Source organism: Plantactinospora sp. CNZ321, assembly GCF_004217235.1.
The window spans coordinates 6,332,088-6,793,460 of the sequence record NZ_SHKQ01000001.1 but is presented as its reverse complement, the minus strand read 5'-3'; the positions used below and the strand labels follow the sequence as shown (position 1 = coordinate 6,793,460).

Below are 461,373 nucleotides of genomic sequence, written 5' to 3'. Positions count from 1 at the left end.
CCCGCGACGGTCGTCCGGTGTGCCCGGGTTGTCGGGGCCGGCCGGCCCGCAGGCGGCGGCGAGCCGGGCCAGCACGGTACGGGCCCCGGCCACCGAGACCTGCTGGTTGACGATCGCCCGGACGGCCATCTCGAAGCCGTCCACCGCACGCGGTACCCGGATGCCGGGTTCCTTCGCCACCGCCTCGGCGAGCGCCGGATCGGCGCCGAGTACGCCGTCCACCGCCTCCGGGTCGGCGTCCAGGTCGAAGAGGCGGCGGCAGCGCGCCACCGCCGGGGCCAGGTCGCGGACGTCGGTGAGCCGGAGGGTGGCGGCGACGTACCCGGGCAGTGGGGTGAGGGCGATCTCGGCCGGCCCGTTCGGCAGTCGCAGGCCGCGACGGTACGACCCGGCCTCGACCGCCTCGATCCCGGGCACCGCCCGCAGGGCGAGGAAGTCCAGCAGCGCGTCGGCGTGCAGCGGTGCCCGGTAGGCGAGCCGCAGCGCGATCGTCCCCGCTGTGCCGTGCTGCCCCGGACCCACCGACGCCGGCAGGTCGGGGCCGCCGCTGCGGACCGTTCGGGCGGCGCGGCGGCCGGTGACACCCCCCGAGCGGCGGACGGCGTTGCGCAGTTGGGACGGCGCTACCGCGTACACCTGGCGGATCGTGTCGTTGAACTGCCGCACGCTGCCGAAGCCGGCGGCGAAGGCGATCTCGGCGAGGCCGAGGTCGGTCGTCTCGACCAGGATCCGAGCGGTCTGTGCCCGCTGGGCCCGGGCCAGTGCGAGGGGTCCGGCGCCCACCTCCGCGACCAGCATCCGGTTCAGGTGACGTTCGGTGTAGCCGAGCCGGCCGGCCAGCCCCGGTACCCCCTCCCGGTCGACCACGCCGTCGGCGATCAGCCGCATCGCCCGGCCGACGACGTCGGCCCGGACGTTCCACTCGGGTGATCCGGGTGCGGCGTCCGGTCGGCACCGCCGGCAGGCGCGCAGCCCGGCCCGCTGTGCGGCGGCGGCCGACGGGTAGAACCGGACGTTCTGGCGGTTCGGGGTCGTCGCCGGGCAGGACGGCCGGCAGTAGATGCCGGTCGAGGTGACGCCGGTGTAGAACCAGCCGTCGAACCGCTGGTCCCGGCTGTCGACCGCCCGATAGCACCGTTCGAAGTCCAGCTCCATGCCTTCGATGGTGCCGGGTGCCGGACCGGATGACTCGCGGAAATCGGACCTGACCGTGTGTACCTCCAGATGGTTGCCGCTTCGGGCGCCTCCGTAGACTTCACCCGGGCCCGGGCCGGTGGACCACACCAGGTCGCGGGAGGCTACGAGAGAGGCAGTCCCGTTCGCATGACTTCACTGACCATCGGCATCGTCGGCCTGCCCAACGTCGGCAAGAGCACGTTATTCAACGCGTTGACCAAGAACGACGTACTCGCGGCGAACTATCCGTTCGCCACCATCGAGCCGAACGTCGGGGTGGTCGGCCTGCCGGACGGGCGGCTGGAGCAGCTCGCCGAGATCCACGGCTCGCAGAAGATCATCCCCGCACCGGTCTCCTTCGTCGACATCGCCGGCCTGGTCCGCGGCGCGTCGAAGGGGCAGGGCCGGGGCAACGCGTTCCTGGCCAACATCCGGGACGCCGCCGCGATCTGCCAGGTCGTCCGGGTCTTCTCCGACCCGAACGTGGTGCATGTCGACGGCAAGGTCTCGCCCGGCGACGACATCGAGACGATCAACACCGAACTGATCCTGGCCGACCTGCAGACCATCGAGAGGTCACTGCCCCGGCTGGAGAAGGAGGCGAGGGTCCGCAAGGACCGGGCCGCCGCCGTCACCGCCGCGAAGAAGGCGGCCGAGCTACTCGACACCGGCGTCACCCTCTACGCGGGTGCGGCGGGCGCCGGGGTCGAGGTGGCCGAGCTGCGCGAGCTGCACCTGCTGACCACCAAACCCTTCCTGTACGTCTTCAACGTCGACGAGGCGGAGCTGAACAACGCCGACCTGCTCGACGAGTTGCGCATGCTGGTCGCCCCGGCCGAGGCGATCTTCATGGACGCCAAGGTCGAGTCGGAGCTGACCGACCTCCCTCCGGACGAGGCACGGGAGCTACTGGAGTCGATCGGGCAGTCCGAACCCGGTCTCGACCAGCTCATCCGGGTCGGGTTCCGCACCCTGGGGCTGCAGACGTACCTGACCGCCGGGCCGAAGGAGGCGCGGGCCTGGACCATCCCGATCGGGGCGACCGCGCCGGAGGCGGCCGGCGTGATCCACTCGGACTTCCAGCGCGGCTTCATCAAGGCAGAGATCGTCTCGTACGACGACCTCGTCGCCGCCGGCTCGATGGCCGCCGCGAAGGCCGCCGGCCGGGTCCGGATCGAGGGCAAGGACTACGTCATGCAGGACGGCGACGTGGTCGAGTTCAGGTTCAATGTCTGATTCCGGTCCAACGTCGTTTGGTCTGGGGCATGTGGCGGACTGTCTTTCAGCCGTTGCGATCGTCTCGGTGATCCGCGGCGACCGGCGGGCGGAGCGGGGGTGGTCGGCGCGGAGACTGTCGAGCTGGGTGCACGGGTGGGGCACGGAAGCCTGGGGTGCCGAGGGCGTGCTGCGGTTCGGCTCGACCGGCCGGCGATGCGGTTCGGCTCGACCGGCGGGCGGGACCGGGGTTCGGGCCGCCCGGGAGGGTGGGCGCACAGGCGGGGCAGCTCGACAGTCCTCCTCGGCGGGTATCCCGACCCCGCTGCCCGCCCGACGTCGGGAGATCGCCGGCTCGGAGATGCCCGGAAGCAACGGGTTACACGATCAACCTGTCAAAGACAGGGCAGTAGTTGCCCTGGCGACGACGATGGCATTTCGCGCATTGGCCGCACTACTTGAGTCACCGCCGTTATCTCTCGGACTACGCGACGTACATCCGCACCGACGCGGACCGTTGCGAGCCTCAGCCCCTGTGACCGGGCACCAGCCCGTCCAGATCAAGCGTGATTTCGAACGGCGTCGTGGCGCGAAGCTCGCGCCGGTGGATTCCGGTCGGCGCATACAACCGGGTGGGGCCGTCGAGTTCGTAGGAGTGCACAACTGGCAGGTCGTCTTCGTCCTCGACGCGCCAGTAGTGCGCGATACCGGCTTCCGCGTACTTGCGTAGCTTGACCGTCCGATCACGGTGCGCTGACTCTGGCGAGACCACCTCGACAACCAGAAGAACCTCGTCCGGTGCGTAGCAGGTGCGGTCAGGATCGTATGGCGCCGTGGTGACGAGAAGGTCAGGTTCGGGACGGTTCCATTCATCGAGACGAATCGTCATCTCCCGCTCGACCTCGATGCCCTCTGGTGCCTGATTCGCCAGAGTGACCGCCAATGCGGTGACGAGCCGGCCGTGCCACGACCGTTGGGGGGACATCATGAAGACGAGCGCTCCATCGATGAGTTCGGTGTGCCGCGGCGCCTCGGGAAGTCGGTCAAGGTCATCGGCATGCCACCCCTCGGGGCGGGGCGGGCGCATCCACTCGGGCACCGCGGTCATTTCGTCACCGTAGCATTCGGTCATTACGCCCCGGATCGATCCGAGGCCGTGCAGTGCGTACCGAGCTGACCCGTTCTGGTCGGACGGGCTCAGCTTCCGGTCGGACGGGGCTCAGCGGTACATCCCCGAGGATCCGAGCCATCCGTCCCGGGGCATCGCGGGGAAGTCGGCCTCGGACTACGTCGGCCACGCCTTCGGGATCGACGAGAACGGAAACTATCTCGGCACCGAGCAGGACTGGGCGCGGCTGCGCGCGCAGTACGACTGGATCGAGGGCTTCTTCGTCGACAACATCGGGCCGGAGCCGTCGGGTTTCGACGGCAGCATCCAGAAGATGGAGCAGGCGGCGCTGGCGCTCTACGACGACGGTTCCGACGTGGGGCCGGTCGACGGCCCGATCCGGAACGCCGAGCGGCACCTGGGCAACTGGAGCGGCTACACGGCCGAGGCGTTCAACACCAACTACATCAACCGGATACCCGAGGTGACCAGGCATCAGGCGTTTCTCGCCCGTACGCTGCAGCACGCGATGATCGCGAACAGGGACATCTTCGTCGAGTTCCGCAAGGACCTGAAGAGTACCGCCGAGACCGCGATCACCGCCCTGGAGGCGACCACGAGGTCGGGCGGTGGCAAGGGTGCCGTTGTGGCGTTCGGCGTGGTCGCCGCCGTCGCGACGGTCGCCGCCGGTGCCGTGACCCCTGGGCGGGGCGACGATCGCCATCGCCTCTTGGACCATCATCGCCGGCACCTCCTCAGGGCTGAGCGTCGCCGCGGGCGGGTTCGAGGAGCCCAGGAAGACTGATCTGGCCGCGGACACGGTCGACCAGATCCTGTCGAAGATGGTCGACGCGGTGATCGAGGACCTCCGGCAGGTCGACCAGCAGGAAAAGAAGATTGTCACCGGGCTGCAGAACAACATCGCCGCGTTGAACGGTTCGCGGAAGGGCTTCCTGCCGAACCGGGCAGCCAGGTCGAGGTGCCGATCTCGATCGACAGCTTCGCGGTGCCGGACCGTCGGACATAGGTGTCCGCACCGATGCCCATCCGCTGCCCCGGCAGGACGGCTCCGACCTCCCGGGTGACCTCCGGCGCGCCCTCGACCAGGTCGTCGATCGTGCCGCCGGACCCGTCAAGCAGTCGGATGGTGATCTTCGTCCGGACCGCGGCCAGTTCCCGGCTGGTGTTCTCCACCACGATGCCGTAGCTGACCATCGGTTTGCCGGTCGCGTCCCCCATCGCGGAGAAGCCCTGCTCGACGACCCGAATGCCGCCGCCGTCCGGCGCCTCGACAACCGGCGGAGGCAGCGTGGTGAGCTGGCCGGCGCTCGGCGTGGAGGCGGACGGCGTGGGGGGCGGCTGCTTCTCGCACCCAACCAGCACGAGCAACGCGCACAGGCCGAGCACGAGGGGCATCGCGCCGAGGCGTCGCCGCGGCGCGGTGGAGGGCGGCGGAGGCGCATTCCGGCGTCGGTCAGACATGTACAACCCCCGGTTCCGGTGACGAGCAAGGTCGAGGAAGCTCGATATGTGGAGCGAACCGGGGGTGTCGCCGTCAGACCCGCGCCGCGTGGCCGGTCACGAGATGTAGTGCAGGATCACGTTGTGCACATGGTGGCTCTTCTGGTCGCCACGGAACTCCACCTCGTAGGTGTGGGTGCCGACGTGGATCGCGATGGCGCCGGTGGAGAAGAACGACCCGCCCCAGGACTTGTTGCTGACCACGCTCACGCTGGTGATCTTCGAGTACGGGATGCTGGTGATCGCGAACTTCTTGCCGACGAACGACTTGTCCTGGATGATCACGCGTCGGTCGGTCAGCCCGATGAACCCGGTGCCCGCGCCGATGGCGTCGTAGACGGCGATGACCTGTTCCCCGTCGAGCAGGCCGCTCTCGATCTGCTTGAGCTGCTCCCGACGGTCATAGCTGACGTTGGTGGCCATGATCCGAGGGTAGGCGGGGCCCGCCACCGCCGCACCGCGCCGCCGGCCGGGCGCGGCCGGGTCAGCCCGGTGCGGTCACCGCGCGGTAGACGTCCTCGATCCGCGCGGCGAGCGTTACCTCACCCTCGGTGATCTCGCCGTCGTCGCGGGGACCGATCCGGATCTGCGTGCGTCCGTCCAGCCGGCGGATCTCGGGGCGGAGATGCAGCGCGTCCGCGATGATCTTTATCCGCTCGGTGAGGGCCGCGTGCTGGGTGTCGTCGAGGACGAGAGTTCTTCTGATCTGCTGTCCCTCGCGGGTCCAGCTGCCCAGTAGGGTGAGTGCGTCGCTCAGGTAGTCGCGGTCCATCCGGCCACCCCACAGAGCACGCATCGCCAAACCTCCCAGGCGTCGTTGCCGGCTCGTGGCCAAATCGTCGCCATCCCGTGTCTCGGTCGGTGCTCCCTAGTCTGTCGCTGGCCGGCTGGTGTGTCCACGTCCACCCTTCCGTCTTCTCCTGACCGGTGGGCCCGGCGCTGCTACCCGAATTACCGATTGATCTGGCACGCTGGACGCCCGTGCGGACCGATTGGGTGAGCGGTAACGACCGTGACGGGTCGACAGGCGGACATTCCGGGCGCGGTCGGCGGGAGCCGAAGATCGTGGTCGGTGCGGCCATCGTGGCCGCCGGCCGGGTACTCGCCTGTGCGCGATCTCACCCGCCGGAGGTGGCCGGCCGGTGGGAGTTCCCCGGCGGCAAGGTCGAGCCGGGCGAGTCGGAGGTCGCCGCGCTGGTCCGGGAGTGTGCCGAGGAGCTGGGCGTACGCGTCGAGGTCGGTGAGCGGATCGGCCGGGACGTCCGGATGGGTCACGGGCACTCGGTGCTCCGGATCTATCTGGCCCGACTCGTCGACGACGACCAGCCGCAGCCCCTGGAGCACTCGGAACTGCGCTGGCTGCGCCCGGAGGAGCTGGACGACGTGCCGTGGCTGCCGGCGGACGTACCGATCGTGGCCGCCCTGCGCCCGGTGCTGGCCGCCTCCTGACCGCGCCGCGCAGTCCCAGCGTCCGGGCCCGCTCCTGGGCTAGGCGCCGGCGGCATCGGGAGAGCCCCGAACGCCCGGGAGGGCGGCACACGGCCCCCGGAGCGCGGGTCGAGCTCACCTGCGGCGGTGGCCTCGACCCGCGCCACGGGACGGGTCAGTCCTGCTCGCGCGGCTGCTCCGGGTGGCTGTAGTTGAGCCCCTCGGCCGGCAGCGGGAAGGTCACGTCGTCGCCGAAGGGCGAGGGCGCGGCCGGCCGTTCGAAGGTGAACTCGCTGATCGCCAAGCGGCCCCGGGAGTCCAGCGGCGGCGCGGTCGGGTGCGGGACCTGCCGGCCCCAGTGCACGCCGCGCTCCGCGTCGGCCTCGGCCTTGGCGTCGGGCTCGTGCGATCCGTCCGCGTGTGAGTGCACCGTGCCGAGCTCGTCCGGGTCGCGCGGGGTCCGGCCCTGCGCGGCCTCGTTCTGCTTGCCACGGCGGAAGATCTTGCTACCGAGCCACACAACAGGATCGTACCGTCGGTCGACGACGCGTTCCTTCATTGGGATGATCGCGTTGTCAGTGATCTTGATGTGCTCGGGGCAGACCTCGGTGCAGCACTTGGTGATGTTGCAGTAGCCGAGGCCCTGCGACGCCTGGGCGTACTCCTTCCGGTCCGTCTTCGCGTCCAGCGGGTGCATGTCCAGTTCGGCGGCGCGGATGAAGTACCGCGGCCCGGAGAAGGCGGTTTTGTTCTCCTCGTGGTCCCGTACCACGTGACAGGTGTTCTGGCACAGGAAGCACTCGATGCACTTACGGAACTCCTGTGACCGCTCGACGTCGACCTGCTGCATCCGGTACTCGCCGGGCTCCAGGTCGGTCGGCGGGGCGAACGCCGGGGTCTCCCGGGCCTTCTCGTAGTTGTACGAGACGTCGGTGACCAGATCCCGGACGATCGGAAAGGTCCGCAGCGGGGTGATGGTGACCGTCTCGTTCTCCTCGAACGTCGACATCCGGGTCATGCAGCCCAGCCGGGGCATGCCGTTGATCTCCATCGAGCAGGACCCGCACTTGCCGGCCTTGCAGTTCCACCGGCAGGCCAGGTCCGGGGCCTCGGTCGCCTGCAACCGGTGGATGACGTCGAGGACCACCTCGCCCTCGTTCACCTCCACCTGGTAGTCGGTCAGCTCGCCGCCCGACTCGTCCCCGCGCCAGACCTTGAAGTGGCGGGTGGTGCCGGCCTTGCCGGCGCCGCCCGGCGCGTTCTGTGTCGCCATTACTTGGCCGCCTCCTCAGCGTGCGCCTCTGCGGTGAGGGCGTCGAAGTCCGCCAGCTCCTCGTCGGTCAGGTACTTGGCCAGCTCGGTGCGGTCGAAGAGCTGGATCAGCTCGGCCCGCATCTTCGGCAGCGGCTTGTGCTCCAGGCGTACCTTGTCGCCGTCGAGCGCGCAGACCAGGTTGACCGCGCGCCACCTCGGCGCCATGGACGGGAAGTCCTCTCGGGTGTGGCCGCCCCGGGACTCCTCGCGCTCCAGTGCCGCCCGGGCGGTGCACTCCGAGACCACCAGCATGTTGCGCAGGTCCAGTGCCAGGTGCCAGCCGGGGTTGTAGCGGCGACCGCCGGCCACCGCCACCCGGGTCACCCGGTCCCGCAGCTCGGCGAGCTTGACCAGCGACTCCTCCAGCTCACCCTTGCGCCGGATGATGCCGACCAGGTCGCCCATCACCGCCTGGAGGTCCTGCTGCAGGGTGTACGGGTTCTCCCCGCCCTCGCGCTCCAGCGGGGCCAGCGCCCGGTCCACCGCTGCCTCGACGTCCGCCGCCGACACCTTCGGGCGGGCGGGCAGCCCTCCGGCGTACGACGAGGCGTGCTCGCCGGCCCGCTTGCCGAAGACCAGCAGGTCGGAGAGGGAGTTGCCGCCGAGTCGGTTGGAGCCGTGCATGCCGCCGGAGACCTCACCGGCGGCGAAGAGCCCCTGCACCTGCCCGGCCGCCGCGCCGCTGTCCGGGTCGACCTCGACGCCACCCATCACGTAGTGGCAGGTCGGGCCCACCTCCATCGGCTCGGCGGTGATGTCGACGTCGGCCAGCTCCTTGAACTGGTGGTACATCGAGGGCAGCCGGCGGCGTACCTCCTCGGCCGGCAGCCGGCTGGCGATGTCCAGGTAGACGCCGCCGGCCGGGGTACCCCGGCCAGCCTTGACCTCGGCGTTGATCGCCCGGGCGACCTCGTCCCGGGGGAGCAGCTCCGGCGGGCGCCGGTTGTTGTCCGGGTCGGTGTACCAGCGGTCCGCCTCCTCCTCGGTCTCCGCGTACTGGTTGCGGAAGACGTCGGGGACGTAGTCGAACATGAACCGCTTGCCTTCGGAGTTCTTCAGCACCCCGCCGTCGCCGCGGACCGACTCGGTGACCAGGATGCCCTTCACCGAGGGCGGCCAGACCATGCCGGTCGGGTGGAACTGGAGGAACTCCATGTTGATCAGCGTGGCGCCGGCCCGCAGCGCCAGCGCGTGCCCGTCCCCGGTGTACTCCCAGGAGTTCGAGGTGACCTTGTAGGACCGGCCGACGCCGCCGGTGGCCAGTACCACGGCCGGGGCCTCGAAGAGCACGAACTCGCCGGACTCCCGGTAGTAGCCGAACGCCCCGGCGACCCGGTCCCCGTCGAGCAGCAGCTCGGTGATGGTGGTCTCGTCGAAGACCCTGATCCGGGCCTCGTAGTCGCCGTGCGCCTTCTTGTCCTCCTGCTGCAACGAGACGATCTTCTGTTGCAGGGTACGGATCAGCTCCAGGCCGGTCCGGTCGCCGACGTGCGCGAGCCGTGGGTACTCGTGGCCACCGAAGTTGCGCTGTGAGATCTTCCCGTCCTTGGTGCGGTCGAAGAGCGCGCCGTACGTCTCCAGCTCCCAGATCCGCTGCGGCGACTCCCTGGCGTGCAGCTCGGCCATCCGGAAGTTGTTCAGGAACTTGCCGCCCCGCATGGTGTCCCGGAAGTGCACCTGCCAGTTGTCCCGGCTGTTCACGTTCCCCATCGCGGCGGCGGCGCCGCCCTCGGCCATCACCGTGTGGGCCTTGCCGAACAGCGACTTCGAGATGATCGCGGTCCGCTTCCCGGCCAGCCGGGCCTCGATCGCCGCGCGCAGGCCGGCGCCACCGGCACCGATGACGACGACGTCGTAGTGGTGTCGTTCGATTCGGGTAGTCATGTCAGAGGCCCTTTAGTTGATGAACCGCAGGTCGTCGAACCATTCGGCGGAAAGCGCCATCACGTAGAAGTCGGTCAGCGCCAGCGTGCCCAGGGTGATCCAGGCGAGCTGCATGTGCCGCACGTTGAGCGTGGAGATGAAGGTCCAGATCCGGTACCGCACCGGATGCTTGGAGAAGTGCTTCAACCGGCCGCCGATGATGTGCCGGCAGGAGTGGCAGGAGATCGTGTACGCCCAGAGCATCACCACGTTGCCGAGCAGGACCAGGTTGCCCAGGCCGAAGCCGAAGCCCTCGGGGCTGCGGAAGGACAGGACCACGTCCCAACTGTTGATCAACGAGATGACCACGGCGGCGTAGAACGTGTAGCGGTGCAGGTTCTGGCCGAGCAGCGGGAAGCGGGTCTCCCCGGTGTAGGTCTTGTGCCCGTCCGGGACCGCGCAGGCCGGCGGCGAGAGCCAGAACGACCGGTAGTAGGCCTTCCGGTAGTAGTAGCAGGTCAGTCGGAACAGCAGCAGGAACGGCAGGGTCAGCGCGGCGTCCGGGATGAACCACCAGCCGGGGAGTACCCGACCGAAGTGGGCCGCCTCGGGGATGCAGCGCTCGGTCACGCACGGCGAGTAGAACGGAGTCAGGTAGTGGAACTCCTCGACCCAGTAGTGGTCGTGCATGAACACCCGCACCGTCGCGTACGTGACCCAGGCGCCAAGTCCGATCACCGTGATCAGTGGTGCGAACCACCAGCGGTCGGTACGCAGGGTTTTTGCCGCGATGGCCGCGCGCTTGCGCACGCTTCCCGGCAGTCCGGCCGGAGGTGGGGCCGTCCTCGTAGTCATCTATGTCTCCCTGACGGGGCCCGGTCACTCTGACGGGCACGGATGGTGTTCCGGCGGGGCGCGCGTGGGCAGGGGACGACCCCGCAGCCGCGCTACCTGCGTCCGCGTCGGTGCACACGTTACGCCGCACGTTTACGGGCACATGCGCAAGGGAGTCTCGCGGGTTTCCCGTCGATTAGGAAAGTCCCGCTCCCCGATCCGGGCACTGTTGTGCAGAACTTCACTCGGGATGCGCAGGAGTCGGCGGCGGAAGGTGAACGGGCTACAGGTCGGGCGCGCCGAGTCGACGGGCGGCCGCGGCGCACTCCTCGGGCCCGCGCTGCAACCGGTCCACCACCGGTCGGCCGCCCGGACCGCGGGGTGCGACGAAGAACGCCGGCTCGCCATTGGTCACCTGCCGGTCGAGCGCGTCCGCGTAGCTGGTCCGGGCGTCGACCAACCGCTGCCACGACTCGGCACGGCTGTCCCGGCGGTCGTCGTCCGAATCGCCGTCCCGGTCGTCACCCCGCCAGCCGCGCAGGCGCTCGATCTCGGACAGGAACGGGCGTACGGCGGCGTTCTCGTCCCGGATCGCCGCCGCCCGCTCGCCCGGGCTTGCGGTGGCACCCGGTGGAGTCAACCGGTTGAGCCGCTTCTCCAACTCGCGGCAGGCGTCCTGGCCCCGCGTCTGCGCCGTCTGTTCGCGGTCGGAATCCCGGGCCAACCGGTCCAGGCCGGCCGCGAACGCGCCGAGGCAGCCGCAGACCAGCAGTACCAGCACCGCCGCGCCGGCGATTCCGGCGATGGCCAGCCGGCGGCGCCGCCGCGCGGCCGGGTCGGGCCCGGTCCGCTGGTCGGCTGCCGACCGGCCGCCGCCGATGCGGCTGCCGGCGCCCGTGCCCGTGCCCGTGCCGGGGCCGGTACCCGTGCTCGTGCCGGTGCCCGGGTCGTCGGCGGCGGGGGTGCTCGCGTCGTCCGTCACGCCACACAGTGAAGCACCGTCGCGCGATCCGGGCATCCCCGCGAGGGAGGGCGTGGCTCCCCGGGGGGTGCACCCTGCTGCGGGTGGGTCAGCCTCAGCCGGAGGCGCCGCCGGTGAAGTTCCACGAGGCCAGCCGGAGCGGCGGCGCCGACCACCACGCGTTGCTGAAGGTGTGCGACTGCACCACCGGGTGCCGACCGATGCCGAGTACGGCCCCGGGGGCGAGCGCCTGCGGATAGGACTGGGTGAACCGGAAGTTCTGCACCGCCGTGGTCACCTCACCGTCCTCGACCAGCCACACACCGTTGCGGGTGAGTCCGGTGACGACCAGACTTCTCGGGTCGAGGACCCGGGTGTACCACAGGTCGGTGACCAGCAGCCCGCGCCGCAGCTGGGCGACGAGCGCGGCGGCGTCCGCGTCCACGACCGGCCCGGAAACCTCGGCCGGTCCGGAGATCTCACCCGGCCCGGTCGCGCCGCTCGGCGCCGCGGTCGGCGCGAGCCCGAGGTGCAGCGGAACCGGCCCGACGGCCGCGCCGCCCGGCACGGCGTGCCCGGTCGAGGAGGTGCCGGCCTCGGCGGCGGTCCGCCGGTCGTGCGCGACCGTCCGGGTGACGCCGTGCTCGACCAGCCTGACCGGAGCCCGGCGGGCGCCCTCGGCGTCGAACGGCAGCACCGGTCGGGCCAGCGCGTCGTCCACCAGCGTGACGGACCGGTCGAACTGTTGCTCCCCCGGCACGGCGAACGTGCGCTGCTCGTTGTACGCCTTGCCGTTGAAGCCGTACGTCGCAAGGTTCTGTAGCAGGTCGGCGACGGCGGTCGGCTCCAGCACCACCTCGTAGCGCCCCGGAGGCAGCTCGACGGGGGCGACGCCGGCCCGGGCCTTCACCGACGCCCGCGCACCGAGTACGTTGCCGAACAGGTCGGCGAGGCGGAACGAGCCCAGCCGCGCGACCCCGTCCGCGCCGCCGCACCGGGCGATCCCGTCCATCGCCGCCTCGGTGCTCCGCCCGGTCACCGAATGCCCGGCCGTGTTGGCGAACGCCCCGTGCCGCTGCCCGGTACGGCAGTAGCCGGCCGCCTCCAGCCCGCCGGCCGTCTCGACGAACTCGCGTACCCGGTCGGCCCGCTGCTCCGGCCCGGCCGCGGCGGTGTCCTCGTCCCAGTTGCCGCCCTCGGCCACGGTGGTCGGTGGGGTCAGCCCGGGCCAGCCCGGGTCGGGCGGGCAGTGCCGGACCGCCGCGACGGTACGTTCGACCAGGTCACGTACGCCGTCGGCGCTGACCACCGTGGACGACCCGGTGGCGGTACGCCCGTCGAGGTGCAGCCGCAGTCGGATCGTCGTGAGGGCGTCGGCCATGTTCTGGTGGATGAAGGAGTTCGCGAACCGGGTCAGGGCCAGCTCGGCGTACTCGGTGCCGACCTCCGCCTCGGCACCCGGCCCGGCAACCTGCCGGACCACGTCGACGACCCGGCCGGCGAGATCGAGTGGGGATGTCATGGCTGCCTCCATCTCACCGCGGCGGCTCATCCGCGGACTCCGACCCGGACGTTGCGGAACCGGGCAGGGGCGGCGGGGTGGCCGGTGTGGCCGATTTGGCCGGGCTGCCCCTTGCCGCAGTTCGGGGTACCCCAGGCGACGGTCTCCGAGGAGAGCATGTCCATGGACCGCCAGAACTGCGGACCGATCCCGGTGTACGTCGGGTTGCGCAGCATCCGGCCCCGCCGCCCGTTCCTGACCTCCCAGCCGATCTCGCAGCCGAACTGGAAGTTCAGCCGCTTGTCGTCGATCGACCACGAACGGTTGGTGTCCATCAGTACGCCGTCGTCGGTGGCCGCGATGATCTCGTCCAGGGTGTGCGGGCCGGGCTCCAGACCGACGTTCGTCATCCGTACCATCGGCAGCCGCGCCCAGCCGTCGGCCCGGACGCTGCCGGCGTGGTCCAGGCCGGCGACCGCCGCCGAGTCCCGGCCGGCGAGGGTACCCACCCAGCGACCCTCCCGGACCGCGTCACGCTTCGCCGCCGGGGTCCCCTCGTCGTCGAAGCCGAAGCTGCCCAGCGCACCCGGGATGGTCGGGTCGATGGTGACGTTCATCAGTTCGGAGCCGTAGCGCAGCCCGCCGAGCTGGTCGAGGTCCAGCCAGGAGGTGCCGGCGAAGGCGGCCTCCCAGCCGAGGATCCGGTCGAGTTCGATGGCGTGCCCGACCGACTCGTGGATCTGCAACGCCATCTGCTCGCCGCCGAGGATCAGGGTGGTCTCGCCGGCCGGGCAGAGCGGCGCGGTGACCAGCTCCCGGGCCTCCTCGGCGATCCGGGCGGCGTGCGCGGTCAGGTCGAGCGAGTCGACAAGTTCCCAGCCCTGGGTTCCGTACTGGCCGCGATGGCTGGGGTAGGAGCGGCGCTGCGTCTCCCCGTCGCCGAGCACGGTTGCCGAGATGCCCGCCCCGGACTCCCGGATGTGCTGGTCGATCCGGTGTCCCTCGCTGGAGACGAACCACTTGCGGGTGTCCCAGATCTGGTAGAGCCCCTCGGCCAGGTCGGCGCCGTGTTCCCGGGACGTCCCGGTGGCCCGGACCAGCAGGTCGCCCTTGTCCGACAGCGGCACCGAGAGCGGGTCGACGGCGCACGGTGAACTCCACGACCCGGAGCTGGCCGGCACCGGCAGCAGGGTGCTGCCGGGACCGGCGAGCCGGCCACTCGCGGCGGCGATCCGCGCGGCCCGCTCACCCGCCACCCGGGCGGCCGACTCAGACAGATCGGGTACGGCGTAGAAGCCCCACCCCGAGCCGACGAGCGCGCGTATCCCGATCCCGGCGCTCTCGTCCTGGCTGACGGACTCGATCTCGCCGTTACGGGCGGACATCGACTCGTAACGACGGTGCATGATCCGGGCGTCGGCGTACCGGGCCCCGGCGTCGAGGGCGGCCTGCACCGCCGCCGTCGCCACGTCGAACTCGGCCATCGGCATCTCCTCGCTGATTCGCCCGTTCGGTGATCCGGCCGGGAGCCGAAACCGATCATGGATGACCTTATGCGAGGGGGTGGGGTCAGCGCCCGGGCGGCAGGTCCTCCGGCCGGATTTCCGCCGCGATCGGCTCGGTGAGCCGCAGGACGTCGCGTGCCGATGTGGGCGGTGGGGGGGTCGACAGGGGTGGGGCGGAGCTACTTGAATGGTGGGACGCGCCGGTTCGCCGGCCGGGGAACCGGGTGGGCCGAGAAGATCGGCACCTGTAGCTTATTTTCACCCCCTTGACTCTGCTGTAGGTTACCTTCACGCTGGCCCGGACCGGCCGGGCGAGTGGCGGAAGCGGTGACGGAGCAGGAAGGGGAGGGCGCTGGTGGGGACGCCGGAATCGGCAGCGTCGTCCGCGACTCCGACGGGCGAGGCGTACCTGCGGGTGCGGGACCTGCGGGTGCGGTTCGCCACCGAGGACGGGGTGGTGCGCGCGGTCGACGGCCTCTCGTTCGCCGTACAGCGGGGTCGCACCCTGGGAATCGTCGGCGAGTCCGGCTCCGGCAAGAGCGTCACCAGCCTCGCCGTGCTCGGCCTGCACGACCCGAGGCGTACGGAGATCAGTGGCGAGATCCTGGTCGGTGGCCGGAACATCGTCGGGCTGCCCGACGCCGAGTGCCGAAAGCTGCGCGGCCGGGACATGGCGATGGTCTTCCAGGATCCGCTCTCCGCACTGCATCCCTACTATGCCGTCGGGCGGCAGATCGCCGAGGCGTACCGGGTGCACCATCCGGGGACGGGCCGGCGGGCGGCGCGGCGGCGCGCGGTCGAGATGCTGGGCCGGGTCGGCATCCCGCAGCCGGAGCGCCGGGTCGACGACTATCCACACGAGTTCTCCGGCGGGATGCGCCAGCGCGTGATGATCGCGATGGCCCTGGTCAACGATCCCGACCTGCTGGTCGCGGACGAGCCCACCACCGCGCTGGACGTCACCGTGCAGGCGCAGATCCTCGACCTCCTTGCCGACCTCCAATCGGAGTTCAACTCGGCGATCGTGCTGATCACCCATGATCTCGGGGTGGTCAGCCAGGTCGCCGACGACGTACTCGTGATGTATGCCGGGCGGGCCGTCGAGCACGGCAGCGTCGAGCAGGTGCTGCGCCGGCCGCAGCACCCGTACACCTGGGGGTTGCTCTCCAGCGTGCCGTCGTTGCACGGTGACGCGGACGCGGACCTGGTGCCGATCCGGGGCAACCCGCCGAGCCTGATCCACCTGCCGCCCGGCTGCGCCTTCCACCCCCGCTGCCGGTACGCCGACCGGGCCGGCGGCCGATCCTCGACCGAGGTCCCCGAGCTGCTGCCGGTGACCGAGGCCGGTCACCGGGTCGCCTGCCACCTGCCCGAGGCCGACCGGCAGCGGTACTACGCCGACGAGATCGCCCAGGTGGGGGTGGCGCCATGAGTGCGCGGGCAGAGGTGGTGCCGGAGCAGCCGGTCGACTCCGGGGGCGGCGAGCCGCTGCTGGCGGTGACCGGGCTGACCAAGCACTTTCCGGTGCGCTCCGGGGTGCGCCGCCGCGGCTTGGTGCGGGCGGTCGACGGGCTGGACTTCGAGGTCCGGGCGGGGGAGACCCTCGGCCTGGTCGGCGAGTCGGGCTGTGGCAAGACCACCACCGGTCGGCTGCTGGTCCGGCTGCTGGAGCCGACCGCCGGCAGGATCGTCTTCGAGGGGCGGGACATCACCCGCGCCTCCCGGGGCGAGCTGCGACCACTCCGCCAGGACCTTCAGATCATTTTCCAGGACCCGTACGCCTCGCTGAACCCCCGGCACACCGTCGGGCGCATCGTGGCGATGCCGTTGCAGGTCAACGGGATCGATCCGCCCGGCGGGGTGCGGCAGCGGGTACGCGAGCTGCTCGAACTCGTCGGCCTGAATCCCGAGCACTACAACCGCTATCCACACGAGTTCTCCGGCGGCCAGCGGCAGCGGATCGGGATCGCCCGCGCCCTTGCGCTGCGGCCGAAGCTCGTCGTCGCCGACGAGCCGGTCTCCGCACTGGACGTCTCGATCCAGGCGCAGGTGGTCAACCTGCTCCGCGACCTGCAACGGGAGCTGGATCTCGCCTTCGTCTTCATCGCCCACGACCTGGCCGTGGTCCGGCACTTCTGCCAGCGGATCGCGGTGATGTACCTCGGGAAGATCGTGGAGACCGGCGATCGGGTGGAGATCTACCAGCGGCCACGGCACCCCTACACCCGGGCGCTGCTCTCCGCCGTACCGGACGTGACGAAGTTGGGGCCGGCGGGGCGGATCCGGCTCACCGGGGACGTACCGACACCGCTGGACCCGCCGTCCGGCTGCCGGTTCCGGACCCGGTGCTGGAAGGCCCAGGAGATCTGCGCGGCCCAGGAGCCGCCGCTGAGCCCCCACCCCGGCCGGACCGGCTCGGTGGCCTGCCACTTTCCGGAGGAGGGTGAGCTGTGATGAGGTGTGCTGTCACGGACGAGGCGGGTTGCCGTGAGTGAACAGCAGATCGCGGCGCAGGTCGGGGCGGTCGCGGCCGAGGTCGGGCCGGTCGCACCGATGCCGGAGGACGACGTACCGGAGGGCACGTCAGCCGCCGGGAGCGGCACGCCGGCGGCCGGGGCGGACGGGTTCGTCGGCCGGTCGCCGGGGCAGCTCGCCTGGCGCCGGCTGCGCCGGGACCGGGTGGCGCTGGTCAGCGGCGGGGTGCTGATCTTCTTCATCCTGCTGGCGGTGGCCGCGCCGCTGGTGGCCCGGCTCTACGGCAAGGGCCCGCAGGAGCGGTTCCCGGAACGGCTGGACCGCAACGGCTTCCCGCTCGGTTATGCCGGGGTCTCGGGCGAGCACTGGTTCGGCATCCAGCCGGGGATCGGCCGGGACATCTTCATCCAGGTCGTCTACGGGCTGCGTACCTCGTTGATGATCGCCTTCACCGCCGCCGTGCTGACCATCGCGCTCGGCGTGGTGATCGGCATTCTCGCCGGGTACGTCGGCGGCTGGGTCGACGCCGTGTTCACCTGGGTCATCGACCTGGCGCTGGCCTTCCCGTTCTACATCTTCTGCTTCGCGTTCGTGCCGCTCGCGGTGAACCAGTTCTACGGGCCGCGCGACGAGGTGTCGCCGTGGTTCAGACCGGCACTGCTGGTGTTGATCTTCGTGTTGTTCAACTGGACGATCTCGGCCCGGCTGGTCCGGGGGCAGGTGCTCTCGCTGCGTGAGCGCGAGTTCGTGGAGGCGGCCCGGGCCTCCGGCGCCGGGCTGGGGCACATCCTGTTCCGGCAGCTCCTGCCGAACCTCTGGGCGCCGATCCTGGTGACCTTCTCGCTGAACGTCCCGGCCCTGATCACCGCGGAGGCGGCGCTCTCCTTCCTCGGCATCGGGGTGCTGGAGCCGACCCCCGACCTGGGCCGGTTGATCAACGACAGCGTGCGTTACATCCGGGACGTGCCGAGCTTCACCATCGTGGGCGGGACGACGCTGTTCCTGCTGGTGCTGGCGTTTAACCTCTTCGGCGACTCGCTGCGCGACGCGCTCGACCCGAAGTCGGGCAGGTAGGAGGAGGGCGGCGTGCTGCGATTCGTGGTCAAGAAGGTCCTGCTGGCGCTGAGCACCCTGCTCGCGGTCAGCGTGATCACCTTCGGGATGTTCTTCGCGGTGCCGAACAACCCGGCCGAGCTGATGTGCGGGGACAGCAAGAACGTCTGCAGCCCGGAGCGGATCGAGATGATCGAACGCCGGATGGGGCTCGACAAGCCGATCCCGGTGCAGTACGGCGACTTCATGCGGGGCATCTTCGTCGGCCGTACGATCGGCTCCGGCGAGACCGCCCGGGACTGCCCGGCGCCCTGCCTCGGCTTCTCGTTCCGTAACGACGAGCCGGTCGCCGGGATCGTCGGGCGTACCCTGCCGGTGACCCTCAGCATCGTCTTCGGCGCGGCCGTGGTCTGGCTGCTGTTGGGCATCTCGATCGGGATGGTCTCGGCGCTGCGCCGGGGGACCGCCTTCGACCGGCTCGCGGTCGGCACCTCACTGGTCGGCGCATCCATGCCGATCCTGCTCTTCGGGCCGCTGCTGCTGATCGGCCTGGTCTACGAGACCGGCATCCTGGGCTATCCGCGCTACACCCCGCTGACCGAGAACCCGGTGGCCTGGGCGTCGGCGATGCTGCTGCCCTGGTTCGCGCTCGGCTTCCTCAACTCCGCGATCTACGCCCGGCTCGCCCGGGCGCAGATGCTGGAGACCCTCTCCGAGGACTTCGTCCGGACCGCGAGGGCCAAGGGCCTGGCAAAGATCACAGTGTACGGTCGGCACGCGCTGCGCGCCGCGATCACCCCGATCATCACCATCGCCGGGCTGGACCTCGGCGCCTACCTAGGCGGCACGGTCATCACCGAGACGGTCTTCGGGTTCACCGGTCTCGGCAAGACGGCGTTGAACGCGGCGCTCAACCTCGACATGCCGATCGTGATGGCGACGGTGCTGCTCGCCGCCGTCTTCGTGATCGCCGCTAACGTCCTGGTCGACGTCCTGTACGCGGTGGTCGATCCCCGGGTCCGGCTCGGGTGAGCCCAAACGTTGTCCCATCGTTACTGCCATGAAACTTACCTTCATGCCTGCTTGAGTGAACATTTCCTTCAACTGAGCGACACTCCACCAGGAGGAACTTCCTATGCGACCCAGGCTCGCGATGGCCGCGACGAGCGCCGCGCTCGTACTCGCGACCAGTGCGCTGGCCGCCTGCTCGGAGAACACCGGCGACAAGGGTGACTCCGACAACGACGGCGGCGGCAAGCAGTTCACCAGCTCGATCGCGACCGACCCGAAGGACTCCCAGGGTCCGGCGGCCGAGGTGCCCGGGGCGAAGCCCGGCGGCGCGCTGAAGCTGTACAAGGAGCAGGACTTCGAACACCTCGACCCGCAGCGCACCTACACCTTCCTCGGGATGTCGATCCAGCAGATGTTCACCCGGACCCTGACCGTCTTCAGGGAGGACGGCAAGGGGAACGTGCTGCTCGTCGGCGACCTCGCCACCGACCCCGGCAAGGACGTGAACAAAGACTGCAAGACCTGGGAGTACACCCTCAAGGAGGGGGTGAAGTTCGAGGACGGTACGCCGATCAAGGCGGCCGACGTGGCGTACGGGATCGCCCGCTCCTACGAGGAGACCATCGACGGCGGGCCGACGTACATCCAGGAGTGGCTGGCCGACGACCCGACGTACAACGCGACCTACAAGGGGCCGTACACCTCGGGCACCGACACCGTCCCCGGGCTGACCGTCAAGGACGACCGGACGCTGATCTTCAACTTCGCCAAGCCGCACTGCGACCTGCCGTTCGCGCTCTCGCTGCCGACCTCGGTGCCGGTGCCGAAGGCCCAGGACACCCGGGCCGAGTACGACCGCCGGGTCGTCTCCTCCGGACCGTACAAGATCAAGGAATACGTCAAGGACACCCGGCTCGTACTGGATCGCAACTCGAACTGGGACCCGAAGACCGACCCGCTGCGGCACGCCTACCCGGACACCATCGAGGTCGAGATCGGGCCCGACGACACCGCCGCCACCGAGCGGGCGATAGCCGGCCAGGGCGCTGACCAGGGGGGCGTGGCCTGGGAGGAGGTCCCGCAGGCGCTGGTCAACCAGGTGCTCGGCGATGCCTCGCTCGGCGACCGGGTGCTGCGCACGACCTCACCGTCCGTCTGGTACCTGAGCATCAACAACGAGCGGATCAAGGACGTCAAGGTACGGCAGGCGATCGCGTACGCGATCGACAAGCAGGGGCTGCTCGCCACCCAGGGCGGGGACGCCGCCGGCAAGCTGACCCACACGCTGCTGGCCGACACCACCATCGGCCGGGCCGATTACCCGAACCCGTACGACGGCGGGCCGACCGGGAACCCGGAGAAGGCCAAGGAACTGCTCGGCGGGCAGAAGCCGAAGCTGGTCTTCATGTCCCGGTCCAGCGCCTTCGGGCAGCAGACCGCGCCGATCGTGGAGCAGAGCCTGGAGAAGGCGGGCTTCGACGTGACCGTGCAGTACGTCGAGGACCACAACCCGACCGCCCGGACCCGGGGCAACCCGTACGACATCTACCTGTCGAACTGGGCGGCGGACTGGCCGAGCGCGGTGTCGACGATTCCGGTGCTCTGGGACGGCCGCAAGCTCGGGCCGCAGGGCAACTCCAACGTCTCGTACTTCAACGCCGACGACGTCAACGCCGAGATCGACCGGGTGAGCAACCTGCCGGCCGGCGAGGCGGGCCCGGAGTGGGCCAAGGTCGATCAAATGATCATGGAGAAGTACGTCCCGGTCGTACCGCTCTACCAGGACAACACCTTCCTGGTGGCCGGCCCCAAGGTCGGCGGCCTGATCATCTCGGAGCAGTTCGGAACCCCGGTCTTCTACAACAGCCACATCAAGCAGTAGCCGGGTCCGTGCGGGGCCCTCTCCGGTCGTTGTCCGGAGGGGGCCCCGACGCGTCCCGATCCGGCGCTGCACGCCGGTCCGCGCGGACTGCGGCGTGCGGAATGCCGGATCCTCAGGCGCGGATCCTCAGGCGCGGATATCCAGGCGGCCGGGCGGAAGCCGGGTGGCCCGTCAGCCGGGTGGCCCGTCACCCAGGCAGCCGATCAGCGCCAGCCGTATCCGGCGCGGAGTGCCTGGCCGACCCGGTCGAAGCGGGCCCGGTCCAACACCGCGCCCTCGCGCCGGATGCTGTCCTCGCGCATCGTCAGGACCCGGTCGAGCCGGACCCAGCTCGGCCGGTTGTCCCGGTCCCACTCGCCGGGGCCGAGCGCGAGCCAGTGCCGCTGGCCGTCCCGGTCGCTCTTGCTGGAGAGCATCAACCCGAAGAGGGTCCGGCTGACCCGCCCGACCACCAGGACCGGACGGTCCTTGCCCTGGCGTGGATCGTCCTCGTACGACACCCAGGTCCAGACGATCTCGCCCGGGTCGGCCTGTCCGTCCAGCTCCGGGGCGTAGACCAGCTCCCGACGCTGCAACGCGGAGACCTGTCGCCGCCGTGCCGGCTGGGCCGGGATGGGGCCGGCGGTGCGACCGGGGGTACGCCGGGCCACCCGGCTGACCGTCGCCGTCACACCCTTCCAGAGATTCGCCACGGCGGAACCCTACCGGGCGCCATCGGCCCGGCCCGGTTCGGCCTCCGCTGCGACTCAACGGGCCGGTGGCGTCCAGCCGGGGTCCCGGCCGGCGAAGCCCAACGCCCGGTCGAGGGCCGGTGCGTCCGCCGGCACCGGCACCACCGGGCCGAACAGACCCTCGCGGTTGGCCGCCTGCTCGGGGCGGGCCGACTCGGCGGTGAACGCGAGCACCGCCTCGGTGCTGGCCGGATCGCAGTGGAACGGCTGGCTGGTCGCCTTGGCCAGATCCCAACCGTGCAGCACCAACTCGTCCAGCGCGACCACGCCCATCACCTCCGCCGGCATCGTCACCCCACCGGCCGTGGCCATCCCGGTCCAGGCGTCGGGCTGCCGCCATGCGTCGACCAACCCGGTAAGCCTTGCCGGCAGGACGGTGCGCCACTCCGGGGCGAGGTTGGCCCCACTGGGCGGTGGCGGTGGGACGGAGCCGCCGGGTCCCTCCCCGCCGGACTTCCGGGCTGCCCAGGTGAAGGCGAGCGCCAGCCCCATCAGGTGGTCCAGCAGGGCTGCCACCGAGGTGTCCGTGCTCGGTGTCGGGGCGGTGAGCTGGTCGTCGGCCACGCCGCCGACCAGCCGGATCACCTCCTGCGCGGCAGGATTCAGGTCGAGCATCTGCGACTCCCATCGAGGTCTGGCTGCCAGGGCACGTCCGGGATGCTATTCAGGGGCACCGACAGATCCCCGCCGAAACCGACCTGTGCGATGGGGCGGCGGGTGACGGATCAGCAGATCCGTAGCACCAGGTCGCGGAGCCAGACCGACCACCGTGGACTGTCGTGCACCCGTTCCGGGACCAGATAGCGCTGGTGGTCCACCCGGCGGATCACCTCGTCGCGTACCGGCAACAGGGTGATCTCGAGGTTGAACGGCCGTACCGACCGGCCCAGCGACTCTTCGACCTGGCGCACCACCTCGCCGGTGGCCGGCGATCCCGGGCCCGGCCCGGCGTAGGAGCTCCGCTGCCGGGCGAGGTGCCAGTCGTTGGCCTGCGGCCAGCGCTCCGCGACCACCCTGCGCAGCGCCGGCCACGGTGCCAGGCCGAGCGGATCCGGGGTGTCGTCGGCGGGCTCCAGGTCGGCGCGCGGTCGCGGACGCGGTGCCGCCGGGTCGACCAGCGACAGCCACCAGCCGAGCCACTCCGCACCCGGCACGAAGCCGAGCGGCCGGGTCGGCGCCGGCAACTCGTCGAGGTCCAGCGGGCCGGGCACCAGGCGGTGCTCCGGCACCTCGATCCGTTCGCTCGCCCGGATCCACAGCGCACAGTCGAGCAGGTGATCCCACCTGCGGATGCCGATCCGCCAGGAGCGCGGGCCTCGCGATTCCACCGGCGTCCCCTCCCCTCCGCCGCCACTCACCAGGGTAGTGGGCCGATCGGCGGATAGGTGGAGACAAATGGGTGGAGGGGCCGGTCAGCCGACCGGCCCCTCCGGAGGTCACTGTCCGGGCTCGTAGCCCAGGTTGGGGCGGAGCCAACGCTCGATCTCGGCGACCGGCAGGCCCCGGCGCTCCGCGTAGTCCTCGACCTGGTCCCGGCCGAGCCGCCCGACGGTGAAGTACCGCGACGACGGATGCGCGAAGAGCAGACCGCTGACGCTGGCCGCCGGCGTCATCGCGTACGACTCGGTCAGGGCCATCCCGAGCGTCTCGGCGTCGAGCAGGTCGAACAGTTGCCGCTTGAGACTGTGGTCGGGGCTGGCCGGGTAGCCGAGGGCGGGACGGATCCCCCGGAACCGTTCGGCGTGCAGGTCCTCGATCGCCGGATCGGCGTCCGGCTCGTACCAGTCCCGCCGGGCCCGCAGGTGCAGGTGTTCGGCGAACGCCTCGGCGAGCCGGTCCGCCAGCGCCTTCACCATGATCGCCCGGTAGTCGTCGTGCCGTGCCTGGAAGCCGGCGGCCAGTTCCTCGGCACCGTGGATCGCCACCGCGAATCCGCCGAGGTGGTCCCCGGCCGGCGCGACGTAGTCGGCGAGGCAGCGGTTCGGCCGGCCGGCCGGCTTGGCGGTCTGCTGGCGCAGCATCGGGAAGCGCGCCCCGGCCTCGCCGGTCAGCACGATGTCGTCCCCCTCGGCGTGTGCCGGCCAGAACGCGTACGACCCGGCGGCGGTCAGCGAGCCGCCCGCGATGATCTGGTCGAGCAGGGTGTTGGCGTCGTCGTAGAGTTCCCGGGCCACCGGCTGGTCGAGGATGGCCGGGAACTTCCCCCTCAACTCCCAGGCGAGGAAGAGGAACTGCCAGTCGATCATCTCGCGCAGCTCGGTCAGCTCGGGCGAGACGGTGCGTACGCCGGTGAAGGCCGGCACCGGCAGCTCGTCGAAGCCGACCTGCTCGCGGTTGTCCCGGGCCTGGTCGAGGGTGAGCAGCGGCACCCGGTCCCGCCCCTCGTGCTGCTCGCGCAGCCGCTGCTGCTCCGCCCGGTTGCGCACGTCCAACTCGGCGGCCCGCTCCGGGTTCAGCAGGTCGGAGACCACCCCGACCACCCGGGACGCGTCGAGCACGTGCACGGTGCTGCCGTCGTAGGCCGGAGCGATCCGGACGGCGGTGTGCTGCCGGGAGGTGGTGGCCCCGCCGATCAGCAGCGGCAGGTTCATGCCCCGCCGCCGCATCTCGGTGGCGACGGCGACCATCTCGTCCAGGGACGGGGTGATCAGTCCGGAGAGCCCGACCGCGTCGGCACCCTCGGCGACCGCGGTGTCCAGGATCTTGGTGGCCGGCACCATCACGCCGAGGTCGACCACGTCGTAGTTGTTGCAGCCGAGCACCACGCCGACGATGTTCTTGCCGATGTCGTGCACGTCGCCCTTGACCGTCGCCAGCACCACCTTGCCCTGGCCACGGTCGGTGTCGAGCCGGCCCTCCAGCCGGGCCTGCTCCTTTTCCGCCGCCATGTACGGCTCCAGGTAGGCGACCGAGCGCTTCATCACCCGGGCGCTCTTGACCACCTGCGGCAGGAACATCCTGCCGGAGCCGAAGAGGTCGCCGACGACCTTCATGCCGTCCATCAGCGGCCCCTCGATCACGTCGAGCGGGCGGGCGGCCTGCTTGCGCGCCTCCTCGGTGTCGGCCTCGATGAAGTCGACGATGCCGTGCACGAGCGCGTAGGACAGCCGCTCCTCGACCGGCGTCTCCCGCCAGCCGAGGTCGACGGCGCGCCGGGTGCCGGAGCCGCTGACCGTGGAGGCGAAGCTGACCAGCCGGTCGGTGGCGTCCGGTCGCCGGTCGAAGAGCACGTCCTCGACGAGTTCCAGCAGGTCGGCGGGGATGTTCTGGTAGACGGCGAGCTGTCCGGCGTTGACGATGCCCATGTCCAGTCCGGCCCGTACGGCGTGGAACAGGAACGCCGAGTGCATCGCCTCGCGGACGACCTCGTTGCCCCGGAACGAGAACGAGAGGTTGGAGATGCCGCCGCTGGTCCTCGCCCCCGGGCAGCGCTCCTTGATCAGCGGGAGCGCGTCGATGAACGCCTTCGCGTACCCGTTGTGCTCGCTGATCCCGGTCGCCACGGCGAGCACGTTCGGATCGAAGACGATGTCGGTGGGTGCGAACCCGGCCCGCTGGGTGAGCAGGTCGTACGCCCGGCCACAGATCGACACCTTGCGTTCGGTGGTGTCGGCCTGGCCGATCTCGTCGAAGGCCATCACCACCACACCGGCGCCGTAGTCACGGATCCGCCGGGCCTGCTCGAGGAAGACCTCCTCGCCCTCCTTGAGGCTGATCGAGTTGACGATCCCCTTGCCCTGTACGCACTTGAGCCCGGCCTCCAGCGCGCTCCACCGCGAGCTGTCGATCATGATCGGGATGCGGGCGACCTCGGGCTCGGTGGCGATGAGGTTGAGGAAGGTGGTCATCGCCCGCTCGCTGTCGAGCAGGTCGGCGTCCATGTTCACGTCGAGGATGTTGGCGCCGCCGCGTACCTGGTCCAGCGCCACGTCGACGGCGGCCTGGTAGTCGTCGGCCTCGATCAGCCGGCGGAACCGGGCCGAGCCGGTGACGTTGGTCCGCTCGCCGATCATCACGAAACCGGTGTCGGGGCCGATGGCGAACGGCTCCAGGCCGCTGAACCGGGTGCCGCCGGGCACCGCCGGTACCGGCCGGGGCGGTAGGCCGGCGACGGCCTCGGCGATCCGCGCGATGTGCTCCGGGCCGGTGCCGCAGCAGCCGCCGACGATGTTGACCATGCCCGCGTCAGCGAACTCGCGCAGCAGCCGGCCGGTCTCCTCGGGCTGCTGGTCGTAGCCGCCGAACGCGTTCGGCAGCCCCGCGTTGGGGTGGCACGCGACGTAGGTGTCGGCCAGTCGGGCCAGGTCGGCGACGTGCGGACGCATCTCGGCGGCGCCGAGCGAGCAGTTCACCCCGACCGCCAACGGCTCGGCGTGCGCGATCGACGTCCAGAACGCCTCGACGGTCTGCCCGGAGAGGGTCCGGCCGCTCAGGTCGACGATGGTCACCGAGATCCACAGCGGCAGGTCCGGCGCGACCTCCCGGGCGGCGGCGATCGCGGCCTTCGCGTTCAGCGTGTCGAAGATCGTCTCGATCAGCAGGATGTCGACGCCGCCCTCGGCCAGCGCCCGGATCTGCTCCGCGTACGCCTCGCGGACCCCGTCGAACGACACGGTCCGGAAGGCCGGATCGTCCACCCGGGGTGAGAGCGACAGCGTCACGTTCAGCGGCCCGACCGAGCCGGCGACGAACCTGCCGCCGGCGGCGTCGGCGGCCTGCCGGGCGAGTTGGGCGCCGCGCAGGTTCATCTCCGGGACGAGATCCTGAAGGCCGTAGTCGGCTTGGGCGATGCTCGTCGCGGTGAAGGTGTTCGTCGAGGTGATGTCCGCGCCGGCCGCCAGGTAGCGCCGGTGTACGTCGAGGACGACGTCCGGCCGGGTCAGGTTGAGCAGGTCCGGGTCGCCGGTCACGTCGTGCGAGTGGTTGGCGAGCAGGTCGCCCCGGTAGTCGGCCGGGGTGAGCCCGGCCCCCTGGAGCATCGTGCCCCAGGCGCCGTCGAGCACCACGATCCGCTGCGCCAGCAGGTCGCGTAGCGCGGCTGTCCGGGACGCGCGGTCGTCGGCCCGGGTCGGCGTCGTACTCAAGGGACCACCTCCGTCATGAGAAACGGAGGCGCCCTTACTCGACGTAACGGGTGGAACCCGGGCCGAGCGTGGCGGGCGTCTCGCCCGTTGCAGCGCCTCTCGACCCGAGGATCGAGGGTACCGGATCCCGTGCGGACCGGCCGGAAACGTTCAGTCTGCGGGACGCACGATGAAGTATTGGTCGACACGGGATCGACGGGACGAGACTGTCTCATCTACGCTCGGTGCGCATGCGTCCGGTGACGCAGCCCGGCGCCGACGCCGGCCCGGCAGCGGGCTCACCACGCTCCACTGCCGTCCACCGTAATCACCTGCCGACACACGCCGTCCGCACGGAGGTATCGAGGTCTTGACGAGCGAGAAGCCCCCGCCGGGTGTCGACCTCACCCGGCCCAGCATCGCCCGGGTCTACGACTACTACCTGGGCGGCAAGGACAACTTCGCAGTCGACCGGCGGGCGGCCGAGATGGCGTTGAAAGTCACGCCGGACGGTCCGGAGGTGGGCCGGGCGTGCCGGGCCTTCCTCCGCCGGGCGGTCCGGTACCTGGCTGCGGAAGCCGGCATCCGGCAGTTCCTCGACCTCGGCTCTGGGCTGCCGACCCAGGGCAACGTGCACGAGATCGCCCACGGGGTGGACCCGGCCGCCCGGGTGGTCTACGTCGACAACGACCCGATGGCGCTCGCGCACGGGCGGGCCCTACTCGCGGACGCCCAGACCACGACCGTCGCCGAGGGCGACCTCCGGCAGCCGGAGAAGATTCTCGAGCATCCCGAGGTCCGGCGGATGATCGATTTCGACCAGCCGGTCGGGCTGCTGCTCCTGGCGGTCCTGCATCATCTGAGCGACGACGAGGACCCCGGCGGGATCGCCCGCCGGCTCACCGCGGCCCTGCCGTCCGGCAGCTACCTGGCGATCTCGCACTTCCACAACCCGGGCGACGCCCATCCGGAGGTCTCCCGACGGGCCCTCGCGGTGGAGAAGGTTTTCAACGAGACTCTCGGCACCGGCCGGTGGCGTACCCACCAGGAGATCTCGGCCTACTTCGGCGACCTGGAGATGTTGCCGCCCGGCCTGGTCCCACTGGCCGACTGGCACCCCGTCGGCGACGAGTCCCGGCAGACCGACATCTACCACACCATCGTGGGCGGGGTGGCCTACAAGCCTTGAGGCGGCCGCCGTTGACCTCAAGCGCGGTTCAGGTAGCAGGATCCGGTGAACCGCCGAGGAGGTCACGTTGCCGAGGGATGACAGGACTCCACCGATCGATGCCGGGGTGCACGTCCGGATCGCCCGACCCAGCCGGAACCCGGCGGCGGTCGAACGCTTCTACGTCGCCGGGCTCGGGCTGGCGGTGCTGTACCGGGCGGCCGGTGCCGGCCCGGGGGAGCACGACCTGCTAATGCTGGGCTGGCCGGAGGCAAGCTGGCATCTGGAGATCGTCAGCGGTCCGCACCTCGTGGTCCGCCCCGGGCCGAGCGCCGAAGACCTGCTGGTGCTCTACCTGGCCGCCCCGGTCGACGACACGCTGGTCGCCCGGCTGACGGCGGCCGGCGGCCGGCGGGTCGCCCAGGGCCCGTACTGGGACCGCTGGGGTGTGACGTTCGAGGATCCGGACGGCTACCGACTGGTGCTGTCCAGCCGCTCCTGGTCCAGCGCCGGCTGACGGGGCCGGATCCGCAGGTCGGGGTCGGCGCCCTACAGGTGTTGCCGGAGGAAGTCGAGTTCGAGGGCGAGCAGCCGTTCGGCGGTGCCACCGGCGGCCATGTGGGTGGCACCGGTCAACGGGATCACCGAGTGCGGGCGGCCGGCGGCCAGCAGCGCGGCGGAGAGCCGCAGGGTGTGCGCGGCCACCACGTTGTCGTCGGCCATCCCGTGCACCAGCAGGATCGGCCGGGCCTCGTCGGGGTCGCGTACCGGCTCGACGGCGAGTTCCAGCAGCGAGTGGTGGGCGTACACCTCGGGGCTGTCGGACGGTGTCCCAAGGTAGCGCTCGGTGTACGCGGTGTCGTACAGGCTCCAGTCGGTGACCGGCGCACCGGCGATGGCGCACCGGAACAGGTCGGGCCGGCGCAGTACGGCCAGCGCGGCCAGCCAGCCCCCGAACGACCAGCCCCGGATCGCCACCCGGCCCAGATCGAGGTCGGGGTGCTTGCCGGTCAGCGCGGTCAGCGCGTCCGCCTGGTCGGCCAGGATCACGTCGGCCAGCCGCCGGTGCACCACCTTCTCGAACGACGGCGCCACCCCCGGGGTACCCCGATTGTCGATGGTGACCACGGCGTAGCCGGCGTCGGCCCACCACTGCCGCTCCAGCCACGCCGACCGGGCGGCCACCACCTCCTGGTGGCCGGGACCGCCGTAGACGTCCAGCAGCACCGGCAGCCGGCGGCCCGCGACGTGGTTGCCGGGGTAGACCACCGCGGCCGGCAGCCGGCGGTCGGTGACCCGTTCCAGCGCGGGCCGGGGCGCGTACGGCGGGGTCGCGGCGAGCGAGCGCAGCCGGCCCACCTCCCGGTCGCCCTGCCAGACCGTCCAGGTGCTGCCGGCCGCGTCGAGTGAGCGGGACTGCACCACGAGTACGTCGCCGCCGACCGTCCCGCTGTGCCAGCCCGGGTCGCCGGTGAGCCGCCGGGCGTCGATCCCGCCGGCACCGATCGCGGTACGCACCCGGAACAGGTGCTGCTGGCTCGGCTCGCCGTTGCTCCCCTCGACCAGCAGGTCGGGGCTGCCGTTGCGGTTCGGCAGCCAGCCGACCACCCGGCGGACGTAGAGCGACGGCGGGGTGAGCAGAGTGCCGTCGGCGAAGAGACAGCGGGCGTCGTAGCCGTCGTGCGCGAGTTCGCCGCCGACCAGTACCCGGCCGTCGGGCAGGTGCCGGGGGGTGCCGGCGACCGGCTCGACCCAGCGCGGGTCGGCGAGTTCGGCGTGCACCTGGGTCTCGCCGGTACGCGGGTCCACCGCCAGCACCAGGCCGTGCTGCTGCAGCCGGCGCAGTACGGTGATCAACGGCCCGGTCTCGGCCCACTCCACCGAGACCAGGTATGGATAGGTCTCCCGGTCCCAGTGCACGTCGACCCAGCCGCCGTCGAGGTCCAGCAGGTGCAGGCTCACCTCGGCGTTCGGCCCGCCGGAGCGCGGGTACGCCACCGAGCGCGGCGGGCTTGCCGGGTCGCCGGGGTCGTGCAGGTGCCAGCGGGGCAGCCGGGACTCGTCGACCCGGGCGGCGAGGATGGACCGCCCGTCCGGCGCCCACCAGTAGCCCCGGAACCGGTCGAACTCCTCGGCCGCGACGAACTCGGCCAGTCCCCAGGTGACGCCGGAGTCCTCGCCGGCCAGCAGGTTGTCGGTGCCGTCGGGGTCGACCACCCGCAACTGCCCGACCCGGCCGTCGGCGGCGTCGGTGACGTAGGCCAGCCGTTGGCCGGTCGGGTCCGGTCGGGGATCGACCACCGGGCCGGAGACGGCGACCTCCACCACGTCCCCGTGCACCAGATCCGCCCGGAACAGCCGGCCGTCGAGAGCGAAGACCGCGACCCGGGCGGCCGGGTCGGTCGCGTACGAGGCGATGCCGGAGGCGCTGAGCCGGAGCCGCTCGCGCAGGGCCCGCTCGGTCGAGTGCGGCGTGCCGGCCAGGTCGGTGCCGACGGCCGGTCCGGCATCGGCGAGCCCGGTCGACCGGGCGCCGGCGGCGGCCGCCGGGTCGGCGAGCAGGTTGGCGGGGCCGGCCGCCGGGCCGGTACCGGTCGGGTCCGCGTCGGCCGTCGGGTCGGCGAGCAGGTCGGCGGGGTCGGCGACCAGCCGTTCGGTGCCGTCGGCGAGGTCCAGCATCCAGAGCGCGTCGACCGGGTCGGTGGGGCCGCCGGAGCGGAGGAAGACCACTCGCGAACCGTCGTTCGCCACCGTCACGGCGCGCGGCGCGCCGCGGCTGAACCGGCGGGTACGGGCGGCCAACTCCGGGTAGTCCACACCGTGATCGTAGAGCCGGGCGGTCGGCGATGTGGCGGAGCCGGGCATCGCCGCCCGGTCGGGTACCGGTGGTGGGCGACGACGCCGCGGCGGCGGAGCAACTCCCTTCCCAGGGCGGTCCGGCCCGGCCGCGTAGAGTTGCCCGGGTGACGAACCCGAACGAGGTGGCCGTCCCGGTCGACTCGGCCGAGCCGTTCGGTTCCGCCGACCCGGCCCGGCCGGCCCGGCGGCTGCTGTTGGTGCACGCGCATCCGGACGACGAGGCGATCGGCACCGGCGCCACGATGGCGTACTACGCGGCGGCGGGCGCCGGGGTCACCCTGGTCACCTGCACCCTCGGCGAGGAGGGCGAGATCCACGTACCGGCGCTGCACGGGTTGGCCGCCGCCGAGGCCGACCAGCTCGGCGGGTACCGCATCACGGAGTTGGCCGCCGCCTGCGCCGCGCTCGGCGTCCGGGACCACCGGTTCCTCGGCGGCGCCGGGCGGTACCGCGACTCGGGCATGATGGGGCTGCCCACCAACGACCACCCGAGGGCCTTCTGGCGGGCCGATCTCGACGAGGCGGCGGGTCACCTGGTCGAGATCATGCGCGAGGTACGCCCCCAGGTGCTGGTCACCTACGACCCGAACGGCTTCTACGGGCATCCCGACCACATCCAGGCGCACCGGGTGGCGATGCGGGCGGCGGAACTCGCCACCGTCGAGGGCTTCGGGCCGGACAAGATCTACTGGACGGCGATGCCGAGGAGCGTGCTGGAGGCCGGCCTGGCCGCCTTCGCCGATGCCGCCGACAACCCGTTCGCCGGCACCGAGCAGGCCGACGACCTCCCGTTCGGCACCCCGGACGAGCAGATCGCGGCCCGGATCGACGGCACCGACCAGCATGCCGCGAAGGAGGCGGCGATGCGGGCGCACGCCACGCAGATCCCGGACGACTCGTGGCTCTACTCGATCGCCAGCAACTTCGGCGGCGAGTTCATGGGCGTGGAGTACTACACCCTGGCCGTCGGCTCCCGGGGTCCCGGTCCCGGCCCGTACGGCTGGGAGGACGACCTGTTCGCCGGGCTGCCGGTGACCGACGCCGACCCGACCGCGCCGGTCCCGGCCGGTGATTCCCGGACCGACCCGACAGCCGTGGCCCGCACGTCCCCGACCGGTACGCCGGCGGAGGCGGGCACGCGGTGAGTCTGCCGAGTCCGTCCGTGTCCGTCCCGCCGGAGCTGGAGCCGGTCCCGTCGCCCGCCGGGCCGTCGAGGGCGCACCGGGCGGCCGACCTGGTGCTGCGGGTGGTCGGTGGTGTGGTCGCGGTGGTGGCGGCGGCGGTGACCGCCGCACTGGAGCTGATGCTGTCGATGCTCCGGGTCGGTGGGGTGCTGATCGGGGTGTCGGTGCTGGTCACCGTCTTGGCGAACGTGGCGCTGAGCTGGTTCGCGCCCCGGGCGGTGGGCCGCCGCTGGGCGCTCGCGCTGCCCGCCGTCGTCTGGTTCGCCCTGATGGTGGTCGCCGCCGGTGGCACCTCCGAGGGCGACGTGCTGATCGCCGCAAACAACTGGGTCGGACTCGTGATGATCTTCGCCGGCTCGGTGACCTTCGCGGTCATGGGCTTCCGTACGGTCATGAATCCACCCGGCCCGGAGTCCCCGCCGCCGCCGCGCCTCTGAATCCCTGTGCGGTCGGGCGGCCACGCTGCTCGGCGCCCGCCACCTCGCGCCGTGGATCCACTGCGGCACGGGTGGTAGAACTCTGTGGCAAGAAGCCCCCGGACGGGTGGGGCCCAGAGGCCATAAGGACGTGCGATGAAGGAGCGTTGGCTGCCGGTCGGAGTACTCGCAGGCGTGCTGTTCGGGATCAACGTCGCGGCCCGCCTGGTGGCCCGGTTCGGTTTCGGTGACAACACCGGGGTGCAGGACCGGATCTCACTGGGCATGTTCGCCGCGATCGGCGTGATCCTGGCCACCCTCGCGTTCGTCCGCGGGCAACGCCGTCCGCTGCCCGACTGGGGTGGGGAGATGGCCCTCGCCGTGCTGATCGCGATGCTGCTGACCATTTTCGTCGGACCGTTCATCAGCGGCAGCCAGCCGTTCGCCGCGGGGGCCGGGGCGTTCTTCTCGCAGATCTGGCTCTACTCCGGCTTCACCCTCGGCGGCGTACTCGTCGGCTACCTGCTGCTCACGGCGCTCGGCTGGGACCACCGGTCGCAGTCGCTCAAGCGGTTCGCCGAGGCGAAGCAGTCCAAGCCCCGCCGGGTCGTCCGCCGCTGACCTCCGGCACCGCCAGCGGCCGGGTCAGCGCGGCGCGACCCGGGTCTGGTAGGTGTGGTGGGTGGTGAAGCCGAGCCGCCGGTAGAGCGAGACCGCGGCCTCGTTGCGCTCCTCGACCTGGAGGAAGGCCCGGGTGGCGCCGAGTCCGGCCGCCCATTCCGCCAGCGCCCGGATCAGGTGCTGGGCCAGCCCCTGCCGCCGGGCCGACGGGACCACCTCGATCAGGCTCAGCCCCAGCCAGCGGCCCTGACCGGTGATCGTGCCCCGGGCCGCCGCGATCAGTTCGGCTCCGTAGCCCGCAGGATCCGTGGCCGCGCCGGTGCGCCCCGCGGGCGGCGCGGCGTACAGGTGGGCGAAGCGGACCTGTCGCACGGCGGTGAGGATGTGCCGGGCGGCGGCCGGCAGCTCGGCCGGAGCGTCGCCGTCCGGGGGCGGGCCGGCATCGCCCGGTGAGACGGTGGCGCCGGGTGAGGCCGTGGTGTCGCCGTCGAGCCGGGCGTACCGCAGGGCCTGTTTCGCCTTGCGCCGGGTGGCCAGGTCGAACCATTCCGGTGCGGGCACCCCGGTCAGCGCCGGCACCGGCAGGTCCGGCCGGACCGGGACGGCGTCCAGGATCGCCGTCAGCGGCGCGGTCTGCACGAGTACCAGCGGCCGGGCCGACCAGCCGCGCATGTCCAGCGCCGCCCCGACCGGCGCGGCCAGTGGGAGCGGTACGTTGATCATCGCCGGCCGGTGGCGTTCGGCGTACCAGCGCTGGACCGCGTCGATCGCCGCTTCGAGCGGCCGGTCCGGGTCACCGACCGGCAGTGCGCTGTTGGCCCGCCCGGACCAGCCGTCGGCGGCACGCAGCAGCCAGTCACCGAGCCGTCCGCGTACCGGGGCGGGCCAGGCCTCGTCCGAGGCGAGTTCGAGGTCGACCACCGCCGCCGCGTTCGGGCGCCGGGCCGGCGGCACCCGCTTGGCCCGATGCACCTCACCCAGCGGCACCCGCAGCGGCCCGTTCGCGGTGGCCAGCGTGAGATGGGTCTCGGTCAGCTCGACCAGTTCGCCGAGGGCGTCGCTGAAAAGGGTGCGTCCGCTCTGGTTTCCGACGATCCGGCGGACGACGATCCGGTGTCCCACATCGCGGCGTCCGAGCACGATCGACCCCCTCCCCGGCGACATACTAGGCTCTTACCGTCGCGGTCGATCGCGGCGTGGCTTGCGGAGGAGAAGATCGGTGACCTACATCATCGCCGAGCCGTGCGTGGATGTGCTCGACAAAGCGTGCATCGAGGAGTGCCCGGTCGACTGCATCTACGAGGGCAACCGGATGCTCTACATCCACCCCGACGAGTGTGTCGACTGCGGGGCGTGCGAGCCGGTCTGCCCGGTAGAAGCGATCTTCTACGAAGACGACGTGCCGGAGCAGTGGAAGGACTACACCACCGCCAACTACGAGTTCTTCGAGGATCTCGGTTCGCCCGGGGGAGCCGCCAAGATCGGCAAGGTGGAGAAGGACACCCCCTTCGTCGCGGCGCAGCCGCCGCGAGGTGAGCACTGAGCGGCCCGACACCGGCCACCGGTCGCGGGCCCGGTACGGCCGGCTCCGGCCGTACCGGCAACCTGCCCGACTTTCCGTGGGACCTGCTGGAGCCGGCAAAGGCGCTGGCCCGACGGCACCCGGACGGGATCGTCGACCTCTCCGTGGGTACCCCGGTCGATCCGGTGCCCGCGTCGATCCGGGCGGCCCTGGCGGCGGCCTCGGATGCGCCCGGCTATCCCCTGACCGCCGGCTCGCCGGCACTGCGTGCCGCGATCGCCGGGTGGCTGGCCAGGTCCTGCGGTGCCGACCCGGAGACCGTCGGCGTGCTGCCGACCATCGGCTCCAAGGAACTGGTCGGGTGGCTGCCGACCCTGCTCGGGGTCGGTCCCGGCGACGTGGTGGTGATCCCCCGGGTCTGCTATCCGACGTACGAGGTCGGGGCCCGGCTGGCCGGCGCCGAGGTGGTCCGGGCCGACGCGCTCACCGCGCTCGGCCCCGACCCCCGGGTACGCCTGCTCTGGGTCAACTCGCCGTCCAACCCGACCGGCCGGGTCCTGCCACCGGAGCACCTCCGCAAGGTGGTGGGCTGGGCCCGCGAACGCGGCGTCGTGGTGGCCAGCGACGAGTGCTACCTCTCGCTGGGCTGGGAGGAGACGCCGACCTCGATCCTGGACCCGGCGGTCTCCGGCGCCGATCACGCCAACCTGCTGGCCGTGCACTCGCTTTCCAAGCGCTCCAACCTGGCGGGCTACCGGGCCGGGTTCGTCGCCGGTGACCCGAGCATCGTCGGCAACCTGCTTGCGGTGCGCAAGCACGCCGGGATGATCGTGCCGGCTCCGGTGCAGGCGGCGATGGTCGCGGCACTGGGCGACGAGGCACATGTCGTCGAGCAGCGCACCCGATACTCGGCCCGGCGCGAGGTGCTGCGCGACGCGCTGGTCAAGGCCGGTTTCGAGATCACCCACTCCACGGCGGGGCTCTATCTCTGGGCCAGCCGGGGTGAGGACTGCTGGGCGACGGTGGACTGGCTCGCCCGGCGCGGCATCCTGGTCGCGCCCGGTGCCTTCTACGGCCCGGCCGGCGACCGGCACGTCCGGGTCGCGCTCACCGCGACCGACGAGCGGGTGGCCACCGCCGCGGAGCGGCTGCTCCGCTGACCGCCGGCGCCGGGGGCGGGGCCGGCTTCCGCGGTAACCCGATCATGCGGAGTCCCGGCGTACCAGTCTCGTGGGAAGGATCAGGGACGCGGTCTCCCGTCCCGCGATCAACTCGATGAGTACCCGAGTCATCTCCTTCCCCAGGGACTGGATCGATTGATGGACCGTGGTCAATGGTGGGTTGGTTCGTTCGGCTATTCCCAGATCGTCGAAGCCCACGACCGCTACGTCCGCCGGTACGGACCGACCTGCCTCGCTCAGCACGCGCAGGGCCCCGGCCGCCATGTTGTCGCTGGCCGCGAAGACGGCATCCAGATCCGGGTGGTCGTCGAGCAGCGTTGTCATCGCCGTCGCGCCGCTGGCCTCGGTGAAGTCGCCTTCCGCCATGCCGTACGGAGTCAGGCCCGCCATGATCATCGCCTCCCGGTATCCGCGGTAGCGGGCTGCGCCGACCTCGGTGCCCAGCTCGCCGGTGACGGTGACTATCCGGGTGCGGCCGAGGCCGATGAGGTGCTCGGTGGCCAGCCGTGCCCCACCGAGGTTGTCGGAGTCGACGTACCACTGCGGCGTGAAATGCAGCGGCCGACCGCCGTACACGGCCGGCAGGCCGGCTCGGCGCACGATGTGGGTCAGCGGATCGTCTCCGCGTAGCGCCATCAACATGATGCCGTCGACGCCCCGCGTGTTCAGCAGGTTCGTCAGCCGGGACCGGCCACGACCGGAACTGGCCAGGCACAACAACAGATGTAGGTCGGTCTCCTCAAGCGCCGAGGAGACACCGACGATGACCTGACCGAAGAACGGGTCGGCGAACAGCTCGGGATCGTCGTGGGAGATGGCAAGCGCGACGATCCCGGTCTGCCGGGTGGCCAGGGCCCGAGCGGTGCGGTTGGGCAGGTACCCCAGCTCCTTGATGGCCCGCTCGACGGCGTCGCGGGTGGCGCGACTGACGTGCGGCGCCTTGTTGAGGACCCGGGACGCGGCAGAGCGGGACACACCGGCGCGCGCGGCCACCTCGTCGAGCGTGGGCTGGCGCCGGGTGGTGTCTGTTGCCATCTCGATGCCGCGTCCTTCGTGCCTAGTGTCGGGGGCAGGCCGGCGACGAGGGCACCCGGCGTGGCTCGGTCGGCGCCAACGGGACCACCGGCGGTGCCGACGTCGCCGGTAGATGGTATCGGCCTCGGGTAGGTGGAAGCCGGTCGATGCTCCGCACGCCGGATCGACCGAGTCCAACGCCGCCGGTGTGCCCGATGCCAAACCTGGAAGCGCTTCCAGTCTTAACCACCCGACGGAGTACGCAGGATGCGATGGTTTGGGGAGCAACCTTGACTTTTGCTCGCCACATATCGACGATGGAATCGATAGTCTTAGATGTCATGTGCTGGAAGCGCTTCCAGCATTGGTCAACCTGCGGGACCGCGGTGGTCCGACGGGTGGAGGTGGATCCGGCGGGTCGGGATCGCGCAACCGCAGGGCCAGACACGCGGCACCAGTTCACGTCGACGCACCTCTCAACGCCCTAGGAGACTCGCGATGAGACGACCCACCCGTCCGCTGCTCGTGCTTTCCACCGTGCTGGCGGTGGCGACCCCGACGATCCTCTTCGGCCCGTCGGCCGCCCACGCCGATCCGATCAGCCAGACCAGCGGCTTCTACGTCAACCCGCAATCCAGCCCTGCGTCGTGGGTCGCCGCCAACCCTGGCGACGGACGCGCCAACGCGATCAGAACCGAGATCGCCCAGAAGCCGATGGCCTCCTGGTTCGGCAACTGGAGTGGCAACATCACCACGGCAGTCGGCAACTACGTCGGGGCCGCGGACGCCGTCGACAAACTGCCCCTGCTCGTGGCCTACAACCTCCCCGGCAGGGACGCCTGCGGCGGACACTCCGGTGGTGGTGCCGGCAGCGTCGCCGCCTACGACGCATGGATCGCGGCCTTCGCCAGCGCCATCGGCAACCGGCCCGCCGTTGTGGTCCTCGAACCAGACTCCCTGGGCGACTTCAACTGCATGAACCAGTCGCAGATCAACGACCGCGTCGGCATGCTCGCCCGCGCCGCCAACCAGTTCCGAACCAGAGCGCCGAACACGTGGGCCTACCTCGACGCCGGCAATCCCGGCTGGGTCGACGCCCGCACCATGGCACAACGCCTCAACATGGCCGGCGTCGCCAACGCCCGCGGCTTCGCGCTCAACGTATCCAACTACTTCACCACCGGCGAGAACACCAACTACGGCAACTCGGTCTCCGCCACGCTGCGGAACAACTTCGGATACACCAAGCCCTACGTGATCGACACCAGTCGCAACGGCAACGGCTCCAACGGTCAGTGGTGCAACCCGGCCGGCCGCAGGATCGGCACGCCGAGCCAGCTCGGAGGCGGTGCCGAGATGCTGCTGTGGCTCAAGGTGCCGGGAGAGTCCGACGGCAACTGCGGGGTCGGAGCCGGCTCCACCGCCGGGCAGTTCCTACCCGAGGTGGCCTACAAGATGATTTTCGGGTACTGAGCTGGGCGACACCCGACGATCACCAGACCAGCCGGTTCGCCGGCGGGCACACCAGCGAGATCGCGCGGTCGGCTCGGCTCCTCAGCGCCAGTTGCGGCGGAGCCAGCGTCGCACCAGCGGCGGCACGATCCAGGAGTAGACGCAGAACAGCAGCCACAGCAGCCCGGCCACCGCTGCGAACGCGGGTAGACCGGCCGCGCGCAGCCCGAAGATCACGGCGATGGCGCCCAGCCAGACCTTCAGCACACCGAAGCGCAGCACCGGCCGTACCGGCAGCATCAGCGGGTGCTGCGCGATCCTGAGTTCCAGCGCGGACTCGGCGAACGTCTGCTCGGTGGGCATCGAGGCGGCGGCTTGACGGTAGCCCTGGTACGCCGTGCCGAGTCGGCCGCGGGCGGCACTGGTGCCGCCGAGTAGGGCGTGCGCGGCCGGGTGCTCCGGGTGGGCGGCGACGAACTCGCGGCTGATCCGCTCGGCAGTGCGGTCGTCACCGCTGATGAAAGCCACCTGGATGCGTGTGGCGTACACGACCGGCGAATCCGGCTCCAGGGCCGCGGCCCGCTCGACGAGCTTCGCCGCCTTGTCCGGCTGGCCGTTGGCGGCGCAGAGGTCGGCGTAGGTGCAGAGCAGGTCGACGTCGTGCGGTGCCAGCGCCAGTCCGTCGAGCAGTGCCCGCTCGGCGACCTGTGGACGGCCGAGCCGGTGCTCGGCCCGGCCCAGGTGCCAGAGCAGGTCGGGGTCCGGCCCGGCGGCGGCCAGACCGGCGCCCGCGGCCTCGACCACCTCGGACCAGCGGTCCAGGTGGCCGAGCGCGGCGCAGCGCAGCCGGGTCGCGGTCACGTCGACTGCCTCGTCGGCGGGCAGCCGGGACAGCTCCGCCAGCGCCTCCTGCGGCCGGTCCGCCAGCAACAGGGCCTCGGCCCGGGCCAGGACCGGCGACGGTGCCGTCATCGGGCCAGCACCAGGATGAGAATGGCCTCCAGCACACCGAAACCGATCGCGGCGGCGAGGCCGGGGCCGACCAGGCCGGCGGGTTCGCCGCCGCGGTAGGTGTAGATCCGGAACGGCGCACGCTGGAAGAGGAGTACCACCAGCCAGACGAGGGCGCCGGCGACCATGCCGGCCAGTCGTACCGTGGAGTTGCCGTCGACGGCCGCGCTCACCGCGAGCCGCGCGCCGAAACCCACCAGCCCGGCCGCGCCGATGGCGAGCAGGCGGCGGCCGGAGAGTCCCAGCCGCGTGCCATTGAGCAAGCCCAGCGCGGCCGCGGCCAGCGGGCCGCCGAAGAAGGCGGGGTACAGGATCGACTCGGGGCGCCATGGCGGTTTGGCGGGCGCGGGTCGCTCCTGGATCGTCGGGCTGAACAGCTCGTCCTGCATCAGGCTCCCCTCTCTGCCGGTCGGAGGCGTCGGCACAGCATAGTGACCGTCCAGGAGTGACCGTTGGCCGAGATCACGGGCGCAGCCGCCCCGGGGCGGCCCGGAGGATCTGGCGCCACGCCGCACGCCGACTAGGGTGGGCGGATGACGGAGCAACCCTTCGTACTGGTGCGGGGCGAGGTGGTCCGGGAGGTTCCGCCGGAGATCGCCCGGTTCTCGGTGACGGTCGCCGCCCGGGACCGCAACCGGCCGGCCGCGCTGGCCCGGCTCGCCGAACGCTCCGCGGCGGTCCGGGCGCTGATCGACGGTTACGGCGACGCCATCGAGCGCCGGGAGACCGGTGACCTGTGGGTACGCCCCGAGCTCAAGCGCTCCGAAGAGAAGGTGACCGGCTACGCCGGCAGCGCCACCACCACCGTCACGGTGGCCGACTTCGGGGTGCTCGGCGAGTTGATGCTCCGGCTCGCCGACCAGGACCAGACCACCGTCGCCGGGCCGTGGTGGTCGCTGCGGCCGGACAGCCAGGTGCACCGGGACGCGCGCCGGGCCGCCGTCGCGGAGGCGATCAGCCGGGCCCGGGAGTACGCCGACGCGCTCGGCGCCGAGGTGACCGCCCTGCTGCACCTCGCCGACTCCGGGCTGACCGAGCAGCCGCTGATGATGACCCGGGCCGCACACACCGTGGGCTACGGTGCGGCCGGCGGTGCGCCGCCGGAACTCGAACTCGACCCGCGGGTGCAGACCGTGCACGCCGCCGTCGAGGCCCGGTTCGCGATCAGCCCGCCACGACTCACGGCCGGTGGGGTGGGATAGTTCGCCGGTGCCTCCCGAACCGTCCCCGCACACCCTGGACCGGTTGGTCGCCCGGGCCCGCGCGCTGGCGTCGACCGGTCCGCGCAGGCTGCTCGGCATCACCGGCGCGCCGGCGGCCGGAAAGTCGACCCTGGCCGGACTGCTGGTAACGGCGCTCGGCGGCGTCGCCGAACTGGTGCCGATGGACGGCTTCCACCTGGCCGAGGCCGAACTGCGCCGGCTCGGCCGGCACGCCCGCAAGGGCGCGCCCGACACCTTCGACGCGGCCGGCTTCGTCGCGCTGTTGCGCCGGCTGCGGGCCGGCACCGAAACGGTGTACGCGCCCGAGTTCCGGCGGGAACTGGAGGAGCCGATCGCCGGGGCGATCCCGGTCCCGCCGTCGGTGCCGCTGGTGGTGGTGGAGGGCAACTACCTGCTGGTGCCGGACCCGCCCTGGGGCGAGGTACGTGACCTCCTCGACGAGGTGTGGTTCCTCGACCTCGACGAGACCGAACGGCTGCACCGGCTGACCGAGCGACACCTCGCGTTCGGCCGGGAGCCGCTGGAGGCGGCGGCCCGGGCCCGGGGCACCGACCAGCGCAACGCGGAACTGATCGCCGGCACGATCGATCGGGCCGATCTCGTCGTCCGGATCGCACCGTCCAATCCGGCGTGACGTAGCGCCTCCGATCCGGCCGGTTGCCGTAGGGTCCGGTTTGCTCACTGCCCATCGGCCGATACCACTACCCGCCGGGGTGATGGCGAAGCGCATCGAGGACTGGTAGACCGATCGGCGAGGCTGTTTCGACCAGTGGCGCCGGCGACGATCGGCAGCAGCGACGATCGGCAGGAGAGCCGTGTCAGTTCGGAAACTGTTGGCCGGGTACGCCGGGGCGAACGCCGCGCTGATGGTCGGTTTCTTCGCCCTGCCGGTGCCGCGCCCCGTGGTGACCGCCGCGTTCGGGCTGGCCAGCATGGCGGCCGTGGCCGTCGGAGTCCGCCGGTACCGGCCGGAGCGGGCGTACGCCTGGTGGCTCTTCGTCGCCGCCCTCGGGGTGTTCGCCGCCGGCGACACCGTCTACCTGCTCGCCGCGAACCTGCCGCTCGGCGACTCCCCGGCCAGCTCCGGGCTCGTCTCGGACCTCTTCTACCTGGTGATGGTGCCGTTCGTCGGTGCCGGGCTGCTCGGGCTGACCCGCTCCAGCACCGGGGCCCGGGACCGGTCCGGACTCCTCGACTTCCTGATCTTCACCACCGCCGGTGCCTTCCTGCTCTGGGTACTGGTGATCCGCCCCTACCTGGTCGGTCCGGGACCGACCACGTTCGAGCAGTCGGTGCTGGCCGCGTACGCCCTGCTCGACGTGCTGCTGCTGGCCACCGCCGTACGGGTGGCGGTGACCTCGCGGGGCAGCGTCGCCGGGCTGTTGCTGGCCGCGGGGGCGGCCGGGATGCTCCTCTCGGACCTCGGCTACGGCGCCGCGCTGCTGCGCGGCGACTGGCGGCCGGGCGGCCCGATCGAGCTGGGTTGGCTCGGCTTCTACATCGGCTGGGGCGCCGCCGCGCTGCACCCGTCGATGGCGACGCTGACCGAGCCGGCCGCGCCACCGGACAGCGAGATCGACAAGGCCCGGCTGGTCCTGCTGGGTGCCGCCGCGACCCTCGCCCCGGCGGTGCTGCTGTTCGAGGTGGTCAACGGTGACGTCCGGGACGGCGCGGTGATCGCCGTGGTCGGCGGGGTGATCTTCGCCCTGGTGCTGACCCGGCTCGGCGACGCGGTGGACGGGCACCGGCAGGCGGTGGCCCGGGAGCGGAGCCTGCGGCAGTCCGGCGCCGAACTGGTGGCCGCGACCGGCCCCGCCGAGGTACGCCGGGCGGTACGGACCGCGGTGGCCCGGCTGGTTCCCCGGCAGTCCGCGCACCGGATGGTCTTCACGATCAACCACACCGACGGGGTGCCGGCGGCCACCACCAGCATCTGGGGCCCGGGGATGGCCACCCCGGCACCCTTCTACCCGGCCCCGACCCCCGCCGCGGCCCGGCGCAGCCGGCTGCTGCGGGTCCGGACCCTGCAACCCGCGCTGGCCGAGCAGCTGCGCGGCTTCGAGACCGTGGCGCTCTGCCCGCTGGTCGGCGACGGCCGGGGCGACGGTGCGGCGCGCGGCGCTCCCCGGGTCGGTGTGCTGCTGGTGGCCGCCGACAGCCGGCTGCTGCCGACGCTGCGGGACTCGCTGGAAGTGCTGGCGGCACAGGCGGCGATGGCGCTGGAGCGGATCAGCCTGGCTCAGGAGATCAACCGCCGGGACAGCGAGGCGTACTTCCGCAGCCTGGTGCAGAACGCCGCGGACGTGATCCTGATCGTCGGCGACGACCGGCGGGTCCGGTACGCCAGCCCGTCGATCCGAACCGTGCTCGGAGTCGAGCCGGCCGACTGCACCGACCTGGACACCGTGCTCTCCTCCGAGGACCAGCTACCGGTCCCCGGGCTGCTCGACACGGCACTCGCCGAAGCGGACCGCCGAGGGGTCGGCTGGAGCGTACGCCGACCCGACGGGCAGCGGGTGCAGCTCGAAGTGACCTGCCGGGACCTGCGCGGGGACCGGACCGTCCGCGGCTTCGTGCTGACGCTGCGGGACATCACCGAACGGGTCCGCCTGGAGCAGGAGCTGTCCCACCGGTCGGTGCACGACTCGCTGACCGGGCTGGCCAACCGCGCCTCCTACCAGGACCAGGTGTACGAGGCGGTGGAGAAGGCCCGGGACGGTGACCGTACCGTGGGGACGCTCTCCATCGACCTCGACGAGTTCACCGCGGTCAACGACACCCACGGGCACGCGATCGGCGACGCACTGCTGATCGCCGCCGGGCAGCGGCTGCGGGAGATCGTCGGACCGAACGACCTGGTGGCCCGGCTCGGCGGCGACGAGTTCGCCGTGCTGATCCCGGACGCGGTCGACCCGGAGCAGGTCGAGCAGGTGGCCGACCAGCTGGTCCGGGCGCTCGCCGAACCGCTCGGGGTCGGCGACACCGTGGTCAACGGCTCGGTCAGCGTCGGGGTGGCCACCACGGCCGACGCCACCGACGCGGGTGAGCTGCTGCAACGCGCCGACCTGGCACTCTATGTCGCCAAGGGGGCCGGCAAAGGGCGCTGGTGCCGCTATCAGTCCGAGCTGCACACCGCGATCGTGGAGCGGCTGGAACTGCGGGCCGCGCTGACCGAGGCGGTGCAGAAGCTCAGCTTCTCGGTCGACTACCAGCCGATCGTCGACATGCGGACCGGGGTGGTGGTCGGCTTCGAGGCGCTGGCCCGGTGGCACCATCCGGCCCGGGGCCCGGTGCCGCCCGAGCTGTTCATCGGGCTGGCCGAGGAGACCGGGCTGATCGAGCCGATCGGGGACTACGTGCTGCGCCAGGCGACCGGTGCGGTGGCCCGGTGGCGCGCGGAGCGGGGCGAGACGGCTGCGCCGTACGTCAGCATCAACGTCTCGGCCCGGCAGCTGCGTACGCCGGGCTTCGTCGGCACGGTACGCGCGGCGCTGGCCGCCGCCGACGTACCGCCGGACGGGGTGATGCTGGAGATCACCGAGAGCCTGCTGCTCCGGGACCAGGAGCCGGTCTGGGCCGAGCTGGCCGAGCTGCGTGCCCTCGGGCTGCGGGTCGCCATCGACGATTTCGGCACCGGGTTTTCCTCGTTGAGCTATCTCCAGCAGATGCCGGCGGACGTGCTCAAGATCGACCGTTCGTTCACCGAGACCGTGGCGTCGTCGCGGCGGCAGCGGCTGCTGGTCGAGGGGATCATCCGGTTGGCCGGCACCCTCGGCCTGGACATCATCGCCGAGGGGGTGGAGACGGAGGCGGTCCGGACCATCCTGCTCGACATGGGCTGCGCATCCGGGCAGGGCTACCTCTTCGCCCGACCGTTGCCGGACTACGACGTGCTGCGCTGGCTCGGCGACGCGGTCGCCCCCGGCGCGCTGCCGAAACCGCACCCGTCCGCCGAGTGACGCTCCGTTCAGTCGTTGGTGTGCAGGGCGGCGTTCAGCTCGATGCCCCGGCCGGTACGCGGCTTCGCCTCCAGCGCGCCGGTCACCGAGTTGCGCCAGAACAGCAGCCCGTCGACCCCGGACAGCTCGCGGGCCTTGACCACTCGGCCGTCCGGCAGGGTCACCTTCGAGCCGGCCGTGATGTAGCAGCCCGCCTCGACCACGCAGTCGTCACCGAGCGAGATCCCGATCCCGGCGTTGGCGCCGAGCAGGCTTCGCTCGCCGATCCGGACCTTCTCCTTGCCGCCGCCGGAGAGGGTACCCATGATCGAGGCGCCGGCGCCGATGTCGGAGCCGTCCCCGACCACCACCCCGGCGACGATCCGGCCCTCCACCATCGAGGCGCCCAGCGTGCCGGCGTTGAAGTTGCAGAAGCCCTCGTGCATGACCGTGGTGCCGCTGGCAAGGTGCGCGCCGAGGCGCACCCGGTCGGCGTCGGCGATCCGGACCCCGGACGGGACGACGTAGTCGGTCATCCGGGGGAACTTGTCCACCCCGTAGACCGCCAGGTGCCGGCCGGCGCCCCGCTCCAGCACCCGCAGCTCGTCGACCCGCTCCGGCGGGCACGGGCCGGCCGAGGTCCAGGCGACGTTGGCCAGCACCCCGAAGATGCCGTCGAGGTTCAGCTCGTTGGGCCGGACCAGGCGGTGGGAGAGGAGGTGCAACCGGAGGTACGCGTCGGCGGCGTCCTTGATCGGGTCGGCCAGCGAGCCGATCTCGGTGACGACCACGGCGGTACGCAGCCCCGGCAGCGCCCGCTCGCCGATCGCGCCCGGCGGCAGGTCGAGCACGTCGCCGTCCTCGCCCGCGACCAGTGGCGACGGGCCCAGGCCGAGCTTGCCGGTCGGATACCACGTGTCGAGCACCTGGTCTCCGGCGAGCGTGGCCACTCCGATCCCCCAGGCGGGCTGTGCGGTCGTCACCGGGTCTACCTCTCCGTCATCCGTCTGGGACCTCGGCTCGGCCGTGCGTGTGGAACGTCATTCCCGAGCCTCGGACGCATCCCGCCGATACGACCCTGACGGTACCGTCTCCCACCATGGAGAACCCGCTCACCCCCGAGGTGTTGGCCGATCCGGTGGCGTTGACCCGGACCCTGGTCGACATCGAGTCCGTCTCGCGCAACGAGAAGGAGATCGCGGACTGCGTCGAGGAGGTGCTCCGGAACGTCCCGCACCTGACCGTGGCGCGACACAGCAACACGATCATGGCCCGTACGGAGCTGGGCCGGGCCCAGCGGGTGGTGCTGGCCGGGCACCTGGACACGGTGCCGTTGAACAACAACTTCCCGTCCAGCGTGCAGGGCGACCTGATCTACGGCTGCGGCACCTCCGACATGAAGTCCGGGGTGGCGTACGCGCTGCACCTGGCGGTGAGCGTGCCCGAGCCCCGGTACGACGTGACCTACTTCTTCTACGAGGCGGAGGAGATCGAGTCCCGCTACAACGGGCTGACCCTGGTCGCGCAGGCACACCCTGAGTGGCTGGCGGCCGACTTCGCGGTGCTGCTGGAGCCGACGCACGGGGTGGTCGAGGCGGGTTGCCAGGGCACCATGCGGGCGGTCGTCAGCGCGATCGGCCGGCGGGCGCACTCGGCCCGATCCTGGAACGGGGTGAACGCGATCCACGGCATCGGCGAGGCGATCAACCGGCTGGCGGCGTACCAGGCCCGCATGGTGACCATCGACGGCTGCGTGTACCGCGAGGGGATGAACGCGGTGCGGATCAGCGGCGGGGTGGCCGGGAACGTGGTACCGGACCTCTGCGAGATGGAGGTGAACTACCGGTTCGCCCCGGACCGGACGGCCGAGGAGGCGGAGGCGCACGTACGCGAGATCTTCGACGGCTACCAGGTCCGGGTGACGGACTCGGCGCCGGGTGCGCTGCCGGGGCTGACCGCGGCACCGGCCCGGGAGTTCCTGGCGGCGGTCGGGGCGGACCCGATCGGGAAGCTCGGCTGGACGGACGTGTCGCGGTTCGCCGCGCTGGGCATCCCGGCGCTCAACTTCGGGCCGGGCGATCCCAATCTGGCGCACGCCCCGCACGAGCACGTCGAGATCGGCAAGATCCGGGACGGCGCGGCGACCCTGCACCGCTGGCTCGCCTCGCACTGAGTCCCGCGCCTCGCGGGTCGTCCGCCTCGCGGGACGTCCGCAACGCGTCGACGTCGGTGTCCGGTGCCGGCTGGCGGTGGCCCCTGTGCCGCCGGCCGGCACCGGCTTCCCCGTGATACTCGGTCGGCGGACTACCCGTCGACGTGCTGCTGCGTACGCGATTCCTGCTCCGCCCCCGGGTCGTCCACGGCGCCGACCGGCGCGGCGTTGCGCGCCATCCGGCGCTCCGCAACCACCGCCAGGATCCGGCGCTGCATCTGTCGTCGAAGTCGGATGATCTCCCCGCTGGTCATCACCGTTGCCCCCCGAAGATTGCGCGGCCGTGGTGTGGGCGCCGCGCGTTCCCCTCTGTGATTGGTAAGACGTCCGCCAGCCCCGTGGTTGCACCGGCGCCGGAGTTTGTCCTGCGCCGTACCGGATCACGCCACCCCGGTCGTCGTCCACCGGATTACGGTGTACCCCATGAACCACAGCGAGGGGCGAAACGGCGGCCGGGGTCGCGGACCGGAACGGCATCGGGGTGCGGTCACCCTGCGCCGCGAGGCCATCCCGATGAGTACGGCGGACCAGCGGCTGCTCGACTCCCGCAGCCGGGCAGACTGGAAGACCAAGGACGCCTGGCGGGCGCTGCGCATCCTCTCCGAGTTCGTGGAGGGCTTCGACACCCTGGCCGACCTGCCTCCGGCGGTCAGCGTCTTCGGCTCGGCCCGCAGCAAGCCGGACAGCCCGGAGTGTGTGCTGGCCGAGGAGCTGGGCGCGGCACTCGCCGCCGCCGGCTACGCGGTGATCACCGGGGGCGGGCCGGGTGTGATGGAGGCCGCCAACCGGGGCGCCTCGGCGGCGGGCGGGCTGTCGGTCGGGCTCGGCATCGAACTGCCGTTCGAGCAGGGCATCAACGACTGGGTCGACCTCGCGATCGACTTCCGGTACTTCTTCGCCCGCAAGACCATGTTCGTCAAGTACGCCCAGGCGTTCGTGGTGCTGCCCGGCGGCTTCGGCACCCTGGACGAGCTGTTCGAGGCGCTGACCCTGGTGCAGACCGGCAAGGTGACCCGGTTCCCGGTGGTCCTGATGGGTACGGCGTACTGGAGCAAGTTGCTCGACTGGCTCCGGGACACCCTCGCCGCCGACGGGAAGATCGGCCCGGCCGACCTCGAACTGATCATCCTCACCGACGACGTGAACGCGGCCGTCCGGCACATCGTGGAGGCGGACACGGCGCTCGCCGCCGAGCAGGAGGCGCTCCAGGAGAGCGCGATAGCCCAGGCCGAGGCGGCCCAGCAGTCGGCCTCCCGGGCACGCGACACCCGCTGAGCCGGCGATCTGCACTGGCTGACCTCCGGCTAGTGCGCCTCCGATCACGGGCCTGCACCGGACGCGGGCTATCTGGCAGGAGCGCCGGGTCGACTCTCGCCTAGCGGGTGCCGGCTCTCGCCTTCGTGTAGGCCTTGGTCTTGCCGAAGAAGAGGATGCCGGCGCAGACGAGGACGAGGAGCAGAAGCACGACGTCGTTGGCCAACGAAGCACCGTTCAGGATCGAGACGTCGGTGGAGGTGGCGTCCCCGCCCTCGTTGAACGCGCCCCGACCCGCCACCAGGGTGAAACCGGCGCCGATGGCGGCACCGATGTTCACCACGGCGAAGCCGAGGCAGGTGAGGGCGAGGAGGACCCGTGCCCAGTTGAGGCCGAGGAACGTCAGTACGGAGAGCCCGAGTGCCACGACGACGCCCAGCACGCTTCCGACGAGCCGCCCGGTCGTGAACGTGGGCAGGAGGCGGTCCATGTCGCCGTTGCCCAGGAACATCACGGTCAGGACCCGCCGATCCAGGTACCAGTCGACGAACGTCAGCAGGCTGCCCAACAGAACGAGGGCGAGTACGAGGTAGAGCGCCGTCGGCCGGGCCGGCGGCTGCGCCACTCCAGGTGGTGATGCCGGCGGTTGCGCCACCCCGGGTGGTGGTGCCGGCGGTTGCCCGGGGGTGGGCGACAGCGGGTACGCGGTGATCGGGGCCTGTGCCGGCGGTTGACCAGGGCCGGATGCCTGGAACCCAGGTGGGGTAGGGGGGGTGTACAAGGAGTCCTCCGAGGGATGTGTCGACCTGCTCAAGGGTGCGACGACAGCGCTCGGCAAGGTCCGACCCAGCAGCGGCGCCGGTGGAGCGTCTGCCGCTTGGGGAGCGATCAGGGCTGTCCGGCGCTCGGACGTCAGGCACCCGGTTCGGCCGACATCCTCTCAAACTCTCACCGCGGCAACCAGGAGGCCGCCGGTCACGACGGCCGGGCTGCCACCTCGCGGACGAAGCTGCGCCAGGCGGCGGGGGTGAAGGCGAGGGTGGCCTCGTCGCGGTGTTTGCTGTCCCGGACGAGCACCCGGCCGGGCAGGTTGTCGGCCACCTCGACACAGTCGCCACCGTTGGAACTGCTGCGGGTGCTGGTGCGCCACCGGGCGCCGGTCAGGTCAACCATTCTCGTGCCCTCAGGAGTGCGATCGACTGGTCGCGCGGCAGCGCCACCGACCTCACAGTGTCCCAGGTGCGCCAGAGCGCGGCAACGTCGCTGGTCATCCGCCCCTCCGCCTGGTCGTCCAGATAGGCGACGTCGGGTCGGTCGTCCAGGCTGGCGATGACGAACGCCCCGGCCTGGCCGGGATGCAGGCCGGCGCGGAGCGGCAACACGTGCACCATCACGAACGGGCGCTGGGCCATCTCGACCAGGTGGTCGAGCTGCGGGCGCATGATCTCCGGGTCGCCCCGGCGCAACGCCGCCTCGTCCACCACGAAGACGGCCAGCGGTGGCTTGGGCCGGTCGAAGACCGCCGCCTGGCGTTTGAGCCGGGCCGCCACGTGCAGGTCGAGTTCGTCGCCGCCGAGCGGTCCGCTGCCGAGCACCGCGCGGGCGTACGCCTCGGTCTGGAGCAGGCCCGGCAGCACCGACGCCTGGAACGACCGCAGCGAGGTGGCCTCCCGTTCGAGGTCGGCCCATGGGCGGAACCATTCGAGTTCCCGCCGCCGGAGGACGTCCGGCCAGAGTTCGCCGACGTCCCGGCCGAGCAGCTCGGCCACTGCCGTCCGGTGGCGCGGCTGGGGGATCCGGCCGGGCGTCAACCACCGCCCAGAACTGCGGATAACCGGGCCGAGCGATGAATCCGCCGCTCGCGCGCCGTCGGCCACACGTGCCGACCCGGCCGAGGTACCTCTGCCGCACCTGCGCCGCCCCCTGGCCGTGTCAACCGGCCCGGCTGAACCTGCTGCACGCCTACCGGGGGGCCCGGGCGAAACTCCTGGTCCACCTCACCGGGCACCTGCATCGGGCGCTGTGCGACCTCCTCGCCACCTCACCCAACCTCGACCCGGTGGCCGTCTGCGTACGCTTCGTCGGCTGGGTGCCGGGCCCGCAGGCCGAGCGCGATCCAGCCGGTCAACGTGGATGACCGACAGGGGGCGGAGGTGTCTGCGAGTGACGTGGCGGCTCTAGGCGACCTTCATCTGCTCGTCGCCGAAGTCGGCGATGAGCTTGAGCGTCCCGCCAAGGGCAGCCACGTAGCGGCTGAGTACCTCTTGGGTGGAGAAGTCGCCGCTCTCGATCTGTGACACACGGGCGACTGAGACTCCCATCCGGATCGCTACCTGTTCCTGGGTCAGTCCTCGTCGTTTGCGCATGTCGGCCAGGCGCCAGCCGCGTGCCTCGTCAAGCATCCGACCCAGGCTGGCCGCAAAGGCTTCGGGACCGCCTGCCGTCTCGACTGCGCGCTCCAGATGACCAGACTCACGCCAGCGTCGAACCTCGCTCATCGTCCGCTCTCCTCTTCGCGCTCCTTGAGGTACGTCGCGTACAACTCCTCGGCTTCAGGAATTGCTTTCTGGTACCACCGTTTCCACTGCCCTGCCTTGTCACCGGCTACGAGTAGGATCGCTGACCGCCACGGGTCAAGCACAAACAGGATTCTGACTTCCGTACGGCCAGTGGACGGCGGACGCAACTCCTTCAAGTTGGCGATCCGCGATGCAGACACGGTATCCACGAGTGGACGTCCCTCCGCTGGGCCGTTCCGCTCCAAGACGAGGATGGCCTGGTTGACGAGGCGGTGGCTGTTCCGATCCGATTCGTAGAGATCATCGAGGAACCTCTCGACCTGTGCAGTCATCAAGATCTCCCACTCCACGTCTTTGCCCTCTCGATGGTGGACGAGTTAAGAATATCCTAAAGTCCTCATCCGATTCTCGCGGTCCCTGAACGCTCCGTCGAGCGGGCTGTGCCCCGACTCCGCCGGTACCCGCCGGTGCGATCGGCGCGCGGCGCCGGGCGTACCTGCGGAGGGTCCGTCGGGGCGGCGTGGTGTGATGGGCGGCGTGCAGGCGTACCGGCTGGTTCGTCGGCCGGCCGAGGCCGGGCCGGCGCGACACGACGACCCCGGGCAGCGGGAGGTGGTCGGACACACCGACGGTCCGCTGCTGGTCCTCGGTGGACCGGGTACCGGTAAGACCAGCACCCTGGTCGAGGCGGTGGTGGCCCGGGTCGCCGAGGGCGTCGACCCGGAACGCATCCTGGTGTTCGCGTTCAGTCGCCGCTCGGCCACCGCGCTGCGGCACCGGATCGAGGCCCGGATCGCCGAGGACAGCAACCGGGTAGTGCACGAGCCGCTGGTCCGGACCTTCCCGGCGTACGCCTTCGGGCTGCTGCGCAGGTCGGCGGCGGATCGCGGCGAGCCGTCCCCGCGACTGCTCACCGGTCCCGAGCAGGATCTGATCATCCGGGAACTGCTCGGGGTGATCGGCGGCGAGGAGACCGAGCCGGAGAGCGGGGACGAACTCGACGACCCGGTCGGCTGGCCGGCGGAGCTGCGGCCGGCCCTGCGTACCCGGGCCTTCGCCGAACAGCTCCGCGACCTGCTGATGCGGGCCGCCGAGCGGGGCGTCGGCCCGGTCGAGCTGGCCCGGCTCGGCGAGAAGCTCGGCCGGGCCGACTGGCCGGCCGCCGCCCGGTTCCTCCGGCAGTACGTGGCGGTGCTCGCGCTGCGCGACGTCACCACCCGGGGCTCGGTCGCCTACGATCCCGCCGAACTGGTCCGGGCCGCCTCCGGCCTGCTCACCGACGATCCCGACCTGCTCGACGCCGAACGGGCCCGGCTGGCGTACGTCTACGTCGACGAGCTGGCCGACACCGACCCGGCCCAGGTGGACCTGCTGCACCTGGTGGCCGGCGGTGGCAAGCCACTGGTGGCGTTCGCCGACCCGGACTCGTCCACGTACGCCTTCCGGGGCGCCGACCCGGAGATCGTGCACAGCTTCCCGCACCGGTTCCGTACCGTCTCCGGGGCGGTGGCCCGGACGCTGGTGCTGCACACGTCGTACCGGAGCGGTCCGGAGCTGCTGGCCGCGACCCGGCGGCTGGCGCGGCGGCTGCGCGGGCCGGTGGCCCATCGTGACCTGCACCCGGTGCCGGACGCCGAGCCGGGGACGGTCCAGATCCGCACCTTCCGCTCCGGCACCAGCGAGGCGGCCTACCTGGCGCACGCGCTGCGCTCCGCGCATCTGCTCGACGGGGTGCCCTGGTCGCGGATGGCGGTGCTGCTCCGCTCCACCACGCTGCAACTTCCGCCGTTGCAGCGCGCGCTGCACACCGTCGGGGTGCCGACCGTGGTGCACGCCGAGGACCTGCCGCTGCACCTGCAACCGGCGGTGGCCCCGTTCCTGCTGCTGCTGCGCTGCGCGCTCGAACCGGAGCGGCTGGACGAGGAGGCGGCGGTGACGCTGCTGCACTCGCCGCTCGGCGGCGCCGATCCGCTGGCCGAGCGGCGGCTCCGGCAGGGGCTGCGGGCGCTGGCACTGGCCGGCGGCGACCGGCGCCCCTCCGGGGACCTGCTGGTGGAGGCGTTGCGGGACCCGCGCGACCTGCTCACCATCGAGCGCCGCTGGGCGGCACCGGCCCAGGCGGTGGCGAACCTTCTGACCGCGGCCCGGGAGGCCGCCGCCGTGCCCGGGGCGACCGCCGAGGACGTGCTCTGGACGGTGTGGCGGGCCAGCGGGCTCGCCGAGCGCTGGTCCGGCGCGCTGGCCCGGGCCCGTACCGGCGCCGGGGCCCAGGACAGCGGGCTGCGCTGGCGGGTCGCCGCCGCCGACCGGGACCTGGACGCGATCGTCGTACTCTTCGACGCGGCGGCCCGGTTCGTCGACCGGCTGCCGGGGGCGCGTACCGAGGTCTTCCTCGACCACGTGCTCGGGCAGCAGTTGCCGGCGGACACCCTGGCGCCGAGTGCCGACCGGGGCGAGGCGGTACGCCTGCTCACCGCGCACGCGGCGAAAGGGCTGGAGTGGGACCTGGTCGCGGTCGCCGGGGTACAGGAGGGGATCTGGCCGGACCTGCGGCTGCGCGGCAGCCTGCTCGGCTCGGAGCGGCTGGTCGACCTGCTCGCCGGCCGGGGCGAGGGGGCCGGCGTCGCGGCAACACTGGTCGGGCAGAGTTCGGCGATGCTGGCCGAGGAGCGGCGGCTCTTCTACGTCGCCGCCACCCGGGCCCGGCGCAGGCTGCTGGTCAGCGCGGTCGCCTCGGCTGCGGTCGGGGTGGCCGACCACGAGGAGCAGCCGAGCCGCTTCCTCTACGAACTCGGCCCGACGGTCGACGCCGACGCCGACGCCGACGCCGACGCCGAGGTCGAGGTCGAGGTCGAGGTGTTGGGAGGGGGCCCTTCAGCTACCGAGAACGATAACGGGGGGCCCTTCCTTACAGCTGTGCTGCCGGTGGGGCGACCGCCGCGGGCGTTGACGCTGCCGGCGCTGGTCGCGGAGCTGCGTACCGCCGTCACCGACCCGGAGGCGTCACCGGCCAGGCGGCGCGCGGCGGCGGCGGAGCTGGCCCGGCTGGCCGTCGCCGGGGTGCCGGGCGCGCATCCCGACGACTGGTGGGGGCTGCGACCGCTCTCCGACGACCGGCCGCTGGTCGACGAGGGTGAGCCGGTCCGGGTCACCCCGTCCGGGATGGAGAGTGCGCTGCGGTGCAGCCTGCGCTGGCTGCTGGAACGGCACGGCGGGCGTGCGCCGGCCAGCTCCGCCCAGGGGGTGGGCAACCTGGTGCACGCCGCCGCGATGCTCGCCGAGGACGCCAGCGCCGACCGGGGCAAACTGCTGGAGTACGTGACGGCCCGGTTCGACGTGATCGAACTCGCCGCCCGGTGGATGGCCGGCACCGAACGGGCCCGCGCCGAGGTGATGGTGGACAAGCTGCTGCGCTGGCTGGCCGGCAACCCGCGCCGGCTGCTCGCCATCGAACACGAGTTCGCGGTGCGCCTCGACGACCCGAGGCGCCCGATCGAGCTGACCGGCCGGGTGGACCGGCTGGAGGTGGACGCCGAGGGCCGGCTCGTGGTGATCGACCTGAAGACCGGCAAGTCGACCGCGGTGACCGCCTCGGAGCTGGCCGAGCATCCGCAGCTCGGCGCGTACCAGGCGGCGGTGGAGGCGGGCGCCTTCGCCGACCTCGGTGCCGGGTCGGAGTCCGGCGGGGCGGCGCTGGTGCAGCTCGGCACGTCGGCGCAGGACGCCAGGGAGCAGGTCCAGCCGCCGGTCGCGGCCGAGGACTCGGGTAGCTGGGCCCGGGCGATGGTCCGGCGTACCGCCGACACGATGGCGGCGGCCACCTTCTCCGCCGTCGCCAACTCGAAGTGCCGGGTCTGCCCGGTGCGCAGCAGTTGCCCGATCTCCGGTCAGGGCCGGCAGGTCGTCGAGCCGCCCACCCGGCGCCGCCCGGACGCCGCCGTGCCGAAGCCGCCGGGCCAGCGCGGCGGCGGGGAGCGCCGGTGAGCCAGCCCTCCCTGTTCACCTCGACGCCGACCCAGCGGGTCGCCGACGCCGGACCGCGCTACACCCCGGTCGAGCTGGCCAAGCTGCTCAGGCTACCGGCGCCCACCCTGGAGCAGGCCGCGATCATCTCGGCGCCGGTCGAGCCGCTGCTGGTGGTCGCCGGGGCCGGTTCCGGCAAGACCGAGACGATGGCCGCCCGGGTGGTCTGGCTGGTCGCCAACGGGTACGTCGAACCCGGGCACGTCCTCGGCCTCACCTTCACCCGGAAGGCGGCCGGGGAACTCGGCACCCGGATCCGGACCCGGCTCGGCCAACTGGTGCGCCGGCTCGGCCGGAACAGCCGCAACAGCGACGACGACCCGTTCGGCGGCGAGCCGACCGTGGCGACGTACCACTCGTACGCGGCCCGGATCGTCACCGAGCACGGCCTGCGCGGCGGGTACGAGCCGTCGACCCGGCTGCTCACCGAGGCGTCCCGCTGGCAGATCGTCGACTCGATCGTGCGCAACCACGACGGGGACATGTCCGAGGTGGAGCGGCAGCCGAGCACCGTCACCGACGCCGTGCTGGCGCTCGCCGCCGACCTGGCCGAGCACCTGGTCACCCCGGACGACCTGGCCGCCTGGACGGGCCGGTTCTTCGCCGAGGTGCAGTCCCGACCCGGCCGGGTCTACGCCGACGTACGCCGGGCGCTGCACGTCCAGCAGCTCCGGCTGCGGCTGCTGCCGCTGGTCCGGGCGTACGCCCAGCGCAAGGACGACTTCGAGGCGATGGACTTCGGCGACCAGCTCGCCCGGGCGGCGCGGGTGGCCCGGGACCACCCGGAGGTGGGCGCCATCGAGCGCGGGCGCTACCGGGTGGTGCTGCTCGACGAGTACCAGGACACCAGCCACGCCCAGGTGGTGCTGCTCCGCTCCCTCTACGGCGGCGGCCACCCGGTCACCGCGGTCGGTGACCCGTGCCAGTCGATCTACGGCTGGCGGGGGGCCAGCGCCGGCACCCTGGACCGGTTCCCGACCGAGTTCGCCCAGCCCGACGGGACGCCGGCCCAGGTGCGGACCCTCAGCACCAGCTGGCGGAACCGCCCACAGATCCTGGACGTCGCCAACGGGCTCGCCGCGCCGCTGCGCGCGGCCGGGGCGCAGGTCGCCGAGCTGGCCGCCGCGTTCCGGGTCGACGAGGCGATCCCGGGCCGCACCGGACGGGGGTACGCCGGCGGCACGGTGCACTGTGCACTGCTCGACACGTACGCCGACGAGGCCGACTGGATCGCGGACAGCATCCTCGCCGCCTGGCGGGGCGCGGCCCGGATGCCGGACGCGCTGCCGGAGCAGATTCCGGTGCTGGCCCGGCCGACGACGGCTGTCCTGGTCCGGCTGCGCAGCCAGATCCCGGCGATCGAGGCGGCGCTGCGGGACCGGGGACTGCCGGTCGAGGTGGTCGGGCTCGGCGGACTGCTGGACACCCCCGAGGTCCGGGACGTGGTCTGCACCCTGCGGGTGCTCTCCGACCCGACCGACGGTGCCGCGCTGCTCCGGCTGCTGACCGGGGCACGCTGGCGGATCGGCCCGCGCGACCTGGTGGCCCTGCACCGCCGGGCCACCGCGATCGCCCGGGCCCGGCGGGAACTGCCCCGGTCCGACGACGACACCGAGCCGGAGATCGTCACCGACCGGCTGGACGAGGCGACGCTGGTCGAGGCGCTGGCGGACCTGGGGCCGGCGCAGGCGTACTCGGCGGAGGGCTATGCCCGGCTGCGGGCGTACGCCAAGGAACTCGGCCTGCTCCGGCACCGCCTGGACCAGCCGTTGCCGGACCTGCTCGCGGACGTCGAGCGGACCATCGGCCTCGACGTCGAGGTGGCGGTACGCGCCGGCAGCGACGGCCGGGGCGGCGACGCGGGCCTGGCCCGGGGGCACCTGGACGCGCTCGGCGACGTCGCCGCCCGGTTCGCCGGCGACTCGGCCGGTGCGCCGCTGCACGCCTTCCTGGCCTTCCTCGCCGCCGCCGAGGACGAGGAACGGGGACTCTCCCCGGGCGAGGTGGAGGTGGTGGAGGGAGCGGTGCAGGTCCTCACCGCGCACGCCGCCAAGGGCCTGGAGTGGGACGTCGTCTCGGTGGCCGGGCTGAGCCGGGGCGTCTGGCCGGGTACCGTCCGGGGCTCCGACCACTACCTGCGTGGCCTCGGGGTGCTGCCGTTCCCGCTGCGCGGCGACGCGGACGGGCTGCCCGAACTGGCCCTGGCCGACGCCGACGACCAGAAGGCGGTGGCCCGGGCGCTGACCACCTTCACCGACGACTGGCGGGCGCACGACGAGCGGGAGGAACGCCGACTGGCGTACGTGGCGGTGACCCGGCCGCGCCGGCTGCTGCTCTGCTCCGGCTACTGGTGGGGCGAGGGTACGAAGCGACCGCGCGGCCCGTCGACGTTCCTCTCCGAGGTGTACGAGTGGTGCCTGACCACGCCCGAGGCCGGCGAGAGCGGCTTCGTGGTCGACGCCTGGGCGGCCGAGCCGGCGGCGGACGCCAGCAACCCGACCACCGAGGTGGTGCTCCGGGCCGAGTGGCCGGCCGACCCGCTGGGCGCCCGCCGCCCGGCACTCGCCGAAGCCGCCGCCCTGGTCCGCCGCCTCATCGCCGAAGACGAAAGGAAGGGCCCCTTCTTATCGCTTTCGGTGGATGCGGGGGCCCTTCCTAACACCTCAGCCGAGGCGGAGGCGGCGGAGGCGGCGCCGGCGGAGGCGGCGCCGGCGGAGGCGGTGGCGGTGGAAGCGGTGGCGGTGGAGGCGGGTGACGCGTCGGCGGCGGAGGTGGTGGTCGAGCCGGACCCGGAGGCGGCGGCTGCTGCGGCGGCATGGCGGCGCGAGGCCGAACTGCTGCTCGCCGAGCGGGACATGCTGGCCCACCGCTCCGGACCGGTCGAGGTGGCGCTCCCCGGCCACCTGTCGGTCTCGCAACTGGTGGCGCTGCGCCGGGACCCGTCGGCGCTGGCCCGCGCGCTGCGCCGGCCGATGCCCCGGCGGCCCGAGCCGTACGCCCGGCGGGGCACCGCGTTCCATGCCTGGCTGGAGCAGCGGTACGGGATCAGTCGACTGCTCGACGTCGATGAGCTTCCCGGGGCAGCAGACTCGAATGCCGCGCCGGACGAGGCACTGGCCGAGTTGCAGGAGCGGTTCCTGGCCAGCGAGTGGGCCGAGCGCACACCGGTCGAGGTGGAGGTGCCGTTCGCCACGTCGATCGGCGGGCTGCTGGTCCGGGGCCGGATGGACGCCGTCTTCACCCTTCCCGGCGGCCGCTACGACGTGGTCGACTGGAAGACCGGCCGGCAGCCGACCGGGGTCGAGGCGGACGCCGCCGCGGTGCAGTTGGCGGCGTACCGGCTGGCCTGGGCGGAACTGGCGGGGGTACCGGTCGACCGGGTCCGGGCGGCCTTCCACTACGTACGGGACAACCTGACGGTACGTCCGGCGGACCTGCTCGATGCCGACGGCCTGGCCGCGCTGGTGGCGCAGGTGCCGGAGGCGGCGACGGGCGGTTGACGCCTCGCCGAGGCCGGGTCGCCCGATCCCTTGCCGGGATCTGCTGGGTCGGTCTGCCGGAATCTGCGCGGCCGGGCCGGTGGTGTGCTAACGTTGCGGCGTTGCAGTTTTGGTTCCCAGAGACTCTGTGTGCGCCTGCGGGATTGTGACCGTAGGCGCTCTTTGTTATGTCCGGAGTTCTCCGGGCGGGGCGACCAGAGCGACAGCCGCCCACCGGTTTGGTGGGCAACAAACCGGTCCGCAACAGGTGCGGACCGAACGTTCCGTCAGGAGACGAAACACATGGCAATTGGCACCGTGAAGTGGTTCAACGCCGACAAGGGCTTCGGCTTCATCACCCCGGACGGCGGCGGCGCCGACGTCTTCGCCCACTTCTCCGCGATCCAGAGCTCCGGCTACCGCAGCCTGGACGAGAACCAGCGGGTGGAGTTCGAGGTCACCCAGGGCCAGAAGGGCCCGCAGGCGGAGAACATCCGTCCGATCTGACCCAGCGCCCTCTGTGGCGTCAGCCCAGAGACGACGTTCGACCACCGCGCCCAGACCGGCGTGGTGACGCGGCCAGCCCGCGCCCGACGGCACGGGCTGGCTCCCGCGTGTTTCCCGGTCCGTGGCTGCGGTCACCGGGCGCACCGCCGCCGGTGGCCGAGCCGCCGGTGGTGGTCGCCGGTGACCTTCCTCGACACGTACCGCATCGAGGAAGGTCCATGATGACCCGTACCACCGTCCACTCTTTCGCCGACGTGTCGCTGGCCGCCGGACTGCACGCGGCGTTGACCGAGAACGGCATTCTCACCCCGTTCCCGATCCAGGCGGCCACGCTGCCCGACTCGCTGGCCGGCCGGGACGTACTCGGCCGGGGCCGTACCGGCTCCGGCAAGACGCTCGCGTTCGGCCTTCCCCTGCTCTCCCGTACCGCCGGGCGCCGGGCCCGGCCGGGCCGCCCCCTCGGGCTGGTCCTGGTCCCGACCCGGGAGCTGGCACAGCAGGTGACCACCGCCCTCGCCCCGTACGCCCGCACGCTGGGGCTGCGCTGCGCCACCGTGGTCGGTGGACTGTCGCTGAACCGGCAGGCGGCGGCGCTGCGGGCCGGCGCCGAGGTGGTGATCGCCACACCCGGGCGGCTCGCCGACCTGATCGACCGGGGCGACTGCCGGCTGAACGAGGTCACCATCACGGTGCTCGACGAGGCCGACCAGATGGCCGACATGGGCTTCCTCCCGCAGGTCACCGACCTGTTGCGTCAGGTCGCGCCGGGCGGGCAGCGGATGCTCTTCTCGGCCACCCTGGACCGTGGCGTCGACCGGCTGGTCCGCCGCTTCCTCACCGACCCGGTGTCGCACTCCGTCGACCCGACGACCGCCACCGTCACCGCGATGAGCCATCACGTCCTCCAGGTGGAGGCCGTGGACAAGACGACGGCGACGGCGCAGATCGCGGCCCGGGACGGCCGGGTCATCATGTTCGTCGGTACCAAGCACCGCGCCGACCGGCTGGCCCGGCAGTTGCTGACCCGGGGCGTACGGGCGGCCGCCCTGCACGGCGGCAAGTCGCAGCCGCAGCGGACCCGTACCCTGGAGCAGTTCAAGTCCGGCCAGGTGAACGCCCTGGTGGCGACGGACGTGGCGGCCCGGGGCATCCACGTCGACGGGCTCGACCTGGTGGTGAACGTCGATCCGCCGACCGACTCGAAGGACTACCTGCACCGGGGCGGCCGGACGGCCCGGGCGGGCGAGTCCGGCCGGGTGGTGACCCTGGTCCTACCCGAGCAGCGCCGTGAGGTGGCGCGACTCCTCGACGACGCCGGAATCAGGCCGGAGACCGTGGCGGTTCGCCCCGGTGACCCGGCACTGGTACGGCTCACCGGAGCGCGCTCCCCGTCCGGAGTCCCGGTTCCGGCGTCCACCGCCCGGCCGGCAGCCGCCTCGGCGGCCCGCACGACAGGCGTGCCCGCGGCCCGCACGGCAGCCCGTCCGGTACCCGCGTCCACGGCCCGGTCGGCACCGGCGGTCACGGCCTCGGCGGCGGTGTCGAAGCCTCCGGCCGGGACCGGCGGGGCCCGCCGGGCGGCGCGCTCGCGTCGGCTCCGCCGGGTCGGCTGAGCCCACCACCCTCCCCGACCTCTCCCTTCTCCCCGACCTCTCCAGGTCGGCTGAGCCCACCGCTTTCTCCCGACCTTCCCGTGTGGAAAGTCCGTGTCGTGACACGGTGTGATGCCGCGTCGACCCCCTGCTGACGTGTCCCGAGCGGGTGGCACGACCGGTGCTCCGATCGGTCAGGGCAACTATGCCCGCGAATACACCTGATCGGGTCCGATGGGTGACTGCGGGCTAACCATCGACCGGCCATCCTGTCCTGGGGAACCAGCGGCCACGGGGGTGGGTCGCGATGGGGGAGGTTGCGATGACCGTGCGTGTCGGTCAGGGCTCGACACATGAGTTGTTGGTGGTACTCGCGCTCGCGGCCAGCGGGCTGCTCCTCGCCACGCTCGTCGCGTTCACCCCGTGGTACGGCTTGGCCGCCGGAGCGTCCAAGGTCGAGGTGGTCGAGATGCACTCCCCGGTGGGGTCGTCCGGGAACGAGACCGGGATGACCGTCGCCGGGGACGGCTGACCGGAGGGACGCACCCGTGGGCGTCGACTGGCCGGAGGGCGTGCCCGCCGGGTCGGCTGGCCGGGCTGCCGGTGGTGTTGACTAGAAGCATGCCGGTTAACGTCCCGCGTGCGACCGACGGTACCGAGGCCCGGCCCGGAGCCGCGTGGGGGGCGGGTGCGGTCACCCGGATCGGCCTGCCCGCTCCGGCACCAGAGCAGCCCGAGCCGCCACCCGGCAACCGGAGCCGGGACCGTCGGCTGTGGTGGTTCGCCGGGGCGGCCGGCGGCGTACTGGTGATCGGCCTGGTGGTGGTGCTGGCGCTGACCGTCTCCGGCGGGGTCGACCCGCTGTGGAGCCGGCCGGAGGCACCGACCGACGTGCGGCCGCCACTGGCCCGGAAGTGCCCGCCGCCCGGCTCGTCGGGCCAGGCCACGCCGACGCCGGGGGGACCGGGATCGCCCGGGCCGGGAGCGCCGGAGCCCGATCCCGTCGTGCCACCGGCCGGACCGGGTCAGCCGTTGAACGGGGAGCGGACCGTCGACCCGGAGGCCGGCATCTCGTACGCCACCTACGGCGCGCCCTGGCAACCGTGGCGGACGGTGTGGAGCGCCGGGACGCTGGAGGTGCCGTACAAGGTAGGGCAGCACTTCGTCACCGAGCGGGAGTACGACGGCTTCAGCGACTACCACGCCTCGATCCTGTCGGCGGCGGTACCGGCGGCGGAGAACGACGCGCTCACGTTCGACCTGGAGTGCGTGGGCCGGCAGGTGACCGCCGACGTGCGGTCCGAGTACTACCCGCAGCCGAACCGGCTGGAGCCGATCCGGGACGGCCGGAGCACCCTGGGCGGGCGGCCGGCCTGGGTGTCGGTGTTCCGGCTGCACTTCAACCGGCCGCGGTTGCGGGCCACCGACGAGTTGGCCGCCGTCGCCTGCATCGACGTGGGACGGTCCACGGTCGCGGTCCTCTACATCTCCATACCCGGCACCCACCGGGAGTTGGACTGGGTGATCGAGCACGCCCTCGCCTCGGTCCGGCCCGTCTGAGGCAGCTTCGAGCCCGTCGGATCTTGCCCGAGCGGGATCGTGGGGTGGGCTGTGCGACGGCGGAGGTGTCGTCGTCGGGAGCCAGGGATCTCTGAGCGACGTCCTGACGGCTCGCGCCGGCACCCCGCGCCGCATGCGGGTACCCCGAGGGCTGCCACCGGCGGTGAGCGGACGCGCTAGGGTCGGTTCGTGGCGGCGGGAAGATCGAGAATTCCAGCGACGAAACATTCAATCGAGCGGTTCACCCTCGACAACGGCCTACGGGTGGTGCTGGCTCCGGATCGCAGCGCCCCGGTGGTCGGCGTGGCGGTCGTCTACGACGTGGGCATCCGGTCGGAGCCGGAGGGCCGGACGGGGTTCGCGCACCTCTTCGAGCACCTGATGTTCCAGGGCTCGGAGAACCTGGAGAAGCTGGCGCACTTCCGGCACATCCAGGGTGCCGGCGGGACCTTCAACGGCTCCACCCACCTGGACTACACCGACTACTGGGAGACGTTGCCGAGCAACGCGCTGGAGCGGGCGCTGTTCCTGGAGGCGGACCGGATGCGCGGGCCGCGGCTGACCGAGGAGAACCTCCGCAACCAGGTCGACGTGGTGAAGGAGGAGATCCGGGTCAACGTGCTGAACCGGCCGTACGGCGGCTTTCCCTGGCTGCGGCTGCCGCCGGTCATGTTCGACACGTTCCCCAACGCGCACGACGGCTACGGCTCCTTCGACGACCTGGAAAGTGCCAGCATCGCGGACGCGACCGACTTCTTCGACCGGTACTACGCCTGCGGAAACGCCGTACTGGCGGTCGGCGGTGACCTGGACGTGGCGGAGGCGACGGCCCTGATCGAGCGGCACTTCGCGGACGTACCGGCGCGGCCCGCGCCGGCCCGGCCCGACTTCGCCGAGCCGGACCTGACCGGGGAGCGGCGCCAGACGTACACCGACCGGCTGGCGCCGCTGCCGGCGGTGGCGGCGGCGTGGCGGGTGCCGGACCCGATCGGCGACTTCGCCGGCTATCTGCCGTACGTGGTACTGGCCGAGGTGCTCACCGACGGCGACGCGTCCCGGCTGGTGGAGCGGCTGGTGCTGCGGGACCGCTCGGTGACCAGCGTCGGCGGCTACCTCGGGCTGATGGGTGACCCGCTCGACGTACGGGACCCGACCGCCCTGGTGCTGCAGGCACACCTGCCGCCGGGCGGTGAGGTGGAGAAGGTGCTGCGGACCGTCGACGAGGAACTCGACCGGCTCGCCACCGACGGGCTGGCCACCGACGAGCTGGCCCGGACCCAGGCGCGGATGGCCACCCACCTGCTCCGGGAGACCGACGCGGTGCTCGGCCGCACGCTCCAGATGGCGGTGCTGGAGCAGCAACGGGGTGATCCTGGGCTGCTGGGCGAGCTGCCCCGACTGGTCGGCGAGGTCACCGAGGAGCAGGTGCGGGCGGCGGCCGCCACACTGCGTCCGCAGCGCCGGGCCGCCGTCGAGGTCGTTCCCGGTGGAGGTGTCAGGTGACCGTCCGTACGCTGCCCCCGCTCGGGCCGAACCGCAAGCTCAAGCTGCCCCGCGAGGTCGAGCAGACCCTGCCCAACGGGCTGACGGTGATCGTGCTGCGCCGGCCGGCGGTACCGCTGGTGGAGCTGCGGCTCTGGCTGCCGTTCGGCCGGGCCCACCTGGCCCGGGGACTGATGATGTCCCAGACGCTGCTCTCCGGCACCGCGACGATGACCTCGGTGCAGCTTGCCGCCGAGTTGCAGAAGGTCGGCGGCGGGCTCTCCGCCGGGGCGGACGCCGACCGGTTGATGATCTCCGGCACGGGCCTCTCGACCGGGCTGAACCGGATCCTGGAGCTGCTCGCCGAGGTGCTGACCGGGGCCAGCTACCCGAACGACGAGGTCGCCACCGAGCGGTCCCGGTTGATCGACGGGATCCGGATGGCGCAGAGCCAGCCGACCCACCTGGTCCGCAAGGCACTGCTGAAGCGGATGTACGGCCGGCACCCGTACGCGGTGCAGACCCCGGAGCCGGAGCAGGTCGAGGCGGTCCGGCCAGCGGCGTTGCGCAGCCTGCACGCCGCCCGGGTACGGCCGGCCGGGGCGATCCTGCTGCTGGTCGGCGACGTGCAGCCGGACAAGGCGCTGGACGCGGTGCAGCGGGCCCTCGGCGACTGGACCGGCGACGGCGCCCCGGGTGAACTGCCGCCGACCCCACCGCTGGAGGCGGGGCCGCTGCTGCTGATGGACCGGCCCGGGTCGGTGCAGTCGTCGGTCCGGCTGGCGCTGCCGGCGGTGCCCCGCACCCATCCGGACCACGCCGCGCTGCAACTGGCCAACCTGGTCTTCGGCGGCTACTTCTCCTCCCGCTGGGTGGAGAACATCCGCGAGGACAAGGGCTACACGTACGGCCCGCACTCGACGATCGAGCACTCGGTCGCGGGTTCCGCGCTGGTGGTCTCGGCCGAGGTCGCCACCGAGGTGACCGGGCCGGCCCTGCTGGAGACGATCTACGAGTTGGGTCGGCTGGCCTCGTTGCCGCCGAAGGAGGACGAGCTGGAGCAGGCCCGCCAGTACGCCCTCGGCACCCTCCAACTCGGCATCTCGACCCAGGCCGGGCTGGCGGCGGTGGCCAGCGCGTACGCCGGCTCCGGGCTGCGTCTGGAGTTCCTGGCCGAGCACGCTGCCCGGCTGGCGAAGGTGACCCGGGACGACGTGGCGGTGGCGGCGGCGAAGTACCTGGCTCCGGCCCGGGCGGTCACGGTGGCGCTCGGCGACGCCGGTGCGGTCGAGGCGCCGCTCGCGGTGCTGGGACCGGTCCGCACCGAGGCCGCCGGGCCGTGACCTCCGGTCCACCGCCGATGGACCTGCCGGCCGGCCATCCGCCGCTGGCCAGGTCCACGCTCGACCGGGCCGCGCACCGCCGTACCGACCCGGGGTGGCTGGCCGACGCCTGGCAGCGGGCCAGGGTGCTGATGGTGGACGGCGGCCGTACCCTGGTCGGCTCGGCCGGTGACAAGCCCGAGCTGGTCCTGTTCGGTCCGGACGCGGCTCGGGACAGCGGGCCGGGCGGCCGGTTCTTCCTCGGCGTCGAGCCGGACGGGGTACCGGTCTTCGCGGTCGACGCGCCGCTGCCGGAGCTCGTCGGCACCCGGCCGGCGAGCCTGCGCGAGGTCGGGCATCTGCTCAGCGACCGGGACGCCGGCCTGTTCACCACCGCCGTGGCGTTGGCGAACTGGCACGCCCGGCACCCGTACTCGTCGCTGACCGGTCTCTCCACGGTGGCCGGGGACGCGGGCTGGTCCCGGCGGGACGAGGCGGGCAACCAGCTCTGGCCGCGTACCGATCCGGCGATGATCGTGCTGGTGCACGACGGGGTCTCCGGCCCGGGCGGGCGGTGCCTGCTCGGCAACAACGCGGCCTGGCGGTCCGAGCGGGCCCTGCGCCGGTACTCCTGCCTGGCCGGCTACGTGGAGCCGGGCGAGTCGGCCGAGGACGCGGTGGTCCGGGAGGTCACCGAGGAGGTCGGCCTGGTCCCGCAGCACATCCGGTACGTCGCCAGCCAGGCCTGGCCGTTCCCAGGCTCGTTGATGCTGGGCTTCTTCGCCCTCGCCGACCCGGAGCAACCGATCCGGTTGGACGCGGCGGAGATCGCGCACGCGGGCTGGTTCGACCGGCGGGAGATCGCCGCCGTGCTGGCCGGGGAGGCGGTCGAGGTCGACGACGGGCTGCGCCTGGGGTTGCCGCCGCCGTCGTCGATCGCGCTGTTCCTGATCCGCAGCTGGCTGGAGAACGCCCGCTAGTCTCCGGGGCCGCCCAGCATCTTGGCCGGCCCAGCATCGTGGCCCGTTCTGCATCGTGGCCCGCCCAGAATCTTGGCCCGCGACCGTCGTTGCCGCGACGATCACGGGCCAAGATCATAGGCCGTCGTTGCCGGGCCAGGCATGGTGCGTGGCGGGGGACGCCACCCGGCCGACGACGGTCGTCTAACCGAACCTCGACGGTGTGCCGAGATTGCTGGGGCGAGGCTCCCCGCCGGTCGGCGGGGCGAACCCGGCCGGGGCCGGCCCGTGGTGGTCGACGGGGAGGGCCGGCTCAGCGGCCCGGTCCCGGAACGGATTGTTGCGCTGTCGCCGGTCAGGCTCGCCCACCGGCACCACCTTGACCCGCTGCCGTCCGGATCGGACCGCGCCCACGCTGGACAGTGCCCGGGCGAGCAGCAGGGCGGCGTCCCGGTCCTCGGCGCGGACGATCTGGCGGCGCTGTTCCGGAGAGATCTGTTCGTCGCGGAGGCGCTCCCCCTGCGCCCAGGCGGCGGCCAGCTCGTCGTCTGCGGCGGCACGGATATCCGTGCGAACGATTAGAAACCGCATGGGTGTCTCCGAAGGCCGGTGACGGAACGATGATCCTGCGATTACCTAACGAAGTCATTGCGTGGAACTTCCACGTTCCTCTCGGTTATGTTCACCCATATTTGCCCGGTGGGCAAGTGAAACGCGCCGATTGGAGTAGTCGGTCGTCCGATCAGGTGACCGGAGCGCCACCCGACCGGTGGCCACGCGGCGGCACGGTGCCGGTTTACGCAGGTCGCAGCCCGTTCCCGCCCGGTTACGACAGGGCCGCCGGCTCCCGAGACGGAAGCCGGCGGCAACGGACTCTGTGTGCGACTCGTGTGTGTACGCCTCCCGGCTGCGGTGCCGGCCGGGACTACTGTTCGGTCAGCCGCCCCGCGCGGCGACTGCGCTGGCTGGGCGGCATCCCGGGATCGCGGCTCGTCGGCTTCCGCAGGGCCGACGAGCGCTGACCCGCCCGCTCGGTCAGCCAGATGATCGTCTCCTCCGGAGTGAGGGCCGCGGCCTGGAGCCAGTCGAAGACCCTCGAATAGGTGGCGATCTCCCTCGGCTCGGTCACCATCAGGTTGGTGGCCAGCCCCTCGATCGCCAGGGTCTCCGGATCCTGCGGCTCGGCGAAGCGGTAGAGCGAGAACCCGGTGTGCGGCAGGTACCAGGCCGCGATGGTCTGCTCGGTGGGCAGCACCTGGAGCGTCACGTTGGGCAGCCCGGCGAGCTTGCGCAACTGGATCAGTTGGGCGCGCAGTACCTCACGCGGGCCGGCCCGGCCGCCGAGCGCGGCCTCCTCGATCACCGCCGAGTAGCGGGGCGGCTCCGGCTCGCGGGTGAGCAGCGACTGCCGGGCCATCCGGGCGGCCACCTCGGTCTCGGCGTCCTCGGCGTCGGGGTCGTCCACCAACTGTCGTGAGGAGAGGATCCGCAGGTTGACGTACGCCTTCGTCTGCAGCAGGCCCGGCACGATCACCGGGCTGTACTCGCGGATCTCCGCGCAGCCGGCCTCCAGTTCGGCGTAGCCGCGCTGCCGTGGCGTCATGGTGGCGTAGGAGCGCAGCCAACCCCGGATGTCGCCGGCCTCGTTGGTGATCGCGGTCAGTTCGTCCCGCAACGCTCCGGTGACCTGGTAGAGATCCAGCAGGTCGAGGACATCGCGCAGGTCGGGTCGGCTGCGGCCGTTCTCCAGCCGGGACAGTTTGGAAGCCGACGCCCAGCCCACCGCCTCGATGACCTGGTCGCCGGTGAGCTTGGCGGACTCCCGCAGCTTGCGCAGTTCCGTGCCGAGCCTGCGCCGCCGCAGGATCGGGCTGGGTTGAGCAGGAGGCACTGGATCCTCGCTCTCGATCGCGTCGAGCCCGTCGCCGGGCAGGTGCGGACCGTCCAGGTCGCGCTCCTGGCGGTCCAGTATGCCGTTCGTACTTCACGGCGTGCCGTCGAATGGTAACGGCGTGTCTAAATGGAGGTGGCTTTCCGGAGCACCTCCGGCTGCCGCCGTCGGATAGCCGATCGAGTTTCGAGTGCGACCAGCCACCCCGCCACCATCGACTGCGACCATTTCTCACAACGACGACCGCGCCGTACGCCGCCCCCGAAACGCCCCTCATCAGTACGGCGAACAGCCGCCGCGGGCGACCCGGCGTCCGCGTCCACCCGTCGACGATGATCATGGAAATCCGGGTGCCCGCGGTCCCCGAGCGGCTCGCAGCCACCCCGAAGGGACCCCCTCGCATGCGAACCATCCTGCGTCACCCCGACTTCCGGCTGCTCTTCGCCGGTCTCGTCTTCAGCATGACGGCAGAGTCGATCATGTTGCTGGCGCTGGCCGTCTGGGTGAAGGACCTGACCGGTTCGGACGGCATGGCCGGCGCCACCATCTTCGCCATGGTCGCGCCGATGGCCCTGGCCCCGATCGTCGGCTGGGTGGTCGACCGGTTTCGCCGCCGGCCGTTCTTCCTGGTCGCCAACCTCGCCACCGCGGTGGTGCTCACCCCGCTGTTCCTGGTCCGGGACCGCACCGACGTCTGGATCATCTACGTCGTGGGCGCCCTGTACGGGCTCTCCTACGTCGCCCTCGGCGCGACACTCAACGGGCTGATCAAGCAGATCGTCCCCGAGGAACTGATGGCCCAGGCGAACGGCGCGTTGCAGACCGTCAAACAGGGACTTCGGCTGGTCGGTCCGCTGGCCGGGGCGGCCCTCTACACCGGTGCCGGCGGCTGGACCCTGCCGACCGTCGGCATGCTCGGTTTCGTCGCCGCCGCCTGCGCGGTCTCCGCACTGCGGATCGCCGAGCGGAGTCCCGGCCCGGCCCAGCTCCGCTGGGCGACCGAGGTCGGTGCCGGGCTGCGGCACATGGTCGGCGAGCCGGCGCTGCGCCGGGCGGTCGTCGGCGGCGCACTGGCGGTACTGGTGATGGGGTTCAGCGAGTCACTGATCTTTGCGTACGTGGACCAGGGGCTGGGCCGGGAACCGGGCTTCGTCGGGGTACTGGTCACGGTGCAGGGCATCGGCGGGGTGCTCGGCGGACTCTCCTCCCCGGCCGTGGTACGCCGGTTCGGCGAGCTGGCCGCGCTGGCCGTCGGGGTGGCGCTCTTCGCGCCCGGCGCGCTGCTGCTGGCGTATCCGACGATGGGGCTGGCCTTCGTCGCCCTGGTACTGCTCGGCTTCGGCCTGCCGATCGCGTTCGTCGGGTTGAACACGCTGATCCAGCGCCGCACCCCGGGGGCGCTGCTCGGCCGGGTGACCGCCGCCGCCGAGGCGCTGATCAGCGGTCCGCAGGCGATCTCGATCGGCACCGGGGCACTGCTGGTCGGCTTCGTCGACTACCGGCTGCTCTTCGTGGTGATCGCGGTGGTGATGACGGTGGCGGCCGGATACCTCTGGGCGGGTCGGGGGCTCTCCGCGCCCTCCGCCACCGGTGTGGCGGCCCGGCCCGAGGCGTCCCCGGGTGTGCTGGCCCCCGACGTGATCCTCCCCGACATCCCGACCGTCGCCACCCCGGCCGTCCCCACTCCCACTCCGTCCGCCGCTCCGTCCGGCGGTGGGCCGGTGCCTGCTCCGTCCGGCGGCGGGCCGGTGTCACCGTCCGGCGGATCCCCGGGGGCGTTGCCGGCCCCGGGATCGAAGCTCCGCTGAGCGACGCGCGGGGCGGTGGGCCCGCGGCGGGCCCACCGCCGGTCCGGTCAGCTTCCGGCGAGCGCGGCCAGCTGCTTCTTGACGTCGACGATCGACGGGTTGGTCAGCGCCGTACCGTCGTCGAACCGTACCGTCGGCACGGTCTGGTTGCCGCCGTTGACGCTCATCACGTACTCCGCCGCGGCCGGGTCCTGCTCGATGTCCACCACGGTGTACGCGATGCCCTCCCGGTCGAGTTGCGACCTGAGGCGGTGGCAGTAGCCACACCAGGGCGTGGAATACATCGTCAACATCGTCGAGACCTCCGCGGTGGTCAGTCGTTACCAGCCAGGTCCGGCCGGCTCGGCCGGTCGGGCGCCGGATCGGACGGGTTTGCCGATCACACAGGCTAAAGGTGCAACGTCGGGAGGGGCTGCCATGATTCCTTACTGTGGTGGCTGACTCGCGCGTGGAACGGATCCTGGCCGGACTCGACCCGGAGCAGCGCACCGCGGTGACCGCTCCGGCCGGGCCGGTCTGCATCCTGGCCGGCGCCGGCACCGGCAAGACCCGGGCGATCACGCACCGGATCGCGTACCGGGTGACAGCCGGGGAGATCGCCGCCCGGCACGTGCTCGCGGTCACCTTCACCGCCCGGGCCGCCGCCGAGCTGCGGGCCCGACTCGGCGCGCTCGGCGTGCCGGGGGTGCAGGCGCGGACGTTCCACGGCGCCGCGCTGCGCCAGCTCCGGTACTTCGCGTCCCGGCTGCTCGCCGGTCGGGAGATGCCCGAGCTGCTGGACAGCAAGGTGAGGTTGGTCACCCTGGCCGCCGCCCGGGCCGGGCTGCGTGCCGACCGGGCCGCCGCGCGGGACCTGGCCGGCGAGATCGAGTGGGCCAAGTCGTCCCTGATCGAGCCGGGGGAGTACGTCGTCGCGGCGGCCAAGGCGCTGCGCGAGACCCCGCACGACCCGGCGCGGGTGGCCGAGGTCTACGCCGGGTACGAGAAGGTCAAACGGGCCAACGGTGTGATCGATTTCGAGGACATGCTCCGCGCCGCGGTGTGGGGGATCGAGGAGCATCCGGACGTCGCCGAGCAGATCCGCGCCCAGTACCGGCACTTCGTCGTCGACGAGTACCAGGACGTCAACCCGCTCCAGCAGCGTCTGCTCGACGCCTGGCTGGGCGGTCGGGACGACCTGACCGTGGTCGGCGACGCCAGCCAGACGATCTACTCGTTCACCGGTGCCACCTCGGCTTACCTGGTCGACTTTCCTCGACAGCACCGGGAGTCGGTGGTGATCCGGCTGGTCCGGGACTATCGCTCGACCCCGCAGGTGGTCGGGTTGGCCAACGCGGTGATCCGGCAGGCCCGGGGCGCCGAGGCACGACTGCGGCTGGAACTGGTCGGGCAGCGACCGCCGGGCGCCGAGCCGGACCTGCGGATCTTCCCGGACGAGCCGGCCGAGGCCGCCGCCGTGGCGGTGCGCTGCCGGGACCTGATCGCCGCCGGCACGCCGGCCCGGGAGATCGCCGTGCTGTTCCGGACCAACGCGCAATCGGAGGCGTACGAGAAGGCGCTCGCCGAGGCGGAGGTGCCGTACCAGGTCCAGGGTGCCGAACGCTTCTTCGAGCGGACCGAGATCCGGCAGGCGCTTGTCGCGCTCCGCGCCGCGACCCGCTCGACGCCGGGAAACACGCCGCTGGTCCCGGCCGTGGTCGAGGCGCTGTCCGCGGTGGGCTGGGTACCCGATGCGCCCCCGCCGGGCGGCGCGGCCCGGGAGAGCTGGGAGGCGCTGGCCGCCCTGGTCCGACTCGCCGAGGAGTACGCGGCAAGCCCGGCGCTCCTGCCGATCGGCGAGGCCGCTACGAGCGCGGAACGGATTGCTGCGAGTGCGAGGAGTGAGCTTGCGAGCCCCGCAGTCGCGAGCGAACGGATTGCCGTGGTCGAGCGGTCGGTGACGCTGGCGGACTTCTGCGCCGAGCTGGGGCGGCGGGCGGCCGCGCAGCACGTGCCGACGGTCGACGGGGTGACGCTGGCCTCGCTGCACTCGGCTAAGGGGCTGGAGTGGGACGGGGTCTTCCTGGTCGGGCTCTCCGACGGCACGCTGCCGACGAGCTACGCGAAGACCGCCGAACAGCTGGAGGAGGAGCGCCGGCTGCTCTACGTCGGGGTGACCCGGGCCCGCGAGTGGCTCTGGCTGTCGTACGCCTCGGCGCGCTCGCCGGGTGGTCGCGCCCGGCGGCCGTGCCGGTTTCTGCCCCAGTTCGACCGTTCCGGCGGTGGGCGCACCGTCGAGGCGCCCGGGGGCAGTCGGAAACCCGACCGTCGGCGTAGCGTGGTCGTCTCCTGCCGGGTCTGCGGGGCGACCCTGCTGGCCGGCGCGGACCGTAAGCTCGGCCGCTGCGCGGACTGCCCGTCCGATCTGGACGAGGGACTCCTCGACCGGCTGCGCGACTGGCGGGCCCGGGTCGCCGGGGCGCAGAAGGTCCCCGCCTACGTGGTCTTCACCGACGCCACCCTGCTTGCGCTGGCCGAACGCCGGCCCAGCCGCCCGGCGGAGCTCCTGGCCATCGCCGGGATCGGTCCCCGCAAGGTCGCCCTGTACGGCGACGCGGTTCTCGCACTGGTCGACGGTGTGCGCGTCGACGACGTGCTGCTGGCGGAGGCGTCGACCGACTCCTGACGGCGGGCCGACCGAGTCGCCGCCGCGCTGGGCCGAGGAGCCGCCGACGGGTGTCGGAAGAAAGTTCCGCGATCTTGCCGTAATTCGTTTGCCCTCGTGCCCGGGGGAGGAATAGCCTCATGGCACACCTCGCGAGCGGCCGCCTTCAGGCTGTTCAAGAGGGGGATGAGTCCGATGTTGGCGACGAGCGAGAGTCAGGAGGTGGCCCCAATGGAGACGACCTATGTCACTCAGCGACCGTGGGCGCTGCCTGCTGCCCCAGCTCGAGTGTCAGAGGTCGGCGGCATGCTGATCACTGAACTCCTCCAGCGTTCGCAGGCGCACCAGGTCCTGGCCCAGGCCGAGCTGGTTCAGGCCCTCGCGGCTGCTGAGCACCAGGGGACCAATGGATTCACGGGCAATGGCATCCGCGGCGGCGTCAAGCGGGTGGATGTCAGCGGGGCTCGACCTCGAGGGAGACCGGTCTAACACAGACCAGCCGGCTCACCTCGAGGCCGCGGACCCCGTCACCGGGATCCGCGGCCTCAGTCATTTCCGCACCAAAAGTAAGTCGGAACAGCGATCTACGAGATCGAAACGAGAGAGAGGTGACCGGGCGATGAGTCTGGCGTTGGCCCCCCTCGACGCGAACGTCGAGCTGGAGGCGAACCTGCCCTGCCGGAAGTTCGACCCCGACCTGTGGTTCGCCGACTCGCCTGCCGAGCTGGAGCTGGCCAAGTCGCTCTGCGGGGACTGCCCGCTGCGCGTCGAGTGCCTCGCCGGTGCGGTCGAGCGGGCGGAGCCGTGGGGCGTCTGGGGCGGCGAGATCTTCGAGCGTGGCGCGGTCGTTCCGCGCAAGCGGCCCCGTGGTCGCCCGCGCAAGGAGGATGTCGCCCGTGACGCGGCGCTGCGGGTCGAGGCCCAGGCGCGGCTGGCGGCCAGTGGCCTTGCCGAGTCGCGCAGTGCGGTCCGGTTGGCGGCCTGACATGAACCCGATCCGTACGAACGCCGGTCTGCTGTCGGCGCCGGACACCGCGATGGCCGCGGTGTCGAAGAACATCACTGCCATGCCCATCCGAGACGGAGCCACCAAGATGCATCTCATCCACGAAGCGTTGTCGAGGGCTCGAATGCGCCTGCCTCAGGCCGGTCGCAGCACCACGAGCACTGAGGCAACCCGATCCGCCCGCAGCATCGCGCTGGAGGCCCGTCGCCGGGCCGCCCGCGAGCTGGGCAGCCTGTGAGTCGACGGCTTCGGCCGACGGCAGGTAACCAGATCTGACATCCAATGAACCTTTTTCAACCTGAACCGCGCGGCGGTCATGCAGCGCGTCCGACCTTGCGGTCCGTCGGACCCAGGGGGAGGTTGAAAGGTTCAATCGGCCGGGCCGGTCCCGGCGGAGGGTACGCCCGCCGCCGCGACCGGCCCGGCGTCGTCGCGCTGCAGGTCAGGCCACCGGGGCGAATCCCGGCAGCCAGCGTTCCACGATGCCCCGGTAGGGCGCCTTCGCCTCCAGTTGGCAGAGCACCCCGATCGAGCCGAGGGTCACCCGGTGGATCAGCAGGTACGACGGCGGCAGGTTGAGCTGCCGCGAGAGCTGGTACGCCGGGGAGCGCGGGTTGGCGAGCCGGGCCGCCTCGACCCGCAGCCACGCCCGGGTGAAGCGGAACTCCTCGACCGAGAGCGGCTGCAGGATCGGCATCAGGAAGTCGAGTACCGCCTGGGCGTCGATCGCGGCGTCGGCCGGAATGAAGCCCTCCTCGCGCAGCCCGGCCACCACCGCATCGGCGTCGCCGGCCAGGGCCAGCCGGACCAGCCGGCCTATCGGCTCCGGGTGCCCGCCGGGCAGCCGGGCGACCGCACCGAAGTCGATCACGCCGAGCCGTCCGTCCGGCAGCAGCCGGAAGTTGCCGGGGTGCGGGTCGGCGTGCAGCAGCCCGGCGCGCATCGGCGCCGAGAAGTGCAGGGTGGCCATCAGCCGGCCGGCCTGGTCCCGTTCGCTCTCGGACCCCGAGCTGATGATCGTCGACATCGGGGTGCCCTCGACCCAGTCCGTGACCAGTACCTGGGGTGTGGCCGCGACGACGCCGGGTACGAAGATCTCCGGATCGTCGGCGTACGCGGCGGCGAAGACCCGCTGCGACTCCGCCTCCAGTTCGTAGTCCAACTCCTCGCTGATCCGCTCACGCAACTCGCTGAGCAGCGGTTTGATGTCCAGGCCCGGCTGGATCGCCCGGAACATGGCACCGAGCCGGGAGAGCTGCTTCAGATCGGAGAGGAGCGCCGGCCCGGCGCCCGGGTACTGCACCTTGACCGCGACCGGCCGACCGGCCGGGGTCGGGACAGCCGTCTTGGTCGCCGCCTTCGCGCCGCGCCGCCGTACCGTCGGCGTGCTGGCGCCCTCGACCTTCCAGATCGCCCGGTGCACCTGGCCGATGCTCGCGGCGGCGGCCGGCTTGTCGTCGAACTCGACGAACAGCGACCGCCAGTCCGGCCCGAACTGCTCGGCCAGCACCTTGTGCACGCTGGCCGCCGGCAGTGGCGGGGCCGCCTCCTGGAGCTTGGTCAACGCCTGCCGGTACGGGGCGGCGACCTCCTCGGGCAGGGCCGCCTCGAACACCGACAGGGCCTGGCCGAACTTCATCGCTCCGCCCTTGAGCTGACCCAGCACGCTGAAGAGCTGTTCGGCGGTGCGTTGCTGGATCTCGTTGGAGATCACGTCGGAGGCGAGGCCGGTAACCCGCTTGCCGACGCCGAGGACCGTCCGGCCGGCGAAGCCGAGCGGCAGAGCGGCGAGCTTGGCGGTCCGGGAGACGGCACGGCGCGGGATGTCGGTCACCAGATCATTGTTACCGACTCGGCGAGATCCGGTCCGCCGTCGGCGGGTGGCTCCGGCCACGTACTCGTCGTCGCTGACCGGCCACGGCCGGTTCGGGGTGCCGGAATCCGCCCGGCCGTGCCCGCTCGTGCCCGGCTGCGACCCTCGGTCGGAATGGACCGGTTCGGGAGGCAGGTGCTGTTTCATGCCTGCGGGGCGGTTCCGTCGGTCCCCGGCTCCGGGGACCGGGGCGGGACGAGGCGGACGCGCCGGGGCGGCGTACCGCGGCGCCGTGCGGCGCAGCCGCAGGCCGGGTGCGGCGGCCAGGTGCGGCGGCGCAGCCTTCCGGCGCCGGTCACCTCGACCGCCCCGCCGACCGTCTCCGGGGTACCGCCGTCGAGGAAGGTGAGCACCTCGCCGACCGCGTAGCCGACCGCGGTGACCAGGGTCGAGGTGAGGCAGGGTTCCGGGCCGTCGCCGCCGGCCAGTTGGGCGGCGAGGCCGGGCCAGCCCGGGTCGCGGTCCTGACGGTGCAGGTCGACGCAGTTGAGGCAGGGCGAGCCGGCGGCCCGGACCAGCGGGCCGACGACCGGGACCCCGTCGCGCATGGTCAGCAGCAGGTGCGCCTGCCGGTGCTGGGCGTAGCCGGCGGCGAGCAGGCCGGCGGGGCGGTCCGCCCCGACCTGGACCACCAGGTCGGCGTGACCGCGCCGGACGGGCCGGGTGGTGGTGCCGGGCGCGGACCGGGCGATCGCGTCCGCGACGGCGGCGGCGCTCGGCCGGCGTACGTCGGTGGCCAGCAGCACGCCGCCGGTGTCCGCCGGCCCGACCCGGCCGCCCAGGTCCGGATGCACCTGCCCGACGCCGGCCTGGGCCAGGGTCACCGCCACCGGGGCGGCGAGCCGGCCCTGACCGGTCACCACGATCCGGGCGGCCGCGCGCCGCCGAAGTAGTTGGGCCGGGGTGCCGGGCGAGTCTCGGCCGTGTAGCGCGAGCGCCGCCGCCTCGGCGGAGAGGCGCTGCCGGACCGGCTCGGCCAGGTCGGTGGGGAGCAGGGTGTGCGCGGCGACCACCAGGCCGGCGGCGCGGAGGGTGTCGATCAGCGTACGGACGTCGTCGCGGGAGACGTTGACCGTGGCGGCATGGTCCAGGACGGCCCGCTCGCTGCGGCTGCCGTCGAGCAGGTCGAGCAGCCGGGCGGCGGACGGGTTGGCGACCTCGAGCAGGACCGCGCGGCGGGGGTCGAGGCCGAGTTGCAGGGTGTGCCGGTCACGCCAGAGTCGGGCGAGGCCGGGCAGCAGGGTGGGGCGGGGCAGCACGGTTCGGGTCATGGGGCGACACGCTGTCACCGCCCGGGTGCGCGACGGCAGCGGTTGTCCACAGCGGGTGGGCCGTGTGCACTGCTCTATCCACAGGATTTGGCGACTTATCCACAACCCATGGGTAACTGCTGTCGCGGCGCGGACATCACGGGGGGTGTCCGCAGGGCGACAGCGAAAGCGGGAAGGGGTGGCGCTCCGCCACCCCTTCCCGCAGTTCCGAGTACTTCTCGATGATCAGACCTTGGCCTTGCCGAGGATCCGGTTGACGGTCGTTCCGCAGACCGGGCACTTGCCCTTGGCCATGTTCATGCCTGTCTTGGAAACCTCGACGTTGCCCTCGAAGTCACGCTTCTCCTTGCACTTCACGCAGTAACCGTTGTAGGTCTGGGCCTTCTCGGCCACGGTGCCCTCCTCGTCTCATCCGCCGGCTCTCGCGAGCCTGGCGTGCGCCCGGCGGCGGGCGGCCACGTAGGCGCCAGCGCTGGGTTTCTCCGCGGTCACCGATGTGACCGCCGGTCCGCGGACCCTACCCAGATCTGGGCAGTTCCATGTCAGCGATCTGTCGACACTGTGAGGAAGCCGACGCCCAGAGTGTGCATGCCGGAATAGGTCGGATAAGTCAGTTTGGCAGGGACACGCCGGATGAACTGCGTCAGATCGGTGATCGAGGGCGTCTGGCGTGACCGGGGGATGATCCTTTACCGTTGCCTCCGGTGCTCCGCCGTACGCCCCCGGGAGGCCGAACCGGACCGATCATGGGTACGCAGACGATCACCGCAATGAATTTTTTCCGGACGGGTCACCGCCAACCGGTATTTTTCCGGCGGTCATCTGTGGGTTGACTCTTGCGGTGACCTGGTCAGTAAGCATTAGTTTTCCATCGTGAACGAAACCCGGGGCTGCGCGGGCCGCTAATGGCGGGGACGCGGAAGCCGGTCGTCGAGGTACGGCGCAGTCAGCGCCGGCGCCGGACGGTGTCCGCCTACCGGGACGGCGAGCGCGTCGTGGTCCTGATCCCCGACCAGTTCTCCCGGGCCGAGGAGACCGAGTGGGTGGACCGGATGCTCGCCCGGCTCGCCGCCCGCGAGGAGCGGCTCGGACGCTCCGACGAGGAGCTGCTGCTCCGGTCCCGCCGGCTGATCGACCGCTACCTGAGCGAGCACGGCCGGGCGGCGGTGCCGGCCAGCGTCCGGTGGGTGACGAACCAGAACGGCCGGTGGGGCTCCTGCACCCCGGCCGACCGGACCATCCGGATCTCGCACCGGATCCAGGAGATGCCGGACTGGGTGATCGACTACGTGCTGCTGCACGAGCTGGCCCACCTCGTCGTGCCCAGCCACAACGCGCGGTTCTGGGAGCTCGTCGGGCGCTATCCGAAGACGGAACGGGCCCGGGGCTACCTGGAGGGCGTCGCGGCGACCGCCGGCATCGTGCTGCCGGACTGAGCCGGCGCGGCCCTGACCAGCTCGGCCGAGCGGCGGGCACGGCGGCAAGCGCGGACCCGGCCCCGGACCGTACCCGGCGCGCCGCCGCCTTCCTCCGCCGTCCGGCGTACCGGATCCGGGGGGTCGGTAAGGTCGGCGGGTGACCCGCCGTCTGATCGTGCTGATGCTCGGACCCGTCGCCTGGGCCCCGCCCGGCACCGACCCGGTCCGCTGGCGGTCCGCGCTCGCCGAGGACGTGGTCGACCTGCTCGCCACCCTGGCCGAGGTGGAGCCGGCGATCGCCGCCACCGCGCCCGACCGCCCGCTGGCCGACGCGATCGCCTGGCCCGGCATGCCGGTGTACGAGCTACCGGAGAACCGGGTCGGTGCCGCGCTGCACGCCGCGGCCCGGGACGGCTACGACCAGGCCGCCGCGCTGGTGTCCGACGTGCCCGACCTGCCCGGCCTGATCCTCGGCAAGCTGCTCCGTCCGCTGACCAGCCGTCCAGTCGCGGTCGCCCCGGCGACGAACCCCGGCCCCGGCCTGCTCGGCCTGGCGGCCCGGCTGCCCGCGCCGGAGTGGCTGCCGGAGCTGGACCTGGACACCGCCGACGTCGACCTGGTGCGCGCCGCGGCGCCACGACCGGCCGAGGTGGCGGTGGCGCCGGGCTGGCGCCGGCTCCGTACCCCGGCCGACGTCGCGACGCTCGACCCGGCGGTCGAGGGCTGGGACTCCACCCGGATCCTGCTCGGCGGCTGAGCCCGCCACCCCCGGGTGGCGCCGCTCACTCCGGGGTACGCCCCGACGAGTCCGGACCGGGCTCCCCGGAGTCGTCCCCGGCCCCGGTGTCGCCCGAGTCGTTCCCGGACCCGGTACCGCCGAAGTCGAAGTCGTCCAGGTCGCCGAGGTCGAGCTGGGACCGGGCGAAGGCTTCCGGATCGGCGAACTCCTCCTCGGCGGGGAGCAGGTCCGGGTGGCCCCAGAGCGCGTCCCGGCCGGCGATGCCCCGGTGCTCGGTCAGCGCCGCCCAGAGCGCGGCGGCCTCGCGCAGCCGGCGGGGTCGCAGCTCCAGCCCGACCAGCGCGGCGAAGGTCTGCTCGGCCGGACCACCGGCGGCCCGACGCCGCCGGAACGCCTCGGCGAGCCGGTTCACGTTCGGCAGCCGTTCCGCGGCGGCGCTGTCCACGACGTGGCACACCCAGCCCTCGACCAGGGCAAGCGTGGTCTCCAGCCGAGCCAGCGAGGCCTTCTGCGTCGGGGTGTCCTCAGGGGTGAAGATCCCCTCCACCGAGAGCGCCTGCATCGACTCCGGGTTCATCGGGTCGAGCCGGCCCATCGCCTCCTCGATCGCCTCCCGGTTCACGGTGATGCCGGTGGCGTACATCTCGACGGTGGTCAGCACATGGCCGCGCAGCCACGGTACGTGCTGGAAGAGGCGCTGGTGGGCGGCCTCGCGGAGGGCGACGTAGAGGCGTACCTCGTCCTCGGGGAGTTCGAGGCCCTCGCCGTACGCCCGGATGTTCGCCGGCAGCAGCGCGGCCGTGCCGGCCGGGCCGAGCGGCAGGCCGATGTCACCGGCCGAGAGCACCTCGGCGGCGAGCGAACCGAGGGCCTGCCCGAGCTGGCCGCCGAAGAGGGCCCCGCCCAGCGTGGTCAGCATCGACTGCATCGGGCCGAGCTGCGACCGGGCCTCCGGCGGCACCAGATCGCCCATCGCGGCCACCATCCGGCCGGCCACCGGGTCGCAGAGCTTCTTCCAGACGTCGAGCGTCCGGTAGATCCACTCGTTCCGGTTCCACGCCACGGAGGTCTGGATCCCGGAGGGGTGTGCCGAGGCCGGATCGAGCCAGAGGTCGGCCAGCCGGAGCGCCTCCTCCACGGCATTGCGCTCGTACGGCGTCACGGCCGGGTCGCCGGCCGAGGAGAGCTGGCTGGCCGCGACCTGGCGGGCCAGGTCCCAGTTGACCGGGCCGCTGCCCGGCGTGGCGAGCAGCTGCTGCAGCTGCGCCATGAACTGCTGCATCTGCTGCGGGTCGTTGGGGTCGGGCGGCTGGCCACCCGGCAGGGCGAAGCCGAACGGAATATCAGGCACCCGTCCACGGTACGCGCGCCGGAGGGTACGCCGCCCGCCCAGGTGTCACGCCACGGGCGAACCCGGGGCTCGCCGGCCGGCCCGAAGATGTCTTCCGGGTACGGCCGGCCCGAAGGTGCCTTCTGGGTACGCTTGTCGGCCATGAGACGTCGCGGTGTCACGGTCCTGCTCGGCGCGGTGCTCACCGCCCTGCTCAGCCTCGGCGTGCTCGCCGCCCCGATCCCGTACGTCGTGCTCGGTCCGGGACCGACCGTGGACACGCTGGGCCGGCAGGACGACAAAGAGGTGATCCAGGTGTCCGGCCGGGAGACCTCGACGTCGGCCGGACAACTCCGGCTGACCACGGTCGGCGTGCAGCCCGACGTCAAGCTGCTCTCCGCGATCGCCGGCTGGTTCTCCTCGGACGAGGCCGTGGTGCCGTACGAGTTGATCTACCCGCCGGGGCAGACCCAGCAGCAGGTGGAGGAGCGCAACGCGGAGGACTTCGCCGCCTCGCAGACCAGCGCCGAGACCGCGGCGCTGCGCGAACTCGGCTATCCGGTGGAGATCGTGGTCAAGTCCGTCGGCGCGGGCGCCCCGTCGGAGGGGATCCTCAAGGTGGGTGACGTGATCACCTCCGTCGACGGCAAGCCGGTGGTGGTCGCCAGCAGCCTCACCGACGTGATCCGGTCCCGTCCGGCCGGCTCCTCGCTGAGGATCGGCTACACCCGGGACGGCAAGCCGGCCACCGCGACGATCGTCAGCGCCGCCACTGGCAACGACCCGCCGCGGATCGGCGTGGAGATCGAGCAGCGGCAGCCGCACCCGTTCGAGTTGAAGATCGACCTCGGGGACATCGGCGGGCCGAGTGCCGGCCTGATGTTCGCGCTCGGCATCATCGACAAGATCCAGAGCGAGGATCTGACCGGCGGGAAGATCATCGCTGGTACCGGCACCATCAACGACCTGGGCGAGGTGGGCCCGATCGGCGGCATCCCGCAGAAGCTGGTCGGCGCGAAGAACGCGGGTGCCACGTACTTCCTGGTGCCCGCCGGCAACTGCGAGGAGGCTGTCCGCAACGCCCAGCCCGGGTTGCCGATGGCCCGGGTCGAAACCCTCGACGACGCGCTGAGCGCGCTGGAGGCGATCCGCGCCGGGGGCGAGCCGCCGAAGTGCTGAAGCACCGAGGGCCCGATGGGGGACCGGCCGGCCTCAGGAACACCCCGTAGTCTAGGTGCTCTGATCAGGTCCGGTCATTGCCGAAGGTGCGGAGCCAACAGTGGTCATGCGTAGCAGCCCCCTACCAAGAATGAGTCGACGCGGTCGCGTCACGGTCGGCGTACTCCTGGGGGTGTTCCTGCTCCTTACCCTGTTGGGCTGGGGCGTGCAGGCGTGGACCGACTGGCTCTGGTTCGACGAGGTGCAGTACACCCGGGTCTTCAGGGGGGTGCTGGTCACCCGGATCCTGCTCTTCGTCGTGATCGGTCTGGCCATGGCGCTGGTGGTCGGCGGCAACATGTGGCTGGCCTACCGGCTGCGGCCGGTGCTCCGTCCGAACTCGCCGGAGCAGGTGACCCTGGAGCGCTACCGGTCCGTGCTGGCACCCCGGATCGGCACCTGGCTGCTCGCGATCGGGACGATCGTCGGGCTCTTCGCCGGTCTCTCCGCACAGACCCGCTGGGGTCAGTGGATGCTCTTCCGCAACTCGCAGACCTTCGGCGTCGAGGACCCGGAATTCAAGATCGACATCGGGTTCTACGTCTTCCAGTTTCCGTTCCTGCGCTACCTGCTCGGCGTCGGCTTCACCGCCGTGGTGCTGGCCGTGATCGGCTCCCTGGCGATGCACTACATCTTCGGCGGGGTGCGGCTGCAGGGCGTCGGTGACCGGATGACCAGCGCCGCCCGGGCCCACCTGACCACACTGGTCGCGGTCTTCGTGCTGCTCAAGGCGCTGGCGTACGTGCTCGACCGGCGGGCGATGCTGCTGGAGTTCAACGAGGGCGTCGAGTTGTACGGCGCCGGCTACGCCGACGTCAACGCGCTGCTGCCGGCCAAGGAGATCCTGGCGTACATCTCGGTGGTGGTCGCGCTGGCGATCATCCTCTTCTCCAACGCCTTCATCCGGAACCTGGTCTGGCCCGGCATCTCGCTCGCCCTGCTCGGCATCTCGGCGGTGGCGATCGGCGGCATCTACCCGTGGGCGGTGCAGACCTTCGAGGTCAAGCCGAGCGTCAAGGACAAGGAAGCCGCGTACATCGAGCGGAGCATCATCGCCACCCGGGACTCGTTCGGGCTGGCCAACACGGTGGCGGCGCCGTACAACGCGGCGAACCTGAAGCCGCCGGAGTCGCTGGCCACCGACACCTCGGTGGTGCCGAACATCCGGCTGCTGGACCCGCAACTGGTCTCCGAGACCTACACCCAGCTCCAGCAGGTGCGAGGCTTCTACGACTTCGGCCCGAAGCTCGACATCGACCGTTACGAGGTCAACGGCGAGACCCAGGACTACATCGTCGGGATGCGGGAGATCAACTACCTGGAGCTGACCGAGCAGCAGAGCAACTGGATCAACCGGCACACCGTCTTCACCCACGGCTACGGCCTGGTCGGCGCCCCCGCCAACAAGGTGGTCTGCGGCGGACAGCCGTACTTCGTCTCCGGCTTCCTCGGTGAGCGCGCCGAGGAGGCGTGCTCGTCGTCGACCGAGACGATCCCGGCCACCCAGCCGCGGATCTACTACGGCGAGCAGATGGACGGCAGCGACTACGCGATCGTCGGGCAGACCGAGGGGAACAACCCGGTCGAGTTCGACCGGCCGACCGGCCGGGACGGTGGCGAGCAGTACTACACCTACACAGGCTCGGGCGGGGTCGAGATCGGCTCCTTCGGGCGCCGGCTGCTCTACGCGATCAAGGAGCAGGAGCCGAACTTCGTGCTCTCCGGGGCGGTCAACGACGCCTCCAAGCTGCTCTACGTGCGTAACCCCCGGGACCGGGTGGAGAAGGTCGCCCCGTTCCTCACCCTGGACGGCGACCCGTACCCGGCGGTGATCGAGGGGCGGATCAAGTGGATCGTCGACGGCTACACCACGGCGGCCACCTACCCGTACGCCGAGCAGGTGAACCTCCAGGAGGAGACCGCCGACGAGCTGACCGGGCTGGGCACCTTCGAACTCGCCCGGGAGAACATCAACTACATCCGGAACTCGGTGAAGGCGACCGTCGACGCGTACGACGGCACGGTGACGCTCTACCAGTTCGACGAGGCCGACCCGGTGCTGAAGGCCTGGAACAAGGCGTTCGGCGGTGACCTGGTGAAGCCGAGGTCGGAGATCCCGGCCGCCCTGGCGGCACACTTCCGCTACCCGGCCGACCTGTTCAAGGTGCAGCGCAACCTGCTGGCGAAGTTCCACGTCACGGACCCGTCCGAGTTCTTCTCCGGGCAGGACTTCTGGGAGGTGCCGAACGCGCCGGACGCGCCGGACTCCGGTGAGCGGCAGCCGCCGTACTACCTCTACACGAAGTTGCCGGGACAGGACGCGCCACGCTTCCAGCTCACCTCGGCGGTCACCCCGGCCGGCCGGCAGAACCTCGCCGCGCTGATCAGCGGGTCGTACCTGAACGGCCAGCCCCGGTTGGAGGTGCTGGAACTGCCCGATCAGACGGCGGTCTCCGGGCCGGTCCAGGTGCACCAGAAGATGACCAACGACGGGGACATCCGGCAGCAGCTCAACCTGCTCTCCTCGAACCAGGCCCAGGTGCAGTACGGCAACCTGCTCTCGCTGCCCTACGGCGACGGCATGCTGTACGTCGAACCGGTCTACGTGAAGAGCAACCAGACGAACGCCTATCCGCTGCTGCAACGGGTGCTGCTCTCCTACGGTGACGGCGGCCAGTACGTCGTACTCGCGAACAGCCTCGAAGAGGGCATCAAGCAGCTCGTCGAGCAGGGCAAGAAGGACGCCCCGACGACGCCGACGACGCCACCGCCACCCACCGACGGCGGCACCAACCCGACACCCGGCCCGACCACGCCACCACCGGCGGACGCCAGTCCACAGCTCACGCCGGAGCTGGCCGCCGCCGCGAGCAAGGTCCAGGCGGCGATCGTCGAGGTGAGGGCCGCCCAGACCGCCGGTGACTTCGAGCGGTACGGCCGGGCGTTGAAGGCGCTCGACGAGGCGATGACCGAGTTCCAGAACGCTCAGAAGGCGGCGGGTGGTAACCCGGCCCCGGCCGGCTCACCGGCGGCGAGCGGCGGTACGCCCAGCCCGCCGCCGTCCCCGAGCGGCTGACCAGGTCGTACCCGGCTGCCCGGCGGCGGCGGTACCGTCGCCGCCGGGCAGTTCGACCCCCGTTTTGCGGGGCGCGGGCGGTGTGCGCTAGTGTTAACGAGCCGACGCGGGGTGGAGCAGCTCGGTAGCTCGCTGGGCTCATAACCCAGAGGTCGCAGGTTCAAATCCTGTCCCCGCTACCAGGGAAAACGGCCCCTCGGAGATCATCCGAGGGGCCGTTTTGCGCACCCGGTCGCTACCTCGGTCGAAGACGGCTCTCCCGACGCAACCGGCCCCTCCCGACCGCCTCCCGGCCCGTCCCGGTCGAGAACCGGTCACGCGCCCGGCAGCCACTGGCGAGCGGGCCCGCTCGGCGCTGAGGCCGCCCACCCACGTGCTCGAGCTGAGGCCGCCTACCCGCCTACCCGCCTGCTTGAGCTGAGGCCGCCTACCCGCGTGCTTAACTGGTGGGTGATGTCGCTCAGTCCGCGTGAGGTCCAGCTGTTCGAGGGCTCCAGGGGCCGCCTGGAGGCGATCGCCTACCGCCTGCTCGGCTCGGCCGCCGACGCGGAGGACGCGGTTCAGGACACGTTCCTGCGCTGGCAGGCGGCCGACCGGGACCGGATTGAGACGCCCGAGGCGTGGCTGACGAAGGTACTCACCAACGTCTGCCGCAACCAGCTCACGTCGGCACGGTCCCGGCGCGAGAGGTACGTGGGGCCCTGGCTGCCGGAGCCGCTCCTCGCCGGGGACCGGATGCTCGGGCCGGCCGAGACCGCCGAGCAGCGGGAACTGGTCTCGATCGCGGTGCTCACCCTCCTGGAGCGGCTGTCGGCCAACGAGCGGGTGGTGTACGTGCTGCGGGAGGCGTTCGGCTATCCGCACGCCGAGATCGCCCGGATCCTCGACCTCAGCGAGGCGAACTGTCAGCAGATCTACCGGCGGGCCAGGCAGCACGTCGCCGCCGGCCGGGTGCGGATGGAGATCGACGCCGCCGCCGCGAGGAAGATCGCCGACGAGTTCCTCGCCGCCGCGCTCAGCGGTGACACCGATCCGCTGGTCCGGCTGCTGACCGACGACGCGGTGAGCATGTCCGACGGCGGCGGCCGGATCCCGGCCCGGAGCACCCCGGTCGTCGGTGCGCTCGGCATCGCGCGATTCCTGCGGGGCCTGTTCGCGCCGACCGCCGCCAGGCGGGCCACCTTCGAGGCCCTGCTCGGTGGCGCCTTCACCGTGCACGTCACCGTCGTCAACGACGGCCCCGCCCTGCTGGCCGTGAGCGGTGATCGGGTGGTCGGCGTCATGTCGCTCGACGTCACCCCCGACGGTGTGGCCGCGATCCACACCCAGGCCAACCCCGACAAACTGAAGCGGATCAGCAGGCAGTGGGCCGCGTCCGATCACCGGGAGTCACCCGGCATCGGCTGGTGACCGAGGTCTCAACCGGGTCCTGTCAGGGATCGCGTCGCCGTCCGGTTCAGGAGGCGAGCAGGCCACACCAGACAGGAGCGGAACATGAAGCACCGCATCGTCGTCCTCGGGGCCGGATATGCCGGGGCCCACGCCGCCGGACGGCTCGCCCGCCGGCTCCACTCCGACGACATCGAGATCACCCTGGTCAACGCCGACCCTGATTTCGTCGAGCGGGTCCGGTTGCACCAGCTCGCGGTCGGGCAGGACCTGCGGCGCCGCCCGCTGCGCGACGTCTTCGCGGGCACCGGCGTCGCGGTACGACCGGCGCGGGTCACCGCCGTCGATGTCGACCGCAGGACCGTCGAGGTAGTCGACGAGCATGGTACCGACGAGATCGATTACCACACCCTGGTCTACGCCCTCGGCAGCACCGTTGCCGACCACGGCGTCCCCGGTGTCGTCGAGCACGCCCACCACGTCGCCAGCCGGCCGGGCGCACTGCGGCTGCGCGAGCGGCTGCGTGAGCTTGCCGCGGGTGCGGCCGTACTGGTCGTCGGCGGCGGCCTCACCGGCATCGAGGCGGTCACCGAGATCGCCGAGACCAGGCCGGACCTCGACGTCTCGATCGCGGCCCGAGGCGGCGTCGGCGACTGGCTCGGCGACCGGGCCCGACGGCACCTGCGCACGGTTCTCGACCGGCTCGGCATCACCGTCCACGAGCACACGGACATCGTGCGGGTCGAGGAGACCGGCGTGCTCACCGGTTCCGCCGCGCGGATCCCGGCCCAGGTGACCGTCTGGACGGCGGGCTTCGCCACGCACCCGATCGCCGCCGCCAGCGCCCTGGCGGTCGCCGACTCCGGGCAGATCGTCGTCGACGCCACGATGCGCTCGGTCTCGCATCCCGACGTGTACGCGGTCGGCGACGCCGGGATCGCCGAGGGAGCCGGCGGCAGGCCACTGCGAATGTCGTGCGCCTCGGGGATCCCGATGGCCTGGAAGGCCGCCGACGCCATCGCGGCGCGGCTGACCGGCCGCAAGCTCCCCGGTAACACGATCGGCTACGTCCAGCAGTGCATCAGCCTCGGCCGGCACGACGGCATCATCCAGTTCGTGACCCCCGACGACCGGGCCAGGCCGGCCGCCCTTACCGGCCGGCAGGCCGCCCGGTACAAGGAGTTCATCTGCGCGAGTGCGGCCTGGAGCGTCTCCCACCCGACGATCATGCTGCCGACCCGCCGCCGCCGGGTCGCCGCGACCGTCGGGGCCGAGACCCAGCCGGCAACCGCCCGCTGAGCCGCCGCTGTTCTCCAGCGCGGGCGGGTCCGCTGAGCCGCCGCTGTTCGGCAGCGCCGGCCCGCCAGCCCAGCTGGCGGGCCGGTCTGCTTCTCCGGCAGATCTTGGGTCGGCCGGGGGAGTTCGGTGATACTGCCACTGCCGGATCTGCCGGCCGGGATCGACGGGAGGCGGGCGATTTGTTGACCGGGGCCGTTCTGGGCGCCGCCGCGATGACCACCGGACTGGTGGCCGGGGTGTTCACCCTGTACGCACACACGATCATGCCCGGGCTGGGCGGCACCGACGACCGTACGTTCGTCGGCGCGTTCCAGTCCCTCGACCGGTCGATCATCAACCCGTGGTTCATGTCCTGCTTCCTGGGAGCATTGGTGCTCACCGGGATCTCCGCCGCCCTGCACCTGCCGGCGGACGGGCACGGCGGACTGCCGTGGACCGCCGTCGCGTTCGTGCTCTACCTGGTGGTGGTCGTGATCACCCTGGCGGTGAACGTGCCGCGCAACGACGCCATCAAGGCGGCCGGCGACCCGGACCAGATCGATGACCTCGCCGGAGTACGCCGGGATTTCGGCGAGGCGAGGTGGCGGGCGTGGAACCTGGTCCGCGTCGTACTCAGCCTCGCGGCGTTCGGCTGCCTGCTGGTCGCGCTCGTCAGGTACGGCGGCCGGGGCTGAGAGCGGGCGGGCGGTGATCGGCCGCGTTGCCGGCGGGACTTGCGAGTAGCCCCGAGGATGTAGCCATGGAGATTTTCCGGAACTGGTGGGTCCGCCTGAGCGCAGTGCTCGGTACGGCGGCGTTGACAGTGTTCGTGCCGGCGATGGCCTGGGCGTCGAGTGGACCCGGCGAGTTGGTGCTGGAGGCGGCCCGGGGGCGCCGGGCCCGGGGCAGCTTCGGCATCTGGGGACTGATCTGCTGCCTGATCGTGGTCGGCCTGATCGTGGCGATCCTGGTCTTCGTCATGCGCAACCGCAGGTCGGGAGGGAAGCGCTGAGCAGCCGCACCGGGTGACCCCGGCCGGGGCGTCCGGACGGGACCCCTCCGCCGCCGGGAAACGGCGGACGGGGTCCTTATCCGGCGGCTCACCTGGTCAGCGCGGCGTTCGCCTGGTTGATGAAGGAGGCTGCGGCCGTACGCGGGGAAGCCCTGTCGAACTGGACGCTCTCCGCCGCCTGGATCAGCAGTTGCTTGACCGTGGCGTGTCCCTTCGGCGGCGGCACCGGGGCCGGTCCGAACTTCTCCGTCATGGTGGTCTCGAAGGCGACCGACTGCTTCATGCTCTCGTCGGTCAGCGACGCCTCCACGGCCCGCCGTACGTCCAGGTTGGCGCTGAGCCCTCGCTCGGTGCCGAGGATCTCGCCGGCCACGGTGTCGTTGACCAGGAAGTCGATGACGTGCACCACGGTGTCCGGATGGCGGGTACCCCGGAAGGCGGCCCAGTAGAGCGAGGCCCGGGCCCAGTGCGCCGCCGGGTCGCCCGGGTAGCTGACCACCCTGAGCTTGTCCTTGGTGAGCTTCTGCAACTCGGGTAGCTGGTTGGACCAGACGAACGAGGTCGCCGCCTGGCCGCTGCCCACCAGTTGCTTGGTCACGTCACCGCTGTTCGCCGGCTTGATCACCGGTGCCGGCGGGGCCGCACGGCGCTGCCGGGCCCTTGCCCACAGCTCGAACCAGCGGGTCAGGTCGCTCTCGGTGAAGCCCACCTGCCGGCCCCGGTAGAGCTCCTTGTCCTGCGAGCGCAGCCAGAGCCAGAGCGCCTTGTAGTCGGCGGACGGGTCCATGGTGCCGAAGACCTCGCCGTCGCTGCGCTCGGTGATCCGCTCGGCCCAGTCCAGGTAGTCCTGGTAGGACATCCCGATCTTCGGCTCCGGCAGGCCGAGCCGGTCGAGCAGGCTCTTGTTGTAGATCAGGCCGGGGGTGTTCTCCGCTGCCGCCGCGGCGACCGTACGGCCGGTCACCTGGCTGGACTGGGCGAGACCGGCGGGCAGCTTCCGCAGGTCCAGTACGTCGGTCCGGACATAGTCGGTCAGGTCCAGCAGGATGTCCCGCTGCGCGTACTCGGTGAGGTAGTTGTCGTCGATCTGGAAGATGTCCGGGGCGTTGCCGGCGGCGGCCTCGGTGGAGAGCCGGTCGAAGTAGCCGGCATTGCCCTGGTGGGTGAACTTGAAGGTGACGTCCGGATAGCGCTTGGTGTAGATCGCCAGCGCCTGTTTGGTCAACTCGGCCCGCCGGTCGCCGCCCCACCAGAAGACGGAGAGTTCGACCTTTTCGTTCTTTGGCGCGGCGTCCTCGGCGGTGCAACCGGAGAGCGCGGTGACGACGACGAGCAGTGCGGCACCCAGACGCCGGCCGAGTCGGCCGGCCGGAGGTCTTGGCGTCACGGGGGAGGGGAGGGGAAGAGGCACGACAACTCCTGACGACACCGGGTCAGCTGTGACGGCAACCGGATCATTTACACAGCCGACCTCGGCGGGTGTCAACGCCCGTACGGGCATGATCGTCCCAACCACTGCCCGGAACAGCCCGGGTGACGGGTCCGGCCGGCGGCGGCCCGGCCGGCGCGGGCCGCACCGGGCCCGGATTGGCGACCGTGATGTACTTGGGCGCGTGGAACTGCTGCATTCGGGCAAGGTCCGGGACGTCTACGCCGACGGCGACGACCTGGTGCTGGTCGCCTCCGACCGGGTGTCGGTCTACGACGTGGCGCTGCCGACCCCGATCCCGGACAAGGGCAAACTGCTCACCGCGCTGTCACTCTGGTGGTTCGAGCAGCTCGCCGACCTGGTGCCGAACCACGTCATCTCGGCCACCGCCGTACCGGCGGAGTGGGCCGGGCGGGCGATCCGGGTCCGCCGGCTGGAGATGATCCCGGTCGAGTGTGTCGCCCGGGGCTACCTGACCGGTTCCGGTATCGAGGAGTACGAGAGGACCGGCGCCGTCTGCGGCGTACCGCTGCCCGCCGGGCTGGTGGAGGCGTCGATCCTGCCCGAGCCGATCTTCACCCCGACCACCAAGGCACCGCAGGGCGAGCACGACGAGGCGATCACCTTCGACGACGTGGTGGCCAAGGTCGGGACCGAGACCGCCGAGCGGCTCCGCGAGATCACCCTCACCGTCTACCGGCGCGGCGCCGAACTCGCCGCCGATCGGGGCATCCTGGTCGCCGACACCAAACTGGAGTTCGGCTGGGCGCCGGACGGCACGATGGTGCTCGCCGACGAGCTGCTCACCTCCGACTCGTCCCGGTTCTGGCCGGCCGACTCCTACCAGCCCGGCCGGGACCAGCTCTCGCTGAGCAAGCAGTTCGTCCGGGACTGGGCGGTCGGCACCGGCTGGGACAAGACCGGACCGGCCCCGGAGATGCCGCCGGAGGTCGTCGAGGCGGCCCGGGCCCGTTACGTCGAGGTGTACGAGCGGCTCACCGGCCGCCGCTGGTAACCGGCACCATGACCGGCGGCCCGGCGACGGGCGACGAACGGCCGGTGTGCGGGACGGTGAGCGGCGCGATCAGCCCGCCGGCGGTCAGGGCCAGCAGGGCCACACCGGGCAGCACCGCGAGGCCGTCCGCCGGATAGCTCGTGCCGGCCAGTGCGAAGAGCGGGGCCGAGAGGAATATCGAGACGAACACGGAGACGAAGACGAACGGCACGCTGGCGGGCAGGCCGGCGAGGGTGAGTCCGGTCCAGAGCACCACCGTGCGGCGGTTCGGCCGATGCCGGCGGAGCAGGGCCACCACGACCACCACCAGGGGTACGGCGAGCAGCACGCCGAAACTGGTCTTCCCGGGCTCGATCCCGGCGCCGGTGGCGGTACCGAACGCGGCGAGCACCATCGCCGGCAACGCGGCACCGGCCAGGAGCACGATCGGAGCCGACGGACGGTGCCGGGCGGTGCCGACGGCGAAGGCGGCCACCACGACGAGTAACACCGGGAGCAGGGCGGTTACCGCCGGCAGCCCGCCCGGCAGGAAGGGATGGTTGACCGCCGGGGTGCCCTGCAGCAGCGGCACCGGTGCGCAGCAGGCGGCGGCGACCGCGACGATCGCGAGCCGTCGCCGTACGACGTGCGGGGGAACTGCGGCGCCCCGCCGCCACGTCAGCCACCCGGCCAGGCCCAGTACGGCTACGCCCAGCCCCAGCGTGACCGCCAGGCCGACACCTTCTCCGGCGTCGGCCCGCTCCACCGCCCCGTCCATACCGAGCAGTACCGCGCCGGTGGCCGCCGCCAGCGGCAGCGCGGCGGAACGGTGCGCGAGCGCGGCGAGCAAACCGAGCGCCGCCAGCAGGATGGCCGCCCAGCGCAGTTCGGCGACCCAGAGGAAAAGTTCACCGTCCCCGCCCGGCATCGGGGCGGTCGCCGCCACCACCGGCATCCGGGGGGTGAGCACCGCCACCGTGTACGCCCAGCAGCCGAGCCCACCCGCCAGCCCGACCAGTCCGGCGACCCGGGCCCCGGCCAGCCAGGTGGGACTCTCTCGGATGGACGGTGTCAGGTCGGCGGCGGCATCGGACTGCGGGGAGATCACGGCGCCAGCCTAGTTGTCGACGCCCGCCGATGGAGCCCACCCGAGCCGCTCGCCGTCCAGGGCGAACGCGAAGCCGAGCGGCCCGGGGCCGAGGGTGCGCAGGATCACCGGTTCGGTCGCACCACCGGCGGCCCAGAGCTGGATCCCAACCAGCTCCTCGCCCACCTCGCCGACCTGGCGCCGAACCACGTCATCTCGGCCACCGCCGTACCGGCGGAGTGGGCCGGGCGGGCGATCCGGGTCCGCCGGCTGGAGATGATCCCGGTCGAGTGCGTCGCCCGGGGCTACCTGCCCCGGGGCAGCACCGTGGCTCGCCCCGGGCGACCCATGCATCCACCGGCCCGGGTACCCCGGCACTGATGGTCGGTGCCGGGGTACCCGTGGTCCGTGCCGGGGTACCCGCCCGGTCCGTCAGCCCAGGCTGTCCTGCCGGCTTTCCCGTACCCGGTAGGTGTACAGGTTCGGGTCGGCCGAGATCTGCGCTTCGGTGTACTTGACGGTGTCCCAGCCCTTCCGCGAGTAGAGCCGGGTCTGGTCGGCGTAGTAGCGCGAGTTCGGGTTGGCCGACTGCGAGTACGTCAGGATCTGTCGTCCCGACGGGCCGTTCCGGCCGAACTCGACGGCCATGACGAACGACGCCCCGTAGGTGACCTTCGGATAGCCGACGCCGGCCACCAACCCGGTGTTGATCGCGTTGAAGATCCCGGAACTACCCGGCCCACCGTGGATCGGAATCCGTTCGGCACCCCGTGGCTCGGTCTGTACCGCACCGAGCGGTGCGTCCAACGGGATGCCGGCCAGCCGCTGCACCGCGTCGGCCAGCGCGGTCAGGACCCTGGGGTCGTCCTTCGCGAGGACCCTTGGGGTGTTGACCGGATCGGTCGCCACGAACGGGTCCTGGAACAGCAGGCCGCGGCTGCGACTGAACTCGTTGAACAGGTGGGCGCCGCGGCTGTCCAGGTCGACTCGGAGGTCCCAGGCCCGCAGCGCGGGGCAGGCCGCGGTCAGGTCCACGGTGGCGCCGTCCGACGCCGTGGCGCTCGGGTTCTCCGTGCAGAGCGCGACCAAGTCGTCGCGGACCAGCTCTCCGCCGTAGACCCGGTTGCCGAATTGGACCTCCCAGAGGTTCCCGGTGGTGAATCTGGTGCCGGACAGGCCGTCGGTGCCGGCGAGCCGCTGCCGCACCTGGAGCACCCCGAGCCGGGTACGCGGGCTACGCGGTGTCTGCTCACTGCCGATGATCCGTGGGTAGCCGGTCAGCGGATGGTCCGGGTTGGCCAGCCAGTGGCTGTCGTTGGAGTTGGTGACGTAGTCGGTGCGGATCAGCACCGGCAGCCGCGCCGGGCCGAGGATTCCGGGTACCGCCGCGTCGGGGTCGGCACCCAGCCCGCAGGCCGCCGTCGCCCCGTCGAGCACCGCCTCGCCGCTGGCCGCGTACCGGGCCTGGAACTGCTCCGGAATGCACCTGGTGGCGAGTTCGTCGGTGACCCGGGGGACGACCGAGTGGTCTCCGTACAGCGCATCCCCGGCCGCGTCGGCCGCGATGATGTTGACCCAGGGCAGGAACTGGTAGCGGTCGAGGACCGCCTTCGCCGCCCGGACCGTGCCGGCCCGCCCGAGCTGTACCCAGCCGTCAAGCGCGCGGGCGTTGCCGGCGTTGACGTCGGTGATCGCGTACGCGGTGCTGGTCGTCCAGGGGAAGGCGTGGGTGGCGACGACCGGGCCGAAGCGGGTGTCGTAGAACGTGTGGGTCACGGGTTTCGTGCCACCGTTCGACGTCGGCACCCGGACCGTCACGGTGCGTCGGGTCATCTTCTCCCGGCGACCGTCGACAAGGTACGACGTCGGGTCGCCGGGCGCCAGCCTCAGCTCGTGCCAGACGTACCGACGGGCGGTCGAGACGGTGTGGCTCCAGCCCATCGTGGCGTTGTGCCCGATTTGGACGATCGGATCGCCGAGCAACGCCGCCCCCTCGACGTCGTACACCCCCGGGACCTTCAGGTGCACCCGGTAGAACCGGTCGGGGCCGTCCCAGGGGAAGTGCGGGTTGGCGAGGAGCATCCCGCCGCCGCTGACCGTCGCCGTGCCGCCCAGCCCGTAGGCGTTGCTGCCCAGCCCACCAGCGTTTCCGGCCGAGTCGCCAGCGTTTCCGGCCGAGCCGTCGGGTGCTTCACCGGAGTTGGGGGCGCTCGCGCCCGGCCCGCCGATGCTGGCGCCGGTGCTGGTGGTGGCGGCACCCGGTGCCGGGGGTTTCGTTTCGACGAGTGGACCGACCCACTCCAGGGTGCCGGACCGGATCATGTTGGCCCAGTTGGTACGCCAGAGGTCGAGCTCGCTGATCTGCCGTACCCAGGGCTTGTCCCGGCACTGCGGATCGGTCAGCCTGGCCACCCCGGTCCTGCGCAGGTAGTTGTTGTAGCCGGCGGCGAAGCCACGGACGAGGCCGCGGACCTGCGGTGACGGCGCGGACACGCCGTTGGGTGAGCCGACGAGCAACCCTTCGGCGACCTTCTCCTCCTTGGCCTTCTGGAAGAACAGGTCGCTGGCCACGTTCGCGTCGGTGCCACCGAAGTACCGTGACCTGGTGGCATTGACGGTGACCACCTTCTCGGCGATCGCACAGATGTTGTCCTCGGCCTGTACGTAGCCAGCCCCGAAGCCCAGGCTGCCGAAGTTGGCGGCGGTGATGTGCGGTACGCCGTACGACGCGCGGCGGATCTCGGCGGAGTACCTGCCGGCGGATTCGGTCGTCCCGGCGTGGGCCGGTGCCGAGCCGGCGACGAGTCCGGCAGTGAGCAGGGCAACGGCGGCGATCGTGGCGGTGCGTGCACGGGGAGGGTGCGTCCTGGGTTCGCCGGGTGGTCGTGCGACATGTGGGCTGTCTTCGCCTGTCATGGCAACAAACTAGGCAGGACGCCACCGGTCGGGCATCAGCCTGGAGAGGTCATTCGGTGGATGTACGGCAGTAGTCCTCCTGGCACCCTCGTTCGTTTCTTCCCAGAAGAAAGTAAGGAGCGCCCAGAGGATTGACTCGCCCCAAGACGATCTTTAGCGTCACCCAGCGAAGGCCTTCCAGCGGGTACGGACGACCCGTCCCGCTGCCCCCGACGCCGATCGTTCACCTACGCAGCCGTCCAGCGCAGCTGGTGTCTGAGCATCCGATGCCGCCACCCGATCCGTGGCGGAGACCCGGTTGACCCACGTGTGAATCTGCGGACCGACGTGCCGAGTCGGGATCGGACCGACGTGCCGCCGTACACCTTCGTCTCCACCTCCTGGAACCACGGCCCGACGGACATCCTGGTCCGGGTCTCGCTGATCGGCGTCAACGGCGTGCGGTTGGGAACCTGGGTCGACGACCTGGGCATCCTCTGCCACACCTGAGTCGCGGACGCGTTCCCACACAGTCGGGTGCCGCCCCTGCCGGGGGCGGCACCCCGCCGTCGGTCGACTGTCGAGCTGCCCCGTCTGTGCGCCCGGTCCATGTCCAAAGGAGTGCAGGAGCGCGTACAGAGGCCGGACGAGTAGGTGTCTCGATGATTCAATGGTCCCCGACGTGATCGCGGGAACACCGTCCGTTGGGGCAGGAATGACCGACCACGAGCAGTTCGCGAGGGTGACCCCGGGCGCCCGCTTCCGTGGCATCGTGCCGGACGGGCCTATCACCGTCCTGGCCTCGCAGCCGGTCGGCGCAACTGCGCTGAAGATCACTTACGAGTTCGGGGATGGGCAGGTCGGGCAACGCCTGCTCTACGCGAGCGAGGTGTCGGCGCTGCGGGCCGACGCGTCCGCTTCGCAGGGCCGCGCGTTCGACGCTGACGCTGCGGCCTTCCGGCTCGCCGCCGAGGCGCTGCGGATCAGGATGGCCGGCCTCTTCGACCCGATGCTCGCGGTGCACACGAGCGAGCTGGAGCCGTTGCCGCACCAGATCCGGGCGGTGTACGGCGAGATGCTGCCGCGTACGCCGCTGCGCTTCCTGCTCGCCGACGATCCCGGCGCGGGTAAGACCATCATGGCCGGGCTCTACGTCAAGGAACTCCTGCTGCGGGGAGACGCACTCCGGTGCCTGATCGTCGCCCCAGGTGGGTTGGTGGAGCAGTGGCAGGACGAGCTGCTGGACAAGTTCGGCCTCCGGTTCGACCTGTTGACCAGGGACCTGGCCGAGGCGAACGTGGCCGGGAGCGTCTTCGACCGGTACCCGATGCTGATTGCCCGGATGGACCAGCTTTCCCGGTCGGACGAGCTGCTGGCGCTGCTGGAGCGCAGCGAGTGGGATCTGGTCGTCGTTGACGAGGCGCACCGGATGTCCGCGCACTATTTCGGGCGGGAGCTGAAGACGACCCGGCGCTACGACCTGGGCCGGCTGCTCGGCCGGCAGACCCGACACCTGCTGTTGATGACGGCCACTCCGCACGCGGGCAAGGAGGAGGACTTCCAGCTCTTCCTGGCGCTATTGGACCAGGACCGGTTCGAGGGGCGCTACCGGGCCGGTGCGCACAGTCTGGACACCGGCGGCGTGATGCGGCGGATGGTCAAGGAGGAGCTGCTGCGTTTCGACGGCACGGCCCTCTTTCCGGAGCGGCGCGCGTCGACGGTGCCGTACCCGTTGTCACCGGGCGAGCAGCGGCTCTACGACGAGGTGACCGCGTATGTGCGTGGCGAGTGGAACCGGGTGGACGCGCTCCGGCAGGCCGGCGAGGGTGGCCGGGGAAACACGGTCGGGTTCGCGCTGACGGTGCTGCAACGCCGGCTCGCGTCCAGCCCGGAGGCGATCTGGCGATCGCTGGAGCGCCGCCGCAGGCGGTTGGAAAGCCGTCGGCAGGAGGTGGTGGACGGGAGGGCGCCGGAGCCGCTCGCCGGGCGGCGGTTCGCGGGGTTGATCGCCGGCAGTGGTCCGGAGCAGCTCGACGCCAACCTGGACGACCTCGACGCCGACGAGCTGGAGACGATCGAGGGTGACGTGGTCGACGCGGCGAGCGCGGCCCGCACGGTGGCCGAGCTGGACCAGGAGATCGCCGCCCTGGAGGAGCTGGCGGCGCTGGCCTGTCGGGTACGCAACTCCGGCGACGACCGCAAGTGGGGTGAACTGCGGGAACTGCTGCTCGATCCGGCGGCGATGCGGGACGCGAGCGGTCGGCTGCGCAAGCTGATCATCTTCACCGAGCATCGGGACACCCTCGGCTATCTCGTCGAGCGGATCGGCGGGCTGATCGGCCCGGACGCGGTGCTCGCGATCCACGGCGGGGTACGCCGGCAGGACCGGCGGCACATCCAGGAGGCGTTCACCCACGACCGGGACCGGGCCGTACTGGTGGCCACCGATGCGGCCGGTGAGGGCCTGAACCTGCAATGTGCCAACCTCATGGTCAACTACGACCTGCCGTGGAACCCGAACCGGATCGAGCAGCGGTTCGGCCGGATCCACCGGATCGGCCAGACCGAGGTCTGTCACCTGTGGAACCTGGTCGCCCGGGACACCCGCGAGGGTGCGGTCTTCCTCCGGCTGCTCGGCAAGCTGGAGGAGCAGCGCCGGGCGCTCGGCACCGACAAGGTCTTCGACGTGCTCGGCGAGGCGTTCGACGGGCAGCCGCTGCGTGAGCTGTTGGTCGAGGCGCTGCGCTACGGCGACCGCCCGGAACGGCGTGAGTGGCTGACGAAGGTGATCGACGCCCGGGTCGGCGACGGCCTGGCCGCGCTGCTGGCGGAGCGGGCACTGCACCGGGACCTCTTCTCGCTCGCCGACCTCGAAGCGGTCCGCCGGCAGATGGAGGAGGCGCGGGCGCGCCGGCTCCAGCCGTACTTCATCGAGGCGTTCTTCCTCCGGGCGTTCGCCGAGGCGGGCGGCCGGATCAACCGGCGGGAGGCCGGCCGGTGGGAGGTGACCCACGTGCCGGCGGCGTTGCGCGACCGGCCCGGGCCGCGTGGCGGCGGTACGACTGGTGTCGCCGGCACGACGGGTCCGACGGGGGTGGCGGTGCCGATGTTGCGCCGCTACGAGCGGGTCTGCTTCGACCGGGAGCAGATCCGGCAGCCGGGGCGGTCCCAGGCCGAGCTGCTAGCGCCGGGGCATCCGTTGCTCGACGTCGTGGTGGCGGTGACCATCGAGCGGTACGGGGCACTGCTGCGGCAGGGTGCGCTCCTGGTCGACGGGCGGGACGGCGACGACCAGCCCCGGCTGCTGGTGGCGCTCACCCAGCGGTTGACCGACGGGCACACTCCCGCGCGTACCGTCTCCGAGCGGTTCGAGTTCGTGGAGTTGAGCGGCAGCGGGGCCGTCCGGTCGGCCGGGGTGGCGCCTTATCTGGACTACCGTCCACTGAGTGGCGACGAGTCGGCGCTGCTGGCACCGGTCGTGGAGGCCGGCTGGTGGGTGGAGGGTGCCGAGGATTTGGCGGTGGCCTGGGCCGTCGAGCACGGCATGGCAGAGCACCTCACCGAGGTGCGGGAGCGGATCGACCTGCTGGTGCGGCGGACCCGGGAGCAGGTCACCCAGCGACTCACCCAGGAGATCAACTATTGGTACGGCGAGGAGGGGCGGCTCGCCGCCGCGATCGGCGCCGGACGGCAGGTGACGATGCGCCCGGAGACGGCCCGGCGGCGGGCGGAGGAGCTGGAGCGGCGGCTGGAACGGCGTACCGCCGAACTGGACCGGGATGGCGCGGTGATGCCGCAGCCGCCGACGCTGGCCGGGGTGGCACTGGTCGTGCCGCAGGGGTTGCTCGACCGGCTGGCCGGTCGGGGCGACCCGGCCGGCCACGCGACGGACCCGGCGGTGGTGGACGAGCGGGCGGTGGCGGCGGTGCTCGCCGTCGAACGGGCGCTGGGCCGCGCGGCGGACCGGATGCCGCACAACAATCCGGGGTACGACGTGCGCAGCCGTGACCCGGGCAGCGGTGAGCGGATCGACATCGAGGTGAAGGGCCGGGTGGCCGGGGCGACCGAGTTCTTCGTCTCCCGGACCCAGGTGTTCCACGCCAAGAACGTCGGGTCGGCGTACCGGCTGGCCCTGGTGTCGGTGGACCCGACGCGCGGCCCGGAGCACGACGAGGTGCGTTACCTGGCGAATCCGTTCCTCGGCGCCGACTTCGGCGACTTCGAGTCGACCGGGATCACCGGCGACTGGGCCGACAACTGGGCCAGGGCCCGCCCGCCCTGGTGAGCCGCCGTTGCTCTACTGCTGTCCCCCCGCTCGTAGTTCGGCCACGCTGACCCCGAGACCGGACCGTTCGAGGCGGTCCAGCACGTCATCGAAGCTGCCCGGAGGGTTGCGCCACGAGTCCGCGATCTGTTGCACGGCTGCGAAGACCATGCTCCGGTCCAGGCTGATTTGGTCACGGACGAACTCGTCGGGTGACTTGGGTTCCACGTCCCAGGCGCGCAGCTCGTCAGCCGGGAAGTGGCGAAGGTTGGCCGTGACGATGAGCTGGGCACGAGCCCGGATGGCGGCGGCGAGTACGTGGCGGTCGTCGGGGTCGGGCAGTTTCAGGGCGTCAACGAGAGGTTCGTAGCCGGTGACCTTCCAGTCCCGGACAGCCTTTCCCATCAGGGTCCGGGTCCTGACCAGTCTGATCTCGTCGAGATCCGGACGGTCCCTGCGGAGAGCGAGGAACATCTCGTCGAGAATCTGCTCGGTCCACTTGGCATCGACGAGACCTGACTGCGCGATCCGGATTAGCAGATCCCGCAGAGTGCTTGGATAGAGCACGCTGGCGTCGTAGACGGCGACGAAGGTCATGGCTCAGGTCAGATCCATCTCTTGCGCCAGCTGGGTCAGCTCGTCGGCGGCCTTCCGGCGCCGCGCATCATCTCGGTGCTTGTACGCCAGGAGGGACCCTGCGAGGACCCGGCGGTGTGTCCCTACCTTGCGGTACTCGATCTCGCCGGCCTCCAGCAGACCGATCAGGTAGGGCCGCGACACGTTGAGGAGCTGGGCCGCCTGCTGGGTCGTCAGCTCCGCATGGGCGGGCACGACCGAGACACTGTGGCCGTTCGCCATGTGTGCGAGAACGCGGGCGAGCAGCTCGATCGCCCCCCGGGGCACGACAAGCTGTTCGGCCTCGTCGTCATCGACCAGTCGAACGGTGGCGGCGTCATCTTGATGCGTACGCAGGTATGCCTGCACTCGGGTAAGCGCTTCGGCAGCCACCTCGACGGACTGGGGATCCGGGGTCACCGGGTTCACGGCCAGGTTCACGATCACCTCCTGAGGGAGTAGCCGCAATATCCGCAATAAGTGTAGCAATCGAAACGCCGGTTGTGGTTGCCTCAGGCGGGCTGGCGGAGCCGGGCGGTCCAGTAGGGGAGGTCGGCGCGGTGCTCGACCAGGGTCACCGGGGCGCCGCAGTCCTCCTCGATCAACTTGGCCGCCTCGTAGAGATTGGCGACGTCGTAGTCGTACTCGCTGTCGAGATAAACCTTGAGTCCGGCGTCCTCGCGGGCGTGCCCGAGCGCCTCGGCCTGCTCCGGTGGCACCAGCAGCACCGTGTAGCGGGCTGCCTCGGCTTCGGCGCCGAGACTCGGTGCCTCGCCGGCAGGTCGTGGCCGGAACCGCGCCACCACCGACGTGATCGGCCCCGGACTGTCCGCCGGGTCGTACGCCTTGACTGTCGTTGACATCGTGGCACCATCTCCTTGGATTCTCTGTGGCTAGGATTGAAGCAACGTTGCCCTCAGAGTTGCACCGTTAACCGATGGCGTCAAGCATGTGCTATGCGAGGAGTTGTGGATGTCCAAGCGGACTCGGCCGACGATCGCCGTACGCGGCCTGGCGGGAGAGCTCAAGGGGTTGCGTCAGGGACAGGGGTTCAGCGTGCGGGGTGTGGCAGAACGGCTCGGCTGGCCGGCTTCGAAGCTGTCCAGGATCGAGACCGGGCGACAGGGTGTTCGGATCGAGGACGTGGCAGCACTGCTGGTGGTCTATGGCGTCGTCGGTGACGAGCGCGACCGGCTGTTGGCGATGTCGGAGCGTGCGGAACCTGGGTGGTGGGAGGTGTTGCCCGGCCTGCCAGTAGAGTCCCGGACTCTGATCCAGTTGGAGGCGGAGGCGACGGCCGTGTTCAACTTCGAACCGCTGCTCGTGCCGGGACTGCTGCAAACGGCTGATTACACCAGGGCGGTGATGCGGGCATGCGGTGTGGCCGAGGAGGACACGCAGCGTCGAGTGACGGCACGTCTCGGACGACAGGCAATCCTCAGCCGTGACAACCCTCCGACCCTGCACACCATCGTGGACGAAGGGGCGCTGCGCAGAGTGCTCGGCAGTCCGTGGGTGATGGCGCGGCAGTTGCGGCACATGCTGGACGCGGCAGATCGGCCCGGCGTTACCGTCCAGGTTGTTCCGCTGGCGGTCGGCGGTTACACGGGATTGGACGGATCCTTCGCCATCCTCGACTTCGCGCGCAACCGGTCCATCGTTCACCTTGAGCACAAGATTTCGGGAGTGTTCCTGGAGGAGCCGGAGCAGGTCGCGTACTTCAGGCAGGAGGTCGATAGGCTCGGGAGTGCAGCGTCGAGCCCGGCCGAGTCGGCCAAGCTCATCGGGGCGATTGCCAAGGAGTACGAGCGAGAGTGAGGTCGCCGTGACTGCGGGTGGCTTGCCGGTCAACCTGGCGTGGCGCAAGTCCAGCCGCAGCGGATCGAACTCCAACTGCGTCGAGGTGGCTGATCTGACGACGGCAATAGCCGTTCGCGACTCGAAGGACCCGGACGGCCCAGCCCTGACCTTCTCCCGGCGCTCATGGGCGGGCTTGGTGGCCTCACTTCAGTCGGCAACCTGACAGTTCGCTGACCCGCCGCTCAGGTGCTGACTCAGATGCTTGAGGGCGGCCAATCCAGTCCCTACGCCTTGACCAGTCCCTACCGCTGCCATCGTTGGTGGTCCTGCTCGGCCGGCCCCTCCGCCCTGGTTCTCGCGCTCGTGCTCAACCACCCGGATTCCCGGTCGGCCGCGACGACCCACCCGGCCCCGGTTGCCGGGCGGACGCCACAACACCCGGCACCGCGGCCAGCGGGGATGACCGGCATGGCGGGAGACGAGCTGTCGTAGCCGTGTGCTTGGCTTCCGGCATGGGACACCCGATCATGTTCGACGAGTCGGACCCGATGCTGCACCGGGTACGGTCGCTCGCGCTGGCTTTCCCGGACGCGGCCGAGAAGATTTCCCACGGCCGTCCGGCCTTCTACACCACCAAGGTCTTCGCCTACTACGGCGGTTCCGTCAAGGTCGACGGCGGGTACCGGCAGCACGATCAGTCGGTGATCGTCCTGGCCGACCCGGACGAGCGCGAGGCGCTGCTGACCGAGGCGCACTGCTACCTGCCGATGTACCTGGGCGCGTACGGCTGGATCGGGGTGGACCTCACCGACGGCACCGACTGGGACGAGATCGGCGAGCTTCTGGACGCCAGCTACCGGCGTACGGCCGGACCACGCCGGGTCGCCGCGCTCGACCGCAGTCCGCCCCGTTAATCCTCGTCCTCGGCCCAGTCGAGGGTGCGGGTTACTGCCTTGCGCCAGTTGCGTAGTTCGCGGTCCCGGTGCGCCGGGTCCATCGCGGGCGTCCAGTCGGCGTCCTGGCGCCACTGCGCGCGCAGCGTCGCCAGGTCCGGCCAGAAGCCGACCGCCAGGCCGGCGGCGTACGCGGCACCGAGGCAGGTGGTCTCGCTGACCTTCGGCCGGACCACCGGTACGTCGAGCACGTCGGCGAGGAACTGCATCAGCAGGTTGTTGGCGGTCATCCCGCCGTCGACCCGGAGCCGGTGCAGCGTCACGTCCGAGTCGGCGTTCATCGCGTCGACCACCTCACGGGTCTGCCAGGCGCTCGCCTCCAGCACGGCCCGGGCCAGGTGTCCCTTGGTGACGTAGCCGGTCAGCCCGGCGATGACGCCCCGGGCGTCGCTGCGCCAGTGCGGAGCGAAGAGCCCGGAGAAGGCAGGTACGACGTAGCAGCCGCCGTTGTCCTCGACGGTCCGGGCCAGTTCCTCGACCTCCGGCGCGCTGGAGATCAGCCCGAGGTTGTCCCGTAGCCACTGCACCAGCGACCCGGTGACCGCGATCGCCCCCTCCAGGGCGTACGTCGCCGGCTGGTCCCCGATCCGGTAGCCGACCGTGCTGAGCAGCCCGTGTCGGGAGGCGACCGGGCTCTCACCGGTGTTGAGCAGCAGAAAGCTGCCGGTGCCGTACGTGCACTTCGCCTCGCCGGGCTGGAAGCAGGTCTGCCCGAACAGTGCCGCCTGCTGGTCGCCGAGCGCGCTGGCCACCGGCACGCCGGCCAACGACCCGACGCTCCCGCTCCTGGCGAGGCCGTCGGCGGTGCCGTAGACCTCCGCCGACGAGCGGATCTCCGGCAGCATCCCGGCCGGGATGCCGAGCACGTCGAGGATCTCCGGATCCCAGTCGAGGGTGCGCAGGTCCATCAGCAGGGTCCGGCTGGCGTTGGTCACGTCGGTGACGTGTCGTCCGGTGAGTTTCCAGATCAGCCAGCTGTCCATGGTGCCGAAGAGCACCTCGCCGCGGGCGGCCCGGTCCCGCAGCCCGTCGACGTTGTCGAGCAGCCAGCGCAGCTTCGGTCCGGAGAAGTAGGTGGCCAGCCGCAGCCCGGTGCGCTCCCGGATGCGCTGCTCGCCATAGTCGGCATCGAGCCGGCGCAGCAGCGGCGCGGTACGGGTGTCCTGCCAGACGATGGCATGGTGCACGGGCCGGCCGGTGGCCCGGTCCCACACCACCGTGGTCTCCCGCTGGTTGGTGATGCCGATCGCGGCGAGTCGGTCGGCGCCGATCCCCGCCGTGGCCAGCGCCTCCGGCACCACCTGGCAGACGGCGGCCCAGATCTCCTCGGCGTCGTGCTCGACCCAGCCCGGTCGGGGAAAGATCTGCCGGTGCTCCCGCTGGGCCATCGACACGATGCCGCCGGAGTCGTCGAAGACGATGCAGCGGGACGAGGTGGTGCCCTGATCGATCGCGGCGACGAACTGACCGGTCATGCGGAGCACCGTACTCGGCCCCGCAGCCGCAGTCACCCGGCGGCGGGGCCGGGGGCGTTCAGGTGGGCGCTGATCCGCACGGTGGTGCCGTCCGGGCCGCTGCGGACCAGCATCTCGTCGCTGAGCTGCCGGGCCAGCCAGAGCCCCCAGCCGCCGGCGACCTCCGGCAGGGGGCGCCGGCGCTCGTCGAGCCGGTCGGGCCCGATGCCGGCCCCGGTGTCGGAGACGAGGCAGTAGAGCACTTCCCCGGTACGCCACAGCCGCAGCCAGCCCCGCCCGCCGCCGTGCCGTACCGCGTTGGTCATCAGCTCGTTGATGGCGAGCACGAAATCGTCCAGCCGCGCGCCGCCCAGACCGGCCGCCTTGGCGCAGCCGGTGACGGTGTGTCGGATCTCGGTCACCCGGTCGCCGTCGAAGGTCTCGGCGATCAGGGGCGGAGACCCGCCGGAGGCGACAGCGGTGGGCGCGAGGGGATCTATGTCGCTCATGGTCGTCCCACCGCTGGTCGTCGAGTCCTTTCGTGGCTTTCCCACCCTACGTCAGGGTATGTAGCTGCGCATCCGGGCGTCGGGGGCGGAGCGCCCCGGGTGCGGGGTCGCCCCGCCCGGGAGGCTGTGCGATGGTCGGTCCGTGTCGGACTCGTCGAGCGCCGCGCCGGGCGGCCGCCGCCGGGACCCGCCGGGCAGCCTCCAGGCGCCGCTGTGGCGGTCCATCGCCGTCTACCGGTTCGCCGCACTGGCGTACGTCGCGGTACTGGCGGTACGGAACCTGAACGAATACACCCATCCGGTGTCAGGTGCCGTGTTGCTGCTGGCGATGACCGGCTGGACGGTGTTCGCCGGCTACGCGTACGCCGATCCGGTCTGGCGGCGCTGGCCGCTGCTCCTGGCCGACCTGGCCGTGGTGCTGGTGGTGGTGGTCGCCGCCGCCCGGGTGGTCGGCCTGGACGTCATGAACGACGGGGTCCCGCCGCCGAGCGTCGCCTGGCTGGCCGGGCCGGTGCTCGCCTGGGCGGTCTCCGGCGGGCGCCGCCGCGGCGTGGTGGCGGCTCTGGTGATCGGCGGCACCGACCTGGTGGCCCGGGAGCGCTTCGCCCAGGCGTCGCTGACCGGCGCCGCGCTGATGCTGCTCGCCGGGATCGCCGTCGGGCACGTCGTCCGGCTCGCGGTGATCGCCGAGGAGCGGTTGCAGCAGGCCGTCGAGTTGGAGGCGGCGACCCGGGAACGGGAGCGGCTGGCCCGGGGGATCCACGATTCCGTGCTCCAGGTGCTGGCCATGGTTCAGCGCCGGGGCGCGCACCTCGACGGCGAGGCCGGTGAACTGGCCCGACTCGCCGGTGAGCAGGAGGCGGCACTGCGGTCCCTGATCGCCAACCGGGCACCGACCGGGCGGGACGGGCAGGAGGTCGACCTGCGCTCGCTGCTCGCCCGGTACGCCTCGGCCACGGTCTCGATCGCCGCACCGGCGACCCCGGTGTCGCTGCCGGCCGGAGTCGCCGGTGAGGTCGCGGCGGCGGTGGGCGCGGCGCTGGACAACGTCGGCCGGCACGGTGGCGGGCGGGGCTGGGTCCTGGTCGAGGACGACCCGGAGGCGGTCATCGTCTCGGTCCGGGACGACGGGCCGGGGATTCCACCGGGACGGCTCGTCGAGGCGGTCGGTCAGGGGCGGCTCGGAGTGGCCCAGTCGATCGAGGGGCGGATCGCCGACCTCGGCGGCACGGTCCGGATCAGCTCGGCCCCCGGCGAGGGTACCGAGGTCGAGCTGCGGGTCCCGCGCGGCTCAGCGGTCCCACGGCAGCGTACGGACCGGTGATCGCGGACCGGTGATCGTGCACTGGAGGGTCCCGGGCCGTGGCCGGACGGGCCACCGGCCGGACGGCCGGACGGTCCCGGGGCAGTGGCCGGACGCGTGACCGTGCGGACATCCCGGGCTCGTCTAGGCTCGCCGGTGTGATCGACGAGGGCGGGCCGGCAGTACGGGTGATGGTGGTCGACGACCATCCGATGTGGCGGGAGGGGGTGGCCCGGGACCTCACCGAGGCCGGCTACCGCGTCGTCGCCACCACCGGTGAGGGGCGGCAGGCGGTCCGGGTCGCCCCGGCCACCCGCCCCGACGTGGTCGTACTCGACCTTCAACTTCCGGACGTCTCCGGCGTCGAGGTGCTCCGGGCGCTGCTGACCGGACTGCCCGGGGTGCGGGTGCTGATGCTCTCGGCCAGCGGCGAGGAGCAGGACGTGCTCGACGCGGTGAAGGCCGGGGCCACCGGCTATCTGCTCAAGTCGGCCGGGCCGGCGGAGTTCCTGGACGCGGTCCGGCGTACCGCCGCCGGGGAGGCGGTCTTCACGCCCGGGCTGGCCGGTCTGGTGCTCGGAGAGTACCGGCGGATCGCTGCCGCGCCGGCACCCTCCGGCGACGACCTGCCCCGGCTCACCGAGCGGGAGACAGAGGTGCTCCGGCTGGTCGCCAAGGGGATGTCCTACAAGCGGATCGCCGACCGGCTCGGGCTGTCGCACCGTACGGTGCAGAACCACGTGCAGAACACGCTCGGCAAGCTGCAACTGCACAACCGGGTCGAGCTCACCCGCTACGCCATCGAGCAGGGGCTCGACGACTGAACCTTCTTCAACCTGAACCGACCTCTTCCAACCTGCACCGCGCGGCGCTCATGCACCGCGTCCGACCTTGCAGTCCGTCGGACCGCAAGGGGAGGTGGAAAGGTTCACCGATCGACCGGGCGGGCCGGGTCACGGCGGCGGCTGGGTCTCGTTGACCGCCAACTCCTCGGCGCTCGCGCCGCCGCCCGCGGTACCCCGGTCGAAGGCGACCGAGTCGGTCTCGTCGTCGTTCCGGGCACCCTCGTCCGACTCCACCAGCCGGCCCACCGGCCCACCGCCCGGCGCGTCGCCGAGGTTGCCGTGATCGTAGATCGAGACCGGGGAGTCCGGGTCGGAGGTGGGCCCCGGACCCATCACGTCCGCGTCGAGTTGTGCCTCGGCGGCGGCCTCCTCGCTGTCCGCCTCCTCCGAGACCCCCTGCTCGGCCGGGCCGGCCTGCGGATCGTCCACCGGCACATCGGGCTGCTCCTGGGCGAGCTTGTAGTCGAGCGGCTCGCCGTCGGCCTGCTCCTCGGCGGTGTTTCCGTACCGGTTCGCCGCCAGTGGTCGGCGATCGGTGGGTAGTGCGGCGGGATCCCGACCGTCCGCCTCCCGGCCGGTTTCGACGTCGTCACGGGCCGTCGAGTCGTCGTCGGCGGTGTCGGGCAGACCTTCCGCCTCCGGGTCGGACACGGGCGTCGGAAACTCGTCATCGCGCATGACAGATCACTACCCGCTCGCCGGGTACCCGTAACCGGGCGAAGGCGCCCGAGGTGCCCCGCGGTCGGACCGGTGGGTCGGCGCACCGGTTTGCCAGGTTTCCGCTCGGTCCGCCGTGGTTAATGGGAGCCTCTGATCGAACGGTCCTAGCCGCCGCAGCCGTCGCTGGAGGTGACCCATGCGCGTTGGCCTCGTCTGCGCACACGCCGGCCCGCCGCAGGAGCGTCGCGCCCAGTTCGCCGGTACGCACCAGCACGTCGCCCGGGTCGCCGCCGAGCTGACCGGACGGGGCCACGACGTACGGGTGTACGAGCGGCTCGACGACCCCGACGCGCCACCGGCCACCGAGATCGCCGGCTACCGGGTGGAACGGGTGCCGGTGGGCCCGTCCCGACCCGCCGCCACCGGCGAGCTGGTGCCGCACGTGCCGGAACTCGGTCGCTGGCTGACCCACCGCTGGGCCGGCGAGTGGGCGCCGGAGGTGGTGCACGGGCACTTCTGGATCGGCGGGCTGGCGGCGGCGAGTGCCGTGCGGGACAGCGTCATCCCGGTCGTGCAGACCTTCCACTCGCTCGGCGTCGAACAGCTCCGGCACCTCGGCGAGGCGTACCGGGGTCCGGGCGAGCGGATTCCGCTGGAGCGGGCGCTGACCCGGGCGGTCGACATGGCGGTGGCACAGTGCACCGACGAGGTCGACGAGCTGACCCGGATGGGATTGCAGCGCGCCTCCGTGGTGGTGGTCCCGGCCGGCGTCGACACCGGGCTGTTCGCCCCGGAGGGCGAGGCGGTGCCCCGGGACCGGCGGCCGCGCATCCTGGCCGCCGGCGGCCTGGAGCCGGGACACGGGCAGGAGGACCTGATCCGGGCATTGCGGCTGGTCGGGGACGTCGAGCTGGTCATCGCCGGCGGCCCGCCCGACGGCACCCTGAACAACCACGCCGAGGCGCGACGGCTGCGGGAGGTCGCCGAGTCCAGCGGGGTCGCCGACCAGATCAGGCTGGTCGGCGCGGTGCCGCACGACCAGATGCCCGCCTGGTACCGCTCCGCCGACGTGGTGGCCTGCACCCCCCGGTACGCCTCCGCCGGCCGTATCCCCTTGGAGGCGATGGCCTGTGGAGTGCCGGTGGTCGGCTACTCGATGGGCGGCATCGTGGACACCGTGGTCGACGAGGTCACCGGCCGGCTGGTCCCGCCCGGCGACGTACGGGGCCTGGGCCTGACGCTGCGCCGGCTGCTCGCCGCCGACGCCGAGCGCTTCGCGTACGGGCACGCGGCGGTGGACCGGGTGCGGTGCAGCTACACCTGGGACCGTACGGCCGGGGCGCTGGAGCGCCTCTACGAGCGGGTGGTACGCCGTCGCCAGCCTGCCGCGAGCTGACCCGGTGGTGTCGCTGGCCGCCGGCTGCTGACCGGATGCCTGGCCGGCCTGTCCCGAGCCGACCGGCCGAGCCGGCCGGAGCCGGGCACCCGACCGGGTGTGTCGGCTCAACGCCGGGGGACCGGCGCGATCGGGGTGGACCGACGCCGACCGGGCACGGCCGACCTCGACAGCCGTGGGGCGGGCCGGACCGGCAGCACCGCGGGCGGCCGGACGGGCAGCTCCCGACCCCGCTGGTCGGGCAGCAGGATGTGCTGGTGCTGCGGCTCGGCGTACCGGGTCAGCCCGAGCACCGCCGCCAGGGTGACCAGGAAGCCGACCCCGGCCAGCCACTCCCGGCCCGGCCAGATCCGGTCACCGAGCAGCAGTAGGCCGACGACCGCCGCCGGTACCGCCCCGGCGGCGTCCATCGCGGCCACCGCCGCCGTGGTCGAGCCCCGCTGCATCGCCAGGCCGAGCAGCAGCTGGCCGACGATCGAGTGCACGATCAGCAGGTAGAGCAGGGGATTGCCGAGGAAGGCGTCGAACGAGTGCGCCGAGGCGAGCGGCCGGGCGGCGACCGCGGCGGCCGAGAACGCCAACCCGGCGAGCGCGCCGAGGGCCACCGACCCCGGCACGCCGTGCAGGCGTACGGCGGGAAAACCGAGCGCGCCGATCACGCCGAGTGCGGCGACCAGGGCGACCACCCCGGCGGTCCCGAGTTGCCGGGACGGCGCCGGTTCCGCGGCCAGGACCAGCGCGGTGATCCCGACCAGCAGGAGCACCAGCAGCAGGACCTCGGCGGCCGGCAGTCGCCACTTGAGCACCAGCACCCCGAGCAGCGCGGTCACGCCCAGCCCGGCCGCCACGCTCGCCTGGACCAGGAAGAGCGGCAGGTCGCGCCGGGCCAGGAAGGCGAGGACGAAGCCGAGCACCTGGCAGGTCAGCCCGACCAGATAGCTGCGGTGTCCGACCAGCCGCAGCAGCAGCCCGGGGTCGAAGGTGTGGTGCAGGGCCGTCCGGGTCGCGGCCATCGACTGGAGCAGGTTGGCCACGCCGTAGGCGGCGATCATGGCCGCGAGGAAGCACCAACCGGTGGACACCACGCGAGGATAGAGGCTGCCGCGTCGCTTCGCGCGGCCGCCTAGCCGAGCCGGTCGAGCAGATCCTGGTGCAGTTTGCCGTTGCTGGCTATCGCGCTGCCACCACCCGGCCCCGGCCGTCCGGCCAGGTCGGTGAAGGTGCCGCCGGCCTCGGTCACGATCGGGATCAGCGCGGCCAGGTCCCACAGCGACAGCTCCGGCTCGACCATCGCGTCCACCGCCCCCTCGGCGACCAGCATGTAGCCGTAGAAGTCCCCGTACGCCCGGCTCCGCCACACCGCCCGGATGATGTCCAGCATCGGGTCGAGCCGGCCGGTCTCCTCCCAACTGTCCAGCGAGGAGTAGCAGAAGCTGGCGTCGGCGAGCCGGTTGACCCCGGAGACCCGGATCGGGGTGGCGGCGGCCTGGTGCCGGCCCGCGTACGCCCCGAGGCCGGTCGCCGCCCACCAGCGGCGGCCGAGGGCCGGTGCGGAGACCAGCCCGACGACCGGGGTGTCGCCGTCCATCAGCGAGATCAGGGTGGCCCAGATCGGCACCCCCCGGACGAAGTTCTTGGTGCCGTCGATGGGGTCGATCACCCACTGCCGGGAGCCGGTCCCGGCGGGCGCGGCCGAGGCGCCGTACTCCTCGCCGAGCACGCCGTCCCGGGGCCGGGTGCGGGCCAGGGTGGCCCGGACCGCCCGCTCCACGGCGGTGTCCGCGTCGGTGACCGGCGTCAGGTCCGGCTTCGCCTCCACGTGCAGGTCCAGGGCCCGGAACCGGGCCATCGAGATCGAGTCGGCGGTGTCGGCGAGCATGTGCGCCAGGGACAGGTCGTCCGCGTACTGGGCCATGGCGGAAACCTACTCGATCCGGTCCGGCCTGGTGCGTTAGCATCCCGCGCCGTGGCGACCGAACCGATCTCCGACGCGTCCCCCGAGGTACTGATCGGCCTGCTGGCCGAGCCGGACCGGCTGGCCGCCTTCGCCGCCGTGGTACTCGGCGCGGCCGAGCTGGCGGAGGTGGCGCGGCGGACCGGGCTGCCCGTCCGGACCGTGCTCGCCGCGCTGCGCCGGCTGGAGTCCGGTGGCCTGGTCGAGACGGTCGACGGCCGGATGGTCGCCCTGGTCGGGGCGTTCAAGGCGGCGGTACGCGGGTACCCGTCCGCGGCCGGCGAGCCCGACGTGGAACCGGACCCGGACCGGGCGACGGCGGCCGTGCTCCGGGCCTTCCTCCGGGACGGCCGGATCTCTCGGATGCCGGCCGCGCACGGCAAGCGGCGGCTGCTGCTCGAACACGTCGTGGCAACCTTCGAGCCGGGGGTGCGCTACGCAGAGCGGGAGGTGGACGCCCTGCTCCGGGCCTGGTACGACGACTACGTGACGCTGCGCCGGTACCTGGTCGACGAGGTGCTGTTGACCCGCCGGGACGGTGTCTACTGGCGCAGCGGCGGCCCGGTCGACCTCGATCCGGGCCCGACCGCCACCGACCCCGACGGCCTGCCCGGATAGTCGCCGGAAGCTACTCGACCTCGCCGGCCCGGGAGGCCAGCAGCCGGCGGTACGACGCCAGCCGGCGCGGGTCGGCGTTGCCGGCCGCCACCCAGGCGTCGAGTGCGCAGTCGGCCTCGTCCGGGGTGTGCTCGCAGTTCGGCGGGCACTGCACGGTCCCCTCGACCAGGTCGGGGAAGCCGTGCAGCAGACTCTCGGCGGAGACGTGCGCCAGGCCGAAGCTGCGTACCCCGGGGGTGTCGACGATCCAGCCGGGATGGGTACGCCGGTTGCCCGGCAGCGATGGCAGGCGCAACGCGACCGCGCTGGTGGAGGTGTGCCGGCCCCGACCGATCGCGCTGACCGTGCCGACCGCCCGGTCCGCCTCCGGAACCAGCCGGTTCACCAGCGTCGACTTGCCCACCCCGGAGTGCCCGACCAGCACCGAGACGCGCTCGGCGAGCAGTCCGCGCAGCTCGTCGAGGTCGGAGCCGGGGCCGACGAGTAGGTGCGGCAGGTCCAGTTCGGCGTAGTAGCCGAGCACCCCGTCGGGTGGGGCCAGATCCGACTTGGTCAGGCAGAGCAGCGGCTCGATGTCGGCGTCGTACGCCGCCACCAGGCACCGGTCGATGAACCCGGTCCGCGGCGGCGGGTCGGCCAGCGAACTGACGATCACGAGCTGGTCGGCGTTGGCCACCACCACCCGTTCGAGCCGCCCCTCGGCGGTGCTCTCGTCGTCGTCGGCGGTACGCCGCAGCACGGAGCGGCGCTCGGCGATCCGGACGATCCGGGCCAGTGCCCCGGCCGCGCCGGAGGTGTCTCCGACGAGTGCGACCCGGTCGCCGACCACCACCGACTTCCGGCCCAGTTCGCGGGCCCGCATCGCGGTGACCGTCCCGCCGCCGGTCCGGTCGGTCCGCCCGGCGCCCGGGTCGTCGCCGACCACGCAGGTGTAGCGGCCGCGGTCGACGGCGATCACGAAGCCGTCGACCGCGTCGGAGTGCCGGGGCCGGGTGCGGGTACGCGGACGCGACGATCGCCCGGGTCGCACCCGTACGTCGTCCTCGTCGTACTCCCGTTTGCCCGCCAGCTTCGCTCCCCGTCTCGTCTTCCGGCGGCGGCGACCAGCGAGGGAACGGATCGGTCCCGGTTACCGGCGCCCGTCGCCGTCGGTCACCATCGTCGACCATAGTGCCGGGAACTCGGGCATGGTCTTGGAGGTACACGCCACGTCGTCCAATTCGATGCCGGGCACGGCGAGCCCGATCACCGCCGCCGCGTGCGCCATCCGGTGGTCGGCGTAGGTCCGGAACCTCCCGCCGCGCAGCGGCCGGGGCCGGATCTCCAGCCCGTCGGCGGTGTCGGTGACGTCGGCGCCGAGCCCGGTCAGTTCCCGGGCCAGCGCGGCCAGCCGGTCGGTCTCGTGGCCCCGGATGTGTGCCACGCCGCGCAGCCGGGACGGCGAGTCGGCCAGCACGGCGAGCGCGGCCAGCACCGGGGTGAACTCGCTGACGTCGGAGAGGTCGGCGTCCAGCCCCCGGATCGTCCCCGTGCCGCGTACGGTGAGGCCGTCGGTGCCCAGGCTCACCTGGCCACCCATCCGGGAGAGCAGTTCGCGGAGCGTGTCGACCGGTTGCAGGCTGCTGCGCGGCCAGCCGAGCAGGGTCACCCCGCCCCCGGTGGCCAGCGCGGCGGCGAAGAACGGCACCGCGCCGGAGAGGTCCGGTTCGATGTCCCAGCCACGCCCGGAGAGCCGGCCCGGCTCCACCGCCCAGACGTCCGGGGTGCTGTCGTCGACGGCGGCTCCGGCGGCCCTGAGCATCTGCACGGTCATCCGCAGGTGTGGCGCGGACGGGACCGGCGGGCCGACGTGCCGGACCACGATCCCGCGCGCGAACCGGGCTCCGCCGAGCAGCAGCCCGGAGACGAACTGGCTGGACGCCGAGGCGTCGATCTCCACCTCGCCGCCGAGCACCCGACCGGTGCCCTGCACGGTCAGCGGCAGGCTGGCGCCCTCGGTGGTGTCGATGCGTACCCCGATGGAGCGGAGTGCGCCGACGAGCGGGCCGAGCGGGCGGAGCCGGGCGTGCGGGTCGCCGTCGAAGGTGACCGGCCCGTCGGCGAGCCCGGCCACCGGCGGGACGAACCGCATGACGGTGCCGGAGAGTCCGACGTCGACGTGCGCCGGTCCCCGGAGCGGATTGGGCCGGACCACCCATCGCTCGCCGTCCACGGTGGAAACGTGCGCGCCCATCGCGCGCAGGCCACCGGCCATCAGCTCGGTGTCCCGCGCCTGAAGCGGGTGACGCAGCGTGGAGGGGCCGTCGGCCACCGCGCTGAGCACCAGCGCCCGGGCCGTCAACGACTTGGAGCCGGGCAGCCGCAGCGTCGAGGCGACCGGGTCGGTCGCGGTCGGCGCGGTCCAGGGCTCGAGCGGGCGGACCGCCGTCAGGTTCGGCACCGGTACATTCTGCCTCGCCGGCCGGTGTGCGTGATCGGAGGCTCGGTCCCTCTCGCCTGGCGGGACGGCCGGCCAGGGTGGGTGGGGCGGTCGGGAGTGCGGTCTCGGCCCCGCTCGCCAGGCGGGGACGGCCGGCCCGGCGCCGGAGGCGCTAGCGTGGCCAGCATGTGCGGTAGGTACGCGACCACCCGTAGCGCGGCCGATCTGAGCGCGCTCTTCGAGGCGTACGACGAGACCGGTGGCCGGCTCGCCGCCGACTACAACGTCGCGCCGACCGATCCGGTGCCGATCGTGCGGGTCTGCGCCGACTCGGCCGGTTCGCTCCTCTCCGTCGCCCGTTGGGGGCTGTTGCCGCACTGGGCGAAGGACACCCGGGGCGCCGCCCGCATGATCAACGCGCGGGCCGAGACGGTCGCCACCACCCGGGCGTACGCCCACTCGTTCGCCCGGCGCCGCTGCCTCGTTCCCGCCGACGGCTGGTACGAGTGGGTCCGCCGGGACGGCGGCAAGCAGGCGTACTTCATGACTCCGCGCGACGGCGGGGTGCTCGCCTTCGCCGGGCTCTGGTCGGTCTGGCACGGCGCCGGTGATCCGCTGCTCACCTGCAGCGTGGTCACCACGGCGGCGCTCGGCGAGCTGGCCGGCGTGCACGACCGGATGCCGCTGCTGCTGTCCCGGCAGCGCTGGTCCGACTGGCTGCACGGCGCCGACGACCCGGCCCTGCTGCTCGCGCCGCCGGACGAGAAGTCGCTGTCCGCGATCGAGATCCGGCCGGTCGGCAGGGCGGTCGGAGATGTCCGGAACGACGGCCCGGAACTCATCGCCCGGGTCGCCGCCGAGCCGCTGCGCGCGTTACCAGAAGAACCCGCCGCATCGACGTTGTTCTGACCTCGGAAGCGCATATTTGCCTGCACCGATTTGGCACCGTTCGGGGTGGATCGTCGCCCGGAGTTTTCCACACCTTTGCTGAGAGCACTTGTCACGCATCGTGGTGGTGCGATAGAACACAGCGCCGGCAGTGGGTGTCGGCTCGCACTGGGCGGGCGCACCCATCGATCTTAGTCGGTCCCACGGGGGAGGTGGGTGGATGACACGGGCGCGGATGCCACGCCCGCACGAGGTTGCCGCTGCGCGTCGAGACCCGAGGTTGCTTCGGGCACTCAGCGAGCGGCGCCTGGACGATGCCTGGCGTACCCGGGGGGTGTGCCAGAGCGTGGACCCGGAGACGTTCTTTCCGGCACCGAGCGAGCCGGCCGACTCGGCCGTCGCGCTGTGCCGGACCTGTGACGTGCAGGGACCCTGTCTCGCCTGGGCGCTTGAGGTGGGTGACTGCCACGGCGTATGGGGGGCGACCACCCCGCGCGAACGCCGGGCCATGCTGGTCGCCTGGCGAGACCAGGTGGAGCGTGACCCGGACGTGGTCGGCGACGCCGGACCACCGGTCCGGGACCGCCTGCTGACCCTCGTCCCGATCAGCTCCAGCCGCTGACCCGTTCGACCGCCGGCCACCGACCGGGCAGTACCGGTCGTCGGTCGGTCGGCTCGTGGCTGCGGCGCCGGGCTGGCGCCGGTCGTCGGGTGCGGCGTGTGGCCCGCCGACCGGATACCGATGGTGACGCCGCAGGATCCCGGTCGGGTGTCCTACAGTGGCGCCGTGCTGCGCGGAGACGAGATCGACACGCCACGGGGGCCGGCCCGGGTGGACGTCGACCTGCCGGGTTCCGAGCCGAGCGGCCTGCTCGTGCTCGGGCACGGTGCGGGCGGCAGCGTGGACGCGCCGGACCTGGTCGCGCTCCGGGACGCGGCGGTCGGGGCCGGGGTCGCGGTGGCCAGGGTGACCCAGCCGTACCGGGTCGCCGGTCGGCGGGCCCCGGCCCCCGCCAGCCAGCTCGACGAGGCCTGGGTGGCGGTCGTCACCGAGCTGCTGGGCCGGTGCCGCCCGACCCCGCCCCTGGTCGTCGGCGGCCGGTCCAGCGGCGCGCGGGTCGCCTGCCGCACCGCCGGCGTTCTCGGCGCGTCCGGGGTCGTCGCGCTCGCCTTCCCGCTCCATCCACCCGGTCGGCCGGAGCGGTCCCGGGCGGCAGAGCTGCGTACCGGGGTGCCGACCCTGGTGGTCAACGGCGATCGGGACCCGTTCGGCGTACCGGTCGCGGAATCGGGCGTCCGGGTGGAGGTGCGGCCGGGCGAACGGCACGACCTGCGGGTCGACCCGGTGGCAACGGCCGAACTGGTGCTCGGCTGGCTGCGCGAGCGGGGCTGGGCGGGCTGAGGTCGCGGGCGTCCGGCCGTTTCTGTCCCGCTGGCGTGATCGTTGCTCCAACTGATGCCGGACCCGCCTGCGATTCCACGAATCGGAGGCGGCGCCCGGTTTCATCCTCCCAGGCCCTTCCTGGTCCCAGCCGTGGGAAATCCGGACGGATTGGCCACGGCCGGGGCCAGGGATGGGCGGTGGACGGAATGCCTGGCCCGGCACTGCGGTTACAACTCCTGGAAGCCAGTGGAGCCACAAGGGGGTTTGCCCGGTGTCGACCGAGACACGGAGCCTGGAGCACGACCGCGAGGCGCGGTGGCCCGATCGGAGACGGAACGGTCCACCCTCCCGGTCGTCGGGTGACCGGCCGGGCGTGGGTACCGCCACCGCCCGAACCGAGTCGCCCGGCCGCGCTTTCCGCGTATCCTCGGCGGGACAGCCGAATAACGCTGCGGTGGTGGGGAAGAAGATCACCGCGCCGGTTCGGTACCGAGGCGAGGGAGACGGCCGGTTGACAGCGGAGAAGACGGACGAGCGCAGGGCCCGGTTCGAACGCGACGCGCTGCCCTTCGTCGACCAGTTGTACGCCGCCGGCCTGCGGATGACCCGTAACCCCGCCGACGCGGAGGATCTGGTCCAGGAGACGTTTCTGAAGGCGTTCGCCGCGTTCCACCAGTTCGAAGAGGGCACGAATCTCAAGGCGTGGCTCTACCGGATCCTGACCAACACCTACATCAACTCCTACCGTAAGCGGCAGCGGCAGCCCGTGCAGGCGCCCACCGAGGAGATCACCGACTGGCAGCTCGCCGAGGCGGAGTCGCACACCTCCAGCGGGCTGCGCTCGGCCGAGACCGAGGCGCTGGACCGGCTCCCGGACAGCGACGTGAAGGAGGCGTTGCAGCAGCTTCCGGAGGAGTTCCGGCTCGCCGTCTACCTCACCGACGTCGAGGGGTTCTCCTACAAGGAGGTCGCCGACATCATGGGAACGCCGATCGGCACCGTGATGTCCCGGCTGCACCGTGGCCGGCGGAACCTACGAAAGCTGCTCGAGCGCTACGCTGCCGAGCGGGGCTTCTCGTCCGCCCCGTCGACCAGGTCCGCTGCGGCTGGCCGGGAGGTGTGAGCGCATGAGTTGCGGTGAACCGCACGAGACCGACTGCCGTGAGGTCCTCACCGAGGTGTACCTCTACCTCGACCTGGAGTGCGCGGACGAGCGGCGCAACCGGATCCGGCAGCATCTCGACGAGTGCTCGCCCTGCCTGCGCGAGTACGGCATCGAGCAGGAGGTCAAGGCGCTGGTAGCGCGCTGCTGCGGCAACGAGACCGCGCCCGCCGAGCTTCGGGAGCGGCTGCGGGTACGGCTGGCCGACCTGGTCTTCGAGACCGACTCCCGGGAGTACCTCGCCGACTGAGCCGGCCACCTACGGAGGCGGGCGTAGACGAAGTCACCGGCCCGTCGTGGCGGATCGCCGGGCGGGCCGGGGCGTGGCGAGCGCGCTGTCGCGATCGCCGACGGCTCCCGTGCCCCGCCCGGCCGCCCAGGCTCGGCGCCGAGCTCAGGAGTTGGGGCGCTTGCCGTGGTTGGCGGAGCTCTTCTTCCGCGCCTTCTTCTTCCGTGCCTTCTTCGCCATGCTGACCTCCGTCGTCGTCCGGGGGCGGTGCCGACCAGCGTCGTCGACCGCCCGGTTCTGCTCGCGCCGGGCAATCCTCCCATGGTCGCCGGGCGACCCTGCCGAGGCGCCTCGGCGACCGGGGCGAGCATGATTGGATACCGTCCCAGGGCAACAGTGACGACGAGGGGGAACCCATGGCCGAGGAGATCCGCGCCGAGATGGTGGCGAACGTCTGGAAGGTCGTGGCCACGGCCGGTGACACGGTTTCCGAGGGCGACACGCTGGTGATCCTCGAGTCCATGAAGATGGAGATCCCGGTGTTGGCCGAGTCGGACGGGGTGCTCCGGGAACTGGCCGTGAACGAGGGCGACGTCGTGCAGGACGGCGACCTGATCGCCGTGATCGAATGACCCGGCGCGCCGGGCAGGTCGCCCGGCGGAACCAACCGTCCGGGGTGCGACCCCGGGCGACGGCATGACCCGACGAAGCGAGGGAGCGACATGACCGGCCTGCTGGTCCGGGTCGCCGAGCCGGCCGACTTCGACGCGATCGCCCGACTCACCGTGGCGGCGTACCGGGCGGACGGGCAGCTCGGCGGCGAGCCCGGGTACGAGCAGCTGCTCTCCGACGTAGCAGCCCGGGCCGGTGCCGGTGACGTGCTGGTCGCCGCCGACGAGGCGACCGGTGAGCCGCTCGGTGCCGTGCTCTTCGTGCTGCCCGGCTCGGCGTTCGCCGAACTCTGCGGGCCCGGTGAGGCGGAGTTCCGGATGTTGGCGGTGGACCCGCGGGCGCAGGGGCGGGGTGCCGGCAAGGCGCTGGTCCGGGCCTGCCTGGACCGGGCGAGGTCGCTCGGCTGCTCCCGGGTGGTGATCTGCACCCGCAGCTTCTCCACGCCCGCACACCGGCTCTACGCCGGGTTCGGTTTCGTCCGGACCCCGGACCGGGACTGGTCGCCGGCCCCCGGTGTCGACCTGCTCGCGTTGCGCCTCGACCTGACTCCAGAGCCGACCGTGCCGGCGGAGCCGACCGTGCCGGCGGAGCTGACTGCGCCGGCGGAGCAGAGCCGCAGCTGAAGCCGACCGGGCTGATGGCGGCGCCGCGAGCGCCGCCCCGGGAATTAGCCGGACTCGGCGAGCCGGCCGGTGCCCGCCGGGGATTCCGGGGCGTCCTGCCCGGCGGGCGTCGTACCGATCCGGTCGAGCAACTCGTTGGCGATCTCCAGCGCGAGTTCCCGCCGTTGTCCGCTGCTGACCTCGCCACGGAGCGCGAAGAGACTGCCGTGTACGGCGAAGAGCGCCAGCGTCGCCCGGAGCTGTCCGGCCGGCGACGGGTCGGCCCGGGAGAGCAGTTCGGCGATCCGCAGCATCCGCTCCCGCATCATCTGACCGGAGGAGAGCTGCTTTATCACGGTCTGGTTCTGCTCGAAGAACCGCATCACGCTGCGGCCGTCGTCGCGGAAGAACTCCTCGCAGTAGCGGCGCAGTGTCGCCCGCCGGCCGGCGGCGTCGATCGGCTGTTCGGCGGCCCACTCGATCAGCCGGTCCAGTCGGTCGAGCCGGTCGTGGACGAAGCTGTGGACGATGTCGTCCTTGCTCTTGAAGTGGTAATAGAGGGCGGCCTTGGTCACGCCGAGTCGTTCCGCGATCTCCCGCAGCGAGGTCTTCTCGTAACCCTGCTCGGTGAAGAGTTCCAGTGCCACGGCCTGGATCCGGGACCGCGTGTCGCCTGTGTTGCCGGTCACGGAGCACCTCTCGCAATTCGCCTTGACGGGAACCGACACCCAACTTACCGTACGGCAAGTAGAATCACTAGCCGGTCGGCAAGTAAGTGGATCACACTCAGGGGGAGCCTACCGATGACCACCATGGCGGATGCGCCGGCACGACCGGTCAACATCAGGGTCGTGCTCGGCGGTCTGATGATCGCGATGATGCTCGCGATGCTCGACAACATGATCGTCAGCACCGCGCTGCCGAGGATCGTCGGCGAGTTCGGCGGGCTCAACCACTTCACCTGGGTGGTCACCGCGTACGTGCTCGGATCCACCGTCTCGACCCCGATCTGGGGCAAGCTCGGCGACCTGTACGGCCGCAAGAGCGTCTTCCTCAGCTCGATCCTGCTCTTCCTGTTCGGGTCGGCGCTCTGCGGGATGGCCGGGTCGGAACTGCTCGGCGGCCCCGGCGACGGGATGATGGAGCTGATCGCCTTCCGCGCGGTCCAGGGCCTCGGCGCGGGCGGCCTGATGGTCGGCGTGATGGCGATCATCGGTGATCTGGTCCCGCCCCGGGAGCGGGGTCGCTACCAGGGCATGATCGCCGGAATCATGGCCATCGCCATGGTGGCCGGTCCGCTGGCCGGCGGCTTCATCACCGACCACCTCTCCTGGCGGTGGGCGTTCTACGTCAACCTGCCGCTCGGCGGCGCGGCGCTGATCCTGCTGGCCACCCGGATGCACCTGCCGAGGTACCGCACCGAGCACCGGATCGACTGGTTCGGCGCCGCGCTGCTCTCGGTCGGCATCACCGCGATCGTCCTGGTCACCACCTGGGGTGGCAACGAGTACGACTGGATCTCCGGCCCGATTCTCGGCCTGGCCGCGGTCGCGGTGATCTCGCTGGTCGCCTTCGCCGTGGTCGAGCGGCGGGTGCCGGAGCCGATCCTGCCGCTCGGCCTCTTCGCCAACCGCAACTTCGCGGTGATCTCGGCGATCGGCTTCCTGCTCGGGTTCGCGATGTTCGGCTCGATGAACTTCCTGCCGCTGTTCCAGCAGACCGTGCAGGGCGCCTCCGCGACCAACAGTGGCCTGCTGCTGCTGCCGTTGATGTTCGGCATGCTGGTGGTGTCGATCGTGGTCGGCCGGACGATCACCAGGACCGGCCGCTACCGGGCCTTCCCGATCATCGGCGGGATCGTGATGACCGCCGGCATGGCGCTGCTGGCCCTGCTCGACGTCGACACCGGCAAGCTGGAGTCCTCGCTCTACATGGTCGTGCTCGGCGTCGGGATGGGTTTCCTGATGCAGACCTCGATGCTGATCGCGCAGAACAGCGTCGAGCAGAAGGACCTCGGCGCGGCGAGCGGCGCGGCCACCTTCTTCCGGTCGATCGGCGGATCCTTCGGGATCTCGCTGTTCGGCGCCGTCTTCGCCAACCGACTCGCCGACTCGTCCGCCGGGCCCATGATGGCCGGCGGGGGCGAGGGCGCCGGAGTCGACCCGGCCGCGCTGCGGTCGCTGCCGCCGGAGCAACAGCACGCGGTGCTCAGCGGCCTCGCCGACGCGATCGGGACGGTCTTCGTCTGGGCGGTACCGTTCGCGCTGGCCGTCGCGGTGCTGGCCTGGTTCATCAAGGAGATCCCGCTGCGTGGCAGTTTCGGCCCCGGCGCCGACACTCCCGAGGAGGAGGCCGAGGTCGCCCTGGCGGGTCCACCCGCACACTGACCTCCGCCGCGGTGCCGCCCCCCTGCTCGACCGCGGCGGGCGGCGCCGCGGCTTCCCACAGTGGCAGCACCGCGCCTGCTCGGCGGTGCGGCCTTTCCACAGTGGCAGCGCGCCTGGTCGGCGGGAGGCGGCGTCGGACGGCAGTCCACGGACACCCGACGGGGCCGGGCCGTACCGCTTGATCAACCCTGTCGGGTGAACCGCCGCCACATCCGGTCCAGCAGCCGGCCGAACCGGCGCTGCCGGGGCGCCACCGGAGAACCGTCCCGGGCCAGCAGCAGGCGGGCGGTGTCGACCGTGGCCGGCTCGGCGGACGGGGTGGCCAGCACCAGCTGGGCCAGCGACCGCAGCACGGTGACCGGCCGCCGCTGTGCCACCTCGACCGCGTCGCCGAACCGTTCGGCGACGACCCGGGCCACCTCGGTACGCACCGACGGGTCCACCCAGGCGGCGGTGACCAGGGCGAACAGGGCAGCCTCGGTGACCCAGTCCTCGACGCCCCAGACCAGGTCGAGCAGTACCCTCCGGCGTGCCGAGTCGGGCCACGGCTCGTCCGTACGGTGGTGCAGCAGTCCGAGGCAGACCCAGACCTGCACGCAGCGCACCCAGAGCGTCGGGTCGTGCCGGCTCAGGGTGCGACCCAGCTCGGTCTCCGGTGGGGCCGGCGGATGTGCCAGCAGCCCGAGCAGGTCGTCGAGTTCGAGCGTGGCGAGCCCGACCGCCGCGTCGTAGGCGGCCGGCGGATGCGGCCAGGCGGGATGGGCCAGCTGTTGGATCCGGCGTACCGCCGCGTCGTCCGGGGCCGGCACGGCCGGTACGGCGGTGATGCCGGCGTACCGCCAGAGGTGGTGTCCGACCGACCGGCGTGCCTCGCGCGGATCCGGTTCCGGGGTGGCGGCGACCGTGACGACCAGGGCCGGGGCCGCCTCGTGCAGCGCCCGCATCGCGCTCGGCGGCTCCAGCGTGTCCAGCGAGAGCCGGGCGCCGTCGGCCGGACCGCCGGTGGCCAGCCGCTGCCGCAGCGTCACCGCCGCCACCTCGGTCGCCGGCGGGACCCGGCCCAGCCACGGCTGGCTCTGGCAGCACTCGGCGAGGTCGCTGTGCTCGTGCGAGTCGTCCGGATGGTCCCGCTGGAAGTCGGCCAGCGCGACGAGGTGGCCGAGATCGCCGTCCCGGCGGTAGCGCAGCCGGTGACCGGTGTGCACCGCGCAGTCGAAGGACGGGTCCCGGGACAGCGCCCGATCGATCCAGCCCAGCGCCTCTTCGAGTTGGCCGTGGTCGGCGAGGGTACCGGCGATGTCGGCGTACACCGAGAGGTCGTCGGGGTCGTGGTCGACGGCCCGGCGCAGCGCCGCGAGCGCCTCGGCGGTCCGCCCGGCGCTGCGGTAGGCGTAGCCGAGCCACACCTCGGAGAGCTTCGACGGCATTTCCCGGGCTCCCTGCCCGGCCCACTCCACGGCCTGGCCGACCGCGCCGACCCGGCGGGCCAGTGCGGACGCCGCGCCGAGCAGCAGTCCGTGCCGGGGATGCGCCGCCACGGCGTGCCGGGCCAGCCGCAGGTAGGGCCAGAGCGGTTCGCGGGCGGTCTCCGGAACCGGGTCCGGGATGCCGGCGCAGACCTGCATCAGCACCCGGGCGATCCGGTCCGGGTCCAGCAGGCCGGGCAGGTCGGGCGCGCTCACCCAGGGCACGCCGGCCCAGTCGGCCGAGGGGACGTGCCCGGTGGCGGCGGCGAGCAGTTCCAGCCCGTCGGCGGGACGCCCGGCGGCGGCGAGCAGGTGCGCGCGGGCCACCACGGTACCGATGAACGGGTGCTGGTCGAGGGGGAAGAGGTCGACACCGCCGCCGGACCGGGCGGCGAGCTGGGCGAGCGCCTCGTGCACCTCGGGCATGGTCGGGGCGTACGCGATCGCCCCGGCCAGGTGACCCGCGGCGTGCCGCAGGTCACCCTCGTCCAGCGCCAGCCGGGCCAGCGCGAGTTCCCCCTCGGCCGAGAGCCGGGGGTCGTCCGTTCCCTCGGGCACCGAGTCGACCCTTCGCGTACGTGGAATTTCCCCTGGGTTGGGGAGCCTAGGGCATGGCGACCACGGTTGGTGATCTACTGCGCAGAGCTGCGCGCTAGATTGCTCCAGCGCGTCAGATCGTGCAAAGTTGAGCATGGAACGCGCGGGAATCGCGCATGAGGAGGGGGCATCGTGGCGCAACCGGGAGCCGGCATGGCGGCGGACATCGCCGAGCAGCCGGAGGGCTTCGCACGACTGTTGGAGCCGACCTCGATGGCGGCGATCGCGCAGGTGGCAGCCGTGATCGCGGAACGCCGGCCGAAGCACGTGGTGTTCACCGCACGCGGCACCTCCGACCACGCCGCCCTCTACGCCGCGTACCTGACCGAGATCCGGCTCGGGCTCCCCGCCGGGCTCGCCTCACCGAGCAGCATCACGGTCTTCGGCGCCCGACCCGACCTGTCCCAGGCCCTGGTCGTCGGGGTGAGCCAGAGCGGCGGGTCATCCGACCTGACCGAGGTGCTGCGGGTCGCCCGGTCCGCCGGCGCGCTGACCCTGGCGGTGACCAACGCCCCCGACTCGCCGCTGACCCGCGTGGCGGAACTCGCCGTCGACGTCACCGCCGGCCACGAGCGGGCGGTCGCCGCGACCAAGACGTACACCGCCGAACTGCTCGCCCTGCTGCTGCTGGTCGAGGGGATCCGGGCCGGGGACGGCGCGGTGCCCGCCGAGGAGCGGGCCGGGCTGGAGGCGCTGCCCGAACTCGCCGCCCGTACCCTCGCCGACCCGACGCCGGGGTATCTGGCTGCCCGCTACCGCTTCGCGGACCGGATGGTCACCACCGGCCGGGGATACGCGTACCCGACCGCCCGGGAGGCGGCACTGAAGCTGATGGAGACCTCCTACCTGCCGGCGCTCGCCTTCTCCGGCGCCGACCTGCTGCACGGCCCGCTGGCGATGACCGACCCGGACGTACCGGTGCTGGCCGTCGTCGGTGCCGGGCCCGGCGGTACCGCCATGCGCGAGGTGCTCGCCAAGGTCGGCGAGCGCGGCGCGGACCTGGTCGTGATCGGGCCGGCCGAGGTTGCCGGAGCCGCCGCCCGGCTGCCGGTGCCGGAGGTCGACGAGCGGTACGCCCCGCTGCTGGACATCCTGCCGGTGCAGCGCCTCGCCCTCGCCCTCGCACTGGCCCGAGGCGAGGATCCCGACGCCCCGCGCGGCCTGCACAAGGTGACCTCGACGCTCTGACCGCCGGTGCGGAGGGGGCCCTTCTACAACAGAATCCGGTGGGAAGGGGCCCTTCCCTACCGCCCAGCCTTGGGTGGTCGTGGCAGGCTTGCCCCGTGTCCACGCTGCGCGATCTCGCCGAGGAGCACACCCGGCTGCGTCCGGTCGACATCGACCACCTGCACCGGGTGGCCGGCGACTGGCAACTCCTCTCCGATCTGTCCTTCGCGGACCTGCTGCTCTGGGTACCGGTCAGCGACACCGACGGGTTCGTCTGCGTCGCCCAGGTACGCCCGACGACCGCGCCGACCGCCTACCAGGACGACCAGGTCGGCCGGATCGTCGGCGGTCCCGAGGTGGCGCACCTGGCGATCGCGTACAGCCAGGGCCGGATCTGGCGGGAGGGCGATCCGGTCTGGTACGGCGACACCCCGGCCCGGCACGAGGCGATCCCGGTCCGGCTGCGCTCCGGGGACGGCGAGGCGGGCGAGGTGATCGCGGTGGTGGGCCGGGACACCAACCTCTCCACCGCGCGCACCCCGAGCCAGCTCGAACTCAACTACCTGACCACCGCCGACGACCTGGCCCAGATGCTCTCCGACGGGACGTTCCCGCCGGTACGCCACCCCGGCGAGACCACCACGGCACCCCGGGTCGGTGACGGGCTGGTTCGGTTGGACGCCAACGGGAAGGTCACCTACGCGAGCCCGAACGCGCAGTCCGCGTACCGGCGGCTCGGGTTCGCCTCGCACCTGGTGGGGGAGGATCTGGCGGCGCTGAACGGCCGGCTCGCCGCCGACCCGCTGGAGGGCACCGAGGCGGCCAACCGGGTGCTCGCCGCGCTGCGCGGTGAGGCGCCGCCGCGCCGGGAGATCGAGGCCCGGGGCGCGACCGTGCTGACCCGGGCCCTGCCGCTGATGCCCGCCGGGGTGCCGATCGGTGCGCTGGTGCTGGTCCGGGACATGACCGAGGTACGTCGCCGGGACCGCGCCCTGATCACCAAGGACGCCACCATCCGGGAGATCCACCACCGGGTGAAGAACAACCTGCAGACCGTCGCCGCGCTGCTCCGGCTCCAGGCCCGCCGGGTCGGCATCCCGGCCGCCCGGGCCGCGCTGGAGGAGTCGGTGCGCCGGGTCGCCTCGATCGCCCTGGTGCACGAGACCCTCTCGATGTCCAGTGACGAGGCGGTCGAGTTCGACGGCATCGTGGACCGGGTGGCGGCGGCCGCCGCCGAGGTGGCCGCGACCGACGTCCCGGTGCGGATGCGCCGGCAGGGCAGCTTCGGGGTACTGCCGGCGGAGATCGCCACCTCACTGGTGATCGTGCTGAACGAACTGCTACTCAACGCGGTCGAACACGCCTTTCCGGAGCAGGGCGAGAACGCGGCGATGCTCCCGCCGGCCGGGCCGGGCGAAGCCGCCGGGCCGGGCGAGGCTGCCGAGCTGGCCGAAGCTGCCGAGCTGGCCGAAGCTGCCGAGCTGGCCGAAGCTGCCGAGCTGGCCGAAGCTGCCGGGCCGGGTGAGGTCGCCGGTGCGGCCGGGAGCGCCGAGGTGGTCGAGCCGGCCGAGGTGGTCGTCTCGGCGCACCGGTTCCGTAAGCAGCTGCACGTCACGGTCGCCGACAACGGCCGGGGCCTGCCGGAGGACTTCGACGCCGACCTGGGCAGCCGGCTCGGCCTACAGATCGTCCGCGCCCTCGCCACCGGCGAACTACGCGGCACCATCGAGCTGCGCAACCGCCCCGACACCGGTACGGAGGCACTGCTGGTAGTCCCGCTGGCCCGGTGACCCCGACTCGAAGATCGCGCTACTTCCGCGAGAGAGCGCCGGCCCTCGCCTCAGCCCCCGGCCCTCGCCTCAGCCGGGGGTGGGCGGGTGGGTGAGGAGAGCCAGGGTGAGGCCTGGCAGGGTCCAGGTTCGGTCGAGGTGGAATCGGGCCCGCAGCGGGGCTGCTCGGCTCTCGGGCAGCTGGGTCAGCGGATCGGCGTGCGCGCCCCAGACCAGCAGCCAGAGCCGATCGACAGTGGCTAGACAGCGCTCGGGCTCTGGGCACTCGGTGGCCCAGAAGTCGGCCCGGTGGGTCTGGTCGGCCACCAGCAGCACGTCGCGGGGGCGGTCGGCGCCCAGGTAGTAGGCGGTGGCCAGGTCCAGGAAGGCCCAGCCGTCCCGGGGCGCGTAGACGATGCCGTCGCCCGGTCGCTGGTGTGCGGCGATGACGCGTACCGCCGCCGGGTAGTCGACCGGGGCGCTGCGCGGCGACTCGTGGGTCCGGCGCAGCGCGGCCTGCTCCGGCGCGCCGAGCAGGCCGGCGACGGCGACGATCGCCAGCGCGGCGGCGAGCCGGAGCGGGGCCAGGGTCGCGGCCGCCAGCAGGCAGGCGAACGGAAGCACGAAGACCAGGTAACGCGGTACGAAGAGCGGCGTGAACTGTCCGGCGACGAAGAGCAGCAGCGCCGGCAGCAGCACGGTCAGCCCGAGGAGCACACCCGAGCGGCCCCGGGTGGCGACCGCGACGGCGGCCAGCCCGAAGAGCAGCCCGCCGACGACTCCGGCCCGGACCACGCTTCCGGGCAGCCCCAGCAGGTCCCCGGCTCCGGGCCGGCCGACCCAGTCGAGCTGCCGGCCCTGCTGGCTGCGGCCGAGCAGGATCAGCGGCACCAGCACCAGCACCGCCCCGCCCGCCGCGACCGCCCAGCGCACCCGTACCCCGGCCCGCCGGTGGCCGAGGGCGGCGAAGGCGTGCCCGGCGGCCAGGCTGACCGCGAACAGGTTGGCCAGGCCCGCCGCGGCGAGCGCGGCCGCGTAGCCGGCCCAGCGCGGCCACGTCGGCCGGTCCAGGGCCCGGCACAGCAGCAGGGCGGCCAGCACGGCGAGCAGGGTGGCCAGGGCGTACGGGCGGGCCTCCTGACCGTACCGGGAGGTGCTCGGCAGTACCGCGAGGAGCAGCCCGCCCAGCAGTCCGGCCCGGCGGCCGAACAGCCGCGCGCCGAGCACGGTGGTCAGCGCGGCGGCCCCGGCCATGGCGAGCGCGGAGGGCAGCCGCAGCGCGACGGTGGAGTCTCCGGCGACCGCCAGCCAGCCCTGCATCAGCAGGTAGTACGGACCGTTGACCGCGTCGATCGTGCCGATCAGCCGGAGCAGATCGTGCGGCGGGCGGGAGGCGGCGCTCCAGGTCGCCAGCTCGTCGCGCCAGAGTGGGGCGCGGTCGAGCTGTACGGCGGTGACGAGCAGGGTGGCCAGGCCGGGACAGAGCCAGCTCGCCCGGCGGAACCAACCGGGCAGGACGATCCGAGGCCGACCCGAACCGCGATCTATGATGGGCGAAGCGTGATCTGTCGCATTAGTTCCAATATTCGGAATCTTAGCGTGAAGCCGGCCACAGCGGGTCCGCCAGGCGGGATCGACGGTCGCATCGGTGGTCCGGCCCTTACGGATATGGCAGCATGACGGGTATGACCGCCGCCGTGCGCCGCTTCGCGAGGCCGGGATTCACCTCCCGCCGCCACGTGGACTACGGCCGCGTTCGCAGCGCGATCTGTCCGGCCCACTGACGCCGCCTGGACCTGTTCCGTCCCGGGCGTTGCAGTGCGCCGGCTCCCCTGACACCGCCGTCATCCGGCACCGCCGTCTCCGGCCTGTCCCGGGTTGCGGCCGTCGCTCTGCGCGTCCACCGAGTCACACCGAATTACGGAGGGCGCCGCCATGGCGGTCAGCGACACCCCGACCCGGTCCGACGTCACCAGCACACCAGCGGGCAGCAGCGCACGTGCGGCCCGACCGGCCCGTCGCCCGCGCGGCGAGGGACAGTGGGCGCTCGGGCACCGGGAGCCGCTCAACCCCAACGAGCGGACCAAGAAGGACGACAACCCGCTCAACGTACGGGCCCGAATCGAGAACATCTACGCGCGTGGGGGCTTCGCCTCGATCGACCCGCAGGACCTGCGCGGCCGGTTCCGCTGGTTGGGCCTCTACACCCAGCGCAGGGCCGGCATCGACGGCGGGCGGACCGCCGTGCTGGAGCCGCACGAACTCGAGGACGAGTACTTCATGCTCCGGGTCCGGATCGACGGCGGCCAGCTCAGCCTCGACCAGCTCCGGACCATTGCCGAGGTCTCCCAGACGTACGCCCGGGACACCGCCGACATCACCGACCGGCAGAATATCCAGCTGCACTGGGTCCGGATCGAGGACGTGCCGGAGATCTGGCGCCGGCTGGAGGCGGTCGGGTTGCAGACCACCGAGGCGTGCGGCGACTGCCCCCGGGTGGTCCTCGGCAGCCCGGTCGCCGGGATCGCCGAGGCGGAGGTGCTCGACCCGACCCCGGCACTGGACGAGATCGTCCGCCGCTACATCGGTGACCCGGCATACTCCAACCTGCCGCGCAAGTTCAAGACGTCGATCTCCTGGCTGGTCGACACGCCGTACGAGATCAACGACGTCGCCTTCCTCGGCGTCGAGCACCCGGAGCACGGCCCCGGCTTCGACCTGTGGGTCGGCGGCGGGCTGAGCACCAACCCGATGCTGGCGCAGCGGGTCGGCGTCTGGGTGCCGCTCGGCGAGGTGCCAGAGGTCTGGGCCGGGGTCACCGGGATCTTCCGGGACTACGGCTACCGCCGGCTACGGCACCGTGCCCGGCTCAAGTTCCTGGTCTCCGACTGGGGCGTGGCCAAGTTCCGCGAGGTGCTGGAGAAGGAGTACCTGGGCCGCAGCCTGCTCGACGGGCCGGCGCCGGACCTGCCGTCCAAGCCGGTCGACCACATGGGAGTGCACCGGCAGCGGGACGGCCGCTACTACGTCGGTGCCGCCCCGGTGGTCGGCCGGGTCTCCGGCACCCAGCTGGCCGAGCTGGCCGACGCCGCCGCCGAGCACGGCAGCGGCCGGGTGAGCCTCACCCCGTACCAGAAGCTGCTGGTCCTGGACGTGCCGCCGGAGCGGACCGACTCGCTGGTCGCGGCGCTGCGCCGGATCGGCCTGGATGCGTTCCCGTCGGTCTGGCGGCGCGACACCATGGCCTGCACCGGTCTCGAGTACTGCAAGCTCGCCATCGTCGAGACCAAGGCCCGGGGCGAGGAGTTGGTCGCCCGGCTGGAGGAGCGGCTGGCCGGGGCGGATCTCGGTGAGACCGGGCTGAGCATCCACCTCAACGGCTGCCCGAACGCCTGCGCCCGAACCCAGACCGCGGACATCGGTCTGAAGGGCCAACTCGTGGTCGGACCGGACGGGCGTCAGGTCGAGGGCTTCCAGGTGCACCTCGGCGGCGGCCTGGGCATGGCCCAGGGCCAGTCCGGCGGCTTCGGCCGCAAGCTGCGCGGTCTGAAGACCACCGCGGCCGAGCTTCCTGAGTACGTCGAGCGGCTCGCCCGCCGCTACCTGGACGGCCGCACCGAGGGGGAGAGCTTCGCGAACTGGGTCGTGCGAGTCGACGAGGAGGAACTGCGATGAGTGGGGAAACCCGAGCCGCACCTCTCTACTGCCCCTACTGCGGCGAGGAGGACCTGCGTCCCAACGAGGCGGCGCACGGTGCCTGGGAGTGCCGGGCCTGCGCCCGGGTTTTCACGGTGCGGTTCACCGGCCTGCTCGCCAGCGCCGTCGCGCCCGAGGGGAAGCAGTCGGCACCCGAGGGGAGGCAGTCATGAGTCCCGTTGTCGCGGCCAACCTCGGGTTGGTCAGGCTCGGCCCGGAGGTGTCGGCCGGCCCGTCCCGGCGGGACCCGGACGAGCTGCGGACGCTGGCCGAGGCGGCGAACCGCGAACTGGAGGGTGCACCGGCCCAGGAGATCGTGCGGTGGGCGGTCGGCGAGTTCGGTGACAGGTTCTGCGTCACCAGCTCGATGGCCGACGCCGTACTCGCACACCTGGTCTCCCGGGTGGCGCCCGGAGTGGACGTGGTCTTCCTCGACACCGGCCTGCACTTCCCGGAGACCCTTCGGGTACGCGACGTCGTGGCCCGGACGCTGCCGGTCAACGTACGTTCCATCCGGCCCCGGCAGACCGTCGGCCAGCAGGACGGCGAGTACGGTCCCCGGCTCTTCTCCCGGGCGCCCGACGAGTGTTGCGCGCTGCGTAAGGTGGAGCCGCTGGAGCGGGCCCTGGCCGACTACGACGCCTGGGCGGCCGGGCTGCGCCGGGACGAGTCGCCGACCCGGGCCAGGACCCCGGTGGTGGGCTTCGACCCGCGACGCGGCAAGGTCAAGGTGAATCCGATCGTCACCTGGACCCAGGCCGACGTCGACGCCTACATCTCGCGGTGGAACGTGCCGGTCAACGAGCTGTTCCGGCAGGGATACACCTCGATCGGCTGCTGGCCCTGCACCCGGCGCACGAAGGCGGGCGAGGATCCCCGGGCCGGCCGCTGGGCGATGTTCGAGAAGACCGAGTGCGGCCTGCACGTGTGACCGTCGAGGCCGCCGGAGCAGAGGTGACTCTCGCAGCTTCCGGAGCGGGCGTGGCGGTCGAGGCATCCGGAGCGTCGGTGGCCGGGTCGGCGTCGGTCCCGGTCGTGTTGGTGGCGCACGGCAGTGGCGATCCCCGGGCCGCCCGTGCCACCGGGGCGTTGGCCCGGGCGGTGGCGGCGGCCCGGCCCGGGCTGCTGGTCCGGGCCAGCTATCTCGACCACGGTCCGCCCCGGCCCGGCGCGGTACTGGCCGAGCTGGAGGCGGCCGGGCACCGGCGGGCCGTACTGGTGCCGTTGCTGCTGACCGCCGCGTACCACGGCCGGGTGGACATCCCCGCCGCGGTCGGGGCGGCCCGGGAGGCGGGGCTGCGGATGCCGGTGCGCACCGCCGAGGTACTCGGCCCGACGGCGCCGGGACTCGGCCCGACGGCGCCGGGACTCGGCCCGACGGCGCCGGGACTCGGCCCGACGGCGCCGGGAGTGGTCGACCCACGGCTGCTCACCGCGCTGCTGCGCCGGCTCGCCGAGGCGGTCGGTCCGGCGCGGCGGGGCGGCGCCGTGGAAGCGCTCAGGGACGCCGGGGTGGACGGCCTGGTGCTGGCTGCCGCCGGTACCCGGGACGCCGCCGCCCGGGGCACCGTCGTGCAGGTGGCCGAGGCGCTCGGCCGCGTGACGGGCCTGCCGGCCCGGGTCGGCTACGCCTCCGCGGCCCCGCCGACGGCCGGTACGGCGGTCGGCGCGCTGCGGGAGGCCGGTGCCCGGCGGGTGGCGGTGGCGACGTACTTCCTGGCGCCGGGTCGGCTCTGCGAGGCGGCCCTGGCGTCGGCCGGGGAGGCCGGCGCGGTGGCCCTGGCCGCCCCGTTGGGCGACGTGCCCGAGCTGGTCCAACTGGTACTCGGGCGGCTGGATGCCGCACTGGCCGTCGACCCTGGGTAGCTGCGGTAGCTCCGACGAAACCGTTACGGACAGTGGTAACAATTCCTAACGGACCGTAGTCGTCACCGATCGGTACTCCGTACGTCAGTGCCACCGGTCCGGGGTGACGCGCCTCGGTCGCCGGTAACCGTGTTCGGAATTGCGACCGGCGGATAGGAATCGTCTTCGGGTTCGGTGAGGGTGACTCGATCACCGGAATGTCGTCGATCGACTATCCGTCGTCACGACAACAGCGGAACGCATTCCGGCAACAACAGAACGTATTACGGCCGAACAGCAGAACGCCCCGGGGTGGGAACCCCAGGGCGTCCGATGCGTGGTGCGGTCGGTCAGGCAGAGTGAGCGCGCAGGACCCGGAGGCCGCCACGGCGCTTGACGGCGCGCCGCTCTTCTTCGCTCATTCCACCCCAGACTCCGGCGTCCTGACCGGACTCGAGGGCCCACTGCAGGCACTCGTCGGTCACGGAGCAACGCCGGCAGACGGCCTTGGCCTGCTCGACCTGCAGGACGGCCGGACCGGACGTTCCGATCGGAAAGAACAGCTCCGGGTCTTCGTCGCGGCAGGCAGCATGGTGGCGCCAGTCCATGGCGGCAACACTCCTCAATCTGGGTGGGCGGCAGTGCTTCGTGCTTGGTGGATCTTTTCCTATATGCGTCCGCAGTGCTGATCACGACGGGGTGCAGGCCCGTCGATTCGGCAACGCGAGAGCAGGCTTTGTGTTAGTGGGACCTGCGGGGCAGCGGTCGTTGGTCGAACGCGCCCGCGCAATCTCCCGGTAGCTCAAGTTCGCTTGTGAATACTTTCACGAACTCCCACGATGTCAAGGGTAGCGCCCCGAAAAACTCTGGGCAGGTGAGACAGGTCACGGCTCATTTGTCCGGATTTCCGTCCTCGGACGACCCCCGGTGCGCCACAGCCGAGAATCAATATAGTACAGTCCGCCCCACATTGCTGGCATTTCCGGCACCGCCCTCCTCGCTGGTTCCAGAGGTTCGCTACCGGTCGCAGTACCCCAGGGTCAGCAGATTACTCGCAGTGCGGCCGAGACGGAGGTGAATCGGACTTTGCTTCGTTCGCCGAGGTAGTCACCGTCCAGCTGGAACGCCTGGGGCTGCTCCGCGACCAGGGTGAACTCCTCCAGGTCGTGCAGTCGCAGGATCTGCCGACCACGCGGGTCCGGCCGCCGGGACAGGCTCTGCGTCACCATCCGGGTGGTGCTCGGCACCCGCAGTCGGCGCAGCGCCAACACGTCCAGGCCCAGGTCGAACGAGGCGTCCGGGTTCGGGTTGACCTCGCGGTCCCCAACGTACGTCCAGGGGGCGGTGTTCTGGATGATCACCGTGGCGAGCTCACCCTGGGTGACCTCGCCCGGCCGCTCCAGCCGGATCGCCGGGTGCCGCCGCTCCGCCCCGACCAGGTACTGGCCGACGATCGAGCGCAGGTACAGGCTCGGGGTGGAGACCCGGCCCCGTCGGCGGGCCCGCTCCACCCGGTGGATCACCGCCGCGTCCATGCCCAGCCCGGCACAGAAGGTGAAGTAGCGGTCGTCGGCGAGACCGAGACCGATGGTGCGGACCCGCCCCACCCGCAGCGCCTCCAGGATCATGCTGGTCGCCTCCGGCCACTCCCGGGGCAGCCCCAGCGCCCGGGCGAAGACGTTGGTCGACCCACCCGGTACGGCCGCGAGCGCGGGCAGGTCCTCGGCCGGCAGCCGGTCGTCGGTGGTGTGCGTGAGCCCGCCGGTCATCAGGCCGTTGACCACCTCGTTGACGGTGCCGTCGCCACCGAGCGTCACGACCAGGTCGACGCCCTGCCGGACGGCCTTTCTGGCCAGCGCGACCGCGTGTCCGCGCCGCCGGGTGTACTCGACGGTGAGGTCCACCTCGCTGCGGAGTGCGCGGACGAGAACGTCCCGACCCCGGCCCGTCGTGGTGGTGGCCTTGGGATTGACCACCAGGATGGCCCGCATGGCCGGCACTGTACCGCGAGCGGCCCGGGTATCGTGGCGGCCGTGACAAGCGACCCCGAACCGGCGCCCGGTGCACTGCGCTGGGCGGTGTGGCTGCTGCGCGCCGAGGGGATCGGGCTGGCCCTGTTGACGCTCTTCCTGGTCTACGAGTTGTTCACCGCTACCGCGGCCGACCTGCTCTCCGCGCTCCTGGTCACCCTCTTCGCGGCCGGCGGTGCGGTGGTGCTCTGGGCGCTCGGTACCGGTCTCGACCGGCGACGCCCGGCCGCCAGGGCTCCGGCGATCGTGCTGCAGCTCATGCTCCTGCCGATCGGCTACTTCATGATCATGGGCGGGCTGGCCTGGCTGGGCGGGCCACTGATCGCGCTGGGTCTGCTGGTCGTCGGCCTGCTGATCAGCACGGGCACGAACCGGGCGCTCGGGTTCGACACCGAACGGGCCTGACCGGGGCATCCGACAGGTCGAGGCCGGACCGGCCGGCCGGCACCCGCGAGCGATGCGCCGACGCGCCGATGCCCGTCACTGCGCGGGCGATGCGCCGATGCCCGTCAGGTGGTCGGCGGTGGGACAGGTGGTCGGCGGAGGTCGGCGGTGGATCAGGTGGTCCGCGGAGGGGTGGCGCCCCGGGGCTCAGACCGCGGCGGCGCGGCGGGTCAACAGCGTGATGGTGGCCCGGTCGCCGGTCACGGTCGCCGTGGCCGAGGTGGTTAGCGCGGTCAGCACCTTCCAGGCGAAGGACGACTCCGCTGGCAGCCGCGCCCCGCGGGCGGTGGGCACCGCGACCTCGACGGTGAGCGCGTCCTCGGTGACCGAGAACCGACAGTCCAGCTCCGCGTCGCGGGTCGTGACGGCCAGCAGCATGGCGCAGGCCTCGTCGACGGCGATGCGCAGATCCTCGATCTCGTCGAGGGCGAAGTGCAGGCGGGCGGCAAGGCCCGCGGTCGCGGTCCGCAGTACGCCGAGGAAGCCACCGTCGGCGGGCACGGTGAGCAGTACGACGTCGTCGCCGGTCGTCGGCGGTGTGCTCAGCGAAGTCACCAGGCCAGTCCCCCCGTCTCGGACTCTACCGGGCCGTCGCGTCGACGTACGTGCCGGCCGGATTGACTGGTCCGGCCGGCACCTCGTCGACGACGTCCCGCCGGACCGGGGGCCGGCGGGCCGGCGGAACTCACGCCTGCTTGGTCTCCCAGAAGATCTTCGCGATCTCGTCGATCTTCTGCAGCAGCTCGTCGGCCTTGGACGCGTCGGTCGTGGCCTTGGTGCCCCCGCCGCCCCCGGCCAGCTTGGTGGCCTCGTTGAACAGCTGGTGCAGTTGCGGGTACTTCTCGAAGTGCGGGGGCTTGAAGTAGTCGGTCCAGAGCACCCACAGGTGGTGCTTGACCAGCTCGGAACGCTGCTCCTTGATGATCAGGGCCCGGGTACGGAACTCGGGGTCGGTGTTCGCCGCGTACTTCTCGTCGATTGCCTTGATCGACTCGGCCTCGATCCGGGCCTGCGCCGGGTCGTAGACACCGCAGGGAAGGTCGCAGTGCGCACTGGCGACAGTGCGTGGTGTAAGGATGCGTGGAAGGCGCATGGGATCCTCCAAGGCACGTCTGTGATGATCCAGGATGACAGTACTCCTGCGGTATGTCCCCGAAGGGTCGGAGGTGAAACTCGGTGCCCACCGGCCCCTCCATTCCCGGTGCGGCGGCTGGCGGCCGATCCGGTGCTCGGCTCTTCGCGGTACTCGTGGTCGGGCCGTCGATGGTGCCGACCCTGCGGCACGGCGACGCGTTGCTGGTCCGGCGCGGCGGCCGGGCGGTCCGCACCGGTGACCTGGTGGTCGGCGTCTTCCGTACCCGGCCGGACCTGTTGGTGGTCAAACGCGCGGTACGCCCCCGCGACGGCGGCTGGGAGTTGCGCGGCGACAACGCGCTGGTGACGGACGACTCCCGGGCGTACGGCGTGGCCGACGTCCTCGGCCGGGTGGTGGCCCGCTACTGGCCCCGCCCGAGGTGGTTCCGCTACCGGTCGGTATGACCCTGCCGGGCAACCGCGTTCCCTGGCGCCACTATGCTCTGTAGTTCATACCCGGGTGACCCCCGCACCGCTGCCGGCGCTCGCCGATCTCGCGTCCAACCGGCCGCCTCTCGAATGAACCTTTTTCAACCTGAACCGCGCGGCGCTCACACACCGCGTCCGACCTTGCGCTCCGACGGACCGCAAGGGGAGGTTGAAAAAGGTTCAATGGAATGCATCGTCGCGATCCTTGGAGTCACCATGTCATCCGCCGCCGTGGACCCGTCCGATCCCGCCTTCGAACTGCACCGGGGCGGCAAGCTGGCGGTCGCCTCGACCGTCTCGCTGGCCACGCGGGAGGACCTCTCCCTCGCGTACACCCCGGGGGTGGCCCGGGTCTGCGAGGCGATCGCCGCCGACCCCGCCCTGGCGGACGACTACACCTGGGTCTCGCACACCGTCGCGGTGGTCACCGACGGGTCGGCCGTGCTGGGGCTGGGCAACATCGGCCCGCGCGCGGCGATGCCGGTGATGGAGGGCAAGGCGGTGCTCTTCAAGCAGTTCGGTGGGGTGGACGCCGTGCCGGTCTGCCTGGACACCCAGGACGTCGACGAGATCGTCGCGGTGGTGACCGCGCTGGCTCCGTCGTTCGGCGGCATCAACCTGGAGGACATCAGTGCCCCCCGGTGCTTCGAGATCGAGCGCCGGCTGGACGAGGCGCTGCCGATCCCCGTCTTCCACGACGACCAGCACGGCACCGCCGTCGTGGTGCTCGCCGCGCTGCGCAACGCCGCGACGCTGCTGAACCGCAAGCTCGGCGACCTCCGGGTGGTGGTCAGCGGTGCCGGTGCGGCCGGCGTCGCGGTGACCAGGATGCTGACGGTCGGCGGGGTGAACCCGGCCGAGATGGTGGTCTGCGACTCCCGGGGCGTTCTGCACGCGGGCCGACCGGACCTGACCCCGGCAAAGGCCGAGCTGGCCGAGCTGACCAACGCCGCCGGCCGGGTCGGCGGGATCACCGAGGCGCTCCGCGACGCGGACGTGCTGATCGGGGTCTCCGGTGGGCAGATTCCCGAGGACGCGGTGGCCGGGATGGCGCCCGGCGGTGCCGTCTTCGCGCTGGCCAACCCGACGCCCGAGGTGCATCCCGAGGTGGCCGCCCGATACGCGGCGGTGGTGGCGACCGGCCGCAGCGACTACCCGAACCAGATCAACAACGTGCTCGCCTTCCCGGGCATCTTCCGGGGCGCGCTGGCGGCCCGGGCGACCAGGGTCACCGAGGGCATGAAGGTGGCGGCAGCGGATGCGATCGCGGCGGTCGCGGTCGAGGCGGCGTGGTCGGAGGGGGAACCGCGGAGCGGCTCCGAGCCGGGGCAGCTGCGGGTCGACGCCATCGTGCCGTCGCCGCTCGACCCCCGGGTCGCGCCGGCGGTCGCCGAGGCGGTCGCCGAGGCGGCCCGCCGCGACGGCGTCGCCCACGCCTGACGGTCGGGCCGCGTTCGGATGGCCCGGCCGCGTTCGGATGGTCGGGCCGCGTTCGAATGGTCGGGCCGCGTTCGGACGGCGGAGGCGCACGTCTGACGGGTGGGGCGGCCGTTCTCGGTCGGGTGTAACGTGTCGATCATGCGTGCCGTCTACGCCTCGATGTTCGACGCCGACGATCCGCTCGCCGCGTTGGTCGTGGGGGATCGTCCCGAGCCGGCCCATCCGGAGCCGGAGTGGGTGACGGTGGAGCTGAGGGCGAGCTCGCTCAATCACCACGACATCTGGTCGCTACGCGGGGTCGGGCTGGCGGCCGACCGGCTGCCGATGATCCTCGGTTGCGATGCCGCGGGCGTCGACCCGGACGGCAACGAGGTCGTGGTGTACCCGGTGATCCCGGATCCGGCCGATCCCCGTGGGCTGTCGCTGCTCTCCGAACGGCATCCTGGAACGCTCGCCGAGCGGGTCGCGGTGCCCCGCGCCAACCTGGTGCCCAAGCCGTCCGGGCTCTCCTTCGCCGACGCAGCCTGCCTGCCGACGGCCTGGCTCACCGCGTACCGGATGCTCACCACCCGGGGACGGGTGGAGGCCGGGGAGTCGGTGCTGGTGCAGGGGGCCGGCGGCGGCGTGGCGACCGCCGCCGTGATGCTCGCGGTGGCGCTCGGCAAGCGGGTGTACGCGACCAGCCGGCACCCGGGCAAGCGGGAGCGGATCGCCGCGCTGGGCGCGACCGCGTTGGAGCCGGGAGCCCGGCTGCCGGAGCGGGTGGACGTGGTGATCGAGACGGTCGGCGCCGCTACCTTCGACCACTCGATGAAGTCGGCCGCCCCAGGCGCCCGGATCGTCGTATCCGGCGCGACCGCCGGGTACGAGCCGGCGGTCAACCTCCGCCGGGTCTTCGCGATGCAGTTGGAGATCCTCGGCTCGACCATGGGTACGCCGGCCGAGTTGGCCGATCTGCTCGGTCTGCTGGTACGACGGGGGATCCGGCCGGTGATCGACAGCACCTATCCCCTTTCGGAGGCCCGTACGGCCTTCGCCCGTCTGCTCTCCGGGGACGTGTTCGGCAAGGTGGTGCTGGACCACGCCGCGTAGGCGAGGCACTCCTCCCGGCCGGCCCTGACCTGCCGTTCCCGGGCCGAGCTGGTGTGATCACGATCCGAACACGCGCGGTGACGCGATTTGAAAATCCGGACGTTTCGCCCCTAATCAAAAGGGACGGCCGGGCAGGATAAGTACCGCGCAATGCACCGGAAAGTCGGACTAAAGCCCGACTTCAGGAAAAATAAAGGTTGGATTCCCGTCCATTCCTTCGTGTCTCCGTCGCCTTGGGGTCGGCGGGTACAGTCGTCCCGTTCCGCCCCTCTGATCGTGGACGATATGTACGGCGAAGGAGTCGGATCTTGATGAGTTTCTCTGTGGCGGGCAAGCACAATCGACAAAGACCGCCATCCCGGCGTGATCTCGGGCGCGCCTGGCGTACGCCCCGATCCCTGCTGGTGGGCTCGGCGACGCTGGGGATCATTCTCGCCGGGATCGGCGTCGCCGTCGCGAGCAGTGGCGACGGGTCGATGACCATTACCCGGAACGGGACTGTGCTGGACGGCCGCAAGATCGATGGTTACGTGCACATCAAGGCGGACGACGTAACGATCAGAAACAGCACGATCAAGTACGGTGGGGCGCACGCCGTACGGATTTTCGAGGGCTTCTCCGGGGCGCTGGTCGAGAACACCAGGATTCAGTGCACCCGACCCGAGACGAATGGTCTCGTCTTCGGCAACTATACGGCCCGCAAGGTGCGCGTGTCCGGCTGCAAGAACGGTTTCATGCACTCGCCGGAGGCGCCCGCGACGATCGTCATGTCCACCTGGAACGGGAAGCCGGTGGCCGCCGGTGACCTGCCCTCGGAGAACCGGTCGGAGCCGACCTCCGAGCCCACGACCCCGGCGCCCGAGGACTCCCCGGAGGGGACGGATGCGGCCGCCGCGACCGTGACCAGGACGGAAGCCAGTCGGGCTCCCGCCGCCCTCCCCGGCCCCGACAACACCGGCGTGCCGGCCGGCACCACCCTCCGGGCCTCGGGTTCGATCAAGGTCACCCAGGATGGCCAGGTGCTCAGCGGGCTGAACATCACCGGCTGCGTGACCGTCACCGCCAAGAACGTCGTACTTCGCAAATCCCGTATCACCTGCGACGGGATCTACTCGATTCGCACGATCAACGCCGTGAACCTGGTGGTGGAGGACGTCGAGATCAACGGCATGGGAAAGAACTCCGCGGCGGTCTGCTGTGGTGAATACACCCTGCGCCGGGTCGACATCAGCAACGTCATAGACGGGCCCCGACTCGGCAGTGAGGTGGTCGTGGAGGATTCCTGGATCCACCACCTGACCCGGGGACCGGGATCGCACAACGACACGCTCCAGACCACCGGCGCCTCGAATATCGTGATCCGGCGCAACACGCTGGAGGCGTACAACCCGGTGACCAGGGATCCGTTCAACGCCTGTCTCATGATCGGGTCGACCACCGGGCCGATCGTCTCGAATCTGGTCTTCGAGGGAAACTACTGCAACGGCGGAAACTATTCCATCGGCGTGCGCGCCGACCTCAATGCCGCCAACATCAGACTGACCGGCAATGTCTTTGGGCGAAACCACAGATATGGCGTGATAGCCCGACCTGACCAGCGTGGTATCAGCTGGGACCGGGCGACCAACCTCTACGCGGACAACCGGAGACCGGTGGTGGGTTGACCATCCCTCACGGGCGCGGCCGGTCGGGCCAGGACCGGCCGCGCCCGGCCGTCCGGGGTCCGGGAGGCCGGCACGTCGGGCGGGTGTTATCGGAGTTGACGGGCGTCCTTCAGTCAGAGTTGGTTGTCGAGCGAGGCCAGCCCGCCCCGGGTCGCCTGGGCCGGCAGCCGCCGCAGCGCCCGGTCGTCGCCGTACAGGGTCCAGCGGAGGAACTCGACGGTCGTGTCGGTGATCAGGTCGAGCGCCCGCTCGCCGCTGCCGAGCAGCCCACCGACATGATCCCCGTCCGGCAGCGTCAGCATCGCCTTGGGCCAGGGGACCCGGTCGTATGCCGCCTTGCCGGCCCGGTACGACACCACGTCGTCGCGCTGCCCGTGCACGAAGAGCTGCGGCGCGGCCGCACCGCTGAACTCGGTGCCGACGCCGAGAGCGGTGCCGGCGAGCACGATTCCGGCGTCGAGCCGGGCGTCCCGCCCAGCCGTGAAGAGCCCGATGGTGGTGACGCCGCCCGCCGAGTGCCCGGCCGCGGCCACCCGGTCGACGGCGATGCGGCCGCGCAGCGGATCGCCGGCCACGCCGTCCAGCGCCAGCACCCGGGTCAGCACGTACGACGCGTCGGCCGGCTGGTTGATCACGTCGAGCACCTGCACGTCAGACGCGCCCCGACTGGTGTGCGGATAGGTCGGCGCCACCACCACGAAGCCCACCGCCGCCCAGCGCACCAGCAGCGCCCGGTAGTCCGCCGGCCGGCCGGTCAGGCCGTGGCTGAACACCACCACCGGAAAGCGTCCGTCGGCGACCTCGGCTCCCCGGTCCACCCCGCCGCCCGGGCTCCCCTGCGCCGGATACCAGACGGTGACTGGCAGCCTGCGGTCGCCGCCACGGTTGTAGGTCAGCTCCCGCACGCCGACCGCGAATCGCCGGCTCGGTGCGACGCCGGCCGGGGGCTGGCCGGCCGGGGGCTGGCCGGCCGGGGTGGTGACGACCGGAGTCGGGCTCTCGGTCGGCGCGGGCCGGTCGGCGACCGAGCGACCGGATCCGGCGGAGCAGCCCGCCAGGATCGCGACCAGCGCCGCCGTCACCGTCGCGGCGAACATGGCACGGGCGGGAGGGGAACGTCGGGGCATGAGACAGATTCTGCCCCGCCCACCGGCCGGTCGGGCCAACCGATTCCCGGCCAGGCGTACCCGCCGGCCTCCCGGTCGGGAAGGCTCGATCGGGAAGGCTCGGTCGGAAGGTTCGGTCGGAAGGCTCGGTCGGGAAGGCTCAGCGGGCGTGCCTCGGTCGGGAGGCTCCACCGGAAAGGCTCAGCCGAGAGGTCTCAGCCGAGAGGTCTCGGTCGAGAGGTCTCGGTCGAGACGGTCGGCGAAGACGGTGACCTCGGAGCTGGCGCTGGTCGGGAGGTGGCGCCGGGCCTGGGTGTCGCCGTAGAGCGTCCAGCGCAGGAACTCCGTCGTCACGGCCAGGGTCTGGGCGAAGCCGCGCCGGCCCGGGACAAGATACTCGCCGTGACCCCCGCCGCGTACCGTGAGGAACGCCTTCGGCCACGGCACCCGGCGGAAGGCGTCCCGACCGCGGCTCACCGGCACCACCCGGTCGGCGTCGCCGTGCACGAAGAGCAGCGGCGCCGCCGGCCCGCCGAAGGCGGTCCCGGGCATGCCGGCGCCGCCGATCACGATTCCGCCACGCAGCCGCGCCGAATGCCCCGGCGCGAACAGGCCGGCGGTGGTGTAGCCGCCGGCCGAATGGCCGACCGCGCCGATCCGGGTCACCGCGAGACGCCCGGCGAACCGGTCACCGGAGGCCCGGTCCAGCCGGGTGAGGTACCGGATCACCCGCCGGGCGTCACCCGGCTGGCGGCGGATGTCCCCCCGGTCGAACCGGCGTGCCGCGCGCTTCGTGTGCGGGTAGGCCGGGGCGGCGACCACGAAACCGGCGGCGGCCCACCGGGTGGTCAGCGGGGCGTGCAGCTCGGGCAGGCTGTGCAGGCCGTGGCTGAACAACACGATCGGAAACCGGCCAGCCGCGACCGGGGCGTCCCGGCGGGGCGCGGCCGGCCCGGCACCGGAACTGCGCGGGCTGTCGTCCCGGGCCGGATACCAGACGGTGACCCGGAGCGGGCGGGCGGTGCCGCGACCGAGGTCGAACGTGCGCACGCCGACCGCGTACGTTCGGTCCGGGGCGAAACCGGGCGGTGCCGCGGGAGCCGGAGCGGCCACCACCCACCCGCTGGCAACGAGCGCGATCGGCAGCAGCAGGACGAAGAGCCCCGAGACCCTGAAGTGCACGCGCACAGCCTCGACGCTAAACGGCGGAACGCCGTACGAGGCCAACTTTCCGGTCCTCGTGCGGCGCCCACCCGGACGGTTCGTCCCACCGCCCGCCCCCGATCTGCCGTCGCGCGACGATCCGCGGCGCGTCGGCTCAGCGCGTCGCCGGCCCCATCCCGACGGGCACGCCCTGCGGCAGCCCACCCGACGGGACCTCGTCGGGGGAGAGCCGGGGCAACCAGCCCAGCCACGGGGGCAGGTACCAGTTCCGCTCCCCGAGCAGCACCATCACCGAGGGCAGCAGTACCGCCCGGACGATGGTGGCGTCGATCAGCACCGCGACGGCCAGGCCGAAGCCGAGTTCCTTCATCGACACCAACGTCCCGGTGGTGAAGAGGGCGAAGACCGCGACCATCACCATGGCGGCGCTGGTGATCACCCCGGCGGTGCCCCGGATGCCCCGGGAGACCGCCAGCTTGCTCGGCCAGCCCCGGTCGTGCCCCTCCCGGATCCGGCTGAGCACGAAGACGTGGTAGTCCATGGACAAGCCGAACAGGATCACGAAGAGGAACAGCGGCACCCAGTTGGTGATCGCGCCGACCGACTCGAAGCCGAGCAGCGCCTCCCCCCAGCCGTGCTGGAAGACCAGCACCAGCAGCCCGTACGCGGCGGCCACCGAGAGCAGGTTGAGCACGATCGCGGTCACCGCCACCACCAGCGACCGGAACGACACCAGCATCAGCAGGAACGCCAGCCCCAAGACGAACCCGAACACCAGCGGCACGCTGCGGCCCATCGCCGCGTTGAAGTCGACCGAGTCGGCGGCCCGGCCGGTCACCAGTACCTCGGCTCCGTCCACGCCCTGCACGGTGCGTGGGACGACCTGTTCACGCAGGGTGCGTACCGCCGCTTCGGAGGCGGCGTCGACGCCGGAGCCGGCCAGCCCCACCCGGACCAGCGCGACCGTCCGGTCCGGGTTGACCTCGACGCTGACCGGCTCGTGCAGCACCCCGGTGGCCAGGGCCCGGGTCTTCAGTTCGTCGATCGCGGCGGTCAGCGCCGGGGTGGTCACGTCGTCCGCCTTGATCGCCACCACCGCCGGCTCGGCGCCGCCGGGGAAGGCGGCGTTGACCCGGAGGAAAGCGCTCAGTGCCGGCGCCGGGTTCTTCAGCACCGTGATGTTCTCCTCGGCGGTCCGCATCCCGAGCAGTGGCACGGCCAGGGCCAGCAGGGTGACGGCGGCAAGTACGGCGGAGATCCCGGGCCGGCGCAGCACCACGTTCATGGTGGTGCGCCAGAACCGGCCGCTCGACTGCCGGCGGTAGAGCCCGGGTACCCGGCCCAGGTCGACCCGGTCGCCGAGCTTGCTCAGCACCGCCGGCAGTACCGTGAGCGATCCGACGGCGGCGGTGGCGACCACCAGGATCGTCCCGGTGGCCAGGCTGATGAAGGTGGTGTCCTGGGTCAGGAACATTCCGGACATCGCAATGATCACGGTCAGTGCCGAGATCAGCACCGACCGTCCCGAGGTGGCGGCGGCGATCGCCAGCGCCTGCTCGGCACTGGCGCCCCGGGCCCGCTCGTCCCGCTCCCGCCGCAGGTAGAACAGGCAGTAGTCCACCCCGACCGCGAGCCCCATCAGCAGCATCAGGTGCATGGTGGTGTCGACCGCCGGTGCGAACCGGCTGGCCGCGGCGAGCAGCCCGAGCGAGGCCAGGAACGCGGTCAGGGCCAGCCCCATCGGCAGCACGGCGGCGAGCAGCGCCCCGAACGCCACCAGCAGGATGCCCAGGGTCACCGGGATGGAGAGCATCGACAGCCGGTGCATGTCGGCGTCCAGGGTCCGGCCGATCGCCTCGCCGATGCTGGCCCCACCGGTCTGCGCCACGTACAACCCGGGATGGTCGCGTTGCACGGCGGCGACCGCTTCGCGTACCGGCCCGACCCGGTCGGCGGCGCCGTCGGCCGGCCCGGTCAGGTCGAAGGTGACGAGTACGGCGTGCCGGTCGGCGGAGACCGCGTCCGACCGTACGTCGAGGACCTGGTTGGTGCCTTCGACGGCAGCGACCGTGTCGGCGACCGCGGCCCGGAAGGCGGGATCCTCCGCGACCAGACTGTCGCTTTCGATCAATACCATCTCGGCGGCCCGGTCGGGGAAGCCGGCGGCGGCGATGATCTCGTCCGCCCGGCGGGAGTCGCCGTGCCCGTACTCGCTGTCCTTCGCCTCGACCGTGCCGACGACGGCGCTGAGCGCGGTCGCCGCGATCACGAACAGCAGCCATGCGAGGACGGCGAAGCCCCGGTGCCGGGTGCTCCAGCCGGCGATTCTCGCGGCCAGGTTTCCCTTGCGGGAACTCGCCGGAGCTGCGGCGGTGCCGGTGGCCGGCGGTGGCAGAGTGGTCGACGTGGTCATGCCCTGACGCTATGAGCCGGACCGGTCGGGTTCGATCCGGCGAGCACCCAGGTCAGGGGTAGGGCGGCCACGCCGGGCGAGGTAGGGCAGGCCCGACCGTGCCCCGGTTCGCTATCGTGCTCCGCATGGCTGATCAGCACCCCGACCCGAGCGGCAACACCGAGGCGTTCCGGGCCTTCGCGCACTCTCCCGAATCGTCGGCCGCCGAGCCGCCGTCCAGGCTGCCGCTGATCGTCGGGATCGCGGTCGTGGTCGTCGTGCTGGCCGCGCTGGTCGGCTGGCTGGCGTTCGACTGAGCTGCCTGTTGGTCGGTTGGCTGGCGCTCAGCCGAACTGCCTGTTGGGGCTTTCAGGGAAAGAGTGCCTTGACCCGGCGCCGGAAGGCACTCTTTCCCTGAAGTAGCACGATCTCCAGGTGGGTCGTCGCTGTCCTGCTGAGAGGTCACCGGCGCGGCGAGTGCTCAGGCGCCGAGGTGTCCTCCGTCGCTCGCGCCGAACAGCGGCTCGGCGAGCCGGCGAGCGAGGTCGTCCGGCACGTGCCAGGTCTGGCGACGTCGCTCAACGTCTTCTCCGCTCGGGTTACTGGAATCCGCTCGGGTTACTGGAGGTAGCTCCTGGCGTCGGTCAAGACCCGACACCTCCCGTACGAGAATGAGAGTTCTCGAACCTCGACGATCCCGGTCACCCGAACCTCTCGCCCTGGTAGCGGTGAGGCCGGAAGCACATGGCGCGTGACGACAACGCCGACTCTCCGGTGCCTGACCTGAAACCAGGGTAGGCCGTCAGAGGTCGTCCTCGTCGTCGAGTCGGGCCAGCCAGGTGGCGAACCGGTCGACCGGCGTCTCGAACTCCGGGTGCAGGTCGACGAAGTCGCGCAGCCGCGCGCCGAGCCACTCCAGGGTGACCGTCTCGGTGCCCCGGCGATCGACGAGTTCCTCGATGCCTCGGTCGGTGAAGTACACGGCGTCCTCTCTCGACGGTGTTGCAAGGAAGGGCCCCTGCATATCGTTTTCTGCTGTAGCGGGGGCCCTTCCTTACCTACTTCAGGGGCGGGGCAGGGCCGCCTCGATCAGCGCGGCCTGCTCGACATCGTGCATCTTCGCCGAGCCGACCGCCGGGGCGGCCGCCGCCGGCCGGGAGATCCGGCGCAGGCGTACCCCCTCCAGGTGCTCCAGCAGGTTGAGCGCGACGAACGACCAGGCGCCCTGGTTGGCCGGCTCCTCCTGGACCCAGGCGAAGTCCTCGGCGTTCGGGTACTGCGCCAGCGCGGCCCGGACCTCCTCGACCGGCAGCGGGTAGAGCTGCTCCATCCGGACGATCGCGGTGTCGGTGATGCCCCGCTCGGTGCGGGCCTGGAGCAGGTCGTAGTAGACCTTGCCGGAGCAGAGCAGCACCCGCTTGACCGCCTCCGGCGTGATGCCCGAGCTGTCGGTCAGCACCGGCTGGAAGGTGCCGGTGGTGAAGTCCTGCACGCTGGAGACGCAGAGCTTGTGCCGGAGCAGGGACTTCGGGGTGAAGACCACCAGCGGCTTGCGCTTCGGTGAGAGCGCCTGCCGGCGCAGCAGGTGGAAGTAGTTCGCCGGGGTGCTCGGGATGGCGATCCGCATGTTGTCCTCGGCGCAGAGCTGGAGGAACCGCTCCGGCCGACCGGAGGTGTGGTCCGGGCCCTGGCCCTCGTGGCCGTGCGGCAGCAGCAGCGTCACCGCCGACTGCTGGGCCCACTTCACCTCGCCGGACGAGATGAACTCGTCGACCACCGTCTGCGCGCCGTTGGCGAAGTCGCCGAACTGCGCCTCCCAGAGCACCAGGGCCTCGGTGTTCTCCACGGAGTAGCCGTACTCGAAGCCCATCGCGGCGTACTCGCTGAGCAGGGAGTCGTGCACGAAGAACCGGGCCCGGTCCCCGGCCAGGGTGGCCAGCGGGGTGTGCTCGACTCCGGTCCGGGAGTCCACGATGACGGCGTGCCGCTGCACGAAGGTGCCCCGCCGGGAGTCCTGGCCGGCGAGCCGGACCGTGATCCCGTCCTGGACGAGGGTGCCGAACGCGATGATCTCGCCGAGACCCCAGTCGATGTTGCCGGACTCGGTCATCTTGGCCCGCCGTTCCAGCAGTTGCTGGATCCGCTTGTGCGGGGTGAAACCGTCGGGCAGCGAGGTGTGTGCCGTGCCGACCGCGCGCAGCGCGGGGACGGTGGTGGCGGTCTCCACCGGCGGCTCGGGCTCCGGCTGACGGCGGGGTCGGCTGGCCGGCCGGGCCGACGAGGCGGCGTCCCGGGTGGCCTTGAAGACCCGCTCCAGCTGGGCCTGGAAGTCGCGTAGCAGCTCCTCCGCGTCCTCCACGGTGATGTCACCGCGCCCGATCAGCTCCTCGGTGTAGAGCTTCCGGACCGACCGCTTCGAGTCGATGATCTTGTACATCAACGGGTTGGACATCGCCGGGTCGTCGCCCTCGTTGTGCCCGCGCCGCCGGTAGCAGACCATGTCGATCACGACGTCCTTGTTGAACGCCTGCCGGTACTCGAAGGCCAGCCGGGCCACCCGGACCACGGCCTCCGGGTCGTCGCCGTTCACGTGGAAGATCGGCGCCTGGATCATCCGGGCCACGTCGGTGCTGTAGAGGCTGGAGCGCGAGTATTCCGGGGCGGTGGTGAAGCCGACCTGGTTGTTCACCACCACGTGCACGGTGCCGCCGGTGCGGTAGCCGCGCAGCTGCGACAGGTTGAGCGTCTCGGCGACCACGCCCTGACCGGCGAAGGCCGCGTCGCCGTGCACCGCCACCGGCAGCACGGTGTAGCCCTCCAGCTTGAGGTCTATCCGGTCCTGCTTGGCCCGGACTATCCCCTCCATCACCGGGTCGACCGCCTCCAGATGGGACGGGTTGGCGGTCACCGACACCTTGATCGAGTGCGCGCCGTCCGGCGTGGTGAACTTACCGGCCTGGCCCAGGTGGTACTTCACGTCGCCGGAGCCCTGCGTCGAGCGCGGGTCGAGGTGCCCCTCGAACTCCGAGAAGATCTTCTCGTACGGCTTGCCGACGATGTTGGCGAGCACGTTCAGCCGGCCCCGGTGGGCCATCCCGATCACGACCTCGTCGAGGTCGTTCTCGGCGGCCGACTCCAGCACCTCGCCGAGGAGCGGGATCAGCGACTCGCCGCCCTCCAGGGAGAAGCGCTTCTGGCCGACGTACTTGGTCTGCAGGAAGGTCTCGAACGCCTCGGCCGCGTTGAGCCGGTTCAGCACGTGCTTCTGCTCGTCCGGCGCCGGCTTGGTGTACTTGCGCTCTATCCGTTCCTGGATCCAGCGCCGCTCCTCCGGGTCCTGGATGTGCATGTACTCCACGCCGACCCGGCGGCAGTACGAGTCGCGGAGCACCCCGAGAACCTCGCGCAGCTTCATCTTCTGCTTGCCGGCGAAGCCGCCGACCGGGAAGGTGCGGTCCAGGTCCCACAGGGTCAGGCCGTGCTGGAGTACGTCGAGGTCCGGGTGCTTACGGATCTTGAACTCCAGCGGATCGGTGTCCGCCATCAGGTGTCCACGGACCCGGTAGGCGTGGATGATCTCGATCACCCGGGCGGTCTTGTCGATCTGCCCGTCGGAGTTGACCGCCACGTCCCGCATCCAGCGCACCGGCTCGTAGGGGATGCGCAGCGAGGTGAAGATCTCGTCGTAGAAGCCGTGCTCGCCGAGGATCAGCTCGTGGATGGTCTTCAGGAACTCGCCGGACTGCGCGCCCTGGATGATCCGGTGGTCGTAGGTGCTGGTCAGCGTGATGATCTTGCTGACCGCCAGCTCGGCGAGGGTCTCCTCGGACATCCCCTGGTACGGCGCCGGGTACTCCATCGCGCCGACCCCGATGATGGTGCCCTGGCCGACCATCAGCCTCGGCTGGGAGTGCACGGTGCCGATCCCGCCCGGGTTGGTCAGCGAGATCGTCGTGCCGCCGTAGTCCTCCATGGTCAGCTCGTTGCGGCGGGCCCGCCGGACGATGTCCTCGTACGCCTGCCAGAACTGCCGGAAGTCCATCCCCTCGCCGGCCTTGATCGACGGCACCACCAGGGTGCGCGAGCCGTCCGGCTTGGCCAGGTCGATCGCGATGCCCAGGTTGACGTGCTCCGGCGTGACCAGCGCCGGCCTGCCGTCGACCTCGGCGAAGGAGTTGTTCATCTCCGGGTGCTTGGCGAGCGCCTTGATCAGGGCGTACCCGATCAGGTGGGTGAAGCTGACCTTGCCGCCCCGGCCGCGCGCGAGGTGGTTGTTGATGACGATCCGGTTGTCCACCAGCAGCTTGGCCGGGATCGCGCGGACGCTGGTCGCGGTCGGCACCGCCAGCGAGGCGTCCATGTTCTGCACGATCCGGGCGGCGACGCCGCGCAGCGGGGTGCTCTGGGGGCCGGCGGGTCGGGTCGGGCCGCCCTTGCCGTCGGTGCTCGGCGCGGCCGGCTTGCCGGCGGCCTTCTGCGGGCTCGTGGCCGGCTTCGACGAGGTGCTCAGGGCTGGCTTCGACGCACTCGTGGCCGACTTCGATGGGCTCGGGGCCGGCTTCGCGGTGGCGGCCTTGCCGTCCGGCTTCGCGGCCTTGCCGTCCGGCGTCGTCGGGGTACCGCGCTTGGCCGGTGCCGGGGTGGCGGGCGCGGTCTCGGTCTTCGCGCCGGTGCGGGTGGGCGCGGCCGGCTTCTGGATGGTCGTGCCCCCCTTGGCGCCGCCGGTCACCCCGGCGTCACTGGTGCCACCACCGTCCGGGCCGGACGGCCCGGCCGTGGGTCGGTAGTCGGCGAAGAAGTCGTGCCAGGCTGAATCGACGCTGGCGGGGTCGGCGAGGTAGCGCTGGTACATCTCCTCGACGATCCACTCATTGGGACCGAACCCCGCCAGTGGATTTTCCTGCGAAGTCTGCTGGGTCGACACGGCCGGTAATCGCCTCTTTCACGCGGGTTGTGTGTCACGCGGTCGCCTGCCCGCCCGGTCCGGGGGGCTGGGTCGAAAGACGGGTCCAAGGCTACGCCGTGCGGTAACCGACAGCATTGTCGCATCAGACCCGTGTCGCGTTTCACAGCTTTTGCGAGTTGTTGGCCGTTCGGTACCAAGGTACTCGGGTGACGGGGGCCACCAATCCGCCCCGCCCGAGGAGAAACCCGGCCGGGGCTGGTGGCCCCGACCGGGTTTCTCCGACACCCGGCCCACCTCGTCACTGAGGGTCAGGAGACGTCCCGCTTGCGCATGATCAAGGTGCCGATGGTGCCGGTCACCACGGCGTACGCGACCATGACCGCCGCTCCCGCCCAGCGGGGCGGGCTGCCCGGCAGGTCGGTGCCGGTCGCCATCAGTTGCGAGGCGAGCGACGGGACGATCAACTGAAGGTTGTTGATCCAGTCACCGAACCGCTCGGCCAGGATCGCCAGTACGATGATCGCCCCGATGTAGCCGGCGAGGTAGACCAGCAGCGCGGTGACGGTGGCACCGATCTGGCTGCGGATCAGCACCCCGAACCCGATCCCGAAGACGGCCCAGAGCAGGTATGCCAGCCCGTTCAGGCCGATCGCCTGCCAGATCGCGCCCTCGCCGAGCTGGCTCGACACGTCCAGGCTGCTCAGGATCAGTGGGCCGAAGATCAGGTTCAGCCCGGTGGTGATCACCCAGAAGATCACCCCGAGGATGCCGGCGGCGACCAGCTTCGCCAGCACCACGGCGGTGCGGTGCGGCGTGGTGAGGAAGGTGGTCGTGGCGGTCTGGTGGAAGAACTCGTTCGTCACCACCAGTACACCGAGCAGCATCACGATCAGCACGCCGAAGAACTGGCCGTTGGTGTAGAGGTTGGCCGCGACGTTGACGTGCTCACCGGCCGCCTGGAACTGCGCGTTCTGCTGGTCGGCCTCGGGTACGCCGACGCGGTCCGGGTCGAGCACCGCCTGGGACTGGAAATAGTTGATCATCAGGGTGAGGCCCCAGAGGGGCAGCGTGATGAGGCCGAAGACCCACCAGGTGTTCGTCGTACGGATCTTCAGCAGCTCGGACCGGACCAGGTTCATCGGATCCCCGCCTTTCCGGCCGTCAGCTCCAGGAAGACCCCTTCGAGGTCGGGCCGTTCCGTGGTCAGCTCGTGCAGCTCGACCTTTGCCGCCAGCGCGGCCCGGCCCACCGCCGGGGCGTCCGTGCCCTCGACCAGCAGCACGCCGTCCTCGCCCCGGGTCACCTGGACACCGTTCCCGGTCAGCGCCGTGGTCAGCTCGTCGCTCTGCGGAGTCCGCACGCGAACCCGGCCGGTCTGCGCCATCGAGCCGACGACCTCGTCGACCCGGCCCTGCCGGACCAGCTTGCCGGCCGCGATGATCACCACGTCGTCGGCGAGCAGTTGCATCTCGGAGAGCAGGTGACTGGAGACCAGCACCGTACGTCCCTCGGCGGCGAGCGCCTTGAGGAAGCCGCGCATCCACCGGATGCCCTCCGGGTCGAGCCCGTTCGCGGGCTCGTCCAGGATCAGCACCCGGGGGTCGCCGAGCATCGCGGCGGCGATGCCGAGCCGCTGCTTCATGCCCAGCGAGTAGCCCTTGAACTTCCGCTTGGCCGCCGGGGTGAGCCCCACCAGCGCCAGCGCCTCGTCGGCCCGCTGCTTCGGCAGCCCGGCCGCCGCGCAGATCACCCGCAGGTGGTTGACCCCGGTGCGGCCCTTGTGTGCGCTCGACGCCTCCAGCACCGCGCCGACGTACTGGAGCGGCTGCGGCAGGTCGGCGTAGCGGTTGCCGCCGATCGTCGCGCCGCCCGCCGTCGGCGTGACAAGGTTGAGCAGCATCCGCAGCGTGGTGGTCTTGCCGGCACCGTTCGGTCCCAGGAAGCCGGTCACCCGGCCGGGCTCGACGGTGAACGACAGGTTGTCGACCGCCCGGACATTGCGATAGACCTTCGTAAGACCGGAGACCACAATCTGGCCAGCTCCGGTCGTTGGGCTCAGCCGCCCGTCGGACATCTCTCTCCCTCCGTGAGGCGCGGCCGTACCGGCCACGCCGTCACCCAGCGTTGACATTGTGGGTCACGCGGTCAATCGGGATGATTGCGTAACGCGTTGTCATACCTGGGCAGGACCCCGTCCTCCCACAGCACGAGCCGCGCGGCATCCGGGGAGGAGGGGCGAAATTTACCAGCTCGGGCGAGCTGCCGGGGGATGGCGCGCGAAGTCTGCCGAGCCATACCACGTCCCGTTCACGGGATCGACACGCCACCGGCCGACGGTCGACCCCGCCGGGGCCTACACGTACCGCGACGAAGCCGAGCCGCCCGGCGGCGCTGCCGCCCCCGGAGGGAACGTTTAGGAAACGCGATGTATCGCGTTATCGTGGCGGGACGCACGTCCTGCCGTCCGTGCCGGCGCCTCGCGCCGGCCGGACCGGCCTGCACCAGGGGGTCGCCATGCCGAGCTGGACCATCAACGGACCGCGCCGGCTGAGCCACAGCACCGTGGATGCCCGGCAGTCGGCGGAGTGAGGACGAGATGACGGTGGTGGTGTTCGGCCACGGCCGGCTCCGGCTCTACCTGCTCAAGCTTCTCGACGACGGGCCCAAGCACGGCTACGAGCTGATCCGGCTGCTGGAGGAGCGCTTCCTCGGCCTTTACGCGCCCAGCGCCGGCACCATCTATCCCCGCCTGGCCCGGCTGGAGGCCGAGGGACTGGTGACGCACGACGCCGTCGGCGGCCGGAAGGTCTACCAGATCACCGACGCCGGCCGGGCCGAGCTGCGGCAGCGGGCCGACGAGGTGACCAGCCTGGAGTCGGAGATCCGCGCCGCGGTCTCCGACCTCACCAAGCTGGCCGGTGAGATCCGGTCCGAGGTGCGCGGCACCGTGCGGGACCTGAAGGAGGAGCTGCGGGCCGCCGTCCGAAAGAGCCGCCAGGGTCCCCGGAGGTCCGCTCCGGGCCCGGCGTTCCCGGACCCGGCGCCGGAGGCCGGGGCCGCCGGTGGCGGTTGGGCGGCCGGACAGCGTGCCTGGGAGCAGGCTCCGGAGGGCTGGTCGACGGGAGCCGGTGCCGAGGAGCGGCCGCCCGGCGAGCGGTCGGCGCCCCGGGGGGACGATCCGGGGGACGAGTTCGACCGGCAGTTGCTGCTCTTCGTGACCGAGGTACGGGCGCTGGCCCGCAGTGGCCGGTTCACCGAGGCCCAGCTGCGTACCGCCGCCCGGGTGTTGCAGGGGACGCTGGACGGGCTGCGCCGGCTGCTGCGCTGAGAGACCGTGGGCTTCCCCGGGGCCGCTCCGCCGAGCCGTCGGGCGCTCTCAGAAAACTTTCAGGGGATGTTCAGCCCCGGCGCAGCGGGGACGCGGATGATGGTCAGATGGCAGCGACACCGCAGACCGAGGCACGGCTTCTCGTCGTCGAGGACGACCCGAACATTCTCGAGCTGCTCTCCGCCAGCCTGCGATTCGCCGGCTTCGACGTGGCCACCGCCACCAGTGGGAGCGCGGCGGTCAGCGCGGCGAAGGAGCGCCGACCCGACCTGGTCGTGCTCGACGTCATGCTGCCCGACCTCGACGGCTTCGAGGTCATCCGGCTGCTCCGCGAGGGCGGCACCCGTACCCCGGTGGTCTTCCTGACCGCCCGGGACGCGACCGACGACAAGATCCGTGGGCTGACCCTGGGCGGCGACGACTACGTCACCAAGCCGTTCAGCCTGGAGGAGTTGACCGCCCGGATCCGGGCGGTGCTGCGGCGTACCGCCACCGGCGAACACGCGCCGTCCCGGCTCACCTTCGCCGACCTGGAACTGGACGAGGAGACCCACGAGGTGCACCGGGCCGGCAAGCGGGTGCAGCTCTCGCCGACCGAGTTCAAGCTGCTGCGCTACCTGATGCTCAACGCCAATCGGGTGCTGTCCAAGGCACAGATCCTGGACCACGTCTGGAACTACGACTTCCGGGGTGATGACAACATCGTCGAGTCCTACATCTCCTACCTGCGGCGCAAGATCGACACCACCCAGCCCCGGCTGATCCACACCCTGCGCGGCGTCGGGTACGTGCTCCGCAAGCCGGCGGCGTGAATGTCGCCCTGCCGCTGAAGGGGCGGCTCCGCGCCACGCCGCTGCGGGTCAAGCTCGTCGCCGCCGTCCTCGTCCTGGTCGCCGCCGCGCTGGTGGTGATCAGCGTGATGACCGCCTTCTTCCTCCGCAGTTACCTGGTCGGCCGGATCGACAACCAGTTGGCGAACTTCGCCCGCAACACGAACGCGACGGAGGTCCAGCGGCTCTACGACGTCGTGGCGGCCGGCCGCGGCGCGCTGCCGACCGACTACCTGATCGTGCGGGCCGACCGGGAGGTCGGGATCTTCAACCCGCTCTACGACCGGACGCTGAACGAGAGCAACCTGCCGGCCGCACTCGACGACGCCAACTGGTACGAGCGGCACGCCGGCGGGGACTTCTTCACCGTCTCGTCGAGCGACCACCGGTTCCGCTGGCGGATGATGGTCGTGCAGTGGCCGAGCGGCACCTACCTGGCGGTCGGGCAGCACCTCACCGACGTCGACCTGGCGGTCAAGGAACTGATCTGGATCGACGTACTGGTCGGCGGCTCGGTGTTGATCACGCTCGCCGCGGCCGGGGCGGCGATAGTGCGTACCAGTCTGAAACCACTCGTGGAGATCGAACGGACCACGGCGGCCATCGCCGGCGGCGACCTCTCCAGACGGGTGCCGGACCCGGAGCCCGGTGAGGCGGAGGCGAAAACCGAACTCGGCCGGCTGTCCCGGGCGCTGAACACGATGCTCAGCCAGATCGAGGTGGCCTTCACCGCGCGGGCCGCCTCGGAGACGGCCGCCCGGGCGGCCGAGGCGAACGCCCGCAGCGCGGCTACCGCCGCCCGGCACGCCGCCCTCGCCGCCCAGGCGTCCGAGTCCCGGGCGCTGCGCTCGGAGGAGCGGATGCGACAGTTCATCGCGGACGCCTCACACGAACTGCGTACCCCGCTCACCACCATCCGCGGGTTCGCCGAGCTCTACCGGCAGGGTGCCGCCGGCTCGCCCGAGGAGACCGCCCGGCTGATCCGCCGGATCGAGGACGAGGCGGCCCGGATGGGCCTGCTGGTCGAGGATCTGCTTCTGCTGGCCCGGCTCGACCGGGAACGGCCGCTGACCCTGGTGCCGGTGGAGTTGCCGGTGCTGGCCAGCGACGCGGTGCAGGCGGCCAAGGTGGTCGCGCCGGACCGCTCCATCAGCCTGGAGATCGAGCCCGGCGCCGGCTCGCTGGTGGTACTCGGCGACGACGCCCGGCTGCGGCAGGTGCTCGGCAACCTGATGACCAACGCGCTCACGCACACCTTGCCGGAGGCGGCGGTGACGCTGCGGCTGCGGGCCGACGGGGACGACGCGGTGGTCGAGGTCGCCGACACCGGCCCGGGGCTCTCGGCGGAACAGGCCGAACGGGTCTTCGAGCGGTTCTACCGGGCGGACGCCGCGCGGACCCGTCACGCTGGCGGCGGGGTCAGCACCGGCCTTGGCCTGGCCATCGTCGCCGCCCTGGTCGCGGGGCATAACGGCAGCGTCGAGGTGGTTGAAACCCCGGGTGGCGGAGCGACCTTCCGGGTCCGGCTGCCGCGTGCACCCGCGGTCCCGGAGGAACCGGGGATTGCCGAATCAATCGACGTAGAGTGATTCTCAGCCAATATCCAGGCGCGCTCCAGGTACGTCGCAGAGCGAGGGGGCAAGGTAGGGACATGAGCGACTTCGAGACCGACCCGCAGCGGCGGCCGGTTACCGCCGACCGCGAGCACAGGCAACCCACTGCCGAGCTGCCGCGCGACGACCGCGGGCAGTCCGACTCCGACGCCTCGACCGCCAACTTCGCCGCGACCGGTGCCTCGGACGGCGCCCCGTCCGGCGACCGGTCCGAGCCGGCGACCGCCGTACAGTCCACCGCCGACCCGTACGCCGGCCGGGCGTACGAAGCGTCGGGGCCGACCGCCGAGCAGCCGCAGAGCGGGGTGCCCGCCTCCGGCCAGCCGTACCCGGGTGCGCCAATCCCCGGGCAGCCGTACGCCGCGCCCGCCTCCGGGCAGCCCTACGGTGGCAGCCCGGCCTCCGGACAGCCCTACGGCGGCAACCCGTACGCCGCCGCCCCCGGACAGCCCTACGGCACCGGCCCGTACGGCACACCGCCCGCCTCCGGTCAGCCGTACAGTCTCCCCCCGACCGACCGGCCCGCTTCCGGACCGGTCGGCGGCGGCCCCTGGCATGCACCGGCCGGCGGCCAGCCCCGGTCGCCCTGGGCGCCGGGGCACCCCGGTGCCGGGGCTCCGCCCCAGCCGCCGCACCCCGGCGGTCCGGTGCCGCCCTGGGCCAACCCGGGCGCACCCGCACCGGGGTCCCCCCGGCCCCGGGCCGGCCGGGTGGTGGCGGCCGGAGTGGCCGCGTTGGCCCTGATGGTCGGCTCCGGGATCGCCGGCGGGGCCATCGCGACGGCGCTGGACGACTCGCCGTCGGTGACCAACCGGACCTACTCGGCGGCGCCGGTGATCAACTCGGCCGACCTGCCCAGGATCGCCGCCCAGGTGCAGGACAGCGTGGTGTCGATCAGCACCAGCAGCACCGAGGGCTCGGGCGTGGTGATGAGCGCCGACGGCTTCGTGCTGACCAACAACCACGTGGTGGCCAACGCCGACGGCGGCGCCGTCCGGGTGTTCTTCGCCGACGGCAGGAACGCCGACGCGAAGGTGATCGGCACCGACCCGAAGACCGACCTCGCCGTGGTTAAGGCCGAGGGGGTCTCCGGGCTGACGCCCGCCAAGTTCGGCGACAGCGACGCGATGCAGATCGGCGACCAGGTCCTGGCGCTGGGCAGCCCGCTCGGCCTGCAGGGCTCGGTGACCGCCGGCATCATCAGCGCCCGCGACCGGACCATCCGGGCCGGTGACGGGGGTGGCCAGCAGAATCCGTTCGAGCAGCAGCGTCGCGGAGTCAGCTCGATCTCCGGCCTGTTGCAGACCGACGCCCCGATCAACCCCGGCAACTCCGGCGGCGCGCTGGTGAACACGAGGGCGGAGGTGATCGGCATCAACACCGCGATCCTCACCGCCGGACAGGGCAGCGGCAACATCGGCGTCGGCTTCGCCATCCCGAGCAACAAGGCCCGGGCGATCGCCGAGGCGCTCCAGCGCGGCGAGAAGGTCAGCCACCCGTCGCTCGGGGTCCAGGTGACTCCGGCGGAGAACGGCGGGGCGCTGATCAGCGGCGTCGTGCCGGGCAGCCCGGCCGCCAAGGCCGGCCTCCAGCAGGGCGACGTGGTCACCCAGTTCGGCGACAAGAAGATCGGCGACGCCGACGACCTGGTCGGTGCCGTACAGGCCGGCAAGGTGGGTGACCAGGTGCAGGTGACGTACACCCGGAACGGGGTCGAAAAGACGGCAACCGTGACGCTTGCCGAAACGTCCTAAAGGATAGGGACCGAACCGTACGCCTCGGGGCAGGCCTTCCGGACGACGGAGGTCGAGCCTCCTCCCCAGAGCGGCGGGCGACGTGACCAAGGGGGTTGGTCAGGTCGCCCGCCGCTCCTCCTTTCCCGGCCCCCGCTCCCCGTCCCGCTTCACCTGGTCCGGGTGAGCCCGGCTCACCCGGACCAGGGCGAGTATCGGGGTTGGTCTGGCAGGCACGGCTTCTGGTGCCGACCCGACCGTGCGTCGGTGACCACGAGGAGCGCGTCGGTGACCACGAGGACCGGGGGAGGAGCGGCGATGAGTAGTACCGCGACCATGGCGCGCAGCGACGCCGACATCCAGCGTGACGTGCTGGCCGAACTGGCCTGGGATGCCCGGGTCCGGGCCAGCGCGGTGGGGGTGTCGGTCTCCGGCGGCATCGTGACCCTGACCGGTCAGGTGGACAGCTACGCGAAGAAGTGGGCGGCGGAGCGGATCGCGCACCGGATCCGGGGCAACCGGGCGGTCGCCAACGACATCGAGGTACGCCTGCCGGTCGGGGCCGAGCGTACCGACACCGACATCGCCACGGCGGCGAGCCGGGCGCTGGAGTGGGACGCCTTCGTGCCGGTCGACCGGATCCAGGTGACCGCCGCCAACGGCTGGCTGACGCTGCGCGGCGAGGTCGAGCGGGGCTACCAGAAGCGCGCCGCCGAGCGGGCCGTACGCCGGCTCACCGGGGTACGCGGGGTGACGAACCTGATCGCCGTGGCACCGGCCGGCGACCTGTCGGAGGAGGACCTCAAGCGGGACATCCGCAGTGCCCTCGCCCGGCGGATCGACATCGACGCCGGCCTGATCCAGATCGATGTCGAGGAGGGGATTGTGGTGCTCACCGGCGAGGTGCGGTCATGGCTGGAGCGGGAGGAGGCGGAGCGGGTGGCCTGGGCCGCGCCAGGAGTGGGCGAGGTCGAGACGCGGCTTCGCCTCGCGACCTGACCGTGTCGGCCCGGCCCGGAGGGGAGGACTCCCCGTGAGCACGAACCCGTCCGAGCGGGCGCGGCCGGAGCAGCGGCTGCGCATCGCGATGATCGTCCCGCCCTGGTACGAACTGCCGCCGCCCGGCTACGGCGGGCTGGAACAGGTCTGCTCGGCCCTGGTCGACGGGCTGGCGGCCCGGGGGCACGAGGTGACCCTCTTCGGCGCCGGGACCGGGACGGGCACCGCGGCGCACTTCGTCGGGACCGTCCCGGAGTTGCAGCACCACCGGCTCGGCCAGATCCTGCCGGAACTGGCCCATCTGACCCGGGTCAACCGGATGATCTCGCCGGAGTCGTTCGACATCGTGCACGACCACACCACCGTCGGCCCGTACGCCGCCGGCCGGCCGGTGCCGACCATCGCCACCGTGCACGGCAAGCCGACCGGTGAGTTGCGGGAGGTGCTCGCCGACGGCGACCCGAACGTCGGGCTGGTGGCCATCTCGCACACCCAGCGCCGGCTGGCTCCGGAACTGCCCTGGGTCGCCACCGTGCACAACGGGATCTCGACCGGCAACCTGCTGACCAAGTCGGTACCGGGGATGGGCCCGGTGCTCTGGCTGGCCCGGTTCAGCGCCGACAAGGGCCCGGACCTGGCCATCGAGGCGTGCCGGGCCGCGGGCCTGCCGCTGGTGCTGGCCGGCAAGTGCGACGAGCGGTCCGAGCTGTGCTACCTGGAACAGGTCGTCGAGCCGATGCTCGGACCGGACGTGTCGGTGCTGCGCAACCCGGACCGGGACGCGACGGTGCGCCTGCTGCTCGCCGCCCGCTGCCTGATTATGCCGATCCGCTGGGAGGAGCCGTTCGGCATGGTGATGGTGGAGGCGATGGCCACCGGAACCCCGGTGGTGGCGCTCAACCGGGGGGCCGTGCCGGAGCTGGTCCGGCACGGCGAGACCGGGCTGATCTGCGACGACCCGTCCGAGCTGGGCCCGGCGCTGCGCGAGGTCTCCGGGTTGGACCCGGGCACCTGCGTGGCGCACGTGCGCCGGGAGTTCTCCGCCGAGCGGATGGCCGAGGAGTACGAGCGGGTCTACCGGGCATTCGTGGAGCCGGGTCTCGCACCGCCGGTCCGGCCGGCGTCCGCGCCGACCGTCGCCTGGTGACGCCGCCGGCTTGATTTCGGGTACGACGTCAGCCACGCTCCCTGTCGGGTAGTGGACGCGGGCGCGTCAGGGTGGCGTCGACGCCTTACTCTGCAGGCCGCAGCGGGACGCGGAGGGCAGGGGTCGGTGGCCGTCGTCGAGAGCCGGGTGAGCGTCTGGGAGGCTCTGGCCGGCCGTGCTCCGGGCAGGCCGGTGGGACCGGCCGACTCCGGGCTGTGGAGCGCCGTCGTCGAGCGCCTGAACCCGGCCCGGGCCCGTCCGGTGCTCCGCCCCGGCATCGAGCGCGCCGAACTGGTCTCGGTACGCGGCGTCCCGTACGTGATGCTCCGCTCGCCGGATTCCCGGGGCGCCTGCTATCTGCGACTCTCCCCCGAGGAGTGGCGGCTCGCCGAGCTGATGGACGGGTCCCGGACCGTCGCCCGGCTGGTCGCCGAGTTCGCCCGGATCGCCGGCCGGCTCGCCCCCGACCAGGTCACCCGGATCGTCGCCGACCTGGCCGGCAACCGGATGCTGGCCGAGCTGCCGCTGAACGCGTTCCGGCCGCTGGACCGGGTGCACCGCCGGCCCTGGCCGCTGCGGCTCGGCCGGGGACTGCTCGCCGCCGCCAAGGGTCAACGCACGGTGGTGGCCGACGTCGACTGGCTGGTCGACCTCGCCTACCGGGCCGGTGGGCGGCTGCTCTTCACCCGGGTCGCCGCCGGGCTGCTCGGCGCGGTGGCGCTGGCCGGGCTGCTGCTGTTCGGCTGGACGTGGTGGGCCGGTGACGAGTCGCTGTTCCTCACCGACGGCTCGTACGCGGCCGGCGCGGCGGTGCTGGTCGGGTTGAACGTCCTCGCGCTGGCCTGCCACGAGCTGGGGCACGCGCTCGCCACCAAGCATGCCGGACGGCGGGTACCGGCCGCCGGCTTCCTGGTCTACTTCGGCATCCCGTCGGTCTTCGTCGACACCACCGACGTCTGGATGGCCGGTCGTCGAGCCCGGATGCTCACCACGGCGGCCGGGCCGGCGGCCGGGCTGGTCCTGGCCGGTCTCGCCCAGCTCGCCGGCCTGCTGGTGCCGGAGTGGGCGCCGTGGACGTTCAAGCTTGCCTTCGCCTGGTACCTGAACGCGCTGTTCAACCTCAACCCGTTCCTGGCACTGGACGGCTACTACCTGCTGATGGACTGGTTGGAGATACCCAACCTGCGTGCCCGTGGCCTGTGCTACGTGCTGGCCCGGCTGCGCCGCCGGCCGCCGAGCTGGGCGCAACTGGACCGGGAGGGCCGGATCGTCGCCCTGTACGGCACCCTGGCCGTGCTCTGGGTGGTCATCGCGGTGAACCTCGGCTGGCGGATCTGGACCGACCGGGTCGCCGGGCTGGTACTCGGGCTGTGGTGGTCCGGCTGGCCGGCCCGGCTGTTGCTGGTCGCCGTCATCGCCGGCCTGGCCGCACCGCTGGTCTACCTCACCGCCGGCTGGCTCGCCCGGCGCGTCCGGCGGGCACGGGCCCGCTGGGCGGAGCGGCGGCAGCGGCTGGACCTGCCCCGCCGACTGGACGCGTTGCGGAACTCTCCGCTGGGCCGGCTGCCGGAGGCGGTCCTGACCGAGCTGGCCCAGCGGGCCGGTTGGGTGTGGCCGCGTACCGGGCAACAGCTGGTCTTCGCCGGGGCCGCGCAGTCGAGCGTCTTCCTGGTCGTCGAGGGTGCCATGGAGGGCCGGCAGCCCGGCGACCCCGCTGGCCTGGTTCGGCAGCGGATCGGCCCGGGCGGGATGATCGGGCTGGCCAGCGCGCTCACCGGGGCGCCGGCCGCCCTCGACTGGCACACCGCCGGGACCGTCCTGTTGGGACTTCCGGCGTCGGCGGTGGTCGCCGGGGTCGGGCCGCTGCCCGGTCCGCCGCCCACCGACCGGGCCGAGGCCGAGGCGCTGTTCGCCGAGGCGCCGGCGCTGCGCGGGCTGACCGCCGAGGACCGGCTGGGCCTGGTCGCCGGAGCCCGGGTGTCGGCGGTCGCCGCCGGTGACCCGGTCGTGCTGGCCGGGGCGAACGACGCGGTGGTGGTGGAGTCCGGGGTGATCGAGTTGCCGGACGGCACCCAGCTCCGCCGGGGTACCCTGATCGGCCCCGCCGGGGAGGGTGAGCCGGGGACGGTCGCCACCGCCCGTACGCCGGTCCGGGTCTGGGGCCTGCCCGCCGTGACCGGCCTTCCGCTGTTCCTCGGCACCGGGGGCGCGGCACCCCGGGCGCCGAGGGCCGGCACGCCGGGCAGCGCGCCCCGGGCCGGCGTGCATCCCGACGGCGGCTATCCGCCGCTGGCCGCGCCGCCCGGACCGCCCCCACCCGGCGCGGATCCCGACGTCGACCGCCGGTTCGAGCGGAAACTCTGGTGGCTGGTCCTGCTTCTCCTGCTGCTGGCCCTGTTCAGCGCGGCGGGCAACCTGGTCCCCGGCCCGGCCTGGGCGGAGATGCCCAGCGACCGGGCGCTGCTCTCCGCCGAGTCCGGCCGGGTCGACGCGGTCGTGGACGGCCGGAGCGTGCGGCTGGCCGAGGGGGACCGGCGCTACGTCTCCGAGGGCGACCAGATCCGGGTACGGTCCCGGTCCCGCGCGGTACTGACCTTCCGCGGCGGCTCGACGGCGGTGTTCTGCGCCGGCTCCCGGGCGATGGTGGGTCCACTCTGGAGCGACGGGGCGGGTACCGTCACCCCGCACGGCCGGCTGACCCTGGACACCGGCCGGATGCTCGCCGACACCGGGAGCCCGAGCAGCGCCTTCGCCCCCCTGGCACTGCTGGTGGACCGGACCGGTGGCGGGGTCAGCAACCGTGGAGCGGCCCGGTACGCGGCCTGGACCCGGGGCATCGAGGTCTCCACCGGCCAGGTACGGGTCGCCGGGGTACGCCAGCCGGAGAACCGCCGGACGCTGACCTGCGGCGGCGGTACGGCACCGGACGGTACGGGCTCGTCCCCGACCGGTACCCCGGGCGACCCGGAGCCGACGGAGTTCGGCCTGCCCACCCCCACCCCCACTCCCACCCCGACGCCGCTGCCGAGCCAGTCGCCCGGAGCCCCGGGGCCGACCCCGACCGCCGCGGACAGCACCCCGACCGGAACCGCCAGCACCCCGACCACCACCCCGCCGCGTACCCCGCCCCGCACCACGCCCCCACCCACCACCGCGGCGCCGACCACCCCACCCAGGGACACCGTGGGGCCGACCTTCTCCGACGTCTTCGCGAAGCCGACGAGCATCTCCCGGCCGTCGTGTTCGGGCAACGGCATCGCCACGATCGGCGGCTCGGTGGACGACAACGTCACGCCGGCCTCCGACGTCAGGGTCTCCGCGAGCTGGTCGTTCGGAGGAAGCGAGGGTGGTGCGGTGCAGCTCGGACGGTCGGGGGCGTCGTTCCAGGGCGAGGTGGTCGTCCCCTACACCCGGGCGAACAACGGCGGCGGGCCGGTGCGCGTCGACATCCTGGCCGTGGATGGCGCCGGGAACCAGTCGGGGACCGGTTTGACGATCACGCTGGAAGCGTGCGGCGGCACCGTAACATCCCGGCCGGGGAGCGAAACATCCGAACCGCTCAGAGATGAGCGACGAGCAGGAAGTAGTTCGTAGTGCTCTGTTGGTTCTGTCCGAAGGCGGCGCGCGGCGGGTGCCGGTTCTGTGGCCGCGGCGTCTGCGAGGACCATGCCCGGTTCGGCCCGTACCTGTTGCAGGTGCACCGCTCGGAGGCGCGCGGCCGGGCCGAGGGGCTGGTGGTCGAGGACGCCCTGCAGTGCGGCACCTGCCGGCCACGCCCCCAACCGGTACCCATGCCCGAACTGGACTGACGGTGCGGGCCGCGCGGTCGGCTCCGGCGGTGGCGGTGCGCGGATAGCCTGTGAACGGCCCGGTGTGCATCAGGAGGCGACCGTGAGTGACTTCGACGACGTACTCGAACGGCTGGTCACCGATCCGGCGTTCGCCGCCGCGCTCGCCGCGGATCCGGTCGACGCCCTGGCCGGCTACCGGCTCGACGCCGACGAAGTGGCGCTGCTCCAGCTCCAGCTCGGCGGTGGCACCGACGGAGAGCACGGCGTCGAGACCCGGGCCAACCAGTCGAGCCTGTTCGGCATGTTCACCCCGCTGGCCGGGCTGGCCGGCGCGCTGCCCGGAGTCGGCGAGATCGGCCCCGCCGGCCTCGACCCGGGCGGGAGTCCCGGGACGCCACCCTCCGCCGAGGTGGCCGGCTGCGCCGCGCAGGTCGGGCCGGCCGGTGCCGGGGCGCCGGCCGGTGGGCTGACCGGCCTCGGCGACGAGATCGGCCGGGAAATCGGGTCGGTCACCGACGGGGCACTGGCGCATCCGCCGGGCGGGCTGGCCGGTGCGCTGGCCGATCCGGAAGACGGGCTCGCCGCCGCGCTGGCCGACGCCGAACTCGGGTTCGGGCCGGCGGCCGAGGTCGGGTTCGGGACCGCGCCCGAGGCCGAGGCCGAGGCCGGGTTCGGGCCCGGAGCGCCGGCCGAGGTGGGATTCGGGCCGGCTGGCGAGCTGTCCGGTGCGGACGCCGAGCCGGCCGTACCGGAGGGGTACCGGACCCGGGTCGACGTCGACGGAGACGGGAACTGGGACCCGCACACCCTGCAGGGCCGAGCCGACGGCGGGGTGGACATCCTGGTCGACCTCGACCGGGATGGCCGTACCGACTTCGTCGGGCACGACCTGGACGGCGACGGGCTGGTCGAGATCAGCGAGTACGACAAGGACCGCGACGGCTTCTTCGAGAAGCGGTCGTACGACGACGACGGCGACGGCTGGATGGACCGGACGGTACGGGTCGATCCCCCACCGCCCACCGACGGCACCTACTGACCCCGGCGCGACAGCGTCCACGCCCCGGTCGTTGGACCAGGCCGGAGGGCGGCGGCCGGGGTGGGCCGGGAGCCGGGGGAGCGCGCGGCGCGTCGTCGTGGCATTATGCCGTCCGGCGCGTCGGGCCGGGCCGTCCGGCGCACCGTGTGCGGCCGTCCGGCGCAATGGGACTGGCGCGTATCCCGTCGGCCCCCGACGATGGCGACAGGAGGTGGTCGCCGTGGTCAGCATCGCCACCGATCGGTTGACGAAGGTGTTCCCGGACGGCACGGTCGCGGTGGACGGCGTGAGCATCGAGGTCGGGTCGGGGGAGTTCGTCACCCTGCTCGGTCCGACCGGCTGCGGAAAGTCGACGATCCTGCGGCTGGTGGCCGGGCTGGAGGAGCCGACCAGTGGCCGTGTGCTGATCGACGGCCAGCCGGTCAGCGCCGGCCCCGGCCCCCGCCGGCAACTGTCGATGGTCTTCCAGGACTACGCCCTCTATCCACATCTGACGGTCGCCGAGAACATCCGTTTCCCGTTGAGCCTCAACCCGGACTACCCGGCCGGTGTCTCGGCCCGGGTCGCCGAGGTCGCCGACCAGCTCGGCATAACGAATCTGCTCGACCGCAGGCCGGGGCAGCTCTCCGGCGGGCAGCGGCAGCGGGTGGCGATGGCCCGGGCGATGGCCGGGGAGTCCCGGGCCTTCCTGCTCGACGAGCCGCTCTCCAACGTGGACGCCGGGCTCCGCGCGGAGCTGCGTACCGAGGTGGCCGCCCTGGCCCGGCGGCTGGAGATGACCACCCTCTACGTGACGCACGACCAGGTCGAGGCGATGACCATGGCCGACCGGGTCGCGGTGCTGCGCCGGGGCAGGCTCCAGCAGATCGGCCCGCCGGGCGAGGTCTACCGCGATCCGCACACCCTCTTCGTCGCCGCCTTCCTCGGTACGCCCCGGGCGAACCTGCTGCAGGCCGCCGTCTACGCGCCCGACGGCGGCGTACTGCTCGACCTCGGATCACAACTGATCGAGCTGCCGCCGGACGATCCCCGGGTACGCCCGCTGCGCGAGCGGCACACCGAGCGGGTCACCTGCGCGCTGCGGGCCGACGCGCTCAGCCCGGTGCCGCCCGATTCCGGCCCGGCGCCGGTACTGCGGGGTGTGGTCCGGTCGGTCGAGAACCTCGGTCACGAGGCGTTGGTGCACGTGCGGACCGACACGGTACCGACCCCGTCGGCACAGGCCAGCCTGGAGGATCCGACCAGCGGGCAGCACCTGTCCGAGCTGCTCGCCGACGACCTGCCGAGCGGGCACCCGATGCGGGACCGGCTGGCCCGGATGCTCCCGCACCCGCGACCGGAGCAGCCGCCCGCCACGGCCCGCACCGAGTACGGCTTCTATCCCGTGTACGACCCGGAGCCCGGGGGCGAACCGGCCGACGCCGGTGAGGTGGTGGTCCGGGTGCCGGCACCGGTGCTGCCCCGGATCGGCGAGCCGATCACGCTCGCCGTCGACCTGGACCAACTGCTGCTCTTCGACAGCGCGGGCGACCGGATCCGGCTGGGCTGACCGCCCCGCCCGGTCCCGCCCGGTGCGGCGGGCGCCGGTCGGCTCAGACCGCGCTGGCGAGCCGGAGCAGGGCGGCGTCGAGCAGTTCGGCGTACTCGGGTGAGATCGAACCCTCGTCACGGCGGATCGTGATCTTGTCGCGTAGCTGCGACACCTGACCGGTCAGGTCCGCCGACGCGCCACCCGAGTCGGCCCGGAGGTTACGGAGGTGGTTGCGCAGGTCCACCCCGGCGTGGTCCCGGATCTCGTTCGTCGCCACCCCGTCGTCGACGATCTGGTACAGCTGGGCCATGACCTCGCTGACCGGCGGTGGCGGGATGTTGGGATTGTCGCCGGCACCGGGTTGCCCGCCAGGGGCGGCCGTGGAGGGGCGTCCGGCCGTCGACGCTCCGGGCGCCGGAGTGCCGGCCGGAGGCGTCGGTGTCGTGCCGTCCGGCCCGCCGGTCGTCGCCCCGGTCGTCGGCCGCGACCCCGGCTCGTCCCCGAGCGCGGCCACGATCACGACGGTGGCGGTGAGCGCGACCAGCACGGCGGCGGCGACCAGCAGGACCCGGCCGAGCCGGGGTGGTTCGGTGGCGGGCCCCGCTCGGCCCGGTGGCGTGACCGGCCGATCCGGAGCCGTCGCGGGGCGATCCTTCGGCGCCACCCGCGGTCCGGGCGGCATCGCCGGGTCGACCGGCGGCCGGGGCGCCGACGGAGCCGCCGCAGCCACCGGCGCGGTCGCCGGGGCATCCCGCGACTGGGACTGGGCGGCCAGCAACTGCTGCCGCAGCAGCTCACCGACCTGCGCGGCCGTCGGCCGCTCGATCGGGTCACGGGCCAGGCAGCGCAGGCAGACGTCCGCCACCGCCGGCGGCAGGTCGGGCACGCCGTCCAGCGTCGGCTCCGTCCCCTTCTCCAGGGCCCGGGTCAGTTCCTCCCAGGTGTCGGCCGGGAAGGGCACCCGGCCGCTCAGGGTCTCGTAGAGCAGCACGCCGAGCGAGTACGTGTCGGTCGCCGGTTGGGCCGGAAGCCCGTCCAGCCGCTCCGGTGCGACGTACGCCGGGGTGCCGAACGTCTCGCCGTCCTCGTCCTCGTCCGGGGCGCCGACCTGGGTGGCGATGCCGAAGTCCAGCACCTTGGCACCGGTGGCGGTCATCATGATGTTGGCCGGGGTGATGTCCCGGTGCACGATGCCCAGCCGGTGTGCGGCGGCCAGCGCCTCGGCCACCTGGGCGCAGATCTCCACCGCCGTCCGCCAGGGCAACGGTCCGGCGGTGAGTTCGGCCTTCAGTTCCTCGCCGGTCAACAGCTCCATCACCACGAAGGCGGTGATCCCGCCGTCCGGGCCAAGGGTCTCGCCGTAGTCGTGCACGGCGGTGACGTGCGGGTGAACGAGCTGCGCGGCTGCCCGGGCCTCCTCCCGGACCATTTCCCGGAATTTCGCGTCGGCGGCGAGTGACGCGGCGAGCACCTTCACCGCGACAACCCGGTCGAGCACCTCGTCTCGGGCACGCCAGATCACCGACATACCGCCGGCGCCGATCCGGTCGATGAGCCGATACCTGCGGGCGAGCAGGCCGCCAGCCTGCAACGCTGCCATTGTTGGTCGCACCTGCCAGCAAAGTCGAGGGTCGCATCAGGCTGTTTGTGGGGGTCGTATCAGGCTCCGTGACTGTCTACCTCCTGTCAACGATGGACCAGCAGCCGGACACGGCGAGGTTTTCCAGGACATCCGATCCCGGAAGCGCCACCGGTGCGGCGGGGCCGCCGGGGAGCGGGCCGGTGCCGTGCGCCGGGCGGTACCGTCGATGCGCCGGACGGTCGTCGATACGGGTGGCCGCCGGGCCGACCGGCCGGGTCGGGGTGGGTGCCCCGTGCCAGGATTGACGACATGGTCAGCGGTCCGGTGGCGTTCGTGCTCGGCGGGGGTGGGGTGCTCGGCGCCGTCGAGGTCGGCATGCTGCGGGCACTGTTCCGGGCCGGCATCCACCCGGATCTGGTGCTCGGGACCTCGATCGGGGCGGTGAACGGCGCGCTGGTGGCGGCCGAACCGTCCGAGGCGGTCACCGAACGGCTGGTCCGGCTCTGGGCCTCGCCGGAGGCGAGCGAGGTGTACGGCGACTCCATCGCCCGGCAACTGCGCCGCTTCGCCGCCCGGACCCACCTGCACTCGCCGCGCCCGCTGCGCCGGCTGCTGGAGGTCGAACTCGGCGAGCACACCACCTTCGCGGACCTCAAGGTGCCGTTCCGGTGCTGCGCGGCGAGCATCGAACGCGCCGCCGAGCACTGGTTCGGCACCGGCCCGGTGGTGCCGGCCGTACTCGCGTCGGCGTCCGTACCCGGGCTGCTGCCGCCGGCCCGAATCGACGGCGAGCACTTCGTCGACGGCGGGATCGTCAACTCGATCCCGATCGGCGAGGCGGTGCAGGCGGGCGCCCGGCAGATCTTCGTCCTCCAGGTCGGCCGGATCGAGCGCCCCCTGACACCACCCCGTCGACCGTGGGAGATCGCCCAGGTGGCCTTCGAGATAGCCCGGCGGCACCGGTTCGCCCGGGAGATGGCGGCGCTGCCGACCGAGGTGGACGTGCACGTGCTGCCGACCGGCGGGCTCGGGCCCCGGGAAGACACCCCGTGGGCGTACCGGGACATGGCGGCGGTGGGCCGGCGGATCAGCCGGGCGTACACGGCGTCGCGGCGCTACCTCAGCGAACACGTGGACCACGCCTGATGCCGTTGCCGCCGAGGTGGGTCCGGCGACTCGTGCTCGCCCCCGGAACGGTGCTGCTCGCCGTACTGGTGGTGACGACGCTGCCGCTGTGGCTGCTCATCGCCGCGGCGGCCTCGCCGCTGGTCCCCGGCTACCTCCGCCCGCTGCGGGTGCTCTGGGTGGCGATCGTCTACCTGGTCTGGAACGCCACCGCACTGGTCGCGATGTTCGGGCTCTGGGTTGGTTCGGGCTTCGGCTGGCACAAGCGGTCCCCGGGATTCCAGCGCGCGCACTACGTACTGGCCGGGTGGTTTCTCACCGTGCTGTTCTGGCAGGCCCGGTGGACGCTGCGGCTGCGCATCGACATCGTCGGCACCGATCCGGACACTGCGTTGCCCGGCCGCCCCGAACTGGTGCTCTGCCGGCACGCCGGGCCGGGTGACTCGTTCATCCTGATCCACGCGCTGGTCAACTGGTTCAAGCGAGAACCGAGGATCGTGCTTAAGGACACCCTCCAGTGGGATCCGGCGGTCGACGTACTGCTCAACCGGCTGCCGAACCGGTTCATCGCGCCCCGGCACCGCAGGCAGGCCCGGGTCGGCCCGACCGAGCAGGTCGGGCCGCCGAGGGAGAGCCTGGTCGAGCAGATCGGCCACCTGGCGCACAACCTCGACGAGAACGACGCCTTCGTGATCTTTCCTGAGGGGGGCAACTTCACGCCCCGGCGGCGGCGCCGCGCCATCGACCTGCTCCGGTCCCGTGGCCTGACCGACATGGCGGAGCGGGCCGAGGCGATGCGGCACGTCCTGGCGCCGCAGCCCGGCGGGGTGCTCGCCGCGCTGGACGCCGCACCCGATGCCGGGGTCATCTTCGTCGCGCACACCGGACTGGACCGGATGCTCACCGTGGCCGACGTGTGGCGGGAACTACCGATGGACAAGCGGATCGTGATGCGGTTCTGGTCCGTGCCGCCGGAGGAGGTGCCGAAGGGGCGCCAGGAGCGGATCGACTGGATCTTCGATTGGTGGGCCCGGATCGACGAATGGGTCGATGCGCATCGGGGCGACGGTGATCCGGCGTAGGGTGCCCGGCGTGGACCAGATCTGCATCGTGACGACGGTGGTGGACGCCCGGGCAGTCGCGGACGTGCTCGCCGCCGCCGCGGTTGCCGGCCGGCTGGCGGCGTGTGCGCAGGTGAGCGGGCCGGTGGACAGCACCTACTGGTGGGAGTCGCGGATGGAGACCACCCGGGAGTGGACGGTCGTCTTCAAGACCGCCCCGGACCGGGTGGAAGCCCTGATCGACCAGGTACGGGCGGCACACCCCTACGAGGTGCCGGAGGTTCTGGTGACCTGGGTGAGTGGCGGCAACCCGGACTACTCGGCCTGGCTGCACGAACAGACCCGCCCCTGACCGGGGCGGCGGCAGCCGCCCTTGCTCCTGGATCCGACCGGAGCGGGCCGGCGCCATGCCCGAGGGCCGGCGCCATGCCCGGCACGGGCTCGGATCCCCGTTCCGGGATAGGTACGCGCACTCTGTGCGCCGGCCCGGCCGTGGCCGATCATGGCACCGTGACCGCTTCCATGAACGCTTACCCGTGCCCGGTGTGTGGGGTCGGTGCCAATCTGGCGACCGGATGTCCCGGCTGCGGCCGGGGACCGGACCCGGCCGCCGCCGAGGTGATCCGGCTCGGTGCGGAGATCGCCGTGCTCGGCGGGCGGGTAGAGCAGGCGCGGCAGGCGTACCTCGGTCTCGACGCCGCGCTGCGGCAGCTCCGGGGGCGCCGCGACGCGCTGGCCCAGCAGGTCCGGTCAGCGGCGACCGCGTCCGCCCGTGGTCCAGCGACCGCGTCGGCCCGTGGTCCAGCGACCGCCTCCGCTCGGGGACACCTGGCCGGGGACAGCCGAGGACCGATGGCAGGCGCCGTCCGGGGGCCGGTGGTCAGCGTTCCCGGTGCACCGGGCGGCAGCGTCGCCGCAGGCTCGCCGGCCGCGCCGGCCACCGACCGGGTACGCCCGGAGGCCTCCACCCGGACCGTGCAGAACGTCCTGTTCATCCTCGGCGGGCTGCTGGTCGGCACGGCGGCGATCGTCTTCACGGTGGTGGCCTGGGCCACGGTCGGGGTCGGCGGCCGGGCGCTGATCCTCGGCACGCTGACCGGGCTGGCCCTGGCCGCGCCGCTGCTGGCCCAGTGGCGCGGGCTGACCGCCACCGCCGAGACGTTCGCGGCGATCGGCCTGCTCCTGGTGGTGCTCGACGGGTACGCCGGATGGAGCGTGGACCTGTTCGGCGTGGCCGGCTGGCCGGCGGCCCGGTACGCGGCACTGGTGTTCGGAGTCGGCGCGGTGGTAGCGGGGGGTTACCACCGACTGACCCGACTCGCCGCACCCGCGTTCGCCGGCCTGCTGCTGGTCCAGCCGGTGATCCCGCTGCTCGCCTACGACGCCGGCCTCGGTGCGGCCGGCTGGGCGCTGGCGCTCGCCGTACTGGCGGTGGTCAACCTCGGCATGACCCGGGGGCGGGGCGGCGACGGACCGGCGGACCCGAGCAGCGTGGTCCGCCGGTCCGTCGCCTGGGCCGGGTACGGGGTGGCCGGGCTCGCCTCGGCACTCTGCGGGATGGCGGCGATGGCCACCATCGACGGCCCGCTGGCCGTACTCGCCGGGGGTCCGTTGCTGGTGACGGCCCTGCTGCCGGTTGCCGCAGCCGTCCGGTTGCGCAGCGCCGCCGTCGGGACCGGCGCGGCGGTCGTCTTCGTCGTGGCGCTCGCGGCGGCGCTGGTCCGGGCCGTCGTCGAGACGCCGTGGCCACTGCTCGGCTCCGCCGGGGTCGTCGCGCTGCTCGCCGCCGCGATCGCCGGCACCGCCCGGCTGGTGCCGGCCAATCTCCGGGTCGGTCCCCGGGCCGGCGGCCTGGTCGTGGCCGGCGCCCTGGCGGTGCTGACCGGGACGATGGCGCTGGTGGTCGCGACGGCCGTGGCACTGCGCTCGCAGCCGGCCTGGCGGGCGGAGTTGACCGCGCGATCCGGGCCGTTCGACTGGCAGCTTCCGCTGGCGCTGGCGCTGGCCGCCACGGCGCTCGTCCTGCTCGGCCGGCGTCTGGACCGGTCGCTGGTCGTGCTGGCCGCCGGGGTCGGCACGGTACTGGCGGCGCCGGCCGCGCTGCCGCTGCCCTGGTGGCTCGTTGCCGCCCTGGACCTGGTGGTGGCCGGCGCCCTCGTCCTGGCGGCCGCCCGGCCGGACCGGCGCCTTCGCGCGGCGCTGCCGATGGCGCTCGCCGCCGTGCCGCTGGCCGGGCACGCGGTACTCGTCGGGCTGGCCCGACCGGCCGGTGCCGCCGCCGTCTTCGGCAGCCTGGTACTGCTCGGCGTGGCGGTCGCGCTGACCGCGCCGCGTCCCGGCACCGTCCCCGGTCCGGCAGCGCAGGGCCGAGCGGGCTCGGCCAGTCCTCGCGGCGACGCGGGCTCGGCCAGTCCTCGCGGCGACGCCCGACCGCCGGTCCCGGCGTTCCGGCGGGTGCTGGGCGGCACCGGGCTCGCGGTGGCGGTACTCGCCGCCCCGCTGACCGTCCTACTCGGACTCTTCGCCGTCGACGTACCGCCGTGGTGGCAGGCGCGGGCGGTGCTGGCCAGCGCGGTACTCCTCGCCGCCGGGCTGGTGCCGGTGCGTCGGGCGGTGCCGCACTACCAGCCGTACGCGAACGCGGCGCTGGCGGCCGTCGCGCTGGTGGTCGGCCTGGCGCCCGGGCTGCCCGGTGTCGGCGAACCGGCCGGCCCGTACGCCGCCGGAGCGCTGCTGCTCAACCTCGGCGTGTGGCTGACGGGGCGGGGTCGACCGCTCCCGGCCGACCGGAGCGTCGACCGGACCGCCGAACGGGTGGCGGCGGGCGTACCGGCGCTGGTCTCCGGGGCGATCCTGCTCCTCCGGACCGCCGCCGTGGCGGTGCCGGCGGTGCTGGTCGTGCTCGTCACCCCGTACGGCTGGCTGGGCCGGATCTGGTCGGGCCCGCCGGTCGGGGTGGGGCTGTATCCGGTCGGGAGCGGCTTCGAGCCGGGGCTGGACGCCGCCGCCACGCTGACCCTGCTGCTGCTCACCGTGGCGGCGGTGGTCGCCGGCTGGGCCCGGTGGCGGGGGGTCCGGACCGTCGCTCTCGTCGCGGCACCGCTCGCGGTCGGTACCGCGCTGGTCGGGCTGGTCGCCGCCGGGGCACCCTGGCCGATCGTGCCCGCGTCGAGCCTGCTCGCCGGGATCGCCGGCCTGCTCGCCGTGGCGCTGCGGCGGGACGCCGGCCGCCGCCTCTGGCTGCTACCGGTGGGGATCGCGTTCGGGGCGGCGGGACTGGCCGGGCTGCTGCCCACCAGGTCCGGCACGCTCGCCGGACTGGCGCTGGTCGGGGCGGCGGGACTGGCCGCCGGTGTGCTCGGTCGCACGTCGGCGGCCCGGGTGGCGGGGTGGCTGACCGGCGTCGCCGGTCTCGCGGCGCTGGCCGGCACCGCGACGGTCGCCGCCGCCCTGCCGCTGCGGATCACCGCACTGGTGGTGCTCGGCGTCGCCGCGCTGGCCCTGGCCGGCAGCACCCTGCTGGCCGGCTGGCGCGGGCCGGTCGGCGAGGGCGCGTCCGGTGTCGGGCCGGGTGGGGTGCGGCCGGGCCGGGGGGCCGAGGCGGTCGCCGTCGAGGTGGCCAGCCACGTGACCGCCGGGATCGCGCTACTGCTGACGGCCGGCCAGATCCGGTACGCGGCGGCGGTCTGCACGCTCTGGGGCGTGGCGCTGGGACTGCGCGCCCTGGGCCCGGCCGAGCCGGTGGCGCGGCGCTGGGCCCGGGTGGCAGCGGCCGGGGTCGCCGAGCTGGTTGCCGCCTGGCTGCTGCTCGGCTCGGTCCGGGTGGCGCTGGTCGAGGCGTACACACTGCCGGCGGCGGTGCTCGGGTTGCTGGCCGGCGCGCTGGCGTTGCGGGCCCGGCCCGCGTTGAGCAGCTGGCTGGCGTACGGCCCGGGGCTGGGCGCCGCGCTGCTGCCGAGCCTGGTGTCGGTCATTGTCGCCGGCGACCAGCCGTGGCGGCGGCTGCTGCTCGGCGCCGGTGCCCTGCTGGCGGTACTGGCCGGTGCCCGGTGGCGACGCCAGGCACCGGTGCTGCTCGGCGGCGGCGTCCTTGCCATACTGTCGCTGCGGGAGGTGGTCGATGTGTGGGATCGGCTGCCCCGGTGGAGTTTCCTGGCCGTCGGCGGTTTCGCGCTGATCGGCCTGGCCATGACGTACGAGCGGAGGCGCCGCGATCTGCGCCGACTGCGCTCGGCCGTCAACAGGATGAGCTGACCGCGTCGAAGCTGACCGCCGCGTCGAGCTGACGGCTCGCCGAGCGGTGAGCCGGCGGCGGGCGGCCGGGCGGGCGTCCTGGCAGTGGTGCTAGCACTACCCCGGATACGGGGGTTTCCGGGTTTACTGTGCGCAATCTTAGCCCGGAGACTGGAAGTCAGCGCTTCGCCGACCGGCGTGGCGAAAAGCGACGTAGGGAGCATGAAATGGCGGTCCTCGCTGCCGCGGCCGAACCGGAGGTCCGTCGAGGAAGCGATTACTCACGGTTATCTCGACGGATCAGTGCGGCGGGTCTGATGGAACGCCGAACCGGCTGGTACGTCACCCGGATCGCGCTCACCGTCGTGCTCTTCGTCGCCGGTTGGGTCGCCTTCGCCGTCGTCGGCGACTCGTGGTGGCAGATCCTGGTGGCCGTCTTCCTGGCCGGCGCCACCACCCAGGTCGCGTTCCTCGGGCACGATGCCGGGCACCGGCAGATGTTCCGGCACCGGCGGGCCAGCGAGGTGGCCGGGCTGCTCGCCGGCAACCTCGCGGTCGGGCTCAGCTACGGCTGGTGGATCGACAAGCACAACCGGCACCACGCCAACCCGAACCACGAAGACGACGATCCGGACGTCGGGGCGGGCGCGCTGGTCTGGACCGAGGAGCAGGCACAGGCCACCCGGGGCTTCGGCCGGTGGCTGGCGCAGCGGCAGGCGTACCTGTTCTTTCCGATGCTGCTGCTGGAGGGGCTGGCCCTGCACGTCTCCAGCGTCCGGGCGCTGACCGACGGTACGCCGATCCGGCGCCGCCGGGCCGAGGCGGTGCTGCTGGCCCTGCACGCGGTCGGCTACCTGGGTGCGCTCTTCACCGTGCTCTCCCCGGGGAAGGCGCTGGTCTTCCTCGCCGTGCACCAGGGGCTCTGGGGGCTCTACATGGGGTGCTCGTTCGCGCCGAACCACAAGGGCATGCCGGTGGTGACCGCCGAGGACGAGCTCGACTTCCTGCGCAAGCAGGTGTTGACCTCACGCAACGTCCGGGGCGGGGTACTTGTCGACTTCGCGCTGGGCGGCCTCAACTACCAGATCGAGCACCACCTGTTCCCGAGCATGCCCCGGGTGAACCTGCGCCGGGCCCAACCGATCGTCGCGCGGTACTGCGAAGAGCAGGGCATCCCGTACGAGGAGACCGGGCTCTTCGACTCGTACCGGCAGGCGTTGCGGCACCTGCACTCGGTCGGCGCCCCGCTGCGGGACGGGGCTCGTCACACCTCCAGGCTGTCGACCAGCGATCCCGGCAGCTCGACGACCTCGGAGGCGGCGGGGCGCTCTGCCTCCACCGCCTCCGACCTGCTGTAGCTGTACCTGACCTCGCCGGATCCCGGCAGCACGGCCGGCACGTCGATGACGATCTCGTGCAGGTGCCCCCCGGAACTCGTACGGGCGCGGAACGGGACGGCGCCGGCCCTCGGACCGAGTGCGGCAAGCAGGCTCCGGCTGGTGATCCGCGACCGGGTGAGGTCCATCATGCCGACGAACTCGTACCCGCCCTTCCGAACCGCGCTGACGACGCAGTCGGCGAGGTCGGCGGCACCGGTGTGGTCGCCGCCGCGCAGCAGGCGCAGCGGGTTGCCCGCCGGAAGGTCGGCGGCCTTGCCGCGCATCCACTTCTTCGGCGCGCCGGGCAGGTCGGGCATCCGCACGTACACGTCAGTGTCGAACTGGAGCACCTCGATCCGGAGGATCTGGTCATCCAGGTCCCGCAGCGTGATGGTCATCCTAGCCTTCCTGCCGGCCAGGTCGATCCTGGTGTCGGTGAGCACGCCGGGGGCCCACTTCACCACGGTGATGACGCCCTGGTTCGTCTTCGCCGCCGCGTCCGCCAGTTTCTCCACCGGGCTGAGCTGTTTCGGTGCGGGCGTCTCCGCCTCGCGTGGCGCCGCCCGGTCGGGGAGTCCGGCACGGATGCCGCAGCCCGCGACCGAGAGGCACATCGCCGCGGCGAGGACGAACACTGGTACAGCCGACCGCAGAGTAGGCACCTGCGTTCCTCCCGTTGACAGAGCACGCGTACCCGGACCCTTACCGGCAGGATCCGACCGAACCACTGAAGCGGGCGACGCGGCGACCGCCAGGGTCAGGGGCGGCGTCAGCTACCGACCGGGTCGGGACGCTCATCGTAAGGCGTAACCGCGCCGGGCGTGGGCCCGGCGACCGACGTACTGGTCGCCGCTGCCGGCGAATCGGGTTGCACACCACGGCCGCCGGCCCCGGCGGTAAGGTCTGGCCATGGCAGAGGTGCTGGACGCGGAGGCGGTGCGGACCGGGTTGGCCGGGTTGGACGGCTGGGCCGGTGACCCGGCCGGCATCGCCCGTACCGTCGAACTGCCCACGTTCCGTGACGCCATCGGTGTGGTGGACCGGGTGGCAGTGGTCGCCGAGGAACTCGACCACCATCCCGACATCGACATCCGGTGGCGCACGGTGACCTTCCGCTGCGCGACCCATTCGGTGGGTGGGGTGACCCGACGTGACGTCGAGCTGGCGCGGCGTATCGACGAGACAGTCCGGGGAGCGGTGTGAGATTCGAGATAAGCAAGGTCCTCGACGCGATCGAGGACCGGGTCAGCACCGACCCGTCGCTGGTCCGGGGCGTGCTGGATCTGGCCGAGGTGGTCCGCTACCAGGATCTCGACGGCGGCCGTCCGGCCAGCACCCTGCGACTCGGCATGGTCATCGACGCGCTCGGGCGGCATCTGGAGGAGGACAACGTCCCCGTGTACGCGGTGGTGCACCGCGCGCTGCTCAGCGAGGCCGACCTCACCTCCAACGAGCGGATGGTGCTCCGGCGCTGGGCCGACAACGGCCTGATCGAGGTACTGGTCAACCCCGGTGACCGGGTGCTGGAGGTGGCCGACCTGCTCGGCCTGCCGGTGCTGAGCCGGGGCCGCTTCGACGGCATCTCCGGGCGCTTCCCGTGGGTGACCAGCGCGCCGGGCCGACTGCTCGCCCCGCTGCCGGGAGCCGGCGGCCCGGTGCTGGCCCAGCGGGTGAAGGGGACGCCGGCGGCCACCGGGCCGTCGCCGACCGGCCGGAAGCTGCTCGCCCGCACCTGGCGGTGCAAGGAGCCCGGCTGCGTGTTGTTCGGCGGCGGTGGCGGTGGCGGTGCCTTCGCCGACCTCGCCGAGATCGACCGCAAGCCGAGCGGCCAGCCGCCGCCGACGCTGCGTGGCGGGATGCCGATGTGCCCCCGGCACGACCAGCGGCTCAGCGACGCCGGGCCGAGGCCGAACGAGGAGGTGCTGTCGATCCGGATCGGCGGCATGGTCCGACGCCGGTTCGTGGTGACCGCCGAACGCCCGGTGGTGGTCGGCCGGGCGCCGGACGACTCCGGCGGGATCCGGCTCGGCCAGTGGCTCAACGACGAGGCGCGGCGCTGGATCAGCCGCAGCCACGTCCGGTTCGAGCTGCGTGGCGGCGACCTGGTCGCCCAGGACGTCAGCACCAACGGCTCCGGCGTACGGCCGGGTGGCTCGATGGACGAGGCCGAGCGGGTCGCGCTGGCCCGTCAGCAGTCCCGGGTGATGCGCGGCGGCGACATCGTGGAGCTCTATCCGGGCGTGCAGGTGGGGCGGGCGAGCACCTGGACCTCCGGCGGCATGACGAACCCGACCTCGGTGATGGCCGAGGCGCCGACCATGGCGATCCGGCTGCCCGACCGCCGCTGACCCGTCCGGGGCAACCGGCCGGGGCGGACCTTGCCGGCCGGGCGGGCCGGGCCGTACGGGACGGACCGGCCCGGGGGCGTCCGGTGCGACCGGGACGATCGCCTCGCCGAACCTTCAGCGCAGTACGGCGGCGAGCTGCTCCAGCACGTGGTCCAGTTCGGGTGCCTCGATGACGAGTGGCGGCGCGAGCCGGATCGTCGAGCCGTGGGTGTCCTTGGCCAGTACGCCGCGCTCGGCGAGCCGCTCGCACGCCTGGCGCCCGGTCATCAGCGCCGGGTCGATGTCGATGCCGGCCCATAGTCCCCGGCCGCGCACCGCGACCAGCCCTTCGCCGACCAGCCCGCGCAGTCCGGCGTGCAGCCGCGCGCCCAACTCGGCCGACCGGTGCTGGAACTCGCCGGTGGCGAGCAGCCGGACCACCTCGGTGGCTACCGCGCAGGCCAGCGGGTTTCCGCCGAACGTCGAGCCGTGCTCGCCGGGCCGGAGTACCCCGAGCACGCCCGCGTCGGCCGCGACCGCCGAGACCGGCACGATGCCGCCGCCGAGCGCCTTGCCGAGGACGTACATGTCCGGCGTGACGTCCTCGTGGTCGCAGGCGAACGTCTCGCCGGTCCGGCCGAGCCCGGACTGGATCTCGTCGGCCACGAAGAGCACGTTCCGCTCGGTGCAGAGCCGGCGTACTCCGGGCAGGTAGCCCGGGGGCGGCACCACGACGCCCTGCTCGCCCTGGATCGGCTCCAGCAGGACGGCCACGGTGGTCTCGTCGACCGCCTCGGCCAGCGCGGCGAGGTCACCGTACGGGACGATCCGGAACCCGGGGGTGTACGGCCCGAAGTCGTCCCGGGCATCCCGATCGGTGGAGAAGCTGACGATCGTGGTGGTACGCCCGTGGAAGTTGCCGTCCGCGACCACGATCGTGGCCCGCCCGTCCGGTACGCCCTTGACCCGGTAGCCCCACTTCCGGGACACCTTGATCGCGGTCTCCACCGCCTCGGCGCCGGTGTTCATCGGCAGCACCAGGTCCTTGCCGCAGAGCTGCGACAGCTCCCGGCAGAAGTCGGCGAACTGGTCGTGCACGAAGGCCCGGCTGGTCAGGGTGAGCCGGTCGAGCTGGGCGTGCGCGGCGGCGATCAGCGTCGGGTGCCGGTGCCCGAAGTTCAGCGCGGAGTAGCCGGCCAGGCAGTCGAGGTAGCGCCGGCCGTCGACGTCGGTGACCCAGGCGCCCTCGGCCGAGGAGATCACCACCGGCAGCGGGTGGTAGTTGTGCGCGGTCCAGCGTTCCGCCTCACGTACCGCTTCCGGGGTCCGCAACGCGCCATCCGCTTCGGAGCCGCGCAGCACGTCGTCCACGATCACTTGGTCGCCTCTCGTTCCCGCAGCACCAGGGTGCAGCACTTCGGTCCGCCGCCGGCCTTGCGCAGCTCGGACAAATCAACACCAATTGTGTCGTACCCGCGTTCGCGCAGCGCCGCCGACAGTCCGGTGGCCTGGGCCGGGAGTACGACGTGCCGGCCGTCACTGACCGCGTTCAGGCCGAGCACCTCGGCATCGGCCATCCCGGCCAGCACCGCGTCGGGGAAGAGCCGGCGCAACACCGCCCGGCTGCCCGGCGAGAACGCCTCGGGCAGGTACGCCACCGTCTCGTCGTCGAGTACGCAGAGCGCGGTGTCCAGGTGGTAGAAACGCGGGTCCACCAGTTGCAGGGTGATCACCGGCCGCCCGAAGACCTCCTGGAGGTGGGCGTGCGCGGCGTGCGAGGTCCGGAACCCGGTGCCGGCGAGCAACAGCCCGCCGACCGACAGGATGTCGCCCTCACCCTCGTTGACGTGTTTCGCCTCGTGCACCTCGAAGCCGGCCCGGTCCAGCCAGCCGGCGTACGCCGGGGCCTCGTCGGCGCGCTCCGGGTCGCGGAACTGCACCGCCAGCGCGCGGCCGTCCAGCACCGTCGCGCCGTTCGCCGCGAAGACCATGTCGGGCAGCCCGGGCAGCGGCTCGATCTCGTCGACGCTGTGCCCGAGGTCCAGGTACGTCTGCCGCAGCGCCTCCCACTGCCGCACCGCGAGGGTGGTGTCGATCGGCGCGGTCGGATCCATCCAGGGGTTGATCGCGTACTCGACGGTGAAGTACGTCGGCCGGCACATGAGGTAGCGCCGGGTCTGCGCCGGGCCGGCCGGGGTACGCCCGCCGGTGGCGGTGGCGTCCAACGTCATGCTCCTGCTCCTGGGGGGTTGGGCGCGCCCGGCCTCCGTACGGCTCACGAGCTGGCGCCGAACCTCAACGCTATGCGCGGCCCGCCGGCCGGAACCACGGTTGAGAATTGCTTGTCCCGGCTGATCGTTGCGTCTGGCGGGGGAGGCAGCCACGAACCGTTGCGCGGGCCCGGGATTCCTCCGGGCAGGAGCAGGATTGGCCCCGGACGCACTTCGGGGGCGGCGTCGACGCCGCCCCCGAGAATGTGCGCTCAGGTGGTGAACCACCACCGGCTGGCGGGGCCGGAGCGATGCACCACCGCTCCGCGCCGGTCCTTACCCGATCAGAACCGGTCGACAAACTGTGAATCAAGCCACTCGCGGAACCGGACGACGTTGTCGCCGTCGGTGTTGGGCCAGTCGAACTGGCCGGTCATCGCCAGCACGGCGACGACGACGGCGCCGACCCCGAGGACGAGGCCGATCAGCGCCTCGGTCCGGCCGGCGACGTGCCGGCGGGCGGTCGCGGAGACACCGCCGACGCCGAGCAGCAGGGCCAGGGTGCCGAGCACGATGCCGTACCCGGCCAGGGCGCCGGTCAGCACGAAGGCGGCGGCGGCCACCCCGAGCACCAGGCTCAGCGTGGCGAGCATGCTGGCCCGGGGACGCGGACCCCGCTCCACCACGACCGGCTCGGTCTGCGGCGTACGCTCGCCGAGCCCGCGCTCAGGTTCGGCCCTGCGGTCGGTTTCGGGCCGGGTGTCGGTCCTGGTCCCGGCCGGGGGAGTCGGGGCGACCGGCGGCGCCTTCCGGGGTGCGGGGTCGGGCTCGGTGACCGTGCTTCCGGCCCGGCGGTTCGGCCCGCCGTCGGTCCGGTCGGCCTCGTCCCGCCCCGCGGTCCGGTCGGCCGACCGGGTACGGGTGCCCGCGGTGTCGGCGGCGGTGCCGGTCGACCGCTCGTTGCGGTCGCCAGGGCGCTCGTCGCGGCCGTCGACCCGGCCGTCGCGGTTCTCGTCCCGCGTCGGCGCCGGCTCCGTATGGCGCATCAGTGATGGAATCCTGACCACAACACACCTCCTGATCCATGCGTGGAGCCTCGTCGATGGCGCCTACGCAGCGTTGGGATCGGTGTACCCCGATGGGCGATCCACCACACACATCGGGCGAGGTGGGTCGAACTGGCCTGGTGATGGTCGGGCCGAGTCGAGTGATGGTGGGCCGAGTCGAGCCTCAGTCGTCGTCGACCTGGGTGAAGGTGACGGTGGCCGGGCGGTAGCCGGGCACCGTGAGGGTGAGGACGGCGACGTCGTCGAACGAGTCGGCGTCCTGCGTGCTGTAGAGGAGGTACGACTTCGGCGTGCTCCAGTCGGTCGGGCTGAAGGTGATGACCATCGGCGGTGAGGCCCAGACGCCGGTGCCGTTGATCGTCATCTGGACCTGGACCGACTGGGTCGGCGGATGGCTCAACCGTACGGTGAACGAGGCGCTGCTGCCCTCGGGCACGGTCCGCGTAGCCGGGTCGACGAGCACGGCCGGCGACCGGCCCGGCGCCGAACACGCCACCCCGTTGACCCGCCAGTTGGACGGCGGCAGGGCGGTCCCGGTGTAACGGACGACGAAACCGAGGTCTATCGAGCCGCCGGGTGGCACCGGAGGGGCTCCGATCGCGCGCTCCGCCCGGACGTGCTGGCCGAAGACCTGCACGTTGTAGTTCCAGATCGATGTGAGCTGGTGGTTGTCCGGAAGGGTGAACTCCACCAGGACGCTGTTCCAGGGGATGTCACCGACGTTGCGGATCCGGGCATTGCCGACGTAGCCGCCGGTCCAGATACTCGAGGTGAAGTCGACCTCACAGGCGACCGCGGCCGGGGCGGGCGCGGCCGGGGCGGGCGTGGCCGAGGCGGGCGCGGCCGGAGCGGCCAGCCCGGTGACGGCCAGGGCCAGTGTGGCGAAGGTGGCGGACCAGCGGCGTACGGAATTGCGACTCATCAGTTTCCTCTCGGGTCGGAGTCGGGCGTGCGGAACCTGCCGCCGTTGCCCGTCGGCGGTTGTGACCCGTGCCACCCGCTAGGAACATTGACAGCCTCCCATCTGTTGGGGTGTCCCGGAAGGCCGATGCCGGTTCGGTCGTACCGGACCATCCGGTAGTCCGGCACCATCCGGTAGTCCGGCACCATCCGGTAGTCCGGCACCATCCGGTAATCCCGGCACCGTCGGTTGTCCGGCTGTCCCGTTGGAGAGGTCGCCAAGCCGATGTTCGACACCGTGCAGAGGTCGCCAAGCCGACGTTCGACCTGGCCGGCCGGATACTGCCGGGCGGCGGCGCCCGTTTCTGAGCCCGGTCGCCCCCTCCCATGGTTTGCCGACCGGGTTCCTGTGCGGGGCGCCGCCGCCTCGGCTGCCGGTACCGTTCACGGGACCGGCTGCCGTCGTGATGCGGAAGCGGCGATTGCCGGCATACCGACCACCAGAAGACGGCGTAGAGATGAGTAGTGGGTGCGTCGAAGGCGAGTAGAGGATGCGTGGAGGGCGAGTAGGAAGTCCGATGCTGGAAATCCACATCCGGTGCCGGTCGAGGACCGTCTACGCAGTGGCCTACGTCAATCCGACTTGCGCACGCCGGGTCCGCCTACACCCGGAGGGGACGCCGGCCGGTTTGTGTCCTGTCGCGCCGCTGTGCAGGCAGAGGTTTCGGCTTCTGCGGGGGGTGGCGGACCGGGCGCAGGCCGGCGAACTGGACGTAGATCTCACGTCGCTGAACGGCCTCACCGTATTCGTCGACTGTGTAACCGGTGAGCCAGCACCAGCCGTGATAGGTGGGCTTTTCGTCCACCCGGGTCACCCTGAACAGCAGTCCCCGCCGACCGCTGAACTGTATGCTCGCGGCCGCCCCAACCTGCACCAACATTCCGGGGCGGGGTGGCCCGTGCATCACGGCACCGGGATGAGAAAGCCGGGCCCGTTCGGGTCGAGCCGTACCCAGCAGTTGACGGCATCGCCACACACGGGGCATCTTCCGAACCGATCGGGGCTGTGTGAGTCGGCCAGCAGATAGCTGTTGACGAGGATGTCGGCCGACGTGTACGGCGGTGGATCCGCAGCCCGGTCGGTCCAGGCGATGAAACGATTGTGCAGCCAGCCGGCCGGAACGTGTCGCAGATCCTCGGCGGCGTTGACGAGATGATGGGCGAGGTAGTACCGGAGTGAGACGGTACTGCCTGCGAACTCCGCTCGTAGCTGTCGCCTTCGGACCGCACAGGGCCAGTCGTCGCCGCATCCGGTACAGGTCCACAGGGGAGCGGTGGGGTCGTGGTCCCACATTTCCGTTTCCCCCGCTTGGGTCGTCAGAGGTTCGGCTGCCATGCGATCGATGCTTTACTAGAGCGCGAAATAATGCAATATTACGTCTTGGCTGAACGATTTCCCTCTAGCGATCTGTAATTGCGGGTATCACGGAGAGTGCTCAGTGGACGTTACACATCGAGTGAAAGGTTCGCTCGAAACGTAATAACCGAGAGGGGGAGTGAAGTGCAGGCAGGGGTGGACTCCACCGTTCCTCGCAGGGCGCTCGGGCGGCATCTACGCCAGCTCCGAGAGGAGGCCCGGCTCACCATCAAGACAGTGTCCGAGGCGCTGGAGTGGTCGATGCCGAAGATCTGGCGGATCGAGAGCGGGGCGACCAGCATGCGCTCGCTGGACGTCGAGGCGATGTGCCGGATATACGGTGCGTCACCAGAAATGACCAAGGCCCTGACCGGGCTGGCGAAGGAAACCAGGGCACGCGGCTGGTGGCACTCCTACGGCGACACCATCCCCGGATGGTTCGAGCCGTACACCGGGCTGGAGGCGGCGGCCAGCCATCTCCGGATGTACGAGCCACGGTTCGTCCCAGGGCTGCTACAGACACCGGCGTACGCCTCGGAGGTCGTCCGGATCGTCAATCCTGAACTCGGGCCGGTCGAGCGCGAGCGGGCGGTCGGGGTCGAGCTGGCCCGGCAGGAGATCCTCAACGGGCGGCGGCGGCATGCGCCGCAGCTCGACGTGGTCCTCGACGAGGCGGTGCTGCGCCGGGTCGCGGGCAGCGGGCAGATGATGGGCGAACAGCTACGGCACCTCGTGGCCGTCAGCCAGCAGCCGAACATCTCGATCCGGGTACTGTCGTTCTCGGCCGGGCTCTACCGGGCCGAGCGCGCCAACGGCGGCTTCGCCATCCTGGAGTTCCCGAAGGACGGACTCGGGCGCCGCATCGAGCCGTCGATCGTCTACAGCGGCGGCCTCACCGGCGCGCTCTATCTGGAGAAGCCGCACGAGGTGGACAGTCACGCCGCCGTCTGGCGTGACTTCGAGGAGATCAGCCTCACCGAGGAGCTGTCCCGGAAGCTGATCACGACGGTGGCGGAGGAATACGGCGGCTGACGCTCCTACGGCGACCGGATCACCATCGCGCAGCCGGTAGCCTGCCGTACGTCGTCGGTGTGGGGAGACATCGACGACGGGCAGGCCGGCGATGGAAGTGCCGGACCGAGTCGTCGGACGCTGTTCGGTAGCCCGCCGTTGCCCGGGACCGGGTCGGTGGGGGTGGAGTGCGGTTGCCCGCCTCCACCCTCCGCGTCCGCACCCGAGGTGGACCGACGATCCCGGGCCGCGACGCGGGTCAGGCCCAGGCCCGGTCGAGTGCCGACGCCAGCCGGTTGACCCACTGCTGTGCGGTGCCGCCGACGCCGGGGTACTCGTCGACGAAGTTAATCCAGTCCACCTTCCAGCCGAGCACCGTCTCGGCGGTGAAGGTGTCGGCTTCGGCGCCGAGCTCGGGTCGCATGAGCGTACGGACGAGGGCCGGGTCGACGGTGGTGTGTTCGGCGAGGAGCACGGCGTCGTACAGGTCCTTGCCCTGCGGGTACATGTCGGTGGCCAGCCACAGCAGCTTCCACGCCAGGGACAGCTCGGCGGACGCGGCGCGCACCGGCTCGTCGACGCCGGGCAGCATCAGCGCCTCGGGTGCGAGGGGGAGCCGCTCACCGAACACGATGTCGAGCTGCACGTGGCCCTCCGGCGCCTCCGGCGGGTGGAACGGGATCGCCAACCGCCGCCCGTCCGCGCGTTCGTACGTCCAGATGGCCGTCTCGGTGATCTGGTCCGCCCGCAGCCCGGCGTCGTCCTCGGGGATGCGCCGGACGGCGGCCTTCAGGTCGTCCAGCAGCGCGCCGGCGTCCGCGCTGTCGCTGGTGACGGTGTGCGGGGTGACGACGAAGTCGAGGTCGCCCGGCTCCCACGCCGCGCCGCCGACCCAGGCCGCCATCGTGACACTGCCGCGCAGCACCAGATGCTCGGCTCCCCAGCGCGTGGCGGCGATCGCCGTCAGGATGCGGTTCATCGCGGCGTGCCGGGCGCCGCACCAGCGTTCACCGGTGGCCGCGACCAGGAAGGTGGGTTCACCGGCGCGGTAGGCGTGCCGGTACTGCTTCAGCGCCGGGTCGAACGCCGCCCGCTGCCGGACGGCCGGTTCGGCGGGCAGCGGCCGGTAGGTCGGCGGATAGTTCGGGGAACCGGCCGGTGCGATCCTCATCCTGTCCTCGTGTCTCTTCGCCTGGTCGCTCGTGTGCCGGTCGTGAACGTCGGTCAGCCAGCCCTGGTCGTGCGACAGCTGGTCGTCGAAGACGACGTACTCCTGCTCGACCGCCACGATCTCGTGTCCGGCCGACCGGAGGGCCTCGACGAGTGCGTCGAGCCGTTGCCCGGCGGTGTCGAGCCCGACCCCGTGGCAGCGCTGGGTCACGAACCTCTCCTGCGCGCCGTCGGCCCGCTCCCGGCGGGCGTTGCGGGACAGCCGGGCGCCGTGCGGCGTGACGACGTCGGTGACGGCCAGCAGCTCCGCGACCGTCGTGCCGGGCAGCAGCAGTTTGACGTGGTGCTCGAAGTACCGCCCCGCCGGCTCGCCCGCCGCTTCCCGATCGGAGCGCGGCACGCCGACGCACCACGGTGCAGCCTCGATCTTGGCACGGCACGGGTGCACCCCCGCCGCGCGCAGTTCGTCCTGCCAACGCCGGACCGTGGCGTGCTGCTCGGCCAGGCTGCCCCGGCCGGTCAGGGTGAGCATCGGCTGCGAGGCGTACGCGCCGCGGTCGAGCACGATGTGCAGGTACTTCACCCCGTGCTGCGCCGCGAACGCCGCCAGCTTCCCGGCCTGCTCGGCATGGACCGTAACGTGGATCTCGAAGTCCCCCGACACCTCGGACATCGGCGTAGCGTACGAGACCGGCACGCCGACCCGTCATCCACCGTCAGCCGGGTAGGGCGATCCAGGTGGCACGGGCGCGGGCCAGCTCCGCGCCGTCCGACGCGTACAGGGTGGTGTGCACCAGGGCCTTGCGGCCCTCGGCGGAGGCGAGGGCGCCGCGTACCACACACTGCTGGCCGGGGGCGGGCAGCCGGTCGACGCGCACGGCGATCCGGCCCAGCACGTACGGCCGGCCGGCGGCGATCACCGCCCAGCCGCCGGGGCAGTCCAACGCGGCCCAGACGGTCGGGGTCGAGACGTCGTCCGGGACGGTCCACGGTGCGGCGGTGCTGCCGTCGGCGAGCCGCCCGGGGAAGATGCCCAACCCGTCGGACCGGTCCGGGCCGCAGACGTAGCAGGTCGGAAAGGGATGGTCGGCGAATCCGGCGTACCATTTGGCGGCCTCGACCGCGTCCGCCCACCCGATCGGCGGGACCACGGTGTCGACCTCGGCGTTCGCGGCGACCTCGGCCACGACGGCGTCGTCGGCGGTGCGGACCTGACAGTCGAGCACCGACAGCGGGGTGTCCAGCGGCGGCGGCATCCGGAGCGTCACCTCGGCGGTCTCGCCGTGTGCGAAGAGGCCGGCGGAGTAGCCGCCGTTGCCGGAGCCGGGCGGCCCGTTGAACCGGGCGGGGATGTACATCGGTAGGCCTTCCGCGAGGTCAGGGCCCGGGTCGCGGGCCGGTGGAGGACCACCCCACCGTACGCGGGACCCGGTGCCGACACCGACGGGCGTCCAGGGGGCACGCCTGCCGACGCGACGGTTCGGCGGGGCGGGTGTGAGAGCGGTACCAGCGGACATGGTGCCCGGCATGCTGATCCGCCCGTACCGACCGGGCGTACCGTGCCCGGCACCGCCGCCCGGCACCGGCCCGAAATGGGTGGGTGCGTCGCCGCCCCGTCGGTAGCCTGGGCCGGTGCCTCCGCAAATCCCGCATCCCGAACCGGGGGTGCCGGACACCCGGGGACCCCTGCGGTACATCTGGTGGCTCGCGCGCCGCCAGCCCCTGCGCGTGCTGCGGGGCAGCTTCTTCGGCACGGCGTGGATGGTCGGGCTCTCGCTGCGGCCGTACCTCGTCTCCCGGGCGATCGACGACGGGCTGCGCACCGGAAACGGTGGTGCCCTGCTGTTCTGGGTCGCCGCGATCGTCGTCGCCGGGCTGGGGCTGGCCCAGCTCGGGATCCAACGGCACCGGACGATGACGTTCATCCGGGAGGACGCGAGCGCCCGCTCCGCCGCCGTACTGCTGCGGCAGCTCTCCCGGATCGGCGCGGTACTGCCGCGCAAGCTCGCCGCCGGTGAGGTCGCCACGGTCGGCGGCTCCGACATCGGGCACACCTCGTACGTGTTGACGCTGACCGGCCCGGGCGTCGGCGCGGTCGTGGCGTACGCGGTCGTCGCGGTGATCCTCTGGTCGATCTCGCCACTGCTCGCCCTCTGCGTGCTGCTGGGCGTGCCGGCGGTCGCCGTCCTGATCGGGCCGCTGCTGCGCCGGCTGGACCGGGCCGAGTCCGTCTACCGCCAGCGGCAGGGCGTCCTCACCACCCGGGCCGGGGACATCGTCGCCGGGCTGCGGGTGCTTGCCGGGGTCGGTGGCCGGGACCTGTTCGCCCACAGGTACGCGGCCCGGTCGCAGGAGCTGAAGGACGAGGGCTACCGGGTCGGTGCCGTCGGCAGCTGGATCGAGGCGCTGACCGCCGCGATCCCGGCCGGGTTCCTCGCCGCCGTGATCTGGCTGGCGGCCCGGATGGCCGTCGACGGCGACATCACGATCGGGCAGCTAGTCGCCGTCTACGGGTACGTCGCGGTGCTTATCGTCCCGGTGTGGTTCCTGATGCAGGGGAGCTACCACCTGATCCGGGGTCGGGTCGCGGCCCGCCGGATCATCGCGCTGCTCCGGCTGACTCCGGACGACGTCACCGGTTCGGGTCCGGACGGTGTCATCGGTTCGGGTCCGGACGGTGTCATCGGTTCGGGTCCGGACGGCGTCACCGGTTCGGGGCCGGTCCGTGTCGGTGGCTCCAGCCGGGACGGCGGCGATGGCGCCGGGCAGCGGCCGGGCCCGGCCGGCCCCGCCGAGCTGCACGATCCGGCCACCGGGCTGACGGTACCGGCCGGGCGGCTGATCGGGGTGGCCGCCGCCGACCCGGCCGAGGCGATCGCCCTGGCCGACCGGCTCGGGCGGTACGTCCCCAGCGGGGTGACCTGGGGCGGGGTGCCGCTGACCGCGATCGGGCTACCCGAGGTGCGGGCCCGGATCCTGGTCGCCGACCACGACGCCTACCTCTTCGCCGGGACACTGCGGGAGATCCTGCACGCTGGACGGCGGCACACCGACGCCGAGCTGCGGGCCGGCCTGCGGGTCGCCTCGGCGGACGACGTCGTGGACGCCCTGCCCGAGGCGCTGGACACCCCGATCGACACCCGGGCCCGCCGGCTCTCCGGCGGTCAGCGGCAGCGGGTACGCCTGGCCCGGGCGCTGCTGGTCGAGCCGGAGGTGCTGATCCTGGTCGACCCGACGTCGGCGGTGGACGCGCACACCGAGGCGCGGATCGCGCAGCGGCTCCGGACCGCCCGGGCCGGTCGCAGCACGGTCCTGCTCGCCACCTCGCCGCTGCTGCTCGGGCACGCCGAGCTGGTGGCGCACCTGCGCGACGGGCGGATCGTCGACCTCGGCAGCCATGCCGAGCTGCTCGACCGCGACCCGGGCTACCGGGCGCTGGTCTCCCGGGACGGCGAGCCGGTCCCGGCCGGCGGGTCCGTCGACGGCGAGGGGGCGCTGCGGTGACCGGACTGCCGGTGGCGGACCCGGCCACCGTGCGCCGGGCGGCACGGGAGCTGATCGACCGGGATCGGCGGGCGGTCGCCGTCATCCTGGTGTTGCACGTCGGGGCGACCGTCGCCGGGCTGGCCGCCCCCTGGCTGCTCGGGATCATCGTCGACCAGGTGGTGGCCGGGGCCGGCACCGGCACCATCGACCGGCTGGCGCTGGCGATCGTCGGCTGCGTACTGGTGCAGACCGTGCTCTCCCGCTACGCCCAGTACGCCGGGCACCGGTTCGGGGAGCGCGCGGTGGCCCGGCTGCGCGAGGAGTTCGTCCGGCGGACGCTGGCGCTGCCGGTCTCGGTCGTCGAGCGGGCCGGCACCGGAGACCTCGCCACCCGCAGCTCGGTCGACGTCGCCACGGTCGGAGTCACGGTCCGCCAGGTGGTACCGGTGGTGGCGATCGCCTCGGCGCAACTGATCCTGCTGTTCGGGGCGATATTCCTGCTGCATCCGGTGCTCGGCGTCGCCGCGCTGGCCGGGCTGCCGTCGATCGTCGCGGTGACCCGCTGGTATCTGCGGCGGGCCTCCACGGCGTACCTCGCCGAGGGCGCCGCCTCGGCGGAGCTGACCGAGACCCTGACCACCACCGCCGAGGGGTCCCGGACCGTCGAGGCGCTCCGGCTCGCCGACGAACGGGTCGCGCACGGCCGGGCCCGGATCGGGCAGGTCTGGGCGACCCGGCGGCGCACCCTCGGGCTGCGCTCGGTCTTCTATCCGGTGGTGGAGTCGAGCTATCCGTTGCCGATCGCGGCGGTGCTGCTGGTCGGCGGCCTCGGCATCGACGGTGGACTGGTCACCCTCGGCGAGGTGGTCGCCGCCGCGCTCTACCTGCAACAGGCGATCGGCCCGATGGACCAGATCCTGCAATGGATGGAGCAGGCCCAGCGCGGCCTCGCCTCGTTCGCCCGGGTGCTCGGCGTCGGTCAGGTGCCGCCGGAGCCGCGCGGGCGTGGCACCGCCCCGTCCGGGCAGCAGATCGAGGTCCGGGGTGTGCGGTTCGGTTACGCCGACGGCCCCGAGGTGCTGCACGGCATCGACCTGGCGATCCGGCCCGGCGAACGGCTGGCCGTCGTCGGTCCCTCCGGAGCCGGAAAGTCGACCCTGGCCCGGCTGCTGGCCGGGATCGACCGCCCCCGGCACGGCGAGGTCAGCCTGGGCGGCTGCCCGGTCACCGACCTCGACCCGGCCGGGCGGCGCCGCCGGATCGCCCTGGTCACCCAGGAGCACCACGTCTTCCTCGGCTCGCTGCGGGACAACCTGGCGTTCGCCGCCCCGGACGCCACCGACGCGCAGATGCGCGCCGCGCTGGTCGCGGTCGGCGCGGACTGGTACGCCGACCTCCCCGACGGCCTGGACACCGAACTCGGGGACGGGGCCCGGGAGTTGAGTCCCGCCGACGCGCAGCAGCTCGCGCTCGCCCGGCTGGTCCTGGCCGATCCGCACACGCTGATCCTCGACGAGGCGACGGCCGCGCTCGATCCGACCACGGCCCGGCGTACCGAGCGGGCGTTGGCAGCGGTGCTGGCCGGGCGTACGGTGATCGCGATCGCGCACCGGCTGAACACCGCGCACGACGCCGACCGGGTGGCGGTGATGGCGGACGGCCGGATCACCGAGCTGGGCAGCCACGACGAGCTGCTCCGGGCCGACGGCGCGTACGCCGCCCTCTGGCGCTCCTGGCACGGCTAGTTGCTCACCCTCCGCCCGGAGCGTGCTGAGCGGGCCGAGGCGTGGGTCGGCGAGCTCGGCCTCCGGCACGTCCAGCCGGAACGGGCGCAGTGTCACGCGCGCTCCTAAGAGGTCGGGGTATCGGACCGGTCGTGTCGGGTGGCCGACCACCGCTGGCTAAGCTTGACGACCATGCCCGAGGGTCACACCATCCACCGGCTGGCCGCCCGGCACCGGGAGCTGTTCGGTGGAGAGAAGGTGCTGGCCAGCAGCCCACAGGGGCGGTTCGCCGAGGGTGCCGCACTGATCTCCGGGACGGTACTCGACGCCACCGAGGCGTACGGCAAGCATCTGCTGCACCACTACGACGGTGGGCAGACGCTGCACGTACATCTCGGGCTCTACGGCAGGTTCACCGACGGCGAGGGTGAGCCGCCGGCGCCGGTCGGCCAGATCCGGTTGCGGCTGCACACCGACCTGCACTGGCTGGACCTGCGCGGCCCGGCCGCCTGCGAGCTGCTCGCCCCGCCCGAGGTCGACGCGCTGCGCGCCAGGCTCGGCGCCGACCCGCTGCGCGCCGACGCCGACCCGGACGCCCCGTACGCCCGGATCCGGCGCAGCCCGACCCCGCTCTTCGCGCTGCTGCTCGACCAGTCGATCGTGGCGGGCACCGGGTTGATCTTCGTCACCGAGGCGCTGTTCCGGGCCGGCCTGCCACCCACCACTCCCGGGCGGGAGCTCAGCCCGGAGGGCTGGCGGAGGATCTGGGCCGACCTGGTGGAGCTGATGACGGCGGCCGTCGCGACCGGCCGGATCGACACCGTGCGCCCCGAGCATCTGCCGGAGGCGATGGGCCGGCCGCCCCGGGTCGACCGGCACGGCGGCGAGGTGTACGTCTACCGCCGCGCCGGGCTGCCCTGCCATCTCTGCGGCACCGTGATCCTCCGGGCCGACCAGGCCGGCCGCAACTCGTACTGGTGCCCGCGCTGCCAGCGGGCGCCGCGCCGCTCCCGGACCATCAGGGCGTGACGCGGCGGATGGTCAGGTAGCCGGCCCCGGCGAAGAGTGCGGCCAGCAACGCCGGCCAGCCGACGAACCAGGCAGCCATCGGCTGCCCGGCCAGCCAGCCTCCGATGCCGGACCAGAGGTCCAGCCAGGTGATCAGCGCGGCGAGCCCGGCCAGCCCGAGCAGGGTGGCGGTGCTCAGCAGCCACATCCCGGTCAGCCCGAACCGCTTGTAGAAGACCGCGACGAAGATGCCGAGGAAGCCGAGCACGATGAACGGCATCGTGTAGATCGCGATCTGGAGCAGCGGGTTCAGGTCGTCGATGAAGTTCAGCCCGAAGAACCGCAGCCGGATTCCCCAGCCGTCGGTGGCGTCCTCGATCAGTTGGCAGCAGAAGAGCAGCAGGCCGAAGAGGACGGACTGGACCAGGAGAAAGAGCGCGGAGGCCAGGTAGAAGGTCCGCCGGATCACGCTCAGCGCCATGCTGAACGGCAGGAGCTGGGTGATCCAGTGGATGCAGGTGACGAAGACGACGATGTAGATCGAGATGAGCGCACCGGTCGTCGGATTGTCCTCCCGGTCGGCGATCAACAGGAAGAGGGCGTAGTTCACGGCGAAGATCATCAGGAGCAGCAGCCAGGGCCAGCCGAGGGTGTTCTGCCAGCCGACCAGTTGCACCCGGGTCACGGTCAGCACGCGGTTCATCGGGTTTCCTCCCCCTTCCGGGTACCGGCGACGCCGTCGCCGGACCGGGCGTGTGCGGTGGTGAGCCGGATGACGATGTCCTGGAGCGAGACCGCTTCCAGGTCCAGCCCGAGCGCCTTCGCCTGGGCGCGCTCGGCGGTGTCGAAGGTGCCGCGCAGGGTCACCCGGGCGTACCGGCCGAGGGTCTCGCGGTGCAGCTCCTCGTTGCGCGCGGCCAGCTCGTCGACGGCGGTGGCGGGCCCGGCGACGGTGACCACCTGGCCGCGCAGCGCCTCGGCGGCAGTGTCCAGCAGCATCCGGCCCTGGTCCAGCAGCAGCACGTGTTCGAGCAGTTCGCCGACCTCGTCGATGAGGTGGGTGGAGAGGATCACGGTCCGGGGGTGCTCGGCGTAGTCGGTGAGCAGGTGGTCGTAGAAGAGGTGCCGGGCGACGGCGTCCAGACCGAGGTACGGCTCGTCGAAGAGGGTCAGCGGGGCACGGGAGGCGAGCCCGATGACGATGCCGAGCATCGAGTGCATGCCCCGGGACAGCTTCCGGACCTGCCGACCCAGCGGCAGCCGGAAGTCCGCCAGCAGGGCCTGCGCGAAGTCCTCGTCCCAGCCGGGAAATAGCAGCCGCGCCGCTTCCAGCGCGTGCCGCACCTTGAAGTACTGCGGATACGTCTGGCTCTCCTTGATGAAGCAGACCCGGGACATCACCGCCTCGTTCTCGTACGGCGACTTTCCACCGATGTCCAGCCGGCCCGAGCTGGCCAGCAGCTGCCCGGTCATGATCTGCATCAGGGTGGTCTTGCCGGCCCCGTTCCGGCCGAGCAGGCCGTGGATCCGGTTCTCCTCCAGGGTGAAGCTGACGTCGTCGAGCGCGGTGACGTCGCGGTACCGCTTGGTGACCCGCTCGGCCCGCACCGCCGTGGTCATCGGTCCTGCTCCCATCGGTCGATCATCCGTTTCAGTTCGTCGGCGTCGATGCCGAGCTTGTTCGCCTCGGCGAGCAGTGGGTGCAGGAACTGCTGGGCGAACTCCTCGCGGCGGCGGTCCCGCAGTCTCGCGCGGGCGCCGGTGGCGACGAACATGCCGATACCTCGCTTCTTGTAGAGAATTCCGTCGTCCACCAACTGGTTGACGCCCTTGCCGGCGGTCGCCGGGTTGATCCGGTGGAAGGCGGCCAGCTCGTTCGTCGAGGGCACCTGACCCTCCTCGGCGAGGGTGCCGTCGATGATCGAGTTTTCGATCAGCTCAGCGATCTGGAGAAAGATCGGACGCCCGTCCTCCATCAGCCGGACCCGCCCGCCCACCGCCCGGGTCCAAGGGGCGGAGCGGCCGGGTTCGGCTTCGTTGGTTCATTACTCATGTAACTAACCATCCAACCAGCGCCCCGCACTGTCAAGGTCGGGGAAGCGACTCGCGGGGTCGTCCCGGCCACACCGCCGGGTGCTGCCGGGCTACAAGAGCGCTGCTGGGTGCCCGCCACATTCGAACCGGGCGCGGCGATGAAGATTGGAGGTGCGTGCCACCGGGTCGGGCCCGGGAGTCGACGTCGAAGAGACCTCCCGGGCCTGGCGGCGGGCGGTCAGTGCCGGTCCGGTGGGCGTACGGTCACCGAGCCGAAGATGACCCTGGAGTGCACCTCCAGCACCGGGGCGCCGGGCGAGGTGGCGCCACGCAGCTTGGACTCCTTGCTGCCGAAGATCGCCGTACCGCTGAGCCGCACCTCCACTCCCTCCGGTACGAAGATCGTGACCGACCCGAAGATCGCGGTCGCCTCGACCGTGACGACCGGGTGCGGCAGCGTGGTGTCCTGCAACTCGATGTGGCAGTCGCCGAAGACGGAACGCGCCTCCAGTCGGGCCGGGACGGGCCAGCGCCCCTTGCGGGACTCGTTGCCGAAGATGGCGACCAGGCGTTCCTGAGCCGGCCCGGCGACGGCGGACCCGGGTCGGCGGGCCGGCAACGGCGCGGCCGTCGAGTCGGTCGGCAGGTCGTCGGTGAGCCGGGCGAGTTCGCCCCGGGTCTTCGCGACGTGCGCGGCGGTGGCGCGGTCGGCGTACTCGTCCAGGGTCAGCCGGCCCTCGGCGGCCGCCGTCCCGAGCAGCTCGACGACCTGCTCGCGCTCGCGGTCGGAGACCCGGATCCGGTCGGCGTCGTCCTGCGATTCGCGCTCCACGGTGGCACAGCCTAGCGGGCGGCACCGGAAGGCGGGGCAGCCCGAAGCGTCGGCGTCTCCTCGGCTGGCAAAGGGACCGTTCGAGTTGTGGTCTCCGGCAACCAGTGGAGTGGTGGCATTCGGCGCCGGGGATATCAGGAGAGCGACGCAATAATCACGTCTAGTGACCTCCGACCGATCGCCAGCCAGTCCATCCAATTGATTACCCAAGCGATCCAATATGTTACTGAGAGTGGCTTCAAGGCTATCGGGCTGACGAGATTCACGACCAGGATGATCAAGGCGGCGGCCACGGCGGGTAACCTACCCTAGGCATCCGTTGTGGTTTCAGCCGGGATGCCATGTCTCTGGCGAAATTGGCAGCTTGCCTCTTACTTATTCTGATCCGTCAATGTTTTTGGGTATTGTTGACGTGTTGTCGCGCAAGGGACAACCCGTAGGTTCTCTCGGTTGGTGGGGGTGCCGCTGGTGCGGACGGTAGAGTGTTGGTTACCGGAATGATCGAGCAGGGTCGCTCACATTGATCAATCCGTGACCCCGGGTGCGACCTGTCGGAGGATTACGGAGATCGCCGATGCAGGATCAACTCGTTCTGGCCGTTGCCACCGCCTTGGCGACCAAGGGAAGCGAAGCGCTGATCACGGGCGGCGGTGGTGCCCTGGGACGGCTCTACCGGTTGTTGCGAGATCGATTCCGTTCCAGCGGAGTCGGAACGTCGGGTCTGGACGCGGCGACAGATGATCCGGGCGAGGTCGACCGGGTCGAACTTGCCGAAAAGATCGGCCGGCTCATGGCCGCGGATCCCGATCTCCGCACTCGGGTGGAAGCGTTGTGGCGGGGCGCCGCAGCCGAGCTGGCGATGCAGTCCGGCGGGGTGATCAACCAGTTCAGCGGTGTTGCCGACCGGGTGCTGCAGGCCCGGGACATCGGAGGCGACGCCTCACTCTGAGTATCTGTACGCCGATCTGCGGAGGCGCCGGTGCGACAGCGGTCCGACGGAGACCCGCGAACCAACGACGTCGCGACACCCGGTTCGGGAACGTCCAACGTCATGTCGGGAACGGTCAGTGGACCGAGCCTGCAGGTCGGCTCCGTTGCCGGCAACGTGCACATTCATGCGTCAGAAGAAAACGTACCCCCAATTCCGCGTCAGCTCCCGGTTTCGACCCCGAACTTCGTCGGCAGGAAGCGGGAGATGGCCGAACTTGATGAAATTCTGGGCGGTGATGTCCCTGGGCTCGCGGTCCTCAGTGGTCCCGGCGGTGTCGGCAAGACGGCATTGGCCGTGCGCTGGGCAGAAAAGGCGCGGAACAGCTTTCCTGACGGACAACTCCATGTCGATCTGAACGGGTTCGGTGAGGGTGAGCCGGTCGATCCGAGCGAAGCCCTGGGCGAACTTCTCCGGGCGCTGGGCAGCCCGCCGGAGCGGGTCCCGGTGACGCTCGCCGAGCGGCGGTCGCTGTACCGGTCGGCGACCGCCCGGCGGGCCGTCCTGGTACTCCTGGACAGCGCGCGCTCGACTGCCCAGGTCCGGGCACTGCTACCCGCCGGGCGCTCGAAGGTACTGGTGACCAGCCGGGCCCGCCTGGTCGGGCTGGTCGCCGACGGCGGTCGACTCATCGAGCTGAGTCCGCTTCGCCCGGCGGAGTCCGTTCTGCTCCTGTCCCGGGCGGCCGGGCCGGATCGGATCGACCGGGAGCCGGCCGAGGCGGCTCGACTTGCCGAGATCTGTGCCGGACTGCCGATAGCCCTCTGCGTCGCCGCCGCGCGACTGGCCGCTCGGCCACGCCTGTCCGTGCGCCGGATGACGCTGGACCTTGCCTCCGAGACGCACCGGTTACGTCAGCTGTCCTCCGTGGACGGACTCTCGGTGCAGGCGATCTTCGACATCTCCTACCGATCCCTGCCGGTCGAGGCTGCTGCGGTCTACCGGCGGATGGCATTGCATCCGGGCCCGGAGTTCGGCATCGGTGCCGTTGCGGCGGTGCTGCCGGTACCCGCCCTGGGAGACACCAGCCCGGAGGATGCCGCCGAACCGCCCAACAGACCGGGCGGGCCCGACGATCCGGGTCCCGAGCGGTCCGACGGATCCGCCTGCCGGGACGAGCCCGAGGGACCTGCCGGGGCGGACCTGGTCGAGGCGTTGTTGGCAGCGAGCCTGCTGGAAGAGGTCGCCGAGGACCGTTTCCGCTACCACGACCTGATGCGGCTGCACGCGCGGCAGAAGGCAGAGACGGACGAGCCGGAGCCGGAACGCCGAATCGTGCTCCGCAGGCTGCTCGAGTGGTACCTCGCCGCCGCGGCTCGGGCCGACCTGGTACTGACCCCCTACCGTCGCCGGCTCCCGTACGACTTCGTCGGGAGCCCCGCCGAGCTGCCCCGGTTTCCGGACCGGCGGTCGGCGCTGGCGTGGCTGGACCGGGAACGGGCCAACCTCTTCACGGCGGGACGCACGGCCCTGCGGTGCGGCTACGCCAGGCTGGCCTGGCAGCTCTCCGACGTGGTGTGGCCACTCCTGCTGTACCGGAAGCACTATGTCGACCGCTTGGAGGTCGACCGGTGCGGTGTCGAGGCCGCCCGTTCCTGCGGCGACCCCTGGGCCGAGGCGGTGATGCTCGAGCGGTTGGGGCGGCTGCTGCGCAAGTTCGGTGACCACGAGGCCGCGCAGCGGCACCTCCGGGATGCCATCGAGCGCTACCGGGAGGCTGGTGACCTCCGGGGCTGCCTCGATGCCGAGGCCGGCCTGGCCACCCTTTACCGCGAGTCGGGCAGGCCGGCGGAAGCGGTGGAACTCCTCGTCCGGCTGGTCCGGGACAACCGGGCCTTCGGCAACGACCGGAGCATCGGGCTCACCTTGATCAACCTGGGAACCCTGCTCGCCGAGGTGGGCAGGCCCGACGAGGCGATCGGATTTCTGCGCGAGGCGGAGTGCATCTTCGCCGAGCTGACCTCGGTCGACCCGTACAACGGCGCCCGGGTGCTGATCGCCCTGGCCGGCGCGCTGTTCAGTACCGGGGATCTGGCCGGCGCGGATCGGGCCGCGACCGAGGGGGCCCGGCGGATGCGCGAGCTCGGCTCCGAATACGAGTACGCGGAGGCTCTCGGCAAGCTCGGACGGGTCGCGCGGCGGCGGGGGGACTCCACCGCCGCGCGGGAGCACTACCAGCGGGCGCGGGAGATTTTTCTGCGGCTGGATTCGTCACGAGTGGTTGACGTCGACCGGCACCTGTCCGAGTTGGCCGGCAGCCCGGGTGGGAACGGTCCGACGTCGCCGCCGGGACCAGCGGACGGTCCGGGTGTGCAGCCGGAACCCGGCGGTCGCGGCCAGAGCCCGCCCGGCTGAACCGGTCAGGTCGACGCCGAGCGACCAGTGTGTGTAGATCCAGCTGGCGACCTGCTCGACACGTCCCGCCGCGAGTACGTCCGAGTCCCCGTCCCGGTCGCCGCCATGCGGTGCGGTGCGGCGTGACCGGTCGACCGAGACGGTCAGCAGCAGGCCGTCGCGCAGCCCGGCGGCGAGGCGGCGCCCGGACGGGGACGGCCGCCCGTCCCAGGTCTCGACGTGGCCGGCGCCGTCGGGCAGACCGCCGGACGCGGTGCCGACTCCGCCGGGCAGGAACAGGACCAGCGTCAGCCCCGGGTACCGGCCGAAGAGGTACGTGCAGCGGTCCGCGAGGACCTGCCGGTCTGCGACCGCGACCAGTACGTCCGCCAGCCCAGCCTGTCGGGGTGCTACCCCGGACGGGCCCATCCACCCGATCACCGGCTCCGGCGCCCCGTTCACGCCGGGTGCTCCGGGCGGAGCCGGGGCTCCGGTACCGGTGCCGGCCGGCGATGCCGGCCCGGTTCGGGGAGCCGCAGCAGCCGGTACATGGCCTGCCGGAGCAGGGAGTTCGCCCGGCCCGGCCGGGAGGTGAGCCGGGCCGCCACCGCCATCGGGTCGATGGGACGTACCACGCGGAGCTGGTCGAGCAGCGGCCGGTGCGGGTCGAGCCGGTCGGTGCCGGCGATCACCGCCGCCTGGGCCGAGCCTTCGGTCACGGCGGCCAGGCCGGGCGTGAGGTGCAGGATGTTGCGACCCAGCGCCGCCGCGTACGTGGTTACCGAGCCGTGATCGCCGATGACATGATCGGCGGCCACGACCAGGCTGCGCCAGTCGTCCTCCGGGTCGGGCAGGATCAGCCCGGCCTCGCGGCAGCTCCGCAGCCAGGCGCGGACCTGCCGGTGGCCGTGCGCGGACCACACCGCCGGATGCAACAGTGCCGCGACCCGGAACCGTTGCGGAGGGAGCTGGTCCATCACCAGCGGCAGTAGGTCCGGCCAGTTGCCGAAGAGGCCCGTCCGGCCCCAGGTCGAAGTCACCACCACGAACTCCCGGTCGTCGATGCCGAGCGCCCGGCGGTACCGGCTCCGCTCGGGCAGGCTCGCGACGAGCCGGTCGAAGCACGGGTCGCCGGCGACCACCGCCACCGGCACCGCCTCCGGGCACTGCCGTCGCAGGATCTCGAGTTCGTGTTCGGTGGCGAGCGCGATCGAGGACGGCAGTACCTCGCCGTTGCGGGTCAGCCGTTGCGGGTCGAGCCCGTACACCGGTGCCGTTGCCAACGCTGGCCCGCGCTGGCCGGACGGTCGGGTCGGCTTGCCGTGTCCGGCCCCGTGCGCCATCAGCAGCACGGGTGCGTGCAGATCGGCCAGGCCGCCGTACGCGGCGGTGAGCGCGAGGTCGAACCTCTCCCGGATGGCCTGCTGCCAGGGCAGCACGAGCGCGCCGATCTGGTGCAGGCGCCGGGTCACGCCCCGGTTGAACGCGTCCGGCGGGACGGTGAAGACCGTCTGGATCCGGGAATCCTCCTCCAACAACTCGACGGCATCCAGCAGTCGATGACAGCTGACAATGGTGTGTGCGACGATCAACACTTCACGGCAGCCATTTCTGGTAACCCATTGTGGTGCCTCGATTCCAATGGGCACCCGTGACCATTCATGGGTATTCATCTCATCCTCCCCTTCGTCTCGTCGTAGACGATGGGAGAGTCGGTGACAATGTTGCCGGTCGGCTTGCAGGACGGCTTGCAGCCGGCTTGCAGCGTCCACATAGCGGAATGTCGGAAGTTTGACGATGGGAATAGGGCTTGGTCGTCGAAGTGGTCGGGAAGAAACTGATGAAGGGTAAGTCGGTCCGACGGAGGGACGACGCCCGTGGAGTTCGTGATACTCGGCCCCACAGCGTTGCGCGTCGGCGGCCACCTCGTGTCGCTGGGTGCGGCGAAACAACGTGGTCTACTGGCGCTGCTGCTCTATCACAAGGGTTCCCCGGTGTCCGTCGACGTGATCGTCGATCACCTGTGGGGAAACCGGCCGGTCGATGCCTGTCGAGGAAACCTGCACGCCCTGGTCAGCCGCGCTCGTGCCGTGCTGAGGTCGGCCGGTCTGCCGGACGCTCTCGTCCGGATGCCGGGCGAGGCGTACCGGCTCGGCGTCGATCCGGAACTGGTCGACTACCACCGATTCCGTCGCCTGGTCGAGACCGCCCGCGCCGCTGCCGACGAGGGCGATCACGAAAGGTCCGTCGCACTGTTGTGCACGGCGGTCGATCTGTGGCGGGGTCAGCCACTCGCCGATCTTCGAAGCGCCCGATCCGAACACATCCGCCGGGCCATGAGGGAGGGATTTCTTGCGGCGCACAAGCTGCTCGCCGAGAGCCATGGCCGAATTGGCCGTTACGACGCGGTACTCAGTCGGCTTGAACCGCTGCTGTTGACCTACGACGTCGATCAGACCCTGGCACGGTATTGGATCACCGCCCTCTACGCGAGCGGGCGCGAGGATGAGGGCCGGCGGTTCTCGATCGATTTCCGTCAGCGATACCGACGGAAGATGCGGACCGAGCCGACAATTGATCTGCCGGCACTACGCATGCGCAATCAACCCGTGCGCGCCGTACCCACCGGGCGGGACCCCGACGAGCCGGCGGCGTTCAGCCCGCCGCGACAGCTACCCGCCGACATCCCCGACTTCACCGGCCACCGCCCGGTGTTGGCCGAACTCGACGCGGCCGCGCGGACCCCGGCGGCCGGCGGCCGGGTCGTCGTGGTGAACGGCATGCCGGGAGTGGGCAAGACGACCCTGGTGCTGCACTGGGCGCACCGGCACCGTGACCGCTTCCCGGACGGGCAGCTCTACCTCAACGCCGACGCCTACGGACCGACGCTGCCGGTGTCCCCGGAGGACGCCCTGGGACGGTTCCTGCGCGCGCTGGGCGTCCCGGCCGACCGTGTCCCCACCGGAGGTGAGCAGCGCCGCGAGCGGTTCACCCAACTTCTCGCCGGCCGGCAGATGCTCATCATCCTGGACAACGTCCGCAACTCCGACCAGGTCCGCCCGCTGCTTCCCGCCGCCGAGGGCTGCGTGACCGTGGTGACCAGTCGCAACCGGCTGATGAGCCTGACCATCCGGCAGGGCATCCGCAGCATCACGGTGCCGCCGCTTCCCGACGACGACCGCCGTACCCTGCTGAGCCGGGTGATCGGCACGGACCGGGCCGGAGGTGAACCCGGACCCGTGGAGACGCTGGCACAGTTCTCCGATGGACTGCCACTCGCACTGAGGATCATGGGCGAGCAGATCACCGCCCGCCCTCGTGCCAGCATCGCGGACCTCGTCGACGAGTTGTGGGGCCGGCTGCTGGACTTCCCGGAGGACGATGAGGAAGACGTCAGGCTGAGTACGGTCTTTGCCTGGTCGTACAACGAACTCGACCCGCCGGCGAGCCGGCTGTTCCGCCTGCTGGGTCTGCATCCCGGCCGGAACGTCAGTCCAGCGGCCGCCGCCGCGCTGGTCGGCATCGAGCCCAGGCAGGCGGAGCGGCTGCTCGACGCGCTTGCCAAGCGCCACCTGGTCAACCACGACACCGCCCGCCGGTACCAACTGCATGACCTGCTGCGACGCTACGCTGCGCACCGGGCTGAGCAGGACGAGCCCGCCGAGTGCCGCCGGGCCGCGCTGCGGCGACTGCTCGACTGGTACCTGCTGTCGGCGGTCGACGCCGCCCGGGTGCTGACCCCGCACCGACGCCGGGTGCCGGACCTGCCAAGCGGCGAGAAGGTCGAGCCGCTGCGGTTCGACAGCGACGGCGAGGCCCAGCGCTGGTGCGAGGCGGAGCGCGCGAACCTGGCCGCGGTGGTACGGGCGGCGGCGGACCAGGGGTTCCACCGGCACGCATGGCAGATCCCGGGTGCGGTGCACGAGGCCTTCGGTCGGTACGGGCGCCAGGACGACGTCCTGGTCATGCACCAGATCGCGCTGACGGCCGCCGAGGCGGACGGGCACCGGATCGGGCAGATCGGTACGCTGAACAATCTCGGCGGGACCTATTTCGTGCTCCACGACTACCATCGGGCGGCAAGCGCCTTCCAGGCCGGGCTGCAACTGGCCCAGGAGATCGGTACGGGCGGTCCGATCGACGTCTGCTCGCACAACCTGGCGAACGTCTACCTCAAGACCGGCGAGGTCCGCACGGCGATCGGCATCTTCGAACGGGTGCTGGCCGGCTGCCGGGAGAGCACAAACCTGCTCGGCCAGGCGGCTACGCTGCACCGGTTGGGTGACGCGCACCAGCAACTGCGCCGGTACGACCGGGCCGCCGCCTGCTACGAGGAGGCGTTGGCGATCCGGGAGGATCTGGGGACGTGGCGTGACCAGGCGATGACCCACGAGCGGCTTGCGGCGCTGTGGCTGGACACCGGCAGGCCGGAGGAGGCGCTGCGCCGCTGCGAACTGGCGCTGGCGATCCAGGCGCGGGGCCGGGACGATACCACTCGCTGTGACATTCTGATCACCGCTGCCGACGCCGAGCGCGTACTCGGCCGCCACGCGGCCGCGCTGGAGCGGGCGTCCGCGGCGATTGCGCTCAGTACCGCGATCGCGGACTCGCGACGCCGGGCGGCCGGACTGGCGGTGCTGGCGGACACCTTCCGGGCCCGCGGGGACCGGAAGGCCGCGTACGATTACTGTCTGCAAGCGCTGGCGATCATCGGCGAACTCACCGGACCCAACGTGGATCCCGTGCTGGACCGACTCCTGAGGATCGAAAACGCTGTGACACCGGAACCGCCGGCTCAGCGGATCAACTCGACCGCCTTGCGGGCGGCGACCAGCACCGGATCCCAGACCGGGGCGTACGGCGGCGCGTAGCCGAGATCGAGCCCGGCCATCTCGTCCACGGTCATCCGGTTCCACAGCGCCACCGCCAGCACGTCGATCCGTTTCGCCGCCTCGGAACGGCCGACGATCTGGGCGCCGAGCAGCCGCCCGCTGCGCCGTTCGACGATCAGCTTCACCGTCATCATCTTCGTCCCGGGGTAGTAGCCGGCCCGGTTCATCGACTCCACCAGTACGGTGACGAACTCGAAGCCGGCCGCCGCCGCCTCGTCCTCGCGCAGCCCGGTACGCCCCACCTCCAGGTCGCAGACCCGGGTGACGGCGGTGCCGACGATTCCGGCGAAGGTGGCGTAGCCGCCGCCGATGTTGATCCCGGCGACCCGGCCCTGCTTGTTGGCGTGGGTGCCGAGCGGCACGAATACCGCCTGGCCGGAGACCCGGTGCACCGACTCGACACAGTCGCCCGCCGCCCAGACCCCGGGGGTGTCGACCACCCGCATCCGCAGGTCCACCCGGATCCCGCCGGTCGGGCCGAGCGGCAGGCCGGCCCGGGCCGCGAGCGCGGTGTTCGGGCGTACCCCGAGACCCAGCACCACGACGTCGGCCGGCAGCGTGCCGGCGTCGGTGACCACGGCGGTGACCCGGCCGTCCCGGGTCTCCAGCCCGGTCACGCGGACCCCGTTGCGCACCTCGAGGCCCAGCCCACACAGCGCGCGACGGACCAGGGCGCCCATGTCCGGGTCGACCGTCGACATCGGCTCGGGGCCCCGCTCGATCAGGCTGACCGACAGGCCGCGCTTGATCATCGCCTCGGCCATCTCGACGCCGATGTAGCCGCCGCCGACCACCACCGCCCGGCGCGGCGCCGGATCTCCGTCCAGCCAGTCGATCAGCGCCGCGCCGTCGTCCAGGGTCTGCACCCCGAACACCCCGGCCGCGTCGGTGCGGGCCCAGTCCGGGGTGACGGGTACCGCGCCGGCCGCGTACATCAACTGGTCGAAGCCCTCCCGGACCTCGCGCCCGCCGCGCGCGAGATCCCGGGCCACCACCTCACGCCGGTCCAGGTCGATGTCGACCACCTCGTGCCGGAGGCGTACGTCGACCTGGAAGTCCCTGCGGAACGTGGCCGGATCCCGGCTGACGAGCTGGTCCACGTCGTCGACCACCCCACCCACCCAGTACGGGATGCCGCAGGCCGAGTACGACGTGAAGTTGCCGCGCTCGAACGCCACGATCTCCAGTTCCGAGGCGTCCCGGCGGCGGCGGGCCTGGGACGCGGCGGACATCCCCGCCGCGTCGGCGCCCACCACCACCAGCTTCTCAGGCATGGCCGGCGCTGCCCCGGGTACGTCGGACCAGATCGTCCAGCACGTCGGAGATCTCGTGCCGCCCCGCGTAGGCGGCCCGCTGCCGGGCGGCGCCGGTGCCGTGTGCCTGCAACCGGCTCAGCAGCTCGGTGACCACCGGCAGGTCCCCGTGCCGTTCGAGCGCCGGTCGGAGTCGGTGGAAGAGCCGGCGCATCAGGTGCCAGGCCGGCCGCAGACCGCCGTCGACCGGGTCCACGGCCAGCCCTTCGAGTCCGTCGTGTGCCGCCCGCCAGTGCGCCGCCACCAGCATGTGGTGCGGCACCCGGGGCGCCGGCAGCCCGGCCGCGATGTCGGCCAGCGCGGTGTCGACAAGCGCCCGGACCAGGGCCGCGATCAGGATGGTGTCGTCCAGGCCCGGGCAGACGTCGCCGATCCGGATCTCCACCGTCGGATACCTCGACGAGAGCCGGGCGTACCAGTAGAGCATGCCCTCGTCGAGCATCATCCCGGTGCCGATCAGATCGTCGACCAGGCTCTCGTAGTGCGCGTGCGACTCCAGCCACGGAGTCGGCGCCACCGACGGCCAGCGCTCCCAGAGCACCGAGCGCCAGCTGGCGTACCCGGTGTCCCGGCCCTGGTAGAAGGGCGAGTTCGCGGTGGCGGCGTGCAGGATCGGCAGCGCCGGGCGGAGGTGGTTGAGCACCTGCACCCCGATCTCCGGCTCGGGCACCCCGACGTGCACGTGCATGCCGTTCACCCCGGGGGACGGGACCATCAACCCGAACTGCTCGATCATCCGGTGGAACCGTGGGTTCTCCACCAGCGGCGGCATCGGGCCGTCGACCGGGCCGGTGCCGACCGCGACCAGGCGTACCCCGGCCGCCTCCGCCGCGTCGGCCAGCCCGGTACGCAGCAGCCCGAGCGAGTGCCGCAGTGCGCTCAGCTCCAGGCCGGGCGGGGTGCCGATCTCGATCTGGCTGGTCTGGAACTCGTGCTGTACCTGCCCGCGCAACTCGTCCGGCACCTCGGCGAGTACCGCTTCCACGGCGGGTGCCGCCGCGCCGGTCACCGGGTCGACGAGGAGGAACTCCTCCTCGACCCCGACCGTCAGGGGGTCGGGTCCGGCTTCCGGTACGGGTCTTGCGGGCGCGGCCGTCTCATCGACCATCACCATCACCATCACCGCCGTCACTCGCTCGGCACAGCGTCGCTGGCGCGACCGGTAGCTCATTACCCTCAGTGTCGATGCCGGAAAACTCCCTGGGGCGCCGATCGCGGCATCCGCCCCCCACCGATCGTGGCATCCAGGTGTTGCGGTGCGGCAGGGCATCGACAAGTGTTGACATGTGGGGGCCCGGGACGTACAACTCCTGAGAGAGCGCTCTCTCAGCTCCGACCCCCACGTAGGGGCCCGCCACTACGTGGGGCACCCCCCGTCCCCTGTAGAGAGGCCCGCACATGAACACCATCCGGGTCGCCCGGCCGGTCTCCGCCGGCCGGAACACCAGACGCCGCCTCGCCCTGCTGGTCGCCGCGTCCACCCTGCTCGCCGCCGCCCTCGGCACGGTGACCGTGACGGCCCGCGCCGCCATTCCACCGCCGGCCTCCGGCTGGAGCCTGGTCTGGGGCGACGACTTCACCGGCGCGGCCAACACGCTGCCCTCGTCGACGAACTGGATCATCGACACCGGCACCAGCTATCCCGGCGGCCCGGCGAACTGGGGCACCGGCGAGATCCAGACCTACACCAACAGCACCGCCAACGTCAGCCACGACGGCAGCGGCAACCTGCGGATCACCCCGGTCCGCAACGCCTCCGGCCAGTGGACCTCGTCCCGGATCGAGACCGTCCGCAGCAACTTCAAACCGCCGGCCGGCGGGGTGCTGGCGATCGAGGGGCGGATCCAGATGCCGAACGTGACCGGCGCGGCGGCGGCCGGCTACTGGCCGGCGTTCTGGGCGCTCGGCGCGCCGTACCGGGGCAACTACCAGAACTGGCCGGGGATCGGCGAGTTCGACGTGATGGAGAACGTCAACGGGATCAACTCGGTCTGGGGCGTACTGCACTGCGGCGTCGCGCCCGGCGGGCCGTGCAACGAGTTCAACGGCATCGGTGCCCAGCGCGCCTGCCCCGGCTCGACCTGCCAGTCGGCGTTCCACACCTACCGGTTCGAGTGGGACGCCTCGGTCAGCCCGCAGCAACTGCGCTGGTACGTCGACGGCCAGCACTACCACACCGTGACGCAGTCCCAGGTCGGCTCGTACTGGTCACAGATGACCGACCACGCCGGCTACTTCCTGCTGCTCAACGTCGCGATGGGTGGCTCGTTCCCGAACGGCGTGGCCGGTGGCACCACCCCGACCTCCGCGACCGTCTCCGGCCGGCCGATGCTGGTCGACTACGTCGCCGTGTACAGCCGGGGCGGTGGCGGCAACCCGACCAACCCGCCGACGACCCCGCCGCCGACCACGCCGCCGCCGGGCGGCACGGTGAGCGCGTACTCGACGATCCAGGCCGAGGCGTACCAGGGGCAGCAGGGTGTCGGGGTCGAGACGTGCAGCGAGGGCGGCCAGAACATCGGCTGGCTGGCCAACGGTGACTGGGTCCGGTACGACCGGGTCGACTTCGGGTCGACGCCGCCCCGGGACTTCGTGGCCCGGCTCGCCTCCGGCGCGGGCGGCGGGGTGAGCGGTCTGGTGCAGGTCCGGGTGGACAGTCCGACCGGTCCGGTGCTGGGCAGCCTCGCCGTCGGCAACACCGGCGGCTGGCAGAGCTGGCAGTCGATTCCCGGCAACGTCTCGGCGGTGACCGGGGTACGGACGGTCTATCTGACCTTCAGCAGCGGCCAGCCGGCGGACTTCGCCAACCTCAACTGGTTCACCTTCCGCCACTGAGGTGCGAGGAAGGGCCCCCGCTACCACAGAAAGCGACAAGCGTGGGCCCTTCCCTGCCCCTGCCGGGTACGGCGCCGGGGGGTCAGCGCGGGCTGGCGGGCTGGCCCCGGTGCGAGCGCCGACGCAGCTTCTTGACCACCCACAGCCCGATCATGACCGCGAAGACGGCCAGCAGCGCGTAGTCGAAGTAGCTGGCGTACCTGTCGATTTGCTGCCAACGGGACCCGAGACCGTAGCCGAGGCCGACGAAGACCGTGTTCCAGATGCCGCTGCCCAGCGTGGTGAGGATCAGAAACCGGCTCACCGGCATCCGGTCGGCGCCGGCCGGAATCGAGACCAGGCTGCGGAACACCGGAATCATCCGGCCGAAGAACACCGCCCAGGAGCCGTACCGTTCGAACCAGCGGTCGGCCCGGTTCAGATCGTCGGTGTCCACCAGCGGGACCCGGTCCAGCCAGCGCTTGAGCCGGTCCTCGCCGAGCGCCGCGCCGAGCCAGTAGAGCAGTACGGCGCCGAGCACCGAGCCGGCGGTGGCGGAGATCACCACCAGGACCACGTTCATCCGGCCCTCGCCGGCCAGGTAGCCGGCCATCGCCAGCACCAGCTCGCTCGGCACCGGCGGGATGACGTTCTCCAGCGCGACCAGCAGACCCACCCCGGGTACGCCCATCGCGTCGATCACCCCGGCTATCCAGCCGGTCAGCCCGCCAAGGTGCGTCGGGTCCACGTCCTGGGCGAGGGCCACCGCGCACCCACTCCTTCGTCGGCTCGTAGGTCGGTTCGGCGGAAAGCCCCGGAGATCCAGGGAAGAGCCCGGGGAGGAGGTCTGCTTTACCCCGTGATCGCCCCGGTTACACCGTCGAGTCGCTCACCGCGGATCCACGGGAGTCGCTCACCGCGGATCCACGGGAATCGCTCACCGCGGATCCACGAGAATCCTGCGGGTGTGGTCGACCTCCGGTTTGCCGGTCCGGCCGATTGGAAAAGAGCTTCGGCTATGAGGGACCGGTGGTATGCCAAGGCTGTCGTCTACTGCCTGGACATCGACACGTACGCCGACTCGGACGGTGACGGGGTCGGCGACATCAAGGGGCTGATCGGCCGCCTCGACTATCTGGCCCGGCTCGGCGTGACCTGTCTCTGGCTGCACCCGATCCACCCCTCGCCGCATCGGGACGACGGCTACGACGCCACCGACTTCTACGGTGTCGACCCGAAACTCGGCACCCTCGGGGACTTCGCGGAGTTGCTGCACCAGGCCGCCAACCGGGGCATCCGGGTCATCATCGACCTCGTCGTGAACCACACCTCCGACCAGCACCCGTGGTTCCAGTCCGCTCGGTCGTCGCCGGACTCGCCGTACCGGGACTGGTACGTCTGGTCGGACGAGGCGCCACCGGACCGGCGCCAGGGCATGGTCTTCCCGGGCGAACAGGAGGAGACCTGGAGCTACGACCGGACCGCCAGGGCCTGGTTCTACCACCGCTTCTACCGCTTCCAGCCGGACCTCAACTTCGGCAACCCGGCGGTACGGGCGGAGATCAAGAAGATCATGTCGTTCTGGCTCCAGCTCGGTGTGTCCGGGTTCCGGCTCGACGCGGCGCCGTTCATCATCGAGCTGACCGAGCCGGGCAACCCGGACTCGCCCAAGGACTTCGAGTTCCTCACCGAGCTGCGCCAGCATGTCCAGTGGCGCCAGGCCGACGCGCTGCTGCTGGCCGAGGCGAACGTGGAACCGGCGGACCTCGTGCACTACTTCGGCGACAGCGGCGGCTCCGCGAACCGGCTGCACATGCTCTTCGACTTCATGCTGAACGGCCGGCTGATGCTCGCGCTGGCCCGGCAGGACCCGGAGCAGATCATCGACGCGCTGCGCGACACCCCGGCGCTGCCGGCCGGTGCCCAGTGGGCCACCTTCCTGCGCAACCACGACGAGATCGACCTGTCCCGGCTCACCGCCAAGCAGCGGGCCCAGGTCTACGAGCAGTTCGGCCCGGACGAGAGCATGCGGATCTACGACCGGGGCATCCGGCGACGGCTCGCCCCGATGCTCGGCAACGACCGGCGCCGGATCGAGCTGGCGTACGCCCTCCAGTTCTCGCTGCGCGGCACGCCGGTGCTCCGCTACGGCGAGGAGATCGGGATGGGGGAGGACCTCTCGCTGCCGGGCCGGGAGTCGATCCGTACCCCGATGCAGTGGTCGGGTAAGCCGAACGCCGGCTTCTCCACCGCGCCCGCCGACAGGCTGGTCCGGCCGGTGATCGACAGCGGCGAGTACGGCTACGAGCGGGTCAACGTCACCGCGCAACGGCACGACCCGAAATCCCTGCTGGCCTGGTTCGAGCGGATGATCCGTACCCTGCGGGAGGCACCCGAGGTCGGCTCCGGCTCGTGCACGCACGTCGACCAGGAGATGCCGCCCGGCGTCCTGGCGCACCGCGCAGACGGGCTCACCGGCTGCATGCTCTTCCTGCACAACCTCGGCGCTCGGCCGGCCGTGGTCAACCTGGGTGCGCTCCTGCCGGAGGCGGACATGCCGATCGACGTACTCGCCGACCGGGAGTACCCGCCGGTGGGCAAGCTCGACGCGCTGGAACTGGCCGGGTACGGCTACCGCTGGATCCGGCTGTACCGCTCCGACGCGGTCGAGTGACCACTGCCGTCAGGTGACCACTGCCGTCAGCTGCTCCGGGCGGTTCGGGTGCGGCGCAGCCAGAGCAGGCCGAGCACCGGCAGCACCAGCGGGACGTAGCCGTAGCCGCCGCCGAAGTCCGACCAGACGGTGTCGTCCGGGAAGAGCGCCGGATCGAACAGGCTCAACGCCCCGACGCTGAGCACCCCGACGAGTTCCACGGTGCAGCAGACCAGTGCGGTGCGGCGTCCGACCCGGTCACCGCGGGCCAGCCCGACGGTGGCCACGATGTAGATCACCGCGGCGAGCGCGGAGAGCAGGTACGCGACCGGGGCCTCGTCGAACTTGGTGATGATCTGCACCCCGGCCCGGCAGCTCGCGGCGATCGCGAAGAGGATGTAGACCGCGACCAGCGCCCGCCCCGGACCGCTGTTGATCCGCCTGCGCGGCGTGCCGGAGGTCGTCGGCTCGGTGGCCACCGGCTCAGCCACCGGGGATCTGCCAGGTCTGTTGCAGGCGCAGCACGACCACCGGGATCACCAGGCAGACGACGGTGACGATCACCGAGCCCCAGCGGGTCGGTTCCATCCGGGCCAGCACGCCGGCCAGCGGCGGCAGGCAGACCAGGGTGATCAGGTAACCGGCGAAGGTGCCGGCCTCGGCGGGCTGCTCGCCGCCGATCCAGGCGGCCACCGCCGCGGCGGCGAGCGCCAGCAGCACCAGCTCCAGCACGGCCAGGCCGGCGAGGTGGGAGACGTCCGGCGGCCGGTTGCGCATGGTCGTCACCAGGCTCCAGCCGGCGAGTACCAGCGAGAGCACGATCGAGGACGTGACCAGGAAGTCGTTCACCGGCCGGCCCCGGGGTGAACGCCGGTGCGGGATGGCAGCGCGGCGGCGCGGGACCGGTCTCTGCTCACCGCCGCAGTCTACTAACCGGCGTAGTAGGCCCTTGGTCCGGGTCGGCCCGGTGCGCCGGGGGTTGGGCGATCATGGTGGGAATATCAGCACCTTCTATGATTGGCGACACCCCCGACCCCGCCACCTCACCGGGAGCCCCGCCGCGTGGACCTGTCCGGCATCGACGCGCTCTCCGCGCTGCTGATCGCCGGTGGTGTGGTGCTCTTCTCCCTCCTCGTCCTCGCCGTGGTCGCGGACCGGCCGAGGACCCCGCGCCCCGACCCGGAGCGGCTGCGCGCCGCCGTCGAGGAGTTGGAGGCGTACGCGGTGGCGACCCAGACCGAGGCCGGCCGGGCCGCCGCGATCGCCGCCGCCGCCCGGGTGTCGCTGGCCGAGGCGGAACGGCACCGGGACGAGGCGTGGGCGCACCAGGAGGCGGCCGAGCGGGAGTACGACCGGGCCTGGCAGGCGGTACTCGCCGGCCGGGAGGCGGCGGCCGGCGCACCGGCCGGCGGTTCCGGTCCCGACCCGGAACGGGACCGCGCGGTGGCCCGGGCGGCCCTGGCGGCGTACCGGCGCGGCGACCTCTCGCTGTCGCAACTGCGCGAGGTGTTCCGGCGTACCGGGAACTGGGACCCGGCGCAGGAGGAGCGGGAACGGCGACTCGACCTCGCCCGGATGTGCCTGGCCGAGGCGCGCCGGGGGTACGACCGGGCTGCCGCCCGGGCCCGGCGTGCCGAGCAGGAGGCCCGGACCGCCGAGGCCGCCGCCTGGGAACTGCTCTCCGAGGCGAACCGGTCGGTCGCCGAGGCGCGGGAGGCGTACCACACGATTCAGCGGTTCAACCAGCGGCACGGCCGTGACCGGCGGCGACGGAAGCGGCGGGCCGGCTAGGTCGGCCGGGACCGCCCCGGTGTGCTAGGAAGAACTCCCTGCTCAAAGCGGCGCGAAGAGGGGACTGGCGTGCTCACGTTCGGACTGTTCGGCACCGGTCACTGGGCGGCGGAGGTGCACGCGGCCGCGCTCGCCGGGCATCCCCGGGCCCGCCTCGCCGGAGTCTGGGGCCGGGACCCGGCCAAGGCCGAAGCCCTGGCCGACCGGTACGGCGTGCCGGCCTACCGCGACGCCGACGCGCTGATCGAGGCAGTGCAGGCGGTGGCCGTGGCGCTGCCGCCGGACGTCCAGGCTGATCTGGCGGTGCGGGCCGCCACCGCCGGCCGGCACCTGCTGCTGGACAAGCCGCTGGCGCTGAGCCTGCCGGACGCCGACCGGGTGGTGGCGGCCGCCGCGCAGAGCGGGGTCGCCTCGGTGGTCTTCTTCACCAACCGCTTCCATCCGGCCATCTCCACCTTCCTGGCCGGCGCGGCGGCGACCGGGGGCTGGCACGGTGCCCGGGGCGTGCACCACGCGTCGATCTTCCAGCCCGGGAACCCGTACGGCGGATCGGCGTGGCGGCGGGCCCACGGCGCGCTCTGGGACGTCGGCCCGCACGCGCTCTCCCTGATCCTGCCGGTGCTCGGCCAGGTGACCCGGGTCGCCGCGATGGGCGGGCCCCGCAACAGCGTGCACCTGACGCTGGCGCACGGCGAGACCGCGACCAGCAGCGTGTCGCTGGCCCTGGACGCCCCGCCGGCCTCGACCACCGTCGAGTTCGCCTTCTACGGCGAGGACGGCATCACGGTGGTGCCGGACCGGACCGGCCCTCCGGTGGACGCGCTCCGGCTGGCGATCGAACAGCTCTGCACCGAGGTCGACAGCGGCACCCGCGACCACCAGTGCGACGTGCGGTTCGGCCGGGACGTGGTGACGGTGCTCGCCGCCGCGCAGACCGCCCGCGAACAGGGCAGGACCGTCACTCTGCCCTCCTGACCGCGAGTTCGCCGGTCTGGCCGGGCCGAGGCGTTGCTGCGGTAGTCCCGGGTTCGGGCCGCCCCGTGCCAACCCGAACCCGGGACTCGCCGGGCGGCTGCTCAGGCCCTGCCGACCCGGGCCAGCAACTCCGGGCCGCCAGCCGCCAGCCGCCGGTGGGCGAGCCGCCCCAGCACCCAGCCGAGCAGCAGCCCGCTGAGCACCCCGACCGGGGTCGCGGACCAGAGCATGGTCGAGTCGCCGGCCCGGGTGCCCTGGTAGAGCAGCCAGGCGGTCGGTGCGGCGGCCACCGCGAGCAGCCCGAGCATCAGCCAGACCAGTCCGCCGACCGGACCGCCGTCCTCACCCGGGTTGCCGCCCCGGCGGTGCGGGTCCGCCATCCGGACCGGCACCAGCACCGAGACCAGCACCACCAGTCCGGAACCGGCGCCGAGCACCACCGGCAGCAGCCCGGCCACCCAGGGCAGGGTCCACCAGTGCACGGCGCCGACCAGGCCGGCGAGGGTGAGCAGCACCGCCGGCGGCGCGACGACGAGCAGCCAGGCGACCTGCCGGGCGCGTACGTCGATCCGCTCCGTACCGGGCGCCATCAGGGTCATCCACAACGCGGTGCCGTCGGAGCTGTACAGGTGTGCCGAGGAGGAGGCGATCATGATCGCTACCACCAGCCCGGCCAGCGGCAGCAGGTCGCTGATCCGGATCACCAACGGCATCAGCACGAAGACCAGCCCGTAGACCAGGGCGAAGCTGAGGTAGTGGATCCGGACCAGATCCCGCCACCAGGTACGCAGTTCCTTGCCGAGTACGGCGTGGAACGCGGAGCCCGGCGGCCGGGAACTCGTACGCCGGGCGACCCTGGAGACCGGGGCGGCGGCGGGGCGGTCCAGGAGACAGGCCCAGGCGAGCAGGACCAGCGCGGCGAGTACGGCCAGCCCGGCGAGGGCGGCGGCCACCAGCGCCCAGTCGCCCCGGTGCGCCGACTCGACGGCGACGACCGGCCAGCCGGACGGCAGGATCCGCAGCGTTCGGGCGGCGGCGGACGGGAGCCCGTCGGCGAACGGCCGGGCGCTGCCGCCGAGCGCGACGAAGACGACCCAGCACTGCGCCATCCCGGCGGTGAGCACCGCCCAGGGCAGCGCGCTCAGTGCCGCACTCGGCCGGCTGCCCAGTACCGCGCCGAGGGTCGCCACCACCAGTCGGGCGAGCGCCACCAGCAGGAGTACCAGCAGGATCACGGCCGGCACCCCGACCAGCGCCGGTACGACGCCGAGCCGGGCGCCGTACGCCACCAGGGCGGTCGAGGCGATCAGGGTGACGGCCGGGCCGACCCCGGTCAGGGCGGCGCCGTAGAGCCCGAGGATCAGGTCGCGGCGACGTACCGGAAGCAGTGTCAGGTGTTCGCGGCGGACAGGACGCCAACCATGACAGCTCCTCCCCGCTCGGCACCGGGGCGCCGACCAACTCGACGAACCTCTCCTCCAGGCTCCGGTCACCCCGGACCTCGGCGAGCGGTCCGGCCGTGACCACCCGTCCCCGGTGCATCACCCCGACCGAGTCACAGACCTGCTCGACCAGCGCCATCACGTGGCTGGAGAGCACCACCGAGCCGCCACCGGCGACGAACCGGCGCAGGATCGCCCGGATGGACGCCGCCGAGACCGGGTCGACCGCCTCGAACGGCTCGTCCAGGACGAGTAGTCGGGGCGCGTGCAGCAGCGCGGTGGCCAGGCCGATCTTCTTGCGCATCCCGGCGGAGTAGCCGAGTACCAGGGTCCGCTCGGCCCGCTCCAGGTCGAGCACCCGCAGCAGCTCGTCGATCCGCCCGGCCAGCACGTCCGCCGGCATCCCCCGAAGCCGCCCGAAGTAGCCGAGCAGTTCCCGGCCGGTGAGCCGCTCCGGGAAGGCCAGCCCGTCCGGCAGTACCCCGACCTGGCGCTTGGCCTCCATCGGGTCCTGCCAGACGTCCACACCGAAGATCTCGGCGCGGCCCGCGTCCGGGCGGAGCAGCCCGACCGCCATCGACAGGCTGGTGGTCTTGCCGGCACCGTTCGGGCCGACGAGGCCGAAGAACGAGCCGGCCGGCACGGTCAGCTCCACGGAGTCGACGGCGGTGGTGTGGCCGAACCGCTTGGTCAGCCCGGTGAGCCGCAGCGCGGCCGACCCGGCGGCCCGCTCGGCCGGCCGGGAGGAGTTGTCGTTCATAGCAGGAACTGTAGGAATGCCCGGCGATGGCCAGTATGGGGCCGGATGCCGACCCGGGGTGTAGCTAACCCCACCCCCGCCCGGCGCGTTCCGGCACTGCCGCCGCCGACCGGAAGAGGCCAGACTTGATCGCATGACAACCAGAGCGGTACGCGCCGCCGGGCTCGCCCTGCTGCACGGGGCGGCGCTGGCCGGGCTCGGCCTGGCCGGGGCGGTGTCGCTCCTGGTGCACCTGGTCTTCTTCCTGCCGGGGTTCGGGCTCGGGCTGATCTTCCTGCTGCCGGTGCCGATCCTGGCCGGGCGGCGGCACACCGATCTGGTACGGCGGGTGGCCGGGGCCGGCGCCGCGCCGCTCGGCTCGCCGTACCGGCCCCGGCCGGCGCCGCCGCGGCCGGAGGCGGACGGGCGCTATCTGCACGACAACCGGCTCTACCGGCGGCCCTGGGTGCCGGCGTTCCTCCGCCGGCTGGACTGGCTGCTCGGGGATTCGGCCACCTTCCGCGACCTCGGCTGGATGACCCTCACCCCGGCGGTCGGGCTGCTCCTCGGCGGCCTGCCGGTCGGGCTGGTCGCCGCCGGTGCCTGGTATGCGGCCAGCAACGCCGCCCGGCACTGGTGGGCGGTACCGGCCGGGCTCGCCGTCGCCGCCGCCGGCCTGGCCGTGGCGCCCTGGCTGCGTACCCTGCACCTGGGGTGGACCCGCTGGTGGCTGGCGCCGACCGATCGCCAGCCCGGCCGCCTCCGCGTCTGGTACGGCCGCCAACTCATGCTGCTGCTCCGGCTGCTCTGCCTGCTCGGGCTGAGCCTGGCCGCCCTGCCGCTGGCCGTGCTCTCCGCCGTCGCCCTGCTGTTGACCTACGGGCTGGGGATCGTGGTGGTGCTGCCACCGGTGATCCAGAACATCCGCTGGCTGCCGGACCTGCGCCGCCGGCTGGCCGGGCGGTGGAGCGGGGTGCCGGTGGAGTCGCCGTACCTGCCCCGGCCGGGGATGCCGGACCGGCGGCCGGACGGCCGCTACCAGGTCGGGAACCACCTGTACCAGACCGAGCGGTGGGCGGCCTACAACCTGCGACTGCGCTGGCTCACCCGGGATCCGGCGAGCTGGCGGGACTTCGGCTGGCTGCTGCTCGACCCGTTCGTCGGCGGGCTCTCCCTGGCCGCCCCGCTCGCCGCGATCGGCTACGGGATCTTCGGCCTGGCCCTGCCGCGGTTCTGGATGCTGGTCGGGCTGCGGACCGACGGCGGCACCGACTGGTACGCCTCGGTCGCCGGCTCCGAGGCGGCGGCGATCCCGGTCGGGTTGGCCCTGACCACGCTCGGCCTGCTGGCCGCCCCGGCGGTGCTGCGGCGCAACGGCCGGTGGGTCGCGCTGCTGCTCGCCCCGACCGCGAAGGCCCGGCTGGCGCTGCGGGTCCAGCGGCTCACCGAGACCCGGGCCGACGCCACCGAGAGCCAGGCGGCCGAGCTGCGCCGGATCGAACGCGACCTGCACGACGGCGCCCAGGCCCGGCTGGTGGCGATGGGGATCAACCTCGGCAACGTCGAGTACCTGATGGACCGGGATCCGCAGGCCGCCCGCGCGCTGCTGGCCGAGGCGCGGCAGGCGTCCGCGCAGGCGCTCACCGAACTGCGCGACCTGGTCCGGGGCATCCATCCACCGGTACTCGCCGAGCGCGGGCTGGTCGACGCGGTCCGGGCACTCGCCCTGGACCTCCCGGTCCGGACCGACGTCACCGTCGACCTGCCGGGCCGGCCGGAGCCGCCGATCGAGTCGGCGGCGTACTTCGCGGTGAGCGAACTGCTCACCAACGCGGTGAAGCACGCCAGAGCCGCCCGGATCACCGTCGATCTCGGGTACGCCGACGGCCGGCTGCGGATCGTGGTCGCCGACGACGGGCGGGGCGGCGCGGACGAGACGGGGGGCAGCGGACTGCGCGGCATTGTCCGCCGGCTCGGTACATTCGACGGGGTCGTCGACCTGAGCAGCCCGCCGGGAGGCCCGACGACGGTGAAGCTGGAGGTGCCGTGCGCGTTGTCCTCGCCGAGGACCTCTATCTCCTGAGAGACGGCCTTTCCCGGATGCTGACCGCGCACGGCTTCGAGGTGGTGGCGGCGGTGGAGACCGGTCCGGAGCTGCTGGCGGCGTTGCTGGAGCTGCGTCCCGACGTGGCCGTGGTGGACGTACGCCTGCCGCCCACCCAGACCGACGAAGGGCTCCAGGCGGCGCTGGCGGCCCGCCGGGAGGTGCCCGGCCTGCCGGTGCTGGTCCTCTCCCAGCATGTGGAGCAGCTCTACGCCCGGGAACTGCTCGCCGACGGCACCGGCGGGGTCGGCTACCTGCTCAAGGACCGGGTCTTCAACGCGGAGCAGTTCGTCGACGCGGTACGCCGGGTGGCCGGCGGCGGTATGGCGATGGACCCGGACGTGATCGCCAAGCTGGTCGCCCGGAGCAGCCGGGACGCCCCGATGGCCCGGCTGACCCCACGGGAGCGGGAGGTGCTGGAGCTGATGGCGGAGGGGCGCTCGAACAGCGCCATCGGGCAGCGGCTCTTCCTCAGCGAGAGCGCGGTCGGCAAGCACACCGCCAGCATCTTCGGCAAGCTCGACCTGGCGCCGTCGGACGACGACAACCGCCGGGTGCTGGCGGTGCTGGCATACCTGAACGGCGCTGCCGGCGCCTGAACCGTTGTTTCACAGCGGGTCAGGAGACTTCGATGATCGCGTCGCCGATCTCGGTGGGGGTCTCGAACTGCTCGACCGGCAGCGACTGGAGCAACCTGAGGGTCTGGGTGTCGACCCCGGTCTCCTGGGCCCAGCGGACCAGGTCCTCCTTTGACACCGGGTAGTCCAGGCCGGCGAGCGACTCCTGGAACTGGATCGCGTTGGCTCGCATACCCGGTCGATTACCCGGTCGTTCCCCCGCCACACCACGGGTTTACCGTCCCGGGCCGTGGGGTAGCCGCGCCCATGCAGGTTCACCGGCTCGGGGCACCGGACGACTTCGATCCGCTGCTGGAACGGATCGGCTCGGCTCGGGTGGTGATGCTCGGCGAGGCGAGCCACGGCACGTACGACTACTACCGGCTGCGCGAGCAGGTGACCCGGCGGCTGATCGCCGAGTGCGGCTTCTCGTTCGTCGCGGTGGAGGGCGACTGGCCGGACTGCGACCTGGTGCACCGCTCGGTGACCGGTGCACCGGGCGGCGACGACGATCCGCAGCGCGCGCTGGAGCGGTTCCAGCGATGGCCGACCTGGATGTGGGCGAACGCCGAGGTGGCCCGCTTCTGCCGGTGGCTGCGGGCGTGGAACCTGGACCGGGCGGACGATCTGCGGGTGGGCTTCCACGGGCTCGACGTCTACAGCCTGTGGGACTCGATGCAGGCGATCCTGGACTACCTGGGCGAGGAGGACCCGGCGTCGCTGGAGGCCGCCCAGGAGGCGTACCGGTGCTTCGAGCCGTACGGCAGCCGGATCGAGGAGTACGGGCTGGCCAGCCGGTTCGTCTCGGCCCGGTGTGAGGACGAGGTGGTGCGGCTGTTGGCGCGTACCCGGGAACGGGCCGCCGCCGACGGTGCCGACGCCTTCTCGGCCTGGCAGAACGCGGCGGTGGTGGCCGGCGCGGAGCGGTACTACCGGGCGATGGTCGGCGGCGGCCCGCAGTCCTGGAACGTCCGGGACAGCCACATGATCGACACCCTCGACCGGCTGCTCGACCGCTACGGCCCGCGGGCCCGGGCGGTGGTCTGGGCGCACAACACGCACGTCGGCGACGCCCGGGCCACCGACATGGCCACCGGCGGGATGGTCAACATCGGCCACCTGGCGAGGGAGCGCTACGGCACCGACGACGTGGTGCTGGTCGGCTTCGGCAGCTACCAAGGCAGTGTGGTCGCCGCCAACCGGTGGGGTGCGCCGGCCGAGGTGCTGACCGTGCCGGCGGCCCGGGCCGGCTCGGTCGAGGAGCGGCTGCACCACCTGCTCCCCGAGCGGGCCCTGCTGGTCTTCGACCCCGCCACTCGGGGCGCTGCGCGCCGGGGCGCGGCCGACCGGGGCGCTGCGCGCCGGGGCGCGGCCGACGGGGGCGCGGCCGACCGGCCGGACTGGCTGGTCGAGGAGGCCGACCACCGGGCGATCGGAGTGGTCTACGACCCGTCGTTCGAGGCGTGGGGCAACTACGTGCCGACCCGGCTCGGCGACCGTTACGACGCCTTCATCTGGTGCGACCACACCACCGCCCTACACCCGCTGCCCGCATCACCGGCCCCCGGCGAACTGGAAACCTACCCCTCCGGGGTCTGACACCTTCCGCTGCCGAGACGGGAGGCACTACTTCACGGAAGGAGTGCCTACAGCGCGCGGCGAGCCCACTCTTTCCCTGAAGTAGGTCACCGGTAGGGGATTTCCTCGACGGTGCTGGTGCCGGAGCCGGTGCGGGATTCCCAGGACCAGGTTTCGTGGAGGCGGAGGCGGTTGTCGGGCAGCATCGAGATCCGGCTGTGGCAGTGGCCGGTGGAGGTTTCGCCGGCGGTGTTCAGCTGCACGTAGCGGAAGTCGAGGGTGTCGCCGTCCCGGGTGCCGACCAGGTGGCCGCGCCGGACACTGCCCCCGGAGTACGCCGCCGAGATCTCTCCGTCGCGCTCCCGGTAGTCGAAGACGGTTTCGGCGCCGACCTCGCCGCCGTCGACCTCGGCCACCGCGCGGAACCGCCGGCCGTCCAGCGAGGGCGGTGAGCCTCCGGGTACGCCCCCGGCGACCGTCCGCTCGAAACAGACCTGGTTGTACGGGCTGTCGCCGTACGCCGGGATCTCCCGGTAGCCGGCCGAGCGGTAGAGCGCCGCCGCCTCGGGCAGCGATCGGTGGGTGCCCAGCCGCACGGTGTGCAGGCCACGGGTCACCGCCTGCCGTTCCAACTCGGCGAGGAGCCGGCGGCCGAGCCCCAGGCCGCGGGCGTCGCCGTGCACCCACAGGTGGCAGAGTTCCGCGACGCCCGGCCCAAGGGTCCGGATCCCGCCGCAGCCGACCGGGCGCCCCTGCTCGTGGGCGACCAGGAACGCGCCGCCGGTCCCGCCGAGTTCGGCCGGGTCTGCCAGGGCCCGGCTGTCGTATCCCTCGGGGAACCGGTGCGACAGTTCGGCGGCGTACCCGGTCAGGCACTCGCGGGCGGCGGCCGAGTCGGCCCCCATGCCCTCGATTGTGACGGTGGCCAGCCGGAGCAGTCGGCGGGTGCGCCGCTGGGCCGCGATCAGCTCCGCCCGCTGCGTGCCGGTGAGCGGCGCCAGCAGTTCGGCGGCGGCGGCGGTCGACCGCCGGTCCAGCTCGGCGAGTTCGGCGGTGCCGGCGGCGGTCAGCTCGGCGATCCGGACCCGACCGTCCGTCTCGGCTGTCCGGAGCTGGACCAGGCCCTGCCCTTCGAGGGAGCGGAGCGACCGGCTGAGGTAGCCGGAGTCCCAGCCGAGCCGGCCGCGCAGGTCGCGGAGGGCCGCCCCCGCCCGCCGCGCACCACTCGGCCGGGCTCCGGCGCCGATCTCGTAGAGCAGCCGCGCCTCGCTGAGCGGGCGGTCCTGCCCTAGATAGCGGTCGGTGAGCAGCCCGATCCGCTGGGAGTAGTAGCGGTTGAAGTCGCGGAGCGACCGCGCCTGTTCGATCATCGCCCCCTGTGCGGGCATCCCGGTCATTCCTCTGACTGTAGTCAGAGATCCCCGCGCGGTCAGTTCTCCAGCGTTGCGACGTCGGTGATGCCCACCATGTGGAACGGCCGTCAAGATTCTCGGAGACCTACGGTTCCCTACGAACCACAGATCACCAAGAATCTTGCGGCGCCTCACCTCGGTGAGGTGCGGTGCGGGGCGGGGCTGGTGTCTCGGTGGTCAGTCGTTCGGCACTCCGGTCCGGAACTCGGGCGGATCGTGCATCAGGAAGTCCCGGTGACTGATGTTCCAGGCGTACGCGCCGGCCATGCCGAAGACGATCGTGTCGCCGGCCGCGATCCGGCCCGGCGGAGGCAGCCCGGCCGCGTCCGGCACCCGGGCCAGCACGTCCTTCGGGGTGCAGAGCTGCCCGACGATCGTCACCGGGCCGGCCCCGGTGACCGGCCGGGGAAACGGATAGTCCCACTCCGACCGGGGCAGCACGGTGAACGGCTGCGAGTGCCCCTTCGCCGCCGGGGTGCGGATCTGGTGCGTGCCCCCGGTCACCACCACGAACCACTCGGCACCGGAGCACTTCACGTCCAGCACCCCGACCCGATAATGTCCACAGTAGACGGTCATCGCGCGGCCAGGCTCGATCCGCAACGTCCGGCCGGGATGCGCGGCGAGCAGCCCCGCCAGCGCGGCGCCGTACGCCGGCCAGTCGAACCGGGCCGCCGGATCGGCGTAGTCGACCGCCATGCCACCGCCGACGTTCACCTCCCGGGCGTCGAGTTCGGCCACCGCCCACTCGACGACCGTCCGGGCCACCTCGGCGGCGGCGGGCGCGCCGAGCCCACTGCCGAGGTGAGCGTGCACGCCGCGGATCCGGATCCCCGGCAGATCGAGCCGGGCACAGGCCCGCGCGTCCTCCGGCGACATCCCGAACGGGCTCGGCCGGCCGCCCATCACCAGCACCGCCTCGCCGACCGGCACCGGCAGGTTGACCCGGAGCAGGACGTCGGCGACCGTACCCCGGGTCGCGGCCAGCCGGGCGAGCCGGCGCAGCTCGGTCGGGGACTCGACGTGGAACCGGCGTACCCCGGCGGCCAGCCCGGCCACCAGTTCCGCATCGGTCTTGCCCGGTCCGCCGAACGCCGCCGGGGGAGTGCCCGGGAAGACCTCGGCCAGGTGCCGCAGCTCGCCGCCGCTGGCCGCCTCGAAGCCGTCGACGTGCGGCGCCAGGGTACGCAGGATTCCCGGGTCCGGGTTCGCCTTCATCGCGTACAGCAGCTCGACCCCGGGCGGCAACGCGGCCCGGATCGTCGCCGCCGAAACGTCCAGCCCGGCCAGGTCGTACCAGTAGCTCGGCTTGGCGTGCCCGGTCACCGGGTCGCCGTTCGTACGCGCTGCGGGACTCGCCAACCCCGGCTCACTCCTCGCGCTCACTGAGTCTGGGCGGCCTTTCGGTAGTTGCCCTTGGTCACTCCTTGCTCCATTGCTCGGCAAGCGTGTCGACATCACGCAGAAACCCGTTAAGCTTCTCGTCTTCGAGATCTCCTAGGAACTTCCAGAGGAGCAGCATTTCATTTTCTATGATCGTTTGCTGATTGAGTTGTTCGAGTGCGTCTGCCTTACCTGTCTTGACTCTGACGGGACCGGCTCGCGCTCATCAGCGGTCTCCGCCGAGCGGATTGGGAAAGGGCAGGTAGTCGGCGTGCCGGTCGGCGGCCCGCTGCCAGCGCACCAGCAGGTTGGCCTTGACCGGCAGCGGTACGCCGGCCAGCAGCGCCCGCAGCCGGGGCGGATCACCGAGCCGGGCCGACGTCTCGCGGACCACCTCGCGCAGCGTCGCCCAGAGCCGCGCCTCGACCCCGGGGTGCGCGTCGGCCAGCGCCCCGGCCAGCTCCACCAGATGGTTGACGAAGAGGCAGTAGCTGACCCGGTTGAACGCCTGCTCCGGGTCGTACCCGATCGGGGCCGGCAGCCGGGCGAGCCAGTCGGCCCGGCGTTCGGTGTCGAGCTTGACGCCCTCCAGGTCGCGCAGCAACATCCGCACCGGCCACCGCTCGGCGTCCAGCACCACCACCACGTTCTGCAGGTGTGCCTCGTGCACCACTCCGTGCCGCCCCCAGAGTTCCAGCACGGCCGGAACGAGCAGCCGGACGTACGCCTCCCACCAGCCGACCGGATCCGCCACCGCCAGCGGTGCGGCGGCCAAGGCAGCGGCGAGCAGGGGCGTCTCGCCCTCGGCCAGGTGCGGACGTAACCCGCCGCGCAGGATCACCCCGTACGTCTCGTCCAGCTCCGGCAACTCCACCGTCCGGTACGCCGGCTCGGGCAGCAGCGCCACCCCGGCCGGCAGCGGCAGCCCGGCGAGGAGCCGGGTGAGCGCCACCGCGCCGGTCAACTCGTATCGGGCATTCTTCCGCACGCAGTTGGTGATCCGGACGTGCAGGCTGGTCTTGACGAACAGGTCGGCCCGGGGCGCGTAGAGGGTACGCACGCTGGCGGTCGGGCGCAGTACGGCACCGGCGGTCCCGAGGTCGCGCAGCCGGGAGTCGAGCGGGCCGGAGAGCTCGTACTGCCACGGGTGCACCGGCAGCACGGCGTGCCCGGCCGGCGCTCGGGGCGGATCGAGTACCTCGATCAGCTCGTCGAACGGTCCCTCCGAGCCGAGCAGTCCCTCCGGTACGGCGATCCAGCGCAGCCGCAGGCTGGTACGCAGCTCCGGGGCGTACGCGTTCCACGCATCGACGTCGCCGCTGCGCCACTTCGGGGCCGGGTGTCGGGGATGACCGTGCACAAGCGACTGTTCGGAGTCCACGTAGGAGTCGACGACCGGGTCGCCGGTCGGGTCCGGATCGGCCGGCGGGCGCAGCCGGAGTACCCGGTCCAGCGCGTCCCGGCTCGCCACCACCTGGCCGGTGAACTCGTCGTTGCGGACCCCGGTGCGCAGGGCCAGCTCGTCGGCGACCAGGGTGGCGAGCCCGGCCGCGTCGACCGGTGACCAGACGCCGCCGGAGAACCGCTGCACCGGGCCCTCGTAGCGGTGCGCACCCACCTCGGAGACCCGGGCCACCGCGCAGCGCAGCAGTACGGCACTGCGCGGCAGCCGTACCACGGCGTGACCGTCGGCCAGCGTGGTCTGCCGGTCCGGACCGGCGATCTCCCGGGCGACACAGCCGAGCAGCGTGTGCGTGCTGGCGACGTCGGCGGTGGGCCGGGACACAGCGGCGGTCATCGACAGCTCCTTGCCACGACGCGGCCGGCCCGGGCCGCGCTCACCATCGGACCCCGCTCACCGATCGGACCGCAGGTAGTTGGGGCCGGTACGCAGGTAGTACTTGTTGATGTCGGCACAGCCGGTGCGCTGCTTCGGCAGCAGTGTTCCAGCGGTGAGCATCGCCTTGACGGGTAGGCGGTCGGCGGTCAGCACGCGTTCGGTGAGCAGCCGCCCGGCGGCGGCCGCGTCCCAGCCGGCGGCCGCGTCCCAGCCGGCGGGTGGGCCGGCCCAGCGGTCCCGGGCGGCGAGCAGCCGGTGGCGCAGCGCCGGACCCGGCGCCGGTACCGGTACGCCCCGCTCGGCGAGGGCGCGCAGCGGCGCGGCCGCGGCGAGGTGCAGGGTGATCGTGGTGAAGACGTCGGCCAGCTCGCCGGGGTCCGCGACCCACATCCGCTCGTCCCGCAGCGCCGGCCCGGACCGCCGGGCCAACCGGGCACCGTCGTTGTCCTTGTAGAGCAGCCGGAGCCCGCCACCGGGGGAGGTGTCGTCGGGCGGGTCGAGGACCAGGTGGATGTTCTGCTGGTGCGCCTCCAGCGCGATGCCGTGCCGCAGCCAGAGATAGCCGTGCCAGTCGACCAGCAGGTCCAGGTAGGACTCCAGCAGCGGGCGCGGGTCCGGCCCGCCCACCCGCTGCGCGACGGTCCCGCCGGCCGGGTCCTCGGCGGCCAGCGCGGCGACCGGGACCACCGCCCGCCCGACAAGCCCGGCCGGGAAGCGGCGGACCAGGAAGGACCGGACCGGGTCGCCGGCATGGCCGTGGCAGCTCTCGTCGGCGTGCAGGATCCGGCCCGCGAACGCCGGCTCGGCGGCGGCGATCCGGGCCAGCAACCGGTGCAGTTCCGCGCCGTCGACCAGGGTGCCCGGCGCGATGGTACGAACGTTGCGGGCGCCGAGCGTCGCCGTGGCCAGCGGCAGCTTCAGGTGCGTGTACGGGTCGGCGACCAGCGCCACCGTCCGGGTCGACAGGGTCGGCCGGACGCGCACCTCGGGCACGTCACCGCCGACCGGCAGGCGCAGCCGGTCGGCGGTGACCGGATGCACCGGCAGCAGCACGGTCTCCGGCTCCCCGGCCGAGGGCCACCAGCCCGGCAGCGCACCGCTCAGGGTCAGCTCGGCGCGGGGCACCGGCAGCCAGCGCAGCGCGAAGGTCGGGGCGTGTTCCGGGGCGTACCCGAGCAGGGCGGCACGGTCCAGGCCGATCCGGGCCCGGCTGGTCGGATAGACCGGGTGGTCCGCCCGGGCGGCCAGTACGTCGTCGAGCAGCGCTCCGGCCATCCCGTCCGGGGTACGGGCACGGGCGGCGAGCAGGTCGGCGTGGACCCGGTAGCGGGTCTCGGCGGCGAGCCGGCGGGCGACGAGATCGTCCCGGCACTCGGCGCGGAACGCGGCCCAGCCCGCCTCGGCGTCCGGATCGTCCACCGGCGCGAGAACGTCCAGCAACTCGGCGAGGCGCCGGACCACCCGCCCCGGGCCACCGGAGTCGATCTCCCCGTCCGATGACACCCGCTTCCCGTCCGGCCCGCCGTCCGGCAGGACCACGAGCTCCGGCCGGGCGGTACACAGCTCGTGCTGGAAGCCGTCGGGCCGGACCGGCAGCCGCAGCCGGGCGCCGGGGATCCGGGTCAGCCACCACCGGCCGCTGCGGTGCCCGTTGCCGGCCAGGCCGAGGTGGTCCTCGCGGAGCAGCGCGTCCAGTACCCGCTGGAAGAGCTGCCGTTCGGCGGCGTCCACCCGCTGCGGGAGTTGCCGACCGGCGCCGGTCCCGCTCACCGGGCCGCCCCGGAGTCCAGGGTGGTCAACCCTCGATCTTCCAGCGGTGGGTCGCCCGGAGGTCGCGCAGTGCGTCACGCACGGACCTCGGGTCGGGGCCGATGGCGTGCAGCGCGGCCAGGTAGTCCCGATTGGTCCCGGTCAGCGGTGCGGTCACGCCGACGGTCCGCAGTGGACGGGAGCCGAGCAGCACCCCGGCCGGCCCGGTCGCGTCCACCGGGCCCGGTGCGGCGACCAGGGTCCCGGAACGGGTGGCGCAGACCCACTCGACCCGGGCGTGCCGGTTCAGGCTGACCGGGTGGGGCAGCGCGGGCAGCGGCTCACCGGAGTGGATCCGGATCACGTGCGCGAAGAGTGGCAGGTCGAGCAGGTCGGCCATCACCAGGTCGACCCGGTCGCCGATCAGCCGGTAGTTGACCTCGACCAGCCGGGCCCGGCCGCCGGAGACGACGAACTCGGTGTGACAGGCGCCGAAGCCGACGCCGAGCGCGTCGAGTTGGGCGAGTACCTGGGCCAGTACCGGCGCCGGCAGGTCGGGCGCCCAGTCCAGGGCCTCCTCGGTGAAGGTCGGCGGCGGGCCGAGGCTGGTCCGCCAGCCACCGAGCACGGCGGTGCTGTTGCCGTCGCCGATGGTCTCCAGGGTGTGCAGGTCGCCGGCCAGGTACTCCTCGACCAGCAGGCCCTGACCCGGGCGGCGGGCCCGGATCTCGGCGACCCGGCGGCGCAGCTCGGGCATCCCGTCGACCAGGTAGACGTCCTCGCTGGCCACGCCCTCCCGGGGCTTCACCACCGCCGGGAACGGCACGGTCGCGGCCCGCTCCGGGGGATCCTCCGGGCCGAGCGCCAGCACGGCCACCCGGTCCAGTCCGGCGTCGGCGACGGTACGCCGGGTCAGCAGCTTGTCCTTGCTCCGCAGCGTCGCCCGCCAGTCCTTGCCGGGCAGTCCCAGGTATGCGGCGGCGAGCGCGGTAGGGGTCTGTAGATGGTCGCTGTTGGACAGCAGTGCGACCGGTGGCTCGCCGCCCCGGTGCACCGCGTCGAGTACGCCCCGCACGTCGCGGACGTCCGCGCCGGACACCTCCGCTCCGGACCGCTGTTCCGGGCTCGTCGGCCAGGCGTCGGGCTGGTCGGTCAGTACCGTCACCGGCAGCCCGAGTCGGGCGGCCGCCGGCAGGAAGCCGTCGAGTACCGAGTCGGTCGGGTTGAGCGCGGTCAGGTAGAGCCGCACGGCATTGCTTCTTCCTTACTAAGGTAAGCCTCTCCTATTTCGCAGTTAGGTTAGCCTTGCTCGCCGCCGAATGGAAACCACGACACAGGTAGCGCCGGCACGACGAACCCGGGTGGTGGGTGCCCAGGGTCGAGGCAGCCACCACCCGGGTTCGGGTGCGGAACTCAGGGCCGGAACGCGTCCCGGGTGTCCCGTGCGGCGTCGCCCACGTGGTCACCGGCCTGCTTGACGTTCGCCTCGGTCTGCTCGGTGGCGCCCTCGGCCTGAAGCCGCTCGTTGTCGGTCGCCTCGCCGACCTTCTCCTTGGCCGCTCCGGCGACTTCCTCGATCTTGTGCCGGATCTTGTCTCCCATGCCCATCGTGTCCTCCAGATTTTTCGCCGAGCTGCGGTCCGCATCTCGCCGTCCTTCAATTGCCCATCGGCACCCCGGGCGAAACGGGCGCGGCGGCGGTCTCGGTCGGCCGGAGCGGTACCGCGGGTACCGGTCGGTTTCGGTAGGCTGCGGGCGACCTGGGAGGCAGGCGGGGGTGACCTGGGGAGGCCGCGATGTCCTGGCCGGACGGTGGAGCGTGGGTGGTTGCCCCGACCTCGTCGGGCGCGAGCTGGGCCCTGGCCACCGCCGCCCTCTGCGCGGCGTCGACGGCCCGGACGGCGGTGCTCCGGATCGTCGACGACAATCCCGGCGACAATCCTGACGGCAGTCCTGACGGCAGTCCCGACGACATCTCCGATGGCGGTCCCGACGACCGGCGCACGCTGCTGCGGGACAGCCTCGTCAGCCATGTCGAGGTGCGCGCCGATGCCGCATCCCCGGTGGGCGTCGACGACCTGGTCGGGCTCGTCGGGGCGCTGTCGCGCACCCACGGGCTGGTCCTGGTGACCGGGGCACCCGGTCTCGTCGTACCGCTGGGTCGTGCCGGCTGGACCCTCGCGGACCTGGCCTGGGCGCTCGGCGCCCCGATGGTGCTCGTCGCCGACCTGGGGCCGGACGCGGCCAACCACACCACGCTGGCCCTCGACGTCCTCGCCGGACGCGACCTCGCCGGAACGATCGTCGCGGTCGGCGACGGCGACGAACTCGCCGGGCTGCCGGTCGGGCTGGCCGGCCGGATCCCGGCTGACGCGGCCGACCGGCCGGAGGAGTTCCGGGCGGCGGCCCCGGGCTGGCTCGATCCGCTGCTGCACGCCACCCGTCGCCCAACCGCCACCACCGCTGCCGCGCCGCCCGGGGCTGCACCGCCGACCACACCAGGCAGCGACCCGGCGGAGCCGCCGGGTCGCCGGTTGGTCCGGGCCCCGGCCCGCCGGACGGTCAGCGGCAAGCGGGTGCTGATCGTCCTGCTCGTGGTCTTTCTCGGCTCTGTGCTGCTGCTCTGTGGCCTGAACGTCGTCGCGCCGACCAATCCGGCCACCGTCACCCGGTACCGGATCGGCACGACCCAGGTCGCGCCGGACGACACACGGCCCTCCGCCCGGCTCCCGGTGCCGGTCACCACCTGGCCCACCGCCCGGCCCCCGGTGCCGCTCCGGACCCCGACTCCGTCCCGGTCGCCGTCGGTCGCCGCCTGCGCGCACCCGACCGGAAAGGTCGTCCCCACCGTGCCGGACGCGGCGACCAGGGCCAGGGTCGACGCCGCCTGGCTACGCATCGAGCGCTGGCTCGCCCGGCATGCCCCGCGTAGCCGGGCCGGCCTGCGTCCGCCCGCCGCGCCGGCCCGGATCGCCGCCCTGCAGACCCGGATGTCGGTGCCGTTCCCGGCCGACCTGGTCGCCTCGTTGCGCCGGCACGACGGCGCGGACGACTTCGATCTGCCCCCCTTCTACCAGCCGATGCGGCTCGACCAGATCGCCGCCGACATGGCGGTGAACTGCAGGGTCCGAGCCGATGCTCCGGTCGACGAGGACTGGTGGCACCCGTCCTTCGTGCCGTTCGCGTCGGCGGGTGACGGTGGAAGCCTGCTGGTCGACCAGCGGCCCGGTGGGCACGGCCGGGTCGGCGAGTTCTATCCCGAGGACGGTACCGGGTTCGACGGCTGGCCGGCGTCGGTCGCCGAACTGCTGAACGGGGTGGCGAGGTCGCTGGAGACCGGCGAGCCGTACGCCGGACGGTACGGCCCGACCGTCGACGCCGAGGGCCGGCTCGACTGGACGATCGAATAGCGACCCGGCGGGAGGATCCCTGGCGGGAGGTTACGCCTGGCAGGGGCGGTTGTTGATCGTGCAGGCGGTGGGCTCGCCGTCGATCAGCGCGCCGTCGACCCGGAAGCGCACCTGCACCGAGCCGCGCGGCGGCACCCGGCTGGTCGCCCGGTCCGGGACGAAGGTCCAGGTGGCGCCCTCGCGGCTGGCCTGGGCACCATCCACCGCCGCGACGGACTGGGTCTGTCGGGGCAGCGTGATGACGAGCCGCCAGCCGGTGGCCGGACCCGGGCCGGGGTTCGTGATGGTCACCGAGGCGGTGTAGTTGAGCAGCGTGACGTCCTCGGTCGCGTACCGGGCGGTCAGGGTCGGCGGCGGGGCCGGTGACGGGGGCGCCGGGCGCTGCGGCCTGCTCCGGGTCCCGGCCCGGGACGGGGTCGCCGACGGCGGCAGCGGCGAGGCCGCGGGCGGGGTCGCGCTGCCACTGACCCCGTCGTCCGTGCCGTCCCCGGGGTCCACCTCGGCCTCGGCCGACGGCGGCGGCGCCACACCCAGCGGAGCCATCCGGTCCGGCGTGCGGAACAGTGTGACGACGAGGAATCCGGTGCCGATGACCGCGACCAGCGCCGCCGCGACGATCAGGCCCGCCGCCACCCGGTCACCGCGACGTACCGGCAGCAGCCCGACCATCCGGCGGGCCAGGGCACGGACCGCCGCGACCCCGGCGAGCAGTGCGTCCAGGACGGCGACCGGCAGGGTACGCGCCGGACGTTGTCGAACCTTGCGCACGTGACTCCCCTTTCGCTGCACGGGCGGCGACACCGCGCCGCTCTCGCCGGTCAGGCCCGGGCCCTGCGGATCAGAGGGCCCGCAGCCCGGCGAGCACCGCCTCCAGCAGATCCTCCGAGGGCGCGTCCAGCACCGGTGGCTCGTGGGTGTCGATCAGTCCCGCCTCCAGCAGGTCGCCGAGAAGCACCCGTACGGTGCCGACCGGCAGGTCCAGCGCGGCGGCGATCTCCGCCACCGAGAGCGGCCGGCGACAACTGGCGAGGATCTCGGACTGCTCCGGAGTCAGATCGGCGCGCTGCGGCACCGGCCAGCGGGCCACCACCAGCGAGATCAGATCGAACTGTCCCCGAATCGGCTGCGTCCTGCCCCGCGTCATCGCGTACGGGCGGACCACCGGCCCGGCGTCCTGGTCGTACCAGGCGTCGTCGTGCCGACCTCCTGCACCGGTGCGCACCGCGTGTCACCCCCCGGTCAGATCATCGGCCGGTACCGGAAAGGTGGGCAGGTGCGTGTCGGCCCGGCCGGCCGCCAACGCCACCTCGTACGCCATCTCGTCGACGTCGGCGTCCCCGGCGAACCGGACGGCGAGGATCGCGCCGCCCCGGGTCGCGGCCACGAAGAGGAAGGCCCGGTGCATCTGCACGATGACCTGCCGGACCCCGCCGGGACCGGAGTAGCGGCTGGCGGCCTGGGCCAGCGCCTGCAACCCGGCGACCACACTGGAGAGCTGGTCGGCGAGTTCGCCGCCGACTCCCCGGGAGACCCCGAGCAGCAGCCCGTCGGGGGAGAGCGCCACGGCGTGCTCGGCCGCCGAGACCCGGTCCACGAACTCGTCGAGTATCCGGACCAGGTTATCCGTCGTGACCACTGCGTGAGTCACCTGTCGTCCTCTCGCTGCTTTCGGGTTGGTCGTCGCGGGGTGCCGGGAGCGCTACCGGCAGCTCCATCGTCGCCGACCAGTCGGTTGCGGCACGCCGGACCGGCGCGCCGTTCGGAGCGGAGCCGGCCCCCCGGCTCGGGATGCCGACCGGGGAGCCCGGGTCCGGACGGCGGACCCGGACCGGCAGCGCCGGGGCGGCCCCGGGTCGGGGCGCACCAGCCGGCGGTCCGACGACGGTGTCGGCCGGCCGCCCCGGGGCGGCGGTGGTGCCCGGGGCAGGGGTCGGTGCGGGATCGGATGTATCGATCAGCAGCGTAGCCGGCACCAGCACGATCGCGGCCGTCCCGCCCCGAGGGCCGGCCGTCAATTCGACGGTGACCCCGTGCCGGCGGGCGAGCCGGCCGACCACGTACATCCCGACGGCGCCGGTGAGCGGGCCGGTGTTCGGAGTGTCCCGGATCAACTGGTTGAGCGCGTCCAGTTCGGCCGGGCCCCGGCCCACACCGTCGTCGCTGATGATGATCACCCGACCGCCGTCGCGTACCTCGTTGGCGATCCGGACCGTGGTGGTCGGGGCCGATCCGGCGAGCGCGGCCTCGACGAGTTCGGCGAGCAGATGGATCAGGTCGGGCAGGGCCCGTCCGGCGACCGACCCGGACCAGTTGGGCGCCACCAGTACCCGTGGATAGTCCGAAACCTCGGCGACCGCGCCCCGCACCACGTCGACCAGCGGCACCGGTCGCCGCCACCGCCGGCCGGGCGTACCGCCGGAGAGGCTGATCAGCTGTTCCACGTTGCGCCGGATCCGGGTGGCGAGGTGGTCGAGCTGGAACAGCTCGGACAGCTCCTCGGTTTCGGTCTCCCGCCGCTCCATCGCGTCGAGCAGACCGATCTGCCGGTGCAGCAGGCTCTGGTTCTCCCGGGTCAACCAGACGTTGACCTCCCGGGCCCGTTGGTGCGCGGCGAGCCGGGCCGAGATCTGCGCGGCCCGCTCGGTCACCCGCTCGGTCTCCGCCTGCCGTCGCCCGGTCTGCGCCACGAGCTGCTCCCGCTGGCTGGCGAGCCGCTTGCGCTGCGCGGCCAGCTCGGTCGCCCGGTCGGTCAGCGTGGCGGCCCGGTTCCGCTGGGCGGCCAGCTCCGCTCTCAGGCCGTCCCGGGCACTTGCCAGCGCGGCGTTCTCACCGCCCAGCTCGTCGAGGCGGGCGACGATCCGCCGGGAGCCGCGCAGGGTCAGTACGGCGGCGGCCACCAGCACCACCAGGCCGAGTCCACCGACCAGGCCGGCCCGGGTGACCACCCCGGCGGCGCCCCGGGTGGCCCGGTCGACGCTGTCCCGGACCCCGGCGGTGACCAGGGCCCGCAGTTCGGACAGGGCCGGTTCGGTCGCCGCCTGCCAGCGGGCGGGCGGGACCGGCGGGTTTCCGCCGTTCCAGTCGGCCGCCAGGAGTTCCGTCTCGGCGGCGTGCAGGGTGGCGAAGACCGGACCGTCGACCAGCCGGTCGAAGTCGGCCCGCTCCGCCCCGGACAGTCCGCTACCCGCCTCGGCCCGGACGAACCGGGCCACCGCGACGAGGTCGACCAGCCGGGCGTGCTCCGCCGGGGTCAACCGGGGCGAGGCGAGCGCCCCGGCCACCAGGGCGTCCTCCCGGGAGAGCAGCTCGGCGGCGCGGGAGAGCGCGAGAAGGGTGCGGGTCTCCTCCATCAGGTCGCTGCGCCGGCTGGTCCACTGCGAGCCGTACACCGCGAAGCCGGCGTCGATGATGTTCGCGTACGACGCGGCGGCGCTGGCCCGGTCCACCCGCCTGCCGTCGATGTCGTCGCGGAGCGACCGGAGGTCGTCCAGGCGCCGGATGAGTTCCGCCGCCCGTTCCCGGACCCCGCCGACGGTGACCAGCCGGAGATCCGTCTCCCCGGTGAACCGCCGCAGCGCCCCGACCGCCGCGTCGGTGCGGCCGCGCTGTTCGCGCAGGGCGGCCCGGTGCCGTCCCGGCGCGGCCAGCTCGACCATGCTGAGCCGGCGTTCCGCCTGGAGGCCGAGGATCAGCGCGTCGGTCGGCTGGCCGAGCTGGGTGCCGAGGGCGCGGACCGCGAGCAGGTCCATCGCGTCCCGGGAGGTCAGGAAGGTGGCGTAGCTCCAGAGGACGGTCAGGACGACGAGCAGGGCGGCAGCCTTGGCCACGATCCGGCTGGGCACCGGACCGACCGGCCGCTCCGCCGAATCCACCGGCCGTGTCCGGTCACCCGGCTGTTCCGCCGGCCGTGTCCGGTCACCCGGCTGTTCCGCCGGCCGTGCCCGGTCACCCGGCTGTTCCGCCGGCCGTGCCCGGCCGACCGGGCCGTCCACGGGTGCGGCGTCCGCCGGGGTACGGGTGGTACCCCCTCGGGCGGCACCCCCTCGACGGAGGCCGGAGCCGAGCGCCGCCATCCGCCGGGCCGCCGCCTTCACCGTGCCGTCCGCTGTGGCCAGGGCGAACCGACCGGACGGCCGCCGGATCGCTCCTCGACGATGGCACGCAGCCGGGCCAGCAGCTCGCTTCGGTTCGCGCAGTTCAACCGCTGACGCATCCGGGCCACGTGGTGTTCGACGGTCTTGGCGGAGATGAACAACCGGTCGCCGATCTGCTTGTACGTCAGGCCGCTGAGCACCAGTTCCGCGACCTCCCGCTCCCGTTCGCTGAGCCGGTTCTCGGCCGGTACCGCGATGTCGTCCGCCACCCGGCCCGGTCCGGTACCCGCCGCTGCGGTGCCGCCCTTCGCGCCGGCCGGTCGGCCCTGGAGCATCCGGGCACAGTCCAGCAGGGTGGTCATCGCCTTCCGGTCGGAGGTGCGGATCGCGGCCTGGCCGGCGAGCCGTGCGCCGTCCCAGCAGAGTCCGATGCCGTGCAGGCCCCGGGCGGCCGTCTCCACCCGCGCCGGGTCGACGGCGCCGCGCAGCACCTCGACCCAGCTCTGCCCGGCGGCGGCCACCACCGAGGCGTACCGGGTGTGCCCGGTGGCGGCGGCCAGCGCGGCGACGTGCTCGTCCGCCACCGCCGGCCGGTCGGCCAGGATCGCGGCGTGCAGGCAGCTCCAGTGCAGCGGAGTCGTCCACAGTGGTGGGTCGCCCAGCCGGGCCAGCAGGTCCCGGGCCTCGCCCAGATAGGGGGCGAGCCGGTCCAGCTCGCCGAGCCGGGCGGCGGCGATGGCGAACTCGCCGAGCGGCAGCAGGGTGAACAGGTCGACCGGGTGGCGTACCACCGCCTCCCGGGCGCGTTCCCAGCCGCGTTGCAGGGCCGGCAGGTCGCTGTTGCGCCGGGCGGTGCCGAGGTCCAGCGCGGCGGCGAAGATCAGGTCGCGGGATTCCAGCGGTACCGGGCCGGCGGTGACCGCCGCCAACTGTGCGGCGGCCTCGGTGGCCCGGCCGCGGACCATCAGCAGCCAGGCCTGGAGCAGTCGGTGCCGGCGGGCGGTCAGCGCCGCGCCGAGCCCGGCGGCGACGGCCCGGTCCAGGGCCCGCTCGCCGATGTCCAGCTCGCCGCAGTGCAACGCCACCAGGGCGGCCAGCGCCGCCGGGGTCTCCGGCAGCAGCACCGACCGGCCGGCCGGTTCGAGCAGGGCGGACGCCTGCACCAGAGTGGAGAGGGCGGCGGTGGGCGGGCCGGAGAGAGTCTCCCGCAACCCTCGGGCCATCAGCAGCGCGGCACTGGCGAGCAGCGTCGGCGGACCGTCGGCGGGCGGGTCGGCGAGGATCCGATCGAGCTGCTCGACCCGGCCGGCGCCGGCCGCGCCGATAGCGGCGAACGCCAGCGAGGACGGGGTACCCGACCAGCCGTACAGCTCGACCGCGCGATCCGTGTGGCCCCGGTGCACCAGCGCGGTCGCGGCGACCGCCGCCCCGTCCGCCCGGTCCGGCGAGTCCGGCGCGGCGATCAGCCGGTCGGCCAGGCGCAGCGCGGAGTCGAGGTCGGCGGAGAGCGCCGCCGCCATCGCCCGCCGGGCGGCGACCGGCCGCCCCGCCGCACCGGCAACCGCGAAGAGCCGGGCCGCCAGCGCCGGATCGTCGCCCAGCGCCTCGTCACCGGCGGCCTCCGCGACGCCGGCCGGGCAACTGCCGCCGAAGCCGCCGTCGAGCATCGACCGGACCAGCGGGAGTACCCGGCCGCCACGCTGTAGCTGCAACTCCGCCAGGCGCTGCCAGACGGCCGCCCGCTGGCTCGCCGGGCTCAGCGCGGCGATCGCCCGCCGGACGATCGGAGCGAGCCGGTCGTCCGGCCCGAGCAGCCCGGCGGCCCGGGCGGCGGCCAGCAGTTCGTCGAGCTCGTCCGGGTGCCGGGAGAGCAGCGCGCCGAGCAGGTCGGTGGGGAGCGCCGGGCCGGCCGCCATCGCGAGCAGCAGCCGGCGTACCTCGATGTCCAGGCTCTCCAGCTCCGGCGCGAACTGGAGCAGTACCGACCGGGGCACCTCCAGGGTCGGCGCCGGGCGGTCGGCACCGGTGTGCGGCCGCTGCACGCGAGCGGGCCGGCGGTCGGCCGGGCGCTGCGCCCGGGCCAGCCACTCGACGAACCGGGGTACGCCACCGGTCTGCTCCTGCACCAGCCGGGCGACCCCGGGCGGGGGTGCCGAGCCGTACGCGGTGCCGAGGTAGGCCGCGGTGCGCGCCTCGGTGAACGGGCCGGGCAGCACCGGTGGACCGCCGCGGTGCAGTACCTCGGCCAGCTCGGTCAGCCCGACCGGCCGGGGCCAGGGCCGGAACGCCACCGCCAGCCGGGCCCGGCCGGTCTCGGCCAGCCGGCGCAGCTCGGCCAGGGCGGTGGCGTCGAGCAGGTGGGCGTCGTCGACCAGTACGGCGCAGTCCGGGTCCGCCGGGTCGGTCAGCTCCCGCCAGGAATCGAGCACGGGCACCCCGGCCCGCTGGTAGCCCCGGCGCAGCCGGGCCAGTACGGCCGTCTTGCCGTGCCCGCCCGCCGCCTGTACGGCGGTGCAGAGCGGTGCGCCCGGATCGGCGTCGACCCGGGCCAGGAAGGCGGTGGTCTGCTCGTCCAGTACGAGCGGGGCGTCGGTGCCGGTACGCGGCGTCAAGGCGGTCGTCACCGGCCCCACCCGGGCGGGGCGGCGACGGTCAGCGGATCCGCCCCGACGGCCGCGCCGAGCAGTAGGCCGAGCGCGGCCACCAGGACCGCCAGCCCGATGACCCGGCTGTCGCGGCCGGACCCGAGGCGGGACAGTGCCCGCATCGGCAACTCCAAGGGGGTGATCTTGACCGGCGGCCGGGGCGGCAGTGTGGAGCGTTCCTCGTCGTACCGGCCGGGTTCGCGGCCGTCGCCGGGCCGGCCGGGTTGCCGGCGGGCCGGGGATTCCGCGCGCCGGGCACCGGGTCGGGGTGGGCGCATCACCGGCGGGCGGGGTGGTGGCCGGTTGCCCCGCTGCCGGTCCAGCAGTTGACTGCCGGCCACCGCGGCGCCGGCCGCGACGGTGAGCTGCGGGTCGGCCTCGACCTCGACGGGTACCGGGAATCTGGCCGCGAGCAGCTCCCGCACCAGCGGGATCCGGGCCGAGCCGCCGGCCAGCAGGACGCCGTCGAGCCGGTGCGGCGCCAGGCCGCAGGACCGGACCGTACGGGTCAGCTCGTCCACGGTCAGCGTGACGGCGGGCCGGATCAGGTCTTCGAACTCGGCGCGGCGTACCGGCACCCGGGTCTGCCGGCCGGGCAGCCGGACCGGTACGTCGGCGGTGTCGGCGGCGGTCAGTTCCGCCTTGGCCCGGCGGCACTCCCGGCGCAGCCCGAGCAGGGCCTGCCGGACGAGTGGATCGGTCGGATCGGCGAGTTCCTTGGCCAGCCCGGCGCGGACGTGTTCGACCAGTGCCTCGTCGAAGTCGGCCCCGGCGGGCGGCTCGGCGTCGGCGAGCCCGCCGCGCAGGTCGAAGCCGAGTGGCTGGGCCCGGTCGACGACGGCGGTGGAGTAGGTGTGCCCGCCGAGGAGGTAGACCCCGAGGGTCCGGCCGGTGAAGCCGTGCGCGGCGTGGCTGGCCGCCGCGAGGACCGGCGCCGGCAGCAGGGTCACGTCGGCGAGGCCGACCTCCCAGAGCGCATCGCCGAGCAACTGCCGTCGGTAGTCGCCCCAGCCCGCCGGATGGCTGAGCACTATCGCCTCTGGACGTTCGCGTTCCTGGTCGACCACCCGCTCGACCACCCACATCGCGAGCATCGCGGTGAGCGCCTGCGCCGAGCACGTCTCGCCGCCGACCAGCAGCGGTACGTCGTCGCCGATCCGGTTGCCGAAGCCACGGGCGACCCAGCCGCTGTCGACCGGGCCGTCGTACTCGTCCGGGTCGGCAACCGTGATCGACCGGTTGCTCGACATCAGCAGGACGGAGGGGACGGAGCAGCCCGCCGGCCCGAGCCGGACGGGTTCGGGGGGATCCCAGCTGTTGCCCCGGAGGCGGGCGACAGCGGCAGCCGTACCGGTGCTGCCGATATCGATTCCGAGGACGTAGGGCATCCGATCATTCCTTCACCGCGAGTCATCACCCCGGGACGGCGCGTACCGTGTCGCAGCCCATCCGGGCACGACCCCGGGCGGCTGGGATCGCCCGGTGGGCCGTTAGGGAGTCATCTTTTCGTACCAGAGATCTATCCGCCATCGGGACCCTAACTCGGCCGGAACGCATCCCCTATGCCCCTAACGCAGATCTAAGGCACGGCCCTAGCGGACCCGTCGGGGAACCCCGGCGCGGTCCCCGATGTCAGGCTCGGCGGAACCGGTCTACCGTCTGGGGCAGACATCCGGCGGCGGCGTACACGCGGCCACCACACCCCACCGGACCCGGGCCGGGCGGGACCGCACCGAGGAGACCGGCACATGGGCTCGCCCCAGACACTGCACGACTTCGTCCTGAACCTGCTGACCAATCCGGACGCCCGGTCGGCCTTCGAGATCGACCCGGAGGGGACGCTGCGCGACGCCGGACTGGCCGACATCAGCGTCGCGGACGTCCAGGACGTGGTGCCGCTGGTGGTGGACTACGCGCCGGTCCAGGGCCTCACCTCGCTCGCGCCGGTCGGCGACGAGATGGGCCTGGGTCAGTTCCAGCTCGACCCGAGCGGTGTCATCGGTCAGTTGCAGAGCGTTGCCACGCAGTTCGGCGTCCCCACGCAGTCGACCGGCTCGGGCGCGGACGTCACCGCGGCGACGCTGGGTGCGATCAGTGTCGCGCCGGGCACGCTCGGCGGCGTGCTGCCGGGATTCGGCGCCGTCCCGCTCGCCGACCCGCTGGGTCTGGTCGACCCGCTGGTGCCGACCGGTGTGGACGTCGCCGACACCCTCGATTCCGAGGCGGTGGACCCGGTGCTCACCGATTCCGGCGACGCGGTCGGCTCCACCGACGGTCCGGTCGGGGAGGCCGTCGAGGGCGGGCAGGTCGGCCTGGTCGACTTCGCCGGGGACACCGTGCGGGGCACGCTGGACGACGTCACCGGGCTGGTCGACTCGCTCGGCGTCGGCGGCACGGTCGGCGGCGTGACGGACACGGTCGGCGGCGTGACCGGCACCGTCGGCGGCGTGACCGACACGGTGACCGGGGTCGGCGACGCGCTCGACCTCGAACCACTCGGCTCCACCGGAGCGCCGGTGCTCGACGGCACCACCTCGGCGGTGACCGGCCTCACCGGCAGCCTCGGCAACACTCTCAGCGACACCACCTCGGGTGTCATCGGTGACAGCGGCCATGCCGGAGACGTAGACGCCTCCACCTCCGGCGGCCTCCTGGGAATCACGGACGACCTTCTCTGAGCGCGGGAAGCCCGTGAGGCCCGCCGAAGGCCGGACCGTGGTCCCACGGTCCGGCCTTCGGTCCTCTTGATAATTACGGCGTAACCGGCACACTTGGTGCGTGATGGCGCCCCCCTGGCTTGACGTACTCGACGAGATCGTGCGGGTCTCCGGCGCGCACGGTCGGGGTGACCTCATCTCGTGGCTTCGGCTCCGGCGAGCCCAGCTGCTGGACCCGCGACTGCGGGTACTGATCGTGGGCGAGCCCAAACAGGGCAAGAGCCAGCTCGTCAACGCGCTGCTCAACGCCTCGGTCTGCCCGGTGGGAGACGGGGTGAGCACCACCATCCCGACCGTGGTCGGGCATGCCGAGGCGCCGACCGCCGCCCTGGTCTGGAGCCCGCCACCGGCACCCGACCAGGTGGCGAACGGTCAGGACCCGCAGCGACCGCCCGGCCGGCGTCGCGCCGGCCAGGGACCATCGGTGCGGAGCGGCCCGGCCGGCCCGGGCGGCGCACCCGTGGCCGGCGCCCGCCCCGGCATGGCGGTGCCCGGACCGGCGCAACGGATCGCCGTACCGATCGAGCAGATCGCGGCCCGGATCAGTGGCCGCGGCGGCGGCATCGGGGACGTACCCGCCGGCTCGGCGGTGGCCGGGCCGTCCGGCGGGGGGCGGACGGTCGGCGGCGGGACGATGCGACGGCGGCCGGGCGGCGGGCTGGAACACGCCGAGATCGGCCTCCCCCGGGCGCTGCTCGCCTCCGGACTCGTCCTCGTCGACACCCCCGGAGTGGACGGCACCGACCCGGGCCGGGCGATCAGTCCGGCCGCCACCCCTAGCCAGGCCGACCTGGTGCTGCTGGTCTCGGACGTGACCCGGGAGCTGTCGGTCGCCGAGCTGAACCTGTTGCTGCACATCGCGCAGTCGCACGCCAACCTGGCGGTGGTGCAGAGCAAAATCGACATGGTGCCGCACTGGCGCGCGGTGGTCGAGCGCAACCGGCAGCACCTGGCCGACGCGGGCGTACCGGCGACGCTGATCCCGGTCTCCGCGACGCTGCGGTTGCAGGCGGCCCGGAGCAACGACAAGGAGCTCAACGCCGAGTCGCACTTCCCCGAGCTGATCAACCGGATCAAGCGTGACCAGGCCGGCAAGGCCGACGCGCTGGCCCGGGCGGCGGTGGCGCTGGGCGCCCGGACCGTCCTCGAACAGCTCGCGGCACCGCTGCGCGCCGAACTCGCGGTCTCGAAGGAGGCCGCCGTCGAGCAGTCCGGCCCGATCTCGAAGCTGCACGCCGCCCAGCGCGAGGTGGACGAGCTGCGCCGATGCTCGGTGCGCTGGCAGAACACCCTGAACGACGAGATGGCCGACCTGATCTCCGACGTCGAGTACGACCTGCGGGACCGTACCCGGCAGATCCTGCGCAAGGTGGACGAGGCGTTCGACAGGGCCGACCCGCTGACCGGCTGGGACACCTTCCAGGAGTGGCTGACCGAGAACCTCACCGACGCGGCCGAGGCGAACTACGCCTGGCTGGCCGAACGCTGTGGCTGGATCGCCAACCGGGTCGCCGGCCAGTTCGACAGGTACGGCTTCGACGCGCTGCCGAGCTGGTCGGTACGGGTACCGGAGAACCTCGGCGACCGGATCCAGATCATGGAGCAGCCGACCGTCGAGAGGTTCACCCGGACCCAGAAGCTGGTCACCGGCCTGCGTGGCTCGTACGGCGGTGTGCTGATGTTCGGCCTGGCCACCACGCTGGCCGGGATGCCGCTGATCAACCCGATCTCGCTCGGCGCCGGCGCGCTGTTCGGCGGCAAGAGCGTCCGCGACGAGGGGAAGTCGCTGCTCAAACGCCGGCAGGCGGCCGTGAAGACGGCGACCCAGCGGCACGTCGACGACTTCTTCCTCCGGCTGAGCAAGGACTGCAAGGACACCGCCCGGCAGGTGCAGCGGATGCTCCGGGACCACTTCACCGGACTGACCGAGGAGTTGCAGGAGGGCATCGTCCGGTCGTTCCGGACCGCCAAGCAGGCGGCCGAGGCCGACGCGGCCGAGCGGGACCAGCGGCAGCGCCGGATCGCCCTGGAGATGAAGCGGTTGGCCGACCTCTACGAGAGGGCGCAGGTGCTGGCCGGCGGGCAGTCCCTCGGCGCCGGGCGCACCGGGAGCACCGGGAGCACCGGTCCGGAGCTTGCACCATGAATCGGTTGGGCCGGCTGGACGAGGCGGCCTGGGGGCTGGTGCACGAGGCGCTGGAGGTCTACGGCAACGATCCGCGGGCGGTGGAGCAGCTGCACCGGCAGTTCGCCCGGTTCGAGGAGCCGCTGCGGATCGCCGTCGCCGGCCCGTGGCGGTCCGGCAAGTCCACACTGGTCAACGCCGTTATGGGCGAGGCGGTCGCGCCGGTCGAGGTGGCCGACGGCCGCCAGGTCTTCACCTGGTACGAGGACGGGCCGGAGCCCCGGGTCACCGCGTACCCGGCCGGGGGTGCGCCCCGGGACCTCGCGGTGACCCGTACCGCCAGCGGGATGCGGGTGGACCTCGGCGGTGGGCGGTGGGATCGGGTCGACGACATCGTGGTGCAGTGGCCGACCCGGGCGCTGCGGCACGCCGTACTGATCGACACTCCGGCGGTCAGCCACCTGGCCGACGACCGGACGGCCGGCGAGGACTCCGGGGCCGGCCACGGGCCGCTGGCCCTCGGGGCGGGGCCGACCGCCGGGGGCGACGCCGAACTGGTCGGCGGCTCAGGCGGGGGTGCGGCCACCGTGCAACGGATCGTCCGCGAGGCGGATGCGGTGCTCTATCTGAGCCGGGACGGCAGCGGCGACGAGCTGTGGTCGCTCCAGGCGGCGCAGCCGGGCTCGGTGGCCCGGGCCGCGCCGGTGAACGTACTCCTGGTCTTGTCCAGGGTGGACGAACTGGCCGGCGCCCGGGTCGACGCGCTGCTCACCGCCCGGCAGCTCGCCCGCCGGCACCGCCGCGACCCGCGAATCAACGCGTACTGCCTGAGCGTGGTCGCGCTCGGCGGCCTCGTCGCGCTCGCCGGCCGGATGCTGAGCGAGTCGGAGTACGCCGCGCTGGCCGCGCTGGCCGCGCTGCCGAGGGCGGAAACCGACCGGCTGCTGCTCTCCACCGACAGGTTCCTCACCGCCGACTTTCCGATCCCGCTCGACCCGGAGATCCGGCACCGGCTGCTCGACCGGCTCGGCATCTTCGGGGTACGCCTGTCGACCACCCTGGTCCGGACCGGCGCCGACAGCCGGGCCCGGCTCGCCGCCGAACTGGTCCGGCGCAGCGGCCTGACCGAGCTGCGCGAGTCGATGACCCGGTACTTCGTGGACCGAGCCCCGGTGCTCAAGGCCCGCGCGGTGCTCATCGCGCTGGAGTCGCTGCTCCGGGCCGAGCCGCGACCGGGCGCGGCGGAGCTGCTCGCCCGGCTGGAGCAGGTGCTGGCCGGCGCGCACGAGTTCCGTGAGCTGCGGCTCTCCGCCGCGCTGCTCGGCGGGCAGCTCCGGTTCGACCCGGAGCTGTCGGCCGAGGCCAACCGGCTGATCGGCGGGGACGGGGCGAGCCTGGCGGCGCGGCTCGGCGTCGAGCACGACGTCACCGGCGACGAGCTGTGGGCGCGCGGCTCGGCGGCGGTGCGCCGATGGCAGGACCTGGCCGAGGACCCGCTGCGCGGCGTCGACCAGCGCCGCGCCGCGAGAGTCGTGGTACGCAGCTGCGAGGGAATCCTCGCCGAACTCTCCTGACCGGGACCGCGCTGCGTCAACCGCCGACCTGCGCACAGGAACCGGCTTGGTTTCGACACGTCGGAAGTCGTTTCGGAAGACGCCGTGCCGGGCGGGTGTCACCCAGCAGTTGAAGCGCTGGCCGACGAGGCCGGCTACATCGATCCCAGGCGCGGGCGCCGATAGCTCAAATTTTCCTCAAGGCGCCGGTGAATCTGGCGCGCAGATCCACGGGCACCGTAGATTCAATCAACTGAGAGTCGCCTGACCCGCGGACTCGGAAGGCAATTGGCGTGTGGGGTCGGGGCCCGAATCGACCATTCAAGAGAGTTAGGAATGGAGCAGGTATGCGCTGGTTGCGGAGATCAGGTGTGGTGGTGGCAGCGATCGCGACAATCGTTCTCGGGGTGGGCACACAAGCGCATGCGGCAGTGCCGCCTGCGAACGTGGGCTGGCTCTACACCAAGAGCGGAAGCGGCGCAGTGTTCTTCGACGCCGATTTGGCCGGGTATCCGTCGTACGAAAAGATTACGGTTTGCGACAATCGCTCCGATGGCCGCGGGATCCATGCGGTCCTTGCCGGTGATTATGGAGGGCAAGGAGTGGTGGTCAAGGATCCATCCAACAATGGCAGCTGTGTTTCGGTGCAGGGTAACTTCTTCTCGGATGGTTACGGCGTCCACGTCCAGGTTTGCGAATACTGGGGTTCTCCCACCAAGTACGCCAATTGTTACCATGGGTGGGGCGTAGCGTAAGGGCCCGGTAGCCGGTGATTGTGGCGTCCATCGCGTCGCTCAGGGGGCGCGAAGGACGCTCTTCCAGTTACTGCCTGCGCTATTACAGTTATTCCCTGCTGGGCGGCGGCTCCTCGTCGAACGGCGGGACGCTCACATCCGGTTGGGTGAACGGCGGGACGCTCACATTCGATCCGGTGCCGCGATGCCGAGCAGGTGCAGGCCCTGCCGGAGTACCCGGGCGGTGAGGTCGCAGAGGACGAGCCGGCTCTCCCGGACGGACGGCTCGGCGCGGAGCACCGGACACTGCTCGAAGAATCCGCTGAACGCGACCGCGACCGCATACAGGTGGCCGGCGAGGCGATGGAATTCCAGGGTCCGGTCCACGGCGCCGACGACCGCGCCGAAGCCGAGCAGTTCGAGCGCGAGCGCCCGCTCGGCCGGCTCGACGACCAGGACAGGTACGCCCTCCGGCGCCGCCCGGCCGGCCCGCCGGAAAATGGACCGGATCCGCGCGTGCGCGTACTGAAGATAGGGGGCGGTGTTGCCGGACAGCGCGAGCATCCGGTCCCAGTCGAAGACGTAGTCCCGGGTCCGGTCGCTGGCGAGATCCGCGTACTTGACCGCGCCGATGCCGATCGCCCGGCCCAGTTCGGCCGCTGTGGCCTGGTCCAGGCCCGGGTTCTTCTGCCGGGCCAGCGCCGCCGCCCGGGCCACCGCCTCGTCGAGCAGGTCGACCAGTTTCACCGAGTCGCCGGCCCGGCTGGCCAGCTTCCGGCCGTCCCGCCCGAGGACCAGCCCGAAGCCGACGTGTTCGGCCCTGGCCGGCGGCCGCAGCCAGCCCGCCTGCCGGGCGACCGCGTACACCATCTCGAAGTGCTGCCGCTGCGGCAGCCCGACGACGTAGAGCAGCCGGGTGGCGCCGAGTTCTTCGGTGCGGTAACGGAGCGCGGCGAGGTCGGTGGCGGCGTAGCCGTACCCGCCGTCCCGCTTGCGCACGATCAGCGGCACCGGCTCGCCGTCCCGGCCCGCGAAACCGGCCGGGAAGGCGCAGGCCGCGTCGCCGCTCTCGACGAGCAGGCCGAGCCGGTCCAGTTCGTCGGTGACCGGGCCGAGCATCGGGTTGTAGTGGCTCTCGCCGACGAAATCCGACCGGGCCAGCAGCACGTCGAGCCGGTCGTAGACGGCCAGGAAGTACGTCTCCGACTCGGCGACCAGCAGCCGCCACAGCCGCAGCGTCGCCTCGTCGCCGCCCTGTAACGCGACCACCCGCCGCCGGGCCCGTTCCCGGAACGTCTCGTCGGCGTCGAACTTGGCCCGGGCGTCCCTGTAGCACGAGTCGAGGTCGCCGATCGACAACTCGGTCACGGACGCCGCCTCGCCGAGGTCGACCAGGTGCTCGATCAGCAGCCCGAACGGCGTACCCCAGTCGCCGAGGTGGTTGGCCCGGACGACCCGGTGACCGAGCCACGCCAGCAGCCGGGCGGTGGCATCGCCGATGATGGTCGACCGGAGGTGCCCGACGTGCATCTCCTTGGCCACGTTCGGCGCCGAGTAGTCCACCACCACCGTCTCCGGAGTGGTCACGGTCGGCACGCCGAGCCGGGGGTCGGCGGACATCGCCGATACCAGGTCGCCGAGCAGGCCGTCCGACACCGTGAGGTTGACGAAGCCGGGGCCGGAAACCGTCACCGACGAGCACACATCGGCCAGCGCCGCCCGCTCGACCACCTCGGCGGCGATCTCCCGGGGCGGCCGGCCGAGCCGGCGGGCCAGTGCCAGCGCCGCCTCGGCCTGGAAGTCCGCGTGCCGGGACCGCCGGACGGTCGGATCCACCGGACCGCTGGCCACGATCGCGAACGACCGGGCCAGCCGGTCGGTGAGCAGGGTTTCGAGATTCATCCCGGGTACGCCTCTCGCTCCGGTCCGTTACCGGACCAATGGGGGAGCGGACTGACCGACGTACGGAAGCACCGGCGGATCGGTCCGCCGGTCGTGATCAAGGCTGGTCAGCGCAGGCGGCCTCGGCAGGCTCGGGAACGAGCCACCGGACGCCGTCGGCCGAAGGTCCCGACCGACCCGGGCGAGAGCACCGACCGACCACAGTGGTCGGGGTACGCGGGGACGACAGGACTGGCCACGAAGGCAGGCTATCGGTTCCGGCGGCGTCGGCGCACCGTCATTTAACGAGGTTGGCTTCCTGCTACGTTCGGGTAACAGCGCCACTTTCACGCCCCTGCTTCGCCCAGGAGACCTCTCCCATGTCAGAGCTAGAGATCGATGCTGTGGTGTTCGATGTGCTCGGCACGCTCGTCGACGAACCCGCTGGTATCCGCGCCGGCATTCGTGAGCTCGCCCCGTCGCTCGACGATTCCAGGATCGAGCAGCTCTTGTCGCTGTGGCAGCAGCACATCGACCGCGAGCAACGTGACATCCTCGACGGCGTCCGGCCCTACCTCACCAGCGACGCCCTGGACCTGGAAGCCGCCCGGCTCGTCGCCGACGCCGCCGGGGTCGACGACCCGAGCGCCGTAGCGGCACTGGCTCTGTCAGGTCGCCGGCTCCCGCCGTGGCCCGACACCGTGGCCGGGCTCGCCCGACTCGCCGAACGGTTTCCGCTGATCGGACTCTCCAACGCGAGCCGGACGGCGCTGTTGGGACTCAACGCCCACGCCGGACTTCGCTGGCACCAGGCCCTGTCCGCCGAAGACGCCCGGACCTACAAGCCGGACCAAGCGGTCTACCAGTTGGCCGTCACCGTCTCCGGGCGACCGCCGGAGCGGCTGCTGATGGTCGCCGCGCACGCCTGGGACCTGCGCGGAGCACAGGGCCTCGGCCTGCGCACCGCCTACGTCGCGCGCCCCGTCGGCGACCCACCCACCTCCGCGGACCGGTTCGACCTGCACGCCGACGACCTGGCCGACCTGACCGAGCAACTCGACAATTTCTAGGGCACCACCTTGAGATTTCTAGGGCATCATCTTGAGAGTTGCGGCAACCTCAGGGCCTAACCTGGGCGGATGTGGCTGGCAACCCTCAACCCGGCTTACCGGCCTGCGGCCGGCGGGACGGCGCGGTGAGCCCGGCGGAGCGGAGACTGCGCCCGGTCGACCTCGCCCGGCTGGCCGGCATCTCCACCCAGCAGGTCCGCAACTATCTCGACGCTGGAGTCCTGCCCCCGGCGCCCCGGAGCGACTCCGGGTACCGCCAGTTCGACGACCGGCACCGCCGGGCACTGCTGACCTACCGGGCGCTGGCCAAGGGCTACGGCTGGGACACGGCCCGGTCCATCATGCACGCGGTGCACGCCGGGGACCTGCCGTCGGCGCTGGCGCTGGTCGACGCCAGCCATGCCGGGCTGCACGAGGAGCGCCGCTCGCTCGCCGAGACCGCTGCGGCTCTGGAGGCGGTCGCCGAGCAGGAGACCGAGTCGGCGAGCGTGTCCCGGCTGACGCTGCGGATCGGCGAGCTGGCGGCCCGGCTCGGCGTGCGTACGTCGGCGCTGCGGGTCTGGGAGGCCGCCGGCCTGCTGGTACCGGAGCGGGAACCCGGCACCGGGTACCGCCGGTTCGGCCCGGCCGAGATCCGGGACGCTCAGATGATCAGCATGCTCCGGCGGAGCCGCTACCTGCTGCCGCAGATCCGGCCGATCCTGGACGGCCTCCGCCGCACCGGCAGCACGGTCGCGCTGCGGGCCGCCGTGTCGCGCCGCCGGCAGGAGCTGACCGAGCGGGCCACCGCGATGCTCGAAGGGTCGAGCCGATTACACGACTACCTGGGCACCGTGCCGGCCGGAGGAGCAGCGAGCAATGACCCGTCGGCGGCCTGAGCACCGTGCCGGGTGGAGACGGCCAGCGGTGACCCGTCGACCGGTACCGGAGCACTAGGCTGCCGGGCGTGGAGTGCGTGCCGTTCCTCCTCGCCGGTCGGCCGGCGCAGGGCGCCGATCCGTTCGTGATCCGGCATCCGTACGACGGTCGCGAGGTCGGCCGGACCAGTTTCGCCGACCCGGAGCAGGTCGAGGCGGCGGTGGCCGCCGCCGCCGAGGTGGCGGACCGGGCCGCCGCGCTGCCGGCGCACGTCCGGGCCGGAGCCCTGGCGCACGTGTCGCGCCGGCTCGCCGAACGGGCCGAGGAGGTCGCCCGGCTGATCACCGCCGAGAGCGGCAAGCCGGTCAGATGGGCGAGGACCGAGGTGGCCCGCGCGGTCGCCACCTTCCGCTGGGCTGCCGAGGAGGCCCGGCGGTGGTCCGGCGAGATGCGGCGGCTGGACACCGAACCGACCGGGGAGGGCCGGATCGCCCTGGTCCGCCGGTTGCCCCGAGGACCGGTGCTCGGCATCACGCCGTTCAACTTCCCGCTGAACCTGGTGGCGCACAAGGTCGCCCCCGCGCTCGCGGTCGGGGCGCCGATCGTGGTCAAGCCGGCCCCGGCGACCCCGCTGACCGCGCTGCTCCTCGGCGAGCTGCTGGCCGAGGCGACCGAGCCGGACGGTCCGGGCAGCGGCCTGCCGGCCGGGATGTGCTCGGTGCTGCCGCTGCCGAACGACCGGGCCGGTGACCTGGTCCGTGACCCCCGGCTGCCGGTGGTGTCGTTCACCGGCTCCGGGCCGGTCGGCGCGGCGATCCGGCAGTCGGTGCCGGACAAGCACGTCACGCTGGAGCTGGGCGGCAACGCCGCCGCGGTGGTCTGCGCGGACTGGGCCAGCCTCGACGACCTCGACCACGCCGCGCGGCGGATCGCCACCTTCGGCAACTACCAGGCCGGGCAGAGCTGCATCGCGGTGCAGCGGGTCTACGTGCACGAGTGGCTGCTCGACGGCTTCCTGCCCCGGCTGGTCGCGGCGGTGGCCGCGCTGCGTACCGGGGATCCGGCGGACGAGGCGACCGAGGTCGGGCCGCTCATCGACGAGGCCGCTGCCCGGCGGGTGGAGAGCTGGGTGGACGAGGCGGTGGCGGCCGGCGCCACCATCGAGCTGGGCGGTCTCCGGGAGGGCGCGAACTACCCGCCGACGGTGCTGACCGGGGTGCCGCCGCGGTGCCGGGTCAACACCGAGGAGGTCTTCGGGCCGGTCCTGGTGGTGGCGCCGGTGCCGGACGACGCGGCCGCGTTCGCCGCCGTCAACGACTCGGCGTACGGGTTGCAGGCCGGGATCTTCACACACGACCTGCGGACCGCCTTCGCCGCGTATCGGACGCTGCGGGTAGGTGGGGTGATCGTCGGCGACGTGCCGTCGTACCGGGCCGACCAGATGCCGTACGGCGGGGTGAAGGGCAGCGGCGTCGGCCGGGAGGGGGTACGCAGCGCGATGGAGGACTACACCGAGTCCCGGGTGATGGTGCTGAGCGGGATCGAGTGGTAGACCGACCGCCCGACCTAACCACCGTTTCCGCCACGATCGAGACCCCGGCCACGGCCGCCGAGGCGGCGGCGGTGCAGGACCGGCTGCGCCCGCTGGTCGACCTGACCGGGCCGGGGCCGACCGCACCCCGCACGGTGGCCGGACTCGACGTGGCGTACGCCGAGGACGGCGAGCGGCTCGTCGCCGCGGTGACCGTGCTGGACCCGACCACCCTGGCAGTGCTGGACACGGCGGTCGCCACCGGCCGGGCCGCCTTCGACTACGTACCCGGGCTGTTCGCCTTCCGGGAGCTACCCGCCCTGCTCGCCGCGCTCGCCCGGCTGACCGTCGAGCCGGAACTGCTGGTCTGCGACGGGCACGGGCTCGCCCATCCGCGCCGGTTCGGGCTCGCCTGCCACCTGGGCGTGCTCACCGACCGTCCGTCGATCGGCGTCGGCAAGACCCCGCTGGTCGGGACGTGGGACGGGCCGGGGCGGCGGCGCGGGTCGTCCGCGCCGCTGGTCGACGGCACGGAGCAGGTCGGGCGGGTGCTGCGTACCCGGGACGACGTCAAACCGGTCTTCGTCTCGGTCGGGCACCGGATGGATCTGGACAACGCCTGCGCTCAGGTGCTCCGGCTCACTCCGCGCTACCGCCTGCCGGAGTCCACCCGGCAGGCGGACCGGCTCTGTCGGGCCGAGCTGCGCAAGCTCACCGGCGTGTGACGGTCGGAGCCCTCCGGTGGCTTCCGCCCGGGGAGGGGCGCAGGTGAGGGCGCAACCCTTCGTCGACTTCTGCCGGTGCCGGGCGGGCGGTGGCCGTCGTCGGGCGGGTCCCGGGTTGCGGTACGGGGGCATCTCCGGCGCCGTCGGAGGATTCGACACCGCGCGGGTCGGGCATCAGAGAAGGCGGCTGCCGGTCCACCGGTAGCCTGTGCCCGGATCTTGCCCTGCGACGAGCGAGGTGGTCATGTCGGTACGGCGCGCCGCAACCTGGTGGGGAGCCGTCTGCCTGGTGGTCGGCACGGCGGTGGCACTCGCTGCCGCCCCGGCCGTGGCCGAGGGCGAGTCGGTACGCGTCCGCGCGCCAAAATCGATCAGCGCGGGCGGCTCGGCGGGCTCGGTGACGGTGAGCGTCTCGATGCGCAGCGGAGGCTGTGTCAACGTCCGAACCGTGCTCGCCGTGCACCTGCCGGGGTTGACCGCCGACCAGGTCGAGTTGCGGGTCGCCGCCGACGGGGACTGGCGCCGGGTGCCGGTCGCGGACGCCGCGAACGGGATCGTCGTCGGGGAGCGCACCGCACCGGACAAGGCCGAACTCTGCGCGAAGAAGAGCGTGTCGAGCCGGTACCGGGTGAACCTGGCCGAGGGCGTGCCGGGTGGCCGGGTGACCCTGCTGGCCGAGGCGTACGGGGCGGGCGGGCGACTGCTCGGCCGGGGCACCGACTCGGCCCGGGTGACCGGCCGGACCGGGGACCGCCCGGAGTCGCCGGAGCGTACCCCCGAGTTGGTGATCCCGTCGGCGACCGTGCAGGCCACCGAGGAGCCGGTCGTGGAGGCCACTCAGGCGGCGGCCGCTGCCGTGCCGACGAAGTCGGCCGCCGCCGGCTCCTCCGGCGGGTCGCTGGGGTTGGGCGGCCTGGTGATGGTGGTCGGCGTGGTGATGGTCGGGATCGGAGTCGCCCTGATCGTGCTGCTGATCCGGCGTGGCCGGGCCGAGCGTGGCCGCGCGGTCGGCGCGACGGCGGCCGATGCGGATCCGACCGCCCGGATCGTCCTACTCGGCGCGGAGCAGACCACCCGGATCGCGCCGGCCGGCGCCGACCCGACGACCCGGATTCCGCCGACGGGCCAGGTCTTCCGCAGCGGTGCCCGGATGCCCGGCGCAGGCCCTGCCGGTCCGTTGCCCGGTGCCGGGGCGGCCGACCGGTCCGGAGCGGCGGGCGGCGTACCGCCGGTCGTCGGTGATCAGACGCTGATCCTGCCCACCGCCGGGTCGGCTCCGTCGGGCCCGGCCGGGTCGATTCCGCCCCGGCAGCCCGGAACGGTCCCGCCGCACGGGGCAACCTCGCACCCGTCCCCGCCGCAGGTGGCGCCGCCGGTCCGGGGCGGCTCCGTGCCCTCCGGTGACGTGCCGCCGGCCGAGCCGGGTGCCGCGCCGCCCCGACCGGGCGGACCGGTACCGTCGGAGCCGCCCTCGGCGGGTGGCCCGGACGCCACCCTGATCCTGCCGCCGGCCCGGCGCCCTGAGTCGTAGCCCGAGCGGCCGTCCGGCCTGGCGTGTCGGGGACGCCACGGCACGCCGAACAGCGGGGATGCCACCGCACGCCCAACAGCGGGGGATACCACGGCACGCCGAACAGGGCGGACGGCACCTGCCGCCGTCGGCAGATCGCCTTGGGGCGGGGTGCGGCTTCCGGCTCCGATACGCTCAGGCCGTTGACCGAGTGTCCGGCTGAGGGGCGAGATCTTGTCTGATTTGTCCGCAATCGTCAAGGCGTACGACGTCCGGGGCACGGTTCCTGACCAGTGGGACGAGCGGGCCGCCGAGGCGTTGGGTGCGGCCTTCGCGCAGCTTCTCCGTACCTCCGGAGAGCCGGCCGGGACCGTAGCCGTCGCCCACGACATGCGGGCGTCCTCACCGGGCCTCGCCGGCGCCTTCGCCGACGGGGTCCGCGCGGAGGGGCTCGGCGTGCTCCACCTCGGCCTCGGCAGCACCGACCTGCTCTACTACGCCTCCGGCAGCCTCAGCCTGCCCGGCGCGATGTTCACCGCCAGCCACAACCCGGCCGCCTACAACGGGATCAAGATGTGCCGCTCCGGCGCCCGGCCGATCAGCCAGGACAGCGGGCTGGCCGAGCTGCGCGACCGGGCCCAGGCGCTGCTGGACAAGGCCGAGCCGCGGCTGGCGGACGAGCCGCTGCCGCCGCTGGAGCGCCGGGACCTGCTGCCGGCGTACGCCGCCCACCTGCGCACCCTGGTCGACCTGACCGGGATCCGCCCGCTCAAGGTGGTGATCGACGCGGGCAACGGGATGGGCGGGCACACCGTACCGGCCGTGCTCGGCGACACCGTCCTGCCGGCGTTGCCGCTGGAGATCGTCCCGCTCTACTTCGAACTCGACGGCTCGTTCCCCAACCACGAGGCGAACCCGCTGGACCCGGCGAACCTGGTCGACCTCCAGGCGGCGGTACGCGAGCACCGTGCCGACCTGGGACTGGCCTTCGACGGCGACGCGGACCGCTGCTTCGTGGTCGACGAGCGGGGCGAACCGGTCTCGCCGTCGGCGATCACCGCCCTGGTGGCGGTCCGTGAGCTGGCCAAGCATCCGGGCGCGTCGATCATCCACAACCTGATCACGTCGAGCGCGGTGCCGGAGATCATCCGTGAGCACGGCGGCGAGCCGGTGCGCAGCCGGGTCGGCCACTCCTTCATCAAGGCCGAGATGGCCCGGACGAACGCGGCCTTCGGCGGCGAGCACTCGGCGCACTACTACTTCCGGGACTTCTGGTTCGCCGACACCGGCATGCTCGCCGCGATGCACCTGCTGGCGGCGCTCGGCGAGCAGCAGGGCCCGCTGTCGGAGCTCGGCCGGGCGTACGAGCGGTACGCCTCCTCCGGCGAGATCAACTCGACCGTACCGGACCAACGGGCCAAGCTCGCCGAGGTCCGGTCCGCCTACCCGGACGCGGAGATCGACGAGCTGGACGGCTTGACCCTGCACTTCCCGGACGGCGCCTGGGTCAACCTGCGCGCGTCCAACACCGAGCCGCTGCTCCGGCTGAACGTCGAGGCGCCCACCCCGGACCGGATGGTGGCACTCCGCGACGAGGTACTCGGACTGGTTCGCCGATAAGATCCATCGCGCTGGTCGGGGACCCGCCGTACCCGACCTACCGCACGAGGAGTGGAAGGAGCCGCACGGTGGCCCTCGACCCGCAGTTACTGGAGATCCTGGCCTGTCCGGACACCCATCACGCACCGCTGGACTACGATCCGGCGGCGCAGACCCTGACCTGCACGGAGTGCGCGCGGATCTTCGAGGTGCGCGACGACGTGCCGGTGCTGCTGCTGGACGAGGCGCGTGGCGGACCGGCGACGACCGGCCCGGCCGCCGCCCCCGGCGGCACCACGGACCAGCGATGATGGACGGTACGGCCGGGCTGCGTGGTCGCCCGGTCGCCGACGAGACGCTGCTCGACGACGTCGCGGTGTTGAACGAGACCGACCCGGGCGGAATGCTCCGGCACACCGCCGCGGCCGGGGCCCAGGTGCGGGAGTCCGCCGCGCTGGCCGCCGAGGCCAACCTCGGGATGCTGGCCGACGAGGGCCGCCCCCGGGCGGTCGTGATCGCCGGCATCGGCACCGCCGCGCGTACCGGTGAGGTGCTGGCCACCGTCGCCGGCCCGCGCTGTCCCGTCCCGGTGATCCAGCACCGCAGTGCCGGGGTGCCGGGTTGGGTGGGCGCGGCGGACGTGGTCATCGCGGTCAGCGCCTCCGGACGCGGCCCCGAGGCGCTCGGCGCGGCCGAGGCCGCCGCCCGGCGCGGAGCCCGGCTGGTCGCGGTCGGTGCGCCGGACTCGCGGCTCCAGTCGGTGGCCGAGGGCGCCCGGGCGCCGTTCATCCCGGTACCCCGCCGGGCGCCGGCCCGGGCCAGCCTCTGGGCGCTCACCGTGCCGGTGCTGATGGCCGCCCGCACGCTCGGCCTGGTCAAGGTGAACGAGGCGGACCTGGCCGAGACGGCGGCCCGGCTGGACGCGGACGCCGACCGGTGCCGCCCGTCCGCCGAGTCCTTCGTCAATCCGGCCAAGTCGCTGGCGCTGGGCCTGGCCGGCTCGGTGCCGATCGTCTGGGGTTCGTCCCCGCTGGCCACCGCCGCCGCCCGGCGGTTCGGCGACACCCTCTCGGCGAACGCCCGCTACCCGGTGGTGGCCGGTGCGCTCGGCGAGGCGGGGCGCGGCCGGGTCGGCCTGCTCGACGGCGTCTTCGGCGGCCTCGGCGAGTCGAGCCGGGACATCTTCGCCGACCCGGAGGAGGAGTCGACCGGCACCCGGCTGCGGGTGGTGCTGCTCCGCGACGGCGGCCTGAACGCCGACGACGACACCGACGAGCCGCTGGTGGTGGAGGAGCGCCGGGCTGATGCCGTGCAGACCCTCGCCGAGCGGCGCGGGGTGCGCTGCGACGTGGTGACCGCCGAGGGCGGGTCCGCGCTGGAACGGCTCGCCTCGCTGATCGCGGTGCCCGACTTCGCCTCGATCTACCTGGCGCTTGCGCACGGACTTGACCCGATGGCCGTACCGGCGATCACCGAGATGAAGGAGCTTGCCAACCCGTGACCGAGCAGACCACCCGGGTCGGGGCCGCCGTGGCCCAGGGTCCGGCCGATCTTGGTGCTCATCTGGATTGCTTCCCGGTGCCGGTGAACCGGGGCACGGTGCCGGCGGAGGACCGGTCGTGAGCGCGAGTGGCGGCACCAAGGCGATCGTCGCGGCCCTGCTGGCCAACCTGGGCATCGCGGTGACCAAGTTCGTCGCGTTCGCGCTGAGCGGCTCGTCGTCGATGCTCGCGGAGTCGATCCACTCGGTGGCCGACTCCGGCAACCAGGCGCTGCTGTTGCTCGGCGGGCGCCGGGCCCGGCGCCGGGCGACCCCGGAACACCCCTTCGGGTTCGGCCGGGAGCGCTACATCTACGCGTTCATCGTCTCCATCGTGCTGTTCACCCTCGGTGGCCTCTTCGCGCTCTACGAGGCGTACCACAAGTGGCACGAGCAGGCGGCGGACGGCCCGTACGGCATCAAGAGCTGGCAGTGGCTGCCGGTCGTGGTACTGGTGGTCGCGATCATCCTGGAGTCGTTCTCGTTCCGGACCGCGATCGTCGAGTCGAACGTGGTCCGGGGCAAGGCGTCCTGGACGGAGTTCGTCCGCCGGGCGAAGGCGCCGGAGCTGCCGGTGGTGCTGCTGGAGGACCTCGGTGCGCTGCTCGGTCTGATCTTCGCCCTGGTCGGGGTCTCGATGACCCTGATCACCGACAACGGCTACTGGGACGCGGCCGGCACGGCGGCGATCGGCATCCTGCTGGTGGCCATCGCGGTCATCCTGGCGCTGGAGACCAGGAGCCTGCTGCTCGGCGAGGCGGCCACCCCGGAGGACGTCCGGCGGATCGAGCAGGCGATCACCTCCGGTTCCGAGGTCGAGCGGATCATCCACATGAAGACCCTGCACCTGGGGCCGGAGGAGCTGCTGGTCGCGGCGAAGGTCGCGGTGCGGCCGTACGCCACCGCGGCCGAGCTGGCCGAGGGGATCAACTCGGTCGAGGCGCGGATCCGCAACTCGGTACCGATCGCCCGGGTGATCTACCTGGAGCCGGACATCTACCGGAACGTGGAGCAACCCGCGGACGGGGTGCCGCAACTCAAGGGAGTCTGAGCAGTGGAACCGCTGCACGGTCGGATCCGGGACTACGCCTGGGGATCGCGGACCATCCTCGCCCAGTTGCAGGGCCGCCCGGTGCCGAGCGATGGCCCGGAGGCGGAGCTGTGGCTGGGCGCCCATCCGGGCGACCCGAGCACGCTGAACCGGGGCGGGGCGCCGCTGAGCCTGCTCGACGCGTTCGCCGAGGATCCGGGGCGCTGGCTCGGCGCCGACGTGGTCGACCGGTTCGGCCAGCGGCTGCCGTTCCTGCTCAAGGTGCTGGCCCCGGAGGCGCCGCTGTCGTTGCAGGCGCATCCGGACGCCGAGCAGGCTCGGGCCGGGTACGCGGCCGAGACGACCGATCCCGAGCTGACCCACCGCAACTACGTCGACCCGTACCACAAGCCGGAGATGCTGGTCGCGATCTCGCGGTTCCAGGCGCTGTGCGGGTTCCGCGATCCGGGGGACTCGGCGGACCTGCTCGACGCGTTCGGCGTACCCGCGTTGGCGCCGGTGGTCGCCGCGTTGCGGGCCGGCGTCGACGGGCTGCGCGACGCGGTGCACACCCTGCTCAGCTGGCCGTCGTCGGAGCGGGCCGCGCTGGTCGCGGCGGTGGCCGATGCGGAGGTCGGAGAGCGGTTCGCCACCTCGGCCGAACTGGCCCGCGGGCTGGCCCGGCGCTATCCGGCGGATCCGGGCGTGCTGGTCGCGCTGCTGCTCAACCACCTCGATCTGGCCCCGGGGGAGGCGATCTGGATGCCGGCCGGCAACCTGCACGCCTACCTGTACGGCGCCGGGGTGGAGATCCTGGCGGCCAGCGACAACGTGCTGCGCGGTGGACTGACCCCGAAGCACGTGGACGTGCCGGAACTGCTCCGGGTGCTCCGCTTCGAGGTGCTGGCCGACCCGGTGGTCAGCCCGGTCCAGGTGTCTCCCGCCGTGGTGACCTGGCCGGTGCCGGTGGACGACTTCGCCCTGCACGGCGTACGCCTCGACGAGCGGGTCGGGTCGGCCCGGCTCGACCTGCGGGGCCCCCGGATCGCGCTCTGCCTGGCCGGCGAGGTCACCGTGGCGGACGCCGCCGGGTCGGCGCTGCTCGGGCCCGGTGCGGCGGCGATCGGCCGGGCCGACGGCGGACCGATGACCGTCAGCGGCGACGGCGAGCTCTACGTCGCGTCGGTGGGACTCCGCTGAGGGGTCGGACCGGCTGGCCCGGTTCGGTTGGAGTTCGGTCTGGTCACCGGCGGGGCAGGTCCGGACCGATCCGGTCGAGCATGTCGGGTTGGCAGTAGAGCGCCGCTCGGACAGCGGCCCAGGAGACGGTGGGGGCCCGCCGGCATCGAGCGTCGTCCCGGGCGATCCTCCCTATCACGGCCAGTCGGGAGCGGGCATCGTTCAGCCGGCCCTGCATCTCGCACATGACCTGCTGGCAGGAGGCCAGTTCCTCCCTGAGCCGGTGAAGCTGGCGTTCGGCGTCCTGCGATGGCCGCTGGGCACGGTCGAACGGCTGGGCACGATCGAAGAGTTGAGCGCGGTTGAACGGCTGGGGGTGCACGTGGACCTCCTGGGCGGGTCGGGGCCGAGGGCTGCTGCCGGGCGCCGGAGACCCTGGGGGAAGTGCCGGCAGCAGCCCTCTCTTGCGCGGCACCCCCACCCGACGCCGACATGTGCTACCGAGCAGGAGGCCCAGCACGAGAGCATATAGCGCTACATAGCGCTATGTACAGCCTTGTAGGAGGTCGCTCGCACTCGACGCATCATGCCTAGCGTCGTGTCAGTGGGACCCGACGACTTGATAGACCACGAGGGGCCGGTGCCGCCGTACCGGCAGCTTGCGGCCATCTTGGCCGCCCGCATCGAACGCGGCGACTGGCAACCTGACCGGGCGATCCCGTCGGAGAACCAACTCGTCGGCACCTATGGAATCGCCCGGACGACCGTCCGCAGGGCCGTTGCTCTGCTGGTGGAGCAGGGGCTGATCTACGTCGTTCCACAGCGGGGAATGTTCGTCCGGCGACGGTGACCGGGAGCGCCCCGACGACTAGGTGCGGCGAGGCAAACGCGAGTCACCGCGAAACGGGAATTTGCGGATCAGCTTGACACCCCTCCTGCTCAGTGTGACGCTATGAGTACGCAGCGTTATCGCGACGCAGGTCCGAGACACGCGCGGGGGAACCAAACCGGGGGGATGCGCGGGGCGGCCGGAGACTGGGTGGGAGACCGCCCGGACCGACCGCCCCGCGCGCTGTCCCGACCTCGGCCCGGGAACCTCCCGCCGCTCAGGACAGCCCCCGGTCCGTACTGTCCGGATTGCGACCCGACCGGAGTCCGTCGCGGTACGGCCGGAGCGTAACGTGGAGGGTCGCGCCGCAGACCGTACGACAGGAGCCTTCATGACCAGCACTCTCCCGGCACCCACGGGTGGTTCGTCCGCCGCGCCCCGGCCCGGCACCCTCGCCGAGGGCGACTACAAGGTGGCGGACCTCTCCCTCGCCGAGTTCGGGCGCAAGGAGATCCGACTCGCCGAGCACGAGATGCCCGGCCTGATGTCGATCCGCCGCGAATACGCCGCCGAGCAGCCGCTGCGCGGTGCCCGGATCACCGGCTCGCTGCACATGACGATCCAGACCGCGGTGCTCATCGAGACCCTGGTGGCGCTCGGCGCCCAGGTCCGCTGGGCGTCGTGCAACATCTTCTCCACCCAGGACCACGCGGCCGCCGCCATCGTGGTCGGCCCGGACGGCACCCCGGACGCCCCGTCCGGCGTACCGGTCTACGCATGGAAGGGCGAGTCGCTCGAAGAGTACTGGTGGTGCACGGAGCAGGTGCTGCTCTGGCCGGACGGCCAGGGGCCGAACATGATCCTCGACGACGGCGGCGACGCCACCCTGCTGGTGCACCGGGGTGCCCAGTTCGAGGGCGCCGGCGCGGTACCGCCGGTGGAGAGCGCCGACTCCGAGGAGTACGCGGTCGTCCTCGACCTGCTGCACCGCTCGCTCGCCGTGGACGACCGGCGCTGGACCCGGGTCGCCGCCGGTATCAAGGGCGTCACCGAGGAGACCACCACCGGCGTGCACCGGCTCTACGAGATGCAGCAGAACGGCACGCTGCTCTTCCCGGCCATCAACGTCAACGACTCGGTGACCAAGAGCAAGTTCGACAACAAGTACGGCTGCCGTCACTCCCTGATCGACGGCATCAACCGGGCCACCGACGTGCTGATCGGCGGCAAGACCGCCGTCGTGCTCGGCTACGGCGACGTCGGCAAGGGCTGCGCCGAGTCGCTGCGCGGCCAGGGTGCCCGGGTCATCGTCACCGAGGTCGACCCGATCTGCGCACTCCAGGCCGCGATGGACGGCTACCAGGTCTCCACCCTGGACGACGTGGTCGAGACCGCCGACATCTTCATCACCGCGACCGGCTGCTTCGACGTGATCCGTAACGACCACATGGCCCGGATGAAGCACCAGGCGATCGTCGGCAACATCGGCCACTTCGACAACGAGATCGACATGGCCGGACTGGCCAAGCGCTCCGACGTGCAGCGGATCAACATCAAGCCGCAGGTGGACGTCTGGCAGTTCGACGACGGCCACTCGATCATCGTGCTCTCCGAGGGCCGGCTGCTGAACCTGGGCAACGCGACCGGGCACCCGAGCTTCGTGATGTCGAACTCGTTCGCCAACCAGACCATCGCGCAGATCGAACTCTTCACCAAGACCGACCAGTACCCGGTCGGCGTCTACACGCTGCCGAAGCACCTGGACGAGAAGGTCGCCCGGCTGCACCTGGACGCGCTCGGCGCCAAGCTGACCGAGTTGACCAAGGAGCAGGCCGCCTACCTCGGCGTACCTGTCGAGGGCCCGTACAAGTCGGAGCACTACCGCTACTGAGCATCGACCGACGAGCCCGGGACGGCAGCCGTGCGCGTCCCGGGCTTGCCCGTCAGACGCCGGTACCTCCGGCGTCCGCGACAGGGTTGGTGTGATGGCTCAGACGTAGAGCTCGCGGAGTTCACGGGCGATGTCGGAGACCTCGGTCAGGGTGCCGCTGGCCACCGACATCACAAGAGCCTCTGCCTGATCAACATCGACATCCTGGATCGGCACCTCGTTCAGGGCCAGCGGGTCCGCATCCCGACGGGACCGGCCGTCCCGCCCGCCAGGTCAGTACGACCGCGATCGGCCCGGCGGCCAGGGCGGTGACACTGGTGGCGAGCACTGCCACGGTCGGTATGAGCGAGTCCCGGCCACCCGACTGCGCCAGCCGGTCCCGGATCAACGGGGACGCGGCCGGAACCAGGTCCACACGCAGTAGCCGAGCCAGGCGACCGCGACCACCGCGCCGAGCGGCCGGAGGCGCAGCGCGTTCAGAGCGATCACCAGCGCCAGGACCAGCAGCCAGGGCAGGAACGCCTTCATCCGGTCCACCCGTTCGGCCTACCGGAACCGGCCACCACCGGCTGCTGTGCCATCGCGGGCTGCGCCGGTACCGGCTCGGGGGCGGCGGGCTGCGCCACGGTCGGCTCGGGCACGGGCGGCTGCGCCAGGGCCGGGGCCGCTGGCCGGAAAGCTGCCGACCCCGGAGGCTCGGCGGCCGGCGCGACGAGTTCCGGCCAGAGGGTCGCGGTCACCGACCGGGTACGCGCCAGCCGTTGCCGGGCCCGCGCGTGCCGCTCGGCCAGTACGGCGGCCAGGTACGCCCACTCGGGCAGGCCCGGCGGTGGCGGTGGGGAGGTCACCGCCGCCACCTCCGCCCAGAGTGACCGGGTCAGTCGCCGCCGGGCGTCCCGGGTCAGCGTGGAGGTGCGACTGAGCAGTTGGCGTACGGCCAGCGCCAGCCCGTCGTCCAGCCGGGTCAGGTCCAGGGTCGCCGCCCAGCCGGCCAGCGGCGGGACCATCGTCGGCACGTAGCCGGTGCCGGCGGGGCTCCGGTCGTGGATGACCAGCGTGCCGGCGGCCAGGTCACCGAGCCGTCGACCCCGGGGGTCGGTGAGCATCACCGTCACCCCGACCGCCCAGGTCAGCAGCGGCAGCACCAGACCGGGCCACTCCACCGCGACGCCGACCAGGCTGCGGGTCAGCGCCTGCCGGAAACCGACCCGGCCACCGTCGGCGCGCACCACCCGCAGCCCGACGGCGAGCTTGCCGACCGTACGGCCGGAGTTGAGGGTCTCGAAGGCCACCGGATAGCCGACCAGGATCAGCACCACGCCGACGGTCTGCAACCCGCGCAGGGTCGCCGCGTCCAGCGCGCCGGGGCCGACGAACGCGGTGAGCAGAATCCCCGCCCCGATCACCATGATCACCGCCAGGGTGACCTGGGCCAGGATGTCGACGAGCAGCGCCAGTACCCGGGAACCGAGCCGGGCGGCCCGGATGTCCAGTTCGACCGCTTCGCCGCTGACCAGCCCGGCGTCCGCACCGTAACCGCCGGGGTGTGCCGACCGGGCACGGGCGGATCTCGGTGGTTGCGCTGTCACCAGGACAGTGAACACTATGGTCGCGAACCCTGGGGAGCTGAGTTGGATCTCGACGCGTACGCGGCGGAGCACGACCGGGAATGGCGGCGGCTGGCCGAGCTGACCGGGCGGCGCCGGCTCGACGCCGACGAGGCCGACGAGCTGATCGCGCTCTACCAGCGGGTCGCCACGCACCTGTCGGTGGTGCGCAGCCGGTCGCCCGACCCGGTGCTGGTCGCCCGGCTCTCCCAGCTGGTGCTGGCCGCCCGGAGCCGGCTGGCCGGCAGGTCCGGGTTCTCCCTCGGCGCCGTCGGCCGGTTCGTCCGCACCGGCTTTCCGCTGGCGGTCTATCGGGCCTGGCCGTGGTGGACCGCCGTCGGCGCCGGGTTCGTCCTGGTCGCGGGCTTCCTGATGTACTGGACCGCCGGGCATCCGGAGACCGCCGCCGCGCTGATCGGCGACGAGGCCGCGGCCGAGGCGTTCGAGGCGCGCTTCGTCGGCTACTACAGCGAGTACGCCGCACCGAGCTTCGCCTTCCAGCTCTGGACCCACAACGCCTGGATCGCCGCCCGCTGCCTCGCCTCCGGCATCCTGGTCGTGCCGGTGTTCTACCTGCTCTGGCAGAACGCCCTCAACATCGGCGTGACCGGCGGGGTGCTCGCCGCCTATGACCGTACCGACGTCTTCTTCAGCATGATCACGCCGCACGGCCTGCTGGAGCTGACCGGGATCTTCGTGGCGGCCGGTGTCGGCCTGCGGATCGGCTGGGCCTGGATCGCGCCGCCGCCCGAGCTGACCCGGGGGCAGGCGGTCGCCCGGGCCGGCCGTTCCGGCGTGCTGGTCGCGGTCGGCCTGGTGGGGCTCTTCGCGGTCGCCGGCCTCATCGAGGCCTTCGTCACCCCGGCGGCGGTCCCCACCGGGATCCGGATCGGGATCGGCGTGCTCGCCTGGCTCGGCTTCCTCGGCTACGTGTGCGTCCTCGGCCGCCGCGCGGCTGCCGCCGGGCCGGGCCGAGCCTGACCGGGCGGGTGGGGTCAGAGCTGGCCGAGGGCCTTCAGCCGCAGGTAGGTGTCGGTGACCATCGGCGCCAGCCGGTCGGCCGGGGCGTCGACCACGGTCACCCCGTGCCGGGCCAGCGCCGCGCGCACCCGGTCACGGTCGCCCAGTGCCCGCCAGGCCGCGGCCGTCGCGTACGCGTCCTGGACGGTCTCCGGTGACCGGGTGGTGAGGTCGGTCAGCACCGGGTCGTGCACCGACGCCACGATCACCCGGTGCCGGGTGGCCAACCGGGGCAGTACCGGCAGCAGCCCCTCGCCGAGGGCGCCCGGTTCCAGGGCGGTGAAGAGCACCACCACCGATCGCCGGCGCTCCCGCCGGAGGATCTCCCCGGCGACCAGTTCGAAGTCGGTCTCCACCAGGGTCGGCTGGAGCGGGGCGAGCACGTCGACCATCCGGGCCAGCAGCGTCGACTGGGCACCCCCGCTCAGCGCGACCCGGACCGCGCTGTCCACGGCCAGCAGGTCGACCCGGTCACCGGCCCGGGCAGCCAGCGCCGCCAGCAGCAGCGCGGCGTCGATGGCGGCATCCAGCCGGGGCTCGTCGCCGACCCGTACCGCCGAGGTGCGCCCGGTGTCGAGTACGCAGACCACCCGCCGGTCGCGCTCCGGTCGCCAGGTCCGGACCAGTACGTCGGCCCGCCGGGCACTGGCCCGCCAGTCGACCGAGCGCACGTCGTCGCCGATCACGTACTCCCGCAGCGTGTCGAACTCGGTACCCTGGCCCCGCCCCCGGGCCACCTCGGTGCCGTCGATGACCCGCAGTCGGGCCAGCTTCTCCGGCAGGTGCCGGCGGGACTCGAACCGGGGCAGCACCCGCAGGGTCCACGGCGGGGTCGGCGGCCGCTCCCTCCGCTGCCGGAACGCCAGCCCCAGCGGCCCGTACGAGCGCAGGGTCAGCCGCAGCGCCGGCCGGTCGCCGCGTCGGGTCGGGGTCAGCCGGCTGGGCAGCTCCACCCGGGCACCCGGCTCGACGCGCACCTTCGGGGCGCCGGGAAAGTCGAACCGGGCCCCGGCGGACGGCACCCAGGCGTCCCGGACCAGCCCGCGCAGCGGCCGGCCCGAGGTGTTGTGCAGCCACACCGAGACCGTGGCGGTGTCGCCGAGCCGTACCGCCCGGTCGCCGTCCCTGCTCGCCTCGACCGCGTCCGGCGGGACGGCCAACCGCCAGTCCAGTACGGTCAGCGCCAGCACCACCCCGGACATCACCAGTACGCCGAGCCACGGCGCCGGCCAGAGCGGCAGGGTCAGCGCGCCCGCACCGAGCAGGGCCGCCGCCCGTGGCGTCATCGTGGCGTCGGCACGGTGCCGAGCACCGCGTCCAGCACCGACCGGGTGGTGACGCCCTCCAGTTCGGCCTCCGGCCGCAGCCGCAGCCGGTGCCGCAGCGTCGGCCGGGCGATCGCCTTGACGTCGTCCGGGGTGACGTGGTCGCGCCCGGCCAGCCAGGCCCAGGCCTTCGCGGTGACCAGCAGCGCGATCGCGCCCCGGGGCGAGGCGCCGAGTTCCAGCGCGGGCGCCGTCCGGGTGGCCCGGCACAGGTCCACGATGTAGCCGAGCACGTTTTCGGCGACACCGACCCGGCTGACCCCCGTCTGGGCCAGCGCCAGGTCGGCCGCGCTCGCCACCGGGCGTACCCCGGCGGCGGCCAGCTCGCGCGGGTCGAAGCCGCCGTGGTGTGCCCGGAGTACGCCCAGCTCCTCGTCCCGGTTCGGCAGCGGCATCGTCAGTTGCAGCAGGAACCGGTCGAGCTGCGCCTCGGGCAGCGGATAGGTGCCCTCGTACTCCACCGGGTTCTGGGTGGCGGCCACGATGAACGGGTCCGGCAGCGGGCGCCGGTTCCCCTCCACCGAGACCTGCCGCTCCTCCATCACCTCCAGCAGCGCGGCCTGGGTCTTCGGCGGCGTCCGGTTGATCTCGTCGGCGAGGAGCAGGTTGGTGAAGACCGGTCCCTCCCGGAAGGTGAAGGCGGCGGTGCGCGGGTCGAAGATCAGCGAGCCGGTGACGTCGCCCGGCATCAGGTCCGGGGTGAACTGGAGCCGTTTGGACTCCAGGTCGAGAGCGGTCGCGATGGTCCGCACCAGCAGCGTCTTCGCCACCCCCGGCACGCCCTCCAGCAGCACGTGCCCCCGGCAGAGCAGCGCGATCACCATCCCGGTGACGACGGCGTCCTGCCCGACGACCGCCTTGGCGACCTCGGTCCGCAGCCGGTGCAGGGCGGCGCGGGCCTGGTCGGCCTCGGCCGGGGCGCCGCCCTGCGCCGGGACCGGGTACGGCGCGGCGGCGTGGCGCGGGTCGGTGGTTCCGGCGGGTCGGGTCACCAGGCTTCTCCTTCACTGGGGCGGTCGTGCCGGGGCTGGCCGGGCGGGGCGGTGTCGGGGGAGCCGGCCAGGTCGTCGAGTGCCCGGGCCAGGTCGAGTAGTTCCTGGTTGGTCTCCGGGGCCGGACCGTGGAGCAGGTCGTGCACCTCGGTCGCGCTCCGGCCGGTACGCGCGGCGACGACGGTGGCCACCTCGTCCGGCCCGGCGTCGGACGGCACGCCCCGGGACCGCGCCAGCCGGTGCAGCGCCGCCGCGCGCAGCGTCTCCGCCGCTGGCCCGTACGCCCGGGCCCGCTGGTAGAGCCGGCCGCGACCCCGCACCGTCTCGGCGGACGGGACGGTCACCGGCAGCGGCTCGGCGACCGGTGGCCCGAGCCGACGGGCCCGCCAGAGGACCAGCAGCAGCAGGGCCAGGGCGAGCTGCGCCAGCAGGGCCCAGAACCAGGGCGGGAAGGCGTCCCATAGCGGGTTGCGCCGCTCCGGCGGGGCTGCCTGGTCGTCCTGCCCGGATGGCGGCTGCGGTCGCTCGTCGTACTCCGGGGTGCGGTCCCGCTCCTCGAACTCGCCGTCGGGGTAACTGTCGGAGCCGTCCGGCGTCGACGTCCAGGGGTCCAACTCGTCGTCCCGCTGGTACGGCGGCGGTGGCTCCGGCCCGGCCAGGTCGAGCCAGACGACCCGGTCGTGGATGCCGAGCAGTCCGGCGGCGAGCGCGGCGTTGCCCCGCTCGGCTATCCGGTCGTTCCGGAACGGGTCGCTGGCGCCGATCACCACGACCTCGCTGCCGCGCCGATCCGTGGCCTCGCCGTCGCGCGGCTCGGTCCGGACCAACCCGCCGGAGTAGCAGGAGTCGGTGCGGTCGGGCAGCCCGGGCGGGCTGGCGAACCGCTGCAGCAGCGCGGCGGCCCGCCCGGCCCTCGTCACCTCCGGCAGCGGGCAGGGCCGGTCGTCGGCGGCGGCCTCGACCGCGCCGGCCGCCCACCGCCGACCGGTGGCGACCAGCGGCAGTCCGGCGCCGTCCAGCACCCGCTGCGGCGGGTCCACCAGCACCACCCGGGCGCGGTCGGCCGGCTCGGCGAGGTACGGCAGGTACAGCGGGTGCACCAGGCCCGGCGAGGGGACGAAGAGGGTGAACCCCGGGCTTGTCGCCTGGATCAGCGCCCGGCGGGTACTGGTGAACCGTTCGACGACGACGCCCTCGGCGCGCAGCCGGTCGGCGAGTCGGCTCCCGCCCTCGTCGTCGACGTTGATTGGGGAGAGGAAGCCGGGGGAGCCGCGGTCGGGCTGGTCGATCGCCCGGGTGATCCCGGTAACGGCGAGCAGCACGGCGACGGCGCCGAGCGGGATCACGAGCCGGTGCCAGCGGCGTCGCCGGCGGCCCGTCCCGGACCGTGCCGGCGAACCGTGCGGTGCCGACGCCCCGGGGCCCTCCCGCGGATCGCCGGCCGCCACGGTCGGGCCGCGGGTGGGGACGGTCGGGCCGGGGCCGGGGGCGGTCGCGCCCGTGGTGGGCGTGGTCGGGTCGGGGGTGGTGGTCATCTCGGTGCCGTCCCGGGCCGGGCCGTCGGGTGGTGGTCCGGCTCCGGAGCGGTCCGGGCCGGCTCGGCGGGTCCTCCCGGCGCCGGGTGGTCCGTGCCGGCGAGGATCCGGCCCACCTCGGTGGCGAGCATCCGCATCCGGTCGTCGTGCTCGCGCCGGGCGGGACGCTCGGCGTACCAGAGGTCGGAGAAGACCTGGCCGGCCTCGGAGACCGGGTGGTCCACCTCGGGGCGGTTCCGGGCGGCCGCCGTCGCGAGTTCGGTGACGGTGAGCCCGGGGCGGTGTTCCAGCGCCCCATGGTCGACCAGTTCCCGGACCATCCCCCGGAACCGCTCGCGGGCCGCCTCGGCGTACCGGCCCTCGGCGGCCAACCGGTCGGCGAGGGCGACCAGCGTCCCGGCCGGTACGTCCGGCAGTTCCGGATCGTCGGCCGTCGCCTCCGGCTCGGGCCCGGTGGCCGGCGCCGGACCGGGCTGCCGCCGTCGCCGCCACCGGCGCAGGCGCCAGCGCGGCAGCCGCCGGGGCACCCAGGCGGGGTAGTGGAACCAGCCGAGCGCGACCAGCACGCCGGCCAGCACCAGGAGGAGCGCGACGAGGGGCAGCGGCAGACGGTCGCCGATCGCGGCCGTCGTCTCGGTCCACCAGCGGCTGAAACTCACCGGCGACCTGCCGGCGGAGTGAGCATGGCCGACCCGGTCCGCCGGGCCCGGTCGATGACGATGTCCAGCCCCTCGGTGCGGATCCGCGCCTCCAGGTAGACCACCGCGTCGATGCAGGCGAGCGCCGGATAGGCGACGCCGTTCGTCAGGGTCCAGACCGCCAGGCCGACCGGCAGGTGCCACTCCGCCGCGAGCAGTCCTGCCGAGTGCAGACCGGTGACGGCACCGACGGCGAGCCCGATCCGCAGCAGCCACCAGACCAGGTAACCGAGTATCCGTACCGCCGCCGCGCGGCCGCCGGTGCGCAGGGCGAGCGTGGCGGAGCGCCACAGCGCCCGGAACGGCCCGACCCGGTCCAGCACGATCGCCGGCGCCACGGAGCCGAGCAGCGCGAACCCGACCACCCAGAGCGGCATGATCAGGGACGCAACGAACATCACCGCACCGGCCAGCAGGGCGACGAGCAGCGCCACCGGCAGTCGGGCCCCGCGCGGGCGGAGCAGCCCGCGGGCCGGGGAGCCGGGATCGAGCAGGACCGTACCGGCCGCCCGGGCGGTCAGGTTGCCGAGCAGCGCGATGATCACTCCTTCGCAGGCGGCGCCGACCGCCAGCAGGAACCAGTACGCCGGCAGCCTGTCGAACGTCGGCAGGTAGGCCGGCGGGGTGGCCCCGGCGACCAGCCGCAGCGGGTACAGCAGGAGCTGTTCCAGCGCGGCCAGCACCAGGGCGACCGGCACCAGCACCCGGGCGTGGTCGCGGAGCAGCAGGACCGCCGAGTCGATCAGCTCACCGACGGTGAGCGGCCGCAGCGGCAGTACGGCGATCGGGGCGGCGTCGGGCAAACGTACTCCTGGCGGCTTCGGGACGGGCGGGGGGATACGCCGCAGCAGTCATGGTGTCACGTAGGCCCGTCCCGGGCCGAGCCGCTCGGCCGGTTCCCACGTCACGGTTCGGTGTGCGTCACCGAGGGCGGAGCTCCCGGGTTCCGCCCCTGGTTCCCGGGCGGTCGACCAGGGTAGGCTTCTGCGCTTCGTGCCCGGGGAGAGGGCCGGCGGTACGCCGCGCCGGGAGGCGGGACACCGCCGTGGAGCGGAGAGTGGAATATTAGTGTCATGAGAGCCCGGGTACTGGTCGTCGACGATGACCCCGCGCTGGCCGAGATGCTCGGCATCGTGTTGCGCAGCGAGGGGTTTCTGCCCTCGTTCGTCGCCGACGGAGAACGGGCACTGGCCGCGTTCCGGGAGAATCGGCCCGACATCGTCCTGCTCGACCTGATGCTGCCCGGAATGAGCGGCATCGACGTGGCCCGGGCGATCCGCTCCGAGTCGGGCATCCCGATCGTGATGTTGACGGCCAAGAGCGACACCGTCGACGTGGTGCTCGGGCTGGAGTCGGGCGCGGACGACTACGTGGTCAAGCCCTTCAAGCCCAAGGAACTGGTCGCCCGGATGCGGGCCCGGCTGCGCCGGGGCGAGGACGCCGCACCGGAGCTGCTGACCATCGGGCCGCCCGGCAACCAGATCAACATCGACGTGCCGGCGCACACCGTCAGCCGGGACGGCGAAGAGGTCAAGCTGACCCCGCTGGAGTTCGACCTGCTGGTGGCGCTGGCCCGCAAGCCGCGTCAGGTCTTCACCCGGGAGGTCCTGCTGGAGCAGGTCTGGGGTTACCGGCACGCCGCCGACACCCGGCTGGTCAACGTGCACGTGCAGCGGCTCCGCGCCAAGATCGAGCCGGATCCTGAGCGACCCGAGGTGATCCTGACGGTGCGGGGAGTCGGCTACAAGGCGGGCACCGGATAGCCTTGGGTGCACTGTGGCCCGCACCCTGACCTCGTCGTCCGCCATCCTCGCCCGTGCCGCCACGGCCGGGCGGCGGCTGCGGCGCGTCAGCTCGGTCCGGGTCGCGAGGGCGGTCACCGGTCTGCACCGCACCTGGCGGCGCTCGCTCCAGGTGCGGGTCGTCACCATCACCCTGGTCGCGTCGAGCCTGCTGGTCGGCGGATTCGCCTATCTGGTCGCCGACAACATCACCGAGATCGTGCTCGACAACGCCACCACCGACGTCAAGGCCCGGCTCGAGGACGGCCAGCAGTACGCCTCCGAGCAGCTCAGCAACCACACCACCGTCGCCGAGCAGGGCGTGCGGGCCACCCTGGAGGACACCGTCAACTACCTGGCCGGCGGAGATCCGGCCCAGCTCGGCGGGGTGGTGGTCGCGCTGCGGGTCAGCGGCGTCGCGCCGGCCACCTCGCCCCAGGTCGACGTCAGCGACATCCTGACTCCGGGGCTGGAGAACGCGGTCAGGGGCGGCGACATCGCGCACCAGTTCCGCACCGGCGACCTCTTCGACAAGGGGCCGACGAAATATCTGGTCTACGGCTCACCGGTACCGACCCGGCTCGGTCAGGTCGAGCTCTACTACTTCGTACCGCTGACCCGGTGGGACCAGATCGCGGACGGCTCCCGGGCGACGGTGTTGGCCACCGGGTTCGCCCTGGTCGTCCTGCTGGGGCTGCTCTCCGGGCTGGTCACCCGGCTGGTGGTCAATCCGGTACGGGTCGCCGCCCGCACCGCCCAGCGGCTCTCGGCGGGGCTGCTCGACCAGCGGATGGTGGTCAACGGCGAGGACGACCTGGCGTTGCTCGCCTCGTCGTTCAACCAGATGGCGACGAACCTGCAACGCCAGATCGTCCGGCTGGAGGAGATGTCCCGGCTGCAACGGCGGTTCACCTCGGACGTCTCGCACGAGCTGCGTACCCCGCTGACCACCGTACGGATGGCGGCCGACCTGATCTACGCGGAGCGGGACGAGTTCGACCCGGCGGTCACCCGTACCGCCGAGCTGCTGCACGCCGAGCTGGACCGGTTCGAGGACCTGCTCACCGACCTGCTGGAGATCAGCCGGTTCGACGCCGGGTTCGCCATGCTGGACGCCGAGCCCACCGACCTGGTGCCGGTGGTGCACCGGGTGGTCGACCGGCTGGAGTCGCTCGCCGGTCGCTGCGGTACGCCGCTGCGGGTGACCGTGCCGGAGAACCCGGTGATCGCCGAGGTCGACCCGCGCCGGGTGGAGCGGATCCTGCGCAACCTGGTCGGCAACGCGGTGGAGCACGGTGCCGGGAAGCCGGTGACGGTGGTCCTGGCGGCGGACGAGACGGCGGTGGCGATCACGGTCCGGGATCACGGTGTGGGGCTGCGGCCCGGCGAGGAGAAGCTGGTCTTCAACCGGTTCTGGCGGGCCGACCCGTCCCGGGCCCGGCAGACCGGTGGCACCGGGCTCGGCCTCTCCATCAGCCTGGAGGACGCCCGGTTGCACGGTGGCTGGCTGGAGGCGTGGGGCGCATCGGGCGAGGGCGCCCAGTTCCGGCTGACCCTGCCGGCCCGGGCCGGCGACCGGCTGACCTCGTCACCGTTGCGGCTGGTGCCGGCCGACGCGTCGGTGTCGGCCCCGGACATCCTCGGCTGGACCGTACCGACCCTGGCCGGCGACGGACCCGCCACGCCGCCGCCCGGCGCGGACAGTGCGGAGGCCGCCGCCGACGCCCCGGCCGGGACGGCGACGCCGGACGAGGCCGTCGATCCGGTACCGGGCGGGCTGGCCGCGCCGCGGGCGCCGGCCGACGCCGAGCGGAGCGAGGTGACCAGATGAGCCGGCGCCGCATCGCGCTCGGTGCCGTCGCGATGCTGCTCTCCGGGCTGGCCGCCTGTGGCATCCCCGGCGAGAGCGACGTGCGGATCGACGGCAAGGGGCCGGTGGCCGACGCCGCCCCGGCCGACCGTCCGGCGGCGCGGCCGCCCGGACGTACCGCGAGCGGCAGCGATCCCGAGACGTTCGCCAAGAACTTCCTCACCGCCGCGGCCGGCGAGGCCGGCGAGGCCTACAAGCGGGTCAACGAGTACATCCTGGAAGGCGCGAGGTTCGACTCGAAAGCGGAGAAGGGTGACATCAACGTCGTCCGGGTCGAGCCCGGCGGGATCCAGGTCACCCAGAACAAGGACGGCACCAGCAAGGTGATCGTCACTGTCCAGCAGGTCGGAGTACTCCGGGCGAACGGCTCGATCGGCGAGCCGGTGCAGCAGGACACGTCGTACTCCTTCGTCGTCGGCGCCGCGCCGACCGACCCGGGGCCGGGCGGCGGGCTGTGGGTGCTGGAGAAGCCACAGGTGCTGCTGATGACCGACGACGCCCTACAGGACTACTACCAGGAACACACCATCTACTTCTGGAACACCAACGGCACCTCGCTGGTACCGGACCTGCGCTACCTGCCGCGTACGGTGCCGGTGCAGCGGCACGCCACCGCCGTGCTCGAATGGCTGACCGGCGGCCCGTCGGAGTGGCTCAAGTCGGCCGTCGCGCTGCCCGAGGGCACCAGTCCGGTGGGTAACGTGCCCGCCCCGGAGGAGGGGGGCCGGCTCGAAATCAACCTCGCGGTCAAGGCCGGCGCCCTGGAGACCGAGCGCGACCTGGAGAGGCTCTTCACCCAGATCGTCTGGTCGCTGCGGACCAACCAGTTGCTCGACAACGAGCTGGAACTGAAGATCCAGAACCAGTCGAAGATGATCGAGGTTGCCGCCGACTACCGCCGGGACAACCCGCTCTACGAGCTCGACGGCGCCGCCGCCCGGTACGGCGTCTTCGCGGGCCGGATCTATCCGCTGACCAGCCCGGGCGAGCCGAACCCGGTGCCGATTCCCGCGGCCGAGAACCACGACATCGTCACCGCCGGGTTGAGCCGCAACCGCGACGACGTGGCGGTGGCGCTGGTCGTCCGGGACGGCGACTCCCTCCGGCTGCGTACCGGCACCGGTCCGGGGGTGGCGAGCAGCCTGCTGACCAGCGAGGAGAAGTACGACGACATCAGCCGGCCGGTGTGGCTGAAGGAGGCGTTGATCGGCGGACCGGTCGGGTTGGTCGTCGCCGAGGGCCGGCTCTGGACCTTCACCGCCGGAAATCCCCGGCTGACCAGGGTCTCGTTCTCCGGCGCGGATCTGAGCGTGACGGCGGTGGCGGCGTCGTTGGACGGCAACCGGATCGCCTTCGTATCCGGCGGCCGGCTCTACGTCGCGGGGGTACGGCCGATCGACGGCGGGCTGAACGTCGAGCTGCCCCGCCAGCTGGCCACCTCGTTGCACTCGCTGAGCGCGGTGGACTGGTTCGGCGAGAACCTGCTCGTGGTGGCCGGTCTGGACGGCGAGGACGCCAAGGCGATCAACCGGATCAACGTGGACGGGACGCTGGAGTCGCGGCAGATCAGGTACGTCAGTGCCGCCCCCGTCGAGGCGCTGGCCGCCGACCCCACCTTCCTGGCGGTGCGGCCGTTGCCCCTGACGTACGAGGCGAACGAGGTGGCCTTCGTCTCCGACACGATCATCACCCGGAGCCAGGTCGCACCCGGTGCGGGCGAGCCCCCGGCCAACGCGAACTCGGCCACCGCCTCCTTCTACCTCTACTGAGCTGCTGCCCGGGGAGGCGTGGTGCTGGCGGGGGTCTGGACCGAGTTGACCGATCTGGTGCTGCCGGCCGAGTGCGCGGGCTGTCGCGCCGAACGGTTGCCGTTGCGCCAGGGTGCCTGCCCAGGCTGTGCCGCCGCGCTGCGGGCCCTGCGCCCGGCCCCGGTACGCCCCATCCCGGCGCCACCGGGCCTGCCGGACTGCGTGGCGCTCGGCAGCTACCAGGGCGCGTTGCGGGAGTCGCTGCTGTCGTACAAGGAACGGGGCCGGCACGGGCTGGCCCGGCCGCTGGGCAGGTTGCTCGCGGAGGTGGTGGCGGAGGCCGCCACTGGGCGCCGACCGGTGCTGCTGGTGCCGGTACCGGCGACCGCACGGTCGGTACGGGCCCGGCACGGCGACCATCTGCGCCGGCTTGCCCGGCACTGCGCCGCCCGGCTCCGGGCTGCCGGCTGGCCGGTCGTGGTGGCCCACCCGCTGCGCGCGGCGCCCCGACCCGACTCGGCGACGCTGGACAGCGCCGGCCGGGCAGCGGCGGCCCGGGACGCCTTCCAGCTCCGGTCGGGCCGGTCGGACCCGGTCCGCCGGATGGCCGCCGGCCGGGTGGTGGTGCTGCTGGACGACATCGTGACCACCGGGGTCACGCTCGCGGCGGTGGCCGGGCGGCTGGAGAGCGCGGGAATCCCGGTGTACGCGGCGGCGGTGCTGGCCGCCACCGTCCGACGGGGGCGTGGTTAGCCACTCCGCAGAAAAGTCACTCTACGTGCCGCGACATTCACCCTGTCGTGCATCTCATGCAAATCTTCCCACCGTTCTTGGTGACCGGGGTGACTGTCGGGGCGATTGGGGTTAGCGTCTGGGTTACCGAGGGTATGACGGATGTTCCAACGCCCCTCGGATGCGTGGAGGGAGGCACCGCCGTTGTTCTCGACCCGGTCAAGCCGAATGGATCCTCCAGGGGCGGGCTGACCGGGGCTTTTTTGTTTCCGCAGACTCTCCGATGGCGCAGGGAGGTCACGCATGGATCTCGTGGTCAAGGGTCGCAACGTCGAAGTGCCGGATCATTACCGTGTGCACGTAGCCGAGAAGCTCGCCAAGATCGAACGGTACGATCACAAGCTTATTCGGATCGACGTGGAACTCTTTCACGAACGCAATCCGCGACAGTCCGATCACTGCCAGCGAATAGAGATTACCTGTATCTCCCGGGGACCGGTGGTCCGGGCGGAGGCATGTGCGAAGGACTTTTACAGTGCCCTCGACGCGGCGATCTCGAAGCTCGACACGAGACTGCGCCGGGCCGCCGACCGGCGTCGCGTGCACCGTGGCCGGCATGCCCCGGTCTCCGTTGCCGCCGCCACCGCTGGGCTACCGGTCGTCGACGCGAGTGACTCGGCGCTGGCCACCCTCACCGCACCCGCACCGGCCCGGTCGACCGGCAACGGCCGTGCGGCCCAGGAACCCGAGTTCGACGAGCACGACGAGTACGACGACAGCCAGCCCTGGCGCATCGCCCGGAAGAAGCTGCACCCGGCCGATCCGATGACGGTCGACGACGCGCTGTTCCAGATGGAACTCGTCGGCCACGACTTCTACCTGTTCCTGGACAAGGAGTCCGGCCGCCCCAGCGTCGTCTACCGGCGCAAGGGTTACGACTACGGCATCATCGCCCTGGCCAGCTGACTCCACCGTTGCCCACCGGCCCGGGGCTCGTCCCCAGGGCCGGTGGGCATGACCATCCCCGCCCGTCAACCGTCGCCGGGGCGGTGGTTGGAGGTTCCGCCGATCAGCCCCCGACCCCCGGCCGATCGGCGTCGGTGAAGAGCCCGAGGTCGTCGGGGAGCAGGGCGCCGACCCAGGCGTCGACCCGGTTGCCCCGGTGGCTGAGGGCGTGCCGCGCGGTGCCCTCGATGGTGAACCCGGCCTTCTGGGCGGCCCGGCGCGACGCGGTGTTGCCCACGTTGGCCCGCCACTCGAGCCGGGCCAGATCCAGGGCGGTGAAGCCCCAGGCGGCAACGGCCGCGGCCGCCGCCGGGCAGTAGCCACGCCCCCGCGACCAGGGTGCGACCAGGTAACCCAGGTCGCCGACGAGGGGATCGCCCGGGGAGATCCGCAGCTCCATCACCCCGCTGTACCGGTCGGATCCGTCGGCGATCGCGAAGACGGCGCCGGTGCCCCGACGCCACACCGTCCGGCTGTACTCGTGCACGAAGTACTCCGCGTCCGACCGCTGGTACGGGTCCGGCACGGTGGTCCAGCGGATGCTCTCCGGGTCGCGGCAGGTCGCCACGATCGCCTCCAGGTCGGGCTCGTGCAGGGGGCGGAGCCGCAGCTCCGTACCGTCGGCGGTCCGGGCGAAGAGCACCGGTTGGGCGGCGGCGAAGACGGCGGCCCGGCGCGCCGGGAGTGAGCCGGCACCGGCCGGAGCACCCGGCTGCGCCGCGCCGTCCGGCTGATCCGGGTCGGTGCCGGTCAGGTCCTCCGGAAGCAGTGAGCCGATCCAGCCCTCCCGGCTGCCGCCCGGACGTGGGGCGGCGAGCCGGAGCCGTCCGTCGACCTGGAAGCCGGCCCGCAGCGCGACCAGCCGGGAGGCGTGGTTGCCGACCTCCGCCTGCCAGATGATCCGGCGCAGCCCCAGCTCCTGGAAGGACCACCTGCTCACCGCCCGGGTCGCCCGGACCGCCACGCCGCGGCCGCGGGCCCAGGGGGCGGTCCAGTAGCCGACCTCCCCGGACCGGAGCACCGAGTCGACGGTGATCAGGCCGCAGGAGGCGAGGAGTTCTCCGGTGTCGGCGTCGCAGACCGCGAACGGCGCTCCGGAGCCGTTCAACCACGCCTGCGGAGCCCGCTTGGTCACGAAGTCGATCGCGTCCTCGACCCGGTACGGGCTGGGCACGTTGGTCCAGCGCTGGATCTGCGGATCCTGGCATGCCCGGTACACGTCGTCGGCGTCCTCGGCCCGCCACGGCCGGAGCCGCAGTCCCGCCTCGACGATCTCGACGCCGTCCGGGCGGCTGCTCCGGTTCACCGGGCGGCTGTTCTGGTCCATCCGGTCATCGTGCCGGAGCATTCGCGCTGGGCGTAACCGGATTTACCGGCCCTCACGGCTACTATCGGACAGAATGTCCGGTTCGCTGAACAGGAGGGGCGGCGCGACTGACGATCGGGCCGGTGATGCGCCTACGATGGTTCGGCAGACTGTCTAGGGGAGCGTTGATCCGTGTCGATTCTGGAAAAGGTCCTACGCGCGGGCGAGGGGCGCATGGTGCGCCGCCTCAAGGCGATCGCCAATGCCGTCAACTCGCTCGAGGATGACTACGTCAACCTCACCGACGAGGAGTTGCGGGCGCTCACCGACCAGTTCCGGGAACGGCTGGCCGACGGCGAGACCCTCGACGACCTGCTGCCCGAGGCGTTCGCCACGGTACGCGAGGCCGCCTCGCGGGTGCTCGGCCAGCGGCACTACGACGTGCAGATCATGGGTGGCGCGGCGCTGCACTTCGGCAACATCGCCGAGATGAAGACCGGTGAGGGCAAGACCCTGACCTCGGTGCTGCCGGCCTATCTCAACGCGCTGTCCGGCAAAGGCGTACACATCGTCACGGTGAACGACTACCTTGCCGAACGCGACGCGGCCTGGATGGGGCGGGTGCACGAGTTCCTCGGCCTGACCGTCGGGGTGATCCTGCCGAACCGGCCGGCCGCCGAGCACCGGGCGGCGTACGAGGCCGACATCACGTACGGCACCAACAACGAGTTCGGGTTCGACTACCTCCGGGACAACATGGCCTGGAGCCGGGATGACCTGGTCCAGCGCGGGCACAACTTCGCGATCGTCGACGAGGTCGACTCGATCCTGATCGACGAGGCCCGGACCCCGCTGATCATCTCCGGTCCGGCCGAGCACTCCGCCCGGTGGTACACGGAGTTCGCCGGGGTGGTGGCCCGGCTCCAGCCCGGCAAGGACGGCGAGGGCGACTACGAGGTCGACTACGCCAAGCGGACCATCGCGGTGACCGAGCGCGGCGTCGCGAAGGTGGAGGACCGGCTCGGCATCGACAACCTCTACGAGTCGGTGAACACCCCGCTGGTCGGCTACCTCAACAACGCGATCAAGGCCAAAGAGCTCTACAAGCGCGACAAGGACTACATCGTCAACGAGGGCGAGGTCCTGATCGTCGACGAGTTCACCGGTCGCATCCTGCACGGCCGCCGCTACAACGAGGGCATGCACCAGGCGATCGAGGCCAAGGAAGGCGTGGAGATCAAGCAGGAGAACCAGACTCTTGCCACGATCACCCTGCAGAACTACTTCCGGCTCTACAGCAAGCTCTCCGGCATGACCGGTACCGCCCAGACGGAGGCCGGCGAGTTCAACAAGGTCTACAACGTCGGGGTGGTGACGATCCCGACGCACCGCCCGATGGTCCGGATCGACCGCCCGGACGTCATCTACAAGACCGAACGGGCCAAGTTCAACGCGGTGGTCGAGGACATCGCCGAGCGGCACGCCGCCGGCCAGCCGGTGCTGGTCGGCACGGTCTCGGTGGAGAACTCCGAGGTCCTGTCCCAGCTGCTTCGCCGCCGGGGCATTCCGCACGCCGTCCTGAACGCGAAGTTCCACGCCAAGGAGGCGGAGATCATCGCCCAGGCCGGGCGGAAGGGCGGGGTCACGGTGGCCACCAACATGGCCGGCCGGGGCACCGACATCCTGCTCGGTGGCAATCCGGAGTACCTGGCCAACACCGAGCTGCGGCAGCGCGGGCTCGACCCGGTGGAGCACGGCGACGACTACGCCAAGGCGCTCGAAGAGATCCTGCCGCGCTGGAAGGAGGCCTGCGACGCCGAGGCCGACGAGGTTTCCTCGGTCGGCGGTCTCTACGTGCTCGGCACCGAGCGGCACGAGTCGCGGCGGATCGACAACCAGCTGCGCGGTCGGTCCGGCCGGCAGGGTGACCCGGGCGAGTCCCGGTTCTACCTCTCGCTCCAGGACGAGCTGATGAAGCGGTTCCGGGCCGGCGCGGTCGAGGCCGTGATGGAGCGGTTCAACATCCCGGAGGACGTCCCCATCGAGTCCAAGATGGTGACCCGGCAGATCAAGAGCGCGCAGGCCCAGATCGAGGGTCAGAACGCCGAGATCCGCAAGAACGTCCTCAAGTACGACGAGGTGATGAACAAACAGCGTCAGGTGGTCTATGCCGAGCGCAAGCGCGTGCTCGACGGCGAGGACCTGAACGACCAGGTCAGGAACATGATCGACGACGTGGTGTCGGCGTACGTCACCGGTGCCACCTCGGACGGCTACGCCGAGGACTGGGATCTCGACCAGCTCTGGGCCAGCCTCAAGCAGCTCTACCCGATCGGTGTCACCGTCGACGACATCGTCGAGGAGTCCGGCGGGGAGCGGAGCACCCTGGACGCCGACTTCCTGCTGGAGCAGCTCAGGCAGGACGCCTTCGCGGCATACCAGCGGCGCGAGGAGGAACTCGGCAGCGAGGCGATGCGCCAGCTGGAGCGGATGGTGCTGCTCCAGGTCATCGACCGCAAGTGGCGCGAGCACCTCTACGAGATGGACTACCTCCAGGAGGGCATCAGCCTCCGCGCCTACGCCCAGCGTGACCCGGTGGTCGAATACCAGCGCGAGGGTTTCGACATGTTCGCCACCATGATGGACGGGATCAAGGAGGAGACGGTCGGCTTCCTCTACAACCTGGAGGTCCAGGTGGAGGAGGCGAAGCCGGCTCCGGCCGACTCCGGTCCCGCCCCGATGCCGATGCCGGCGGAGCAGCCCGTCGAGATCCGGGCCAAGGGGCTGGGGCGGGCACCCCGGACCCAGGGTCTCCAGTACTCGGCGCCGACCATCGACGGTGAGGCTCCGGCAACCGGTGGGGTGGCGGTCGAGCGTCCGCAGGCACCGGCGCTCGGGGTGGGCGGCCCGCCGCCGCCCTCGACGTCCCGTCGACCCGCCCAGGGCCAGGCGACCGCGGCCAATGCCCCATCGCGGAACGCGCCCTGCCCCTGCGGCTCCGGCCGGAAATACAAGCGCTGCCACGGAGCGCCCGGCGGCGCCTGATCAGTCCCGGTGCCCCCGACCACCGTCCGGTGGCCGGGGGCACCGGTGTCTCCGGGCCGGTGGCACCCCTGCCCGGTCAGCCGGCTCGGCGGGTGGTCGGCTGCCCGGTCAGCGGGCTCGGCGGGTGGTCGGCTGCCCGGTCAGCGGGCTCGGCGGGTGGTCGGCGCCGACCTGGGTGACGCGCCCGGCCCCGGGACGCCTGCCGCCGGCCCGGCCCCCGGGACTGGTGAGGGCTAGACCCGGTCGGTCAGTAGCCCCCACATCGCCCGGGCGGTGCCGTGGCGGGCCGACCAGGCCGAGGAACTGCTGCGCGGCGGCCCCGGCCAGGCCCCGGGACGCGTGCTGCCGGCGACCTCGGAACTGGTGGGGACGGCCGTCGGCGAGACCGCCATCGTGCGGCCTGGGCCGTTCAGAGCAGGGCCACGGCGGTCCCGACCCAGCTGCCCCGGCGCCGCTCGATCCGGAACGCCATCGCCCAGGTACGCCCGGCGACGCCGACCGCGGCGGCCGCCTCGACGACCCCGGGCCGCGGTTCACAGACCCGTAACCGACGCAGCCGCACGGTCCGGACCGGCTGCCCGGGTCGACTCCGGCCGGAGACCCGGCTCGTGGCGGAGGCGAGTTGCGCGACCATCCCGGCGGCGTCGGGCGGACTGGCCAGTGCCCGCACGTGCCAGGCCGGCCGGTAGCCGTTGACGATTTCCAGGCAGGTGTCCAGGAACCGCTTCGCCGCCTGCTTCGCCTCGGGTGTCGCGCCGGCCACGGCGGCAGCGAGCGGCGGACGACCGCCGTCGCCATGGTCGGAGCGGACAGCCGAAGCCGCCGCCCGCTCGACGGGTCGGGCGGGGGCCTTCGGCACGGTGGCCGGGCGGGTCGCCGCGCCGGGGTGGCGGCTCTCGGCGGCGGCCGGCCGGAAACGTTCGACACCGTTCCGGACGACTCGGGGTGAGGGTGCCGGGTCGACCCAGGTCTCCGGGACGCATTCGTCGTCGAAGGGCGGATCAAGGGGCGGCACGGGGCGCAGGCGCACGGTGGGCCGGACGGGCGGCCGGGTGCGGGCGAGGGGCATCCTCGTTCCCTTCTTGATCTTGCGTTTGCTTTCGTTTGCCTCCGACAGCTATTTTTCTAGCCCATTCACTGGCAGTCGTCAATGGCTTTGAGTCGTTTGCCGGGTATGGGTCGGCAGAGCTGCCCCGATGGCCGGGCGGCACGGCTCCCTGCTGGCACGGGCGCCGGGGGTGCGGGCAGAGATCACCCGAGGGCTTGCGCGCCGCGATCCCCGCTCGGCCTGGCGTGCAGCCTGGCGGAAGCGGCGGTGGTGAGCTGTCTGGGGTGGACGCTAGCCGACCGGTCCGACACCGGTCCCGTGCTGCGGCGGCTAATCGGGAAGGCGCTCCACCAGCGGGTTGTCGGCCACCCACTCGGCGGTCTCGGCGTACTTGCGCTGGATGTACTCCTCCAGGCGGGCGCGCTCCACCCGCCACTGCCCTCGGCCGCCGATCTTGATCGCCGGCAGTTCACCGCTGCGCACCATGTGGTAGACCTGCGAGTCCGAGACGTTCAGCTCGGCGGCTACATCGGACAAGAGCAGGAACCTGGGTTCCAAGAGAACTCCCGGTAATTGGTGACCGCCTCAGTTTGCCACCGACTGCGGTGTGGTCGCCTCCGCCGTCAGGTCCCGACCCGGCAGCGGACTGGAGTAGACCACGCTGGTGGTGACCGGGCCGAGCCCGGCGATCCGGCCCGCCACCTGCTCCAGGTGGCGCATCGACCGGGCGACGACCTTGAGTACGAAGCAGTCCTCGCCGGTCACGTGGTGCGCCTCAACGATCTCCGGAGTGCTCTTCAGCAGCGCGTGGAAGGGCCGATAGTTGCCGCTCGGATAGCGGAGCCGGATGAAGGCGAGGATGTCCAGGCCGATCCGCTCCGGCACCACCACCGCCCGGTAGCCGGCTACCACCCCGGTCTCCTCCAGCCGTCGTACCCGCTCAGTCACCGCACTCGGCGACATCGCCACCAACCGGGCAAGCTCCGCGAAGCTGGCCCGCCCGTGCCGTTGGAGTTCGGCGAGGATCCGCCAGTCGGTCGCATCGAGTGTCGGTGAACCGTCGGTCACAGGAGCAGAATACCGGGGATTCCCCGGCAGACCCTTGCCGCAACCGGGGAACGTGCCTTCAGATGTGGAGGCTGCGGCCGTACCGTTACGGACATGACCACGACCACCACGAACCCGGTGCTGGCGGTCCCGCCTGCCGCGCCCGACCAGGCCGCCGCCTGGTTCGTCGCCAAGCTGGCGGTGCAGACGGACGTCTCCGACGTGCACGCCGCGCTCGACAGCGACGATCCCGGCTTCGTCCTGCTCGACACGCGGGATCTGGCCTCATGGCGGCAGGGACACATCCCCGGCGCGGTTCACCTGCCGACCCGGATGATCCCGATGCGCGCCGCCCGGCTGCTCGACCCGGGAATCCCGGTCGTGACCTACTGCTGGGGGCCCGGCTGTGACGGCGCGACAAAGGCGGCGCTCGCGCTGAGCAGCCGGGGCTACCGGGTCAAGGAGATGATCGGCGGCATCGAGTACTGGATCCGAGAGGGCTTCCCGGTCCAGAGCGTCGGGGCCGAGCTGGTGACCCGGGCGGTGGACCCGCTGACCGCCCCGGCGCGGGCCTGAGCGGTGCGACCCGACCCGATCTGCGGGTCCGCTGCCGTCCGGCACGCCGTCGGTGTACTACCGTCGCGGGTGAACGTCAGCGACGGCCGTGGCCCGGATCGGGCGCCGTCGCCGGCCGGCGTCGAGCGGGGGAGAACCAGCGTGCCAGAGCAACTCGTCCGGGTGTACGTCCCGGCCACTCTGCCGATGCTCGCCGAGCTGCGCCAGCAGGGCTGGATCGTGGCCGCCCAGGGGCACGCGGTCACTCCCGAGCTGCGCGAGTGGTACGCCGAGGGCGACGAGGAGGAGCTGGAGTACGTCGCCTTCACCCGAGCCGCCCAGGAGGGGCTGCGACTGCTCCGGGCCGATCCCGGGGCGCCCAGGCGCCGGGTCGTGGTCGCCGTGGATCTGCCCCCGGGGGCCGTCACTCGGCCCGATCCCGAACTCGGCTCCAGCACCGTACGGCTGGGCGAGCGGCTCGGGATCGACGCGGTGGCCGCGATCCACGTGGACGGCGACGACGCCGAACAGGACGTCGAGGCTGCGGTGGAGGCGGTCGAGCAGGCGCTGGCCGGCGACCCGGACGCGCAGTTCACCGTGGACGGCGCGGAAGACCACGAGCTGGAGTGGTACGACCCCTCCGAGTTGGACGCGCTCTCCGGCGCGATTGGCTGACCCAGTCCAGGACCTGCGACCCAGAGCCGGTGGTCCGGGTGCGGCGGTTCAGGGTGTTCCGGCCGCCGTTCTGAGGCAGTTGAGCACGGCGCCGTCGACCGCCGCGATCTCGTCCGGGTTCGTACTCTTCTCGCCCGCCACGTACGCCTCGCGCTGCTCCACCGTCGCGTTCTCCATGTACCAGTCGGCCAGGCAGTTGATCGCCTTTTCGGAGGTACCCGCCATTCGCGGGTCGGTGCGGACCTTCGCCACCACGTCATCTCGGTCGGGGGCGTCGTCCGCACAGCCGGCCAGGGCGAGCGCGAGCCCTGCCGCGACGAGGGTGGCGGCGGCCGTTCTGAGGATGTTGACCATGATGTCAGTCTATGTCTCGCCGCTTCGGATCGGTGGCCCCCGGCTCGTCGCTCCGGCCGCCGGGACACGCCGGGCCCCGCAGTAGCGCTGATCGATCACAAGTTGACGGGCGGCGGCCTCGACCACCGCACGATGATCCGGGCGACCTGGCGCGGCGTGTGCCGGGGCGCCGGCCAGATGCGGCGGGCCGGCGCGAGGGGGGCGGCGTGCGGCGCGTACCGGAATGCGGGGCCGCGCTCAGCGACCGGCCTTGGCGACCGGTTCGGGGCGGTCTACCGGCTGGTGGTCGTCGTCCCCGTCGCTCCGTGGGCTCTCCTCGCCCTCGGCGGACGGCTCGGTGGCCTCGGCGGTCTGATCCTCGGCGGCGAGGTCTTCGGCGGTCTGATCCTCGGCCGGGTCGTCGACCCTGTCCGTCGACCCTGCGCCCTCGGCACCGCCCCGGTCGGAGTCGTCGGGGCCGGACGGCGTCCAGGTCGACTCCTCGGCCGGCCGGAGCGTACGGCCGAAAGCGATCAGCGCGGTGAGTGCGCCGACGAAGAGCACCAGCAGCAGGTGGTTGATCCGGGAGCGGCCGAGGTCGGCCTGCATGGTCTGGTCGGCGTCGCTGATCGCGCCGGCCAGCCGGATCACCTCCGCCCCGGCGGTCCGGGCGAGGATCTCGGTGGTGAGCAGCAGCAGCCCCGGCCCGGCACCTGCGATCAGGTGCGCCGGCCAGCGCAGCGGCGGCAGGGCGGCGCTGGTCCGCTCGACGGCCCGTCGTCCGGCCGTCCGGAGGTAGCCGAACACCAGCAGACCGGCGGCCAGGCCGCCGGCCAGCGAGACGGTCCGGCCGAACCAGCGGTACGCGGTGAGCTGCGACTCCTCGGTGTCGCCGAAGCCGTAGAGGGCGAGCAACGGGTCCTTGACGTAGTTCAGTGCGTAGCCGACTGCGAAGACGGCCAGCCCGGCGGCGACGATGGCGGCCACCACCAGCGTGTTGCGCAGCCCGCCGACGATGGCGCCGACCGTGGCGGCCGCCGCGACGGTGCCGGCGAGGACCATGATCGCCGAACCCTCGCCGTAGCTGAGGGTGACCACCAGCGCGGCGAGGAACCCGACGGAGAGGCCGACGGCCAGCGACACGGCGAACCGGGGGGTACTGCGCCAGATTCCGACCCGGGTCATCAGGTTGCCCAGGACAAGGCCGACCGCGGCCCCGCCGAGCAGGTTCGCCGAGATCAGCCCGGGCAGCGCGTACGCGGTCAGGGCGGTCGCCATCGAGCTTAGCCCGGCCGAGGAGATCTCCGCCCTGGCCGACCAGAGCATCGCGGCCAGCCAGCCCAGGGCCAGTACCGCGAGGACGAGCGCGCCGGGCGCCGGCACCGAGGGCGGGGCGGCCATCACCGCCGCCTCCGGCTCGACCGGTTGGTCGGGGGCCGGGGTCGCGGTCGTGCCGGACTCTGTCGTCATCATCTCCCCTTCAGCGGATGGCCGGCTCGGCGGCGGAGCGGCGACGGGAGGCTGCGGTGGTCCGGCCCGGTCGCCGATTCCTCAGCGTACGCGGGCCGCTCGGGGGCTGGCCCGGTGCCGGTACGGACGGGCCGCAGCGCATCTTTGCGACGGGTGGCGTCGACCGGCCGGCCGGTGCTGGCCGTCCCGGTGACCGGGGAGTACCCGACGGGCGGCGGTCGACCGCGGCCGCCTCCACGGGCGTGCCCCGCCGAGCCGGTCGGCAGCGGCAACCATGCAAGGATTGACGCAGGTCCCGCCCCCGTACTCCCGGCATCTCCCGGGGCACGGGGTCGAGGTGTCCGGCCGACCGGTCGGCACCGGCGGGTCCGGTTTCGCCATCGCTGTCGAGATCGCCCAGGAGAATCCCATGGACGCCGTACTCTCCGTACCCGAGCCGCGCAACGAACCGGTCCGCGACTACGCGCCGGGCAGTGCCGAGCGGGCCAGCCTGGAACGCCGGCTCGGTGAACTGGCCGCCGAGCGGCTCGAACTGCCGATGACGGTCGGCGGTACGCAACGGATGGGCGCGGGTGCCGCGATCGACGTCGTAGCGCCGCACCGGCACCAGCATGTGCTGGGGGTCACCCACAACGCAACCAACGCGGATGCGCAGGCGGCGGTGACGGCCGCGAAGCAAGCCGCCCCGATGTGGCGGGATTTGTCCTTTGCGGAGCGGGCTGCGGTCTTCCTCCGTGCCGCCGACCTGCTCGCCGGACCCTGGCGGGACACCCTGAACGCGGCCACCATGCTCGGCCAGTCCAAGACGGCGATCCAGGCAGAGATCGACGCTGCCTGTGAGCTGATCGATTTCCTGCGCTTCAACGTCGCCTTCGCCCGCAAGCTCCTCGCCGAGCAGCCGCTGTCGTCGAGCGGCGTGTGGAACCGGTTCGACCACCGGCCGCTGGAGGGCTTCGTCTACGCCGTCACGCCATTCAACTTCACTGCGATCGCCGGCAACCTGCCGGCCGCACCCGCGCTGGTCGGCAACACGGTGGTCTGGAAGCCGGCGCCGACCCAGCAGCTCGCGGCGCACTTCACCATGCGGCTCTTCGAGGCGGCCGGGCTGCCGCCCGGCGTGATCAACATGGTCACCGGGGACGGCATCGCGGTCTCCGAGGTCACCCTCGCCGACCCCGATCTGGCCGGTATCCACTTCACCGGGTCGACCAAGGTGTTCCAGAAGCTGTGGCAGGGTGTCGCCGAGAACATCGCGAACTACCGGGGGTACCCCCGGCTGGTCGGCGAGACCGGCGGCAAGGACTTCGTGGTCGCGCACCCGAGCGCCGACGTCGACGCGCTGCACACCGCGCTGATCCGCGGGGCGTACGAGTACCAGGGGCAGAAGTGCTCGGCCGCGTCCCGGGCGTACGTGCCCCGGTCGCTCTGGGAGGGCGGGCTGCGGGACCGGCTGGCCGCCACCGCCGACGGGCTCGCGTACGGCGATGTCACCGACTTCACCAACTTCGGCGGCGCGGTGATCGACGCCAAGGCGTTCGCCCGGCACACCGCCGCACTCGACATGATCGGAAGCGACCCCGCCTGCCGGGTCGTGGCCGGCGGCACGGCCGACGACTCGGTCGGCTGGTTCGTCCGGCCGACCCTGTTCGAGTGCGACGACCCGGGGCACAGATCGTTCACCACCGAGTACTTCGGGCCGATCCTCGGGGTGCACGTCTACCAGGACGAGCGCTTCGAGGAGACGGTGCGGCAGGCCGAGTCGGTCGCGCCGTACGCGCTGACGGGTGCGATCTTCGCCACCGACCGCCGGGTGGTCGACTGGGCCAGCCAGACCCTGCGGTACGCGGCCGGCAACTTCTACATCAACGACAAGCCGACCGGTGCGGTGGTCGGGCAGCAGCCGTTCGGCGGGGCCCGGGCGAGCGGGACCAACGACAAGGCCGGCTCCTGGCACAACCTCGCCCGGTGGATGTCGCCGCGCACCGTCAAGGAGACCTTCGCCCCGCCGACCGACCACCGGTACCCGCACATGGGCTGACCACCCGGCGTCCCGTGCCCCGGTCGACCGCGTGTTTCGTGCGCGGTCGACCGCCCGGCCGGCGGCGATTGTTCCGGCAAAAGCCTACATAAGCGATGAAAGTTTACTAACCTCCGCAATTGACACTTGCCCTGATCAGGCGCCGCCGGCCGTCGACCGGCAGTCGGCCCGGGTCGTGCGTGTCCGGTCCGCGGTCGTGCGTGTCCGGTCGCCGGATCACCGGAGGGTCCGTTTCGATCAGCGCCGGTGACCGGGAGTGTGCGTCGGGCCGTGTAGTGCGCCCGCCGGGCCCGCGGTGCGGCGACCCGGAGCGGCGCGGAGCGGGGGTGGGTGCCCTCCGTCGGATGGTCGGCTCCGCCGTGCCCGGCGAGCCCCGATCCATCGATCGTCCTCAGCCGACTGTCGCCCCAGAACAGTGCACAATGGAGACGATGACCAGCGGATAGTGCCAAATCCTGGACGCGGCGCCGGCAAAGTGGCAGCGTGGAGGGCATGGCGGATGTTGCAATCAATCCCACGGCGGCAGCCCTGCTCGGGCTGCTCCACGAAGGACCGATGACAGGCGGCCAGCTGATGGCCGCCGCCGAGCGGCGCCTGGCGCCGTACTGGTCGATGACCCGGAGCCAGGTCTACCGGGAGTTGCCGGCCCTGGCCGAGCAGGGACTGGTCCGGCTCGGCAAGCCCGGCCCCCGGTCCAGCCAGCCGTACGCGATCACGGCGGCCGGCAAGCGGACGTTCTCCCGTTGGCTCACCGAGATGCCGGGACGGGACACGGTGCGTAACCCGACCGCGCTCCGGGTGGCCTTCGGCCCGCAGCACTCGGCCACCCAGCTGCGCAACCTGGTGAGCAACGCGAACGAGTACCACACCGAGGCGCTCGCGGCAGCCAGGGAGCAGGCCCGGGACGCGAAGAAGACCGGTGACTCGTACGGTGCCGCCGCGCTGGAGTTCGCGGTCGCGTACCACAAGGCGGCGCTGTCCTGGCTGAAGAACGCACCGGTCTGATCCGGCTCCCGACCCGGCCGGCAGCTCCGGACGACGCCCGGGCGGACGCGCCGAAGCGCTTCGCCGCTGGCGCCGACCCGGTCCCGCGGACGACCAGTACTCTTGACTGTCGTGACCGCTGCCGAATACGCCGACCAACTCAAGGATCTTGACGCCACGCTTCGCAACATCGAGACCGTCCTCGATGTCGACCGGCTGCGTCAGGCCAAGGCGGAACTGGAGGAGGCGGCCTCCGCGCCGGACCTTTGGGACGACCAGGCCCGCGCGCAGGGGGTGACCTCCAAGCTTTCGTACGTCAACGGAGAGATCGCCAAGCTGGAGAGCCTGCGCGGTCGGCTCGACGACGCCCGGGTGCTGCTGGAGCTCGCCGAGGCGGAGGCTGACGCGGGGGTGCTCGGCGAGGTCGAGGCGGAGATCGGCGGGCTGACCAAGGCCATCCAGGAGATGGAGGTTCGCACCCTGCTGTCCGGGGAGTACGACTCCCGGGAGGCGCTGGTCGCGATCCGGGCGGGTGCCGGCGGCGTGGACGCGGCCGACTTCGCGGAGATGCTGCTCCGGATGTACCTGCGCTGGGCCGAGCGGCACGGCTATCCGACCGAGGTCTACGAGACGTCGTACGCCGAGGAGGCGGGCCTGAAGTCGGCCACCTTCGCGGTCAAGGTCCCGTACGCGTACGGGACGCTCAGTGTCGAGGCGGGCACGCACCGGCTGGTCCGGATCAGCCCCTTCGACAACCAGGGGCGCCGGCAGACCAGTTTCGCCGGAGTCGAGGTGCTGCCGGTCACCGAGCAGACCGACCATATCGACATTCCGGAGAACGAGCTCCGGGTCGACGTCTACCGGTCGTCGGGTCCGGGCGGGCAGAGCGTCAACACCACCGACTCGGCGGTGCGGATCACGCACGTCCCGACCGGGATCGTGGTCACCTGTCAGAACGAGAAGTCGCAACTCCAGAACAAGGCGTCGGCGCTGCGCGTGCTCCAGGCCCGGCTGCTGGAGCGGAAGCGCCAGGAGGAGCAGGCCAAACTGGAGGGCCTGAAGACCGACGCCGCCGGGTCCTGGGGTGACCAGATGCGGTCGTACGTCCTGCACCCCTATCAGATGGTGAAGGATCTGCGTACGGAGCAGGAGACGGGCAACCCCGCCTCGGTGTTCGACGGTGATTTGGACGGATTTATCGAGGCCGGCATCCGGTGGCGCAAGCAGCGGCAGCTCGCCGGTGACGCCGCGTGAACACGGCTCGCGTCCGCGTCGCTGCGGTGTGTCGACATCGGTGATCGTTTCCATGTGCGGGGCGTGAGGGGTACCGGACGCAGAGCAGTTTCCCGATAAATGTCGCCCGGACAGGCCGGGTTCCGGACTTGGCCTTTTCGTTACGACGCGTAGACTCACCACCCGTGATTCAGCTTGAGCAAGTGACGAAGACGTACCCGAAGGCGTCCCGGCCGTCGCTCGACAGCGTGTCGGTCTCGATCGAGAAGGGTGAGTTCGTCTTCTTCATCGGTCCCTCCGGTTCCGGCAAGTCGACAATCATCAAGCTGCTGCTGCACGAGGTGACCCCGAACAAGGGTCGGGTGATGGTCAACAACAAGGACGTCACCTCGATGCGTTCTTGGAAGATCCCGAACTTCCGGCGCTCGATCGGCTGTGTCTTCCAGGACTTCCGGTTGCTGCCCAACCGCACTGCGTACGAGAACGTCGCGTTCGCACTGGAGGTCATCGGCAAGACCAAGGCGGTAGCCCGCCGGGTGGTGCCCGAGGTGCTGGAACTGGTCGGGCTCGGTGGCAAGGAGCACCGCTACCCGCACGAACTCTCCGGCGGTGAGCAGCAGCGCGTCGCGGTGGCGCGGGCCTTCGTCAACCGGCCGCTGATCCTGCTGGCCGACGAGCCCACCGGAAACCTCGACCCGGACACCTCGATCGAGATCATGCGCCTGCTGGACCGGATCAACCGCACCGGTACCACGGTCGTGATGGTCACCCACGACTCCAACATCGTCAACCAGATGCGCCGTCGCGTCATCGAGATCGAGAGTGGTCGCATCGTGCGGGACCAGGCTCGGGGCGTCTACGGCTGACCTGCCCCACCGCGCCCGCGCCGAACAGCCCCCGGTTCGGCCCGGCAGCGGCCGCTGACTCGACGACGAACGACTCCTGCGGAGATCCGGAAGGAACCCCCGATGCGCTTGAAATACGTCCTGTCCGAGGTATTGGTCGGGCTGTGGCGCAACGTGACCATGACCATCGCAATGATCATTACGATGGCGGTCTCACTCACCATGCTCGGCGCGAGCGGCCTGATGTACCTCCAGGTAGACGCGATGAAAGACGCGTACTACAAGGACATCGAGGTGTCGATCTTCCTCGTCTCCGGTGTGACCGAGGAACAGCGCACCCAGTTGCAGACCGACCTGGAGGCCGACCCGCTCGTCCGGGAGGTCAAGTACGAGTCCAAGGAAGAGGCGTACGAGCGCTTCCAGCGGCTGTTCGCGGACTCGCCCGACCTGGTCAAGGCGGTGCAGGCGGACAAGCTCCCCGAGTCGTTCCGGGTGAACCTCGTCGATCCGGAGCAGTACCAGCAGATCTTCGACACCTACAAGGGCCGCGAGGGGATCGACGACATCATCGACCAGCGCCGGCTGCTCGAACAGATCTTCAACATCCTCGGCGCGATCCAGAACATGGCGCTGGTCTCGGCCTCGGTGATGGCGATCGCCGCCCTGCTGCTGGTGGCGAACACGATCCAGGTGGCCGCGTACAGCAAGCGCCGTGAGGTCGCGGTGATGAAGCTGGTCGGTGCCTCCAACTGGTTCATCCAGGCACCGTTCGTGCTGGAGGCCGTGGTGGCCGGGCTGCTCGGCGCGATCATCGGGTTCGGCGCGCTCGTGCTGGGCAAGATCTTCCTGCTCGACGGCTCGCTGCGGGACCTCACCGATCTGCTCACGCCGATCGAGTGGAGCACGGTGCTGCTGATGTTCCCGTTCATGGCCGGGGTCGGTGGTCTGGTCAGCGCGATGACCGCCTGGGTGACGCTCAGGTTCTACCTGAGGGTCTAGCTCGGTCCCGCTCTTCGCGGCCCGCATCGGCCGTCGATCGACCGCAGGGCCTCCGGCACGCGTGAAAAGCGCGAGCCGGGGGCCCTGCGCCGCGAGGTAGCATTGCGCGGTTGTTCCACGGGTACGACGAGCAAGGGGTACGACGAGGAAGGGATGTGGCGCCGATGCCACGGGAGAAGGGGCGGAAGGTCGTCGCCTCCAACCGCAAGGCGCGGCACGACTACGCCATCCTCGACACGTACGAGGCGGGCATGGCGCTGACCGGTACCGAGGTCAAGTCGCTGCGCGCCGGCCGGGCGTCCCTGGTCGACGCCTTCGCGCAGGAGCGGGACGGCGAGATCTACCTGCACGGCATGCACATCCCGGAGTACGCCCAGGGGACGTGGACCAACCACGAACCCCGGCGTACCCGAAAGCTGCTGCTCAACCGGCAGGAGATCAGCCGGCTGATCGGCAAGTTGAAGGAGAGCGGCCTGACTCTGGTGCCACTCTCGGTCTACTTCTCGGATGGCTGGGCCAAGGTCGAGATCGGCCTGGCCAAGGGTAAGAAGGCGTACGACAAACGGCAGGACCTGGCCAAGCGGGACGCCGAACGGGAGATCTCCCGAGTCGCTGGCCGGCGTGGCAAGGGTATGGGGTGACGGTCTGTCCTCGGCTGGCCGGTGGTGGTCAGGACGCCCCGTGTCTGGGGCCGCTGTGACGCACGTTACTGCCGAGTCGTCCGGTTCCGGCGGTGTGCCGGGCGGTATCCGGAATGAAGTTGGCGGGGCGAGGCGTTAGGCTTGGAGTGGCCGCCGACAGGCGGTGCGGAAACTCCACCGGCCCACGTCGGTCCGCGGGACAGTCGGGTCGGTAGGACACAGGGGGTGACTGGTTTCGACTTCGTACGTTGCGGCAGGGGAAGCGAGCCGAGGAAGCCGACGTCGTCTCGAGAATCGTTCGTCGGAAACCAATAAGCGCCAAGCAGAATCGCGCTGACTTCGCTCTCGCCGCCTGAGGCGGGTAGCAAGTCTGTCGGCCTGGGAGTGCCTTCGACCCAGTTAGCCGGCATCAGCTAGGAGGCTGGCCAACCGGACCCGGTCGCGGGGTCCGTGCGGCGAGATTAATCAGCGACTGGGCCCGTCACACCGACTCGCTCGCGTGATCGGAGGGGCCGAGTAGAGGCACAGCGAGCTGCGCTCGGAGAAGCCCTGGCAAGGCGACGAAGGACCCGGGTTCGATTCCCGGCACCTCCACGACAACGACTGCGCCCCGGTTCGGCAGGACCGGGGCGCAGTCGTCTCGTTTCCGCCTCGCCTCCGCGCCGCCCGCCGGGCCGACCCGAGGCCTCCCCGGGGCGCCGGCACCACCCTGCGCGACCCTCCTGCGACAACCTCACCCGGTGCTGAAGTGACTGGTGGGCCCCGCTGTGCTCGGTGAGACGTACGGGACAGATGAGCCGGACCGCAAGGGTCGACAGCGGCAGGTGGTGGGCCGCACCATCGTGATTACCACCGGTAGCTGTCGCTCTGCGGGAGGTGGTCATGCCGACCGACCCGAACCAGCACCAGCTGTCGATTCCGGTGCCCTTCTCCAGGCCGTCGCCGGCAGCGGTGACCGAGTCGGCCACGCTACGGATGGTCCGATGCCGCCGGGCCGTACTGCTGGGTGAGACCCACATCCTGGAGCGGGCGATCGTCGCGCCGATCCGGGATCCCGAGTGGCGGCCCCGGGTCCGATCCAGTCTGGGTGGACTGCGGGGCGCCTTCGCCGAGCACATGCGCAGCACCGAGGGACCGGACGGGCTCTACGCCGAATTGCTGGACCATGCGCCCCGACTGGCTCGGGGCGTACACGTGCTGATCCGGGAACACGCGGCGGTGGTCGCCGCGATGGCCGCCCTGCAACGTCGGGTCGACCTGCCGGAGATCAGCGTGACCGAACTCCGGAGCCGGGCCACCGATCTGCTCCGGGAACTCTCCCGGCACCGCCAGCGCGGCGCGGACCTGGTCTACGAGGCGTACCAGACGGACATCGGCGGAGAGACCTGACGACACGTCGGCGCGGGCGGGTGCCGATGCGTGGGGCGCTGCCCGGTGCTTCGGGTCCTCGGCGCAGATCGGCGGGACGCTCAGGGCAGGTCGATTGGCAGCTTGATGCCGTCGAGGCTGTGCGGGCACGGGCAGTCGCGCTCGGCGGAGAGCCGGCCGACCGCGTCGAGCAGAACGTTGCGCAGTCGCGTCGTGTTCTCGCCGAAGACCCGGAACACCTCCTCCTGGGTCACCGCGTGCCCACCCTCCACTCCGGCGTCGAGGTCGGTGACCAGCGCCACGGCGGTGTAGCAGAGCGCCAGCTCCCGGGCGAGTACCGCCTCCGGGTGCCCGGTCATGTTGATGATCGCGCCACCGATCGCGGAGTACCAGCGGGACTCGGCCCGGGTGGAGAACCTCGGTCCCTCCACCACCACCATCGTGCCGCCGTCGTGCGCCCCGATCCCGTGCGCGGCCGTGGCGGTCAGCACCGTGCTCCGGCCACGCGGGCAGTACGGGTCGGCGAACGAGACGTGCACCGCACCCTGGTCGTAGTAGGTCTGCGCCCGGCCACTGGTCCGGTCCACGAGCTGGTCGGGAATCACGAACGTGCCCGGACCGAGTTCCGGCCGCAGCCCGCCGACCGCGCAGGGAGCGAGAATCTGGCGTACGCCGAGCGACCGCAACGCCCACAGGTTCGCCCGGTACGGAATCCGGTGCGGTGGAAACCGGTGGTCACGCCCGTGCCGGGGCAGGAAGGCGACCGCGCGACCCGCCACCTGCGCCACCGTGATCGGGTCGGACGGCGGCCCGTACGGCGTCTCGACCCGGTGCTCGGTGGCGTCCTTCAGCAGGGCGTAGAGCCCGGATCCGCCGATCACCGCGACTTCCGCCTGCGGACCCATGCCCCACCCTCTCCTGCTCAGCTCTCTTCCAGACTGCCAATTGTCGTCAAAGCGCTCTGTGGACTAGCCCTACAGACCTTAACCAGCGCCAGTGACGCAAGCTATGGTGCGTGGCATGGCGTTTCCTGCGCGCAGGATCACCATCGATCCTGCGGATCCGGCAAGGCCGGTGAAGGGCCGGGTCGGGGTGACCGACGACGAGACGCGGCGGCGGCCCGGGGAGTGGTTCCTGGTCCTCGGGCCGGCCGAGTAGCGGGATGGCTGGCGTGTTCGGCGAGGGGCAGGCGATCGGGGGGCGGTCGATGGAGTCGATGACCGGGCAGTTGCTGGTCGCGACCCCTGCGCTGAAAGACCCGAACTTCGACCGGACCGTGGTGCTGTTGGTCGCCCACGAGGCGGGCGGTGCGCTCGGGGTGGTGCTCAACCGCGCCACCGAGGTGCCCGTCTCCGAGGTGCTCGGCGCCTGGGGCGGACTGGCCCGGGACCCGGCGGTGCTCTTCGAGGGCGGTCCGGTGCAGCCGGAGTCGGCGATCTGCCTGGCCCGGATGCGTACCCCGACCCAGCGGGTGAAGGGCATCCACCAGGTGACCGGATCGGTCGGCACGGTCGATCTCTCGGTCGACCCGGACCGGCTCCGGGACGCCGTCACCGGAATACGCGTCTTCGCCGGCTACTCGGGCTGGTCCCCGGGGCAGGTGGAGGAGGAGGTGGCCCGGGGGTCGTGGTTCGTGCTGGACGCGCTGCCCGGCGACGCGTTCATGGAGCGCCCCGACGACCTGTGGCCGATGGTGCTCCGCCGGCAGGGCGGGATCATGGCGGCGGTCGCGCACTTCCCACCGGACGTACTGCTCAACTGAGCCGGGACGGCGCGCTGCCCCCTCGGATGACCGTGGCCGCGAAGGTGTGTACTATTGCGCGGGTGCCCGGGAGACCGGGCAGGCAGTGAAGCAAGGGGCCGTGGCGCAGCTGGTAGCGCACCACACTGGCAGTGTGGGGGTCAGGGGTTCGAGTCCCCTCGGCTCCACCTTGTGTTTGTGCGGGTGAATCGGCATTAGTCATCGACTGGTGCCGATTATTTGTGATCTTGTGATCACAGTTTTGATCACCCGGCGCACCACACTACGCCTCGGCGACCAGTGTTGGAACGCCCGAAGAAATCGCCGCTGACCAGGGATTATTACTGCCTCTCGGGCTGTCCGGGATACCGGGGCCGAAATGTGGGGCGCAGAATCGTGTAGTACGGCGGTGCCGGCCCGTGTCGCTACGTACGGATCGGTCGCTGAAGTACCCGCTCGACGCCGGTTCCCGAGGAGGAGATTGCGGCAGGACGACCTGCCGGGAGCCGTCATGGGTCCGGGTGGTTCGCGGCTCCGGCAGCAACGAGTGGTGTTCCGGTCGTCGGATCGGTAATGACGCGGGGCCGTACGCCGAACATCGTCTCGAACAGTCGCGCGTCGACGACCTCGGCGGGCGGACCCTGGGCGAGCACGGCGTGTCGCGCATCGCGACGATCTCGTGGGCGTAGCGGGAGCCATGTTGAGGTCGTGCGGCACGGCGACGACCGTGCGGCCGGCGGTGTTGAGATCGGTGAGCAGGTCGAGGACCTTGAGCTGGTGGGCGAGGTCGAGGAAGGTGGTCGGCTCGTCGAGCAGCAGCAGGTCGTCCTGGGCGAGGGCCAGGGCGATCCAGACGCGTTGCTGCTGGCCGCCGGAGAGTTCGTCGACGGGTCGGACGGTCAGTTCGGTGACGCCGGTGGCGGCCAGGGCGGTGGTGGCCGACGGCTCGTCGGCGGCTGACCACTGTCGCAGCCACGTCTGGTGCGGATGTCGTCCCCAGGCGACCAGGTCACCGGCGGTGATGCCGTCCGGGGTGACGGGCTGCTGCGGCAGTACGCCGATGCGGGCGGCGACCTCGCGGGTCGGCAGGCGGTGGATGTCGCGGCCGTCGCGCAGGATCGTCCCGGTGTTCGGGCGGAGCAGTCGGGCCAGACCTCGCAGCAGTGGCGACTTGCCGCAGCCGTTGGGCCGACGACGGCGGTGATCCGGCCGGGCGAGATTCGCAGGTCGAGGCCGGTGATCACGGTGCGGCAGTGGTAGCCGAGGCCGAGCCGGGTGGCGCGTAGTTCGTCCTCCCGATGCAGTTAGCTCTGGCGAGCAGGCAGACGAGCAGAGGGGCGCCGAGGACCGTGGTGAGCACCCCGACTGGCAGTTCGGTCGGGGCGAGAACCCGGCGGGCGGCCAGATCCGCGCAGGCCAGCAGCGCGGCACCGACCGCGGCCGAGGTAACCAGGGCGAGCAGGCAACTCAGTCCCTCCGTCGAGGTGAGGCCGGCCGCCCACAGGGAGGCGTCTGCCAGGCCGGTCAGGTGCCGGCCGTCCTGCCAGGCGGCGAACCCGCAGCAGTCGGCGCCGCAGGACCGGTGCGTCGACGCACAGCAGGACGAACAGGAAATCAGCAGCCCCGCGCCGACGAGCAGGCCGAGGTAGGCGGCACCCTCGGCCGCCTGACGCAGCACGTTCAGCGCGGGACCCGGACGGCTTTCCGGTAACGGCACGGCTGAGTCGCTCGGCGCGCCGGTATCTGCCCGTGCCCGGCGAGGATCGCAACGACCGGATGCTGCTTACCTTGGCCAGCGAACCGGTCGCTGCGCCTGGTGCTCTCGCCGGGCGAGGGTCGTTGTCGGGGTACCGGCAGAAGGACAAGGCCAAGTACGGCTCGAAGTGCAGACCCTGCACCGGGTCAGCCCGTCCCCAGTGATCGGACACCTTCCCGAACTTCGGATCTGGCGAGGGTCGCCGAGGATAACCGTCCGTAACACGAGTGTTCCCGAGTGCCGCGAGCCGATCGCTTCCGGATCTGGCACCCCTCTCTGTCAAGCGCTGGTCGGGGGCGGTGTTCTAGGCTGACTGGTGGCGGGTCCGGGAAGTGACTTCTCCGAAGAGCCGGCCTGGGGATGTGAGCTGGTCACGCTGGAGTCAGTAGTCGTTCCCCGTTGTCCTCCCGGGCCCGTCACCGTGGTCGTGGCGTCGTCGATCATGCGTCGGTAGACGATGTCGGACAGGCGTCGTTTCAGCGCTCGCATCGCTTCCATCGACGTCTTGCCGGCGACTTTCTTCCGGTCGAAGTAGGCGCGACCCTCGGTCGGGTTACGCAGCTGGACGGTGGCCATGATGTGCAGTACCCGGTTGATCTGCCGGTTCCCGGCGCGGGAGAGCCGGTGGTGTACCTGCTCGCCGGAAGACGCGTCGATGGGGGCGGTGCCGTTCCAGGAGGCGAAGTGGGCCCGGTTCGGGAACCGGGTGATGCCGCCGACCTCGACCAGCAGCCGGGCAGCGCCGGACGGTCCGATGCCATGCAGGTCCATCAACGTGGTTCCAGTAGAAGCGACAAGCTCCTTCGGTTCCTTGTCGGCGTCCTTCGTGCGTCGGTAGATCCGTTCGAGGTCGCCGATCAGCTCCGCGGCGACCCGCCGTCGGGCCTTGCCGACCGTGTCTCGGGGCCGGACCGTGGCCAGCAACGCTTTGGCTTGGGCGGCGGACAGGCTCTTCTTCGCCCCACCCGGGATGAGTTCGAGGAGCAGTTGGTGCAGCTGGGACACCATCCGGGTGTGGTCCTCGCCCAAGGAGCGGCGCCGGTCGACCAGGATCCGCAGCAGGGCGAGCTGTTCGTCGTTGACGACCGGGCGGAGCCCGGCCATGCGGGTGCCGACCAGGGCGATGGAGTGGGCGTCGGTGGCGTCGGTCTTGCGGCCCTGACCGGTGGCGAACACCCGCGCCCTGGCCGACAGCTTCGGCGGAACGTCGACGACCTCCTCGCCGTCGGCGAGTAGCCGGTTGGCGATGTGCCGGCCGATGCCCTGACAGCCCTCGATCGCCCAGACCCGGTTCGGCCATTGGTTGGCGTACTTTCTCATCGCCGTGTAGCCGTCGCGGTCGGTGTCGAACCGGCCGCCGCCGACGATGGTCTCGTCGCCGGCCATGACCTCGATCGTTGCCGAGCGCTTGTGCGGGTCCATCCCGATGACCACACGATCTGACGTGCCACTCACCGCGTCCTCCGATGCTCGATCCACCTGGGTTGTCGAGCCGGGAGGGCAACGCTACTTCGAGCCGAGCAAACCCCTGACTTGTCTACTGGAGTCAGGCGCTGGGGTCTGCAGCCCGTAGCGTCAGGGCGTCGGTCGGCACTGGCTCGCAAACCCCTTGCCGCCCTCGGGTTGGCTCTTCAAGAGCGTGCCGCCGCTGGCCGGCGCCCGGCCGTGGCGTGGCTCAACAGAGGCGTGCTCACCGAATTTCCGCAAGTCAGGCTGCCCGCCACGGTGATCCTCGTTCGCTTTGGCGGAAGGAACCCAGCTTCCCGTGATCACGATCGGCATCGACCCACACAAGTCCTCCTTGACCGCTGTCGCCCTCGACGAGACCGGTCACCTGCTGGCGACCAGGCGGATCACCGTCAACGCCGCCGCATACAAGACGCTGACCGACTGGGTCGCCCGCTGGCCGCAGCGCCGTTTTGCTGTCGAAGGCGCCGCTGGGCTGGGGCGGGGTATCGCGCAACTGCTGGCCGCCGCCGGCGAACACGTCGTCGACGTCCCAGCCACCCTGGCCGCTCGAGCGCGGCTGCTGGACACGGGCGGCACCCGCAAGACCGACGCCGCGGACGCCGCCAGCGTCGCTCACGCCGCAATGCGGCACCAGCGGTTGCGTCAGGTCGTCGCCGAGGACCATCACACCCGGCTGCGGTTGCTCTCCGAACGCCGCGACGACCTGGCTCGCGAACGCGTCCGACTACTCAACCGGCTTCACGTGCTGCTGCGTGATTTGCTCCCCGGCGGCGCGGCGCTGGACCTCACCGCGGATAAGGCCACCGCGCTGCTGCGCAACATCCGGCCTCTCACCGCCACCGACAGCTGCCGCCGCGACCTGGCACGGGAAATGATCACGGACCTACGCCACCTGGACCGGCGCCTGCACGCCAACCAGGCCCAGATCCGGCAGGTCCTGAACGAGACGCAATCCACCATCACCGAGATCCGCGGTGTCGGGCACATCATCGCCGCGAAGATCCTTGGCCACGTCGGCGACATCAGCCGATTCCCGAGCGCCGATAACTTCGCCAGCTACGCCGGCACCTCGCCACTCGAGGCATCCAGCGGCGAACGGCGCCGCCACCGGCTCAACCCCACCGGCAACCGGCAACTCAACACCGCCCTGCACACCATCGCGCTCGTCCAAGCCCGCGACGAAGGCCCCGGCCGCGTCTACTACCAGCGCAAACTCAGCCAAGGGAAAACACCCGCCGAAGCCCGCCGCGCACTCAAACGACGCCTCGCCAACGTCCTCTACCGACACCTCATCAAAGATCAACTCAAACTCGCCACCGGTACGGGTTGACACACAGAGGCGCTCTTGAGCCTCTCCCCGCCCCTTGAGCCTCTCCCCGCCCTGGGGCGACGCCCGGGCCGCGCAGGCCAGATGAGAGCCACACGACAGCGTGGGCAGCCGAAATGAGAGCGACAGCCCGGGCGCCTCGACCGAAGCCTGGCCCGGCCACGGTCGCAGGCCAATGAAACAAGTAGCCGAAGTAAGTGCACCCGATCTTGGCTTTCGGATAGTGGCCGCTCCAGCCGCAGCGCACTCCGCCGCGGCCCGTAGCTGCTGCCGTTCAGAAGGCCGGGCTGCCAACTGACGCTTGCTGTCACAGCGGGGTGGGACGGGATCAGTCGAAGAGCTTGTTGCGCTCCTTGCGTAGCGGACCCATCTCCTCGTCCGGGGTCCCCGTCAGGTTGCCGCCGACCTCGATCAGGTAGAGCGCCAGCCACATGACGCCCTTGGCAGCCTGCTCGAACACCCAGCCGAACCCGTCGCCGAGCGCGCCGGTGATGCCCAGCGTGGCGAGGTACGTCGTGTTGAAGACGGCCCGAAGCGCCGCCCAGATCATGTTGAAACGTCCCGACTGTCCCCGTCCGCCTGATCGGATGATCACCACGATCGTCACGACGACCGCGACGACGGCGGCGCAGGCCGCGAGGGCCTTTCCGATCCAGCGGAGGATCGCGGCGATTGCGTAGAGGAGCATCGCGATGAGCGCGAGCAGCGCCCCGACCACGAAGAGGATGATCGCGGCAATCCACTTGAGTACCGTCAGCACCACGTCGAGGGCGTTCGCGGCGGCACTGCCGGCCTGCCCGCCCCATGACATGTCGCTGCGGAGCTGCGTCAGGTCGCCGTGTACCCGGAGGGCCTCCTCGGCAACCGAGCGATGCTGCTCGGCGGCGGATCGCAGCGCCTCGAAATCGGCGTCGGCCTGACGCAGGGGTTCGAGGATGTCCGGCAGCCTCTGACCGTACAAGCCTTCTATTCGCCGGACGTCCGACATGTCGATGCCGTACTTCTCGGCCACGCTAGCCATGCGTCTCTCCGTGCAGGTTGCGTAGCATCCGGTCAGCACCGCGCAGATCTGCCTGTTCGTATCCGGCCGCTGCCGCCAGGATGCTGTCAGTGAACCGGGAGAGGCTTTGTCCGACCAGCGAGAGACCGTCGACGAAGGCCGAGTTTCCGTCGCTCCAGACCGTGGCGGCCCGCTGTCCGACGGGGAGTTCCGGGAACTGGCTCCGGTCCGGTACCGCGCCGCCGTCGCTGAGGCCGCGGGACAGGGCGTCAACCCGGCCTGCCAGCTCCGCCAGCCTGGCTGCGACGCTGCGCAGGTGATCCGGGTCGGCCGATATGCCGCTCATGAGGTCTCCTCGATCTGGGGAAACTGCTCGGTCGGGTAGAGATCGGGAAATCGGCCGCCGGATGCCGAGCGGATGACCCGGACAAGCGCCTCCGGTGGCTGCTCGAAGCGGTCGAGGGGTACGTCGAGGACCCAGCGGGACGGGTTGACCAGGCGTTGGACGAGATGTGTCACGGGGGAGGCCCGGACGGTCGCGTCGGTCGGGCCGGCCTGTCCGGGTACCTGCCTCGCGAAGATCAGCCGACGCGACCGGCGCGGTCGGGCCGTGACGACGACGTGGTCCAGCTCCGTCCAGGCGACAGATCCGGCGACGGCGCCGGACCAGTGCGCCCCGGTGTCGTCGAGCACCAACGTGAAGTCCCTGAGCAGCGCTGCCTGGCGACGGACGTACCTGCCGACGAACATCAGCGGCGCGGCGACACAGAGCCCTCGGCCGGCCCAGAGGAACAGACCGGTGGCGAGAAGCAGATCGTCCCCGGATGCCCACCGGATGCCGAGCAGCACGACGGCGACGATCGCCACGACGGTCGAGGCGGCCAGCAGCGCGGCGCCCGCGAATTCCATACCGCGGCCGAGCGCCGAGCGGGATGCGCTACCGGCAGGACGGGTTCGGATCGTCGATCGCGCCTCGGGCGATACATCCATTCGCGGCCTCCGATCGAACTGGCATCGACGGTATGGTGAGGCATCGCTGGGTGGTCGAGAGGTGGACCCATGGTAATGAGCGGCGAGCCGGAGCGGGACCCCGTCGCCGATCCGGTGCTGGCCGCGCTGGACCGGGTCAGCGGCCATGGGCGGTCGGAGGACGGGCTGGTGCGGGTCGCCATCGACGGTGACGGCATACCCAGCGAACTCACCATCGACGCCGAGGCGATGCGGCAGCCTCCTGCGGCGCTGAGCGCATCGATCCTGGAGGCGCTGCGCCGCGCGCACGAGGATCTGGGTGTGCAGGTGGGACAGGAGCTTGCCAGAGCCGTCGATGTTGGTGACCCTGCCGGCACTCCATCCGCTGCGGCCGATGCCGCCCGCGCCGCCGACGAACTCGATCGGATGGCCCAGGACATGTCAGGGGAGTTCGAGATGATGCGCCGACGCCTCTTCGACGCTATCGACGGCAGGTAGGAGTCGAAGTTTTCCGGGCCCATCGCCGAAGGCCGAAGGCGCGGCCCCAGGCGTGAGGGCGAGCTACCAGTGGCCTCGGTTGGGCGCACCGGGGAGAGTGTGGCGGTGCGGGTCGACGAACCAGCAGCGGGCGTGTCGGGCCTGCCATCGGTGTAGTTCGGCGCGGAGGCGGTCTGCCTCGGTCCGGGCGGCTGACTCGGCCCGGCGGAGCCGGGAGATCTCGGCGGCGAGTCGGCGCAGGTAGGCGTACACCTGGATCGGGTCGAGGCCGCGGCGCCGAGCCTGTCGACCAGGGCAGCGGTGTGGGTGTCGGTGTGGGTGTCAACACCGACCGCCCAGCGGCGCCGATCGGTGACTTCGGTGGGCTGGTCAGCGTCGATGTGCATGACGAGGGGTGTTCCTTCCTCCAGGGGCGATGCCGGTCAATGGCGTCGGCCCGGGAAGGTCCACCCGCCGGCAGATCTGTGATGGGTCACGCGAGCGCGAGCTGCGGACATGCTTCTGATCAGGCCAGCGAGGGTGGCGGCCGGCGCCGGCCGCGACGGTGGACAGGTCGACTACACGACACATTCGTCGATGGTCAGATTGCTGTGGGGTCACACCGTCACGGCCAGCACCGAACCTAGCGGATCACGAATCCCGGACTCGATCACCACGCATATAGAAGCGTCGACCAAGAAAGATGCCCCTACCGGGAGCCTCGTTGCTGTCTTACCTGCCTCGATCCGCTGTCCACCCGATCCTCAACCACGTCGCCGACCTGATCCGTACTCATCGCCACCAGCGACGATCCCGGTGGCGCCGGCTCGACCCAGGCCGCCAAGCGCTGCTCGTCCTGGCCCACTTGCGCAACGGCGACACCCTTGCCCGTCTGGCCGCCGGGTTCGCCGTCGGAGTGGCCACCGCCTGGCGCTACATCCGCGAGGCGCTCACTCTGCTCGCCGCGACCGCCGACGACCCGTGACGACATCCACGAAGCGTTGCGCACACTGGCCTGCGCCACCATCTTTTGGCGCAGGCCAGTGTGCCGCGTTGACGTGAGAGTCTTGAGAAGAACGATCGTCAGATCAGTCGCACATCGCCTGCTTGTACAGGCTCGACAGTGCGTCGTCGATGGGGTGGTGCTGTGGCTGCCCCGAAGCGTCCAGCGTGTTCCACCGCACCAGGTTCATCGCCACGGACAGCTGCCGGTTGCCGTCGGCGCTGACCATCGTCATCGTCTGTGCGCCCCAGACTGTGCCGTCGTGACCCCAGATCGGGCCGCAGCCGGCAATGGCGAACCTGTGCAGGCCCAGACCGTACGTGACCGGCTCGCCAATCTGGTTGATGACCGGGACAGTGGCCTGCATCTGCTCCAATGACGCCCGGCTGACGATCCTGCCGCCGAGTAGCATGCCGTAGAAGCGATTGACGTCCTCGACGGTTGACACCAGGCCGGCTCCGGTCGACACCCAGGACATGTTGTAGACGCTGTAGTCCCGCGGCGGGTCGATGAGGCCGAAGAACGACTCGTACATTTTCGGGTGCGCTCCGACGATGCGTTCCCCGTCCGGGAAGCCGGTGTTCCGCAGCTTGGCGGGCTTGATGACGTTGCGGGTGATGTACTGCTCGGCTCCGATGCCGCTCACCGCCTCCAAGAGCTCGCCGAGCAGCAGGTAGTTGGTGTTCGAGTACACCCCTTTGGGTGCCCCCGGTTCGCCGGCGGGAGGCGCGTCGACGCCCATGGCGATCAGCTCTGCTCGGCTGAACTGCCGGAACCGGTTGTCGTCGAGGCTCCTGGTGGATCCGGCTGCGGGGAACGTCTGGAGGGACGGGAACGCGTAGGGAAGGTAGTCGGGCAGGCCGCTGGTGTGGTTGAGAAGCATCCGCACCGTGATCCTGTCGCCGCGCACTCCGGGCACGAGCCGCGGCAGGTAGCGGCCGATGGGTGCGTCGAGGCCGACCGCGCCCCGCTCGACCTGCTGCATGACCGCAACGGCGGTGAAGGTCTTGGTGATGCTGCCGATGCGGTGCCGCTGGGTCGGTGTGGCCCGCCGGCCCGTTCGTAGGTCGGCGACCCCGGAGGCGCCGCGCCACGTGTCACGACCTTCGCGTACCTCAGCGAAGACGCCTGGTACTCCGGCGCGGTGGATCGCGTCCAGGGCGGACTGCAACTCGCAGGCACGGGAGCGGGTCGTCGCGGACGCCGGGGTCCCCATCACGGCCATGCCGATGCCGAACGCGGCGCCACCGACAAGCCCTCTTCGGGTGATGTTCATCGCGCTGGTCCCTTCCCGACCGATGCTGGCTGCACCTAACTTGGTTGCGCGTCGGAGCGGGTACCGCGCAACCGAAGCGACTTCTCGAACATGTTCCGAAAGATAGCACGACATGCGCGCCCGCCAAACCGGAGGACAACTTCAGAGTCAGCCAGCGATGTGTGCTGCCCCTGTCGATGACGCGACCCGCCCCCGTTTCGCGGACCTGAACCGCGGAGGATGATGGGCTCATGCCCCGATCCCACGGTCGCACTGGCCGGCCGCCACTGACCTCCCGTGCGGAGATCCTGGAGGCCGCCAGGAAGATCATCGACCGGGATGGCTGGGAGAGGCTCACGGTGCGCCGGCTGGCTGCTGAGCTCGGGATCGGGCCGACGACCCTGTACCACCACGTGCGCGACCGCGAGGATCTGCTGATCCAGCTGCTCAACGAACATGCCCAGCAGACGCTGCGCCGCGACCTGCCCAGCGATCCGCGAGATTGCATCGTCGCATCGGCCATCGCCATCCACGACTCGCTCGCCGCCTGGCCTTGGGCTGCCGAAGTCCTCACCGCCGACGGCTTCCTGCGCCGCCTCGGCCAGCCGGCGTTGGAGATGGTCGAGGCCATCGTCGGCGCGGCCGCCGAAGCTGGGTGCACGTCCGAGCAAGCCGTCCACCTCTTTCGCGGTATCTGGTATTACACCGTCGGCGAGATCCTGGTTCGCGCACACTCCGACAGTCGGCGCGCGGGCGACGCCCATGACGCCCCCGACGACGCCTTCTTCGACCGCGCCGACCTGTCCCGGCTGCCGCACCTGGCCGGTATCGGCAACCGATGGCCCGCCCTCGCCGCACAGGACACGTACGCCGCGGCGCTTGGGGCCTTCGTCGACGGACTGCTCGCCCACGCCGGGGCGGTGCCTCGCATCGAACCTCGCATTTGACGTCGTCCAGCGCGACGCGTGGCCAAGCGCACTCTCCGCCGCGCGGCCGACATGTTCCCGTACCTTCCCCAGCGGCCGGGCCACAACAAACGGCTACGCGCCGCGCTGCCGCTGATCAAGAAGGTGATCCGGGACCGGATATCGGAACTACTCGGCTAGCGACGGTGCGGTCGAGGAGTGCGCTGGCGCTCCCGCTGAGGGCCAGGGTTCTCCCCGTGGCCGGCCATATACCTCCGGAAGGGCCGAGCGCCCACCGACCTATGCGTTGGGTGGTTTCGCCGATCCGCATGGGTCGCCCGGCTGCCGGACCGCAGGTGTGCTGCGGTCCGGCAGCCGGGAGGGCGCCTGGCATCAGTGATTCGCGGTGAGGGTGCCGGCGAGGCTGCCGTGGATGGCGGCGCTGGGCTTGTTCAGTTCGATGATCTCGACGGTCTTGCCGCGGGCCGCGTACTTGGTGGTGACGGCGTCGAGGGCGGCGACGGAGGAGGCGTCCCAGACGTGGGCGCGACTCATGTCGATGATCACCTTCTCGGGGTCACCCGCGTAGTCGAACTGGTAGACTAGGTCGTTGCTGGAGGCGAAGAAGAGTTCGCCGTGTACGGAGTAGATGCGGGTGCCGCCGTCAGGGTCGAGCACGCTGGTGACCTCGACGAGGTGGGCGACCCGACGGGCGAAGATCACCATGGCGGTGAGCACCCCGGCGACGACGCCGATGGCGAGGTTGTGGGTGGCCAGGGTGGTGGCGACGGTGGTGACCATGACCAGGGTCTCACCCAGTGGCATGCGCTTGAGCGTGGCGGGGGCGACCGAGTGCCAGTCGAAGGTGGAGACCGCAACGATGATCATCACGGCGACGAGAGCGGCCATCGGGATGGTCGCGACCACGTCGCCGAGCGCCACGACCAGGATGAGCAGGAACACGCCGGACAGGAAGGTCGACAGGCGGGTGCGGGCGCCGGATGCCTTCACGTTGATCATCGTTTGGCCGATCATGGCGCAGCCGCCCATGCCGCCGAAGAAGCCGGTGACGATGTTCGCCACGCCCTGGCCCCAGGATTCGCGGGTCTTGTTGGAGTGGGTGTCGGTGATGTCGTCGACCAACTTGGCGGTCATCAGCGACTCCATCAGCCCGACCAGCGCGACACCGAAGGCGTAGGGGGCGATCAGCGCCAGGGTCTCCATCGTCCACGGGATCTGCGGCAGGCCGAGAGTGGGCAGACTCTTCGGCAGTTCACCCTGGTCGCCGACGGTCGGCACGGTCACGGCGGCGGCCACCGTGATCACCGTGAGGACGATGATCGCGACGAGCGGGGCCGGGACGGCGCGGGTGAGGCGGGGCAGCCCGACGATGATCACCAGGGCGAGGGCGACGAGCGGATAGACCAGCCACGGCACCCCGAGCAGGTACGGCACCTGCGCGGCGAAGATCAGGATGGCCAGGGCGTTGACGAAGCCGACCATCACGCTACGTGGAACGAACCGCATCAGCCTCGCCACCCCGAGGGCGGCCAGCAGCACCTGGATCGCCCCGCCCAGGATCACCGCGGCGACCAGGTGATCCAGACCGTGATCGCGGGCCAGTGGTGCGACGACCAGGGCGATCGCGCCGGTCGCCGCGCTGATCATCGCCGGCCGGCCACCACAGATCGAGATGGCCACGGCCATGGTGAACGAGGCGAACAACCCGACCCGCGGATCCACCCCGGCCAGGATGGAGAAGCTGATCGCCTCCGGGATCAACGCCAAGGCGACGACCAGGCCGGCGAGGACCTCGGTCCGGAACACCTTCGGCGAGAGCCAGGACGGACGGGACAGACGCGGTCGGACGACCGGGGACAGCAACGAAGACATACGGCCTTTTCACTCAGGGTGTGCACGCGGGGCGCACACACGATGCCGCACCCATTGGGGCAACGGCGCATTACCCCAATCGGTACGGATCAGAGATGTTCCGGACGGACCCGAGCATCGTCGCCCGGAAGAAGACCGCGAGGGGCCGTAGCCGCACCTCGACGACCCGCACGGACTCTACCGTCTGGGGAGGTCAGAGTTCCGTCACGGTGATGATCATCACGCACGAGGTGGGAGGCTGCCAGGCAGCCGGTCCGCTTTCGGGGTTGCCGTTGCCGTTGCCGGCTGACGAAGGCGTGATGCGAGGTGAGTCCCTGGAGGAAAGCTGGCCCTGGAAGGGAGGGTCAGTCGGTCCGCTGTGCCGGCGCCGGGCGCGAGTTGGCGCTCTCCGCGCCCGCCGAGGCGCCGGCGCCGTCGGCGACCTCCACCCCGTCCTCCCGCGCCGTGCGCGCCGCTCGCCCCGCGCCGTCGACGAACGACTCGCCGTCGGTCGGCGGCAACTGTGCCGAGCCTGCGCCGGCCGGTTCGAGGTCCGCCCGTACCCGAGGGCGGGCCGAGGGCTGCTGTTGCTGGACCCAGGCGACCAGCTTCTCCCGGACGAGGCAGCGCAGATCCCAGAGGGCGGAGCTGTTCGCGGCGCTGACCAGCGGCCGTACCCTGATCATGCCTCCGGTGGCGTCGGTGACCTGGAGGACGCAGACCCGCCCGTCCCAGAGCCGGTCCGCCTCGCCCTCCAGGATCCGGCGCATCTCCCGGCGCATCTCCTCGACCGGCAGCGACCAGTCCAGGTCGATTTCCACCGTGCCCAGCACGGAGGCGCCGGTACGGGTCCAGTTCTGGAACGGCGTCGAGGTGAAGTAGGACGACGGGAGGATGAGCCGACGCTCGTCCCAGATCCTGACGACCACGTAGCCGAGGGTCATCTCCTCGACCCGGCCCCACTCGCCCTCCACCACGACGACGTCGTCGAGCCGAAGCGCGTTGCCGAAGGCGAGTTGCAGGCCGGCCAGAACGTTGCCGAGCATGCTCTGCGCGGCGAGCGCGGCGACGATCCCGGCCAGACCGGCGGAGGCCAGCACGCTGGCTCCGACCGCCCGCGCCTGCGGAAACGTCACCAGCATCGCCCCGATGGTGAGCACCGCGATGACGGCGACGGCCACCCGCCGGATCACGGTGATCTGGGTGTGCACCCGCCGTGCGGAGAGGTTGTCCCGGACGTCCATCCGGAACGTCCGCAGCGCCGTGTCGGCGGCGACGTCGGTCAGCGCGGCGATCAGCCAGCCGACGGAGGCGATCACGGCGAGCAGGATTCCCCGGAAGAACGGCTCGTGCCAGCCGTTGCTGGTGGCGGCCGGCACGGCCAGCCAGATCGCCGCGAGGGCGGCGATCACCGATGCCGGTGGATAGGCACGCCGGGCCAGCTCGGCGAGGAGGATCGAGCGGCGGCCAAGGTAGCGCAGTATCCGGTAGGCCACCGTCATGAGGAGGACGGCGCCGGCAGCCGCGCCGGCGATGATCCCGAGGCTGATCAGGTTGTCGCGCAAACCGGGCTTCCCTCCGTCGAACCAGACCGCCGCCGCCCGCTGCCGGCGGCGTCGCCCCTCGGGACCGGCGTCTGGGGCTGTCCGGTGGATGTTCTGGTACGCCGGACATTGTCCAGCCGGCGTCAAGGCTGCCGACCGGCAGACCCTGTCCGCGCCCATGTGATGGCGCCCAGGACCGGCCTCCGTGATCTCTCAGGTCTCATGATGTCGAACTGGTGCACAACATCGATGCCCGTCGCGTTCCGCTGACCCGTAGCCTGATGGCCGTGTCCTTTGACCGACAACCGGTGCTCACCGGCAGCCTCGTCCGTCTCCGGCCGCTCACCGCCGACGACCTGTCCGGTCTGCAACTGGCGGCATCCGATCCGCTGATCTGGGCGCAGCACCCGGACCGGCAGCGCCACACCCCGCAGGCGTTCCGCCGCTTCTTCGACGACGCGCTCGGTTCCGGCGGCGCGCTGATCGCCGAGGACACATCCGACGGCGAGATCATGGGCGCGTCCCGATATCACGGGTACGACCCCGAGGCCAGCGAGATCGAGATCGGTTGGACGTTCCTCGCTCGGAAGTACTGGGGTGGAGCCGTCAACGGCGAGATGAAGCGACTTATGCTGCGCCACGCGTTTCGCCAGGTCGACTCGGTGATCTTCCTGGTCGCTCCGGAGAACGCCCGCTCCCGGAGCGCTGTCGAAAAGATCGGTGCGGTCCCGGACGGTCGTCGCTTGGACGGCGGTGGCCGGGACTGCCTGCTCTACCGAGTGACGGCGGCGGCATGGAAGGCCGCTCATCGGGACGTATAGAGATACTCCCGCTCGATCTCGCGGATCCGGGCGTAGTCGTTGATGATCTGCTGTCGATCCGGTGAGATGAGATAGACGAAGCCCGGTGAGGTCACCACGTCGATCGTCCGTGGGATCTGGTGTCCCGCCGGGAACGCCAGCACGTCGTGCGCATACGACGGCAGGGCGCGGATCTCGGCCAGCGAATCGTCGGGCGGCACCCGTCCCCACGGGTACGGATTGATGAGGGAAACGTGACGGGGGCGCTCGATGATCCGGTACGCGATCTCGTCGAGCGTGGCGAAGGCCGGGGGATCGGTGAGGGAGAGCGCCAGCAGATCCACCTGGCTCGTGCCCAGACAGCGCATGTTGATGTGCGGAACCTGGCCACCGCCGAGCCGGGCACCACACTCCACCAGCACGGGACCGCGCTCGGTGAACATGATCTCGCTGTGCCCGGCGCCGTTCCGGATCTCCAGGGCGTCGAGCACCTCCCGGGTGTAGCGGCCCAGCCGGAGGGCGATCGGGTCGTCCGGCGCAATGGGTTCGTGGTGGTCGAAGACGATGTGCCCGTCGTGGAGGTGACGCTTGTAGTACCGCCAGATCTCGCCCATCCGATGTACGCCGTCTCGGCTGACCGAATTGACGAAGTATTCGTCGCCGGCGAGAAACTCCTGCGCGAGTACGAGGGAGTTGGCCCGGCCGTAGCGGTCCCGTGCCGACATGATCTTCTCGGCGGCAGCTCGTATCTCCTCCGCCGACGCGCATGACACGACGTTGTCCGTACCCGCGCTCGCCACCGGCTTCAGCACGACGGGCCACCCCACGGACGACTCTGCCCACTGCACTATCTCGCCCGGGACGCTCGAGACGATGGTCGCCGCGTGTGCGACGTTCGCCTCCCGGAGCGCCTCGACCATCTCGAACTTGTTGCGCCGGGCGCGCGGCCGCGACATGCCGTTGCCCGGTGTCCCCAGTGCCGCATTGAGCTCGTCGGCCAGCTCGACCCCGGACTCCGCGCCAGCGACCACGGCGCTGGCCGACAGTCGTTGAAGTGCCGCGACGGTTGTCCGGAGATCGCCGTCGTGCCGGACTGACGCCACGAATCCCGACGCACGCAGGGTCAGGTGAACGTCCGGCATCCCGGAATCCACGTGAATGCACTGGGCGCCGCGGGCGCGCAGTGCGTCCGGCAGGTAACCACCGGTGGAATGGGCGTCGACCACGGCGATCCGGGGTGCTCCCGCCCCCGTACCAGCTGCCCGCTGCCGGGCCAGCGTGCCGAGCGCGACGAACGCGGTCATAGCGAGGATCACCGAGATCGACAGCGCGGAAGCTCGCAGCCTTCCGTCCAGCGTCTGCAACGCGAGCGTGAATCCCGGCCCCAGACATATCAGCAGCGAGACGGTGATCGGCTCGGCGTGACGCACGCCGATCTGCAGCAGGTAGAGCGGGACGATCACGGAGATCACGGCGAGCAGCAGCCCGGGGCCGAGCGCGGCGCCGAGGTCGGGCAATGAAGTGGCGGAGACCAGTACCCATGCCCCCGCCATGGTCACGGGAAAACGAACCGCCATGACCGCGGTCGGGCTCAGACCCTTGTCACTCAGTCGTTTGGAGAAGACGATGTTGCCTGCGGAAGCGAGTCCGGACGCGACCGCGAGCGTCATGCCGAGCGCGGCGTCCGCGTACCCGATCTCACCGACCGCGCTACGGCCCGAGAGTGACCCCCAACCAAGGACCACCAGCGATGCGAGAATGCCGACGGATGCGGCGAGCTCACCCGCCATCACCCGGCTGCCCCGCCGCATCAGGGGCCCGGCCAGGGCGATGACCACGGGGCTGACGGCGAGGCTGACCACGTTCACGATCGCCGGCTCGATGTACTGCAGTGAGAACAGCACGGTCAGCCAGGCAACGGCGGTGGTGACGTTGATGGCCAGCACGTCGCGGCCCTGGTCGACGAACGGCCGCAGCGCGGCGAGCCCGTGCCGTGCCAGACCGATCCCGGTGAAGAGAACGCAGGCCAGCGAGAACGAGATCGCGGCAACGCCGGCTGGCGACAGCGACTGGAACACGCTGCCGGCATAGACGTTCACCACGGCCGTCAGGAAGGCGAAGACGACGACCGCCGACACCCCGCGGGCGTTCACGCGGCGCTGCCCGCGACGCGCCGGGTGGCCTCGTGGAGGATCTCCAGGCCCTCGACGAGATCGGACTCCTGGATCAGCAGCGACGGCAGGAGCTTCACGACCTCGTCGGATGCCCCTGCTGTCTCCACCAGGAGACCCAGGTCGAAAGCCTGCCGACTCACCTCCGTCGCGACGCCGGGACGGCCGAACTCAACGCCCCAGAAGAGACCGCGACCGCGGTAGGTGACACCGAGATGGGGAAAGGCCTGTGCGAGATCCCGGAGCCGGACGGCGACCGGCTCCTCCTTCTCCGCCGTAGCCCGCGCCAGTTCGTCGTTGCTCCAGTACCGCTCCAGCGCCTCGGTCGCGGTGACGAACGCCGGTCCGCTGCCGCGGAAGGTCCCGTTGTGCTCGCCGGGCCGCCACACGTCCAGCTCTCGTCGGAAGAGCGTGACCGCCATCGGCAGCCCGAATCCGCTCAGCGACTTCGACAGGCAGACGATGTCCGGCAGGATGCCGCTGGGTTCGAAGCTGAAGAAGGGGCCGGTGCGACCGCATCCGGCTTGTATGTCGTCGACGATGAGCAGGACGCCGAACCGGGCGCAGATCTCGGCAAGCCGTTGCAGCCACGAAGGGCTGGCGACGTTGACGCCGCCCTCGCCCTGGACGGTCTCGACGATCACCGCCGCAGGGAGCTCGACGCCACTACCAGCGCAGCCGATCAGGTCCTCCAGGAGGTCGAGACCGCAGACGCCGTGTCCACCGAACCTCTCGTAGGGCAGTCGCAGTACGTGTTCGAGCGGCACTCCGGCGGCGGCACGCTTGTCCGCGTTTGCGGTGGCAGCCAGTGCACCCAGGCTCATCCCGTGGAAGGACCTGGTGAAGGCGACGACCGTGCGCCGGCCGGTCACCTTGCGGGCGAGCTTGAGTGCGGCCTCGACCGAGTTCGCCCCCGTCGGGCCGGTGAACTGGACCTTGTAGTCGAGCCTTCGCGGAACGAGCAGCCGCTCGCGTAGCGTGTGCAGGAAAGTCGCCTTCGCTTCGGTCATGACGTCGAGGCCGTGCACGATACCGTCGTCGTTGAGATAGTCGATCAACCGCCTGCGCAGGTGTCGGTTGGAATGGCCGTAGTTGAGCGCCCCCGCGCCCATGAAGAAGTCGAGGTAGGAACGGCCGTCCGAATCGACGATGCGGTCCCCGACCGCCCGGACGAACGTGGCCGTCCACGTCCGGCAGTAGCTGCGCACTTCTGACTCGAGGTTCTCCAGATCCGTTGCCGGTCGGTCGACCGTGCGTGCCTGGGTCATTGTGCCGCCCCCCGTGGATGTGTCTCAGCTGACGTAGGTGAGGTAGGACTTGTAGAGCGGGAACACGTACTGCGACGGGATTCCGATGCCGACCCCCGCGAACGACAGCGCGTTGTAGTAGCCGTTCTTGAGTGGCGCTCCCCGCAGGACGCTAGCCATTCCCGACAGGGCGCTGGCAGCGGTGTGCCAGTCGATGTTGAAGGAGATCGTCATCGACAGGTTGCGGACGTGATGTAGCGTGCCCGGCGGCATGTAGAGCATCTCGCCGGGTTCGAGAACGACGGTGACCGGTGTGGTGGCGGTCGACCTGGGGAATTTCTGGTAGTCGGGCGCCGTGGGGTCGAAGCGTGCCCACCGCCAACCATAGGTGTAACAGATCTTGCGCTGGCCGGCCGGGATCAGAGTGAACTGTTTGCGGCCGGCGATGTGGAAGAACAGGTTGTTGGTCAGCAGCGTGTCGAAGTGCAGCGGCGTGACGCTGCCGGTCGGTCCCATGAAGTACTGGACGTACTCCGGCCAGTTGCGCCTGTACCAGCTGGGAAGGAGGTCCGACGGGAAGGGCTGCACGTCTCGCACCAGGTCCGGGAAGGACCGGAACAGGGGAACGTCGTGCAGGTAGCCCGGCATCTCGACCGGCTCGCCGCCCTCAAGCCCGGCCTCGTAGGCCTCGAGCGCTTCCGTGTATCCAGCGAGCGTGACCTGCTCTCGCCTGCCTTCGGCGACGTTGCCCTTCTTGACACCCAACGGCGCCGGAGAGGTGTGCTGGCGGAAGTAGTCGACGCCCCAGTCGAGCGCCCGCCACTGCGACATCATGCCGCGCACGACGACCGGCCGTCCCTTTGTGACGTACTCCCCGTAGAAGTCTCGTCGGCTGATCCCGTCGACCCGTTCCACAGCGGTCCACTCAGTCATCGCTCGGCCGCCCTTCGCCCACCTCGGGTTCCTCGTCCAGTAAGCCCTGCGCCGCCATCCATTCGTCGTCGTACGCCTTTGTGACGTAGCGGCTGCCGCTGTCCGGAAGGATGACGACAACCGTTTGCCCGGACAGGTGCGCTCCGGCTCCCCGGATCCAGCGGGAGGCACCGACCACCGCCGCGCCTGACGAGACGCCGGCGTAGATTCCCTCTCGCCTGAGGAGGCTTCGCGTCATCAGGAAGGACTCGCGGTCACCTACCCGCACCACGTCGTCGATGAGCCCGAAGTCGATGTTCGACGGGATGCAGTCCTTGCCGATGCCCTCGATGAGATAGGGCGCCGGTGTGCCCATCACGCCTGTGCGGTACGCCTCATGAAGGACCGAACCATAGGGATCCACACCGATGACCCTGATGTCCGGCCTGTACTCCTTGAGGGCCCTTCCGGTGCCGCACAGCGTCCCGCCGGTGCCGAGCCCGGCTACCAGGACGTCCACCTGCGGCAGCTGACGGATGATCTCGGGCCCGGTGTGCCGGTAATGGTATTCCCGGTTCGCCAGGTTGTTGTACTGGTCGATGTAGACCGAGCCAGGCCTGGCCGCGGCGATCCGGCGCGCCTCGTTGCAGTAGTTGCGTGGATCCGACGGGGGGACCGTCGGTGTGACGACCACGCGTGCGCCGAGTGAACGCAGCACCTTGATCTTCACCTCGGACATCTTGTCCGGGACGGTGAAGACGCATTCGTAGCCCTTCACGGCGGCAGCCATGGCCAGGCCGATTCCGGTGTTGCCCCCGGTCCCCTCCACGACCAACCCGCCGGGCCGGAGCACACCGCGCCGCTCGGCGTCCTCCAGCAGCCAGGCGCCGATTCGGTCCTTGATGGAACCGCCGGGATTCATGAACTCAAGTTTTGCGAACACCCGCGCGCCGACACCCTCGACTACGCGGTTGAGGCGCACGATGGGGGTATTGCCGATTGCCCCGAGTATGTTGTCGTGCACCTCGACGGGAGTGTTGGGCGGACGGGCTGCTGTTTGCGTCATTCTTTGCTCTCCCGGGTCTCCTGTGGCTTCGCGGGGCGGCGTTGACCAGTCTGGGCAACGTCCTCGGCGAAACGGGTGACCGCACGCTCCTGCCGGGCATGGAGGCGGTTCAGCAGGCCTCGATACGCGCCGAGGCGGTCCCCGAACACCTTGTCCTGTGAAAACTTGAAGGTGGCATCCATGGAATCGACGACGAGCCGGAAGAACGTGATGCGGGCCAGCAGGCCGTCGAGGACGTGTGCCTCTGGGTCGAACCGGTATGTCGTGCCATGCCCGCTCTCCAGCACCTCGATCATTAGTGCGAGGTGCTGGAGCTTGACATCGGGCTCGTCGATCAGCGTGCTCACTCCGACTACCTGTGCGACTGCGTAGTTCCAGGTAGGGAACTGCTCCGTCACGTAGTCCGCAGGGGAGATGTAACCGTTCGGCCCGTGGAAGATGGCGCGTACGCGTCCACCGTCGAGAATCGGATGGAAGGGGTTGCTCTTGTCGAGGTGCCCGAGAAGCGCCGGCCGAGCGTCATGGTGCGGGTCGATGATCACCGGAAGGAACGTGACACTGCGGTCTGCGCGGTCCTCGGGCAGGAGCGTTGCCAGGGGGAACTGGTCGATCAGGTGAAGCACCTGGTCCGGATCACTGCTGCGGTATCCGTCGGTCAGATACGGATAGGATCGGCTAGGCATCGCCACTACCCGGGCGCACGGCCGGGACTCGGTCGAAGGTGAAAGCGTACGGCGTGGGGCCATGCTCCTGCAGGTGCCGCAACCGCGCCTTGGCCTCGTCCAATGTGGGAAACCCGGACTCGTCGACCCACCAGAGGACGTAGCTGCGCTCGGGTATCACCTCGAACCATTCACGGCGTCGGCGGAGCACGTTCGCGTGAGCTGACCGGTACACGAACTCCTTGAGCTGCTCGACAGTGCGCCAGACCGATAGATTGAAGATGATCGTCGGGTCGTCGAAGGCCCGGATGGCGGTGGCGTTGCCGCTTTCGTCGTGCAACCGCCAGACGAACCCGTCCCAGTCGTCGGCGGCCCCGTTGACCGGATCCAGGCTGGCCATGAAGTCACTCATGACCGGGTGGTCGAGTTGATAGCGTTCCTTCGAGATGTTGAACTGCGCTACAAACATGAGGAACTCCGGTCAGAGGTCGGTGAGTGCGCGCCCGCTCACCGCGGCGGTCAGGGTGCGGTGGATGTCGAACGCCCGGTACGACAGCAGGCTGAACGAGCCGGCGTCGCCAAGTCCATGGGTCGACTCGCAGAGACCGTTGAGGAAGACCGGCGGTGCGTCGGCGTCAGCCGCAGTGGGAACGAGCTGGTAGTCACGAGTGACCCGCAAGGTTCCGTCGGGATTCTTCTCGTAGCGACCGTACAGGTCACGCATCAACGGATGAGAAACTTCCTCGTGCTCACCGACACCGAAGTTGCGGAATCCGGTGGCGAGCACCACGGCGTCCACGTCGAGTGCGTCGGCGTCGCCGGTGTGCCGGTCCAGCAGCTGTATCCGGATCTGGTCACCATGCCAGGCGGCCTCCAGCACGTCGGTGTTGTTCCGCACGGAGATCGATTCGTCGCCACGGACCGCCTGCTCGTACCGGAGGAAGTACAGGTGCTTCAGAACGTCGTGGTCGACCGAGCTGTAGTTGCTTCTCCGTACCTGCTCGGTAAGGGCCTTCTTCGACTCCGGAGACGCCTGGTAGAAGTAGTCCGTGTGGCTGGGGAAGAGTAGATCCTCGGTGAAAGGGCTGGTGTCTTTCAGCACATAGCTGAAGGCTCGAAACACGCTGTTGATCCTGGTGTCGGGGAACGTTGCGTGGAGGTCAAGGAGGATTTCGACGGCACTTTGACTCGCGCCGATCACCGCCACGCTCGCCGGCTTCTTGTCCTTTCGCCACCCGTCACGTCGCTGCACGTATTCCGTGAAATGAAATATCCGATCTCCGAGGAGCTTCGCGAACGGTTCCGGAATGTTCGCCGACCGTCCCGGTGCGAAGGATAGCGCCCGCCCGAGGATGTCGCCGGATTCAGTGCTGACGCGGACCAGGCGGCGCCCGGTGGCGGGGTCCCGTAGCCTGCCCAGCGCGATAGAGGTCGCCTGCGTGTTGTAGGAGACCTGGCTGGCGAAGTGGTCTGCCACCCAGGACACGTAGCGGGCGTAATCTGATCGGGGCGGATAGGGAGAGTCGAGGTTGAGGAAGTGGAACAGCCGATTGTTGGCCTTCAGATAGCTGAGGAACCCGAAAGGACTGCAGGGATTCTTGGGAGTGATGAAATCGCGCAGCGGGTTGTGCTGGATGTCGGTGCCGTCCATCAGCATTCCCGGTTGCCACGCAGGCCCGGAGTTTGCCTCCAGAAAATGCATCGACTCCGTGCCGCCAGCCTCGGCATGCGCAACAGCGAGCGCAATATTCGCTGGGCCGAATCCAATGCCGACAACGTCGAAGATCGGAATGCCGTCGACCGTCGCGGTCACCTGATCGTGGACATGATCCACCGTTACTTCCCCCGTGATCCACTCGACGGCATGCGGGCCGTCTAGCCGCCCATCCTGGCGGACATCGATCAATGTAAGGGGGGACGTAGATCATATCAAGGGAGTTTCATCAGATCGGGGCGCCAGTAGCTGCTTGACATATCATCATGGCGCATGTAAAGGCGGGACTTTTATTGATCTTGTTTGGGAGCGATTGCTATCGTGCATCGCCGTGTCTCGTTCTATTGTGATCATTGGTGCCGGCATTGTCGGTACGGCGGTCGCTGAGCAGCTCAGTCTCAGTGGCGACTGCTCCGTGACCGTCGTCGATCGGGCGGGTGCAGGTCGGCTGCCCGGCTCCACCGGCCACGCCCCGGGATTTGTCGGCATGATCGCCGACCATCCGATCATGATCGAGCTGGCTCGTGACACCATCCGCTTGTATCGACGGCTCGACCGAGGCGGTCGCTCGGCGTTCCGTAGCACCGGTGCCGTCGAAATCGCATGGACGGCGGAGGGGTGCCGTGGGCTCCTGCGTCGGCTGGAGCAAGCGAACTCCGCAGATATTCCCGCGCGCCTCTGCGCGCCGGATGAGGCTGCCCGGCTGGCTCCGCGGATGGTGGACGGTGCACGGGCACGACTCGGTCTGCACCTGCCGCTGGACGGCGCCGCCGACGCCACGTACATCACCGCCGAACTGAGGGCACGTGCGCGGGCCGCCGGCGCGCGGTTCGTGGCCAACGCTGACGTGACGGGCATGCGGACGCGCGGTGATCGCATCACGGGCGTTCACACGCCGACGGAGACGTTCCCGGCCGACGACGTCGTCATCGCCGGTGGCATCTGGGGTCCTCGGATCTCCGCGCTGGCCGGCGTGCGGCTCCCTCTGGTCCCCGTGGTCCATCCGTACGTCTACGCGTCCGCCCACACCGCGACGCACCGAGCCGCTCCGCTGGTCCGCTGGCCAGATCTGGGCAGCTACGCCCGCGACCACGGCGATCGAGACGGGCTCGGCACGTCCGGCCACGATCCGGTGCCGGCGCCGGAACTCACGTGGACCGCAGAGGTGCCCTGGTCGAGTACCCCAATGGACCAGGCGATCGCCGCCGCGTTGCAGGCGTTCCCCGATGCCCAGCGCTGGTCCCCGGAGCGGCGTGTCGCCGGGGTCCTCTCCATCACACCCGACAAGATGCCGCTCGTCGGTCGAGCCGGACCGGACGGTCTCTGGGTGGCCGAGGCGATCTGGGTGACCCATGCCGCGGGAGCCGCCCGCGTGCTCGCCGCCATGATGCACGACGAGCAGGGTCTGAAAGCGGTGACCAGCGCCCTGGACCCGGCCCGGTTCGCCCACCTCACCGCCGAGGACTGTGATGCGGCTGCGCTGGGCAGGTACCGCACTGGAGTGGCGTCGAGACCGTCCATCTGACTGAACCTTCTTCAGCCTGAACCGCGCGGCGCTCACAGACCGCGTCCGACCTTGCGCTCAGACGGACCGCAGGGGGAGGTTGAAAAAGGTTCAATGGTGACGGCCATAGACAGGGAACTGGAGGCGCGCGCAATGGGTATCAGGACGACGCCGGAAGAACAGCTTGAAGTGTTCGGTGCCCGGTTGTACGACACCATCGGATCCGCCTACCCGGCGACGCGGCGCACCGAACCACGGATCGCCGCGCGCATCTGGGATGCGCTGGGAGACGCCCGATCGGTGCTGAACGTCGGGGCCGGTACCGGCTCCTACGAACCCCCCGACCGCGACGTCACGGCGGTGGAACCGTCGGCGGTCATGCGGGCGCAGCGTCCCGCGGACGCGGCGCCCTGCGTGGCGGCGGCCGCGCAGAGTCTGCCGTTCGAGGACCAGTCCTTCGACGCCGCGATGGCCGTCAGCACCGTCCATCACTGGCCGGATCCGGTCGCCGGGCTGCGCGAGATGCGGCGTGTGGCCCGCCGGGTGGTGGTGTTCACCTACGACGCCGATGACACCGGCTGGCGTCAGCGGTTCTGGCTCACCCGCGACTACCTGCCCGAGTTCGCAGACCTCCTCGTCGGCTGGCCCTCCCTGGCCGACCTGACCCACGCGATCGGTGGACGTGCGGAGCCGGTGCCGGTCCCCTGGGACTGCGCTGACGGCTTCTTCGAAGCGTACTGGCGCCGGCCCGAGGCGTACCTGGACGAGCATGTCCGGCGCGCGGTTTCGGTATGGACCAGGGTCGGACCGCAGGCTGAGCAACGGGCAGTCAGCACTCTCCGCGAAGACCTCTCCTCCGGCCGGTGGGCCGAGCGCAACCGCGACCTCCTCGCCCTCGACACGGCAGAGCTCGGCCTTCGCCTGCTCGTCGCCTGAACCGCCCTGCGGCATTCCGGCCGCCGGCCGCAGGTCGGCCAGTCGAGGTGGTGGGCCCGGCGTCGGAGATATCGCCGTTCGACCTGGTTCTGGGTCAGCGCGGCTGCTTCGCGGTACTGCGCTGCCGCGCCGGCTGGGTCACCGGCGCACGCGGCCGGCTGTTCCTCGGGCCGCAGGGTGGGATTCCGCGACGAAGGCACTTCAACCGGGCCTGGCACAAGGCCCCACTGCTCCTGGACGCCGTGCTGTTCACCTTGCCCGATCGCTCCGGCGGGTAAGATCGCCCAGGTGGACGTCGTCGACGACCGTCCGATGTCGACCCGCTCAACCCCTGGGTTCGGCTTCGAACTCGGCGGCGATCCGGCCGGCCATGGCGGTGCGCGAATGTACGCCCAGCTTGGCGAAGACGCGTGACAGGTGCGACTCGACCGTGCGGCGACTGAGGAAGAGGCGGGACGCGATCTCCTGGTTGGTCAGCCCGGTCCGTACCAGTTCGGCTATCTCGCGCTCGCGCGCCGAGAGTGCCACCCGGGGCGGGGCTTCGGCCCGATGCCGGTCGAGCACCGACAGGAGCCAGGTCGCGCCGTACGCCTCGTAGCCGTCCCGCGCGCGCCGCAGGGCCTCCCGGGCAGTGCCGGGCCGGCCACCCCGGAGGTGTGCGATGCCGGCCAGGTGCCGCGCAAGTGCCGCCTCGACGGGTGCCTCGGCGGTGGCGAGCCGGTCGGCGGCCTGGTCGGCCAGCGCGGCGGCCTCGTCGAAGCGACGGGCCAGAGTCGCCACGTACGCGCGAGCACAGGTCGCCCAGCCGACTTCATAGCGGAGGCCCGCGGCGTCGGCCAGCGCTCCAGCCCGGCTGGCAAACCGTCCAGCGCCGCCGATGTCACCCGACCGGGCCAGCGCGATGGCGCGCAGGGCGTCGCGCGGCACGGCGGTCGGCGGCCCGGTCGGCCACGACTCCGGCGGGCCGGAGACGATTTCCAGGCAGGGGCGGGTCCTACCGGCGGCCAGGTGTGCGATGGCGAGGTTGACCTGCGCGACGCGCCACCACATCCGGGAACGTGGTCGGCCGGTCGCGCGGAGGCGGTCGGCGGCGGCGATGGCGGCGGACGGTCCGGCTGTCCAGAGCAGCGGGCGCAGCGACACCGCCTCCGCCATGGCCCGCATCTCGACGCTGCCGATCCGACCGGCCGCGACCACGGCCTCCTCGGTCAGTTGGATGGCCGGCTCCAGGTGCCCGAGCCGGGTCTGCAACGCGGCCCGCACGATCAGCAGGTACGGCAGCGCACTGCTGTCCCGAGCGCTCTCCACGACCTCAGCCGCCCGGTCGAGTTCCCTGGCGGCCGCGTCGAGGTCGCCCAGTTGCATGTGGACCCACGCCAGTGGGCCGAACAGCTCGACGTGCGGGCGCAGCGTCGGGCCGGTCGCGACGTCGGCCAGCCTGGCCGCTGCGGCGGCATGGCGTCGAGCGGCGGCGACGTCGCCCTCCTGGAGGCAGCCGAAGGCCTGCAGCGCCCGGGCCGCGGCGGCGAGCGGCGGCCGATCGTCGCCGAACAGGGCGAGTGCACGCTCCGCGTGGCGCAGCGTCGCCTCGCCGTCCTCGCGGAGCGCCCCGATCGCGGCGAGTTCCACGTGCAGTTTCCCCCCGGCCGTCGCGGGCAGCCGCTTGCCGTCCAGTTCCGCGGTGAGCAGCGTCGCCGCCTCGTCTATGTCGCCACGCAGGCGGGCGACGACCGCGCGGAAGGCCGCCGCCTCGGTGCGTACGGGGTCGTCGGCGTGCGCCAGCTCGCGCAGTACCTCCCGGCTGCCCTCCAGATCGCCGCCGAGGCCGAGCGCGCGGGCGTACCGCAACAACACCGTCGGCCGCCGGTCACCGAGGCGGTCGGGATCCGGCAGCAGGCGTAGGGCCATGCCGAGCCAGCGGGCGGCCTGAGCGGGCGCGCTGTACGTGAAGGCCAGCCCCGCCTCGATCAGCACCTCGGCGGCGGCTGCGTCACCGGGCTGGGCCGAGCGCGCGATGTGGTGCGCCACCACCTGAAGCGAGCCGTGGCCCGCCCGTAGGTGTTCCGCCGCGCGGGCGTGCGCGGCGACCCGCCACGCCGGGCCGGCCAGTTCGTGCGCGGCGGCGCGTACCAGCGGGTGGCGGAACCGCATCTGGCCGCGATCGACGTCGATCAGCCCGCGCCGGTGCAGCTGGTCGGCGCCGGCGATGACCACCTCGGTCGGCAGTTCGGCCACGTACGCGACGAGGTCGATCGGCGCGTGGGAACCGGCGACCGCCGCCGCGTACGCGATGCGCCGCAGCCGTTCGTCGAGATCGGCGATGTCGGTGACCAGACCGGTGAGGATGTGGCTCTCCGAGGCGTCGAGGTCGTCCTCGTCCACCAGCGCGGCGAGTGTGTCGTCGCGGAGCCGGGACAGCGCCTGGACGTAGAGCGGATTCCCGCCGCTGGCGCGCACGATCAGTGCTCTGCGGCGACGCGGCACCTCCGGCAGGAGTGCGTCGACGTCTGCCGGCCCGAGGTGCGGCAGGCTGATCTGGGTAGCGGCCGGACCGACGTGCGCGATCGCGTCGACCACGCCGGACGGTGGCTGCTCGGTACGGAAGGCCACCGCCACCAGCGCCGGCCGCCGCGGTGGCTTGCGGATCAGGTACTCGGTCAGCTCCAGCGACGGGGAGTCCGCCCAGTGCAGGTCGTCGAGGAGCAACGCGACGCCGGGCGGGCGGGCACCGTCGAGCAGCCGTCGTACCCCGGAATAGATGCGCGCCCGGCCAACAGACGAGGCCGAGCCGGTGGCCGCGTGGCCGCTGACCGCCCGCGACACGGCGTCGCCCTCCTCGCCGACGTCCTGCCCGGACAGGAGTGGCTGGAGCGCCTCCGCGTACGTCGCGAAGGGCACATCCTGCTCGAACTCGGTGGCCTGGCCCGCGCAGACCAGCAGGCCGGCCGCTGCCGCCCGCTGCTCCAGCGCACGCAGCATGCGGGTCTTGCCGATGCCCGGCTCACCACCCAGCTTGACCACCGCGAACCCGCCGCCGGCCACCGCCGCCACGGCCCGGTCCAGCGCCGCGAGTTGGGCATCACGGCCGACGAGCGGCGCATCCGCGGCCACGGCGCCTCCCCAGACTCGCTGCTGGGCCAAGGATAGGCGGGGCTCGACAGATTCCGTAGTTTCACGGATACCCGCGCCCCCGCGGAGACGCGATCCTCTGGCGCAGGCGCCTGGCCGGAGGGCAGGCTCAGGCGCGGTCACACGGGCAGGAGACGCGGGATGCGTGACCACGCAGTGGCTGACCTTGGCGGCGCACCGAGGTCGAGATTCGGGAAGGCGCCTCCGACCGACCGCGTCGTGCTCGGTCCCGAAGCGCCGTCGTTGTCGGTCTGGGGCCTGTCTCCGGACGCGGATCTCATCTTCCGCTGCATGCTGATGTTCGGCTCGCAGACGGCCGGGCAGCTTGAGCGCGGCCTCGGCATGTCCCGGCACCGGGTCGCCCGCGGCCTCGACGAGCTGTTCTCGGCGGGCGCGGTCGACCATCGACCGGGCCGCCGGGCACTCCGCTGGACGCCGCTGGAGCCCAGCCGCGTGGTGCCGGCACTCCGCGAGCGGCGCCACTACGCCAGCGCCCGGGCCGCCCGCCGGTCCATGAGGCTGCCCGAGGTCCTGCGCGGCCCGGTGCCACTCGACGACGGCATGCGACACCTGCCGAGCCGGAAGCTGACCCGGGCCCGGCTGGCCGAGCTCGTCAGGACCGTACGGCACGAGCACCTGGCGATGCAGCCGGAGCGCTCGTACGAGGCCGAGTCGGCCCGCTCGGCGGTACCGATGGATCGCGCGTTGCTCAGTCGTGGCGTACGCGTGCGGGTGCTGGGCGCGTTGCCGGCGGACGCGGAGGACCCGCTGGTCGCGCACGGCCGGCAGGAGGACGACCTGCGGCCGGAGTACCGGCAGGCGACCGAGACACCGGTGAAGTTGATCGTGATGGACCGCCGCACGGCGTTGCTACCGGTCAGCCCGGAAGACCTGGACCACGGATACCTGGAGATCACCCAGGAGGCGGTGGTCGGCGCGCTGGTCGCGCTCTTTCATCGGCAGTGGGAGGCGTCCGTGACCCGGCAGGAGCGCCGGGCGCCGCGGCCAACGCTCGACGATCGGGAACGGGACCTGCTGAGGCTGCTCGCGCAGGGGCATACCGACGCGAGCGCCGCGCGGGCGATGCGGATCAGCCGGCGGACGGTGTCGAGCACGCTCCGTGCCCTGATGGACCGGCTGGGCGTCGGGAACCGCTTCCAACTCGGGCTCGCCGTAGGCGCCCAGAACCTGATCGAGCCACCGGGCACCGGGCCTGCGGAGATGGAGGGTGAACGATGAGGCGAATCTTGGTGAAGCGAATCATGGTGGCCGTGGCGGCACTGGCGCTTGCCGTGCCAGCGGCGGCGGCCGGCGCCAGCGGCACGATCACCGGCGAGGCCACCGGGAGGCCGTCCGTCCCGCCGCCCTCGCCGGCTGTCCTCGACCCGACGCCAGGCCAGGTCAGCCAGCCGCGCAAGGACCACTTCTGCGGCACCTGCGTCTAGTAGAGGGGCGACCGGCAATCCGGGCCGGTTGCGTGATTGGGCAATGTCGGTAACGGAAAGATCACGGCGACCCGCGCGCTGCCGCGCCGTTGCTTGCATGGGCGGCACCGGCTACGCGACCGCGCCTCGGGCCCTCCCCACGCTGCGCGGCACGGTAGGAGGAGGCAACGATGCGAAGAATCAGAGTGCGGGCGGCGAGACAGTTGCTGCGCGGCGTCGCCGCCGTCGCGCTGGCTCTGGCCATGACCCTGGCGGGCACCCCGACGCCCGCGAAGGCCAGTGACAGCAACGGCAGCTACTGGGTGTTCGTCGACATCCTGATCAGTGCCTACGAAAAGGGCAGCGACGGCCGGTACACCCCGGCCGAGATCAACGAGCTGATCCAGGAGGTGATCGGCGCTGTCAACGGGGCGAAGGCCGATGTGCTCGCGCGGCTCGACAGCGAGACCACCAACGAACTCCGCGGCAAGGCCGAGGCGGCCCTGACGAAAGCCGAGCTGCTGCGGGTGCCGTGGCTTGCCGGCCCGGCGATCAACAGCATGCACGACGCGGCGTACTCGGCGAAGGCACACCTGGGCACGGTCAAGGACTCGGACGCCGCGCTCAACGACGTCGGCAAAGCGATGATCGTACTGTTCACCGAGCTCAACGCCGCTTACCTCATGGTCGACGCCGACGAGGGTACGAACCTTGCGCAGGCCCAACGGCCCTACTTCCGGCAGGGGTTGGAATACCTCATCCGGGAGATGACCCCGAACTGCAGCTACGGTGGCGTCCCCAACGCCGGGATGATCTCGTACGGCTGCTCGTACGACGGACGGAGCGTGCGCGCCGTGTACTGGGCGGGCAGCAACACGTACTCCATCGACGGCGGCCCGCCGATTCCAGGAATGATCAGGGAGGCCGTCGTCCAGGACTTCCTGATGGCCAACACCGCCAGAGTGCTCGCGCAGCAGGCCCTGGACGTGTTGCTGCGCAACGGCGTCCCACTCCCGTAACGCCCGTGATGCCCATCCGAGGAGGAAGTGCGTACATGAGACGTAGATTCGTCAACGGCGTCGTCGCCGCCACCGTTGCCGTGGCGCTCACCGTCGGCGGCACCGCACGGCCGGTCCAGGCGTCCTGGGCCACCTGGGCCACCATCGCCGTGCAGGTGGTGCAGAGCCTCGGTAGTGGGGGCGGCGGTGATCTCGAACGGGCCAAGCGAGAGATCATCGCCGCCGTCGAGAACGCCAAGCAGGACATCCTCAACCACATCGACACGATCGCCGCCGCCGATGTCCAGGCCTGCACCGAGGCGGCGGTCACCAAGATCGCTCAGATCGACAGCATGCCGGGGAGCCTGCTCGGCCCGTTCGTCAACGGCGCCGTCGACTGCGCGACGCTGTCCAAGTCGTACTTCAACGCCGTGCAGAGCCTTCCGGCGGCCGACACCATCGGCAAGCTCATGGGGGTCATCTACGCGATCGCCATGGTCGCCTTCGCCAAGTACGGCCTCTCCACCACCGCCCTGCTCGACGGCCTGATCAGCGGCTACCAGTCGGTCGTCACGAAGCTGGCGCCGAGCTGCAGTGACCAGACGATCCGGGAGTACGACTCCATGGGGCGGCTGGTCACCGTCGAGATCCAACACACCTGTGTGGCGTACAACGGCGATCGGGCGTGGGACTTCGAGCTGTACTACCGCGGCAGGTTGCAGGGGCCGCCACTCGACCGTGCCCGGATCAGCATGGACGCCACCCGAAACACGAGCCGGTGGACCGCTCAGCAGTCGCTGCCGACCCTGCAGGCGATTCGGGCGGGAGCCTGACCGACCGCCAACCGCACGGAGGCCCGCCGCGCCCACGCGGCGGACCTCCGGGGCGGAAGGCTTCTGCGGACCGGTGTCATCCGCTCCCGTGCCCGACGTCGACTCAGCGGAGCCGGGTCAGCACCGCCGGGCAACAACCCCGGCTCGGGCCGTTGCCGGCCCTGCCGGGGTCGGGTCGTTCGGCGTACCAGTCCTGTATCCGGGTGGCGGCGGGCCGGCTCTCCGCCACGGTGAGCTGGAACCGCGCGGCCCGGGCCGGCCGGAGCGTGGCGACGACGTCCCCGACGTACAGCCGGAGTTCCCGGTCCTCCTCCCAGAGCACCGGGCCGGCGGCCGCCGCGTCGACCAGCCGCCGCCAGTCGGCGTCCGTGGCCGACACCGTGAGTCGGGCGCCGTGCGGCCAGCGGCGCCGCCACCGGGCGCCGAGCCCTCGGTCGAGTTCGCGCTGGGTCGGCGCCGGTACGAAGGACAGGTCGGCGTGCTCCATGGCGTACCGGAAGTACCGCCGGGCCTCGGCCAGCGCCGGACGGCCGTCGAGCCGGGTGCCGACCTCGACACCGGAGAACATCCCGTGTACGGCGTCGAAGTTCGCCGAGAAGAGCGCCCCGTACCGGCCGTCGGCGATCGCGCCCTTGGCATGGGTGTCCGAGTCGGCGTGGATCGTCACGCCCAGTTCGGCCAGCGCAGCCGTGTCGGCCCGGTGCTCCGGGACGTTGTTGCGGGCCCGGACCAGCAGCCGTACGTCGAGATCGTGCGCGGCCATCGCCCGGCGCAGCGGATCGAGCAGCAGCTCGGGCCGGTCCCGGATGCCGACCAGGCTGAAGGTGGCGAGCAGCAGCTCCCGCCGGGCCCGACCGATCACGTCGTGCAGGGCGGCGAGGATGCCCCGCTCCCGGTGCGGTCCGTCCCCGTCGTCGCCGTCATACGTCCAGATCACCCCCGGCCCGGCGGGCAGCGTCGGCACGGATACCGGACTCGGCACCGGAACGCGTTGGTGCAGCGCATACTCCGTACCGGGCAGTGCGGCCCAGGTGCAGCCGGCGAACCAGAGCCGGGTGAAGAACCGGGCCAGCCGGTCGACCTCGGTCGGATCGCCGACCAGCACCCCGTTCTCCCCGGTGGCCCGCTTCCGGGCGGTGCCGACCAGGGCGCTCGTTTCCAGGTTGGCGCTGGAGACCAGCGCCAACGTGTCGTCGACGACCAGGAACTTGGCGTGGCAGCCCTCGTGCCCGCGTAGCGCGATCCCGCGCCGGGTCAGCTCGTCGAACCGCTTCTTCTGGGCCTGCACGTCGACCTCGTCGACGTCCTCCAGACTGGACAGGTCCCGCTTGAGGGACTGCTCGGTCCAGGAGCTGACCACGTAGACCCCGCCGCGCAGCCGGTCCACGGCGGCGAAGAGCGCGTCCAACAGATCCCGGTCACCGATCCGGAAACTGGCCAGGAAGATCTTGTGCCGGGCACCCTGGATCAGCTCGATCGCCGCCCGGTGGATCGACGGGACGGAACCCCGGTAGGTGAACCGGTGCCCGTACTCCCGGTCGGTGTCGGGCGCGTCCGGGAACGGCTCCCCGGAGACGTCCCGGAGCAGGAAGTACCCCTCCGGCGCGGTGAGCGCGCCCAGGTCCAGTTCCTCCGGCAGGACGGCACCGTCAGGCATAGCCGAAGTCCTCCGCCTCGCGCAACGCGTAGACCAGACCGGGGAATCCCAACCGCCAGGCGCGGTCGCGCAGCTCGGGGCTGCTGGGCAGCGCGGCGATGTCGGCGCCCGGCCCGGCAGCGGCGGTGATCCGCCGATCCACCTCGATCAGCGTCTCGGCGGTCCGATCGGCGCCGACCAGGTCGATCGCCAGCTCGACCACGGCGTCCTCGCCCCGGGCGGCCAGCCCGAGCGGCAGGGCGAGGTTCCGGCCCCGGTCGGCGAGGCGCCGGGCGAGCGCCCCGGAGATCCAGCAGCGCCACCGGCCCGGGCCGATCCGTTCCGCCTGCGGCGCCACCCGCTGCGACCCGCCGAGCAGCGCGTCCCAGGCCCGGGCCCGGGTGGCCGGGTCGTGCAGCGCGTCGGCCAACCCGAGCCAGTTCTCGGCGAGCCGGCTCGCACCGGGCAGGTCGAGGCGTACCGGATCGTGCTTGCCCTCCCCGCGCAGGGTGAGGACCGGCCGGTACCGGTCACCATCCACCCGCAGCTCGCCCCGGCACCGGTACACCGGACACCAGCCGTTCCGGCTGATCATCGGTGACCCGGTGGCGGACTCGGCCACGCCGGTGGTCTCCTCGTCCACCCCGGCGACCGTTCCGGCGGCCAGCCGGGCGCGCAGTTCGTCGGCGAGGGTGCGGCCGGCCAGCCGGGGCGGCACCGGGGCGTTCCCGACCGACCGGGGGCGGAGCCGGTCGATCTCACGCAGCCCCGAGGAGTGCGGATCGAGCGCGAGCAGGTCGCCGGTGCGCGGCAGCAGGACAACGTCCAGGCTGACCAGCCGCTGCCGGTAGACCGTCCGGGTCCGGGCGGCCCGCTCGGCGCCAGGCGACAGCGGCCGGTACCCGTCGCCGTCCCGGGCCAGTGCTCCGGCCGCGACCAGCCGGCGCGCCGCCACCGGCAGCAGCGTCGCCCCGGGCAGGTTGGTGATTTCGAAGAACTCGTCCGGGTCGGCCCGGCCGGTGGTCGTCGCCAGTTCCAGCACGAACCGCTCCAGCGGGGTCATCTGCACCGGCGAGGCGCGTTCGAACGGCACCCCGCGCCACCAGCGGATCGGCACCAGCACCTCGGGCAGTATGGCGGCGGTGCCGGGGGCCGGTTCGGCGGGTGGCTCGGCCGGAACGAACTCGATCATGCGACACCCAGCACGGTCACCCGACCGCCGCTCGCCCCGGTCACCCGACGCCCTTCGCGATCTTCATGTCGGACCGCTTCTCGAGCAGCCCGAAGAGGTTGCGATAGAACTCCTCCGCCGCCGGTACGCCGTTGAGCCGGCGCAGCGTCGGGGCGTGCCCGACCAGCACCAGTCCCCGGCGGGCCCGGGTGCAGGCGACGTTGAGCCGCCGGACGTCCTGCAACCACCGACCGTACCGGGCCGACGGGGTGCCCCGACCGACGAAGGCCCGGCAGAACGACAGGAAGACGAGGTCGCTCTCCTGGCCCTGGATCTTGTCGATCGCGTCGACCACCTGGAAGTCCAGGGCGCGGAAGTCGTCGAACGCCGGCCCGCCGAGTCGAGTCCGCAACTCGGCCGCCTGCCGCCGGTAGAAGGTCAGCACGCTCACCGTGACCCGTTCGCCGCCGGACCGTCGCAACCGGGTCTCCCAGGAGCGGCACATCCGGGCGACCAGCTCCGCCTCCAGGTCGTTGACGAAGCCGTTGCCGACGGTGCGCTCCTTCGCCCGGCCGCCGTAGACCGAGGTGTCCACCAGCACCACCGGGGTGTTGGTGCCGCCGTAACGCAGCGGAAGCACCTCCGGCCGGTCCGGGGTCAGGTAGTCGCCGCCGTAGACCGGGCCGGAGACCAGCGAGGCGATCGGCTCGATCATCCGGCGCTGCACCCGCAGCCGCTGCCGCAGCGCCGGCGGCACACCGGCGACCGAGACCTCGAAGAGGCTGCGTACCAGGTGATCACGCATCGCCGTCAGCAGGATACGTTCGGCGTCCGCGCCGTCACGGCCCAGCCGGCGCCAGGCGGTTTCGAAACCGCGCCGGTACAGCTCCGGCCAGCTGCCCGATTCCCGGAGCCGCTCCGCGGTCGCCAGCACGGTGTCGGTACGGAACTGGTGCAACTCCTCGTCCTCGGTCCAGATCGCGGCCAGGTGGTCGACGGCGCTGCCCAGGTCGGCGGCGGCACCCCGGCCGACCATGTGCAGGGCGGCGAGCGCGTGCAGATGGTGCTCGTCGCTCGGCTCCACGTACGGCGGAAGCTGGTGCTCGTCGCCGACCAGCACCCAGCGACGGGCCCGGACCGCACCGATCAGGAATTCGCTGTCCACCACCCGGCTCGCCTCGTCCACGATCAGCGTGTCGAAGTCGGCGTCGCCGAGATCCCGGCTCACCCCGGTGGTCGTGCAGCAGATCAGGTTCGCCGACCGGAGCAGGTCGGCGTCGACCTGGTCGGCCAGCGACTCCGGGGAGCCGCCGGCCAGCCCGGAGAGCTCGAACCAGCGCTGCTCCAGATGGATCCGCCGTTCGTGCCGGGTCAGTTCGGCGTCGAACCGGTCCCGCCAGCGTCGTACCTCCGGCTCGGGCCGGCCGGCAGGGTCCTGGTCGATCAGCGTGCGCACCCGGTCTGCTGCGCGGCCCGCATCGGCGCGGGCCGCCGCGGCCTCCGACTGCCGGCGCCGCACCTCCGCGCCGTGCCACCGCTCCCCGGGGACCCGCTCCGCCTCCAGGGCGGCGATCCGGGTCCGGGCCGCCGCCTGCCGGCCGGCCCAGGACCGTTGGTCGTGGTCGAGTCGGCGCCGCTCCGCCTCGCTCGCCCGGTAGGCGTCGCCGAGCCGCGCCACGTCGTCCGGAGACTCGAAGAACGCCCGCACCCGGGACCAGAACCGGCGGGTCGGCGGCACCGCCGCGAGCTGCGCCCGGAGCGCCTCGGTCCGGGCCGCCACCGAAGGCAGCGCCGCCGCCACCCGGTCCAGCACGCCCGCCGCCTCGGCCTCGCCGGCCCGGCTGGCCGCCAGGTCGGCCGCCAGCCGCTCCCGCCAGGCGCCGCGCTCCCGCTCCGCCGACCGCAGCGCCTCGGCCGTCACCCGTCGCCGGCCGTCGGCGGCCAGGAAGGCGTCCACCGTGTTCCGCCGCTCCCGCATCCGGTTCGCCTCGGCCCGCCAGCGGCCGGCCTGCGAGGTCGCCGGGCGGCGGGCCTGCCGCAGATACGTCCGGCTGACCTCCCTCGGCAGGTACCGGCGCAGTTCCGTGGCGACCCGGGACTCGTCCCAGGAAACCCGCAGCGCCAGGATTCCCGGCTGGTCGGCGAGCCGGCGCAGCACCTCGTCGACGGCCACGTGCATCGGGGCGAGCAGCAGCACCCGCTCGCCCCGGCTGACGAGCTGGCGTACCACCTCGGTGATCACCGTGGTCTTGCCGGTGCCGGGCGGACCCTGCACGTGACAGACATGTGGGGTACGGACGGCAGCGCTCACCGCCGCCCGCTGCTCCGGGTTGAGCCGGTCGTCGAAGTACGCCGGCAGGGGCGGCAGCTTCACTGCCGGCAGCCGCCCCGGGGCGCAGAGCAGCAGCGCCAGGTGTTCCCAGTCGCCCTCGACCTGCTCGTCGAGGAACCGGCACAGCGCGGCGCTGTGTTTGCCGAGCGCGAACCGGCCCTGCTGCACCAGCAGCACCGGGGTCTGCGCCGCGATCGGTGTCCCTGGCGCGGCCAGGGCGAGCATCCGATCGCCGCCGTCCAGGTCGAGGTTTCGTTCGTCGCCGTCCAGGGCGAGCATCCGTTCGTCGCCGTCCAGGGCGAGCATCCGTTCGTCGCCGTCCAGGCCGGCCGAGAGCAGCCGCAGCTTGGCCTCGCTCTCCGGGGCGAGCACCGTCACCGTACGCCCCTCGGCGAAGCTGGCCGGCTGGTCGAGCCGGAGCCAGAGCACCGGCTGCTCCGCCAGCCGGCCCTCGCCGACCACCGTCGCGGTGCCGCGCACCGTGCCCTCGTGAATGCTGCGCTCCTCCAGCAGTTCCAGCATCGCCAGCAGCGGCTGATAGCGGCGGCGGACCCGGGCGTGCAGGTCGCCGCGGGGTCGGGGCGGTGCCGTGCCGCGGTGCAGCTCGCGGGCGGCCGAGTCGCGCACCGACCGCCGCCGTTGGACGGTCCGCAGCCCCTCGGCGAACGTCTCCACCAGCTCCGGGAGGTGGCAGTACTCCTCGTCCCAGACCGGCACCAGGCGGACCTGCCGGGGCCGGACCGTCTCGGTACGGCCCAGCCCGCGCGCCGGCTTCACCGACGTGACGTACGCCTGCGGGACCCCGCTGTCCCGGGCGCCGCGCGCCTGGGCGAAGACCTCGAACCGGGTACCGGCCAGCCGGTAGTACCGGCCGTCCCGCCCGGTCCGCTCCTCGACCAGCAGACCTCCGGCGAGGTCCGCCCGGATCTCCTCCAGGTCGTACTCGGCGAGCCAGCGGGCCCGCTGCGGGTACGACAGGCACACCTCGGTCCGCTCCGCCGCGCTCGGCGCGAACAGCTCGGCCTCGGTCGCCCGGCAGTACTCCTCGGCCCACGACTGCGGCACACGTAGCTGCTCCATCCCCGGCCGCACCATCACCGATCGTCGCGGAGGAAGCGGAGCTCGGCGCAGAGTTCGTCGACGTCGTTCCCGTCCCCGTGCAGCCCCCAGTACGCGGTGAGCAGCCCGGACGCCTCCGCCCGGAGCGACTCGGTGTGCTCGGCGGCGATCGGCTCGGTGCCGTGCGCCAGCACCGACTTGTTCCGGGCCCAGGTCCGGTCGCGCAGCTCGCGCAGCCGCCCCGGGTCGACCAGCCCGGTACGCCGGGCCAGCTCGTCGTCGAGCGAGGCGAGCAGGATCGCGGCGGCGAACAGGGTCAGCTTGTTGGGCGGCCCCGAGGGAGCGGGCGGGGTGAGCGACCGGGACACCTCCGCGTAGCCGGCCCGGACGTCGGCGGGGTCGCCGAGGTGGGACCAGTCGCAGTCGTCCGGGTCGAAGCCGGGGTAGCGGTGTCGCAGCCGACTGGTCAGGCACGCCTCGACGGTCCGGTAGAACAGCAGCGCCGCGAAGTCGTGCCGGCCGAGCTGCTGGTAGTGCAGTCCGAGCACGTAGAAGCAGACCACGAAGGCGGTGGCGTCGCCGTCGGCCAACCGGCGGGCGAACCAGAGCTGCCGGTCGATCGTCGCGGCGGTCTCCGGGTGGAGGTTCCGACGGCCCTGCCGGAGGCTCTGCTCCACCCCGGCGACCGCCGCCGGCAGTGCGGCCAGGTCCAGGTCGCACCAGGTCCGGTACAGCTCGGCGAGGGCACGCATCAGCCGGGCCCGGCCCGGTACCGCGATCCGTTCGGCGATCTCGTCGTAGCGGCGGCGGGCCGCCTCGAACGCGCCGGACCGGAACATCTCCAGGGCCCGGGCGAGCTCCTGCTCGCCGAAGAGCGTGGTCGGATTCTCCAGCGAGATCAGCCGGACCTCGCCGTGCCGGAGCTGCCGGGTCACCGGGTCGAACTGGTTCTCGACGTACGTCAGCCCGAGGTTGAGCTGCCAGGCGGCCAGCGCGGCGGCGGCACTCATCACCTTCCGGCCGCCGGTGATGTCGATGACCGCGTGCCGCCCGTCCCGTCCGGCCAGTTCCCGGGCGATCTGCTGGTACATGTCGAGCGGGTCGCTGGCGTCGACCAGGACGTGCCGGAAATCCTGGAACCGCAGCCGGTCCGGCCCGACCAGGCGCTGGCCGATCAGGTCCACACTGTCCGGTGCGTCCCTGGAGGTGATCACGACGAGCCGGCTCGGCCGGAGCAACTCGTAGGTGAGCACCGTCGGGGTGGCCGCGAAGCCGCAGAGGCTGATCAGCACGTCGACCCTGCGCCGGGGCAGGTGACTGGCGGCCCGGGCCCGGTCGACCGCGTCGGCGAGCAGGTGGTCGAGATAGTACGCGGTGGCCTGGAGCGCGGGGCTGCCGTCGGCGTACCGCTGCTCGCCATGCTCGATGCGGCGCATCGTCTCGACCCGTTCGGCAAAGGAGCCCGCTCCGTCAGACGGCATGCCCGACCCTATCGAACGGGGGTCTCCCATTGAACCTTTCTCAACCTGAACCGCGCGGCGCTCACACACCGCTCGTCATCGATTGACGCAATTGAATGCGTTGAGTATGTTAGCGATCACACCTGGCCGGGTGGCGGTGGTTGGCAGTTGCCCCAGCACAGCGCGCGAGGAGTTGAGGGAATGGCAGGAAGGCAGCAGTGGTGGCGGATGCGCCGCACCGGGGTACGCCGCTGCCTGGCAGTGTTCGGCACCCTCGTCCTGGCGGCGGCGGTCGTACCGGCCGGAGCCCAGCCGGCCGTGGCGGCGACCCCGTGGCTCACCGTGTCCGACGGCTTCGCGTCGTTCCGGGTTCCGGCGGCCGACCTCGAAAGCGCGTTCGGTACGGTGTCGAGCGTCGTCGTCGAGGCGGACTTCGGTCCGTCCTTCGCCATCGCGGACCTGGGCCTCGGTCGCTCCGGGGACGCCTGGACCTCGGTGATCGGCCCGCTGCGGCCGGGCCTGTACCACTACCGGATCCGGGCCGACGGCACCAAGCTCCTCAAGGACCAGACCAACGCCACCACGGTCACCTCCGACCCGACCTGGAGCACGTTCCTCGTCCCGGGTGACTCCGCGAGCCTGCTCGCGGACGTGCCCGCCGGTCAGGGCGGCACCCTCGGCACCGTCAGCTACCCGGCCGGGCCGCGGCAGGCGCGGTCCGCCACCGTGTGGACCCCACCCGGCTACGACGCGCACCGGAGACACCCGTACCCGGTGCTCTACCTCCAGCAGGGCGCGGACGGCAGCCGTACCGACTGGCTCGACCTCGGACGCGCCAAGCAGATCCTCGACAACCTCGCCGTGCGGCGGCGGATCGAACCCATGGTGGTCGTACTGGGCGACGGCAACGGCCGCGACTTCCGGCAGGAGCTACGCGCCATCGCACGGGCGGTCCGGCGCGAGTACAACATCGCGGATGACCCCGCGCGCCGGGCACTCGCGGGCGCCTCGGCCGGCGGAACCCAGGTGCTGCGCTCCGTCCTCACCCATCCCGGGGAGTTCGGCTACGTGGGCTCGTTCGCCGGCCCGCTGACCGACGAACACCTCCGGATCAACGGCCGGGCCGTCAACGCCGGAACCCGGCTGCTGCGCCTGTACACCGGGAACATGACCGACCCCGCCCACAACCCGACCTACCGGACCCTGCGCACGCTCGACCGGTCCCGGGTCCGGCACGACTTCGACGGGGTGAACCCGGACGACGGCCACACCTGGAACGCCTGGCGGGAGAATCTGGCGGACTTCCTGCCGCGGTTGTTCCGGCCGGTTCACGACCACCGTCCGAGCGTCGGTCACCTGCCGTTGATCCGCGAGTTCGCGACGCCGGCTCCGGGCAGCACGCCGACGCCGTGGCTCACCCAGGACGCCAACGGAGACACCTTCGTCACCGTCGAGACGGGCAGCGAGTTCGCGAGCGCGGGCCGGGTGACCCTCTGGGGCAACTGGGCGCCGGGCGGAAGCTGGGTCAATGTTCCGCTCACCCGTACCGGTGACCGGTGGCGGGGGACCGTGGGTCCGCTCAAGCCCTGGTTCTACTACTACAAGTTCATCGTCGACCTGGTGTCGAAGAAGGACACCGCGAACCCGACGCAGATCACCTCGGAACCGACCTGGAGCACGTTCCTCGCCCCCGGCCGGGCCGCCCGTCCGCTGACCGACGTCCCGGCAGGTCGGGGCGGCACGCTCGCGACGCTGACCTACCCCAGCACCGTGGTCGCGGCCGAACGTACCGCGTACGTCTGGACACCGCCCGGCTACGACCCCGCCCGCCCGGAGCCGTATCCGGTGCTGTACCTCCAGCACGGCGGCGGCCAGAACTACACCGACTGGGTGGAGATGGGCCGCGCCAAGCAGATCCTCGACCGCGGCTTCCGCGACGGGAAGCTTGTGCCGATGGTGGTGGTGATGGGCAACGGCAACGTGCCGGACTTCGGGAAGGAGTTGCTGGAGAACATCGTCCCAGCGGCCCGGGCGGCGTACCACATCTCCCACGACCCGGCGCGGCAGGCGCTCGCCGGCCTGTCCATGGGCGGGTTCCAGGCTCTCGACATCCTCCGGACGCACCCCGGTGAGTTCGCGTACATCGGCACGTTCTCCGCGGGGGTCTTCAACTCCACCGGCTTCGACGTCGCGGCGGTCAACGACGGCACGAAGCTGCTGCGGATGTACACCGGCAACGTGACGGACTTCGTCTATCCCATCGTGCTCTCCACGATGGCGACCTTCGACACCCTCGGAATCCGGTACGAGTTCGCCGGGGTGACGCCGGGTCCGCACGGCTGGGACGCGTGGCAGAAGAACCTCATCGACTTCGCGCCGCGACTGTTCCAGCCCGACCGCGCCTGACGGGGCAGCGTTTCCGGGGCGCCGGCCGGCGCCCCGGAGCGGTCCCGGCCGCTAGGACGCCTGCCGGATGGGCATACCGGCCAGCCAGACGTCGGCCAGGTCACCGAGGGGCACGTCGAGGGCCTGGCTGAGGCAGACCACGGTGCCGAACGCCGGTGCGGGCAGGCGGCCCGCCTCGATCTTGCGTAGCGTCTCGGGGGAGATGCCGGCTGCCAGGGCCACCTCGACGAGGCTGCGGCCGGCCCGCGCGGCCCGGAGGGCGGCCCCGAGGCGCTGGCCCGCGGCGATCTGTTCGGCGGTGAGTGGTTGGCGAACCATGCCGGCAGGATATCCCTTCGGAGCGGCGCACCGTGGCGTGGTATAAAAATACCGCACAGGGAGAGGGAGGCCGCGATGATCGAGCTCAAGTCCGACGAGGAGATCGGCCGGATGGCGGTGGCCGGCCGGTTCGTCGGCGAGTTGCTCGCCGAGCTGAGGGCTGTCGCCGCGGTCGGCGTCAACCTGATGGACCTCGAACACCACGCACGCGGGCGGATCAGGGAACGCGGCGCCGAATCCTGCTACTGGGACTACGCCCCCTCGTTCGGCCGCGGCCCGTTCCGCAACGTGCTCTGCCTGTCGGTCAACGACGCGGTGCTGCACGGGCTGCCGCACGACTATCGGCTGCGCGACGGTGACCTGGTCAGCATCGACATGGCGGTCGGCATCGACGGCTGGGTCGCCGACTCGGCGCTCTCCGTCGTCGTCGGCACCCCGGACCCGGCCGACCTGAGGCTGATCGAGGCCACCGAGGTCGCGCTGGCGGCCGGCATCGCCGCCGCCGAGCCCGGCGGCCGCCTCGGTGACATCTCCGCCGCGATCGGCGAGGTCGCCCGCTCCTACGGCTACGGCGTCAACCGGGAGTTCGGTGGGCACGGCATCGGCCGCACCATGCACGAGGCCCCGCACCTCGCCAACCGGGGCCGGGCCGGTCGCGGCCTGAAACTGGAGCCGGGCCTCACCATCGCCATCGAGCCCTGGTTCTGCCGATCCACCGACAAGGTCGTCTTCGACGAGGACGGCTGGACGATCCGCTCCGCAGACGGCTCCCGCACCGCCCACTCCGAACACACGGTCGCCATCACGGCTTCCGGCCCCCGGGTTCTGACCCGTCGCCCCGCTCGCGGTGCCACCTCGGCCGACCTCACCGGGAAGCCCGCCACGGCCGCCTGACCCACGCCCCGCCTCGGAGAGGCGACTCCGGCCATTGACAGTGTCATTGAAATCTTTCGATACTGTTGCCATGGACCACGCCCGCACCCGCCCGATCGGCCGGCGGAGTTTCCTCGGCGGTGCCGGCGCACTGGGACTGGTCGCGGCCACCACGATGTCGCCCGCCAGCGCCAGTGCCGCGACGACCGTCACCACAGTCCAAACGGGAATGAACAACGGCTTCTACTACTCGTTCTGGACCGATGGCGGTGGATCGGTCGCCATGACCCTGGACTCGGGCGGCAGGTACCGCACCACGTGGACCGACTGCGGGAGCTTTCTCTGCGGCAAGGGCTGGAGCACCGGCGGACGCAGGAGTGTGGACTACTCCGGCAGCTTCGACCCGTCCGACGGTTATCTGGCGCTGCACGGATGGACGGCCAACCCACTCGTGGAGTACTACATCGTCGACAACTGGGGCAGCTACCGGCCGATCGGTCGGCACCTGGGCACGGTCACCAGCGACGGCGGCACGTACGACATCCAGCTGACGACGCGATACAACGCCGCCTCCGTCGAAGGCGTCACCACGTTCCACCAGATCTGGAGTGTCCGGCAGTCGAAGAGGACGGGCGGGACCATCACCACGGGCAACCACTTCGACGCGTGGGCCCGCAACGGCATGAACCTGGGCCACTTCCGCTATTACATGATCCTCGCGACGGTCGGATACCAGAGCAGCGGCAACTCAGACCTGACCGTGGGTGGCTGATCCCGCGACGGGCCGCCGGGCGCGACCGGGTGGCCCGCCCCTGTGCCGGTCATCGCGTCGGTCTGGCGGTGACGCAGGTGAGCATCCGGCCGTGCCCGCGCGGCTCCATGGCCCTGGTGGTGGCGAACCCGTGCGCGCGGAGCAACCGCTCGGTCGAGCCGAGGTGCGCCGTGGGGTGCGCGGACCCGGGCCGCTCGCCGAAGACGTAGAGCTTCCCTCCCGGTGCAAGCAGGCTCCGCATCCGATCGATCTGCTGGGCTGCGGCACCCAGCCAGAACAGGTTGACGTTCACCGCGAAGATCTTGGTGAAGTAGCGGGTCGGTAGGTCGACCGAGGCGAACTCCGCGTACCGGATCTCGGCCGTGCCCGCCCGGATGTGCCGGGCGTTGCGTTCGGTCGCGACCCGCGCCATCGTCGCGGCGCGGTCGATCGCGACGATCCGGCCGGATTCGAGCCGGCTGGCGACCAGGGACACGGCGACACCGCGCCCGCACCCGATCTCCAACAGCTGATCGTGGGGTGCGACGGCCATCGTCCTGACCGCCCAGCGCTGTCGGTAGGTGGCCGCCGCGTGCTGAGCCGACGCCTCCGGCGACGGGGCGGGGTCGGCAGCGGCGAGACCAGGATCGGGGGTCGGCAGTGTGCGGTTCACAACGTCACTCGCGGGGCGGGATTCTGCGCGCACATCTGATTGGACCTCTCTGGGGCGGCCGGATGCACCGTGTCCTCGGTCACCGCCGGACGGGGGTCACGTACCCGGCGGCGCCGTCCCGGAACCGCTCTCCGGGGCCTTCTTCGGTCGACCCGTGCGGATCCGGCGTGCCGTCGAGGCTTCGGCGCGCAACTCGTCCCGATGCTCCCGGGCGGTCCCCACCATGGCCGTCAGGAACCGCTGCACGGTCTCGAGCTCCTCGTCGTCGAAACCCCGCATCACCTGCTCGGTACGCCGGGCGAGCGGGGCGAAGAATTCGCGGGCGACGGCGACACCGGGTTCGGCGTACCGGAGGAAGATCTTGCGACGGTCGGCGGTGTCGCGGTCCCGGTAGACGTGGCCGGCGGCTTCGAGGCGGTCGACGACGCCGGTCACCGAGCCGGAGGAGAAGTTGAGTTCGGCGCGCAGGTCGCTGGGGGTGAGCGGTCGGCCGGCGAGTTCGGCCTCCATCACCACCAGCAGCGCGTGCAGATCGGCGTGCCCCAGTGCGTAGCGGGCGGCGAAGGACTCGCCGATGTGCTGGGCATGGGCGACGTAGAGGTGCAGTTGGCTCACGATCGAGCTGATCAGGCGGGCGCGGGGCTCGTCGGGGCGCTGGAAGATCGTGTCGGCCAACATCTGCCCCCTCTCCGGCCGCCCGACACTATACCGCTGGCCAAGCAGCTCGCGGAGCGGCTATCTCGGCGGACGAGATAACTCTATGCCAAGATGCTTTCCTGACGAGGTTATCGGTCGGGGAGGGCTGGGCTCGTGGGCGGTGGAGAGCGGTTGATCGGCACCATCCTGAAGACGATCACCGGCCGGGTGGGAGCGTGGTTGGTCCTGTCCGTGGTGGTGCTGGCATCGGCCGTGGTGATCGCGTTCGGCGGCAGCGCCACCACCGACGACGATCCGGCCGGCGGGCTGCCCGCAGACGCCGAGTCCGCGCGGGTCGAGGCGCTGCGGGACCGGTTACCCAGCGGGCAGCTCAACCCCGCCCTCGTCGTCTACGCCCGGGACGGCGCCGCGCTGACCGAGGCGGACCGACGGGTGATCGCGACCCAGTCGACCCGGTTCGCGGCGCTGGCCGAGGGCGGCCGCGTCGGGCCGCCGGTGACGGCCCCGGACGGGCAGGCGGCGCTGGTCGCCGTACCGCTGGCCGCCGAGCGGTCGGTGGACGAGACCATCGACCGGGTCACCGAGGTACGCGACGTCGCCGCCGACGGGCTGCCGGCCGGGCTCACCGCGCAGGTCACCGGCGGGGCCGGCTTCCAGGCCGACATCGCCTCCTCGTTCTCCGGAGCCAACGTCACACTGCTGGCGATCACCGTGCTGGTGGTGGCGGCGCTGCTGCTCGTCACCTACCGCAGCCCGTGGCTCTGGCTCGTCCCGCTGGCCGCCGTCGGTCTCGCCGACCTGGTGACCAACTCCGTACTGGCGCTGCTCAGCCGCGAGGCCGGGCTGCGGCTGGACCCGTCCACGATCGGCATCGTCGACGTCCTCGTCTTCGGCGCCGGCACCAACTACGCGCTACTGCTCATTTCCCGATACCGCGAGGAACTACGCCGGCACGACGACCGGCGCGAGGCGATGCGCCGCAGCCTGCGCTCGGCCGGACCGGCCATCGCCGCCAGCGCGATGACGGTGACGCTGAGCCTGCTCACCCTGCTCGCCGCACCGCTGACCACGAACCGGACCCTCGGGGCCGCCGGAGCGATCGGCATCTCCGTCGCCGCCCTGTTCAGCCTCGTGGTGCTTCCCGCCGCGCTGGTCGTCTGCGGACGCCGGCTCTTCTGGCCGTTCGTGCCGCGCCCGGGGCAGCCGGTCCGGCACCAGGGGATCTGGGCCCGCGCCGGCTCCGTCGTCGCCGCCCGGCCCCGGACGATCACCGCCCTCTCGCTGGTCCTCCTCGCCATCCTGGCCGCCGGCCTGGCGGACGCGCGGCTCGGGCTGAGCCGGACCGAGCAGTTCCGGGTACAGGCCGAGTCGATCGAGGCGCTGGAGACCCTGAGTCGGCACTTCCCGGCCGGTGCCGCCGATCCGACCGTGGTGGTCGCCCGGGCCGACCGGCAGGCCGAGGTGCTGGCCGCCGTCACCGGTACCCCGGGGGTCGCCCAGGCCCGTCCGGCGGAACAGGGGGAGGGCCTGGTCGCCGTCGACGTCGTACTGGAGGCCGAGCCGGACAGCCGGGCGAGCTACGACACGATCGAGGCGTTGCGTACGGCCGTGCACGCCGTACCGGACGCCGATGCGCTGGTGGGCGGGGCGGTCGCGGCGAACCTGGACACCCGCACGGCGTCGATCGACGGGCTGCGTACGGTCGTACCGCTCGTCATCGGTGTGGTGTCGGTGATCCTCGTGCTGCTGCTGCGGGCCCTCGTCGCCCCGCTGGTCCTGGTCGGCACGGTCATCGCGACGTACTTCGCGGCGCTGGGCGTCGGCAATCTGCTCTTCGTGCACGTGCTCGACTACGCGGCCCTGGACACGCAGGTCCCGTTGCTGTCGTTTCTCTTCCTGGTCGCCCTCGGGGTGGACTACAACATCTTCCTCTCCACCCGGGCCCGGGAGGAGGCGGTCGAGGAGGGGACCCGCCGGGGTGTGCTGACCGCGCTCGCGGCCACCGGCGGGGTGATCACCAGCGCCGGGATCCTGCTCGCGGCGGTCTTCGCGGTGCTGGGCGTACTGCCCCTGGTCACGCTCACCGAGATCGGCGTCATCGTCGGGGTGGGCGTACTGCTGGACACGCTGCTGGTGCGTACCCTGCTCGTTCCGGCGATCGCGACGCTGCTCGGGGAGCGGTTCTGGTGGCCGGGGCGACCGCACCGGGGCGGTCGTGTTGCGGGACACAGTTAGTCGTCCTTATAGTTCGACGGAAGTGGATGGCTTGCCGGGTGCCGGTCGGGCCGCCGCCGTCGAGTGCGTTGAGGACAGCCGAGTGCCCGGAGGAATCGTGAGGCGTACCCGCAGACTGCTGCTGCTGGCCGGGCTCGTCGCGGCGGTCGCGGCCGCACCCGTGGCGGTGGTCGCCCAGGCGGCGGTGGCCCCGGCCGCCGCGACCCCGACCGCCTCGTTCAGCAAGGTCTCCGACTGGGGCTCGGGCTGGGAGGGCCGCTACACCATCACCAACGGCGGCAGTACCACGATCACCTCCTGGCGGGTCGAGTTCGACCTGCCGGCCGGAACGACGGTCGGTGCGCACTGGAACGCCACCCGGTCCAGCAGTGGCCAGCGCCACACCTTCGGCAACCTGTCCTGGAACGGCCGGATCGCCCCCGGTGCCTCGGTGACCTTCGGGTTCATCGGAGCGGGCCCCGGCGCCCCGAACGGCTGCCAGCTCAACGGCCAGCCCTGCGGCGGCGGCAGCGGCCCCACCCCGACTCCGACGGCCACCGCGACTCCGACGCCGACCCAGACTCCGACGCCGACCCCGACCGCCACTGCGACCCCGACCCCGACGGTGCCGCCGGGGAGTACCCCGGTGGCGGCGAACGGGCAGCTCCGGGTCTGCGGGCGGCAGCTCTGCAACGCCGCCGGCAAGGCGATCCAGCTGCGCGGGATGAGCACACACGGTCTCCAGTGGTACGCCAATTGCGCCACCCCGGCCTCGCTGGACGTACTCGCGCAGGAATGGCGGGCCGACGTGCTGCGGATCTCGATGTACATCCAGGAGGGTGGCTACGAGACCGACCCGCGCCGCTTCACCGACCTGGTGCACGAATACATCGAGCTGGCCACCGCCCGGGGTATGTACGCCATCGTGGACTGGCACATGCTGACCCCCGGCGACCCGAACCACAACCTGGAGCGGGCGCGTACCTTCTTCGCGGAGGTCGCCGACCGGCACCGGGCGAAGAACAACGTGATCTACGAGATCGCGAACGAGCCGAACGGGGTCGCCTGGAGCGCCATCAAGAGCTACGCCGACCAGGTCATCCCGGTGATCCGGAGCCGGGACGCCGACGCGGTGGTGCTGGTCGGCACCCCGGACTGGTCGTCGCTGGGTGCCTCCGGCAGCGGCGGCGGAGCCGACGTGATCGCCGCGAACCCGGTCGACGCGACGAACGTCATGTACGTCTTCCACTTCTACGCCGGATCGCACGACGACTACTACCTGGACACGGTGAGCGCGGCGGCGGACCGGCTGCCGCTCTTCGTCACCGAGTTCGGCACCCAGGACTACTCCGGCGACGGCCCCAACGACTTCGTCATGGCCCAGCGCTACCTGGACCTCTTCGCCAGCCGGAAGATCAGTTGGGTGAACTGGAACTTCTCCGACGACTTCCGCTCCGGTGCCGTCTTCACCCCCGGCACCTGCGCGGCCGGCGAGTTCGGCGGCACCGCACGGCTGAAGGAGGCCGGGGCCTGGATCCGGGACCGGATCCGCACCCCGGACGACTTCTAGCGCCTTCCGGAGCCGGGCCCCGGATCCGGCGTCCCCTTACCGTTCTCGGCTACCACCCCGCCGGGGGGTGGTAACGGACGCACACTCGGCTGGTCGATACTCGCGGCAGCGAGCCGAGGAGGAGACAGTGCCGAGAAGTCATGACTACCCGTTGACCGTCACCTGGACCGGAGCCGGCGAGGCCGGCACGGTCAACTACCGCGACTACGGCCGGGACCACCTGGTCGAGGCCGAGGGCCGGGCGCCGCTCCCCGGTTCCGCCGACCCGACCTTCCGGGGCGACCCGACCCGGTGGAATCCGGAGCAGCTGCTGGTCGCCGCGCTGTCCCAGTGCCACATGCTGTCGTACCTCAGTCTCTGTGCCCGGGACCGGGTGGTGGTCACCGGGTACGTCGACGAGGCGGTCGGCACGATGGTCGAGAGCGGCGACGGCGGCGGCGCTTTCACCGAGGTCGTGCTCCGGCCCCGGGTGACGGTGGCCGCGCCGGAGATGGTGCAGCGGGCGACCGAGCTGCACGAGCAGGCACACCGGCTCTGCTTCATCGCCAGCTCGGTCAACTTCCCCGTGCGGCACGAGCCGGTGGTGGAGGTCGCCACCGACGGCTGAGCGCCGAGCCCTGCCCCGGCCCGGACGGCTGGATCAGGCCCGGCCGCCCCGGCGCCGGATCGCGGTGGCGGTTCTGGTCAGAGTGGACTCGACGTGCCCGAGGTGTCGCCGCATCGCGGCCTCGGCGGCGTCCGGGTCCCGGGCGGCGATCGCCTCGACGATCGCGGTGTGTTCCTCGAAGGACAGCGTGGGCCGGCCGGGCACCAGGATGGTGCGGTACTGGAAGCGGACGAGCTGGGCCCGGAGCCCGGTGATGAGCCGGGCCGCGGTCTCGTGCCGGGACGCCGCGATGATCGCGGCGTGCAGCTTGGCGTTCCCCTCGGAGTAGCCGAGCAGGTCGTCCTGCTCCAGCTTCCGGGCCATCCTGGCGAGCGCACGGCGGATCGTACTGATCTCCCGGGCGGTGGCGTTCAGCGCGGCCTGACGCGCCGTGAGCGCCTCCAGCACAGCCCGGACCTGGAGGATCTCGACCGCCTCCTCCTCGGTGACCAGCCGCACGTGCGCGCCCCGGTTCGGGGTGAGCACGACCAGCCCGTCCTGGGCCAGCCGGACCAGTACCGTCCGGACGGTCGCCCGGCTGACCTGTAACCGGTTCGCCAACTCGACCTCGATCAGCCGCTCGTTGGGCATCAGCTCGCCCCGGTGGATCTGCTGCCGCAGTTGGTCGTACGCCTCGTCCGCGGACCGGTTCGGGCCGCGCCGGCCGGCCGTCGGCGGTGCCGGGGCGTTGGACGGGCCGGCGGGGTCGCCGGGCTCCGGTTGGCCGACCGCGGTCGGCTGCCGGGCACGCCGCGGACGACCTCGGCCGGTTGGCGCTTCCTTCGGTGGGAATTCAGTCATGATCTAGTCGCCGATGCGGTCTATGGCCGGTCAATCCGGGCGCGAATCTGTCGTAGGTCCAGCATCTGTCAACATTCGGGCGATTCTGACGGCAGTCGCGACGAAAACGCTCGGGACCGCGAGACTGGGACGTCGGGTCTGTGTAGTCCGCCGTGTCGACGGGACTATGCACGCGTCGGACCCTGGCTGGAGTGTGCCCGCCAACGGGGCGGTACACCGGCGGGATGGGGCCGGCGTCGATCGGGTCGGCCGGGTGCCGACCCCCCGCCAATCCCCAGCTCAGTACGGCTGACCGCAACGTTGTCTCCCGAATTATCAACAATATTGCGGACAGGTTGGCTGCTCGTCCTGCCGAATGTCAAACATCGTGAGCTGCTGATATCTGCCGTGTGGTAAGCGACCACGCACCTGCTTGCCTGAATCTTGACCGGATCTTGTCGATGACATTTCGGACAAGGCTCATTTACGATTCTCGACCGAACGAGGGCCGGCAGTGCCGGATACGTGCCGAGGGGTCGCGGCGCGCTGTTCGCGCGGGAGGCGTCGATTGCCGCCCTCGGGTCCATTCCACAAGCGGGAGGCACACATGATCACACGTTCACGCCTGCTCGCCGCGGCGTTTCTGGCGGCGGCGCTGGCGGTCACGAGCGGGTGCAGCGGGGACTCCGGAACGGACGCCGACGCGTCCAAGAAGGAGCCGGATAAGGTTGGCTACATCACCGCCTTCGGCGCGGTCGGCCGGGACGCGTTCGTCTGGGTTGCCAAGGAGAAGGGCTACTTCGCCGAGGCCGGCATCGAGGTGAACATCCAGAAGGGCGCGGGTAACGTCCCGAACCTGACGGCGCTGAAGTCGGGCAAGGTCCAGTTCGGCGCCCTCGACTTCACCGGTGCGGTCATCCAGGCGGGTAAGGGCGAGTTCACCGACTGGCGGGCGATCGCCGCGGTGCACCAGCAGACGCTGATCTCGGTGATGACCACCAAGGACACCAACATCAGCACCCCGAAGGACCTGGAAGGCAAGACCATGGCGACCGGCGCCGGCTCGGTCACCGAACTGCTCTTCCCGGCGTACGCCAAACTGGCCGGTGTCGACATCGCCAAGGTGAAGGTCCAGGGTGTCAAGGCCACCACGCTGAACGGCCTGATGGCGTCCCGGAAGGTCGACGCCCTCGGCACCTTCCTGCTCAGCCGCACGGCACTGACGAACATCTCCAAGAAGGAGGTGGTGGTGCTGCCGTACAGCGACTACCTGCGGGACCTGTTCGGCAACGCGGTGATCACCACGCCGGCCCTGATCGAGAAGAACCCGGACCTGGTCCGCCGGTTCACCGCTGCGCTGCTGAAGGGCTTGCAGTACTCGATCGAGCACCCGGAGGAGGCGGCGCAGATCCTCAACAAGGCGGAGCCGAGCTACGCCGTGCCCTCCGGGGTCGGGGAGATCAAGTCGATGACGCCCTACGTGGCACCGGCCGGCGGCGCGCCGATCGGGTTCATGGACGAGCAGCGGGTGATGCGGACCATCGCCGTGATGCAGGGCGCCGGTCTCATCCCCGCGGGACTGACCCCGGACAAGGTCGTCGACTTCAACTTCGTACCGAAGGCCTGAGGGTCGAGGGCGTCGTACCGGGCCCCTGACGGCTCGATCGGTGCCGGACCCGGATCGGGACGGCGGTCGCCTCGGCCGCCGTCCCGGATCGTCCACGCCACCCCGGCGGCGCACCGGCCCGGTCGCCGGCCACCCCCACCCGCCGCGTCACCCCATAGGAGGCCGTGATGACCAGCTCGCCGACGAAAACCCGCCCGGCGCGGCTCTGGTTCAACGTCGGGCTGCCCATCCTGGGGGTCGTGCTGGCGGTCACCCTCTGGTGGCTGATCGCCCTGCTCTTCAACATCTCGTCGTTCTACCTGCCGACGCCGGCGGACGTGGTCGACGCCTTCGTACGGCTGCCCGGCTACCTGCTCGCCGAGACCTGGGTGACACTGGTGGAGACGACGATCGGGTTCGGCATCGCCGCCGGCAGTGGACTGCTGGTCGCGCTTCTGCTGGCGGCGTCCCGGACGGTCGAGCGGATGACGATGCCGCTGATGGCGGCGGCCAACGCCATACCGAAGGTGGCGCTCGCGCCGCAGCTGCTAATCTGGATCGGCTTCGGGCCGGAACCCAAGATCATCATGGTGATCCTGCTCTGTTTCTTCCCGATCCTGGTCTCCGCGATGGCCGGGCTGACCTCGACCCCGAACGACCTGCGCGAGCTGGTGCACTCGCTCTCCGCCTCCTGGTGGCAGACCTTCGTCAAGGTACGGCTCTCCTGGGCGCTGCCGCAGATCTTCGTCGGGTTCAAGGTGGCGATGTCGCTGGCGATCATCGGCGCGGTCATCGGCGAGTTGATCAGCATCGACCGGGGGCTCGGCGCGGTCATCATCAACTCCGGGAACTCCGCTGACACCCCGCTGGTGTTCGCCGCGCTGGTCCTGCTGGCGTTGATGGGCGGAGGGCTGTTCTACCTGGTGGTGGCGATCGAGCGGCTCGTCGTACCGTGGGCGCGGGCGATCACGTCGTAGTGCGGGCGAACATGTCGTAGTGCGGGCGAGCATGTCGTGGTAGGGGTGGCGGTGGTTGTGGTGGCGTCGGGAAAGTTGCTCAGGTTCGACGAGGTGCGTGGCTACGGCTTCATCGCCCCCGACAGCGGGGGCGAGGACGTCTTCGTGCACGCCAACGACTTCGGCGAGGACAAGCACCTGATCCAGCCGGGGATGCGCCTGGAATACGAGGTCGAGCAGGGGGAGCGCGGGCTGAAGGCCTCGGCGATCCGGATCACCGACCGACCGGCCGCCCCGCCGCGCCCCGGCCGGGCGGCCGGCGACGAGGAGCTCTGCGACGTACTTCCCGCAGCCGAGTTCAGCGGCGAGATCACCGAGCTGCTGATCGAGAAGGTACCGTCGCTGACCGGTGCCCAGATCGGCGTGATCCGGCAACTGCTGGTCGGGCTGGCCCGGTCGCACGGCTGGGTCGAGCCCTGAGCGCGACCGGCCGGGCCGGCGTACCGGGCCGGTAGGATCGCCCGATGGCCATCTCGGGTACCGGCGGCACCCTGCTGGCCGTCAGCGACCTGCACGTCGGTTACGCGGAGAACCGGAAACTGGTCGAGGGCTTCGTGCCGGACTCGGAGGACGACTGGCTGCTGGTGGCCGGCGACGTCGCCGACCGGGTGGAGGACGTCTACTGGGCGCTGCGGCTGCTGAAGGAGCGCTTCGGCACGGTGGTCTGGGTGCCCGGCAACCACGAGCTGTGGACACCCCGCCAGGACGCCGTCCAGTTGCGCGGAGTCGCCCGGTACGAGCTGCTGGTCGAGATGTGCCGGCGGATCGGGGTGATCACCCCGGAGGACCCGTACCCGGTGTGGACGGGTGCGGGCGGGCCGGTGACCGTGGTACCGCTCTTCCTGCTCTACGACTACACCTTCCGGCCGGCGGGCGCGCAGACCAAGGAGGCGGGGCTGGCACTGGCACAGGAGGCCGGGATCGTCTGCACCGACGAGCTTTTCCTGCACCCGGACCCGTACCCGAGCCGGGAGGACTGGTGCGCCGCCCGGCTGGAGTACACCGAACGTCGGCTGGCCGAACTCGCACCCGACACCCGGACCGTCCTGGTCAACCACTTTCCGCTGGTCCGCGAGGTCACCGAGGTCCTGCACTATCCGGTTTTCGCGCAGTGGTGCGGCACGGTGCACACCGCCGACTGGCACCGGCGCTACCGGGCCGCCGCCGTCGTCTACGGGCACCTGCACATCCCCAGGGTGAACTGGTTCGACGGGGTCCGCTTCGACGAGGTGTCGCTCGGCTATCCACGGGAGTGGCAGCAGCGGTCGAAGCCGCCACGCGGCCTGCGGCCGATCCTGCCGGTCGAGGCGGCGGAACGCGACGCCGACCTGGCCTGGTGAGGTCCCGGTACCAGGGGGCGTCGGTCAGCGGGTGCCGTTCAGCGGGTGCCGGCCGGTTGCTCGGTGCGGCGCATCCAGAACGCGCCGGTGGGCAGGCCTCGGAGTTCGGGCGGTAGCACCTCCGGGCGGCACGACCAGAGCCACGAGGTGAAGAGCAGCACCCGCCAGGCCGCGTTGTCGGTGAGGAACGCCCGGAGCAGGTAGACCTCGGTCCAGTCCCGACCCTCCCGGAGCCACCGCTCGGGATACTCGAACGGCCAGTGGATGTCGTGGATGTGCACGATCACCCCCGGACGCAGCGTGGGCAGGACGTGCAGCAGCAGCCAGACGACGTCCGAGCCGGCCTTCGCCACGTGTGTCGAGTCGATCAGCAGGATGTCCCCGGAGTCGAGCCTGGCGAAGCTGGACCGGTCGACGTCCTGGACCCGGCGCTGCACCAGGTCGACCCGGTCCCCGGGGCGCAGCCGGGAGCGTAGCCGCTCCGGATGGGGTTCGACGCAGGTGATCCGCAGCTCCGGCAGGTATCGGTCGGCGACGTCGAGGGCGACCGCGGTGGAGTAGCCGGAGCCGACCTCGATCAGCCGGGCCGGTCGGTGATGTCGCAGCATCGCGTGCAGCACGGCGGCATCGGCGCGGCCGTACATGCCGTTGTGGTCGTGCCAGCGGTCGCTGGGGAGTTCGCGCATCAGTGGACCGAGCTCGGTGGCCAGTCGGAGTTGTTCCGGCTCTCGCAGGTCGACACCGACCGGGGTCAGCTCGCGCCAGCCGATCGCGGTCGCCCGGTCGGCCGGCGAGGTGGCCGGCGAGTAGAAGTGCCCGGGTTTCACGTAGGGCGGCGTGCTGAGGGCGGCGCTGACTCCCCGGGCACGCCGGACGACCTGCGTCTGGAACTCTCCAACAGCCATGCGGGGAATTCTGTCCTTTATGGCGATACTTTCGCTAGTACCGCGCAAAATCGGAACTTCCGTGTCTCGTCGGGGCAGCAGCCGAGCCGATCTCCCGAGAATCGGTGGCTGACCAGCGAATTCAAGGTTCTTGCCGGCTATACGCCAGGTCGCTGGGGCACCCTCGGAGCCAGGGATGGCCGGTCGGAGTCCCGACGGCGTTGCGGCGGGAAGCCCGACAGGATCGGAGGAGGTCCAGGGATGACGGTGAGGCGAGGACGCATGTCGACCGGATCGACCAGCGGTCACGGACGTAGCCAGGACCCGTGGTGAAGTCGAGCGGTTGATGACACCGGTACCCCGGTGACGCACCAGCCCGCCCTCCGCTTCCGGGCAGGCGGGGGCGGGCTGGTGCGGTTCGGTCAGTCCACGGCGGGCTGGCGCGGTTCGGTCAGCCCACCAACCGGTCAGGCCACGGAGAGGCTCTGGATCGTGATCCCGACCTTCGGCGCACCGCCGCCGGCCGCGATGGAGTTGTCGTGGCCGCCGGCCGCCACCCGATCCACCACGTCGAGGCCGGTGGTCACCGTGCCGAACGGGGTGTAGAGCGGCTGGAGCCCGCTCGAACTGTCCCGGAAGATGATGAAGAACTGGCTGCCGTTGGTGCCCGGCTGCCCGGTGTTCGCCATGGCCACCACGCCGCGACCGTACTGCGCGCCGGTCAGGTTCTCGTCGGCGAACTTGTAGTCCGGTCCGCCCATCCCGGTGCCGGTCGGGTCACCGCACTGGAGCACGAAGATCCCCTCGGTGACGAGGCGGTGGCAGCTGCTGCCGTCGAAGAACTTCCGCTCGGCGAGATGCTGGAAGCTCGCCACGGTGCACGGGGTGCGGGCCCGGTCCATGCTGATCGCGATCTCGCCGAGGTTGGTGCTCAGCCGCATCGTGGCGGTGCCGGTCTGCGACGCGGCGTCGAAGTCGGGCAATCCGACCGCCCTGGTCTGGTCGTGTGCCGGGGTGATGCTGCCCGCACACTGCGCCGACGCGGTGCGCGATCCCGGCTCCGGGGTGCTTCCCGTACCCTCGCCGCCCGCCTCCGAGCTGCCGCCGTCGTCGCCGAGCTGCGTGTAGTAGACCACCAGGCCGGCGCAGCCGAGGCCCAGGCAGAGCACGATCGCCACGGCCGCGGCCACCAGGCCGATCATCAGCGGGCGTCGGCTCCGCGGCGGTGGCGTTCCCGGCTGGTACGGCGGAGCGGGCGGGACGGCCCCGGCCGGCGGCGGCCCGGCCGGGTACGGTCCGGCTGACGATGGCCCGGCCGGGTACGGCCCGGCTGGTGGGCCGGAATGTGGCGGGTCCGACGGTGGAGGTTCGCTAGACGGCTGGCTCACCGGGTCAGCCTACCGACAGGAGCCGATATGTTCTCGGCTCGTTCGGCGTGGGCGGGCCGGGCGCGGGCCCCAGGGCGGGGGCGCTGGGCGGCGCGTGCTACCCGACAGCGAGCACCTCGGCGGGGACCCACGGCGCCCCAGCCGTCCCGAGGCAGAATGGCCGGGTGACGCTCCGGGCCGCCATGGCGCCGCTGACCAGCGGCGCTACCTACCGCCGAGCGGTGTTCCTGCTGCTCGGCGGGGTCCTGCTGCTGCCGTACCTGCTGCTCGGCACCGTCTTCGCCGAGATGCTGCGGACCGACGCAGTACCCCGACCGGCCGTGCTGGTGTTGATCGCGGTCGCGACGGCGATCGCCGCCGTACCGCTGTTCCTGCGCGGCACCCGGGCGCTGGAGATCGCCGCCGCGCGGGCCCTGCTCGACGTCGAACTGCCCGAGCCGGCCACCGACGGCGGGATCGACCGGGAGAGCCGGCTGCGCTGCGCCCTCTGGATCGGCATCCACCTGCTCTCCGGCGGCCTGGTCGGGTTCGCGCTGATCTCGGCCCTGCCGATGGCGCTGCTCTTCCTCTTCGCACAGCTCGGCGTCAGCAAGGAGGCCGTCCGCGACCTGGCGGTCGGCCCGTTCGGCGGCTGGCATCCGGGCTGGCTCAGCCTCGTCGGGGCCGGCATGCTGGTGCTGCTCGGCTACGCCGTCGCCGGGCTGGGCGCGCTGGCCAGGCTGATGGCCCCGGCGCTGCTCGGCCCGTCCCCGACCGAGCGGATCGCCGCGCTGGAGCAGCAGGCCAGCCGGCTCGCCGAACGCAACCGGCTGGCCCGGGAACTGCACGACTCGGTCGGTCACGCGCTTACCGTCGCCACCCTCCAGGCGGCAGCCGCCGGCGAGCTGCTGGAAACCGACCGGGAGTTCGTCCGGCGGGCGCTGCGGGCGATCGAGGAGACCGGCCGGGCGGCAATGGCCGACCTGGATCACGTCCTCGGGCTGCTCCGGCGAGGTGACGCCGAGTCGCCCGGCGACGCGGGCCCGCCCGGCGGTGACGGCCAGCGGCCGGGCGACGGCGATCCGCCGGGCGACGGCGCGGTGCGGGCGCCGCAGCGTACCCTCGACGAGTTGGACCGGCTGGTGGCCGACACCCGGGCGACCGGGCTGGCGGTCACCGTCGAGCTGGCCGGCGACCTCGGCGCGGTGCCGGCGGTGGTGGCCCGGGAGGGCTACCGGATCGTCCAGGAGGGGCTGACCAACGCGGCCCGGCACGCTGCCCGGCAGCCGGTGACCCTGCGGGTCGCGGCCCACGACGACGGCCTGGAGATCGAGTTGGTCAACGCGCTCGGCGAGCCGTCCGTGGCGGCCCGGGGCCGTCCCGGTCCGGGGCAGCGTCGGGGGCGCGGGCTTGCCGGCATCCGGGAGCGGGTGGTCCTGCTCGGCGGTCGGGTCAGCGCCGGCCCGGAGAAGGGCGACTGGCGGGTCGCGGTCTGGCTGCCGACCACAACGGCCGGACCCCCGGCTCCGGTGGCGGAGCGACCGAGGCCGGTGCCGGAAGAGCGGCGGCGGCGGCGCGGAACGGAGCAGACATGACCATCAGCGTGCTGGTCGTCGACGACGAGGAGCTGATCCGGGTCGGCCTGCGAGCCATCGTCGACGCGCAGCCGGACCTGACCGTCGTCGGCGAGGCCGCCGACGGGGCCGAGGTGCCGCCGCTGGTCGCCAGGCTGCGGCCCGACGTGGTGCTGATGGACGTTCGGATGCCGGCCATCGACGGCATCCAGGCCACCCGGCACCTGCTCGCCACCTCGGCCGACCCGCCCCGGATCCTGGTGATCACCACGTTCGAGAACGACGAGTACGTCTACGAAGCGCTCCGGGCCGGCGCACACGGCTTCCTGCTGAAGCGGGCCCGACCGGCCGAGGTGGTGGACGCGATCCGGGTGGTCGCCAAGGGCGAGTCGCTGCTCTTTCCGGCAGCGCTGCGCCGGCTCGTCGCGGCACACGCCTCCGGCCCGGCCGGTGACCGGCTCGGTCGGGCCCGGCTGACCGAGCGGGAGGGGGAGGTGCTGCGGCTGATGGCCACCGGCCTGTCCAACTCCGAGATCGCCACCGAGCTGGTGCTCGGGGTCGAGACCGTCAAGACGCACGTCGGCAACGTACTGGCCAAGCTCGGTGCCCGGGACCGGACCCAGGCGGTGATCGCCGCGTACGAGGCGGGGTTCGTGGTGCCGTCGCCGGACGGCTGAGAGATCACCTGTCATCCGGGTGGCGCGGGTTGGGGCGGCGTACGCCAAATGCCTGGCTCGAACTTCCTGGTCATGGCAGTATGCCCGGTCGTGACAGACCTCGACGGCATCCAGATCAGCACGCTCGCCGAGCGCCCGGAGTTGACGGCCCGGATCTACGAGATCACCGACACCTGGCCGGTCTTCTCCGGCGAGGACCTGATGGCGAGCGCACTGCACCTGCGAGTGCCCGGGGAGTTTCCGGAGTACTGCGTCGTGGCGACGGACGGCGGCCGGGTCGTCGCGCGCGGGCTCGCCGTCCCGTTCAACGCCGTGTTGAAAGGGCGGGAGGAGTTGCCGGCGCAGGGCTGGGACGTGGTGCTGGTCTGGGCGTTCAACGACCGGCGCCGGGGCAACCCGCCGACCGTCGCCAGCGCGCTGGAGATCACGATCGACGTCGACTATCTCGGCCGTGGCCTGTCCCGGCACATGGTCGCCGCGCTGCGGCAGGCGGCCGGGCAGCAGGGCCACGACGCGCTGCTCGCACCGGTCCGCCCGACGGCCAAGCACCTGCAACCCCACCTGCCGATGAGCGAGTACGTCCGGCAACGGCGCGACGACGGACTGCCGACCGACCCGTGGTTGCGGGTGCACGTCCGGGCGGGCGGCACCATCGAGAGGATCGCCCCGGCGTCGATGACGGTGGCCGGGTCACTGGCCCAGTGGCGGGAGTGGACCGGGCTACCCTTCGACCGCGACGGCGACATCGAGATCCCCGGCGGGCTGGTCCCGGTGCGCTGCGCCCTCGCACACGACTACGCCGTCTACGTCGAACCCAACGTCTGGGTACGCCACCCCACCCGCCCTACCGCCGGGTCAGGTCGCTGACGAAGGCCCGCCAGGCCTCCGGCCCGAAGGCCAGCGCCGGCCCACCCGGATCCTTGCTGTCCCGCACGGCCACGACGCCGCTCAGGTTGTCGGCGACCTCCACGCAGTTGCCGCCGGTGCTGTTGCTCCGGGTGCTCTTACGCCACTTGGCGCCGGTCAGCTCCATGTCTCCGCCACCTCCGCGATCAGGTCGAGCGACTGCTGGTGCGGCAGTGCCACGCTCCGGACGGTTTCCCAGACATCGATCATATAGTTCACGTAGTCCGACCGGTCGTCCATCTGACCGTGCCGGTGCCCGTCGAAGTAGACGACCGGTTCACCCAGCGGGGGAGTTGCCAGCACGAACGAGCCGTCCAGCCCCGCGTAGGAGCCGGCCGAGGCGGGCACGACGTGCATCTTCACCTGCGGCACGTTCGTGCCGGTCTTGACCAGGTGCAGCAACTGCTCGCGCATCACCGCCCGGTCGCCGATCGGGCGGCGAAGCACGTATTCGTCGAGCACGAAGGTGAGCAGCGGCGGCTTGGCTCGGGACAGGATCTCCTGCCGGTCCAGTCGGGCGGTCACCTGCTCCTCGATCTCTTCGACGGAGAGCAGCCCCGGCCCGGACAGAACCGCGCGGGCATATGCCTCGGTCTGCAACAGTCCTGGCACATAGGCCGGCTCGAACGAGCGCAGTGCCTTCGCCTCCTGCTCGATGCCGGCCCATTCGCGGAAGTACTGGACGACGATCTCTCGGCTGATCCGCTTCTGGATGCGTACGAAGCGGCCGTCGGTGTTGAAGACCGTGTCGCAGCGCCGGGCGAAATCGAGGCTCGGTCGGCGTTCGCAGCTCTCCACCTTGGCGACCATCGGCTGGGAGTAGTTGATCGCCTCGGCCAGCGCCGTCTGGGACATGTTGGCGGCGTTGCGGGCGAGCCGTAACTCCTCGGCGAAGTGTTCGAGCATCGGGGACCGTTCCATGACTCCTCCATGACGAAGGGGATACCGGCGGGATAAACGCGGATACGTACGGGTCGTACCGATCGAGAAGCTCCTCAGCGTAGTGCCATCCACAGCAGAGTGTCACTAGCGGAACCGCTCGGAGCCATGGCCTCGGAAAGGACGGGCGGAACCGCGCGGGGGCCGTCGGTTTCCCTTCCCCACCCGAGGCGGCCCCCGCTTCCACCATCGAGGAGGTAACCGGGTGTGAGCTGGTTTCGACGTACGCCGAGAATTCACCGCCGGGACTGGCGGCGGCTCTGGCGGTACTGCCGGTGCGGGCACCGGTGGGGTTGCCTCGGCATGCTTCCGCCGCCGATGCCGGCGTCGCCACCACCGCTGCCGCCCTTGCCCAGACCGTCGGTGCGTGGCCGGGTACGGCCGGCGAACCGGGGACACCTCCGCGTCTGGAACGCCCCGCCGGGCTCGAACGGGCTCAACCCCGACCCGGGGCCGGATCCGGCCCGGATGTATGCCCGGTTCTTCGGCTGGGTGACCCCGCGCCTGGACATCATCCGGCGGCGGGAGGCGTCCGGCTCGGTCGGGCAGCCGGGCGAGGGGTAGTGGCGCCTTCGAAGTCAACCTCGGCAGGGTGAGGCGCCTGCAAGATTCTTGGTGATCTGTGGTTCGCCGAGAACCCTAAGCCGACAAGAATCTTGAGGACCATTCCATCCCTGTGCTGGCGGCCCTGTTCGGCACTGGGTGCACAACCGTATCCCCAGGCTGGCGGGACCCTCCGCGAGCCGGTTAGCTGAGATTGCGGGTCATCGACCAGGGAAATAGGTGGGAGGAAACGCCGCCGTGCCACCGCCGCCCGAGGAGGTCATCGCCGGCCAGGCCGTCTACAACCGGCTGATGCTCGCCGGCTACGACGTGGTCGTGCTGGGCTTCCACTGTCGACTCGTCTGGCGGTGCGCCAACCGGCACATGCTGGACAACTACCGGCGCAACGTCGGAGCCCGGCACGTCGAGTTCGGCCCCGGCACGGCATACTTCCTGGACCGGTGCGGCTTCCCGGCCACGACACCGGAACTGACCCTCGTCGACCTGAACCCGACCGTGCTGCGGGTCAGCGCCGCCCGGGTGGCCCGCTATCATCCGGCCGTGGTGCGGGCGGACGTGCTCCAGCCACTTCCCTTCGACGACGGCATGCTCCGGACCGGTCACTACGACTCGGTCGGCGCCAACTTCCTGCTGCACTGCCTGCCCGGCTCCTGGGCGGAGAAGGGCGTCATGCTCGACAACGCGGTGGCGGCCCTCCGGCCCGGCGGGCGGATCTTCGGCAGCACCATCCTCTCCTCCGGAGTGCCGGTCAGCGTCCCGGCGCGGCGGCTGATGAAGGTCTACAACGCCCGAGGGATCTTCCACAACGCCGACGACGACCTGGCCGGCCTGCGCTGGCAGCTCGATCAGCGGTTCACCGACATCCAGCTCACCGTACGCGGCTGCGTCGCCCTCTTCGAGGCCGGCAAACCGGGACCGACGGAGGACCCGGCCGGCTGATTTGGCTGACCGAGGGTAGGCCGGAGCCAGGGTACTGGCGGTGGGATTCCAGCGCAGTCGCGTACTGATCTGCTTCTCGACGACGTGTTCGACGAGCGGTAGCCCTGCCACCTGCCGCCAGTACTGGCCCGTTCAGTGCGGTGAAGCCGCTCCGAACTGCGCGCTGTAGGCGGCGGCGCCGGCCACCGACTCCACGCCGAAGGTGACGTGCCCGACCGGTACCCGACCAGCCACCGCCTCAATCACCCGGGCGACGGCCGGCACCGAGAAGCCGCCGCACAGCTCGATCAACCCCACGCCATCCTCGACCAACTGCACCGCGATCGTCGCGGCCAGCGACTCGTCCGGGACGGGCACCAGCGAGGTCCGCTGTCCGGCCCGGTCCAGCATCACCCGGTCGGTGACCGGATCGGTGCCGGGATGCTCGTAGAGGTACGCCCAACTCGTGCTCATCACGGCAACGCCTTTCTGTAGACAAAGCACCAGCGTGATACCTCGATCGTGGTTGAGGTCAACTCCTTCCCTCTGCTGGGGGAGGCAGGTCACTCCGGTACGTGAGGTCTGCGGCTCCGCCGGCCCGGATGGTATGGGCAGCGGGCGCGGCACAGGTCGCCGGCCCGGGAGAGCCGAGGAGAGGGAACGACGATGTCCCGCACCGTATCCACCGGCCGGGCGGCCGCTCGGACCGGGCCGCAACCCCGGTCCGAGCCGGAGCCTGAGCAGCAACCGCGCCAGCATCGGCACCGGATCGGCTATCTGGCCGCCGGCATCACCGCACTCTTCGGGTCACTCGCACTGATCTGGACCGTCACCGGGCACGGCTACCCGTTCGGCACCGCCGACCGGGACGGCTCCAACAGCCTGCTCTGGCGGGTACCGGCCGAGGTCGGGGCGCCGGTCTTCGCGGTGCTGCTGCTCGGCGCGGCGGTCGCCGCCCTGGCCATGACCGGCCCGCACGCGGTACGCCTGCGCGGCGCAGCCCGACTCGCCCTGCTCGGCTACGGCTGGCTGGTGGTGGCCGGGCTGCTGCTGCTCGTCCCGGACGTGCAGGTGCTCGCCTACCTCGGGTACGCGCCGATGCTGATCGGCGGGCTGCCGTTCGGCTGGCCGCCGGTGGACTACTCCGAACTCTTCACCCTGGCGCTCGGCTACAAGGTGTTCTCGGTCGCCACCGGGCTGCTGCTGGCCCGGGCCGTGCTCACCTGGCAGCTCCGTACCGCCGGGGCCTGCCCGTGGTGCGGGCGCCGGGCCGGCGGCGAGGGCTGGACCTCGGCGGGATCGGCGGCCCGCTGGGGACGCCGGGCGGCCTGGGTGGCGGCGGTGATCCCGGTGCTGTACGCGATCGTCCGACTCGCCTGGGTGGTCGGCATCCCGCTCGGCATCACCGATGGCTTCCTGCGCGAGATGCACCGGACCGGTCTGGTCTGGGTCGGCGCCGGACTGGCCGGGTTCGGGCTGGTCGGCGCGGTTCTCACCCTCGGCCTGGTGCAGCGGTGGGGCGAGCGGTTCCCGCGCTGGATGATCGGGCTGGCCGGTCGTCGGGTGCCGATCAAGCTCGCCGTCGTCCCCGCCACCGGAGTCGCGGTCGCGATCACCGCCGCCGGCCTGGCCCTCTACGGGCAGCCGGATCTCCTCGACGGACTGGGCGGAAGCACCCTCACGGTCCTGCCGATGCTGCTCTGGCCGGTCTGGGGCGTGGCGCTCGGTGCCGCCACCCTCGCCTACCACCTGCGCCGCCGGGGCGCCTGCGACCGCTGCTGACCAATCGGTCCTGCGGGTGCGGGCCAGTCCTGCGGGTGCGGGTCGGTCCTGCGGGTGCGGGTCGGTCCTGCGGCTGCGGGTACCGGTTTGATCTTGACTTGTTCGTTCGTACCCCGCGACCGGCTCGATCGAGAGCTAGCGTAGGTGCGTGACGGAAACTTCCCAGGTCCCACCGACCTCGCCGGCCGAGCTGCCCGGCACCCTCGGCGAGCTGCGTGCCACCGGGCACCGGTACCGGACCGTCAAGCAGGAGCTCCGGGACAACCTGCTGGCCCGGCTCCGGTCCGGGCAGCCCCGCTTCCCCGGCATCGTCGGCTACGACGAGACCGTGCTCCCCGAGGTCGAGCGGGCCCTGCTGGCCGGGCACGACATGGTGCTGCTCGGCGAGCGCGGCCAGGGCAAGACCAGGCTGATCCGTGCCCTGGGCCAGCTCCTCGACGAGTGGACCCCGGTGATCCGGGGCTCGGAGCTGAACGAGCACCCGATGCACCCGCTGACCCCGGCGTCCCGCCGGGCGGTCGCCGACGCCGGTGCCGAGCTGCCGGTCGGCTGGCTGCACCGGTCGATGCGGTACGGCGAGAAGCTCGCCACCCCGGACACCAGCGTCGGCGACCTGATCGGCGACGTGGACCCGATCCGGGTGGCCCAGGGGCGCACCCTCGGCGACCCGGAGACGATTCACTTCGGGCTGGTGCCCCGGACCAACCGGGGCATCTTCGCGGTCAACGAGCTGCCCGACCTGGCCGAGCGGATCCAGGTGGCGCTGCTCAACGTGCTGGAGGAGCGGGACATCCAGGTACGCGGCTACCAGCTCCGGCTGCCGCTGGACCTGCTGCTGGTGGCGAGCGCCAACCCGGAGGACTACACCAACCGGGGCCGGATCATCACCCCGCTCAAGGACCGGTTCGGCGCCGAGATCCGTACCCACTACCCGCTCGACCTCGAACTGGAGCTGGAGTTGATCCGGCAGGAGGCGGCGCTGGTCGCGGCCGTGCCGGAGCACGTGCTGGAGGTGCTGGCCCGGTTCGCCCGCGCGGTACGCGAGTCTCCGGCCGTCGACCCGCGCTCGGGTGTCTCGGCCCGGTTCGCCGTCGCCGCCGCCGAGACCGTCTCGGCCGCCGCGCTGCGCCGGGCCGGTCTGCTCGGTGCCGGCGGTCCGGACGGGCAGCCAGCCGCCCCGGCCGACACCGAGCCGGTGGCCCGGGTCGGTGACGCGGTCTCGGTGACCAGCACCCTGCGCGGCAAGGTCGAGTTCGAGAGCGGCGAGGAGGGCCGGGAGATCGAGATCCTCGGTCACCTGCTCCGGACCGCCACCGCCGAGACGTTCCGGGCCCGGTTGGCCGGGCTGGACGTCTCCGGCTTCACCGCGCTGGTCGCCGACGGCGCGATCATCGAGACCGGTGAGCTGGTCGGCCCGACCGAGCTGCTCCGGCAGGTCGGCACCGTGCCGGGGCTGGCCAAGGCGCTGGACCGGCTCGGGCTGGGCGACGCGCCGACCCCGGCCGAGGCGGCGGCCGGGATCGAGTTCGTACTCGAAGGTCTGCACCTGACCCGGCGGCTCGCCAAGGACGTGACCGACGAGGGACGTACCCGCTACGGCGGCCGCAGCCCCGACGGCGGACGCTCCCCCGACGGCGGACGCTCCCCCGGTGAGCGTGGCCCCGGTGAGCGTGGGCCCGGTGGCCGCTCGGCCGGCGACGACGACTGGGCCTGAGCGTGGCCGGCGGAAACCGCTTCCGGTACGGCTCCTGGCGCGGCGGCCCCGACCCGCTCGCCCCGCCCTACGACGTACGGGCCGCGGTCGACTCGGTCGGCGCCGAGGTGCTGGCCGGCGGCAGCCTGCGGGAGGCGCTGCGCAACCTGCTGCGGCGCGGCCCGCGGGGCCGGGGCGGCCTGAACGACCTGGTCGCCCGGGCCCGGCGGATGCGCCGCGAGGCGCTGCGCCGGGGTGACCTGGACGGCGCGGTGACCCGGGCCCGGGCCCTGCTCGACCAGGCGCTCGCCGCCGAGCGCGACGAGCTGCGCGGCCGGGACGACGACAACGCCCGGTTCGCCGAGGCGGTGCTGGACAACCTGCCCTCGTCGACCGCCCGGGCGGTCGAGGAACTGGCCGGCTACGAGTGGGCCAGCGACGAGGCCCGGGCCGCCTATCGGCAGATTCTCGACGGGCTGCGCCGGGACGTGCTGGAACAGCGGTTCAGCGGAGTGCGGGACGCGATGCGCGGTGCCGCGGACCCGGCCGTGCAGCGCCAGCTCTCCGAGATGCTGCGCGACCTCAACGACCTGCTGGCCCGGCACGACCGGGGCGAGGACACCACCGACGCGTTCGCCGAGTTCATGCGGCGGCACGGCGAGTTCTTCCCGGAGAATCCGGAGACGGTGGAGGAACTGGTCGACGCGCTGGCTCGGCGGGCCGCCGCCGGGGAACGGCTGATGCGTTCGCTCTCGCCGGCCCAGCGCGAGGAACTGTCCCGGCTGATGGAGTCCTCGCTCGGCCCGGAGCTGGCCGGGCAGCTCGCAGCGCTCGACGCCAACCTGCGCTCGCTCCGCCCCGACCTGGCCTGGGACCGCCGGGAGCGGGTGCGGGGAGACCAGCCGCTCGGCTACGGCGAGGCGGCCGGGGCGCTCGGCGAGATCGCCGACCTGGACGACCTGCTGGACCAGCTCGGCCAGGAGCACCCGGGGGCGACCCTGGACGACATCGACGTGGAGTCGGTCCGCCGCAACCTGGGCCGGGACGCCGCCGACGACGTACGCCGGCTGCGCGAACTGGAGCGGGAGCTGCGCCGGCAGGGCTGGCTGACCCGGGGTGCCGACGGGCTGACCCTGAGCCCGAAGGCGCTGCGCCGGCTCGGCGGTACGGCGCTGCGCCGGATCTTCGCCGAGTTGCGCGGCGGCCGGCAGGGGCAGCACGACCTGCGCTCGGCCGGTGCCGCCGGTGAGGTGACCGGCGCGTCCCGCCCCTGGGAGTACGGCGACGAGCAGCCACTCGACGTGGTGCGTACGCTCGGCCGGGCGGTCCGGCGCGGCGGTGCCGGGGTGCCGGTGGCGCTGGCGGTCGAGGACTTCGAGGTGGTGGAGACCGAGCGGCGTGCCTCGGCGGCGGTGGCGCTCTGCGTCGACCTCTCCTTCTCGATGGTCTCCGAGGGACGCTGGGGCCCGATGAAGCAGACCGCGCTGGCGCTGTCGCACCTGGTCGCCACGAGGTTCCCGCAGGACGCGTTGCAGATCATCGGCTTCGGTCGGGAGGCGATGCCGCTGACCCAGCAGGAGCTGGCCGGGGTGGAGCCGGACATGGTGCAGGGCACCAACCTGCAACACGCGCTGATGCTTGCCGGCCGGCACCTGCGCCGGCACTCCAGCTCCGAGCCGGTGGTGCTGGTCGTCACCGACGGCGAGCCGACCGCACACCTCGATCCGGAGTACGGCGGCGGGGTCTTCAACTGGCCGTCGCTGCCGGAGACGATCCAGTTGACGGTCGCCGAGGTGGACAGGCTGACCCGGTACGGCGCGACGATGAACCTGTTCATGCTGGGCGAGGATCCCGGGCTGCGCCGGTTCGTCGACGCGATGGCGCGGCGCTGCGGCGGCCGGATCTTCACCCCGGACCTGGACGACCTCGGCGAGTACGTGGTCTCCGACTACCTGCGGGCGCGGCGCGGCCGATAGCCGCAGTGCACACGGCTCATAGCCGCAGTGCAGCACGGCTCAGCAAAGCCCCACCGCTGCCACCACCACCACTGCTGCCGCCGCCTGTGCGACTTTTCCGGTTATCAGCCGGTTTCGCGGCCCTCACCGCCGTTCTCACTACCCGGATTCCGCCCCTCGTCGGCTGACGACTGGACAGCCCCGGCCAAATGAGGTAAGAATTTAGCTAAATATTTTAGCTAAATCCGTACTTCTACTGGACCTTGGAGGTTCCATGCCACAGCGGCTTCGGGTGCTCGTCGCCGGCGGAGGGATCGGCGGCCTGTGCCTCGCCCAGGGACTCCGCAGAGCCGGCGTGGAGGTGACCGTCTTCGAGCGGGCGCCGTCGGCGGACGCGTTCCGGGAGGGCTACCGCATCCACCTCGACCCCGACGGCAGTCGCGCCCTGCACTCGTGTCTGCCCTCCGACCGGTACGCGCTGCTGCGTGCCGCCTGCGGTCGCCCGCCACGTTCGTTCGCCTTCCTGACCGAGGGACTCGGTGAACTGCTGGCGGTCGACGTGGCCGCACCGGACCCCGCGGCGGACCCGATCGCCACCCACCTGTCGATCAACCGTTTCACGCTACGCCAGGTGATGTTGGACGGCCTCGGCGACGTGGTGCAGTTCGGCAAGGAGTTCACCCGGTACGAGCGCAGGGACGACACGACCGTCACGGCCCACTTCGCCGACGGCACCCAGGCGACCGGCTCCGTACTGGTCGGCGCCGAGGGCACCTCGTCCCGGGTACGGGCCCAACTCCTGCCGCACGCCAACCGGGTCGACACGGGCGTGGTCACGGTCGCCGGCCGGATCGCCCTCGAACCGGATGCCCGAGCCCTGCTGCCCGACCACCTCGGCACCGGACCGGCGATGATCCTCGCCCCCGGTGGAATCAACATGTTCCTCGCCACGCACGAGCACGACCCGGCCCGTGCCGGGGTGCCGGCCCACCTGCTGCCCCCGGACCGCGAGGACTACCTCGTCTGGGCGATCGGCGCGCGGCCGCACGCCTTCCCGACCGGTTCCCGGTTGGAGAGCCTCGACGGCCAGGCTCTGCACCGGCTCGCCCTCTCGGTCACCCGGACCTGGGATTCCCGGGTGGCAGAGCTCGTCCGACGTACCGACCCGACAACGGTGAACTTCCTCAGGATCCACACCTCGGTACCCGTCGAAGCCTGGCCCGCCAGCACCGTGACCCTGCTCGGCGACGCGATCCACAGCATGCCCCCGTCCCGGGGCATCGGTGCCAACACGGCCCTCCGGGACGCCAGCCTGCTCTGTAGCAAGCTGGTCGAGGCCGATCGGCGCGGGGTTCACCCGGCCGACGCGATCGGCGACTACGAGCGGCAGATGCGGGAGTACGGCTTCGCGGCGGCGAAGGCCTCGGTGCGGGCCCTGGAGCAGTCGGTGACCGAGAACCGGTTCGCCTTCTTCGCCTCCAAGACGAGCCTCCGGCTGATCAACGCCCTTCCTGCGGTGAAGAACCGCATCTTCGCGTGAGGAGCATGATGAACCAGCGACCCGGCATTCTCCGGACCATCGCCAGCGGCCTCGTCGGCGGCGTGGCCTTCGTGACCGGTCTCTTCCTCACCTTCGCCCAGTTCGGCGGCGCCGGCGAAGGTGAGACCGGCCTGCTGTACGACCCCGACACCCAGAGCGCCAAGCTGATCGCCGTCTGGAAGGAGATCGAGCCGCTCCCGTTCACGATCGAGAATCCGGCCCCGATCCTCGGCGGCTACGTCGTCTTCGCCGTCTGCTTCGCCTTCCTGTACCGATCCGTCTCGCCGGCCTGGCCCGCCGGCCTGCGCCACCGGATCCCGCGACTGGCCGCGATCATCTGGCTCCTCGGTGCCTTCTTCGAGTTCCAGGGGCCGGTCAACCTGTTCCACCAGCCGCCCCGGCCGCTGCTGGTCGCGCTCACCTTCTGGGCCGTCTCGGCAACGATCACGGCGGCCGCCATCAGCGCGGTCGCCGAGGCCGGCGCCGGCAGCCGCCGCGCCGCCGCGGCCAGCGCAATCGGCGCCGGTCAGGGTTGACCAGCCCGCCGCAGGCTCACCGCCTCGTCCTCGAGCACCTCGGTCACCCGGGCGACGAAGTCCCCGATGGCTTCCAGCTCCCGGTCGCCGTACCGGTCGATCACCGTCCCGATGCGCTGAGCGAAGCCGGTGAACGTCCGGACAAGCTCCCGCTGGACCGCGTTGTCCTCCAGCGGGAGGATGACGGTGCGTCGTCGATCGGCGCTGTCGGGTTCCCTCCTGACCAGACCGGCGCGTTCCAGCCTGGCGACCACCTGGGCGGTGGCCGCCGACGACATGCCGGTGATCTCGGCCAGCCGGCCCGGGTGCGTCGGTCCGATGCGCATCAGGATCTCGGCGCACTTGAAATCGGTGACGTTCAGGCCGAGGCGTTCGGCGATGGCCGAGTGGAAGAGCACGACGGCGCTGCTGAACCGGCTGCCCAACTGGCGGCCCAGCTCCTGCCGCAGCGCAGAGGATCCGTCGGTCCGGCTGCTCTCCGCCGTCGGGTGGGCCTTACTCTCCGTCACCGCTGCGTCCCTTCGTTGCGTGAGTCTCCCACGATTCTCGGTCATCCGGCTGGCCACGGAGGGCGCGCCGTGCCTCAGCGACAAAATTTATCTAAAAACTTTAGCTAAATAAATGTCCTAACGCTTTGTTGTCTCGATCATGAATCTGGGTGACCAACATCATGACCAACCTCGTCCGCGCGGCGGTCGACGTCCCGCTCTGGACGGCCGCCTTCGTCGCGCGGCACGCACTTGTCGTCGCGGCGTTGGCCGCGGTACCGGTCGCCGAGCGGACCACCGCGGTCCTGTGGGCCGCCTCCCGACCGGCCGTGCTGGCGGCGCTCGCCGACATCGTCACGCTCGTCTTCCGACTGCTCCTGCTGGCGGTGGTGATCGGCCTGCTCGTCGCCGAGGAGCCATGGCTGCGCGACGGCGGCGTCGGCCGGCGGCTTCTCGACGGCGCCGTCGACCACTGGCCGGCCCTGCTCACCCGGATAGCCGTGTTCATCCTGGCCTTCGCGCTGCTCAACCTGGCCGCCTCCGGGCTCGGCCTGCTGGTGGACGGCGCCCGCGCGACCCGTTACGACCTGGTGGTGTTCGCGTTTCGCAATGCCGTCATCATCCCGCTCGCGGTGGTGTGGATGTGCGGCATCGCACGGCAGCTTCTCCTGTCCACCCACTGAGGGCGGCGGCTGCCTCCGTCCCTCCGCCGGGGCGCCGGTGGTCTCGCGTCTCGGTGGTGGGCCCGTCGACGTGTCGCAGTCCGTGATAGTGGCCGCCGCCAGGTGGTCGGCCACCTAAACTCGGTCGAATGGAGACGGTCGAGCTGCGCCGGGCGTACGCGGACCTGCTCGCCGAGGTCGACGGAGGTTCGTTCGGGCCACCGCCGCCGGGGGAGTTGACCGTCGAGGAGGTGCTGGTGCATCTCGCCGCCAACGACGAGCTGCTGGCCGAGGCGACCGAGGCGGTGCTGGCCGGCTCACCGTGGGCGTACTACGACGGGCAGTCGACGCTGCGGCCGCGGGTGGACGCGATGCTGCCGCGCGACGGCGGCCTGCCCGAGCTGGTCGCGCGGCTGCGGGCCACCAGTGAGCGGCTCTGCGACCTGGTCGACCGGTTGGGGCCGGAGGCGGAGACGCCGGTCGACTCGCACCTGCGGGAGGGCTTCGAGCTGCACATCGAGGAGTCTCTGCCGTGGGGCCGGATGCTCGACATCCACGGCCGGATCCACCTGCCGGCGCACCTCGAGCAGTTGCGCGGCATGCGTACGAATGCCCGGTAGCGGTGCGTGGGAGCGTTCCCATAGTTCGGGACAAGGTGATCTAGGGGTCGTCCGCAGCATTACCTTCCTGTTAACCGATGGGAGTGAATATGTTGCGAAGTCAATCCGTCCGGCGCCTCTGCCTGGTCGGGGTGGCCGCCCTGATCGCCCCGCTCGTCGCGTTCGGTACGCCGCCGGCTGCCGGCCAGCCCGCCCCCGGTTGGGCGGCGGCGGCCGCAGTGCCACCCCTGGACCAGCTCACCGTGACCACCACCCAGGTCGCCTTCGGACTGCAGAGGCCGACCGCCATCTTCGCCCCCGACGACGGCAGCGGCCGGCTGCTGATCGCCGAGAAACAGGGGACGATCCGGGTCTACCACCCGGACACCGGGCTCGCGACCGACCCGCTGCTCGACATCAGGGACCGGGTCGACACCTCCGGCAACGAGCGCGGGCTGCTCGGCCTGGTCACCACGTCGAACTTCACCCAGACCCGGACCCTGTACGTCACCTACACCGCACTGCCGGAGGGCACCGTCACGCTCTCCCGGTTCACCCTCGACACCGCCGGTCAGACGCCGATCCCGCCGGACGGGGAGCAGGTGGTGCTGACCCAGGCACACGCCGAGTTCTCCAACCACAACGGCGGGCACGTCGCCTTCGGGCCGGACGGCTACCTCTACTGGAGCATCGGCGACGGCGGCGGCTCGGACGACGTACTCGACTCGGGGCAGAACCTGAACACCCTGCTCGGCAAGATCCTCCGGCTGGACGTGAGCCGCTCCTGCGACGGGCGGCCGTACTGCGTACCGGCGGACAACCCGTTCGTGGGCACCGCGAACGCCCGGCCGGAGATCTGGGCGTACGGGCTGCGCAACCCGTGGAAGTTCTCGCACGACCTGGGCGGGGACGGCTCGCTCTGGATCGCCGACGTCGGGCAGGGCACCTTCGAGGAGATCGACCACCTGCGGGCGGACCAGGCCGGCGCCAACCTCGGCTGGTCCTGTCGGGAGGGACCGCAGGTCTTCAACCCCGACCGCTGCCAGGACGGCGCCGAGTACGTCGAGCCGATCTACTCGTACCGCACCTCCACCGACGGCTGCGCCGTGATCGGCGGGTACGTCTACCGGGGCGAGGAGTTCGCCGAGATCGCCACCGGCACCTACCTGGCCACCGACTACTGCTCCGGCACGGCGTTCGTGGTCCGGCCCCCGGCCACCCCCGGTGGGGCGTACGCCACCCGGGCGCTGACCGAGCTGACCATCCAGCCGACCAGCCTCGGCCAGGATGCCAACGGGGAGTTGTACCTGGTGAACGACCTGCCGGGCCAGCTACACAAGATCGAGTTTGGCACCATCGCCCCGCCGGTCGGCTGCCGGATCAGCTACCGGGTCGACCAGCAGTGGGGGACCGGCTTCAACGCCACCGTGACGGTCACCAACACCGGCACCGAGCCGGTCAGCGGTTGGACGGTGGGCTGGACCTTCCCCGCCGCGCAGCGCGCCGGCTCGTTCTGGAACGCCGTCGGCAGCCAGTCCGGCGCGGTGGTGACCGCCCGGAACGCCAACTGGAACGGGGACATCCCGGCCGGCGGTACCGTCCAGTTCGGCTTCCTCGCCTCGAACACCGGCCCGAACCCGGCGCCGACCGCCTTCACCCTGAACGGCAACACCTGCGATTGACGGGTTGGGAAGGGCCCCCGCTACAACAGAAAGCGATATGCGGGGGCCCTTCCTTGCGTCGATGGTGTCGGCAGGCTGACGGGATAGTGTCGGCAACCCGACAGGCAGTTACTTATTGTCACGACACCATTACTCTATGAATGCTGGTGTGCTCACCCTGGTGGTTTCCGGGCCGGTCCCCGGCAGTGCGCGCGGCGACGCGGAATCCGCCTCCGCGCTGGCCCGGGAGCTGCACACCCGGACGATCCTGCACGTCGTCCGGACCGGTGTCGACGAACCGGCGGTCTCGCCCGACCTCGCCGGGTTCGGCGGCACCGGCCCGTCCGCCCGCAAGGGCGGCGCCGCCGGATCGCTGGCCGAACTCGTGGTCACCGGCCTCTTCTCGGCCACCACCGTCGCGGCGCTGGCCCAGGTCGCGGTCGCCTTCCTCGAACGCGGCGCCGCCCGGCGGATCACCCTGCGGGACGGCCGCCGTACCCTGACGATCAGCGCGCCCGGCGAGGACACCGAGCAGATGGTGATCGAGTGGCTCGGTGTGCCGCCGACCCGGAACGGCACCGGCCGCGGTGCGGATTAACCCGCCAGCCGGCCGGTACGCGCTGCTCGTCGCGGTCGGCGAGTACGACGATCCGTCGCTGGACCAGCTCCGGGCGCCCGAGCAGGACGTGGAACGGCTGGCGGCGGTGCTGGAGGACCCCTCGGTGGGCAACTTCACCGTCCGCACCCTCCAGGACGCCTCCGACCAGGAGGTACGGCGAGAGATCGAGGACCTGCTCAGCGACCGGGTCAACGACGACCTGGTGCTGCTGTACTTCTCCTGCCACGGCATCGTCGACCCGTTCCACCGGCTCTACTTCGCCGCCGCCAACACCGTGCGCACCCGGCCGGCCAGCACCGCCATCTCCCGCTCCTTCGTCAACGAGCAGTTGGAGGCGTGCCGGGCCGCCGCCAAGGTCCTGGTCCTGGACTGCTGCTTCGCCGGCGCGTTCGCCGAAGGCTTCAAGGCGGCGCCCCAGGGTGCGCTGGAGGGCCAGGCCGGTCGGGGGTACGTGGTGATCAGCGCCTGCGACAGCTACGAGTACGCCTTCGAGTCCGACAGCCTGGTCGAGTCCGCGCCCCGTGGCTCGATCTTCACCGATGTCCTGCTGGAAGGGCTGGCCACCGGCGGTGCCGACCTGGACGGTGACGGGCGGGTCGGCGTCGACGAGCTGTTCCGGTACGTCCACGACGGCGTGGTCCGCCGCCGACCGGACCAGAAGCCGAAGTGGAGCGCCTACAACGCCGAGCCGCACATCTATCTGGCCACCGTACCGCCGACGACCAGCCCGGCCGGTGCCGGCGACAACCGGCCGGACGGGGTGGCCAAGGCGACCGCCGCGGTGCCGCCCCGGCCCAGCAACTACAACCGGCACCAGGCGATCGTCGCCCGAGGCTTCCGGGCCGGTGCCGACCTGGTACGCCGGACCTTCGGCCCACTCGGCCGGCGGGTACTGGTGGAGGACGCCTCCGGGGCGTACCACGAGCTGGCCGACGCGGCGGGCGTGGTCCGGCTCTTCACCGCCTACGACACCCGGGACTCAATCGGCGCCAACTACGTCCGGGAACTGGTGGAGGGGGTACGGCACCGGGTCGGCGACGGTGCCACCACCACCGTGGTACTCGCCCAGGCCATGCTGGACGGTGCCTCGGCGGCGCTGCGGACCGGCGCGAACCCGGTGGCACTGTGCCGGGGGATCGAGTCCGCCGCCCTGGCGGTCCTCGCCGAACTCGGCGACCTGGCCGTGCCGGTGCAGACGACGGAGCAGCTCAAGAAGGTCTCCACGATCGCCTCCGGCGACGAGGTGATCGGGGACCTGCTGGCCACCGCGATGGAGCGGGTCGGCCGGGACGGCGTGGTGATCGTCGAGGAGAGCAACCTCTTCGGGCTCGAACTCGAACTCACCCGGGGCATCCGGGTGCCGGCCGGGCACGTCTCGCCGTACTTCGTGACCGACCCGGAGGAGGCCGAGGCGGTGCTGGACCATCCGTCGATCCTCGTCGTCGACCAGCGCCTCTCCGCCGTACCGGAGTTGCAGCCGCTCCTGGACGAGGTCGGCCGCTCGGGTCGGCCGCTGGCGGTCTTCGCCCGGGACGTCCGGGACGCCGCCCTGACCGCGCTGATCGTCGGCAAGATGCGGCACACCCTCAACTCGGTCGCGGTACGGCTGCCCTGGCCGGACGAGGAGCGCTGCACCATGATGGCGGACCTGGCGCTGCTCACCGGGGCGCGGGTGGTGGCCGAGGCCGAGGGCGGGCTCGCCGCCGCCACCGCGCAGGTGCTGGGCGGCGCCCGCAAGGTGATCACCACCCGCCGGGACACCACGGTGGTGGACGGGGCCGGCGATCCGGGCCTGGCCCGCCGTCGGATGCAGGAGCTGCGGGCCGAACTGGCGCGGCAGGCGGCCGGGCACGACCGGGACCTGCTCCGGGAGCGGCTGGCCCGGCTCGGCGGCGGGGTGGCGGTGATCCGGGTGGGCGAGTCGGCCGAGGGCCAGCTCAAGAAGCGGAAGCGGCAGATCGACGACGCGGTGCGCAACGCGCGAGCGGCCGTGGAGTGGGGACTCGTGCCCGGGGGCGGGGCGGCCCTGCTCACCGTCGCCGGGCGGATCGGTGCCCGGCTGCCGCGCGGTCCTGACGAGGCGCTCGGCTACACGGTGGTGGTCGACGCGCTGGTCGCGCCCTACGAGGAGTTGATGCGCAACGCCGGGCGGAACCCGGTGGCCGGACCGGCGGACCTGCGCCGCCGTGGTCCGGGAGTCACCTTCGACGTGGTCTCCGGAACGTACGTCACCGCACTGGACGCCGGCATAGTGGACGCCGCCGCGACGCTGCGCCAGGCGGTGACCGCGGCGGCCGGGGTGGTGACCCGGTATCTGATGATCGGCTGACCGCACCCGCCCCGGGCCGCCCTTGCCCGGGACGGTGGCGGGTGGCGGGTGGCCGGCGTCGGGCGAACCCGACGCCGGCCCCAGCCCATGCTGCTACGTGGTGCCGCCGACGTGCAGCAGGTCAGCGATCCGCTCGGCGACCGGTCCCGCCTCCAGGTGCAGCCACGACACGTTCAACCGGTCGTCGCCGAGCACGGCGAGCAGTATCTGGTCGCTCACGCCGTACACCGTGAAGTAGCCCTGGTGGCTGTGGACCGTCAGTTCGCGCAGCGGACCCTGTTGGAGGGTCAGCCCGCACTGCCGACCGAGCCCGAACGTGGTCGCCGCCAGCGCGGCGAGGTCGAGCGGCTCGGGGCCGGCGGTGAGGTCGTGCCCGAGTAGTTGCCCGTCGACGCCCGCGAGCACCGCGCCGCGTACCCCGGGCACCCGGTCCCGGAGCGCACCCAACTCGGCGTGTAGGGCCGACTGGCCCGGTCGGGGTTGGCCGGCGACCGGCTGGAAGGCGCTCTCGGGCAGGGCCTCCTCGCCGCCACTGTCCAGTTGGGCGCCCGGAGAACGCCGGGGCAGCGGGTTGTCGAACAGGTCGCCCCGGGCGTCCTGGAACTGCGTCACGGTCATCACCGCTCCTCGACCTGGCGCGCGGCGCGCGCGTCGGACGCGAGGTCAACCTGGGGGCAGGCCGGAGCAGCATGACGGATGGGTTCCTTGCCCGCGCGGGAGCTCAGCGGCCGGATCAGCTGGTGGTTCGCCACTGACAGCGCCTCCATTCTTGGTGTGAACGTCACTGCCCGTAGTGCCATCCCCGCTGGATGGCGAATGTGGGCGGCGGCCGGTCTGACGCGCGAGTTGCTCCTCCGGGAGAGTGGCATGCCGTGGTGCAAGTTGCATCTCGCGAGACAGGTATTTGTCTGTGCAGCTAACTTACTGTTGACCCGTCCGCGAGGGAACAGGGCGATACGACCGATGTTGCGCGGCATGGGCGGTCGTTCCGGGCATCACACCACTGCGCACAGTGACCGAAACAGAGGGTGATTGCACGTGGCGTCTGCAAACCACAAATGCACGTGCGCTTCCCAGGTCACCGCGGGAAGCGAGTGGACGGCATCAAGGTGCTGTGTCAGAGTGCAAGGGAAGACATTTACGAGAACAACTGTCTGATGCGCTGGTGCGGGGAGAGGCGCAGTGTGGTTCATCACCGCCCGACGTGGAACGGGTGCGCGGCCTTGATACCGCTCGGGGCGGGGGCGCTGCTCGAGTACCGGGTGACCGACGCGAAGTGGGTCTGCGCCGGGGTCGTACGGGTCGCCCGGTTCTTCTTCTCCCTGACCGATCCCGATCCGCCGCCACGCTGGCACTGGCAGGCGAACGCCCGGGACAACGGCCTGGTGGGAGCGACCGAAGGGGCCATGTTGGTGCGTACCGGCCGCGGTGGTGGCTGGGTCAACCTCACCGTCGAACTGCACGGTGAACGGCCGGCGGCGCAGACGACCGGCTGGGACGACGCGGTCGAGATCTCCTACCGGACGGCGGTCGGGCAGTCGCACGTCCGGTCGGCGCGCGGCGGCGGTACCGACTTTCCCCGGGTCAGCTTCCGCGGCGCGGGCAGCTACCGGATCCGGGTGCACGCCCGGGGCCGGCACCCCTGTGCCGATCGGGCGGAGGACTATCTGTTGCAGGTCTGGCCGGCGCCGGTGGGACGGACCGAGATCCTCCGGGCCGCCGCCGGCGGGTGACCGGTTCCGGCCGGTTCGCACCGCTACCGTGGGGGCCGATCGGGCGGCCCGGGTACGGGACCGGATCCGGGAAATGCCCGTAGGCGATTCCGGGCCGGACGCGTCGGCGGTTTTGGGCTGGCGGACCGGTTGTCCGCCATCGGGATCCGAGACGACGACATGCTTCGCTGGTCGGTCCGCCGCGCGACCCGACGATGGCGGGCCGCCCTCCGCCGTTGTGGCGGCGGACTGAGGGAGGACGGGTCACCGGCGACGTCCCGCCGGTGACCGACCTCCGAACAGGCCCGGGGCGGGTGCCCGCAGCCCGGCCGTCACCTTCCCCCGTAGCTGACGGCCGGCCCAGCCCGCCCCGGTGCCGACCCCTCCGGCACCTGCGGTCATCCACCGAGGACGCCGGTCGCCGACCCCGCCCGGCCCGCGCCTCGTCGTCGGGGCATCCGGCGCCGCCTCGGGCGAATCGCGCGTCTCCGTTCCGGTCGGTGCCGGCACCCGATCCGACGCTTTCGCCACCTGATCGGTCCGGCTTCTCGGGACGTCGACGGGGGCCGGACGATAACCAGGAGGTCAAGGTTTGGTTGATGAGGATATCCAGCAGGTCCGTCCGTGCTATACCGTGACCGGGTGAGAGTCGAGCGGCACTGGTGGAACGGCGATCGGGGTCCGCGCTCACGGCGCGACGTCTACATTCGTACGGATGGGCAACGATGGGAAGTCGAGGCCCAGGTTGGGGGCGCCCAAGGGCGCTCGAAGGTGCAACAGTGCCCAGGTGAGGCGTCCGCGCGCATCCTCGCGGACGCCTGGCTAGGTGGGCGTCCGGGCTGGCGAGAGATGGTGCTCTGAACCGACCGCCGTCCGGGCGGGTCGCGCAGGACCGTCTCGCGGCTCGACATCATTCAGATTCGAGAAGCGGGCCACGCCGAGGGTGAGGGTCACCCTCGGCGCGGGGGTTGCGTGTCCATCCGGACGGCGCCGGGTTCCGTTACCGGAACCGGTCGCGGCCGCCAAGGCACTTTCCGCGATCTGCCAAAGGAATTGCACCCCGGTTACCTCGTCTGGTTGCGTCGAGTTACCATATAAGCACTCATGGTGATCAATGTCTTGACGACGATCAGCGGGGTGAGGGTTCGTGGCGCGGAACCTTGACGGGCGATCGGATGGAATGGGACGGCGGATCGGGAGTCTCGACCGCAGTCTGCTGCTGCACTGCCGGACCAGCCACGTCACCCAGGCGGCCGAGGTGGCCGACCGGAGCGGCGGCGGCCTGGTGGTCACCGCCGACCGGGGCAACCTGCGCGGTTGCCTGAGCCGGGCCCGGCACCTGCGGGAGGTCGACCACTACCGCCGTCCCGTACTGCTGGACGCGGCCCGGTATGCCGGTGACGCCCGGCTGCCCGCCGCCGCCCCGTTCGACCCGCGATGGATCGACTGCCAGCGGGACCTCGGGCTTCCGGTACTGACGGACTCGGGTTACCTGGACCGGGACGACACCGCCGGCCTGGCCGGAATCCTCGAACGGGCCGCCCGACTCGGTGACGCCATCGCGCTGCTGCCGATGCACCCGTGCTGGCTCGCCGACCGGATCGCCCGGCAGACCCTGGTCCGCTACGTGGCGGCGGTCGGGGTACCGGTGGCGGTGGTCGTCGAGGAGTCGGCGAACCCGTTCAGCCCGGCCAGTACGGTGCGCGGGCTGCTCCAACTGCTCGGCTGTGGCGTACCGGTGCTGGTGCTCCGGGCCGACCTGCCGGCGCTCGGCGTGCTCTGCTCCGGAGCGACCGCGGTGGCGATCGGCACCGAACCCGCGCTGCGCCGGCTCGACCCACGCCGCCCGGCCGGGTCCCGCCCACCGGCCGGGGTGCCCCGACCGTCGGCGGTCGTCCGGCAGTGCCTGTCGTACGCGCCGCTGCCGGAGATCGAGGCCACCATGCGCCGCCACCCGGACAACGGGATGTGGCACTGTGACTGCGCCACCTGCGCGGGCCGGGGCCTGGGCTGGCTGCTGGACCAGCCGGACGGCGTGCGGGGTCGCACCGCGTTCCGGCACTCCGTCGACGTCCTGCTCGACCTGCGCGCCGAGTTGACCGGGCCGTCCGTACCACTGAACGAGTGGAGCTGGCGGGCCCGCTGCGCCACCGCCGCGTCCCGGCGCCGCGAGGTGGGCTGGGACCTGCTGCCCATGCTGGACCACTGGCAGCAGGCGGTCACCCCGCCGAGCACCTCCCGGCCGCCCGCTCCGGCCGTGCGCCGGACTGGCGGGTCGAGCCGGTTCTCCCGGGCGACCACCCCCAGATCGGCGGCCTGACCAGCAGAAACCTGGCCGGCGCCCGCCCGGGTCAGGCCAGTGCCATCCGCGCCCAGCGGCTGGGGCTGAGGGTGAGCACCCGGAACGGGCAGTGCCGGTCGGTGAGCAGCGTGTACGCCTCGATCGCCCGCTCGGCCGCGTCCTGGGCCTGCTCGGCCGGGGTCATGCCCCGGCCCCGGTTGCGGAACAGCGCCCCGTAGAACGCCGAGCAGAAGACACCGCTCTCGTGCCAGCCGATCTGCGCCGAGGTGCCGATGTAGGTCACCTCGTCCTGGAGGCAGTCCCGGACCGCCTTCTGCCAGGCGCCGGTGCCGGTGCGGCAGCCGTCGGCCAGGATCGCGTGCGCCGAGATGCCCCGCCCCCGGGCGGCCGCCTCCTCGCCGAGCGCCTCCAGCGAGATCTTCGTCCGGCCGTCGCTGCTGGCGAAGGTGGGGGTGCTGCTGTGGTCGCCGTGCGCCATCACGTGCAGTACGTCGCAGGAGGCGGTGAAGGCGGTCAGCACCGTGTCCGGGTCACGGGAGCGGACGAAGTCGATGTCGACTATCGGTTGCTGATGCTCGGCGTTGATGTTCTGCAACGTGGACTGGACGAACGTCATCGCCGCGTCGAACGACGAGTCGAGCCCGATGTCGAGCAGACTCACCCGCTTCGCCCTCATCGCCATGGCGAACCTCCCCCGGTGCGATCAACACGCTACCTCTGCCGCGCCAGCCCCGCCGGCCCGGCGGCGGCCCCCGGGACGGTTCGCCGGAGCGACCGCCGCGGATGCCGCACCCGGACCGGATGGCCGGGTGATCAGTGAACCTTTTTCCACCTCCCCTTGCGGTCCGTCGGAGCGCAAGGTCGGACGCGGTGGGTGAGCGCCGCGCGGTTCAGGTGGAAAAGGTTCAGTCGACCAGCGCCGCGTAGACGAGCTGGCGCAGCTCCGCACGGAGCGGGAAGGTGCTGGAGGGGACGAGCTGGGTGAAGAGCAACGCGGTGACCTCGTCGACCGGGTCGACCCAGAACGCGGTACTCGCCATCCCGCCCCAGTAGAACTCGCCCGTGTTGCTCGGGGCACGGCTCGGCACCGGGTCGAGTACCACCGCGAAGCCGAGCCCGAAGCCGATCCCGTCGAAGGTGGTCTCGGCGAACCCGCCGGTGGAGAGGCGCCCCAGGTCCCGCCCCTCCGGCAGGTGGTTACGGGTCATGAACCGGACCGTACGCGGACCGAGCAGGCGTACCCCGTCCAGTTCCCCGCCGCGCAACAGGAACTGGGTGAACCGGTGGTAGTCGGCCGCCGTGGAGAGCAGCCCACCGCCGCCGGAGAGCAGCGGCGGCTTCTGGAGCGCCAGCGCGCCGACCTGGTCGTACCGCAGCGCCTGGCCGGTGCCGGGGTGCGCGGCGTAGCAGGCGGCCAGCCGGTCCGCGTCGGCGCCCTCGACCCACCAGCCGGTGTCGGTCATGCCGAGCGGGCCGAGGATGCGGTCGGCGAAGAAGGCGTCCAACGGCTGGCCGGAGACCACCTCGACCAGCCGGCCGAGCACGTCGGTGGCGACCGAGTAGCCCCAGGCGGTGCCGGGCTGGAAGAGCAGCGGCAGCCGGGCCAGGCCCGCGGTCGCGGTGGCCAGGTCGACGTCCGGCGGCGGATAGAGGTCGAACCCGGCGGCCCGGTAGAGCCCGTCGACCACCGAGGTCTGCAGGAAGCCGTAGGTGAGTCCGGCGGTGTGGGTGAGCAGGTGCCAGACCCGGATCGGCTCGACCGCCGGCACGGTGTACGGCTTGAGCGCCGACCCCCGGTCGTAGACCCGGGCGTCGCCGAACTCCGGCAACCAGCGGCTGATCTCGTCGGTGAGCTGGAGCCGGCCCTCCTCCCAGAGCATCATCGCGGCGACCGAGGTGATCGGCTTGGTCATCGAGTAGATCCGCCAGAGGGTGTCCGGCTCGACCGGCAGCCCCGCCTCCCGGTCCCGCATCCCGTAGCTGGAGGAGTGCGCGATCTCGCCCCGCCGGGTCACCACGATCTGCCAGCCGGCCAACTGCCCCGCGTCGACGTACCGGGCGAAGTGGTGATCGACGCGGGCCAGCCTCGCCGGGTCGAAGCCGACCTGATCAGGGTCGACGCTGCGCTGGAGGCTCATTCGCGGAACCTTACTGCCGGCCGGGAAAGGGCGGCAACGACCGCCCGCTGTCGGCGGGCCTGGTCGGGCGCCAGTACTGCCGTTTGCCCTCGTCCCGGACCACCACGCCGAGCCGGGGCAGCTCGGTCCGCAACTCGGCCACATCCGCCTTGTCGCCCTTGTCCAGTGCCCGCTGTCTGGCCTTGAGCAGCGCGTTCGCCCCGACAGGCAGCTCCGGGTCGCCGTCGGCCCAGCGCCGGAAGTCCGCCCGGTACGGGTCGCCGTCGGCGTACCAGCGGTAGCCGTACGCCTCGAAGACGGCCCGGAGCCGGTCGGCGGGGAGGTCCGACGGCTCCCGGGCCAGCTCCTCGGCGACGGGCCCGAGCAGGACGAGCCGCTTGCCGTCCCGGAACACCCCGGTGATCTCGGCCCGGTCGACCCGTCGGGTGGCGTCGCCCCGCACCAGGGTCACCCCGTCCCGGGCGACGGTGACGCTCAACCGTTCGTCGGCGGCGATGGCGGCGATCAGCAGCCCACCCAGGGCGCCGAGCAGCAGGGCGCCGCCGGTGGCCCACGGCTCGTCGACGGCGTCGACCAGTTTGAACAGGCCGCGCCAGGGTGCCCAGCGCAGCGAGACCACCCAGCCCGCCGAGGCCTGCACCAGCCAGAGCAGGGCGGCGCCGAGCAGCGGAAAGGAGATCCAGACCAGGGCGACCAGGCTGGCCGGCTCGGCCACCACGGTCGGCTCCCCGGACGCCCGGGTCCACTCCGGCGGGATCGCGTCGCGGCCCACCTCAGGACACCTCCCGGCGTACCGTCCGGATCAGCCCGGCGACCAGCGGCACCAGCACCCAGACCGCGACCGAGACGCCGAGCCGGGCCCACTGGCCACCGTCGAGGTCCCCGGCGTTCGGCGGCTCGACCAGCCCGGCCGTGGTGAGCCCGGTGTCCAGCCACTCGGCGGCGGAGCGCAGGCGCTCGATCATCTCGCCGAGCATGGACCAGGCGATCGGCAGCACCAGGGAGAGCACGATGGCCAGCGGGGTGCTCTGGAACAGCAGGCCGAACGCGACGCCCAGGGTGACGTTGACCACCTGGAAGACCGCCGCGCCGAGGAACGTCCAGGCGCCGGTGGACCACGCCCCGCCGTCGCCGGCCAGCCCGGCGATCACCGTGCCGAGGGCCGCCGTCGCCATGCTGGCCACCACGGAGATCAGCGCCGCGACCACCCCGGCGCCGAGCTTGGCGACGACCACCCGGTGTCGCTGCGGCACCAGCGCGAAGGTGGTCAGCGTGGTGCGCTGGGAGAACTCGCTGGTCACCAACAGGATGCCGAGGATCGGCAACAGGATGCCAACCGGAATCTGGGACAGTGCGAAGAAGTACTCGAACCGTTGGTCGCTGTCGGGTGCGGTGAACAGCATCACGGCCACGATGATCGCCGAGATCAGGCCGATGGTGATCAACAGCCAGTAGCCGGCCCGGGTGTCGGCGAGTTTGCGCAGCTCGACCAGGGTCAACCGGAGCAGCGTTGGTCGGTCGTACCCGTCCGGCTGGTGTGTGCCGGAGTCCCGGTCAGCACCGGTACCCGGCGCAATCGCGGTGCGCGAGGTGGCGTCGGTGGTCATTTCACGGCCTCCCGGACGGAATCGCCAGCGGTCAGGGTCAGGAAGATCTGCTCCAGGCCGGCGCTCTCCGCCGGCCGGAGTTCCAACAGCGCCACGCCGGAGTCGGCGGCGGCCTGCCCGACGGCGCCGGGTTCGGCCCCGACCAGCAGCCCGCCGTCGGTGCTGGACCGCACCGGCAGCCCGGCCCGGTCCAGGGCGCCGCGCAGCGCCTCCGGGTCCCGGGCCCGGACCAGCGCGCCCGCGCCGGCCAGCAACTCGTCCTTGCTGCCCTGCGCCACCACCCGGCCGGCGCCGATCACCACCAGCCGGTCGGCCACCGCATCCACCTCGCGGAGCAGGTGCGAGGAGAGCAGCACGCTGCCGCCCCGGTCGGCGAAGTCACGCAGCAGGCCGCGCATCCAGTAGATCCCCTCCGGGTCGAGGCCGTTCGCCGGCTCGTCCAGAATCAGCACCCGGGGGTCGCCGAGCAGCGCCTGCGCCAGGCCGAGCCGCTGGCGCATTCCCAGCGAGTACGCCCGGACCCGCCGCCGGGCCGCGACCGCGTTCAACCCGACCTGGTCGAGGCACTCGTCGACCCGGCGCCGGGAGACCCCGATGGTGCGGGCCGCGAGCATCAGCGTCTCCCGCCCGGTCCGGCCCGGGTGCTGGGCGGAGGCGTCGAGCAGCAGCCCGACCCGGCGACCCGGGTTCGGCAGCCGGCGGTAGTCGACCGAGTCGACGGTGGCAGCGCCGGCGGTCGGCGGGGTGAAACCGCAGATCATCCGCATGGTGGTGGACTTGCCGGCCCCGTTCGGGCCGAGGAACCCGGTGACGGTGCCCGGTTCGCAGCGGAACGAGACATCGTCGACCACGGTGTGCCGGCCGTACCGTTTCGTCAGGTGTTCGACACTGATCATGCGGTCGAGCCTGCCGGGTCCGGCCGGTCGGGCGCTGCGGCCCGGAGTTCATACCCGGAAACCTTCGGCTACATCCGGACGTCGACTTTGGTTGCTGTCCGGTACCGGCACCCCGTTCGTACAGTTGGCGGATGACTGGTGTGCCGGCCCGCCCCGAGCATCCCTGGCTGCTGCCGGCCGCCCTTACCGCCGACCCGGCCGCCGGCCGGCGCCGCCCGCGCCGGTCGACCCGGGACTGGATAGTCGACACGATCTGTTTCCTGATCGCCGGTGGCTACGCGTTCGTCGCCTTCTGGGACGTACTGCGCCCGCAGCCGACCCTGGTGGCGGACCGGGCCGACTCGGAGTTGGCGATCATGATCGACGCGGTGCTGACCACCGGGCTCTGCCTCGCGCTCTGGGTACGCCGCCGCTGGCCGGTCGCACTGGCCGCCGCCGCCCTGCCGGTGGCGCTCTTCTCCACCCCGTCCGGGGTCGCCATCCTGATCATCATGCTGACCCTGGTGGTGCACCGGCCGCTCTCGGTGGCCGGCCCGCTGGTCGTGGCACACCTCGGGACGGCGGTGCTCTACGAGTACCGCAATCCCGACCCGACCGACGGGCCATGGGTCGGGATGGTGCTCAGCGCCGTGCTCACCGCCGCGGTACTGGCCTGGGGGATGTTCATCCGGGCCCGCCGGCAGCTCGTGCTCTCCTGGCGGGACCGGGCGTACCGGGCCGAGGCCGAACAGCGGCTGCGGGTCGAGGCGGCCCGGCGGCTGGAACGGACCCGGATCGCCGGCGAGATGCACGACGTGCTCGCGCACCGGATCTCGTTGCTCAGCCTGCACGCCGGAGCGCTGGAGTTCCGGCCCGACGCGCCGCCCGAGGAGATCGTCCGGGCGGCCGGCGTGATCCGGAGCAGCGCGCACCAGGCGTTGCAGGACCTGCGCGAGGTGATCACCGTGCTCCGGGAGGACCCGCCGGAGGGTGGGGCGGAGCCGGTGGCCGGGGCGGAGCCGGAGCAGGCGGTAGCGCGGGCGGTCGAGCCGGCACCGGTCTCCGGCGGCTGGGGTTCGGGGCCGAAGGCGTACCCGCCGGACCCGCCGTACCCGGCGGTGCCCCTGCCGGCGACCGGGGCGCCGGAACCGCCGTCCCGGGCACCGGAGCGGCCGCAGCCCACCCTGGACGACCTGCCTGCGCTGGTGGCGGAGTCCCGGGAGGCGGGCATGCGGGTGGACCTGCGTACCGAGCTGATCTCCACGGAGACCGCGCCGGCCGGGGTCGGGCGGGGGGCGTACCGGATCGTGCAGGAGGGGCTGACCAACGCCCGCAAGCACGCCCCGGGGACCAGCGTGCTGGTGACCGCGCGGGGTCGGCCGGGGCTGGGGCTCAGCGTCGAGGTACGCAACCGGTGGCCGGTGGGCCAGCCGGAAGGCCCCCGGATCCCGGGTACCGGCACCGGGCTGGTCGGGCTCGGCGAACGGACCGCGCTGCTCGGCGGCTGGCTGGAGCACGGGCGTACCGAATCGGGTGACTTCCGGCTGGCGGCCTGGCTACCGTGGCCGGCGTGAGCGAGCAGGAGGCCGACGGCCTGGCTACCGTGGCCGGCGTGAGCGAGCAGGCGGCCGCCGGGCCGGTACGGGTGCTGATCGTCGACGACGACGCGCTGGTCCGGGCCGGTCTGTCGATGATCCTCGGCGGGGTGCCGGAGCTGAGGGTGGTCGGCGAGGTGGCCGACGGCAGCGAGGTGCTGCCGGCGGTGGCCGCTCACCACCCCGATGTGGTGCTGATGGACATCCGGATGCCCCGGATGGACGGGCTGGCCGCCACCGAGGCGCTGCGCCGGCTGCCGTACCCGCCGGAAGTGCTGGTGCTGACCACCTTCGACGTCGACGAGTACGTGTTGCGGGCGTTGCGGGCCGGGGCCAGCGGCTTCCTGCTCAAGGACACCCCGCCGGCCGAGATCGTCGCGGCGATCGGCCGGGTCGCCGCCGGCGAGGCGACGCTCTCCCCGACGGTCACCCGCAAGCTGATCGCGCACGTGACCGGTGCCGGTACGCCGGGCCGGCGGGACGCCGACCTGCGGCGGGACCGCGCGGTACGCCTGCTCGACGGGCTGACCGACCGGGAGCGGGAGGTCGCGGTCGCGATCGGGCGGGGCTGGTCGAACGCGGAGATCTCCGCCGCGCTCTTCATGAGCGTGGCGACGGTGAAGGCGTACGTCTCCCGGCTGCTGACCAAGCTGGAGTTGACCAACCGGGTTCAGGTGGCCCTGCTCGTGCACGACGCCGACCTGGTCTGAGGGCCGGCTCGACAGGTCTGAGGGCTGGCTCGACGGGGTCAACGTTCCCGTTCCCGCGGGCGCAGCGCGGTCAGGCCGCTGGTGTCGACCACCGGGCCGGTCTCGCGCATCTCTTCGGCGACCTGGTGCCACCGCCCGGCCTGCCGGGTGCAGATGTCCTGCGCCTCGTCGCCGCGCAGCGGTTCGCCCCGGTAGTCCAGCTCGGCGAGGCGGCGGCGGGCGCGCAGGCTGCCGTCCCCGGCGTGCTCGGCGACGGTCTGGTAGATGGCGTTGAGCCGGCGGTCCACCAGCGCGATGTTGTGCCGCGCCAGCCGCTCGATGCTCTCCGCGCCCCGGCTGCCGTCCCCGACCAGGCGGTCGGAGCCGGCCAGACAGAGGTCGTCGTAGCGGGGGATCGACGGCGGGAACCGGGCCTCGGCGATCCGGACCGGGTCGACCGCCTCGCGCAGCAGCCGGATGAACTCGGCCCGGTCCCGCCAGTACCGGGCGTGGTCCAGGGCGATCCGGCAGAGCGTGTCCCAGGTCTCCGCGTCCAGGTCCAGCCAGCGGATGAGCTGGTGCGGGTCGGCGGTCTGCGGCGGCAGGGCCCGGTCGTGCCAGGTCTGTTCGAGGAGTACGGCGCCCTGGCAGAGCAGCTCCTTGGCGTACGCCGACATCCGGGAGTTGATCACCTTGTCGGGGCGCGGCAGCACCACCTTCAGGCTCGGGTACACCTCCTCCTCGAAGTACCCGAAGTCCTGCAACCGGCGCAGTGGCGCCAGGTCGGGCTCGCTGCTCAGGATCCACCGCCGCAGCCGGTCGGCGGCGACCCCGCTCTCCGCGCAGGCGAGCGCGGCCCGCAGCTGCTCCACGGCCTTCGCCACCAGCGGGGCGACCGGCGGCGGCAACGGATGCGGGGTGGCGGTCGGGACCACCGGGCGGGCCGGGACGGCCGGCGTGGCCGGCCGGCGGTGCCAACGGGGCGGGTACGCCAGCGGCAGCGCGTCGGCGATCAGCCGGCGGCCCCGCCACAGCGCCCGGCCGGCAGCCGAGAGGTACGCCGGAGTGGACCGCTCCAGGTCCGGGAAGTACCCCTTGAGGGCGAAGGCGTAGGTGCAGGCCGCGTTGTAGAAGTCGAACGACCGCAGCGGGCGCCTCGGCCACCGGCGGCGCTGGGCCCGCCGGATCGCCCGGTCCAGCAGTGCGCCGCCGCACGGCCACTCCCGGCTCAACCGCCAGGCCCGGGTGCGTGGCCCGCGCCGCCACCAGCCGGCCAGGCAGCCACCGTCGTCGAACGGCCCGACCGGCCCGTGCGTGGCAGGGAACACCGCCGGCTGCCAGCCGGTGGCGGCCCAGTCGTGCCACGCCTTCGCCAGCCGCAGCGGTGCCCAGACGTCCCGGAGCAGCAGCAACGTGGAGTGGGTCACCTCGGAGCGGGTGCTCCGGACGAACCAGGCGAGCACCATGTCCTCGCGCAGCCGATACAGCTCCTGGGCGGCGGCGACCTGGAACACCACCCGGGTCGCCTCCGGAAACTCCCGCAGTACCCGGCGCAGCCACTCCTTGGCGGCCGGCTCGCCGGGTGCGTCGGCGAAGGTCACCACCACCGGCCAGTACCGGTCGACGAACGCCTTCTCCAGGCGTTCCCGCATCTGGCGGCGCACCTTCTCCCGGTCGCCGACACCGTCGGACTTGAACCACTGGTGCACGGTCCGTTCGGTGTACGCCAGCGTGCAGGCGTACTGGTAGCGCAGCTTGATCGAGTCGGGGCGGTGGCGCAGCCGGCGCAGCGTACCGAGCAGGTGCCGGGGCAGGTTACGGAGCCGGTCGGTGCGGGTGGTCCAGAGATAGTCGTCGTACCAGCCGCCCTGCTCGCGCAGGACCAGCGCCGACTGGTACGTGTCCAGCGCGTCCAGGAAGAGTCCCATCTCCTCCTGCACGCTCGCCACCATCACCCGCAGGTCGGCGTTGAACGGGTCGAGCCGCAGCGCCTCGCCGTAGTAGCGGAGCGCCTCGTCGAACTGCCGCCGGTCCTGCAACTCCTTACCCTTGTTGTACGCGGCGAAGAGCGCAGCCGGCAGTTCCCGGCCGTACCAGTTCCGCCACGGCGCGGCCCGGCCCAGCCGGGTCACCGGCAGGATCGTGGCCAGCACCCAGTACGCGGTCCGCCGGGTCGCCTCCTCCCAGGTGCCACCCCACTGGGTCGTCATCGCGCTCCGGCCGCCGTGCAGGAACGAGGTGACGGTGGCGGAGACGCCGTAGCAGGGTTCCTGGGCCCGGACCTGCAACACCCCGGTCACCCGGTAGCCGATCCTCGGCCAGAGCCGGGGCAGCATCTGGAGCAGCATGACCAGCGGGTTGCCGCTGCGCGGGTCGACCCCGCCGGCCACGTCGAGGAAGTTCTCCGGCGGCGGGTCGGCGGGTCCGGCGTACGGGGGGTAGATGTGCGTCTCGGAGAGGCGCTGGCAGAACTGGCTCTTCAGATCGTCGACCGGGGCGCTGCGGCCCGGGGTGGCGTCGGTGAACTCGTGTACGTCGACCGGTCCGGGCCGGTAGGCGAGCCGGGCCCGCCGCCGGTGCCGCCAGGCGGCGAAGCAGACCAGGGCCAGCAGGAGCAGTCCGAGTCGCTGCCGCATCGGGGGCGGCCCGTCGCCGCCGAGGGCGATCGCGAGCCCGTCCAGCGGGCTGAGCAGCCAGGTGTCGGGGCGGCCGGCCCGCAGGTGTGCGCGGCCGATCCAGACCAGCGCGGCGAGCAGGGCCAGGGTGCTGAGGAGCTGCCCGGCGAGGGCCCGGCCGGTCCGGGGCATCGGCAGCGCGGCGGGCGCGGCCCGAGATTCTCTGCCGATCCGCCGGGGCGTTGGCTGCGCCCACTGCTCGGACCGTTGGATACCGTGCGACGTCCTTCTTGCTCGATGAGGCATCTCGGCCACCGAAGCGTCTCGGCTCATTCCCCTTTCGTGACAAACCAACACATCCAGGCTAGAGATCGTGGTATCGGCTGGGGTCCGGAATGCCTGTTCTCGGGAGTCCCGTGCAGCTGCTGCCGTCCCGCCCGTACCAGTGGTCTCCGCACCGCCCGGCCTCCCTCCGGCGAGGGAGGCCGGCCCGCCGCGCGGGGGATCCCAGCCCGGCCGCCGCCGACGAGGCTCGGGACATGACCAGGAGACGGCACGGCATCGACGTATTGTCACGGCGCCCCGAGGGGTCGCCGGCCGGGCCGGCGCCCGGTCGGACCGCGACGGCCTGGGCGCCGTACGCGGTCCTGCTCTGGGCGCTCGGGTACGGGGGGCTGCGGGCCTACTGGGCGCTGGGGAACGCGCCGGAGTTTCCGCCGCTGGGCACCGATCTCCTCCCGGTGGCCGGTTGGGGCGCGGTCGCCCTGGTCGGTGCGGCGGCGCTGCTGGCGGTCGCGCTGGACCGGGCGGACCGCTGGCGGTGGCCGCTGGCCGGGGCGGCCTGGGGGGTGAGCGGGGCCCTGGCGATGCTCTGTCCGCTGCTGTTGCTGGACGTCGTCGCCCTGCTCATTCCCGGGCTGGGTCTCACCGTCGACCCGGCCGGGATCGCCGGCCGGCTCGGCTGCCTGGCCGGTGCGGTGCTGCTGGCGGTCGCCACCAACGGGTACCGGCGGCGGCACCGGGGCGACCGTCCGCTGTTCGGCAGGTCCCTCACCGGTACGCCTCGGTGGGCCTGGGCGGCGGCCTATCTCGCGGTGGCCGGTTGCCTGGCCCGGCTGGCCGCCCAGTACTCCGTCGGGGCGGCGGAAATCATGATCGGGGACGGGCCGGCCGCCCTCGCCTTCGAGGTCGGGTTCCTACTCGCCGGAGTGCTGCTGCCGCTGGCCCTGGTGCACTCCTGGGGCCGGGTCTTCCCGCGCTGGGTGCCGCTGCTGGCCGGCCGCCGGGTACCCCGTTGGCTGCTGCTCGGGCCGGGCTTCGGGCTGGGCCTGCTGATGGTCGTCTACTTCGGCATCGGCACCGGGCAGTTGGCGGTGCAGACGGTCACCGGGAGCTGGGATCCGGGCGACGGGGGGTATCCGCTCTGGTTCTTCTGGGTCTCGATCCCGGCGTACCTGGCCTGGGGGCTGGGGCTCAGCGCCGCCTCGCTTGGCTACTGGCGGCGTACCCGGCGTCCCGGGGCGTGAATCGGTCGCGGCGTCGGTAGTCGGCGCGGTCGCGCGCTTCCACTACTGCCGCCAGCGGTCCAGCCACGCATCGGGCCCGCGATCGGCGACGTCGTCATCAATCCCGTCATCCGTCGAGGACGAGTCCTTATCCAGATACCAATCATTGACTGTGCGACCCTTTGCCACCTGCCCCTTCCGAAAGGCAGCTGGAGACCCGTCAAACAATGCTTGAAGGGTGTGAGGCTTTCTGTTGCTGTACTTGCTCAACACTCACTTCACATGTGCTCTGCTGCGGTCTGCTCGACCTGCTGGATGAACTGATCAAGCTGTGAATCGCTCAGGTTCTCGTCATGAAGCAGTGTGCCTAGAATTGCGATCTGTGCGGAGAAGGCGACATCGGGGGCGATGTCGTCGACGAGGTGCACCTCCCCGAGCACGGCACGAATCATTCCCTCCATAGCAAGAGCGGGGAGTTCGGAGCCGTCCTGGTAGCGGGCGCGGGTGTTTGCGACGAACTGGGCGATCTCTTGGAGGCCCTTCCCGCGGAATCGGCGGTCAACAGCGAGGGCGAAGGCGGCGCTGATGATCTGTGATCCTCCGGTCCACCCGACTTGATCCAGTCGTTCCAGTAGTCGATCCGCGCGGTCCCAATCACGTTTCGCTATCGCGCGAATGAGGTCGCTGGGTTCTTTCCTTGTCTCCACGCTTCCGAAACCTTTCTATGCTTTTTCGTGCTAGTTGGATTGATTTATGGAGGGATGTGCCCGCAATTACGCCTACGACGAGAAGATGGCCCACTGCCTCCGGGGCATCGATCCTTTGGAGGATTGACGGCTGGGCAGGAGACACTGTCGCTGTGCTTGTTGTCTGTGAGCCTGGAGGATTGAAGGGGTTTCTGATTACCTTGACTGTGTTCTGTGCTATCTCCGTGGCGTTCTTGCCGGCGTCCTGAATATTTTCAATGTTGCGGCTTGTTTTTCTCAGGAACGCGCCGATGTCCGACGCACTTTCTGCCCGAGTTTCTGCTTCGCTTACGAGATGCTCGCCTGATGGCATTTCTGCGTGCGAGATCTCTGCATCAGGCGCAGAGCCAGGAGCGATTTTGTTGAGGTAAGTGGTGAAGCGTGCCCTTGCCTCGGTCAACAAGCGAGCTGTCCGGGCCGCTTTCTCGCTGGCTGCCCGGATGTCGGTGAGAGCCTCTTGTATCTGCGGATGCTCGGTGCCCTGTGCCGCCTCGGCATACTGTCCGTGGACCTGGTCGGCATCAGCCTTGGCTCTCATCGCGGTAACCGCAGCGGCGGCGAGACGTTCACGTACGTCGAGTAGTTGAGCCACCACCTCAGGCATAGGCGCGGTCATCCGAGAGCCGCGAGGTAGGCGTTGGCGTGCTCGACAGCGGCATCGACACGGCGTATTACCAGTTCGACCTCGCGCCCGAAGCCTTGAAGGATCTTTAGTCCAGCCTGAGCGTCCTCGTCCTGGCTGTCGTGGATGGTGACCCGAGCAAGCTGTTCTGCGGCGGCTGCTTCGGCACCTGTCTGGTCCAAGGTGGTCTTAGCTTCCTTGGCGGCTTGGTTGCCCGCACGGATCGTGCGCTTAACCTCGTTGACGTTCACCGCGCCACCCCTGCTTAACCGAGGACGCTGATGTATTCACGGGCGGCGGTAACGCTGTTCTGGATCAGGGTGGCAGCCTCCTGGAGGCGCTGCTTGCCTTCGTGGGCGCGCTGGATGGCTTCGGTGACCTTGGCGTGGTTGGTGCCGGCGGCGACTCCCCGGAGTCGAGTGAGGACCTGCTCGGTCTGCCCTGCGGCCGCGTGGATCTGGTTCAGTGTTGCGTTGCCCTGCTCGGCGGCTTGCGCGAGTGCGGCCTTGACTTCCTCAATGCTGGCCATGCGATCTCCCCGGTTGCCGGCTGCCGTGAGATAGCGGACGTGCACAGCGCAGCGGCCGGCGCTGGACATCACGGCGTGGTCGATCGAACACTATCGGAGAGGGTCGAAGCGTACAGCCCCGCTGTCGCTTCTCGGCACCGTCGCGTGGCTGGCTACTTCCGCTCGGCTACGAAGACGCCGACCCCGTGGATGCTGTCGACCAAGCCTTCGGTTCGAAGCGCATGCATGGCGTAGCGGATCACTGCGTTCGATACGCCATGCTCGTTCTTCAGTTGCGCCGTTGACGGCAGCTTGTCGCCCGGCTTCAGTTCTCCGGACTTGATCTGGTCCCGGATATGGGCAGCAAGCGTTTCCCACTTGGTGGCAGGCATGGGCACTCCTTGGTCTCCACCTGCCATGAGATCACAACGAGGGTGTACGCAGCAAGTTCCGTGTAGAACGAACCAGTTGCGTATTGACCAGACGGAACTAGTTAGGTTAAGTTCCCTCCTGCGAGTGCTCTCTTGGTCTCCAACCTGTGCAGCCCTCGCACCTCCCGGTCGGGGCGGCCAGCTCGTACGGGTTGTCCGTCCCGGCTTCTGAGTCACGCCCTGCTGACGTACGTGCTGCTTGTGTTTGCGCTGGTGGGGCGGGGTGGTCCCGGTCCGGGGTGAGCGTGCCCGGGGATTCGGGCCGGGGCCGTCCGTCCAGCCGTCCGTCTACTGCTTGTTGTCGAAGGGTTGGTGAGGCCCGTGGGTGCTCGGTTTCGTTGGTTGTGGCGGCGGGAGGTGGTGTCGGCGCGGCGGCTGGGGTCGGCGTATCGGTCGGCGGGGGTGGATCCGGACGAGGTGACGGAGTTTCTGGATCAGGTCGCCGGTGATCTGGCCAGGGCGTACACCGAGTTGGCTCGGGTGCGGGAGCAGAATGCTCGGATCAAGGAGGCGTTGCGGCGGTGGCAGTCCCGGCAGGTGGCGTCGGCGCGGGAACTGGCGGGGCGTTGATGGCCGGACCGCTGGCGGTGTTGTGCCGATCGTGTGTGACGGACTCGCGTTCACGCTCGACCCGTGTCGTTGCATCTACGGCGGCAACCGCCTGGCACGCAGCCCGGCCGCTCGCTTGGCGGCGTCGAGTCGTGGCAGCCCTTACCTCGGCTCGGTCACGAAGACGCCCTTGCCCTGGTGGCCTTCGAGGAGGCCCTCTGCTTGCAGGATCAGCAGGGCCGAGCGGACGGGTTCGGCGGACACGTTGTAGATCGCGATCAGCTCGCGGAGCGACGGCAGCTTGTCGCCCGGCTTGTACTCACCCGACGCGATCTTGTTGCGGATGTCCTGAGCGATGCGTTGGCGATCTGAGATTCGGGGCATGGCAACTTCCTGGTAGGCCCCTGCATCTTCTCATGATCGCCAACGAAGCCTCAAGACTTTGCCTGCTTTGCATGGTTAGCTCTTGCCCTCCCATGCTTTGCATTGTAAGTTGCCTCTGCGGGACGCCTGGCAACGGAAAGCCTGGTAGGCAACCGGCCCTCCGGTTGGGCATCCACGCTGCTGGCACGGCTGGTGATCTCCCCGCTGACCGTGCCGGCCCTGATGACGCCCTGCTGACGTACGTGCTGCTCCTGGCCGCACCGGTGGGGCGGGGTGGCCCGGTCCGGGGTGAGCGTTCCCGGGGATTCGGGCCGGGCCACCCGTCCACGTTCTGCCTGTTATCGGAGGGTTGGTGAGGTCGTTGCGTGCTCTGTTTCGGTGGTTGTTCCGGCGGGAGGGGAGGTCAGCACGGCGGCTCAGAACGGCCTACCGCTCGGCGACGTATCGGCCGTTGTGGCCGTCGCAGGTGCGGTTTCGTCGGTTCACCCGGGTCGGCTTCGGACAGCGGGGGGTGGACCCGGACGAGGTGACCGCGTTTCTCGATCAGGTGGCCGGTGATCTGGCCAGGGCGTACACCGGGTTGGCTCGGGTGCGGGAGCAGAATGCCCGGATCAAGGACGCGTTGCGGCGGTGGCAGACCCGGCAGGTGCCGTCCGCGCAGGAACTGGCGGGGCGCTGATGGCCGGACCGCCGGTGGTGATGTGCCGCTCGTGTGACGGACTCGCGTTCACTCTCGACCCGTGCCGCTGCACCTATGGCGGCAACCGGCTCCTCGTCACCGACAACGACGCCAGCGGCCTAGCAGGGGAGGCGTACCGGGACTGTCGGGACTGTCAGGGGGTCGGCACCCTCGCCCGGCCCTGTCACGACTGTCGGCAGACCGGCCGGCGGCGGACGCAATTGGTGTTGACGATGGCGAACCTGGACACCGGGGCGGTCGCGTCGGCGAGCGTCGTACCCGGCGTTGTCGAACCCGCCCCATGGGCGGGGGATGGTGGTGGGAGCTGGCATCTGCCACTCGGCCCGCTGCTTGAGGATCTGGCCGTCCTGGTCGGTGTCGGCTCGTGGACCGACGTCCGTGCGCCCGGCGACCCGGATGGGCCCCTCGTCCTGCTGCCCCGCGCCTGGCGACCAGAGCAGCCCGAGCCGGCCCGCAGGGAGTGGGAAGCGGAGGCGATCGCGGGGGAGAGCCTCGATGCGTGGCGGCTCTACCTCGGTCGCACCACCGAGACACCGCACCTGGACGCGGCCGGGAAGCTGGGCCGGTGGTGCCGGCTGGCTGGCCTGCTCTGCCTGGACCTGGTGGTCGAGGCCCGCCGTCTGGCGGCTACCGACGCGCTGACCTGGGCGGTCCGGTTTGAGGTGCCGGGCGGGCCGGTACCAGCCGAAACCTATGGCTACGCCGCTGATCTGACCATCGCGATCACCACCACCAGCGACCTCGACGCCTTCTACGGTTTGGACGAACGCGGCCGCACCATCCCCGCGCACCAACTCATCATCACCCCACCGTCGCCCGGCCCGCCGGCAATCGATGTGGACCAGCTCGAACGGCGGATCCTCGCCGACTGCACCGACCTGACCACCGGCAACCCGCACCCCGGAGCACAAGCGATCTGGCGGGACGGCCGCTGGTGGCACACCACCCTCCGCCCCGACGGCACCACCGAAACCCTCACCGAATGGACCACCGGCCAGATCCAGAGCCGCCGCACACCGGTGCTGCGTCGGGGTTGGCAGCCGCCGGCTCCATCGTGGCAGGGCCCACCGATCGGGTACGTCGACTGCCCCGACTGCGACCCACACAGCCGCCTGCGCGCCTGCGACTGCCGACTCGGCACCAACCGCACCGACCCGGACTGCCCGCGCTGCGCCGGCTCCGGCCGCAGCCCCTCCCTGCTGCGCTGCTACACCTGCTGGGGCAGCCACCGCCTCCACACCGAAGTGACCGTCACCATCACCGACCTGGCCAGCCGGGTCGCACACCTGCACTGGCGCACCGGCCCCAAGGGCTGGCAGACCGGTGAACTCACCTGGCAGGACAACCCCACCGGACAAGACGACGAGCCAGGCGACGGGCCGGCCGGGCCGGCGGGGGAGGAGCACTGGCGGGCCGGTCAACGGATGCCGGCACCGCACGTGGCGAACCACCCCGGCGGCAAACCGCTGCACCAACTCCCGGACCAGTTCCGGCTCGCCGGCTGGGCCGACCACTTCGGCGTACGCCCGGAAGACCTGGTCGAACTCGACGGCGGCGGCACCCTCGACCACAGTCTCCGCGACGGCACCGTCACCCTGGATCATGCCGGCGCCGACCCACTCACCGAATACCTGCGCTGGGCCGCCCGGGGCCGACCCGGCGCCCGACTGTTCCTCCTCGCCCGACGGCCCGACGTGCCACCCCTGGCCGACCTGGTCCGGCTCGTCCTCGGACTACACCTGACGATCACGATCACCCTCACCGACCACAGCCACAATGCCGGCGACCTGCGCTACATCCAGGGCGAGAGCTGGGACGTCACCATCAACCACCCCGACCGGCCACCCGCCCCCGCCGACCCGCCCACCCACGCCAGCCCGGAAGCCGCGACCACGTTCTGCCTGGACTACCTCGAACTCGCCATCGCCGGCAACATCCCCGACAACCCCGACGAACCGATCCCGGTACCCCAGAACCCGACCCCGACCACCGTCGACGACCCGATACCCCTACTCCGTCGACTCGCCCGCCACCACCCCGGCCAACCCGTCGCCGCCCACTACGACAGCGCCACCTGCCAGATCTGGCTCCGCGAACACCACGACGTACGCCAACTCGCCACCGCACCCACCCTCCCCGCCGCCATCGGCACCCTCGGCCTCTAACCAACCAGCCCAGGAGTTGGGCCGCGTCACGCCTCCTCGTGCAGCGCGGCCCGGTCCTGCCGGGGCACCCGGCGTACCGCACCGACGGCCTCGGCGAGATCGTCCACGGTCCGCCAGACGGCGGGGTCGACCCAGTACCCCGAGTGTCGGGCCGCCGCCGGGGCCGGCTGCCCGTGGATGTGCCCGTTGCCGACCGGGTCCGGAAGCTCCACGTCGATCTCGGTCGGCGGCCGTCCGGCGGGAAAGATCCGGCCGCCGATGTAGTCGGTCCGGTAGGAGAAGTTCCGCCAGGCGTGCAGCGCCACCCCGGCGGCGCCGCCGGTCGGGGTGAGCCCGGCCAGCACGTCTGCGTCGAAGTAGGCCGGAAACGCCCATCCGTACAGTGTGGTCAGAGGCGAGCCGAAGGTGACCAGGGCGACCACACCGTCGTCCGGCCGGTTCTCCCGTTGCAGCAGCGCGGCGGCGGCCAGCACGGTGCCCTGGCTGTGTGCGGCCAGCACCACCTGCCCGCCGCTGTCGTGGATCCGCCACAGCCGCTGCTGCAGCTCCGGTACCGCCCGTTCGGCGTAGGACGGCGGCGCCAGCGGGTGGTAGGCGCGCGGCCAGAAGGTGAGCACGTCCCAGATCACTCCGATCCGGCGCCGGCTGTGCAGGTCACGCCAGCCCCTGCGGAGTACCAGGATGATCATGGCCGGGATGGCGGCCGCGAGGTAGCTGCCGATGGTGAACGTCCACTGTGTGCCCCAGGGCAGCTTGCCGAAGACCCAGTACCGGACCTGGAGGACGATCAGCAGGACCACGCCGATCGCCGCGATGGCGGTGAGCAGCTTGTCGACGTCGCGGAGTATCCGGGCGAACCGGCGGGCCCGGGCCGTCCGGTCCGGTCCGGCCCGCCAGTAGCCGACCAGCTCGTAGCCGGCGAAGAGCAGGATCAGCGCCAGCGGGAAGAGGGTCAGGTAGTGGACCAGCCGGCCGAGGAACGGATAGAGGTACAACTCGACCCGCTCGGGCGGACCGGCCGGCAGATGCACCCGGGTGGAGACCTCGGCGGTGATCGCGGCGACCCGGCTCATCAGGCTGATCAGGACCACGTTGAGCGCGAAGACGCCGAGGGTGAGCGCGACGAACGGTCCGAAGATCACGAAGGTGCCTCGCCGCCAGCCGCCCGGCAGCACGGCGGCGAGCACCACCAGCAGGGTGCCGAGCACCCCGCCGAGGGTCAGTCCCGCCACCGCGCGCATGCCGGGCAGGTAGCCGAACGGCTGCGGGTACGCCGGCTGCACGGCGGCGAACCAGCCGGCGCAGCAGACCGAGATAACCGCCGCGCCGAGCAGTACGGCCGGGACGGCCGGCGGGCAGCGTTCGGCGGCCACGAGGACCAGCGCCCCGACCAGGACCGCCACGGCGAGGGCGAGCGCCACCCGGGCCGGCACCGGGGCGTGTACCGATGCCCCGGCCGGCCGCGCCGCCTCCCGTACGGTGTGTTCGAGCACCAGCGCGACGAAGGCTAGCCCGGCGGCGATGTGCAGATAGCCCTGTTCGAGCGCGCTGCGCCGGCCGGTCCAGAAGTCCGGGTCGGCCAGCCCGGACCGGCACCGCGCCGCGCCGCGGGACTCCTGCCCCCGATCGGCGCCGGGCGCACCGGAGCCGGCCGCCTCGTAGCGTTTGACGGTGCGTAACGCGAGGACCGCCAGCAGGACCACCATGGCCAGCGGCACCAGGGCGCCGGCCAGGATCCGCCGGGCCGGGTAACCGGCGAGCAGCGGGGCGTGCAGTAGCCGTACCGGCCAGGCGTCGTCGGCGCAGCCGGACTGCCCGCCGCACTGGTAGCCGAGCAGCTCCATCCCGGTCATCGCGGCGATGAGCAGGAGGTTGAGGGTGAGCCCGAGGGCTGCCCAGCGGACCGCCGCCCGGTGCAGCCGGAACAGCGCCGGTCGCTGGTGGGTGGCCGGGCTGCACATCCAGCCGGCCACGTTCGCCAGCGCGAACGGGAAGAGCAGCAGCCAGAGCACCCGGGCGCCGCTGCGCGAGGTCATCCCACCCCAGGAGTACGCCTCGACGTGCCGGCCGGGCAGGTCGGCGGTGCGGTAGAAGCCGGCGATCCGGTCGCCGGACACGCACTGCGGGGCGTCGTCGGCGAGCAGGTCCTCCGGCGTGGTGCCGCCCACCCCGTGCAGCCGGAGTTCGGTGACCCCGGACAGGTCGGCGTCCGGCGGGACGAGCCCGGCCGGGCGTGGTACCGGGGACGTGTCGTGACGCTGCAACGGCATGGCGTACCACCTGGCTGCTCTGGCGTCCGCGGCAGTCGGCACCCCACCCGCCGGCCTGGCCGGCGGGCCTCGGGCCCCCGGAGCGTGATCGGATCCTGACCCTTCACCGTGCTCCGGTCTGGTCAACGGTTGGAGTCGGTTCTCGACACGGCGCCGGTTGCACCCCGATCGGGTGCAACCGCGTCGCAGGAACGGGTGTGTATGCCGCGACGGCCGACGAGGAAGCCCGGAGGTCCGGAAGCGCGCTGGCGAGGATCGATTATTGAACCTTTTTCCACCTGAACCGCGCGGCGCTCACGCACCGCGTCCGACCTTGCGCTCCGACGGACCGCAAGGGGAGGTTGAAAAAGGTTCATTGCGTATGGGTTTCCGATGGATGACGATTGATGTCCGGGGGGATCTCCAAGGAGGTGTCTCATGGCGGAGGCAACCCAGGTCCCGGATCTCCACTCATATCCACTCGGCGTCAGCCGTCCCCCGCTCGCCGTGGCCGATCTTCCCGAGCCCGAGGAGGTCTTCAAGGTCCGCCGGCTCGGCCCCCGCGAGCTGGTCAAGTACGCTCTCGGCCCCAGCCTGATCGCGCTGGGCATCTCGATCGGCAGCGGTGAGTGGCTGCTCGGCCCGCAGGCGGTCGGCCAGTTCGGCTTCGTCGGGGTCGGCTGGGTCATCCTGGTCTCGGCGGTGCTGCAGACCTTCTACAACATCGAGTGCTCCCGGTACGTGATGGCCACCGGCGAGGCCCCGGTGGTCGGCTGGGGCAGGGTGCCGCCCGGCTACCTGCTCTGGGTACCGGCGTCGGTGTTTCTGGTGATCTTCGCGTTCATTGCCGGCGGCTGGGCGGCCTCGGCCGGCCAGGGGATGTACGCGCTGGTGCACGGCGAGGCCCCGCCGTCCGGGGCGGAGGAGCCACGGCTCTGGGCGATCGCCCTGCTGGTGCTGGTCTTCCTGATCGCCGCCGGGGCGAAGCGGATCAGCCGGGCCCTCGAACTCGCCAACTGGGTGATGGTCAGCGGCATCCTGCTCGCCCTGCTGCTGGTGGCGCTCTTCGTGGTCCCGTGGGACATCTGGTGGGAGGGGATCCGAGGCTTCGTCACCCCGGCCGCGCCGCCGGAAGGGATCACCGCCACCCAGCTCGGCGGGCTGGCCGGGTTCACCGCGCTCGTCTCCGGCCTCAACTGGTACGTCATGGGTCACTACCGGGACAAGGGCTACGGGATGGGCTTCCGCACCGGCTACATCTCCGGGCTCCGCGGTGACCGGCGGGAACTGCTGGCCACCGGGGTCACCTTCCCGGACGACCCGACGAACGCGGCCCGGTGGCGGCGCTGGTACCGGCTGCTGCTCGTCGACATGTGGGGCGTCTTCTTCGTCGGCGCGATGCTCGGCATGCTGCTGCCCACCATTCTGATGGCACGGGCGGTGCAGCTCTCCGGCGAGACGCCGACCGCGGCGAACGTACCGACCTTCGTGGCCACCGCCCTGGAACCCGACTACGGGCCGATGATGTTCTACGGCATGCTGCTGGTCGGCGTACTGGTGCTGTTCAGCACCCAGCTCGGGATCTTCGAGGGAATGGTACGGGTCAGCACCGACGCCGCGCACGCGACCAGTCCCCGGTTGCGCCGGCTGCTGGAGGGTGACCCGCGGAGGTTCTACTACCCGTTCATGCTGCTGCTGTTGGTGATCATATCGGTGGTGCTGCACCTGGCGGTGCCGGTCAACCTGGTGCAGTGGTCGGCCAACATGTCGAACCTGGGCGCGTTGCTCTACCCGTTCCTGCTGATCTACCTGAACAGCCGGCTGCCCCGGCCCGCCCGCCCGCGCCCCTGGCACTACGTGCTACTGGTGCTGAACGTGCTCTTCTTCGGCTTCTTCTTCGTCAACTTCATCGCCGACTTCGTCGGTGATCCGTTGATCACTTTCTAGGATGTGCGCGGAGGGGTCCCGGTCGCCGAAAAGCGAGGCGAGGGCCCACTCCCGCCGCAGTCGTCCGAATCCTCCTTTCTGTAAGCCCGAATTTTCCTTTCTTCAGGATCGGCATCTCGTCAACGGTATCGAATCGCCCCCACATTTACTGGAACCCATGCGATGATGACGAGCCGTCATCTCCGACTTCCGGTTAGCGGCGATTCTGATCGGGGAGATCCTCCATGCAGCTGCTTCTGGCGTACGCATTCGATCGTGTCGAGGGTGCGTCCGATGTGCCACTCCGGCTCGGTCGGGTCACGGACTACTACACGTCCCGGTGGCGCGACGAGACCCGGCGGAGTGGCCTGGACGTCGGCCGGATCGGACTGCACGTGTGGGACGTCGATCCGTCGCCGTGGCGCTGGCCGTCCTGGCAGCGGGAAGCCGATCTGGCGGTGGCCACCCTCTATCTGCCCGTCGACTACCAGCGGCTCGTCGGCGCCGTGGAACCCGCGCGGGCGGCGGTGCCACTGGCCAGGGCCCTGATCGAGCGCCCGTCGTCGGTGCTCGAGTTGACCGCGCCGTTCGTGGTGGCCTCGGTCGACCCCGCCCGGGGCCGGCTGCGGCTGCACACCGACGGGATCGGGCTCGGGCGGCTCTACGAACTCCGCTTTCCCGGCGGCTGGGTCTGGTCGAACCGACCGGCTGCGGCCTGCCGGTTCGCCGGAGTCCGGGCCGAGCCGGACCGGGACGGCTGGCGGATGTTCGCCGCCACCGGCTGGTTCCAGGGCGACCGGACCCCGTTCAGCAACGTGTACGCCGTGCCGGGCGGGGCCACCATCGGCTACGACCCGGCCGGGCCGGGCCGAACCCTCAGCGTGGTCGACGCCCTGGCGACCTGGTCGGCGGAGGGTCGGGGCGACGGTCTCGCGGCCGACCGGGTCGAGGAGGTGGCGGAGTCCCTTCGTCGGCTCGCGCTGTCCCTCGATCCGATCTGGTCGGGCAAGGTCGTTCTGGGACTCAGCGGCGGGCGGGATTCCCGGCTCTGCGCTGCGGCGGTGCTGGCCGCCGGGCTGGAGGTGCAGTTCGTGACGAACGGCGCCGAGCCGGGCGAGGCCGACGTCGCGGAACGACTCGTCGCGGCGCTTCCGGCCGCGATGGCCGGGCGGGTCAGCCACCGGATCGATCGTCCGAAACCGAACGGCCCGGCCAAGCCCGAAGGCCTGGCGTTGCGGGCCCCCGTGCTGCCGAACGTGCTGGCCTGGCACCGGCTGCAGGAGGGACTGCGACCGGAGAGCTACCTTCCGACGACGGCACCGGGCCGAATCGCCCCGGCACCGCACCTCAGCATCAGCGGGGCGGCAGGCGAGATCGCACACGGCCACTTCTATCCACCGGACCACGCGGAGTTGGCCGAGATCCGGTACCCCGAGCGGCTCGACGCCTTCACCGAGCGGTTGGCGGGCCGGATCGTACGTCGGCTGGGGCTCTCGGCCGCGGCCCGGCTCACCTCGACGGCGCAGATCCGCCGTACCCTGGACACGGCGTTCGTCAGCGGGCTGGGCGACGCCAAGGTGCTCGACTACTTCTACCTGGCGGAACGGCTGCGCCGCTGGGGCACGACGGCCGACCGGGCCGGGACGATCGTGCCGCTGCTGGTGCCCGAGTTCATCCGGGCCGCCTTCGACATCACCCCGGCGCAACGACGCGACAACGCGTTGCACCGCGCGGTCACCACACGACTGATTCCACAGTGGCGCGACGAACCGTACTACCGGCGTCCGGCCGGGCTGGTGCCGCCGGTCTGGGTGCCCCGGCTGGGCAGGGCGGTGGACCGGGACCTCATCACCGCGATCGTCGCGGACCGGGACGTCTGGGCGGACGCGCACCAGCCGGCCGTGGTGACCGCCTCCTGGCAGCAGTTGCTTGCCGGGCGCGGCGGGCCGGGCGACGAACGGCTACTGCACCGGGTGCTCTGGCGGGCCGTCTTCGCGGACTATCTCGCCGAGGTCAACGAGGAGTCGACCGAGGCCCGGATACCACTGCCCCGACTGCCGGGTCCGGCGGCGCCGCCACCCCGGACGATCGCCGACGCCGCCGTCCGGGGCCGACGGTTCGCGGCTCGGGGGCTGCGCCGGGTCGCCCGAGCGGTCGACCCGACGGCCGCCGTGCGGAGATGACCGTGCGGAGATGACCGTGCGATGCGGGCGTAGGCTGTAGGGCAGGCATCTGACGGGGGAGGTCGAGATGGTCGCACCGGCCGGTCTGCTGGAGGTCACGTCCGAGGCGGAGTTGCGCGAGCTGCTCGGCGAGCCGAAGCCCCGGGCGGTGACCAAGGAGCGGGTACGACTGCACGAGCTCGACCGCGAGTGGCTGGCGGCCTCACCGTTCTGCCTGCTGGCCACGGCCGATCCGGCCGGCAACTGCGACGTCTCGCCCAAGGGCGACCCGCCCGGCTTCACCCTGGTGCTCGACGACACCACGATCGCGATCCCGGAACGCCCGGGCAACCGGCGCGCGGACGGCTTCCGCAACATCCTGGGAAACCCGCACGTCGGGTTGATCTACCTGATCCCCGGGCGGGGCGAGACGCTGCGGATCAACGGCCGGGCCCGGCTGGTCCGGGACGCGCCGTTCTTCGACCAGATGATCGTGAAGGGACACCGCCCCGTCCTGGCGGTGGTGGTCGAGATCGAACAGATCTTCTTCCACTGCGCCAAGGCGTTCCTGCGGTCGGCGCTGTGGCATCCGGAGAGCTGGCATCCGGAGGCGCTGCCGCCGCACCCCCAGATCGTCAAGCGGATCCAGCAGACCGAGGAGTCGCTGGAGGACCTGGAGCGCTACTACGGCACCGAGTACGCTCGCCAGCTCTACCAGGGCTGACCACCGTAGGTCCGCTCCGGCGCCTGCGCCCGGGGGGCGCCGACGCGGCGCGGAACCGCCGTCAGCCGGGGGAGAGCAGCCGTTCGACGGGCAGCCGCCGGATGGAGGCGTCCAGCACCTGCGCGGTGTGCGCCACGGCGATACCACCCGCGCCGGCCGGCCGTGCCGAGGCCGTACCGCCGAGTCGGGGGATCGCGGCGGCGATCTGCATCAGGCAGCCCGGATTGGCGGTCACCAGCAGTTGGGCGCCGGTGGCGAGCACGTCCCGGGCCTTGCGTTCGCCGAGCCGGGCCGCTGGCTCGGGGTTGAGGATGTTCCACACCCCGGCCGAGCCGCAGCACAGCTCCGGGTCGGCGATCTCCCGCAACTCCAGCTTCGGAACGGCCCGCAGCAGCTCCCGGGGCTGGCTGCGGATCCCCTGGGCGTGCCCGAGGTGGCAGGCGTCGTGGTAGGCGACGCTGACCGGCAACGGGTGTCGACGGGCGACCGGGCCGAGTTCGACGAGGAGTTCGGCGAGGTCCCGTACCCGGGCGGCGAACTCGGCGGCCGGTTGCGCGTACGCCGGGTCGTCAGCGAGCAGCTCGCCGTACTCCTTGAGGGAGGAGCCGCAGCCGGCGGCGTTGACCACGAAGTAGTCGATGCCGGTCTCGGCGAAGGCGTCGATCAGGTCCCGGGCGAACCGACGCGCCTCCGTCAATCGTCCATTGTGCACGCTCAGCGCGCCGCAGCAGCCCTGCCGGGCCGGGTTCAGCACCACCTCACAGCCCTCGGCGGCCAACACCCGGGCGGTCGCCGCGTTCACGCCGGGAAAGAACGCGCTCTGCACGCAACCGGTGAGCATCCCCACCACCGCCCGGCGCCGCCCGTACGCGGGCACCCGGTCGGGGGCCTTCGGTGCCCGGGTCAGCCGGGGAGCCAACGACTCCAGGGTCGCCAGCCTCGGCGCCAACCGGGGCAGCAGCCCACTCCTGGCCACCAGTGCGCGCAACCCGCTGGCCCGGTACGCCCGCAGCGGCCCGCGCAGCAGCCGCAGCCGTCCCGGGTAGGGGAAGAGCGCGAAGACGGCAGCCCGGAGCGCCCGCTCCCGGGCGGGGCGGCGATGCCGGCGCTCCACCTGCTGCCGGGTGTTCTCGATCAGGATGTCGTAGCGCACCCCGGACGGGCAGGCGGTGACGCAGGCCATGCAGCCCAGGCAGGCGTCGAAGTGCCCCACCATCGAGTCGCGCAGCGGTTCGCCCTCCAACCCCTGCCGCATCAGGTGGATCCGCCCCCGGGGCGAGTCCATCTCCTCGCCCCACAGCAGGTACGTCGGGCAGGTCGGCAGGCAGAATCCACAGTGCACGCAGTCGGCGACGACGTCGGACGGCGGTGGCCGGTACCCGTCGAAGGCCGGGCCGCCGGACGTCGGCCCGAGCAGCCCGAGCACGTCCCGGGGCACGCTGGCCGGCGGGGTGCCGGCCGGCGACGGCGGGTCGGGGGTGCCGGCCGGCGACGGCGGATCGGGCGGGACCGGGTCGGGTGTCGACATCAGATACCTCCCACGAAGCGTCCGGGCGCCAGCCGCGCGTCGGGATCGAACTGCTGCTTGACCCGGCGCATCAGCTCCAACCCCTCCACCGGGCCCCAGAGGTCCACCCGGGTGCGGACCGGCTCCGGCGCGGTCAGCACCACCGCGTGCCCGCCGGCCTCGGTGGCCGCCCCGCGCAGCTCCTCGACGACCCGGGCCACCCGGTCCGGTCCGGCCGCCGCCGGCAGGCCGGCGTAGAGGACGCCGGTGCCGGCCGAGCCGCGTACCGCGATCGGCACATCGTGCCGGTCACCCGCCGCCCGGGCCGTGGCCAGCAGGTCGGGTACCCCGGAGAGCACCGCCGTGAGCTTGAGGCCGGTGTCGCCGGGCTGCCACGGGTAGCGGCCCCACCATGGCGGTGCCGCTGGGCCGTGCACCGCGTCGGCGCCGAGCAGCCGGGTGGCCGCCTCGGCCCGGCCGGCCACTCCGGCCGGGGTCCCCTCCAGCAGCAGCACCGTCTGGTAATCGCCGCCGGGTGGCGCGTCGACCTCCAGGGCGGTCGGCACGAGTTGGGCCCCGAGGACGGTACCGAGCAGCCGGCCGACCCGTTCGGCACCGGCCGTCCCGGCACCGGCCGTGCGGCAGCGGACGTACGCCCGGGCGGCCGGCACCGGGTGCAGCCGGAACACGCACTCGGTGACCAGGCCGAGGGTGCCGTACGCCCCGGTGACGAGTTTGCCCAGGTCGTAGCCGGCGACGTTCTTCACCACCCGACCCCCGGCGTGCGCCACCACCCCGTCGGCGCGGACCAGGGTGACCCCGATCAGCAGGTCCCGGACGGTGCCGTAGAGCATCCGGCGCGGGCCGCTGGCGTTGCACGCTACCGCGCCGCCGACGGTGGCGCCGCCGACCGGGTCGTCCAGCCCGAGCTGCTGGCCGGCCGGCGCGAGCGCGCGCTGGAGCTCGGCCAGCGGGGTGCCGGCCCGGACCACCACGATCAGGTCGCCGGCGGCGTGCTCGACCACGCCGCGCAGCCGCCGGGTCTCCACCAGCAGGTCGAGGGCGCGCGGCGGGTTGCCCCAGTCCGACCTGCTGCCGCCGCCCCGGAAGACCACGCTCAGCCCGAGCCCGGCGGCGGCCCGCAGCAGCGCCGCCGCCTGCGCGGTCGATCCGGGAGCGGCGACGATCCGGGCCGGTACCCCGCCGACCGCGTCCGCCGGCCCGGCCAGCCGGACCGCCGCCGAGCCGGCGCCGCCGTCCTCGCCGGCCCTGCCGTCCCTGCCGGTCTCGTTGCTTCTGCCGGTCTCGCTGTCCCCGCCGGCAGTGGCGATCGCGGCCCGGAGGGCGTCGAGTTGCGCGGTGGTGTCGGGTCGGGGCATGGGTCAGAACACCTCCGCGAGTCCGGCCTCCTGGAGCGGATGCGCACCCTTGCGCCGGCCGGGCACCTCGCCGCAGAGCCGTGGAGTGGGGAAGATCTTGCCGGGGTTGGCCAGCGAGCGCGGGTCGAAGGCGCAGCGCAACAACTGCATGGTGTCCAGGTCGTCGTCGGTGTACATCCGGGGCAGGTACTTCGCCTTGTCCATCCCGACGCCGTGCTCCCCGGTGATCGAGCCGCCGTACGCGACGCAGAGGTCGAGGATCGCGCCGGAGAGTTCCTCGGCCCGCTCGGCCTGCCCGTCGACCGCGTCGTCGAAGAGGACCAGCGGATGCAGGTTGCCGTCCCCGGCGTGGAAGACGTTCGCCACCCGGATGCCGCGCTCGGCGGCGAGTTCGCCGATCCGGCGCAGCACCTCCGGCAGGGCGGTACGCGGGATCACCCCGTCCTGCACGATGTAGTCCGGGCTGATCCGGCCCACCGCCGCGAAGGCGGACTTCCTGCCCTTCCAGAAGAGTGCCCGTTCGGCGTCGTCGGTGGCGACCCGGATCTCGACCGCGGCGTTGGCCCGGCAGAGCCGCTCCACCTCCGCGAACTGCGCCTCGACCTCGGCGGCCGGGCCGTCCAGCTCGACGATCAGCACCGCGCCCGCGCCGGCCGGATAGCCGCAGTGCACCGCCGCCTCGGCCGCCTCGATCGCGAGCGCGTCCATCATCTCGACCGCCGCCGGCACCACTCCGGCGGCGATGATCGCCGAGGTCGCCGCACCGGCCGCGTCCGTGCTGGCGAAGGCGGCCAGCAGGGTACGCACCGTCTCCGGCAGCCGGACCAGCCGTACGGTGACCTCGGTGGCGATCCCGAGGGTGCCCTCCGAGCCGACGAAGGCGCCGACGAGGTCGTAACCGGGGCTGTCCGGCGCCGCACCGCCGAGCCGGACGAGGTCGCCGTCCGGGGTGACGACCTGCAGTCCGAGCACGTGGTTGGTGGTGAAGCCGTACTTCAGGCAGTGTGCCCCGCCGGAGTTCTCCGCGACGTTCCCGCCGATGGAGCAGATCTGCTGGCTGGACGGATCCGGGGCGTAGTAGTAGCCGTACGGGCTGGCGGCCCGGGTGACGGCCAGGTTGATCACGCCCGGTTCGACCACGGCCCGTTCGTCGGCCGGCGACACCTCCCGGATGGCCCGCAGTTGGGAGGTGACGATCAGCACCCCGTCGGCGTGCGGCAGCGCACCGCCGGAGAGCCCGGTGCCGGAGCCCCGGGCCACGAACGGCACCCGGGCGGCGACGCAGGCCCGGACCACCAGGGCGCATTCCTGGGCGCTGCGCGGCAGCACCACCAGCGCCGGCACCACCCGGTACTGGGCCAGCCCGTCACACTCGTAGGTCCGTAGCCGGGCCCGGTCGTCGATCACCTGCTCGTCGCCGAGGGCGTCGCGCAGCTCGCCGGTCAACCTCTCGATCTCGGGTCGGGCCATCCGTCGACCTCCGGTCTCCGCTCCGGTCAGAGCCTTTCGTCAGTTGCCGGTCAGGACCTTTCATCAGCTGCCGGTCCGGGCATCGGTCGGTGCCGCCCGGTCACGGCATCCGTTCGTACGCGGGCAGGGTGAGGAAGTCGACGAACTCGTCCGCCACGGCGACCTCCATGAACAGGGCCCGTGCCTCGGCGTACCGGCCCGGGTCGCCGCCGAGCTTGTCGATCTCCTCGTCGGCGATCCGCTCCACGAGTTCCCGGGTCACCCGGGCGCCGTGGGCCAGCGTGACGTCGTTGTGCAGCCACTGCCAGACCTGGGAGCGGGAGATCTCGGCGGTCGCCGCGTCCTCCATCAGGTTGAAGATGGCGACCGCGCCCGAGCCGGCCAGCCAGCTCGCCAGGTATTGAATGCCGACGCTGACGTCGTTGCGCAGTCCCGCCTCGGTCGGCGCGCCGGGGGTGGCGGCCACGTCGAGCAGTTCGGCGGCGCTGACCCGTACCTCGGCTCGGGTCCGGTCGAGCTGGTGCGGCCGGTCGCCGAGTACGCCGTCGAAGACCTCACGGCAGACCGGCACCAGGTCCGGGTGGGCCACCCAGGAGCCGTCGAAGCCGTCGTTCGCCTCCCGGGTCTTGTCCTCCCGGACCTTGGCCAGCGCGGTCTCGTTGACCTGCGGGTCGCGGCGGCTCGGGATGAAGGCGGCCATCCCGCCGATCGCGTGCGCGCCGCGCCGGTGACAGGTCCGGACCAGCAGTTCGGTGTACGCCCGCATGAACGGCGCGGTCATCGTCACCGCGTTCCGGTCCGGGAGCAGGAACTCCGCCCCCCGGGTGCGGAACTTCTTGATCACGCTGAACATGTAGTCCCAGCGGCCGGCGTTCAGCCCGGCGGAGTGCTCGCGCAGCTCGTAGAGTATTTCGTCCATCTCGAAGGCGGCTGGCAGGGTCTCGATCAGCACGGTGGCCCGGATCGTGCCGCGCGGGATGCCGAGCCACTCCTGGGCGGCCAGGAACACCTCGTTCCAGAGCCGCGCCTCCCGGTGGCTCTCCAGCTTGGGCAGGTAGAAGTAGGGACCGGAGCCGGCGTCGAGCTGCGGCCGGGCACAGTGGAAGAAGTAGAGGCCGAAGTCGACCAGGCTGCCGGAGGTGCGCTCGCCGTCGACCAGGATGTGCTTCTCCGGCAGGTGCCAGCCGCGCGGCCGGACCACGATCGTCGCCAGCTCGCCGTCGTGCAGCCGGTAGTGCTTCCCCTCCGGTGTGCGCAGCTCCAGCTTGCGGGCGATCGCGTCCCGGAGGTTGAGCTGCCCCTCGATCACGTTGCGCCAGAGCGGGGTGTTGGCGTCCTCGTGGTCGGCGAGCCAGACCTTGGCGCCGGAGTTGAGGGCGTTGATGGTCATCTTCGCGTCGGTCGGCCCGGTGATCTCGACCCGCCGGTCGACCAGTCCGGGTGCCGGGTCGGCGACCCGCCAGTCACCGGCGCGGACCTCGGCCGTCTCGGGCAGGAAGTCGAGGGTGCCCCCGGCAGCCAGCGCCGCCGCCCGCTCGTCGCGCAGCGCCAACAGCTCCCGGCGGCGACCGTCGAACGACCGGTGCAGCCGGGCCACGAAGTCGAGCGCATCGCCGGTGAGTATCTCCTGGTAGCGGTCGTTGACCGGTCCGGTGACCCGGACGCCCTGCGGCAGCTTCATCGCCGACCTCCTCCTAGGTGATCCCCGTGATCAGGGTACGGCGTTCCGGTTGTTCCGGCCCGACCTGATCTGCCCCGATCACGGGGATCGCGGTGCCGTACCGTCAGCGGATCTTGCCGCCGTTCTGCCGACAGGTGTCCCGGACGTGCCAGAACTCGTGGAGGTAGTCGTCGTGGATGCCCCGGCCCATCACCCGCAGCATCGCCTCGTCGGCCTGGCGCAGCGCGGAGACGGCGTAGTTGTGGCTGCCGGTGAAGACCCGGGGCACGATGTCGTCGTCGTACGCTCCGTCGATCAGCATGTACTTGTTGTGCGTGCGGATGTCCCGGCCCGGTCCGACGTTGTAGTTGCACTTGGTGAGTTGGATGTCGCTGCCCAGCGCGTTCAGCACCCCGGCGTTCGCCTCGGTGTAGACGACGTCGACCCAGCAGCCCAGCTTGCTCAGCGCGGTGAGCTTCTTGGCCACCTCGGGGCGGTTGAACGAGTACACGTTGACCCGTACGTCGGTCTGCCGCCTGGTGCCGTTGTCGTCGTAGAAGCAGGCGGTCACCGAGTTGAGCGAGTTGACCACGGTGTCGGTGGCCGGGTCGCTGATCGGCTGCCCGGAGCGCTCCCGCCGGGGGAAGAAGTACGCCCGGTACGCCGTACCGGTCGGGGTGCCCCAGTAGTAGTTGTTGTTTCCGGCCGAGCTGTAGCGGTACGACCGCAGGTCCTCGAAGTACTTCCGGTACGCCTGGTAGATGGTGGCGTCACTGAAGGTCAGGCCGTTGTTGTAGGCCTCGTTCGCGTCCCACCAGCCCAGGTTCGCCGAACCCTGGAAGACCACGTTGGACACCGTGGAGCCGTCGTTGAGCACGATGCTGGACGCGATCAGGAACTTGTTGTGGTTGTAGGCCGTCACCGACGAGTTCGTGTAGTCGATCTTCCGGGTGCCGATGCAGCCGCGGTCGGCGCTGGGAAACCTGTCCGCGCAGTGCACGATGTACGACCCGGCGGTGTCGTTGCTGCCGAGCACCGGCAGCAGTCGCTGGTACGGCCGCCCCTTGACCTGCTCGTGGTCCAGAATGATCTTTACCTGCACTCCCCGCCGGTGCGCGTTCAGCAGCCGTCCGGGCAGGTCCGGAGTGGTCGCCGAGTCGGTGACGTCGGTGACGCTGAACCCGAACCAGGACATCTGAATCTCGCCGCCGGGCGGCACCCGGTCGATGATCCGGGCGAGCTGGATGAAGATCGCGTTCTGTTGTGCGGCCGAGCCGGTCGGCCGGTTGAAGACCGCGTCGTTCATCGTCGGATCTGGCTCGGCGGCGCTGGCCGACCCCGCCCCCAGCGTCGGCATCCCGAGGGTGCCGGCGGTGAGTATGAAGACGAGTGCCGACCGTGCGGCCAAGCGTGGCGAAAATTTACGTATCCGCATGGCTAGATGATGACATCCGATTGTGACCAAGGAAACCTCCGTTTCCGGTACCGATCGGTCGCCGGGCGGGGTTACTCCGGTAATGAGCGCGCGGGACGTGGACGTCGTGGTGATCGGAGCCGGTCAGGCCGGACTCTCCGCCGGCTACTTCCTGGGCAGGAGCGGATTCGCGCCGGAAACCGGCTACGTGCTGCTGGACGGCGGCGCCGGACCCGGCGGCGCCTGGCGGGACCGCTGGCCCACCCTGCGGATGTCCGCCGTGCACGGCGTGCACGACCTGCCCGGCCGGCCGCTCGGCGAGGTCGACCCGGACCGGCCGGCCGCCGAGGTGGTCGCCGGCTACTTCGCGGCGTACGAGCGTGAGTTCGGCCTCCCGGTGCACCGCCCGGTGAACGTGACCGGGGTGCACGACCGGGACGACGGCCGGCTGGACGTGCGGACCGACGCCGGCCGATGGCGTGCCCGGGCACTGGTCAACGCGACCGGAACCTGGCGGCGCCCGTTCTGGCCGTACTATCCCGGCCAGCGCTCGTTCGCCGGCCGGCAACTGCACACCGCCGACTACCGGGGCCCGGCCGAGTTCGCCGGTCGCCGGGTCGTGGTGGTCGGCGGCGGCACCTCCGCCCTCCAGTTGCTCGACGAGATCGCCACCGTCGCCGCCGAGACCCGCTGGGTCACCCGCCGGCCGCCGGTGATCGTCGAGGGCGCCTACAGCCCGGAATGGGGCCGGGCCGCGGTGGCCCGGGTGGACGCCCGGGTACGCGCCGGCCTGCCGCCGGCCAGCGTCGTCGCCGCGACCGGTCTGGTGTGGACGGAGCAACTGCGCCGGATGCGCGAACGCGGGCTGCTGCACCGGCTCCCGATGTTCGCCCGGATCACCCCGGACGGCGTCGTCTGGCCCGACGGCGGCACCTTCGCCGCCGACGTGATCCTCTGGTGCACCGGATTCCGGGCGGTACTCGACCATCTCGCTCCGCTGCGGCTGCGCGGGCCGGGGGGCGGGATCGTGATGGACGGGACCCGGGTGGTCGCCGACGACCGGGTGCACCTGATCGGGTACGGGCCGTCGGCGAGCACGATCGGCGCGAACCGGGCCGGCAGGTCCGCCGTACGGGAGATCCGGCGATTGCTCGACGCATCGGCGACACCGGCCGGAACGCCGCGCTGACCTGGTGAAACGTCCAGTTGGACAGGGTCGGGCGAGCTTCTAACACGTCCCGCCGGGCGGCTCACCGCATTTGACGAATCGGGTTGGAGCCGGCAACGTAGGGCAAGTACGGCCCGTCGCCGCGAGCGCGGGGGACCGGGTGCGAGGTGCACCGGCCGTACCCAGGCGTCAGCCCGGTCCGCGCAGCGCGTGGGCCGATCAACAGGCTGGCTACATGACCGATGGCCGCCGCGATGTCCGAAGGCGAAGTTGGCCTCACGCGGGTGCCCGGGACGCGCCCGCTGGATGGGCGTACGGGCCGAGCACACGAAAATCCACGAGGAGTCTGCATGCTCACCATGACCGAGAACGCCGTACTCGTGATCCGGGACCTGACTGCGCAGCAGGAGGTGCCGGACGGCGCCGGCCTGCGTATCGCCAGCGACATCAACGCCGGGTCGCTCAACCTCACCCTGGCCGAGAGCCCCGCCCAGGGCGACCAGGTGGTGGACAGCAACGGGGCGCGGGTCTTCCTCGACCCGCAGGCCGCGCAGATCCTCGACGACAAGGCCCTGGACGCCGCGGTCGACGCGCAGGGCGCGGTGCAGTTCGGCTTCGCGGAGCAGGGTCCGGCGACCTGACGGGCGTACTCCGCGAGGACGTGGGCCGTCCGCCGGCCGGGATTGCCGGCGGGCGGCTCGGTGCCGGTACGGTACAGTCCAGCCGTGCACCATCGCTTCCCCATCACCCCGCCGCCGCGCTCCTGAGCGGGGCGACGACCCCAGCGCATCGTGCCGATCCGGTCGATGCGCTGCTTCCTGTCGGGTGATTCCTGGGTTCGCCCCGCTTCCGCGACCACCTTCCCTCTCGTCGCAGGAGCGCGAACTCCCATGCACACCTCTTCCGCACCACCGGCTGCAATCGCATCACCGGCTGCCGCGCGTCACCGGTCCGGTGCCGGCCTCTGGTTTCTGATCATCTCCGGCACGTTGTGGGGTACCGGTGGACTCACCGGCAGCCTGCTGGGCCGGCACACCGGGCTCTCCCCGGTCGCGGTCGCCGGATACCGGCTGGCGGTCGGCGGGATCCTGATCGTGGCCTTCCTCGCCCTCACCGGACGCCGCCCGCCGTCCGGCCGGGCGGCCTGGACCCGGATCGTCGTCCTCGGGGTGCTGGCCGCGCTCTACCAGGTCTGCTACTTCGGCGCGGTGTCGCTGACCTCGGTCAGCCTCGCCACCCTGGTCACCATCGGTGCCGCGCCGCTGCTGGTCCTCGCCGCGGAGGCGGTCGCCGGCCGGCGCCGGGTGGACCGCGGTACGGCCGGAACCTGTGCCCTGGCGGTGGCCGGGCTGGTGCTGCTGGTCGGGCTGCCGGCCGGTGGCTTCGGGGCGGTCGTGGTGCTCCTCAGTACCCTGCTGGCGCTGGTCTCCGCTGCCGGATTCGCCGCGATCACCCTGGTCGGCGCCCGGCCGGTGCCGGACCTCGACGAACTCGCCGGCACCGGCTACGGCTTCACCCTCGGCGGGCTGCTGGTGGTGCCCCTGGCCGCCGGCACGGTCGGGCTGGGCTTCCAGCCCGGTCTCGCCGCCCTCGGGCTACTGGTCGCGCTCGGCGTCGGGCCGACCGCGGTGGCGTACCTGCTCTACTTCCGCGGGCTGCGTACCGTCCGGCCCGGTACCGCGGCGCTGCTGGCGCTGCTGGAGCCGCTGGTCGGGGCGGTGCTCGCCGCGCTGCTGCTGGGGGACCGGCTCGGCCCGGTCGGCCTGGTCGGCGCGGCGCTGCTCGGCGCGGCCGTGGTGCTCGCCGCCAGGTCGCCGGTCGCCGCGACCGATCCTCCAACCCGCTCGCCGGCCGCACCGGCGTAGCCTCGCGGGCCGGACGCCCATCGTCGCAACCGCCGGCCGGGGACCGCCGGTCCGGCGGAGCGGGCCGCAGCGGTGAACCGGACCAGCGCCGGCAGTACCCGGCCGAGCGGAGCGTCGATGGTCAGCTCGGCGTAGTCGTCACCCCGGGTCGGGCCCTGGTTGACGATCACCACCGGGATGCCGAGCTTCGCCGCCCGGATCACGAACCGGCGGCCGGACATCACCGTCAGGGAGGAGCCGAGCACCAGCAGCAGTCGGGCCCGCTCGACCAGGTCGAAGCAGGCCCGGACCCGGTCCGGCGGGACGGTCTCGCCGAAGAAGACCACGTCCGGCTTGAGCATGCCGCCCGGACACGTCCGGCAGTCCACGGTCCGGAAGCCCTCGACCAGTTCGTCCGGCAGTTCGACGTCGCCGTCCGGGTTGACCGTGTCGACGCGGGCGGCGAACCTCGGGTTGGCGGCCCGCAACCGCTGGTCCAGCGTCTGCCGGTCGGTGGTCTCGGCACAGCCCAGGCAGACCACCCGGGCCAGGCTGCCGTGCAGCTCGACCACGGAGCGGGCCCCGCCAGCCTGGTGCAGGCCGTCCACGTTCTGGGTCAGGATGCCGGCCAGCAGCCCGCGCCGGTCGAGTTCGGCGAGCGCCCGGTGCCCGGCGTTCGGGGCGGCCCGGGCGATGGTCCGCCAGCCCAGGTGGCTGCGTGCCCAGTAGCGGCGCCGGGCCAGCGGGTCACCGACGAACGTCTGGTACGTCATCGGGGTGTGCCGGCGCAGCGCCCCGCTCGGCCCTCGGTAGTCCGGGATCCCGGAGTCGGTCGACAGCCCGGCACCGCTGAGCACGACGACGTCGCCGCCGGTCAGCAGCCGCGCCAGCCGGGCGTAGCGTTCGGCGTCGGGTTCGTTCACCCGTCCATGCTGCCTCGCCGTACGCGCCCCGGCGAGAAGCCTCAGCCGTCCGCGGCGAGAAGCCTCAGCCGTCCGCGGCGAGAAGCCTCAGCCTTCCTCGGCCGGCGGGGTGTGGAAGGTGAGCGGTTCCGAGAGCGGACTCAACGAGTAACCGGAGCCGGGCAGCGCGGCGGCGCGCACCGCCACGGTGTATTCGGTGCCGGGCGTCAGGGCCACGAAGGTGACGGTGTTGAACGGCATCGAGGAGAAGCCCTGCCACTGACCGTCCACCAGTCGCAGCATCGAGTAGCGGAAGACCGGGCCGGCGGGCGGCGCCCAGGTCAGCCTGGCACCGGTCGGGGTGATGTCGGTGGCCACCGGTTGGCCGGGCGGCGGCAGCGGAATCAGCGGGTCGGCCTGCGCGGGAGCGGCGGCCAGCAGGGCCAGGCCCAGGGCCAGGGCGAGGGCGGCGGCGTGCAGCTTGCGTCCGAACATGGCGAGAGCCTTTCTGGGGGTACGGGGTACGACTGCGTCAGCGCCTGGCATCCATTGATAGCTATCGAACTACCTCGGTGCCGTGCTGTCCAGGGCGCTGCTCTTGCCCGGTCCGGGCGGGTGTCCTCGATCGGACAGGCGTACTAAGTGTGATCGAATGTGGACGGAGAGTAATGTCGACCTGGGCAGGTACCGCCCCCGGGGCTCGCACCACTCACCGTGGCCACGCCCGCAATCCCTCGTCGACGGGCCGGGAACGGCCCGACCAGCAAGGAGTACCGCCATGTCCGAGACCAGTGAATCCAAGCACGCCGCAGCCGACGAACAGCCGGACGTCGCCATCGGCGAACAACCACCCACCGAGGGCATCGAGGCGGACGGAATCGACGTCGCGGCCGTCCCCGCCACCGCTGCCGGACTCCCGGCCACCGCGCAGGGGCACTTCGCCGTCGTGAACGCGAACGGGACCCTCGCCCGGGGCTTCGGGGTCGTCTCGTCCAGCCGGCTCGCCGTCGGCCAGTACCAGGTGGTCTTCATCCAGAGCGTGGCCCGTTCGGCCTTCACCGCCACCATCGGCCTGACCGGCAGCCTCGGGGCCTCACCGCCCGGCGAGATCGCCGTGGTCGGCCGAGCCGGCCTGGCGGCCGGAGTCTTCGTGCAGACCTGGAACAGCTCGGGCGTGCCCGCCGACCGCGCCTTCCACCTGCACATCTCCTCCTGAACCACCCGCCAGCGACGCCGGCCGGCGCGCCACCGGCCGGGCGTTGCTCGGGCCAGGCGACACCGTCTGGCCCCCGGTCCCCGCGGCGCGGCCCGGCGCCGCGGGGACCGGTCCGCTCCATCGACGAGCACCCGCCGCCGGCCGGGCCGACCCGGCCACGAGCGCGCGGCGCCGCCGGTGGAACGTGGCGTCGCCGCGCTCTGGCCGTCTCCCGCCCACGCAGCCCATCGGCGGTACGCCCGCGGGGACCTGGCTCGGCCGGGACGGCGCGTCGGTCGTTCCGGCTGTGTGTGGGGTTTCCCACCCCGACCGGAAGCAAACCCGGGGCCGGGCCGAACCTGGTAGGGGGCGGCCCGGCCGTTCGGGGGTCCCAGCAGTCACTCCTGCCTCGCGGGCGCCGAATCAACGCCCCGCATTCTGGGTAAGGAAGAGGCATGGAGCACTTCACTATCGCGACCGTCGCCGAACAGAGCCCGGACTTCCGCCGGGTGTTGTGGACCGGCAAGCACTCCCAGTTGGTCATCATGACGATCCCGCCGGGCGGCGAGATCGGTGAGGAGGTGCACGACGACATCGACCAGATCCTCACCTTCGTCAGCGGCACCGGCGAGGCCCGGGTCAGCGGCCAGACCCGCAAGGTGACCCAGGGCGACCTGGTGGTCGTACCGGCAGGGCGGAAGCACAACTTCGTCAACACCGGCCCGAACCCGTTGGTGCTCTACACCATCTACGGCCCCCCGGAGCACGCCGACCAGGCGGTGCACCACACCAAGGAGGAGGCCGACGCGATGGAGGAGGCCGGCAAGGACGAGCCACCGACCGGCTGACCGGGTTACGGCCGCGCTCTCAGCCCATCGGCTCGGCCTCTCAGCCCATCGGCTCGGCCTCTCAGCCCATCGGCTCGGCCTCTCAGTCCATCGGCTCCGCGAGGAGGTCGAGGGTTAGTGCGGCCGTCCAGCTGAACGCCGGAGAGCCGATCCCGGCACCGCTGCCCGGGTGGAAGTACTCGTAGTGGCCGGAGCGGCGGGCCAGGTCGAGCAGGGCCGAGCGCAGCACGTCGGCCAGCCCGTTCTGGCCGTGCGTACGCAGCCCGGCCAGGAGCAGCCAGTTGATGTTGAACCAGACCGGGCCGCGCCAGTACCGCAACGGGTCGAAGTCGACGGCGGAGCGGTCGTAACTGGGCACCGGCATCCGGGGATCCACCCCGAACCGGGCCGACTCCAGGACGGTCACCAGGCTCGTCAAGTGCCCGGCCGGCAGTCCCGGCAGGACCAGCGGCAGCAGCCCGTTGACACACCGGGCCGGGCTGTGCCGGCCGGTCCGGACGTCCCGGGCGTGGAACATGCCGGTGGCCGGGACGAAGAGCCGGTCCACCAGCTGACGGGTGATCGCGGCGGCCCGGTCCCGGTGCGGAGCCGGGTCGGCGCCGACCACCTCGGCTATCCGGGCCAGCGCCAGCTCGGCGGCGCCCCGCAACGTGTTGAACCCGGGGCACTCGACCAGGAACGGGTGTCGTAGCGCGAGGGCTTCGTCCCGATACCCCCCGTCCCGGTACGACAGCGCGATGACCAGGTAGCGGGCGTAGTCCTCGTCCGTGGGACGGTGGTCGGAGGAAACCACCAGGTTGTCCCGGCGGGCGTACCGGCGCAGCACCTCCGCCACCACCGGTACCGCGGCGAGCGCCTCGTCCCAGGCCGGGCTGTTGTCCAACCCCGACTCCCACGGATGCACGATGGCGGCGAGGCCGGCGCCGCCGACGTCCCGGGCCGTGGCCAGGTACTCCTGCTGGGCGACGAGACGCGGATAGAGCCAGCCCAGTTCCGCCGCCGCCACCTCGTCCGGCACCCGCCGGTAGACCTCCCAGGCGCCGATCGCGTGCACCGGTGGCTGCACGATCCCGCTGGTCCGCCTGGCCGACCGGGCACCGTTGCCCGGAGCGCCCACCCCGCCGTGCGTCGGGCCGCCGCTCGGGCTGGGCGGACCGCCGTGCGTCGGACCGCCGACGGGACCGGGCGGGTCGCCGCGCCAGAAGGCCGGGCCGGGAAAGTAGTCCCGTTCGGTGACCCCGGGGTCGAAGACGATGTGCGGAACCCGCCCGTCCGGCCACTGCGCCTCGAAGAGGCTGCGCAGGTCCCGCCAGGCCCGGTCCGGCGCGACGTGGGCCAGCCCGACGCTGATGAAGCCGGCGTCCCAGCTCCACTGGTGCGGATAGAGGGTGCGGGACGGCACCGTGTGGGTACCGGTCCAGTTGGTGGCCAGGATCGCGGCCGCCTCGCGCCAGGTCTCCGCGTCGGCCCCGTCGAGGTGCTTCGGTACGTCAACTGGTTCGCTCGATCCGGTCGCCCGGACCCGATTCGCGGCGTGAGACATAACCACTCAACGCCTAGTACCGTGAGGCCGTCGTTGTCAAATTCCGGTCCGGTCACCGGCCCGGGTGGTGAGAGCCACGCGTTCATTCTCCGCCGATCCGGTGCCGAGTGTCGGAATGCATGGCCAGGGCCGGTCCGGGTAGGAAACCACCATGACCTCTGCGATCGACCAACCCACCGTTCAGTTGCCGAGCGAGGTGCGGATGCCGACGCTCGGCTTCGGCACCTGGCAGCTGAGCGGCAGTCACGCCTACGACGCGGTCCGCGAGGCGCTCGACGTCGGCTACCGGCACCTCGACACCGCCACGATGTACGGCAACGAGGAGGAGGTGGGCCGGGCGATCCGGGACAGTGGGGTACCCCGGGAGGACGTCTTCGTCACCACCAAGCTCCCACCGGAGCGGGCCGGCCGGGAGCGGCAGACCATCGCGGAGAGCCTCGCCGCGCTCGACACCGGGTACGTCGACCTCTGGCTGATCCACTGGCCGCCCTCGTCGGACCGGGCCAGCATCGCGAGCTGGCGGGAACTGCTGGCCGTCCGGGACGAGGGGCTGGCCCGGGCGGTCGGGGTGAGCAACTACCACACCGGCCAGCTCGACCTGCTGATCGAGGCGACCGAGGAGGCACCGGCGGTGAACCAGGTCAGGTGGGGTCCGGCGCTGCACGATCCGCGCCGGCTCGACGAGCACCGGGAGCGGGGTGTGGTGCTGGAGGGGTACAGCCCGTTGAAGACCACCGACCTGCACGAACCGGTACTCGTGGAAATCGCGCGCGGCCATGGGGTCACCCCGGGCCAGGTGGTGCTCCGCTGGCACCTCGACCACGGCATCGTGGTGATCCCGAAGTCGGGTACGCCGTCCCGGATCCGGGAGAACTTCGACCTGTTCAACTTCTCGCTGAGCGAGGGCGAGCGGCGCCAGCTCGACGCGATGGGCCGTTGAACCCGTCGCGACGGCCGTCGAGCCCGTCGAGCCCGTCGCGCCGCCGGGCGGCTACCCTGGCCGGTGGCGACGGGAGGGTGCGGGATGTACGACCAGCTACTCGGCGGGGGCCTCGGCCAACCCGGGCCGGGGGAGGACGGGCCGGAGCCGGACTTCGTCACCTGGCTGCTCTATCTCGACCGGGTCGAGGATCCGGGCTGGCTTGGTTCGCTTGCCCGCTGGTGGCACGACGAGGTGTGTCGGGTGCTGCTGCCGTTCGTACACCCGGCCGGTGCCGCCGCCCCGGCGACCTCGTTGACCGCGTTCGAGCAGAATCCCGGCGGGCGCGGGCGGCGGCGCCGCCCGGAGCGCTGGGTGGACGGGATCACCCCGGACTTCGCCCAGCTCTCGGCCCGGTGGTTCGACGTCGCGCCGACCTCGATCGCCTCCGAGCTGGACATCTTCCTGGCCCGATTCGCCGGTGGGCGGCACGTCCGGTTGCAGATCTCGATCGGCTTCGAGGGACGGCCCGGCGGGCTGCCGCTGGTGCTGCCGGCGCTGGTCGAGCTGGCCGGGCTGGTCGGTGACGCGACGGACCCGGCGTACGGCGAGATCGTGGCCAACGCCGGTTTGCTCTCCCCGGCGACGATGCTGGATGCGGCGCTCGGCCGGACCGCGGAGTCCTCGGCCGAGCAGAGCCGTACGCACCTGCGCGGCTACGAGTGGGTGACGGTCTGCCCCCGGGAGTTGGTGCCCGGGCTGGGTGGCGCGGAGCGGCTCCGGACCAGCGGTGCCTTCGCCGAGGTACGGCCGCTGCGGCACGGCGGAGCACTGCTCCGGGCGACCGACGATCCGGCCGACTACCGCGCCGACCGGGTACGCGCGGCCTTCCGCGCCCTGGCGCCGGTACTCCCGCCGGGCCGGCCGGGTGCGCTGCCGACGGTGCCGCCGGCCGGCTCGGCGATGCTGTCGGCGGTTCCCGGGGTGCTGGCCGGCGACCCGGGTGGGCACGACCTGAGCCGGGTGGTCTTCGCCGACCCTCGCACGGTGCACCGGCAGCTTCCCGGCCAGCGCCTCGACCTCGGCCCCGGGCTCGCCACCCGCTGACCGCCGCCCTTCCCTAGCCGGTCGACCCCGTAGCCGGTCGACCCCCGTAGCCGGTCGACCCCCGTAGCCGGTCGATCCGCGCAGTCGGTCGGCGATCTCCCGGGTCGCCTCGACCCGACGTGGCGGCCGGACGAGATGCTCCCGCCACCCGTGGAACGGATGGCGGGAGCACCGGTCGCCAGCTGCGCCCGGCCACCGGCCGGAGCCGGATGGGAGTGCGTCAGGGGTGGGTCAGGCCCGGCTGCAGGGGGAACCGTTCAGGCTGAACGAGGTCGGTGACGAGTACGTACCGCTGTACGAGCCCTGGTAGCCGAACGAGGCCGTACCGCCGGGTGGAATGTTGCCGTTCCAGCTGATGTTGCGGGCGGTCACCGCCGATCCGCTCTGCGTGACGGTGGCGTTCCAGGCGTTGCCGATCTGCTGCCCGGACGGCAGGTTGTAGGTCAGCGACCAGTTGTTGATCGCGCTGGAGCCGGTGTTGGTGATGGTGACCGACGCGGTGTACCCGTTGTTCCAGGAGTTCGCCGTGTAGGCGACCCGGCAGGAGTTGCCGCCCGGCGGGTTCGTCGGCGGGTTCGTCGGCTGGCTGGTCGGCGGGTTCGTCGGCTGGCCGCCGCCGTTCACCGACGCGGAGAAGGAGTTCACGGCGAGCCCGGTGCCGCCGATCCACGGTTCGAAGCCGGCCTGGATGCTGGTCAGGTACCACGAGTTGGTGATCGCACCACGGTTGCGGGCGTCGTTGATGAAGTCCAGCACGCTGAAGTTCCAGCTGCTGATCGGCGACGGTGCGACGTACGAGATGACGTTGTTGCCGCCGTTGTTGCCGCGCCACACGTCCCAGGTACGTCCGCCCACGGTGCCGTTGCCCACCGAGGAGCCGATCGGCTGGATCGAACCCTGCCGGTTGAACCAGATCATGATCTCCATCTGGTTGACGCCGTCCCGTTTCGGGGTGGGGTCCAGCCAGATGTCGTACGAGGCGTTGTAGGTGGCGCCGCCGACGAAGTTGTAGTTGATGCTGCTGCTCGCGCTGCTGATCTGGCTCACCTGCATCGGCAGGTTGGTCCCGGGCGAGCAGTTGGTGTAGTGACAGCCGAGGAAGACCGACGGGTACGACACGGGGGCGCCGCTGGTGCTGCTCTGGCCGTCCTGCCGGGTGATGGAGAACCCGTTGTCGGTGACGTTGATGCACTGCTGGGCGGTGGTGCCCCAGCGGTTGTTCTGGACCACGTACCGGCCCTGGATGGTGGTCGAGCCGTACTGTTCGCAGATCTGCACGTCGGCCTGGGCGGGGCCGGCGGCGCTGAGTACCGCGACGGCGGCGCTGGCCAGCAGGCCGGCGACCGCCGCGAGGACGGGGACGGGACGTCTCATGATGCTCCTTGGCGTGGTGGGTGTCCGTGGAGTGGTGCGGTGCCGCGTGGTGCCGGGCGTGCGGCGGGTGGTGCGAGGGAGCGCTCCCATGGGCAGCTGGAGACACATTTACATGCTTGAAATCGGAAAGCAACCGGGCGTGGGTCGGCCGGGGGTTGTTCATGGCGATGAGCCGGTTATGGCGGTTGCGCCGTCGGGCTGAACGGCGTACGACGTCGCGCGGGTGGGCGGCGTCGGGTCGGCGGGCTGCGGCCGGTCCGGCTCAGGCGCCGGCCAGCAGGGTGCGGGCGGCCCGCACCTGCCGGACCGCGCCGTGCAGTGCGGCGACGATCCGTTCCTCGCACTCCGCGTCCAGCCTGGTCGCCGGCACGGAGAGGCTGATCGCGTCGATGGCCGGGGAGTGCAGCGGCACCGCCATCGCGAAGCAGACGATGCCCTCGGTGTTCTCCTCGCGGTCCACCGCGTGGCCCCGGTCCCGCACCGAGGCCAGCTCCGCGTGCAACTGGTCCGGGTCGGTGATGGTGTGCCGGGTCAGCGCCGGCAGTGGCCAGCTCAGCAGCCGGTCCACCGCCTCGTCGGTGCGCTGCGCGAGCAGCACCTTGCCGAGCGCGGTCGCGTGTGCCGGGAGGTGTCGACCGATGGCGCTGTACAGCCGCAGCGGGTGCACGGACTCGCGTTTGGCCAGGTAGACCACGTGTGGCCCGTCCAGTCGGCCGAGGTGCACGGTCTCGCCGAACTCGGCGGCCAGGTCGTCGAGCACCCCGGCCAGCAGGCTTGTGGTGTCGTCGGTCTCCAGGTAGGCGGCACCGACCTGGAGGGCGCGTACGCCCAGCCCGAACCGGGTGCCGGTGGCGTCCGCCTCCACCCAGCCGCGCTGGATCATCGTGCGCAGCAGGCCGTGCAGGCTGCTCTTCGGGATGCCGAGCGTGCGGGCCAGTTCGACCAGGGAGCGCCGCTGCGGTGAGTCGGCCAGTGCCTCCAGCACGTCGAGGGTCCGGCCGGCCGACTTCACCGGCTGGAACGTCTCGACCGGACCGGGCGGAGCGGTGGCGCCGGCCGGTGCGGGCCGGAGCTCCGCGCCGCTGGTCGTCCCCGTCGTCATGTCGGCCACTCTAGTCGACTTGACAGGGTCGGCGAGCACAGTAGGGTCGCATATGTGACCAGCGTTCAAGATGATGAACAGTTCGTGGGGGTAGCCGAGTCCATCGCGGCGACCCGGATCCTGCCGGTCGTGGTCCTGGAGGACGCGGCCTCGGCGCCGGCACTGGCCGCGGCGCTCACCGCGGGCGGCCTGCGGGCCATCGAGGTGACCTTCCGGACCGCCGCCGCCGCCGACGCCATCCGGTCGATGGCCGAGCGCCCCGACCTGCTGGTGGGCGCCGGCACCGTGCTGACTCCGGCCCAGGTCGACCAGGCCGCCGACGCGGGCGCCCGGTTCGTGGTCTGTCCCGGCTTCTCGCCCGCGGTGGTACGCCACTGTCAGCAGCGCGGGCTGCCGGTCTTTCCCGGCGCCGCCACCGCCACCGAGATCCAGATGGCGCTGGACGCCGGTCTGGAGACGGTCAAGTTCTTCCCGGCCGAGCAGCTCGGCGGGGTCGGCACGGTCAAGGCGCTGGCCGCCCCGTTCCGCTCGGTCCGGTTCATCCCGACCGGCGGGGTGCACACCGGCAACCTCGGCGACTACCTGGCGCTGCCCGCCGTGCTCGCGGTCGGCGGCACCTGGATGGTCGCCCCCACCCTGCTCGCCGAGGGCCGCTGGGACGAGGTCACCCGGCTGACCGCGGCCGCCGTCGAGGCCAGCCGCGCCGCCGGCTGACCGGGCCGCCGTCGAGGCCAGCCGCGCCGCCGGCTGAGTCACCGAACCACACAACCGCCGGCACCGTCCGGCCCGCCAGAAAGGCCCGCCATGCTGCCGCTCCGTTCCGCCGACGACTGCCGCTTCGACCTGGTCTCGCTCGGCGAGGTGATGCTCAGGCTCGACCCGGGTGAGGGCCGGGTGCGCACGGCGCGGACGTTCCGGGCCTGGGAGGGCGGCGGCGAGTACAACGTCGCGCGCGGACTGCGCCGGTGCTTCGGGCTGCGGACCGCCCTGGTCACCGCGTTCGCCGACAACGAGGTGGGACGGCTGCTGGAGGACTTGATCCTCACCGGCGGGGTCGACACCTCGTTCGTCAGGTGGGTGCCGTACGACGGCATCGGCCGGAGCGTGCGCAACGGGCTCAACTTCACCGAGCGGGGCTTCGGGGTACGCGGCGCGGTCGGCACCTCGGACCGGGGACACACCGCGGCCAGTCAGCTCCGCCCGGACGACGTCGACTGGGACCACCTCTTCGGCACCCTCGGCGTGCGCTGGCTGCACACCGGAGGCATCTACGCGGCGCTCTCCGAGGTCACCCCGGAGACCATCGAGGCCGCGATGGCCGCCGCCCGCCGGCACGGCACCCTGATCTCGTACGACCTCAACTACCGGCCCAGCCTCTGGAAGGCGGTCGGCGGCCAGGCCCGGGCCCGGGAGGTCAACCGGCGACTTGCCCGGTACGTCGACGTGATGATCGGCAACGAGGAGGACTTCACCGCCTCGCTCGGCTTCGAGGTGCCCGACACCGACGAGTCCCTCGCCGAGCTGGAGGTGGCGAACTTCCAGCGAATGATCGAGGCGGTCACCAGGGAGTACGACAACTTCCGGGTGGTGGCGACGACGCTGCGCACCGTACGCAGCGCGACCGTCAACGACTGGGGAGCGATCGCCTGGTCCGCCGGCAGCGGTTTCGTGCAGGCGACCCACCGGTCGAACCTGGAGATCCTCGACCGGGTCGGCGGCGGCGACAGTTTCGCCTCGGGGCTGATCTACCGGCTGCTCACCGGCGGCGACCTGGCCAGCGCGGTGGAGTACGGCGCGGCGCACGGCGCGTTGGCGATGACCACCCCCGGCGACACCTCGATGGCGAGCCTGAAGGAGGTCGAGGCGCTCGTCCGGGGAGCGGGCGCCCGGGTGCAGAGGTGAGGCGCTGACCGGTTGTGACCTGGGCAGACCCGATCGGATCTTCCGTTGGAGTGATAGCGCGGAGTAGTGTCTTGCCTTCAACGCGTGCCGATCCCTCCGGAGGCGTCACCAGATGGTCGCTCCCCACCTGCGTGTTCTCGTCGTCGGCGCGGGGATCGCCGGCCTGGCGGTCGCGCGTACCCTCCGGCTCGCCGGGTTCCGGCCTGAGATCATCGAGAGGTCGGCGCGAGCCGACGGCCCCGAGTTCGGCCTCTACCTGCCCGGCAACGCGGAGCGGGCGCTGCGGGAGATCGGGCTCGACGACCCGGTGCGACCGTTCGGCCAGGTCATCCGCTACCAGCGGTTTCTGGACGCGCAGGGCCGGGAACTGTGCGAGGTCGACCTCGACAAGCTCTGGTCGGGGGTCGGCGAGTGCCGGGCACTGCCCCGGTCCGACCTGCACCGGGTACTGCTGAGCGGGGCCGGCGGCGAGGTGCGGTACGACACCGAGGTGCGCGCCCTGGATCTGCACCCGGACGCCGTCACGGTCACCTTCGGCGACGGCAGCCAGGCCGAGTACGACCTGGTGGTCGGCGCGGACGGACGCCGTTCGTCGGTCCGCGCGCTGGCCGCGCTCGGCGGCCTGGCCCGGCCGGCGGGGCACATCGTGTACCACGGCGTCGTCCGCGGCGGTCCGCCGCTGGCCGACTGGACCGGGCTGCTCGGCGAGCGGGCCGCCTTCGTCGCTGTGCCGATGGGCGCCGACCGGCTGCACTGCTACGCCGACGAGGTCGGCACCGCGACACCGACGGACCCGCTGGCCCGGGTACGTGAGCTGTTCGGTGGGTACGGCGACCCGGTACCGGCCATCCTGGGCGCGCTGGACCGGGTGTGGGTGACCCGGACCGACGAGGTGGAGTTGGGCGCGTGGTCCCGGGGCCGGGTGGTGCTGGTCGGCGACGCCGCACACGCCACGGCGCCGACGCTGGCCCAGGGTGCCGCGATGGCGTGCGAGGACGCGCTGGTGCTGGCCCGTTCGCTGGACCGGTCAGCGACCGTCCGCGAGGCGCTGGAGAGCTACGAGTACCGGCGCCGGCCCCGGATCAAGTGGGTGCTGGACCGGACCCGGGACCGGAACCGGACCCGGGACGTACCCCCGCCGCTGCGCGACCCGCTGCTGCGGATCCGGGGCAACCGCATCTTCCAGGAGCACTACCGGCTCCTCGTCGACCCGGCGTGACGGTGTCCGGGCACCTGAGGTGTCTGGCCGGCTGTCCGGGCACCTGACGGTGTCCGGCCGGCGGTCCGAGCGGCCCGCCGGGGCGGTGTCGGCGGGTCGGGGCGTACCCGAGGAGGGACCCGCCGCTGCCGGGGACTATTCTGCCTGCGAGGTACGGCTCGCAGATCCACAGCGCGTGCCGAGTGGGACTAACGAGAACCGGAGGCCACTCGTGACCACCGTCGCACCCAAGCCGATCGTGACCCGGCCATGGCCGGTCCGCCAGCCGGTCAAGGGCTCGGCACTCACGCGGCTGCTGCGTACGACGGACGCGAAGCAGATCGGGATCATGTACATGGTCACCGCGTTCGCGTTCTTCATGATCGGTGGCCTGATGGCGCTGCTGATGCGCGCCGAGCTGGGCCAGCCGGGACTTCAGTTCCTGTCGCCGGAGCAGTACAACCAGCTCTTCACCATGCACGGCACGATCATGCTGCTGTTCTTCGCGACGCCGATCGTCTTCGCGTTCGCGAACTACGTGGTGCCGATCCAGATCGGCGCGCCGGACGTGTCGTTCCCCCGGCTGAACAGCTTCGCGTACTGGCTCTACCTGTTCGGCGGGACGTTGGCGGTGGCCGGCTTCATGACCCCCACCGGCGCGGCCGACTTCGGCTGGTTCGGCTACACCCCGCTGAGCAACGCCGAGCACTCGCCTGGGATCGGCGCGAACATGTGGATCTTCGGACTGGTCATCTCCGGTCTGGGTACGATCCTCGGCGCCGTCAACATGATCACCACGGTCCTGACGCTGCGGGCGCCCGGCATGACGATGTTCCGGATGCCGGTCTTCACCTGGAACATCCTGGTCACCAGCCTTCTGGTGATCATGGTCTTCCCGCTGCTGGCGGCGGCCCTGCTCGCGCTCGCCACGGACCGGCTGCTCGGCGCGCACGTCTTCGACGCCGAGACCGGCGGCCCGATGCTCTGGCAGCACCTCTTCTGGTTCTTCGGGCACCCCGAGGTCTACATCGTGGCGCTGCCGTTCTTCGGCATCATCACCGAGATCATCCCGGTCTTCTCCCGCAAGCCGGTCTTCGGCTACAAGGGCTTGGTCGGCGCGACCATCGCGATCGCCGCGCTGTCGATGAGCGTCTGGGCGCACCACATGTTCGCCACCGGCCAGGTGCTGCTGCCGTTCTTCTCGTTCCTGAGCTTCCTGATCGCGGTGCCGACCGGCATGAAGTTCTTCAACTGGATCGGCACGATGTGGCGGGGCCAGATCAGCTTCGAGACCCCGATGCTCTGGTCGATCGGCTTCCTGGTCACCTTCCTCTTCGGCGGCCTCACCGGCGTACTGCTGGCCAGCCCGCCGCTCAACGTCCACGTCTCGGACTCGTACTTCGTGGTGGCGCACTTCCACTACGTGCTCTTCGGCACCATCGTCTTCGCCGTGTACGCCGGCGTCTACTTCTGGTTCCCGAAGATGTTCGGCCGGATGCTGGACGAGCGCCTCGGCAAGGTGCACTTCTGGCTGACCTTCATCGGCTTCCACATGACGTTCCTGGTGCAGCACTGGCTCGGCAACGAGGGCATGCCCCGGCGGTACGCCGACTACCAGGTGCTGGACGGCTTCACCACGCTGAACATGGTCTCCACGATCGGTTCGTTCATCACCGGCATCTCGACCCTGCCGTTCCTCTACAACGTCTGGAAGTCCTACAAGGCGGGTCCGGTGGTGGAGGTCAACGACCCGTGGGGCCACGGCAACTCGCTGGAGTGGGCGACCAGTTGCCCGCCGCCGCTGCGCAACTTCGACCGGATGCCCCGGATCCGCTCCGAGCGGCCGGCCTTCGACGCGAAGTTCCCGGAGCTGGCCGCTGGCGGGCAGTCGCTGGCCGGCCCACCCGAGGGCGGCGCCAAGCCACTGACCAGCGAGTCCGACCACGGCGCCAGCTACACCGAGGACACCGCCAGTAACATCGACCGGCGGTAGCCCGCACCCGTTCGATCTCGCGACCGGTACCGGCGGACTCCTCCGCCCGGTACCGGCCGCGAGCATCTGTCCGCGGATCGGGGCTTGCGGCGGCTCAGCCGAGCACCGGCGTGCCGCGCAGGGTCACGCCGGCCTCGCGGAGCATGGCCAGCGCGGCGTCGGTCGTCCCCGGGTCGACCCCGGCGGTCAGGTCGAGCAGCACCGTGGTGGCGAAGCCCTCCCGGGCCGCGTCCAGCGCGGTGGCCCGGACGCAGTGGTCGGTGGCGATCCCGACCACCTCGACGCGGTCGACCGAGCGCCGTCGGAGCCAGTCGGCCAGCCCTTCGGTCCCCTCGGCACCCTCGGTGGTCCCCTCGAACCCGGAGTACGCCGCCGCGAACTCGCCCTTGTGGAACACCGCCTCGACCCGGTCGGTGGCCAGGTCCGGATGGAACCGCGCACCGTCGGTGCCGACCACGCAGTGCTGGGGCCAGGAGGTGGCGTAGTCGGGCGGGTCGCCGAAGTGCCCGCCCGGATCCACGTGGTGGTCCTTGGTCGCCACCACATGTTCCCAGCGGTCCGGTTCGGCGGCGAGCAGCCGGGAGATTCCGGCCGCGACCGCGGCGCCGCCGGTCACGCCGAGGGATCCTCCCTCGCAGAAGTCGTTCTGTACGTCGACAATGATCAATGCTTGACTCATCGTTCCCCTTCCGGTCGGTCGGCGGGGACGACGGTGACCGGGATGGTCGGGTCACCCGCCGAGAGCTTGAGTCCCTCCCAGGGAATGGAGATCAGGCACTGCCGCAGGTGCTCCCGCGACTCGGTCAGGCTCGGCAGCGGCTGCGGCTCGCCGTTCGCGACGTACCGCCGCTGCAGGGCCCGGTCGCCGGGCTGCGGCTCGGGGACACCCTGCGACACCACGACCTCCTCGGTCGCCGTACCGCTGGGCTTGTGCCGCCGCACGGCCACCTTGCGCCCGCCGACGGTCGCCTTGTGCTCGGAGCGCTTGACCACGGACCGGCCGTCCACCTCGACCAGCTTGTAGACCAGCCCGGCGGTCGGGGCGCCGGAGCCGGTCACCACGGCGGTGCCGGCGCCGTACATGTCGACCGGCTCGGCGGCGAGCGCGGCGATGGCGTACTCGTCGAGGTCGCCGGAGACAATGATCTTGGTTTCGGTGGCGCCGAGCGAGTCCAGGAGTTCCCGCGAGTGCTGAGCCAGCACCGCGAGGTCACCGGAGTCGATCCGGATCGCCCGCAGGTCGGGCCCGGCGACCGCGATCGCGTTCCGGATGCCCTGGGCGATGTCGTAGGTGTCGACCAGCAGCGTCGTGCTCTTGCCCTGCGTCGCGACCTGGGAGGCGAACGCGGTCGGCTCGTCGTCGTGCAGCAGCGTGAACGCGTGCGCGGCGGTGCCGGCCGTCGGTATCCGGTAGCGCTTCCCGGCGGCCAGGTTCGACGTGTAGCCGAACCCGGCCAGATAGCTGGCCCGGGCGGCGGCCACCGCCGCCTCCTCGTTGGCCCGCCGGGCACCCATCTCGATCAGCGTACGGCCGCGCGCGGCGGTCACCATCCGGGCCGCCGCGGCCGCGATCGCCGAGTCGTGATTGAGCACCGACAGCGTCAGCGTCTCCAGCAGTACGCACTCGGCGAAGGTGCCGGAGACGGTCAGGATCGGGGAGCCGGGAAAGTAGAGCTCACCCTCGGCGTAGCCGTCGATGTCGCCGCCGAACCGGTAACCGGACAGCCACTCGGCGGTCGACTCGTCGACCACCCCGGTCTCCCGGAGGAAGGTGACGTCCGCCTCGTCGAACCGGAAGTCCGCCAGCAGCTCGACCAGCCGGGTGGTGCCGGCGACCACCCCGTAGCGGCGGCCGGCCGGCAGCCGGCGGGCGAAGACCTCGAAGACACAGTGCCGGTCGGCGGTGCCGTCCCGGAGGGCGGCGCTGACCATGGTCAGCTCGTAGTGGTCGGTGAGCAGCGCGGGGCGGGAACTGTGCACCAGGCCAGCCTAAGCGTGCCGTGCCGCGCCCCGGAGGCAAGGAAGGACCCCCGCTACGACAGAACACGATATTCGGGGGCCCTTCCTTGCCTCCGGCTCAGTGGTCCGGACCGCCTCCGGCTCAGTGGTCCGGGTCGCCGTCCTGCTCCGGTATCGCCTTCAGCGCGGGCCGCAGCTCACCACGGCCGGCCACGCCGAGCTTGTTGTAGACCCGCTGGAGGTGGTTCTCCACCGTGCGGGTGGAGATGTAGAGCTGCTCCGCGATGTTCCGGCTGGCCAGCCCCCGGGCGGCCAGCCGGGCGATCTGCCGCTCCCGCTCGGTCAGCGCCGGCTGCCGCAGCGACAGTGCGGGCGTACGCAGCACGTCGCAGCGCCGCAGCAGCCCGGCGAGCCGCAGGTTCGCCTCGTGTGACCGGTTCGACCGGGCCGCCCGCAGCCGGATCACCGCCCGGCTGGTCGCCTCGGCCGCGAAGACATTGAGGTCGAGTTCGGCGAAGCCCTCCGCGACGGCGAGCAGCTGATCGCCGGAGTGGCCGTACTCGGCCCGGGCGTGCCGGGCCATCAGCGACGGCAGCGGACCGTCGACGCTCTCGCTCAGCTCCGTCAGCCGCTGTGCCACGGTCCGCCGCCGGCCGGTCACGGTCGGCTCGCCGACCTCGATGTCGGCCCGGCCGAACCGGACCAGATCGTGCAGGGCCAGCACCTCGTGCCCGGCGAAACCGTCCGTCTGGAGCCGGTGGACCAGATCGCGCAGCGTGCCGACCGCGGTGGCGAGTTCGCCGGTGGCGGCCTGCACGGTGGCCCGGGCCTGCTCCAGCCAGGGGTAGAGCACGGCCATCCCGGCGGTCTGCGACCGGTCCGACTCCGCCATCGCCTCGACCGCCGACTCGACGTCGCCGCGCATCGCCGCCGCCTGGGCACGCTCGGCGTGCGCCAGCCCGGCGAAGACCCGGCTGGTGGCGAGGACGGCACAGGCGCCGAGGCTGGTCCGCAGCGCCTCGCCGGTCTGGCCGCGCAGCCGGGCGGCCTGGGCACGGAGGATCGAGAGGTAGCCGGAGCCGAGCCGGAAGTCGCCGGCGTCGGCCAGGTCGGCGAACTCGGCGGCGACGATCGCGTCGATCCCGGCCAGGTCGCCGGCGAGCGCCAGCCGGGTGCCCCGGGCCAGCTCCAGCGCGAGTTGCAGGTAGGGCATCTCGGCCCGCCACTGCGCGGCCTCGGCGGCCACCCCGTCGATGGCCCGGCCGCTGAGCGTCAGCTCGCCCCGGGCCGCCTGTAGGTGCGCGATGGTGCACCGGGCCAGGCCACGGGCGGCCACCGTGGCGGCCGGCCGGTCGAGCACCCAGCGGCTCAGCCGCAGCGCCTCGGCACACTCCACCCGGTGCAGTCGCATGATCGCCTCGAAGGCGACCACCCGGGCCCGGTCCGCCGGGTCGGTCAGCCGGGCCGCGTCCGCCGCGATCTGGACCACCGTGGACTCCCGGTCGAGCCCCCAGTACGAGACCATGCCGCGTACGGTCAGCCATCGGCTGCGCCGCTCGTCCGAGGAGATCTGGTCGGCGACCGAGTCGAGCACCCGGATCGCCTCCTCGGCCTGGTCGCTGAACATCAGGATGGTGGCGAGCAGTTCGGCGGCCTGGTAGCCGCCGCCGGCCTCCAGCGCGGCCCGGGCCAGCCGGGCGGCGAGCGGTACGTCGAACTGGCTGAACGCCTGCCCACCGGCGCGCAGCAGTAGCGTCGGGTCCTGCGCGGTGCCGGAGTCGAGCCGCCAGACCGCCACCCGGAGCAGATCGTCGCGGCGCCGGGTGCCGGCCCGCTCGACCAGGTCGGCAAGGTGGGCGTTGAGCCGGCGGGCCCGGGTGACCGGGCAGCGGCGCCGGACCACCTCGCCGTAGAGCGGGTGGGCGAGCCGCACGTCCGAGCGGCGGTCGTGCACGTCGACCCGGATCAGGCCCCGCTCCTCGGCGGTCTCCACGCTGGAGCTGTCGGTCGCCCGGTGCAGCAGGGTCAGTCCGATCGGCTCACCCATGGCGACCAGCTCGACCACCGCGCGTACGCCCGGGTCGAGCTGTCCGATCCGGACGTCGATCAGCTCGTCGAGGCTGGGCGGGAGCTGACTGCGGCCGGTCCACCGCCAGACGCCGTACGTCCGGGTGAGTTCCTCGCTGGCGTGCGCCGCGATGACCAGCTCGCGGAGCATCAGGGCGTTGCCGGCGGAGAGCCGGTACAGCCGGTCCGCCGACGGTGCGTCCATCGGGTCGCCGAGCATCGCGGTGAGCAGGTCGTTGCTGTCGCCCGGCGGGAGCGGCGCCAGTTCGGCGTGGTCGACCAGGTCGTCCGTCCAGAGTGCGCGGATCGGCAGCGGTACCGCCTCGCCACTGCGCAGCGTGCCGAGCACCGTCGCGTTGTCGGAGCGCGCGATCAGGTAGACCAGGGCGGCCGAGGAGGGGTCGAGCAGGTGCGCGTCGTCGATGCCGATCACGATCCGCCGGCCCGCCGCCTGCTGGTGCAGGGCATCGACGGCCCAGCGCATGATGCCGGCCGGGGAGAGGCCGGCGGGCTGGTCGGCCGGGAGGACCTGGGCGAGCCCGCCGAACGGTATCCCGGCGGTGGCGATGTTGGCGGAGGCGGACCAGACGGCGCAGCCGTGCGCCGGCAGCGCCGCGAGCGCCTCGCTGAGCAGGCGGCTCTTGCCGACTCCGGCGGTGCCGCTGAAGAATATTCCTCGACTTCCCGGGCTGGTGGCGGCGCTCACCAACCGGCTGAGTTCATCCGTTCGACCAACGAAGCTCCACCGCCCCATCGGGGCAGCATATAGACCGGGTGCCATCCGCGCGCGCCTGGTGACTGAATGAATTTGAGTAGCTTGTCGGGCATCCATGAGTATCGTTGGTGCTCGTAGCGTGTGGGCATCGACACGTAGCGTTCCGATATTCGGCGGACCCGGCCAGCGCCACCGGTCGGGTCTTGCCAACGGCAGCGGCCCCGACCGGAGCGTTCCGGCCAGGTTGGAGGTGCAGACAGCGATGGAGTTCCGGTCGCTTCCCGTCCCCGGGCCGCCGGGAACGCCCGGTGCCCGGACAACCCGTCGTAGGGCGGGCGACGGACCCGCACTGGTCGAGCCGCCACCCGACGAACCGCTCGCCGTGATCACGATCGGGCCGTCCGCAGGGAACCGCCGGGCCGTACTCGCCGGACTGCTCGGCGCGGCCGCGCCGCCACTGCGGGTGCCGGCGGGCAGCTTCCTGGTGGTCGACTACGCGCCCTCCGTCGGCGGCGCCGCCTACGTGCCCGGGCTGCGCTCCTCCCGGGAGTACCGGCCGGAGCCGGTCGGTGCCGGTCCGGCCCTGGCCCGCCCGCCGCGCCGGGTCGAGCTGACCGTGCCCGCCCCGCTGCTGCGGCACTTCGCCCTGGTCGACGCGCCGGACACCGGCACGCTCGGCGTGGCCGGCGTCCGGGTGGTCCGCGACGCCGTGCGACGGGGCGGCGCGCTGCTCTATGTACTCCCGGACGACCAGCCGGTCGCCGCCGCCGAACTGGACCTGCTCGCCGAGGTGGCGGAGGAGGCCGCCGTCTTCCTGGTCGGCATGCCGGGCGCCGGCGCCGGCCCACCCGCGTGTCCGGGCGCCGAGGCCGGCTGGCCCGGCGGTCCGGGCACCCCCGCCGGGTTCGCCGCGCCCACCGCCACCGGTTTCGTCGGACCCGGCCACGACGGCGAGGGACCGGCGCCCGACGGGTCGCCGGCAGGCTGGCTGGAGGCGCGCCGGGCCGGCCTGGTCGCCGCGGTGCCCGCGCTCGGCGGGGTGGACTGGATCGACCTCGACCCGGCCGCGGCCGACACCGCCTACCTGCGCCGGGCCCTGATCGACTGGGCCGCTGCCGAAGGGCTTCGCCGGGCCAGCCTCGTCTCGCCGGTCGCGCCCGGGGCAACCCGGACGGTTCCGGTCGCGCCGGCCGCCCGGACCTCCGGCTGGGCCGACCGGCTGGAGCGGCGCTCCCGGGGCCTGGCCCACCAGCTCCGCAAGGACATCGCGCTGGAGATCGCCGCCATCCACCTGCGCTGCGTGCGGGGGGTCGTCGGCAGCGCCGGCGTACCGGGGCTGCCCGGACTGCTCGACCGGGAGGTCGAGGCGCTGTCGCTGGAGGTGGTGGCGGCCTGCGACGCGGGCGTGGACAAGATGCTGGTCGAGTCGCTCGCCCTGGTCTTCGGCGAGGTGCCGGACGAGGGCGTACGGCTGCGCGCCGCCGCCGCGGTCGGCTGGGGACTCGCCGCCGACCGCTCCGCCCGGGACTTCGACCGGGTCCTGCTGATCCGGGAGACCGGCGAGGTCGAGACGGTGCACGGGCTGGGCGCGGTCGGCGCGCTCGCCGGCTATCCCTGCGGTACCGGCGGGGCGATCCTGCCGCCGCTCGGGGTCGGCCTCTCCGGCGGCTGCTACCAGTACTGGCGCAACCCGTTCCGGGCGGATCCGAGCCAGGCCCGGTCCTGGCTGGGCCGGACACTGCGGGAGACCGAGGTGGAGCTGTGCCGCGAAGTGTCCCGGCGGTTCGAGGCGGTCGCCGCCTCGCTGGCCGACGTGCTGGCCGAGGCGGTCCGGCACGGCCGTCTGCTCGCCTGAAGGGGCCCGGTTCGCACCCCGGCGGCGTTCCGGTTCCTCGCAACGCCTCCGGCGGTGGCACGATGGGGGGCATGGCGGCTCCACAGGTTGCACCGGTCGACGCGCCGGACACCGAAGAGGTGCCGGTCGCCGACCGGGCATGGGTGACGATCGTCTGGGACGACCCGGTCAACCTGATGACATACGTGACCTGGGTGTTTCAAAAACTCTTCGGTTACAGTCACGAGAAGGCCGAGAAGCTGATGCTCGACGTGCACCACAAGGGCAAGGCGGTGGTCTCCAGCGGCGCCCGCGAGCGGATGGAGCACGACGCGTCCCAACTGCACGCGTACGGGCTGTGGGCGACGGTGGACCAGGCGTGAGTACGTTCCGTCGACAGGGCGAGCACTGCGTCGCCACCTTCGCCGCCGACGAGGTGCGGGTGCTCCGCAAGGTCGCCTCCGAGGTGGTCGGCCTGCTCACCGACGGCTTCGACCACTCCGACCCGGTCGTCGGGCGACTGTTCCCGGACACCTATCCGGACAGTCCGGGTGATTCGGCCGACCTCCGGCGGTACACCGAGGGCGATCTGAAGACGGGCAAGATCGATCAGGCGGGCGCGGTACTCGCGGCGCTGCCCCCGGTGACCGGTGGCGAGGTACGGCTCGACGCGGAGGCGGCGGAGGCGTGGCTGCGTGCCCTCAACGACGCCCGGCTGGCCATGGGCGTACGCCTGGAGATCTCCGCCGACACCGACCTCGGCGACGAGCTGGACGACGCGGTGCTGCACGACCCCACCTCGACCCGGGTCTTCCAGCTCTCCATCTACGCCTATCTGGGCTATCTCCAGGAGTCGTTGCTCCGCGCGCTGGTCGAGGGCAGGCTCGCACACTGACCGCCCGACCGGTCTTCCCCGCCCGACCGGTCTTCCCCGCCGGGCGGCTCCTCCCCGCCGGGCGACGGCTCCCGCGGCCGACATCGGCGTGCCGCCGGGACCGACGGCGCTCACCGCAATGTTCTGCGGGCGACTTCACCGCAGACGTCTGGTTTGGGCGCTTCTGTGCGGGCTGGCGCCGCCGGCCAGGCGGGACGGGTGAGGTCGGCCACTCCCGCCGGCCGAGACCGACCGCTCCGGGTCGGCCCGAGAGGCGGTAGGCTGGGCGCGTGCTGAGTATCGACCGGTCGATAGTCGACGCGATCGTCGCGCACGCCCGTCGGGACCACCCCGACGAGGCGTGTGGCGTGGTCGCCGGCCCGGCCGGCACCGACACCCCGACCCGGCACATCCCGATGGTGAACGCCGCGCGGTCCATGACGTTCTACGAGTTCGACTCGATGGAGCAGTTGCGGCTCTGGCGGGAGATGGACGATCGCGACGAGGAGCCGGTGGTGATCTACCACTCGCACACCTCGACCGAGGCCTACCCGTCCCGCACCGACATCTCCTTCGCCGGAGAGCCGGGCGCGCACTATCTGCTCGTCTCCACCCGTGACCCGGAGACCGAGGAGATCCGTTCGTTCCGGATCGTGGACGGGGTGGTGACCGAGGAGCCGATCCGGGTCGTCGACGCCACGGTGGACCCGAACGCCGTGCAGTCGTACATGTTCGGGCAGAGCCCGGCGACGGTCGACTACGAGTGTTCCGGCCGCTGACTTCCACAACTCAGCAGCCGTTGTCGTAGTCCGTTCCCCAGTCCGTCGTTTCCCAAGGAGCACGCAATCATGGCCATCGAGGTTCGCATCCCCACCATCCTGCGCAGCTACACCGGCGGCGCCAAGGTCGTCGAGGGGTCCGGCGACTCCCTCAACGAACTCCTGTCCGACCTGGACGGCAAGTATTCCGGCCTGCGCGGCCGGCTGGTCACCGAGCAGGGCGCGCTGCACCGCTTCGTCAACGTCTACGTCAACGACGAGGACGTCCGGTTCCTCGGTGCGCTGGACGCCAAGCTCTCCGACGGGGACACCGTGACCATCCTGCCGGCCGTGGCCGGCGGCGCGTTCGGCTTCGCGGCGGCAGCCGCGATCATCGGGCACAGCGCGGCGGCAGCCGCGATCGTCGGGCACAGCGCGGCGGCAGCCGCGATCGTCGGGCACAGCGCGGCGGCAGCGGCGCCAGGGCACGGCAGGTCGGTGCCGGCCCCGTCCGCCGCCCGCTGAGGAGGCCGCCATGACGCGGTACGAGAGCCTGCTCGACGCGTGCGGCGGTACTCCGCTGGTGGGGCTGCCCCGCCTCTCGCCGACGGTGCCCGACGGGGCACCGCCGGTGCGGCTCTGGGCGAAGCTGGAGGACCGGAACCCGACCGGCAGCATCAAGGACCGGCCGGCGATGTTCATGGTCCGCGAGGCCGAGCGGGCCGGCCGGCTCCGGCCGGGTGACACCATCCTCGAACCGACCAGCGGAAACACCGGGATCTCGCTGGCCATGGTGGCGAAGCTCCGGGGGTACCGGCTGGTCTGTGTGATGCCGGAGAACGTCTCGGCGGAGCGGGTGCAACTGCTCCGGATGTACGGTGCCGAGATCATCTTCTCGCCGGCCGCCGGCGGCTCGAACCAGGCGGTGGCGACCGCCAAGCAGATCGCCGCCGACCACCCGGACTGGGTGATGCTCTACCAGTACGGCAACCAGGGCAACGCGCGGGCGCACTATGAGACCACCGGTCCGGAGCTGTTGCACGACCTGCCGACGATCACGCACTTCGTCGCCGGGCTGGGCACCACCGGCACGCTGATGGGGACCGGGCGCTACCTGCGGGAGAAAATCGACGAGATCGAGATCGTCGCCGCCGAGCCCCGGTACGGCGAACTGGTCTACGGGCTGCGCAACATCGACGAGGGCTACGTCCCGGAGCTGTACGACGCCCAGGTGCTGACCCGGCGCTTCTCGGTCGGTACCCGGGACGCGGTGCTGCGTACCCGGCAGCTCGTCGAGGTGGAGGGGATCTTCGCCGGGTTCTCCACCGGGGCGATCCTGCATGCCGCGCTCGCCGTGGCGCACGAGGCGGTCAAGGCCGGCCGGCGGGCCGACGTCGCGTTCGTGGTCGCCGACGGCGGCTGGAAGTACCTGTCGACCGGTGCGTACGGCGGCACCCTCGCCGACGCCGAGAACGCCCTGGACGGTCAGCTCTGGGCCTGACGGCGGACCCGCCGGCCGGTTGCAGGGTGCACCGTTCCGGCCCGGCGGGAGGCGGTGCCGACATGACCGCAGAAGGTGACGGAACGTAACGCTCGGGCCGTTTGCGGCGTCTGGCCCTTACCGGGCCGGGTCGCCCAGACCGGTTGTCACGTTGGCGACAACAGTCCGCAGATCTTTCTTGTGCCCAGGTGTCGCGGCGTAGGCTGCGCACCGTGACAGACCATCCGGCATTGATCGTTCACGCGTTGGTCGGCGGGCTGTCCGTGACCATCTGTAATGGCGGGGCAACCTGATGCGACTGACGATCCTCGGCTGTGCGGGCAGTTTCCCGGGGCCCGAGTCGGCCTGTTCGGCCTATCTGGTCGAGGCCGACGGCTTCCGGTTGCTGCTCGACTTCGGCTCGGGCTCGCTCTCCGCCCTGCAGCGGTACGTCGGGTTGAAGGCGCTCGACGCGATTCTCCTGACCCACCTGCACGGCGACCACATCCTCGACGCGGTCCCGTACATCGTGGTGCGGCGGTACGCACCGGACGGTCCCTATCCGCCGCTGCCGGTGTACGCCCCGAGCGGGGCGCCGGAACGGCTCGCCAACGCGTACAGCCTGGACGAGGGGACGCTCGACGACGTCTACACCTTCTACGGCCTGCAGCCCGGGACCTTCCCGATCGGGCCGTTCTCGGTCACCGTGGACCGGGTCAACCATCCGGTGGAGACCTACGGGGTACGGCTGGAGCACGGTGGCCGGTCGCTCTGCTACTCCTCGGACACCGCCCCCTGCGAGTCGCTGCTCCGACTGGCCCACCGCGCCGACCTGTTCCTCTGCGAGGCGAGTTATCTGGACGGGGTGGAGAACCCGCCCGACCTGCATCTGACCGGGCGGGAGGCGGGCGAGATCGCCACGAAGGCAGAGGTGGGGCGACTGCTCCTCACCCACCTGGTCGCCGCCTGGGGCAGCGAGGCGGTGACCCACGAGGCGGCGCTCTCCGCCTTCGCCGGCCCGGTCGAGATCGTCCGGCCCGGCGCCCGGTACGAGGTGTAGCCCGGCCGCGGGACACCCTCGGGCGGCGCGATCGGGCGAGCACATAGGCTGCGGGGATGGCGCGACCTGACGGGCGGCGGCCCGACCAACTTCGACCGGTGACCCTTACCCGACGCTGGAGCGTCCATCCGGAGGGGTCCGTCCTCGTCGAGTTCGGCGATACCCGGGTGCTCTGCACGGCGAGTGTCACCGAGGGGGTGCCGCGCTGGCGCAAGGGCTCCGGCCTGGGCTGGGTCACCGCGGAGTACTCGATGCTGCCCCGGTCGACCACCACCCGCTCGGACCGGGAGAGCGTACGAGGGAAGATCGGCGGGCGTACCCACGAGATCTCCCGGCTGATCGGGCGGAGCCTGCGGGCCTGCATGGACCTCAAGGCGCTCGGCGAGAACTCGGTCGTGCTGGACTGTGACGTGTTGCAGGCCGACGGCGGCACCCGGACCGCCGCGATCACCGGGGCGTACGTGGCCCTGCACGACGCGGTGAACTGGTTGGCCGAGCGGAAGGCGCTGGCCGGCAAGCCGGCGAAGGTGATGCACCGGTCGGTGGCGGCGGTCAGCGTCGGCGTGGTGGAGGGCGAGCCGCGCCTCGACCTGAACTACCTTGAGGACGTGGCGGCCGAGGTGGACATGAACGTGGTCTGTACCGGTACCGGGGACTTCGTCGAGGTGCAGGGGACCGGCGAGGCCGGCGTCTTCGCCCGCGAGCAGCTCGACGCGCTGCTCGACCTCGGTGTGCTCGGCTGTGCCGAGTTGACCGACGCCCAGCGGAAGGCGCTGGCCGAATGACCCGGGTGCTGCTGGCGACCCGCAACGCCAAGAAGCTCACCGAGCTCCAGCGGATCCTCGACCACTCCCTCGGCGTGCAGCGCATCCAACTCGTCGGGCTGGCCGACGTCGCGCAGTACCAGGAGGTCCCGGAGACCGGGCTGACCTTCGGGGAGAACGCGCTGCTCAAGGCGCGCGAGGGTGTCAAGTGGAGCAACCTGCCGACGATCGCCGACGACTCGGGGCTGGCGGTCGACGCCCTGAACGGCATGCCCGGGGTGTTCAGCGCCCGCTGGTCGGGCGGGCACGGCGACGACCGGGCCAACCTGGAACTCGTGCTGGCGCAGATCGCGGACGTACCGGACGAGCACCGGGGCGCCGCCTTCGTCTGCGCGGCGGCCCTGGTGCTGCCGGGCGGCAAGGAGCACCTGATCGAGGGCCGTCAGCCCGGACGGCTGCTGCGGGCGCCCCGTGGCGACGGGGGCTTCGGCTACGACCCGATCTTCCTCGCCGACGGGCAGGACCGGACGAACGCCGAACTCTCCCCGGAGGAGAAGGACGCGATCAGCCACCGGGGCAAGGCGCTGCGGGCGTTGGCGAAGGTGGTCGCCAGGGTGCTACCGCCGGCATAGCGGGTTGGGCGCCGCCGGCACAGCGGGTTCGGTGCCGGTTGCCGGGTCAGCGGCTCCAGCCGGGGTCGCGGCCGACGACGCCGAGGATCCGGTCCAGGGTCGGCGCGGTGGCCGGCACCTCGACCTCGGGCCCGTAGACGCCCATCTGCCGGCCCTGCTCGGCGGTCTTCACCACCTCGTCGTGCACGTAGCCGAGCAGCTCGTCGTCCCACCTCGGCTGCTGGCCGGTCGCCCGCGCCAGGTCCCAGGCGTGCACCACCAGTTCGGTCACGATCATCCCGCCGACCAGCGCGGCCGGCAGCTCGGTCGGGCCGCCCATGTGCGTGGTGCCGGTCCAGGCGCCCGGCTCGGCCCAGGTGTCGGCGATCCGCTGCACCCCGGCCGTCAGCTCGGCCGCCCAGTCGCCGCCGGTCAGGTCCAGCTCCGCCTCGCTGCCGGCCGGCGGCGGTACGGTCTCCTTCCGCCCGGCACCCTCCAGCGACGGACCCCAGAACAGCAGGTGGTTGATTAGCTTTCGAACGTCGTACTCGGCACACGGGGTGGGGTTGTCGAGCTGGTCGGGTGTGATGTCCCGGATGATCTCGACGAGCGGTGTGGCCGCCCGGGCCACCAACTGTGCATCAGCCATGTCGGCAAGCAAACCACGAGGTGGGACGGCCGTCTTGAACGAACGCGACATAATCTGGCGGGCGTGACCAGGGACGTACGCGAGCTCGGCGGGGCGTGGACCAGACACCAGCGACACGCCTTCGCGGCCCCCTCGGCCGACCTCGCCCGGTACGTCGAGCGCTACTGGATCGTCTCCTGGGAGTACGCCGAGCCGTACCGCCAGCTGATCGTGCCGTATCCGAACGTGCACCTGACGTTCCGTGGCGGTCGCGGGATCGTGACCGGCGTCAGCAGCGGACACCAGGTCAGGATCCTGGCCGGCGTCGACGAGATCTTCGGGGTGGCGTTCCGGCCGGGCTGCTTCCGGCCGTTCCTGGGCGCGCCCGTCTCGACGATCACCGACCGGTCGATCGACGCGGCGGAGGTCTTCCCGGGCGCCCTGCCCGATCCGCTCGACCTGCCGACGGTGGAGGACTACCTGCGCCGCCGCCTGCCCGAGCCCGACCCCCGGGCGGAGGAGGTGGCCGCGATCGTCGCGAGGATCGCCGACAGTCCGGGCCTCAACCGGGTGGACGCGCTCGCCGACGACCTCGGCCTGGGCGTACGCGGGTTGCAACGGCTGTTCGCCGAGTACGTCGGCATCGGGCCGAAGTGGGTGATCCGGCGCTACCGGCTGCGCGAGGTGACCGAGCGGCTCGGCCGGGGTGAACCGGTCGACTGGGCCGTGCTCGCCGCCGAACTCGGCTACGCCGACCAGGCGCACTTCACCCGGGACTTCCGGAAGATGTTCGGCGAGCCGCCGACCCGGTACGCCGAGCGGTACTGAATGGCGGGGGTCCGGCCGGTGTTCCGCCGCCCGGACCGGCCACCCCGGCTACGGTTCCGGACCGAAGGCGGCGGCGAGGCGGTGGATCCCCTCGTCGATGTCGGCCAGCGCGATGCCGCCGTACCCGATGACCAGGCCGGCCTGTCCGGGCCGCTCGCCGCAGTAGCTGGCCAGGCTCTCCACCGCGACGCCGGTCTCGCGGGCCCGTGCCGCCACCGCGCAGAGGTCATCGGTGCTGCCGGGCGCGAGCCGGGCGGCGAGGTGAAGGCCGGCGGCCGAGGGCACCGGGTGGAGCCGCTCGCCGAGGTGTGTGGCCAGCGCGGCGAGGATGCGTCGGTGGCGCGCGGCGTACTCCCGGCTGGTCCGGCGGATGTGCCGGGCCAGCAGTCCCTCGTCGATGAATTCGGCCAGCGCGCCCTGGGTGGTCAGGTCGCCGTGCCAGTCGCTGAGCTGCCGCGCGGTGCGCAGCGCGGGTCGTAGCGAGGCCGGCGAGACCAGGAACCCGACCCGCAGCATCGGCAGCAGGGTCTTGGAGAACGACCCGACGTAGATCACCCGGCCGCGTCGGTCGAGGCTCTGCAGCGGTTCCAGCGGGCGGCCGGCGAACCGATACTCGCTGTCGTAGTCGTCCTCGACCACCACCGCGCCGTGCCGCTCCGCCCAGTCCAGCAGGGCGGTGCGGCGGGCCAGCGACATCGGTACGCCGAGCGGGAACTGGTGGGACGGGGTGACGTAGATCAGCCGGCTGTCGGCCGGCAGCGCGGCGACGACGAGCCCTTCCGCGTCGACCGGCACCCCGCTCACCCGGGCGCCGTGGGTCTGGAACAGGCGGCGTGCCGGTGGATAGCCCGGTTCCTCCACCGCCACCCGGTCACCCGGCTCGATCAGTACCCGACCGACCAGGTCGAGCGCCTGCTGAGCGCCCTGGGTGACCAGGACGTCGCCGGTGCCGGCCCGCACCGACCGGGAGACGCCGAGGTGTCGGGCGAGCGCCGCGCGCAGCCCGGGGTGTCCGGCCGGCTCGGTGTTGGCCGGGCACCGGACGGTCGCGGCCCGCAGCTGGCGGGTGACGAGCCGGCGCCAGACCTCCAGGGGGAACAGCGCCGGGTCGGGGGCGCCGACCCGGAAGTCGTACCTCAGGGTGCCGGCCCGGGGGACCTCCGGGACGGAGTCCCAGACGGGACGGGGGCGGACACCTCGGCCGACCGGGGCGGTCCGGGGGCGCGCCTCGCCGATCAGCCGACGGTCACCGACGTACGTCCCGGAGCCGACCCGGCCGACCAGGAAGCCCTCCGAGGTGAGCCGGTCGTACGCCGTCGCCACCGTGTTGCGGGCGACGCCGAGCCGCTCCGCCAACTCGCGGGTGGGCGGCAGCCGCTCCCCGGGCCGCAGCCGCGCGTCGAGCACGGCCTCCCGCAACTGCCGGTAGATCTGGGTCGTCAGGTCGCCCCGGCCGGTCAGCCGGATATGGAGTTCCATGTCTCCTCGATTGGCCCAATCAAGTTGCTGAGAATTGGAGCTTACATGGTGCCAATATCTCACCTAACGTCACAGGTGGCAGTGGAAGAACCTCCGAAGGGAAAACCTCCGATGACGCCGACCCCCGTCGACATGTGGTTCGACCCGATCTGCCCGTGGGCCTGGATCACCTCCCGCTGGCTGCTGGAGGTGCAACAGGTGCGGGAGATCGAGGTGCGGTTCCACGTGATGAGCCTGTCCGTCCTCAACGAGGGCCGGACCGATCTGCCACAGCGGTACCGGGACCTCTTCGAGATCGGGTGGGGCCCGGTCCGGGTGGCGATCGCCGCCGAGCGCAAGTACGGCGCGGAGGTGCTGGGTCCGCTCTACACCGCGCTCGGCACCCGGCACCATCACGATCGGGTGCCGATCGGGCGGGACCTGTACGTCGCCGCACTCGCCGAGGTCGGCCTCGGGGTCGAACTCGCCGACGCCGCCGACTCGACCGAGTACGACGAGGAACTCCGGCGTAGCCACCTGGCCGGGATGGAGCCGGTCGGGGAGGAGGTCGGCACGCCGGTGGTTCACGTACCCGGGCCGGACGGCCGGCCGATCGCGTTCTTCGGGCCGGTGGTGACGCCGATCCCGCGCGGCGCGGCGGCCGGCCGGCTCTGGGACGGTGTGCTGCTGGTGGCCGGGACGGACGGCTTCTTCGAACTCAAGCGGACCCGCAACCGGGATCCGGAATTCCACTGAGGAGAGTACGGTGACGAAGCGCGGTTGGCTGCTGTTCGCCTCGATGAGTGTCATCTGGGGCATCCCATATCTGTTGATCAAGGTGGCGGTCGAGGGCGGCATTCCGGTGCCGGTGCTGGTCTTCGTCCGGACGGCGGTCGGTGCCGTCGTGCTGCTGCCGCTGGCCCTGCGGGGAGTCGGGAAACTACGCCGGCACTGGCGACCGCTGGCCGCCTTCGCGGCGCTTGAGATCATGATCCCGTGGTGGCTGCTGGCCGACGCCGAACGGCAGCTCAGCAGTTCGATGACGGGTCTGCTGATCGCCGCTTCGCCGATCATCGCCGTGTTGGTCGGGCGGCTCGCCGGTGACGTCGAGCGGCTCGGCGGACCGCGCTTGGCGGGTCTGGGTCTCGGGCTCGCCGGGGTGGTGGTGCTGGCCGCGCCCGGGCTGCGCGGTGGAGACCTGCGCTCGATCGCCGAGGTGCTGCTCGTCGCCGTCTGCTACGCGATCGCCCCGATGATCCTGGCGCGGCGACTGGCCGACGTACCGGTGCTGCCGTTGACCGCCGTCTGCCTCGGCGGGGCCGCGCTGGTGTACACCGTCCCGGCCGCGTTGGCCTGGCCGGCGACGCTGCCCACCGGCCGGGTCCTGGCCGCCCTCGCCGGGTTGGCCGTGGTCTGTACGGCGGTGGCGTTCGTCGTCTTCGCCGCGCTGATCCGCGAGGTCGGCGCCAGCCGGGCGCTGGTCTTCACGTACGTGAACCCGGCGGTGGCGGTCACGGCGGGCGTGCTGGTGCTCGACGAGCCGTTCACCGTCCCGGTCGTCGCCGCGTTCACCCTGATCCTCGGCGGCTCGGTGCTGGCGACCAGACGCGGATCGAACACTCCGGCCACGCCCACCGCGCCGGCCACGCCCACCGCGACCACCGTGCCGGCCGCGGCGACCACCGGGTCGCGCCGGTTCACCGCGCCGGGCACGCCCGCGACAGGGTCATCGGAGCTGGTCGGCGCGGTGGCGGTGGACGGCGTCGCGGTCGGCCTCAGCCCTCGACCGGAGCGAACGTAAGTCCGTCCGCCGGGTCGACATCGGCCGGGTTGAGCGGTGGCGAGATGTCGACCCGGCCCGTGAACGTCGTCGGGTAACCCATGCCGGAGGGTCTACCCCAGGGGTCCGACCTCTTTCTCGATCGCCGCGCGCAACTCCGGACCGGCGACGACCGCGCGGGCCGCCTCCATCGCAGGGGCGAGGAAGATGTCCGGCCCCGGCTCGCCGAGCACGTCCCGCAGCGCCGCCACCGCCGCCCGGCCGGCCGGGGACGGGGCGAGCGGGGCCCGCAACTGCAACCCGCGTACCCCGGCGATCAGCTCGACCGCGAGCACGCTGGTCAGGTTCTCCAGCACCGTACGCAGCTTCTTGGTTGCCGCCCAGCCCATCGAGACGTGGTCCTCCTGCATGCCGCTGGTCGGCAGCGAATCGACCGAGGCGGGTGCGGCGAGTCGCCGGTTCTCCGCGACGATGCCGGCGGCGGTGTACTGGGCGATCATCAGCCCGGAGTTGACCCCGGCGTCGGGGGAGAGGAACGCCGGCAGGTCCCGGGAGCGGGTGACGTCGAGCAGCCGGTCGACCCGGCGCTCGGCGATCGCCCCGACCTCGCCGGCGGCGATGGCCAGGTAGTCGGCGGCGAAGCCGAGCGGGGCGCCGTGGAAGTTGCCGGTCGACTCGACCCTGCCGTCCGGCAGCACCACCGGGTTGTCCACCACCGAGCGCAGTTCCCGGCCGGCGACCTGCTCGACGAAGGCGAGGGTGTCCCGGGCAGCCCCGGCGACCTGCGGGGCGCAACGCATCGAGTACGCGTCCTGGACGGCGTGGGACAGGTCGTCCCGATGTGAGTCCATGATGGACGACCCCTGGAGCAGTCGGTGGATGTTGGCCGCCGAGATCCCCTGCCCCGGATGCGGACGGATCGCGTGCAGCTCCGGCAGGAACGGCCGATCCGAACCGAGCATCGCCTCGATGGCGAGCGCCGCCGTCACGTCCGCCATCGTGAGGAGGTGACGCGCGTCGACGATCGCCAGCAGCAGCATTCCGAGCATCCCGTCGGTGCCGTTGACCAGCGCCAGTCCCTCCTTGGCGGCGAGCGTCACCGGGCGCAGCCCGGCCGCCCGCAGCGCCGCCGCCGCGTCCTGCCGCTCGCCGTCCGGGCCGCGCACCCAGCCCTCGCCGAGCAGCACCAGCGCGCAGTGCGCCAGTGGGGCGAGGTCGCCGGAGGCGCCGAGCGAGCCGTGTTCCGGCACCCACGGGGTGATGTCGGCGTTGAGCAGGTCGGCGAGCCCTCGGGCCAGCTCGGGGCGTACCCCGGAGTGGCCGAGTGCCAGCGAGCGGATCCGCAGCAGCATCATCGCCCGGACCACCTCGCGGGGCATCGGGGCGCCCACCCCGGCGGCGTGCGAGCGGATCAGCGCGTGCTGCAACTCGGCCCGCCGCTGCGGCGCGACGAAGGTGTTGGCGAGGGCGCCGAACCCGGTCGAGACGCCGTAGACCGGGCGTCCGGTCTGCTCGATCCGGTCCACGATCGCCCGGCTGGCCGCCATGGCGTCCAGGGTGGACGGATCAAGGACGACGGTGGCGTCGCCCCGGGCCACCGCCAGCACGTCGGCCGGGGAGACACCGGTGGGCTGGACGACGACGGGTCGGGTCATGGTTGACATTGCGGCACTCCGTTGTGCAGGACCTGGCTGATCAGTGGAACCCCCGGCCGGTAGGCCAGGTGCAGGTAGGAGGGGGCGTCGAGGATGCTCAGGTCGGCCGGTACGCCCGGCCGGAGCACTCCGGCGTCAGCGCGGCGCAGCGCCCGCGCGCCACCGGCGGTGGCCGCCCAGACCGCCTCCGCCGGGGTCATGCCCATCTCCCGGACCGCGAGCGCGATGCAGAACGGCATCGACGAGGTGTACGACGACCCGGGGTTGCAGTCCGTCGCCAGCGCCACGGTCACCCCCGCGTCGAGCAGTCGCCGGCCGTCCGGGTACGGCGACCGGGTGGAGAACTCCGCCCCGGGCAGCAGCGTCGCCACCGTCTCCGACATCGCCAGCATCTCGACGTCGATATCGGACAGGTGGGTGCAGTGGTCGACACTTGCCGCGCCCAGCTCCACCCCGAGCTGTATCCCCGGCCCGGGGCCGAGCTGGTTGGCGTGCACCCGGACGCCCAGTCCGGCGGCCTGCCCGACGGTGAGGATCGCCCGCGCGTGGTCGGCGTCGAAGGCCCCCCGCTCGCAGAAGACGTCGATCCACTTCGCGTACGGCAACGCGGCCCGGAGCATCGGCCCGCAGACCAGTCCGACGTAGTCGTCCGGCCGGTCCGCGTACTCCGGCGGCACCACGTGGGCACCGAGGAACGTGGTCTCGGCGGTGAACTCGGCGGCGATCCGCAACGAGCGGGCCTCGTCGGCTACGGTGAGGCCGTACCCACTCTTGATCTCGATCGTGGTGGTGCCCTGCCGGACCGCCTCGGCGCGCAGCCGCCCGACGGTGTCCCGGAGGAGGTCGTCGTCGGCGGCCCGGGTGGCGGCGACGGTGGTCCGGATGCCGCCCCCGGTGTACGGCTCGCCGGCCATCCGGGCGGCGAACTCGGCGGCCCGGTCACCGGCGAAGACCAGGTGGGCGTGGCTGTCCACGAATCCGGGCAGCACCGCCCGACCGTCGGCGTCGATCCGCCGGTCGGCGGCCGGGGCGTACCGGGCCGGGCCGATCCAGGCCACCTCGCCCTCCTCGACCAGCAGCGCGGCCTTGCGGCGGATGCCGAGCGGCCCGCCCTCGCCGATCCCGGTGTTGGTGACCAACTCGCCGATGTTGTCGACCAACAGGTTCACGGGGTCACCATCCCGGTCAGCGGGTTCGCGGCGTCGCCGCTCGTGATCAGCGGGCTCGCGGCGTCGCCGCCCGCGGTCAACGGGTTCATCGGGTCACCGCCGCGATCGCGGCCGCCAGCTCGGCCGGCACGTCGAACCGGACGTGCCGGCCCTCCCGGACCACCGCCCGGCCGTCGGCCAGCACGTCGGTCACGTCGACGGCGCCGGCCGCGAAGAAGACCCCGGCCGGCGGCACCCCGGCGGTCCGGGCGCTGTCCAGCCGGACGGTGACCAGGTCGGCCCGGTCGCCGCGCTCCAGCCGGCCGGCGTCCGGCCAGCCCAGCGTGGCGTGCCCGTCCTCGGTCGCGGCGCGCAGCAACTCGACCGGGGTGAAGTGCCCCCGGGCCAGGGTGGCAAGCCGCAGGTTCAGCTCCACCGCCCGGGCCTCCTCGAAGAGGTCGAGCACGGCGTGGCTGTCGCTGCCGAGGCTGATCGGGCTGCCCTCGTCGGCCAGCTCCCGGATCGGCCCCACTCCGTCGGCCAGGTCCCGCTCAGTGGTCGGGCAGGCGCAGATCCCGGTACCGCTGATCCCGAGCGCCCGGACGTCCCTCTCGGAGAGATGCGTGGCGTGCACCGCCGTGGTGGCCGGGCCGAGCACGTCGGCCTCGGCCAGCAGCGCGGTCGGGCCCTTCCCGTGGTACGCCAGGCACGCCTCGTTCTCGGCCGGCTGCTCCGACAGGTGCAGGTGCAGCGGTGCGGCGCGCTCGCGGGCCCAGCCGGCCACCTCGGCGAGCTGGTCGGCGGGTACCGCCCGGACCGAGTGGATCGCGGCACCGACCAGGGCATGCGTGCCGGCCGGGGTGAACGCGCCGGCCCGCCGCGCCCAGCCCGCCGCGTCGCCGTCACCGAACCGCAGTTGCGGGCCGGCCAGCGGCGCACCGTCCACGGTGGCGGTCAGGTAACAGGTGTCCAGCAGGGTGAGCCGGATCCCGGCCTGGGCGGCGGCCTCGACCAGTGCCGCGTTCATCACGTTCGGATCGGCGTACCGGACGCCCTCCGGGGCGTGATGCAGGTAGTGGAACTCGCCGACGCAGGTGATCCCGGCGAGCGCCATCTCGGCATACGTGGCCCGGGCCAGCGCCAGGTACCGCTCCGGGTCGAGCCGGTCGGCGACCTCGTACATCTGCCGGCGCCAGTCCCAGAAGTCGCCCCGGCCGCCCTGGCCGCGCCCGCGCAGTGCCCGATGGAACGCGTGCGAGTGGGCGTTGGCCAGCCCCGGCAGGGTCAGTCCGGGCAGCCGCCGGGCGTCCGGCGGCGGCACCGGCACCCCGGCAGTGACCGTGCCGAAACGGTCGTCGACCACCTCGATCAGCACGTCGGCGTCGGGCTCCGGACGGTCCGGCAGCCAGGCGTACTCGGCGTGGTAGCGCGCCGGATCGGTGCCGATCATCCGGCGGCCAGGTGGTCGAGCAGGTCGGCCAGCCGGCGTACGCCCTCGACACAGTCGTCGTCGGTGGCCGCCTCGGCGGGGGAGTGCGACACCCCGGTCGGGTTCCGCACGAAGAGCATCGCGGTCGGCACGTGTTCGGCCAGGATCCCGGCGTCGTGCCCGGCGGCGGTCGGCAGCACCGGTACGCCGTCGGCCAGCACCTGGCGGAACACCTCGACCAGTCCGCCGTCGAACTCGACCGGTGGGCTGAACGACTCCCGGGTGACGGACAGGCTGGTACCGTCCCGGATGGCCCGGTCGGCGGCCTTGGCCCGTACCCCCTCGACCAGCGCCTCCAGGGTGCCGGCGTCGGCGGCCCGGGCGTCCAGCCAGCCGCGGACCCGGGCCGGAACCGCGTTGGTGGCGTTCGGTTCCACCTCGACCCGGCCGATCGTGGCGTGCGCGCCGCGCAGCCGGGCCTCCTTGTTCGCGGCGAGCACGGCGAAGGCGTAGCTGAGCATCGGGTCACGCCGGTCGGCCATCCGGGTCGTGCCGGCGTGGTTGGCCTCGCCGGTGAAGTCCAGCCGCCAGCGGCCGTGCGGCCAGATCCCGCTGGCCACCCCGACCGGTGCGCCGAGGTCGACCAGGGCCCGGCCCTGCTCGATGTGCAGCTCGACGAAGGCGCCGACCCGGCCCAGCAGCTCCGGTCGGGCTCCCGCCGGCCGGCGGCCCAGCGCCTCGGCCAGGGTGACGCCGTCGGCGTCGGTCAGCGCCGCCGCCCGCTCCGGATCGAGCGCCCCGGTGAGCAGCCGGGAGCCGAGACAGGGTACGCCGAACCGCGAACCCTCCTCCTCGGCGAACGCCACCACCCCGACCGGACGGCGGAACTGGCGACCCTCCTGTTGGAGTGCCCGGACCGCCAGCAGGGCGCTGACGATGCCGAGCGGGCCGTCGTAGCCGCCGCCGTACGGGACGGAGTCGAAGTGGCTGCCGAGCAGTACGGCGTCACCCCGCTCGGGCGGCGGCCCGTACCAGGCGATCAGGTTGCCGTTGCCGTCCGCCTCGATCGCGTGCGCCTCGGCGACGCCCCGGAACCACCGCTCCAGCTCCCGTACCGGCTCGGTGAAGCCGTACCGGAGATAGCCGCCGGTTCCCGGATCGCGTCCGATCGGCGCGATCTCCGCCCAGAGCTGCGTGAAAGGAGGGGGCCCTTCTACAACAGAATCCGATGACAAGGGGCCCTTCCTTACACTTCGCCCGTGGGGATGCGGAGGTTGCCGCGGGCGGCGGCGGCGAGCGCCTCCGGATAGCCGGCGTCGAGGTGCCGGAGCACCCCGGTCGCCGGGTCGTTGCTCAGCACCCGCTCGATCTTCTGCCCGGCCAGCGGGGTGCCGTCGGCGACGCAGACCTGACCGGCGTGGATGGAGCGGCCGATGCCGACCCCGCCGCCGTGGTGGATGCTCACCCAGGAGGCGCCGCTGGCGGTGTTGACCAGCGCGTTCAGCAGCGGCCAGTCGGCGATCGCGTCGGAGCCGTCGGCCATCGCCTCGGTCTCCCGGTAGGGGGAGGCGACGGAGCCGGCGTCCAGGTGGTCCCGGCCGATGACGACCGGGGCGGTCAGCTCACCGCTGGCGACCATGTCGTTGAACCGGACCCCGGCCCGGTCCCGCTCGCCGTGACCGAGCCAGCAGATCCGGGCCGGCAGGCCCTGGAAGGCGACCCGCTCGCCGGCGAGCCGGATCCACCGGGCCAGCGACTCGTTCTCCGGGAAGAGTTCCAGCACCGCCCGGTCGGTGGCGGCGATGTCGGCCGGGTCACCGCTGAGCGCCGCCCAGCGGAACGGACCTTTACCCTCGCTGAACAGCGGCCGGATGTACGCCGGTACGAAGCCGGGGAACGCGAACGCCCGGTCGTACCCGCCGAGCCGCGCCTCGCCCCGGATCGAGTTTCCGTAGTCGAAGACCTCGGCACCGCCGTCGAGGAAGCCGACCATCGCGGCGACGTGCTTCACCATGGCGGCCCGGGCCCGCTCGGTGTACTCGGCCGGCTTCGCCCGGGCCAGCTCGGCGGCGTCGGCCAGCTCCACCCCCTCCGGGACGTACGACAGTGGGTCGTGCGCGCTGGTCTGGTCGGTCACGATGTCGATCTCGACGCCCCGGCGGAGCAGCTCGGGGAAGACGGTGGCGGCGTTGCCGACCACCCCGACCGAGCGCGCCCGCCGTTCCCGCTTCGCGGCGAGCACCTGCTCGACCGCCTCGTCCAGTGAGCCGGCCACGGTGTCGAGGTAGCGGGTGGCGACCCGGCGGGCCAGCCGTTCCGGGTCGACGTCGACGATCAGGCAGGCGCCGCCGTTCATGGTCACCGCGAGTGGCTGCGCCCCACCCATCCCGCCGCAGCCGGCGGTCAGGGTCAGGGTGCCGGCCAGCGAGCCGCCGCTCGACTGCTGCCCGTCGGCGCGGGCGGCGGCGAGCTTGGCGGCGACGGCGGCGAAGGTCTCGTAGGTGCCCTGGAGGATGCCCTGGGTGCCGATGTAGATCCACGAGCCGGCGGTCATCTGGCCATACATGGTCAGGCCGAGCTGTTCGAGGCGGCGGAACTCCGGCCAGTTGGCCCAGTCGCCGACCAGGTTGGAGTTGGCGATAAGCACCCGGGGTGCCCACTCGTGTGTCCGTAGCACCCCGACCGGGCGACCCGACTGCACCAGCATGGTCTCGTCGTCGGCGAGCGTGCGGAGGGTCCGGACCAGGGCGTGGTACGACGGCCAGTCCCGGGCGGCCCGGCCGGTCCCGCCGTAGACCACCAGGTCGTCGGGGCGTTCGGCCACCTCCGGGTCGAGATTGTTCATCAGCATCCGCAGCGCCGCCTCCTGCGGCCACCCGGCGGCGGTCCGGGTGGTGCCGCGCGCGGCGCGGATCGGCTCGGGCATCTCAACTCCTCCTGCGGTGGGATCCTGCGGTGGGATCGGTGGCGGTGGCTATCCGACGAACAACTGGCGGCGGGCGGCGGACTGCTCGAACTCCTCCAGCCGGCGCTGGGCATCGGCCGGTGCGGCGTCGCAGATCGCCTGGAGCAGCACCATGGACAGCGTCATCGGCGCGGTGTGCAGGTCGAAGACGAGCTGGGCGCCGACCGCGGCCGGCAGCACGATGTCGGCGTACTCGGCGGCGGGGCTGACCGCCGAGTCGGTGATCACCACCACCGACATCCCGGCGTCGCGGGCGTCCCGGAGCGCGTCCAGCGACTCCCGGGGGTAACGGGGCAGCACGATGCCGAGCAGCGCGCTCGCCCCGGCCGCCCGAGCCTGCTCCAGCCGGTCGGTCAGCAGCGTCCCGCCGGAGTCGAGGACCCGTACGTCCGGGTGCACCTTCGCCGCGAAGTACGCGAAGTATCCGGCCAGCGGGGCGGCGGCGCGCAGCCCGAGTACGACCAGCGGGCGGCTGCCGGCCAGCAGCGTACCGGCGGCGGTCACCCCGGCCCGGTCGACGAGCTGCTCGGCGAGCCGATCCAGGTTGTCGGCCTCGGCGCGGATCGCCCGCTGCATCTCGTTGCCGGCGGGCGTGCCCGGGTCGGGCCGGCCGGGGCCGGCGGCGGTGATCTCCCGGAGCCGGCGGCGCAACGCCGGATAGCCGTCGTAGCCCAGCGCCATGGCGAACCGGGTCACCGAGGGCTGGCTGACCTTGGCCAGCTCGGCGACCTCGGCCGCGGAGAGGTAGGCCGCGGAGGCGGCGTGCTGGACCAGGCTGTGCGCGATCCGTCGCTGGGTCGGCGTCAGCCGGATGCCCTGGAACAGGTCGAGCACCCGAGTCTGGACATCGCCCGGAAGCGCGCCGGGGAGGTCCGTCGGCGGCGCCGCGATGACAGCGCTGTCATTCACAGCAAGACTCTATGCATAAAATCATTCAACGGGCAATGGGACATCGGGAACCTGGTACAACATTCTGGGTGGATGGTACGAACCTCCGGCGCGCCCTCGCCCGCACCCAACTCGCCCCGGTCGCGGCGTTTCCCAGGCGGTTCATGCGGGTGGCCCGGCACGACGCCCGGGTGATCGGTGCCTCGGTCAGGTGGCTGTTCACCTCCCGCGAGCACCACAACTACACCTACGACCTGACCAGGCTCAGCCGGGAGCACCTCGCCTGGTTCGTCAGCGTGCCCTGTGCGGTGCCGGTGCGGCAGGTGCGGGCGTACCTCGCCGAGATCGAGCAGGACGAGCCGCTGCGGCGGCACATCGAGCGGGCCACCGCCGCCGCCGACCGGCGCGGCCTGGCCGACCGGCGCGTCCGGTACGCCCGCCGGATCGGCTGGTACGCGATCGTCCGGGCCACCCGACCGAGGCACGTGGTGGAGACCGGGGTCGACAAGGGGCTCGGCACCTGCGTACTCGCCGCGGCCCTGCTGCGCAACGCGGCCGACGGCGAGCCGGGGCGGGTCAGCTCGCTGGACATCAATCCGGAGGCCGGCTACCTGGCCAGGGCCGAGCCCTGGGCCAGCGTGGTCGACCTGGTGATCGGGGACTCACTCGCCTCGATAGCGGCGCTGGACCGCCCGGTCGACCTCTTCCTGCACGACAGCGACCACAGCAGCGGGCACGAGCGCCGGGAGTTCCAGGCCGTCTCCCCGAAGCTGGCTCCCGGAGCGATGTTGCTCACCGACAACGTCATGGTGACCAACGTGCTCGCCGAGCATGCCGAGCGGACCGGCCGCCGGTTCCTCGCCTACCGGGAGACCCCGGCCCGGCACTGGTACCCGGGCGACGGGATCGGCATCGCCTGGTGACGGAAGCACCTCACCGGTCGCCGGAACCGCTGTGGCAGGGTGAACTCCATGCGGTTGGTTTCCCTGTACACGTACCCGGTCAAGGGCTGTTACCGGCGCGAACTCGACACCGCCCGGGTGGAACCGTGGGGCCTGGCCGGGGACCGGCGCTGGATGATCGTGGACGAGGACGGGGTAGGCGTCACCCAGCGCCAGGTGGCGGGCCTGGTGGCCATCCGACCGGAACTCCGCCCCGGCGGCTTGGTGCTGCGCGCCGCCGGCCGTCCGGCGCTGGAGGTCGCCGAGCCGATCAGCGCCGAGCCGATCGGCGCCGAGTGGACCGGCGCCGAGTGGACCGGCGCCGAGTGGACCGGCGCCGAGTGGACCGGCGCCGAGTCGACCGGTGGTGAACCGGTCGCGGTACGCGTCTTCTCGAACATGCCCGACGTGCCGGCCCGGCGGGCGGCGTCGGCGGCCGACGACTGGCTCTCCCGGCTGCTCGACCGCAAGGTCCGGCTGGTCTGGCTCGGCGACCCGACGGTGCGCCCGATCCCGGACACCCACCTGGCCGACCCGGCCGAGCGGGTCAGCTTCGCCGACGGCTACCCGCTGCTGCTGGCCAACCGCGCGTCGCTGGACGCGTTGAACTCCTCGCTGTCCGATTCCGGCGACGGCGAGGCGCCGCTGCCGATGACCCGGTTCCGCCCCAACGTGGTCGTCGGCGGCGCCGTCCCGTGGGCCGAGGACGACTGGATCGGCCGTCTGCTCCGGATCGGTCCGGTCACGTTCCGGGTGGCCAAGCCCTGCGGCCGCTGCCTGGTCACCACAACGGACCAGGAGACCGGGGTACGCGGCCGAGAGCCGTTGCGCACCCTGGCGAAGTACCGCCGGATCAACCGGCAGCTGGTCTTCGGCCAGAACCTGGTGCCGGTCTCCGCTCCCGACCCGTCCGGTGCGCTCGGCACGCTCACCGTCGGCGACCCGGTGGAGATCTTGCGAACCGCGTGACGGTTACGGCACCATGCCCCCGATGATCGAGGCGGAACTTCCCGACGGTACGGGCGGCGGTGCTCCGACGGCTGGTCCCGAGCCTGGCGACGGCCGGGATGGGGATCGGAAGCCTTCGCGGCGGCGTACCTTTCGACGTTGGCTGGCCGGTGGGTTCGCGACCGTCTTCGCCGCCGTCCTGGGGCTGGTGCTGGTCTGGCAGTTCTCCGAGCCGGCCGCCTGCGCCGCCGCGCTGGCCGCGCCGCCGCTGGACCGCGTCCCAGCGGCGCTGGACCGTCCGGCACCGCCGCTGGACCGCGTCCCGCCGCCGCTGGACCGCCTGGCGCCGCCGGTCGGTACGACCGTCTACAAGGGAACGGCGTCGCACTACGACGGGGGGAGCTCCGGCGGCAACTGCTCGCTGCCCGGTCCACCCGCCAACCGGCTCTACGTCGCGCTCGATTCCGGCCAGTACGCCGGCTCGGCCGCCTGCGGCAGCTTCCTGGACGTGACCGGCCCGAAGGGCACCGTCCGGGTGATGGTGCTGGACCGCTGCGCCGGCTGCCCGAACGACAAGATCGACCTGTCCAGGCAGGCATTCGCCAGGATCGCCGACCTGTCCCAAGGCATCGTTCCGGTGCGCTACCGGGCGGTGGTCGACCCGCCGCTGCCCGGCCCGCTCACCTTCCGGCTCAAGAGCGGCGTGTCGCAGTATTGGCTCGCCGTGCAGATAGGCAACCACGGAAACCCGGTCACGTCGGTGGCGGTGAAGCGGGCCGGTGCAGCCTGGCGGGCGGCGAAGCGCGGCTCGGACAACTACTGGGTGATCGACGGTGGGATGGGCCCGGGGCCGTACTCGATCCGGGTGACCGACGCCTACGGGCACGAGGCGGTCGCCACCGGAATCCGACTGACGCCCCGCCAGACGCAGCGCAGCACGGTGCGGCTGTACGAGGATGCCCGGGCGACCGCCGCACCGACTCCGCCCGGCTCACCCACCCCCGGCACCAGTGCCAGCCCGGCCGCGTCGCCGACGCCCGTCCCGGGTACGCCGACCGGAGCGGACCCGTCCGGGCAGCCGGTGGCTGGCGCGGCCGGCGCCGGGGCCCCGGTCGGCCAGAACTGTGCGGGAGAGGGGAGTCGAACCCCTACGCCCGAAGGCACAGGAACCTAAATCCTGCGTGGCTGCCATTACACCACTCCCGCTCGCGCCCAAAGTCTAGACCGACAGCAGGCTCGGTCGTCCAGACCGCCAATGGACTCAGTCGTCTGGACCGACAGGCGGACTCAGTCGTCTGGGCCGACAGGCGGACCTAGTCCAGACCGAGGTCCCGGCGGAGCTTGGCGACGTGCCCGGTCGCCTTGACGTTGTAGAGCGCCCGTTCGATCCGACCTTCCTCGTCGATGACGAAGGTCGACCGGATCACTCCGGTGATCGTCCGCCCGTACGACTGCTTCTCGCCGTACGCCCCGTACGCGACCAGCACCTCGTTGTCCGGGTCGGAGACCAGCGGGAAGGTGATGGCGTCCCGGTCCCGGAACTTCGCCAGCGCGGCGGGGGAGTCCGGTGAGATGCCGACCACCTCGTAGCCGGCGGCCTGGAGGGAGGCGAGCGAGTCCCGGAAGTCGCAGGCCTGCTTGGTGCAGCCCGGCGTCATCGCCCTCGGGTAGGCGTAGAGCACCACCTTGCGGCCACGCAGGTCCTTCAGCGAGAGCGTCTCGCCGGTGTCGGTGGGCAGCGCGAAGTCCGGCGCGGCGTCCCCGGGGGCGAGGCGGATCGGCGAGGTCATGCGGTGACCCTATCGCCTGGGTGGGTTGGAGATTGCGGGGTGGTGTACTGCTCTTGCAAAAGTTTGGCAACAACGACTACCTGCTCCTAGGCTGAGCCGGCGGGACGGATCCCGCGCCGGCATATCCGGGAGGTGGCGTGGACAACCTGGCAATGCACATCTCGAACGGAATCATCAACGGTCCGGTGGCGGCGGCATTCGGGGCGTTGGCCCTGGTGGCGCTCGCGCTCTGCGTGTTCCGCAGCCGACGGGACCTGGACGACCGGCTCGCCCCGATGGCCGGGCTGGTCGCCGCGTTCATCTTCGCCGTCCAGATGCTCAACTTTCCCATCTTCACCGGCGCGGTCAGCGGTCACCTGCTCGGCGGGGCACTCGCCGCGATGCTGGTCGGACCCTGGGTCGGAGCGCTCTGCGTGGCGGTGGTGCTGATCGTGCAGTCGCTGATCTTCGGTGACGGCGGGGTGGCGATGCTGGGCCTCAACATCACCAACATGGCGTTGATCGGCGTCGTGGTGGCGTACCTGCTGATCGCGCTCCTGCTGCGGATCCTGCCCCGTACGGTGAGCGGGCTGGCCGCCACCGCGTTCGTCGCCTCGGTGTTCAGTGTGCTGGTCGCCTCGCAGGGCTTCGTCGCGCAGTACTGGCTCGGCGGGACCACCGATGTCGGCAGCAGCCTCGGCGGCCTGGCAGGCACGATGGCCGGCGTGCACCTGCTGATCGGCGTCGGCGAGGGCCTGATCACCGCGACCACCGTGGTCACCGTGGCGAAGGTCCGGCCCGACCTGGTCTACGCGCTGCGCTCGCTGCGTCCGCTTCCGGTCGTCGATCAGCTGCCGGTGGCCGGAGGTGCCCGATGACGACGGGACGAACCCGGATCCCGAAGCGCTCCGGCGCGTTCGTCCTCGGCGGCCTGCTGGTCGCGCTCCTCCTCGCCGGAGTGGTCAGCAACTTCGCCTCGGCCCATCCCGACGGACTGGACTCGTCGCTGCGTGAGGGCTGCACCTTCGATGCCGACGACAACATCACCGGCGGTAGCTGCCCCGCCCAGCAGGCCGAGGAGCACGAGTTGGCGGACTCGCCGTTCGCCGACTACGGGGTCCGGGGCGTCGACAACGCCTTCCTCTCCACCGGGCTCTCCGGGGTGCTCGGCGTGCTGATCACCTTCGCCGTCGGTGGCGGCCTGTTCTGGCTGACCCGCCGCCGCCCGGCCTCCGATGCCGCGCAGGCTTCGGGTCCCGCGCAGGCTTCGGGTCCCGCGCAGGCCGCTTGGTCAGCACAGGCCGCCGGTTCGGTCCGCACCGCCGGCACCTCGCCCGGTCCTGCGGCCGCCGCCGGGAGCGGTTCGGCTACGCCCGCACCGCGCGACGGTGACTCGTCCACCGCCACTCCCGCCGGTCGGACCGGCTCCGACGGCGCCGAATAGGGGCGCCGGAGATGGGAGCCGGGCACGCGCACGTGCTCTACCGGGACCGAAGGTCAGCGGTGCACCGGCTGCCACCCGAGGTCAAGATCACGGCGATGGTGGTCTTCACCCTCGCCGTGGTCGCCACCCCCCGAGAGGCGTTCTGGGCCTTCGGCGGGTACCTGCTGCTGGTGCTGCTGGTGGCGGCGGTCGCCCGGGTCGGGCTGGGCTGGCTGGCCAGCCGGTCGCTGATCGAGCTGCCGTTCGTGGTGTTCGCGTTCGTGCTGCCGTTCCTCGGCACCGGTGAGCGGGTGAGCTGGCTGGGGCTGGAACTCTCCGTCGACGGGCTCTACGGTGGCTGGAACATCCTGGTCAAGGGGACCCTCGGGGTGCTGGCCTCGCTGCTGCTCGCCGGTACCACCACCATGCGGGACCTGATCCTCGGGCTGGACCGGCTGCGCTGCCCGCAGATCCTCACCCAGATCGCCACCTTCATGCTGCGCTACCTGGACGTACTGGTCGGCGAGGCGCAGCGGATGCGGGTCGCCCGGATCTCCCGGGGCGACGATCCCCGGTTCCTGTGGCAGTTGCGCGGCTTCGCCGCCGGGGTGGGGGCGCTCTTCCTGCGTGCCTTCGAGCGGGGCGAGCGGGTCTACCTGGCGATGGTCTCCCGGGGCTACCAGGGGCGGCTGCCGGCGGCCTGGCTCGACACGGGTGCGGCCACCGCCCGGCACTGGCTGGTCGGGGCGACGGTGCCGCTCGCCGCGACCGGCATCGCCGCCGCCGCCGTCGTGCTGGGTTGACCCCTCCCTATGGTTGGTTGCCGGGGATTTCCGGCTCGGGCGCGCACCCGACCGCCCTCCTCCGCCCACACAGGAGTCGACGCCATGCCGGCAACGAGCACCACCACCCCGGACCGCCCCTTCCTCCCGATGGCGGGAGCCAGGACATTCCCGGGCGGTTCTCGGTGATCGGGCACGTGCCCGGCGCCGCCGCAGAGCCGCCGTCCCTGGACGTTCGCGGCGTGCGGTTCAGCTATCCCGACGGGCAGGTCGCGTTGCGCGGCGTCGACCTGACCGTGCCGCGCGGCGGGCGGGTCGCCCTGCTCGGCCCGAACGGCGCCGGCAAGACCACCCTGGTGCTGCACCTGAACGGGATTCTCGGCGGCGGCGCCGGCACCGTGACCGTCGGCGGGCTGACCGTGGACCGGGACCGGGAAACCCTGGCCGAGATCCGCCGCCGGGTCGGCATCGTCTTCCAGGACCCCGACGACCAGCTCTTCCTGCCCACCGTCGCCGAGGACGTGGCGTTCGGCCCGGCGAACCTCGGCCTGCGTGGCGCCGAACTGGCCGAGCGGGTGACCGAGGCGCTGACCGCGGTCGGGATGGTCGAGCACCGGGACCGGGCGCCCCAGCACCTCTCCTTCGGGCAGCGCCGCCGGGTGGCGGTCGCCACCGTACTGGCGATGCGCCCGGAGATCCTCGTCCTGGACGAGCCCTCCTCCAACCTCGACCCGGCGGCCCGCCGCGAGCTGGCCGGGATCCTGCGCCGGCTTCCGGTGACCCTGCTGATGGTCACCCATGACCTGCCGTACGCGTTGGAACTCTGTGACCGGTCGGTGGTCCTGGACACCGGCCGGATCGTCGCGGACGGGGTGACCGCCGAGATCCTCGCCGACGCCGACCTGCTGGCCCGGCATCGCCTGGAACTGCCGTACGGCTTCGACCCGGCGATCGCCGTCCGGCAACTCGCCGCCAACGGCTGAGTCACCGCTCCGGCGGGCCGCCTGCCCGGCTTGCCGCCGGCACCCCGGTCGAGGCTAACCGCTGACCGCCGGTTCGTCGGCGGGGCGTCCGTCGGCAGGGGGTCCGTCGGCGGGACGTTCGCGAACGGGGGGTTCGTCGGCAGGGGGTCCGTCGGCGGGACGTTCGCGAACGGGGGGTCCGTCGGCAGGGGGTTCATCGGCGGGGCGTTCGCGAACGGGGGGTCCGTCGGTGGGGCGCTCGTCGGCGGTGGAGTCGGGGTCGTCGGCCGGCAGGCTCACCGACCAGCGGCGGACCGGCGGGCTGCCCGCGGCGGTGCCGGTCGGCCCGGTGCGGGCCGGCCGGCCGGCGGCGTGCAGTCGCAGTACCCCGGCGGCGGCCAGCCCACCGCCGACCGCGATCACCACCGCGATCAGGACCCGGGCCGACCACGCCGGCCAGGGCACCGGGACCACCGAGTGCAGGAAGACCGCCGCGTTCGTCACCCCGGTGAAGAGGGCCAGGCAGGTGCCGGCCAGCGCCAGGACAAAGTCGCCGGTCGGTCGCTGGGGCAGCGCGTACGCCCCGGCGGCCAGTGCGGCGACGCCGGTCAGGGTCGGCCAGAGCTGCCCGGTGACGAGCCCGAGCAGCATGCCGCCGAATCCGGCGTCGGCGCCCCGGGCCAGCGCGAAGGCCAGCGCCGCCGCCCCGCCGACCATCGCGAGTACGCCGAGCGCGACCGTGGCCCGACGGCCCGGCCGGGAGTTCCGGGGCAGCACGCCGAGTGCCCCCACCGCCAGTGCGCCGATCAGACTGACGCTCCACCAGGGCAGCGGGTCGGGCGGCGGCTGCCAGTCCAGCGTGCCGCGTATCTCCATCGGGCGCAGTCCGTCGCGCAGCGGCACCACCCAGCCGCCGACCCGGTGCGGCCGGTCCGGGCTGGCCGCGACCTCGGGCGGCGGCGCCTCCTCCAGCCAGCGGCTGCGCTGGTCGTGCCAGCGGACCACCGGCTCGGTGCCGACCCGTCGCCAGGACGGCGGCCGGGTCGGATCGGCCCCGGCCGGCACCGCAGTGTCCCCGGCGAGGGTCCGGTTCAGGTACGTCGCCGGGGAGGCGGTGTTCTCGTAGACGCCGTCGGGGCGGATCTCCAGGTAAGGCTCCCCGGCGTAGCCCAGCACCTCGATGGTGCGCCCTGTCCGGTTGACCAGTTCGAGCCGGGCCCCGCCCTCCACCACCCGTACCCGGAGTCCCGGCAGCGCCGGGGTCACCTCGGTGACCTCGGCGCGGTAGTTGGTGCCGTCCGGGGCGTCGGCGGCGTGCGCGGCAGCCGGCGCGGCGCAGGCGAGTACGCCGACGAGGGCCAGCAGGAGGGCGGCCGCGACCTGTCGGAGCAGCCCGGTCCGGCAGCGGCCGGCTCCGGGGCGGGTCACTTGCCGGCCGCCGCCACCGCCGCGGTGATCGCCTCGGCGCTGGCCTGCACCTTCGTGCCGTTGACCAGCACGGTCGGGGTGCCGGTCACTCCGGCCCGGGCGGCCTCGTCCGTCACGTGCTTGGTCCATTTCTCGAAGGTATTCTCCTCGACGCAGTTGCGGAAACTGTCCCCGGCCAGCCCGATGCTGGTGGCGACCTCGACGAGCTGCTCGTCACTGAGCCCGGGGCCGCCCTCTGGCGGCTGCCGGTCGAAGAGCGCCCTCGAGTACTCCCGGTACTTGCCGCTCTGTGCCGCGCACCCGGAGGCGGCGGACGACCGGGTTGAATACCTGGTGCTGGAGAAGCGGTCGAGGAACGCCACCGGGTGGTAGGTGACCCGTGCCTTGCCCTCGGCGACGAGCTGGTCGAGGGTAGCGCCGGCCTGCTGCTCGAAGGTGCGGCAGATCGGGCAGATGAAGTCCTCGTACACGTCGATGTTGACCGGTCCGGAGCCGATCACGATGCCGGTGCCCTCCGGGTTGGCCCCGCCCGGCGGGGTGAAGTCGCCGGCGTCCTGGCTGGCCGAGACGCCCCAGCCGATCAACCCGGCGATGATCAGCACGACGACCGCGCCGACCGAGGTCCACAGGGTGCGCTTGCGGCGCCGCTCCCGGGCCAACTGCTCCCGTACGACCCGGGCGGGCCGGCGCTGCCCCTTGCGATTCCGGTCACTCGCCCTCTGGCGATTCCGGCCGCTCGTCCCCCTGGGATTTCGGTCACTCGTCCCCTTACGGTTCCGGTCGCTCATCGTCGCCCTCCTCCTCGCGGGTGTCCCGAACCAACGCCGCGTCCACCGAGATCGGGGTACGCGGCCAGATCAGCAGGAAGCCGGCCAGTACCAGGAAGCCCACGTCGCGGAGGATCTCCGTGCCATATGTCGGATCCTGGCCGGCGGCGAGGTCACCACCGCTGCCGAAGCAGCCGCAGTCGATGGAGAGGCCACGGGTCCAGGCCGAGACGATTCCGGCGATGAAGATCACCAGGAGCGCCGCGGAGATCCCGGCGGCGAGCCGGGTGGCGAGCCCGACCAGCAGGATCAGCCCGAGGGCGAGTTCCACGAACGGCAGCGCCGCGCCGATCACCATCGCGAGGTCGTACGGGAAGATCTTGTACGCGCTGACCGCCCGGCCCGAGGCGGCGAGGTCGCCGACCTTGGTCCCCCCGGCGACCAGCCACACGGCGGCGAGACCCAGCCGGGCAGCCGTGCCGAGCCACGGGCGGGCGGCCCGCCAGCGGCGACGGCCCGCTGCCGGGGTGCTTGCTGTGGTCCGCTCAGTCACAGTCATTTAGTCGTCTGGGTGGGTGGAAGGGTTTCCGGCTCCGCTGTGGCGTCGGTCTCCGGACGCCGTACCGGGTGAGATCACGCTCACCAACGGTAGGGGGGATTGTCGTGACAGGTGGGCATTACCGGGCATAAGCCGCCGCCGTCGTCGGCCGGTCCACAATCTGGACCGCGTCGTCTGGTCGGGAACTTTTCCGCGCCCGGTGCCGACTATCGATCCGTGGCATCTGACGGGACCGGGCTCGCGCGCCGAGCAGCCGACGACTGGCAGGTCATTTCGCGCGTCGCGGGTCGGCTCGGGATGGCCTGCCGTCGTCCGGGGCCGCTGGCCGGTCGCGGCCGTCCGGGACCGGTCGATATGACCGAGGCGGACCGGCCGTGACCCGAGGTCGCGCCCGGCCGGTCTGGTCGGCCACGATGACGGACATGATTGCTGCGAATCGTCGATGGGCGGCCCGCGCCGGCGCCAGTCTCGGCCTGCTGCTGGCTGCCCTCGCCCTGCTGCTCGGCCCGGCCGCCCCGGCCAGCGCGCACGCGGTGCTGGTGAGCAGCAGCCCGGCCGCGGACGTGGTGTTGCCGAACGCGCCCTCCGAGGTGGTGCTCACGTTCAGCGAGAGCGTCCGCGAGGTCCCGGACAAGATTCGTGTCCTCGGCCCGGACGGCACCCGGGTGGACCGGGGCGACCCGACGTTCAACGGTGCGGTGATCACCATCCCGGTCGACACCTCCGGAGCTGACGGCACCTACCTGGTCAGCTATCGGGTGATCTCGGCCGACAGCCATCCGGTGGCCGGCGCGTACACCTACTCCGTCGGTGCCCCGTCGACGCCGCCGTCGGCCAGCGACGCCGACAAGGTGAACCCCGTGGTGGGCGCGGCGGTGCGGATCTTCAAGTACGTCGGCTACGCCGGTCTGCTGCTGCTGATCGGTCCCGTGATGGTGCTCAGCCTGCTCTGGCCCCGACGGCTCGACCGGGGCGGCCCGGCCCGGCTGATCTGGACCGGCATCGGGCTGATCGCGCTCTCCACCCTCGCCGGGCTCTGGCTACAGGTCCCGTACACCACCGGTGGCGGGGCGTTCGCGGTCAGCGGCAGCGCGTTCGGTGACGTACTCGGCAGTACCTTCGGCGCGGCCCACCTGATCCGGCTCGGCATCCTGGCCGCGGCGGTGATCCTGCTCCGCCCGCTGATCGTCGGCCGGGCCGGTCGGGGCGACCAGATCCTGCTGGCCGTGCTCGGGGTGGCCGGCCTGTTCACCTGGCCGATCGCCGGGCACGCGGCCGCCTCGCCGGTGCCGGCGGTCTCCGTCGTGGTCGACGGCGCGCACCTGGCCGGCATGGCGGTGTGGCTCGGTGGGCTGGTCATGCTCGGCGGGTTCCTGCTCCGCCGCGCGAACGACCGGGAACTCGACGCGATCCTGCCGGTCTGGTCCCGCTGGGCGACCGTCGCCGTATCCGCGCTGCTGCTCGCGGGAATCGTGCAGGCGCTGATCGAGGTGGGTTCCACTTCCGCGCTGGTGTCGACCACGTACGGCCGGTTGATCATCGCCAAGGTCGTGCTCTTCGCCGCGGTCATCGCGGTGGCCGCGTACTCCCGGGAGTTGGTCCGGCGGCGGCTCTTCGCCGACGGGGCCGGGACGCCGGAGGACGGCTACGTCGACTACGAGCAGCACGACGTTGCCGAGCCGCACGACCTTGCCGAGCCGGACGAGCCCGGTGAGTCGGACGAGTCAGACGGGCCGGAGGACGGCCCCGAGCGGGACGAGCCGGACGACGCCCCTGAGTCCGATGACGTCGTTGAGTCCGACCATGCCGTTGAGCCGGACGAGCCGGACGAGGTCGGGGCCGCGGACGAGCGCTCCGGGGCCGCCAGCTCGGCCGGGCGGATCCGCCGAGCGGTCTGGGTCGAGCTCGCGATCACCGCGGTCGTGCTGGCCCTCTCTGCCGTACTGGTGCAGACCCCGCCGGCCCGGACCGTCGGCGAGTACGGTGACGCTGGCGGTGCCGGCTACTACAGCACCACGCTGACCAGCTCGCTCTACTCTTTGCAGGTCGAGGTGGACCCGGCCGGGGTCGGCAGCAACACGATCCACCTTTACGCCTACACCCCGGACAACAAGCCCCTGCCGGTGGTCGAGTGGCGGGCCACGGCCGCCCTGCCGGACCAGGGTGTCGAGCCGATCGAGATCCCCCTGCTGCCGCTCACCGACAACCACGCCACCGGCGAGATCAGCCTGCCGACAGCGGGCAGCTGGCAGCTCAGCTTCACAGTCCGGGTGTCAGACATCGACCAGGCCACCGTGACCAGCACCGTGCCCATCAAGTAGAGAGGTACACCATGATCCATCACCGTCGGGCCGCGCGCGCCGCTGCCCTCGTCCTCGGAGCCGCCATGATCGGCGTGTTCGGGCTGGCATCGTCGGCGTCCGCGCACGTCACGGTGAACCCGAGGGAGGCGACCCAGGGCGGTTACGGTCGCGTGGCGTTCCGGGTACCGACCGAGAGCGACACCGCGTCGACCGTCAAGCTGGAGGTGGCGTTCCCGGAGGACGCGCCGCTCGCCTCCGTCTCCACCATGCCGGTCCCAGGTTGGACGGTGGCGATCGAGAAGCGCAAGGTGGATCCGCCGGTGGAGGTGCACGGCAGCCAGGTCGGCGAGGTGGTCTCCAAGATCACCTGGACGGCGTCGGCGGACGCCGGGATCAAGCCCGGCGAGTTCCACGAGTTCCCCGTCTCGATGGGGCCGCTGCCCAAGGTCGAGAAGTTGGTCTTCCGGGTCCTCCAGCACTACTCGGACGGCAAGACGGCGCGCTGGATCGAGCCGCCGGCCGCTGACGGCACCGAGCCGGAGAACGACCCCGCCCCGGTGCTGAAGCTGCTTCCGGCGGCCGAGGCCGGCACGCCGGCCACCTCCAGCCCGGCCGTGGCCCAGGACCAGCCGGCGGCGTCGAACGAGGACGACCGGGACTCGGCCGCGCTGGGGCTGGCGATCGCGGGCCTGGTTGCCGGCCTCGCCGGTCTTGCCCTGGGCGGGCTGGCGTTCGCCCGTACCCGCCGGCAGGCCACGCCGCCCGCCGCCTGATCTCTTCCCGCACCAAACGGTGCTCTCGCTGGCCCGTCGGCAGTCCTGCCGGCGGGCCAGCGGCGTTTTCGGTTGATAATCCGTGTTGAAGTGATTTCGCTCGGTATGGTACGGCGGGTACGGCGACCCGCCGCCGGTCGCACGGCGTCGTCGGCGGAGACCGCGACCGGAGGGAAAGAGACGACATGCGCTTCGTGCGGCTGATCGCCGGGATACTCCTGCTCACGATCGGGCTGCCGGTGCTCCTCGTCGGCGGTGGACTGTGGACACTCTCCGAACAGCGCAGTGGCGAAGGGGCCTTCGTCGCCCCGCTGGACCGGGTCGAGACCGGCGGACACGCCCTGGTCGTGCCCGACCTGGCCGCGATGCTGGATCGGGACGCGCCCTTCCTGGCCGAGGGCCGCACCGGGCTTCGAGTCGTCGCCCGCACCGGGGCGGAGCCGGCGTTCCTCGGTCTCGCGCCCACGGCCGAGGTCGCGAGCTACCTCGGCACCTCCCGGTATGCCCGGGTCGACCGGGTCAGCGTGACCCGGGGCAGCCTGCCGGTACGCGTCGACCAGGCCGACGAGCAGGCCACGGCAGTCGCACCCGCGCTCCCTGCCGAGCGGGGACTCTGGATCCGCAGCGGCCTGGGCACCCTGGACCTGACCGCCGACGACGTACGCGCACCCCGGCTCAGCCTGGTCGTCATGCGTCCGGACGCGGGTGCCGGCTTCGTCGCCGACCTTCGTGCCGAGGTACGCCCCGGCTGGCTCGATCCGGTCGCCTGGAGCTCGCTGGCGCTCGGCGGCCTGCTGGCGCTCTTCGGCGTCGTGTTGCTGGCCCGGCCCGTCCGGCCGCGCGAGGTGGTGTTCGTCGTCGAGCCGAGTCAGGTGCCGGCGCTCGCGGCCAGGCTCGGCGTCGCTGCCCTGGACGAGATCGAGGATTCCCCGGCCTGTCCGGTGGGGGCGCCGGCGCCGGAGCGCCGAGTGAACCTGCCGGCTCAGGCGGGGGGCCTGCCCGATCGACCGGTGGACCAAGGGGTGCCGACCGGGACGGCGCCCGGCAGGCTGGTGCCGGCGGACCGGCGGGTGTCGCCAGGACGGCCGGCGACGCTGGCGGACGTGTTGACCCCGACCGCCGGCACTCCGGCGAGAGGGGCGACGGTAGGGGCCGAGCCCGCAGCGGTGGCAGCGGAGTCCACAGCGGTAGGGGTCGAGCCTGCAGCGGCCGCAGCGGAGTCCACAGCGGTACGAGTCGAGCCCGCAGCGGAGTCCACAGCGATACGAGCCGAGTCGCCGCCGCCCGCGCGCCTGGTCTGGCCGCCGATGAACCCGGCCGCCCGTGCTCCCGCGCCCGCACCCGCACCCGCACCCGCACCGGTGCCCGCGCCACCACCCGCGCCGGTACCGGCACCCTCGCCGACGCCGCCGTTGCCGGTCCCGGCACCACCGATGCCGGCGCCACCGAGGCCCGTACCGGTTCCGGCAGGCAACGTCGCTCCGCGATCGGTTCGGCGGATCTCGCTGCGTCCGGCGACCCCGGGAGCGGCGGTGTACGACGTCGGGCAGCCGGGTGCGGGGCGTTCCGTCCTGAATCGGCCGAGCGGTTACGAGCCGGCGACCAGGACGGCGGCGATGGCGGCGGCGTTGGACGTTCCGCCGGGGCGGCACGGTGGCAACGTCGGGCCCGGGCATCAGCGGGCGGCGACCCAGGACGAGGAACCGGCAGGGCGGGCGGGCGAGATCAGACGACCCAGTCCGAGGCCGAGGCCTCGCTGACCCGGGCCGCCTGAGCAGTCGGGCCCGGGCCCTTCCCGCTGGGGATCTCGGGGATGGACGGCAGGTGGCCCCCCGCGCTGCCGACACGGGGGGCCACCTTCACCGGGGGATCGGTGTACCGAAGGGACGTTTCAGATGTTGTCCCCAGATTAGCCGCATCGAGGGGTACTAGATAGATCTGTCCATTTGGTGCAACTTCTTGCTACTGCTGGCTACTTGGTTCATGTTTCGGAGTGTCGGTGTCCGAGTCCGTCTCAGGTGACTGCCGGCGAATCGGGTGACTGCCGGCGAATCGGCAGCACGACGAGCAGCAGCAGCGCGAAGAGCACATAGATGTTGCGCAGCACGAACTCCACCGGGGCGTCGGTCCGGTCGTAGGCGCGTCCCCAGTCGTAGTACGAGACCACCCCGTACACGATCGCGGCGGTGACCAGCGCGGCGAGCGCCAGCATCGCCACCCTGCGGCGACGGCCGGCCCGGCCGGCGGCGGGATCCGCTGGCCGCAGTCCGGTGGATGGGTCGCCGGTTCGCAGCCCGGCGGCCGGATCGGCGGGTCGCAGCCCGGTGTCGACCAGCACCACCACCGCCGGGATGAACCAGTACGCGTGATGGGTCCAGGTGATCGGGCTCACCAGGACGGCGACCAGCCCGGTCAGGGTCAGCCCGCTGAGTTCGTCACCGGCCCGGGCGGCTCGGGTCGCCCGCCACAGCCCGTACGCCGCCACGGCGACCACCAGCACCAGCCAGAGCACCTGGTTCGGCCTCTCCGGGGTGGTGAAGCGGTTGAGCAGCCCGAAGAGCGACTGGTTGCCGGTGTAGTCGGGCCGGCCGACCCGGTCGGTCAGCCAGAGTTCGTGGGTCCAGAACCGCCACGATTCACGCGGCGCGATCGCCGCCGCCAGCAGCGTCGCGCCGGCCGCCGTCGCGGAGGAGACCAGCGCCGCCCGCCAGCGCCGGGTGGCGAGCAGATAGACGATGAAGATCCCCGGATAGAGCTTGAGCGCCGTCGCCAGCCCGATCCCGACGCCGGCCCAGCGCGAGTTCCGGGGTACGGCGAGGAGCAGGTCGGCCAGGACCAGCGTCACGAGCAGCATGTTGATCTGGCCGAAGATGAGAGTCTCCCGGGTGCTCTCCACGGCGAAGGCGAACGGCACGGCCAGTCCCGCCGCGAACCACCGGGACACCCCGTGCCGGTCGGCAACCGACGATACGAGCCACCAACTGGTCACCAGCAGCGCCAGTACGGTCAGCACGGTGAAGACGGCGGCGGTGATCCCGATCTTGAGCTCGGCGAAGGGGCGCAACAGCAGGGCGGTGAAGGGCGGGTAGGTGAAGTACAACTGGCCCTGCAACATGTCCGCCTGCACGTAGTCGTAGAGCGGGTTTCCGTCCGCCCACCACCGCATCGCGCTCATGTAAATCTTGAGATCGTAGAAGTTGTGTGGGTTGCTGAGCAGATAGAGCAGCGGCACCGCCGCGGCGCCCAGCACCACGACGACGATCTGCCGTGCGGTGCGCCCGCCGGGATCGTCGTCGGTGGCAGATGGCACGGGGGGTTCGGCTGACACGGGAAAACCCTAGCGGGCCGTTCTGTCCACAGCGTTGAGGCGCGGGTCCCTGAGCTACGCGTAGTCTGATCGTCGTGGCTGATCTTCTCGTCTGGGTCGACTGTGAGATGACCGGACTCGATCTTGGCAAGGATGCCCTGATCGAGGTCGCTGCGTTGGTCACCGATCGTGATCTCAACGTGCTCGGCGAGGGTGTGGACGTGGTGATCCACGCCGACGAGGCGGCGCTGGCCGGGATGCCGGAGATCGTGCGGGCGATGCACGAACGCTCGGGTCTGACCGAGGAGGCGCGCCGCTCGACGGTGAGCCTGCGCGAGGCCGAGGACCTGGTGCTGGAGTACGTCACCTCGTTGGTCAAGGATCCGCGTACGGCGCCGCTCTGCGGCAACTCGATCGCCACCGATCGCGGCTTCCTGGCCCGGGACATGCCACGACTCGACGCTCACCTGCACTACCGCATGATCGACGTGTCGTCGATCAAGGAGCTGTGCCGTCGCTGGTACCCCCGGGTCTACTTCGGCCAACCGGCGAAGGGGCTGGCCCACCGCGCCCTGGCCGACGTCCGGGAGAGCATCCGGGAGCTGGAGTACTACCGGCGGACGATCTTCGTACCACTGCCCGGGCCGGACGTCGACACCGCCAAGGCGATCGCCGCCGAACTCTGAGGGCCGGCGGCGGAGTGGTCGCGCCGCTGCCGTGGATCAGGGTGTAACCCGGTCGACGGCGGGGCGCCAGGTGTGGCTATCATTGGTCGTCGCCCCACCGGGTCCGCCGACCCGGTGACGGGATGTTCGTGATCTGGACGTTCGTGATCTAACTGAACATGGTGGCTGTAGCTCAGTTGGCAGAGCACCGGGTTGTGGTCCCGGGTGTCGTGGGTTCAAATCCCATCAGTCACCCCACTTGTGGATCTCGGATCCACAGTCAGACCCCCTCCTCGGAGGGGGTCTGAAGCTTTCTGGTGGCCTTCGCGCTTCTGGTGGCCTTCGCGCTTCTGGTGGCCTTCGCGCTTCTGGTGGCCTTCGCGCTTCTGGTGGCCTTCGCGCTTCTGGTGGCCTTCGCGCTTCTGGTGGCCTTCGCGCTTCTGGTGGCCTTCGCGCTTCTGGTGGCCTTCGCGCTTCTGGTGGCCCTCGCGCTTCTGGTGGCCCTCGCGCTTTCTGGTGGCCCTCCAGCGGAACGCCCCCGCCTCCCCGGGGCGGTTCCGCGGGGGAGCGGGGGCGACGTCGCGCGCCAGGAGGCTCTCGCCGCCGGCTCAGCCCGCGGCGGTGCCGGCGGTCGGCTCGGTGGTGGTCGGCGCGGTCGCCGTCTCGCCGACCGGGATCGCGCTGCCCTTGACGTACTCGGCCCAGCTCATGTTCCAGTCGGTCCAGCCGTTGCCGTTCTGCAGCTTGCGTTCGGTGCCCTTGACCACGATCGGGTCGCCGACCCGGGTCTGGTTGAACAGCCACTTCGCGTTGGCGGTGGACATGTTGACGCAGCCGTGCGACACGTTCGTACGCCCCTGCGAGGCGACCGACCAGGGCGCGGCGTGGATGAACTCGCCACCCCAGGTGAGCCGCTGGGCGTACTCGATGTCGGTGATGTAGCGGTTGGCCGGGTTCGGGTCGTCCATGGTGTTGAAGACGGTCTCCTTCAGCTTCTCGATGACCACCATCGTGCCGCTGGAGGACGGGGTGCTCTTCTTGCCGAGGCTGACCGGGATGGTCTTGATGACCTTGCCGTTCTTCTTGACCGTCATCTTCTTGGTCTTGTTGTCGACGGTCATCACCACCGCCGGTCCGGTCTTGATGTCGACGGTCAGGTCGGCCCGGCCGTACCAGCCACCGCCCACCGGCAGCCCGCCGGTCTGGATCTTGTAGAAGATCTCGGTGTTGGCCTTCCAGTACGTCTTCGGGCGGTAGCGCACCTCGGTCGGGCTGACCCAGTGCCAGATCCCTTCCTGGGCCGGAGTGGACCGGACGGTCATCCGGCGCTGCACGTCGTCCCGGTAGTCCTCCGGCACGGCCCGGCTGAACTTGACGATCAGCGGCATGCCGACCCCGACCGTCTGACCGTCGCCGAGGAAGCTGGTCACCCGGATCTGCTTACTCGGCTTGGCCATGGTGGTGAAGGTGCTGGTCGTCGTCGCCGGCTTGCCGTCGTCGCCGGTCGCGGTCACGGTCGCGGTGTACGTCGTACCGTATTCGAGCGCCTTCTCCGGCAGCCATGTCCCGGCGGCGGTGAGCGCGCCCTTGACCGGCTCACCGGCCGCGTTCTCGACCTCGACGGTGGTCTCGACGGCGTCCTTGCTGGTGAAAACGATCTCCGTGGCGGCGGGTACGTCCCGGGCGTCCGCGGCCGGGGTGGTGATCGCGGCGGAGGCCTTCGGCCCCTGCTCGGCCTCGCTGCCGCCCTGGAACGACGGCCCGGCGCCCTTGTCGCCGTTGCCGGTGCAGGCGGTCCCGGTGATCGCCAGGGCGCCGGCGATCAGGACCGAGGCGAGCGCGCGGAGCGGCACGGGTCGTCGGACCCGCGTCGCCACACCCCGGTCGGAGGTACGACGGGTCAACTGATCTCGGCCTGGTCGCATGATCCCCTCACACTGCTGTTTTCCACAGCTGTACCCACTCGGTCCGTACGGTCATCCTCTCGCAATGACGTTCGTGGGCAAATTTTCGTTTCCTGCCGTGCCGAAAAACACCATCGTGCGGGGTCGATTCATCCCCTTGGTGGTGCAATGTTTGTGGTGTCGTCCATGATCAACCCCGGTCAGTTGCCCAGGTCGGCGGAAACCGGCAGGGCGCTGCCCTTGACATACTCCTTCCAGGGCAGGTTCCATGCGGTCCAGCCGTTGCCGGAGGCCAGCTTCCGCTCGGTGCCGGTGATCGTCA

393 protein-coding genes, 4 tRNA genes, 1 other RNA gene and 19 pseudogenes (1 of these 417 cut by a window edge) are annotated in these 461,373 nt (G+C 72.0%); 229 read left to right on the top strand and 188 right to left on the bottom strand.

Annotated features, from left to right (window positions below; genetic code table 11):
- Positions 1–59 precede the first annotated feature (59 nt).
- Positions 60–1,155, bottom strand: a pseudogene (locus EV371_RS29435) (bifunctional transcriptional activator/DNA repair enzyme AdaA); the annotation flags it as partial.
- Positions 1,156–1,323: 168 nt separating this feature from the next.
- On the opposite strand from EV371_RS29435, the gene ychF reads away from it, so the two are divergent.
- Positions 1,324–2,412: a redox-regulated ATPase YchF gene (gene ychF, locus EV371_RS29430; protein WP_130464915.1), complete on the top strand. Its 1,089-nt coding sequence runs from the start codon at positions 1,324–1,326 to the stop codon at positions 2,410–2,412.
- 505 nt (positions 2,413–2,917) lie between these two features.
- Here the strand turns inward: ychF and EV371_RS29425 are convergent.
- Positions 2,918–3,499, bottom strand: a complete 582-nt coding sequence (locus EV371_RS29425) for a Uma2 family endonuclease (RefSeq protein ID WP_130464914.1) — start codon at positions 3,497–3,499, stop codon at positions 2,918–2,920.
- A gap of 334 nt (positions 3,500–3,833) precedes the next feature.
- Here EV371_RS29425 and EV371_RS29420 point away from each other — a divergent pair, with 334 nt between their 5' ends.
- Complete coding sequence (locus EV371_RS29420) at positions 3,834–4,304, top strand: hypothetical protein (RefSeq protein ID WP_130464913.1); 471 nt, start codon at positions 3,834–3,836, stop codon at positions 4,302–4,304.
- 95 nt (positions 4,305–4,399) lie between these two features.
- On the opposite strand, the gene EV371_RS29415 is transcribed toward EV371_RS29420, so the two are convergent.
- From EV371_RS29415 to EV371_RS29405, 3 genes are all read right to left on the bottom strand, one after another.
- Entirely contained in the window at positions 4,400–4,915 is a 516-nt protein-coding gene (locus EV371_RS29415; protein WP_130464912.1) for a hypothetical protein, read from the bottom strand.
- A 162-nt stretch (positions 4,916–5,077) separates the two neighbouring features.
- Complete coding sequence (locus EV371_RS29410) at positions 5,078–5,443, bottom strand: PH domain-containing protein (protein ID WP_130464911.1); 366 nt, start codon at positions 5,441–5,443, stop codon at positions 5,078–5,080.
- Positions 5,444–5,504: 61 nt separating this feature from the next.
- Positions 5,505–5,816, bottom strand: a complete 312-nt coding sequence (locus EV371_RS29405) for a 4a-hydroxytetrahydrobiopterin dehydratase (protein WP_130464910.1) — start codon at positions 5,814–5,816, stop codon at positions 5,505–5,507.
- A 266-nt stretch (positions 5,817–6,082) separates the two neighbouring features.
- Here EV371_RS29405 and EV371_RS29400 point away from each other — a divergent pair, with 266 nt between their 5' ends.
- Positions 6,083–6,469 carry an NUDIX domain-containing protein gene (locus EV371_RS29400; RefSeq protein WP_130466303.1) on the top strand — a complete coding sequence of 129 codons (387 nt, stop codon included), beginning with the start codon at positions 6,083–6,085 and terminating at the stop codon, positions 6,467–6,469.
- Positions 6,470–6,623: 154 nt separating this feature from the next.
- Here EV371_RS29400 and EV371_RS34775 read toward each other — a convergent pair.
- The 7 genes and pseudogenes from EV371_RS34775 to EV371_RS29370 all read right to left on the bottom strand — a co-directional run.
- A pseudogene (locus EV371_RS34775) lies at positions 6,624–6,881 on the bottom strand (succinate dehydrogenase/fumarate reductase iron-sulfur subunit); the annotation flags it as partial.
- A gap of 51 nt (positions 6,882–6,932) precedes the next feature.
- A pseudogene (locus tag EV371_RS29395) lies at positions 6,933–7,721 on the bottom strand (succinate dehydrogenase/fumarate reductase iron-sulfur subunit); the annotation flags it as partial.
- The gene (locus EV371_RS29390) at positions 7,721–9,646 is read right to left on the bottom strand and encodes a fumarate reductase/succinate dehydrogenase flavoprotein subunit (protein ID WP_130464908.1); all 1,926 of its coding nucleotides are present in this window, start codon (positions 9,644–9,646) and stop codon (positions 7,721–7,723) included. The gene EV371_RS29390 and the pseudogene EV371_RS29395, both read right to left, overlap by 1 nt.
- A 12-nt stretch (positions 9,647–9,658) precedes the next feature.
- A complete protein-coding gene (locus tag EV371_RS29385; RefSeq protein ID WP_130464907.1) occupies positions 9,659–10,480 on the bottom strand; it encodes a hypothetical protein in 822 nt (273 codons plus the stop codon).
- A 262-nt stretch (positions 10,481–10,742) separates the two neighbouring features.
- Positions 10,743–11,441, bottom strand: coding sequence for a hypothetical protein (locus tag EV371_RS29380; protein ID WP_130464906.1), 699 nt, complete (start codon positions 11,439–11,441; stop codon positions 10,743–10,745).
- 94 nt (positions 11,442–11,535) lie between these two features.
- Complete coding sequence (locus EV371_RS29375) at positions 11,536–12,942, bottom strand: TldD/PmbA family protein (protein ID WP_486484838.1); 1,407 nt, start codon at positions 12,940–12,942, stop codon at positions 11,536–11,538.
- 26 nt (positions 12,943–12,968) lie between these two features.
- A complete protein-coding gene (locus tag EV371_RS29370; protein WP_130464905.1) occupies positions 12,969–14,405 on the bottom strand; it encodes a TldD/PmbA family protein in 1,437 nt (478 codons plus the stop codon).
- 376 nt (positions 14,406–14,781) lie between these two features.
- Here EV371_RS29370 and EV371_RS29365 point away from each other — a divergent pair, with 376 nt between their 5' ends.
- The 5 genes from EV371_RS29365 to EV371_RS29345 all read left to right on the top strand — a co-directional run bounded on the left by EV371_RS29365 (position 14,782) and on the right by EV371_RS29345 (position 20,847).
- Positions 14,782–15,858, top strand: a complete 1,077-nt coding sequence (locus EV371_RS29365; RefSeq protein ID WP_207230640.1) for an oligopeptide/dipeptide ABC transporter ATP-binding protein — start codon at positions 14,782–14,784, stop codon at positions 15,856–15,858.
- Positions 15,855–16,880, top strand: a complete 1,026-nt coding sequence (locus EV371_RS29360; protein ID WP_130464903.1) for a dipeptide ABC transporter ATP-binding protein — start codon at positions 15,855–15,857, stop codon at positions 16,878–16,880. The genes EV371_RS29365 and EV371_RS29360 overlap by 4 nt, the downstream gene beginning before the upstream one ends.
- Before the next feature lie 33 nt (positions 16,881–16,913).
- Positions 16,914–17,975, top strand: coding sequence for an ABC transporter permease (locus tag EV371_RS29355; RefSeq protein ID WP_349339203.1), 1,062 nt, complete (start codon positions 16,914–16,916; stop codon positions 17,973–17,975).
- A gap of 12 nt (positions 17,976–17,987) precedes the next feature.
- Positions 17,988–18,986: an ABC transporter permease subunit gene (locus tag EV371_RS29350; RefSeq protein ID WP_130464902.1), complete on the top strand. Its 999-nt coding sequence runs from the start codon at positions 17,988–17,990 to the stop codon at positions 18,984–18,986.
- A 103-nt stretch (positions 18,987–19,089) separates the two neighbouring features.
- A complete protein-coding gene (locus EV371_RS29345) occupies positions 19,090–20,847 on the top strand; it encodes an ABC transporter substrate-binding protein (RefSeq protein ID WP_130464901.1) in 1,758 nt (585 codons plus the stop codon).
- A gap of 203 nt (positions 20,848–21,050) precedes the next feature.
- On the opposite strand, the gene EV371_RS29340 is transcribed toward EV371_RS29345, so the two are convergent.
- From EV371_RS29340 to metH, 4 genes are all read right to left on the bottom strand, one after another.
- Entirely contained in the window at positions 21,051–21,518 is a 468-nt protein-coding gene (locus EV371_RS29340) for a type II toxin-antitoxin system PemK/MazF family toxin (RefSeq protein WP_486484985.1), read from the bottom strand.
- A 75-nt stretch (positions 21,519–21,593) separates the two neighbouring features.
- Positions 21,594–22,193 (bottom strand): TIGR03086 family metal-binding protein, encoded by a 600-nt coding sequence (locus EV371_RS29335; protein ID WP_130464900.1) that lies wholly within the window; start codon positions 22,191–22,193, stop codon positions 21,594–21,596.
- Positions 22,194–22,303: 110 nt separating this feature from the next.
- On the bottom strand, positions 22,304–22,906 hold the full coding sequence (locus tag EV371_RS29330) for a hypothetical protein (RefSeq protein ID WP_165436866.1): 603 nt from the start codon (positions 22,904–22,906) through the stop codon (positions 22,304–22,306).
- A gap of 108 nt (positions 22,907–23,014) precedes the next feature.
- Positions 23,015–26,662, bottom strand: coding sequence for a methionine synthase (gene metH, locus EV371_RS29320; RefSeq protein WP_130464897.1), 3,648 nt, complete (start codon positions 26,660–26,662; stop codon positions 23,015–23,017).
- 349 nt (positions 26,663–27,011) lie between these two features.
- Between metH and EV371_RS29315 the strand changes: the two genes are divergently transcribed.
- Positions 27,012–27,830, top strand: coding sequence for an SAM-dependent methyltransferase (locus tag EV371_RS29315; protein ID WP_130464896.1), 819 nt, complete (start codon positions 27,012–27,014; stop codon positions 27,828–27,830).
- A 67-nt stretch (positions 27,831–27,897) separates the two neighbouring features.
- Entirely contained in the window at positions 27,898–28,326 is a 429-nt protein-coding gene (locus EV371_RS29310) for a VOC family protein (RefSeq protein ID WP_486484837.1), read from the top strand.
- A 32-nt stretch (positions 28,327–28,358) separates the two neighbouring features.
- On the opposite strand, the pseudogene EV371_RS29305 reads toward EV371_RS29310, so the two are convergent.
- Positions 28,359–30,269, bottom strand: a pseudogene (locus EV371_RS29305) (S9 family peptidase); the annotation flags it as partial.
- Between the two features lie 123 nt (positions 30,270–30,392).
- Positions 30,393–30,626, bottom strand: a pseudogene (locus EV371_RS34770) (peptidase S9); the annotation flags it as partial.
- 164 nt (positions 30,627–30,790) lie between these two features.
- Between EV371_RS34770 and mshB the strand changes: the two are divergent.
- From mshB to EV371_RS29290, 3 genes are all read left to right on the top strand, one after another.
- Complete coding sequence (gene mshB, locus EV371_RS29300) at positions 30,791–31,813, top strand: N-acetyl-1-D-myo-inositol-2-amino-2-deoxy-alpha-D-glucopyranoside deacetylase (protein WP_207230839.1); 1,023 nt, start codon at positions 30,791–30,793, stop codon at positions 31,811–31,813.
- Positions 31,810–32,289 carry a hypothetical protein gene (locus tag EV371_RS29295; protein WP_130464893.1) on the top strand — a complete coding sequence of 160 codons (480 nt, stop codon included), beginning with the start codon at positions 31,810–31,812 and terminating at the stop codon, positions 32,287–32,289. Before mshB ends, EV371_RS29295 begins: the two co-directional genes overlap by 4 nt.
- A 135-nt stretch (positions 32,290–32,424) precedes the next feature.
- Complete coding sequence (locus EV371_RS29290) at positions 32,425–32,889, top strand: hypothetical protein (RefSeq protein WP_130464892.1); 465 nt, start codon at positions 32,425–32,427, stop codon at positions 32,887–32,889.
- A gap of 24 nt (positions 32,890–32,913) precedes the next feature.
- On the opposite strand, the gene EV371_RS29285 is transcribed toward EV371_RS29290, so the two are convergent.
- On the bottom strand, positions 32,914–34,029 hold the full coding sequence (locus EV371_RS29285) for a GNAT family N-acetyltransferase (RefSeq protein WP_130464891.1): 1,116 nt from the start codon (positions 34,027–34,029) through the stop codon (positions 32,914–32,916).
- A gap of 79 nt (positions 34,030–34,108) precedes the next feature.
- Here EV371_RS29285 and fdxA point away from each other — a divergent pair, with 79 nt between their 5' ends.
- Both fdxA and dapC read left to right on the top strand, forming a co-directional pair.
- Positions 34,109–34,432: a ferredoxin gene (fdxA, locus tag EV371_RS29280; RefSeq protein WP_130464890.1), complete on the top strand. Its 324-nt coding sequence runs from the start codon at positions 34,109–34,111 to the stop codon at positions 34,430–34,432.
- Positions 34,433–34,494: 62 nt separating this feature from the next.
- Complete coding sequence (gene dapC, locus EV371_RS29275) at positions 34,495–35,571, top strand: succinyldiaminopimelate transaminase (protein ID WP_130464889.1); 1,077 nt, start codon at positions 34,495–34,497, stop codon at positions 35,569–35,571.
- 42 nt (positions 35,572–35,613) lie between these two features.
- On the opposite strand, the gene EV371_RS29270 is transcribed toward dapC, so the two are convergent.
- The gene (locus EV371_RS29270) at positions 35,614–36,627 is read right to left on the bottom strand and encodes a LacI family DNA-binding transcriptional regulator (protein WP_207230639.1); all 1,014 of its coding nucleotides are present in this window, start codon (positions 36,625–36,627) and stop codon (positions 35,614–35,616) included.
- A 477-nt stretch (positions 36,628–37,104) separates the two neighbouring features.
- Here EV371_RS29270 and EV371_RS29265 point away from each other — a divergent pair, with 477 nt between their 5' ends.
- Entirely contained in the window at positions 37,105–38,079 is a 975-nt protein-coding gene (locus EV371_RS29265) for a glycoside hydrolase family 6 protein (protein WP_130464888.1), read from the top strand.
- Positions 38,080–38,160: 81 nt separating this feature from the next.
- Here the strand turns inward: EV371_RS29265 and EV371_RS29260 are convergent, their stop codons facing one another.
- Together EV371_RS29260 and EV371_RS29255 are read right to left on the bottom strand one after the other, a co-directional pair.
- Complete coding sequence (locus EV371_RS29260; protein ID WP_130464887.1) at positions 38,161–39,030, bottom strand: tetratricopeptide repeat protein; 870 nt, start codon at positions 39,028–39,030, stop codon at positions 38,161–38,163.
- The gene (locus tag EV371_RS29255) at positions 39,027–39,458 is read right to left on the bottom strand and encodes a hypothetical protein (protein WP_130464886.1); all 432 of its coding nucleotides are present in this window, start codon (positions 39,456–39,458) and stop codon (positions 39,027–39,029) included. Before EV371_RS29255 ends, EV371_RS29260 begins: the two co-directional genes overlap by 4 nt.
- A 144-nt stretch (positions 39,459–39,602) precedes the next feature.
- On the opposite strand from EV371_RS29255, the gene EV371_RS29250 reads away from it, so the two are divergent.
- From EV371_RS29250 to EV371_RS29240, 3 genes are all read left to right on the top strand, one after another.
- A complete protein-coding gene (locus EV371_RS29250) occupies positions 39,603–40,271 on the top strand; it encodes an SIMPL domain-containing protein (RefSeq protein WP_130464885.1) in 669 nt (222 codons plus the stop codon).
- Between the two features lie 7 nt (positions 40,272–40,278).
- Positions 40,279–40,926, top strand: a complete 648-nt coding sequence (locus EV371_RS29245; RefSeq protein ID WP_130464884.1) for a nucleoside/nucleotide kinase family protein — start codon at positions 40,279–40,281, stop codon at positions 40,924–40,926.
- Between the two features lie 181 nt (positions 40,927–41,107).
- Complete coding sequence (locus EV371_RS29240; protein ID WP_130464883.1) at positions 41,108–44,251, top strand: bifunctional diguanylate cyclase/phosphodiesterase; 3,144 nt, start codon at positions 41,108–41,110, stop codon at positions 44,249–44,251.
- Positions 44,252–44,259: 8 nt separating this feature from the next.
- On the opposite strand, the gene dapD is transcribed toward EV371_RS29240, so the two are convergent.
- Positions 44,260–45,213 carry a 2,3,4,5-tetrahydropyridine-2,6-dicarboxylate N-succinyltransferase gene (gene dapD / locus EV371_RS29235; protein WP_130464882.1) on the bottom strand — a complete coding sequence of 318 codons (954 nt, stop codon included), beginning with the start codon at positions 45,211–45,213 and terminating at the stop codon, positions 44,260–44,262.
- Between the two features lie 116 nt (positions 45,214–45,329).
- Between dapD and dapE the strand changes: the two genes are divergently transcribed.
- Positions 45,330–46,403, top strand: a complete 1,074-nt coding sequence (gene dapE, locus EV371_RS29230) for a succinyl-diaminopimelate desuccinylase (protein ID WP_130464881.1) — start codon at positions 45,330–45,332, stop codon at positions 46,401–46,403.
- A gap of 131 nt (positions 46,404–46,534) precedes the next feature.
- Here dapE and EV371_RS33605 read toward each other — a convergent pair whose 3' ends face one another.
- Complete coding sequence (locus tag EV371_RS33605; protein WP_165436865.1) at positions 46,535–46,696, bottom strand: hypothetical protein; 162 nt, start codon at positions 46,694–46,696, stop codon at positions 46,535–46,537.
- A gap of 169 nt (positions 46,697–46,865) precedes the next feature.
- Between EV371_RS33605 and EV371_RS29225 the strand changes: the two genes are divergently transcribed.
- On the top strand, positions 46,866–47,717 hold the full coding sequence (locus tag EV371_RS29225) for an LOG family protein (protein ID WP_130464880.1): 852 nt from the start codon (positions 46,866–46,868) through the stop codon (positions 47,715–47,717).
- A gap of 100 nt (positions 47,718–47,817) precedes the next feature.
- On the opposite strand, the gene EV371_RS29220 is transcribed toward EV371_RS29225, so the two are convergent.
- The 3 genes from EV371_RS29220 to EV371_RS29210 all read right to left on the bottom strand — a co-directional run bounded on the left by EV371_RS29220 (position 47,818) and on the right by EV371_RS29210 (position 49,573).
- The gene (locus EV371_RS29220) at positions 47,818–48,321 is read right to left on the bottom strand and encodes a hypothetical protein (protein WP_130464879.1); all 504 of its coding nucleotides are present in this window, start codon (positions 48,319–48,321) and stop codon (positions 47,818–47,820) included.
- Positions 48,322–48,671: 350 nt separating this feature from the next.
- Positions 48,672–48,869 carry a DUF397 domain-containing protein gene (locus tag EV371_RS29215; RefSeq protein WP_130464878.1) on the bottom strand — a complete coding sequence of 66 codons (198 nt, stop codon included), beginning with the start codon at positions 48,867–48,869 and terminating at the stop codon, positions 48,672–48,674.
- The gene (locus EV371_RS29210; RefSeq protein ID WP_486484836.1) at positions 48,857–49,573 is read right to left on the bottom strand and encodes a DUF5753 domain-containing protein; all 717 of its coding nucleotides are present in this window, start codon (positions 49,571–49,573) and stop codon (positions 48,857–48,859) included. Before EV371_RS29210 ends, EV371_RS29215 begins: the two co-directional genes overlap by 13 nt.
- Between EV371_RS29210 and EV371_RS29205 the strand changes: the two genes are divergently transcribed.
- Complete coding sequence (locus EV371_RS29205; protein ID WP_130464876.1) at positions 49,543–49,833, top strand: hypothetical protein; 291 nt, start codon at positions 49,543–49,545, stop codon at positions 49,831–49,833. The two genes, EV371_RS29210 and EV371_RS29205, sit on opposite strands and share 31 nt — an antisense overlap.
- Positions 49,834–49,873: 40 nt before the next feature.
- Here EV371_RS29205 and EV371_RS29200 read toward each other — a convergent pair whose 3' ends face one another.
- Positions 49,874–50,194: a helix-turn-helix domain-containing protein gene (locus EV371_RS29200; RefSeq protein WP_130464875.1), complete on the bottom strand. Its 321-nt coding sequence runs from the start codon at positions 50,192–50,194 to the stop codon at positions 49,874–49,876.
- Positions 50,191–50,547 carry a type II toxin-antitoxin system RelE/ParE family toxin gene (locus tag EV371_RS29195; protein WP_130464874.1) on the bottom strand — a complete coding sequence of 119 codons (357 nt, stop codon included), beginning with the start codon at positions 50,545–50,547 and terminating at the stop codon, positions 50,191–50,193. The genes EV371_RS29200 and EV371_RS29195 overlap by 4 nt, the downstream gene beginning before the upstream one ends.
- Positions 50,548–50,743: 196 nt before the next feature.
- Here EV371_RS29195 and EV371_RS29190 point away from each other — a divergent pair, with 196 nt between their 5' ends.
- The 9 genes and pseudogenes from EV371_RS29190 to nudC all read left to right on the top strand — a co-directional run bounded on the left by EV371_RS29190 (position 50,744) and on the right by nudC (position 65,160).
- Positions 50,744–54,199 carry an ATP-dependent DNA helicase gene (locus EV371_RS29190; protein WP_130464873.1) on the top strand — a complete coding sequence of 1,152 codons (3,456 nt, stop codon included), beginning with the start codon at positions 50,744–50,746 and terminating at the stop codon, positions 54,197–54,199.
- Positions 54,196–57,738, top strand: coding sequence for an ATP-dependent DNA helicase (locus EV371_RS29185; RefSeq protein WP_130464872.1), 3,543 nt, complete (start codon positions 54,196–54,198; stop codon positions 57,736–57,738). Before EV371_RS29190 ends, EV371_RS29185 begins: the two co-directional genes overlap by 4 nt.
- Positions 57,739–58,020: 282 nt before the next feature.
- Complete coding sequence (gene cspE / locus EV371_RS29180) at positions 58,021–58,224, top strand: transcription antiterminator/RNA stability regulator CspE (protein WP_101369720.1); 204 nt, start codon at positions 58,021–58,023, stop codon at positions 58,222–58,224.
- A gap of 218 nt (positions 58,225–58,442) precedes the next feature.
- Positions 58,443–59,949 (top strand): annotated as a pseudogene (locus EV371_RS29175) (DEAD/DEAH box helicase).
- A 189-nt stretch (positions 59,950–60,138) separates the two neighbouring features.
- Positions 60,139–60,348, top strand: a complete 210-nt coding sequence (locus EV371_RS29170) for a hypothetical protein (protein WP_130464871.1) — start codon at positions 60,139–60,141, stop codon at positions 60,346–60,348.
- Positions 60,349–60,437: 89 nt separating this feature from the next.
- Entirely contained in the window at positions 60,438–61,376 is a 939-nt protein-coding gene (locus tag EV371_RS29165) for a hypothetical protein (protein WP_130464870.1), read from the top strand.
- A 189-nt stretch (positions 61,377–61,565) separates the two neighbouring features.
- Positions 61,566–62,879: a M16 family metallopeptidase gene (locus EV371_RS29160; protein ID WP_130464869.1), complete on the top strand. Its 1,314-nt coding sequence runs from the start codon at positions 61,566–61,568 to the stop codon at positions 62,877–62,879.
- Positions 62,876–64,201, top strand: coding sequence for an insulinase family protein (locus EV371_RS29155; protein WP_130464868.1), 1,326 nt, complete (start codon positions 62,876–62,878; stop codon positions 64,199–64,201). The genes EV371_RS29160 and EV371_RS29155 overlap by 4 nt, the downstream gene beginning before the upstream one ends.
- Before the next feature lie 17 nt (positions 64,202–64,218).
- A complete protein-coding gene (gene nudC / locus EV371_RS29150; protein WP_130466296.1) occupies positions 64,219–65,160 on the top strand; it encodes an NAD(+) diphosphatase in 942 nt (313 codons plus the stop codon).
- 336 nt (positions 65,161–65,496) lie between these two features.
- Here the strand turns inward: nudC and EV371_RS29145 are convergent.
- Positions 65,497–65,730, bottom strand: a pseudogene (locus EV371_RS29145) (hypothetical protein); the annotation flags it as partial.
- 334 nt (positions 65,731–66,064) lie between these two features.
- Positions 66,065–67,030, bottom strand: coding sequence for a Scr1 family TA system antitoxin-like transcriptional regulator (locus EV371_RS29140; protein ID WP_130464867.1), 966 nt, complete (start codon positions 67,028–67,030; stop codon positions 66,065–66,067).
- Between the two features lie 401 nt (positions 67,031–67,431).
- On the opposite strand from EV371_RS29140, the pseudogene EV371_RS29135 reads away from it, so the two are divergent.
- Positions 67,432–68,610: pseudogene (locus EV371_RS29135) on the top strand (MFS transporter); the annotation flags it as partial.
- Positions 68,611–68,885: 275 nt separating this feature from the next.
- Here EV371_RS29135 and EV371_RS29130 read toward each other — a convergent pair.
- Positions 68,886–69,131 carry a mycoredoxin gene (locus EV371_RS29130; protein WP_130464865.1) on the bottom strand — a complete coding sequence of 82 codons (246 nt, stop codon included), beginning with the start codon at positions 69,129–69,131 and terminating at the stop codon, positions 68,886–68,888.
- Positions 69,132–69,271: 140 nt separating this feature from the next.
- On the opposite strand from EV371_RS29130, the gene EV371_RS29125 reads away from it, so the two are divergent.
- The 3 genes from EV371_RS29125 to EV371_RS29110 all read left to right on the top strand — a co-directional run bounded on the left by EV371_RS29125 (position 69,272) and on the right by EV371_RS29110 (position 72,726).
- Positions 69,272–71,503 (top strand): ATP-dependent DNA helicase UvrD2, encoded by a 2,232-nt coding sequence (locus EV371_RS29125; protein ID WP_486484835.1) that lies wholly within the window; start codon positions 69,272–69,274, stop codon positions 71,501–71,503.
- A gap of 598 nt (positions 71,504–72,101) precedes the next feature.
- Entirely contained in the window at positions 72,102–72,467 is a 366-nt protein-coding gene (locus tag EV371_RS29115) for a WhiB family transcriptional regulator (protein ID WP_130464862.1), read from the top strand.
- 1 nt (position 72,468) lies between these two features.
- On the top strand, positions 72,469–72,726 hold the full coding sequence (locus EV371_RS29110; protein ID WP_349339220.1) for a hypothetical protein: 258 nt from the start codon (positions 72,469–72,471) through the stop codon (positions 72,724–72,726).
- Positions 72,727–72,930: 204 nt separating this feature from the next.
- On the opposite strand, the gene EV371_RS29105 is transcribed toward EV371_RS29110, so the two are convergent.
- From EV371_RS29105 to EV371_RS33600, 3 genes are all read right to left on the bottom strand, one after another.
- A complete protein-coding gene (locus tag EV371_RS29105) occupies positions 72,931–74,322 on the bottom strand; it encodes an AarF/UbiB family protein (RefSeq protein ID WP_130464861.1) in 1,392 nt (463 codons plus the stop codon).
- A gap of 182 nt (positions 74,323–74,504) precedes the next feature.
- A complete protein-coding gene (locus EV371_RS29100; protein WP_486484834.1) occupies positions 74,505–75,632 on the bottom strand; it encodes a hypothetical protein in 1,128 nt (375 codons plus the stop codon).
- A gap of 225 nt (positions 75,633–75,857) precedes the next feature.
- Positions 75,858–76,025, bottom strand: a complete 168-nt coding sequence (locus EV371_RS33600) for a DUF5679 domain-containing protein (RefSeq protein WP_165436864.1) — start codon at positions 76,023–76,025, stop codon at positions 75,858–75,860.
- Between the two features lie 512 nt (positions 76,026–76,537).
- Here EV371_RS33600 and EV371_RS29095 point away from each other — a divergent pair.
- Both EV371_RS29095 and EV371_RS29090 read left to right on the top strand, forming a co-directional pair.
- Positions 76,538–77,068 carry a YgjP-like metallopeptidase domain-containing protein gene (locus EV371_RS29095; RefSeq protein ID WP_130464860.1) on the top strand — a complete coding sequence of 177 codons (531 nt, stop codon included), beginning with the start codon at positions 76,538–76,540 and terminating at the stop codon, positions 77,066–77,068.
- Between the two features lie 139 nt (positions 77,069–77,207).
- A complete protein-coding gene (locus tag EV371_RS29090; protein ID WP_130464859.1) occupies positions 77,208–77,807 on the top strand; it encodes a hypothetical protein in 600 nt (199 codons plus the stop codon).
- A 25-nt stretch (positions 77,808–77,832) separates the two neighbouring features.
- Here EV371_RS29090 and EV371_RS29085 read toward each other — a convergent pair whose 3' ends face one another.
- Positions 77,833–79,140 carry a zinc-dependent metalloprotease gene (locus EV371_RS29085; RefSeq protein ID WP_130464858.1) on the bottom strand — a complete coding sequence of 436 codons (1,308 nt, stop codon included), beginning with the start codon at positions 79,138–79,140 and terminating at the stop codon, positions 77,833–77,835.
- Between the two features lie 141 nt (positions 79,141–79,281).
- Between EV371_RS29085 and EV371_RS29080 the strand changes: the two genes are divergently transcribed.
- From EV371_RS29080 to EV371_RS29050, 7 genes are all read left to right on the top strand, one after another.
- The gene (locus tag EV371_RS29080) at positions 79,282–80,298 is read left to right on the top strand and encodes a PDZ domain-containing protein (protein ID WP_130464857.1); all 1,017 of its coding nucleotides are present in this window, start codon (positions 79,282–79,284) and stop codon (positions 80,296–80,298) included.
- Between the two features lie 100 nt (positions 80,299–80,398).
- Entirely contained in the window at positions 80,399–83,413 is a 3,015-nt protein-coding gene (locus EV371_RS29075; RefSeq protein ID WP_207230638.1) for a UPF0182 family protein, read from the top strand.
- 105 nt (positions 83,414–83,518) lie between these two features.
- A tRNA-Met gene (locus EV371_RS29070) sits at positions 83,519–83,595 on the top strand.
- Between the two features lie 271 nt (positions 83,596–83,866).
- Positions 83,867–84,823: an RNA polymerase sigma factor SigJ gene (gene sigJ, locus EV371_RS29065; protein WP_130464855.1), complete on the top strand. Its 957-nt coding sequence runs from the start codon at positions 83,867–83,869 to the stop codon at positions 84,821–84,823.
- Between the two features lie 84 nt (positions 84,824–84,907).
- The gene (locus tag EV371_RS29060; protein WP_130464854.1) at positions 84,908–86,101 is read left to right on the top strand and encodes an FAD-dependent oxidoreductase; all 1,194 of its coding nucleotides are present in this window, start codon (positions 84,908–84,910) and stop codon (positions 86,099–86,101) included.
- A 182-nt stretch (positions 86,102–86,283) separates the two neighbouring features.
- Positions 86,284–86,775: an anthrone oxygenase family protein gene (locus tag EV371_RS29055; protein WP_349339223.1), complete on the top strand. Its 492-nt coding sequence runs from the start codon at positions 86,284–86,286 to the stop codon at positions 86,773–86,775.
- 65 nt (positions 86,776–86,840) lie between these two features.
- Positions 86,841–87,092, top strand: coding sequence for a hypothetical protein (locus EV371_RS29050; protein ID WP_130464853.1), 252 nt, complete (start codon positions 86,841–86,843; stop codon positions 87,090–87,092).
- An 88-nt stretch (positions 87,093–87,180) separates the two neighbouring features.
- On the opposite strand, the gene EV371_RS29045 is transcribed toward EV371_RS29050, so the two are convergent.
- Positions 87,181–88,503 carry an ABC transporter substrate-binding protein gene (locus EV371_RS29045; protein WP_349339224.1) on the bottom strand — a complete coding sequence of 441 codons (1,323 nt, stop codon included), beginning with the start codon at positions 88,501–88,503 and terminating at the stop codon, positions 87,181–87,183.
- A 202-nt stretch (positions 88,504–88,705) separates the two neighbouring features.
- On the opposite strand from EV371_RS29045, the gene EV371_RS29040 reads away from it, so the two are divergent.
- Positions 88,706–89,536 carry a phosphoribosylaminoimidazolesuccinocarboxamide synthase gene (locus EV371_RS29040; protein WP_130464851.1) on the top strand — a complete coding sequence of 277 codons (831 nt, stop codon included), beginning with the start codon at positions 88,706–88,708 and terminating at the stop codon, positions 89,534–89,536.
- Here EV371_RS29040 and EV371_RS29035 read toward each other — a convergent pair.
- Positions 89,517–90,623 carry a hypothetical protein gene (locus EV371_RS29035; RefSeq protein ID WP_165436563.1) on the bottom strand — a complete coding sequence of 369 codons (1,107 nt, stop codon included), beginning with the start codon at positions 90,621–90,623 and terminating at the stop codon, positions 89,517–89,519. The genes EV371_RS29040 and EV371_RS29035 overlap by 20 nt on opposite strands.
- 9 nt (positions 90,624–90,632) lie before the next feature.
- Complete coding sequence (locus EV371_RS33595) at positions 90,633–90,812, bottom strand: hypothetical protein (RefSeq protein ID WP_165436562.1); 180 nt, start codon at positions 90,810–90,812, stop codon at positions 90,633–90,635.
- On the opposite strand from EV371_RS33595, the pseudogene EV371_RS29030 reads away from it, so the two are divergent.
- Positions 90,789–90,923 (top strand): annotated as a pseudogene (locus EV371_RS29030) (phosphoribosylaminoimidazolesuccinocarboxamide synthase); the annotation flags it as partial. The gene EV371_RS33595 and the pseudogene EV371_RS29030 sit on opposite strands and share 24 nt — an antisense overlap.
- Positions 90,924–91,034: 111 nt before the next feature.
- Here EV371_RS29030 and EV371_RS29025 read toward each other — a convergent pair.
- The gene (locus tag EV371_RS29025; RefSeq protein WP_130464849.1) at positions 91,035–93,518 is read right to left on the bottom strand and encodes a penicillin acylase family protein; all 2,484 of its coding nucleotides are present in this window, start codon (positions 93,516–93,518) and stop codon (positions 91,035–91,037) included.
- Positions 93,519–93,827: 309 nt separating this feature from the next.
- Here EV371_RS29025 and EV371_RS29020 point away from each other — a divergent pair, with 309 nt between their 5' ends.
- Entirely contained in the window at positions 93,828–94,007 is a 180-nt protein-coding gene (locus EV371_RS29020; RefSeq protein ID WP_130464848.1) for a hypothetical protein, read from the top strand.
- 205 nt (positions 94,008–94,212) lie between these two features.
- Positions 94,213–97,782 (top strand): helicase-related protein, encoded by a 3,570-nt coding sequence (locus EV371_RS29015; RefSeq protein WP_130464847.1) that lies wholly within the window; start codon positions 94,213–94,215, stop codon positions 97,780–97,782.
- Positions 97,783–97,794: 12 nt separating this feature from the next.
- Here the strand turns inward: EV371_RS29015 and EV371_RS29010 are convergent, their stop codons facing one another.
- From EV371_RS29010 to EV371_RS29000, 3 genes are all read right to left on the bottom strand, one after another.
- A complete protein-coding gene (locus EV371_RS29010) occupies positions 97,795–98,358 on the bottom strand; it encodes a PIN domain-containing protein (protein WP_130464846.1) in 564 nt (187 codons plus the stop codon).
- Between the two features lie 3 nt (positions 98,359–98,361).
- Complete coding sequence (locus EV371_RS29005; protein WP_486484833.1) at positions 98,362–98,817, bottom strand: helix-turn-helix domain-containing protein; 456 nt, start codon at positions 98,815–98,817, stop codon at positions 98,362–98,364.
- 71 nt (positions 98,818–98,888) lie between these two features.
- Positions 98,889–99,239: a hypothetical protein gene (locus EV371_RS29000; RefSeq protein ID WP_130464844.1), complete on the bottom strand. Its 351-nt coding sequence runs from the start codon at positions 99,237–99,239 to the stop codon at positions 98,889–98,891.
- 109 nt (positions 99,240–99,348) lie between these two features.
- On the opposite strand from EV371_RS29000, the gene EV371_RS28995 reads away from it, so the two are divergent.
- From EV371_RS28995 to EV371_RS28985, 3 genes are all read left to right on the top strand, one after another.
- Positions 99,349–100,194 (top strand): Scr1 family TA system antitoxin-like transcriptional regulator, encoded by an 846-nt coding sequence (locus EV371_RS28995; protein ID WP_130464843.1) that lies wholly within the window; start codon positions 99,349–99,351, stop codon positions 100,192–100,194.
- A complete protein-coding gene (locus EV371_RS28990; RefSeq protein WP_486484832.1) occupies positions 100,124–100,399 on the top strand; it encodes a DUF397 domain-containing protein in 276 nt (91 codons plus the stop codon). Before EV371_RS28995 ends, EV371_RS28990 begins: the two co-directional genes overlap by 71 nt.
- Before the next feature lie 289 nt (positions 100,400–100,688).
- The gene (locus EV371_RS28985; protein WP_130464841.1) at positions 100,689–101,090 is read left to right on the top strand and encodes an MmcQ/YjbR family DNA-binding protein; all 402 of its coding nucleotides are present in this window, start codon (positions 100,689–100,691) and stop codon (positions 101,088–101,090) included.
- On the opposite strand, the gene glpK is transcribed toward EV371_RS28985, so the two are convergent.
- Together glpK and EV371_RS28975 are read right to left on the bottom strand one after the other, a co-directional pair.
- Positions 101,087–102,604 (bottom strand): glycerol kinase GlpK, encoded by a 1,518-nt coding sequence (gene glpK / locus EV371_RS28980; RefSeq protein ID WP_130464840.1) that lies wholly within the window; start codon positions 102,602–102,604, stop codon positions 101,087–101,089. The genes EV371_RS28985 and glpK overlap by 4 nt on opposite strands.
- Before the next feature lie 32 nt (positions 102,605–102,636).
- Complete coding sequence (locus EV371_RS28975) at positions 102,637–103,092, bottom strand: ATP-binding protein (protein ID WP_130466293.1); 456 nt, start codon at positions 103,090–103,092, stop codon at positions 102,637–102,639.
- Positions 103,093–103,234: 142 nt separating this feature from the next.
- On the opposite strand from EV371_RS28975, the gene macS reads away from it, so the two are divergent.
- Together macS and EV371_RS28965 are read left to right on the top strand one after the other, a co-directional pair.
- Entirely contained in the window at positions 103,235–104,416 is a 1,182-nt protein-coding gene (gene macS, locus EV371_RS28970; protein WP_486484831.1) for a sensor histidine kinase, read from the top strand.
- 170 nt (positions 104,417–104,586) lie between these two features.
- Positions 104,587–105,219, top strand: coding sequence for a response regulator (locus EV371_RS28965; protein ID WP_130466291.1), 633 nt, complete (start codon positions 104,587–104,589; stop codon positions 105,217–105,219).
- A 129-nt stretch (positions 105,220–105,348) separates the two neighbouring features.
- Here the strand turns inward: EV371_RS28965 and EV371_RS28960 are convergent, their stop codons facing one another.
- On the bottom strand, positions 105,349–105,918 hold the full coding sequence (locus tag EV371_RS28960; protein WP_130464839.1) for a DUF5709 domain-containing protein: 570 nt from the start codon (positions 105,916–105,918) through the stop codon (positions 105,349–105,351).
- Positions 105,919–106,096: 178 nt separating this feature from the next.
- Here EV371_RS28960 and EV371_RS28955 point away from each other — a divergent pair, with 178 nt between their 5' ends.
- Positions 106,097–107,296 (top strand): glycosyltransferase, encoded by a 1,200-nt coding sequence (locus EV371_RS28955; protein WP_130464838.1) that lies wholly within the window; start codon positions 106,097–106,099, stop codon positions 107,294–107,296.
- A gap of 107 nt (positions 107,297–107,403) precedes the next feature.
- Here EV371_RS28955 and EV371_RS28950 read toward each other — a convergent pair whose 3' ends face one another.
- Both EV371_RS28950 and hisN read right to left on the bottom strand, forming a co-directional pair.
- A complete protein-coding gene (locus EV371_RS28950; protein ID WP_349339268.1) occupies positions 107,404–108,348 on the bottom strand; it encodes a hypothetical protein in 945 nt (314 codons plus the stop codon).
- Positions 108,349–108,419: 71 nt separating this feature from the next.
- Positions 108,420–109,211: a histidinol-phosphatase gene (gene hisN / locus EV371_RS28945; RefSeq protein WP_130464837.1), complete on the bottom strand. Its 792-nt coding sequence runs from the start codon at positions 109,209–109,211 to the stop codon at positions 108,420–108,422.
- 51 nt (positions 109,212–109,262) lie between these two features.
- Here hisN and EV371_RS28940 point away from each other — a divergent pair, with 51 nt between their 5' ends.
- A complete protein-coding gene (locus EV371_RS28940; protein WP_486484830.1) occupies positions 109,263–109,868 on the top strand; it encodes a DUF2087 domain-containing protein in 606 nt (201 codons plus the stop codon).
- Between the two features lie 10 nt (positions 109,869–109,878).
- Here the strand turns inward: EV371_RS28940 and rsgA are convergent, their stop codons facing one another.
- Together rsgA and aroA are read right to left on the bottom strand one after the other, a co-directional pair.
- Positions 109,879–110,898, bottom strand: coding sequence for a ribosome small subunit-dependent GTPase A (rsgA, locus tag EV371_RS28935; RefSeq protein WP_207230637.1), 1,020 nt, complete (start codon positions 110,896–110,898; stop codon positions 109,879–109,881).
- Between the two features lie 99 nt (positions 110,899–110,997).
- Positions 110,998–112,308, bottom strand: coding sequence for a 3-phosphoshikimate 1-carboxyvinyltransferase (aroA, locus tag EV371_RS28930; RefSeq protein WP_130464835.1), 1,311 nt, complete (start codon positions 112,306–112,308; stop codon positions 110,998–111,000).
- 165 nt (positions 112,309–112,473) lie between these two features.
- Between aroA and EV371_RS28925 the strand changes: the two genes are divergently transcribed.
- The 5 genes from EV371_RS28925 (at position 112,474) to rsrA (ending at position 115,971) form a co-directional block, all read left to right on the top strand.
- Positions 112,474–113,196 (top strand): SOS response-associated peptidase family protein, encoded by a 723-nt coding sequence (locus EV371_RS28925; RefSeq protein WP_130464834.1) that lies wholly within the window; start codon positions 112,474–112,476, stop codon positions 113,194–113,196.
- A 199-nt stretch (positions 113,197–113,395) separates the two neighbouring features.
- Positions 113,396–113,797, top strand: coding sequence for a WhiB family transcriptional regulator (locus EV371_RS28920; protein WP_130464833.1), 402 nt, complete (start codon positions 113,396–113,398; stop codon positions 113,795–113,797).
- A gap of 165 nt (positions 113,798–113,962) precedes the next feature.
- Positions 113,963–114,577, top strand: coding sequence for an alpha/beta family hydrolase (locus tag EV371_RS28915; RefSeq protein ID WP_130466289.1), 615 nt, complete (start codon positions 113,963–113,965; stop codon positions 114,575–114,577).
- 253 nt (positions 114,578–114,830) lie between these two features.
- Positions 114,831–115,682 carry a sigma-70 family RNA polymerase sigma factor gene (locus EV371_RS28910; protein WP_349339240.1) on the top strand — a complete coding sequence of 284 codons (852 nt, stop codon included), beginning with the start codon at positions 114,831–114,833 and terminating at the stop codon, positions 115,680–115,682.
- Positions 115,683–115,686: 4 nt separating this feature from the next.
- A complete protein-coding gene (gene rsrA / locus EV371_RS28905; RefSeq protein WP_130464831.1) occupies positions 115,687–115,971 on the top strand; it encodes a mycothiol system anti-sigma-R factor in 285 nt (94 codons plus the stop codon).
- A gap of 144 nt (positions 115,972–116,115) precedes the next feature.
- Here the strand turns inward: rsrA and EV371_RS34765 are convergent, their stop codons facing one another.
- Positions 116,116–116,190: a 50S ribosomal protein bL37 gene (locus EV371_RS34765; RefSeq protein WP_369752275.1), complete on the bottom strand. Its 75-nt coding sequence runs from the start codon at positions 116,188–116,190 to the stop codon at positions 116,116–116,118.
- Positions 116,191–116,366: 176 nt separating this feature from the next.
- Between EV371_RS34765 and EV371_RS28900 the strand changes: the two genes are divergently transcribed.
- Entirely contained in the window at positions 116,367–116,582 is a 216-nt protein-coding gene (locus EV371_RS28900; RefSeq protein ID WP_130464830.1) for a biotin/lipoyl-binding carrier protein, read from the top strand.
- Between the two features lie 87 nt (positions 116,583–116,669).
- Positions 116,670–117,167, top strand: a pseudogene (locus tag EV371_RS28895) (GNAT family N-acetyltransferase); the annotation flags it as partial.
- A 122-nt stretch (positions 117,168–117,289) separates the two neighbouring features.
- Here EV371_RS28895 and EV371_RS28890 read toward each other — a convergent pair.
- Positions 117,290–117,913 (bottom strand): TetR family transcriptional regulator, encoded by a 624-nt coding sequence (locus tag EV371_RS28890; RefSeq protein WP_130464828.1) that lies wholly within the window; start codon positions 117,911–117,913, stop codon positions 117,290–117,292.
- A 114-nt stretch (positions 117,914–118,027) separates the two neighbouring features.
- On the opposite strand from EV371_RS28890, the gene EV371_RS28885 reads away from it, so the two are divergent.
- Positions 118,028–119,611, top strand: a complete 1,584-nt coding sequence (locus tag EV371_RS28885) for an MDR family MFS transporter (protein WP_486484829.1) — start codon at positions 118,028–118,030, stop codon at positions 119,609–119,611.
- Positions 119,612–119,793: 182 nt separating this feature from the next.
- Here EV371_RS28885 and EV371_RS28880 read toward each other — a convergent pair whose 3' ends face one another.
- Complete coding sequence (locus EV371_RS28880; RefSeq protein WP_486484828.1) at positions 119,794–121,635, bottom strand: tetratricopeptide repeat protein; 1,842 nt, start codon at positions 121,633–121,635, stop codon at positions 119,794–119,796.
- Between the two features lie 192 nt (positions 121,636–121,827).
- Here EV371_RS28880 and EV371_RS28875 point away from each other — a divergent pair, with 192 nt between their 5' ends.
- On the top strand, positions 121,828–122,862 hold the full coding sequence (locus EV371_RS28875; protein ID WP_130466287.1) for an SIS domain-containing protein: 1,035 nt from the start codon (positions 121,828–121,830) through the stop codon (positions 122,860–122,862).
- A gap of 95 nt (positions 122,863–122,957) precedes the next feature.
- Complete coding sequence (locus EV371_RS28870) at positions 122,958–124,631, top strand: PAS domain-containing sensor histidine kinase (RefSeq protein WP_130464826.1); 1,674 nt, start codon at positions 122,958–122,960, stop codon at positions 124,629–124,631.
- A gap of 69 nt (positions 124,632–124,700) precedes the next feature.
- Here EV371_RS28870 and EV371_RS28865 read toward each other — a convergent pair whose 3' ends face one another.
- On the bottom strand, positions 124,701–125,930 hold the full coding sequence (locus EV371_RS28865; RefSeq protein WP_486484827.1) for a glycosyltransferase family 39 protein: 1,230 nt from the start codon (positions 125,928–125,930) through the stop codon (positions 124,701–124,703).
- 615 nt (positions 125,931–126,545) lie between these two features.
- Here EV371_RS28865 and EV371_RS28860 point away from each other — a divergent pair.
- From EV371_RS28860 to EV371_RS28845, 4 genes are read left to right on the top strand one after another with little or no spacing between them, the layout of a single operon-like run.
- A complete protein-coding gene (locus tag EV371_RS28860) occupies positions 126,546–128,285 on the top strand; it encodes a nitrite/sulfite reductase (protein ID WP_130464824.1) in 1,740 nt (579 codons plus the stop codon).
- Complete coding sequence (locus EV371_RS28855; RefSeq protein WP_130464823.1) at positions 128,282–128,479, top strand: hypothetical protein; 198 nt, start codon at positions 128,282–128,284, stop codon at positions 128,477–128,479. Before EV371_RS28860 ends, EV371_RS28855 begins: the two co-directional genes overlap by 4 nt.
- Positions 128,476–129,237: a phosphoadenylyl-sulfate reductase gene (locus tag EV371_RS28850; RefSeq protein ID WP_130464822.1), complete on the top strand. Its 762-nt coding sequence runs from the start codon at positions 128,476–128,478 to the stop codon at positions 129,235–129,237. The genes EV371_RS28855 and EV371_RS28850 overlap by 4 nt, the downstream gene beginning before the upstream one ends.
- Before the next feature lie 50 nt (positions 129,238–129,287).
- Positions 129,288–130,172: a sirohydrochlorin chelatase gene (locus EV371_RS28845; protein ID WP_486484984.1), complete on the top strand. Its 885-nt coding sequence runs from the start codon at positions 129,288–129,290 to the stop codon at positions 130,170–130,172.
- Between the two features lie 329 nt (positions 130,173–130,501).
- On the opposite strand, the gene EV371_RS28840 is transcribed toward EV371_RS28845, so the two are convergent.
- Both EV371_RS28840 and EV371_RS28835 read right to left on the bottom strand, forming a co-directional pair.
- A complete protein-coding gene (locus tag EV371_RS28840; RefSeq protein ID WP_130464821.1) occupies positions 130,502–130,759 on the bottom strand; it encodes a WhiB family transcriptional regulator in 258 nt (85 codons plus the stop codon).
- Positions 130,760–131,191: 432 nt separating this feature from the next.
- Positions 131,192–132,142 (bottom strand): diacylglycerol kinase family protein, encoded by a 951-nt coding sequence (locus EV371_RS28835; protein ID WP_130464820.1) that lies wholly within the window; start codon positions 132,140–132,142, stop codon positions 131,192–131,194.
- Between the two features lie 42 nt (positions 132,143–132,184).
- Here EV371_RS28835 and EV371_RS28830 point away from each other — a divergent pair, with 42 nt between their 5' ends.
- The gene (locus tag EV371_RS28830) at positions 132,185–132,586 is read left to right on the top strand and encodes a hypothetical protein (protein WP_130464819.1); all 402 of its coding nucleotides are present in this window, start codon (positions 132,185–132,187) and stop codon (positions 132,584–132,586) included.
- Between the two features lie 186 nt (positions 132,587–132,772).
- Here the strand turns inward: EV371_RS28830 and EV371_RS28825 are convergent, their stop codons facing one another.
- Entirely contained in the window at positions 132,773–133,180 is a 408-nt protein-coding gene (locus EV371_RS28825) for an ATP-binding protein (protein WP_130464818.1), read from the bottom strand.
- Between the two features lie 130 nt (positions 133,181–133,310).
- Positions 133,311–133,718 (bottom strand): superoxide dismutase, Ni, encoded by a 408-nt coding sequence (gene sodN / locus EV371_RS28820; RefSeq protein WP_130464817.1) that lies wholly within the window; start codon positions 133,716–133,718, stop codon positions 133,311–133,313.
- 83 nt (positions 133,719–133,801) lie between these two features.
- Here sodN and EV371_RS28815 point away from each other — a divergent pair, with 83 nt between their 5' ends.
- The 4 genes from EV371_RS28815 (at position 133,802) to EV371_RS28800 (ending at position 138,384) form a co-directional block, all read left to right on the top strand.
- A complete protein-coding gene (locus tag EV371_RS28815) occupies positions 133,802–134,164 on the top strand; it encodes a S24/S26 family peptidase (protein WP_486484826.1) in 363 nt (120 codons plus the stop codon).
- A gap of 240 nt (positions 134,165–134,404) precedes the next feature.
- Positions 134,405–135,628 carry a malic enzyme-like NAD(P)-binding protein gene (locus EV371_RS28810; protein ID WP_130464816.1) on the top strand — a complete coding sequence of 408 codons (1,224 nt, stop codon included), beginning with the start codon at positions 134,405–134,407 and terminating at the stop codon, positions 135,626–135,628.
- Between the two features lie 129 nt (positions 135,629–135,757).
- On the top strand, positions 135,758–136,720 hold the full coding sequence (locus tag EV371_RS28805) for a zinc-binding dehydrogenase (RefSeq protein ID WP_207230636.1): 963 nt from the start codon (positions 135,758–135,760) through the stop codon (positions 136,718–136,720).
- A 233-nt stretch (positions 136,721–136,953) separates the two neighbouring features.
- Positions 136,954–138,384: a hypothetical protein gene (locus EV371_RS28800; RefSeq protein ID WP_130464814.1), complete on the top strand. Its 1,431-nt coding sequence runs from the start codon at positions 136,954–136,956 to the stop codon at positions 138,382–138,384.
- Between the two features lie 113 nt (positions 138,385–138,497).
- Here the strand turns inward: EV371_RS28800 and EV371_RS28795 are convergent, their stop codons facing one another.
- The 3 genes from EV371_RS28795 to EV371_RS28785 form a co-directional block, all read right to left on the bottom strand.
- On the bottom strand, positions 138,498–139,511 hold the full coding sequence (locus tag EV371_RS28795; protein ID WP_349339247.1) for an alpha/beta hydrolase family protein: 1,014 nt from the start codon (positions 139,509–139,511) through the stop codon (positions 138,498–138,500).
- Positions 139,512–139,691: 180 nt separating this feature from the next.
- Complete coding sequence (locus EV371_RS28790) at positions 139,692–140,678, bottom strand: alpha/beta hydrolase family protein (protein WP_349339248.1); 987 nt, start codon at positions 140,676–140,678, stop codon at positions 139,692–139,694.
- A 130-nt stretch (positions 140,679–140,808) separates the two neighbouring features.
- A complete protein-coding gene (locus EV371_RS28785; RefSeq protein ID WP_130464812.1) occupies positions 140,809–143,067 on the bottom strand; it encodes an MMPL family transporter in 2,259 nt (752 codons plus the stop codon).
- Positions 143,068–143,192: 125 nt separating this feature from the next.
- Here EV371_RS28785 and EV371_RS33590 point away from each other — a divergent pair, with 125 nt between their 5' ends.
- A complete protein-coding gene (locus EV371_RS33590) occupies positions 143,193–143,363 on the top strand; it encodes a hypothetical protein (protein ID WP_165436863.1) in 171 nt (56 codons plus the stop codon).
- 485 nt (positions 143,364–143,848) lie between these two features.
- Here EV371_RS33590 and EV371_RS28780 read toward each other — a convergent pair whose 3' ends face one another.
- The 4 genes from EV371_RS28780 to EV371_RS28765 all read right to left on the bottom strand — a co-directional run bounded on the left by EV371_RS28780 (position 143,849) and on the right by EV371_RS28765 (position 150,026).
- Positions 143,849–144,070 carry a DUF6104 family protein gene (locus EV371_RS28780; protein ID WP_207230635.1) on the bottom strand — a complete coding sequence of 74 codons (222 nt, stop codon included), beginning with the start codon at positions 144,068–144,070 and terminating at the stop codon, positions 143,849–143,851.
- Positions 144,071–144,109: 39 nt separating this feature from the next.
- Positions 144,110–147,970 (bottom strand): multifunctional oxoglutarate decarboxylase/oxoglutarate dehydrogenase thiamine pyrophosphate-binding subunit/dihydrolipoyllysine-residue succinyltransferase subunit, encoded by a 3,861-nt coding sequence (locus EV371_RS28775; protein WP_130464810.1) that lies wholly within the window; start codon positions 147,968–147,970, stop codon positions 144,110–144,112.
- A gap of 290 nt (positions 147,971–148,260) precedes the next feature.
- The gene (locus EV371_RS28770) at positions 148,261–149,091 is read right to left on the bottom strand and encodes an ABC transporter permease subunit (protein ID WP_130464809.1); all 831 of its coding nucleotides are present in this window, start codon (positions 149,089–149,091) and stop codon (positions 148,261–148,263) included.
- Positions 149,088–150,026, bottom strand: coding sequence for an ATP-binding cassette domain-containing protein (locus EV371_RS28765; RefSeq protein ID WP_130464808.1), 939 nt, complete (start codon positions 150,024–150,026; stop codon positions 149,088–149,090). The genes EV371_RS28770 and EV371_RS28765 overlap by 4 nt, the downstream gene beginning before the upstream one ends.
- A gap of 392 nt (positions 150,027–150,418) precedes the next feature.
- Between EV371_RS28765 and EV371_RS34760 the strand changes: the two genes are divergently transcribed.
- The 11 genes from EV371_RS34760 to EV371_RS28715 all read left to right on the top strand — a co-directional run bounded on the left by EV371_RS34760 (position 150,419) and on the right by EV371_RS28715 (position 163,981).
- Complete coding sequence (locus EV371_RS34760; protein ID WP_486484825.1) at positions 150,419–150,541, top strand: hypothetical protein; 123 nt, start codon at positions 150,419–150,421, stop codon at positions 150,539–150,541.
- A 7-nt stretch (positions 150,542–150,548) separates the two neighbouring features.
- Positions 150,549–151,280 carry a PadR family transcriptional regulator gene (locus tag EV371_RS34755; protein ID WP_349339251.1) on the top strand — a complete coding sequence of 244 codons (732 nt, stop codon included), beginning with the start codon at positions 150,549–150,551 and terminating at the stop codon, positions 151,278–151,280.
- Positions 151,281–151,387: 107 nt separating this feature from the next.
- Positions 151,388–152,092: a response regulator gene (locus EV371_RS28755; protein ID WP_130464807.1), complete on the top strand. Its 705-nt coding sequence runs from the start codon at positions 151,388–151,390 to the stop codon at positions 152,090–152,092.
- Complete coding sequence (locus tag EV371_RS28750; RefSeq protein WP_349339252.1) at positions 152,089–153,699, top strand: HAMP domain-containing sensor histidine kinase; 1,611 nt, start codon at positions 152,089–152,091, stop codon at positions 153,697–153,699. Before EV371_RS28755 ends, EV371_RS28750 begins: the two co-directional genes overlap by 4 nt.
- A 62-nt stretch (positions 153,700–153,761) precedes the next feature.
- On the top strand, positions 153,762–155,477 hold the full coding sequence (locus tag EV371_RS28745; RefSeq protein WP_130464806.1) for a trypsin-like peptidase domain-containing protein: 1,716 nt from the start codon (positions 153,762–153,764) through the stop codon (positions 155,475–155,477).
- A gap of 297 nt (positions 155,478–155,774) precedes the next feature.
- Positions 155,775–156,455: a BON domain-containing protein gene (locus EV371_RS28740; protein ID WP_130464805.1), complete on the top strand. Its 681-nt coding sequence runs from the start codon at positions 155,775–155,777 to the stop codon at positions 156,453–156,455.
- Positions 156,456–156,489: 34 nt separating this feature from the next.
- Positions 156,490–157,602, top strand: coding sequence for a glycosyltransferase family 4 protein (locus tag EV371_RS28735; protein ID WP_486484824.1), 1,113 nt, complete (start codon positions 156,490–156,492; stop codon positions 157,600–157,602).
- Between the two features lie 126 nt (positions 157,603–157,728).
- Positions 157,729–161,196: a cyclic nucleotide-binding protein gene (locus EV371_RS28730; RefSeq protein ID WP_130464804.1), complete on the top strand. Its 3,468-nt coding sequence runs from the start codon at positions 157,729–157,731 to the stop codon at positions 161,194–161,196.
- Positions 161,196–161,411 (top strand): hypothetical protein, encoded by a 216-nt coding sequence (locus EV371_RS28725; RefSeq protein WP_130464803.1) that lies wholly within the window; start codon positions 161,196–161,198, stop codon positions 161,409–161,411. The genes EV371_RS28730 and EV371_RS28725 overlap by 1 nt, the downstream gene beginning before the upstream one ends.
- An 82-nt stretch (positions 161,412–161,493) precedes the next feature.
- The gene (locus tag EV371_RS28720; RefSeq protein ID WP_130464802.1) at positions 161,494–162,432 is read left to right on the top strand and encodes a hypothetical protein; all 939 of its coding nucleotides are present in this window, start codon (positions 161,494–161,496) and stop codon (positions 162,430–162,432) included.
- A 220-nt stretch (positions 162,433–162,652) separates the two neighbouring features.
- On the top strand, positions 162,653–163,981 hold the full coding sequence (locus EV371_RS28715; protein WP_130464801.1) for an ATP-binding cassette domain-containing protein: 1,329 nt from the start codon (positions 162,653–162,655) through the stop codon (positions 163,979–163,981).
- A 43-nt stretch (positions 163,982–164,024) separates the two neighbouring features.
- Here EV371_RS28715 and EV371_RS28710 read toward each other — a convergent pair whose 3' ends face one another.
- Complete coding sequence (locus EV371_RS28710; RefSeq protein WP_130464800.1) at positions 164,025–165,563, bottom strand: serine/threonine-protein kinase; 1,539 nt, start codon at positions 165,561–165,563, stop codon at positions 164,025–164,027.
- Positions 165,564–165,854: 291 nt separating this feature from the next.
- Here EV371_RS28710 and EV371_RS28705 point away from each other — a divergent pair, with 291 nt between their 5' ends.
- From EV371_RS28705 to EV371_RS28685, 5 genes are all read left to right on the top strand, one after another.
- The gene (locus tag EV371_RS28705) at positions 165,855–166,691 is read left to right on the top strand and encodes a patatin-like phospholipase family protein (RefSeq protein WP_130464799.1); all 837 of its coding nucleotides are present in this window, start codon (positions 165,855–165,857) and stop codon (positions 166,689–166,691) included.
- Positions 166,691–167,752: a 1-acyl-sn-glycerol-3-phosphate acyltransferase gene (locus EV371_RS28700; RefSeq protein ID WP_130464798.1), complete on the top strand. Its 1,062-nt coding sequence runs from the start codon at positions 166,691–166,693 to the stop codon at positions 167,750–167,752. Before EV371_RS28705 ends, EV371_RS28700 begins: the two co-directional genes overlap by 1 nt.
- 10 nt (positions 167,753–167,762) lie before the next feature.
- A complete protein-coding gene (gene cutA / locus EV371_RS28695; RefSeq protein ID WP_130464797.1) occupies positions 167,763–168,083 on the top strand; it encodes a divalent cation tolerance protein CutA in 321 nt (106 codons plus the stop codon).
- Positions 168,084–168,253: 170 nt separating this feature from the next.
- Complete coding sequence (locus EV371_RS28690) at positions 168,254–171,985, top strand: SCO7613 C-terminal domain-containing membrane protein (protein WP_130464796.1); 3,732 nt, start codon at positions 168,254–168,256, stop codon at positions 171,983–171,985.
- Positions 171,986–172,191: 206 nt separating this feature from the next.
- Positions 172,192–173,322 carry a fatty acid desaturase gene (locus EV371_RS28685; RefSeq protein ID WP_130464795.1) on the top strand — a complete coding sequence of 377 codons (1,131 nt, stop codon included), beginning with the start codon at positions 172,192–172,194 and terminating at the stop codon, positions 173,320–173,322.
- On the opposite strand, the gene EV371_RS28680 is transcribed toward EV371_RS28685, so the two are convergent.
- Positions 173,229–173,978, bottom strand: coding sequence for a hypothetical protein (locus tag EV371_RS28680; protein WP_130464794.1), 750 nt, complete (start codon positions 173,976–173,978; stop codon positions 173,229–173,231). The two genes, EV371_RS28685 and EV371_RS28680, sit on opposite strands and share 94 nt — an antisense overlap.
- A gap of 274 nt (positions 173,979–174,252) precedes the next feature.
- Here EV371_RS28680 and EV371_RS28675 point away from each other — a divergent pair, with 274 nt between their 5' ends.
- Both EV371_RS28675 and EV371_RS28670 read left to right on the top strand, forming a co-directional pair.
- Positions 174,253–174,546, top strand: a complete 294-nt coding sequence (locus EV371_RS28675; protein ID WP_130464793.1) for a 4a-hydroxytetrahydrobiopterin dehydratase — start codon at positions 174,253–174,255, stop codon at positions 174,544–174,546.
- Positions 174,543–175,691 carry an FHA domain-containing protein gene (locus EV371_RS28670; protein ID WP_130464792.1) on the top strand — a complete coding sequence of 383 codons (1,149 nt, stop codon included), beginning with the start codon at positions 174,543–174,545 and terminating at the stop codon, positions 175,689–175,691. Before EV371_RS28675 ends, EV371_RS28670 begins: the two co-directional genes overlap by 4 nt.
- A 114-nt stretch (positions 175,692–175,805) precedes the next feature.
- Here the strand turns inward: EV371_RS28670 and rocD are convergent, their stop codons facing one another.
- The 4 genes from rocD to EV371_RS28650 all read right to left on the bottom strand — a co-directional run bounded on the left by rocD (position 175,806) and on the right by EV371_RS28650 (position 179,869).
- The gene (gene rocD / locus EV371_RS28665) at positions 175,806–177,002 is read right to left on the bottom strand and encodes an ornithine--oxo-acid transaminase (protein WP_130466281.1); all 1,197 of its coding nucleotides are present in this window, start codon (positions 177,000–177,002) and stop codon (positions 175,806–175,808) included.
- A 41-nt stretch (positions 177,003–177,043) separates the two neighbouring features.
- Positions 177,044–177,901, bottom strand: coding sequence for a dimethylargininase (ddaH, locus tag EV371_RS28660; protein ID WP_130464791.1), 858 nt, complete (start codon positions 177,899–177,901; stop codon positions 177,044–177,046).
- 323 nt (positions 177,902–178,224) lie between these two features.
- Complete coding sequence (locus EV371_RS28655; protein WP_130464790.1) at positions 178,225–178,926, bottom strand: thrombospondin; 702 nt, start codon at positions 178,924–178,926, stop codon at positions 178,225–178,227.
- Positions 178,927–179,110: 184 nt separating this feature from the next.
- Positions 179,111–179,869 carry a cellulose binding domain-containing protein gene (locus EV371_RS28650; RefSeq protein ID WP_130464789.1) on the bottom strand — a complete coding sequence of 253 codons (759 nt, stop codon included), beginning with the start codon at positions 179,867–179,869 and terminating at the stop codon, positions 179,111–179,113.
- Between the two features lie 1,539 nt (positions 179,870–181,408).
- On the opposite strand from EV371_RS28650, the gene EV371_RS28635 reads away from it, so the two are divergent.
- Positions 181,409–182,296 (top strand): Scr1 family TA system antitoxin-like transcriptional regulator, encoded by an 888-nt coding sequence (locus EV371_RS28635; RefSeq protein WP_130464787.1) that lies wholly within the window; start codon positions 181,409–181,411, stop codon positions 182,294–182,296.
- A gap of 238 nt (positions 182,297–182,534) precedes the next feature.
- Here EV371_RS28635 and EV371_RS28630 read toward each other — a convergent pair whose 3' ends face one another.
- Together EV371_RS28630 and EV371_RS28625 are read right to left on the bottom strand one after the other, a co-directional pair.
- Positions 182,535–184,118 (bottom strand): nucleotidyl transferase AbiEii/AbiGii toxin family protein, encoded by a 1,584-nt coding sequence (locus EV371_RS28630; RefSeq protein ID WP_130464786.1) that lies wholly within the window; start codon positions 184,116–184,118, stop codon positions 182,535–182,537.
- Between the two features lie 43 nt (positions 184,119–184,161).
- On the bottom strand, positions 184,162–184,803 hold the full coding sequence (locus EV371_RS28625) for a hotdog family protein (protein ID WP_130464785.1): 642 nt from the start codon (positions 184,801–184,803) through the stop codon (positions 184,162–184,164).
- A 274-nt stretch (positions 184,804–185,077) separates the two neighbouring features.
- Between EV371_RS28625 and EV371_RS28620 the strand changes: the two genes are divergently transcribed.
- From EV371_RS28620 to EV371_RS28610, 3 genes are all read left to right on the top strand, one after another.
- Complete coding sequence (locus EV371_RS28620) at positions 185,078–186,949, top strand: ABC transporter ATP-binding protein (protein ID WP_130464784.1); 1,872 nt, start codon at positions 185,078–185,080, stop codon at positions 186,947–186,949.
- Positions 186,946–188,676, top strand: coding sequence for an ABC transporter ATP-binding protein (locus tag EV371_RS28615; protein ID WP_130464783.1), 1,731 nt, complete (start codon positions 186,946–186,948; stop codon positions 188,674–188,676). Before EV371_RS28620 ends, EV371_RS28615 begins: the two co-directional genes overlap by 4 nt.
- 171 nt (positions 188,677–188,847) lie before the next feature.
- A complete protein-coding gene (locus tag EV371_RS28610) occupies positions 188,848–189,684 on the top strand; it encodes a DNA-formamidopyrimidine glycosylase family protein (RefSeq protein ID WP_130464782.1) in 837 nt (278 codons plus the stop codon).
- Here the strand turns inward: EV371_RS28610 and EV371_RS28605 are convergent.
- The 4 genes from EV371_RS28605 to EV371_RS28590 form a co-directional block, all read right to left on the bottom strand.
- Entirely contained in the window at positions 189,674–190,366 is a 693-nt protein-coding gene (locus EV371_RS28605) for a hypothetical protein (RefSeq protein ID WP_130464781.1), read from the bottom strand. The genes EV371_RS28610 and EV371_RS28605 overlap by 11 nt on opposite strands.
- Positions 190,363–191,283, bottom strand: a complete 921-nt coding sequence (locus EV371_RS28600) for an ATP-binding cassette domain-containing protein (RefSeq protein ID WP_130464780.1) — start codon at positions 191,281–191,283, stop codon at positions 190,363–190,365. The genes EV371_RS28605 and EV371_RS28600 overlap by 4 nt, the downstream gene beginning before the upstream one ends.
- A complete protein-coding gene (locus EV371_RS28595) occupies positions 191,280–191,639 on the bottom strand; it encodes a GntR family transcriptional regulator (RefSeq protein ID WP_130464779.1) in 360 nt (119 codons plus the stop codon). Before EV371_RS28595 ends, EV371_RS28600 begins: the two co-directional genes overlap by 4 nt.
- A 296-nt stretch (positions 191,640–191,935) precedes the next feature.
- Positions 191,936–192,529 carry a DUF1707 domain-containing protein gene (locus tag EV371_RS28590; protein ID WP_130464778.1) on the bottom strand — a complete coding sequence of 198 codons (594 nt, stop codon included), beginning with the start codon at positions 192,527–192,529 and terminating at the stop codon, positions 191,936–191,938.
- A gap of 574 nt (positions 192,530–193,103) precedes the next feature.
- Between EV371_RS28590 and EV371_RS28585 the strand changes: the two genes are divergently transcribed.
- Together EV371_RS28585 and EV371_RS28580 are read left to right on the top strand one after the other, a co-directional pair.
- Entirely contained in the window at positions 193,104–193,478 is a 375-nt protein-coding gene (locus tag EV371_RS28585; protein ID WP_130464777.1) for a hypothetical protein, read from the top strand.
- A 246-nt stretch (positions 193,479–193,724) separates the two neighbouring features.
- Positions 193,725–195,872, top strand: a complete 2,148-nt coding sequence (locus tag EV371_RS28580; protein WP_165436862.1) for a tetratricopeptide repeat protein — start codon at positions 193,725–193,727, stop codon at positions 195,870–195,872.
- A 437-nt stretch (positions 195,873–196,309) separates the two neighbouring features.
- Here EV371_RS28580 and EV371_RS28575 read toward each other — a convergent pair whose 3' ends face one another.
- Entirely contained in the window at positions 196,310–197,443 is a 1,134-nt protein-coding gene (locus EV371_RS28575; protein ID WP_130464775.1) for a hypothetical protein, read from the bottom strand.
- Positions 197,444–197,980: 537 nt separating this feature from the next.
- On the opposite strand from EV371_RS28575, the pseudogene EV371_RS34750 reads away from it, so the two are divergent.
- Positions 197,981–198,385 (top strand): annotated as a pseudogene (locus EV371_RS34750) (AfsR/SARP family transcriptional regulator); the annotation flags it as partial.
- A gap of 21 nt (positions 198,386–198,406) precedes the next feature.
- Positions 198,407–200,722: an ATP-binding protein gene (locus tag EV371_RS28570; RefSeq protein WP_486484983.1), complete on the top strand. Its 2,316-nt coding sequence runs from the start codon at positions 198,407–198,409 to the stop codon at positions 200,720–200,722.
- Here EV371_RS28570 and EV371_RS28565 read toward each other — a convergent pair.
- Both EV371_RS28565 and EV371_RS28560 read right to left on the bottom strand, forming a co-directional pair.
- Complete coding sequence (locus EV371_RS28565; RefSeq protein ID WP_130464773.1) at positions 200,647–202,017, bottom strand: FAD-dependent oxidoreductase; 1,371 nt, start codon at positions 202,015–202,017, stop codon at positions 200,647–200,649. The genes EV371_RS28570 and EV371_RS28565 overlap by 76 nt on opposite strands.
- On the bottom strand, positions 202,010–203,170 hold the full coding sequence (locus tag EV371_RS28560) for a glutamate--cysteine ligase (RefSeq protein ID WP_130466280.1): 1,161 nt from the start codon (positions 203,168–203,170) through the stop codon (positions 202,010–202,012). The genes EV371_RS28565 and EV371_RS28560 overlap by 8 nt, the downstream gene beginning before the upstream one ends.
- A gap of 284 nt (positions 203,171–203,454) precedes the next feature.
- Here EV371_RS28560 and EV371_RS28555 point away from each other — a divergent pair, with 284 nt between their 5' ends.
- Positions 203,455–204,891 (top strand): carbohydrate-binding protein, encoded by a 1,437-nt coding sequence (locus EV371_RS28555; RefSeq protein ID WP_130464772.1) that lies wholly within the window; start codon positions 203,455–203,457, stop codon positions 204,889–204,891.
- 82 nt (positions 204,892–204,973) lie between these two features.
- Here the strand turns inward: EV371_RS28555 and EV371_RS28550 are convergent, their stop codons facing one another.
- The gene (locus tag EV371_RS28550) at positions 204,974–205,636 is read right to left on the bottom strand and encodes a DedA family protein (protein ID WP_130464771.1); all 663 of its coding nucleotides are present in this window, start codon (positions 205,634–205,636) and stop codon (positions 204,974–204,976) included.
- Between the two features lie 252 nt (positions 205,637–205,888).
- Here EV371_RS28550 and EV371_RS28545 point away from each other — a divergent pair, with 252 nt between their 5' ends.
- Positions 205,889–207,544, top strand: coding sequence for an alpha-amylase family glycosyl hydrolase (locus EV371_RS28545; RefSeq protein ID WP_130464770.1), 1,656 nt, complete (start codon positions 205,889–205,891; stop codon positions 207,542–207,544).
- Between the two features lie 26 nt (positions 207,545–207,570).
- Here EV371_RS28545 and EV371_RS28540 read toward each other — a convergent pair whose 3' ends face one another.
- Together EV371_RS28540 and EV371_RS28535 are read right to left on the bottom strand one after the other, a co-directional pair.
- The gene (locus EV371_RS28540) at positions 207,571–208,014 is read right to left on the bottom strand and encodes a hypothetical protein (RefSeq protein WP_349340683.1); all 444 of its coding nucleotides are present in this window, start codon (positions 208,012–208,014) and stop codon (positions 207,571–207,573) included.
- Positions 208,007–208,405, bottom strand: coding sequence for a hypothetical protein (locus EV371_RS28535; RefSeq protein ID WP_130464769.1), 399 nt, complete (start codon positions 208,403–208,405; stop codon positions 208,007–208,009). The genes EV371_RS28540 and EV371_RS28535 overlap by 8 nt, the downstream gene beginning before the upstream one ends.
- A 180-nt stretch (positions 208,406–208,585) precedes the next feature.
- On the opposite strand from EV371_RS28535, the gene EV371_RS28530 reads away from it, so the two are divergent.
- Together EV371_RS28530 and EV371_RS28525 are read left to right on the top strand one after the other, a co-directional pair.
- Positions 208,586–209,314, top strand: a complete 729-nt coding sequence (locus tag EV371_RS28530) for a hypothetical protein (protein WP_130464768.1) — start codon at positions 208,586–208,588, stop codon at positions 209,312–209,314.
- 69 nt (positions 209,315–209,383) lie between these two features.
- Positions 209,384–210,289, top strand: a complete 906-nt coding sequence (locus EV371_RS28525) for a Gfo/Idh/MocA family oxidoreductase (RefSeq protein ID WP_130464767.1) — start codon at positions 209,384–209,386, stop codon at positions 210,287–210,289.
- Positions 210,290–210,390: 101 nt separating this feature from the next.
- Here EV371_RS28525 and EV371_RS34745 read toward each other — a convergent pair whose 3' ends face one another.
- Together EV371_RS34745 and EV371_RS34740 are read right to left on the bottom strand one after the other, a co-directional pair.
- Entirely contained in the window at positions 210,391–211,782 is a 1,392-nt protein-coding gene (locus EV371_RS34745) for a hypothetical protein (protein WP_130464766.1), read from the bottom strand.
- Positions 211,703–212,491, bottom strand: a pseudogene (locus tag EV371_RS34740) (ABC transporter ATP-binding protein); the annotation flags it as partial. The gene EV371_RS34745 and the pseudogene EV371_RS34740, both read right to left, overlap by 80 nt.
- Before the next feature lie 133 nt (positions 212,492–212,624).
- Here EV371_RS34740 and EV371_RS28510 point away from each other — a divergent pair.
- Together EV371_RS28510 and EV371_RS28505 are read left to right on the top strand one after the other, a co-directional pair.
- Positions 212,625–214,553 carry a sensor histidine kinase gene (locus EV371_RS28510; RefSeq protein WP_130464765.1) on the top strand — a complete coding sequence of 643 codons (1,929 nt, stop codon included), beginning with the start codon at positions 212,625–212,627 and terminating at the stop codon, positions 214,551–214,553.
- Positions 214,517–215,173: a response regulator gene (locus EV371_RS28505; protein WP_130464764.1), complete on the top strand. Its 657-nt coding sequence runs from the start codon at positions 214,517–214,519 to the stop codon at positions 215,171–215,173. The genes EV371_RS28510 and EV371_RS28505 overlap by 37 nt, the downstream gene beginning before the upstream one ends.
- 19 nt (positions 215,174–215,192) lie before the next feature.
- On the opposite strand, the gene EV371_RS28500 is transcribed toward EV371_RS28505, so the two are convergent.
- A complete protein-coding gene (locus EV371_RS28500) occupies positions 215,193–215,384 on the bottom strand; it encodes a DUF2795 domain-containing protein (RefSeq protein ID WP_130464763.1) in 192 nt (63 codons plus the stop codon).
- 74 nt (positions 215,385–215,458) lie between these two features.
- Between EV371_RS28500 and EV371_RS28495 the strand changes: the two genes are divergently transcribed.
- Positions 215,459–216,790, top strand: a complete 1,332-nt coding sequence (locus tag EV371_RS28495) for an erythromycin esterase family protein (RefSeq protein ID WP_130464762.1) — start codon at positions 215,459–215,461, stop codon at positions 216,788–216,790.
- A gap of 86 nt (positions 216,791–216,876) precedes the next feature.
- Here EV371_RS28495 and EV371_RS34735 read toward each other — a convergent pair whose 3' ends face one another.
- The 6 genes from EV371_RS34735 to EV371_RS28465 form a co-directional block, all read right to left on the bottom strand.
- The gene (locus tag EV371_RS34735) at positions 216,877–218,166 is read right to left on the bottom strand and encodes a bifunctional helix-turn-helix transcriptional regulator/GNAT family N-acetyltransferase (protein WP_486484823.1); all 1,290 of its coding nucleotides are present in this window, start codon (positions 218,164–218,166) and stop codon (positions 216,877–216,879) included.
- Between the two features lie 192 nt (positions 218,167–218,358).
- Complete coding sequence (locus tag EV371_RS28485) at positions 218,359–219,543, bottom strand: type III PLP-dependent enzyme domain-containing protein (RefSeq protein WP_486484822.1); 1,185 nt, start codon at positions 219,541–219,543, stop codon at positions 218,359–218,361.
- A 247-nt stretch (positions 219,544–219,790) separates the two neighbouring features.
- The gene (locus tag EV371_RS28480; RefSeq protein ID WP_130464760.1) at positions 219,791–221,362 is read right to left on the bottom strand and encodes an IucA/IucC family protein; all 1,572 of its coding nucleotides are present in this window, start codon (positions 221,360–221,362) and stop codon (positions 219,791–219,793) included.
- 57 nt (positions 221,363–221,419) lie between these two features.
- Positions 221,420–223,174: an IucA/IucC family siderophore biosynthesis protein gene (locus tag EV371_RS28475; RefSeq protein ID WP_486484821.1), complete on the bottom strand. Its 1,755-nt coding sequence runs from the start codon at positions 223,172–223,174 to the stop codon at positions 221,420–221,422.
- Between the two features lie 25 nt (positions 223,175–223,199).
- On the bottom strand, positions 223,200–224,402 hold the full coding sequence (locus EV371_RS28470) for an ATP-grasp domain-containing protein (RefSeq protein WP_130464759.1): 1,203 nt from the start codon (positions 224,400–224,402) through the stop codon (positions 223,200–223,202).
- A 164-nt stretch (positions 224,403–224,566) separates the two neighbouring features.
- Complete coding sequence (locus EV371_RS28465; protein WP_349340835.1) at positions 224,567–224,755, bottom strand: CsbD family protein; 189 nt, start codon at positions 224,753–224,755, stop codon at positions 224,567–224,569.
- 221 nt (positions 224,756–224,976) lie between these two features.
- Here EV371_RS28465 and EV371_RS28460 point away from each other — a divergent pair, with 221 nt between their 5' ends.
- The gene (locus EV371_RS28460; RefSeq protein WP_165436861.1) at positions 224,977–226,563 is read left to right on the top strand and encodes an SMI1/KNR4 family protein; all 1,587 of its coding nucleotides are present in this window, start codon (positions 224,977–224,979) and stop codon (positions 226,561–226,563) included.
- Positions 226,564–226,593: 30 nt separating this feature from the next.
- On the opposite strand, the gene EV371_RS28455 is transcribed toward EV371_RS28460, so the two are convergent.
- The 6 genes from EV371_RS28455 to EV371_RS28430 form a co-directional block, all read right to left on the bottom strand.
- Positions 226,594–227,331 carry a cellulose binding domain-containing protein gene (locus EV371_RS28455; RefSeq protein ID WP_130464756.1) on the bottom strand — a complete coding sequence of 246 codons (738 nt, stop codon included), beginning with the start codon at positions 227,329–227,331 and terminating at the stop codon, positions 226,594–226,596.
- A gap of 70 nt (positions 227,332–227,401) precedes the next feature.
- Entirely contained in the window at positions 227,402–227,785 is a 384-nt protein-coding gene (locus EV371_RS28450) for a DUF742 domain-containing protein (RefSeq protein WP_349340837.1), read from the bottom strand.
- 6 nt (positions 227,786–227,791) lie between these two features.
- On the bottom strand, positions 227,792–228,211 hold the full coding sequence (locus EV371_RS28445) for a roadblock/LC7 domain-containing protein (protein ID WP_130464755.1): 420 nt from the start codon (positions 228,209–228,211) through the stop codon (positions 227,792–227,794).
- Positions 228,183–230,435, bottom strand: a complete 2,253-nt coding sequence (locus EV371_RS28440) for a nitrate- and nitrite sensing domain-containing protein (RefSeq protein WP_165436860.1) — start codon at positions 230,433–230,435, stop codon at positions 228,183–228,185. The genes EV371_RS28445 and EV371_RS28440 overlap by 29 nt, the downstream gene beginning before the upstream one ends.
- 218 nt (positions 230,436–230,653) lie before the next feature.
- Positions 230,654–233,281, bottom strand: coding sequence for a helix-turn-helix domain-containing protein (locus EV371_RS28435; RefSeq protein ID WP_207230634.1), 2,628 nt, complete (start codon positions 233,279–233,281; stop codon positions 230,654–230,656).
- Positions 233,278–234,690 carry an Hsp70 family protein gene (locus tag EV371_RS28430; RefSeq protein ID WP_130464753.1) on the bottom strand — a complete coding sequence of 471 codons (1,413 nt, stop codon included), beginning with the start codon at positions 234,688–234,690 and terminating at the stop codon, positions 233,278–233,280. The genes EV371_RS28435 and EV371_RS28430 overlap by 4 nt, the downstream gene beginning before the upstream one ends.
- A gap of 360 nt (positions 234,691–235,050) precedes the next feature.
- On the opposite strand from EV371_RS28430, the gene EV371_RS28425 reads away from it, so the two are divergent.
- From EV371_RS28425 to EV371_RS28410, 4 genes are all read left to right on the top strand, one after another.
- Positions 235,051–235,980, top strand: coding sequence for an IniB N-terminal domain-containing protein (locus tag EV371_RS28425; RefSeq protein WP_130464752.1), 930 nt, complete (start codon positions 235,051–235,053; stop codon positions 235,978–235,980).
- 103 nt (positions 235,981–236,083) lie between these two features.
- On the top strand, positions 236,084–238,165 hold the full coding sequence (locus EV371_RS28420) for a dynamin family protein (protein ID WP_486484982.1): 2,082 nt from the start codon (positions 236,084–236,086) through the stop codon (positions 238,163–238,165).
- Positions 238,162–239,718, top strand: a complete 1,557-nt coding sequence (locus tag EV371_RS28415; RefSeq protein ID WP_130464750.1) for a P-loop NTPase family protein — start codon at positions 238,162–238,164, stop codon at positions 239,716–239,718. The genes EV371_RS28420 and EV371_RS28415 overlap by 4 nt, the downstream gene beginning before the upstream one ends.
- Positions 239,719–240,074: 356 nt before the next feature.
- Positions 240,075–240,452, top strand: coding sequence for a hypothetical protein (locus EV371_RS28410; RefSeq protein ID WP_207230633.1), 378 nt, complete (start codon positions 240,075–240,077; stop codon positions 240,450–240,452).
- A 162-nt stretch (positions 240,453–240,614) separates the two neighbouring features.
- Here the strand turns inward: EV371_RS28410 and argS are convergent, their stop codons facing one another.
- Positions 240,615–242,333, bottom strand: a complete 1,719-nt coding sequence (gene argS / locus EV371_RS28405; RefSeq protein ID WP_130464748.1) for an arginine--tRNA ligase — start codon at positions 242,331–242,333, stop codon at positions 240,615–240,617.
- 359 nt (positions 242,334–242,692) lie between these two features.
- On the opposite strand from argS, the gene EV371_RS28400 reads away from it, so the two are divergent.
- The 11 genes from EV371_RS28400 (at position 242,693) to manA (ending at position 253,375) form a co-directional block, all read left to right on the top strand.
- Positions 242,693–243,382, top strand: a complete 690-nt coding sequence (locus EV371_RS28400) for a haloacid dehalogenase type II (protein ID WP_130464747.1) — start codon at positions 242,693–242,695, stop codon at positions 243,380–243,382.
- 71 nt (positions 243,383–243,453) lie between these two features.
- Complete coding sequence (locus EV371_RS28395; protein ID WP_207230632.1) at positions 243,454–244,260, top strand: MerR family transcriptional regulator; 807 nt, start codon at positions 243,454–243,456, stop codon at positions 244,258–244,260.
- Positions 244,261–244,328: 68 nt separating this feature from the next.
- On the top strand, positions 244,329–245,792 hold the full coding sequence (locus EV371_RS28390; RefSeq protein WP_130464746.1) for an aldehyde dehydrogenase family protein: 1,464 nt from the start codon (positions 244,329–244,331) through the stop codon (positions 245,790–245,792).
- 83 nt (positions 245,793–245,875) lie between these two features.
- A complete protein-coding gene (locus EV371_RS28385) occupies positions 245,876–246,496 on the top strand; it encodes an endonuclease V (RefSeq protein ID WP_486484981.1) in 621 nt (206 codons plus the stop codon).
- Positions 246,497–246,740: 244 nt separating this feature from the next.
- On the top strand, positions 246,741–248,027 hold the full coding sequence (locus tag EV371_RS28380; RefSeq protein ID WP_130464745.1) for a hypothetical protein: 1,287 nt from the start codon (positions 246,741–246,743) through the stop codon (positions 248,025–248,027).
- Positions 248,028–248,240: 213 nt separating this feature from the next.
- Positions 248,241–249,626, top strand: a complete 1,386-nt coding sequence (locus tag EV371_RS28375) for a phosphomannomutase/phosphoglucomutase (protein ID WP_130464744.1) — start codon at positions 248,241–248,243, stop codon at positions 249,624–249,626.
- A 68-nt stretch (positions 249,627–249,694) separates the two neighbouring features.
- Positions 249,695–249,916 (top strand): Trm112 family protein, encoded by a 222-nt coding sequence (locus EV371_RS28370; RefSeq protein ID WP_130464743.1) that lies wholly within the window; start codon positions 249,695–249,697, stop codon positions 249,914–249,916.
- Entirely contained in the window at positions 249,913–251,106 is a 1,194-nt protein-coding gene (locus tag EV371_RS28365) for an SIS domain-containing protein (RefSeq protein WP_130464742.1), read from the top strand. Before EV371_RS28370 ends, EV371_RS28365 begins: the two co-directional genes overlap by 4 nt.
- Positions 251,103–251,228, top strand: a complete 126-nt coding sequence (locus tag EV371_RS34730; RefSeq protein ID WP_349340853.1) for a hypothetical protein — start codon at positions 251,103–251,105, stop codon at positions 251,226–251,228. The genes EV371_RS28365 and EV371_RS34730 overlap by 4 nt, the downstream gene beginning before the upstream one ends.
- The gene (locus EV371_RS28360; RefSeq protein WP_130464741.1) at positions 251,225–252,196 is read left to right on the top strand and encodes a cation diffusion facilitator family transporter; all 972 of its coding nucleotides are present in this window, start codon (positions 251,225–251,227) and stop codon (positions 252,194–252,196) included. Before EV371_RS34730 ends, EV371_RS28360 begins: the two co-directional genes overlap by 4 nt.
- Before the next feature lie 3 nt (positions 252,197–252,199).
- Positions 252,200–253,375, top strand: a complete 1,176-nt coding sequence (manA, locus tag EV371_RS28355) for a mannose-6-phosphate isomerase, class I (RefSeq protein ID WP_130464740.1) — start codon at positions 252,200–252,202, stop codon at positions 253,373–253,375.
- 43 nt (positions 253,376–253,418) lie between these two features.
- On the opposite strand, the gene EV371_RS28350 is transcribed toward manA, so the two are convergent.
- The gene (locus tag EV371_RS28350) at positions 253,419–253,736 is read right to left on the bottom strand and encodes a hypothetical protein (protein ID WP_130464739.1); all 318 of its coding nucleotides are present in this window, start codon (positions 253,734–253,736) and stop codon (positions 253,419–253,421) included.
- Between the two features lie 222 nt (positions 253,737–253,958).
- Here EV371_RS28350 and EV371_RS28345 point away from each other — a divergent pair, with 222 nt between their 5' ends.
- Positions 253,959–254,204 (top strand): GntR family transcriptional regulator, encoded by a 246-nt coding sequence (locus EV371_RS28345; RefSeq protein ID WP_486484820.1) that lies wholly within the window; start codon positions 253,959–253,961, stop codon positions 254,202–254,204.
- A gap of 370 nt (positions 254,205–254,574) precedes the next feature.
- Positions 254,575–256,074: an adenosylhomocysteinase gene (gene ahcY, locus EV371_RS28340; RefSeq protein WP_130464737.1), complete on the top strand. Its 1,500-nt coding sequence runs from the start codon at positions 254,575–254,577 to the stop codon at positions 256,072–256,074.
- 384 nt (positions 256,075–256,458) lie between these two features.
- On the opposite strand, the gene EV371_RS33585 is transcribed toward ahcY, so the two are convergent.
- Positions 256,459–256,602 (bottom strand): hypothetical protein, encoded by a 144-nt coding sequence (locus EV371_RS33585; RefSeq protein ID WP_165436859.1) that lies wholly within the window; start codon positions 256,600–256,602, stop codon positions 256,459–256,461.
- Positions 256,599–257,663: an RDD family protein gene (locus tag EV371_RS28330; protein ID WP_130464736.1), complete on the bottom strand. Its 1,065-nt coding sequence runs from the start codon at positions 257,661–257,663 to the stop codon at positions 256,599–256,601. The genes EV371_RS33585 and EV371_RS28330 overlap by 4 nt, the downstream gene beginning before the upstream one ends.
- Positions 257,664–257,705: 42 nt before the next feature.
- Here EV371_RS28330 and EV371_RS28325 point away from each other — a divergent pair, with 42 nt between their 5' ends.
- A complete protein-coding gene (locus EV371_RS28325) occupies positions 257,706–258,662 on the top strand; it encodes a stage II sporulation protein M (protein WP_130464735.1) in 957 nt (318 codons plus the stop codon).
- Between the two features lie 14 nt (positions 258,663–258,676).
- Here EV371_RS28325 and EV371_RS28320 read toward each other — a convergent pair whose 3' ends face one another.
- From EV371_RS28320 to EV371_RS28300, 5 genes are all read right to left on the bottom strand, one after another.
- The gene (locus EV371_RS28320) at positions 258,677–259,987 is read right to left on the bottom strand and encodes a DUF58 domain-containing protein (RefSeq protein WP_130464734.1); all 1,311 of its coding nucleotides are present in this window, start codon (positions 259,985–259,987) and stop codon (positions 258,677–258,679) included.
- A complete protein-coding gene (locus EV371_RS28315; RefSeq protein ID WP_349340227.1) occupies positions 259,984–260,913 on the bottom strand; it encodes an AAA family ATPase in 930 nt (309 codons plus the stop codon). The genes EV371_RS28320 and EV371_RS28315 overlap by 4 nt, the downstream gene beginning before the upstream one ends.
- A 101-nt stretch (positions 260,914–261,014) precedes the next feature.
- Complete coding sequence (locus EV371_RS28310; RefSeq protein ID WP_207230631.1) at positions 261,015–262,553, bottom strand: DUF4350 domain-containing protein; 1,539 nt, start codon at positions 262,551–262,553, stop codon at positions 261,015–261,017.
- Positions 262,550–263,212: a DUF4129 domain-containing protein gene (locus EV371_RS28305; RefSeq protein ID WP_207230630.1), complete on the bottom strand. Its 663-nt coding sequence runs from the start codon at positions 263,210–263,212 to the stop codon at positions 262,550–262,552. Before EV371_RS28305 ends, EV371_RS28310 begins: the two co-directional genes overlap by 4 nt.
- Positions 263,209–264,054, bottom strand: coding sequence for a hypothetical protein (locus EV371_RS28300; RefSeq protein ID WP_130464732.1), 846 nt, complete (start codon positions 264,052–264,054; stop codon positions 263,209–263,211). Before EV371_RS28300 ends, EV371_RS28305 begins: the two co-directional genes overlap by 4 nt.
- Positions 264,055–264,324: 270 nt before the next feature.
- Between EV371_RS28300 and mtrA the strand changes: the two genes are divergently transcribed.
- The 5 genes from mtrA to hpf all read left to right on the top strand — a co-directional run bounded on the left by mtrA (position 264,325) and on the right by hpf (position 270,348).
- Positions 264,325–265,014: an MtrAB system response regulator MtrA gene (gene mtrA / locus EV371_RS28295; RefSeq protein ID WP_101369873.1), complete on the top strand. Its 690-nt coding sequence runs from the start codon at positions 264,325–264,327 to the stop codon at positions 265,012–265,014.
- 76 nt (positions 265,015–265,090) lie between these two features.
- Positions 265,091–266,863 carry an MtrAB system histidine kinase MtrB gene (mtrB, locus tag EV371_RS28290; protein WP_207230834.1) on the top strand — a complete coding sequence of 591 codons (1,773 nt, stop codon included), beginning with the start codon at positions 265,091–265,093 and terminating at the stop codon, positions 266,861–266,863.
- Positions 266,860–268,671, top strand: a complete 1,812-nt coding sequence (locus EV371_RS28285; RefSeq protein WP_130464731.1) for an LpqB family beta-propeller domain-containing protein — start codon at positions 266,860–266,862, stop codon at positions 268,669–268,671. The genes mtrB and EV371_RS28285 overlap by 4 nt, the downstream gene beginning before the upstream one ends.
- A 21-nt stretch (positions 268,672–268,692) precedes the next feature.
- A complete protein-coding gene (locus EV371_RS28280) occupies positions 268,693–269,403 on the top strand; it encodes a type I phosphoribosyltransferase (protein WP_207230629.1) in 711 nt (236 codons plus the stop codon).
- A gap of 282 nt (positions 269,404–269,685) precedes the next feature.
- Positions 269,686–270,348: a ribosome hibernation-promoting factor, HPF/YfiA family gene (gene hpf, locus EV371_RS28275; protein ID WP_130464729.1), complete on the top strand. Its 663-nt coding sequence runs from the start codon at positions 269,686–269,688 to the stop codon at positions 270,346–270,348.
- Between the two features lie 103 nt (positions 270,349–270,451).
- Here the strand turns inward: hpf and EV371_RS28270 are convergent, their stop codons facing one another.
- Positions 270,452–271,714 carry a GNAT family N-acetyltransferase gene (locus EV371_RS28270; RefSeq protein WP_130464728.1) on the bottom strand — a complete coding sequence of 421 codons (1,263 nt, stop codon included), beginning with the start codon at positions 271,712–271,714 and terminating at the stop codon, positions 270,452–270,454.
- Between the two features lie 171 nt (positions 271,715–271,885).
- Here EV371_RS28270 and secA point away from each other — a divergent pair, with 171 nt between their 5' ends.
- Positions 271,886–274,738 (top strand): preprotein translocase subunit SecA, encoded by a 2,853-nt coding sequence (gene secA / locus EV371_RS28265; protein ID WP_130464727.1) that lies wholly within the window; start codon positions 271,886–271,888, stop codon positions 274,736–274,738.
- A gap of 409 nt (positions 274,739–275,147) precedes the next feature.
- Here secA and EV371_RS28260 read toward each other — a convergent pair whose 3' ends face one another.
- The 3 genes from EV371_RS28260 to EV371_RS28250 form a co-directional block, all read right to left on the bottom strand.
- Positions 275,148–275,807 carry an Rv3235 family protein gene (locus tag EV371_RS28260; protein ID WP_130464726.1) on the bottom strand — a complete coding sequence of 220 codons (660 nt, stop codon included), beginning with the start codon at positions 275,805–275,807 and terminating at the stop codon, positions 275,148–275,150.
- A 309-nt stretch (positions 275,808–276,116) separates the two neighbouring features.
- Positions 276,117–276,344: a helix-turn-helix domain-containing protein gene (locus tag EV371_RS28255; RefSeq protein ID WP_130464725.1), complete on the bottom strand. Its 228-nt coding sequence runs from the start codon at positions 276,342–276,344 to the stop codon at positions 276,117–276,119.
- A gap of 27 nt (positions 276,345–276,371) precedes the next feature.
- The gene (locus EV371_RS28250) at positions 276,372–276,854 is read right to left on the bottom strand and encodes an Lrp/AsnC family transcriptional regulator (RefSeq protein WP_130464724.1); all 483 of its coding nucleotides are present in this window, start codon (positions 276,852–276,854) and stop codon (positions 276,372–276,374) included.
- 93 nt (positions 276,855–276,947) lie between these two features.
- On the opposite strand from EV371_RS28250, the gene EV371_RS28245 reads away from it, so the two are divergent.
- On the top strand, positions 276,948–277,409 hold the full coding sequence (locus EV371_RS28245; RefSeq protein ID WP_130464723.1) for a rhodanese-like domain-containing protein: 462 nt from the start codon (positions 276,948–276,950) through the stop codon (positions 277,407–277,409).
- A gap of 141 nt (positions 277,410–277,550) precedes the next feature.
- Positions 277,551–278,063: a DUF6912 family protein gene (locus tag EV371_RS28240; RefSeq protein ID WP_130464722.1), complete on the top strand. Its 513-nt coding sequence runs from the start codon at positions 277,551–277,553 to the stop codon at positions 278,061–278,063.
- A gap of 48 nt (positions 278,064–278,111) precedes the next feature.
- On the opposite strand, the gene EV371_RS28235 is transcribed toward EV371_RS28240, so the two are convergent.
- Complete coding sequence (locus EV371_RS28235; RefSeq protein ID WP_130464721.1) at positions 278,112–278,417, bottom strand: BRO1 domain-containing protein; 306 nt, start codon at positions 278,415–278,417, stop codon at positions 278,112–278,114.
- 237 nt (positions 278,418–278,654) lie between these two features.
- Positions 278,655–279,869: a hypothetical protein gene (locus EV371_RS28230; RefSeq protein WP_207230628.1), complete on the bottom strand. Its 1,215-nt coding sequence runs from the start codon at positions 279,867–279,869 to the stop codon at positions 278,655–278,657.
- Between the two features lie 406 nt (positions 279,870–280,275).
- Here EV371_RS28230 and pruA point away from each other — a divergent pair, with 406 nt between their 5' ends.
- The 8 genes from pruA (at position 280,276) to EV371_RS28190 (ending at position 287,995) form a co-directional block, all read left to right on the top strand.
- A complete protein-coding gene (gene pruA / locus EV371_RS28225; RefSeq protein WP_130466272.1) occupies positions 280,276–281,904 on the top strand; it encodes an L-glutamate gamma-semialdehyde dehydrogenase in 1,629 nt (542 codons plus the stop codon).
- Positions 281,905–282,396: 492 nt separating this feature from the next.
- Entirely contained in the window at positions 282,397–282,909 is a 513-nt protein-coding gene (locus EV371_RS28220) for a helix-turn-helix transcriptional regulator (protein WP_130464720.1), read from the top strand.
- Positions 282,910–283,020: 111 nt separating this feature from the next.
- The gene (prfB, locus tag EV371_RS28215; RefSeq protein WP_130464719.1) at positions 283,021–284,142 is read left to right on the top strand and encodes a peptide chain release factor 2; all 1,122 of its coding nucleotides are present in this window, start codon (positions 283,021–283,023) and stop codon (positions 284,140–284,142) included.
- Between the two features lie 164 nt (positions 284,143–284,306).
- Entirely contained in the window at positions 284,307–284,987 is a 681-nt protein-coding gene (gene ftsE / locus EV371_RS28210; protein WP_101369892.1) for a cell division ATP-binding protein FtsE, read from the top strand.
- A gap of 102 nt (positions 284,988–285,089) precedes the next feature.
- On the top strand, positions 285,090–285,965 hold the full coding sequence (ftsX, locus tag EV371_RS28205; protein ID WP_130464718.1) for a permease-like cell division protein FtsX: 876 nt from the start codon (positions 285,090–285,092) through the stop codon (positions 285,963–285,965).
- A 164-nt stretch (positions 285,966–286,129) separates the two neighbouring features.
- A complete protein-coding gene (gene smpB / locus EV371_RS28200; RefSeq protein ID WP_130466271.1) occupies positions 286,130–286,606 on the top strand; it encodes an SsrA-binding protein SmpB in 477 nt (158 codons plus the stop codon).
- A 221-nt stretch (positions 286,607–286,827) separates the two neighbouring features.
- Positions 286,828–287,203: a transfer-messenger RNA gene (ssrA, locus tag EV371_RS28195) on the top strand.
- 285 nt (positions 287,204–287,488) lie between these two features.
- The gene (locus EV371_RS28190; protein WP_130464717.1) at positions 287,489–287,995 is read left to right on the top strand and encodes a hypothetical protein; all 507 of its coding nucleotides are present in this window, start codon (positions 287,489–287,491) and stop codon (positions 287,993–287,995) included.
- 80 nt (positions 287,996–288,075) lie between these two features.
- Here EV371_RS28190 and EV371_RS28185 read toward each other — a convergent pair whose 3' ends face one another.
- Entirely contained in the window at positions 288,076–288,879 is an 804-nt protein-coding gene (locus EV371_RS28185; protein WP_130464716.1) for an S-methyl-5'-thioadenosine phosphorylase, read from the bottom strand.
- A 115-nt stretch (positions 288,880–288,994) separates the two neighbouring features.
- Here EV371_RS28185 and EV371_RS33580 point away from each other — a divergent pair, with 115 nt between their 5' ends.
- The 3 genes from EV371_RS33580 to EV371_RS28175 all read left to right on the top strand — a co-directional run bounded on the left by EV371_RS33580 (position 288,995) and on the right by EV371_RS28175 (position 289,903).
- Positions 288,995–289,132: a hypothetical protein gene (locus EV371_RS33580; protein ID WP_165436858.1), complete on the top strand. Its 138-nt coding sequence runs from the start codon at positions 288,995–288,997 to the stop codon at positions 289,130–289,132.
- 4 nt (positions 289,133–289,136) lie between these two features.
- Positions 289,137–289,736: a YqgE/AlgH family protein gene (locus EV371_RS28180; RefSeq protein ID WP_207230627.1), complete on the top strand. Its 600-nt coding sequence runs from the start codon at positions 289,137–289,139 to the stop codon at positions 289,734–289,736.
- Between the two features lie 94 nt (positions 289,737–289,830).
- A tRNA-Ala gene (locus EV371_RS28175) sits at positions 289,831–289,903 on the top strand.
- Positions 289,904–290,224: 321 nt separating this feature from the next.
- Here the strand turns inward: EV371_RS28175 and EV371_RS28170 are convergent.
- From EV371_RS28170 to EV371_RS28160, 3 genes and pseudogenes are all read right to left on the bottom strand, one after another.
- Positions 290,225–291,019: pseudogene (locus EV371_RS28170) on the bottom strand (ABC transporter ATP-binding protein).
- Complete coding sequence (locus tag EV371_RS34725; protein WP_486484819.1) at positions 290,956–291,432, bottom strand: iron chelate uptake ABC transporter family permease subunit; 477 nt, start codon at positions 291,430–291,432, stop codon at positions 290,956–290,958. The pseudogene EV371_RS28170 and the gene EV371_RS34725 overlap by 64 nt, the downstream one beginning before the upstream one ends.
- A gap of 318 nt (positions 291,433–291,750) precedes the next feature.
- The gene (locus EV371_RS28160) at positions 291,751–292,926 is read right to left on the bottom strand and encodes an IS110 family RNA-guided transposase (RefSeq protein WP_486484818.1); all 1,176 of its coding nucleotides are present in this window, start codon (positions 292,924–292,926) and stop codon (positions 291,751–291,753) included.
- Between the two features lie 310 nt (positions 292,927–293,236).
- On the opposite strand from EV371_RS28160, the gene EV371_RS28155 reads away from it, so the two are divergent.
- On the top strand, positions 293,237–294,271 hold the full coding sequence (locus EV371_RS28155; protein WP_130464715.1) for an IS110 family RNA-guided transposase: 1,035 nt from the start codon (positions 293,237–293,239) through the stop codon (positions 294,269–294,271).
- A 325-nt stretch (positions 294,272–294,596) separates the two neighbouring features.
- Here EV371_RS28155 and EV371_RS28150 read toward each other — a convergent pair whose 3' ends face one another.
- Genes EV371_RS28150 through EV371_RS28140 form a run of 3 tightly spaced genes read right to left on the bottom strand, consistent with a single transcriptional unit; the run spans position 294,597 to position 296,177 of the window.
- A complete protein-coding gene (locus EV371_RS28150; protein ID WP_130464714.1) occupies positions 294,597–295,280 on the bottom strand; it encodes a hypothetical protein in 684 nt (227 codons plus the stop codon).
- 1 nt (position 295,281) lies between these two features.
- Positions 295,282–295,614, bottom strand: coding sequence for a hypothetical protein (locus tag EV371_RS28145; protein ID WP_130464713.1), 333 nt, complete (start codon positions 295,612–295,614; stop codon positions 295,282–295,284).
- Positions 295,611–296,177 (bottom strand): hypothetical protein, encoded by a 567-nt coding sequence (locus tag EV371_RS28140; protein ID WP_130464712.1) that lies wholly within the window; start codon positions 296,175–296,177, stop codon positions 295,611–295,613. Before EV371_RS28140 ends, EV371_RS28145 begins: the two co-directional genes overlap by 4 nt.
- A 156-nt stretch (positions 296,178–296,333) precedes the next feature.
- On the opposite strand from EV371_RS28140, the gene EV371_RS28135 reads away from it, so the two are divergent.
- Both EV371_RS28135 and EV371_RS28130 read left to right on the top strand, forming a co-directional pair.
- The gene (locus tag EV371_RS28135; RefSeq protein ID WP_165436857.1) at positions 296,334–296,735 is read left to right on the top strand and encodes a YbaB/EbfC family nucleoid-associated protein; all 402 of its coding nucleotides are present in this window, start codon (positions 296,334–296,336) and stop codon (positions 296,733–296,735) included.
- A 703-nt stretch (positions 296,736–297,438) separates the two neighbouring features.
- Positions 297,439–297,693: pseudogene (locus EV371_RS28130) on the top strand (helix-turn-helix domain-containing protein); the annotation flags it as partial.
- Positions 297,694–297,802: 109 nt separating this feature from the next.
- Here the strand turns inward: EV371_RS28130 and EV371_RS28125 are convergent.
- Positions 297,803–299,107 (bottom strand): serine hydrolase domain-containing protein, encoded by a 1,305-nt coding sequence (locus tag EV371_RS28125; RefSeq protein WP_207230626.1) that lies wholly within the window; start codon positions 299,105–299,107, stop codon positions 297,803–297,805.
- A 116-nt stretch (positions 299,108–299,223) separates the two neighbouring features.
- On the opposite strand from EV371_RS28125, the gene EV371_RS28120 reads away from it, so the two are divergent.
- Positions 299,224–299,919, top strand: a complete 696-nt coding sequence (locus EV371_RS28120; RefSeq protein WP_130464710.1) for a TetR/AcrR family transcriptional regulator — start codon at positions 299,224–299,226, stop codon at positions 299,917–299,919.
- 45 nt (positions 299,920–299,964) lie between these two features.
- Positions 299,965–300,054, top strand: a pseudogene (locus tag EV371_RS28115) (IS982 family transposase); the annotation flags it as partial.
- Positions 300,055–300,270: 216 nt separating this feature from the next.
- Here EV371_RS28115 and EV371_RS28110 read toward each other — a convergent pair.
- Together EV371_RS28110 and EV371_RS28105 are read right to left on the bottom strand one after the other, a co-directional pair.
- Positions 300,271–301,770, bottom strand: a complete 1,500-nt coding sequence (locus EV371_RS28110; protein ID WP_130464709.1) for a SulP family inorganic anion transporter — start codon at positions 301,768–301,770, stop codon at positions 300,271–300,273.
- 344 nt (positions 301,771–302,114) lie between these two features.
- A complete protein-coding gene (locus EV371_RS28105; protein ID WP_486484817.1) occupies positions 302,115–303,314 on the bottom strand; it encodes a mechanosensitive ion channel family protein in 1,200 nt (399 codons plus the stop codon).
- A gap of 266 nt (positions 303,315–303,580) precedes the next feature.
- Between EV371_RS28105 and EV371_RS28100 the strand changes: the two genes are divergently transcribed.
- The gene (locus EV371_RS28100; protein ID WP_130464708.1) at positions 303,581–304,114 is read left to right on the top strand and encodes a GNAT family N-acetyltransferase; all 534 of its coding nucleotides are present in this window, start codon (positions 303,581–303,583) and stop codon (positions 304,112–304,114) included.
- Here EV371_RS28100 and EV371_RS33985 read toward each other — a convergent pair.
- Genes EV371_RS33985 through EV371_RS28065 form a run of 7 tightly spaced genes read right to left on the bottom strand, consistent with a single transcriptional unit; the run spans position 304,099 to position 311,985 of the window.
- The gene (locus tag EV371_RS33985; protein ID WP_207230625.1) at positions 304,099–306,246 is read right to left on the bottom strand and encodes an ATP-grasp domain-containing protein; all 2,148 of its coding nucleotides are present in this window, start codon (positions 306,244–306,246) and stop codon (positions 304,099–304,101) included. The two genes, EV371_RS28100 and EV371_RS33985, sit on opposite strands and share 16 nt — an antisense overlap.
- The gene (gene ectB / locus EV371_RS28090) at positions 306,243–307,532 is read right to left on the bottom strand and encodes a diaminobutyrate--2-oxoglutarate transaminase (protein WP_130464707.1); all 1,290 of its coding nucleotides are present in this window, start codon (positions 307,530–307,532) and stop codon (positions 306,243–306,245) included. Before ectB ends, EV371_RS33985 begins: the two co-directional genes overlap by 4 nt.
- Before the next feature lie 24 nt (positions 307,533–307,556).
- The gene (locus EV371_RS28085; protein ID WP_130464706.1) at positions 307,557–308,444 is read right to left on the bottom strand and encodes a cupin-like domain-containing protein; all 888 of its coding nucleotides are present in this window, start codon (positions 308,442–308,444) and stop codon (positions 307,557–307,559) included.
- Complete coding sequence (locus EV371_RS28080) at positions 308,437–309,489, bottom strand: pyridoxal-phosphate dependent enzyme (RefSeq protein ID WP_130464705.1); 1,053 nt, start codon at positions 309,487–309,489, stop codon at positions 308,437–308,439. Before EV371_RS28080 ends, EV371_RS28085 begins: the two co-directional genes overlap by 8 nt.
- Complete coding sequence (locus EV371_RS28075) at positions 309,486–310,172, bottom strand: FMN-binding negative transcriptional regulator (protein ID WP_165436856.1); 687 nt, start codon at positions 310,170–310,172, stop codon at positions 309,486–309,488. Before EV371_RS28075 ends, EV371_RS28080 begins: the two co-directional genes overlap by 4 nt.
- Positions 310,165–310,620, bottom strand: coding sequence for a DUF3291 domain-containing protein (locus EV371_RS28070; RefSeq protein ID WP_130464703.1), 456 nt, complete (start codon positions 310,618–310,620; stop codon positions 310,165–310,167). Before EV371_RS28070 ends, EV371_RS28075 begins: the two co-directional genes overlap by 8 nt.
- A gap of 12 nt (positions 310,621–310,632) precedes the next feature.
- Positions 310,633–311,985 carry a SidA/IucD/PvdA family monooxygenase gene (locus tag EV371_RS28065; protein ID WP_165436855.1) on the bottom strand — a complete coding sequence of 451 codons (1,353 nt, stop codon included), beginning with the start codon at positions 311,983–311,985 and terminating at the stop codon, positions 310,633–310,635.
- Positions 311,986–312,211: 226 nt separating this feature from the next.
- Here EV371_RS28065 and EV371_RS28060 point away from each other — a divergent pair, with 226 nt between their 5' ends.
- Both EV371_RS28060 and EV371_RS28055 read left to right on the top strand, forming a co-directional pair.
- Positions 312,212–313,390 (top strand): NAD(P)/FAD-dependent oxidoreductase, encoded by a 1,179-nt coding sequence (locus EV371_RS28060; protein WP_165436854.1) that lies wholly within the window; start codon positions 312,212–312,214, stop codon positions 313,388–313,390.
- Positions 313,391–313,480: 90 nt separating this feature from the next.
- A pseudogene (locus EV371_RS28055) lies at positions 313,481–314,305 on the top strand (class I SAM-dependent methyltransferase); the annotation flags it as partial.
- Between the two features lie 324 nt (positions 314,306–314,629).
- Here the strand turns inward: EV371_RS28055 and EV371_RS28050 are convergent.
- On the bottom strand, positions 314,630–317,416 hold the full coding sequence (locus EV371_RS28050) for a helix-turn-helix transcriptional regulator (protein WP_165436853.1): 2,787 nt from the start codon (positions 317,414–317,416) through the stop codon (positions 314,630–314,632).
- Between the two features lie 309 nt (positions 317,417–317,725).
- On the opposite strand from EV371_RS28050, the gene EV371_RS33575 reads away from it, so the two are divergent.
- The 4 genes from EV371_RS33575 to EV371_RS28030 all read left to right on the top strand — a co-directional run bounded on the left by EV371_RS33575 (position 317,726) and on the right by EV371_RS28030 (position 320,689).
- Positions 317,726–318,673, top strand: a complete 948-nt coding sequence (locus EV371_RS33575; RefSeq protein ID WP_165436852.1) for a helix-turn-helix domain-containing protein — start codon at positions 317,726–317,728, stop codon at positions 318,671–318,673.
- Complete coding sequence (locus EV371_RS28040; RefSeq protein WP_130464698.1) at positions 318,670–318,879, top strand: hypothetical protein; 210 nt, start codon at positions 318,670–318,672, stop codon at positions 318,877–318,879. Before EV371_RS33575 ends, EV371_RS28040 begins: the two co-directional genes overlap by 4 nt.
- Before the next feature lie 170 nt (positions 318,880–319,049).
- Positions 319,050–319,877, top strand: a complete 828-nt coding sequence (locus EV371_RS28035) for a hypothetical protein (protein ID WP_130464697.1) — start codon at positions 319,050–319,052, stop codon at positions 319,875–319,877.
- 35 nt (positions 319,878–319,912) lie between these two features.
- Positions 319,913–320,689: a hypothetical protein gene (locus tag EV371_RS28030; protein ID WP_130464696.1), complete on the top strand. Its 777-nt coding sequence runs from the start codon at positions 319,913–319,915 to the stop codon at positions 320,687–320,689.
- Between the two features lie 103 nt (positions 320,690–320,792).
- On the opposite strand, the gene EV371_RS28025 is transcribed toward EV371_RS28030, so the two are convergent.
- Genes EV371_RS28025 through EV371_RS28010 form a run of 4 tightly spaced genes read right to left on the bottom strand, consistent with a single transcriptional unit; the run spans position 320,793 to position 328,368 of the window.
- Positions 320,793–322,346, bottom strand: coding sequence for a phospholipase D-like domain-containing protein (locus EV371_RS28025; RefSeq protein WP_130464695.1), 1,554 nt, complete (start codon positions 322,344–322,346; stop codon positions 320,793–320,795).
- Complete coding sequence (locus EV371_RS28020) at positions 322,339–323,517, bottom strand: hypothetical protein (protein WP_130464694.1); 1,179 nt, start codon at positions 323,515–323,517, stop codon at positions 322,339–322,341. Before EV371_RS28020 ends, EV371_RS28025 begins: the two co-directional genes overlap by 8 nt.
- 40 nt (positions 323,518–323,557) lie before the next feature.
- Complete coding sequence (locus tag EV371_RS28015; protein WP_130464693.1) at positions 323,558–326,908, bottom strand: AAA domain-containing protein; 3,351 nt, start codon at positions 326,906–326,908, stop codon at positions 323,558–323,560.
- Positions 326,909–326,922: 14 nt separating this feature from the next.
- The gene (locus EV371_RS28010; RefSeq protein ID WP_165436851.1) at positions 326,923–328,368 is read right to left on the bottom strand and encodes a TIGR02710 family CRISPR-associated CARF protein; all 1,446 of its coding nucleotides are present in this window, start codon (positions 328,366–328,368) and stop codon (positions 326,923–326,925) included.
- A gap of 180 nt (positions 328,369–328,548) precedes the next feature.
- On the opposite strand from EV371_RS28010, the gene EV371_RS28005 reads away from it, so the two are divergent.
- Positions 328,549–330,753 carry an alpha/beta hydrolase-fold protein gene (locus EV371_RS28005; RefSeq protein WP_130464691.1) on the top strand — a complete coding sequence of 735 codons (2,205 nt, stop codon included), beginning with the start codon at positions 328,549–328,551 and terminating at the stop codon, positions 330,751–330,753.
- A 51-nt stretch (positions 330,754–330,804) separates the two neighbouring features.
- On the opposite strand, the gene EV371_RS28000 is transcribed toward EV371_RS28005, so the two are convergent.
- Positions 330,805–331,071, bottom strand: coding sequence for a helix-turn-helix domain-containing protein (locus EV371_RS28000; protein ID WP_130464690.1), 267 nt, complete (start codon positions 331,069–331,071; stop codon positions 330,805–330,807).
- A gap of 75 nt (positions 331,072–331,146) precedes the next feature.
- On the opposite strand from EV371_RS28000, the gene map reads away from it, so the two are divergent.
- On the top strand, positions 331,147–331,965 hold the full coding sequence (gene map / locus EV371_RS27995; protein ID WP_130464689.1) for a type I methionyl aminopeptidase: 819 nt from the start codon (positions 331,147–331,149) through the stop codon (positions 331,963–331,965).
- Between the two features lie 70 nt (positions 331,966–332,035).
- The gene (locus EV371_RS27990) at positions 332,036–332,716 is read left to right on the top strand and encodes a glycoside hydrolase family 11 protein (RefSeq protein ID WP_130464688.1); all 681 of its coding nucleotides are present in this window, start codon (positions 332,036–332,038) and stop codon (positions 332,714–332,716) included.
- Positions 332,717–332,765: 49 nt separating this feature from the next.
- Here the strand turns inward: EV371_RS27990 and EV371_RS27985 are convergent, their stop codons facing one another.
- Positions 332,766–333,368 (bottom strand): methyltransferase domain-containing protein, encoded by a 603-nt coding sequence (locus EV371_RS27985; RefSeq protein ID WP_130464687.1) that lies wholly within the window; start codon positions 333,366–333,368, stop codon positions 332,766–332,768.
- Positions 333,369–333,464: 96 nt separating this feature from the next.
- Positions 333,465–334,046: a MarR family transcriptional regulator gene (locus EV371_RS27980; RefSeq protein WP_207230624.1), complete on the bottom strand. Its 582-nt coding sequence runs from the start codon at positions 334,044–334,046 to the stop codon at positions 333,465–333,467.
- A gap of 150 nt (positions 334,047–334,196) precedes the next feature.
- On the opposite strand from EV371_RS27980, the gene EV371_RS27975 reads away from it, so the two are divergent.
- The 3 genes from EV371_RS27975 to EV371_RS27965 all read left to right on the top strand — a co-directional run bounded on the left by EV371_RS27975 (position 334,197) and on the right by EV371_RS27965 (position 338,416).
- Positions 334,197–336,260, top strand: a complete 2,064-nt coding sequence (locus tag EV371_RS27975; RefSeq protein ID WP_349339583.1) for an MMPL family transporter — start codon at positions 334,197–334,199, stop codon at positions 336,258–336,260.
- 118 nt (positions 336,261–336,378) lie between these two features.
- Positions 336,379–337,809: a cellulase family glycosylhydrolase gene (locus EV371_RS27970; RefSeq protein WP_486484980.1), complete on the top strand. Its 1,431-nt coding sequence runs from the start codon at positions 336,379–336,381 to the stop codon at positions 337,807–337,809.
- A 127-nt stretch (positions 337,810–337,936) separates the two neighbouring features.
- Positions 337,937–338,416 carry an OsmC family protein gene (locus EV371_RS27965; RefSeq protein ID WP_130464685.1) on the top strand — a complete coding sequence of 160 codons (480 nt, stop codon included), beginning with the start codon at positions 337,937–337,939 and terminating at the stop codon, positions 338,414–338,416.
- Positions 338,417–338,449: 33 nt separating this feature from the next.
- Here the strand turns inward: EV371_RS27965 and EV371_RS27960 are convergent, their stop codons facing one another.
- A complete protein-coding gene (locus EV371_RS27960; protein WP_130464684.1) occupies positions 338,450–339,256 on the bottom strand; it encodes a GntR family transcriptional regulator in 807 nt (268 codons plus the stop codon).
- A 586-nt stretch (positions 339,257–339,842) separates the two neighbouring features.
- Here EV371_RS27960 and EV371_RS27955 point away from each other — a divergent pair.
- The 4 genes from EV371_RS27955 (at position 339,843) to EV371_RS27940 (ending at position 343,197) form a co-directional block, all read left to right on the top strand.
- On the top strand, positions 339,843–340,862 hold the full coding sequence (locus tag EV371_RS27955) for an ABC transporter substrate-binding protein (protein ID WP_130464683.1): 1,020 nt from the start codon (positions 339,843–339,845) through the stop codon (positions 340,860–340,862).
- A gap of 167 nt (positions 340,863–341,029) precedes the next feature.
- Positions 341,030–341,818 carry an ABC transporter permease gene (locus EV371_RS27950; RefSeq protein WP_130464682.1) on the top strand — a complete coding sequence of 263 codons (789 nt, stop codon included), beginning with the start codon at positions 341,030–341,032 and terminating at the stop codon, positions 341,816–341,818.
- A 57-nt stretch (positions 341,819–341,875) separates the two neighbouring features.
- Positions 341,876–342,277, top strand: a complete 402-nt coding sequence (locus EV371_RS27945; protein ID WP_486484979.1) for a cold shock domain-containing protein — start codon at positions 341,876–341,878, stop codon at positions 342,275–342,277.
- A 44-nt stretch (positions 342,278–342,321) separates the two neighbouring features.
- The gene (locus tag EV371_RS27940) at positions 342,322–343,197 is read left to right on the top strand and encodes a metallophosphoesterase family protein (RefSeq protein WP_130464681.1); all 876 of its coding nucleotides are present in this window, start codon (positions 342,322–342,324) and stop codon (positions 343,195–343,197) included.
- 38 nt (positions 343,198–343,235) lie between these two features.
- Here the strand turns inward: EV371_RS27940 and EV371_RS27935 are convergent, their stop codons facing one another.
- Together EV371_RS27935 and EV371_RS27930 are read right to left on the bottom strand one after the other, a co-directional pair.
- Complete coding sequence (locus EV371_RS27935; RefSeq protein WP_130464680.1) at positions 343,236–344,102, bottom strand: class I SAM-dependent methyltransferase; 867 nt, start codon at positions 344,100–344,102, stop codon at positions 343,236–343,238.
- A 446-nt stretch (positions 344,103–344,548) separates the two neighbouring features.
- Positions 344,549–345,271, bottom strand: a complete 723-nt coding sequence (locus tag EV371_RS27930) for a peptidylprolyl isomerase (protein WP_165436850.1) — start codon at positions 345,269–345,271, stop codon at positions 344,549–344,551.
- A 362-nt stretch (positions 345,272–345,633) separates the two neighbouring features.
- Between EV371_RS27930 and EV371_RS27925 the strand changes: the two genes are divergently transcribed.
- From EV371_RS27925 to EV371_RS27915, 3 genes are all read left to right on the top strand, one after another.
- Entirely contained in the window at positions 345,634–347,043 is a 1,410-nt protein-coding gene (locus tag EV371_RS27925; protein WP_130464678.1) for a histidine kinase, read from the top strand.
- Positions 347,040–347,699, top strand: a complete 660-nt coding sequence (locus EV371_RS27920) for a response regulator (protein WP_130464677.1) — start codon at positions 347,040–347,042, stop codon at positions 347,697–347,699. The genes EV371_RS27925 and EV371_RS27920 overlap by 4 nt, the downstream gene beginning before the upstream one ends.
- 90 nt (positions 347,700–347,789) lie before the next feature.
- Complete coding sequence (locus EV371_RS27915; RefSeq protein WP_349339573.1) at positions 347,790–348,566, top strand: N-acetyltransferase; 777 nt, start codon at positions 347,790–347,792, stop codon at positions 348,564–348,566.
- Here EV371_RS27915 and EV371_RS27910 read toward each other — a convergent pair.
- Both EV371_RS27910 and EV371_RS27905 read right to left on the bottom strand, forming a co-directional pair.
- Positions 348,544–348,732 (bottom strand): DUF397 domain-containing protein, encoded by a 189-nt coding sequence (locus tag EV371_RS27910; RefSeq protein ID WP_130464675.1) that lies wholly within the window; start codon positions 348,730–348,732, stop codon positions 348,544–348,546. The two genes, EV371_RS27915 and EV371_RS27910, sit on opposite strands and share 23 nt — an antisense overlap.
- On the bottom strand, positions 348,723–349,526 hold the full coding sequence (locus EV371_RS27905) for a helix-turn-helix domain-containing protein (protein WP_486484816.1): 804 nt from the start codon (positions 349,524–349,526) through the stop codon (positions 348,723–348,725). Before EV371_RS27905 ends, EV371_RS27910 begins: the two co-directional genes overlap by 10 nt.
- Positions 349,527–349,751: 225 nt before the next feature.
- On the opposite strand from EV371_RS27905, the gene EV371_RS27900 reads away from it, so the two are divergent.
- Entirely contained in the window at positions 349,752–350,108 is a 357-nt protein-coding gene (locus EV371_RS27900; RefSeq protein ID WP_130464674.1) for a hypothetical protein, read from the top strand.
- 219 nt (positions 350,109–350,327) lie between these two features.
- Positions 350,328–351,047 carry a class I SAM-dependent methyltransferase gene (locus tag EV371_RS27895; protein ID WP_207230623.1) on the top strand — a complete coding sequence of 240 codons (720 nt, stop codon included), beginning with the start codon at positions 350,328–350,330 and terminating at the stop codon, positions 351,045–351,047.
- Positions 351,048–351,179: 132 nt separating this feature from the next.
- On the opposite strand, the gene EV371_RS27890 is transcribed toward EV371_RS27895, so the two are convergent.
- Complete coding sequence (locus tag EV371_RS27890; RefSeq protein ID WP_130464673.1) at positions 351,180–351,500, bottom strand: DUF6506 family protein; 321 nt, start codon at positions 351,498–351,500, stop codon at positions 351,180–351,182.
- Positions 351,501–351,692: 192 nt separating this feature from the next.
- On the opposite strand from EV371_RS27890, the gene EV371_RS27885 reads away from it, so the two are divergent.
- The 5 genes from EV371_RS27885 (at position 351,693) to EV371_RS27865 (ending at position 358,532) form a co-directional block, all read left to right on the top strand.
- Positions 351,693–352,808, top strand: a complete 1,116-nt coding sequence (locus EV371_RS27885) for a hypothetical protein (protein ID WP_349339566.1) — start codon at positions 351,693–351,695, stop codon at positions 352,806–352,808.
- A gap of 148 nt (positions 352,809–352,956) precedes the next feature.
- Complete coding sequence (locus tag EV371_RS27880) at positions 352,957–354,522, top strand: magnesium chelatase ATPase subunit I (protein WP_486484815.1); 1,566 nt, start codon at positions 352,957–352,959, stop codon at positions 354,520–354,522.
- Between the two features lie 2 nt (positions 354,523–354,524).
- Positions 354,525–356,477, top strand: coding sequence for a vWA domain-containing protein (locus EV371_RS27875; RefSeq protein WP_130464672.1), 1,953 nt, complete (start codon positions 354,525–354,527; stop codon positions 356,475–356,477).
- A 253-nt stretch (positions 356,478–356,730) separates the two neighbouring features.
- Complete coding sequence (locus EV371_RS27870; RefSeq protein ID WP_130464671.1) at positions 356,731–357,996, top strand: FAD-dependent monooxygenase; 1,266 nt, start codon at positions 356,731–356,733, stop codon at positions 357,994–357,996.
- A gap of 5 nt (positions 357,997–358,001) precedes the next feature.
- Positions 358,002–358,532, top strand: a complete 531-nt coding sequence (locus tag EV371_RS27865; RefSeq protein ID WP_130464670.1) for a hypothetical protein — start codon at positions 358,002–358,004, stop codon at positions 358,530–358,532.
- Here EV371_RS27865 and EV371_RS27860 read toward each other — a convergent pair.
- Complete coding sequence (locus EV371_RS27860; RefSeq protein ID WP_165436849.1) at positions 358,523–359,041, bottom strand: MarR family transcriptional regulator; 519 nt, start codon at positions 359,039–359,041, stop codon at positions 358,523–358,525. The two genes, EV371_RS27865 and EV371_RS27860, sit on opposite strands and share 10 nt — an antisense overlap.
- Before the next feature lie 149 nt (positions 359,042–359,190).
- Between EV371_RS27860 and EV371_RS27855 the strand changes: the two genes are divergently transcribed.
- From EV371_RS27855 to groEL, 5 genes are all read left to right on the top strand, one after another.
- The gene (locus EV371_RS27855; RefSeq protein ID WP_130464668.1) at positions 359,191–359,703 is read left to right on the top strand and encodes a hypothetical protein; all 513 of its coding nucleotides are present in this window, start codon (positions 359,191–359,193) and stop codon (positions 359,701–359,703) included.
- A gap of 128 nt (positions 359,704–359,831) precedes the next feature.
- Positions 359,832–360,302, top strand: a complete 471-nt coding sequence (locus EV371_RS27850; RefSeq protein ID WP_130464667.1) for a DinB family protein — start codon at positions 359,832–359,834, stop codon at positions 360,300–360,302.
- A gap of 89 nt (positions 360,303–360,391) precedes the next feature.
- Positions 360,392–361,963 (top strand): PQQ-dependent sugar dehydrogenase, encoded by a 1,572-nt coding sequence (locus EV371_RS27845; protein WP_130464666.1) that lies wholly within the window; start codon positions 360,392–360,394, stop codon positions 361,961–361,963.
- A 136-nt stretch (positions 361,964–362,099) separates the two neighbouring features.
- Positions 362,100–362,540: a hypothetical protein gene (locus EV371_RS27840; protein ID WP_130464665.1), complete on the top strand. Its 441-nt coding sequence runs from the start codon at positions 362,100–362,102 to the stop codon at positions 362,538–362,540.
- The gene (groEL, locus tag EV371_RS27835; RefSeq protein ID WP_165436848.1) at positions 362,530–364,890 is read left to right on the top strand and encodes a chaperonin GroEL; all 2,361 of its coding nucleotides are present in this window, start codon (positions 362,530–362,532) and stop codon (positions 364,888–364,890) included. Before EV371_RS27840 ends, groEL begins: the two co-directional genes overlap by 11 nt.
- 93 nt (positions 364,891–364,983) lie before the next feature.
- Here groEL and EV371_RS27830 read toward each other — a convergent pair whose 3' ends face one another.
- Positions 364,984–365,508, bottom strand: coding sequence for a roadblock/LC7 domain-containing protein (locus tag EV371_RS27830; RefSeq protein ID WP_130464663.1), 525 nt, complete (start codon positions 365,506–365,508; stop codon positions 364,984–364,986).
- A gap of 605 nt (positions 365,509–366,113) precedes the next feature.
- On the opposite strand from EV371_RS27830, the gene EV371_RS27825 reads away from it, so the two are divergent.
- Both EV371_RS27825 and EV371_RS27815 read left to right on the top strand, forming a co-directional pair.
- Positions 366,114–366,623: a hypothetical protein gene (locus tag EV371_RS27825; RefSeq protein WP_130464662.1), complete on the top strand. Its 510-nt coding sequence runs from the start codon at positions 366,114–366,116 to the stop codon at positions 366,621–366,623.
- A 1,159-nt stretch (positions 366,624–367,782) separates the two neighbouring features.
- Positions 367,783–368,922 (top strand): hypothetical protein, encoded by a 1,140-nt coding sequence (locus EV371_RS27815; RefSeq protein WP_130464660.1) that lies wholly within the window; start codon positions 367,783–367,785, stop codon positions 368,920–368,922.
- Positions 368,923–368,953: 31 nt separating this feature from the next.
- Here the strand turns inward: EV371_RS27815 and EV371_RS27810 are convergent, their stop codons facing one another.
- The 5 genes from EV371_RS27810 to EV371_RS27790 all read right to left on the bottom strand — a co-directional run bounded on the left by EV371_RS27810 (position 368,954) and on the right by EV371_RS27790 (position 373,545).
- Complete coding sequence (locus tag EV371_RS27810) at positions 368,954–369,586, bottom strand: hypothetical protein (RefSeq protein WP_234359474.1); 633 nt, start codon at positions 369,584–369,586, stop codon at positions 368,954–368,956.
- A gap of 223 nt (positions 369,587–369,809) precedes the next feature.
- Positions 369,810–371,042, bottom strand: a complete 1,233-nt coding sequence (locus EV371_RS27805) for a serine hydrolase domain-containing protein (RefSeq protein WP_130464659.1) — start codon at positions 371,040–371,042, stop codon at positions 369,810–369,812.
- Between the two features lie 10 nt (positions 371,043–371,052).
- Positions 371,053–371,814, bottom strand: coding sequence for a YqeB family protein (locus EV371_RS27800; RefSeq protein ID WP_486484814.1), 762 nt, complete (start codon positions 371,812–371,814; stop codon positions 371,053–371,055).
- A gap of 1 nt (position 371,815) precedes the next feature.
- The gene (locus tag EV371_RS27795) at positions 371,816–372,649 is read right to left on the bottom strand and encodes an ABC transporter permease (protein WP_486484813.1); all 834 of its coding nucleotides are present in this window, start codon (positions 372,647–372,649) and stop codon (positions 371,816–371,818) included.
- The gene (locus EV371_RS27790; RefSeq protein ID WP_130464658.1) at positions 372,646–373,545 is read right to left on the bottom strand and encodes an ATP-binding cassette domain-containing protein; all 900 of its coding nucleotides are present in this window, start codon (positions 373,543–373,545) and stop codon (positions 372,646–372,648) included. The genes EV371_RS27795 and EV371_RS27790 overlap by 4 nt, the downstream gene beginning before the upstream one ends.
- 131 nt (positions 373,546–373,676) lie before the next feature.
- Between EV371_RS27790 and EV371_RS27785 the strand changes: the two genes are divergently transcribed.
- Positions 373,677–375,098 carry a histidine kinase gene (locus tag EV371_RS27785; RefSeq protein ID WP_130464657.1) on the top strand — a complete coding sequence of 474 codons (1,422 nt, stop codon included), beginning with the start codon at positions 373,677–373,679 and terminating at the stop codon, positions 375,096–375,098.
- Complete coding sequence (locus tag EV371_RS27780; RefSeq protein WP_130464656.1) at positions 375,077–375,829, top strand: response regulator transcription factor; 753 nt, start codon at positions 375,077–375,079, stop codon at positions 375,827–375,829. Before EV371_RS27785 ends, EV371_RS27780 begins: the two co-directional genes overlap by 22 nt.
- 38 nt (positions 375,830–375,867) lie before the next feature.
- Here the strand turns inward: EV371_RS27780 and EV371_RS27775 are convergent, their stop codons facing one another.
- Positions 375,868–378,615, bottom strand: coding sequence for a tetratricopeptide repeat protein (locus tag EV371_RS27775; RefSeq protein WP_130464655.1), 2,748 nt, complete (start codon positions 378,613–378,615; stop codon positions 375,868–375,870).
- Positions 378,616–378,962: 347 nt separating this feature from the next.
- Here EV371_RS27775 and EV371_RS27770 point away from each other — a divergent pair, with 347 nt between their 5' ends.
- On the top strand, positions 378,963–379,949 hold the full coding sequence (locus EV371_RS27770; RefSeq protein WP_130464654.1) for a hypothetical protein: 987 nt from the start codon (positions 378,963–378,965) through the stop codon (positions 379,947–379,949).
- 257 nt (positions 379,950–380,206) lie between these two features.
- Here the strand turns inward: EV371_RS27770 and EV371_RS27765 are convergent, their stop codons facing one another.
- From EV371_RS27765 to EV371_RS27745, 5 genes are all read right to left on the bottom strand, one after another.
- Positions 380,207–380,635: a polysaccharide deacetylase family protein gene (locus EV371_RS27765; protein WP_130464653.1), complete on the bottom strand. Its 429-nt coding sequence runs from the start codon at positions 380,633–380,635 to the stop codon at positions 380,207–380,209.
- Positions 380,583–381,278: a hypothetical protein gene (locus EV371_RS27760; protein WP_130464652.1), complete on the bottom strand. Its 696-nt coding sequence runs from the start codon at positions 381,276–381,278 to the stop codon at positions 380,583–380,585. The genes EV371_RS27765 and EV371_RS27760 overlap by 53 nt, the downstream gene beginning before the upstream one ends.
- An 8-nt stretch (positions 381,279–381,286) precedes the next feature.
- Positions 381,287–381,547, bottom strand: a complete 261-nt coding sequence (locus tag EV371_RS27755; protein WP_130464651.1) for a hypothetical protein — start codon at positions 381,545–381,547, stop codon at positions 381,287–381,289.
- 14 nt (positions 381,548–381,561) lie between these two features.
- A complete protein-coding gene (locus EV371_RS27750) occupies positions 381,562–381,825 on the bottom strand; it encodes a hypothetical protein (protein WP_130464650.1) in 264 nt (87 codons plus the stop codon).
- Positions 381,826–381,977: 152 nt separating this feature from the next.
- Positions 381,978–382,223, bottom strand: coding sequence for a winged helix-turn-helix domain-containing protein (locus tag EV371_RS27745; RefSeq protein ID WP_130464649.1), 246 nt, complete (start codon positions 382,221–382,223; stop codon positions 381,978–381,980).
- Positions 382,224–382,652: 429 nt separating this feature from the next.
- On the opposite strand from EV371_RS27745, the gene EV371_RS34720 reads away from it, so the two are divergent.
- The gene (locus EV371_RS34720; RefSeq protein ID WP_486484812.1) at positions 382,653–382,805 is read left to right on the top strand and encodes a hypothetical protein; all 153 of its coding nucleotides are present in this window, start codon (positions 382,653–382,655) and stop codon (positions 382,803–382,805) included.
- Between the two features lie 141 nt (positions 382,806–382,946).
- Here EV371_RS34720 and EV371_RS27735 read toward each other — a convergent pair whose 3' ends face one another.
- Positions 382,947–383,168 carry a winged helix-turn-helix domain-containing protein gene (locus EV371_RS27735; RefSeq protein WP_130464647.1) on the bottom strand — a complete coding sequence of 74 codons (222 nt, stop codon included), beginning with the start codon at positions 383,166–383,168 and terminating at the stop codon, positions 382,947–382,949.
- A 370-nt stretch (positions 383,169–383,538) separates the two neighbouring features.
- On the opposite strand from EV371_RS27735, the gene EV371_RS27730 reads away from it, so the two are divergent.
- Together EV371_RS27730 and EV371_RS27725 are read left to right on the top strand one after the other, a co-directional pair.
- Positions 383,539–383,847, top strand: a complete 309-nt coding sequence (locus tag EV371_RS27730; RefSeq protein ID WP_130466257.1) for a DivIVA domain-containing protein — start codon at positions 383,539–383,541, stop codon at positions 383,845–383,847.
- A complete protein-coding gene (locus tag EV371_RS27725) occupies positions 383,847–386,033 on the top strand; it encodes a hypothetical protein (protein ID WP_130464646.1) in 2,187 nt (728 codons plus the stop codon). Before EV371_RS27730 ends, EV371_RS27725 begins: the two co-directional genes overlap by 1 nt.
- A 26-nt stretch (positions 386,034–386,059) precedes the next feature.
- Here EV371_RS27725 and EV371_RS27720 read toward each other — a convergent pair whose 3' ends face one another.
- Entirely contained in the window at positions 386,060–388,303 is a 2,244-nt protein-coding gene (locus tag EV371_RS27720; protein ID WP_130464645.1) for a hypothetical protein, read from the bottom strand.
- Between the two features lie 417 nt (positions 388,304–388,720).
- Between EV371_RS27720 and EV371_RS27715 the strand changes: the two genes are divergently transcribed.
- The 3 genes from EV371_RS27715 to EV371_RS27705 all read left to right on the top strand — a co-directional run bounded on the left by EV371_RS27715 (position 388,721) and on the right by EV371_RS27705 (position 393,094).
- The gene (locus EV371_RS27715) at positions 388,721–390,229 is read left to right on the top strand and encodes an Nramp family divalent metal transporter (protein ID WP_130464644.1); all 1,509 of its coding nucleotides are present in this window, start codon (positions 388,721–388,723) and stop codon (positions 390,227–390,229) included.
- A gap of 224 nt (positions 390,230–390,453) precedes the next feature.
- Positions 390,454–392,391, top strand: a complete 1,938-nt coding sequence (locus tag EV371_RS27710; RefSeq protein ID WP_130464643.1) for a hypothetical protein — start codon at positions 390,454–390,456, stop codon at positions 392,389–392,391.
- Positions 392,392–392,458: 67 nt separating this feature from the next.
- Positions 392,459–393,094 carry an MSMEG_1061 family FMN-dependent PPOX-type flavoprotein gene (locus EV371_RS27705; protein WP_130464642.1) on the top strand — a complete coding sequence of 212 codons (636 nt, stop codon included), beginning with the start codon at positions 392,459–392,461 and terminating at the stop codon, positions 393,092–393,094.
- Positions 393,095–393,155: 61 nt separating this feature from the next.
- Here the strand turns inward: EV371_RS27705 and EV371_RS27700 are convergent, their stop codons facing one another.
- The 5 genes from EV371_RS27700 to EV371_RS27680 form a co-directional block, all read right to left on the bottom strand.
- Positions 393,156–394,622 (bottom strand): heterodisulfide reductase-related iron-sulfur binding cluster, encoded by a 1,467-nt coding sequence (locus tag EV371_RS27700; protein ID WP_130464641.1) that lies wholly within the window; start codon positions 394,620–394,622, stop codon positions 393,156–393,158.
- On the bottom strand, positions 394,622–395,980 hold the full coding sequence (locus EV371_RS27695; RefSeq protein ID WP_130464640.1) for an FAD-binding oxidoreductase: 1,359 nt from the start codon (positions 395,978–395,980) through the stop codon (positions 394,622–394,624). The genes EV371_RS27700 and EV371_RS27695 overlap by 1 nt, the downstream gene beginning before the upstream one ends.
- 3 nt (positions 395,981–395,983) lie before the next feature.
- Positions 395,984–397,450, bottom strand: coding sequence for an FAD-linked oxidase C-terminal domain-containing protein (locus EV371_RS27690; protein ID WP_130464639.1), 1,467 nt, complete (start codon positions 397,448–397,450; stop codon positions 395,984–395,986).
- A gap of 100 nt (positions 397,451–397,550) precedes the next feature.
- The gene (aceB, locus tag EV371_RS27685) at positions 397,551–399,131 is read right to left on the bottom strand and encodes a malate synthase A (protein ID WP_130464638.1); all 1,581 of its coding nucleotides are present in this window, start codon (positions 399,129–399,131) and stop codon (positions 397,551–397,553) included.
- Between the two features lie 103 nt (positions 399,132–399,234).
- Positions 399,235–400,518: a phospholipase D-like domain-containing protein gene (locus EV371_RS27680; RefSeq protein ID WP_349339524.1), complete on the bottom strand. Its 1,284-nt coding sequence runs from the start codon at positions 400,516–400,518 to the stop codon at positions 399,235–399,237.
- A gap of 109 nt (positions 400,519–400,627) precedes the next feature.
- On the opposite strand from EV371_RS27680, the gene EV371_RS27675 reads away from it, so the two are divergent.
- The 3 genes from EV371_RS27675 to EV371_RS27665 all read left to right on the top strand — a co-directional run bounded on the left by EV371_RS27675 (position 400,628) and on the right by EV371_RS27665 (position 403,557).
- On the top strand, positions 400,628–401,713 hold the full coding sequence (locus tag EV371_RS27675) for a flavin-containing monooxygenase (RefSeq protein WP_130464637.1): 1,086 nt from the start codon (positions 400,628–400,630) through the stop codon (positions 401,711–401,713).
- Positions 401,714–402,042: 329 nt separating this feature from the next.
- Positions 402,043–402,333 carry an adhesin gene (locus EV371_RS27670; RefSeq protein ID WP_130464636.1) on the top strand — a complete coding sequence of 97 codons (291 nt, stop codon included), beginning with the start codon at positions 402,043–402,045 and terminating at the stop codon, positions 402,331–402,333.
- A 249-nt stretch (positions 402,334–402,582) separates the two neighbouring features.
- Positions 402,583–403,557 carry a DMT family transporter gene (locus EV371_RS27665; RefSeq protein WP_130464635.1) on the top strand — a complete coding sequence of 325 codons (975 nt, stop codon included), beginning with the start codon at positions 402,583–402,585 and terminating at the stop codon, positions 403,555–403,557.
- Positions 403,558–403,616: 59 nt separating this feature from the next.
- On the opposite strand, the pseudogene EV371_RS27660 reads toward EV371_RS27665, so the two are convergent.
- Both EV371_RS27660 and EV371_RS27655 read right to left on the bottom strand, forming a co-directional pair.
- Positions 403,617–404,459, bottom strand: a pseudogene (locus EV371_RS27660) (NAD-dependent protein deacetylase); the annotation flags it as partial.
- Between the two features lie 87 nt (positions 404,460–404,546).
- Positions 404,547–404,933, bottom strand: a complete 387-nt coding sequence (locus EV371_RS27655) for a fibronectin type III domain-containing protein (RefSeq protein ID WP_165436847.1) — start codon at positions 404,931–404,933, stop codon at positions 404,547–404,549.
- Between the two features lie 283 nt (positions 404,934–405,216).
- On the opposite strand from EV371_RS27655, the gene EV371_RS27650 reads away from it, so the two are divergent.
- Both EV371_RS27650 and EV371_RS27645 read left to right on the top strand, forming a co-directional pair.
- The gene (locus tag EV371_RS27650) at positions 405,217–405,654 is read left to right on the top strand and encodes a hypothetical protein (RefSeq protein WP_130464633.1); all 438 of its coding nucleotides are present in this window, start codon (positions 405,217–405,219) and stop codon (positions 405,652–405,654) included.
- Positions 405,655–406,088: 434 nt separating this feature from the next.
- The gene (locus EV371_RS27645; RefSeq protein WP_130464632.1) at positions 406,089–406,481 is read left to right on the top strand and encodes a cupin domain-containing protein; all 393 of its coding nucleotides are present in this window, start codon (positions 406,089–406,091) and stop codon (positions 406,479–406,481) included.
- 82 nt (positions 406,482–406,563) lie between these two features.
- On the opposite strand, the gene EV371_RS27640 is transcribed toward EV371_RS27645, so the two are convergent.
- The gene (locus EV371_RS27640; RefSeq protein ID WP_349339522.1) at positions 406,564–408,024 is read right to left on the bottom strand and encodes an MGH1-like glycoside hydrolase domain-containing protein; all 1,461 of its coding nucleotides are present in this window, start codon (positions 408,022–408,024) and stop codon (positions 406,564–406,566) included.
- Positions 408,025–408,175: 151 nt separating this feature from the next.
- On the opposite strand from EV371_RS27640, the gene EV371_RS27635 reads away from it, so the two are divergent.
- A complete protein-coding gene (locus EV371_RS27635; protein WP_130464631.1) occupies positions 408,176–408,964 on the top strand; it encodes an aldo/keto reductase family protein in 789 nt (262 codons plus the stop codon).
- A gap of 84 nt (positions 408,965–409,048) precedes the next feature.
- The gene (locus EV371_RS27630; protein WP_130464630.1) at positions 409,049–410,050 is read left to right on the top strand and encodes a hypothetical protein; all 1,002 of its coding nucleotides are present in this window, start codon (positions 409,049–409,051) and stop codon (positions 410,048–410,050) included.
- A gap of 231 nt (positions 410,051–410,281) precedes the next feature.
- Here EV371_RS27630 and EV371_RS27625 read toward each other — a convergent pair whose 3' ends face one another.
- Both EV371_RS27625 and EV371_RS27620 read right to left on the bottom strand, forming a co-directional pair.
- Positions 410,282–411,424 (bottom strand): GH12 family glycosyl hydrolase domain-containing protein, encoded by a 1,143-nt coding sequence (locus EV371_RS27625; RefSeq protein WP_130464629.1) that lies wholly within the window; start codon positions 411,422–411,424, stop codon positions 410,282–410,284.
- A 262-nt stretch (positions 411,425–411,686) separates the two neighbouring features.
- On the bottom strand, positions 411,687–412,526 hold the full coding sequence (locus EV371_RS27620; RefSeq protein WP_130464628.1) for an IclR family transcriptional regulator domain-containing protein: 840 nt from the start codon (positions 412,524–412,526) through the stop codon (positions 411,687–411,689).
- Positions 412,527–412,580: 54 nt separating this feature from the next.
- Between EV371_RS27620 and eda the strand changes: the two genes are divergently transcribed.
- From eda to ctaD, 4 genes are all read left to right on the top strand, one after another.
- A complete protein-coding gene (gene eda, locus EV371_RS27615; RefSeq protein WP_130464627.1) occupies positions 412,581–413,240 on the top strand; it encodes a bifunctional 4-hydroxy-2-oxoglutarate aldolase/2-dehydro-3-deoxy-phosphogluconate aldolase in 660 nt (219 codons plus the stop codon).
- Positions 413,241–413,330: 90 nt separating this feature from the next.
- Positions 413,331–414,428 carry a PfkB family carbohydrate kinase gene (locus EV371_RS27610; RefSeq protein WP_130464626.1) on the top strand — a complete coding sequence of 366 codons (1,098 nt, stop codon included), beginning with the start codon at positions 413,331–413,333 and terminating at the stop codon, positions 414,426–414,428.
- 112 nt (positions 414,429–414,540) lie between these two features.
- Positions 414,541–415,647, top strand: coding sequence for an FAD-dependent monooxygenase (locus EV371_RS27605; protein ID WP_130464625.1), 1,107 nt, complete (start codon positions 414,541–414,543; stop codon positions 415,645–415,647).
- 211 nt (positions 415,648–415,858) lie between these two features.
- On the top strand, positions 415,859–417,619 hold the full coding sequence (gene ctaD / locus EV371_RS27600; protein ID WP_130464624.1) for an aa3-type cytochrome oxidase subunit I: 1,761 nt from the start codon (positions 415,859–415,861) through the stop codon (positions 417,617–417,619).
- 94 nt (positions 417,620–417,713) lie between these two features.
- On the opposite strand, the gene EV371_RS27595 is transcribed toward ctaD, so the two are convergent.
- From EV371_RS27595 to EV371_RS27585, 3 genes are all read right to left on the bottom strand, one after another.
- On the bottom strand, positions 417,714–418,298 hold the full coding sequence (locus EV371_RS27595) for an isochorismatase family protein (RefSeq protein WP_130464623.1): 585 nt from the start codon (positions 418,296–418,298) through the stop codon (positions 417,714–417,716).
- Positions 418,295–419,599, bottom strand: coding sequence for a nicotinate phosphoribosyltransferase (locus EV371_RS27590; RefSeq protein WP_130464622.1), 1,305 nt, complete (start codon positions 419,597–419,599; stop codon positions 418,295–418,297). Before EV371_RS27590 ends, EV371_RS27595 begins: the two co-directional genes overlap by 4 nt.
- 121 nt (positions 419,600–419,720) lie before the next feature.
- Complete coding sequence (locus EV371_RS27585; RefSeq protein WP_130464621.1) at positions 419,721–422,399, bottom strand: LuxR C-terminal-related transcriptional regulator; 2,679 nt, start codon at positions 422,397–422,399, stop codon at positions 419,721–419,723.
- A 223-nt stretch (positions 422,400–422,622) separates the two neighbouring features.
- Here EV371_RS27585 and EV371_RS27580 point away from each other — a divergent pair, with 223 nt between their 5' ends.
- The 9 genes and pseudogenes from EV371_RS27580 (at position 422,623) to rdgB (ending at position 429,762) form a co-directional block, all read left to right on the top strand.
- Positions 422,623–424,215 (top strand): hypothetical protein, encoded by a 1,593-nt coding sequence (locus tag EV371_RS27580; RefSeq protein ID WP_130464620.1) that lies wholly within the window; start codon positions 422,623–422,625, stop codon positions 424,213–424,215.
- 71 nt (positions 424,216–424,286) lie between these two features.
- Positions 424,287–424,577 (top strand): ATP-dependent Clp protease adapter ClpS, encoded by a 291-nt coding sequence (gene clpS / locus EV371_RS27575; RefSeq protein ID WP_130464619.1) that lies wholly within the window; start codon positions 424,287–424,289, stop codon positions 424,575–424,577.
- Positions 424,553–425,089, top strand: coding sequence for a DUF2017 family protein (locus EV371_RS27570; protein WP_207230622.1), 537 nt, complete (start codon positions 424,553–424,555; stop codon positions 425,087–425,089). The genes clpS and EV371_RS27570 overlap by 25 nt, the downstream gene beginning before the upstream one ends.
- 269 nt (positions 425,090–425,358) lie before the next feature.
- A complete protein-coding gene (locus EV371_RS27565) occupies positions 425,359–425,847 on the top strand; it encodes a Mov34/MPN/PAD-1 family protein (protein WP_130464617.1) in 489 nt (162 codons plus the stop codon).
- Between the two features lie 69 nt (positions 425,848–425,916).
- Positions 425,917–426,240, top strand: a pseudogene (locus EV371_RS27560) (MoaD/ThiS family protein); the annotation flags it as partial.
- 121 nt (positions 426,241–426,361) lie between these two features.
- Entirely contained in the window at positions 426,362–427,327 is a 966-nt protein-coding gene (locus EV371_RS27555; protein WP_130464615.1) for a pyridoxal-phosphate dependent enzyme, read from the top strand.
- A gap of 292 nt (positions 427,328–427,619) precedes the next feature.
- A complete protein-coding gene (locus EV371_RS27550; protein ID WP_130464614.1) occupies positions 427,620–428,366 on the top strand; it encodes an MBL fold metallo-hydrolase in 747 nt (248 codons plus the stop codon).
- A gap of 56 nt (positions 428,367–428,422) precedes the next feature.
- Positions 428,423–429,151 (top strand): ribonuclease PH, encoded by a 729-nt coding sequence (gene rph, locus EV371_RS27545; RefSeq protein WP_130464613.1) that lies wholly within the window; start codon positions 428,423–428,425, stop codon positions 429,149–429,151.
- Positions 429,148–429,762, top strand: coding sequence for an RdgB/HAM1 family non-canonical purine NTP pyrophosphatase (gene rdgB, locus EV371_RS27540; protein ID WP_130464612.1), 615 nt, complete (start codon positions 429,148–429,150; stop codon positions 429,760–429,762). Before rph ends, rdgB begins: the two co-directional genes overlap by 4 nt.
- Positions 429,763–429,808: 46 nt before the next feature.
- Here the strand turns inward: rdgB and EV371_RS27535 are convergent, their stop codons facing one another.
- Positions 429,809–430,390 (bottom strand): TIGR03086 family metal-binding protein, encoded by a 582-nt coding sequence (locus tag EV371_RS27535; protein ID WP_130464611.1) that lies wholly within the window; start codon positions 430,388–430,390, stop codon positions 429,809–429,811.
- 63 nt (positions 430,391–430,453) lie between these two features.
- Between EV371_RS27535 and EV371_RS27530 the strand changes: the two genes are divergently transcribed.
- Complete coding sequence (locus EV371_RS27530) at positions 430,454–431,197, top strand: helix-turn-helix domain-containing protein (RefSeq protein ID WP_130464610.1); 744 nt, start codon at positions 430,454–430,456, stop codon at positions 431,195–431,197.
- Positions 431,198–431,245: 48 nt separating this feature from the next.
- Here EV371_RS27530 and pdxR read toward each other — a convergent pair whose 3' ends face one another.
- Entirely contained in the window at positions 431,246–432,676 is a 1,431-nt protein-coding gene (pdxR, locus tag EV371_RS27525) for a MocR-like pyridoxine biosynthesis transcription factor PdxR (protein WP_130464609.1), read from the bottom strand.
- A 111-nt stretch (positions 432,677–432,787) separates the two neighbouring features.
- Here pdxR and EV371_RS27520 point away from each other — a divergent pair, with 111 nt between their 5' ends.
- Entirely contained in the window at positions 432,788–433,411 is a 624-nt protein-coding gene (locus tag EV371_RS27520; protein ID WP_130464608.1) for a mycothiol-dependent nitroreductase Rv2466c family protein, read from the top strand.
- 10 nt (positions 433,412–433,421) lie between these two features.
- Positions 433,422–434,456, top strand: coding sequence for a DMT family transporter (locus EV371_RS27515; RefSeq protein ID WP_130464607.1), 1,035 nt, complete (start codon positions 433,422–433,424; stop codon positions 434,454–434,456).
- Between the two features lie 92 nt (positions 434,457–434,548).
- Here EV371_RS27515 and hutH read toward each other — a convergent pair whose 3' ends face one another.
- The 6 genes from hutH to EV371_RS27485 all read right to left on the bottom strand — a co-directional run bounded on the left by hutH (position 434,549) and on the right by EV371_RS27485 (position 442,523).
- Positions 434,549–436,090 (bottom strand): histidine ammonia-lyase, encoded by a 1,542-nt coding sequence (gene hutH / locus EV371_RS27510; protein ID WP_486484978.1) that lies wholly within the window; start codon positions 436,088–436,090, stop codon positions 434,549–434,551.
- The gene (gene hutI / locus EV371_RS27505; RefSeq protein ID WP_130464605.1) at positions 436,087–437,259 is read right to left on the bottom strand and encodes an imidazolonepropionase; all 1,173 of its coding nucleotides are present in this window, start codon (positions 437,257–437,259) and stop codon (positions 436,087–436,089) included. Before hutI ends, hutH begins: the two co-directional genes overlap by 4 nt.
- A gap of 85 nt (positions 437,260–437,344) precedes the next feature.
- Positions 437,345–438,688 carry a formimidoylglutamate deiminase gene (locus EV371_RS27500; protein WP_130464604.1) on the bottom strand — a complete coding sequence of 448 codons (1,344 nt, stop codon included), beginning with the start codon at positions 438,686–438,688 and terminating at the stop codon, positions 437,345–437,347.
- Positions 438,685–439,902, bottom strand: a complete 1,218-nt coding sequence (locus tag EV371_RS27495; RefSeq protein WP_130464603.1) for an allantoate amidohydrolase — start codon at positions 439,900–439,902, stop codon at positions 438,685–438,687. Before EV371_RS27495 ends, EV371_RS27500 begins: the two co-directional genes overlap by 4 nt.
- Positions 439,903–439,913: 11 nt before the next feature.
- Positions 439,914–441,593, bottom strand: a complete 1,680-nt coding sequence (hutU, locus tag EV371_RS27490) for a urocanate hydratase (RefSeq protein ID WP_130464602.1) — start codon at positions 441,591–441,593, stop codon at positions 439,914–439,916.
- Between the two features lie 48 nt (positions 441,594–441,641).
- Positions 441,642–442,523, bottom strand: coding sequence for an SIS domain-containing protein (locus EV371_RS27485; RefSeq protein WP_130466254.1), 882 nt, complete (start codon positions 442,521–442,523; stop codon positions 441,642–441,644).
- A gap of 86 nt (positions 442,524–442,609) precedes the next feature.
- On the opposite strand from EV371_RS27485, the gene EV371_RS27480 reads away from it, so the two are divergent.
- Genes EV371_RS27480 through EV371_RS27470 form a run of 3 tightly spaced genes read left to right on the top strand, consistent with a single transcriptional unit; the run spans position 442,610 to position 445,583 of the window.
- On the top strand, positions 442,610–443,443 hold the full coding sequence (locus EV371_RS27480) for a class I SAM-dependent methyltransferase (RefSeq protein ID WP_130464601.1): 834 nt from the start codon (positions 442,610–442,612) through the stop codon (positions 443,441–443,443).
- A 48-nt stretch (positions 443,444–443,491) separates the two neighbouring features.
- The gene (locus EV371_RS27475; RefSeq protein ID WP_130464600.1) at positions 443,492–444,430 is read left to right on the top strand and encodes an MOSC domain-containing protein; all 939 of its coding nucleotides are present in this window, start codon (positions 443,492–443,494) and stop codon (positions 444,428–444,430) included.
- A 13-nt stretch (positions 444,431–444,443) separates the two neighbouring features.
- Complete coding sequence (locus tag EV371_RS27470) at positions 444,444–445,583, top strand: expansin EXLX1 family cellulose-binding protein (protein ID WP_486484977.1); 1,140 nt, start codon at positions 444,444–444,446, stop codon at positions 445,581–445,583.
- Here EV371_RS27470 and EV371_RS27465 read toward each other — a convergent pair.
- Together EV371_RS27465 and bcp are read right to left on the bottom strand one after the other, a co-directional pair.
- Positions 445,535–445,615: transfer RNA gene (locus EV371_RS27465), tRNA-Leu, on the bottom strand. The two genes, EV371_RS27470 and EV371_RS27465, sit on opposite strands and share 49 nt — an antisense overlap.
- A gap of 107 nt (positions 445,616–445,722) precedes the next feature.
- The gene (gene bcp / locus EV371_RS27460) at positions 445,723–446,199 is read right to left on the bottom strand and encodes a thioredoxin-dependent thiol peroxidase (protein ID WP_130464599.1); all 477 of its coding nucleotides are present in this window, start codon (positions 446,197–446,199) and stop codon (positions 445,723–445,725) included.
- A 137-nt stretch (positions 446,200–446,336) separates the two neighbouring features.
- On the opposite strand from bcp, the gene EV371_RS27455 reads away from it, so the two are divergent.
- From EV371_RS27455 to EV371_RS27440, 4 genes and pseudogenes are all read left to right on the top strand, one after another.
- Complete coding sequence (locus EV371_RS27455; protein WP_130464598.1) at positions 446,337–447,056, top strand: energy-coupling factor ABC transporter permease; 720 nt, start codon at positions 446,337–446,339, stop codon at positions 447,054–447,056.
- 17 nt (positions 447,057–447,073) lie between these two features.
- Positions 447,074–447,466 (top strand): annotated as a pseudogene (locus tag EV371_RS27450) (PDGLE domain-containing protein); the annotation flags it as partial.
- 167 nt (positions 447,467–447,633) lie between these two features.
- Entirely contained in the window at positions 447,634–448,404 is a 771-nt protein-coding gene (gene cbiQ / locus EV371_RS27445) for a cobalt ECF transporter T component CbiQ (RefSeq protein ID WP_130464597.1), read from the top strand.
- Positions 448,405–448,568: 164 nt separating this feature from the next.
- Positions 448,569–449,366, top strand: coding sequence for an ABC transporter ATP-binding protein (locus tag EV371_RS27440; protein ID WP_130464596.1), 798 nt, complete (start codon positions 448,569–448,571; stop codon positions 449,364–449,366).
- A gap of 54 nt (positions 449,367–449,420) precedes the next feature.
- Here EV371_RS27440 and EV371_RS27435 read toward each other — a convergent pair whose 3' ends face one another.
- The 3 genes from EV371_RS27435 to EV371_RS27425 are packed head-to-tail and all read right to left on the bottom strand — an operon-like array spanning position 449,421 to position 452,093.
- Positions 449,421–450,773 carry a hypothetical protein gene (locus EV371_RS27435; RefSeq protein ID WP_486484811.1) on the bottom strand — a complete coding sequence of 451 codons (1,353 nt, stop codon included), beginning with the start codon at positions 450,771–450,773 and terminating at the stop codon, positions 449,421–449,423.
- A complete protein-coding gene (locus EV371_RS27430) occupies positions 450,770–451,561 on the bottom strand; it encodes a thioredoxin domain-containing protein (RefSeq protein ID WP_130464595.1) in 792 nt (263 codons plus the stop codon). Before EV371_RS27430 ends, EV371_RS27435 begins: the two co-directional genes overlap by 4 nt.
- Complete coding sequence (locus EV371_RS27425) at positions 451,542–452,093, bottom strand: DoxX family protein (RefSeq protein WP_349340576.1); 552 nt, start codon at positions 452,091–452,093, stop codon at positions 451,542–451,544. The genes EV371_RS27430 and EV371_RS27425 overlap by 20 nt, the downstream gene beginning before the upstream one ends.
- Positions 452,094–452,512: 419 nt before the next feature.
- Between EV371_RS27425 and EV371_RS34715 the strand changes: the two genes are divergently transcribed.
- The 3 genes from EV371_RS34715 (at position 452,513) to EV371_RS27405 (ending at position 456,935) form a co-directional block, all read left to right on the top strand.
- A complete protein-coding gene (locus EV371_RS34715) occupies positions 452,513–454,420 on the top strand; it encodes a copper resistance CopC/CopD family protein (RefSeq protein WP_486484810.1) in 1,908 nt (635 codons plus the stop codon).
- An 11-nt stretch (positions 454,421–454,431) separates the two neighbouring features.
- The gene (locus tag EV371_RS27410; protein WP_130464593.1) at positions 454,432–455,175 is read left to right on the top strand and encodes a DUF1775 domain-containing protein; all 744 of its coding nucleotides are present in this window, start codon (positions 454,432–454,434) and stop codon (positions 455,173–455,175) included.
- A gap of 185 nt (positions 455,176–455,360) precedes the next feature.
- Positions 455,361–456,935 (top strand): hypothetical protein, encoded by a 1,575-nt coding sequence (locus EV371_RS27405; RefSeq protein WP_130464592.1) that lies wholly within the window; start codon positions 455,361–455,363, stop codon positions 456,933–456,935.
- A gap of 254 nt (positions 456,936–457,189) precedes the next feature.
- On the opposite strand, the gene EV371_RS27400 is transcribed toward EV371_RS27405, so the two are convergent.
- Entirely contained in the window at positions 457,190–458,503 is a 1,314-nt protein-coding gene (locus tag EV371_RS27400) for a glycosyltransferase 87 family protein (RefSeq protein ID WP_130464591.1), read from the bottom strand.
- A gap of 68 nt (positions 458,504–458,571) precedes the next feature.
- Here EV371_RS27400 and orn point away from each other — a divergent pair, with 68 nt between their 5' ends.
- Complete coding sequence (gene orn / locus EV371_RS27395; protein WP_130464590.1) at positions 458,572–459,168, top strand: oligoribonuclease; 597 nt, start codon at positions 458,572–458,574, stop codon at positions 459,166–459,168.
- 161 nt (positions 459,169–459,329) lie between these two features.
- Positions 459,330–459,405, top strand: a tRNA-His gene (locus tag EV371_RS27390).
- A gap of 350 nt (positions 459,406–459,755) precedes the next feature.
- Here the strand turns inward: EV371_RS27390 and EV371_RS27385 are convergent.
- Together EV371_RS27385 and EV371_RS27380 are read right to left on the bottom strand one after the other, a co-directional pair.
- Positions 459,756–461,072 carry an Ig-like domain-containing protein gene (locus EV371_RS27385; RefSeq protein WP_130464589.1) on the bottom strand — a complete coding sequence of 439 codons (1,317 nt, stop codon included), beginning with the start codon at positions 461,070–461,072 and terminating at the stop codon, positions 459,756–459,758.
- A gap of 179 nt (positions 461,073–461,251) precedes the next feature.
- Positions 461,252–461,373, bottom strand: partial view of an Ig-like domain-containing protein gene (locus EV371_RS27380; RefSeq protein ID WP_130464588.1) — the final stretch only. 1,117 nt of this gene lie beyond the right edge of the window; 122 of the gene's 1,239 nt are visible here — the last part of the coding sequence; its start codon lies beyond the right edge, outside the window; its stop codon occupies positions 461,252–461,254.

What these genes read in the sequence shown, in the direction of transcription:
- EV371_RS29335 (WP_130464900.1), bottom strand. Translation starts at nt 22,193, where the DNA reads ATGCTCGACCTGAATCCTGCCGCGCAGGAGGTGATCCGGCTGGTCGGC.
- EV371_RS28785 (WP_130464812.1), bottom strand. Translation starts at nt 143,067, where the DNA reads ATGACCACGTCGACCACTCTGCCACCGCCGGCCACCGGCACCGCCGCA.
- EV371_RS28260 (WP_130464726.1), bottom strand. Translation starts at nt 275,807, where the DNA reads ATGCCCCTCGCCCGCACCCGGCCGCCCGTCCGGCCCACCGTGCGCCTG.
- EV371_RS27920 (WP_130464677.1), top strand. Translation starts at nt 347,040, where the DNA reads ATGACCATCAGCGTGCTGGTCGTCGACGACGAGGAGCTGATCCGGGTC.
- EV371_RS28320 (WP_130464734.1), bottom strand. Translation starts at nt 259,987, where the DNA reads ATGACGCCACGGGCGGCGGCCCTGCTCGGTGCGGGCGCGCTGACCCTG.
- mtrA (WP_101369873.1), top strand. Translation starts at nt 264,325, where the DNA reads ATGAGAGCCCGGGTACTGGTCGTCGACGATGACCCCGCGCTGGCCGAG.
- EV371_RS34755 (WP_349339251.1), top strand. Translation starts at nt 150,549, where the DNA reads ATGACGGTGGTGGTGTTCGGCCACGGCCGGCTCCGGCTCTACCTGCTC.
- EV371_RS29195 (WP_130464874.1), bottom strand. Translation starts at nt 50,547, where the DNA reads ATGACTGCACAGGTCGAGAGGTTCCTCGATGATCTCTACGAATCGGAT.
- EV371_RS27870 (WP_130464671.1), top strand. Translation starts at nt 356,731, where the DNA reads ATGCCACAGCGGCTTCGGGTGCTCGTCGCCGGCGGAGGGATCGGCGGC.
- EV371_RS29200 (WP_130464875.1), bottom strand. Translation starts at nt 50,194, where the DNA reads ATGAGCGAGGTTCGACGCTGGCGTGAGTCTGGTCATCTGGAGCGCGCA.
- hpf (WP_130464729.1), top strand. Translation starts at nt 269,686, where the DNA reads ATGGATCTCGTGGTCAAGGGTCGCAACGTCGAAGTGCCGGATCATTAC.
- EV371_RS28000 (WP_130464690.1), bottom strand. Translation starts at nt 331,071, where the DNA reads ATGGTTCGCCAACCACTCACCGCCGAACAGATCGCCGCGGGCCAGCGC.
- EV371_RS29270 (WP_207230639.1), bottom strand. Translation starts at nt 36,627, where the DNA reads ATGGCAACAGACACCACCCGGCGCCAGCCCACGCTCGACGAGGTGGCC.
- EV371_RS28430 (WP_130464753.1), bottom strand. Translation starts at nt 234,690, where the DNA reads ATGCCCTACGTCCTCGGAATCGATATCGGCAGCACCGGTACGGCTGCC.
- EV371_RS28655 (WP_130464790.1), bottom strand. Translation starts at nt 178,926, where the DNA reads ATGCGCCATACGGAGCCGGCGCCGACGCGGGACGAGAACCGCGACGGC.
- cspE (WP_101369720.1), top strand. Translation starts at nt 58,021, where the DNA reads ATGGCAATTGGCACCGTGAAGTGGTTCAACGCCGACAAGGGCTTCGGC.
- EV371_RS28560 (WP_130466280.1), bottom strand. Translation starts at nt 203,170, where the DNA reads ATGGTGATGGTCGATGAGACGGCCGCGCCCGCAAGACCCGTACCGGAA.
- EV371_RS28185 (WP_130464716.1), bottom strand. Translation starts at nt 288,879, where the DNA reads ATGGGTCCGCAGGCGGAAGTCGCGGTGATCGGCGGATCCGGGCTCTAC.
- EV371_RS29050 (WP_130464853.1), top strand. Translation starts at nt 86,841, where the DNA reads ATGGAGATTTTCCGGAACTGGTGGGTCCGCCTGAGCGCAGTGCTCGGT.
- EV371_RS27720 (WP_130464645.1), bottom strand. Translation starts at nt 388,303, where the DNA reads ATGCCGTTGCAGCGTCACGACACGTCCCCGGTACCACGCCCGGCCGGG.
- EV371_RS28900 (WP_130464830.1), top strand. Translation starts at nt 116,367, where the DNA reads ATGGCCGAGGAGATCCGCGCCGAGATGGTGGCGAACGTCTGGAAGGTC.
- EV371_RS27830 (WP_130464663.1), bottom strand. Translation starts at nt 365,508, where the DNA reads ATGACCGTGACGCAGTTCCAGGACGCCCGGGGCGACCTGTTCGACAAC.
- EV371_RS27795 (WP_486484813.1), bottom strand. Translation starts at nt 372,649, where the DNA reads ATGACCACCGACGCCACCTCGCGCACCGCGATTGCGCCGGGTACCGGT.
- EV371_RS28570 (WP_486484983.1), top strand. Translation starts at nt 198,407, where the DNA reads ATGCGGACCGAGCCGACAATTGATCTGCCGGCACTACGCATGCGCAAT.
- EV371_RS28610 (WP_130464782.1), top strand. Translation starts at nt 188,848, where the DNA reads ATGCCCGAGGGTCACACCATCCACCGGCTGGCCGCCCGGCACCGGGAG.
- EV371_RS27645 (WP_130464632.1), top strand. Translation starts at nt 406,089, where the DNA reads ATGGAGCACTTCACTATCGCGACCGTCGCCGAACAGAGCCCGGACTTC.
- EV371_RS29420 (WP_130464913.1), top strand. Translation starts at nt 3,834, where the DNA reads ATGGAGCAGGCGGCGCTGGCGCTCTACGACGACGGTTCCGACGTGGGG.
- EV371_RS27675 (WP_130464637.1), top strand. Translation starts at nt 400,628, where the DNA reads ATGAGCGCGCGGGACGTGGACGTCGTGGTGATCGGAGCCGGTCAGGCC.
- EV371_RS28705 (WP_130464799.1), top strand. Translation starts at nt 165,855, where the DNA reads ATGGTCAGCGGTCCGGTGGCGTTCGTGCTCGGCGGGGGTGGGGTGCTC.
- EV371_RS29015 (WP_130464847.1), top strand. Translation starts at nt 94,213, where the DNA reads ATGACCGACCACGAGCAGTTCGCGAGGGTGACCCCGGGCGCCCGCTTC.
- EV371_RS28605 (WP_130464781.1), bottom strand. Translation starts at nt 190,366, where the DNA reads ATGAACCGCGTGCTGACCGTGACCCGGGTGCAACTGGTCGGCTGGCAG.
- EV371_RS27815 (WP_130464660.1), top strand. Translation starts at nt 367,783, where the DNA reads ATGGGACGGCGGATCGGGAGTCTCGACCGCAGTCTGCTGCTGCACTGC.
- EV371_RS27725 (WP_130464646.1), top strand. Translation starts at nt 383,847, where the DNA reads ATGGCCGGACCGCCGGTGGTGATGTGCCGCTCGTGTGACGGACTCGCG.
- EV371_RS29385 (WP_130464907.1), bottom strand. Translation starts at nt 10,480, where the DNA reads ATGACTACGAGGACGGCCCCACCTCCGGCCGGACTGCCGGGAAGCGTG.
- EV371_RS29095 (WP_130464860.1), top strand. Translation starts at nt 76,538, where the DNA reads ATGGCGGGGACGCGGAAGCCGGTCGTCGAGGTACGGCGCAGTCAGCGC.
- ychF (WP_130464915.1), top strand. Translation starts at nt 1,324, where the DNA reads ATGACTTCACTGACCATCGGCATCGTCGGCCTGCCCAACGTCGGCAAG.
- EV371_RS27805 (WP_130464659.1), bottom strand. Translation starts at nt 371,042, where the DNA reads ATGAGCCTCCAGCGCAGCGTCGACCCTGATCAGGTCGGCTTCGACCCG.
- ectB (WP_130464707.1), bottom strand. Translation starts at nt 307,532, where the DNA reads ATGACCCAGGCACGCACGGTCGACCGACCGGCAACGGATCTGGAGAAC.
- EV371_RS29100 (WP_486484834.1), bottom strand. Translation starts at nt 75,632, where the DNA reads ATGACCCGAACCGTGCTGCCCCGCCCCACCCTGCTGCCCGGCCTCGCC.
- EV371_RS27750 (WP_130464650.1), bottom strand. Translation starts at nt 381,825, where the DNA reads ATGGCCAGCATTGAGGAAGTCAAGGCCGCACTCGCGCAAGCCGCCGAG.
- EV371_RS28860 (WP_130464824.1), top strand. Translation starts at nt 126,546, where the DNA reads ATGGCGGTCAGCGACACCCCGACCCGGTCCGACGTCACCAGCACACCA.
- EV371_RS28630 (WP_130464786.1), bottom strand. Translation starts at nt 184,118, where the DNA reads ATGTCCGAGGTGTCGGGGGACTTCGAGATCCACGTTACGGTCCATGCC.
- EV371_RS28985 (WP_130464841.1), top strand. Translation starts at nt 100,689, where the DNA reads ATGGGACACCCGATCATGTTCGACGAGTCGGACCCGATGCTGCACCGG.
- EV371_RS28310 (WP_207230631.1), bottom strand. Translation starts at nt 262,553, where the DNA reads ATGACCACCACCCCCGACCCGACCACGCCCACCACGGGCGCGACCGCC.
- EV371_RS28585 (WP_130464777.1), top strand. Translation starts at nt 193,104, where the DNA reads ATGCAGGATCAACTCGTTCTGGCCGTTGCCACCGCCTTGGCGACCAAG.
- EV371_RS28955 (WP_130464838.1), top strand. Translation starts at nt 106,097, where the DNA reads ATGCGCGTTGGCCTCGTCTGCGCACACGCCGGCCCGCCGCAGGAGCGT.
- EV371_RS27770 (WP_130464654.1), top strand. Translation starts at nt 378,963, where the DNA reads ATGACCAGGAGACGGCACGGCATCGACGTATTGTCACGGCGCCCCGAG.
- EV371_RS27760 (WP_130464652.1), bottom strand. Translation starts at nt 381,278, where the DNA reads ATGCCTGAGGTGGTGGCTCAACTACTCGACGTACGTGAACGTCTCGCC.
- EV371_RS28465 (WP_349340835.1), bottom strand. Translation starts at nt 224,755, where the DNA reads ATGGGAGACAAGATCCGGCACAAGATCGAGGAAGTCGCCGGAGCGGCC.
- EV371_RS27670 (WP_130464636.1), top strand. Translation starts at nt 402,043, where the DNA reads ATGCTCACCATGACCGAGAACGCCGTACTCGTGATCCGGGACCTGACT.
- EV371_RS27810 (WP_234359474.1), bottom strand. Translation starts at nt 369,586, where the DNA reads ATGGCGATGAGGGCGAAGCGGGTGAGTCTGCTCGACATCGGGCTCGAC.
- EV371_RS34735 (WP_486484823.1), bottom strand. Translation starts at nt 218,166, where the DNA reads ATGACCGGGATGCCCGCACAGGGGGCGATGATCGAACAGGCGCGGTCG.
- EV371_RS28400 (WP_130464747.1), top strand. Translation starts at nt 242,693, where the DNA reads ATGTCAGAGCTAGAGATCGATGCTGTGGTGTTCGATGTGCTCGGCACG.
- EV371_RS27910 (WP_130464675.1), bottom strand. Translation starts at nt 348,732, where the DNA reads ATGGAGCTGACCGGCGCCAAGTGGCGTAAGAGCACCCGGAGCAACAGC.
- EV371_RS29405 (WP_130464910.1), bottom strand. Translation starts at nt 5,816, where the DNA reads ATGCGTGCTCTGTGGGGTGGCCGGATGGACCGCGACTACCTGAGCGAC.
- EV371_RS28500 (WP_130464763.1), bottom strand. Translation starts at nt 215,384, where the DNA reads ATGCGAGCCAACGCGATCCAGTTCCAGGAGTCGCTCGCCGGCCTGGAC.
- EV371_RS27550 (WP_130464614.1), top strand. Translation starts at nt 427,620, where the DNA reads ATGCGACTGACGATCCTCGGCTGTGCGGGCAGTTTCCCGGGGCCCGAG.
- bcp (WP_130464599.1), bottom strand. Translation starts at nt 446,199, where the DNA reads ATGACCTCGCCGATCCGCCTCGCCCCCGGGGACGCCGCGCCGGACTTC.
- EV371_RS28545 (WP_130464770.1), top strand. Translation starts at nt 205,889, where the DNA reads ATGAGGGACCGGTGGTATGCCAAGGCTGTCGTCTACTGCCTGGACATC.
- EV371_RS28690 (WP_130464796.1), top strand. Translation starts at nt 168,254, where the DNA reads ATGAACGCTTACCCGTGCCCGGTGTGTGGGGTCGGTGCCAATCTGGCG.
- EV371_RS28510 (WP_130464765.1), top strand. Translation starts at nt 212,625, where the DNA reads ATGACAACCAGAGCGGTACGCGCCGCCGGGCTCGCCCTGCTGCACGGG.
- EV371_RS29165 (WP_130464870.1), top strand. Translation starts at nt 60,438, where the DNA reads ATGCCGGTTAACGTCCCGCGTGCGACCGACGGTACCGAGGCCCGGCCC.
- pruA (WP_130466272.1), top strand. Translation starts at nt 280,276, where the DNA reads ATGGACGCCGTACTCTCCGTACCCGAGCCGCGCAACGAACCGGTCCGC.
- EV371_RS28270 (WP_130464728.1), bottom strand. Translation starts at nt 271,714, where the DNA reads ATGGACCAGAACAGCCGCCCGGTGAACCGGAGCAGCCGCCCGGACGGC.
- glpK (WP_130464840.1), bottom strand. Translation starts at nt 102,604, where the DNA reads ATGACCGGTCAGTTCGTCGCCGCGATCGATCAGGGCACCACCTCGTCC.
- EV371_RS27555 (WP_130464615.1), top strand. Translation starts at nt 426,362, where the DNA reads ATGACGCGGTACGAGAGCCTGCTCGACGCGTGCGGCGGTACTCCGCTG.
- EV371_RS28740 (WP_130464805.1), top strand. Translation starts at nt 155,775, where the DNA reads ATGAGTAGTACCGCGACCATGGCGCGCAGCGACGCCGACATCCAGCGT.
- EV371_RS27640 (WP_349339522.1), bottom strand. Translation starts at nt 408,024, where the DNA reads ATGTCTCACGCCGCGAATCGGGTCCGGGCGACCGGATCGAGCGAACCA.
- clpS (WP_130464619.1), top strand. Translation starts at nt 424,287, where the DNA reads ATGGCGGCTCCACAGGTTGCACCGGTCGACGCGCCGGACACCGAAGAG.
- EV371_RS29215 (WP_130464878.1), bottom strand. Translation starts at nt 48,869, where the DNA reads ATGGTTGACCTGACCGGCGCCCGGTGGCGCACCAGCACCCGCAGCAGT.
- EV371_RS27890 (WP_130464673.1), bottom strand. Translation starts at nt 351,500, where the DNA reads ATGAGCACGAGTTGGGCGTACCTCTACGAGCATCCCGGCACCGATCCG.
- EV371_RS27940 (WP_130464681.1), top strand. Translation starts at nt 342,322, where the DNA reads ATGGCCATCTCGGGTACCGGCGGCACCCTGCTGGCCGTCAGCGACCTG.
- EV371_RS27735 (WP_130464647.1), bottom strand. Translation starts at nt 383,168, where the DNA reads ATGCCCCGAATCTCAGATCGCCAACGCATCGCTCAGGACATCCGCAAC.
- EV371_RS28565 (WP_130464773.1), bottom strand. Translation starts at nt 202,017, where the DNA reads ATGCCTGAGAAGCTGGTGGTGGTGGGCGCCGACGCGGCGGGGATGTCC.
- EV371_RS27610 (WP_130464626.1), top strand. Translation starts at nt 413,331, where the DNA reads ATGCTGCCGCTCCGTTCCGCCGACGACTGCCGCTTCGACCTGGTCTCG.
- EV371_RS27785 (WP_130464657.1), top strand. Translation starts at nt 373,677, where the DNA reads ATGACTGGTGTGCCGGCCCGCCCCGAGCATCCCTGGCTGCTGCCGGCC.
- EV371_RS33580 (WP_165436858.1), top strand. Translation starts at nt 288,995, where the DNA reads ATGGCGTTTCCTGCGCGCAGGATCACCATCGATCCTGCGGATCCGGCA.
- EV371_RS28675 (WP_130464793.1), top strand. Translation starts at nt 174,253, where the DNA reads ATGGCAGAGGTGCTGGACGCGGAGGCGGTGCGGACCGGGTTGGCCGGG.
- EV371_RS28745 (WP_130464806.1), top strand. Translation starts at nt 153,762, where the DNA reads ATGAGCGACTTCGAGACCGACCCGCAGCGGCGGCCGGTTACCGCCGAC.
- EV371_RS27535 (WP_130464611.1), bottom strand. Translation starts at nt 430,390, where the DNA reads ATGGCTGATGCACAGTTGGTGGCCCGGGCGGCCACACCGCTCGTCGAG.
- ddaH (WP_130464791.1), bottom strand. Translation starts at nt 177,901, where the DNA reads ATGACGTTGGACGCCACCGCCACCGGCGGGCGTACCCCGGCCGGCCCG.
- EV371_RS28555 (WP_130464772.1), top strand. Translation starts at nt 203,455, where the DNA reads ATGAACACCATCCGGGTCGCCCGGCCGGTCTCCGCCGGCCGGAACACC.
- EV371_RS29205 (WP_130464876.1), top strand. Translation starts at nt 49,543, where the DNA reads ATGAATCCGCCGCTCGCGCGCCGTCGGCCACACGTGCCGACCCGGCCG.
- ahcY (WP_130464737.1), top strand. Translation starts at nt 254,575, where the DNA reads ATGACCAGCACTCTCCCGGCACCCACGGGTGGTTCGTCCGCCGCGCCC.
- EV371_RS28855 (WP_130464823.1), top strand. Translation starts at nt 128,282, where the DNA reads ATGAGTGGGGAAACCCGAGCCGCACCTCTCTACTGCCCCTACTGCGGC.
- EV371_RS28580 (WP_165436862.1), top strand. Translation starts at nt 193,725, where the DNA reads ATGGCCGAACTTGATGAAATTCTGGGCGGTGATGTCCCTGGGCTCGCG.
- EV371_RS29000 (WP_130464844.1), bottom strand. Translation starts at nt 99,239, where the DNA reads ATGTCAACGACAGTCAAGGCGTACGACCCGGCGGACAGTCCGGGGCCG.
- EV371_RS29025 (WP_130464849.1), bottom strand. Translation starts at nt 93,518, where the DNA reads ATGACAGGCGAAGACAGCCCACATGTCGCACGACCACCCGGCGAACCC.
- sigJ (WP_130464855.1), top strand. Translation starts at nt 83,867, where the DNA reads ATGTCGCTCAGTCCGCGTGAGGTCCAGCTGTTCGAGGGCTCCAGGGGC.
- EV371_RS28755 (WP_130464807.1), top strand. Translation starts at nt 151,388, where the DNA reads ATGGCAGCGACACCGCAGACCGAGGCACGGCTTCTCGTCGTCGAGGAC.
- EV371_RS27745 (WP_130464649.1), bottom strand. Translation starts at nt 382,223, where the DNA reads ATGGCAGGTGGAGACCAAGGAGTGCCCATGCCTGCCACCAAGTGGGAA.
- EV371_RS28840 (WP_130464821.1), bottom strand. Translation starts at nt 130,759, where the DNA reads ATGGACTGGCGCCACCATGCTGCCTGCCGCGACGAAGACCCGGAGCTG.
- EV371_RS28920 (WP_130464833.1), top strand. Translation starts at nt 113,396, where the DNA reads ATGACACGGGCGCGGATGCCACGCCCGCACGAGGTTGCCGCTGCGCGT.
- EV371_RS27905 (WP_486484816.1), bottom strand. Translation starts at nt 349,526, where the DNA reads ATGGAACGGTCCCCGATGCTCGAACACTTCGCCGAGGAGTTACGGCTC.
- EV371_RS28710 (WP_130464800.1), bottom strand. Translation starts at nt 165,563, where the DNA reads ATGGCAGCGTTGCAGGCTGGCGGCCTGCTCGCCCGCAGGTATCGGCTC.
- EV371_RS28190 (WP_130464717.1), top strand. Translation starts at nt 287,489, where the DNA reads ATGCCGACCGACCCGAACCAGCACCAGCTGTCGATTCCGGTGCCCTTC.
- EV371_RS29415 (WP_130464912.1), bottom strand. Translation starts at nt 4,915, where the DNA reads ATGCCCCTCGTGCTCGGCCTGTGCGCGTTGCTCGTGCTGGTTGGGTGC.
- EV371_RS28040 (WP_130464698.1), top strand. Translation starts at nt 318,670, where the DNA reads ATGAGGCGAATCTTGGTGAAGCGAATCATGGTGGCCGTGGCGGCACTG.
- EV371_RS27635 (WP_130464631.1), top strand. Translation starts at nt 408,176, where the DNA reads ATGACCTCTGCGATCGACCAACCCACCGTTCAGTTGCCGAGCGAGGTG.
- EV371_RS27990 (WP_130464688.1), top strand. Translation starts at nt 332,036, where the DNA reads ATGGACCACGCCCGCACCCGCCCGATCGGCCGGCGGAGTTTCCTCGGC.
- EV371_RS28810 (WP_130464816.1), top strand. Translation starts at nt 134,405, where the DNA reads ATGTCATCCGCCGCCGTGGACCCGTCCGATCCCGCCTTCGAACTGCAC.
- EV371_RS33590 (WP_165436863.1), top strand. Translation starts at nt 143,193, where the DNA reads ATGGCTGATCAGCACCCCGACCCGAGCGGCAACACCGAGGCGTTCCGG.
- rph (WP_130464613.1), top strand. Translation starts at nt 428,423, where the DNA reads ATGGCGCGACCTGACGGGCGGCGGCCCGACCAACTTCGACCGGTGACC.
- EV371_RS28085 (WP_130464706.1), bottom strand. Translation starts at nt 308,444, where the DNA reads ATGACTGAGTGGACCGCTGTGGAACGGGTCGACGGGATCAGCCGACGA.
- EV371_RS29250 (WP_130464885.1), top strand. Translation starts at nt 39,603, where the DNA reads ATGACGGAGCAACCCTTCGTACTGGTGCGGGGCGAGGTGGTCCGGGAG.
- EV371_RS27980 (WP_207230624.1), bottom strand. Translation starts at nt 334,046, where the DNA reads ATGTTGGCCGACACGATCTTCCAGCGCCCCGACGAGCCCCGCGCCCGC.
- EV371_RS29060 (WP_130464854.1), top strand. Translation starts at nt 84,908, where the DNA reads ATGAAGCACCGCATCGTCGTCCTCGGGGCCGGATATGCCGGGGCCCAC.
- EV371_RS29190 (WP_130464873.1), top strand. Translation starts at nt 50,744, where the DNA reads ATGGGCGGCGTGCAGGCGTACCGGCTGGTTCGTCGGCCGGCCGAGGCC.
- EV371_RS28010 (WP_165436851.1), bottom strand. Translation starts at nt 328,368, where the DNA reads ATGCCGTCTGACGGAGCGGGCTCCTTTGCCGAACGGGTCGAGACGATG.
- EV371_RS28140 (WP_130464712.1), bottom strand. Translation starts at nt 296,177, where the DNA reads ATGGAATTCGCGGGCGCCGCGCTGCTGGCCGCCTCGACCGTCGTGGCG.
- EV371_RS29390 (WP_130464908.1), bottom strand. Translation starts at nt 9,646, where the DNA reads ATGACTACCCGAATCGAACGACACCACTACGACGTCGTCGTCATCGGT.
- EV371_RS29170 (WP_130464871.1), top strand. Translation starts at nt 60,139, where the DNA reads ATGACCGTGCGTGTCGGTCAGGGCTCGACACATGAGTTGTTGGTGGTA.
- EV371_RS27605 (WP_130464625.1), top strand. Translation starts at nt 414,541, where the DNA reads ATGGTCGCTCCCCACCTGCGTGTTCTCGTCGTCGGCGCGGGGATCGCC.
- EV371_RS28625 (WP_130464785.1), bottom strand. Translation starts at nt 184,803, where the DNA reads ATGTACATCCCCGCCCGGTTCAACGGGCCGCCCGGCTCCGGCAACGGC.
- EV371_RS28795 (WP_349339247.1), bottom strand. Translation starts at nt 139,511, where the DNA reads ATGCCCCGACGTTCCCCTCCCGCCCGTGCCATGTTCGCCGCGACGGTG.
- EV371_RS29260 (WP_130464887.1), bottom strand. Translation starts at nt 39,030, where the DNA reads ATGACGGCACCGTCGCCGGTCCTGGCCCGGGCCGAGGCCCTGTTGCTG.
- EV371_RS28885 (WP_486484829.1), top strand. Translation starts at nt 118,028, where the DNA reads ATGACCACCATGGCGGATGCGCCGGCACGACCGGTCAACATCAGGGTC.
- EV371_RS29080 (WP_130464857.1), top strand. Translation starts at nt 79,282, where the DNA reads ATGAGACGTCGCGGTGTCACGGTCCTGCTCGGCGCGGTGCTCACCGCC.
- EV371_RS28415 (WP_130464750.1), top strand. Translation starts at nt 238,162, where the DNA reads ATGAATCGGTTGGGCCGGCTGGACGAGGCGGCCTGGGGGCTGGTGCAC.
- EV371_RS28035 (WP_130464697.1), top strand. Translation starts at nt 319,050, where the DNA reads ATGCGAAGAATCAGAGTGCGGGCGGCGAGACAGTTGCTGCGCGGCGTC.
- EV371_RS29410 (WP_130464911.1), bottom strand. Translation starts at nt 5,443, where the DNA reads ATGGCCACCAACGTCAGCTATGACCGTCGGGAGCAGCTCAAGCAGATC.
- EV371_RS29370 (WP_130464905.1), bottom strand. Translation starts at nt 14,405, where the DNA reads ATGGCCGAGTTCGACGTGGCGACGGCGGCGGTGCAGGCCGCCCTCGAC.
- EV371_RS28420 (WP_486484982.1), top strand. Translation starts at nt 236,084, where the DNA reads ATGGCGCCCCCCTGGCTTGACGTACTCGACGAGATCGTGCGGGTCTCC.
- EV371_RS34715 (WP_486484810.1), top strand. Translation starts at nt 452,513, where the DNA reads ATGACGGACATGATTGCTGCGAATCGTCGATGGGCGGCCCGCGCCGGC.
- EV371_RS27710 (WP_130464643.1), top strand. Translation starts at nt 390,454, where the DNA reads ATGCAGCTGCTTCTGGCGTACGCATTCGATCGTGTCGAGGGTGCGTCC.
- smpB (WP_130466271.1), top strand. Translation starts at nt 286,130, where the DNA reads ATGCCACGGGAGAAGGGGCGGAAGGTCGTCGCCTCCAACCGCAAGGCG.
- EV371_RS28125 (WP_207230626.1), bottom strand. Translation starts at nt 299,107, where the DNA reads ATGTCGTGCTATCTTTCGGAACATGTTCGAGAAGTCGCTTCGGTTGCG.
- EV371_RS27655 (WP_165436847.1), bottom strand. Translation starts at nt 404,933, where the DNA reads ATGTTCGGACGCAAGCTGCACGCCGCCGCCCTCGCCCTGGCCCTGGGC.
- EV371_RS28365 (WP_130464742.1), top strand. Translation starts at nt 249,913, where the DNA reads ATGATGGACGGTACGGCCGGGCTGCGTGGTCGCCCGGTCGCCGACGAG.
- EV371_RS28875 (WP_130466287.1), top strand. Translation starts at nt 121,828, where the DNA reads ATGGCGGCGGACATCGCCGAGCAGCCGGAGGGCTTCGCACGACTGTTG.
- EV371_RS27960 (WP_130464684.1), bottom strand. Translation starts at nt 339,256, where the DNA reads ATGACTGAATTCCCACCGAAGGAAGCGCCAACCGGCCGAGGTCGTCCG.
- EV371_RS27850 (WP_130464667.1), top strand. Translation starts at nt 359,832, where the DNA reads ATGGAGACGGTCGAGCTGCGCCGGGCGTACGCGGACCTGCTCGCCGAG.
- EV371_RS28120 (WP_130464710.1), top strand. Translation starts at nt 299,224, where the DNA reads ATGCCCCGATCCCACGGTCGCACTGGCCGGCCGCCACTGACCTCCCGT.
- EV371_RS28015 (WP_130464693.1), bottom strand. Translation starts at nt 326,908, where the DNA reads ATGGAGCAGCTACGTGTGCCGCAGTCGTGGGCCGAGGAGTACTGCCGG.
- EV371_RS27625 (WP_130464629.1), bottom strand. Translation starts at nt 411,424, where the DNA reads ATGAGACGTCCCGTCCCCGTCCTCGCGGCGGTCGCCGGCCTGCTGGCC.
- EV371_RS28480 (WP_130464760.1), bottom strand. Translation starts at nt 221,362, where the DNA reads ATGACCGCCGCTGTGTCCCGGCCCACCGCCGACGTCGCCAGCACGCAC.
- EV371_RS29345 (WP_130464901.1), top strand. Translation starts at nt 19,090, where the DNA reads ATGCGACCCAGGCTCGCGATGGCCGCGACGAGCGCCGCGCTCGTACTC.
- pdxR (WP_130464609.1), bottom strand. Translation starts at nt 432,676, where the DNA reads ATGGAACTCCATATCCGGCTGACCGGCCGGGGCGACCTGACGACCCAG.
- EV371_RS27935 (WP_130464680.1), bottom strand. Translation starts at nt 344,102, where the DNA reads ATGGCTGTTGGAGAGTTCCAGACGCAGGTCGTCCGGCGTGCCCGGGGA.
- cbiQ (WP_130464597.1), top strand. Translation starts at nt 447,634, where the DNA reads ATGGGAGCCGGGCACGCGCACGTGCTCTACCGGGACCGAAGGTCAGCG.
- EV371_RS28075 (WP_165436856.1), bottom strand. Translation starts at nt 310,172, where the DNA reads ATGCCTAGCCGATCCTATCCGTATCTGACCGACGGATACCGCAGCAGT.
- EV371_RS28965 (WP_130466291.1), top strand. Translation starts at nt 104,587, where the DNA reads ATGGTGGTCGACGACCATCCGATGTGGCGGGAGGGGGTGGCCCGGGAC.
- rdgB (WP_130464612.1), top strand. Translation starts at nt 429,148, where the DNA reads ATGACCCGGGTGCTGCTGGCGACCCGCAACGCCAAGAAGCTCACCGAG.
- EV371_RS27580 (WP_130464620.1), top strand. Translation starts at nt 422,623, where the DNA reads ATGGAGTTCCGGTCGCTTCCCGTCCCCGGGCCGCCGGGAACGCCCGGT.
- EV371_RS28425 (WP_130464752.1), top strand. Translation starts at nt 235,051, where the DNA reads ATGGGCTCGCCCCAGACACTGCACGACTTCGTCCTGAACCTGCTGACC.
- EV371_RS29255 (WP_130464886.1), bottom strand. Translation starts at nt 39,458, where the DNA reads ATGCAGGACGAGCTGTTCAGCCCGACGATCCAGGAGCGACCCGCGCCC.
- aceB (WP_130464638.1), bottom strand. Translation starts at nt 399,131, where the DNA reads ATGAAGCTGCCGCAGGGCGTCCGGGTCACCGGACCGGTCAACGACCGC.
- EV371_RS28005 (WP_130464691.1), top strand. Translation starts at nt 328,549, where the DNA reads ATGGCAGGAAGGCAGCAGTGGTGGCGGATGCGCCGCACCGGGGTACGC.
- EV371_RS33575 (WP_165436852.1), top strand. Translation starts at nt 317,726, where the DNA reads ATGCTGATGTTCGGCTCGCAGACGGCCGGGCAGCTTGAGCGCGGCCTC.
- EV371_RS27865 (WP_130464670.1), top strand. Translation starts at nt 358,002, where the DNA reads ATGATGAACCAGCGACCCGGCATTCTCCGGACCATCGCCAGCGGCCTC.
- EV371_RS28960 (WP_130464839.1), bottom strand. Translation starts at nt 105,918, where the DNA reads ATGCGCGATGACGAGTTTCCGACGCCCGTGTCCGACCCGGAGGCGGAA.
- EV371_RS27430 (WP_130464595.1), bottom strand. Translation starts at nt 451,561, where the DNA reads ATGAGCGACCGGAACCGTAAGGGGACGAGTGACCGAAATCCCAGGGGG.
- EV371_RS29360 (WP_130464903.1), top strand. Translation starts at nt 15,855, where the DNA reads ATGAGTGCGCGGGCAGAGGTGGTGCCGGAGCAGCCGGTCGACTCCGGG.
- EV371_RS27715 (WP_130464644.1), top strand. Translation starts at nt 388,721, where the DNA reads ATGGCGGAGGCAACCCAGGTCCCGGATCTCCACTCATATCCACTCGGC.
- EV371_RS27405 (WP_130464592.1), top strand. Translation starts at nt 455,361, where the DNA reads ATGCGCTTCGTGCGGCTGATCGCCGGGATACTCCTGCTCACGATCGGG.
- EV371_RS28285 (WP_130464731.1), top strand. Translation starts at nt 266,860, where the DNA reads ATGAGCCGGCGCCGCATCGCGCTCGGTGCCGTCGCGATGCTGCTCTCC.
- EV371_RS27845 (WP_130464666.1), top strand. Translation starts at nt 360,392, where the DNA reads ATGTTGCGAAGTCAATCCGTCCGGCGCCTCTGCCTGGTCGGGGTGGCC.
- EV371_RS29225 (WP_130464880.1), top strand. Translation starts at nt 46,866, where the DNA reads ATGAACCACAGCGAGGGGCGAAACGGCGGCCGGGGTCGCGGACCGGAA.
- EV371_RS27410 (WP_130464593.1), top strand. Translation starts at nt 454,432, where the DNA reads ATGATCCATCACCGTCGGGCCGCGCGCGCCGCTGCCCTCGTCCTCGGA.
- EV371_RS29010 (WP_130464846.1), bottom strand. Translation starts at nt 98,358, where the DNA reads ATGACCTTCGTCGCCGTCTACGACGCCAGCGTGCTCTATCCAAGCACT.
- EV371_RS27665 (WP_130464635.1), top strand. Translation starts at nt 402,583, where the DNA reads ATGCACACCTCTTCCGCACCACCGGCTGCAATCGCATCACCGGCTGCC.
- EV371_RS27500 (WP_130464604.1), bottom strand. Translation starts at nt 438,688, where the DNA reads ATGATCGGCACCGATCCGGCGCGCTACCACGCCGAGTACGCCTGGCTG.
- EV371_RS28135 (WP_165436857.1), top strand. Translation starts at nt 296,334, where the DNA reads ATGAGCGGCGAGCCGGAGCGGGACCCCGTCGCCGATCCGGTGCTGGCC.
- rsrA (WP_130464831.1), top strand. Translation starts at nt 115,687, where the DNA reads ATGAGTTGCGGTGAACCGCACGAGACCGACTGCCGTGAGGTCCTCACC.
- EV371_RS27690 (WP_130464639.1), bottom strand. Translation starts at nt 397,450, where the DNA reads ATGGCCCGACCCGAGATCGAGAGGTTGACCGGCGAGCTGCGCGACGCC.
- hutU (WP_130464602.1), bottom strand. Translation starts at nt 441,593, where the DNA reads ATGCCCGAGCCGATCCGCGCCGCGCGCGGCACCACCCGGACCGCCGCC.
- EV371_RS28180 (WP_207230627.1), top strand. Translation starts at nt 289,137, where the DNA reads ATGGCTGGCGTGTTCGGCGAGGGGCAGGCGATCGGGGGGCGGTCGATG.
- EV371_RS27475 (WP_130464600.1), top strand. Translation starts at nt 443,492, where the DNA reads ATGCGGTTGGTTTCCCTGTACACGTACCCGGTCAAGGGCTGTTACCGG.
- EV371_RS27790 (WP_130464658.1), bottom strand. Translation starts at nt 373,545, where the DNA reads ATGATCAGTGTCGAACACCTGACGAAACGGTACGGCCGGCACACCGTG.
- EV371_RS28245 (WP_130464723.1), top strand. Translation starts at nt 276,948, where the DNA reads ATGACCACGACCACCACGAACCCGGTGCTGGCGGTCCCGCCTGCCGCG.
- nudC (WP_130466296.1), top strand. Translation starts at nt 64,219, where the DNA reads ATGGACCTGCCGGCCGGCCATCCGCCGCTGGCCAGGTCCACGCTCGAC.
- EV371_RS27775 (WP_130464655.1), bottom strand. Translation starts at nt 378,615, where the DNA reads ATGCCCCGGACCGGCCGGGCCCTCGCCGGGCAGCTCCTCAGCACCCTG.
- hisN (WP_130464837.1), bottom strand. Translation starts at nt 109,211, where the DNA reads ATGGCCCAGTACGCGGACGACCTGTCCCTGGCGCACATGCTCGCCGAC.
- EV371_RS28080 (WP_130464705.1), bottom strand. Translation starts at nt 309,489, where the DNA reads ATGACGCAAACAGCAGCCCGTCCGCCCAACACTCCCGTCGAGGTGCAC.
- EV371_RS28995 (WP_130464843.1), top strand. Translation starts at nt 99,349, where the DNA reads ATGTCCAAGCGGACTCGGCCGACGATCGCCGTACGCGGCCTGGCGGGA.
- EV371_RS28770 (WP_130464809.1), bottom strand. Translation starts at nt 149,091, where the DNA reads ATGAACCTGGTCCGGTCCGAGCTGCTGAAGATCCGTACGACGAACACC.
- EV371_RS27705 (WP_130464642.1), top strand. Translation starts at nt 392,459, where the DNA reads ATGGTCGCACCGGCCGGTCTGCTGGAGGTCACGTCCGAGGCGGAGTTG.
- dapE (WP_130464881.1), top strand. Translation starts at nt 45,330, where the DNA reads ATGGAGAACCCGCTCACCCCCGAGGTGTTGGCCGATCCGGTGGCGTTG.
- EV371_RS28950 (WP_349339268.1), bottom strand. Translation starts at nt 108,348, where the DNA reads ATGATCGCCGCCTACGGCGTGGCCAACCTGCTCCAGTCGATGGCCGCG.
- EV371_RS28230 (WP_207230628.1), bottom strand. Translation starts at nt 279,869, where the DNA reads ATGATGACGACAGAGTCCGGCACGACCGCGACCCCGGCCCCCGACCAA.
- EV371_RS29375 (WP_486484838.1), bottom strand. Translation starts at nt 12,942, where the DNA reads ATGACATCCCCACTCGATCTCGCCGGCCGGGTCGTCGACGTGGTCCGG.
- EV371_RS29425 (WP_130464914.1), bottom strand. Translation starts at nt 3,499, where the DNA reads ATGACCGCGGTGCCCGAGTGGATGCGCCCGCCCCGCCCCGAGGGGTGG.
- EV371_RS28595 (WP_130464779.1), bottom strand. Translation starts at nt 191,639, where the DNA reads ATGGAGGACGGGCGTCCGATCTTTCTCCAGATCGCTGAGCTGATCGAA.
- EV371_RS28025 (WP_130464695.1), bottom strand. Translation starts at nt 322,346, where the DNA reads ATGCCTGACGGTGCCGTCCTGCCGGAGGAACTGGACCTGGGCGCGCTC.
- hutH (WP_486484978.1), bottom strand. Translation starts at nt 436,090, where the DNA reads ATGACCCGACCCGTCGTCGTCCAGCCCACCGGTGTCTCCCCGGCCGAC.
- EV371_RS28835 (WP_130464820.1), bottom strand. Translation starts at nt 132,142, where the DNA reads ATGCGGGCCATCCTGGTGGTCAATCCCAAGGCCACCACCACGACGGGC.
- EV371_RS27840 (WP_130464665.1), top strand. Translation starts at nt 362,100, where the DNA reads ATGAATGCTGGTGTGCTCACCCTGGTGGTTTCCGGGCCGGTCCCCGGC.
- EV371_RS28380 (WP_130464745.1), top strand. Translation starts at nt 246,741, where the DNA reads ATGTCGGTACGGCGCGCCGCAACCTGGTGGGGAGCCGTCTGCCTGGTG.
- EV371_RS28145 (WP_130464713.1), bottom strand. Translation starts at nt 295,614, where the DNA reads ATGAGCGGCATATCGGCCGACCCGGATCACCTGCGCAGCGTCGCAGCC.
- EV371_RS27520 (WP_130464608.1), top strand. Translation starts at nt 432,788, where the DNA reads ATGACGCCGACCCCCGTCGACATGTGGTTCGACCCGATCTGCCCGTGG.
- EV371_RS28235 (WP_130464721.1), bottom strand. Translation starts at nt 278,417, where the DNA reads ATGGTCAACATCCTCAGAACGGCCGCCGCCACCCTCGTCGCGGCAGGG.
- EV371_RS27700 (WP_130464641.1), bottom strand. Translation starts at nt 394,622, where the DNA reads ATGTCGACACCCGACCCGGTCCCGCCCGATCCGCCGTCGCCGGCCGGC.
- EV371_RS28700 (WP_130464798.1), top strand. Translation starts at nt 166,691, where the DNA reads ATGCCGTTGCCGCCGAGGTGGGTCCGGCGACTCGTGCTCGCCCCCGGA.
- EV371_RS27585 (WP_130464621.1), bottom strand. Translation starts at nt 422,399, where the DNA reads ATGGGGCGGTGGAGCTTCGTTGGTCGAACGGATGAACTCAGCCGGTTG.
- EV371_RS28030 (WP_130464696.1), top strand. Translation starts at nt 319,913, where the DNA reads ATGAGACGTAGATTCGTCAACGGCGTCGTCGCCGCCACCGTTGCCGTG.
- EV371_RS33585 (WP_165436859.1), bottom strand. Translation starts at nt 256,602, where the DNA reads ATGAAGGCGTTCCTGCCCTGGCTGCTGGTCCTGGCGCTGGTGATCGCT.
- EV371_RS28765 (WP_130464808.1), bottom strand. Translation starts at nt 150,026, where the DNA reads ATGTCCGACGGGCGGCTGAGCCCAACGACCGGAGCTGGCCAGATTGTG.
- ftsX (WP_130464718.1), top strand. Translation starts at nt 285,090, where the DNA reads ATGCGCTTGAAATACGTCCTGTCCGAGGTATTGGTCGGGCTGTGGCGC.
- sodN (WP_130464817.1), bottom strand. Translation starts at nt 133,718, where the DNA reads ATGCGCCTTCCACGCATCCTTACACCACGCACTGTCGCCAGTGCGCAC.
- EV371_RS27385 (WP_130464589.1), bottom strand. Translation starts at nt 461,072, where the DNA reads ATGCGACCAGGCCGAGATCAGTTGACCCGTCGTACCTCCGACCGGGGT.
- EV371_RS28925 (WP_130464834.1), top strand. Translation starts at nt 112,474, where the DNA reads ATGTGCGGTAGGTACGCGACCACCCGTAGCGCGGCCGATCTGAGCGCG.
- EV371_RS28110 (WP_130464709.1), bottom strand. Translation starts at nt 301,770, where the DNA reads ATGTCTTCGTTGCTGTCCCCGGTCGTCCGACCGCGTCTGTCCCGTCCG.
- EV371_RS28865 (WP_486484827.1), bottom strand. Translation starts at nt 125,930, where the DNA reads ATGCAGGGCTGGCTGGCGGTCGCCGGAGACTCCACCGTCGCGCTGCGG.
- EV371_RS28020 (WP_130464694.1), bottom strand. Translation starts at nt 323,517, where the DNA reads ATGATCGAGTTCGTTCCGGCCGAGCCACCCGCCGAACCGGCCCCCGGC.
- EV371_RS27650 (WP_130464633.1), top strand. Translation starts at nt 405,217, where the DNA reads ATGTCCGAGACCAGTGAATCCAAGCACGCCGCAGCCGACGAACAGCCG.
- EV371_RS27620 (WP_130464628.1), bottom strand. Translation starts at nt 412,526, where the DNA reads ATGACGACGGGGACGACCAGCGGCGCGGAGCTCCGGCCCGCACCGGCC.
- EV371_RS27885 (WP_349339566.1), top strand. Translation starts at nt 351,693, where the DNA reads ATGTCCCGCACCGTATCCACCGGCCGGGCGGCCGCTCGGACCGGGCCG.
- EV371_RS28600 (WP_130464780.1), bottom strand. Translation starts at nt 191,283, where the DNA reads ATGACCACGGCGGTGCGGGCCGAGCGGGTCACCAAGCGGTACCGCGAC.
- EV371_RS27595 (WP_130464623.1), bottom strand. Translation starts at nt 418,298, where the DNA reads ATGAGTCAAGCATTGATCATTGTCGACGTACAGAACGACTTCTGCGAG.
- EV371_RS29115 (WP_130464862.1), top strand. Translation starts at nt 72,102, where the DNA reads ATGAGTCTGGCGTTGGCCCCCCTCGACGCGAACGTCGAGCTGGAGGCG.
- EV371_RS28850 (WP_130464822.1), top strand. Translation starts at nt 128,476, where the DNA reads ATGAGTCCCGTTGTCGCGGCCAACCTCGGGTTGGTCAGGCTCGGCCCG.
- EV371_RS27470 (WP_486484977.1), top strand. Translation starts at nt 444,444, where the DNA reads ATGCCCCCGATGATCGAGGCGGAACTTCCCGACGGTACGGGCGGCGGT.
- EV371_RS27695 (WP_130464640.1), bottom strand. Translation starts at nt 395,980, where the DNA reads ATGCCCCGACCCGACACCACCGCGCAACTCGACGCCCTCCGGGCCGCG.
- argS (WP_130464748.1), bottom strand. Translation starts at nt 242,333, where the DNA reads ATGAATCTCGAAACCCTGCTCACCGACCGGCTGGCCCGGTCGTTCGCG.
- EV371_RS29265 (WP_130464888.1), top strand. Translation starts at nt 37,105, where the DNA reads ATGAGACGACCCACCCGTCCGCTGCTCGTGCTTTCCACCGTGCTGGCG.
- EV371_RS27950 (WP_130464682.1), top strand. Translation starts at nt 341,030, where the DNA reads ATGACCAGCTCGCCGACGAAAACCCGCCCGGCGCGGCTCTGGTTCAAC.
- EV371_RS29110 (WP_349339220.1), top strand. Translation starts at nt 72,469, where the DNA reads ATGAACCCGATCCGTACGAACGCCGGTCTGCTGTCGGCGCCGGACACC.
- EV371_RS28975 (WP_130466293.1), bottom strand. Translation starts at nt 103,092, where the DNA reads ATGAGCGACATAGATCCCCTCGCGCCCACCGCTGTCGCCTCCGGCGGG.
- EV371_RS28220 (WP_130464720.1), top strand. Translation starts at nt 282,397, where the DNA reads ATGGCGGATGTTGCAATCAATCCCACGGCGGCAGCCCTGCTCGGGCTG.
- EV371_RS28780 (WP_207230635.1), bottom strand. Translation starts at nt 144,070, where the DNA reads ATGCAGGGGCCCTTCCTTGCAACACCGTCGAGAGAGGACGCCGTGTAC.
- EV371_RS28070 (WP_130464703.1), bottom strand. Translation starts at nt 310,620, where the DNA reads ATGTTTGTAGCGCAGTTCAACATCTCGAAGGAACGCTATCAACTCGAC.
- EV371_RS29130 (WP_130464865.1), bottom strand. Translation starts at nt 69,131, where the DNA reads ATGTTGACGATGTATTCCACGCCCTGGTGTGGCTACTGCCACCGCCTC.
- EV371_RS27630 (WP_130464630.1), top strand. Translation starts at nt 409,049, where the DNA reads ATGTACGACCAGCTACTCGGCGGGGGCCTCGGCCAACCCGGGCCGGGG.
- EV371_RS33605 (WP_165436865.1), bottom strand. Translation starts at nt 46,696, where the DNA reads ATGACCAGCGGGGAGATCATCCGACTTCGACGACAGATGCAGCGCCGG.
- EV371_RS27955 (WP_130464683.1), top strand. Translation starts at nt 339,843, where the DNA reads ATGATCACACGTTCACGCCTGCTCGCCGCGGCGTTTCTGGCGGCGGCG.
- EV371_RS28685 (WP_130464795.1), top strand. Translation starts at nt 172,192, where the DNA reads ATGGCGGTCCTCGCTGCCGCGGCCGAACCGGAGGTCCGTCGAGGAAGC.
- EV371_RS29290 (WP_130464892.1), top strand. Translation starts at nt 32,425, where the DNA reads ATGAAGGAGCGTTGGCTGCCGGTCGGAGTACTCGCAGGCGTGCTGTTC.
- EV371_RS28650 (WP_130464789.1), bottom strand. Translation starts at nt 179,869, where the DNA reads ATGAGTCGCAATTCCGTACGCCGCTGGTCCGCCACCTTCGCCACACTG.
- map (WP_130464689.1), top strand. Translation starts at nt 331,147, where the DNA reads ATGATCGAGCTCAAGTCCGACGAGGAGATCGGCCGGATGGCGGTGGCC.
- EV371_RS28495 (WP_130464762.1), top strand. Translation starts at nt 215,459, where the DNA reads ATGCAGGTTCACCGGCTCGGGGCACCGGACGACTTCGATCCGCTGCTG.